Source organism: Shewanella zhangzhouensis (assembly GCF_019457615.1).
GTDB classification, from domain to species: domain Bacteria; phylum Pseudomonadota; class Gammaproteobacteria; order Enterobacterales; family Shewanellaceae; genus Shewanella; species Shewanella zhangzhouensis.
The window spans coordinates 3,525,376-3,986,748 of the sequence record NZ_CP080414.1 but is presented as its reverse complement, the minus strand read 5'-3'; the positions used below and the strand labels follow the sequence as shown (position 1 = coordinate 3,986,748).

Sequence of the window (461,373 nt, the reverse complement as noted above, 5' to 3'; positions counted from 1 at the left end):
ACATCTTCTGCAGCTCATCGCTGGTGGTGAGTTTTTCTTCGCGACGGGTACCTGAGCGGTTGAAGTCAATCGCAGGGAACACGCGCTTCTCGGCGGCCTTGCGAGACAGGTGCAGCTCCTGGTTACCTGTGCCCTTGAACTCTTCGTAAATCACTTCGTCCATCTTGGAGCCGGTGTCGATAAGGGCAGTGGCGATGATGGTCAGGGAGCCGCCGTTTTCGATGTTGCGGGCAGCACCGAAGAAACGCTTCGGACGGTGCAGGGCGTTGGCGTCCACACCACCGGTCAGTACCTTGCCTGAAGAAGGTACTACAGTGTTGTAGGCGCGTGCCAGACGGGTGATGGAGTCGAGCAGAATCACCACGTCTTTCTTGTGTTCAACCAGGCGCTTGGCCTTTTCGATAACCATTTCAGCAACCTGTACGTGGCGGCTGGCTGGCTCGTCGAAGGTTGAGGCGATCACTTCGCCGTGAACCAGACGCTGCATCTCGGTCACTTCTTCAGGACGCTCGTCAATCAGCAGTACCATCAACACCACTTCGGGGTTGTTGTAGCTGATGGACTGGGCAATGTTTTGCAGCAGCATGGTTTTACCGGCTTTTGGCGGGGCCACAATCAGACCACGCTGACCTTTACCGATAGGGGAGCACAGATCCAGGATACGGGCGGTAATGTCTTCGGTAGAACCGTTACCACGCTCCATGCGCAGACGCTCTTCGGCGTGCAGGGGCGTTAAGTTTTCAAACAGGATCTTGTTGCGGGAGATTTCTGGCTTATCGAAGTTAACTTCGTTGACTTTCAGCAGGGCGAAGTAGCGCTCACCTTCTTTGGGAGGACGGATTTTACCGGCAATGGTATCACCCGTTCGCAGGTTAAAGCGTCTGACCTGGCTGGGAGACACATAGATGTCGTCCGGACCTGCAAGGTAAGACCCATCGGCGCTGCGCAGGAAGCCAAAGCCGTCCTGGAGAATTTCGAGTACGCCGCCACCGAAGATGTCTTCACCGCTTTTGGCATGGGCTTTGAGGATGGAGAAAATGATGTCCTGCTTGCGGGCACGGGCCATATTTTCGAGATTCATGCTCTCCGCCAAGGCCACCAGGTCGGCGATGGACATGTTTTTCAGTTCATTTAGGTTCATGTTGATGGGTCTTTTTGTACGCGAGAAAAGTTTGTCGCATTCAATCTGCAATGCTTACGAGGGTATTGAAAAGATTGAACTGCGAAGAAGTGGGTTAATCGATAAGAATCTGGCTATTAAAGTAGCACCTAAGCTGGGAGGCGTCCAGATTTTTAGGGCAGCCCGGCACATTTTAGCCCAAAAGCTGTGCCGGGCGTCACGCCAACAGGCGAAGATTAGAGCTGAGCGTCGATAAACTCTTTCAATTGAGTTTTGGACAGGGCGCCAACCTTGGTAGCAACCAGTTCGCCGCCTTTGAACATCAGCAGCGTTGGGATACCACGCACGCCGTACTTGGCGGGAGAGGCGTTGTTGTGGTCAACGTTCAGCTTGGCAACTGTAACCTTACCTTCGTATTCGGCAGCTACGTCGTCCAGAATTGGGGCGATCATTTTGCAAGGGCCGCACCATTCTGCCCAGAAGTCTACCAGAACTGGCAGTTCAGACTTCAGTACGTCGTTTTCAAAGCTGTCGTCGCTCAGGGTTACAATTTTGTCGCTCATGATGTTCTCCAAATGATGCCATCGCTGGTCTGTGAATGGCTTAGCATGTATATTGAGGCGGATTTACAGGAATTCAAGTGCCCACCTACTTGTTGTCGCTATTTCAAACGATCGAGTATCTTATTGCAACCCTAACTGGTATGCTGCCGCTATGAGCGAAACACACTTAACCCAACAAAAATTTGCCGACCTGCCCTTGTGTGACGAGGTCAAACAGGCACTTAACGAAAACGGCTTCGAGCATTGCACGCCCATCCAGGCGCTTTCCCTCCCGGTATTGCTTGAGAAAAAAGACATCGCAGGCCAGGCCCAAACTGGCACCGGCAAGACACTCGCCTTTTTGGTTGCCACCTTTAACCACCTGCTGACCACGCCGGTCCCCGAACATCGCCAACTGAATCAGCCCCGTGCCATTGTGATGGCGCCAACCCGCGAACTGGCGATTCAGATCGCCAAAGACGCCACTCTGCTGTCCAAGCACAGCGGCCTCAAGGTGGGTATCGTCTACGGCGGCGAAGGCTATGAAGCCCAGCGCAAGGTGCTGGACAAGGGCGTGGATGTTCTCATTGGCACCACGGGTCGCATCATCGACTATGTGCGTCAGGGCGTGATTAACCTGGGTGCTATCCAGGCCGTGGTATTGGATGAAGCCGATCGCATGTTCGACCTCGGTTTTATCAAAGACATCCGTTTTCTTTTCAACCGTATGCCAGGCGCCAAAGAGCGTTTGAACATGCTGTTCTCTGCCACTCTGTCCATGAAGGTGCAGGAGCTGGCGTACGATCATATGAACGACCCCGTGAAGGTAGAAATTGCCCCGGAAGAAAAGACTTCCCGCAATATCAAAGAAGAAATCTTCTACCCTTCCATGGAAGACAAACTCAAACTGCTGCACTCACTGATTGAAGAAGACTGGCCCGAAAAAGCCATTGTGTTTGCCAACACCAAGTATCAGTGTGAGAACCTGTGGGCGAGCCTGGAGGCCGATGGCCACCGTGTGGGCCTGCTGACCGGTGATGTGCCGCAGAAGAAGCGCCTGAAAATCCTCGAGCAGTTCACCCAGAGTGAGCTGGATATTCTGGTGGCCACCGACGTTGCGGCCCGTGGTCTGCACATTTCTGATGTGTCCCACGTGTACAACTACGACCTGCCCGATGACTGCGAAGACTATGTACACCGTATCGGTCGTACCGGTCGTGCCGGTCAGAAAGGGGTATCGGTGAGCTTTGCCTGTGAGGAATATGCCCTCAACCTGCCTGCCATCGAAGACTATATCAAGCACAGCATCCCTGTGACTTCTTATGATCGTGATGCCCTGATTGATATTCCACCTCCGGTGAAAATCCATCGTAAGCCCCATGCCGGTGGCCGTAACCTGCGCGATCGCAATGGCTCGCCACGTCCGTCTGGCTCCCATCGCAGCGGCAGTGGTCGTCCTCCCCGCCATGACAGGACCCGCAGACACTCATAAGACAGTCGTAGATGCAGACAGCCGCATACGCCGCAATCACCCTGGGTTCCAACAGTTTTAATATGTTGGTGGCCACCACAGCGGCCGGAAAGCCCAGGGTTGAAGCCAAATACAAACGCAAGGTGCGTCTTGCCGAAGGGATCGGCTGTGATGGCATGCTCAGTGAGAGCGTGATGCAGCGGGGTCTGGATTGTCTTGCCATGTTTGCCGAGATGCTGGCCAAACACCGTATTCCCGCCGAGCAGGTGTCCGTGGTGGCAACCGCCACCCTGCGTGCCATTGCCAACGCCGACGAGTTCAAGTCCCGCGCTCTGCCCATTTTGGGTGTACCCATTGAAGTTATCTGCGGTATGCGAGAGGCCGAGCTTATCTATCGCGGCATGGTCGCCACCACAGTGGGCGATGGCCGCCGTCTGGTTATCGACATCGGCGGTGCCAGTACCGAGTTTATCGTGGGCGACGGCGATAAGCTCTTGTTCAAGACCAGCCTGCCCATGGGCTGCGTGACCTTTAAAAAGCAGTTTTTCACTGATTTACCGCTGCAGGAACGTGACTTTGACGACGCCGAGGCCGAGGTGCACCGCATTCTGGGCCCCGCCGAAGCCGAGCTTAAACGCCTTGGTTGGCACACAGTAGTAGGTGCCTCCGGCACTGTGCAGTCAGTGGTGGAGTTACTGGGGCACAGGGGCGAGTCGCAGCTCATTACCCTGGCCGTGCTGGAAGGGCTCAAGCGGGAAATACTGCTCCATGAAGATGCCAGCCTCCGGGACATCCATGGCCTCTGCCCTGAGAGAGCGCCAACCTTTGCCGCGGGCATTGCCATCTTGCTGGCCTTGTTCCGATTGCTGGGGCTCGAAAATCTGGCCTTGTCCGGCGGCGCCCTGCGAGAGGGCGTGCTATTGGAACTCTCTCAAAAACTCCTCGATTAAAACGCCGCATTGCGGCGTTTTTTCTTTCTGCTCCTGCTGATTCCACATGCCAATTTGTCGATAGGTATCGTTTTTGATCATTAGTATAGAATAAAATAGATTGTATACATTATGTAAATGATGTTAAGGTTTTTCCCGTTTTCGGTCAGAAAATGCCCGTAAGAAGGACTGGGGCCGAAAGCTTTTTCAGGCAAGGGAAGAAGGAAATCTTAACCATGAATCAAACACATAACCTGGCCCTCAAGGGGGCCTTTTCTGCCCGTAAGACCCTGGCCGCCGCAGCAGTAGGCGCGGCCTTGATGCTGTCAGCACCTGCCGTGGCGGTGGATGGCTCCAGTATCGTTAAGGGCCAGGTCGTTAGCGCCGAAGGGGCTGGACTTGGCGGCGCGACCATCACCTTAAGACACAAAACCAAAGGGCTGGTATACACAGTATCGACCAACGAAAAGGGCGAGTACCTGCTGCGTAACGTGCCGGTGGGCGAGTACGACATCGAAATCCACAAAGACGGCTACAGCGACTCCAAAGAGTCCGATGTGCGGGTGGAAGTGGGTCAGGCGCTTATCCTCGACGGTCAGCTGTATGGCGCAGGCGATGCTTCCATGGAGCGTATGGCCGTTACTGGCAGCATGATCCGTAGGGTCGATATGGCGTCTTCCACCTCGGGTGTCACCTTCACCCAGGAAGACTTGAACCAGATGCCGGTGAACTCGGGCTTTGAGAGCATTGCCCTGCTGGCACCGGGTACAGCGGCGCCAGGTGGCTCGTCGTTCCGTGGTGCTTCAAGCTTTGGCGGTGCTTCATCTGCGGAAAATGGCTACTACTTCAATGGGATGAACGTTACCAGCATCCGCACCGGCCTGGGTTCCATCAATCTGCCCTGGGAAGCCATCAGTCAGACCCAGGTAATGACGGGTGGTGTCAGCCCCGAGTTTGGCGGCGCCATGGGCGGTATTGTCAACGCCGTGTCCAAGTCCGGTGACAACGAATTTAACTTCGGTACCCAGGTACGTTGGGAGCCCGACAGCCTGCGCGCCAATCACGACCCGATTTTCGACAGCGCCGGTAATATTTCCTCCAACACCATGCAAAACAGCTACGACTTCCGCGAGCTGCAACTGTGGGCGAGCGGCGCCATAGTGCAGGACAAGCTGTTTTACTACGGTTTGTTCAATCCCCGCCGTGATGACAGCGACTGGGCAGGGCAGACAACGGCAGGCCACATGGAGCGTGAAGAAGACCGTTGGTTTGCCAAACTCGACTGGTATATCTCAGAAGACCACTCCATTGGCTTATCGGCCATGAGCAACGAGCGCACCTGGGATACCGGCACCTTTGCCTACGACTGGCACACCAACGAGGTGGGCGAACAGATTGGTGAAACCGCGCCCGGCCGTGACGGCGGCAAGGTATACAGCCTGAACTACAACGGTTACTTCACCGACAGCTTCTCGGTGTCGGCTGTAGTGGGCCGTACCTCTGAGAATATCGACAACGTGGTGGCCTCCACCAACCCGTCGGTATACGACTATCGCACCAGCACTACCCTCAGCCAGCACACCAACTCATCGGTGTCTGAGCAGGAGTTTATCCGCGATCAGGCGCGGGTGGACTTTAACTGGGATCTGGACGATCACTCGCTGCAGTTTGGCGTGGATTATACCCGGGTGCTGGTGGACTACACCTCGGCCCAGAATGGTATTGATGATGCCCAGGGCTGGTGGGGTGTGAAGACCGCCGGTAACAACAGTGTATCCGGCGCCGCGCCGGGGGAAGACTATATCGAGCGTCGTGTCCGTACCCGTTACACAGACTCTGAAATCACCTCTCTGGCGTTTTATGCCAATGATTCCTGGCAGGTGACTGATCAGCTGGTGCTGAATCTCGGTCTGCGTTTCAGCGGCTTTGAAAATACGGTATCCGATGGCCGTGCTTACGTGTCCATCGACAACCAGATTGCGCCACGTCTTCAGGCCATTTACGACCTGCACGGAGACGGCAGCGCCAAGGTGTACGCCACCTATGGCCGTTACTTCCAGCCAGTGTCGGCCAATATGAACATTACCCAGGGCTCGTCCTCCATCGAGTGGTTTGAGTACTTCGCCCTGGATCAGGTGGATGGCAGCGGCGCTCCTGTGCTCTTGCCTGACGGCTCGCCAAGCCGTGGCGATATGCTGCGTGACCGCTACTGGCGTCAGCGCGGTATCACAGAGCCCGGCCTGATTGCCTCAAGCAGCTTAAAGCCGATGTACAGCGATGAGTTTACCCTCGGCTATCAGCAGGAGCTGTTCGATACCATGAGCGGCGGCGTGCGCTTTATCTACCGCGACCTTGGCCGCAGCGTCGAGGATACAGACGTGGGCCCGGTGCTGGCGAAGAAACTGGCCGAGCTCGGCATTGCCGACAACGTGGGTCAGGGCTCTTACTATGTGCTCAATAACCCGGGTGAAGACATCACCATGTCCTACGACTTCGATGGCGATGGTCAGGTGGACAATGTCACCCTCACCAAGGATGAGCTGCAATTACCTGAAGCCAAGCGCCGCTATCTGGCGGTGGAGCTGACACTGGATGGCCGCGTGAATGACGACCTGACCATCAACAGCTCATACACCTGGTCACACAGTTATGGCAATACCGAAGGCCTGGTGAAGACCGACAACGATCAGGCCGATCCGGGGTGGACCACCTCCTACGACTATGCCGATCTGATGGACCATGGTTATGGCAATCTGCCAAACGATCACCGCCATGCGTTTAAGATTAGTGGTGCCTACAACATCACCGATAATCTGGTGTTGGGTCTGGTGGCGCGCACCACCTCGGGCCGGCCGCAGAGCTACTTCTCCCAGCACCCAGAGGGCGTAGACAGCTGCGCCGCAGGCAGCCCATGGGAAGACTGCATCAGCCGCTACTACGACCATGTGTCGCACTACGATGAAAACGGTAATCCATCACCCCGCGGCAGCGCCGGTAACCTGCCCTGGGTGACCAATGTGGATCTGTCGCTGACCTACAACACCGAGCTGTTTGGCGGTGACCTGATGCTCAAGGGCACTGTGTACAACCTGCTCAATGCCGACAGCGCCACCTCGGTGTGGGAAGAGCGTACCCGCTACGCCGATACCACCTCGGGTCTGGAGCTGAATCCAGACTATGGCATGGTGACCGGTCGTCAGGAAGCGCGCTACATGTCGCTGATTGCCCGTTACGAGTTCTGATAGCCCTTCAAGGCTTTTGAACCCAGGACATGAAAAAGGCCGGCGATTGCCGGCCTTTTTGTGTTTGAGGCTTACTTCAGAATGTTCGCCAGGTCTTTTTCCAGCGACTCGGTGGGGCGCTCGACGATACGGCCGATTTCCTCACCTTTTTGCAGCACGATAAAGGTAGGAATACGCTTGAAATCATACCTGGCGGCCAAACCCTCAGGGTCGGCCTTGGCGCGGTCAACGCCAATGTAGGTGACCTTGATATTGGGGTTGTTCACTTCTTCCATAATGCGGATAAAGCGCGGCGTTTCACGGTGGCAATCGGGGCACCAGGTGCCGATGATCACCACGATTTCGGTGGCTTCGGTTTCGGCTTTGATGGGGTCAAGGGCGGCGGTATCCACCTCGTAGGTTTTATAACCTTCGGTAAACTCGGGTAATTCAGTCACGAGGCGCTCTGCCTCAACGATGCCGGTCAGGATCACTTCCTGCTTCTCCTCGCTACAGGTGGCAAATACGCCACCTGACTTGTTCTCAAAACCACAACCTGAATCCGCCAGCAGGGGCGCAGTAAAAAACAGGGCTGTGGTGGCCAATAAAGCTTTGACGTTATTGTGCATCATGTTTCCTCACAAGCGAAGGGGGCAGCACCTTGGCCGCGCATTATAGGGCTATCCAATCATGGCTGTGAGTGGAATGAAAGTTTACCGATGTCAGGTTTTGGGCTGGATCACCTTTTGCGCCGAAAACAAAAAAGCCACCCGCTGGGTGGCTTTGGCCTGAGATGAGTGCTTACTTCTGCTCGTTAAGCCACTGGGCGGCACGCTTGGCAAAGTAAGTCAGAATGCCATCGGCACCGGCGCGCTTAAAGCAAAGCAGTGACTCCATCACTATGGCTTTTTCGGCCAGCCAGCCGTTTTGAATGGCCGCCATGTGCATGGCGTACTCACCGCTGACCTGATAGGCGAAAGTGGGCACGGCCAGTTCGGTTTTCACCCTGTGCACTATATCCAGATAGGGCATGCCGGGCTTCACCATCACCATGTCGGCACCTTCCTGGATGTCCAGAGCCACTTCATGGAGGGCTTCATCGCTGTTGGCCGGGTCCATCTGGTAGCTGTGTTTGTTGCCACCCTTGAGGTTACCCGCAGAGCCGACGGCGTCACGGAAGGGGCCATAGTAGTTTGACGAATACTTGGCCGAGTAGGCCATGATTTGGGTATTCACATGGCCAGCAGCTTCCAGCGCATTGCGGATAGCACCAATGCGGCCGTCCATCATGTCTGATGGCGCCACAATGTCGGCACCGGCTTCGGCATGGGACAGGGCCTGCTTCACCAGAATGTCGGTGGTGATATCGTTGACGATATAGCCTGTGTCATCGATGATGCCGTCCTGACCGTGGGTGGTGAAAGGGTCCAGGGCCACGTCGGTCATCACACCCAGCTGGGGAAACTCACGCTTGAGGGCACGCACGGCGCGTTGCGCCAAACCATCGGGGTTGTAGGCTTCTTCCGCCAGCAGGGTTTTCTTTTCCGCCGGGGTCACGGGGAAGAGGGCAATCAGCGGAATACCCAGTTTAACCAGTTCTTCAGCTTCTTTGAGCAGCAGATCGATACTGTAGCGCTCGATGCCGGGCATGGAGGCCACCTGCTCTGTGCGGTGGTTACCTTCGAGCACAAACATGGGATAAATCAGGTCGTTGACCGTCAGGGTATTTTCGGCCATCAGGCGACGGCTGAACTCGTGTTTGCGCATACGGCGCATTCTGCGTTGTGGGAAGGCACTGGTGATGATGTTCACTATCGTCTCCTGGGCTATGAATGGGGAACGGGCATGTCCTGAAAAAGGCCCACCCTGTTGCGGCCGTCGTTTTTGGCCTGATAGAGCGCCTTGTCCGCCTGCTCAAGCAGCTGCAGCGGATGCTCGTCACTCTCAATAATATTGCTGCTGACACCTATGCTCACGGTCAGCGGGATCTTCAATTGCTCCCACTCGATGATAAGCGCTTCTACCGCGTCGCGGATATGCTCGGCGACGGCCGTTGCGCCTTCGGCATCGGTGGATGGCAGTATGATAGCAAACTCCTCGCCCCCAAAACGTGACACGAGATCCGTTGGGCGCCTTAGCTGCGCACTCAGAGTATCGGCGATGGTTTTCAGGGTGTGGTCACCGGCGAGGTGGCCATATTTGTCATTGATATTCTTGAAATGATCTATGTCCAGCATCAGCAGCGCCATGGGAGTTTGCTGACGACGGCTAATGCGTCCTTCGGCTTGTAAGCGCTTATTGAATGCCGCGCGGTTTTTCACACCTGTGAGGCTGTCGATGGTGGTTTGTTCGGTGAGTTTTTGGTTCACCTCGTTAAGCTCACGCAGGGCGATTTCCAGCTCCAGGGTGCGCTCCTGCACCATCTCTTCCAGGCGCTCGTTGGACTCGGCTTCAGCCTTGAGGGCTTCTTCCCGCGCCTCGCGGATACGCTTGGCCTGTTCGAGGGCTTCCTGCTGAATACGCTGTTTGGCTTTGCGCTCGTCACTGTAGCGAATGGCCAGCACCAGCGACATAAACACAATTTCAAAGGTGACGCCCGCCATGGCCGGGCTGAGTGGTTCCAGTGAGGTTTCGATGGCACCGAGGTAAATCAGGCTGGTGACAATCACGCTGGCCAGAAACACTATCCAACCGAGGAAATAGAGGCGGGCCAGTTTTTGTCCCCGCATGGCCTGCACCAGGGCGAAGGCGAGCAGTACCACGGCAATACCCAGCAGGGCAACCAGGTCGCAATACATCGCGAGGCTATAGCTGACAAAGGGTGACAGCAGTGCCAAAAACAGACTGAAGGCGGCGCTGAAACGGCAAATGCGCAGCATACGGATATTCAGGTATTTAAGTTGCAGCACTTTTTCGGCAAACATGAGCGCAAAACACATGACCAGGGGCAGCAGGAAGGGGATAACCCAGGCTTGCATGGCAGGCAATTGTGGCCAAAGGTAGCGGAATGCGACGCCTTGCAAGGAGGCAACCAGAAGGGTCATGGACAGCACGTAGGCAGCGTAATAGCTGTAGCTGAAGGAGCCAGAGGCCAGTGCCACGAATAAACTGAACAGACCGATGGCCGTCAGGATGCCAAGCTGAAATCCCTGGAGCAGATTGCGGCTTTCGAGCATCTGGCTCAGATGGCCGGGCGTCATGAGTGTCAGGGGCACATGGCTGCTGCCTTCGGTATCGACTCTAAGCAGCAGGGTGTGATGTTCCCATGGCCTCAGCTGCACTGGATAAAGGAATTGGGTGCTCTGCAGCAGGCGTTCATTAAAAGGCAGACTGTCACCAAAATGGTGTTCGGCCATCAGGTTGCCATTGACCAGGTGATAGAGTCGCAAGTTATCCAGAAGCGGGTTATTGATACTGAGCACCCGGCTGCCCGGATGGGTTCTGACATCAATGTCTATCCTGAACCAGCGATTCTGCGCCCCCAATCCATGGGTGCCCTGCTTGGGAAGTTGGTGCCAGCGTGGGTCATTCTGGGGCGGAAGTTCTCGGTAATCAATAAGTTCGCTGGCCTGAAACTCGCTCACCCATGGGGTGAGGTCTATCACTTCACCCGACTCTTCGGTGTATACCAAAGCAGGGGCGCCGGCCTGTGCCAGCAGACTATATCCCAGGGCGAGTAACAGCAGCAGGAGTCTACCCATGGGCGCTGTCCAAACCAAAGAATGTCAGGCTGTTGTGGTATACCTGCCGGGCAAAGTCGTCCGGCTCCTCCCCTCGAAGACGGGCTATCTCGTTGGCGATATAGGGTAAGTATTGCGGCAGGTTTTTACCTGACTTGGGCTTGGGCCGCATGGACCTTGGCAGCAGATAGGGGCTGTCGGTCTCGATCAGCAGGCGTTCTATGGGAATATCTTTCACCAGCGCGGCCAATTCCTGACCGCGGCGCTCATCACAAACCCAGCCTGTGATACCCAGGTGCAGTCCAAGGTCTATGTAGGCTTCCATCTGCTCGGCCGTGCCGGTAAAGCAGTGCAGCAGGGCGCCGCCGAGCTGGCTGCGATGTTCCCTCACAATGGCAATAAAGTCGTCATGGGCATCTCGCTCGTGCATTAAGACCGGCTTTCCCAATTCACAGGCCAGTGCCAGCTGAGCCGCAAAGGCTTCCCGCTGTTTGGGGCGGGGAGAAAAATCGCGGTTATAGTCGAGGCCACACTCACCCACGGCGACTATGGTGCTGTCACCGCACAGACGGAGTTGCAATGCCGGGCTGTGCTGATGCCAGCTGGAAGCATGATGGGGATGTACCCCGGCGGTGCCATACAGCTTGCCGGGGAAACGCTGACAGGCGGCCAAAACCGCCTCGCTTTCTTCGAGGCTACTGCCAATGACGATAAGTGGCGACACACCGGCGGCATCGGCGCCGGCGATTACCGCCTCAATATCGGATTCGAGGGCACTGCCAATCAGGTTAACGGCAATGTCCAGGTAACGGGGCTTAGTCACTAAAATGGTTACTTAAGGCGCTTTACCCTGATGGTCGTATTGCGGCTATCGAGACCCAGATAGAATGCACCCAGGGCACCTTTTTCGATATAAACACTCTCGCCGCTTTTCAGCTTGAACTTGCGGCCGTCGGTTTGTTTCCACACCTGGCCGTTGGTAAAGCTTATCTTGAGGTTGTTGTAGGCGTCTGTGTCTACCGAGGAAATCACCAGCTCAATGCGCTCTGGCTCTGCTTCGGTCTTTTTCACTTTACCGAAACTTTCTTCCACGGCTGGCGCGGCTTGAGATACAGGGGCAACAGGTGCAGCGCTCACAGGAGCGGGGGCGACAGGTACAGGGGCGGCCACGGCTGCAACAGGTGCCGCGGCCTGGGGCTGGGCAACTGTGGCGGCTACGGGCTGATTGGCAACGCTTGCGGCCAGTTTGTCGTAACAGATAAGACGGTCGAGTTTATCCTGAACCGCAGCACACTGGGCCAGACCTTGTTCAACAGAAGCGGATGCAGAGAGAGAAGTCAGGCCGAGGGCCAATAGCCATAAGCTGCGCATAAGTTTTCCTTGTATTTCTACCTTGGCATTAATAACAAAATCGGCCTAACCCAGACGGGACAGGCCGATAAAACACGGTCACAAACCACTGGTTTCAGTCGGCGTGTGTTTGTTCTTCTTGTTCGTCTTCGCTCTTTTTACTGTAAAAGCGGGCAGCAAGCAATCCGCCTTCAAACAGCAGCAGCATGGGAACGGCCAGCATGGTCTGAGAAATCACGTCAGGCGGCGTCAGCAACATCCCGATAATAAAGGCTGAAACCACAATATAGGGGCGTTTTGCCTTGAGGTCTTCCACACTGGTCACCCCTGCCCAGCACAGCAGTACTACGGCGATGGGAATTTCAAACGACAGACCAAAGGCAAAAAAGAGTTTCAGAATAAAATTCAGGTAACTGCTGATGTCGGTTGCCACCGTCACCCCTTCGGGCGCCACGCTGGTAAAGAAGCCGAACACCACGGGGAATACCACGAAGTACGCAAAGGCAATCCCCAGATAAAACAGCAAGGTACTGCTTACGAGCAGGGGGACAACCAGACGTTTTTCATGCTTGTACAGCCCCGGAGCCACAAATGACCAGATTTGATAAAGCACATAGGGCACGGCAATGAAAAATGACAGCACCATGGTCAGCTTGAAGGGCGCAAAGAAGGGCGCGGCCACGTCTGTGGCAATCATGCTGGAGCTTTCTGGCAGTGCCTGCATCAGGGGGATGGCCATGTAGTGGTAAATATCGTTGGCCCAGTAGACCAAACCGACAAACACCAGCATGACACCGGCAATACACTTGAGCAGTATGGTGCGCAGCTCAAGCAGGTGGCTGATCAGAGGTTGTTGATGTGACGACATGAATTACCCGTTGGCTTTAGGGGGCTCGACGCCTGGATCTTTGGTCGTTTCGGTCGCTGCCGGTGTTTCCGGAGTTGGCTCGCTGACCTGATAGGGGCGGTTAACCTCCTGTGCGGCCTGCTTGAGCTGATCAATGGATTCCTGCAGCTCTGGCGACAGATTGGAAAGCCCCTTGCTTTCGGCCTTTTTCAGATCGGCATGTAACTGCTCAATCTTCAATTCCTGTTCCAGTTCGTCTTTAACTGAGTTGGCCATGCGTTTCATGGCCCGGATCCAGCCGGACACGGTACGCACTGCAACAGGTAATCTCTCCGGCCCAAGCACCACCAAACCTATGATAGCGATGAGCAGAAGCTCCATAAAGCCGATACCGTCAAACATAAGGAATTACGCCTGTTCTTTTTTGTCGGCCTCAGGCTTCTTTTCAGTTGCCTGTTGTGTGGTTTGAGCAGAGGCTTCTTTATCTTCCAATGCCTTTTTTTCTTCATCAGACATGGCGTTTTTGAATCCCTTGATAGCGCCACCGAGGTCGCCACCCAGAGAACGCAACTTCTTGGTGCCAAACAGCAGAACCACGATAAGTGCGATGATGAGCAATTGCCAAATACTGATACCACCCATGAAGGATTCCTCTCTACAAAATTAAGTGATTCTATTATGAACCTGTGATTATTTAGTGCTAGCTAAAATTTGCGATTCTTTGGTCTGGATCGCCATCCGGCTCCCCAAACCAATGCGCCGGAACCAAGACAAGCAGATGCGAGCCACAGTGTATCTGTTTGGGCAAACAAAATAGTGCCACAGATCAACAAAACAGCAGAGGTGATAAGCAGGAAGTTACTCTTGTGCGCCTTTTGCTGATACTTGAGATACCTGTCGAGCATCTGTTGCTGACTGCCCAGAAGCTTGCGGCCAAGCTTGAGATTGTCATAAATAAGCTCCGGAAACTCCGGGAGTTTATCAGACCAGAAGGGCAAATTTGTTTGCACTTTTTTGAATATCGCTTTGGGTCCGACCTGTTCTGCCATCCAGCGCTCCAAAAAGGGCTTGGCAGTTTGCCACAAATCCAACTGGGGATAGAGCTGACGCCCCAGACCTTCGATATACAGCAGGGTTTTTTCCAGCAGCACCAGTTGCGGCTGCACCACGATATCGAAGCGCCTTGCGGTGCGAAACAGCTCCAGCAGCACATGGCCAAAGGAGATTTCATTCAGCGGCTTGTTGAACATGGGCTCGCACACCAGCTTCACTGCCTGCTCGAATGCCAGAATGTCGGTATCCGCCGATACCCAACCCGACTCCACATACAACTGGGCGATGCGGTGGTAATCCCGGTTGAAAAAGGCGAGGAAGTTTTCCGCCAGATAGCGTTTATCTTCTTCATTCAGGCTGCCCATGATGCCGCAGTCCAGGCCTATGTAGAATGGGTTTTCCGGGTGCTCGCGGCTGATAAAAATATTGCCGGGGTGCATGTCGGCATGGAAAAAGTTATCGCGGAACACCTGGGTGAAAAACAACTCGACGCCACGTTCTGCCAGCAATTTCAGGTTGGTGCCCTGGGCATTGAGAGCTTCGATGTCGGACACCGGGATACCGTCGATGCGTTCCATCACCATCAATCTGGGATGGCACAGCTCTTCATACACATAGGGAATGTAGAGGGCGTCCGAGTCGAGAAAATTGTTTCTCAGCTTAATGGCGTTGAGGGCTTCGAGCTTGAGGTTCAGCTCGCCCAGAATGGTGTTCTGGTAGTCCTGCACCACTTCCACCGGCCGCAGGCGATTGCCTTCGCCCAGCAAGCGATTGACCCAGGTAGCCACCTGCAGCATCAGCTCCAAATCGGCCTTGATATTGGCTTCCACATTGGGGCGCAGTACCTTGAGCACGACCTGCTGGCCATTGGACTTGAGGGTGGCGGTATGCACCTGAGAAATAGACGCCGACGCCAGTGGGGTATCATCGAAATCATCGAACAGGCTGTCGATAGGAGCCTTAAGTTCGGCCTCAATGGCCTCGCGCGCCAGCGCAGAATCAAAGGCAGGTACCCTGTCCTGCAACATGGACAGCTCTTCGGCCCATTCGTCGCTCAGCAGATCGCGGCGGGTGGAGAGCATCTGGCCAAACTTGATGTATACGGGGCCGAGTTCCTGCATGGCGAGCTTGAGTCGCTCACCACCGCACTTGTCTTTGTGGCGATTACGTACCCAGAACAGGCACAGGCGCAGCAGTTTGAAATACCCGGGAAGCAGAGTGGGAGGCAGTACGTCATCCAGGCCATAGTGGAGCAGTGTGCGAATCACCTGATATCCACGGCGAAGACTGGCGAAGGTCATGGTGTGAGGCGGTCCCTTAACTGATTGACTCTGTGTTCCATGGCGTCAACCGCCTGAACCAGGGTGTCAATGTTGTCCTTGAGGTGAATAAAATCAATGCGATGAGGCGCAAGCTTATACTCTTCGGTAGACAGCTGGGCCAGATGGCTGAGGGTCTTGTGGCCTACCCGTTGCAGCTCCTGGCCCAGTTTGCGGCCACCGGATTGCAGCATATGGGCTGGGCCATCGCCGATATAGCGCGACAGGGGTTCGCCCATATCAAACTGCTGCTCTTTGAGCAGACGACTGAAACCCTGAAGCACATTCAAATCGCCGTCAATATCGAGACGATCGCTCTTGATAAGCAGGCTCAGACTTTCACCCTGGCTCAGGGCATAGAGCGCCGATACGGAGGCTTTAACCGACACATCGGCCTCGGCCTCATCCCGGCTGAGCACGGTAACGCTGTCATCGAAAATCAGGTGCAGGGGGAAGGGCAGTTCAGCCAGGGTTATCGCGATACGTTTGCCATAGAGGCCGTATTGCCTGGGGCTGACACCGGTTTGCGCCAATAGTTTTTCAAAGCCGAGTTCCACGGCGCCGCAAAGGATTAGTGCCAGCTCCCGCTTTAACATCAGAACTTATAACCCCGGTGCAGTGCAACAACGCCGTCGGTCATGTTGATGTAGTCCACCTGCTCGAGGCCGGCGTCCTGCATCATGCCCTTGAGGGTGTCCTGATCCGGGTGCATACGGATGGATTCGGCCAGATACTCGTAGCTGCCAGCGTCCTGGGCAATAAACTCACCCATTTTGGGCAGAATTTTGAAGCTGTAGAGGTCGTACAGTTTACGCATCACTTCGTGCTGCGGCTTGGAAAATTCCAGTACCAACAGTTTACCGCCGGGCTTGAGTACCCGCTGCATGGAGCGCAGGGCGGCGTCCTTGTCGGTCACGTTACGCAGACCAAAGGCAATGGTGATGATGTCGAAATGGTTGTCTGGAAACGGCAGCGCCTCGGCGTTGGCCTGCACATAGCTGACATTGCCCACCACACCCAGATCCCTGAGCTTGGCGCGGCCTACTTTCAGCATGGAGTCGTTGATGTCGGCCAGAACCACTTCGCCGCGGTCACCCACCAATCGGGAAAACTTGGCAGTCAGATCGCCAGTGCCGCCAGCCAGATCCAGTACCTTCATGCCGGGACGGGCGCCCGCCGTCTCGATGGTGAATCGCTTCCACAGGCGATGGATCCCGAAAGACATCACATCGTTCATGATGTCGTACTTGGCTGCAACCGAGTGAAATACACCGGCAACCAGATCCGCCTTTTTATCGGCTTCGACTGTCTTGAAACCAAAGTGAGTACTATTTGATGTGCCGTCGGACATCTGCTCTTTCCTATTGTTTCCCAAACTGTTAAACGCGAGTGTACGCCAAAGCAGCAGTTCAGCTGAATCCTTGAGCTACCAGCTTTGTGATCCAGTGCCTATCCAGTGGCCCACTGGATGTCAAGCTTGTGAGCCCGGTAGGGTTTTGACATACGCGCAATGACTGCGCATTAGACCACAATATGCGAATTTAATGAATAGCGCTGAAATCGTCTTGCCGATGGGGCCCGTTTAAGCCCCCAGCGCCAGGTGACGGCCGCGGATATAGGCGTAAACCAGCTCCGTAAGACTCTGGCCCGTCTCACGCAGACCCGCATCTTCACCGCTATCGTGGCAGGAAGGAGCGGCCTCGGCGAGGTGCAGATAGGCGCAATCGCAGTGACGGGCGATATGGCTGATGTACCTGGCGGCGTCCAGCAGGGGGACCCCGGCGGCGGTCATGGCGCTCGATGGCATATTGGCGATGGCATCCACATCCAGCTCCAGCGCCACCGGCAGACCGGTTGCTCGCAGATTTTTGCCGATTTGTTTCAGGGCGTCATCGAGGCTCAGTTCGCCGCGCACCCAAATTTGTTGCAGGGTATGCCAGCTGCCACCGAAGGCGGCCAGTTGTTCGAGATTGGCTTCGCTGTTTTTCAGCTCATGCAGACCCAGTACATGGTAAAAGTCCAGCGCACCGCTGGCGGCGGCATAACTGAAGCCGTTGCCGCTGTGGCGACCTTCTCTCAGCCTGAAGTCGGAGTGAGGATCGAGGTTCACCGCAGCCGCCGGGCGGCCGAAGGCGTTTTTCACCGACATCAGCAAGCCGAAGGCGTTGTTGTGACCTCCGCCTATGACGATGGGTTCGAGCCCGGCTTCCATAATGGCACTGGCCACTTCGATAACCCGCTCATCCATGGCGGCAACGGCGGCTCTGAGGGCGTCTACATCGGCGTCTTCCCCGGGCAGCAGATCGCCAAAGTCCAACTGGCCCAACAGCAGGCAGTCATCACCCCGGTAAAAGCGGTTCGATTGCAGGTTAACCAGATACTTGAGCATGGCCTCAAAGGCATTGGTCGCGCCACCACGGCCAAGGTTGGCGCGGGGGCCCGCATCTTCTCCCACACCCAGCAGTACAAACCGGGCGCCCTGGGTTTTGGCGGACTCAAGGATGGCGGCAAGGGTTGGGCCTTCGGGCAGCAAAAAGTGGTTACCCAGACGGGTTTCGCCGGGGCGCTTACCGAGGATGGGAGTCATGTCTTTGGCAGAAAAAACGATAAGGTGCTGCATAGGGGGTACATTCTTTGGCTTGTTTGCAGGTTATTGTGGCAAAGGGCGCGAAAAAGGCAACGGTCAAAGCGGCTGCCGGGTTGAGCTCCCTTGGATAACCTGGGGTTAAGGCATGAAAAAACCGGCCACTGGCCGGCTTTTTGCTGGATCAGAAGAGATATGGATTACTCGATATCCAGCGGCTCCGGAGAGAGAATAATGCCCGTGCTGTCGGCATAAATGTGGTCGCCGGGCAGGAAGGATACGCCGCCGAAATTGCAAGGTACATCGAGCTCGCCAATGCCGTTGTTGTCGGCTCCCACAGGGATGGATGCCAGCGCCTGAATACCTATATCCAGCTCTTCCAGGGCATCCACATCGCGCACGCTGCCGTAGACGATAATGCCTTCCCAGCCGTTGTTGACGCCAATTTCCGCCACTGCGGCATCAATCAGGGCGCGGCGCAGGGAGCCACCGCCATCGACCAGCAAGACTCGTCCTTCCCCATCTTCGGCCAACACATCGGCAATCAGCCCATTGTCTTCGAAACACTTGACTGTGCTGATGGCGCCACCGAATGAGCTAACACCACCGTAATTACTGAACATGGGCTCTACCACATCCACGACGTCCAGAAACATGTCACATAATTCTGAGGTGTTGTATTCCATAGTCATCTCCTGTTTCGGCCCAAATCAGGCGGTTAGGCTGCTCTACACTGAACTTAGGCCAGTATATAAGGGAATCTTGAAAAGAAAAGTGTTATCAATCACGGTATTGGGGAGCCTGGCCCTATAGCTGGTAATGTAGTTTAATTTCGTCATATCTAAACCCAATAGCGCAAAATTTTGACTTCTGTCATCATATAACGGTTTTTTATTACAGCTCTGTGGTGGCTTTTGTTACTATAGTCACCAGTCCCATTCCAGTTTCAATTAACAAATCGCTTTAGGGGCACGGACCCCCCAGTAAGCTCAGGGAAGGCAGAGGGCCTTATATCGAGGTGCCTTTATGGAAGCTTTGAACATGACTGAAATCGTTGGCTACATGGCCTCGGTGATGGTCGCTATCTCGCTGATGATGAAAGATATTATCTGGCTCAGATGGCTGAACTTCGTCGGCTGCAGCCTGTTTGTTGCCTACGGTGTTGCCATCACGGCCTGGCCTGTGGCGGGCATGAACGCTTTCGTTGCCTGTATCAACATTTACCATCTCTTCAAGATCTACCGCGCCAAGACGCAAAAGCCTGTTGTAGCCTGAGTTTCGCCCCGGCGAATGTCATAAAAGTGTCGGGTGGGTGTCACCTGCCCGTCACGCATCCCAGCTAGCATTCAAGACATCCTGGATAAGTCCTGTGGAGGCCGGATGCTGGCACACCTTGCCGAGTTTGACAGACGCAGTTATCTCCTCATCGTCGAGCGTGCCCGAGAGCACGGGTTGAACAAACCGGCCATGCTGGTCTCAGCTTCCGGCGATGGTCCCCTCTATCTCTACCTTTGCGTGGCCCTGATGCTGTTCGACAGCCGGGGAGAAGAGCTGTTCCGCCTGGCGCTGATTGCGTTTTTGCTGGAACTGCCCCTGTACCTGCTGCTGAAAAACAGTATCCGCCGTACCCGCCCATGCCACAGTGCCATAGGTCTGGGTTGCAGTTTTGAACCCTCGGATAAATTCAGTCTGCCGTCCGGTCACACGGCCGCCGCCTTCGTGATGGCTGGCGCCGTCGGCACTGTCTATCCCGTCGTCATATTGCCCCTGTATCTCTGGGCGTGCCTGATTGGCCTGTCCCGGGTGGCGCTGGGGGTCCATTACCCCATGGATATTCTGGCCGGGGCCGCCCTTGGCAGCCTGTCTGTGGTCTGGGTAAACGAATTCATTTGATAAGGATGTCATTGAAATCATGAAAATACTGTACGGAGTGCAGGGGACGGGTAATGGCCACTTGAGCCGGGCACGGGTGATGGCCAAAGCCCTTGCCGCGCGCGGCGCCGAGGTTGATTACCTGTTCAGCGGCAGACCCAAATCGCAGTTTTTTGATATGGACATCTTCGGTGACTACCGGGTTGCCACCGGGCTGACCTTTGTCAGCAAGGCGGGACGCATCAGCTCGGTGGACACGGTGCGCCATAATCTCAGCTGCCGCTGGTGGCAGGATATTCGCGGCCTGGACCTCTCATCTTACGATCTGGTGCTCAACGATTTTGAGCCCGTGAGCGCCTGGGCCGCCCGACGGCAAAAGGTGCCCTGTATTGGCATCAGCCATCAGGCGGCGCTGCGCTTTGATGTACCCAAGGTGGGCAACACCTGGTTTAACGAACGTTTGCTGGAATATTTTGCCCCCGTGGATGTGGCGCTTGGCTGCCACTGGCATCATTTCGGTTTCCCGCTGCTGCCGCCCTTTGTGGATGTGGGGGAGGTCAGTGAAGAGCATGGTCACGATATCCTGGTGTACCTGCCCTTTGAGGCTCCGGGCGATATCATCGACTTCCTGCGCCCCTTCGATAACTATCGGTTTTTGGTGTATCACGCCCAGTCTCCCAACGGCCCTGTGCCCGAGCACATTCAGTGGCACGGCTTCTGCCGCGAGGGGTTTCGCCGTCATCTGGCCGAAGCCGGTGGTGTGGTGGCCAACGCGGGATTTGAGCTTGCCAGTGAGGCACTGACATTGGGGAAGAAACTGCTGGTAAAGCCGCTTATCGGGCAATTTGAGCAGCTTTCCAATGTGGCGGCATTGCAGCTTTTGGGGGCAGCCCACAGCATGATGCACTTGAGCCGCGATGCCATGCGCTCCTGGCTTAAGTCAGCCAGCCCTGAGCCGGTGCGTTACCCTGCCGTGGGCGACGCCCTGGTGCAATGGATTGAGCAGGGAGAATGGCACAGGGGCGATGTGCTCAGTGAGCAACTGTGGTCACAGGTGCGCCTGCCCGATACCTGGCGCTGAGAGTGCATCAACAAAATGAATGTCACGCTGCCATGGCTGGAATGCGTCACATGCAATGAGTTGCAGGTGCAGGGACTTATTGATGGCGATCCCCTGAATTTCAAGCTCTGTCAGTGCCTGACGCAGGCGCGCCATGGCCTCTTCGCGGGAGGCGCCGTGGCAGATGAGTTTGCCAATCAGCGAGTCGTAAAAGGCTGGCACCCTTGCCCCGGGGAAGAGATAGGAGTCCCACCGAACCCCTGGGCCGCCTGGTACCCTGAGCTGGGTTATCACCCCAGGTGAAGGCAACTGGCTGTGGGGGTCTTCGGCATTGATGCGACACTCTATGGCATGGCCCTGTACCTGTGGCGTTGGCGGCAGCGGCTGGCCGAGGGCTACTTTCAGCTGCCAGGCAATGAGATCCAGCCCGGTGACCATCTCGGTAACTGTATGCTCCACCTGAATGCGGGTGTTCATTTCGATAAAGAAAAATGCCCCGTCCTGATACAAAAACTCAAAGGTACCGACGCCACGGTAGTTGAGGCTGCGACAGGCCTGTTCGCAGCGGCGCATCATGGATTCGATAAGGTCTCGGTCGATACCGGGGGCAGGCGCTTCTTCAATCAGCTTTTGATGACGGCGCTGGGCCGAGCAGTCCCGCTCGCCAAGACACAGCGCAGCTTCGCCATCGGCCAGCATCTGAAATTCAATATGGCGAGGATGGGTGAGAAATTTTTCCAGATACAGGGTGTCGTCGCCAAAGGCCGCCTGAGCTTCGCTGCGGGTAAGGGCGATGGATGCAGCCAGCTCTACTGCCGAGTCGACCCGGCGCATTCCCCTGCCACCGCCACCGGCACTGGCTTTGATAAGCAACGGATAACCTATGTCGGCGGCGAGGGCCTCAATAGCGGCCATGTCTTGATTCAGCGCCCCATCTGAGCCCGGCAGAGTAGGAATGCCCACAGCCTTCATGGCCTTGATGGCACTGACCTTGTCGCCCATGGTGGCGATGGTGTCGGCGTCAGGCCCCAGAAACACCAGGCCCGCCTCTGTGACTGCTCGGGCAAACTCGGCCCGCTCGGCCAAAAAGCCGTACCCCGGGTGTATGGCGTCGGCGGCCGTGAGTTTGGCGGCTTCCAATAGGGCGTTGATATTGAGATAGCTGTGTATGGCCGCCGCCGGGCCTATGCAGAGGCTGTGGGTTGCCAGCAGGGTGTGCAGCGCGCCCTTGTCGGCGCTGGAATAGATGGCAACGGTTTCCAGTCCCAGCTGATGGCAGGCACGGATAATCCGCACCGCGATTTCACCGCGATTGGCCACCAGTACCCGTTTAAAGCGGGCCTCAGTCGGCATCACCAATCACAAACAGGGGCTGGTCGAATTCCACGGCCGTGCCGTTTTCTACCAGTATCGCTTTCACAATCCCGGCGCGGTCGGCGGCAATTTGGTTCATCATTTTCATGGCTTCAATCACCGCGAGAGTATCGCCCACGGCCACCTCTGTGCCCAGCTCCACAAAGGGGCGAGCCTCGGGGCTGGGGGCGCGGTAAAAGGTGCCCACCATGGGAGAGAACACTCGGTGGCCTGATTCTCGGGCCTGAACTGTGCTGGTTGCTTTGTGGCTTGTCTCAGTTGTCACCGTCTGCGGTGGCAGATTGCCATGGCGGATGATGCGCACCGACTCTTCGCCTTCTTTTACTTCCAGCTCATTGATGCCGGACTCCTGCACCAGCTCAATCAGCTTTTTGATTTTTCGCAAATCCATGGCCATCAGTTGCTCCCTTTAAGCCGCTCCGCTGCCGCTTCGAGTGCCAGTGAGTAGCCTTTTGGGCCCAGTCCCACAATCACGCCAACGGCCTTATCTGAAAAATACGAATGATGACGGAAGGGCTCCCGGGCATGGACGTTGGACAGGTGCACCTCAATAAAGGGCAGGGCAACTCCCAGCAAGGCATCCCGCAGTGCCACACTGGTGTGGGTAAAGGCGGCGGGATTGATAATCACAAAATCCGCATCCGTGTTATGGATGGCGTCAATCAGCACATGCTCGGCATTGGACTGAATATGCTCGAGTGTCACCCCCAGGGCGGTTGCCTGTGATTCCAGTCCGGCGACAATTTGCGTCAGGGTTTGGCTGCCATACACACCCGGCTCGCGCCTTCCCAATAAATTGAGGTTGGGGCCGTTAATCAGCAATACCTTGGGAGCAGTTTGGTTGGCAGTCATGGGTATCCTTTTTGTCAGTTATCGACATGTTGAACTCAATAAGGCCCAATATCGCCAAACTTGCCTGCATTTTCAATGCAATTAATCTTAAGCAGGCAGGAAAGCGTTTTTCAGTAACTGACCTTGCCGCGCATGGCCTTGGTGGACGCTCGCTGCTTTTTGGTATCGACCCGGCGCTTCTGGCTGGCGCGGGTGGCCTTGGTGGGAATACGCTTTTTTTGTACCTGATTGACCGACTGCACCAGGGCGATAAATTGCGCCAGCGCGGTTTCGCGGTTGGCCTCCTGGCTGCGGCTCTCCTGACACTTAATGATGATTTTGCCGCTTTGGGTGATGCGATGGTCGCTCCTGGCCAGCAGCTTTTCTTTGTAAAACTCCGGCAATGACGAGGCGTGGATATCGAAGATAAGCTGGGCGCAGGTGGAGACCTTATTCACGTTCTGGCCACCGGCACCACTGGAGCGGATGAACTGCCATTCGATTTCCTGGTCCTGAAGTTGAACGCGCTGTGAGATTGTGATCATGGCCTAAGTTTTGGCTTAATGTGAGCGGAAAGAATTTGTTATTATCGGCAACCTCGGCATATGGCCGAGCCTGCCCCAGGGAGAACCTCTATGTTATGCCAGATCCCCGAGATTGCTAAGGGCGTAATCAGTCTTTTTGCCAGCGGCCGCATCACGGCCCAGGATTATCGCACCCACTTGCAGCCGGCCATCAAGCGCTATCGGGAGGATTGGGGCCAGGTCTGTTTGTATATTGAGGCCGACGTACTGCTGGAAGGCTGGGAGCAAGCTTCCCTGTCCGGCGCCGGTGAGGTACAGTTACCCCCGTTCGATGCCTTGGTGTTTGTGGGCGGTCCCGATTGGGTCGGTAATGCCATTCGACTGCTGGGCCCCTTTGTGGCCGGTGAAATTGCCTGGTTTCCCCTGCAGGATAAGGCGAAAGCCATTAGCTGGATCCGAAAGCGATCGCTGATCAAGGTATGAAAAATCAATATATTACAAGGAAGCGCTACAATGAATAAGCTGACACTGGCCAAGATCGCCGCCGCTCTGACTCTGGTTGCCGGCCTTGCCGCCTGTGCCCCCGAAGTGGGCAGTGAAGCCTGGTGTAAAAAGATGGAAGACAAGCCAAAGGGCGACTGGACTGCCAACGAGGCATCCGATTACGCCAAACACTGCGTCTTCAGGTAAGCATGTCAGTAGCCGGGGAACTGTCTCAGGTTTCCCCGGTCTTATTTTTGTCTCTCTTCTTTTATGATGCCTACCCAAGCCGAGGATTGATTTGGTTCGTTTCTCCCTCAACACACTGCACAGACTGAGCCTGATGTTGCTGGCCGTGGTGGCACTGCAATTTGCAGGAGCCAACCTGGGCGCGCACCAGTTGCACGCCGGCAGTGCCGATGAGGAAGCGCTTAATCACAGCTACCTGACCTTTCTGGCCGAGGTGACCTCCATCGGTGAGTGTATTGAATGCACCTGCCCAGCGGAAATCCTTGCCAGCGACACGCATCAACACCACAAGGTTGAAAAGACCGAGCTGAAACAGCTGGATCTTTGTCTCGATTGCCATTGCCATGGCGGTCATCCAAGCCTGGTGGCAGGCCTGGCCAATCTCGATTATCACTCCCATACCACCCAGGTAAAGGGTCATGAGTCTGACTACCTCTCAGTAGTGGGCCGCCCCGACTACCGCCCCCCCATTGTCTGAGCCTGATCATCTCAGGAAAGAAGACCGTCCTCAGCCTTGCTGAGTGATAAAGCCTCGCTTTGCGTCGCCTGCGTGTGACTTTTCGCACCTGCTGATTTGTGCAATTGGTCGTTGTGGCTATCGCTTTCGCGGGTTGCCGCAATTGCCATCAGGTTCGAAAGGGCTGTGGCAAAGGCAATCAGCAAGCACCGCCTGAAACCGGCCTGTGGCACATGAGTCGCCACGGCTCAGTGCAGGCGTTGATTGCCAAAGGTCATCTTCTTGCCCCATGACTTAACCGCCCTGACGGCGCGTTAACCGACTTTGTCACTTTTTATTCAGGACTCTGTATGCAACAGACCTTACTTGCGGCCGCCCTCTTGGCATCGCCCGGCAGCGCTTTGCTCATTGAAAAACTCAAGCTGACCTTTACCGGCAACACCAATCACGACGCAGACACTGACTCCGGTACCGGGACATTGGAGGCGAGGGTATGAAATCCATTTTCGTCAGTAAATCAGTTATCAGCGGAGCAAACGCCATGTGTGCCATGAATACCAAAACCTTCTTGCCTGTACAGGCATTCGCGATTGCACTCGCATTCGCTTTAACTGTGTCACTGCCCGCCTGGGCAGGTGATGGCCATGGTCACGGTGCGGCACAAGGCGCCGCACAAACCGCAGACGCCCATGACGAAGACAAGGCGCTAAAGCTCAGTCAGACCCAGCGCGACCTTGCCGGTATTCGGGTCGAAACCCTGTCGGCCACAGGCTTTGATTTAAGCGCCGTGGCCACCGCCAGTCTGGTGGTGGACCGTGACCGCACCATTACCCTGGCGCCACAGCTTGAGATGCGGGTGCTGGAGCGCCACGTGGTACCGGGACAGGAGGTCAAACAGGGTGAGCCTTTACTCACCCTCGGCGGCGCCGCCATTGCTCAGGCCCAGGCCGACTATATCAATGCTGCCACCGAATGGAGCCGAATCAGCCGCATGGGTGAAAGTGCCGTGAGTCAATCCCGCAGGTTGCAGGCACGGGTGGACTACGAGCTTAAGCGCGCCATTCTCGAGTCCATCAAGATGACAGCCCAGCAAATCAAAGCGCTGGAAACGGCGCCGGACAGCATCGGCAGCTTCAAGTTACTGGCGCCCATCAAGGGCCGGGTGCAGCAGGATGTGGCCAGTCGTGGTCAGGTGCTGCCGGCCGGCTCGCCTCTGATGCAGCTGACCGATGAATCCTTCCTGTGGGTAGAGGCCGAGCTGACGCCAATGCAGTCCCGCGGTCTTGCCATGGGCAGCGATGCCCGGGTGAGCGTATCGGGTAAGTGGCTTGAGGCCAGGGTGATTGGCCGCTCCCACGAGCTTAACCCCATCACCCGTACCGAGCAGGTGCTGCTGTCGATGGCAAACCCCGGCCATGAAGTGCACGCCGGTGAGTTTGCCGAGCTGTTTTTGCCCCAGCAAGTCAATCAGCAGGGCGGCCAACAGGGAATAGTGCTGCCGGACTCGGCCCTGAGTCGCAGTAGCGATGGCGACTGGCAGGTGTTTGTGGAAGACGCCGACGGTTTTGAGGCGGTGGAAGTGCAAATCGAATCCCGCGCCCGGGGCCTGAATCTGGTGAAGGGGATTGAGCCCGGCAGCGCCGTGGTGATGTCCGGTGCCTTCTTCCTGGCCTCCGAGCTCGCCAAGTCTGGTTTTGATATCCACAACCACTGATAAGAGGGCGAGCGATGATGCTGAAATATATGAATAAAGTGGTTTGTTTAAACCCAGGTGGACCGGATATGTCTCCAGCGTTTGGGCCAAGTCTGGATTCGCTTTTTGCGAACGGCCACAACCACTGATAAGAGGGCAAGCCATGCTACAGAAACTCATAGAGCAGGCGGTGCGAAGCCGTCTGATAGTGCTCATCTTTTTGATAGCCGCCATGGCAGCCGCTGCCGTGATGCTGCCGAGGTTGAATCTGGATGCCTTTCCCGATGTGACCAACGTGCAGGTGCAGGTGAATACCGCGGCCGAGGGGCTTGCCGCCGAAGAGGTGGAAAAGCTCATCAGCTATCCGGTGGAATCGGCCATGTATGCCCTGCCTTCGGTAACCGAGGTACGCTCTTTGTCGCGCACCGGGCTGTCCATTGTGACCGTGGTGTTTGAAGAAGGCACCGACATCTACTTTGCCCGTCAGCAGGTGTTTGAGCAGCTGCAGGCAGCAAGGGAGACTATTCCCGACGGTGTGGGGGTGCCGGAGATTGGCCCCAACACCTCGGGCCTTGGGCAGGTATACCAGTACATTCTGCGGGCTGCGCCCGAGTCCGGCATAGCGCCTGACGAGCTTCGCAGCCTCAACGACTATCTGGTGAAGCTCATCATGATGCCCGTTGGCGGCGTGACCGATGTGCTCTCGTTCGGTGGTGAGGTACGCCAGTATCAGGTGCAGGTCGACCCGGCCAAGCTGCTCTCTTATGGCCTCAAACTGGACGATGTGACCAGGGCGCTGGAAGGCAATAACCGTAACGCCGGAGGCTGGTTTATGGCCAAGGGCCAGGAGCAGCTGGTGGTGCGTGGCTACGGCCTCTTGCCTGCCGGTGAGGCCGGGCTTGATGCCATTGCGCAAATTCCGCTCGCCGAATGGCAGGGCACGCCTGTGCGGATTATGGATGTGGCCAAGGTTGCCTTTGGCAGTGAAATCCGCGTCGGTGCCGTGACTATGACCCGCCGTGATGAAGCCGGTAGCCCGCAGGTGCTGGGTGAAGTGGTGGCAGGGGTAATTTTGAAGCGCATGGGCGCCAACACCAAGGCGACCATCGATGACATCAACAGCCGCACAGCTCTTATTCAGCAGGCGTTGCCGGATGGGGTGACTTTCGAGGTGTTCTACGACCAGTCGGATCTGGTCACCAAGGCGGTGACCACGGTGCGTGACGCCCTGCTGCTGGCCTTCGTGTTTATTGTGGCTGTGCTGGCGCTGTTTTTGGTGAATGTGCGCGCCACAGCGCTGGTGCTCTTGTCGATTCCGGTTTCCATTGCCCTTGCGCTGATGGTGATGTCTTACTTTGGCATGTCGGCCAACCTCATGTCCCTCGGCGGCCTTGCCGTAGCCATTGGTATGTTGGTGGATGGCTCTGTGGTGATGGTGGAGAACATTTTCCGCCACCTCACCCAGCCTGAAGGCCGGATTGATGACGGTCAGCCGACCGACCCAGGCCTCAGTGAAGAGGATGCCCACCGTGAAGGCGGCTATGGCGGTATTGCCATGCGGATTTTGCAGGCGGCGCGGGAAGTATGCAGCCCGATTTTCTTTGCAACCCTCATCATTATCGTGGTGTTTGCGCCGCTGTTTGCCCTCGAAGGGGTGGAAGGCAAGCTGTTCCAGCCGATGGCGGTCAGCATCATTCTGGCCATGCTGTCGGCATTGATGGTGGCGCTGGTGGTGGTGCCTGCGCTGGCGGTGTACCTGTTTCGCCGCGGCGTGCATCTGCGCCAAAGCCCGCTGCTTACGCCAATCGATAAAGGCTATCGCCGGGTGCTGAGCGCGGTCATGGCGCGCCCCAAAACCGTGGGGGGCACAGCGCTGGTGCTGTTTGGTCTCAGCATGGCGCTGTTGCCACGGCTTGGCACCGAGTTTGTGCCCGAGCTCGAGGAAGGCACCATCAACCTGAGGGTAACCCTGGCGCCCACTGCAAGCCTGGAGACCTCGCTGATGGTAGCGCCCAAGCTTGAAGCCATGCTGCTGGAATTTCCCGAGGTGGATTATGCGCTGTCGCGTATCGGTGCCCCTGAGCTTGGCGGCGACCCTGAGCCTGTGAGCAATATCGAAATCTATATCGGCCTTAAGCCCATCGATGAGTGGCAGTCTGCCGCCAGTCGCGCCGAGCTGCAGCGACTGATGGAAGAAAAGCTGTCGGTGTTCCCGGGCTTGCTGTTTACCTTCTCTCAGCCAATTGCCACCCGGGTGGATGAGCTGTTATCCGGCGTAAAAGCCCAGCTTGCCATCAAGCTGTTTGGCCCGGACTTGGATGTGCTGGCCGAAAAGGGTCAGCAGCTTTCGGATTTGGTTTCCAAGGTGCCCGGCGCCGTGGATGTGTCGCTTGAGCAGGTAAGCGGTGAAGCTCAGCTGGTGGTGCGCCCCGACCGCGCCCGTCTGGCGCGCTACGGTATCAGCGTGGATGAGGTGATGAACCTTGTCAGTACCGGCATTGGCGGCAGCGCCGCCGGACAGGTGATTGACGGCAATGCCCGCTACGACATCAATGTGCGCCTTAAGGCCGACACCCGCGCCAGCGCCGATGCCATAGCGGATCTCTTGCTGGTTGGTGCCAACGGCGCCCGGGTGCGCCTGGGTGAGGTGGCCGATGTGGTGGTGGAAATGGCGCCGCCCAACATTCGCCGCGACGATGTGCAGCGCCGGGTGGTGGTGCAGGCCAACGTGTCCGGCCGTGATATGGGCTCGGTGGTGAAAGACATTTACGCTCTGGTGCCGGAGGCCCAGCTGCCGCCGGGCTATACCGTCAGCGTGGGTGGCCAGTACGAAAACCAGCAGCGAGCCCAGGCCAGGCTGATGCTGGTGGTGCCTGTGTCCATAGGTCTGATTGCGCTCTTGCTGTACTTCTCCTTCGGCGCGCTCAAGCAAGTGGGACTCATCATGGCCAACGTGCCGCTGGCGCTGATTGGCGGTGTGGTGGCGCTCTACGTCAGCGGCACCTATCTGTCGGTGCCCAGCTCCATCGGTTTTATCACTCTGTTTGGCGTGGCCGTGCTCAATGGCGTGGTGCTGGTGGACTCCATCAATCAGCGCCGCGCAGGCGGTGAAGGCCTGTATCAGGCGGTGTACGAAGGCACGGCGGCGCGTCTGCGTCCTGTGCTGATGACGGCGCTGACCTCGGCGCTGGGGCTGATTCCGATTTTGCTCTCAACTGGTGTGGGCAGCGAAATTCAAAAACCGCTGGCGGTGGTGATTATCGGCGGGCTGTTCAGCTCGACGGCCCTCACGCTGCTGGTGCTGCCGACTCTTTATATGGCTCTGTATCAGCGCGATGAGCGCGAACTCGAAGACCCGGGCTGACCGCTGGTCGCAGGGCCGGGATCGCCAACGTTAAAGTCACTGCGTCAGATTTGTTCTGGCGCAGTGTCAGCGCCGCCCAAACTGGTTACACTGTTGGCGATTTTTGTATTTGCAAGGATGTCTTATGGTGCGGGGCTCACCTGTGTATTCACCGCTGGCCGCCAATCAGCTCATCACCCTCAGGGCGTTGGGGTTGGTATTGCAATTGGTGCTGACCTTTTTTGGTGCCGACGCCTTTGGGCTCTCGCTGCAGCAGGGCGCCCTCGTGTATATCTTTGGCCTCGAACTGCTGTTTCTGGGGCTGACACTCAAGCTAAGGCATGCCCTGGTGCTCAGTGCCCCCGGGCTTTTTCTGAGTCTCCTTATCGACACCCTGCTGTGGATTTCCTGGCTGTATTTCAGTGGTGGGGCCACCAATGCCTTTATATCCCTGTTGTTGCTGCCCATTGCCATTGCTGCCGTGACCCTGCCTTCCTGGGCGCCATGGACCCTGGCAGCCATTACGACCCTTGCCTATAGCCTGATGTTGTATGCCGTGCCTGCCATGGAGGCGGGTCACCATGAGCATGGGGGCCACATGGAGGCTGGCAGTATGGCCTCTCATTACGTGGGTATGTGGTTTAACTTTTTACTCAGTGCTCTGGTGCTCACCACCAGTGTGGCCCTGATAGCGAGAAGGCTCAGGCAAACCGACGCTGAGCTGGCGGCGCTGCGTGAGTCTCAGCTTCGGCAGGAACAGCTGATTGCCCTGGGCACTGCATCGGCGCAGATGAGCCATCAGCTCGCCACGCCCCTGGCAAGCCTGAGATTATTGTTGGATGAGGTGGCCGAGGGAGAGACTGAGCCCCAGCTGGTATCGGAAATGGATCTCGCCCTGACGCGCTGTGAAACAAGCCTCAATAGCCTCAGAGAGGCGACCGAAGCCATTCGTGAGCGCAAGCTGACGGTGGTCAGTGCCGGGCAGCTTGTGCACTTACTCAAGCAGCAGGTATTGCTGCTGATGCCGGACGTGGTGCTGGATATCAGCCTCAGCGACGAAGTGGCCGCCGCACGACTGCCAACGGATGTGAGCTTGCTGCCTTCTTTGTTGGCGCTGGTGGACAATGGCGCCAGGGCCTCCAAAAAACAGGGTGGCGAGGCGCGGGTATGGCTCAGCGCCCGTTTGGTGAATGAGGCCTGTATTCGCCTGGATATACGTGATGCCGGCCCCGGAATCGATGCTCAAAAACTCACGGCCCTTGGCGCCAGGCCCGTTTTGAGTGAGCAGGGGCTGGGGATGGCGCTGATGCTGAGCCATGCCAGCCTCGAGCGTCTCGGCGGCGAGTTGCATTTGGGGAACCTGCCCGAAGGTGGCTGCCTTGCCAGTGTGCGCTTGCCTTTGGAGCAAAGCGCATGATTTCAACGCCTAAACTGCTGATTATTGAAGATGATATGGCCTATGGTGCCGTGCTCAGTCGCCGTATGAGCCGCCAGGGTTTTGAGTGTCGTCACGTCAGTGAGCCCACGGACGCACTCCTGTGTGCCCGCCAGTGGCATCCAAGCCATGTGTTGCTGGACATGAAGCTTGAAGACAGCAACGGCCTCAAGCTGCTGCCGCCACTGCGGGGCAGCTTGCCCCAGGCCACCATAGTGCTGCTGACCGGCTTTGCCAGCATTGCCACTGCGGTGGAGGCGGTCAAGGCCGGTGCCGATAATTATCTCGCCAAGCCCGCCGACACCCGCACTCTGATGGCAGCCTTAATGCCAGGCGAAGCTGTGCCCGGCGATGACGCCGAGCCGGAAGAAGTACCTATGAATCCAAGACGGCTCGAATGGGAGCATTTACAGCAGGTGTTGTCTGCCAACGAAGGCAATGTGTCAGCCACGGCACGTCAGCTCGGTATGCACAGGCGTACCCTGCAGCGAAAGCTTGCCAAAAAGCCGGCATAAGGCAAGGTGGTTTGGTTTCTGAGTTGCTGCGCAGAAACGAAACCCATGGGATTTAAAGGAACATAAAAAAATCCCCGGGCGGCATTCCCCGGGGTGGTTCATCAGAGTGGAAGTCTGGCTGTATCTCCGTTGACGGCAAGTTTGCCTGCCGAAGATGTCAGGGCCATGATGAGAAAGCACCTGACGCTTGAACCCAAGCCGGGCAGAAGCCCGTGCGCGATATTCAGAACCGTCACAGGGTGTGTTTTCTGTGTCGGTACCCTTTGCATTCTTGATGGTGGTGACCCCCGAGTGCAAAGGGAAACCTCAAAGGTGCGACAGTCTGTCGCAGTATTTGCCTGGCGCACCTGCAAAACTCTGGCAGATTGCCGATAATGGAATAGCGGTTTGTTATTTATTGTTTATTTTTGGGGGCATTATGTTTTTTGGGCGGCAGTTGAAGGAAGAAAACGCCTCGTTGAGGCAAAAGCTTAAAGAGCAGGACAGCCGCCATCAGGCTGAAATAGCAGAGCTCAAGCAGGTTATTGCCGATTTTGAGTCGGCGCAGCAGCTCTCGAGAGAACACCTGGACAACTTTTCTCAGGTCATTGCCTGTCAGAATCAGGGTGGCGACATGCTGCAAACTGTGCGCGATGCCCTGGCCGGCAACGCTGATGAATTGTTGCATGAGCGGGATGCGCTGCGTCAGGTGGATGCCCTGTTTTCGCAAACCCGCAGCGCCGTCGAGAGTCTGGGCAGTCGCGCCGAAGTCATCAATGAAGAGGCCGGTCGCAGCCGCGCTGCGGTGGAGCTCCTCGACACTACGACCTCGGCCATCAATCAGTTTGTTACCGCCATTCAGGGGATTTCAGAGCAAACTAACTTGTTGGCGTTGAATGCCGCCATTGAAGCCGCCCGTGCCGGTGAAGCCGGACGTGGTTTTGCTGTGGTGGCCGATGAGGTTCGTCAGCTGGCCAGCAAGGCCCACAGCGCCAGCAGCCAAATCGAGATGTTGGTCAGGCAAATCGTGTCTCAGGCGGCGGACATCAAGCAGATTATCGATGCCAATCAAAGCAGTGCCGCTGATGTAGCGACCTCCTCTGCCCAGATTTCCACCGTGGTGGCAGACGTTTTGACTCAAAGTCAGCAAATGCAGAAGGTGATTGAGCACTCGGCGATGATGGCGTTTTTGAACACCACCAAGCTGGATCATGCCGTGTGGAAATCTGAGATTTACCGCAAGCTGGAAAGGCAGGCGTTTCACGAGCATGTGAGCGACCATAAAGAGTGCCGTCTGGGTAAGTGGTACAGCCAGGGGCAGGGGGCCGAGCTGTATTCCCATGTGAGTGGTTACCGGGAGCTGGACGCCCCGCACCGCAGGGTGCACGAACAGGGCGCTGCAGCACTGGATGCCCGGCGCAAGGGCGACCTCAAGGCCATGGTGAATCATTTGGATGCCATGGAAGCCGCCAGTCTGCAGGTGGTGCATTGCATCGACAGGTTAATGAGCCAGCGCCATTAACCGAGTTTCGTAAACCTTGAGGAAAGGGCGGGTTCGCCCGCGCCTTTCCGCTGGCCTCCCCGGTTTCAGTTTTCCCGGCTTAAGCTTCCCTGGCTTCAGCTTTCGCGCCCAGCTCTTCCTTTCTTCATAGCGTCACTCTTTTCGGTTCGCTTCCGTTTTCCGCCAGTGCGGCGTTGGCCTTTGATGAATGATGGCCTGCATTCAACAGGGGCAATCAAGGAGCCAACGATGAACTTTTTCGATTTATCTGCAGCCAGGCAGCCATTGCTGCTTGGTAATGTGTGGGATGCGGCCTGCGCGCAACTGGCCCAGAAGCTGGGTTATCGCGCCATTGGCACCTCCAGCGCGGCGATGGCGGCAAGCCTTGGCTATGAGGACGGCGAAGGGATGAGTTTTGATGAACTGCTGTTTTTGGTCAAAAGGATCCGTGCCAGTAGCAGCTTGCCACTGACGGTGGACCTGGAAGCGGGCTATGGCAACAGTCCGGCAGAGATAGCAAATAACATTGTGCAGTTGTTGGAGCTGGGTGTCAGTGGCATCAATATCGAAGACAGCCGGGTGATGGCTGGGGAGCGGCAACTGCTGAGCGCGGCGCAGTTTGCCACCGAGCTGCGTGCGCTGTGTGCTGCCCTTGGTGACCATAGAAAATCGCTGTTTATCAATGTGCGCACCGACACTTATCTGCTGCAGTGTACGGATGCCAAAACCGACACTCTGAGCCGGGCGGCGCTGTATCAATCGGCCGGAGCGGATGGCCTGTTCGTGCCTTGCCTGACCGAGCCTGCGGATATTGCGGCAATAGTGGCCGGAACCGCGCTACCGCTGAATCTGATGTGTATGCCGGAACTGCCGGATTTTGCCCGGCTGACACAGTTTGGGGTTAAGCGTATCAGCATGGGTAATGCGGCCTATCAATACCAGCAGCAGACCCTTGGCGATGTACTGGCTGGGGTAAAGGCGCAGGACTCGTTCGCTGCCTTGTACAGCCGCCGTGGTTAGGTGCTTACGTGCTTTTGCCTGGCGCTAATGTTGAAAGCTTTTGATTGAGAGCAGATCTTTTGTGCTGCCATCATTAAAGCATTGATACTAAATAAATTTGTTTTCAAGCACTCAACGGGTGAGCGGTAGCGCATCACGGCTCGTCGCTGCCGAGTTCACCCTCCCAGTAGTCCACCGCATCCTGCTTACGGCCTACGTGGCGCAGGGTTCGCGCTTCCTGTGGCCCGGTGAACACCAGCAGCTTGTCTGAGTCCGGCTGTTCACATACCTCCACAGGATCCACAGTCGACAGGCACAGGTACCTGAGCTCTGTGCTGCCACTGTTGATTATCTGATGGGCGACCTCAGGGCCGCCCGGTGGACAGGCGATGATGTCCATTGGGCCTATGGGGTAACTTTGCTCGCCAAATCTCAGGGTGCCGGTGCCATCGAGCACTAAAAACATTTCCTCATTTACCCTGTGGTTGTGAAAAGGGCAGACCCGTTTGCCCGGCGGCACCACGGAGACACTGTAACCAAGGCGTTTGGCCCCGATAAGCTCGCTCACCACAAAATAGGTTTCGCCATAAATTCCCTGGCTGCTACTTTGGCCATTCTCAAGGTGATTAAGGTTGATAAAGGGTTTCATCGGCGCTGCCCCGGGTGGCTGAGTAGAGGCTTATTGTTACATGGCTGCTAAATTTGGCAATGATTGAAGAGAAATGAAAAACCAGGGGTGATCAATTAATAAACAAATCAAAAACCAATATTTAACATGTTGATTATATTGAACAAAGTGTGCGTTGAACCCTTGTTTTTACCGGTGGAAACTGCTGTAATTTGCAGCGCCCAACCGGGCATTGCGTTAAACCCCACAGGTGTATCATGCCAAAATCAACACAGCAAAAAAGCCATACCAGGCAAGCACGGCCTCAGTCTGCCGGTGCCGCTCGGGTAACGGGTCTATTGCTCCTGTTGTCTCTGTTCTCCACACAGGGCTAACGGGTCGTTCTGCCAGCCTACGTTGGCTGGCAGACACTGATCCTTTCATTTCATCAATCCTGACTCAGCGGCAGGCGAAACGCCCAAGCTCTGCCAGATTGTGTACCCCAAGCTTTTTCATCATGCTGGCTCTGTGTACTTCAATGGTTCTGAGCGACAGGTAAAGGGTTTCTGATATTTGCTTGTTGGTGAGCCCATCGGTTAACAGCCGCAACACCTGGGCTTCCCGTTCACTGAGCCGGGCAAGTTTCAACCTCAGCCCTGCTACCTCGTAGCGACGCTGGCTTTCGGCCTCAGCCTTATCGATGGCATCGCACAGGGGGGCGGCCTGAACCGGTTTTTGAAAGAAATCGCAGGCGCCTTCGCGAAACGCTGCCAATGCCATTGGCAGGTCGCCGTGGCCGGTAAGAAAGATAATCCCAAGGGGACTTTGCTGATCCACCAGCTCATGTTGCAGCGCCTCACCGCTGAGGCCGGGCATACGGCTGTCCAGGATCAGGCAGCCAGGCTGGGTAATGTCTGCCTGCGCCAAAAAAGCTTCGGCACTGGCAAAGCTGGTTAGCTGCCGACCGCACTGATCCAGCATATAGGTCAGCGAATCCCGAATGGCTTCATCATCGTCCACCAGATACAGGCGCATAGGCCACTCCCGCGTTTTTCTTCCAGCCTAAAAAAGTGTTGAGAAGGGCTCAAGTTTGCTTGCTCGCTTTTGGGGATGGATCACGCAGGGAGCGTATTTTTTGCGGGGGGATTCACGTTGGCGCCCGCCTGCCACAGGCACAATATGCGGTGGAGGTATGGGATGAAGTCGTTGCTGCTGTGCTTGTTATTGTGGCCCCTGTCGGTGCTGGCTACCGATGCCGAAATGGGGGATGACCCCATCGAAGCCGTGTTCCGGGTCGGTGTGCTTGCCAATCATGGGGTCGGCGAGGCGAAACAGCGCTGGCAACCCATGATGAACTATTTGTCGGACAGGGTGCCCGGCATTCGTTTTGAAGTCGAGCCGCTGGATTTTGATGCCATGCGCGAGTCGCTTTTGGACTTGCGCATCCAATTTATTGTGACCAATCCGGGCCAATATCTGAGCCTGTCCAATGAAATGCCACTCTCCTGGCTCGCCACCATGCGCAGCCGCAAACATAACGGTGCCACCTACGCCATCGGCTCCACCATCATAGTGCGCAGTGACAGTCCGGTGCAGGATATCGAACAGCTCGAAGGGGCGCGTATCGTGGCCTCCGATCCCCAGGCGCTCGGCGGCTATCAGGCTACCATTGGCCTGTTGAATCGCCGTGGTTTGGATGCAGGTAACTTCTTTGCCGATGTGCGTTTTCTGGGGTTTCCACTGGAGCCGCTGGTGTATCAGGTGCGCGATGGCATGGTGGATGGCGCTATTACGCCATACTGCACTCTGGAAGAAATGGTGGACTCGGGCCTGGTGCGCCGGGAGGATTTTCGGGTGCTCAACAGCATGCGTCCGGAAGGTTACGACTGTGAAATCAGCACCAGTTTATACCCCAACTGGTCCTTTGCCGCCTCCGATAAGGTACCCGCCCGCATCACCCAGATGGTCACCAAGGCGCTGTTTGAACTGCCCTCAGACTCAGAGGCCGCCATTCGGGCCCGTACTCTTGGCTGGACCGCCCCCATCAGTCAACTCACCGTTATTCGTCTCTATGAAGAGCTTCTGCTTCATGGCAACAGCACCCGACCCCTGGAGCTGGTGCGAGCCTGGCTTAAGGCCAATCTTGAATATGGCATCAGCCTGGTGCTGATTCTGTTTGCCGGTATGGTTTACCACCTGTGGCTCGAATATAAATTTCGCCAAAAGAGCGACAGCCTGATTGCGGCCGAGCGCACCTTAAGGGACAGGGAACTCATGTTGGAGCGGATGCAAAGTGCCGCCATTTTGGGTGAAATAGGCGCCGGTCTTGCCCATGAACTCAACCAGCCCATTGCCGCCATCACCCAATACAGCGAGGGTGGTTTGATGGCGCTGAAGCAGGAAGGGCATGGCTGCGCAGAACAGCGTTTGCTCGCGGTGGAAGAGGTGCTTGGCAAAATCAATCGTCAGTCGATGCGTGCCGGTGCCGTGGTGCATCGCATCCGCAGCTTGCTGCGCCGCCGTCGAGCCAGCCCGGAAGCTGTACTGATGAGTTCCTTGATGAGTGAAGCCCTGGCCTTGTTTCAACGCCCCCTGGAGCAGCAGCGGGTGCAATTGACACTGAAGCAAGAGGGGGAGGAACGGCCGCTGTTGGGGGATGCGGTAGGGCTGAGTCAGCTGCTGGTGAATCTGCTCAAAAATGCCCTGGATGCCATGGAGGCCAGGACTGAGGCAAGGCAAATTGATATCACCCTGGACTTTGAGGCCAGCAAGCCAGGCAGTACCGCAAGGGTGCGCTGGCTGCGGCTGGAGCTTTTGGACAATGGCAGCGGTCTTAAGGCTGAGGCGGCGGAATTAATGCTCTCTTTTGCTACCACCAAGGAAGAAGGTTTGGGCCTGGGGCTGGCCATCTGCCGTGATGTGGTCAATCAGCACGGTGGTGATATTCAGCTGCAAAATCGCCAGGACGGCCGCGGTTGCCGGGTGACTGTGTGGTTGCCACTGCTGACAGAGGAAGAGTCCGCATAAGCTTTTTTATCAGCTGCTTAGGGAAGGTGCGAATAAGTCCCGTGCTTGCTCTGCGTGGGTTTACAACGGATAGATGCAGGGCACAGAACGCAGCGAATGGCCTTAGTCCTTCGCAAGAGCTGTCTGCCTTAGTCAAGCTGCCCCTGATTGAGCCACTGGCGGCGACCCAGTTCCAGCAGCATGCCCACCGCTAACCCGGCGGCGGCATTGACCCCCAGACTGACGATGGCAGTGGCGCCTATCACGAACAGGCAATAGGGTTTGCCATCGAGAAAACGCTTTGACCAGGCCAGTTGCAGCCCGGCGGTGGAAAGCAGGCTTCCAAGAATGGCCATGGGGATAAGCCCCAATAGCCAAGCCACCTGCTCATTCCACCCGATAGCAATAGCCAGGCAAGTGACGCCGAAAATGAGTCCCGCCCACAGCGCCCTGGCACCAAAGTGATATTGTACCGCGAGACCTCCTGCGCCGTGGCACATGGCGGCTCCACCAAAGGGGCTTAACAGCAGATTGGCCAGCCCTGAGCTGGTGGCCAGCGCCTTGGGGCTGAAGCGCTTGGCATCCTCGGGAAACTTGTCTTTGGCCATCACAGAGGTGGCAATCACAGCATTGGTCAGGGTCAGCGCCAGCTGAGGCAACACGAGCAGGGTCGCGGCCGCACTCCAGTCGGAAGCATCGGGCCAGCCCAGATGCCAGGGGGTGTTGTTAAAGCTTGGGCTCATTGCTGCGCCGCTTTGATACTGCCACAGCATGCCGAGCAGGATGATCAGCGGCATGGCGAGGTATTTAAGGGGAAAGAAACGGGACACAAAAACCAGCGCAAAGGCACCAAAGCCCAGCACAGGGGCGTCGGCCATCATCGTAAGGCCCATCCACAGCAACTGCAGCCCGATAGCGAGCTGAATGCCGACGCTGATAGCCTGGGAGATTTGCCGTGCCAGCCAGCTGATGGCACCGGAGGCCGCCAGCACCAGGAGTATGACGCCCATCAGCATGGCGCTGGCTTGCATCATGCCCGGCGTGAGCTGCTGGGCGATGACGAGAGCCGCTATTACCTTCATGGGCTGCACCGGAATTGGGCGGCGATAAAACAGTGCCGTGGCACAGGCGAACAGGCCAAAGCCGAGGAAAATTCCCTGAGGCGAAAATTGGTTGAGCGCGATAAGGCCAAGAACCAGTGGCAGAAAAGTACCCAAATCGGCAAAAGCACCGGTAAATTCGGTGAGCCTGATTGGGGGGATTGGGCGCATGCAGGTTGCCTGAAGAGTGACTATTGCCCCTTATACAGCAAGGGTAATGCCAGCTTTATAAACCTTTATAGGTAGCCAGAGTCTCAAAAACTCCATGGATTCACCATGGCGGTGGACAACTTGACCCTAATTATCTTCAAGTCCCGGATTGTTGTGACTTTTTGAGGCTGTCCACTGGGGTGGCTTTGTCCCATAAAAAAACCGGTACTCAGAGAGAACCGGTTCAGGCAGGAGCGAATGCCTGGAATCTGTTGCAAAGATGCCGCCGATTATCCCCGGCGCAAGGGTGAAGCATGTGAGGGGCCGGATTACCCAGCCCCTTGAGGCGCCAGTGAGCGATTGCGTCACTTGCTCTTGGTGTGTCTTGGACCCTGTTTGTTTTTCATCGGGTCATCTTCGTACCCCAGGGCCTTCCAGTCGAGGCGGTCGCCGCCGTTGTGGCAGGCATTACACTTGAGAGCTTCCTCTTTCTTCGACACCATATGGTTGATTCGCCACCACATTTCAGTTGGCGCAAAACCATATTCACCGCTGTACGTTATCCCCTTGGCCTTCAGCGTCGGGTTGGCTTCCATCCCCAGTTTGGCCGCTTTATCCCAGTCGAACTCGGTCCAGTAGCCGCCGGCGCCGTAGGTTTTGGCAGTGGCAAGAATATTGTGTTTCTTGTCATAGATTTGCTTACCTGTGTGCACCTTGAAGGGGTAGATTTTGGCGCCTGCATCCTGAATATCGCCCAGGGGATAGGAAAGGCGGGTCACTTCATCGGCCTTGATGGGGTCGCCTGCCATATAGGCACCGGCTTTGCCGTTGTACCAGGCATAGGCGGGCTTAACCATCTTGCCCCAGGTGAAGCTGCCTTTCTTCTTCTGGAAGGTCTTGCGGCCGTACTCGTCCAGGGTTTCTTCCCTGTCCTGGCCCGCCGTCGACCAGTCCCAGCTCATCTTGGTGGCTTCGTTACGGGCGAAGAAGGGGATGTGGCAGGTCTGGCAGGCCACGGTGGCTGTGTGTTCGTTGATTTTCTTGTTTTTGTGCGGCGCGCTTTCGTGGCAGTTTTCACAGCCAATATGGTCGATACCGCCGGGAGACACACCCATGGCATTGCCGCTGATGGCGTGGGACTCAGTGGTGTGGCATGCCTGACACTGGAAGTCGTTGCCATCTGCATCCATGTGCACATCGGTGGCCTTGTCGGGGTAGGCCATGGAAGAGTCCAGATCCCCGTGTTTCACCGCATCACCGCCGCCACCGTAGAAGTGACAGCTGCCGCAGTTGTCGCGTACCGGCTTGCCGACGTTTTTGGCCACTTTTTCCAAATCCACCTTGGCCAGTGGCTCACCTGCGCCTGCGGGATCTTTAATGTAGGTGCCCGTGGTGTCGTGACACACCAAACAGTCCACCTTGGCGGCATCGGAGAAATCAAAGCTGCTGTCCTTCCAGCCGTAACCCGCGTGGCAGCTGGTGCAACGTGGCTCGTTACCGGCGATGGAGGTACAGAAGTTATTGATGGCGTTCTTCTTGCCCCGCTCCACTGTGCGGCCGGGCAGCTCCTGGGTCAGGCTCCAGCTCCAGTGGGAGGTTTTCATAAAATCGTGGGCCTCATCTTCATGGCACGCCAGACACTGCTGGGTGACCTCGGTGCCTGAGGCGAAGGGACCTTCGATGGCTTCCTTGTGGGGATTGTCGGCCATTGCCATGCCGCTGCCCAGCAGCATCATGCCGGACAGGGGGGCGAGGGCCCATTGGGAGAAAACTGTTCTCATGGTCAAACTCCTGCCCCGGCAGTGCCGGGGCCTGATGAGGTTAGAACTTCACTGTGAGTGAGGCGTTGAGGTCTACGGCGGTATCCACCACCGGCAGCAGGGACACGGCGCTGCCGGCCATTACGTCATCCACCTTCACAGGTGCGCCAACCGGGGTGCCAGAGCCTGTGTACTCGTAGTCGTAGTAAAGGCCCGCGAGCTTGATAAACATCCGGGGATTGACCTCGAACAGGTAGTAGGCTTCGACCACATGGCCACGGGTGGCGAGCTTGCTGCCGATGGGGTCGTCCTGGGCCTGTGTGAAGGGACTCCAGTATTTGGAACCGTAGTTATACTCAAGGCCAAACTTGCCGAAGGGGGCGGGCATTTGCATGCCGATATAAACGCCGTAGCCGTCGTGGGCGGCATCACTCTCGGCGGCCAGAGGCACCATCATCAGCTCGCTGCCATCGGCGCTGACCTTGCCGGTAAAGGTCGCGTCTGTGAGCAGACCACCAAACATGCCGGCATTGCCGTTTGACTCGGCGCGGGTCCAGCCGAGAGAGGCGAAGGCTTTAAAATCCTCATCGGATTCATACACGTAACCGAGGCCGCCCAGGAACATGTCACCAATCACGCCGCTGGGTTGTACCCGGGTAACAAAGTTGAAGCTGTCGAACTTTTGCATGTCCTGGTACATGGTGGGGGCGAAAATCGCCGCCAGTTCGTTGGGGAAGGCCATGGAGCCCTTGAAGCCATCGTTGATGTCCTTGGCGCCGAACAGGGTCAGCTGCACGAAGTGGTTACCATCGTTGATGACGTCAATGTTGAAGCCGCCGAGGTGGGTGTCTTCAGTGACCAGGTTGCCAAAGAGTTCACCGTTACCCCATTGGGATTCAAAGCCCTGACCGTAGCAGAAGCGTACGACCTGGCCTTCGATGCCGGTGATTTCACCCAGGTTATAACCCAGGGTGGCACCATCGAAGTTAAAGTGCACCAGATGGCCGGAAGGAGTGCCGCCGCGCTGTTCGTTTTCGCGGATATGTGAAGGAGGGCCATAGGTGGACGGGCGGCGACCGATAGACAGATAGAACTCGCTGCCACCGATGTTTTTCCAGTCGAAATACGCACGCTCTACCCGCAGCCAGTCGCCGCTGGTATTGCCGGAGTTGGTGCCGTCCATGGAGAAAGAACGCCAGGAATCAAATACCTGTACACCGGTAGAGTCGCCCCAGTTTTTGTACATGGACAGGCGGCCTGCAAAGTTCACGTTCTCCCACACATTGGCCTTGATATCGAGGCGCAGACGGGTGGTGTAAAAAAGGTCGTTGTCGATATCGTAGGTGTTTGTGCTGCCAAGGGCCCAGGGCATTACACCGGAGAGCTGTCCACCCATAAAGGCGGCGGCCATATCCGGATTGGCGGCCATCATTTTGCCAAGGGGCGAGGTCGGATCCATGGGGTCGCCGTATTCACCGGTCATGGCGCGGCGGCCGAAGTCATCAAAGTTCATCTTGATGCCGGGGTTCCAGGTGACATCCCGGTAGTGCAGCGAGTGCACCTTGGTGCGAAAATCGCCGCTGAAAGTAATTCGGTCCAGCGCTGTGTGGCGCTCGGTTTTATTGACTCGGGTATCGAGGTCAGCCAGTTCTTCCGACAGCTCATCGATTTTTTGTTGCAGCCGCTCGATTTTGGCCTGATCGCTTGTTGCCGTGTTGTCTGCAGCCAGCGACTGAGGGGTAAACAGCAGGGGAGTGAATCCCAGTGCACTTGCCACTGCCAGAGAGATAAGGGTACGCATACTCACGCTCCTGACCGGTCACGCCGGTCGAATTTGGGTTGTAACAGGCCCTGGGGCTTGCCCCATGTGTCCCGCAACCCGGGAATATTTTTCTGGTGTTTGCCCGTTATAGGCGGGCGAGACTTAACCTATCCGGGTTAGCCGCAGGTCTGCGGTTGGTCCGAATCGGCTGCGTGGTCATAGAGAAACTGCTGTACGTCTTTCAGTTCCTGCTCAGACAGCTTTTGGAATACTTCGGGTTTGCCCTTGTGCATATCCTTTTCGAAGAATCTGTCCCATTGGGCCATGGTCTTGCTCATGGGGGTGAGTTCTCCGGCTGCGTCACCTTTGCTGTGGCAGGCTTTGCATTCTTTTTTGTACAGGTGTTTGCCTTTCTTGGGATTACCGCCATCGGCTGCCATAGCGCTGCTGCCGAGGATCAGGCCAAGGAGCAGTCCGAGGCCAATGGAGTGGGTGGTTTTCATCATCATCTTCCTTTCGCGGGTTGGCTGGTTTTCTTCCCTGAACGGGGAGCCGGGCTCCCTCATTTCCTGTTGGCTAAAATTTAACAAAGGACGATAAGGAGAAATTTGAAGTGGATCAGATCCATGAAATTTATCTAATTGATAAAAATTTCATTGAAAAAAATCTAATGAATGTTTTGTAATGCTTTGAAAGGTAATATTTTTAAATTTTATCCCTTACTAATCTTTGGCCAGAAACACTGGTTAAATGTGTGTGATCTATGTGACGTTTTTGAATATCGCTTTCCGCTTAACTACCTCTTTAGGGGGGGGGCTTGGCGTCGAATTCACTGCTTTGATGATCCTCTTGGGTACTTCAGGTTGGGCTGTCAGGTTCAATGAGTCCACCTCAAACGAGAGTCAATCTATCCCGTCTTCTTTCAAACCCGATTTCACCAGGGTGTCTGTTGACAGCAGCCCGGACTTTTAGTGTTGCCTGCATCACAAAGGGGCGCGCTATGTGGTTTTCCACAATACCCCCGCCCACACGCCCTGCAGACAATGGCATTAGCCGGTGAATGCCCGTCATTCGCCACAGAAGAACGATAACGCTAATCCCATTCTGCCTTTGGGCATTTGGAGGAAACCATGATAGAGCTCTGCAGGCGCGACTTTCTCAAAGGTGCCGGTGCGGCCGGGGCGGGGTGTGCCCTGGCTACGGCGCTGCCGGGGACGCTGGCGGCCATGGGGGCACACCCCCTCAGTGGCAGCGAAAAAGCCATTCCGAGTATTTGTGAAATGTGCTCCACCCGTTGCCCGATTTCGGCGCGGGTGCTGGATGGCAAGGCCGTGTATATCGAAGGCAACGCGGCAGCCAAATCCTTTGGCGGCAAGGTGTGTGCCCGTGGTGGTGCTGGCCACAGTTTGCTGTACGACCCACAGCGGTTGGTAAAACCCCTGAAACGTGTCGGCGAGCGCGGTGAAGGTAAGTGGCAGGAGATTGAATGGAGCGAAGCCTACGGCATCCTCGCAAAGCGGCTTGAGCAAATTCGCCGCGAACACGGCGCCGAAGCCGTGGCCTTCTCGTCCAAATCAGGCTCGCTGTCGGGCCATCTGTTTCACTTCGCCAAGGCCTTTGGCAGCCCCAATACCTTTACCCACGCATCTACCTGTCCCGGCGCCTATGTGGTGGCCGCCAAGGCCATGTTCGGTGGCAAGGTGAAGCGGGATCTGGGCAATTCCAAATACATCATCAACTTCGGCCATAACCTTTACGAAGGCATCAATATGTCCGAAACCCGTGCCATGATGAAGGCGCAAACCGACAAGCGCGCCAAGCTGGTGGTGTTTGAGCCGCGCTTCTCCATCGTGGCCGACAAGGCCGATGAATGGTACGCCATTCGCCCTGGCTCTGATGTGGCGGTGGCGCTGGCGCTGTGCCATGTGCTGATTAGCGAAAACCTCTACGACAAGGCCTTTATCGAGCGCTATGTGGAAGGCTTCGAGGCCTTTGCCGCCGAAGTCAGCGCCTATACCCCCGAGTGGGCAGAAACCATTTCCGATGTGCCCGCCAAAGACATTCGCCGTATTGCCCGCGAATTTGCCAAGGCAGCGCCCCATGCGGTGGTGGACTTTGGCCACCGCGCCACCTTCACCCCGGAAGAGTTTGATATGCGCCGGGCCCTGTACGCGGCCAACGTGCTGATTGGCAACTTTGAGCGCAAGGGCGGTATCTACTTTGGCCAGAAGGCGGGCGGTTACAACAAGCTTGCCGGTGAAGCCGTAGCGCCAGTGCTGGGTAAACCCGGCGTGGCCGACATGCCCAAGCCAACGGCAAAGCGTATCGATCAGGTCGATGAGCAGTACGCAATGATGTGGAGTGAAGGCGGTATTTATCAATCGGTTATCGATGCAACCCTGGAGGCCAAACCCTATCAGCTGCGTGGCTGGGTGATGTGCCGCACCAACCCGATGCAAACCATGACTGACCGCGCCAAGGTGGTTGAGTCGCTGAAAAAGCTCGATTTTGTGGCCGTGGTGGATGTGTATATCAGCGAAACCGCCGCCTGGGCCGATTTGATTTTGCCCGAGTCTACCTACCTTGAGCGTGACGAAGAGATCAGTGACAAGTCCGGCAAGAGCCCCGGTTACTACGTGCGTCAGCGGGTGGTGGACGTGATTGGCGACACCAAGCCGTCCTGGCAAATCTTCCGCGAGCTGGGTCTTGAGATGGGCATGGACAAGTACTACCCCTGGGAGACCATGGAAACCCTGCAACTGCTGCAGGCCAACAAGGATGTGGCGCTTTTGAATCACATCAAGGAAAAGGGCTTTGTCAGCTATGGCAAACCGCTGATGTTGCGTGAAAAATCCATGGTGCAGGACTTTGTGGCGGCCTATCCCGGTGCCCATTCCGCGGATGAAGACGGCAGCTACGCCAGCCTGCTCAAGTTCAAAACCCCCAGCGGCAAGATTGAGCTGGTGAGTCCTAAGGTGGAAGCCATGGCCCCGGGCCGTGGCGGCATCAAATACCGGCCCGTGACCTTAAAACAGCCCAATGAGCTCTACTTCATTCAGGGCAAGGTGGCGGTGCACACCAATGGCGCCACCCACAACATTCCCATGTTGGCCAACCTGATGTCGGACAACGCCGTGTGGGTGCACCCCAGTACCGCCGAGGCGCTGGGTATCAAGGATGGTGATGCTATCCGGCTTAAATCCAGCGTGGGCGTGGAAGAGGGCAAGGCGCTGGTCACCAAGGGCATCCGCCCGGATACCGTGTTTGCTTACATGGGCTTTGGTTCGAAAAACCGCGAGCTGGTGCGCGCCAGCGGCAAGGGGATCCACTGTGGAAACCTGCTGCCCAATGTGACTTCACCTATCTGCGGCATGAACGTGCACACCACGGGTGTGATCCTGGAAAAGGCATAAGGGGGCCCGGACTATGAGCAAAAGATACGTAATGGTGCACGACGAGAACAAGTGCATCGGCTGTCAGGCTTGCAGCGTGGCTTGCCGCAGCATCAATCAGGTACCCGATGGAGTTAGCCGCTTGCAGGTGCGCATCGAAGGCCCCTTTGGCGAGGCGCCCCATTTGCACTTCAAGTACAACCGGGTGTCGTGCCAGCAGTGTGAGGATGCGCCCTGCGTCAAGGTGTGCCCAACCGGCGCCGCCTATGTTGGCGACGATGGCATTGTGTCTATCAAGGCCGACAAGTGCGTGGGCTGCATGTACTGCGTGGCCGCCTGTCCCTACAAGGTGCGCTTTATGAACCCTGAAACCAGGGTCGCGGACAAGTGTAACTTCTGTAAGGAAACCCGTCTTGCCCGGGGTGAACAACCCGCCTGTGTCACAGTGTGCCCCACAGATGCACTCTGTTTCGGTGATGCCGCAGACCCTGCCAGCGAGGTGTCCAAACTGCTGGCCACCAAGGTGAGCTATCAGGACAAGACACATCTTGGCACCAAACCCAGGCTGTACCGTATTCCAGCCAAGCGTGGAGGTATCTGATTATGAACAATATCTGGGGTGATATGAGTCAGTACGACGGCATTACCTGGCATTGGGTGATTGCGGTGTACCTCTTTATGGCCGGTTTGTCGGCGGGCAGTTTGCTGATGGGGATTGGTCTGCGCTGGTATCGAGGCCAAACCCAGGGCAGCGGCCTGAGCCTGGGTGAAAGCGCCGTGCTCAAGGCTGCTGCCTTGATTGCGCCAATCGCCATTTGCCTTGGGATGCTGTGTCTGGTGTTTGACCTGACCAAGCCGTTCCACTTCTGGCTGATCCTGATTAACTACAACTTGAGCTCTGTGATGTCGATTGGGGTGATAGCGCTTTTGGTTTACATTCCGCTGACCTTTGCCTATGCGCTGGTGGTGCTCAAAGATGAGCTGCCAAAGTGTGGTCTGGGCTTCCTCGGTGGCCTTGCCGATAGCCTTGGCAAGCTTCGCGGCATGCTGGAAGGTGCGCTCTTTGTGCTGTCGCTGGTGGTGGGGGCCTATACCGGTTTCCTGATTTCTGCGATGAATGCCTATCCTATGCTCAATACCGCGGTGCTGCCTGCGCTGTTTTTGGTGTCTGGCTTATCGGCGGGAGCTGCGGCCAACAGCTTACTGGCAGTACTGATGTTTGGTGGCGATAAGCATGGCAGCCAGGCTTCGGGTGACCACTCTGGCGACCTTGAGCGGCAGCACGCCTTTGAACTGCCGGTGATGGGCATGGAAATGCTGTTCCTGTTTATGCTGTTTACTGCGCTGTATTTCAAAGGTGGCGCAGCGGCGGCGGCCCTGGCATCCCTCTCTGGCGGACTCTGGGCATCGGTGTTCTGGATTGGGGTAGTGGCTATCGGCTTTGGGGTGCCGCTGCTGATGCGCCTCAGCGGTAAACATGGTCGCAGCGCCATGGTAACTGCGGCCTGCGCCAGCCTGATTGGGGTGCTTGCACTGCGGCATTTCATCCTTTACGCCGGTCAATCTTATCTGTCTTGATTGCTCGAATCGATTAACCAAAAAAGCCCGCCAATGCGGGCTTTTTTTATGATGATATTTCAGCGCGTTGTTCCACGCTGAACTAAGCTTTTAAAAGATCGTTGCCGGGTCAAAAACAGAAAAATCAGGGAGAACAGGATGAAGATGAAACTCATCGCCGCCTCGTTGGGGCTGATACTCTGTCCGTACAGCTTTGCTGCCCAGGATGTATTTGAAGCCCGAAGTGACGCCCTGGGCGGCACGGGTGTGGCGTCAGCCAGTTTGGAGGCGGCCCCCTGGATGAACCCGGCGCTCCTGTCTTTGCCCGGTTACACCGAAGGGGACTTTGGGCTGCTTATTCCCGTGCTTGGGGCCGAGGTCTCTGACCAGGATAATATGACAGACAAGTTCGATACCCTCGAAGATAATTATGACGGCCTGGATGCGGCAATCGACAGAGGGGATGTGGATGCCATCGACAGCTTTCGCCAAGCCCTGCTGGGTGATTTACGGGGGCTGGATGGCAATACCGCTTATGCCTCTGCCGGCATAGGATTCAGTTTTGCCATGCCCACCAAAGGGATTAGCTGGGGTGTGTATTACCGCAGTTACCTCGATGGCATTGCCGTGGCGGATATCAGCGATGCCGACATCCAGCTTTTGGAAGCCCTGGACCCACAAGCACCCCCTGCGCTGGAGGATTTAACTTCCCAGGGACGGGTGATTGCTGGTGCCTCGTCTGAGCTGGCGCTTTCGGTCAGCTTGCCGTTATCCATAGTCAATATGCCCGTGACCGTGGGCCTGACCCCCAAACTGCAGCGGCTCGACAGTTTTAATTATGCCGTCAGCGCCAACAATTTCGATGCCGGTGATTTCGACAGCGACGACTATCGCAACGATGACACGGGCTTTAACCTGGATGCCGGTATTGCCTTGATGCCGATGGAAGGACTGACCCTGGGGCTGGTGGGCCGCAACCTGATTGAGCGTGAGCTGGATACCATAGAGTCAGAAGGGGTCAGTGCAACCTACAGGGCAGGGCCCATGGTCACCTTTGGCGCCGCGTTTCAAACCGGCAATTGGCAGCTGAGTTCAGATCTGGACTTGATGGACAACGAGAAATTTGTGGGTCTTGAGGGCACCAAATATTGGCGTTTGGGCGCTGAATGGCATGCACTGGACTGGTTGTCGCTGCGGGTGGGTTACCGTCAGGATCTCAATAATATGACGGCCGATCTCTATTCGTTTGGTACCGGCTTTCAGATAGGTTCAGGATTCAAGCTGGATCTGGCCGGTATGTGGGGAGATAACGACACCCTGGGCGCAGTGCTGCAAAGCTCCTATCACTTTTAAAGCAGCACCTTCGCCGCATTAGCTGGCCAGCAATACCACAAGCGACTTGGTCGCCAGCACCAGTGCACTGATTGAGCAAAGAACCAGGGTAGCGACTCTGGTTTTTTGTTTATCGACCCGCCCAAGGAGCCGACCCGCCACCCAGTAGCCGCAAAATACCGCGGGTAACAGTATGACTGACCATTGGAGCTGCGCCACAGTAACCAATCCGGCAAAGGCCAGGATACTCAAGGCTATCAATGAGCTGAAGATAAAAAATGCCGACAGGGCCGCGCGGAATTTATTGGGGTCTTTACCGGCCAGCAGAATCGCCATCGGTGGGCCGCCAATGGCGGCTATGGTGCCAAAGACACCGGACACAGTGCCGGCGATAAACAGGGTCAGGCGATTGATGGGAGCGCTGATTTTCATCAGGCTCAGCATCACGGCCAGCGCTACAATCACGGCAATGGCGAGTCCCAGTATGGATTGTGGGGCCATCAGCAGCAGGCTGGCACCCAGAATACCCCCAGGAATGCGTCCAAGCAGGGCATATTGCAGACCGGCAAACTCCAGAGCGCTGCGTTCCCTGAGCAAAGTGAGTAGGGCAATGGAGAAGCCCATCAGAATAACGGGCACGGGCACCAGTTCGGGTTCAACCAGATACAGCAGTGGGCTGGCAACCACGGCAAGACCAAAGCCAATCAGGCTTTGGATAAGGGCACCACTGAAGATAATCAGCAGGGCAAGGACCAGGGTGATGAGGTCGGGAAACATCAAAAGCGACTCCAGAAACGACACAAGGACCCATTCGGGTCCTTGTGATATACAGCTGGGAGAGTTATTCCATGTCTTCCCATTCGATGCCCATCTCATCCATCAGTTTTTTCGCCTCTGATGGGATGGAGTCGGGTTTGTCCTTGGACAGATCATCGTCGTTTGGCAGTGGCTGGCCGGTGTAAGCATGCAAAAAAGCTTCACACAGCAGTTCACTGTTGGTGGCGTGACGAAGGTTGTTCACCTGGCGACGGGTACGTTCGTCAGTGAGGATCTTCAACACTTTTAAAGGAATAGACACGGTGATCTTTTTCACTTGCTCATTCTTTTTGCCGTGCTCAGCATAGGGGCTGATGTAATCGCCATTCCACTCAGTCATTGACTCACCTGTTTATTCCAAAATTCGCAGGAGATTTTAAACCCTTACAAACTACAGTCAAATTATTGCTGCGAAATCACCCTAAACATCAACAGATTTTCTTACGTTTAGACGTCTAAACGTCTTGATGCCTATTGACCTGTTGCCGGTGCTTAGGTAAATTTAGCCATCCAGACATCTTTATTTCCGTGCAGTAACATCGGAGGAGTACAAAATGACACAGCGCAAAGCAGCCACCATAGCGGTGCGTCAGGGCATAGAGAGCGACACCCAGCACGGTGCCGTGGTTCCTCCCATCTATTTATCGACCAATTATTCCTTCGATGGCCACAAGAATCCGCGCAAATTCGACTACAGCCGCTCCGGTAACCCAACCCGCTGTATTCTGGGCGAGGCGTTGGCCGAGCTGGAACAGGGTGCGACTGGCGTTATAACGTGCACCGGCATGGCCGCCATTACCCTGGTGACCAGCCTTCTGGGGCCGGACGATCTTCTGGTCGTGCCCCATGATTGTTACGGTGGCAGCTATCGCCTCTTTACCAACCTTGCCAAAAAAGGGGCCTTTAAGCTGGCCGTGGTCGACCAGACCGACGATGCTGCGCTGGCGGCCGTGATTGCCCAAAAGCCGCGCATGGTATGGCTCGAAACCCCATCCAATCCGCTGCTGCGGGTGGTGGATATTCAGGCCATCAGTGCTGCCAGCCACAAAGTTGGTGCACTGGTGGTGGTGGACAACACCTTCCTGTCGCCCATTTTGCAGCAGCCACTGCTTTTGGGCGCCGATATAGTGATTCACTCCACTACCAAGTACATCAATGGCCACAGCGATGTGGTGGGCGGCGCCGTGATTGCCAAAGATGCCGAACTGGGCGAGACCCTGCACTGGTGGTCCAACACCCTGGGCCTTACCGGCAGTGCCTTTGACAGTTATCTCACCCTGCGTGGTATCCGTACCCTGGGCGTACGGGTGCGCGAGCATCAATCCAATGCCCAGCGCATAGTGGAAGTGCTGAAAAACAGCCCCCAGGTGAGCAAGGTGTATTACCCGGGCCTTGCGGACCACCCTGGCCATGAGATAGCCGCACGGCAACAAAAAGGCTTTGGCGCTATGCTGAGTTTTGAGCTGGTGGGCGGCGAAAAAGAAGTGGTGGCTTTCCTCGAAGCCTTACAGCACTTCAGTGTGGCCGAAAGCCTGGGCGGCGTTGAGTCGCTGGTTGCCGTGCCCGCTACTATGACCCACAGAGCCATGGTGCCGGAAGCCCGCGCCGAGGCCGGAATAAAAGACACCCTGCTGCGCCTGTCGGTGGGGATTGAAGATGCAGAAGATTTAGTGGCCGATATCCAAGCCGGCCTGGCTGCCGTAGCAGCCTGTTGAATAGGAGTCAGTGATGGCGCGTTGTCATTTGCATAAGTTTGGTGGCTCCAGTCTGGCCGATGCCGATTGTTACCGCCGCGTGGCCCATATCCTGTTGACCCAGGGCCACAGCGACGATCTGGTGGTGGTGTCCGCCGCCGGTAAAACCACCAACTTTTTGTATAAGCTGCTTTCGCTGCGTGATGCCAAAGCGCTGTGGCAGGAAGAATTGCAGGTGCTGATAAGCTATCAGCAAAACCTGATTGAACAATTGCTGAGTGCCGAGCAGGCCCGTTATCTGCGAGAGCGTCTGTCCACCGATAAGGCGCAGCTGGTCAGCCTCTTGTCACTGGAAACCCTCAACGACTATCAAACCAGCCATGTGGTGAGCTTTGGCGAGCGTTGGTCCGCCAGGTTGATGGCGGCGCTGTTGCGTGAATCCGGCGTGGCGGCAAGCCATGTGGATGCCTGCAGCATACTGGTGGCAGATGAAGGTGCCGTGCCCAATATTCGCGAGCAGGAGTCCCGCGAAAAAGTGGCCGCCATGCTGGCGGAACATGAAAACGAACGCATCGTAATCACTGGCTTTATCTGCGCTAATCCCGCCGGTGAAACCCTGCTGCTGGGCCGTAATGGGTCTGACTTTTCCGCGACCCTGATTGCCAGTCTGGCGGATATCGAACGGGTCACCATCTGGACCGATGTGGAAGGGGTGTTCAACGCCGACCCGAATAAGATAAACGATGCCAAGTTGCTCAAGAGCATGTCTCTGGCTGAGGCTGACCGCTTGGCGCGATTGGGTTCCCCCGTGCTGCACAGCCGCACACTGCAGCCCCTTTTTAACACCCAGGTGAGCATGGCGGTGCGCTCAAGCTATGCCCCCCATACCGACTTCACCCTGGTTGCTCCAACCAGCTCTCAGGCCAGTGCTCCCGTGGTGACTAACCTCTCTGAAGTGGCGCTCTTTTGCCTCACGACTCAGGTCGACGCCGATGCCCTGTTGGCAACTTTGGCTGCCTCTGGGTTAACACCGCTGGCAAGCTGGCAGGGTTCCCGTGGTGGCTTGGAGCTGGCATATACCCCGGAAAATCAAAAGCAGGTCAACGCCTTTTTAAAGGCCAACTCTGAAGCATATGGTCTGGGCGATGTGTCCATCAGCGACGATTTTGGTTTGGTGGCACTGGTGAGCGCCGATGCGGTGCTTTACCGCAAGAGTTTTGCCCGCCTGCTCAGCCGCGAGGCCAAGCCTTTGTATCATGACAGCCTGAGTCTGGTGACCCTGGTGCCCAAGGCCCAGGTAAACCTGCTCACGCAAAAGGTGCACCGCCGCTGCGCCGGGCCGCGCAAGCGCATCGGGGTAATCCTCCTTGGGGTGGGCAATATCGGCGAAGCCTGGGTCAGCCTGTTTCGCCGGGCGCAGAGCAGCCTGTGCCGTGAGCTGGAGGCGCGCATTGAGCTTTTGGGGCTGGTCAGTTCATCCCGCGCCTACATCAATAATGCCGGTGTGCACCTGGACAACTGGAAAACCGAGTTCGAGGAATACGCCACCGACTGGCAATACGGGCAGTTGTTCGATGCCTTATCGACCCTTAATTGCGATGAGTTGGTTGCGCTGGACATCAGCGCCAGTGCCAGCCTGACCTTGCAGTACCCGGAGTTCTTTGCCCGTGGTATTCATGTGGTCAGTGCCAACAAGCTGGCAGGCTCTGGTCCCTTACCCTTCTATCGCGATCTCAAGCAGCAGCTGGGTAACCGTCGTCTCTATTGGCGCTACAACGCCAGCTGCGGAGCCGGTTTGCCGGTGCAGCATGCGCTTAACGATTTACACAACAGTGGTGACAGCGTTGAGGCTGTGGGCGGGATTTTTTCCGGTACGCTCTGTTGGCTTTTCGAGCACTATGACGGTCAGCGTCCGTTTTCTGAATTGGTGATTGAGGCCCGTGGCCTTGGTATCACTGAACCGGATCCGCGGGACGATCTTTCCGGTCGCGATATGCAGCGCAAACTGCTAATCCTTGCGCGGGAAATCGGCCTGGATCTGGAGCTGGACGATATTCAGGTGGAGTCCCCTGTGCCGCAGCATCTGGCGGAGCTGCCGCTGGATGAGTTTCTTGCCCGCATTGATGAACTCGATACCCCAATGGCTGATGCCTTGGCAGCTGCCGCGGCCGAGGGCAAGGTGCTGCGCTATATCGCCGCACTGGACAGAGCCGGTGGTCAGTTAACGGCACGGGTAGGTTTGCAGTGGGTTGATAAGGCACACCCTTATGCCAATCTCACCCCGGGTGACAACGTGTTTGTGATCCGCAGTACTTTCTATCAGGGTAATCCCTTGATTATCAGGGGTCCAGGCGCCGGTCGTGAGGTAACAGCCGCGGCGGTTCAATCTGATCTGGTGCAGATCTGTCGGGATCTCTTGCAGGACTGATTTTATAACATGTTGAATAACAGGGACTCTTTTGAGTCCCTGTGTTTTTTCCGCCTTCTGCTCGCAAAAAGGGCAAGATCGGGCCATTTTTTAACTTGACTTAGAGACGGGAATCTCTAGTATATGGCCATATAGACGTCCAAACGTCCATTTAAAGAATTGAGGGAGTTATCAATGGCATTTCATCACGCACAACACGCAAACTCACTGAACCAGAATCTGGCTGAGGTTGGTGATATCAATGTGTCATTCGAATTTTTCCCACCCTCAACCCCTGAGATGGAGCAGATCCTGTGGAACTCCATCCGCCGTCTCGAGCCGCTGAATCCCAAATTTGTGTCTGTGACCTACGGCGCCAACTCAGGCGTGCGTGACCGTACCCACGGCGTGATTGAGCGTATCCAGCAAGAAACCCAACTGGTTGCGGCCCCGCATCTGACCCTGGTGGACGCCAGCGATGAAGAGCTGTTGGCACTGGCCAAAAATTACTGGAATCAGGGCATTCGTAATATTGTTGCGCTGCGTGGAGACTTGCCTGCCGGCAGCCCTAAACCAACCCGTTTTGCCGCCGATCTGGTTCGTTTGTTGAAGAGTGTTGCCGACTTTGATATTTCGGTGGCCGCCTATCCCGAAGTGCACCCGGAGGCCGCCAATGCGCAGGCGGATTTGGTGAATCTCAAGCGAAAAATCGATGCGGGCGCCAACCGTGCCATTACGCAGTTTTTCTTCGACGTGGAGTCTTATCTGCGTTTCCGCGACCGTTGTGTGGCCGCAGGCATAGATGTGGAAATCGTGCCGGGCATCCTGCCTGTGACCAACTTTACCCAGCTAAAGCGCTTCGCCGCCATGACCAATGTGAGCATTCCGGGTTGGTTGCACCGTCAGTTTGAAGGCTTGGAAAACGACGCCGCGACCCGTCAGCTGGTGGGCGCTAACGTGGCCATTGATATGGTGAAAGTGTTGGCCCGTGAAGGGGTGAAGGATTTCCACTTCTACACCCTGAACCGCGCCGAACTCAGCTACGCCATTTGTCACACCCTGGGGGTTCGTCCCAAGCAGGACTGATTTTTACCCGAAACAGGCCAGACAGGGCTCCTTTTTGAAGGAGCCCTTTTGGTTTTTGGCTGTTCCTACACTAAGGTGAGGGAGTGATGGACAAGGATGCCAAACACCATGAACGACAAAATCCGTTTGCTCGAACAGCAGCTTCCCATGGATGTGGTTAAACTGATAATCTCATTATCCATTATTACTGCTTTGTATTTATTGCAGTTGCGACCAGATAGTCCGTCAGGTGTCCTGCTGTGGAGTACGGTGCTGATTTACGCGCTGCTTTCCCTTGGCAGCCTCTTGTATCGGTTGTTAACCTTAAAACATTGCTACCGCCAGCGACCTTGAATGACCAACCCCAACCAGTGCCCTCTTTGCAAAAATACCAATGAATGTGCCGTACAAAGCGGTAAGTCCATTGACGCTTGCTGGTGTTTGAACGCGGCTTTTCCCAGACAATTACCCCAAGACATGTCCTCATGTCTGTGCCAGCGCTGTGCCGAGAGGCTTGCCAAAGCAGATACATTGGATCTAAAACAGGTGAAGTAGCGGATTTGGCCGTACCGCAATCACTGGAGCTGGAGCCCGCTATGTTGAAAAAATTCCTTATCGTGATTTTGCTGTTGATAGCCGCCCCCTTTCTCGCGGCACTGTTTATCAAGTCGGATTATGAGGTCAGTGTCAGTCGCACCATCGACCGTCCAGTTGACGAAGTCTTCGACTATCTCAGGTTGTTGAAGCATCAGGATGAATTCAGCGTCTGGGCCAGGATGGATCCCAACATGCAGCAGCATTTTACCGGCACCGATGGTGAGCCCGGTTTTGTCAGTGCCTGGGAGAGCAGCAATCCCGATGTGGGTAAAGGCGAGCAGGAAATCATGGCCATTGTGCCCGGCAAGCGAATAGATTTTGCACTGCGCTTTATCGAGCCTTTCACGTCCAACGACAGCGCCTATCTCACCACAGAACCCATCGAGGACGGCAGCACCCTGGTGACCTGGGGCTTCGTTGGACATATGCCTTACCCCACCAATCTGCTCATTCCCCTGATGGATGTGGAGTCTTTAATCCTGAAGGACCTGGATAGCGGTCTTGCCAATCTGAAACAGATATTGGAGCGGCCATCGGCGCCCCAGCCTGAATGATTCTGGCTTTCCAATTGTTAACTATTCGTTGTAATCTGGTCGCTGCGCTTACCCCGGCTCGGGGTGTGAGAAGAACAAGATAAATAAGAAGAAAAGCATCGACGAGGTTTGAATGGAAGCTGTAACTGAATTAGTAAAGTCGCTCAATAGTCTGGTGTGGGGTATTCCCATGCTGGTCATGATCCTCGGCGTCGGCCTGTACCTGTCTCTGGGCCTCAAGCTGTTGCCTATTCTCAAGCTTGGCAAGGGCTTCAGGTTGCTGTGGTCGGGTCGCACTCCCGGTCAGGGCAAAGAGGTGAAAGGCGATGTCAGTCCTTTCAACGCCCTTATGACTTCCCTCTCCGCAACCATAGGTACGGGTAACATTGCCGGTGTGGCCACCGCTATTTTTGTGGGGGGGCCTGGGGCGCTGTTCTGGATGTGGTGTACTGCCCTGGTGGGGATGGCCACCAAATATTCTGAGGCCGTGCTGGCGGTGCGTTATCGTGAAGTAGACGAAAAGGGCAACTATATCGGTGGCCCCATGTATTACATCAAGAATGGTCTGGGCAGCAAATGGACCTGGCTTGGGACTGCCTTTGCACTGTTCGGTTCTTTCGCCGGTTTCGGAATTGGTAACACAGTGCAGGCCAACTCTGTGGCTTCGGCGCTTACCAGTAACTTCGGTGTGCCTGCCTGGGTGTCGGGTGTGGTGATGATGGTGCTGGTGGGACTGGTGCTGATGGGCGGTATCAAGCGCATTGCCATAGTAGCGGGTAAGCTGGTTCCCCTGATGACCATATTTTACATTACCGCCGGCCTTGCGGTGCTGGTGGTGTATGCCAGTGAAATTCCTGCTGCTTTGAGCCTTATTATCTCCAGCGCCTTCAGCCCTGTAGCTGCTCAGGGTGGTTTTGCCGGCGCAGCTGTTATGGTGGCTATCCAGATGGGTGTTGCCCGCGGGGTGTTTTCCAACGAGGCGGGTCTTGGCAGTGCGCCTATTGCCCACGCAGCGGCGCAAACCAAGAGTCCGGTTACTCAGGGCCTGGTGGGTATGCTGGGTACCTTTATCGATACCATCATAGTGTGCAGCATCACAGGTCTTGCCATCGTGGTCTCCGGCGCCTGGACCTCCGGTGAAAACGGTGCTGCGCTTACCTCTTACGCCTTCTCCCACGCCCTGCCGATCGGTGACTATATCGTTGCCGTTGCGCTGGCGATTTTCGCCTTTACCACCATCCTTGGCTGGAGTGTGTACAGCGAAAAGTGCGTCCAGTATCTGCTCGGGGTGAAGGCTGTGATGCCGTTTCGTTTGATTTGGACCCTGGTGGTGCCCTTGGGTGCCATGGGGTCGTTGGACTTTGTGTGGCTCCTGGCCGATACCCTCAATGCTATGATGGCCATCCCCAACCTGATTGCACTGGCGCTGCTGAGCCCTGTGGTGTTCAAGTTGACCCGGGAGTTCTTCTCCAGCCGCGATGAGGCCAGTACCAAGTCGGTGGAAGCGGAGTAACCGAAGTGCGCTTAAGGACGAGCCTGTTGCTGTTATGCCTGGCGGGCTGTTCGTCCGCCTCGTTCAATACCAATCTGCCGGTGCAGATGAACAGGAGTCTGAGTGCGACCCCGGTAGTGCTTTACAGCCAGGAAGAAGTGTTACGCCGCAGCTATGAAGGGCTCGGGGAAGTGGTTGCCACGGCCTGCCAGACCCGGCTCGATGGTGCCTTGCCCAGTAACAGCAACCTGACCCGGGAGCTGAAACTGCAAACCCGGCAGCGAGGGGGAAACGCATTGGTGCTTTATCAGTGTGCTGACAGGCAGTTCGCAGGTTGTTATGGGTATCGCGAGTGCATTGGTTACGCCTACAAGCTCAGTAGTTAAGAGATAAAAAAGGATGCCTTGGCATCCTTTTTTATTGCATCCGTTTTACTCGGCCGGGGCATCAAACTCGGTGTCTTCAACGGTGTGGAACATGGGCTCCACATTTGGCAGGCAGCGGAACTGCCGCTGAAAGTGCCGCTGCACCCCTTTGAGGTTGATGTTACCCAGACCGGACGCAAAACCGAACCAGGCATAGAGACCACTGTAGTCATCAAACATGGGCGGCAGATATCTGGGGCCCGTGAGTATGCCTTCCCGATAAGCGAGATACAGGGTGGGAATATCCTCGATAGCAAGCTTACCCAGAAACAACATGGGGATGAGTTCAGGAATGCCGGCGGCAATGGCACTGCGGATAAAATTCACGTTTTCCACATAGCCGCGGACATAGGAGATATCCTTGGTAAAACAGCTGCCACCGGCGACCATGCCACCACGGAATACCCGCTGGGTTACCCGATAACTGTCTTTTTTACTCAGATTCTGGTCGCGGAAATAGCGATAAACTTCAATAAAGTCGGCGCCGTTTTCGGCCATGTCTACCGCCGCCACCCGGTCGCTGATGCGCCTTGCGCGCCCCGGAGTGGAGCTCAGGGTCAACATCTCCAGCAGTACTGCCAGTCCTTCCTGCGCCGCAGCAACCCGCGGGGAGCCCACGCTCAGCCAGGTGGCGTGGGGCTGCGCCCGGCCATTCAGAGTTGTGCCCACGTGTACCCAACCTTCGTGGACTTCATACACATTGAGATCCGCCTTGCTGAACATGGCTTTGGAGTTGATTTTAACTGTGTCGCCCCCGACCGCAGCATCGGACACAATACCGTCGCTCAGGCGCACCCGCATTTCATCACTGTGGAAGTAACGGCCCAGGCGGCTACCCAGATGCTCAACGGCACTGGCTGCATCAATCTCTTTGGGATGCTGCTTGTTCATGTGCGCCGCGGCGGGCAGTGAGAAGATATAACTCAGGCGGTCACCCAACTGCCTGAGGGTATGTCTGTCGCCATGGAGTTTATTGCTGGCGCTGCCGTAGAGTACTTTGCTCAGCTTGCCAAATTGAGGAGTTCCCCTGTGGCCCAGCATATCGATCACCAGACGATATTGGTCGACGTTGGCCACCAGAAGCTTTCCTAATTCGTCGTCCTTGCCCAGCGTTTTTTGGATGTCCTGCTTAAGGGACTTAAGTGCCCTTTGGGTGGTGTGGGTATCAAATGGCAGGGGAAGATTGTCGTAAAAGGCTTTGTTTACCGGCGGCAATTGCCTGGCACCGGCATCGAAAAATTGCTGCTCCAGCTCTCTGGGCCACTTGATGGCATCCAGGATTTTGATGGGTGCTTGCAGCTGGATCAGTTGGTCGGAAAAGCGTCGCAGGTGCTCACAGTACCTGAGTTTTGCATCGTTCATTCATTAACGCTCTGGGGACGGCTTGGGAATATCATAGCCACAAGCGCTATGGAGAACCACCTAAGCGGCTGAATTTATAAGATTGGCAAGGTATTCGGGGCAGGGAATTACCTGCCCCCTGTGTTAAAAGTCATCTTCATCGTCCAGGCCCAGTGCCTTTTTTAACTCGGCGCGTTCGAGGTAATCATCCAGTCGACGCTTGACCTCCTGTCGGCGCTTGAGGGCTTTGGCTGCCTGCGCATTTTTGGGTGAGGTCAGTTCTTCCATTTCGCTATCTTGGGGCAGGATTTCAACTATTCGAGCCATAACGAATTCCTCGTGGGTTATTTAAGGACTTTCTAACCACTTTGACGGATTGAGAAAAGCAAAAATTATTTGTTGAATGGGTAAAAAATGTTCTCCCAGATCCACTCTGTGAGTATGGTCATAAATTTCCAAAAGTGGGGCATAACGCTGGAAGAAAAGTCCTACTAAAAAAGTCGGACTTTAACTTGCACATTGGCACTTATCGACCAGACTAGAAACATGAGTTAAGTGACCGACAATGACTTTAGCCATTTAAAATCAAGGATGATTTCAGGTGAATTCTCAGGCACCAACCAAAGACCCCAATCGATTCCGACTCCCCCCCTTCGTGTGGGGGGTGATGTTGGCATCCATGGCGTTTGCCTTTACCGGTTGGTACCAGTTTCATCAATACATAAACGACCTCAAGGAAGAACGTTTTGAAGACATGGCGCAGGAGCTGAAATTGGCTATCGAAACCCGGATGCTGGCATACGAGCAGGTGCTTCGCAGTGGGGTAGGCTTGTTTAAGGCATCCGATGGTGTGTCCCGTGAAGAGTGGCGTACCTACGTCGCCAACGCCAAGCTGGACAAGTACTATCCCGGCATTCAGGGGGTCGGGTTCAGTCAGGTGGTACGTAAGCCACAACTGCAACAATTTGAAGCCGCGGTCAGGGCGGAGGGATTCCCTGCGTTCAGGGTTTATCCCGATGGCGATCGCCCCGTATACCACTCGATTCTTTATCTCGAACCCTTTGATTGGCGAAATCAGCGGGCCTTTGGCTACGACATGTATTCAGAACCCAGGCGTCGGCGGGCGATTGATTGGGCCTCCGATACAGGCAACGCTGCCATTTCCGGCAAAATTACCCTGGTGCAGGAAACCGGCGAAGACATGCAAGCTGGTTTTTTAATGTATTTACCTCTCTATGCCAAAGATGACAAACCCGGTCCAGAGTCATTGTTGGGTACTGTGTATGCGCCTTTTCGTATGGATAATCTCATTCGCGGCATTCTGGGGAATCGCTTTAATAAGCTACAACTGGAAATCTTCGATGGTGAGGAGGCAAACGAAGAAAATCTGATGTTTCGTTCGCCTGAAAAAGGAGATAGCTGGCGTATTCAAACCGAACTGCCCATCGAAATTGGGGGGCAGAAATGGTTGCTGCATGCTGGGAGCAATGAAGATTTTTTAAGTCAGTCTGAGGCATTTCAGAGTCAATTGATGCTGTTGATGGCTGTTATTTTTCAGCTGCTGATGTTTTATTTCCTGCTCAGCATTGCCAAAGCCAGGCACCATGAAAGTCTGCTCTCGCGGGAGATAATGAACAATGAAAGTCGCTTCAGACTGGTGGTTGAGGCATCGCCAAGTGCCCTTATCATCACCAACAGGCGTGGCGTGATAACCCTCGTCAACAAGCACACAGAGCAACTATTCGGTTATACCAGGGAAGAACTGCTGGGTAAGAGTGTGAATGTACTTTTGCCTGAAGCGCTGGCAAAGGTGCATCAGGGGCATATGGAGTCATACCTGGCCAATCCCATTGCAAAGAAAATGTCGCTCCGTGATGAACTCTATGGCAGAACCAAGTCCGGCGGCCTGGTACCGGTGGAAGTCGGGCTGACCCCTATTCACTTTGCTTCCGGGATTTCGGTGCTGGCCACCATTAACGATATTTCGGTGCGCCGCAATATTGAGGCACAAAGGATGGCCCATACGCTGGAGCTGGAGCGTATCAACAAAGAACTCGACAGCTTTGCTTACATCGCCTCTCACGATCTCAAGTCGCCGCTGCGGGGGATTGAGCAACTTGCACAATGGATAGAGGAAGATTTAAAGGGTAAGTTGGACCCGTCCACCGGCAAGTATTTACAGCTCATTCAAAGCCGAACCCAGCGTATGTCGCAGTTGCTTGATGGTCTGTTACTTTACTCGCGCATTGGCCGGGCCGATGAGTCCTTCTCGCCGGTGGAAGTAAAGCCCCTCATCAAAGATACCTTTGCCCTGGTGGCGCCGCCTATTGGTTTCAGTCTCAAACTCAGCGGCGATTTCCCCACTATCAACACCGCCAAAGTACCGCTGGAGCTGGTGATCAGAAACCTCTTTTCCAATGCCATCAAACATCATGACAAGGGCGCGGGCGAAATCAGCGTCAGTGTCGACAGCGGTGGCGACATGTTGAAGTTCTGTGTGGCCGATGATGGGCCAGGGATCCCCGCCGAGTATCAGGAAAAAGTCTTCAATATTTTTCAAACCCTCAAAGCCCGGGATGAAGTAGAAGGCTGTGGATTAGGCTTATCGCTGGTGCGTAAAACCGTAGAACGCTATGGCGGCAAGGTCTGGTTGATTTCGCAGGGGAGAGGATGTCAGTTCTGGTTCTCATGGCCAAAACAATTAGGGGCACAAACAGTATGACAGAAGCGCAATATCGTGAAGTGGTGCTCTTTCTCGTGGATGACGACGACGTGGATTACATGGCGGTGGAACGTGCGATGCGTCAAATGCGCCTGCTCAATCCGCTGGTGCGGGCCAGAGACGGCAAGGCCGCACTGGAAATGCTTAATGAGGGTGTGGTGCAGGGAGCCTTTGTGATCCTGCTGGATTTGAACATGCCACGCATGAACGGTCTTGAATTCCTGCAGGCCCTGCGTGCCGATCCGCAATTTGCCTCTGCGGTGGTGTTTGTGCTGACCACCTCCCGTGCCGACGAAGATAAGTTGGCGGCCTACAGCTTCAATGTGGCCGGCTATGTGGTCAAAAGTAATATAAAAGAAGAGTTTGAAAGCATTATCAATATGTTGGACGGATACTGGCGCATAGTGGAACTGCCCAAATTGTGAAGGTTTAACCATGAATCTATTACTGGTTGATGATGATGAAGTCGATCGCGAGATGATAGTTCGGGCGCTGTCCCAGTCGGAGCGTGGCTTTACCGTGTCCGAATCCAGTTACGCCAAAGATGCGATGATTAAAATTAAGCAGCAGCATTTTGATGGCATCCTGTTGGATTACATGCTGCCCGATGCCAATGGCCTCGAAGTCCTGACCTGGCTCAATGACATCAGCAACGAGAGTATTGCGGTGGTGATGATAAGCCGCTACGAGGATGAGAAGCTGGCCGAGCGCTGCATAGAATTGGGCGCGCAGGATTTTTTGCTTAAAGATGAAGTCTCCTCGAGCCGTTTGTGCCGTGCCATTATCAATGCCAAGCAGCGCTTTTCCATGGCCAAGGCGCTGCGCCGAAGTCATGAGAAGTTACGCGAGCTTGCTGAACACGACTCACTCACCCGGCTGGTGAATCGCTATGGCTTTGAGCTGTGCCTTAATCGTGCCCTCAGTCAGGTGCGACGTACCGGAGGTATGCTCAGTGTTATCTTGCTTGATCTCGATGATTTTAAAGGCGTAAACGATACCCTTGGTCACCAGATGGGTGATGTGCTGCTGGTGGAAGTGGCCACACGTCTGTCATCGGCGCTGCGTGAAAATGACCTGATAGCACGAATAGGCGGCGATGAATTTGTGGCCCTGATATGCGATCAGGACACCCGCTTTTTGCCTTTTGACCTCGCCAAGCGATTATTGAACACCTTTGAAGAGCCTTTCCAGCTCGGCGACAGCGCCGTGATGATGGGGGCCAGCTTAGGTATCGCCATTTACGGCGAGTGCGCCAACACAGCTTATGACCTGCTGAAATGTGCCGACATTGCCATGTATCGCGCCAAGGAAGAGGGACGGAATCAAATCCAGTTTTATTCCCTTGATCTGGAGAATGAAGTTAAACATCGCACCCGTATTGAGCAAGGGCTGCGACTTGCATTGAATAACGACGAACTGGTGCTCTATTACCAGGGTAAATTTGATGCCCTGTCCGGCCATCTCAGTGGTGTGGAGGTGCTGCTGCGCTGGCAACATCCTACCGATGGTTTGTTGGCACCCGATACCTTTCTGGGCATTGCCGAAGATGTCGGTCTGACCGAGCAAATTGGCAAATGGGTGCTCAACACTGCCTGTCAGCAGGTGAGTCTGTGGCTGAAACAGATTGGCAAATATTTGCCTGGTTTTTCAGTGGCAGTTAACTTCTCGGCGTCGCAAATTTCGGCAGTAAATCTGGTTTCTGTTATCGAACATGCCCTGGCCGAAAGTGGCTTGCCGGCGCACAATCTGGAGTTGGAAATCACCGAAAACGCCTTGATTAAAAACCCCGAGGAAATCGCCTCTGTGCTCGATAGAATTGAGAGCATGGGGGTGACCATGGCACTGGATGACTTTGGCACAGGCTATTCGTCCCTTGAGCACCTGATGCATTTCCCTATCCAGGTTATCAAGATAGATAAAAGCCTGGTGGCTACAGTGCCCCAGGATGAAAAAGGTTGCCGCCTGTTAACGGCGCTGCTGAATTTCGCCCAGGGCTTTGGCATGGTGTCGGTTGCCGAGGGGATTGAAACACAGGAGCAGGCAGATTTTTGTATGGATCATGGCTGTAATCTGCTGCAGGGATATTTGCTGGGCAAGCCTGTGGATGCCAGGACATTTGAAACACAATTCCTGCTGCCAACCCTCACCAAATTCCAACAGAGATAACTTGCCAAGCCTTGGTGATTACTACAAAATTTTCTCACCTAATTTTATTTGGCGACTGAGTCGTCACGGTATACTGCGATGAAAATCGGTGTGCTGTCCCAATTCCCCGAGCTCTACTCGACACGTCGATTGGTGGAGGCTTGTGAATCCAGGGGGCATGAAGCCTGGGTGATAAACCCTATCAACTGCTACATGAATATCAACTCGGTCAAACCCAGCATCCATCTCGAAGGGGAAGAGGTGCCCATGTTTGATGCCATCATTCCCAGAATTCACGCCAGCGTCACCTTCTATGGCTGTGCCGTGGTGCGTCAGTTTGAAATGATGGGCGTATTTGCTGCCAATGATTCCATTTCCATTGCACGCTCACGGGATAAGCTACGGGCCTTGCAGCTGTTGTCCCGTAAAGGCGTTGGCATGCCTGTGACGGGATTTGCCAATAAACCCAATAATATTCCGGATCTCATCAACATGGTGGGCGGTGCTCCACTGGTGATTAAGCTCCTGGAGGGCACCCAGGGGATAGGTGTGGTGCTGGCTGAAACCCGCAAGGCTGCCGAGAGTGTTATTGAAGCGTTTTTGGGCCTCAAGGCCAACATTATGGTGCAGGAATATATCAAAGAGGCCAATGGCAGCGACATCCGTTGTTTCGTGGTGGGCGATAAGGTGGTGGCCGCCATGCGCAGGCAGGGCCCGGAAGGCGACTTTCGTTCCAATCTGCATCTGGGTGGTTCGGCCGAGCCGGTGAAAATTACGCCTCAGGAGCGCAAATCGGCAGTAGCGGCCGCCAAGGCCATGGGGTTGGTGGTTGCCGGGGTGGATATTTTGCGTTCAGCCCGTGGCCCCCTGGTGCTTGAGGTGAATTCGGCACCGGGAATCGAAGGGATTGAACAGGCAACGGGGATAAAGGTTGCCGAGCCCATCGTTGAGTATATCGAAAAGGTGGTGGCGGCCCGCCGGGCCAACCACCAGGTGATTGCCTGACTTCAGTCAGATCTCATTATTCAGAGTGCGAAGCCGTATGACCAGCGCAGCACCACTTTGGGGTCGTCTTCGGCAAGGTCGGTATCAGACACAGTAAAGCTGACATCGCCAAGCTCGGTGCTCTTGGTCAGTGAAACGGCATAGTCGCTGTAGCTGGACTCACCATACCAGCCTAGAGCGATATCACCGCTGGAATAACCATAGTGCAGGTCGAGGCTCAGGGTTTCGCCCAGCGGGATGGCGACATCGGCGCTGAGATAGTCCATGTCATCATCGGACAAGTCATCTGGGGCTATGTCGTCGCCGCCATTGACCACAAGGGCATAACCCACGGTTAACCACTGCCAGGTCAAGCTGGCATAGAGTTCACCGAAGTCTATGTCGGCGTCTGCATCCGGATAGGCGTAGTAGAGGTAGCCCACATCGAAGCTCAGGCCGTCGGTGATATCGCCACTATAACCGCCATAAAAATCCATCTCGAAGGTAGTGTCATCACCAAAGTCAACGTTGGCGGCCCAGGTGCCAACGTAAAAGCCACTCTCGTGGCTGTAATCCAGTCCGCCATCCACGGCAGTACTGTCCTGAGTTTGGCTGATACCACGCCACAGGTAGTTGGAGCTTATCCCAATATTGCCTTCAAGTTCGGCTTTGGCTGGCAAAGCGGCAAAGGCGCAGGAAAGCAGCAGAGCGAGTGTGGATACCTTGGTCATCATATTCCCCTTCAATGATTATTGTGTGTACTTGTATTGGTCGGGAATACCTAAAGCCAAGGTTATGCCATTTTTTAACTTGTTGTTTACAAAGAGGTTGTGTTTGGAAGTGATGTGAGTTGGCTGAAAAATGCACACTTTGCGTGCGCCAATGCACACACTTGGTGCGCACAAAACAAAAAGCCTCCCGAAGGAGGCTTTGACTGCATGAGTGCCGTGATTAGTTCACGCTGTCACGCAGGGCCTTGCCGGCCTTGAATTTTGGAATGGTCGCCGCAGGGATTTTGATTTCCTTGCCGGTTTGTGGGTTGCGACCAGTGCGCTCTGCGCGGGTGCTGGTTTCAAAAGAGCCGAAACCTACGATAGAAATTTTGTCGCCGTCTTTCATGGCGGCAGTCACAGCTTCTTCGAAGGATTTCAGCGCACGGCCGGCTTCGGCCTTGGTCAGGTCAGCACTCTCAGCGATCTTGGCGATAAGTTCAGTTCTGTTCATATGCTAAATACTCGTCTTTCCGTGATTATTGTTTTAAAACTCGCCTAACATGCCACAGGCATTAGCGTTTGGGAAGCGGTTTTGGGGCGCAAATCCCGCTCGGGATCAATTTTCCAGTGGGTTTTGTCACATTAATTGGCATCCAGCAGCTGATAGAGGATTTGTTTCACCAATTGGGGCTCAAATGGCTTATCACACAGTGCGTTAACGCCGGCCTGACACACGTTGGATAAGTGGGCATCGTTGGCCTCTGACGACACCATAAGAATGGGGATGTGGGATTGCTGACTCTCGTTGCGAATAAATTGGGTCAGGGCCAGGCCATCCACACTGGGCATGTTGTAGTCGGTTACCACCAGATCGAACATCTGCTCGCGCATCAGTTCGATGGCTTCGGCGCCATCACAGGCTTCAACAATCTGTCGCATTCCCAGGTTGCTCAGGGTGCGGCGGATGATGTTACGCGCCATACGGCTGTCGTCCACCACCAACACCCGCAGGTCCTGAACATCGAAGTGATCCAGATCCAACTCGTCGTTGGAGAGGAGGTCAATGGTGGCGTTGAGTGCTTTTCCAAGATGCTCTTTTGAAAAGGGCTTAGGCAAGATAGCCACCACACCTGACTGACGGAACACCTCCAACTGCTCGCGGCGGCATTCACTGGAAACCAACATAAACTGGATGTCCTGACATCGGCTGTCACTCTTGATGTAGGTCAGCAGCTTGAGAGCATCACCATCGCTGTAGTGCATAGCGCTGGCTATCAAATCAGGTTTGTGCTCTGTGAGTATTTGCCTGGCCTCATCAAAACCACCGGCGGTTTCGATTTTGAGAATGCCTTCATTTTTCAGGCTGGCAATGATGATTTTACGCTGGGTGTCTGAAGGCTCCACCAGTAGGATGGACAGCTCGCCCGGTGACAATTGATGCATGGCTGTTGATACTGTTGTTGCGGGTTTGTAACGCTAACCCAGTTGTTCAGCCTTTGGCAAGTATGCTTATCAAGCCCGCCTATCAAACAGGCTTGAATTCAAGCCCACGTTCAACTGTTTTGTGGGGTGTTGGCTGTTGACGCTACGTGCAGATACCTGCGGGTTGAGGGGAGAAACGCCACCCACCATTGAAACGACAGCAGCACAAACAGAGTGGCGGCAACCAGCCACAGGGGGATTTCAGCCCCGGCGAAGAACAGCCGGGTATCTTCGGGGCTTATGTGGCTGGCCAGAATGGCCGTAACGCCGAGTGCAGCGCAGCCAAGGGTTTGGATGGCTGTATAAATGCGCACGGCCCACAGCGCCCAGGTCGTTTTAAGCACCAGGCCCACCAGTACCGGTAATACCCCAAGCGTAAACATATCCAGACTACCGGTAATGATGGCGCGGGTAATGGATAAGAGCGCCAGTACAAGGTAGAGGCAAAACAACAGGCACAGGGGCAGCGGTGGCAGTTTCATGGTGGGTTCCGGCAAAAAAGTCGCCCAAGTGTAGAAAAAGCCAGAGAGACAGTCCAGTTCAGTGTAAAATGGCGCTCCCAAAACAGAGGCAATGATATGACTGAGCAAGAATTCTGGCAGCTGGTAAGCCGCCAAAGCCCGGATGAATCACAGGAAAGCCTGGCGGAGCGTTTACGCAACGCGTTAAGCGAAAAGGATAACGATGCCCTCAAGGCATTTGATAAATTGTTTGGCCAGCAGATGCGCCGCGCCTATACCTGGCCACTGTGGGGCGCCGCCTATGTCATTACAGGTTGTGACACCGATTATGGCTTTGCCGAATTTCGCTGTTTTCTCATCTCCCTCGGTCAAGAGTGGTTTGAACGTGTGATAGCCACACCCGATGCCCTGGCAGGGCTGCCAGGCTGGCCAACGGTGGACGGTTACGCCTATCCCTTTGTGGAGGACTACGACCTGATTGCCGGGCAGCTTTATGAAGACAGGACCCAGGAAGAATTGCCCTTTGTACCGTCCGGCAGCGTGAATCCCGCAGGCAAAAAGTTCAGCTCCCGCCCCAAAGACCTCAAAGCCAACTATCCTGAGCTTTGCCGCTTGTTCCCCTTCTGATCTTGCCACGCCCGGCGACTCAGGCCGGGCGTTGTCTTTACGGCGCCACTCAGTCTTGGGTGGGGTTTTGGTGATACAAATTGATACCGGAACCAATTGAGACTAATCTGTCTAAAATAAATAATAAACAGAAGCTTATATTCAGAATGCCATCTGATTACGGCAGTTTGTGTTAAGTATTGGTTCAGCTTGAATTCGCTAAAGTGATTGCGAATTAATCGATTACAGGCCTTAAGGAGGCTCCTATGAAATTCCCGATGATTCTGATTGCCGGCCTCTTTGTTGCCGGTTCAGCGATGGCGGATGATGCAGCCACTGTGGATCCACAAACCCAGGACGGCGCTGTAAAAATTAGCTGGCAGGAACCCAAGAAGTTCCGCGACATTAAGTCCAGCGGTGAACTCCAGTCCAGGTTCGAAAATCGCCTGTTTGAGACCCTGACCAAGGAACTGAGTAAGGAAGCCGCCAAATCGCTCAAGCCCAACCAGAGTCTGGAGCTGGTGGTGACTGATGTGGATATGGCCGGTGATATGCGTCCTACCTTTGGCGCAACCACCAATGACTTACGTGTGGTGAAAGAAATCTATCCCCCACGTATCAGCTTCAGTTATCAGGTACTCGATGGCGAGCAGGTGGTGATTGCCGGCGATGAAAAGCTGACCAACCTGAACTTTATGAACGACATTCGCCCGATAAATGACAGACCTTTTTCCCATGAGGTCCGTCTGTTAACCCAGTGGTTTGAAAAGCAGGTTGCACCCAAGCTTTAACCAGTCTGAACTAAGCCTGCCTCAGCTGAGGCGGGGTACTGCCAAGCAGGCAAAGTCCACTGTCGGTGAGCTTTGCCTGTTTTTTTGCCCGGGCGCTGAGGGCCGACAGTTCATGTTCTGTGGCGTTGAAGGTGTGCCTTGGCGACAGTATGCCGGCACACAGGGAGGTCAGAGGTTGCAGGCTGATTGCACCCTGGCGGTCCTCGGCGGAAATACATTGTGCCTGCCAATGGGCTTCCTGGAAAAAACTGCGTTTTTCAGCCTCAAAATCCTTCAGGATCCCGGCCACCTTGTATTCGGGATCGTCCGTGGTAATCATCACAAAGTCATCGCCACCTATGTGACCCACAAAGCAGTCGGCATCCTGATGCCCCGACAGCAGCGACGCCACATGACAAATCACTTCGTCGCCCCGGCAAAAGCCGTAGATATCGTTGTAGGGCTTGAAGTGGCTCAGGTCGAAATAGACCAGATAAAAGGGGCGGCTTTGCTGTTTCAGCCGTTGTAATTCTTCCTGAATAGGCACATTACCCGGCAGCCCGGTAAGTGGGTTGGCGTGGCGGGCAACCTTGATGCGGTGCTCTGTAATCCGGGCCAGCAAATCTTTGGTGTGTCCTACGCCTATCAGCTTGCCCTGACGCAGAATCAAAAACTGCTGAGCCATGAGCTGATCCGATTCTGAAGTGAGGAGTTGGCTGACACTGCTCAGGGCCTCTGATGCATCAAATTGGGGCACCCGGGTATCCATCACTTCGATGACACAGTGATTTTCATGCAGCGCCCGGCCATAGGGGGTGGAAAATAATTCAAGCAGGGCGGTGCGGCTGATAAGCCCCAGCGGCGTGTCGCCATCGACCACCACCACAGCCTGCAGTGCCGGTTGGCTGCTGAAACGATCGCTGATGCTTTTGAGTTTGGTATCGGTGGGCACAGTAACCGCCCCGCATGCCAGACTCTCGGCGGTTTCTATATACCTGTGGGTGGCCTGTCCCATATTGGGCTGTGGGCTAAGCCCCTGGGGCAGGTGTTTGTCCGGATTCGTCTCTGGCCGCCCCAGTAAAAATCCCTGGCAATAAATGATCCCGAGCTGCCTGAGTACCTGCAACTCGGCCTCGGTTTCTATTCCTTCGGCGATGACCTTACAGGTCAGGCTTTGGCAAAGCTCCACAATGGAGCGCACAAACTCCTGCTTGACCGGATGCTTATCGATTTGATGAATAAAGTGGCGGTCGATTTTCACATAGTCCGGTGCCAGTTCTGACCAGAGCCGCAGACCAGAGTAGCCAGCACCCAAATCATCAATGGCGGTTAAAAACCCCTGATTGCGGTAATGCAGCAGGCAGGTTTTCAGCAGGTCGATATCGTCAGCAGGATGCTGCTCCGAGAGTTCTATGACCACCTGTGAAGGTGATATGCCCAGCTGCTGCAGCATGGTCAGGGTTTTACCCTTGGGGTGATCCGGGTCCAGCAAGGCCTTGGGGGAGATGTTGATAAAGAGCTTTCCCGGCAGTTTTCGCTCGGCAAAACGCCCCGCTGCAATCTGGCGACACAGGGTTTCCAGCTCGCTGAGGCGTCCTTCATGCTCAGCGGTTTTAAACAGGGGGACGGGGGAGTATAAAGGGCTGTGGACTGGCCCCCGGGAGAGGGCTTCAAAGCCGTGAATTTTCCCGGCACTGATATTGAAAATGGGTTGAAAAAGCGATTCTATGCTTTGCTTTTCAATGATTTTGGTCAGTTCTGCCTGTAAATCTATGGCGGCCATGATGTGTACCGGGAGCCCAAGGTTCCGGCAGTCTATGGCAGCCCTGTGACAGAAAGATGACCGCTTATTTACTCTGGGATTTGAACGCTTGCAGGGTTTGCAGCAACACACCGAGCTTACGCACCACCCGTTCCAGAAGCTCGGGCGTCAACTGTGCTGCTTTCAGCTCGGCAAAGTCCTGACCCAGCTCCTGAACATAAGGGCCAAATCTGTTGCTGCGGGTTGAAAACCCCTCTTCCGCGCTGAAGATATGGCTGAACTTTCCCATGCCGGCTTTTTGCAGTTCATCCAGACGGGTGTCGGCATCGATTGCCTGACGATAGGCCAGTTGCAGATTTTCGGTCAGTTGCTCAAGGACCTTGGTATATGGCATAACAGCTTCCAATCAGATTTTTCGGGATTATAAGAGGCAAGGATGAAGGCAACAAGTTTAAGGACAGGGTTCATTGGCGCGGTGGCACTCTGGATGCTGTCGGCGACGGCGCCACTATTGGCGAAAGAATCAGATAAACCCCCTTTTTATGAATTCTCCCATCAGGGCAAAACCGTCTATCTGCTCGGCTCCATTCATGTGGGCAGCCCGGATTTTTATCCCATGCCCAAGCTGGTGGAAAACGCATTTGACAGTGCAAAGGCACTGGTGGTGGAAGCGGATATAGGTGCGGCAGGAGCCGATATTCAGCGTCTCTTGATGACCTATGGTGTGGATGCATCGCCTCCGGATGCCCAGTCCGCCACCGTGGTGGAGGAATACTGCCGCAGCCGTAAACCAATCTGCGAGGCCATGGCGCCTCTTTCACCCTGGATACAGGCGTCGCAAATTACCGTGCTCCGGTATGCCGAGTTAGGTTATCAGGCGGAATTGGGTGTTGATCAGCACTTGCTGGATAGGGCTCGGGGCAGCAAAGCGATATTCGAGCTGGAAGGCATGGAATATCAGTTCAAGCTGATGGCGTCGCTGGACAAGTCGCAGCAGTGGACCATGGTGCGTGAGGCCATTTCTGCCCCTGGCGATGAAGCCGGCGCCCTGGTCAATAGCTGGCGGGGCGGCAACAGTGATGAGTTGGCGGCGCTGATGCATGACTCCATGGCAGAAGGTGATGATACCCAATTGCTAAAGGCACTGCTGTGGGACAGAAACCATAGAATGGCCGATACGCTGCAGAGTCTCCTGACCCGGGCGGATACCCCGGCGACTCTGATGGTGGTGGTGGGAGCGGGCCATCTGGTGGGTGAACAGAGTTTGGTGTCGATTCTGGCCCAGCGTGGTATCAGGGTGAAGGGGCATTTGGGCCACTGCGCCGCCACTCAGGGCATCTGCCAGTAAGCCGCAGAGCGTGCCTTACAGCGGTATCTGCTGCGTTACCGGCTTTGGAAGTCAAAGAGGTGCGAAGGACCAGGGCCATTCGCTGCGAACTGTGCCTTGCACCTATCCACTTTAAGCACACGCAGAGCAAGCACGGGACTTATTCGCACCTTCCTTCGTTCTTTAAGCCATGGCCGGGTCGTCCGAGTGACTGAATTGCCGGGGTATTCGCCAGCGTTGGCTATACTCAGGAAGACAGCCGCGGAGGACCCATGGCCTTGCCTACCCAACTGGTATACCCAGGATTTGAAAAGATCCCACGCTTCTGGGACAACGAACAACAGTCGCAAGTCGCCCGGGTTGACCCCGGTGAGTACTACTATTCCTGTCAGGATGAGTTTATCTATACCCGTTTGGGATCTTGCGTCGCAGCCTGCATCTGGGATCCTTTGATGGGCATTGGCGGCTTAAACCACTTTCTGTTACCTGAAAAAGTACTCCATGAAGATTGGCACCAACTCACCAGTTACTCCTGTCGTTACGGCAATTGGGCCATGGAGCAATTAATCAACGGCATCCTCAGTGCCGGTGGGCTAAAGTCCCGTCTCAAGGCAAAAATCTTTGGTGGCGCCACACTGGGGCGCATCTCTGTGCTCAATGTGGGTCAGTCCAATATCGCTTTTGTTAGAGAGTATCTGGCATTGGAAGGGATACCCGTGATGTCGGAAGATCTCGGTGGTCCCTGGCCCCGTAAGGTGCTGTTTCATCCCCAAAGCGGCAGGGTCAGGCTGAAGCGGCTCGAAATGACCGGCATGGCGCAAATCGAGCGCGAAGAGCAGGCTTATCTCAACGATGTGGCCGAGCATGCCAAGGTGCCAGAGCCAGGCTCTATAGAACTCTTTTGATAGCTCGGGTTTCTGACTGCAGGGGCCGCTACCTTCAGGGGCTCGACTACAAGGGCTTTTGGGCTACAAAGTGCACGTAACGCCCCAGTCGCAAAAAGGCCGGTTCGCGGGAGTATTTCAGTTCCATCTCAATCAGACCTGCGTCACTGTACTCGGTGGACAGGCTGCCCTTTTTCAAATAGTCGTGAATAACCCGTACACCGGAGCGGCAATGAATGTCCATCTGCCAGTCGTGACACCAGGCTTCCACCTCGGGCACTGTCACCGGGAAGTTGGGGCTGAGCTTAACCCTTTTGGCCTTGAATCCTGATTGCACATAGCCGAAGTTACCGGCAATGAGCGAGTGGAAACACATGGCATCGCGGTTATAAAACATCAGCGAAAACAAGCCGCCCGGCTTGAGCAATGTCAGCAGGCTGGTCATGGTGCCCTTGGCATCGGCAAGCCATTCCACCACGGCATGGCAAAGAACAAGGTCGAACTCCCCCAGGGCATCCCGTGACAAATCCTGAATGGGAGCATGAATGCACTGGATATCCAGGGGCGTGGGGCTGAGGGCAATATGCCGCTTGGCTTCGGCGAGCATTTCGGCAGAAATATCACACAGCACCACACTGTGACCCAATGCCGCGAGCTTTTGGCTGAAAAAGCCAAATCCGCCGCCTGCATCCAGTACCCTTAGCTTACGTTCGCCCAACCGTGGCAGCATTTCTTCCAGGTCGCGCCACAGCACGGCCGCACGAATATCCCCCTTGAGGGTTCCGTAGATGTTCTTGGCAAACTTACCCGCGAGGGTATCGAAATTTTTGTCTTGCAATCTGAGTATCCGGCGCTGCTGGGTCGGGCGCTAGTTTCTCACAGCCGGGCCCGTTTTGGCAGTCTCTCATTGTTTGTGCCAAATCCCGGATTTAGTCGGTGCGCCATGTGTTAAGTGTATGAAATTTATATGTATATGTTGGTGATTTTATTGAGGGTACACATTGCAGTGAATGAGAGTATAATTCCCGCTCTTTGTTAGGGGGGAAGCTTCACCATGGAACATCAAGTGGCACTGGATGGGATGCCATCGCTGTTGTCTTTGTATCGCAAGATTTTTTTCGGCCGTAAGCCCGGTTGGGATCAGCAGCCGCTGCCCGTTATCCGCGTGTCTGTGCCCCAGGTGTCGCTGTCGCCAGCGGTGGTGGCCGACTATGCCAAAGTGTGTGAGTTCAACTTTGATGGCAAGACGCTGCCCCCTACCTTTTTGTACATTTTGGCGTTTCGCCTGCATGCGGTGATCTTCACCCATGAGGCCATTACTTTTCCGCTGCTGGGCATGATCCACCTGAAAAACCGCATCAGCCAGTACCGTCCGGTGTCCGTGTCTGAGCAGGTTCGCCTGGAGTGCGTGCTGGCATCCAGTGAGCAAACCGATGCCGGCCTGGAATTTGAGTTGGTCTCCAAGGTTTGGGTGGGCGATGAACTGGTGTGGGAAGCCCACTCGATTTATCTGTACCGCATTGAAAGCGCAGGTCGCCGCGCCCGTCCCCCCAAGGGCAGTGACATGGCCTGGGATAACCCCAAAACCTGGTCCCTGGACGATAAACTGGGCTGGCGCTATGCCCGCGCGTCCGGTGACTTCAACCTTATCCATTTGCATCCTTTCCTCTCCAAACGCTTTGGGTTTGAGCGGGTACTGGCCCATGGTATGTGGTCCAAGGCGCGCTGTGTTGCCGAGCTGATGGGCGAGATAGGCAACAGACCCTGCACCCTGGACGTGGCCTTTAAATTGCCGCTGTTTATGCCCGGTGAGGTGACCTTTGCCAGTGAAGCCAAAGAGGCTGGACTCAGGTTTGAACTCAGAGATCAAAAAGGGCGCAGACCCCATCTCAGCGGTGAGGTGACTTTTCACGACTGAGGTGAATGACGCGTGCGCTGCCAGAGACTGGTCAGTCTACCGTATCTTCCCCAATAAAAACGGCCGCATGTAGCGGCCGTTTTTATTGGCTTTCAGGGCACGCTGTGCCCGATTTGGTGTTTTAGGGCACGCTGTACCCCATGGAGGCCTGCCAGATGCTGAACCACTGCTGCCTGCTGAGCACTATATGGTTTGATGCCAGTGCCGACTTAATACGCTCAACATTGCCACTGCCGATAATAGGCAGTGGACGGCTCGGGTGCATCCGCACCCAGGCATATACCAGCTGACTGAGGTCGTCGGCGCCGGTTTGTTCCTGTATCTCGGTAAGTAGGGCTCGCACCCGCACCGCCCGCTCGTCTGTACCCGACATCAAGGCACCTCCCGCCAGGCATGACCAGGCCATGGGGCGAATGCCCAGGCGCTGGCATTGGTCGAGGGTACCGTCGTGCATCACCTGCATCGCCAATGGCGACAGTTCTACCTGATTGGTCGCTAACGCAAAATCGAGCCGGGACTGCACCAGCTCAAACTGGCTCGGGGTAAAGTTGGATACGCCAAAGTGGCGCACCTTCCCGGCCTTGCGCAAGGCATAAAAGGCCTCGGCCATTTCATCGGCATTCATCAGCGGATCGGGCCTGTGGATCAGCAGCAGATCCAGATAATCCGTGCCCAGATTGCGCAACGACTGTTCGGCGCTGCTGATTATGTGATCCCGGCCGGTGTCATAGTGATTCACATAGCGGTCTGGATTCCCGACAATGGCGGGCTTGATGCCGCACTTGCTGATGATTTCCATTTGCTGGCGCAGGGCAGGGGCCTCGCGCAGCACGTCGCCGAAGAGCCGTTCACATTGGTACTGGCCATAGATGTCGGCGTGGTCCATGGAGCTGACCCCGAGGGACAGATAGGTTTCAATGATTTCACGCCGCTCAGGCAAGGTGGTTTGCCAATCGGCCAGTCGCCAGAAACCGGCAATAAATTCGGACAGCTTGAGCGAAGTCGACACCATGGTTCTCCCCAAAAAAGTGCACTGAAATTGATTTGGATTCAGGAAAGATGAATTAGTCATTCCTTGAGCTTCTTTAGCCCGGACCTTTGGCATAGGCTGTGTTGAGCCAGGACCCGCCACAGGGTCTCACAATAACAATCACAAGCATACCCTACAGCGAGAACTCCACTATGTTGACTGATATGGAAATTTCCCGGCAGGCCAATGTACGCCCCATAGGCTGGATTGCCGACGACTTTGGTCTTGGTAAGCACTTATGGCGGGAGGCTGGTCATGCCATGGCCAAAATCAGCCTCGAGGCCGCCCGTGCGCCTTTGCGGGGCAAACTGGTAATAGTCACCGCCGTTACACCCACCCCCCATGGCGAAGGAAAAACCGTGACCACCATAGGGCTGACCCAGGGGCTGCATCTGCTCGGGCACAAGGCCTGTGCCTGTATTCGTCAGCCCAGCCTGGGGCCGGTCTTTGGGGTGAAAGGTGGCGCCGCCGGTGGGGGATATGCCCAGGTGGTGCCCATGGAGGTGATGAATCTGCATATGACGGGGGATATCCATGCCGTTACCAGTGCCCACAACCTGGCTGCGGCCGCCATCGATGCCCGCCTGTTCCATGAAACCCGTATGGGCCCTGAAGCCTTCAGCGCCAAAACGGGAATGCCAGCGCTGAATATCGACCCCGAGCGCATTCTGTGGCGCCGGGTAGTGGACCACAACGATCGCAGCCTGCGCCAGATTGAGCTGGGTCTTGGGGATAACAATGGCCCGGTTCATGGCGGCGGCTTTGATATCACGGCGGCCTCTGAACTCATGGCCATTCTGGCCCTGTGTGAAAACATTGCCGACATGCGCGCCCGTATCGGGCGGGTGATCCTGGCCATGGGCCGGGACGGCAAACCCATTAGCGCCGATGACCTGGGTGTAGCAGGTGCCATGACCGCCATCATGCGTGATGCCATCGAGCCGACACTGATGCAAACCCTGAGCGGGGCGCCCTGTCTGGTTCATGCGGGCCCCTTTGCCAATATTGCCCATGGCAATTCTTCCATTATCGCTGACCGGGTGGCCCTGGCACACCACGATTATGTGGTAACGGAAGGCGGCTTTGGCTCCGATATGGGTTTTGAAAAGTTCTGCAATATCAAGAGCCGCGCCTCGGGCATTGCCCCTTCCGCCGCCGTGTTGGTGGTGACCTTAAGGGCGCTCAAGGCCAACTCAGGCGTGGAAGGCGACGACAGGGCGCGTCTGGAAGCCGGCTTTGCCAACCTGCACTGGCACATGCAAAACGTAATGGGCTATGGTCTGCCACTGGTGGTGGCCATCAATCGATTCCCCGACGATGCCATGGCCGAACTGGAGTGGCTCAAAGAGCGTTGCCTTGAAGAAGGGGCCTTTGGCTGCGAAATCAGCGATGCCTTCAGTCACGGCGCCGAGGGCGCTCGTGCGTTGGCTACCGCAGTCGCCCGTGCCTGCGATGCCCCATCAAACTTTGAGCACCTCTATGACGACCAAATGGACTTTGGTGCCCGCCTGATGACGCTTGCTGAGCGCTATGGTGCCGCCGGCGTCAGCCTGTCTGAGGAGGCGCGCCGGGATCTGGCGATGATAACTGAGCTGGGGATGGACAGATTACCGCTGTGTATGGCCAAAACCCCTTTGTCCATCAGTCACGATCCTGCACTCAAGGGCGCCCCCATTGGCTTTGAACTGCCTGTGGTCGGTTTACGCTTAAGTGCAGGGGCGGGCTTTATTACCGTACTCACAGGTAAGGTGATGACCATGCCGGGGCTGGGGCTCATGCCCGGCTATTTGAATATCGACATCAACGACAAGGGTGACATAGTCGGACTTGGATGATGGTCGCGGATGAGGAACAAGAAAGGCACCCTTGGGTGCCTTTCGGTTTATTGCATTCTTAGCTCTGTTAAAAGAGTCGCTTTTGGTCAGCTGCGGTAGAAGTGCACATCCCGCTGCGGGAACGGAATGGTAATGCCTTCGGCGTCGAAGCGCTGCTTCACCGCCTTGGTCACGTCCCAATACACTTCCCAGTAGTCATCTGGTCGAACCCAGGGACGCACCACAAAGTCCACCGACGACTCGCCCAAGAGATGCAGGCGCACTGTGACGTCGGGGTCTTTCAGCACCTTGGGATGGCTTTTGACTATATCCAGCAGGATTTTTTCCGCATGCTCGACATTATCGGCATAGCTGATGCCAAAGGTCATATCGACCCGGCGATGGCGCTCGGCGGTGATGTTGTTGATGGTATCGCCCCAAATCTTATTATTTGGAATGATAAGGCGCTGATTATCGAGAGTTTTGATGGTGGTTGATACCAGGCTCATATGGCTGACCCGCCCTGTGACGCCTGCGGCGCTGATAAGATCTCCCACATCATAGGGACGGTAAATCAGGATCATCATGCCGGAGGCAAAGTTCGACAGCGTGTCCTGCAGCGCAAAACCTATGATGACACCGGCGATACCGAAACCGGCCAGCAGGGGCCCAAGCTCAAAGCCCAGTTGCGACAGGGCAATCAGTAACCCCAGGGTATATACGCCCTTGGCCGAAAGTGAGACAAAGAAATCCTGCAACAACTTGCTGAATCTGAGTTTGGAGTTACTGACTGCCTTTTTCACCACACTCTTGACCAGCTTGGCAACCAGACTGGCGACAAAGAGGATTAGCAGAAAGATAAACACCTTAAACAGCATCCGTGGGCCATTTTCTATGGCCTGCGATTCGGCGACGCTGAGCCACTTGCCAAGCAGGCTGCCCACCAGGTCGATATCCAACACATCCTGGGTAATGTCACCGGACACAGTAAAGAGCACCTGTTTCAGCGTCGTGGTATCGGCTCCCAGCTCTTCCAGCAAGCCGACCACGGTACTCAGGCTAACGCTGTTTTGCTCCAACCGGGCCTTGAGCTCACTGACCCGGGCGGTTTGCTCGGCGCTGACATCTTTACCGGCAGCACGGGCGTCATCCACCGCCTGTTTCAGTTGCTCCTGGGTGTAACTCACCAGGCTTGCCAGGCGGTCGGCCCGTTCGGCCAGGGCCTGTTTCAGCTCAGCGCGGCGCGGCTCTGTGTCCATGCCCAGCTTGCTGCCCCAATCCAGAGTTTGCAGTTCTTTTTTGAAGTTGGTGTCGCGCTCCCGCTCTCGGTTGGACAGCGCCAGCAACAGCTCGGCATCATTGGTGCCACCGAGTGCACTTTTGAGCCTCTGGATGTCTTTGCCAAGGTAGGCCTGGGTCTGCTGGATAAAGCTCAGCTGATTTTCCACCAGGGTTTGCAGGTAGGCGGTGTCTGTGTTCGGGGCTTCAATTTCGGTGTTGATAAGCTGCCTCAACTCGGCAGTTTTTTGGTTTATCCGATACTCACTGATGGCAACCAGCTCGCCTTTGGCTTGAGACAAACCCTTGAGATCCTGGGCAATCGTGTGCTCCAGCTGCTCAACATTGCTGCGAAATTCATCACTGACGGCCATTGCTGCCGTGGGACCAAGCAGGCTTATGCCCAAGAGGAGGGGGATTAACAGACGCATATTCAACATCCTGTTGCTGTAAGATGTAAGCATCATAGCCCCTGATGGCGCGGGCGTACAATCAGGGTGGTCAGTAGCGGAACTCTTATCCCAAAACTGCCAGGCTCTGGTAGAATTTGCAGCCCCGAGGTGTAGAGGACCTATCATGATCTGTAGTCATTGCCACAAAAACTTTAAAGCGACAGCCGTAAAGGCCCAGCGTGGCAAGGGATTGAACGCCCAGATCCAGTGCCCGCACTGTGATGCCTGGCTGGCACGCAGTGGTTTGCTGATCAAATTGAAATTAGTGGGATTTTATCTTGGTGTGGCGGCGCTGCTGCTGGCCTGGTTGCATGCGCCATGGCGGGGTGTCGCCGTGCTGGTGGCGTCCATGTGCCTGGCGCTGCTGCTGATATCTCACCTGATGGATCAGCTTATTGTGGTAGAGGCTCCTGAAGTGGAAGACAAGAGCCATGAGCGGCAAAAGTACCGTTAGAGCACGGTTTCCTGCGCGGCGAGTGAGGTTTCAACCCACCAGATCCCTCCGAGAATGCCGCCGATCACCAGGGCTGCAACCAAGATGAGTTTGATGTTTTCTTTGAAAAATTGACCCATAACGCATTCTCCTGATTGAGTAAGCAAGCTGGTAACTGAATAGTGGCGCCATGGTATGTCAGGCGGCTTAACACAAGATTAAGGCGAAAACCTGCACACTGCCCAAAGGATAACATTCTGTAACTTTTCTACTGCGATCACGGTTGCCAGCCCATTTGGGCTACCGTAAACTTGAGCCGCTTCACAAATCACCGGAGTAGGGTGCGTGCAATTCCCAAGGCGCAAAATTCATCGACTTATCGCTGTATGGCTTTCTGCCGTACTGGTGCTTTTGTCGTTTATTGCTGCCGCTCACGCCACCACCCACCTCGATGAAGGGGGCTACAACCACTGTACCCTCTGTTTCCATCAACACCAGCTGAACAAGCTCCTGCCCGGGGTGAGCCTGCCCAAGGTGCCCCAGCTTCAGGTGTTCGAGCAACCCCAGACCCCGCTGTTCACCTCAGTGGAGTCGGTTCGTCCACAGCCCCAGGCCCGCGGTCCACCACTCGCTCCTTAAATACATATCGCATTGAAAAATTAACTATTTCCCGATAGCGGTTTGCTGTCGGGGTCTTGCTGTATTTTTGGAGAATTTATGAACATCTTTCGTTTGTCTGTGTTGGCATCTGCCTTGATTTCTGCTGCGGCCGCCGCCGAAACCCCTACCCTGGGTAACCCTGCCATCAGTGCCGTATTGGATGGCTACTATCAGAGTGGCGATCGCGCCCTGGGTGGCCGTGAAGAAGGCTTTGGCCTGGGCGAGAGCGAACTTGCCATCAGTGCCAATATCGACGACCTCTTCTACGGCAAACTAACCACAGTGATTGAAGCACACGACGGTGAAACCGAGCTGGAGCTTGAAGAAGCATTTATCCAGACTCTGGCGTTGCCGGGGGGCTTGTCTGTGCGCGCTGGCCGTTTCCTGTCTGACGTGGGTTACCTGAACAACCAACACCTCCACAGCGATGCCTTTGCCGGTCGACCTGCGGTGTACCGCGCCTTCCTTGGCAGCCATTACTTTGATGATGGTCTGCGACTGAGCTGGGTCGCCCCCACCGACCTTTACTGGACCTTCGGCGTTGAAGGCTTCAAGGGCGACAAGATGCGCGCCGAAGATGAGCATAGCGAGCGCGAATTCGATACCGTTGGGGTATACAACGCTTTCACCAAGTTGGGCGGTGACATAGGCGACAACAGCTCCTGGCAGCTGGGACTGGCCTACATGAAAAACCAGAACGGCCGCCTGACACCCCATGAAGAAGGGGAAGAGGTTCATGCAGAAGATGAACACGCCCATGACCACAGCCATAGCGCCGCCTACACGGGCGAAAACACCTATGTGGCTGACTTTGTGTATAAATGGGCGCCAAACGGCAACTACAAGTATCAGCACCTCACCCTGAGCGGTGAGTTTTTCCGCGTGAATGATTTCAAGGCGCCTGAGCTCCATGAAGAGGAACACGAGGAAGAAGAAGGTCATGAGCATGCCCATGGCAAGGACTACCATCAGGGCTGGTACCTGAGCGGTGTGTATCAGTTCAGCCCCAGCTGGTCTGCTGGTCTGCGTTATGGCGAGCTGGATACCCAACTGGCCCACGATGACCACTTTGATGCCCAGAAGCTGAAAGAGACCGAAGTCAGCCTCAACTGGCATCACAGCCATTTCTCTACGGTACGTTTGCAGTACACCCGTCAACAGGGAACCAACTTTGACGGCATCAGCGACGATAATCTGTTCACTCTGCAATATGTTATGACTCTGGGGGCCCACGGTGCGCATCAATTCTAAGTTGCTCGGGGGCCTGCTGGCCCTCACGCTGGGCCACAGCGCCAGTGCCGTGGCCGGTTTGAATATCTTTGCCTGTGAGCCCGAATACGCGGCGCTGGCCAAAGAGCTGGCGCCGGACGCCAGTATTTACTCGGCGACCACGGCCATGCAGGATCCTCATCAGGTGCAGGCAAGACCGAGTCTGATAGCCAAGATGCGTCAGGCCGATCTGGCCCTGTGCGCCGGTGCAGACCTTGAAATTGGCTGGCTGCCAATGCTGCAGATGAAATCCGCCAATGCCAACGTGAGAGACGGCAGCGACGGCATGCTGTATGCCGCCGAGCTGATTGAGACCCTGGATAAGCTGGACAAGGTCGACCGCTCCATGGGCGATGTTCACGCCAAGGGCAACCCGCATCTGCACTTTTCGCCACGGCGCTTTTTGCAGGTGGCCGAAGCCGTTACCGCCAGGCTGAAACGCCTGGATGGGGACGACAGCGCCGCTTACGATGCTGCCTTTGCCCGCTTCAGCGAACGCTGGCAGGCCGCCATTCCGGGCTGGGAAGCTTCAGCCCAGGAGCTCGCCGGACGCAAGGTGATTGCCTATCACACCAGCTTTCGTTACCTCTTCGATTGGCTTGGCATAGAGCAGGTGGCTGATTTGGAGCCCAAACCGGGTCTGCCGCCTTCCAGTGGACACCTCGCCAGCCTGCTGGAGCGTGCCCGCAAGGGTGATGTTTCGGCGATTGTGGTGGCCTCCTATCAGGACACCCGCGGTGCCAACTGGCTTGCCGAAAAAGCCGGGCTACCTGTGCTGGTGCTGCCCATGTCTGTGGGAGGCAATGAGGAGAGTCAGGATCTGTTCAGTCTCTACGACAGCGTGATTAACCTTTTGAAAGGGGCGAACTGATCTATGTTTGACTGGGATCTGCTGGACATATTGCTGCCGGCATTGGCCGCCGGGGTGTTAGTGCTCTCTACCCATGTGCTGCTGGGGCGCCAGGTGCTTAAGCGTGGCATCATTTTTATCGATTTGGCCATTGCTCAGGTGGCGGCTCTGGGAGCCATTGTGGCTCACATGCACCCTGTGCTGGAGGACGCGCCATTTTCGGGAATCTGGATGCCGGCGCTCTTTGCCCTGGCCGGTGCGGGGGTGATTGCCTGGCTCTCGCGGCGCATGGCCGATGAACTTGAGGCCATGATTGGTTGTCTGTATGTGCTGGCGGCGGTGGGTGCCATGTTGCTGCTCGCCAATGACCCCCATGGTGCGGAGCTCCTCAAGCAGCTGATGTCCGGTCAGATCCTTTGGGTAAGCTGGGAGCAACTCTATCTGCCGGCGCTGGTCTCTGCCGGGGTGTTGGCGCTCATCATGGCGCGGCCAACCGTACTGGATGGGGCGGGTTTCTACCTGGTGTTTGCTCTGGTGATTACCCTCTCCGTTGAGCTGGTCGGTGTGTATCTGGTGTTCAGTACCCTGATTTTGCCTGCGCTGGCAGTGAATAAACTCAACTGCGCCAAAGCTTTGGGCTGGGCGTATCTGGTTGGCCTTTGCGGTTATCTTGCCGGGCTTTTGCTGTCGGCCATGTTCGACTTGCCGAGCGGCGCCATGATAGTGGCAACTCTGGCGCTATCGGCCATGGTGTTCAGGCTGGTATCAGCCAGGCGCTAACCCCTGAAAAGCCCGCCGAATGGCGGGCTTTAACTTTATGAATTTAATGATTAATTAATAAATCAGCGCACACGTGTAAACAAAATATTGTTCCAGTCATACTCTGTCGTTATACTGCGCAGGAGTTTTTACCGGGAGTATGTCGTGCTGTTAATCGTCAGATCCTTGCTGTTGGCTATATTGCTGCTGATGGCATTCATCGTGGGTTCCATTGCCTGTTTGTTGCGCCCAAGACACCGTGACAATGTACATATGTTCGCCAAGTGGTTCTCTGCCGTTGCGCCGGTATTGGGAATTAAGGTGATAGTACGTCGTCCCCAGGCCGCCAGCAGTGAGCCTTGCGTCTACCTTGCCAACCATCAAAACAATTTCGATATGTTCACCCATACCGCTGCCGTACCCAAAGGTACCGTAAGCCTTGGGAAAAAGAGCATTGCCTGGATGCCATTCTTCGGTCAGATCTACTGGCTGTCGGGCAATATCCTTATCGATCGCAAAAACCGTAACCGCGCCTTTGAGACCATGGCGAACACCGCCAGAAAAATCAAAGACAAGTGCCTGTCGGTGTGGATTTTCCCCGAAGGTACCCGCAGTCGTGGCCGTGGTCTGCTGCCGTTCAAGGCAGGGGCTTTCCATACGGCGATCGCCGCCGGTGTGCCCATGGTGCCGGTGCTGGCCTCCAATCAGTGCCATATCAAACTCAATCGCTGGAACAACGGTGTAGTGATTATCGAGCAGATGGAACCCTTTGAGACAAAGGGGCTGGACAAGAGTCAGGTTAAGGAGTTGTCTGAGCGTATCCATGCCGCCATGTCGGCCAAGCTTGAGCAGCTTAACCGCGAGGCTGCCGCCCTGATGGACCGTGCCCGTCTGGCCAACTGACGCCTTTTTTAATCTCTGTTATACTGCGCCCTGATTGCGCCTCCCGTGGTGGGCAGGCGCTTGCTTTGTTTATTGGAGTCAGCCCATGTCTATTGAGCGCCTGCTTAAGGCCCAACAGGAAGAGACCCGTGATATCGTTCAGTCGCTGCTGGATGATGGTTCCGACCCGGATGCCGAGTACATGATTGAACATCATTTTTCGAGCACCAATTTTGATCGCCTTGAAAAAGCCGCGGTAGACGCCTTCAAACTGGGCTTCGAAGTGACTGACGCCGAAGAGTTGGAACTGGATGATGGCAGTGTGATCCTCTGCTTTGACGCCATCGCCAACCATGCTCTGGACGTGGACCTGATTGACAAGGCCTGTGAACAGCTGATCAACCTCGCTGCCAAGCAGAAGGTGGATTACGACGGCTGGGGCACCTATTTTATGGGCGACGATGAAGACTTCGACGACGAAGATGACGACGAAGACTACGACAAGGATGGCTTCCCCATCGAGCGTCACTGATAACAAAAAAGCCCGTCTCACGGCGGGCTTTTTTGTGCCTGAAAATCGGCTTACTCGCTGTAGATCACTGTGCGATTACGCCCCTGCTGCTTGGCCTGATACAGCGCCTGATCGGCGTACGCAAGCCACTGGGATTCGTTGTCGACAAAATCGTCCATGCCGCAAATACCCAGGCTGATGGTGACCTGTATGCTCTTGCCGCCAAACTGGATGGCTGAGGAGGCCACTTTCTCCCGCAGGCGCTCGGTAAAGTGATACGCCTCTTCGGCGGTGGTGCCGGTGAGCACTACCGCAAACTCTTCGCCGCCGTAGCGACCGGCGCAGTCTGTTTCCCGCAGTGACTGGCTCAGCAGGTGGGCTATATGCTGGATAACCTTGTCACCGGCCACGTGGCCGTGCTCATCGTTAACCTGCTTGAAGCGGTCAATATCAAACATCACCAGACTGACAGGGTCGCTGTAGCGGTTAAAACGCTCGTATTCCCGATTCATACATTCCTGCCAGTGGCGACGGTTGTGCAACTGCGTCAGGCCGTCGGTTTGGCTCAGGTGCTCCAGGCGTTCATTGGCATTTTTCAGCTGCAGTTTATTCACCGCCACGTCTGTGACGTCGTACACAATGATGCTGATGTGGGTAATTTTCCCGGTGAGCGAAGCCAGTGGCAGCAGGGTGACGTTCTGGTACATAAACTCTGCCCGGCCGGTAATGGGGCGGTAGTTTTTAAACTGGAACACAAAAGGGCGCTGCTCCCAGCTGATAAAGGCCCGGTTCTTCAGAAGATATACAGACTCCATCTTCTTTTTCAGCCAGGCGGCCGGGAGCTCGGGAAACTCTTCGAACAGGTTTTTGCCCTTGATGGAATTGGGAGAAACGCCACTGTGGTTTTCCATAAAGCCATTCCACAGGGCAATATTGAAGTTTCTGTCCAGCACCACCAGGCCTACTTCTATGGTTTGCACCATATCGATAAGCCAGTGGAGTTCGTTCATCAGGTCTGCGTCATTGGACATCAGGGGTTTGGCCTCAATCGGTATCCAACATATAGCCGAGCTTGTAATTCAGGGTCGGCAGCGAGTCTTCGGTAAAAAGGAGCAGAAGATCGCACTCAATGTTGTGATCTTCGATGCGATAGTTGATTTCCATCGCCAGGGTGCGGTGCCATTTCTCGGCATTGTCGTGGATAAGGTCGTTGACCGTGCAATGTCGGCCCAATACCACCGGATGTGCCTGACTGAAATGCATGTCCAGCTGCTCGGCGATGCCATTCAAAAAGGCGCCAATCAGCACGTTGCCTGTGTCTATCAGGACTTCCACCTCGGTGGCCTCATCGCTGGGACCATCGAGCTTCATCAGCTTGGCCATGTCCTGAAAGCTGGAGTCATGGAACAGCAACAGGGCCTCTCCGGCCACACCTGCGCCGATAAAACCCTGGCACAGTGCGGTAACTTTGGCAGATGTTTCTGTGGCCTTGAGCGCCATGGTCAGCTCGCTCACCTCCAGCACATTGACATTGGGAATAGGCAGCACCACAAACACGTCCAGCAGTTTGGCCAGCAGGTCTGCCGCCCGGCCCATGGCGACGTTGGCGATTTCCTGGCAGGCATCGCGCATGTCGACTTTTAACAGGGGATTGTCTTCGGCTTCGTCGCCTTCGCCTTCGCCGGGCACCAGAATACCGTATTCCTGGAGTATGCCGGCTATGGCCTCGGCACTGACGGGTTTTTGGATAAAGTCGAGTGCGCCCAGTGCTTTAACACGTTCGTGAGCCTTGATTTGAATATCACCCGATACCACTATGACCAGTGCGGGCAAGTCCTGCTGCTGAATGGTTTGCAGTACCTCATAGCCGTCCATCACCGGCATGTTGAGGTCAAGAAACACCACCTCTCCCTTGCCGGCCCGGATGGCCTCTATACCTTCGGCACCATTGGTGGCAAAGGTAATGTCGACATCCCAATCTTTCGGCAGGGTGCGCGCCATCTGCTTTCTAGCCATGGCGGAGTCGTCACATATCAATACTGGAAGTGCCATGCTGGAATAAGGTCCTCGATTGTTCTTCTTATTCAAGATAACACCAATTTCTGCTGTCATCCTGCTTTGGGTCGTGGCGCCTTTCCTGGCTGGATCCCATGGTGATTCCTGAAGTTGGCATTTCCCATGGCCGAATCATACCCCGCTGTGTTTGGGGTGCAACCGGTAATAAAATCCTGATGTCAAAATACTGACGGATGTCAAAAAGTCTGACTATGTTACGTTGAATAGCCATTTATGCCAAATATGTTAACATCGCTTCTGGACAGACCAGTTAGGATGCGGCATGACTCAACCCCCAGTCAACCTGGTCATAAAGGATGGCATAGCCTTTGTGACATTAAATCGACCAGAAAAATTCAATGCGTTGAATTATGAGATGTTTTCAGAAATCTGCCGGGTGCAGAAGCAGCTCGCACGGGACAGACAGGTGCGGGTGGTGATATTGCAGGGTGCTCAGGGGCACTTCTCCTCCGGGCTCGATATCAAGAGTGTCACCAGCAAGCCGTTGCAGCCGCTGGGGCTGCTGGCCAAGTGGCTGCCCGGCAATGCCAATCTGGCGCAGCGGGTTTCCATCGGCTGGAGTCGGTTGCCGGTGCCCGTTATCGCTGCTATCGAAGGTTATTGCTATGGCGGCGGCATGCAGATTGCGCTGGGGGCCGATTTTCGCTTTGCGGCTGAAAACGCCGAGCTGTCCATTATGGAAGCCAAGTGGGGCCTGGTACCCGACATGGCAGGGCTGGTGAGCCTCAGGGGGATACTGCCCAAAGACAAGGCGCTGGAACTGTCGATGACGGCCAGAGTCATCAACGCCGGTGAGGCCGGATCTCTTGGTTTGGTGACTCGGGTCACTGCGGCGCCTGTGGACGAGGCCATCGCTTTTGCCGGGGAATTAATGACCCGCTCGCCTGATGCGCTGGCAGCCATCAAGGGCTCAATTCATCGCAGTTGGAGTGGCAGTATTCGCCGTTTGCTGGCGCGGGAGTCCTGGTATCAGGTGCGTCTGCTGCTGGGGAAAAACTTTGCCATAGCCGCCCGGCGCCAGCAGGGTAAAACCGACAGAGACTACAAACCGCGGCAAAAATTCTGGTAATCCACTCACAATCCCCGGGATTGGACTTGCGTGTACCTAACCAAAGCGCCCACAATCGGCGCTTTATTTTTTTAGATGTATTTTCAAGGAGCTGAAAGATGAAAAATCAACTGGAACGTTTGCTGTGGAGCAGCCGACTGTCGGTGATTTTTGGGGTAGTGGCCTGTATTGTGGCGGCCTTGGTGGTCTTTGTCATGGGTGCCAAGGACATGCTGCACATGTTCCATCTGCTGTGGGACTACCTGGCCAGCGGCAGCCTTGAGGTGCGTAACGACCTGGTAATGGTGGTCATTGAAATACTCGATACCTTCCTGCTGGGCGCCGTGCTTCTGATTTTTGCCTTTGGTCTTTACGAGCTCTTTATCCGTGACATCAAGCCGGCATCCGAATCGCAGGTGGGCGGTAAAATATTGATTATCAGCAGCATAGACTCGCTCAAGAGCAAGCTTGGCAAGGTCATCCTCATGATGCTGGTCATCAAGCTGTTTTCATTTTTCAGCGAGCTCAAGCCCCAGAGTGCGCTGGAGCTGCTGTATATGGCCGGTGTGGTGGTATTGGTTGCCCTGGCACTCATGCTCACCAAGGACAAGCAGGCCTGAATCAGTTAAGGGGAGCGGCCTTGACACTGGCGGCGAAGCCGCGGATGGCGCTGAGCACATCGGCCCAGGCATCGGGCTCGCTGATGTTGAGTGCCAGGGGCAACTGCCGGTAAGCCATGGCATCTTTCATGGCTGAGTTGGCCCGCCGCAGTGAAGCGGTCGCCAGGCTTGCCCTGTTACCATCCGGGGATTGAATATCCAGTACAGGCACTTCCTGAACAGCCACCAGACCCGGCAGGCGCTCGTCAAAATCAGGGGATTCGCTGTAGGGGTTGATGATCACCAGCAGATCCGGCGGTGCTACCTTGCCATCGGCCAGCAGTTGCAGCAACAGGGCGGCGCTGCGATCCATGCTCACCAGGATACGTTTGCCGGGATACGCCGCGCCTATCTGATCAAGTTGCCCCAGACTGGCCTCCACAAAGCCCAGCTGAGTGTCCACATGCTGTTGCCATTCCTGGGGGCTGAATTTGTCCATGGCCTTGTCTGCAGGGGATGAGAGCTGCTTGTCGCCAGCCTTGGCCACTTCTTCGGGGGCGGTGGCAAAACTCGGGTGGGGCGGGTTACTGGGTGGTGTCATGCTGATACTGGCCCAGCCCAGTGGGCTTAACCCATCCCTCAAAAAGGCCACCAGTCCCGGAGCATCGGCGCCAAAGCCGGTATCGGCAAAAATCAGCGCTGCCCCATGCTGGTTTTTACCTTCCCAGGGGCGAACCAACACCGGCAACTCAGTGCCTTCCACCCTGATAGCCCGCATTTGGCGGCTCTTGAGGTAGTCGTATGCCGGGTCATCGGCGGCCTGGGCAGTCGGCAATAACAGGCTTAATAACAGACTCAGGCTCAGCAAAACACTGTGGCGGAAGGTAAAGAAGGCACCCATGGCATTTTCGTCTTTCAGGCAAAGTACCTGCTGATGATAACTCACCCAGCGCCTCCCAAAGAACCCATAACAGCGTTCAGAAACCGACATTTGAGGTTTAGCCCGGCAGTAAGCATACCGGGCGCCTGTATTATTGCCCCAGAACATACACCTGTTTACCCGCTACGTGGGTCTCCAGCACCCGGGTTTGCCAGAGTTGCTCAGGCGCTATGGCAAAGATGTCCCGGTCGAGCAGAATAAAATCGGCGAAGCTGCCCGGTGTCAGGCTGCCCATTTTTTGCTCCTGAAAGGCGCCATAGGCCGCATCCCGGGTAAAGGCGCGCAGGGCCTCGGCCAGGGTCAGCTTTTCCGCCGGACGCCAGCCGCCCTCGGGCAGATTGCGTTGATCCTGGCGGGTCACGGCGGCATGGAGGCCGTGGAAGGGATTGGCCAGCTCCACCGGGAAGTCGGAGCCGCCAACGATGGGGCTGCCCATATCCACCAGGGTACGCCAGGCATAGGCGCCACGCAGACGCTGCTCACCGAGGCGATCTCCTGCCATGTTCATGTCGGAGGTGGCATGGGTGGGTTGCATGGAGGGCAACACCTTAAGCGTGGCGAAACGGGGCAAGTCCTCGGGGGCGATAATTTGGGCGTGTTCGATGCGATGACGCCCGGCCTCGCGGGTCTTGTCATCCAATTGGGCAAATTTATCCAGCACCATGCGATTGGCCCTGTCGCCAATGGCATGCACATTGGCCTGAAAGCCTGCTGCGACCGTGGCCTTTATCAGGCTACCCAGCTCGGGCTCCGGGGTCACCAGCAATCCGGTTTCACCGGGTCTGTCGCTGTAGGGGGCCAGTAGCGCCGCCCCTCGGCTGCCAAGGGCGCCATCGCTGTAAATTTTCACCGAGCGGGCTACCAGACGCTCGTCTTCATCCAGTATGGGGCCCTGCTTCAGCCAGGTATCCAGCGCAGGATCGGCAGCGGACAGCATGGCGTATATCCGCACCGGCAACCGCTGTTGTTGCTGTAATTCCTGATAATCGGCCAGCTCGGCGGCGCTGATACCTGCGTCATGGGTGGCTGTGATACCGAGGGAGAGCAGGTGGTCAAAGGCGGTGGCGAAGGCGGCCAGTCGCTCGGCTTTCGCGGGCTCAGGGATCTGGTTTTCCAGCAGCGCCATGGCGTTATCCACCAACACGCCTGTGGGCTCACCGTTTGCGTCCTTGATGATTTGACCGCCGTCCGGGTCCAGGGTGTCCCGGCCAATGCCCGCCAGGGCCAGCGCCTTGCTGTTGGCCCAACCGGCATGACCGTCCACCCGGCGCAGCCAAACGGGTCTGTCGTTTATCAGGGCATCCAGCGAGGCCCTGGTCGGATAGGCGCGGCTGTCCCAGAGTTCCTGATTCCAGCCACGACCCAATATCCAGCGCTGCTCCGGGTGCGCCCGGGCAAAGTCGCTCACCAGGCTGGCGGCAGCGGCCTCGGTGCGCGTCTCCCTCAGCTCAACCCGGCTCAGGCCCTGGCCCAGCCCCAGCACGTGGCCGTGACCGTCTATGAGCCCCGGTAACAGCGCCTTGCCGGCGCCATTGTGCACCTGGTCTGTGGTCAGCGACTGCGCCTCCTTGCCCCTTGCCAGCACCTTGCCGGTGACATCGTCATAAACGAGGGTGTCGAAGGTCACCAACTGACGTTCATCATCAAAACCGTAGCCGCGAATATTTTCCAGTTTGACCGTGGCCGCGGTAGCAGCGCCCTGACAGCAAACCAGCAGCAAGGAAGCGAGCAGGGTGCTGCGTGGCAGGTTTTTCGGGGAAGCAGAGTGCAAGGAGAGGCGAGCGACCATGTGGAATCCTTGTGCAGTGAGATGTTTAAAGTTTGTTATTTTTTAAGGTTATAGCATTGCTCCTTCGTCCGAGTCACCTCATTCATTGCATAAAAAAGGCCCGCAACTGCGGGCCTTTGAATGGGCTGGGTGTCCGGGCCGGTTTGCCTTAGTTGTGGCTCACCAGTACAAGGCGGATGGCGTCCAGCTTCAGCTGAGTGTTGCCAAGGTAGCCCGAGAGTTCCTGCATCATCTGCCGCAGGTGCTCCAGCTCCTCTTCACGGATGCTGGGGTTCACGGCCTTGAGGGCCTCGAGCCTTGAAAGCTCCGCGCCCAGCTGGCTTTCCATACGCGCCCTGGCGTCCTGAGTCAGGGTGTTCAGTGCCTCACCGGCAAACTCTTCACCCTTGGCAAACAGTGGATGCAGCATGGTCTGAGAGGCGTTAACCAGCTTGCTGGCGATATGGCGATTCACCCCGGACAGCTGCTTGTCGAAGCTGTCGTAGTCCACCTTGTCAGACAGGTTGTTGCCGTTCTTGTCCAGCAGCACACGTACCGGCGTGGGCGGCAGATAGCGGTACAGCTGGCTGGCCTTGGGCGCCGTGGTTTCGGCGAGGTAAATCAGCTCGAGGAAAATCGTGCCCGCCGGCAGCGCCTTGTTTTTCAGCAGTGCCACACAGGTGGTGCCCGTATCTGAGCCCGTGATGAGATCCAGGCCGGTTTGCACCAGTGGATGCTCCAGGGTGATAAGGGCGATATCGTCCCGCGACAGCGCCGTGTTGCGATCGAAGGTCACAGTCACCCCATCCTCGTTGAGGCCGGGATAGGTGGGGTACATCATGTGATCCGTGGTGCGCAGCACTATGGAGTTTTCGCCCTTGTCGTCCTGATCTATGCCTATCACGTCCCACAGGCGGATCACCGAGGCGATAAGGTCGGTATCCTCATCGGCGTCGCTGAGGCTCGCGGTGATGGCTTCGGCCTTGGCACCGCCGTGGCTGTTGAGTTCCAGCAGCTTGTCGCGACCCTGCTCCATGGCGGCTTTAAGCGCCTTGTAGCGGGCCTTGGTGTCGGCCATCAGCTCGTCCAGCTCATCGCTCTCTCCGGTCAGCACACTGAGCAGGCGCTCTTTAAACTCGCCAAAGAGCACATGGCCACCGGGGCAGGTGAGTTCGAACGCGCACAGGCCTTCGTGGTACCAGTGCATCAGTTGTTCCTGAGCGGTGTGCTTGAGGAACGGCAGGTGAATCTGCACATCGTGGCGTTGACCAATACGGTCCAGACGGCCGATACGCTGCTCCAGCAGATCCGGGTTCAGGGGCAGGTCGAACAGCACCAGGTGGCTGGCAAACTGGAAGTTACGGCCTTCCGAGCCGATTTCAGAGCAAATCAGCGCCTGGGCGCCACCTTCTTCCTGGGCAAAGTAAGCACCGGCCTTATCGCGCTCAATGATGGACATGCCTTCATGGAACACGGTGGCCTGTATGCCTTCGCGGGTGCGCAGGGCTTCTTCCAGTGCCAGTGCCGTTTCGGCGCGGCTGGCAATCACCAGCACCTTCTTGGAGCGATGGGATTTCAAAAAGTCGATAAGCCAGTCGACCCTTGGGTCGAACTTCCACCAGCTGGCGTTGTTGTCATCGAATTCCTGATAGATACGCTCGGGGCTCAGGGCCTGGGCCACCCGGGCTTCCTGGGTGCGGGCGCCGCCCATCATGGCATTTACCCGCATGGCAGTTACGTATTGCTCAGGCAGTTCGAAGCCGTGGCTGTGGAACTCGCGCTTGGGGAAGCCTTTTACCGAGGCGCGGCTGTTACGGAACAGTACCCGGCCGGTGCCGTGGCGATCCAGAAGCTCCTGCAGCAGCTCGTCGCGGGCGGCCTGGCGCAGCTCTTCGTCGAGGTTTTCGGCCTGAATTTGACGAATGGCCGGGGCTATGTCTTTCTCCGACAAAAGCTCGGTCAGGCCGTTGATGGCCTCATCGGACAGCTTAACGCCGCTTGCCAGGGCATCGGCGGCTTCGGCCACGGCCTGGTAGCCTTTTTCTTCGTCGAGGAAGGCCTGATAGTCGTAAAAACGGTCGGGGTCGAGCAGGCGCAAACGGGCAAAGTGGCTCTGATGACCCAGCTGATCCGGGGTTGCGGTGAGCAGCAGTACCCCGGGTACGACTTCAGCGAGGGCCTCAACCACCTGGTAGGCACGGCTGGGCTCGTCTTCGCTCCACTCCAGGTGGTGGGCTTCGTCCACCACCATCAGATCCCAATCGGCATCCAGCGCCTGCTCCAATCGGCGCTTCTTGCGCAGCAGCTCCAGCGAGCAAATCACCAGCTGCTCTGTGTAGAAGGGGTTGTCGTGATCGGCAAAGGCCTCCACGCAGCGGTCTTCATCAAATACCGAGAAGCGCAGGTTGAAGCGGCGCAGCATTTCCACCAGCCACTGGTGGCGCAGGGTATCGGGCACTATCACCAGTACCCGCTCGGCGCGGCCTGTCATCAGCTGTTGGTGGATAATCAGACCCGCTTCGATGGTTTTACCCAAACCCACTTCGTCGGCAAGCAATACCCGCGGGGCGTGGCGACGGCCTACTTCATGGGCAATCCACAACTGGTGTGGAATCAGACCAACCCGTGGACCCTGCAGGCCCAGCAGTGGCGAGGTGGCCTGCTTGTGGCGCAAAAGCTGCGCCTTGTAACGCACGCCAAAGCGCTCGATACGGTCAATCTGGCCAGCGTACAGGCGATCCTGGGGCTTGTTGAAGCGAATATTGTGCTCGAGCAGGGTCTCGCGCAGCATGGTGTCTTCACCCGTGTCGGTACGCTTGCCCAAATAAAATACCAGGCCGTTCAATTCTTCGACCTTGTCCACCGTCATACCCCAGCCTTCGGCGCTGTCGATGGTGTCTCCGGGGTTGTATATCACCCGGGTAAGGGGCGCTTCGGCCATGGCAAACATGCGGTTTTCACCGGTGGCAGGAAACAGCAGAGTAACCATGCGGCCCTCTATCTGCACCACTGTGCCCAAACCCAATTCCGATTCTGTATCACTGATCCAGCGCTGCCCAACCGCAAACGACATCTTACTCTCTCAACTCAAGGGGGAACTCAAAGGGCGCGTATGTTATACCAACGGCCCCGATATTTGAATCAGCCTAGATCCCCATCGTGCACCTGACAACTTTCCTGCTGTCACGGGCTTGTCATACATTTGTCTTTGAATGGAGCTGAGTGTTAATGGAGTGTTGAGCTTTCCCGGGAAGGGTGTCAGTATGAACTCAATGACAGGATGTGACTTTGTCCTATCCGTTCCAGCCATCCAAGGAGGACCCCGCCCCAGCCACGCACCCCAGCGCAATCACAATATCATCGCCCTATGTCACTAAAACCGGAGGCGCCATGGAACAAGACGACAGAAAGTTGTTTGTACTGGATACCAATGTTTTATTGCACGAACCCTTAGCGATTTATTCCTTCAAAGAACACGACGTCATAGTCCCTATGACAGTCCTCGAAGAGCTGGACCAGATTAAAGACCGTAAACGGGATGTCAGCCGTGACGCCCGGGTCGCCATCAGGGCACTGGAAGATACCCTCGGCGGCGAAACCACTCCGGAACAAATTATCGCAGGCGTGCCCCTGCCGGCCCGAGAAGGCCACGAAGCCACAGGCACACTCGCCATTTTCCCCGATCATCAGCTTGAAATGGCCATAGGCGGCCTCCCCGGCGACCATAACGACAATCGCATTATCAATACTGCGCTTCACCTGCAAAAACAGCACTCACCACGCCCCGTGGTACTGGTGACCAAAGACATCAATATGCGCCTCAAGGCCAAGGGCGCCGGTATCAAATTGGTAGAAGACTACCGCACCGACCAGCTTATCGATGACATCCGTTTCTTAACCAAGGGTTTTCATCAGTTTGAAGGTAACTTCTGGGAGCATCTGGAGAAGGTATCCACTACCCGCCATGGCCGCCAGACCATCCATGAAGTGCCCCTGAAAGACCTCGAAGACGATCATCTCTATATCAACCAATATCTTATCGACGAAGAGTCCGACTTTTGTGGCCGGGTGATTTCAAAAGATGATACCCATCTGCACATTGTGGACCTGGGACGCAGCCGCTTGCTGAGCCTTGAGGCCTGGGGCATACGGCCGAAAAACGTGTATCAGGGCATGGCCCTGCAGGCGCTGCTGGACCCGGATATCGACATGGTTATCCTCACTGGCCCCGCGGGCTGTGGTAAAACCCTGCTGGCCATGGCTGCGGCACTGGAGCTGGTGGTGGAGCGCAACCAGTACGACAAGGTGATAGTGACCCGCAATACCCCGGAAATTGCCGAGTCCATTGGCTTTTTGCCCGGCACTGAAGAAGAGAAAATGGCCCCCTGGCTTGCGGCCATCACAGACACCCTGGAAGTGCTGCACAAAAACGATGTTAATCCCCACGGCTCCATGAACTACATCATGGAAAAAGCCAACATCCAGTTTAAATCCATCAACTTTATGCGTGGCCGCTCCATTCAGAATGCCATAGTGCTTTTGGATGAATGTCAAAACCTTACCGCATCGCAAATCAAAACCATGATCACCCGCATGGGTGAAGGCACCAAGCTTATCTGCTCGGGTAACCTGGCCCAGATAGACTCCAATTATCTGACCGCCGTGACCTCGGGCCTGACCTACATTGTGGAAAGGTTCAAGAACTTCGAAGGCAGTGCCAATGTCTACCTCAATGGTGTGGTCAGATCCCGGCTTGCTGAATTCGCCGAGGAGCACCTGTAAGTCAGCCTTGATGGTATGGCAGACAAACGGACCCGCCGGGTCCGTTTTTTATCCTTAATGCGATGCAAAAACAGCGACTTTGAAACAAATTCGATGACAATTATTTGATGTGACTGCCCATGGGTTCCTGTTACTATAATCCGTTAAGTTTTGCGGGTGCAGGGACTCGCGACAGGGGATGCCAAAGGGTTTTTGATGAAATCGACTGAGCCGGATTTGCAGCTCAAATCGCCTATTCAGCGCAATTACAACCGCGCCGTGTTTTACACCTACATAGGTGTAATTGTGATGGCGTGCCTGACCGCCTGGTTTTTCTTCGACCGGGAAAAGACCCAGCAGCTGGCCCAGCGCGAAGAGCAAATTGACCGCCATGTACTGCAAATCGACCTCTTGCTGGAGTCGAGCATACGGGCGGTAAAGAGTTTGCGTGACGTGGCCGTAGACCATTTGCGCCTCGGCGAGCTGGTGCGTAAAGACCGCTTGCCCCAGTACGAAAAATTCAACGAAGACGGCCAGTACTTCACCCTCGAGCCCCACTATGCCCAGGGCAATAAGCCTTTTAACAACATGGGGCGTATCACGGGTATCGGCTCCCTCCAGGACAGAAGCGACAAGTTCTATCAGGAACTGGAAATGCTGTTTGAGCTGTCGCTGTCGTTTCCTGTGGCCAAAGAGGCCGCCCCCAAGGCATCGGCCATCTACTACATATCCAAACGGCGGATGATGTCCTACTTCCCCTGGCCGTTGGACGAGCAGCGCTTTCGCGACGAGCTGCTGAACAAGAAACAGTTCCAGCTGGCGACCCCGGCCATGAACCCCCAGCGCAGCGTGTTCTGGAGTGAGGCCTATCTCGACTCCACCGACAAGGGCCTGCTGACCACCCTGGGTGTGCCCATCTACCTTGAAGATGAGTTTATCGGCTCCATCAATCTGGACATGACCCTGGCCTCGCTGGCGCGGCAAATCCGGCTCTACTTCAAGATGCCAGGCACGGTAATCCTGCTCGACCAGAGCAACAACATACTGTCCCACTCCGACATGGCGGGGAACGATCTCAAGCGGGTGCTGCACATCAGCCAGAAGATCCCCTCTGAGCTGCACTCACTGCCGGAGTCGGAACTCTTCGATGCCCAGGGCGGCATCATCCGTAACGGCTACTACATTCACTCGGTGGCGCTGCACAATGCGCCCTGGCGTCTGCTGTACATTCAGGACGTGGATGACCTCTTCCAGGAGAGCTGGGACAAGCTGCAGCTGACCTTTATTCTGGTGGTACTGGCGCTCTCCGTGCTGGTGACCATAGTGCACTGGCAGACCCGCCGCTCCTTCGTAAGCCCCGCATCCAGGCTGCTCTCACACCTCGAAGGTTGCTCGGCCCAGCCTATGCCGGTGCCGGAAAAAATCACTCCCGGCTGGGAGCCATGGTTCCAGCTGGTAAGCCGTATTTTTGAAGAAAACCAGCAATATACCAAACACCTCGCCGAGCAGAACAAGCGCCTCGACAAGCTGGTGGCGCGCCGCACCGAAAGGCTGAAAGAAACCACAGAGCGCCGCGAGCGCGAATATGCGCTCTTGCGCTCTTTGCTCGACTCCATCCCCGAGGCTATTGTCTTCAAAGACAAGGAAGGCCATTACCTTGGCTGTAACAAGGCCGCCGAGCGTATGCTGGGCTTCAGCGAGGCCGAGATGATTGGCCTGTCCAGCGAAGAGCTGACATCACCGGAGCAGGGCAGTCGCATCCGCGCCGAAGACGAGCAGGTACTGACCGAACGCAAGCCGCTGCGCTATCAGGAAAAAATCGAACTGGCGGGCAAGCCTGTGTTGCTCGATACCCTCAAGTTACCCTTCTACAATCGCCGCGGCGAGCTGATGGGTCTGATTGCGGTGTGGCGTGATGTGACCCGCGAATACGAGTCGGCGGAGCAGCTGCGGCTGTCGGAAGAGCGTTACCACCTCGCCATGGACGCGGTGGAAGATGGCCTGTGGGACTGGTATCTCGACTCGGAGCAAATCATCTGCAACCCGGCCTATTACTCCATGCTGGGCTACAAGACCAACGAGTTTCCGGCACTGCTGTCCACCATCGACAGCCTTATTCATCCGGACGATCGCATCCGGGTGCAGGAGTACCGCGAGCAGTACCTCAAAGACCCGGTAGGCGCCTACGAGATTGAGTTCCGGATGCGCGCCAAGACCGGCCAATACCACTGGATGCTGAGCCGTGGCCGGGTGGTGGAATTTACCCAGGATGCCCAGCCCAAGCGGATGGTGGGTACCCACAAGGACATTACCCGTCACAAGAGCAACGAAGTGGCGCTGCTCGAGGCCAAGCAGGATGCGGAGCTTGCCAACCTCTACAAGAGTGAGTTCCTGGCCAATATGAGCCACGAGATCCGCACCCCCATGAACGCCATCATAGGTATGCTGCAACTGGCGGGGCGCACCAGTCTCACCGAGCAACAAAAGGATTACCTGGATAAAGCGAGCTTCTCGGCCCAGTCGCTGCTGCGCATCATTAACGACATCCTCGACTTCTCCAAGATTGAGGCCGGTAAGCTGGAGCTGGAAAAAGTCGCCTTCCCGCTGGACAAGGTGCTGGACCACTCGCTGGATCTCAACGCTCTGCGGGCACAGGAGAAGGGCATTGAACTCCTGCTGTACGCCCCTGTGTCGGCGGGCATTATGCTCAAGGGCGACCCGCTTCGTTTGGGGCAGGTGCTGATTAACCTCTTGTCCAACGCGGTGAAATTCACCCAAAACGGTGAGATTGAACTCGGCTGTGAAGACGTGGGTGAGCGTGACCACCGCATTACCCTCAAGTTCTGGGTGCGCGATACCGGCATCGGCATCAGCCGCGAGCAGCAGGACAAGCTGTTCGACGCCTTTGCCCAGGCCGATGGCTCCACCACCCGCAAGTACGGCGGTACGGGCCTTGGGCTTTCCATCAGTAAACATCTGGTGTCTATGATGGGCGGCACCATGCAGGTGGAGAGTGAGCCCGGCGTGGGTTCAACCTTCAGCTTTACCGTGAGTTTTGAAATCGCCGAAGAGGCCAAGGTCGTCCCCATGGTGGTGCCAGACCGTCTGGCGAGCCTGCGTACCCTGGTGGTGGACGATAACCCTACGGCGCTGCAGATTTATTCCAGCGTGATGCGCGACTTCCACTTTGAGGTGGAAACCGCCTCCACCGGCGCCGAGGCCCTGTACAAGCTCGGCAAGCAGCCTGTGGATCTGGTACTGCTCGACTGGATGATGCCCGAGATGGACGGCATCCAGGTGATAGATGCCATCGATGAGATGGTGGCCGAGGGCAAGCTCGCCGCCCGGCCGGTTATCATCATTATGACCGCCTATGCCGCCGAGCCGCTGAAGGTGGATTTGGACAGCGACCGCGTATTTGCCATGCTGCAAAAGCCGTTCAAGGCCTCGAGCCTGTTTGATGAAATCATCCGCGCCTTTGCGCCGCCTGCGCCCAAGGCCCTGCCCGCACCGCCGGTGCAGGAGGAGGGTGAGCATCAGGGCGTAGTGCTATTGGTGGAAGATAACTTTATCAACCAACAGGTGGCCACCGAGCTTCTCAAGAGCGCCGGTTACGAGGTGGATGTGGCCGACAATGGCCAGATATCGCTGGAGATGGTGGGCAAGCGCAGTTACGATGCGATACTCATGGACATTCAAATGCCTGTGATGGATGGCCTCACGGCGGCAACCGAGCTGCGCAAGCGTTACAGTTTCGACGAACTGCCGATTATCGCCATGACGGCCCACGCCATGTCCGGCGACCGGGAGAAGAGTCTTGCCGCCGGTATGAATGCCCACATTACCAAGCCCATAGTGCTCAACGAACTCTTTGAAACCCTGAGCCACTGGATAGGACATAAAGATAAACACAGGGGCAAGCACTAGCCCCATAACAAGGAGATAAGATGAAACCCTCGACTCTCGCCCTGGCGCTATTGCTTGCGAGCACACCGGCCATGTCAGTCTGGGCCGCCGAAAATCCGGCAGCCATTATCAAACAGAGCCAATCGGCCAGAGGGTTTCTGAATTTCCACTACGACAACAGGGGCGAGGTCTTTGTTGAGGCCAATCGGCTCAATCAGCCGTTTTTGCTGGTCACCAGCCTGCCCCAGGGCGTGGGTTCCAACGATATCGGCCTCGACCGCGGACAGCTGGGCCGCACCCGCATGGTGCAGTTTGAACGCATAGGCCCGGATCTTATCCTGCGTGAGCTCAATACCCGCTATCGTGCAGGCAGCGACTATGCCCCTGAGCAGCGCGCGGTAAAAGAGGCCTTTGCCGACTCTATTTTGTGGCGCGCCCCCGTACTCGATGGCAAAACGCCGCTCGCTCCCCTGAGCGCCCTGGTACTCAATGATCTGCACGGGGTGACTGACTCCCTCAAGGCATCGGGGCAGGGCAGTTTCAGTCTGGATAAATCACGCTCGCTCATCATCCCCGAATACGTGAAATCCTTCCCCAATAACAGCGACGTGGACGTGCAGCTGACCTTTGCGGGCGCCGAGCCCGGTGCCTATGTGGCTCAGGTAACGCCTGACCCCAAGGCCATCTCCATCCGCATGCGTTTTTCTTTTATTGCCCTGCCTGAGTCAGGCTATGTGGCCCGCGACTACCATCCGCAAAGCGGTTATTTATCTGATGAGTATCTGGATTATGCCAGCGCCATCGACTCCCCCGTGGTGAAGCGCCACTTGCTGCGTCATCGCCTGCAAAAGCAAACCCCCGGCACGGCACCCTCTGAGGTGGTCGAGCCCATCGTTTATTACCTCGACCCAGGCGTGCCCGAGCCCATCCGCAGTGCGCTCCTCGACGGTGGTCGCTGGTGGGAGGAGGCCTTTAACGCGGCAGGTTTTATCAATGGCTTTAAGATGGAGCTGCTCCCCGACGATGCCGACCCCCAGGATGTACGCTACAACGTAGTGCAGTGGGTGCACCGTGCCAGCCGCGGCTGGTCCTACGGTTCGGCCATTGCCGACCCGCGCACCGGCGAAATCATCAAGGGCCATGTGACCCTGGGTAGTCTGCGGGCGCGACAGGACCACCTGATTGCCCGTGGCCTCACCGCCGGCTGGGAAGACAGAGACGCTGCCGCCAAGGCCGCCGGGCATCTGGCATTGGAGCGCATTCGTCAGCTGTCGGCCCACGAGATTGGCCACACCCTGGGGCTGGACCATAACTTTGCCGCGTCCAGCAACAACAACGCCTCTGTGATGGATTACCCCCATCCCATGGTGACCCTCAGCAACGGCAAAATCGACATCAGCCAACCCTATGTGCCCGGCGTGGGAGCCTGGGATAAGTTTGCCATCGCCTATGGCTACGGCGACTTTGGCGACAGCGAGGCCGCAGGCCTGTCTACCCTGCTGGCCGAGGTACAGGCCAAGGGACTGAGATACATCGGCGAGAGTGATTCCCGAAGCCCGGATGCGAGCCACGCCTATGCCAGCCTGTGGGACAATGGTGCCGATCCGGTAGCCGAACTCGCCCGCTTGCAGCAGGTGCGGCAAAAGGCGCTGGCAGACTTCAATCCCGATGCCTTGCTGCCCGGCGAGCCGCTGGGCGAGCTGGCCGACAGCCTGGTGCCTATTTACCTCCTGAGCCGTTATCAAATCGAGGCGGCGGCCAAGCTGATTGGCGGCACCGACTATGGCTACGATGGGGTTTACAGCTGGCATTATGTGGCCCCCGAGCTGCAAAAACAGGCGCTGGGCACCCTCTTGGCGACTCTGGACACCGCCGAGCTGACCTTGTCCCGTGAGTTGGTGGAGTCGCTGCTGCCCAAACAGGGTAACTACAGCGCTGGCCGTGAAAGTTTTGCCTCGGGTCTTGGCATAGTGGCCGACCCCCTTGGTATGGCCGAGGTGCTGTCGCGCCATACTCTCAGGGCGCTGATGGCGCCCAGGCGCCTTAACCGTGTCGAGCAGGGATTCCAGAGCGACAGCGAGCAGCTGTCGGTGAACGAGCTTCTGGACAAGCTGATGGCGGTGACCCTGTATCAGGAAGGCAAGACAGGCCTTGAACGTGGCGTCTGGATGCGCCTCAATGCGGTGGTGATAGACACCTTGCTGGAGAGCTTCCACCACGAGGATACCAGTGCAGAGGTCAAGGCAGTGCTGGGGGCCAAACTGGCTTACACCATCAAGCAGCTGGAGCGTAAGGCCAGCCGCTCCAGTGAGGCCGATGCGGCCCACTTCAAGTACCTGGCGCTGGGCGTGGCCAGAGGGCTGGACGATGCCAAGGTGCGGATTATCACCAAGCCGCTGCCCATGCCACCCGGCTCGCCCATTTAAGCCGTCAGCACTGCAAACACAAAAGCCCGCCATGCGCGGGCTTTTTTCTTGTCAGGATACATCGATGGCCCGGCTTTCAAGCCGGGATGTGGCCGATAAGTCAGCCTTTTGCCTCACGCCAGTCATAGCCTTGGCTGTTACTATGGTCGGCCACACCTCCCCCTGTCAGCTTCAAAGGATTGAACCATGACACGACTGGTTATTTTGCTGTTATCCATGGTGGGCGCTTTTTTCGCTTACCGGGAATTTTTTGCCCCCCTGCCGCTTGAAAGCCATTTTCTGGCCAGTGTGCCCGTAAAGGTGCGCATGCTGCCCCAGCCCAATACCGCCTCCAAAGTCACGGGTGACATCAGCGTTGAGCAGGTTGTCAGCGCCAGGTCGTCCCATGCCGATATGACACTGCTGGTGCTGGCCATGGGCACCGCCTACGAGGTGTTCGACGAGCAGGACATCAATGCCTTGTCCCGTGAAGATTTGAGCAGTTTAAGCCGCCGTTTCGGCACAGACACAGGCGTGAACGCAGCGCTGGTGCGGCGTGGCTTTATCGAACATCAGGGCAAGAAGGGCTACGAGCTGGTGGTAAATCTGGGTGAGGATAAGGGCGAGATGGTGCAGCGCATCTACACCCACGACAACCATCTGCTGATGCTGATGGCAAGTTACGCCTCCGATGCCAGGGAGCGGAAAACGGCCATGGCCTTTCTCGACTCGCTGGAGTTTCTCTGACCGGCTCTTTGCCGGTGATCCACTAAAACTGCCTGCCCACTCCCATAAATGAAATGACCGAACAGCTTGCTGTTCGGTCGCGCCGGGAAGCGTTTTTCTGTGGCGACGCCCCTTGGCCGCCGCCTGTTTAGCTTATGGGACTATGGCCGTGGGTCACCTCCCATCTCGATTTTAAAGAACAGGCTGTAAATCAGCGGCAGCACTATCAGGGTCAGCAGCGACGCAAACCCCAGACCGAAGATGATGGTGACCGCCATGGATCCGAAAAAGGCGTCTGTAATCAGGGGGATCATCCCCAGCATGGTGGTAATGGCCGCCATCATTACCGGACGTACCCGGCTGACACAGGAGTCCACCAGGGCGGCCAGGGCCGACTTGCCTGAGCTGAGCTCCAGATTTATCTGATCCATCAGCACTATGCCGTTTTTGATAACCATACCCGACAGGCTCAAAAGCCCCAGCAGTGCCATAAAGCTGAAGGGGGCATCGAACAGCAGCAATCCTGCGGTCACGCCTATCAGGGCCAGGGGCACTGTGAGCCAGATGACCAGGGGTTGACGCACCGAGTTGAACAGAAATACCGTGATTAAAAACATCACCAGATAACCCATAGGGATGGAGCTGAATACCGCTTCCTGTGCTTCGCCGGAGGACTCAAATTCGCCGCCCCATTCCAGGCTGTAGCCCGCAGGCAGGGGGATGGCTTCTACCTTGGCCTTAACCTTTCTCAGAACAGAGTCGGCGGTTTCATCTGAACCCAGTTTGGGATCGGCCATCACCGTCAGTACCCGCTTGCGATCCCGGCGCATCAGCAGCGGGTTTTCCCATTCGGTGGCAAAGTCGCTCACCAACTGGGACACGGGCACAAAGCTGGCGTGCTCCTGACTCCAAATCTGTAACTCCCACAGGTTGTCAGCCTGCAGTCGCTCGTCTGCCGGCGCTCTGGCTAATATGGGCAGCGAGTGGCTGGTCTCACGATAGAGGCCTATCTGCTTGCCGCTGAAGTTGAGCAGCAGCGCCTGATCGAGATCCTGCTTGCTGATACCACTCTCCCGCGCCCTGGCGGTTTGCAGTTGTGGCCGGATAAGCGCCACCTGATTGCGCCAGTCGTGGCGTATGGCATCCATGGTGGGCTCGGCGCTGAAAATGGCCTCTGCCTGGGCAGCCAGACTCCTTAAGGTCTCGGGGTTGTCACCGTAGAAACGGGCCTCAATCTTGGCCGCCGGTGAGGGACCGTTCTCCATCTTGGTTAACCTGAATTGAGCCTGGGGATATTCCTGGCGCAGGAAGTCTTCCAGCAGTGGCATATAGGCCCCGAGTGACGCCAGATCCCGCATCTCCACTATCAACTGTGCATAGGCTGGGTAGGCCTTCTCCGGCTGATAGGGCAGCACAAAGCGCTGGGCGCCCTGGCCTATGACTGTGGTTATTTGCTGCAGGCCCGAGTCTGCCTGCTGGCTACGGCTCAGCAGTGTCGTTTCTATTGCGGCGGTGAAACGCTCGGTTGCCCTGATATCCGTGCCCTCAGGCATCCAGACATCGACGAAGAAGATAGGGGTGTTCGATGCCGGAAAGAACACATTCTTGATGTGGCCAAAACCCATCACTGCCGATACCAGCATGGCCAGCACCAACGCCAGGCTCGCGAGCCGAAAGCGCAGGGCGAACATCAGCACGGCGCGGTACAGGGTAAAGAACCAGCCCTTATAGGGATCGGCCTCATCCTCCGCAGGCGGCGTATCTTTGAACAGCAGATGGCAAAAGAAGGGCGTGAGGGTGATTGCCGTTATCCAGCTGATAAACAGAGAAATCATCAGCACCTGGAACAGGGAGCGGCAAAATTCACCGGCGGCATTCTGCGACAGGCCTATGGGGGCGAAGGCGATAATGGCGATGACGGTTGCTCCCAGCAGCGGCCACTGGGTCTGGGCCACTATCTGGCTGGCGGCTTCGAGGCGGCTCTTGCCCCGGCGCAGACCTATGAGGATGCCCTCGGTAACCACAATGGCGTTATCCACCAGCATCCCCAGTGCGATAATCAGCGCCCCCAGTGAAATGAGCTGCAGCTCTATGTTCAGCAGCTTCATCACTATGAAGGTGCCCAGAATTGTCAGCAGCAGAATCAGCCCCATCAGCAGGCCGGATCTCAGCCCCATGAACAGCAATAGCACGGCTATCACGATGGCGATGGATTCGAGCACATTGATAAGAAAGCTGCTGACCGTCTCGTCCACCGCCAGACCCTGGTTGTAAACGGTATCCAGCATCATGCCCAGGGGGCGCTCGGACTCCAGTTCCACCAACCGTTTTTGTATGTCGGCCGCTACCTCAACCACGTTCACGCCGCCGGAAAAGGCGATACCCAACGACAGGGCATTCTGGCCCTGGCTGCGATACAGCTGCTCCGGGGTCTCGTCATACACCTTGTCAATATGGGCAATATCACCCAGATGGATAAGCTCCGGGCTGCCCTGGGGGCTGACAATCAACCGCGCCAGATCCTGCACGCTGGTGAACTCGCCGGTGGGGTGAATACGGATGCGATTGTCCCCCACCAGCAGGCTACCGGCGTTGGACACCACGTTTTGATTCTGAATAAGGCCATGGATATAGCTTTGATCCAAACCAAGGGCCGAGAGCTTTTGCTGGGATATTTCGACCACGACCTGTTCGGTCACCTTACCGGCCACCGACACCTTTTTCACTCCGGGCACCAGCACCAGCTCACGGCGCAGTAAATCGGCATAGTTGCTCAGCTCGCGGTTGCTGTAATCGGGCCCGGACAGATTAAGCAGTATGCCGAACACGTCACCGAAGTCGTCCATCACCCTGGGGGTGCCCGTGCCCGGCGGCAATAGTCCGGCACTGTCATTGACCTTGCGACGCACCTCATCCCACACCTGTGGCAGGCTGTGCTTGTCATACTTGTCTTTGATTTCTATGCGGATCTGCGACAGCCCTGCGCTGTTGATTGAGTTGATGTGCTTGATGCCGTCCAGCTGCTGCAGGGCGTCTTCAAGGGGTAGGGTCACTTCTTCTTCCACCTGCTCAGGTGAGGCGCCCGGATAGGGGGTAATGACCAGGGCTTCCTTGATGGTGAACTCGGGAAACTCCAGCTGGCCCAGGCCGCTGAAGGCAATGGCGCCGCCCAGGAGCAACAGCAGGGCGAACATCCAGCTGATGACCTTATGGCGAATCGAATATTCAGCAAGATTCATCTCAAACCCCACGTTGCCAGTGCAATGGCTTTACCTGCATGCCCGCACTGAGCTGGCTTATACCGGCGCTGACGATTTGATCCCCGCGTTGCACACCGCTGAGCACTTCTATGCCCTCGGCGCGCACCCGTCCCAGGGTAACGGGTACGGCATCGACCTGACCTGAAGTGGGCTGGTAACGCCATACCCGCACCAAACCGTCGGCATCGCTCTTATCCAGTGCCGACACAGGCACTACGGCGATGGGCTGGCCATCGCCATCAAGACGGAAGCTCAGCTCGGCACTCATGCCGGGCAGCAGTTGGACAGCGTTCGGCTGGGGCAGGGAGAACACCAGTTCATAGGCCTGGGTGCCTGGGGTTATTTCAGTGGAGTATTCCTTGAAATTGGCCTTGAAGCTGTGGCCGGGAAAGGCGCTGAAACTCACATTGGCGTCCAGTTTCGCAAGCCCGCTGGTTTGTTTCAGGTCGGCCAACAGGCTCTCGGGCACCTGCACACTGACATCCAGCAGACGGTTATTTTGCAGCGTCAGCACTGTTTGATTGGGCTGAACCTGCTGGTGATTGTCCACCAGACGCTTGGCAACCGTGCCGGAAAAGGGCGCGGTCAGCTGGGTGTAGCTTAGCTGGTCCCGAGCGGCAGCCAGCGCCGCTTTGGCGGATTTCAGTTGGGCCTGGGTGGTGTCAAATTCGGCCTGGGAAATCAGCTTGCGTTTGAGCAGCTCGGCCTTGCGCTCATAATCGGCGGCCAGCAGCTCATGCTCCGCCTCCCGGGCCATCAGATTATTGCGTGCATCCCTGTCATCGAGGCGGGCGAGCAGACTGCCGGCGCTGACACCCTGACCCTCCACCAGCGTCAGCTCGGTCAACTGGCCCGCAATCCGGAACGCCAGGTCGGCGCGACTGTTGGCCGTTACCCGCGCCGGGAAACTGCGCTGGCCCCCCGCGAGGGGATCTTCGATGGCGAAGAGTTTCACCGGACGGATTGTCGGCGCGGGTATGGCGCTCTCGGCCTCAATACAGCCGCTGACGAGCAGGGGCATGGCGAGTGCGAGTGGAATTATCAAGCGGGTTCTCATCGGCGCTGTTCCTTGTGGGGCATGTTCAACAGGCGCGAAGATAGCAGTTTAATCTGTTGCTAAAAACGGGATTGTTTGGAATTATTGGTTCCGAAAAATGCAACTGTTGTTGGGCGTGGAGAGCGCTGAAACATGAAAACCGAAGATATTGCCCTGTTCCACCGCATCGTTGAGACCGGCAGTTTGGTGGCGGCGGCGGACCTGCTCAACCTGCCCAAGTCCACCCTGAGCAGGCGTCTGCAAAGCCTGGAGGAAGAGCTTAAGGTCAAGCTGTTCCATCGCCAGGCCCGGGTCATCAGCCTGACTGCCGCCGGAACTCACTTCTACCAAAAGTCTCTGGGAATACTCTCACAACTGGATGAGACCCTGATCGAGCTGACCGGGGATGATGCCGAACTCACTGGTCACCTGAGGATCCAGATGTTCCCCCTGCCTGAAACCGCTATCCTGAACCGGCTGATTTTCCGCTTTATGGCGCTGCATCCCAGGTTGACGGTAGAAGTGATAGACAGCACCGAAGTAGTCGACATGGTCAAAGCCCACCTGGATGTGGCCTTTCTGATTGAAAACTCCATCGAAGAGCAGGACCTGGTGGCAAAACCTGTGCTGACCACAGAGCTGGGGTTCTTTGCCAGCCCGGAATACCTGGCCCGCTGCGGCGAGCCCCATACCCTAAGCGATATGGCCGACCACAATGTCGCCCTGTATCGGCTGGTCAACGGCCGGATATTCAATGAATTTGAGGTGGGCATGGGGCCGGAGGTGGTCAAGGTCAAGGTGCAGGGCAACTTCTGCACCAACAATCTGGTATTGACGAGGGAGTATGCCCTGCTGGGCAAGGGCATAGTCTATTTACCGGCGGAAATGTGTGACGCCTATCTGGCCACGGGACAACTGCGGCAGTTGTTGCCGGATTTCCAACCCTATGTGGGCGAGTGCTTTCTGGTGTATCCGTCAAGGCGCTTCGTCAGTCAGGCGTGTCGCCGTTTTATCGACTTTGTTCTGCAGGAGCTGACACCGGACGGCAAACCCATGTCGATGCGCAGCGCCGTCGAGCCAGGTTAATTGGCGCCCGATAAGCATTCAAAGGCCGGAATCCAGGGCGCTGAGGGGGATGGTGAAGGGTGGGTTGTGAATCGGGAATGGTGAATCGGGAATAGGGAATAGGGAATAGGGAATAGGGAATAGGGAATAGGGAATAGGGAATAGGGAATAGGGAATAGGGAATAGGGAATAGGGAATAGGGAATAGGGAATAGGGAATAGGGAATAGGCAGTCGGTAGCCGGTCGACGAGGGCCTAGCTCCTCGCCTTCGCGCCCGCGCCCGGCACATTGTCAGGCTCTGTCACCCGGCTGGCGAGGTAGTAACAGGCCATGCCCATCAGGGCGTTGGTTACCGGCAGTGCCACCATCAGGCCTTTTACGCCATAGAGGAAGGACCCCAGGGCGCACAGGGGCAGCATCAGCAAAAACAGGCGGCACACATTGATAATCAGCGACGCCAGCGGCCGGTGGAAGGCATTGAGGGCGGTGGCGGTGATTATTACCACCCCCAGCGGACCATAGGCGGCGGGCAGGGCGATAATGTAAAACGTCAGCCATTCCACCACCTTGGGCTCATCACTGAACAGGCCTGCGATGGGCGCTGCCAGCAGCAGCAAGGGCAGATACAGCAAAAACTGAAACAAGAGCACAAAGCGCAGCGACATCATCAGGGCGTCCCGCGCCCGCTGGTGCTGCCCGGCGCCGAGGTTTTGCGCCACGAAGGGCATCAGGCTGGATGACAGCGCCATCACCACAATCAAGAGCACAGACTCCAGCCGGGTGCCCGCCCCGAAGGCGGCCACAGCGCCGTGGTCGATGCGGGCCAGCATGGCCATGATCACCGCATTGGCAATGGGGTTCATCAGGTTCATCAGCGCCGCAGGCTGGGCGATATGGGCCAGTTTGCGCCAGTTGTCTTTCAGCCTCGGCCAGGCGATTTCGGTGAGCGCCAGCATGTGCCGCTTCACAATCAGCAGGTAGCTTGAAAGCGACATCGCCAGCACCCAGGAGATAACAGAGGCGATGGCCGCGCCCTGAATTTCCAGCCGTGGGAAAGGCCCCAAACCAAAAATCAGCAGCGGGTCAAGAATCAGGTTGATGATGGCGGCCAGGGCCATGATCTTGGCCGGTGACTTGGTATCGCCGGTGGAGCGCAGCCCCTGATTACCCACCATCAAGAGCACCAACAGCGGGCTGCCCAGATACCACACCAGCATGTATTCATGGATAAGTGGCAGGCTTTGTTCGTTGGCACCCAGCAGACTGAAGAGGGGGTCGATAAACATCAGCCCCAATGAGGCGAGCGCACCTACGATGGCAAAGGTCAGCAGCAGGGCGTCGTGCAAAAACACCTTGGCATCGGGGGCATGGCCCGAGCCAATCAAACGGCCCAGATTGGTGGACACCCCGGCGCCTATGCCCACGGCAATGCTGGACAGCACCAGGGTAACGGGGAAGGTAAAGCTGATGGCGGCCAGGGCCTCGGTGCCCAGCTGGCTCACAAAAAAGGTATCGACCAGGCTGAACCCCAGTATGGTTAAAATCCCCAGCATGTTGGGCAGGGTCATTTTTAAAAGCACACCTGCTATGGGTGCTGTTAAAAGGCCGTGTCTGTCTTTCATTGGGGCCGGGTCATCTCTTCTTGCGGTTCGAGGCGCGATTCTAGCAGGAATGACGCCCGGGGATGGAAATCCAGGCCAAAAAAATCCAAAAAATTTTGTAAATCCCCCTTGAGACCGCGCGTCCCTGTCCCCATATGGTACTCATCAAGCCGCTCGCCTTGCCGGTGGGTGGCCTTCTACACATAACCGCCTCATTGCTGGGCAAAAAATCTTTAGGAGAATCCATAGATGAATATTCGTCCATTACATGACCGCGTAATCGTTAAGCGTCTGGAAGTGGAATCCACTTCAGCTGGTGGCATTGTGCTGACCGGCAGCGCGGCTGAAAAGTCTACCCGTGGTGAAGTGCTGGCGGTAGGCAATGGCCGGATCCTGGAAAACGGCACCGTACGTCCTCTGGATGTAAAAGTGGGTGACGTGGTGATCTTCAACGAAGGTTACGGCGTGAAGAAAGAAAAAATCGACGGTCAGGAAGTACTGATCCTGTCCGAAATGGATCTGATGGCTGTAGTGGGCTAATCCACTCAAATTGTGAAATTTCAGTCTAACGCAAAGTATTTAAAGGAAATCGAACATGGCAGCTAAAGAAGTTGTATTTGGTAACGACGCCCGCGTAAAAATGCTGGCCGGTGTAAACGTACTGGCCAACGCCGTTAAAGTGACCCTGGGCCCCAAAGGCCGTAACGTGGTTCTGGAAAAGAGCTTCGGCGCGCCGCTTATCACCAAAGACGGTGTGTCTGTGGCCAAGGAAATCGAACTGGAAGACAAGTTCGAGAACATGGGCGCCCAGATGGTGAAGGAAGTGGCTTCCAAGGCCAACGACGCTGCCGGTGACGGCACCACCACCGCTACCGTACTGGCTCAGGCCATTGTTAACGAAGGTCTGAAGGCCGTTGCCGCGGGCATGAACCCAATGGATCTGAAGCGCGGTATCGACAAAGCCGTTGCCGCCGCCGTTATCGAACTCAAAGCCCTGTCTCAGGAATGTGCCGACTCCAAGGCCATTGCCCAGGTAGGTACCATCTCTGCCAACTCTGACGAGTCCATCGGTCAAATCATTGCCACCGCCATGGAAAAAGTGGGCAAAGAAGGCGTTATCACCGTTGAAGAAGGTCAGGCGCTGGAAAACGAACTGGACGTAGTAGAAGGTATGCAGTTCGACCGCGGTTACCTGTCTCCTTACTTCATCAACAAGCCTGAAACCGGCTCTGTTGAACTGGACAACCCATTCGTGCTGCTGGTTGACAAGAAGATCTCCAACATCCGCGAACTGCTGCCTATCCTCGAAGGTCTGGCCAAGACCGGCAAGCCACTGCTGATCGTTGCCGAAGACGTGGAAGGCGAAGCCCTGGCCACTCTGGTAGTGAACAACATGCGCGGTATCGTGAAGGTTGCTGCCGTTAAAGCCCCAGGCTTTGGTGACCGTCGCAAGGCCATGCTGCAGGATATCGCCATCCTCACCGGTGGTACTGTTATCGCCGAAGAAATCGGTCTGGAGCTGGAAAAAGCCACCCTGGAAGACTTGGGTACTGCCAAGCGCGTTGTGATCACCAAGGACAACACCACCATCATCGATGGCAACGGTGCCGAGGAGCAGATCAAGGCTCGCGTGGGTCAGATCAAACAGCAAATCGAAGAAACCACGTCCGATTACGACCGTGAAAAACTGCAAGAGCGTATGGCCAAGCTGGCCGGCGGTGTTGCCGTTATCAAGGTTGGCGCTGCCACCGAAGTGGAAATGAAAGAGAAGAAAGCCCGCGTTGAAGACGCCCTGCACGCCACCCGCGCCGCCGTTGAAGAAGGTGTGGTTCCAGGCGGCGGTGTAGCCCTGGTACGCGTTGCTTCCAAGATCAGCGACGTTGAAGTAGCCAACGAAGATCAGAAGCACGGTGTGGTTATCGCCCTGCGCGCCATGGAAGCCCCACTGCGCCAAATCGCCACCAACGCCGGTGAAGAAGCCTCTGTAGTGGCCAACACTGTGAAGAACGGCTCCGGTAACTTCGGTTACAACGCCGGTAACGACAGCTACGGCGACATGCTGGAAATGGGTATCCTGGACCCAACCAAGGTAACCCGCTCAGCGCTGCAGTTCGCAGCCTCTGTAGCCGGTCTGATGATCACCACCGAAGCCATGGTAGCCGAGCTGCCGAAGGCCGATGCCCCTGATATGGGTGGTATGGGTGGTATGGGCGGTATGGGCGGCATGATGTAATCTGCCTCGCCGCAGATTGATCAAGGCGGTTGCCTTGGTCTCTCTGAGACCACAACAAAACCCCGGACTTGTTCCGGGGTTTTGTTTATTCCAAGAAAGGAAAAGGCCCGCGTATCGAATGCGGGCCTTTTCCATTTCAGAGGTTTCTGCAGAGGGCGGGGGAGTGGTTTGGGGGGGGAATGACTTCCGGCGTTGGGTTTGATTAGTCACCTGCGGTGGGCTTACTGGCAATGAGAGCCGCTTTCAGCGGCGAAAAGTCGCGGCCTTCCAGCCCGCCTCCGGGCAGAAGGCTTTGCTCGCCCAAAGCCCTCTGCACTCCAAAGGGCGCCCGCGGCGAAGCGGACGTCCCCTTGGGCTTATGCTGAAAATTGGCTAACGCGCCAGACGCTCATCCCTGATTCGACTGGCGCTGCTTCGGCGTCCATGCCTCGCTACGCCATTTTCAGCAACACCCTACGGCCGCTTCGAGCGGTTTTGGCGTATTCCGTGGCAAAAGTGTTTTGGATGTCCTGTCTTTCGGCTACGCCATAAGCTTAAACGCCCCGCGGCCGCTTAGAGCGGGATTGGTGTAGCCTCCAGCAATGTCCTAAACTTTTCGATATCAAGAGTCCAAAGACTCTTTGAAGTCTCCAAACCACTCACCAAAGTTTTCGTTGAACATGTCCATATCTTCTCGGAAAGCATTGATTGCGTCAGTGATATCTTGGCGACGTGATAGTCGATTCTTTGTGGCCGGCATTAGACGTGATGTTCTTTTAATTACTTGGTTAATTACCAACTTCCACATTGCTATCGCATCAGTTCTACTAACATTTTCTCTAAAGGCCAATGTATATGGATTGGCGATAGGTCCACCTAGGATCATTTCCATTATCGACGCTACAGCATGAATAATGATAAAGGACACGCCGGGCATACGAAGGAACTCGTGTTTGGATTCATCAGTAGATATGAGGTTGCCATGTCTGAACTTAGAGCCATAGTCAGCCTTTACCTCATTAATAGCCTCATGAAGAGTGTACAAAAATAACAGGTGACCAGCAGTTACCGTGTTATCAAAGGCCTTCTTATATAAAGAGTCGTTTTCCCAAATGTCTTTTTTCTCATGATAACTGCTATTTGGATGGTCATGATACGCAATTAATATTTGGGCTACAGTTTCAGGCGAAAGGGATATTCTTTTAACGGCAGGAGCCAAGTGTGACCTTAAGCCACCGCTATAATGTGCGTCAGGAATTGTTAAAAATTCTTGTCTCAATCTTTCTTGAGTTGCGTCGCCAGCTCTAAAATCAGAAGCCAATACTTTGTTTTGAGAGTTGTTTGCCTTAGTTATTTTTTCGATTTTGTCTGTATCATCAACTTTAATAAATCTCGCTGCCACCTTTACATTTTCATCAATATCGGAACCTAAGTTAGATAGGCATCCAGTGGTTTGAGCACCATTGACAATAGATATTCCAGTAATGTTAAGTAACTTCCCAAGCTTTTGGTCATCACCTACATATGCGACATTGAAGTCATGTACTAATGCTGTTATTCCGTTATTGCAGACAAAGAAATCTCTTGGCTCAGATTCGGCACTATGCTGAATTTGGCCGTTAATGAACTGATCTTTCTTATTACTTCCCATGTAGCCACGAATATTTGCGCTGAACAATTTTTCTTCGCCAAACTTATTGTACATTCTTTTAAGAAAATTCCCGCTCACACTTGTGCTAAAAGACAACCAGCCATTATCGGTGTGTTCTAAAAATCCGGGGTTTTCCTGTAACTCAATAGTCTCATTAATCAGAATGGAGTTCTGTTGAGCTTGGTATAACAAGTCTAAGCTCTCCAATCCGACCTCTTTTGCGTCAACGGTAACATGGACTTCCGGGTATCTTGTTCTCAATGTTGCAGCAGCGCTTGAACCAACGCCTTTCATAATCCTCTGATTTTCAGAGTTTTCTGGGCAGTTATTTAAAAACCAGACATGAAGAGTATTAATGTTCCCTTCTTCAATTGCTTTTCTGGCTTCTTCTACCTGCCCTCTGATTCTTTCAGGAATGTGAGAGAGTTCTAAATCAATTAGTGCTGTGACAGCATAGCTACTATCTCTAGCTTTATTTGGTCTAGCACCATTAACTCTTAGTTGTGGAGATTGAAAAGACTGAATTAAGTAAATTCGGCTATTATCTTCATCCGTAAACAGGATGTCGATGTTCTCATCATCCCCTCCTTCAGTAATTATTTCTGTAGCTACAGTACAAATGTCGTCGTACTGACCATGAAGTTCAATGGCATATAATGCAGCATTCAAATTTCCATGACTTTGTAAATCATCTCGTTGCTGTAAAGCGACCCAAAAGGTACTGTCATCCAAGTGTGTGTATGGCATATAAATCTCTTCTTAATTCGTGATGGCAGTGATTGCTCAATCACGCGATATAATGTAAATTTTAATTTAAAGTTTGTTTGTTAACGGAAAGAGTGAGGACACCCACAACACTAAACGACGTAAGTCTAAGTCTCGCGAGGGACTGGTGTAGTCTTCAGTAAAAGTGTTGTGTGTTCCGTCTTTTTTGTTTTTCATCTCCAAGTGTCAATATCAGTACCTGCCTAAAGAATGTTGACACTTACAATGATTCGTATTTAAACTAATATTTCGACAATCCGATTTTCACCCGTTGCAAGAGTTTCTGATTTAATATATCCCTTCTTTTCCATATCTTTTATTAACTTCATAAAAGATTTGTACTCAGTGCTAGTTATTCTAAAACTAGGATCAATCGCTTTCATTTTGTCATTTGCAATTGAAACATTGCTTGGTAATTGACTCTGGTTCATATTTCTAACTGCTTGCACAAATAGTCGCTCAATTTTGCTAGCAATTTTTGGTGTTGTTTCAGCACAGAAATCTTCTAGGAAAAGCAAGTTATCAAATGATTTCGTAAGAATGGCACGGTCTTTATCTGATTTCTTACAAACTAACCAAACTTCTTTTCCAAACTTTCTAAGTTTATCGGCAACGACGGTAAAATCTGCATCACTTGTCATAAAGCAATATCGATCAATTCTTGGATTGTCTAAATATAAGCTTTCAAAAGCATCTAGACTTAGCAGCAGATCCGCACGATTTTTCTCGTTTCCAATTTTTGGTGTATCAACAATGACAAAATTATGTTCTACTATTTGTTTTTTAAGATTCTTTTTAGCTACAATTTGATTCCCATAAGCTGCTTTTATTGCAAAAATACAATTATAGTCTTCATCCGTGCTTAAGAATGAATTCATTACATCCTCTAATATGAACTCCGATGAAGCAACATTTTCCATGTCGATATAAACTGCAATATTAAGATTTTGTTTTCGCATACGTTTAAATTCTATTTTAAGTTGCCACATCAAAATATTACGCTGTCTAATATCAGCGCAATTAGATGGAGTAAAACATCAGCAAGAATTATGTGAGCATACTTTGAATAATATTTATCCAAAGATTACTTCTGCCGAAGAGTTGTGAGACTCCCACAAATCTTCCATGACACTTCCGTTAGGGAGTATGAGTCTTCCTAGCGGCATCTAGTGGCTTTCAGCCTTCGGGGTTGTATTTGAACTGCCAGAGTCGACCAACCAAAGGTCGGCCAGAGATCTCTCCGGTACGCTTAAATCTAGTGCTGCTGTGGTCGCTCAAGTCGATCTCGATCGCTTTGACTGCAACATCATCTATTTGCGAGTCGGCAAGCCATTCTTTAATTTCATCTTCTCTCGCAATTGCGAGATCGTCAGAAGCGTGGGTCACCGCCACGAGAAAGTTCTTTTCAATCCGATGCTGGCTCGGCGCATGCTGGCAAAGCTTCGCCAGACGAATTGCATCCTTCTTGAGTTCTGCCTTCTTGATACTTCGCTTGAATTCGACCACATGACGCACACGGCGGGTTTTGACGCTGCGTAGTACCAGGTCGGCACGGCCATTGCCACGGCACTCTTCCGGTAACTCCTCGATACCTACCTCATCGCATATAGATTGGAATGAATCTTCCATTGTAAACGCGTATGTCTGCATGGTTTCGTAAACATGGTCAGCAACCTTTACAGCCATGAAATACTCCGGCAGGTCATTCACGCTACACCCAGTTTTGTCGACAGCTTCTCTTGCTGCTTTCTTGACTCCTTCAACCAACTGCTGGCGAATAGATGCCATGGTATTTCTCCTTGGTTAGTAAATCGTTTGGACATCCAAAAGTTTCATGTAACTGCAATTTGGACGCTAATCCTTATCTCCAGCCATAGCTACCGCACGGCGCATTCCGTCTGTGAAACGCACCTTCATCAAAAAAACATTTTTAAAACAACATCAAAGCTAACAGCTTGGCGGTGGCTAAACCTTGGTTGAGGTCAAAAAATGCACCGATGCCTGTAGCGACAAATTGGAGGGGAATCGAAGAGGGGTTACCTAAGTGAAAGCCTTCCTTGCTGTGCCGTCTTAACGGTGTTGCGTCTCTTCCCTGATCCACATTGTTGTGCTGAGTATGTTTTGCGCTGTTTTGCAGTGCCCTGTTTAGTACAGAGCAGCGCGTGAGCGCCCTATGCCAGTGTGGCTCGCGCCATGATTCAGCAACTGCTAAAGCTTACTTTGATAATCATACGCTTATCGGCTGAAAGTACGCCAATCAAACAGCCGAACCAGACTACCGTATGGTGTTTTAGCAGGCAAGTGTTGGCTGCGGTAAATCACGAAGCAGATAAGGAGCTGGTGAGTGCTTGCTTCTTTCTTTGTTTCTTTCTTCCTTCCTTGAGATAGGGCAGCTCTGCAAACGGCTGCTATCGACTTTCGGGCCGTAAAAAGAAAACCCCGGACTGTGCCGGGGTTTTGCTTGGTGTCACAGTGTGGCAAAGAGCATGCTACTGCGCGCTTTTATTGCTGGATGCCCACAATCAGCCAAGGTGCGTTGGCCTGAGTCAGGTTACGCTCCAAATGCCAGACTTCCTTGATGTCTTCTTCTACCCCTTCAACGGCATCGCGGTAGCGGCCGCTGAATTTTACGCTCACTTCGGCAAGCTCGTTGTTGTAGGTGGCGCGCACCAGTTCGGCGTCGAGGAACATCACTTCGGTGTGCTGCTGGCCATCGAGTTCACGGCGTTGCTGGCTGAGTTCGTTAAAGAGCTCAATCGACACGTATTCCTGAATTTTGTTCAGATCGCCCTCATTCCAGGCCTGTTGCAGGGTTTTGTAGTGGCCGCGGGCGCCTTCCAAAAAGGCGGCTAAATCGAAACCCGGCGGCAAATGAAATGGCACTGTGCTCTGGGGCTGGGCAAAACCGCTGTTACCGCTATGGCCACCAAAGGCGGCAGGCTCAGACTGCTGGCGATAAAGGTTCTGGCCAGGCGCGGCGCTGGCTTGCCCTACACCTGAATAGGCTGGTCTTGGCTGCGCCTGTGCTTTGGAGGCCATCAGCATGCGGATGACTTTAAACAGCACGAAGGCAAGCAAGGCGATGATCACTATGTCCATAATCTGGATGTTCTCAAAACCTTCGCCCATAAAGAGTGCCGCCAGTAAGCCACCCGCCAGCAGGCCGCCGAGCATACCGCCCATCATGCCTTTTTTAGCCGCAGGTGCTGCCGTGGCAGGCGCAGCAGTGGTATTGGTGGCAGTGGTATTGGTGGCCGCAGGCTGCGACTGTGCCGTTTCCTGAGTCTTACCGGCAGATTTATTGCTGCCGAATTTCTTTGCTTCCACCACGGGGCTGGTTGCCAGGCTGACGGCAAAAAACATCGCCAGCATAATGAATAACTTTTTCATTTATTCCATCTCTATTTTAATCACCGAATGGCAGGCATCATAGCGTCATGTTAGTTCATGTCAATGGTGATAAAAGTTGCATTAATAAGAAGGCGCTGAATATTAAAAATCCTGCAGTTTAATTTAAGATTTATTTAAGCTTTAGGGTGTTTAAACCAGTAAGGTAAAGTGCCTGAGTCGTGCTGCGTCTTTTTTAAGCTATCAAGGTTGCAGGTATTTAGTATTTAGAGTAAACGCAATAGAAAATGCATTAATATCAGCGTGATACCGACTTTATTTTGTGGTTTTTATCAAGTTGTTATTAATTGATGGTATCGGGTTATTGTATTTTTAATTATTAAGATGCAGTGGCTCGCCAAGCTCTTTATGGCGTATTGAACTTTTATCGTGCTATTAAGGTGTTGTGTATTCAGTTGGTTTAATTTTAGTCAGAATTGTGATTATAAAACCTCTTACCTGGATTATTAAATTAAACCTGGATGAATGCCTGGAATATTAGCCAGAAAATATAAAAACGCGCATCAATAATACTGTGGCACCAGCGAAATCGAGTGTTTTTTTGGCGAGCCACAGGCGTAGGGCTGACTGCTGTCGTTTGTGTTGAGGCCTGTGGATTAAAGCAGGTGCAGCTTGTCCGGTGCGCGCCATCAGTTTCTAGCTGTGCTAGAGTGCGCAGAGTCTCGCCGCTGACAGCCGAATGCTGAAAGCCTGCTCGTCTTTACTATGAATTGGCCTGTTATAAGAATCGCCCGTGAAAAAAATCGCTCTGTTTGTCGATGTACAAAACATCTATTACACCTGCCGTGAGGCGTATCAGCGCCAGTTTAACTATCGCAAGCTCTGGCAGCAGCTGAGTGGCGAGGGGGAGATTGTCAGCGCCTTTGCCTACGCCATTCATCGCGGCGACGATGGCCAGTTAAAGTTTCAGGACGCCATAAGGCATATAGGCTTTGAGCTTAAGCTTAAACCCTTTATTCAGCGCAGCGATGGCTCGGCCAAGGGCGATTGGGATGTAGGGATCACCATAGATGTGCTGGAGACAGCGCCCGAGGTGGATTGCGTGATACTGCTGTCCGGCGATGGGGATTTTGCGCTCTTGCTTGACAAGATAAGGCAAAAATACGGCGTGGAAGCCGAGGTGTATGGCGTGCCTGCGCTCACCGCAAAATCCCTGATGGAGGCGGCGAGCCGCTTTCATCCCATAGATGAGTCCTTGCTTCTCTAAATAATGGCTACGCTGGAAAGGGCTACGCTGGAAATGGCTACCCTGGATACTGGCCATGCTGGAACTGGCTTCGCTTTGCTGATCTCTTCTCTTATTTGATCTCCATTTGGCGTTGGCCCTTGGCCGTAAGTGGCCATGTTTACCCGAAGCGTCAGAGGGGGCACGCCTCAAGCGTAAGCCGTGGGGCAGACGAAAGTTTTACGCTCTAACCCTAAAGTGGCAATCCCCCCGATATTGTCTACCCTTATCCGTTCTCCTTGGCCAAGGTAGAGCGGGGTTGTTGTAGCAGGATGCGTTCGCCAAACTCTGACCTGCATTCGTCTGGTTAACGGGATCTTATTTAAAGACGAAAAAGGGAAATTTAGTATGCAAGTCAAATCACTCTCAGCTGTCAGTGGGCTCAGTGCGCTGGCACTCTGTACGGGCCTGGCATTCAGCGGCGCTGCGCTCGCCGAGCAAATCAAAATCCAGAATGTGCACTTTGATGCCGACAGCAACCAGCTGTCGGTAAAAGCCAAAATCGATGGTCATCACCACGGGCAAGACAGTGCCGGTGATGCCTATATCGAAATTGTGGATGCGGCCAATCCGGGCTTTGTATTGAGTGCCTTTCAAACCCCCAAACAAATCCACAGTAAAATCGATGCCGCAAGCCTGGCGTTTCTGCCCTGTCAGGTGGGCATTGTGGTCAATGGCGACACCGCCAATATGGCCGTTGCCGATGTGAAAAATGTGCCCACCAGTTGCGGCGGCTTTGCTGCCACCATTACGGGGCTTATCACCGATGAGCCTATTCCTTACGCCACTGTGTCTGTCACCCTGAACGGTAACACCTTTACCACGGTGGCGGATGAAAACGGCGCCTACAGCCTGGATGTGCTCACCACCAACATAGAGCAGCTGCTGCTGATTGAATCGTCGGCCACCAATGCCGAGACCGGCGACAGCATCGACTTTGTCAATCTGGTGGGCAGTTTTTCCAAGGTGCTCAGTGAAGATGACCCCATCAATGTGACCAACGTGACCACCGCCAAGTACAGCCTGGTGCTGGAAGCAAATGGCGGCGAGCAGCCAAGTACCCTGGCGGAGCTGGAGCAGGCCGAAACCGCGGTGGATGCCACTGAGCTGTTTCAGCTGGCGGCCATCATCAAGTTGATTGTGGATGACCCCGGCTATCAGTTGCCGGAAGGCTATGACAGTATTCTCGACTTTATTGCCGATGAGGGCGCGGTGGATACCTTTGTGGCCAGCACGCCGCCTGAGGCGCTGGAGCAGGCGCTTGCGGATATTCTCGCCGACAGCGAACTGGTGGCAGGCTTCAGCGCTGCCGATGTGCCAAGCCTCTATTACGCTATCAGCACCACCAGCCCCGGGTATCTGGCCCGAAGCGGCTCGGCGCTGGAGTTTGACAATGTGGGCATGACAGGTAAGGCGCTCAGCTTCCAGCAGTGGAACGGCCAGCCCATCAGTCAGGACTTCAGCTGGGCCGTGGTAAGTGGTCGTATCGAGGTGAGCTACAGCGCGCCACTGGTGACCGAGGAACTGTCGGACAGCATCGAGTATGTGACCGATAATCAAGCGGAAATCGATGCCTATTATGCCGGGGGCGGCGCGGTTGAAAACTTTATTACCCATCGCACCCTGACCCAGCGAGCCTACACCCGGGTGGTGGATGGCAGTTTGGTGGATGTGGTGTCGGTGGAGTCGCGCAGTGAGCTCTCCACGCCGCCCATTCCCCTCAGTGATGGCTCATTCCTCACCATTGCCCAGCCGAAGCTGGTGCTGGAATCCGGCAACGAAAATTTCCGCGCCAACTACGACATCAACAATATTCCCTTTGTCAGTGGCTGCAGCGAGGGGGATACCTGCGTCTCCGGCCTGTGGGCGGGGCAGTACCATTACACCGACGGCGAAAGGGTGTATGACGACTATGTGTTCCCCCACACCGCCTACGCCGATGCCATGCAGTTTGTGGCCGATGGCAGCGTGAGTGGCAAAATCTCCAATGTGAATGCCAGTTGGGTGGTGGACGGCGCGGGCAGGTTAGTGATTACTTACCCCGATGGCATGATCCAAACCAGCCAGATCCTCGATAAGCTCGGCATCGAACTGGGGGTCTTCTCTGTGTTTGAAAACGCCGGTGAGCGCTTTGCGGTGTACGACATCTGGATAAAAGGCGATGCCAATTTGCAGCTCGGTGTCGCCGGGTTGCAGCCAAGCACTCCCAGCCACTTCTGGGTGGGGGAAATCAACAGCTGGCTGCCGGGCTCGGTGGATGCCATGGGGCTGCTCCATTACCAGCGTCTTTGGGGCTGGCAGTTTGGGGCAAGTGAGGTGCAAAACACCTATGCGATTGGCGACTGGAGTGCGCCCGACGGCGATGGTCTCAGCAGTGTGCCATTTACTCAGGATGCACCTGTGCCCTACGCGGTGACCGCCGACTATGTGCGTATCTCGCGCTTTCCCTTCGCCGAGCGCTACTGGTATCCCATCAACAGTCAGATGATTGATGGCGACCGGGTATTTTATGTGGTGGAGCGAGAGGTGCGGGATGGTGATGTCTATGGTCGTGCCCCCGGCTACCGCACCTTTATTCCCGCCCGTATCAACATAGAGCGTGAGCGGGATATGGCGGATTACACCAACGTGGCCCGTTGAGACATAAGCCAATAAAAAACCTCGCAGCGGCGAGGTTTTTTATTGGCTGGGTGTCAGGCGGTATTTAGCCCAGGCAGCGAACAGTTTGCTGCTTAAGGTTTGCAGCTTAAGGTTTGCAGCTTATGGTTTGCTGCTTTCGTTAGCCGCCTTGTCGATGATGTCGTTGCTCGGCTCGTTTGCTCCCGATGTTTCCTTTGCTGCGGCCGAGCCTTGCATGGTTTCCCGGATGGCATCTTCTGACTCGGCCGAAGGCTCGGGCTCGGCGATAAAGTCCTGCTCGCGGATAAAGGCTGTGGGCGCGCCCTCGCTATCCATGTCGCCGGCGGCTACTGAGTCATCATCTTCGGAGCCATCATCTTCTGAGTCATCGGCATCCGGGGCGTTCTGGTTATCATCCGTGAGCGTGTCGAACTCGTTATCTGCCGCATCTTCAATATCCTTATCGGCTTTGGCGTCCGCGTCATCCTGTGCATCAGCACCCGTGTCGAGGGTAGGAGTCATCTGCTCCTGCACAGATTCGATATCCACCCGGGGGTCGAGGGCGGCGGCCAGAGGTGACGACACCAGGTCGCCGGTGGCCATGATGTAGTCATTACTGGAAGGCTCTTCCGCTTTCTGACGGGCATTGATGTAGTTAAGCCCGGCAAAGAGCACCAGGGTACAGGCCGACATAAAGCCGTAGAGCATGCTGTTGCCCAGCCACTGCATCAGGGTGGAGGCAATCAGGGGGCCAATACAGGCGCCAAGGCCGAAGGTCAGCAAAATGGTGGCAGACAGGCCCACCCGCTCGCTTTGCTCCACCCGTGAGTTGGCCAGCGCCGTGGCCAGCGGATACAGGGTAAAACCGAGGATGCCAAACAGGAAGGTCATCACCAGTGCCACCGTGGGCTGATAGGGGGTAATGGCGATGCCTAGGGTGAGCACCCCAAGCAGCAGGCAGTTGGAACGAATCAATCGGCTGCGGGACATCTTGTCCGACAGCTTGCCCATGGGCCACTGGGCCAGCAGGCCTGCGGCTATGGTGGCCGTCATAAAGCTCGCCACCTGCTGCGGGTCCAGCCCCAGATTACTGGCATAGGCCGGGGCCAAACCGTAAAAAGAGCCTACTATCATGCTGCCAATGGCAACCGTGGTGAGTGCCTGGGGCGCCTTTTTGAAGAAGTGGGTCACGTTCAGGGGCGCGGGTACCAGGGGCGCCGGGTGAATGCGGCGGGTGAGGGCGATGGGCACTATGCACAGGGCAAAACAAATGGCGATAAGCAGGAGTGGCTCCAGCCCCAAATCCGGGTAGAGGCTGATGGCGCCCTGACCCAAAATCAGCGCCAGATAAGAGACAATCATGTAGCTTGCGAACACGGCGCCGCGCTGGCTGTTGTCGGCCTGCTCGTTAAGCCAGCTCTCCAGCACCATGTACTGGCACATCATGCCAAGGCCGACCAGGAGGCGCAGCACAATCCAAATCGACAGGTCGTCCACCAGGGCATGACCCAGGGCGGAGGCGGTGACTATCCCGGCACTGGCCACAAAGGCGCGGATATGGCCCACCCGGGCGATAAGCCGGTGGCCAATCTTGGAACCTGCCACCAGCCCGGCGTAGTAGGCCGACATCATGGCGCCAATCCAAATCTGGGGCACCTCCATGGCCGACAGCTTCAGGCCCAGATAGGTGGTCAACAGGCCCCCGGCCAGCACAGTCAACAGGGTGGTGCTGTACAGGGACGCAAAGGTCCGCAGTGGGTTGGTCATCTACTACTCCTTGTCACAATGCCAACGAGAGTATAACAACAATGCCCCATCAGGTTGTTGGAATCCATACAGAAAAGGGAGCTGGGTCTCCATCTTGAGTGGGATTTTTGTGCCGCCCGCGCCACCACCTTTATGGCACCGAGGGGTTCAGAGGATGGGGGCGGCGCCCAGGCCGGTGATAAGTGTGCCCGGGCTATTCGTCCACAAAGGTTTGTTTGATGTCGAGGATCGTGTCGAGGTGTTGCTCCAGCAGCTCCACCAGCAGGGGCTCGAAGTGGCGGCCTTTTTGCTCCCGCATCAGGCGCAGTGTGTCTTCAATGCTCCAGGCCTTTTTGTAGGGACGATCACTGGTGAGGGCATCAAACACGTCGGCGATGGCAACGATGCGTCCCTCCACCGGAATAGCCTCGCCGGAAAGGCCATTGGGGTACCCGCTGCCGTCCCATTTTTCGTGATGGGTGAGGGCCACGGTGCGGGCCATTTGCATCAGCAATGAGTCGTCTTCGCCGATGATGTCGGCGCCGATTTGCGGGTGGGTTTTCATCACCTCGAACTCTTCTTCGGTGAGTTTGCCCGGCTTGAGCAGTATATGGTCTGCGATGCCGATTTTACCGATATCGTGCATGGGCGCAGCGTGCAGCAGCATATCGGCATGGCTTTCGCCAAGGCCGTAGGCCCGGGCGAGCACCTTGGCATAGTGGCTCATGCGCATGACGTGCATGCCGGTTTCATTGTCTTTGAATTCGGCGGCGCGGCCGAGGCGCTGGATGATTTTAAGCCGGGTAACCTTAAGCTCTTCGGCCTGAACCAGCGACAGGTGAGTACGCACCCGCGCCCTGACAATGGCACTGGATACCGGCTTGGTGATGTAATCCACGGCACCGGCGGCAAAACCTGTTGCCTCATCGGCTTCGTCGCTCAGGGCGGTAACGAAGATCACCGGGATAGCGGCACTCTGGGCATTGGCCTTCAACATTTTGCACAAATCCAGCCCTGTCATGTCGGGCATCATGATGTCGAGCAGGATAAGGTCGGGCCGCTTTTGTCCCACCAGTCGCAGTGCTTCCTGGCCGCTCTTGGCAAAGCTCAGCTGATACTCATCCTGCAGTATCTGTTTGAGGACCCTCAAGTTGGCCGCTTCGTCGTCTACCACCAGGATGAGGGGCTTAAGATCCTGCATCATTGCTCCTTTGTGCCTTTTCTCGGTTGTGCTGCGTCTTGCGCCTGGGGCTCTGCCGACTGTGCTGCTGTCGGATTTGAGGCCAGGGAGGCCGAAATCTCATGTTGCAGTGCGTCGATAAGCTGTTCGGCCTCGCTGAATTCAAAGTCGTTCAACGCCTGATAGATGGCGCGTATCTGACTGCCGAAAGTACCTTCTTCAAAGCTTAACAGTTTTTCCAGCAGCGGCTCATCGAGGGTGTTGTCACCGGCTTGCTGTTTGAGGCTTGCCAGCAGTGGCATAAGCTCGGCGCCGCACCGTTCGTTATCCGAGCTGGTACGCGCCTGTGCCTGAGCGGCAGGCGATGCCTCTCCATAGCCATTGGTTTGCACTTCGGCTTTTACGGCGGCGAACACCTGCTGAATGGGGGCCACAAAGAGGGCACATTGCTCGGGGTGGCTTGCCAGCAGCGACTCGAGTTTTTCAAGATTACGGCTTAACCGGGTGAGGGACAGGTTGGCGCTCACGCCCTTGAGACCGTGGGCCGTTTGCTTGAGCGCAGGCCAGTCACAGGCATGGCACTGCCGGGACAGCTGCTCAAACTGCGCAGCCTGCTCCTCGACAAACAGCGCCAACTGACGGTAGTAGCTGTCGCGGGAGCCCCAGAGATCCATGCCTTTTTTCTCATCGATAAGCTTACCCGGCTGGCTTTGGGGTGTGGTTGTTTCTATGGGGGCATGTTTAAGGCCCAGTACCCGGGCGATTTCGGCGCACAGCAGCGGGTAGTCGATGGGCTTGTTGGCAAAGCCATCCATGCCCGCCTGACGGGCGGCGGTGCGATCGTCTTCCAGTACGCTGGCGGTGAGGGCGATGATGGGCACATGCGCCAGCCCTTCGCACCGCTCGGTGTCGCGCCGCGCCCTGGAGGCGCTCAACCCATCCATCACCGGCATTTGCACGTCCATCAGCACCAAATCGATGCCGGGTTCGCTGGCCATGCGTGCCAGTGCCTGCTGGCCGTCGCGCTCGGTAATGACCCTGTGGCCATCACGCCCAAGCAGGGTAGAGAGCAGCTCCAGATTCTGGGCGATATCGTCCACCACCAATACTGTCATTGGCGGCAGGCTGATATGGTCTTCCAGCGGCACCAGATCGTCGCACACACCGGGATTCAGCGGCAGGCTGAAGCTGAAACGGCTGCCCTTGCCAAGCTCACTCACTGCGCTGATGTGGCCGCCCATCAGCTCGACCAGTTGTTTGCTGATGGTGGTACCAAGGCCGGTGCCGCCAAAGCGGCGACTCATGGAGGCGTCGGCCTGGGTGAAGGGGTCGAATATCTTATCAAGCTGTGCCGGGCTCATGCCTATGCCCGTGTCTTCTACCACAAAGTCCACCAGATTGCCTTTGCCCGGATTGACGGTGAGCCTGACCTGGCCCTTTTCGGTAAATTTGACCGCGTTGCTGACCAGGTTGGTCAGTACCTGACGGATCCGCTCTGGGGAGCCCGCGTAGCAGGGTAGCAGCTTGGGTGAAACCTCCATGGTGAGCTGCAATCCCTTGCGCCGTGCCTGCAACCAGAGGGTGGAAATCACCTCATCCAGCTCCTGCACCAGCGAAAAGTCGCGGATTTCCAGCTCCAGCTTGCCCTTGTCGAGTTTGGCGCTGTCGAGCACGTCGTTGAGCAGGTGCAGCAACGACTTGGCGGCGTGGTTGATGGTTTTCAGATGGCGGTGTTTTTCGGGCTCAAACTGGCTTTCCAGCAGTATGTCGCTGAAACCTATGATGGCGTTCATGGGAGTGCGGATTTCATGGCTCATATTGGCCAGAAACGCAGCACGGGCGGTGGCGGCGGCTTCTGCGGTTTCCTTGGCCTCCAGCAGTTCCTGCTCCATCTGACGCCGTTCTGTGATGTCCATGATGAAACCGTCGAGATACATCTCACCGCTTTGCTGATCGCGGATATGGTTGCCGTACTCCATCATCCAGCGGATGTCGCCATTGCGGTGGATGATGCGGTATTCCAGGTTAAAGGCGCCCACCGGCGGCACGGCATTGTTGATGTGCTCCAAATCGTCGGGGTGGAACAGGTCGCTGAAGCTGCGCCTGGGGCTTGGCAACATAAAGTCGCCGGCCGGGTAACCTGTGATTTTTTCCACCGCATTGCTGATGAAGATCATCGACCAATGTTCATCGTTTTTACAGCGATAGGCGATGCCGGGAATGTTGCCGATGAGGGAGCGGAACTTTTGCTCGTTTTCCCGCAGTGCCATTTCCATGCTGAGGCGCTGGCGAATATCGGAGATAAAGGCCACAAAGAAGTCGTCTTCGGCCATTTTGACATGACCAATCCCGAGGCGGATGGCAATCTTGTGGCCGTCTTTGTGTATGGCTTCGACTTCGCGGCCCTTGCCGATGATGCGGGCTTCGCCTGTGGCCAGATAGCGGGCGAGGTAACCGTCGTGCTCTGAATGAAATGGGTCTGGCATCAGTACCTTGACGTTTTGGCCAATCAGCTCGTCGGCGCGCCAGCCCAGCAGCTTTTCGGTGGCCTGGTTAACGTCTGTGATAATGCCGTGGCTGTCGATGGTGACTATGCCGTCGATGGCCGTTTCCATGATGGCCTGTACCCGGCGCTTGCTTTCTGAGGCGCGCAGGGAAATATCCTTGTACTTGTAAATCAGGCTCAGGCCCAGCACCAGACTGGTCATCACCAGGGTCGCCGTGGTCACCCCAAGCGCCAGATAAAAGGACATTTCCGGCGGCTGGGGGCTCAGCTCGAGGCCCGGTGGTTTAACAAAGCGGGCCGCCGCCATGCCGGTGTAGTGCATGCCGGTAATGGCGCTGCCCATGACTATGCTGGCGGTGAGGTTGGCGCGCCACAGCTGATTGCTGCCACGGCTGATAAGGCCGCTGCGTACCCACAGCGACAACATGGCCAGACTCACTGCCACCACAATAGAGAGGCCAAACATGGGCAGGCTATAGCGCAGCGACGGCGCCATTTCCATGGCTGCCATACCGCTGTAGTGCATGGTCCCTATGCCAGCACCCACCAGCACACCGGCGATAATCAAAGGCTTAAGGCCCTTGGGGTGGCGCTGAATGTGGTGTAACGCCACCCAGGACGCGGCGATGCCGGGTAGCATTGACAGCAGGGTCAGGGTTTTGCCGTATTGCACCGGGGTGCATAAATCAAATGCCAGCATGCCAATAAAATGCATCGACCAGATGCCCACCCCCAGCGCCAGACTGCCAATAAACAGCAATATGTGTTTGCGTCTGGTGGAGCGGGTGAGCCCGGCCTGATAGGCCACGTGCAGGGCCATAAAGGAGGCAAAGATGGCAATCAGCACCGAGGTGAACACCATGGGCATGCTGTAGTTGCCGTAGATGAGGGTGCTTTGCTCCGGGATATTAAACTGGGTGACTATCCAATTCAGCATAGGGAATTCATGTGTCTGTGGGTTACTTCAATCAGAGACCGGCAGCGACAGGAGTGCAAGTTTGGCTGCAGGTTCTCAGAGGTGGCCGGCATAGTCCTGCCGTCCTGGCGGGGTGTTGATAAATAAGTGCATCAATTGCTTACATTAGCCATTAATGGCAAAACAGGCAACGGCAAGGCAGTATATTCAGCGGTCGCCGGTTTAAAAACGCTGCGGCCCGGATTGCGTGTCGGCGGCCCGCTGCCTTATGTTGAGTGGGCAGGCATGGGTAACAAAGTGGCTTGCATCAGTAAGGTCGTGGCATCAGGGAGGAGAGGGAATGACGGAGTCGGACAGGGTTGTTCAGGTGCTGAAAAAGCAGCTCAGGGCCAGGGGCATTCATTATCAGCAGGTGGCCAGTACGCTTGGCCTCAGTGAAGCGTCGGTAAAACGCTTGTTCGCCAATGGCGGCAGCCTGAGCCTGGAGCGTCTGGCTATGGTTTGCCGTTTACTGGAGATGGACTTGCCCGCCCTCTTCAGGCTGGTGGCCGATGAACGGGAACAGCTCAGAGCCCTGACCTGGGCCCAGGAAGAACAGTTGGTCGCCGATAAGGCCCTGCTGCTGGTGGCCGTGTGTGTGACCAACGGCTACCGCTTCGAACACATTCTCAGCCAGTACAACCTGAGCGAATTTCAGGTCATTCAAAAGCTGGCTCAGCTGGACAGGCTTAAAGTGATTGAGCTTTTGCCCGAAAACCGGATAAAGCTGAAGCTGTCTGCGTCTTTTGCCTGGATCCCGGGAGGCCCCATTCAGCAGTTTTTTCAGCAGCAGGTGATACGTACCTTTTTCCGCTCCGACTTTGCCGCTGACGATGAAAAACTCATGATGAGCACGGGCCTGATGTCGGTGCCGAGCAACCACAAGTTTCAACAACGTATGCAGAAATTGGTGAACGAGTTTTATCAGGCCTGCGATAACGATGACAGTCTGGCGATGCAGGAGCGCCACGGCACCTCGATGATCATCGCCATCCGCCGCTGGCACTTTCCACTGTTTGAAGAGTTCAGCACCAGGGAATAGGCTAAGCATTCACACCCTGCCTTCTTCCTGCTGCCTCTGATTTCAATGTCCTGGTTCAATTTCATGGTTCAGGGGCAGGTTTCAGTGTCTGACAGCCACAAAAGTGGCATTCCGCGATACCCGAAGGTGCGCATAGTGCCACTCTCGCCATGTTACTTTTTTGCTTTTGCCTCTGGGTGCAAGCTCTCCTTCGGGAGTGATGGTCACTCTCTTCCTCAGGACGAAGGAGGCAAAAATGGGTCACCCATTAACGCAAATGTTTCGCACCATGTGTCTGGGCTCTGCCCTTGTGGGGCTGGTTTGGATTAGCCCTGATGCGGGGGCGGCTGGGCTGTTGAAACCTGTCGGCAGCCAATACCAGGACATGCAAATTCAATCTCACCATGTGGATGTGGTTATCCAGGATGGCTATGCCACCACCGCCATCGAGCAAACCTTTTACAATCCCAATTCCGATGCACTGGAAGCCCTCTATTCCTTCCCGGTGCCACAGCAGGCCGTGGTTGGTGAGTTTATCTATTGGATCAATGATGTGCCCGTGATTGCCGAGGCGGTGCCAAAACAGAAGGCCCGGGAGATTTACCAGGACCAGAAGGCTCAGGGCAATGCCACCGCCCTGACTGAGAAGGACGACTACAAGCACTTTGATATGCGGGTGTTTCCGGTGCAACCCCTGCAGTCGGTAAAGGTTCGGCTGGTGTATATGCAGGATGCTCTGCTGGACCACGGCGTTGGCCGGTATCTCTATCCTTTGGAAGAGGGCGGTGTGGATGAGGCACGCGACAGCTTTTGGCAGCGCAACCCAGTGGTAGAGCAGGACTTCTCTTTTAATGTCACTCTGCGTTCGGCTTACCCTGTGGATGGTATGAGACTGCCATCCCATCCGGATGTAGAGATACATCAGGAGATGCAGGCAGGCGCTGCCCTGTGGCTCGCTAGCCTGACAAATCAGGCGGGCAGCCCTGACACAGGTGCCATTGAAAGCGCTGCTGCCAACGAAAGCGTCGGAAGCGCCGCTGTGGCCGTGGAGAGCGGAGCTGAGCATCAGCACAAAGCCATGAGGCTCGATAAAGACATTCTTCTTTACTGGCGTCTGCAGGAAGGTTTGCCAGGCCGGGTGGATATGGTGACCTACCGCGATCCCAAGGCCTCGACCAGGGGCACGGTAAAGCTCACCTTTACCCCCGGTGATGATTTGGGGCCGGTGACCGAGGGGCGGGACTGGGTGTTTGTGCTGGACAAGTCCGGCTCCATGAATGGCAAGTATGCCACCTTGGTCGAAGGCGTGCGTCAGGGGCTGGGTAAACTGCCGGCGCAGGACAGGTTCCGGATTATTCTGTTTGATGAGGGCACTCAGGAATTCAGCAAGGGCTTTGTGCCTGTGGACAGCAATAACATCAACCAGGCTCTGGCCTGGGTTGAGGGCATCAGTCCCGGCAATGGCACAGACCTCTATCAGGGCCTGAAGCGCGCACTGACGCCGCTGGATGCCGACCGACCCACTGGCGTGGTGCTGGTAACCGACGGGGTAGCCAATGTGGGCGTGACCGAAAAACGCCGTTTCTTTGAGTTGATGCAACAACAGGATGTTCGCCTGTTCACCTTTATCATGGGCAACAGTGCCAACACGCCCCTGCTGGTGCCCATGACCCGTTTATCCAATGGTGTCGCGACCTCGGTGTCCAACGCCGATGACATGGTTGGCCATCTGATGAATATCACCAGCAAGCTGACTCACCAGGCCTATCGCAATATTCGCCTTGATATCGATGGGGTGAAGATTAAAGACCTGACACCACAGGAGATAGGCAGCCTCTACCGGGGTGAGCAACTGGTGCTGTTCGGCCATTATTTTGCCCCAGGTGAGGCCAAACTCACCCTGACCATGGACATCGGTGGAGAGTCCCGCAAATACAGCACCACAGTGATGCTGCCTGAGACTGCGCTGGATTATCCCGAACTCGAGCGTATGTGGGCCTTCTCGGCCATTAATGGTCTGCAGGAGCAGATGGACTACCTGGAGCAAAAAGACAGAGACAAGGAAAAGGCCATTGAGGACATCGCCATCGAGTATGGGCTGCTGACCGATTACACTTCCTTGCTGGTGGTGGAAGAGGATATCTTCCGCCAGCTCGGTATCGAGCGGGACAATCAGCGCCGTGTGAGTAAAGAGCAGGCCGCGCGCAAGACAAGGGAAACTCAGCCCCCGGCGCCCACCCGCGCCGACAAGCAGAACCCCATGTTCTCAGAGCCCCAACCCACCCACTCAGGCGGTGGAGGAGGCGGAGGCAGTATGGGCCTGTGGACACTGCTGGCACTCTTGCTGTTGGGCGCAGTGCGGCTTGTGGCCGTTAAGCCAAGCCGTTAAGCTTCAAGGCTGCACTCATTCATGGGGGCAGCCTTTTTTGGTACCTTGGGGTTGGCATTGCGAGAGCTGACTTGGCGATGCGTTGGGAGTTTTAGATTTTGAAAAATAAAAACAAAATGGCAGTCGCCGTTGCCGGGCTCGGTCTGCTTTTGAGCGTGTTTGCCAGCCCTGGCTGGGCCGCCGATATCTGGTTGTTTCGTCACGGTGAAAAGGCGCCGGGGAAGAACCCTGCGCTGACCGAAGCGGGGCAGGCGCGGGCACAGCGCATTGCCGGGCTTATCCTCAAGGCGCCATCGACCGGCGACAATATCCGGCTCTATTCCACCGATTATCGCCGCACTCAGGAAACCATAGCGCCGCTGGCCGAGGCAACAGGTGTGAAGGTGCAGAGTTACGACCCCGGCGATTTGGCACAATTTGCGGCGCAGATTAGTGCGCTCGACGGCACTGTGGTTGTGGCCGGTCACAGCAATACCACGCCTGAGCTACTCAAACTCCTGAGCGGCATTGAGCGCGACATTCCCGAAGACAGGTTCGATGTGCTCTATCATCTTGTGCCTGCCGAGGAAGGCGTCAGCCTGCAGGAGCTGTCATCGGATACCCATAAACCTTAATCCCGATTGGGCTCAGACAGTTGCCTGAGCTGATTTTTAAGCTTTTGTTTGTGTCTTGCCAGTTTAATCATCTTTAGCCCTTCCCAGAGGGCAATCATGCCGCCAAGACTGAGCAGAGCATAGCAGTGGATGGGGTCACTCAGAAAAGGGTGAAACGAGGCCTCACCGGTAAAGATACCGTAGAGGCCAAGCCCCAACATGATATTGCCGATAGCCCCAACTAACTGGAGTCTGACCATGGATTTTTGAGTGGCTTTCAACTCGGCTTCCAATTCGGTTTTCATCTGCATGCTTATCTGCTCCGGCTGTTCTGCCTTTCCTGATGTACTCACTTATGCCAAAGCCGCCAGAGCCACTGCCCGATACAGTGGCTCTGACACTGAGCTTACTCCTGTGCCAGCACCAAAGGCAGGGTGTCGCCCTGCAGCTGGTACAGGGGATACTTGTACATACAAGCTGAAAAAGCCTTTGATGCCAAGTGACTATCCAGCCAGCGTGCCACATTGGGGTACCGGGCGGCGAGCCAGCCGGGCTCTACACCGGCAAACTGGCGCACAAAGGGGAAAATCGCCAAATCCGCCAGACTCACCGCTTCACCCAGCAACATGGTGCTGTGACTCAGCCTGTTTTCCAGGTCAGCGATAAATTCGCAGGCGTTGTCGCGGTAGTAGTTCTGGTCGAATTGCGGATGGCGGTCGAAGTATTTGTATTTGTCGAGCCAGGGTTTAAAACCTTCGTCGTTGGCTGTTATCAGGGCCAGTGAGGCAGGCACTTGCTGTTTGAGTGCGGCGGCTGCGGGGAGGCTGGACTGCTCAGTGGCCCACAACATAATATCGAGACTTTCTGTCAGCAGGGTGTCGCCGCTCACCAATACAGGCACAGTGCCTTTGGGATTAAGCGCCAGCAACTCGGCGGGCTTATCTTTGAGGGCAACTTCCCTTACCCTGATGGATAATTGGCAGCATATCAGCGCCATACGGGCGCGCATGGCGTAGGGGCAGCGACGAAAACTGTAAAGCAGGGCGGAGTCTGTCATGGTTAAAGGTTAGCGATGAATGTGGCTCCACTTTAACACGCGTCTGCCTTGCGGCGATGTTTTGCCATTTTTTATCGCTTTTTTGCTGAGTATTTTGGAGTTGTCCCATGGCTTGCGATGAGTGTGATTCTTCCTTTTTTCGCCAGAAGATTGGCCGATGTAAGCGCTGCATGCTGATGCTGACGGGGCTTTGCATGTTGGGCTGGCCGCTTTGGTATCTGCTCTTTTGGGAACAAATCACCAGTGTGGAGTCCCTGGCGCTGCTGGCATTTTGTATCGCCTGGAGTGGCCTGCTGGCACTGCACCTGGTTGTATGGGCATGGCGTTCGCTGTCTGGGCGCGAGTAAACCCATGCTCAATCACCACACCGCTGTTTAATGGCCACACCATTGGGATTCACAGGGGATACCGTCGTTGTCACCGTCCATTTTCGTGCCCGGACAATTATTTTGATAGAAGGTGGCTTCGGCACAGGAGCGCATCTGACTGCAATGGGTTTTGCCTTCGCAGCGAAACACTGGCTCTGGGTACGGGTCTGGCACTATGGCCTTGCTCTCTATGGGCGGCAGTGAATAGTGGGTATCCGGGGAGGTAAAGTCTTCCACCAGCGGGGCTAATTTGGGCACGGCGAAGGCTATCAAAGCTATCAGTACCAAGCCCTTCAGCAGCTTACCTAGTGGAAAGGTCGTTGAGGCTTTACGGGTTTTGATTGGTGAGGCGGGTTTTATAGCCACCCCTTCGATACGGGCAAGACCGGCTTGCTGTTTTCCGTCTGTTGAGGTTTCCAATTGAAACACTATGATGTCGCCGACACGTGGCGCCCGGCTCATCTGTTTCAGTGACGAGATGTGAATAAACACATCGCCAGCGCCGTCCAGCTCTGGTTTGATAAAACCAAAACCCCGTTCGTCGTTCCATCTGACCAGTTTGCCGCGTTGCATATTGCTTCCCTGTTAATGCGTGTGAGCGATTCGGGTCTGTCACCCGCCGTCCCTGAATGCCCTCGGTCGATACTATCGTGTGTCTTGAGGGCTGTGCTGTGCCGCTTACTTTATCGTTCTGACTGGGGGGAGACAAGCGTTGTAGGCAATGCTCAGGCACTGTTATGGCACCCTGAGTGAGGCGCTTCGACTAAAGAAGCACCTTCCCTCGCCCTGGGTGGACTTGAGTGGTCTGACGAGTTTGGCCATAATCATCTTTCCATGGTTCAGGGAACGATTATGTACAAGCTTCACCGGCTTAAGGGCCATATCCAGACCATTTATCTTGCCGAACACCCCCAGGGACTGGTGCTGCTGGATGGCTGTTGCCGGGCCGATGTTGCCCTGGTGTGCCATTTTATCCGCCACAAGCTCAAACGTGCCCTGGCCGAACTCAAGCTGGTGGTGGTGACCCATATGCATCCGGACCATGCCGGTGGCGCCCATGCCCTGAGGGCCAAGACCGGCGCCCGCATTGTTGCCGCCGATGTGCAGGGCCACTGGTATCGGGGGCTGGATGGCATGGCCATGCACCTCACCGATATGGCACTGGCGGCCTGGGTCGCCAAACGCCTTGGTAAACCGATGCGCTGGCTCTGGTATTCCCGTAAACTCAGGGCCGATATCTTGCTGGGAGACGACAGCCGTCTGCCGGACTTTCCCGAGTGGCGGGTGTTTCATTGCCCCGGTCATACCGACCGGGACCTGGTATTGCTCCATGAAGAAGAGAGCTGCGCCTATGTGGCCGACCTCCTGGTGAAGGTAAAGGGCAGGTACATTCCGCCTTTTCCGCTGTTTTATCCCAATCGCTACAAGAGCTCCCTGATGAAACTCAAGTGCCTGGCACCAGCGCGGGTGATGCTGGCCCATGGCGGCGAAGTCAGTCTGGCCGAGATAGATTTGGACCGGGTACTGGCCGAGTCGCCCACAATGCCCATGACCCACTGGCGCTCGGTGAAAGCCAAACTCAGGCAAATTCTCAATCGCCCCTGAGTCGCACTGCGTTGATTCAGGGTGTCGCCACTTCACACTGACGCCTCGATTGCTTCCCTTGCGATGGCGGGTATTCCTCGGCAAGATGGTTTCATCTCAGCTCTAATGCCAGCCCCCAAGCCCGTGCCATGACCAACAAAAACGCTTCTCCCTTTTCTGCCAACGAGTGGCGCGCCATCAATATTGCCGCACAGGGGCTTGTTGATGCGCCAAAGGATGTGACTGATTGCATTGCCCGCCTGGGGTATGTGCAGATTGACTCTATCCAGGTTGCCGCCCGGGCCCACGACCATGTGCTCCACAGCCGTCTGGCCGATTTTCGACCCGAGGCGCTGGCCGGGGCCATTGCCGACAAGTCGATATTTGAATACTGGTCCCACGCGGCTGCATATCTGCCCATGGGTGACTACCGATTCAGTCTGCCAAGGAAGTTGGCACTTCGAAACGGTGAGCGCCACTGGTTCGAGCGTGACAGCAAGGAGATGCGAGAGGTACTGAGTCGTATCCGGGCAGAAGGACCGCTCAAGGCATCGGACTTTGAAGCGCCGCCGGGTAGGGCTGGTGCCTGGTGGGACTGGAAACCTGCCAAGAAGGCACTTGAACAACTTTTTATGGAAGGCGACCTGATGGTGGCTCGCCGTGAAGGGTTTCAAAAGGTATACGACTTAACTGAGCGGGTATTGCCAGCCGACGTGGATAACCGGGTGCCCAGCGACGAGGAATACGGCCGTTATCTGGTGCAGGGCTTTTTGGATGCCCATGGTCATGGCAGCCTGGCGGAAATCTGTTATTTGCGCCGCAATGTGCAGCCGCTGGTGAAGAAAGTCATCGCCGATATGCTTGAAAGTGGTGAGCTTGAAAGCTTTGTCAGTGACGGCAAGCCCAGATATTACCGACACCATATCGCACCTGTGCAGCTGCCTTCCCGGGTGTGGCTGCTCAACCCCTTCGATAACCTGCTTATCCAGAGAAATCGCCTCAAGCAGTGGTTCGACTTTGATTATCAGATAGAGGTCTATGTGCCCGAACCCAAGCGGCGGTTTGGCTATTACAGTCTGGGGATACTCTGGCGGGATACCTTTGTAGGGCGAGTAGATGTGAAGGCCGATCGGGAGAAGGGATTGCTGCGCCTGAGGCGTTTAACGCTGGAAGATGCCGCCTATGATAAGGCAGGCTCGCTGCAGCCTTTTTTAGCGCCCATGGAGCAGGCTTTGGCTGAGTTTTGTCGATTCAACGGTCTGGCTCGCTGGAAACTGGAAGCCGCCAGCGATAAGCAGCTTAAACGCCATTACGCCCGTCAGGTGTGGATCTGACTCAAGGGCTGTTAACTGGGCTTTGCACAAGCTCTTTTAACTGTGCTTTGCATAAGGCCTTTGCAGCCGGGGGCCGTCGCTGGCATCATGTTGCGCGTCCAAGGGCATATTGGCCGTTACTGCCAATGCCCTGAATACCTGCATGGAGAGCCCCTTTGAACTGGATGCAATTTACCCTGTCACTGCTGGATATTCTTGTCTGGCCTCTGATAGTGCTTATCCTCTGCGCCTTACTCAGGGCGCCGCTGGTTGCCTTGCTGCCCCAGGCACGCAAACTCAAGTACAAAGACTTCGAAATGGAGTTCGGTGAAGAACTCAAAGTCGCCAGCCGTGATGCGCGCCAGGCATTTCCCGAGCTGGTGTCTGATCGCAAGGCGCAGTTGATTGCCGCCGTGGAAAACCTGCCCAACTCCGCCATTCTGGGAGCATGGGCCGAAGTGGAAGATGCCGCCGAAACCCTGCTGCGCCGCGATAATCCTGACCTGTCACTCAGCCCGGATACCCCTTATAAACACATGGGCGAACTCTTGGTGATGGGGCAGAGGCTCGACACTGCCAAGGGCAAGCTTTTTACCGAGCTGCGCCGGCTGCGAAACAAGGTTGCCCATGCCCGTGATTTCCAGGTGGGCAAGGCCGAGGCCATCTTGTATGTTGAGCTGTGTTTCCAGCTGCAAAGCCACCTGCGTGGCCTCTGATTTCAGCCATCGCGCCATGGAAATTGATGTCGTGATTGCCTAAAATCCCCAGGTTTTTATCGTCAATAACCCAGTATTCCTTTCCATGAATATCAAGTTAGCACTCACAGGAGACGGCTCTCACACCCTGGTCAACAGCGTACTGGATGAAAGCTATCATGTTTTCAAAGGGGCGCTGACCGAGTCTGTGTATGTGTATATAGATGCGGGTCTGGTGCCGATGGCGGCAGTAAAGCCTTCGCTCAGAATCCTTGAGGTGGGTTTTGGCACCGGGCTGAATGTGCTCCTGACCCGGCAAAAGGCCTGCGAGATGGGACTGGATATCCATTTTACTACCCTGGAGCCCTTTCCGCTGGACGCGGAAATAATCGCGGTACTGAATTATGTGGACCGTCTGGCTGAGCTGGGCGGCTACGGTGACCGCGATACCCTAGCAAAACGCTTCAGCGAGCTGCATCGGGCCCCGTGGGGCCAGGAAGTGGCATTAGAGGAAAGCAGACTTCATAAAATACAGGGCAGGCTGGAGGAGCAAGTATTTTCTCCCGAACGCTTTGACCTGATTTATTTCGATGCCTTTGCCCCCGCCAAGCAACCCGAGCTGTGGGCGGCAGAAAACTTCGTAAAGCTGTTTAATGCGCTGGCGCCAGAAGGGCTATTGGTCAGCTACTGTGCCAATGGTCAGTTCAAGCGGGATTTGAAAGCCGCAGGATTCAGGGTCGAGAGCTACCCCGGCCCTATGGGGCGCAGGCACATGACCCGGGCCTGGAAGGGATTGTAACGGGAGCCGACCACGGCATTAATGGGTGAATTTTTCCGCAAACTTCTCTGCGGGCATGGCCTTGCCATACAGGTAGCCCTGGGCAAAATCACATTCCTCGGCCTGGATAAAGGCCTCCTGAAATGCATTCTCCACCCCTTCAGCAATCACGCTCAGGTTCAGCTTGTGCGCCATGGCAATGATGGCCCGGGTCAGCTCGCGATTTTGTTCGTTGAACTCGAGGTTACTGATAAAGCTGCGATCTATTTTCAGGGTGTCGAAGGCATACTTTTGCAAATAGCTCAGCGATGAATAGCCCGTGCCAAAGTCATCCAGAGATATTTGCACCCCCAGATGACGCAGCCGCGCCAGACTTGCTCTGGCATGGTGTTCATCCTGCAGCAAAATGCCTTCGGTGATTTCAAGCTCCAGGGTGCCGGGGGGCAATTCATACAAATCGAGCAGATCTTCGATGTGCTCTACAAATTGCCGTTCACGAAACTGCAGCGGTGAAATATTAATGGCGACTTTGAAGGGATGATTGCTGAGCTTGTGCCAATGGGCGGCATGTTTCATCGCCTCATGCAGTACAAAGTTACCTATTTCAATGATTTGCCCGTTGCTTTCGGCCAGTGGGATAAAGCGTTCCGGACCAACATTACCCAGTTCAGGACTGTGCCAGCGCAGCAGTGCTTCGGCGCCAACCAGGCGCTGCTTATCCCGTACGGACACCAGAGGCTGAAAGTACACCGCCAGTTCGCCCTGATGCAGCGCATCCAGCAGATGTGACTCCAGCAGCAGGCGCTCGTGGGCCGCTTTTTGGGTTTCCTGGCCGAAAAAAGACACAACAGCACCTTCTTTTTTGGCAATGCTCATGGCAGCACTGGCGCGTTGCAGCAGGCTGACGGAGTCGGTGGCGTCTACCGGTGCAATGGCCACACCCAGGTTGGTTTGTACCGTAATGCTGTTGGTGTTGACGGTGAAAGGTACTGAGCAGTCGCTCAGAACCCGTGCAATGACCTGCTCTGTCATCTCTGTGCTGGCGTCGTGCACTGCTGCCAGTACAAACTCCGACCCGGCGATACGTGCGAGCAGCCAGTTATCGGGCAACTTAAGGCTCAATCGTTGGCTCAGGCTCACCAGAATAGAGTCGCCGGTGAGATAGCCGTAGCTGTCGTTTACCGATTTGAAATTGCGCAGACCAAAGTAGATAAGCGTCAGGTGTTCATCTTTTTTCAGTTTGGGCAGTAAAGACTGCAGCCTTTCGGTGAGGGTTGCACGGTTGGGCAAATGGGTTAAGGGGTCGAAGGTGCGGTGAAACTCCAAATGTCCTTCGGCAGCGGTGCGCTGCTCAATCTCTTTGAGCAATCGGGCACTGAGCTCGGCAAGCCGCTGGGTGCGCTCCTGCACCTTGTGTTCCAGCTCCTCATTAAGCACTTTCAACTCAGATTTGTGGTAAAGCACCTGCAAGTGTCCTTCCAGGGCAGATTGGAAGCGCCCCAGCAGCGCGTGAATCCTGTCGTTGAAGTGTCTTTCTTTATTGTCGAGTATGCAGATGGTACCGAAGGGGGTGTTATCGGGCCAGAAGATGGGCAGGCCACAGTAGCAAATCATCCCCAGTTTGATATCCGGGTTATTGGCCCATTTGGGGTCTTTGAGAGCGTTGGGCACCTCCAGCTGTTGCCGCTCACGGATCACGGTTTCGCAATAAAGACCGTGACCCAAGGCATCCCGGGCGTGGGGAGCATAGGGGTTACCGGCCGAGCGGCTGCTGGAGAACACCTCAATGTCGTCTTCATGGATACGCATGATAAGCGCTGATGGGCATTCGGTGATGTCGGCCACCAAATCGACAATCTCCTGCCAGCCACCCAGCATGGCTTCGGGGACACTGATGGTTTTGGTATTTATCTGTGGCATTTGCAGAACGCTTATCCCTGATGGTATTGAAGTTCCGTATCGCGGGGGCATGCCCGCGCCAGTCCCATTCAGTGTAGTTCACCCACAGCGGTTGCAGCGTAACGCTTTACCTACGAAGGCGTTGCAGGGAAAGGCCTGGAAGGTTTATTGTCCGGTACAAGACTGGCGGGTTTAACCGAGGTCGGCGCAATATCCGGTCGTAGCATGACAAAGCTGTTCAAGTAAAGCTGTGCAAGCACCGAGCGGGGTGAGAGAGAATCACCCCGACTCGACGGAATCGGGGCAATGATTTGTCTGACTGCCACTGCGCGGTAGTGCCATCTTGCCTCAGCGTTCCCCGTTAACCGGGCGCCGGGTTTAGACAATAGCGCCTGAAGATAGCTCAGGCGTTGAAAGTTTGTAGTTTGGAGATTTCCTGTCGCAGTCCGGACAGTTTCATCTCGAGGGCTTCTATTTCCTGCTCGAGCTTGCTGCGACGGCTACTGCGGGATTGATGTGATTCCCGGATCCATTTGAGCAGGGTCTTGCTGGCGATGCCGTGATCCCTGGCGACTTCAGATGGCAATCGGCCGCCCTCGAGCACGGCGGTAACGGCTTCCTGACGCCGGCTCTCGTATGCTGAGGACATGATCATAATCCTGTCCTCCTGAATTTGACCTCTCGTCCCAGTTCCCACTGACTGACGCCAGCAGACCCAATGTAGTGCCACTCTGATTTCAAGTGGTTAAATACAGATGTCAGGTACTTCATGTTCGACTCCTTTATTCAACACCCACAAAGAGGTATGCAACTTTGATGTCAATTTGCTAATGGCATTAATATCAAATGTTTATGATTTATTTATGTCAGCGTCAGTGGCGGATTTGCCTGATTTGAGGGCAAGGTGCCCCAAGTTGGTGCCCGGGGGAGATAGATGGATAAGCATTGGGCAATCGCTCGGCGTTCAGTTGCCTGTCATCTTGCAGTCGTTATACTGGCCGCAAAAATGACAAGAGGTATTTCCATGAACAAGAAAGCAATTTTTACCCTGACTGGCGTATTTGCCCTAGCGACCATGGTCACTGGTTGCAGCACAGTGAACCCCTACACCAATGAACAGCAAACTGCCAATGCCACCACAGGCGCCATCATAGGTGCCGTTGCGGGTGCGGCCGTGGGCGTAGCCTCTTCCAGTAAGAGCGACCGCGGTAAAGGCGCGCTGATAGGTGCAGCATCGGGTGCGGCCGTGGGTGGTGGTATCGGTTATTACATGGACGTGCAGGAAACCAAACTGCGTCAGCAGCTGCAGGCCAGCGGCGTCAGTGTTACCCGCAATGGTGACAACATCATTCTGAACATGCCAAATGACGTGACCTTTGCCGTAGACAAGACTGATCTGAGCCCCCGCGCCATGCAGGTATTGGACTCAGTTGCCCTGGTGGCGAAGGAGTACAGCAAGACCCGTTTGAATGTACTGGGTTATACCGATTCCAGCGGCGCCGACAGCTATAACCTGCGTCTGTCTCAGGTGCGAGCTTCAGAAGTGGGTAACTACCTGCTGAGCAAGGGCGTTGCTGCCGCGCGTGTTTCCACTCAGGGCATGGGCGAAGCCAGTCCCATCGCGTCCAACGCCACCGCTGAGGGCCGTGCTCAAAACCGCCGCGTAGAAATCATCCTCACGCCTATCGGCTAAAACTGATATTGCGGGAGTTAAAGGGAGGCTTTGCCTCCTTTTTTATTTGCCTCAGCGCGTTATCAGCGGGTCAACCCAAAGTTTGATAGGTCGCAGGTTGTGATCCGCCTCCTTGCCTCAGAGGCGCTACTGGGGTTTGCTTGAACTTCTTGTTACCAGCTCCGTGAAGGCCACCCCGGCCTTCATCCTCATCTATATCACGGAAGAAAATGAAAAAATCCATACTGCTCATATCCATACTGGCTTCCATCGGCAGCGCCATGGCCGCCGAACCTCTGGAACTTCGCGCCGCTGGCAGCCTCAAAGCCGCCATGGGCGACATAGTGCAGGCCTTTGAGAAAGACACGGGTCAGGCTGTTGTGGCCCAGTTTGGTCCCTCCGGATTGCTGCGGGAGCGTATCGAGTCCGGTGAAAGCGTTGATCTGTTCGCTTCAGCCAATATGAAACACCCACAAACCCTGCAGGCCAAAGGCATGGGAGACAAGGTACAGGCTTTTGCCCGTAACCAACTCTGTGCGCTGGCGCAGCCCGAGATTGCGTTGACCCCGGCAACCCTGCTGGAGCGCATGTTGTCAGCCGATGTGCGTGTGGGTACCTCTACGCCCAAGGCCGACCCCTCCGGTGACTACGCGTTTCGGGCCTTTGAGTTGGCCGAAACCGTTACACCCGGTGCCGAGACAAGGCTCAAAACCAAGGCACTGCAGCTCACGGGTGGACCAAACAGCGCCAAACCGCCCAAGGGCGTCAATCCCTATGCCCACGTGATGAAGACCCGTCAGGCGGATATCTTCCTGACCTACTGCACCAATGGTCGCCTGGCCCGCAAAGAATACGCCGAGCTGCAGCTGCTGCATTTACCGGAAAACCTGGCTGTGGGAGCCGACTATGGGCTTTTGGTAATAGATGAGCGCGCAAGGCCGTTGGCGGACTACATTTTGTCTCCTGCCGGACAGGCCATTCTTGGCGATTATGGGTTTGCCGCGCCACGCTGATTGTGTTGCCGGACTTGCAAGATAAAAAATAAATCATTTAAATGAAAAGTAACTTTTTATCCAGGAGTCCGGCGCTATGGGTCATCCTCGCGGAGTAGCAATGGCAGTGGAGCGTCTTGGCGACAATGTGCGCTTGCTGTCGTTGCAATACCAGGATCACGCCTTGAAGCTTTCGCTCAATATCGAAGGCCAATGCTGTGAGCTGTCATTTGAAAAATTATTGGGGTTCAGAGTGTTGGATGAGGGCGACCTGCTGGAGTACTGGGCAGAGCTGAGCCTGTCCAACGGTTGGTTGTATGAGGTGTCTGAGGGGGGCTGGCTGGAGCAGGAAAGCCTGCGCAGCGGCTTTATGGCCAGCAGCCACCATGCACCTAGAGAGTTTTTGGTAGTGACCCAGAAGGAGTGTATCTCAGTGCTCACCCTGACGCAGCAGCCTCAGGTGCGCTGGTGTGATTGCCAGCAAGTCATGGAGTACACGCCATAGCCCGGTGACGCATCAGCGCATTAAAAATGCCGTCGCCAAGCCCAGAAAGGCAAACAGCCCTATCACATCTGTGACTGTGGTCAGCACCATACCACCGGCCAATGCCGGGTCTATTTTCAGTCGTTTAAGCAGCAAGGGAATGCTGGCACCGGCGAGTCCTGCCACCGTCATATTGATCAACATAGCCCCGCCTATCAGTGCTCCCAGAGCCAGATCGCCTTTCCACAACCAAATAGCGACAAACACCAGGACTGACCAAAGCAGGCCGTTGAGAAAACCAATGGCAAGCTCCTTGCCGATAAGCCAACGGGAGTTACTCTGGCCTATATGGCCCAGTGCCATCCCCCGAATCACCAACGCCAGGGTTTGATTGCCGGCCACGCCGCCCATGCTGGGCACTATCGTCATCAGGATGGCAATGGTGGCGAACTGCTCCAGGGTCGACTCGAACAGGTTACTGACCGACGCGGCCAGCAGGGCGGCGAACAGATTAACGGTAAGCCACAATGAGCGCCGGAAACTGCTTTTGAGCACGGGGCCAAAGGTATCTTCATCGTCATCCATACCGGCCATCCCCATCATTGAGTGCTCGGCATCTTCCCGAATAACGTCCACCACATCGTCGATGGTGATACGTCCCAGCAGTTTACCTTCTGCGTCTATTACAGGCGCTGACACCCAGTCGTGGCGCTCGAACAGGGCCGCAGCCTCGGTATCCGACATGGTGGCGGGAATGCCTTCGATATCAGCATCGATAAGCTCACGTATGGGCATGGAGGGGTTGCAGGTGAGCAAGGCGGTAAGCCTTACCGCCCCGAGCAGAACATCGTGCCTGTCTACCACATAGAGCATGTCGGTAGCCTCGGGCAGGGAGCCGAGCTGGCGCAGATAGCGCAGTATCACATCCACATTCACGTCGGGGCGTATGGTCACAGTGTCGGTATTCATGATGCCGCCGGCGGTCTCTTCCGGGTAGGAGAGAGCCTGCTCGGCGCGGCTGCGGTCTTGAATCGACATGGATTGCAGCACCTGCTTGTAGAGGCTGTCGGGCAGGGAACGCAGTATGTAGGCCAGATCGTCGGTGTCCAGACCAGCGGCTGCACGGGCTAAACGCGCCGGACTCATCTGGCGGATAAACTTGTCTTTTATCTCTTCGCCGAGCTCTTCGAGTACCTCACCGGCAAGCTCAGGGTCGATAAGTTGCCACAATACCTGGCGGGTACGGGGAGGGGAGGATTCGAGCACCAGCGCGATATCGGATGCGGCCATGTTCAGCAACATCTGGCGCACATGCACAAACATACCGCTGCCCAGGGCTTCATTGAGCTGATTCAGCAGCAGCTCAGTTTGCTCGTTATCCAGAAGTTCCACAGCCATCGCTTTCCCCCAAGAGATGAATTGGGGGATATATTAGCAAATTTAATGGGATGGACGAAGCGAAGCCGGGTCAGCAGTCTTCGTCAAAGCGGGCGTTGATCAGGTTACACACGGCATCCATGGCCTGCTCGGCGTCTTCCCCTTCGGCGATAATATGGATGGTCTTGCCCATGCCGGATTCGAGCATCAGGAGACCCAGCACGCTGGCAGCCGAGGCCTGTTTAGCGCCCTGAACCAGAGTCACGCTGGCCTTGAATTCCGACGCCAATACCGCCAGTTTGGTGGCGGCGCGGGCGTGCAGGCCCAGCTTATTGACTATCGTGACGTCACGTTCAAGTTTTGGCATTCAGTTCCCGGTGGCGGGCCTCAACCTTGTGGTGAGAGTTGGCGAAGCGTTTGGCAAGCTGCTCGGCAATATACACAGAGCGGTGTTGGCCACCTGTGCAGCCAATGGCAATGGTGAGGTAGCTGCGATTATTGCGCTCTAAGTGAGGCAACCAGGTTTCCAGCAGGTTTTCGATTTGCCAGATGTACTTGTTGACCAATACCTGACGCTCCAAAAACAGCTTAACCGGCTCATTCAGACCCGTGAGGGGCCTCAGCTCCGGTTCCCAATGGGGATTGGGCAAGAAGCGGGCATCAAACATAAAGTCTGCTTCTGTGGGCATACCATGCTTGAAGCCGAAAGATTCAAAGATAATCACCAGCTCTTTGTCGGTGCGTCCAAGCAGTATCTGCCTGACAGCATCAGCCAGTTCATAAACATTCAGATTGGAGGTGTCCATGAAATGGTCGACCATGTTGGAGATAGGGGCCAACATTTTGCCTTCGAGCTTGATGGCTTCCTGCAAAGAGACCTTGCTGCGGGACAGGGGGTGCAAACGGCGGGTTTCGCTGTAGCGTTTCAGCAGTACCTTGTCGCTGGAGTTGAGGAAAAAGCTGGTGAGCTCTACGCCTTCCGGGAGCCTTGCCAGCTCTTTTTCGAGGGCCTTTTCCTGCTCCGGCATATTGCGGATATCGATGCTGATGGCGACCTTGTCGTTATTGCCCTTGAGCTGGGCAAGCAAGGGCCCAATCAGCTGCAATGGCAAATTATCGACGCAGTAGTAGCCCAAGTCTTCCAGGACCCTGAGGGCTACCGACTTTCCGGAGCCAGAGCGCCCGGAGACTATAACGAGTTTCATCCGATGATTACCTGGTAAAGTTCCTTTTCATCGTGGCTCTTGCGCAGCTGTTTGAGGATCTGCTTGTCATTCAGCTTTTCGGCCATGGCGGCCAGGGTGCTGAGATGTTGCTGACACTGGTCCGATGGCACCAGCAAGGCAAACAGAATGTCCACCGGCTGCTTATCAATGGCGTCATAACCTATGGCTTCTTCACACTTGATAAGCACAGCTAAAGGCTTATCGATAGTGCCAATGCGGCCATGGGGAATGGCAATACCATTGCCAATACCGGTGCTGCCCATTTTTTCACGGGCCAGCAGGCTTTCGAATATCTCTTGAGACGAGAGGGAGGGATTCTGGGCAGCAGCGAGATCGCTAATCAGCTCCAGCACCTTTTTCTTGCTGCCCGGAGTGGCACAGCTAGTGCACTCCGGCGCCAGGATGGTACTTAGTTCCATCGTTAATGTTTGGTCAGTTTCTCTTTGTGTTTAATAACCTGACGGTCCAATTTATCAATTAGGGCGTCAATGGCGGCGTACATGTCTTCATGTTCTGAAGTGGCGAATACCTCGCCACCGTTGAGGTGAAGCTTGGCTTCTGCGATTTGCTGCAATTTCTGAACATTGAGAACAACGTGGACATTATTGATCTGTTCGAAATGGCGTTCAAGCTTGGAGAACTTGCTCTCTACGTAGTTACGCAGTGAATCAGTGATTTCGATATGATGCCCAGTCAGATTGATTTGCATAGACACTTTCCTCCAAAGACCTTGGGTGGGTTATAAACTCTTACGTTGGTTCGACGGTGGGATCAGCATCGCTTCTCGGTATTTGGCGATGGTGCGTCTAGCAACGTTGATTCCTTGTTCTGCCAGAAGTTCCGCCATTTTGCTGTCGCTCAATGGTTTCTTCTGATTTTCTGCCGCCACCAGTTTCTTGATAAAGGCGCGGATGGCAGTAGATGAGCATTCTCCGCCATCTTCGGTCCCGACGTGGCTGGAGAAAAAATACTTGAGTTCAAAGATACCCCTTGGGGTATGCATGTACTTTTGAGTGGTGACCCGTGAGATGGTGGATTCGTGCATCTCTACCGCTTCGGCGATATCGTTGAGCACCATGGGTTTCATGGCCTCTTCACCATACTCAAAAAAGCCCTGCTGGAACTGCACTATGCAATTGGCGACTTTCAGCAAGGTGTCGTTGCGGCTTTCCAGGCTCTTGATAAACCACTTGGCCTCTTGCAAATGCCCGCGGATAAACTGGCTGTCAGCCTGGTTGCGACTGGTGCGTGCCATGGCGGCATATTGCTGGTTCACACTCAGTTTAGGCATACAATCGGGATTAAGCTCTACAACCCAACGGCCATTTTTTTTACTGACCGAGACATCCGGAATGACATACTCATCCTTGGTGCTGGTCACAGACTCACCGGGACGGGGGTTCAGCCCCTGAATGAGGATGATTGCATCCCTGAGTTCTTCTTCCTTGAGGCGGGTTTTACGCATCAGGGTACGGAAGTCGCGGTTGGCAATCAGATCCAAATGGTCACGGATAAGCAGCTTGGCGTTGTCCAGATGGGGGGTATCCGCCGGGAACTGACCAAGTTGAATGAGCAGGCACTCTGCCAAATCACGGGCAGCTACCCCGATGGGGTCGAAGTGTTGAATGCGTTTGAGCACGGCCTCAACTTCGTCAAGCTCGACTTCTTCATCGCCCACGGCCTCGAGAATTTCTTCAAGACTTTGGGTTAAGTAACCCTTTTCGTCAATGGCATCTATGATGGCAGTGGCAATGGCCAGATCGGTATCGGAAAAAGGGGTGAGATTTTTTTGCCACTCGAGATGTTCGTACAGGCCTTCACTGGTTTCGCCCTGAAACGGCATATCATCTTCGCCACGGATCCCGGGACCGGAAACGGGGGCGGCCGTAAAGACTTCATCCCAGGTGGTATCCATTGGCAGCTCGTCCGGCATGGACTGCTGACTGATAGCGTCTGAAGTTTCCAGCGAAGCACTGTCACTGGTGTCGTTTGAGACGGACTCCTGGCTGAACTGGTCGTCAAATTCTTTATCGCCGCCGTCGGCATCAAACTGATCGCTGCCCAGTTCGTCGTCCAGCTCCAACAGGGGGTTGGCGTCGAGGGCTTGCTGAATTTCCTGTTGCAGTTCAAGCGAAGAGAGTTGAAGCAGACGAATGGCCTGCTGCAACTGTGGCGTCATTGTGAGTTGTTGTCCCAGTTTTAGCTGGAGCGACGCTTTCATTGTACTGCGAATCCTTCACTAAATTATTCAGGTAGAAAGCTTTTCTATCAGGTTATCCGGTGATTTACCACCCTGATTATCCGGATATGAGAAGGGGGCTTTGTTAATTAACTATAGCCTGAATTGCTCACCCAAGTACACTGCACGCACCTGCTGATTGTCGAGGATTTCGGCAGGGGTGCCTTCGGCAATCAAATCGCCATGGCTGACGATATAGGCTTTTTCGCACACATCGAGGGTTTCCCTCACATTGTGGTCGGTGATAAGCACTCCGAGGCCACGATTCTTGAGTTGCTCGATAATCTTTTTGATATCGATAACGGAAATCGGGTCGACCCCGGCGAAGGGCTCATCCAGCAGGATAAATCTGGGGTTGGCGGCAAGTGCCCGGGCAATCTCGACCCGGCGACGTTCACCCCCTGACAGTGACATGCCCAGATTGTCACGGATGTGGGTGATGTGGAACTCTTCCAGCAGCTGCTCCAGCGACTCTTCACGCTCATCGGCGTTCAGCTCTTTGCGCATCTGCAGCACAGCCATGATGTTATCGCGCACCGACAGCTTGCGGAAGATGCTGGCTTCCTGTGGCAGGTAGCCAATGCCTTTGCGTGCGCGCAGGTGCATGGGATCCAGCGTCAGGTCATCATCGTTGATGTGTATGCTGCCCTTGTCGCTCTGTACCAGGCCTACCACCATGTAAAAAGTGGTGGTTTTACCGGCCCCATTGGGGCCCAGCAAGCCGACAACCTGGCCGGTATTTACGGTGAGGCTGACGTTTTTGACAACCTGGCGGTTTTTGTAACTCTTGGCGAGATTACTGGCCTTCAGGGTCAGTTGGGTCATTGCTGCTTCTCTTGCTGAGGTTGCTCAGTAGTGCCCTTATCCTGCAGCTCCTGCTGGTAATTTTCGGGCTTGATGATGGTGATAACCCGGTCGTCTTTTTTACCGCTGCTTTGGGAAGTGAGCTGCTGCTTTTCGATATCGTAAACGATGGAGTCGGCGCTGACCTGGCTGCCATCCTGCTCGACCTTGGCATTGCCTTTGAGGCTCATAACGCGACTGTCGATGTTGTAGCTGATTTCGGTGGCACTGGCATGCACGGTACGGCCATCTTCCACCTGCTGGCTGTAGGTGGCTGGGTTACCCTTGGCAAGCAGAATACGTCTGCCGCTTTTCTCGTCGGTGAACGAGCTCAGTTCATCAGCCTTGAGCATCAGGCTGCCCTGGGTCAGGGTAACCGGGCCTTCATAAACGATGCGCTTGTTTTTCAGATCGGCATAACTGTTGGCCGCGGCAATTTTTACTTCCTGGCTCAAATCAAACTTGGTGTTGGCCAAAGCCACAGCGCTGCAGGTGCAAAGCAGCACCAGAATGAGCGACTTATTTAGGTTCATAGGTTCCCTTAATCTTGCTTAAGAGCTTAACTTCTTTGGCATTGAGATCAGCATAGAGGCCATGGCCGCTCAAGTGGAAGTTATTGCCGCTGATAATAATTTCTTTGTCGGAGGTGAGGATCATCGTCTTGAGATCCAACTCCAGGTAACTGGTATTGAGCTGCTGCAGCGGCTCGTCTATGGTCAGGGCCTCAATCAGTACTTCTTCTTCGAGCATGACCTTATCGCTGGCCTTGTCCAGTCTGCCGGTTTTGGCGGTGAGACGCCATTCACCCTGGCCATCTTCGGGAAACAGGGTGTAAACAGGCTGAGTAAACAGAGTTTGCGCATCACCATCGAAGTGTTCCATGTAGGAGGCGCTGACGCGGCTTTCCAACTTGCCCTCGGCGTTGTAACTGATACTGCGAAGGTCGGTTGCCACGTAATCAGGCTTTTGCACACTGTCTGTGAGCTGAGGTTGACTGGCCTTTTTGCTTTGCACCTGCCAGTAGAGCGTCAGCGCGGTGCCGAACAGCAAAATGATGGCGAGTGTGACCCGATTCATACGCTCATCCCGTGGGCCGAATCGAACTTATCCTGGCTAATCAGCAAGAGATCGGCGAGTTCTCTGAGGGCTCCATGCCCACCGGGTAGCGTAGTGACCATGTCGGCGTGTTGGCGAACAAAGGGATGACCATCGGCGACACAAACCCCGAGTCCCACTGCTTTCATCACAGGTAAATCCACCATGTCATCACCAATGTATGCCACTTCGGCCCCATTGACGCCATAGAGGCCAAGTAACTCTTCATAAGGCACGAACTTGTTATCAACGCCCTGATAGATATGGGCGACCCCGAGGGCCGTCATGCGGTGTTCCACAATCTGGGATTTGCGCCCGGTGATCACAGCCACCGCGATACCCGCACCCTGGAGGGCTTTAACGCCATAGCCGTCACGGGTATGAAATGCCTTCAGCTCTTCCCCCTGATTGCCAAGGTAAATGCGGCCATCGGAGAAGACCCCATCTACGTCACAAATGAGCAGCTTGATACCTTTGGCCTTGTTCCAGATGGCATCATCAATGGGGCCGTAGAGTCCTTGGTGCATCAGATAACCCCTGCTTTAACCATGTCCAGCATGTTGAGCGCGCCGATTGGGCGTCGCTGGGTGTCAATCACAATCAGGCCGTTGATATTTTTTTCATCCATGAGTTTAAGAGCTTCGGCAGCCAGCATGTGCTCACCAATGGTGATGCAATTGCGGGTCATCACATCGGCAATACTGGTTTGACGCAGGTTAATCTGCGCATCAATCACCCGGCGCAGGTCACCGTCGGTAAAGATGCCTTCCAGGGCACCTGAAGCATTCACTATCGCCGTCATCCCCAGGCCTTTCTTGGAGATTTCATACAGGGCATCGGTAATGCAAATATCGTCATGCACCAGTGGCAGCTCGTCCCCTTTATGCATGACATCACTGACATGCAGCAGCAACTTGCGGCCCAGAGCGCCACCGGGATGTGACATGGCAAAATCGTCCTTGGTGAAACCTTTGGCCTGCAGCAGTGCAACTGCCAGGGCATCCCCCATCACCAGGGTCGCCGTGGTGGATGATGTCGGTGCCAGCCCCAGGGGGCAGGCTTCTTCCGGCACCTTGATACACAGGTGCAAAAGCGAATGCTTGGCCATGGTGGACTCAGGCTTGCCTGTCATGGAGATGATAGGAATACCACGGCGTTTAATCACGGGCATCAGGGTGAGTATTTCACTGGACTCACCGGAGTTGGAGATGGCCAGCACTATGTCGTTGTCGCTGAGCACGCCCAAATCGCCGTGGCTTGCTTCCCCCGGATGCACAAAAAACGCCGGGGTGCCGGTACTGGCCAGGGTGGCGGAAATCTTGTTGCCAATGTGGCCGGATTTGCCCATGCCCATCACGATAACCTTGCCGGTGCAGCGCAGGATAAGCTCGCAGGCGTCGGCGAAGGCATCACTGTCGACAAACTGGTACAGGTTGTCCAGTGCTGCTTTTTCGATGTCGATAACCTTGCTGCCCCATTGGCGCAGTTGCTTTCTGTCTACCATATCTGTCTCTCTGTCTGTGCCGGTTTAAACCGACAGATCAGGGTCAGTGTGCCTGGAACAGCACGTACTGATAACCGATAAATATCACCAGGAATAAACCGCCGTGCCAGCGTTTGAGTTCGCGGTCTTTGCCGCTTAAAAGCACAAAGAGCGCCAACGCTATGCTTGTGGCTATTACCATGTAAAGGTCGCGGCTGACGGCCTGGGCATCGACTACGCCTGGGGCGATGATGCCGGGCAGCGCGAGAACAGCCAGGATGTTGAACATGTTTGAACCAACAATGTTGCCAATTGCCAGGTCATCTTCTTTTTTCAGTGCACTGGCCACACAGGCAGCAAGCTCAGGCAGACTGGTACCCACGGCGATAATCGTCAGGCCGATAATCAGGTCCGACAGGCCGTAGTATTTTGCGATGCCTACTGCGCCATCCACCATCCAATCTGCAGACAGCGGCAAAAGTATTATGCCCACAACCAGCCAAATCAGTGCCTTGGAAGTAGGGACATCTTTGGGGATCTCTTCATCGGCTTCAGCCGCCAGGGGGTCGGGGTCCTTGTTGGTCAGGGCGTGCCAGATGAGATACAGCATCAGCAGTAAAAAAGCGCCCATGAGTACCCAACCCTCGGTGCGGGTGAGCATACCATCATGGAGGAAATAACCTGCCAGCGCCGTGGCAGCCAGCATCATGGGAATTTCCCGCTTGAGGGTTTGTGAGCTGACGGCAATGGCGCCAATCATGGCAGTTAAGCCCAAAATCAGGGTGATGTTGGCGACGTTGGAGCCCAAAACGTTGCCCACAGCGGTATCGCGCATGCCATCCATAGAGGCGGTGGCGGCCACAAACATTTCAGGGGCGGAACTGCCCATGGCAACAATTGTCAGACCAATGAGCATAGGGGGCAGGCCCAGATTTCGGGCGAAGGCCGCGGCGCCGTAAACAAATTTGTCGGCGCTCCATACCAAAACCGCCAGACCCGCAACAAGCATTAAGATGTTGAGTAACATTTATTGACAAAATCCATGAATACCAAGGCGCATTTTCGCTGGAAATCGGGCAAATTAAAAGTATCAGGGGCGGGAAGTGTGTAAGCGGTTGTCCCAATCCCGGCAATTCCGTACAATTTGCCCTCTTCAAACTGGTGCCAGGATGGCCGAATGTCACTTCATCTCAAGCGCAGGGATCCACAATGAATCATGAGTCCGACGTATTGGTCGAAATCCGCAATTTGGGTTTCAGCCGCGGCGAACGTGTCATCTATGAAGATATCAGCCTGTCTATTCCCAAGGGGAAGGTGACTGCCATCATGGGCCCCAGCGGCATTGGCAAAACTACCCTGTTGAAGCTGATGGCCGGGCAATTGGTGCCGGATCACGGTGAGGTCTTGTTTGACGGCGTGAATATTCACGATATCAGCCGAAGTGAACTCTTTGAGCTGCGTAAACGTATGAGCATGTTGTTCCAAAGTGGCGCCCTCTTTACCGACATGAATGTGTTCGACAACATCGCCTTTGCGCTGCGGGAACACTCAGGGCTGGATGAAGCCATTATTCGCCGTATCGTGCTGATGAAACTCGAAGCCGTGGGCCTCAGGGGCGCGGCCATGTTAATGCCAAGCGAACTCTCGGGCGGTATGCAGCGCAGGGTTGCCTTGGCACGGGCCATTGCCCTCGAGCCGGAAATGGTGATGTACGATGAACCCTTTGCCGGCCAGGATCCCATTTCCATGGGGGTGCTGGTTAAGCTCATCCGTGAGCTGTCCGATGCCCTGAATCTGACCTCTGTAGTGGTGTCCCACGACGTGGGGGAGGTGCTGGGCATTGCTGACTATGTCTATGTGATTGCGGAAAAGCGCATTATCGCTCAAGGCACTCCGGCAGAACTCAAGGCATCCCATGACCCCAGATTGCGGCAGTTTATCGGTGGCGAGCCCGATGGCCCTGTGCCTTTTCATTATCCTGCCAACGATTATATGAAGGAGTTAGCCGGTGGCGTTAATTGACGCAGTTGCACGCCTGGGGCGTGGCGCCATAAATCAGGTGGCCGGCATGGGCCGGGCGGGCGTGATGTTGTGGGGCGCCATCTTTTCCGTCCCAAAACCCCGAAAAGGTTTTCCGCTGCTGATTAAGCAGCTTTATGTGGTTGGTGTGCAGTCGCTGATCATTATTTTGGTATCAGGCCTCTTTATTGGCATGGTGCTGGCGCTGCAGGGGTACACCATTCTGGTGGATTTTGGCACCGAAGAAAGCCTGGGCCCCATGGTCGCGCTCAGTTTGCTGCGGGAGCTGGGGCCTGTGGTCACGGCACTGCTGTTTGCCGGACGGGCGGGGTCGGCGCTGACCGCTGAGATTGGCCTGATGAAGAGCACTGAGCAGCTCTCAAGCCTCGAAATGATGGCTGTTGATCCACTGCGGCAAATTATCGCGCCCCGATTCTGGGCCGGTGTGATCAGCATGCCGCTTTTGGCGCTGATGTTTACCGCTGTGGGTATTTGGGGCGGTCATATCGTGGGTGTGGAGTGGAAAGGCATCGACAATGGTGCCTTCTGGTCGATTTTGCAGGCATCGGTTGAGTGGCGTCAGGACATAGTAAACTGTTTGATTAAAAGCCTGGTGTTTGCCGTGGTGGTGACCTGGATTGCCCTTTACCGCGGTTATGAAGTGGTGCCGAACCCGGAAGGGATCAGTAAGGCCACTACGTCTACTGTGGTGCAATCGAGTCTTGCCGTATTGGCATTGGATTTTTTGCTGACCGCCCTCATGTTTGGCTAATGCCAGGCGTTCAGCTTGCTGCAAGGAGTGAAACTTTAGCATGTTGTCACGGAAAGTTGAGATTTGGGTTGGTCTGTTCCTGCTTGCGGGCATCGCCGCCTTTTTGGTGTTGGTCTTTAAGGTGGCCAATGTTGAGGTGCAGGCAGGGAATAGCAGCTACACCCTCTATGCCAGATTTGCCAATGTGGGCGGTCTGAAGGTGCGCTCACCGGTGAAAGTTGGTGGTGTGGTAGTGGGACGGGTCAGTAAGATTGAACTCGACCCCGAGCGGCTGGTTGCCGTGGTCAGCCTGTCAATGGACGGCCGCTATCGCAATTTTCCGGAAACCAGCAGCTTATCTATCCTCACCTCCGGCTTGCTGGGTGAACAATTCCTGGGATTAACCCCCGGGTTTGTGGATGACGATATTGCCATGTTGAAAGACGGTGACCGTATTGCCGACACCAAATCGGCACTGGTTCTGGAAGATCTGATAGGCCAGTTCCTTTACAGCATGGGTTCCAAGGATTAATCGGGAGAATCACGATGTTTAGAGCAGTACTCACGTTAATTGTCAGCCTCTTCTGTATTCAGGTGCAGGCAGAAGTCGTGGACAACAAAAACCCCTACGACATGATCCAGGTGGTGGCTGACAAAACCTTCAAACGTTTCCATGCCGACAAGGCCAAAATCGATGCCGATGCCAATCATCTCAAGGTGATAGTGCGCGAAGAACTGATGCCTTATGTGGATACCAAATATGCATCTTACAAGGTACTGGGGCAGTATATTAAAGAGACCACCGAAGATGAGCGCAGCCGCTTCGTTGAGGCCTTCGAAGGTTATCTGGTGACGACTTACGCCCAGGCGTTTACCGAATACACCAATCAAACGGTGGAATATGCTCCGGCAGTGGACTTCAAAGACGAGAAGATTGTGGACGTGAATGTGCGCATCATTGAGTCGGGCCGTCCGCCCATCAAGCTGCTGTTCAAGGCCCGTCGCCTCAAAGACGACAGCTGGAAAGCCTTCGACCTGGTGGCCGAAGGGGTGAGCCTGCTGCAGTCCAAACAGTCAGAAATCACCGGGCTTATTCGCCAAAAAGGCATAGAGCAGGTGATAGTGATGCTTAACGAAAAGGCTGCCACATCTGTGTCCAAGGGCACCAAGGCGGCAGCCAATTGATTACCCTGACCCAGCAAGGGAACACGCTGGCGGTGGCCGGTCGTTTGGATGCGGCCGTCGTCAAACAGCTGTGGCCGGAGGTCGCCACTTTAGTGCCAGCGGACACATCCTGTTTGGATTTGCGGCAATTGTCCTACAGTGACAGTGCCGGTGTCGCATTTTTGCTGGAATTATGGCAACGTGCCCATAGCCGTGGCCAGAGTATTACCATGATGTCTCCATCGTCTCAGCTTGGTAAACTCATCGCCCTTTATGATTTAGAAGCCTTCTTCGTGGAAGAAGCCTAGCGCAACTAAGGTTCAGTTCATTCATGGATTGCAAACAGATTGAAGAGATTTTGACCCAGGCTTTGGGTCTTGAGGAAGTGCATGTGACTTCCGATGGCAGCCACTATCAGGTCGTGGCGGTAGGTGAGTGTTTTGACGGCATGAGCCGAATCAAACAGCAGCAGGCTATTTACGCTCCCCTGATGGATCAAATCACCAGCGGTGCCCTGCATGCACTCAGCATCAAAACCTTCACGCCAACCCAATGGAAGCGTGAAAAAATCTTCAACATGCCGCTCTAAGCAAGAGAGATATCGTGGATAAGCTTTCTATTCAGTCTGGCGGTCCTCTTGCCGGGACTGTGGTTATTTCCGGTGCCAAAAATGCCGCGCTGCCTATTTTGATGGCAGGGGTACTGGCCGAGTCCCCATTTGTTTTGACCAATGTGCCAAGCCTGCGCGACGTGGATACCAGCTGTAAGCTGCTGCGTTGCCTGGGGGCTGAAGTCACTCAGGATGGCGATCACATCACCATTGACTCGTCGCGTATCGATCATTTCGTTGCGCCCTACGAGTTGGTGAAAACCATGCGCGCTTCAATTTTGATTTTGGGCCCACTGCTTGCCCGCTTCGGTACTGCCGATGTGTCTCTACCAGGTGGCTGCGCCATTGGTGCTCGTCCGGTGAACTTGCATCTGCATGGTCTGGAACAGATGGGTGCCAAAATCGAGGTCAAAGAGGGTTATATCAAGGCTCGGGTAGACGGTCGTCTCAAGGGCGCCCATATCTTTATGGATATGGTGAGCGTGGGCGCTACCGAAAACCTGCTGATGGCTGCAGCCCTGGCTGATGGCGTGACCGTGATTGAAAACGCGGCTCGTGAGCCTGAGGTTATCGACCTTGCCAACTGTCTGGTGGCCATGGGCGCTCAAATCAGTGGTATCGGCACCGCCACGCTCAAAATCACCGGCGTTGAGCGTTTGAATGGATGTGATTACCGTGTGATGCCCGATCGTATCGAAACCGGTACCTTCCTGGTGGCCGCCGCAGTGACCCGTGGTCGAATCCGCTGCGAAAATGCTGACCCATCTTCCCTTGAGTCAGTGCTCGCCAAGCTCGAAGATGCAGGCGCCGACATCAACACCGGCGATGATTGGATTGAGCTGGACATGCATGGTAAACGCCCCAAAGCGGTCAACATTAAAACCGCACCTTATCCGGCGTTTCCTACCGACATGCAGGCGCAGTTTTGTGTACTCAACTGCCTGGCCGAAGGTACTGGCACTATCACAGAGACCATCTTCGAAAACCGCTTTATGCACGTGCCTGAGCTGATGCGTATGGGCGCCAATATGGAGCTGGAAGGTCACACCTGCATAGTACACGGTGTTGAGCGCTTGAGTGGTGCCCAAGTCATGGCTACCGATTTGCGTGCCTCTGCAAGCCTGGTGATTGCCGGTTTAATGGCTGATGGTACTACACTGGTAGACCGTATCTATCACCTGGATCGTGGCTACGAGCACATTGAGACCAAGTTCGAAGGCTTGGGTGGCAAGGTCGTTCGGGTGAAGTAAGCTTCATCTTTAAGCAATGAAAACCGCCTTGACCGGCGGTTTTTTTGTTATAGGATGGTTGCATATTTGTTTTTGTCGGAGTCAGGGAAATGATGAAAATCGCAAGGTGGGCGGTACCGGCACTCTTATTGGTTGCGGCGCTGCTGAGCTATCTCGCCGGTGCCACGCTGCCATCCATGGTATTGGTAGCACTGGGAGTGTGCCTGGAAATGGCTTTCTGGGTCAGGCTGGTGGATGTTGCCAGCCCGTCAAAGGAGCCTTGAGCTCCGGCAGAGCATCCTAGTTGGCGTGCTAATGTACGTGTATTGTGCTCACGTATTGATAAGATAAAAAATCCCGGTCACTGGCCGGGATTTCTGTCTGAGGTTTACTATCCTGCGGTTAGTTATACTCGGTCGCCTTCTCGCCGATGATCACGGGTAAGGTGTAAGCCTTGCCCTGGCGAATGATGGTCATCTCCACCTCAGTACCGGGTTTGGTTTCGGCAATGCGGTCCATCAGCATTTCAGCACTGACTACACTTTCACCACCATACTCGATAATCACATCCCTCGGCTGCATTTGGGCATTCGCTGCCGGGCCATTGCGATCGACACCCGTTACCAGTACGCCGCGCACTTCCTGCATTTTCAGCACCTGTGCCATAAAGGGCGTCAGCGCCTCACCGGAAATCCCCAGGGCGCCACGGATCACGCGGCCGTGTTCGATGAGTTTGCCCATGATGGAGTAGGCGAGGCGGATGGGAATTGCAAAGCTGATGCCGTGCCCACCGCCTTCACCACCTATTTGGTAGGCGGCGGTATTGATGCCTATCACATCGCCATTGGTATCAATCAGGGCGCCACCAGAGTTGCCTGCGTTAATGGCCGCATCGGTCTGCAAAAAGTCCTGATAACCGGAACTCAAACCGTTACGGCCTGTGGCACTGATGATGCCCTGGGTAATGGTTTGACCCAGGTTATAGGGATTGCCGATGGCCAGCACCACGTCACCCACCTGGGGTGGGGTGGTGAGGTTAAGTGGCACCACAGGCAATTTGTCCCCTTCAATCTTGAGTACACTCAAGTCGGTTTCCGGATCCGACCCAACAACTTCGGCGCTGAAACGACGACCATCCTGCAGGGCGATGACAATTTCATCTGCCTTCTTGATAACGTGGTAGTTGGTGAGGATGTAGCCTTCCTTGCTGATGATCACCCCTGAGCCCAGCCCCTGGAGCGCGCCACTGTTGAGCGGTTGGCGTTGATCTATGCTGATGTTGTATATGTTGGCGACAGCGGGTGCTGCGCGTCTGACGGCCTTGGCAAAGGAAAGTTCGCTGCCACCGTTGCCACGATCCCGGAACAGGTTGCCATGGTCGTTACCCAGGTAGTTTTGCGCGAGAAGAAACACGACGGCCATCACTAAGCCAAAGAGCACGGCTTTGCCTAAATAGAGTAAAGCGCTTTTCATTGGGGTGATTCGAATTGTAAAAAAGTTGAACTAGATTATCACGTTTCAAAACAATAAGCCCAGCGGGAGGCTGGGCTTATGACCGGGGACGTGGCTTATCTCAACACGAGGTAACGGATGCTCTTTCCGCGCAGCACTTTCAGGGCAGCAGCGCCATCCTGCTCTTTCAGCTGTTCTCTGAGCTCTTTTAAGTCTTTCACAGCGGTGCGATTGACGCCCACAATGATGTCACCCTTGCGAAGGCCGCTCAGGGCGGCGGGGGAGCCTTCCTGTACTTCCATGATTTCCACCCCTTTAGAGGTGCTTTCGAGATTCGCACCGGCCAGCTGAGGGTGTAACTCATCAGCGGACGCCGTTTGATTGGACGCTTCACCCAGAGTGACCTTCACGGTCTTGTTTTTGCCGTCGCGAATAATGCCAAGCTCTACCTTGGCACCGGCGCCCAGCGTGCCTATTTTGGCGCGCAGTTCCTGGAAGCTCTTAATCTTGCGACCATCAACGCTGATGATAATGTCACCGGCCTTGATGCCTGCATCGTCGGCGGCGCTGTCCGGCATGACTTCATTCACAAAGGCGCCGTGCTGGGAGTCCAGACCAAAGCCTTCGGCGAGTTTACTGTCGAGCTCACGGCCGGAGATGCCGAGCACACCGCGGCGCACTTCACCATGTTCAATGATCTGATCCACCAGTGAATGCATCATGTTGGCGGGAATTGCAAAACCGATGCCCACGTTACCGCCGCCGGGGGCAACAATGGCGGTGTTGATACCAATCAGCTCTCCTCGCAGGTTCACCAGTGCGCCGCCTGAGTTACCGCTGTTGATGGCGGCGTCGGTTTGGATAAAGTTCTCCAGCATTTCGATACCCAGACCACTGCGGCCCAAGGCCGATACTATGCCGGAGGTCACGGTTTGGCCCAGACCAAAGGGGTTACCGATGGCCACGGCGAAGTCACCCACATGGATGGCATCTGAGTCGGCCGACTTAATCTCCGTCAGCTTGTCGGCCTTGATTTGAAGCAACGCGATATCGGATTCACTGTCGCTGCCAATCAGCTTGGCTTCAAATTCGCGGCCATCGAGCAAACCAATCTGTATGGTGTCGGCGCCATCAATTACGTGGTTATTGGTGACGATATAACCCTTGTCTGCGTCGATAATCACGCCCGAGCCCAAGCCACGAAACGGACGCTCACGTACCTGCTCCTGGGGGGCATTGGGGCCGAAGAAATAGCGGAATACATCGGGGACGCGCTGCTTGGATACATGGGTACCCGATACGGCAACCGAGACCACGGCCGGCGTGGCTTTTTCCAACATGGGCGCAAGGCTTGGCAGCTGCTGCCCGTCAACGGCTACCGGCAAAGAAGCATAAGCGGGTAGGGTGCCGAGGGTCAGGGTCGCACCTAAAATAGCGGCGGATACGAGGGAGAGTTTTGCTTTCATCTTAGTCATTGCTCCAATTCGGGGATCGGTTTCAAAGTGACAGGCTTGGCACTTGTATAACCCTTCCGACCCGGGTGTAACAACAAAGTTCGTTACGATTAACAAAGGTTAATACGCCTTTCATCTGCTCTTTCGAAGGAGCATTCAGGCGACTTTTGTCGGGTGCTTCGGCTATTACCTTGGTCGCCCCGGCATGTTAACATTCACCCAATTTCATATATGTCCCCCAGAGAATAATTCAAGTGTCACAACTGACCCCCTGGCAGCATTATCAACAGGACTTGTTAAAAGATGGCTTTTCCCACGACCCGGCCCAGGAGCAGGCGGTAAAGGCGTTGCAAAAGGTGTACGAAGAGCTCATTGCCAGTGCGCCGGCAGTCGGGCTCTTAGGTCGCCTTGGCAGTAAATTGGGATTCGGTAAAAAGCCCTATGTCAGAGGGCTCTATCTGTGGGGCGGTGTTGGCCGTGGTAAAACCTACCTGATGGACACCTTTTACGAAGCCTTGCCCTTTGACGCCAAGCTCAGGGCACACTTCCACCGTTTTATGCATCAGGTACATCTGGATCTCGATCGTCTCAAGGGCACCCGCGATCCTTTAGTGGTGATTGCCAAAGAGATGGCTGCCAAGGTTCGGGTGATTTGTTTTGATGAGTTTTTCGTCTCGGATATCACAGACGCCATGTTGCTTGGCACCCTGTTTGAAGCCCTGTTTGATGAAGGCGTAGTACTGGTTGCCACCTCTAATATCATCCCCGATGACCTGTATCGCAACGGGCTGCAGCGTGCGCGCTTTTTGCCGGCGATAGCACTGATTAACCGCCACTGCGCCGTACTGAATGTAGACTCAGGCATCGACTATCGCCTGCGCACGCTGGAGCAGGCCGAGATTTACCACTTTCCCCTGGATGCCCAGGCTGAGACCAACCTGCTTAAGTATTTCGACCAACTGACGCCGGAGTCTGAAGTACAGACTGCTCCCATTGAAGTTGAAGGGCGTCAGCTGAGCATTCGCAAGCAAGCTCAGGGCGTGCTGCTGGCCGATTTCCGTGCCCTGTGTGATGGGCCACGCAGTCAGCGTGACTATATGGAGCTGGCAAGGCTTTATCACACTGTGTTGCTGTCGGGCGTCGAGCAGATGGGTGCCAGGGAAACCGGTGATGATATTGCCCGCCGGTTCCTGGCGTTGGTGGATGAGTTTTACGAGCGCCACGTGAAGCTCATCATTTCTGCTGAGGTTGCCCTGGAAGATATCTACAGCGAAGGTCTTCTCAGTTTTGAGTTTCGCCGCTGCCGTTCCCGCTTAATTGAAATGCAGTCACATGACTACCTGGCGCTGGAGCACCTGCCCTAGAAAAGAAAAGCGAGCGATGGGGGCGCAGACGGCTTGCCCGATCCTACCTTCGTAAAGCGCCAAGCGCCGGATCCTCGCGATCTTTTTAATTTTGATTTGAAAAAGCAGGTGATTTTTAACCCAGCCTTGGATATAATTCGCGACCTGCCCACGTTACCTCCGCCGAAGAGGCGGAAATCAAAGCCGATTTCCCTACTCGAAGGGGTACTGGAAAAGGCAAATGTGTTATCCGGGGTTCGGATAATATGTGTGACAGAATTTAACTTTGGGTTTTTGTAATAATGAAGACTTTTACTGCCAAGCCAGAAACTGTATCTCGTGACTGGTACGTTGTTGACGCCGAAGGTAAGACTCTGGGTCGCATCGCTACTGAAATTGCTAGCCGTCTGCGCGGTAAGCACAAGCCTGAGTACACTCCTCACGTTGACACCGGTGACTACATCATCGTTATCAATGCTGAGAAAGTGACCGTGACTGGCAACAAAGCTGCAGGCAAGATGTACTACTCTCACTCTGGTTTCCCAGGCGGCATCAAAGAAATCAACTTTGAAAAGCTGCAGGCTCACAAGCCAGAAATGATCATCGAGAAAGCAGTCAAGGGTATGTTGCCAAAAGGCCCGCTGGGTCGTGCTATGTTCCGCAAGCTGAAAGTATACGCTGGCGCCGAGCACAACCACGCTGCACAACAACCTCAAGTTCTTGATATCTAAACGGGATTAAGTAAATGGCTGCTACTCAGTACTACGGCACTGGCCGTCGCAAAACTTCTACCGCTCGCGTATTCGCTAAAGTAGGCAGCGGTAACATCATCGTTAACAAGCGTCCTCTGGATGTTTACTTCGGTCGTGAGACTGCTCGTATGGTTGTTCGTCAGCCACTCGAGCTGGTTGAAATGACTGAAAAGCTGGACATCTATGTGACTGTTAAGGGCGGTGGTATCACTGGCCAAGCCGGTGCCATCCGTCACGGTATCACCCGCGCTCTGATGGAGCTGGACGAGTCTCTGCGTCCTACTCTGCGTGCCGCTGGTTTCGTTACCCGTGATGCCCGTCAGGTTGAGCGTAAGAAAGTGGGTCTGCGCAAAGCACGTCGTAGACCACAGTTCTCCAAGCGTTAATTTTCGCTTCGAGTCTGCAAAAAACCCGGCTTTGGCCGGGTTTTTTATTATCTGTCGGTTATTTACGTCAGTTAAATCCAGTAGAAATGGCTGTTTTTGACCAAATTAAAGTAACGGGAATGTAAAAACGCGGTCGTGCCAGCCAGAATTTAGGAAGACTCAGACATTGCAGAGTGTGAACGTGTTGAATAGAGAATAATGTTTGCTTATCAATGTGTTGAATGGCTAAGGTCATTATCAAAACACCAAGGCCTCAAGGAACAATTGATTATTTTTTCATAAATCCCTTGCCCATCCCCCCCTGAAATCTGCTAAAATTCTGCTTTAACCGCAACCTTGCAGCAAACAATGGGCAAAAACGTAGTTGTTCTCGGCACCCAATGGGGTGACGAGGGAAAAGGTAAGATTGTCGACCTTCTCACTGAACAGGCAAAATACGTAGTTCGTTATCAGGGCGGCCACAACGCTGGTCACACTCTGGTAATCGATGGTGTTAAAACCGTTCTCCATCTGATCCCTTCAGGCATCCTGCGCGATAATGTGAAATGCATTATCGGTAACGGTGTTGTGCTGGCTCCAGACGCGCTGATGAAAGAAATCAGCATGCTCAAAGAGCGTGGCGTACCCGTTGAAGATCGCCTGCTGATCTCCGAAGCTTGTCCGCTTATCCTGCCGTTCCACTGTGCAGTGGATATCGCCCGTGAAAAGGCGCGTGGCAATAAGGCTATCGGTACCACTGGTCGTGGTATTGGCCCCGCCTATGAGGACAAGGTTTCACGTCGCGGTCTGCGCGTGGGTGATCTGTTCAATGCTGAGCTCTTCGCTGAGAAACTCAAAGAAGTGATGAAGTATCACAACTTCATGCTGACTGAGTACTATGGCGCCGAAGCCGTTGACTACCAGACAACCCTCGACGATGCACTGGCACTGGCGGATTACCTCAAGTCCATGTGTGTTGACGTGACCGAATTGCTGGATCAGGCCCGCAAAGCCGGTGAAAACATTCTGTTCGAAGGCGCTCAGGGTACACTGCTGGACATCGACCACGGTACTTATCCGTTTGTGACTTCGTCAAACACCACTGCCGGCGGCGTTGCAACCGGAAGCGGTTTTGGTCCATGTCATCTGGACTATGTGCTGGGTATCATGAAGGCCTACACCACTCGCGTGGGTGCCGGTCCTTTCCCTACTGAACTCGAGTGTGAAATTGGTGACCATCTGGGTACCAAGGGCCACGAGTTTGGTGCCACCACTGGCCGTAAGCGTCGTCCAGGTTGGCTCGATGCCGTTGCCATGAAGCGTGCTATCCAGATCAACAGTCTGACCGGTATCTGTCTGACCAAGTTGGACGTACTGGACGGCCTGAAAGAAGTGAAGATCTGTGTGGGTTATCAGCAGCCAGATGGCACTGTAACCACAGTAACTCCTCTTGCCGCTGAAGGTTATGAGTTGGTGACCCCAGTTTATGAAACCCTGCCAGGTTGGAGCGAGAACACCTTCGGTGTGACTTCCATGGATCAGCTGCCACAGGCGGCCGTTAATTACATCAAACGTATCGAAGAGATTTTAGAGACACCAATCGACATCATCTCTACCGGTCCGGACAGAAACGAGACCTTTATCCGGGTCAGTCCGTTTAACTGATGTAGTAAGAGGCCGCGATTAGCGGCCTTTTTTATGTCTGTCTCTTAAGGGGACAGGCTCAAGATTTGAGTTATACTGCCGATAAATTGGTTATTCGCCAGTCCTCGGGATTTCCTTATGTTGCGCCTTTCCTCAGTCTTGTTAATGATAGTTTCACCGGCTCTGATGGCCACCGAGGCCGTAGATGTCTACACTCAGGAGCAACTGTTGTCACTCATTCGCAGTGAACAGCATTTGGTGCGGGTAAAACAGGACGACTGCCAACTGGTGCAGGACATCGAAGCCCATGCCGAGGTACTCAAGCAGCCCCTCTACCAGTTTTTATGGGGGGAGATGTTTATCCATGGAGTATGCATCAAAAAGGATGTACCCCGTGGGCTGCAGTTGCTGAAAGACGCTGCCGGACAGGGCAGCACAGAGGCCATGTTGCAAGTGGCCCGCTATTATGAAGATGGCAAGTATGTGCTTAAAAACAAGCACAGATCGGTACAATATCTGTACCCCGCCGCCGCCAACGGCGACCAAAAGGCGCGCATGATGCTGGTGCGTCTTTACAACGAGGGTTTTGGCAGTCCCAGAGACTACGAGATGGCCTACCATTGGCTGTATAACGAGGCGTTTAATGATCAAAAAACCAAAGATCAAGCCTGGGGACTGCTGCAAAAACTCGAATCTATGATGCCCGCCAGCGCCGTGGCCAGAGCCCGGGGTGAGCATCTTTGGAATTACTGACACCCGGGCAGGGGCCTGGGTGAACTCAATGGAAACTGAATGATTAACGATCCGCATTTTGAGCGTGAACAGGAAAAATACGACAACCCCATCCCCAGCCGGGAATTTATCCTCGAATATTTGAGGTCTCAAACTTCTCCTCAGCCTCGCGACCGTATTGCCGAGGCCCTGAAAATCCATGATGAAGAGCGCCTGGAAGCCCTGCGCCGCCGACTGCGCGCCATGGAGCGTGATGGTGAGCTGGTGTTTACCCGTGGTCAATGTTACGGACTGCCCGAACGCATGGACTTGATGAGTGGTACTGTCCTTGGCCACAAAGATGGCTTTGGCTTTTTCCGCCCCGATAACGGCGGCGACGACCTCTTTATCAACGAGCGCGATATGCAGCTCTACTTCCATGGTGATAAGGTGCTGGCGCAAAAAGCCGGCGTCGACCGCCGTGGTCGCCGCGATGCCCGCATCGTCAGGCTCTTGTCAGAGCGCAGTGCTGCCCTGGTGGGTCGCTTCTATGTTGATGCCGGTATGGCCTTTGTGGTGGCCGATGATAAGCGTATCCCCCATGAGATCCTGATTGCCAACGAAGATAAAAATGGCGCCCGTCATGGCGATGTGGTGGTGATTGAACTCACCCGCCGTCCGGGGCGCTACGTGCGTGCCGGTGGCAAGGTGACCGAAGTTCTGGGTAAGCAGATGGCACCTGGGATGGAAATTGAAATTGCCCTTCGCAATTATGACCTGCCACACCAATGGTCAGCGGTGATTGACAAGAAACTGCGCCGCATTCCGGACTATGTGACCGATGAAGACAAGGAAGGCAGGGTCGATCTGCGTGAACTGCCGCTGGTCACCATCGACGGTGAAGATGCCCGCGATTTTGACGATGCCGTGTATGCCGAGCGTAAGCGTGGTGGCGGCTGGCGCCTGTGGGTTGCCATCGCCGATGTGAGCCATTATGTGCGCACCGATTCGGCACTGGATAAAGAAGCACGCGCCCGGGGTAACTCGGTGTACTTCCCGTCTCAGGTGATCCCCATGCTGCCGGAGAAGCTCTCCAACGGCTTGTGCTCATTGAATCCGGGTGTTGATCGCCTCTGTATGGTGGCTGAGATGACCATCTCCGCCAAGGGGGGGCTGTCGGGTTACAAGTTCTATCCGGCGGTGATGCACTCCCATGCCCGCTTCACCTATACCCAGGTGGCGGCCATGCTGGAAGGCGGCGAGGTGAAGGACGAGCACAAAGCCTTGTTTCCGCATCTTCAGGTGTTGCAGGAGCTGTATCTGTGTCTGGATGAGCAGCGAGCAAGCCGCGGCGCCATTGCCTTTGAGACTCTGGAAACCCAGTTTATTTTCAATGAGCAGCGCAAGATTGACCGCATAGTGCCCCGCGCCCGTAATCAGGCCCACAAGATCATTGAAGAGTGTATGATTTTGGCCAACGTGGCGGCCGCCAAGTTTGTGATTAAACACAAAGGACATGTGCTTTACCGGGTGCACGAGAAGCCGTCTGAGCAAAAACTGACGCAATTTAAAGACTTCCTCGCCGAGCGCGGTTTGTCCATGACCGGTGGTCTCGAGCCCGAGCCAGCCGATTATCAGGCGCTGATGGCACAGGTCGAAGGCAGGCCTGACGCCGAACTGATCCAGGTAATGCTGCTGCGCTCCATGCGTCAGGCCGTTTATACCCCGGATAACGAAGGTCACTTTGGTCTGGCGCTGGAAGCCTACAGCCACTTTACCTCGCCCATCCGCCGCTATCCCGACTTGGTGCTGCACAGGGTTATCCGTTATCTGCTCGCCAAAGAGCAGGGTGAAGCCAGTGAGAAGTGGACCGCCGATGGTGGCTATCACTATCAGATTGAGGAGCTGGATCTCCTCGGTGAAGAGTGCTCCAATACCGAGCGCCGCGCCGATGAAGCGACCCGTGATGTATCCGACTGGCTTAAGTGCGAGTTTATGCAGGACCACGTGGGTGACAGCTTCAGTGGCGTGATTGCCTCTGTGACCAGTTTCGGTCTGTTTGTGCGTCTGGATGAGCTCTTTATCGATGGTCTGGTGCATATCTCCAGCCTGGGAAGCGATTACTTCCAGTACGACCCGCAGCGTCAGCGTCTGATTGGTGAAAACTCCGGTCAGATATATCAGATAGGCGATCCTGTTGCGGTGAAAGTTGCCTCGGTCAATCTGGACGATAGACAGATTGATTTGCAGATGGAAGGTGAGCGACCAGGCCGCAAAAAGGCCGGCAAGAAGCCGATGACCGCCCGGGACAGAGCCAATCTTGAAGGTGCCCGTACAGGTAACGGCAAGGCGGGTAAAGGCGGCAGCGTACGCAGCCAGTTGGCCGGTGGCAAATTGGGTGGCTCAGAGACCAAAAAAAGAGATGCCAAGGCCAAAGACGGTAAGAAATCCAAAAAGGCGGCAGAAGCCAAGCCCAAGGCCGCCAAACGAGTTAAGAGAAAGAAATAAATGAAAAAACAGGAATTGGTGTTTGGCATTCATGCGGTCGAGTCTGTGCTGAAGCACGCCCCCGAGCGTGTGCTGGAGCTGTGGTTGATGACAGGTCGCCAGGACGAACGGGTGCTGCCACTCTTGGAAATCGCCCAAAACTGGGGCATCAAAGCCCAGCAGGCAGCACGTAAAACCCTGGATGAAAAAGCCGAAAGCACACAGCATCAAGGGATTATCATTCGGGTGCGTCCGGCCAAGGTGTTGACCGAAAACGATCTTGAAGCCTTGCTCGATGCCACCGAAACCCCGTTTTTGTTGATCCTTGATGGGGTGACAGACCCTCACAACCTGGGCGCTTGTCTGCGTAACGCCGATGCCGCCGGCGTGCACGGGGTGATAGTGCCCAAGGATAACTCCGCCGGGCTGACACCGACCGTGAGCAAAGTGGCCTGCGGCGCGGCGGAAACCGTTCCCCTGTTTCAGGTGACTAACCTGGCGCGCACCATGAAGCGTATTCAGGAGCGCGGCGTGTGGATTGCCGGTACTGCCGGTGAAGCAGACTCGACCCTGTATGAAGCTAATCTCAAGGGGCCGCTGGCCATTGCCATGGGCGCCGAAGGCAAGGGGCTGAGACGCCTCAGTCGTGAAGGCTGCGATACCCTGATTTCCATCCCGATGGCGGGCAGTGTTTCCAGTCTGAACGTCTCGGTGGCGACCGGTATTTGCTTGTTTGAAGTCGTGCGTCAGCGGCTCGGATAACCTTCACGCCGCAAGGTGCTTATCAAATAAAAAAGGATTGCCCAGGCAATCCTTTTTTATTGGTGAAAATGGGTGGTGATCTGTACTTACTGGAAGGTATAGAGCAGATTAAAGGTGGTGACCGTATCAACCTGCTCTGTGCCATCGGGCACTACTTCGGTGTATTTCACGTTCATGCCCACTTTAAAGGCCAAGTCCTGAAACAGGATATTCTTGTAACCCATATCGAGTGTCACTGCGCTATTGTTTTGCCCTGTCTCGGCGGTGAGGTCGGCAGTAAAGCTGCTGTACTCATGAATTCGCTGCTCAAACTTGGCGGCGGCCCGTACAATCACATCTGTATTGGCATCCGGCGCAGGTTCAGTGGTGGTGGCTTTCGCCAGGCTGTATTGATAACCGGGGCCGATTTCGAGTTTGAGTTTGGTGGCATAGCTGCTGATGGCATCAAAACCGTAACCCACGGAACCCGTGTACAGGCGGGTGTATGAGCCAAACTCATCCCAGGTACCCTCACCGCGGCCAAAGAAGTAACCGGAATCGACCTTGTAGTTTGACTGCAACTGGACGTCGTACTTCTCTGCGGTAGTTTTTTCTGAATCGGACGCAAAATAGGCCTTCAACAAGGCTTCCTGCTTGGCTTTTTTGGTGTCGTAAATCAGCCGGGTGCGACCGTTAAAACTGGTGGACTGGGTGTTACCCGTATTGAGCTGGAGACCGGCTTCCACTTCTGCGGTCAGCCCTGTGGCGGGTTCCTGATACTGGGGCGGTACAAGTGCCTGTGCCTTTAGGCTTAACAGCAGGCAGCCGATGGAGAGGATACGTTTGTTTATCATTATTCAGCCTGTATTCCCGGTTTGACTACAGGCCCGGACTCCCGGGCGAAGATGCGACGGGCAATCATACCTTTGATGGTGGCCAGAACAAAGTTATTGCTTGAGTTTTCGGCCGTCATTATGTAATATTTCGCGCCTTATCAGCCCGATTGAATTCGTTCCTTGCCTCTAACTTGGTCCGGCTGAGCCAATAACGAGGCTACAAACCCGTAAGGAGCAATAAATGCGTCATTACGAAATCGTATTTATGGTTCACCCTGATCAGAGTGAACAAGTAGCTGGTATGATCGAGCGTTACACCGGTGTTATCACCGACGCTAACGGCAAGATCCACCGCTTGGAAGACTGGGGTCGTCGTCAACTGGCTTACCCAATCCAGGATCTGCACAAGGCTCACTACGTTCTGATGAACGTTGAAGCCACTGCTGAGTCTGTTGAAGAGCTGGAGACAGCTTTCCGTTTCAACGACGCTGTTCTGCGTAGCATGGTTATGCGCACCAAGGGTGCCATCACCGAAGCCTCTCCAATGGCTAAAGCTAAAGATGAGCGTGATGCTCGTCGTGCTGCCATCAGTGAGCGCTCTTCTGAGGCTGATGAAGCCGAAGAAAACGCTGAAGAATCTGCCGAGTAATTTCTGTTTGTGACCGCAAACTCTTTGGTGCTGACTGGCTCTGTATTAAGGGTCAGACGCTTTAAAAGCCCGGCCGGGATCCCACACTGTGTGGTTCAGCTTGAGCACCGAAGTCAACGTTTCGAAGCCGATTTGCCCAGAAACGTATATTGCCAAATACAGGCAATCATGAGCGGTCAGCACTTTGAGTGCATCACAGATAAATTGCAGGCAGGCATGGAGATCCAGGTAACAGGTTTTCTATCGACTCAACAGAGTCGGAGTGGACAAAGTCGCTTGGTACTGCATGCCGAAAATGTCGAATTGAAATCTTAGGAGACTGTCACATGGCACGTTATTTCCGTCGTCGCAAGTTCTGCCGTTTCACCGCTGAAGGTGTTGCAGAGATCGATTACAAAGATATTGCTACTCTGAAGAACTACATCACTGAGAGCGGCAAAATCGTTCCTAGCCGTATCACCGGTACCAGCGCTAAGTACCAGCGCCAACTGGCTCGCGCCATCAAGCGCGCTCGTTATCTTTCTCTGCTGCCATACACTGATCTGCATCAGTAATTCCAGCATTGAAGCCTAATCGTATAGAGAGGATTTGATAATGAACGTTATTCTGCTTGATAAAATCGCAAACCTGGGCAACCTGGGTGACCAGGTGTCTGTAAAGGCTGGTTACGCTCGTAACTTCCTGCTGCCTCAGGGCAAGGCCGTTGTTGCCAACGCTGAAAACGTAAAAGTTTTCGAAGCCCGCCGCGCTGAGCTGGAAGCTAAACTGGCTGCCGACCTGGCTGCTGCTGCTGACCGCGCCGAGAAGATCGCTGCTCTGGAAGCTGTTGTTATCGCTTCTAAAGCCGGTGACGAAGGCAAGCTGTTCGGTTCAGTTGGTACTCGCGACATCGCCGATGCCGTGACTGCTGCTGGCGTTGAACTGTCTAAAGCCGAAGTTCGTCTGCCACTGGGCGCTCTGCGCACCACTGGTGACTTCGAAGTTGAAGTACAGCTGCACACTGAAGTTAAGTCTGTTGTTAAAGTAACTGTTGTTGCTGAATAATCAGATTTGATTTTAAAGAAAACACCGCCTCCGGGCGGTGTTTTTTTATGTCCAATATACCATCACTGAGCTTTTAAAAAACGCCGCATGTTTTCACAAGAGGCGTTTTTACTTAGTGCATAGATAACCTCATTAGAAGTTATAGCGGGCGGTAAAGCTCACATAACGTGGCGATTGGAAATTCCTGGCGTTCAGGAATTCTGGGTTTTGCTGTGGTTCAGCACGGTTGATATCGCCTGTTTCTACGTACTCTGTTACTCGGTCTTGATTCAATACGTTGTAAACCTGCATCTGCAGAGTCAGCTTGTTATCAGCCCAGTGAGGGACATAGGTCAGACCCAGATCCAGTTTATGAGTCCAAGGTGTGCGGCCATACTGGCCACGGTAAGTTGGTTGATGCTCACCGTTCTCGTCTACACAGAAGAATGACGAGGCAGAGTAACCTTGCAACCCCCCCTGATCTACGCCCAAATCATCAGTCAGAGGTACATAACCATTACAATTGACTGGGCGACCTGAACTCAGGTTGAAATTCGCAGAGACAGACAGTTCATCTGTGAGGTAATAGGCGCCGAAGATTTTAAACTGGTGTCTGCGATCGTTTGGCAGATAGCCGTAGGCATTCTCTTGGAATAAGGGGTGGTCGAAGTCTTGGGTAAGACCTGCGTCATCCTGTTCCAGAGTTGAGTTTACGTAGCCTTCAATATTACCTTCACTCTTAGACCAAGTGTACGAAGCATCCATGTACCAATCATCACTGCTGGCCTTAGCGAGATTTAACTCAATTGCTTTATAGGTACGGTCATATGATTGCAGACCAATGTATGAGTTGGGAACTGTTACGTTGGTCAGATTTCCATCATTGTTCAGATCCATCGCCAGGTTGAAATCTTTCCCGGGGTTCATGATCAAACAGCCTGCCATGGTATCTTCGTCGAAGTTATCGTACCCGTTGTCTTCTGCCCAATCGATGAATGGCTGGTGAGAGCAGTAGTCATCCATGCCATCTTTGACTTCACGATGCACAAATTTGATGCTGGTCGTCCAGTCTTCGTTCAGGGCCAACTGATAACCAAGGATCAGTTCATCCTGATGCATAGGATCAAGGTCCGTCACCGCAATTGTTGCAGGGTTTGCTGCATTACGGTTGTCAAAAGCACCCTGGCCAATCTCATCACCGATGGTAACAGGGGCTCCGGTGGTTGGATCTATCCCTTCGAAATAGAAGTACTGAATATCGCGCCATTCAATACCAGCTGCACGAATGTTGGTGTTCGCGGCAACGGGTATATAGTAGCGTCCCCAGGTACCAAAAAGTTTTTGGGTAGAATCGCCTGCAACGTCATAGGAGAAGCCCAGACGCGGGGCGATGCTGTTATCTGCTTCCACGAAAGCGACACCATCAGCATTTCGGTTGACGAAGCTTTCGCTGCGTAAACCGGCATAGACAAGCAGTTCATCTGTTACTTGCCAGGTATCTTCGATAAAGAAGGCGGTGTTTTCGACTTCATAGTTTGCTGAAACTGAACCGCCGTCCCATGTGCGCACGTACTCAGTGCCTGCAGGGACATCAACACCGTTTACACGGCCTCTCGAAGTAAAGTAACGGAAGTACTTGTTATCAAAGCCTACACCTGTATAGGTAATACCGGCAGCACCGGATTCCCACTGCTCAATATCGGCACCAGCTCTGATGTTGTGGTCACCCAATACCCAATCCAATGACAGACGATATGAGAGTCTTTCGTCGGTGTCAGGGCCAAATTCCTGATCTCGTATAGTCGCTTGGTTTCTATTCCAGCAGCCAAGATAGACGAGTGCGTTGGGGTTTGGACCACGGCTGTCCCATACGCGTGGACATTCATAGCCTGGCAGCGCGTCTGGGTCGGTATAGATTTCATTTTTCATCGAACCGATCAGTGCTGAAACGGTGAAGTTATCAGTCAAAGCAGCGGTATACTTACCAATTAGGATATCTCCGCCAGTATGGAATGTGCGAATGGAGTCAGGATCGACGGTACCATGCTGTCCAGTATGGGTGACTTCGTCGTATTCGTATCCGACAAAATCAATTTCCTCTTTATTTCTTAAGGCAGTTAATTCAAATGTTTGATCGTCTGTAATGTTCCAGTCGAGCTTCAGCAGCATTTTCGGAGAATTGTTTTCAGTTGAAGAAGAAGTTTCACCTGAAGTGCTGAAAGTATCTGTGGTGTTATGTTTACCTTCAAACATCGCATAGAAGAACAACTTGTCTTCAATCAATGGACCACTGCCGTGTACGACATAGGAAAACTTATCATTTTGGTTCTGTGATCTGTACGCGAGATAAGGCGTTGTAGTCGGGGAGTTCAGCAATGCATCTTTCCCAGAGGCACGCAGTGAATCTGGTGTGTAGTACACAGTGCCGCCAAATTGCCAATCGTTGGTACCACGCTTGGTCACTACCGCAACTACCCCACCCAGCGAGCGGCCGTACTCAGCACCATAGCCACCGGTTTTAACTTGCTGCTGTGCTACTGCGTCGTATGGAAGATCAGCAAAGTCCAACAAAGTTCTGGTATTGGTTACGTCAAAACCGTTGAGGAAGTACGCGTTTTCAGCGACAGAAGAACCACCGAATGAAGCCAAATTACCGAAGCCGGAATCACCCTGTACGGTTCCGGGCGCCAGCAATGCTACCGAAGTCAAGTCGCGGCCTACGGGAAGCAGTTCTATTTGGTCGGCAAGAAATACAGATGTGGACTCTACTGATGAGGTGTCAATCGAAGATATTCTATTGCCTATCACAGATATAACCTCGGTGCTACCGCCACCAAAGTACACAGATGAACCAGTGCCGATAGTCACGATCACAACGTGTGATTCGCCGTCGCTAGCTGCGGTGTAAGTACCGGGTTGAATATTCGATATGCTGTATTTGCCATCCGATCCAACAACAACCTCTCTCTTGATGCCGGTCTTAGGATTAACCAACGTTACAGTTGATCCGGCTTTTGCCGTTCCGTATACGGAACCTGTGGTGTTATCGGCGAATACAGGGTTGTTTATTGTCAGTAATGTCGTTATTGAGGCCGCGAGAAGCGAGCGGCGGAAGTTGGTTCTAGACATGAGAAGCATTCCTTTGAACGTTTGTTATTTTAGATTCAGATGCTTACCTGCTTATGGGTGCAGGCTGGCCGGAAAAGCTTCTCACAATATGTTTTAAAAGTGTACAAAAATGTTAATTGAAAGTTAATTTTGATTCAGGATGTGTCAGCGGAAACAAAAAAGGCCGCTATCAGTAAGCGGCCTTTTTTTAATTAATGATTATCAATTAGTTACCAGGGTTAGTTCCTGTAACAAATTCTGTGCGTTATCCACCTTATCCATCATCCACAGGATATAGCGAATATCCACGTGGACTGCCCGGGTGATTTCCGGGTTGAAGAACCAGTCTTTGGTGATGGCTTCATAGGTGGAGTCAAAGTTGAGTCCCACCAATTCACCACGACCATTGAATACCGGAGAGCCAGAGTTACCACCGGTGGTATCTACGCTGGAGAGGAAGTTCACCGGCACCGAATTGAAGGCTTCGGGTTTGTCCTGACAGGAGAACAGTTTACACATAAAGCTGCGGGCGTCCGGGTAGAGGTCATCCACCTTGTGTGTGCCCATGTCACCACGCTTGATGGCATCCAGCACCTTTTGCGGCGCGTTGAATGGCTCTACGCCAGTGTGTTTGGCCACTATGCCTTCCAGACGGGTGAAAGGCTGCTTATAGAGTGCATCACGTGATTGATAGCCATCCACCATACCGTAGGTGATACGCAGGGTACCGTTGGCGTCGGGGTATACCGGCCAGCCTTTATCCTTGTTATAGGCAATCACGGCCTGCATCATCGCCGGTCGGGCAATGCTGAGCTTGCCGTCCAGGGTCTTTTCCGCTTTTTCCTGGGCCATACGGGTGTCGTAGAGTGCCACTGCCAGTTTGATAAAGGGATCGTTACTTGCCTCAAAGTCAGCCGGGGTTTTGTCCATCCAACCAAGACGTGTGGCCTGATCGGTGAGGCCGGTGGTTGCATAGAGTCCGTCCAGCATGGATGAAAGGTCCTGGCCGTCTTTAGCTGTCAGCATCTTGTCCAGCACATCCACGCGTTGGTCTTGACCGAGATACTCTTCAATATCCGCCTGCCACAGCACCCTGTCGACTTTCACATCAAAACTGGAGTCGATACGCTTCAGGCGATCGGCGAACATCTTCATGTCCCGTTCCTGATAGCCCAGCTCCCTGTCGGCATCGGCTTTTTGTTTCTCTTTGGCCAGGCGATAAAGGCTGTTTGCTGCGGTTAGCAGGTCGCTCGATTGGGCATTGTTGAAGTAGTAGGTGGTCTGATACTGAGTTTGGCCTTCTTTTATCAGTGCCTTGAGTTCATCCATCTGTTTGGCATCGCCATGGCTGGCATACCAGGTCATGAAGGCGTCTTCACGTTGCTGCTTGATGGCGGCAATGTCGGTAGCTTTAAAGCCGTCGAGCAGGCCGTTCAGCTTCTTCATGCGGTTGGCCATACCAGCCACGGTACCGGCGTACTTAATGGCCAGTTCAGCATCGGCAGCGCCCATGGCTTCGATGGTATCTATACGGGCCTGGAAGCGTTTGGCTTGGGTGGGGTAGAGCCAGTCACTGGCAAACTCAAGTTCGGTGGTCAAACGGTAGCGGCTGGTTGAGCCTGGATAGCCAGCGGCAAATACACCATCACCGGCTTTCACGCCGCTGGCGTTGATCTTGAGGAAGCTTTTTGGCTGATATGGCACGTTGTCTTCTGCGTAAGGTGCCGGTTTGCCATCTTTACCCACATAGGCGCGCAGGAAGGTGAAATCGCCGCTGTGGCGTGGGTATTCGTAGTTGTCGATATCGCCGCCGTAGCCGCCGACACTTTCAGGAGGCGCGTAGACGAGGCGTACATCGCGGATCATCAGCTGCTTGATGAGGTAGTATTCCAGGCCGTTGTGGAAGCTTCTGACCGAGCAGCGGTAGTTATCGTCACTCTCACACTCTTTGATGAGTGCCTTTTGACGATTCTCAATCGTTTCAACACGGGCCAGTGGTTCTTCCGGCAGGGCGTCACGGATCTGTGCACTGACATCTGTGACGGCTTCGGTCACGTACAGGCGCTCGTTGGGGCCGGCAGAAGGCTCTTTGTCCATGCTGGTCGCCAGGAAGCCATCGGCAAGATAGTTTTTCTCTTTACTGCTGTTATATTGAATGGCTCGGAACGCGCAGTGATGATTTGTCACTGCCAGCCCTTGGGGGGATACAAAACTGGCGGTACAATAGCCCAGCCCCACCACGGCGTTCATGGGATAGCGGCTTAAGTCGGCCAACTGCTCAGCTGGTATGTCGATACCGCGGGCTTTGAGTTTGTCTGCGATGGAAGGCATTTGATAAGGTTGCCACTGGCCTTCGTCGGCGAGTGCCACTCCGGAAGAAAGCACCAGAGCCGCTGCCACTAGGTTGCGCATGTTGATTCCTTAATTATTGTTCGTGAGTCCATCGTGGATGGGATGCGTTTGGCTTTGGTGATGCCAAAGTCGGTGAGTTTTATACCATATTTTGCAAATCCGTTGGATATTGGGAGACTGAATGTCACAGGAAACCGCCTTTAAACCAAAGGGCAAGTTAAAAGATGCCCAGGTTGAAGCCATCAAAATGCCGCCGCATTCGATAGAGGCCGAGCAATCGGTGCTTGGCGGCCTGATGTTGGATGCTGAGGCTTGGGACAAAGTGGCTGAAGCCGTGGTTCGTGAAGACTTTTACTCCCGTTCCCACCGATTGATTTTCTCTGCCATGCAAAAGCTGGTGGAGCAGGGCCAGCCCCTGGATTTGATTACAGTGTCAGAGCAGCTCGAACTGAATAACGAGCTGGACGATGCCGGTGGTTTTGCCTATTTGGGTGAAATTGCCAAAAACACCCCCAGCGCCGGTAACATATTGTCTTACGCTGAAATTGTGCGTGAGCGCGCCGTGGTGCGGGAAATGATTCGGGTTGCCCACGAGATTGCCGATGCGGGATATAACCCTGAAGGCCGTGATTCCAGTGCCTTGCTGGACCTGGCGGAAACCAAGGTATTCAAGATTGCCGAACAGCGGGCCAATGCCAACGAAGGCCCCGAAGACATCAAGGCTATCCTGGAAAAAACCGTCGATAAAATCGAGCAGCTCTACAACAACCCCCACAACGGTGTGACCGGGGTATCCAGCGGCTTTTCGGATCTCGACCGTATGACGGCGGGTTTTCAAAGCGGTGACCTGGTGATTGTGGCCGCACGTCCGTCCATGGGGAAAACCACCTTCGCCATGAACCTCTGCGAATACGCCGCCATGAACGAGGATAAACCGGTACTGATTTTCAGTCTCGAGATGCCCTCGGAACAGATCATGATGCGTATGCTCGCGTCCCTTGGCCGTGTTGACCAAACCAAGGTGCGTACCGGCCAGCTGGATGACGAGGATTGGGCGCGGGTGTCTTCCACCATGGGGTTGATGCTCGAGCAGGGCAAGATGTACATCGACGACAGCTCTGGCCTGACCCCAACCGAAGTGCGCAGCCGTGCCCGCAGGGTAGCCCGTGAGTGGGGTGGCCTGTCGATGATCATGGTGGACTACCTGCAGTTGATGCAGGTTCCGGCGCTGGCGGATAACCGTACCCTGGAAATCGCCGAAATTTCCCGCTCGCTCAAGGCGCTCGCCAAGGAGCTGGAAATCCCGGTGATTGCCCTGTCACAGCTTAACCGCTCGCTGGAACAAAGGGCCGATAAACGCCCGGTAAACTCGGATCTTCGTGAATCCGGCTCTATCGAGCAGGATGCGGACCTTATCATGTTTATCTACCGGGACGAGGTATACAATAACGACTCCCAAGATAAAGGCACTGCCGAAATCATCATTGGTAAGCAACGTAACGGCCCCATTGGCCGGGTGCGCCTGACCTTCCAGGGGCAATTCTCCCGCTTTGACAACTATGCCGGCCCTCAGTTTGAAGAAGACTGATCCTTGCTCGAATCTCACAAGGCAGATGTATTGAAACCTTTTCCCCGCGCAGAAATCAGCAGTCGCGCGCTGAAGGCCAACCTTAAACGGCTGCGTCAAATTGCCCCGGGCAGCAAGGTCATGGCCGTGGTGAAAGCCAACGGTTATGGCCATGGACTGCTCAATGTGGCCCAGGTACTAACCGATGCCCATTCAGATGCCGATGCAGATGGTTTCGGGCTGGCAAGGCTTGAGGAAGCTCTGGAGGTCAGAGCCGGTGGTGTGTCCGCCAGACTCTTATTACTGGAAGGCTTTTTCCGCAGTGAAGATTTGCCCCTGCTGGTGGAGCATGACATAGACACGGTTGTTCACCATGTCTCCCAGCTGGACATGCTGGAATCCGTCAGTCTGTCCAAGCCTGTCACCGTGTGGCTCAAAATCGATTCAGGTATGCACCGGCTGGGGTTTCATGCCAGCGAGTTTGAGGGCGTGTACCAGAGACTGCAGCAAAACCACAACGTGGCCAAACCCGTGCATCTGATGACACATTTCAGTTGCGCCGATGAGCCGCAAAAAGACTTTACCGCTACACAGATGGCCCATTTTAACGCCCTGACCCAGGGATTGCCCGGCGACAGAACCCTGGCTAACTCAGCAGGGGTGCTTTACTGGCCGCAAAGCCAGGCCGATTGGATTCGTCCGGGCATTGCGCTTTATGGCGTGTCTCCCGTAGCGGGTGACCTTGGAAGCAACCACGGCCTCGAACCTGCAATGGAGCTGGTATCGCAATTGATAGCGGTGCGGGAGCACAGCGCCGGCGAGAGTGTGGGCTATGGCGCATACTGGACGGCCAGACGCGATACGCGCCTTGGTGTGGTGGCCATAGGTTATGGTGACGGTTACCCCCGCAATGCCCCCGAGGGCACGCCGGTACTGGTTAATGGCCGACGGGTGCCCATTGTTGGCCGGGTTTCCATGGACATGCTGACAGTGGACCTGGGGCCTGCCGCCACAGATAGAGTGGGTGACAGGGCACTTCTCTGGGGCAAGGATCTGCCCGTGGAAGAGGTGGCGGAGCGAATTGGCACCATTGCCTATGAGTTGGTGACCAAGCTAACCCCAAGGGTGGCGGTTTGCCTCGATTAACTTAAAAAAGGCGCTCATTTTTGGAGCGCCTTTTTTTGTACCGTATTAATTCTCGAAGCAAATCTCAATGTAAGCAGTGCCGTAGGGGCTGGTGAATGGCATGATAATTTTGGTGCCATCGGCCTTGTGGGAAATTCTGTGACCCGTTCCTGCCACTACCACTGGGGTCGCCATCTCAAAATCGTATCCCTTGTCACTCAAGAGGTTTTTGGCGCCGCCTGTGACCATATTGGTGATTTCACCCACCATATCAGTGACCTCATCATTGATGGTCCCCGGGTTTTCGCCCAGCATGTTTTGCATGATTTGCAGTGCCAGACTTTGCTCGAACGTGATGGACATAGAGCCCTTGGTCTGAGGGCCTACCATGCCAATCAGCCCTGAGACATCCCCCTTGGCAAGATTATCGGTTTTCAGCCGGGGCTTACCCGGAGTGAGCTGCATCGATGCCATGGTCGAGACAACATTGAGCAGAGATTGTAGAAACGGATTGATAAATTCGACATTCATGCTTGGCGATTCCTCGCTGATAGCTTGGGTGCGACCCCCTGATGGTGACCACATACCCATAAGCGTAGATGAATTTATGCGGCGGAGTGAACTTTTGCCCACACCGGCAGCGGCTATTATGGGTGTCGTTTTTTATTGTGCGAGTGTAAAATAGCCGCCCTTTTACGCAGTCTACAGGATGGGGAAAGCTCATGCCATCGCCACTCAACCGCACCTTCTCTGTCGCGCCAATGCTCGATTGGACCGACAGACACTACCGCTATTTTGCACGTCTGATGTCCAAAGAGGCGCTGCTTTATACCGAAATGGTGACGACGGGCGCAATTCTCCACGGAAAAGGCGATTATCTGGCCTACAACCAGGAAGAGCACCCCCTGGCGTTGCAGTTGGGCGGTTCAGACCCCAAGGATTTGGCGGCCTGCGCCAAGCTTGCTGGGGCCCGTGGTTATGATGAAGTGAATATCAACGTGGGTTGTCCGTCTGATCGGGTACAGAATGGTCGCTTTGGTGCCTGTTTGATGGCCGAGCCTAAGTTGGTGGCTGAGTGTGTAGACGCCATGCGTCAGCAGGTGTCTGTTCCTGTCACAGTGAAGACCCGTATTGGCATTGATGAGCAGGACTCTTACGGTTTTCTCACAGACTTTATCGAGACCGTCTCAGCGGCTGGCTGCGATACCTTTATTATTCATGCCCGTAAGGCCTGGCTGCAGGGATTGAGTCCGAAAGAGAACCGTGAAATTCCGCCCCTGGATTATGAGCGGGTGTATCAGCTGAAACGGGACTACCCCCAGCTCTCCATCAGTATCAATGGTGGCGTGACCAGTATTGAGCAGGCTAAAACCCATCTGGCGCAGCTCGATGGCGTCATGGTAGGCCGTGAAGCGTATCAGAACCCCTATATTTTAGCCTCGGTGGACTCTGAACTTTGCGGTAAGCCAGCGGTTGTCAGCAGTCGGGAGGAGGTTATCGGGAAGCTGCTTCCCTATATCGGGAAACACCTCGCCGATGGTGGACGCCTGAACCATATCAGTCGGCATATCATTGGTTTGTATCAGGGCTTGCCGGGCTCCCGCGCCTGGAGGAGATACCTGAGTGAGAATGCCCATAAGCCGGGAGCAGGCATCGAAGTGATTGAAAATGCAATAAAAGCCATGGAGCTCACCACTAACTAAGGCCCTATTAAGCGTCATTTGGTGAAATTAACCACAACGGTGGTTAATTTCACCTGTCTCCAATCTTAACGCCCGCCTCAGACCCCACTCTCTTTTTTAAATTTTAATAAAATCCTTTAAAAACAGATTGATAAGTTTTTTGTTAAACTTGGCACGACACTTGTAATACCTGATGTGACATAGGTTAACAACAGGAGTGAACACCATGTTTAATCGCACACTGACCGCCCTGGCCCTGATGGTTACTCTGGGAATGGCAAACAACGTTCAAGCTACTGAATTTTCAACTACTGATTTACTGCGCTCTGTCGAAATGAGCGTGATGAACCAAACCAAGGAAATGCTGCAAAATGCCGCTTTGGACCTGGAATTGGAGCTTAAAGCTGAGCTGACCAAGACCTGGGGAACGCTGACTGAAACCGCATCTGCCAAAGATGAGGAACAGAAAAAAGCGCTGGTCGCCGCCAAGGAGTAAGGCATGTGGTTGACACTGGGACTCTCGATGAAAACCGCATTGGTCTTGATGTTACCCGTAGCAAGCTTTCTGGCCTGTACCCTGGTGACCTACCTGATGCGCTGGCACAGGATTTAACTTCAGTGAAAGGAAAAGCATGAATATGGGCATTGAAATGCGTCTTAAAAATCCCCGTCGTCTGGTGTGCGGTGTAGCCGCCCAAATGGCAACCAAGTTTGGCTGGTCTTGCATGTGGACGCGGGTTGCCTGGATGGTGTCGACACTCATCAATCCGGCCATCACCCTGTTGATTTACTTTGCCCTGGCGCTGGTAATGGACAAGTGGGAGGCTTGATGGGGCTAAATGCTGAGTGAATCTGCCCCTTGTTAACGGTATTGCTTCAGTGTCGTTAGCAAGGGGCAGAGGTTTCAGGATTTCGTAAGAAACGCCTGAAAGCGGGCCTTGGCCTCATCGCTTTTTAATCTTTCCCCAAAGGCTTCCAGCTCGAGATGCATCTGGTGCTGCACCCTGTGTTTGTGGGGACGCATTAATTGCCGGGTTTGCTGCAATGCCTGCGGCGGTTGGCTTGCCAGTTTACGTGCCTTATCCAGCGCCGTTTGTTGCAATTCCTCTTTGGAACACAAGGCATTGATAAGCTTTAATGACAATGCCGTCTCGGCGTCGAATGGCTCTGCGAGTAATAGCAGTTCAGCTGCTTTTTGATAGCCAACCAATTCGGGCAGCAAGATACTGGCACCTGCCTCGGGCACCAATGCCAAATTGACGAAGGGCAGTTGGAATTTAGCGCTGTTATCGGCATACACCAGATCGCAGTGAAGCAGTAGAGTGGTACCAATACCAACAGCGCTGCCGCTCACTGCTGCTACCAGAGGTTTTTTCAGCTCCAGCAAGCAATACAGGAAACGCACGGCGGGGTGATTTGGACCTAATTCACTGTTTTGCAAAAAGTCAGCAACATCATTCCCCGAGGTGAAACAATTGGCTTCACCGGTCAGCAGGAAGGCTCGAATGTCATTGTCGCTCTCACCTTGCATAAGGTATTCTGTGAGCTGCCTGTACATATCAAGGTCTAAAGCATTGCGTTTTTCCGGGCGATTGAAGCTGATTACCCTTACGCCATCCAGATCCTTGACGAGTATTTTACTCATGGGGTTGTCCTCAAAAAATAGCTTGGCTTGACATGGAGTGTATGACATTGAAATCGATATTCAAACACATGTTTAATTTCGGCCTGATTGGCCTGCTGTCCATGCCCGCCATGGCTGAGATTATAGTAAAAGATGGTTTTGTGCGCGCCATGCCGCCATCCTCCCCCAATACCGCCGCCTATTTCACCCTCGAAAATCACGGTCCGTCCACCGAACTGATTGCCGTTGAGACCAACATCGCCAAAGAAGCACAGTTGCACACCCTGCTGACCGAAAATGACATAGTTAAAATGCGCCAGGTTGAAGGGTTTGACTTGCCGTCACACGGTACCTTGAAACTGGGTGAACAGGGTGACCATGTCATGCTGCTTGGGCTTGCATCACCGCTGGCCGAAGGCAACATGGTGACACTGCTGCTTAAATTCAAAGATGGTCAGACCCTTGAGATCAAACTGCCGGTAGCCAAAGCTGGCAATGCTCAGGCAGATGAACATCATCACCATCATCATTAAAGGAGTAATTCAAGATGCAAGTGACATGGAAAAAGGTCGCTGGTGTGGCGGCTGTGATAGTCGTCATCATGTACGGCGTCAGTGTCTGGTGGAGTGTTGAACCTGATGTGCTTGAGCCGGAGGTCCTCAACGCGGAAAATGGCCAACAGATCGTGGGTTATGCTACGACTTCCTCACTCATCAATACCGTTGAAACCCTGCTCAACAAACAAGGCGGTTGGTTATCCAACGACACCACGCCACCGTCAGTGTTTATGGATAATATGCCGGCGTTTGAGTTTGGGGCCCTCGAACAGGTGCGGGACCTGGCGCTGGTAATGCGTAAAGAGTTCAGCCGCTCTCAGTCACAATCGACCGCCGATAACGACCTGCTGGAGGCACACTCCAAGCTCAATATCGATCACACGTCCTGGTTGGTGCCCAGCGCTGAAAGCGAGTACAGCGATGCGGTTAAACTGCTGAAACTCTACCGTGCACGTATTGCCGACACCAGTAATAGAGACGCACAGTTTTACGCCCGGGCTGATAATCTGAACGAATGGCTGAAAGAGGTACAAAAACGTCTTGGCAGCATGTCACAGAGGCTCTCGGCCAGTGTCGGTCAGGAAAGGCTTAACACAGATTTGGCCGGTGATAATTCGGCGCGTCAATCCACCCCCAATTTAGCCGCACAGCAAATCAAAACCAGCTGGTGGCAAATTGATGATGTCTTCTATGAGACCCGCGGTTCTTGCTGGGCCTTGCTTAACTTCATGAAAGCCGTCGAGGTCGATTTTGCCGATGTGCTCAAGAAGAAGAATGCCGAAGTCAGTTTAAAGCAGATCATTCGTGAGCTGGAATCTACCCAGCAGACCGTATGGAGTCCGCTGGTCCTTAACGGTTCAGGCTTTGGCTATGTGGCTAACCACTCTCTGGTTATGGCCAACTACGTCTCACGCGCCAATGCGGCGCTCATTGATTTAACCAATTTGCTTTCACAGGGTTAATTATGAAAAAAACCATTCTGGCTGCCTCACTGCTTTCTGCGTTGGCTGCGTTTTCGGCCAACGCGGCCACTGTTGTTGGTTTTAAAGTCGGTGCCGATTACTGGCATGCGGATGCCAAAGGTAATGTGCCTGACGATGCCGGTAACCTGCACGGGTTTGATTACGACACATCGGGCCAGACAAGTGTTTGGTTTGCCGTTGAGCATCCTGTGCCCTTGCTGCCGAACCTGCTGATCCGTGAAAATCGCCTCGAGGAAGACGGTTTTAACGCTGATGCTACTCTGGCCTTCGGTGGTATTCCTTTCAATGGTGAACTCTATAGCACCATGGATCTGAGCAATACCGACTTTGTGCTTTACTACGAGCTGCTGGACAACGATATCGTGTCCCTGGATGTGGGCGGCGCCTACAAAAAGATGAACGGTTCACTGCGCATCAGCAATGCCTCGGGTGTTGCTGCGCAAAAGGACTTTACCGATGGTATTATCATGGGTTACGCCAGTGCCGTGGTAGGAATGCCTGGTCTCGGTCTCTATGGCTTTGCCGACCTGATGGCGGGTTTGGATGAAAGCCAGGTATACGATTACAGTGTGGGTCTTGGCTGGGAGTTTGATGGTATAGCGCTGGATACCCGCATCCGTGCAGGTTATCGTGAATTCAGTTTCGATGTGAATGGCTTCGATGGCATCAGTACTGACAGCAGTTTCAAAGGCTATTTTGCCGGTGTGGAACTGCTGTTCTAAGTCAGTATCAAGGTTATAAAAAAACCGCCATCAGGCGGTTTTTTTGTACTTGTTACGATTATTCTGCGGCCTTCAAACCATTGTTGATGGCAATCACATCATCCTCGTTCAGGGTGCCGGCAGCTTGTTTCAGGGCCAGCACCGAGCTGATGTAGCTGTAACGCGCATCAGACAGCTTACGCTTGGAGTCGTAGAGGTCCCGGGTACGGTTGAGTACGTCAACGATGGTACGGGTACCCACTTCGAAACCGGACTGAGTGGCTCCGAGTGCGCTTTCGGACGACAGCACGGATTGCTCATAGGCACGGATAGAGCTGATTGAGGCACCCACGTTATTGAAGTTGTTTCTTACATCCTTCACTACGCGGCGATACGTTTGCTCCAGCTTTTCACTGGCTTCCACATACTTGTACTGAGCCTGTTCCACCTGGGAGGTGACCTTGAATCCTTCAAAGATAGGGATAGACAGTGTCACGCCGATAGAGCTGTTGTCGTAATCAGGGCCGGGTGTTTGTTCAAAACCCTTGGTGTAACCAGCGCTCAGACTCAGAGATGGGTAATGACCCGCTTTATAGAGGGAAATCGTCTCTTCTGCGATGTCTTTACCAATGCGTTGAGTCAGCAGATCAGTACTGTTGCTTTCTGCCATCTTAATCCATTCGTTGGGAACGGCAGGCGCGGGGGCGGCGGCACTGAAACGGTTTGTGTCCAGTACGTTGATGGACTTATGGTCAATCCCTGTAATTTCACGCAGTGCTTCATAGCTGTTTGACAGGGTGTTTTCGGCCAGAATTTCGGTGGCAGAGGCCAGGTCATATTGGGCCTGGGCTTCGTGCACGTCGGTCATGGCTGTCAAACCCACGGCAAAACGCTGTTTGGTTTGCTCGAGCTGACGCTCAATGGCGCGCTTCTCGGCGCCCTGGAACTCGTAGTTATCCTTGGCCTTGAGTACGTCAAAGTAGGCTTTGGTCACACGGGTGATGAGGTTTTGCAGCGCGGACGCATAGGCTGCATCGGCTTGCGCGGCGGCTTTCTCAGCCAGTGACAGGCCAACCCAGGCGCTGTGATCATAAATCACCTGAGTTAATTTGACGCCACCGGTAAAGCCATCGGAGTCTTCGGATGGGTCTTTCCAGGCCTTGTCGTAACCGACATTGGCACTGATGGTGGGCAACAGGGGAGCGCGGTTTTCTTCAATCTGGGCGTAAAGCGCGTTGCGCTGAGCCTGAGCCTGCAGAACCAAAGGGTCGTTGGTCAGTGCCTGCTGATAGATTTGAAGCAGATCATCGGCATGGGCATTTGTTGCACCGGCTGCCAAAAGCACTGCGGCGCACAGAGAGCTGAGCTTGAATTTCATTGGCTGTCCTTATTGAGACAAAGTCCCCCAGGGGGGTAATAACTGGGTTAAACTGATGTGCCCTTATACCCGGGCGGTTCGCGCTTCCCGACGCTTCCCGAAACAGCTAAAAGTTAATGGTTGAAATACTAAAAAATCAACCATTTTTGAGTCAAACCCGAAGTGTAACAGATTTTATTTTAAATCTTTGTGCGAATCCCATGATAATAAGTGAATCACCTCGTCAAGGAGCAGCGAATGTTTAACAGACTCTTCAGTCGTGAAGACATTGAAGTACTGGACTCGAGCACCCTGTATCAGGGTTTTTTCAAGATGGTCAGGTATCAGTTTCGCCATCGTTTGTTTGCCGGTGGCTGGAGTGAGGTCGTCTCGCGGGAAGTGTTTGAACGTGGTCATGCTGTTGTGGTGTTGCCCTATGACCCGGTAACAGACCAGGTGGTGTTGATTGAACAGGTCAGGTTTCCGGCACTCGAAACCTCTGAATTCCCATGGCTGCTGGAGTTGGTGGCGGGCATGATGGAAGCAGGAGAGTCGGCCGAAGACGTGGCCCGCAGAGAGTTGATGGAAGAAGCGGGGCTTACTGCATCGCGGGTGTTGCCCTTCGGCAGCTATCTCTCCAGTCCCGGTGGCTGCAGCGAGCGCTTTTATTGTTTTATGGCTGAAGTCGATGCCAGTCAGGCGGAAGGTCTGCATGGCCTTGCCCATGAGCATGAGGATATTAGGGTGCACGTGATGAGCCGCGAAGCCGCCTATGCCATGGTGGAAAGTGGTGAAATTGATAATGGCTCAACCGTGCTTGGCCTGCAGTGGCTTGAGTTGAACCGGCACAAGCTCGTGCGGAGTCACTTTTGAAGGGCAAGGGAGTGAAAGCTCGCTATCAGCCGGATCTCAACGGCTTTTTGGCCTTGTGTGGCCGAAACTACGCCTTATTGCTGCGCTGGCTACCCTCTGCGCTGGCCATGGATGCTCCCGCCAGCGTCCGTGGCAGCCATGGCATCCTTAAAATCACGCTGGTGGAAAATACCCGCTACACCCAATTGGTCGAAATTTCCCGCCCACTTGGAAAAACACCGCTAATTGAAGACCCTAAGGTATTGGTTCGGATTTATCATGATGCTAAATTAGCAGAAGTGTTAACTGGTCGGCAGTTTTCACTTCTCAGTGCGGTGTATGATTACCCCAATTTGCGAATGTACCAAAGTGATGAAAAGTACCAGGTCAATGCATTCCTGGAAGAGTTATTGAAGATTGGCTGCCGATACCAGTCGGCTGTGCAGTCTTAATTGTGGGTAAACATAGTGCTGAAAGAGGCTGTTGAATATTCGTTGGCAGAAGGGGAAGCTGCGCGCCTGGTGCAGATCACCGATCCACATTTATTTGCCAGCAACGACGGACAACTGCTGGGCGTTAACACCAGTCAGAGCCTGGCGGCTGTGCTCAATACCCTGAATGCCACCCATTATCCCGCGCACCTGATGCTCGCCACCGGCGATATCAGTCAGGATTACACACCGGATTCCTACCGTAACTTCGTTCAGGCAATCGAATTTCTTGGCCTGCCTTGCCATTATTTGCCCGGAAACCATGACGACCCAAGGGTCATGAGCCTGCATATGCAGGGCCCCAGAGTCTTCGGTCAGCAGCGTATTCTGATTGGGAACTGGCATATTCTAATGTTGGACAGCACAGTGCGGGGAAAGCCCGGAGGTCATATGGGGGAGTTGCAATTCTCTCTCATAGACCAAGCCATCGCAGCATACCCGAACCACCATACACTGCTGGTGATGCACCATAACCCTATTCTGATGGATTGCGCCTGGCTCGATCAGCACTGTATGGATAATGGCAGTGACTTTCTCGCCAGGGTATCTGCATACCCTCAGGTGAAGGGTATTCTCTGGGGCCATGTGCATCAGGCCGTGGATGAAGTCTATGCCGCAGTCAATGGTCAGCTGCCGCTGATGGCCACCCCATCTACCTGTATTCAATTCAAACCCAAGTCGCCGTACTTTGCCCTCGATCATCTGCAGCCCGGCTACCGTTTGCTGGAGCTTTTGAGCGATGGTAGCATTCATACACATGTTTACCGTGTGCCGGGCAATCGCTTTGCCCCGGACCACAGCTCCAGCGGTTACTGAGGTTCAGCAGACCGCAGCCTGAGGATGTATGCTGCTTTATATTCATGGATTCAATAGCTCCCCGCAGTCTGACAAAGGCGTATTGAGTGCCAACTTTATGGCTGCGCACCATGCCGGTGTTCGCTTGGTGCAGCCCCAATTGCCCACTGATATTGAGCAGGCAGTCGCGCTTTTGTGTGAGATCACTGAAGAAGCCAAGGCGAGGGGCGAACCACTGAGATTTATTGGCTCGTCCCTTGGGGGCTTTTTTGCCACTTATCTTGCCGAAACCTACGGTGGCAAGGCAGCACTGATCAATCCCGCTGTATCGCCGTACGATCTCTTTGAAGCCTTTTTGGGACCACAGCACAACCCCTATACCGGGGAAGACTACCTGGTGTTGCCATCCCACCGCGAAGCGCTCAAGCGCTATGATGTTGCTGCCATAGCCAATCCAGACCGTTTTTTTGTATTATTGCAAACCGGTGACGAGGTGCTGGACTATCGCCTGGCACTCGGAAAATACCATTGTTGCCGGCTGTTGATAGAACCCGGTGGAGACCACAGTTTTGTGGGTTTTGAGCGGCAATTACCGGATATCGCCGCTTTTTTAGAGTTACCTTGACAAACCGACTCGCAGGGCCGCACCATGGCCTGAATAACGAAGAATAACGTGCGCCATGACCAATCTATACAATTCTGATGCCATTGAGGTGCTTAACGGCCTTGAGCCGGTAAAGCGCCGTCCCGGTATGTATACCGATACCACACGTCCCAATCACCTGGGGCAGGAAGTCATCGACAACAGTGTGGACGAGGCGCTGGCGGGACACGCAAGTCGTATTGATGTTATTTTGCACACGGATAATTCCCTCGAGGTAATCGACGACGGCCGGGGTATGCCGGTGGATATCCACCCGGAAGAAGGCATCCCCGGGGTCGAGCTCATTCTCACCAAACTCCACGCCGGTGGTAAATTTTCCAATAAAAACTATCAGTTTTCCGGTGGCTTGCACGGTGTGGGCATTTCGGTAGTGAACGCCCTGTCACGCCGGGTTGAAATTACAGTGCGCCGCGATGCCCAGGTCTACGATATGGCCTTTGAGCACGGCGACAAGGTGGAAAGCCTGACCGTGACCGGCACCTGCGGCCGGCGTAATACCGGTACCCGGGTACATTTCTGGCCGGAGCCCAGCTATTTCGATTCGCCCAATTTCTCCATTACCAAGCTGACCCATCTGCTCAAAGCCAAGGCGGTACTCTGCCCCGGGCTCAGAATCAAATTCACCAACAAGCAAACCGGAGAAGTCCATGAATGGTACTTCGAGGCCGGGCTGACGGATTATTTGAAGAGTGCCGTGGGCGATGCCCCCATGCTGCCCCAAGAGCCCTTTGTGGGCAGTTTTGCCGGTAATCATGAGGCCGCAGATTGGGCCATTACCTGGTTACCCGAGGGCGGCGAATACCTGGCCGAAAGTTATGTAAACCTTATTCCCACTCCGCTTGGCGGCACCCACGTGAATGGCTTCCGTCAGGGGCTGTTGGAATCCATGCGTGAGTTTTGTGAGTTTCGAAACCTCATTCCCCGCGGCATTAAACTGAGTCCCGAGGACATCTGGGATAAAACGGCATTCATTTTGTCCATCAAGATGCAGGACCCCCAGTTTGCCGGCCAGACCAAGGAAAAACTGTCCAGCCGTCAGAGTGCGGCCTTTGTATCCGGCATAGTCCGCGATGCGTTTTCCCTGTATCTGAACTCCCACACGGATTTGGCCGAAATGCTGGCGGAGATGTGTATCTCCAACGCCCAGAAGCGGATGAAAGCGGCCAAGAAAGTCGCCCGTAAAAAGGTCACCGCAGGCCCAGCCTTGCCCGGTAAGCTGACCGACTGCAGCGGCCAGGACCCCATGACCTCAGAACTCTTTTTGGTGGAAGGGGATTCGGCAGGCGGCAGTGCCAAGCAGGCACGGGATCGCGAGTTTCAGGCCATCATGCCGCTGCGGGGCAAGATTTTGAATACCTGGGAGGTTGAGGCTTCACAGGTATTGGCATCTCAGGAAGTGCACGATATCTCCGTTGCCATCGGCTGCGACCCGGACAGCGATGATATTTCTGAGCTGCGTTACGGTAAGGTGTGTATTCTGGCTGACGCCGACTCGGATGGTTTGCACATCGCGACCTTGTTGTGCGCGCTCTTCCTCAAGCACTACCGGGTACTGGTGGAGCGGGGCCACGTGTACATCGCCATGCCGCCGCTGTTCCGTATCGATATAGGTAAAGAGGTATACTATGCCCTCGATGAGTCGGAAAAGCAGGGGATCCTCGACCGGATCGCGGCCGAAGGCAAAAAAGGTAAACCTCAGGTAACGCGCTTTAAAGGACTGGGTGAAATGAACCCTATGCAGCTGCGCGAAACCACCATGGACCCGAACACCCGGCGCCTGGTGCAGCTGACCATAGACGACAGTGACGATACTGTCGCGCTGATGGACATGCTGCTGGCGAAAAAACGCTCCGGCGACAGAAAAACTTGGCTTGAAACCAAAGGCGATCTGGCAATCATCTGATGTTGCCTGCCCATGATAACGATAACAGGCTAAAGAGAATGTTGAGTAATACACACCTCGGCCGCATGCTGATTGCCTGCCTCGCCTGTATAGCGACGCAGACTCAGGCCGAGCAAACGATGACAATTACCGTCACCAAGGGCTTTGGTATCACCCAATATGCCTCGGAGCTTGAGGATGCCAAGCAGCTCGCCGTCGGCGACAATGGCACTCTGTTTGTGGGCTCTGGCAAAGGTGGCACCATCACGGCCCTGGTCGACAGCAACAACGATGGGCGGGTAGACCGCCGCTATGTCGTGGGTAAAGGCCTGGATAATCCCGAGGCCATCGCCTTTCACAAGGGCCATCTTTACGTAGCCTTGGATGACAAAATCCTGCGTTATGAAGAGATTGAGCAGCGCCTGCGCCGTCCCGGCCGCCCCAAAGAAATTTATTCCAAACTTCCCGGAGATACCAAAAAGAGTTCCCGCTATATGGCGTTTGGCCCCGATGGCAGACTTTATATCGCCATAGGCTCGCCCTGTAACGTGTGTGAGTCAGAATCACCATTTGGCTCTGTTATCGCCATCAATGTGGATACCGGCGCCAGTGAACAGATTGCGACCGGGGTACGAACCGTGAGGGGCATGGACTGGGCTCCGCAGGATGGCAAGCTGTGGTTTGCCGATATCGGCCGCGACTGGATGGGCGACAACCTGCCTCCGGATGAAATAAACCGAATCGATATCAAGGGTATGCATTACGGATTCCCCTATGTGCACGCCACTGATGTGATTGAACCCGCCTACGAGAAGCCTGAAAACCTTAAGATCGTGAGCCCGGTTTATGAACTGCCAGCCCACGTGTCTCCCATGGGCATGCTGTTTTATCGTGGTGAGCAATTCCCGGCGGAATACCATAACCAGTTGCTGGTGGCAGAAAACGGCTCCTGGAACCGCTCGAGCAAAATTGGCTACCAGATAGTGGTCCTGACCCTGGATAAGGGCGAAGTAAAGCGCCGCGAGACACTGATAAGCTTTCTGGACGGTGAGTTTCCGGTGGCCCGCCCCTATGGCATGGCATTGGGCGCCGACGGCTCACTGTTTATCTCGGACGATTTGAAAGGCAACGTTTACCGGTTCTTCTACAGGCATGAAGCCGAAGAAGAGGCGCCAACGCAGGAAGAGCAACCATGAGTGACGCCATTGACTTAAGCCTGGACGGTGTAGAGCAAATGCCCCTGAGGCGCTTCACCGAAGAGGCCTATCTCAACTATTCCATGTACGTGATCATGGATCGGGCCCTTCCCCATATCGGTGATGGCCTCAAGCCGGTGCAAAGACGTATCGTCTACGCCATGAGCGAGCTGGGTCTCAATGCCCAGTCAAAGCACAAGAAATCCGCCCGTACCGTGGGTGACGTGCTGGGTAAATATCATCCCCACGGTGACAGTGCCTGTTACGAAGCCATGGTGCTGATGGCCCAGCCATTTTCCTACCGCTATCCGCTGGTGGATGGTCAGGGTAACTGGGGGGCGCCTGACGATCCCAAGTCCTTCGCCGCCATGCGATATACCGAAGCCAGGTTGTCACGCTTCTCCGAAGTGCTGCTCTCTGAGCTCGGTCAGGGCACTGTGGATTGGGGCGTCAACTTTGACGGCACCATGAAAGAGCCCAAGGTGTTACCGGCCCGCTTGCCGCACATTCTGCTTAACGGTGTAACCGGTATTGCCGTGGGTATGGCGACGGATATTCCGCCCCACAACGCCCGGGAACTGACCCGCGCCTGTATCGAGTTAATTGATAATCCTGCCACTGAGCTCAATCGCTTAATGGAACTGGTACCTGGGCCTGATTATCCCACAGAGGCGGAAATCATTACCCCCGCCGATGAAATTGCCAAGATTTACGAGTCCGGCCGTGGCTCCATCCGGATGCGCGCTGTCTACGAGATGGAAAACGGTGAGGTGGTGATCTCTGCGCTGCCGCATCAGGCCAGCTCCAGTAAGATCCTCGAGCAAATCGCCGCCCAGATGCAGGCGAAAAAGCTGCCGATGGTGACGGACCTGCGTGACGAATCCGACCACGAAAACCCGGTGCGACTGGTGTTGGTACCACGCTCTAACCGGGTGGATGTGGAACAGCTGATGGCCCACCTGTTTGCGACCACCGAGCTTGAAAAGAGTTATCGGGTTAACCTGAATGTGATTGGCCTGGATGGCCGTCCCAAGGTAAAAGGTCTGAAGGACATGCTGGCCGAATGGCTGGTGTTCCGTACCGAAACCGTACGACGCCGTCTGCAATTCCGTCTGGATAAGGTGTTGGCAAGACTGCATATCCTCGAAGCTTTGATGATTGCCTTCCTTAACATCGATGAAGTGATTGAAATCATTCGCTTCCACGATGAGCCCAAGGCCGAGCTGATGGCGCGTTTCGGTCTGTCTGACCGTCAGGCCGAGGCCATTCTGGAACTCAAGCTGCGCCATCTGGCCAAGCTCGAAGAGATGAAAATCAAAACCGAGCAGAGCGAACTTGAAGAAGAGCGCAATAAGCTGGAGCAGATCCTGGGTTCGGAGCGCCGTCTCAAGACCTTAATCAAGAAAGAATTGGAAAAGGATGCCGAAACTTACGGTGACGATCGCCGCTCGCCTCTGGTCGTGCGCGGAGAGTCCCGTGCCCTGACCGAACAGGAACTCTTACCCACCGAACCTGTGACAGTTGTGCTGTCTGAAAAGGGGTGGGTACGCTGTGCCAAGGGCCACGATATAGACGCAGGCGCCCTGTCTTATAAAGCGGGCGATGGTTTCCTTTGTGCGGCGCAGGGGCGCAGTAACCAGCAGAGTGTGTTTATCGACAGCTCTGGCCGAGCCTTCTCCACCGATACCCACACACTGCCGTCGGCGAGAAGCCAGGGCGAGCCTATTACCACCCGCTTTAATCTGGCTCCGGGCGAAACCATGGAGCATGTGCTTTTGGGTGAAGAGCAGCACCACTACTTGCTCGCCAGTGATGCAGGTTATGGTTTTGTCTGCTCTTTTGCCGATATGATCTCCCGTAACAAGGCCGGTAAGGCGCTGCTCAGTTTACCATCCGGCGCCAAGGCGCTGGCGCCTCGCCGGGTTGACAAAGACGCCAATCCGTCCATTTTGGCCATCACCAATGAAGGCCGCATGCTGGTCTTTGGGCTGGATGCGCTGCCGCAACTGGCGAAGGGGAAGGGCAATAAAATTATCGGTATTCCCAGCGAGCGGGCTAAAAACCGTGAAGAGCTGCTGATACACCTGCACCTGGTGCCGGCCGACTCGGCCGTGACCCTGTGGGCAGGCAAACGTAAGTTGACGCTGAAGAGTTCCGATCTCGAGCATTACCGGGGTGAGCGAGGCCGGCGTGGCGCCAAGCTGCCACGGGGTCTGCAACGGGTCGACAGTGTTGAGCTGGGTGAAGGGGATACCCCGGCCCTGTAAACTTTGCAAATGGGTGTGTTTGACGCACAGTAATAAAAAAGCACTGCCAGGCAGTGCTTTTTTATTTGGAACTGAGTCCCAGGATGCGCAGCTAAACTGCACCTTGCGCCGTTATGGGTCAGCAGCTTGAGCGAGATAGAAGTCTGCTTTATCAGGCGACTTCGTAGTAATTGGGTTCAACGTCCAGCTGGCGCTGAATCACTTCAAGGGTCGTTTGAATGCATTTGCCACACTGGCTGCCAACACCCAGACGTTTTTTCACCGCGGCCAGAGTGGTATCGCCCTGATGAACGGCTTCCTGGATTTGGGTATCTGTCACGGCATAACAAACACAGACATACATGGCGAAAAATGCTCCGGCGGTTGAATGATGTGGATTATAAATAAAAACCGTTCTCATCATCAATAACGCTTTTTTATATAGGTGAGCTATTTCTCACTTAGCGGTTATCTGAAAATGGACTAACCCAATCCCCAAATCCGGCAAAAACTGTGCTTGGCTGGCAGTGGTCAGGCTTTACATTCTTCGCTCTTAAAGCTGACCACCAACAAAAAAAGGCGCACTCGGCGCCTTTTCTACAATATTTCAATGTCTTGCATTAGTTTTGCGGATTGGCTTAATAGCCCCGTTCGAAATTGACCCGGTGAGACAGGGTCTCTCCGAGCAAAAACTTGTGGTAATTGCTGCTGAAGATCTCCGCAACCTGCTCAGGAAAGCTCGGCGCCGCGATATGAGGGGTGACTATGACGTTGCCAAGTCCCCAAATAGGGTGCTCTTCCGGCAACGGCTCCTGATTGAACACATCCAGCACCGCTTGCTGCTGCGGATGCTGCCTGAGCTGACGCTCCAGTGCATCCAAATCCAGCACGTCCCCCCGGCCGAGATTGAAGAGCACGGCATCGGGTTTCATCCGGGCCAGTATCTCTTCATTTAATATCCCCTTGGTGGCCTCGGTACTCGGTAGAATACTGGCAATGGCATCGGCCCTTGCCATGAGTGTCGGCAAGGACTCCAGGGTAGCCACTTCATCAAAGCCCACGGTGGCCTTGGCGCTGCGATTGATACCAGTCACTCTCATGCCGAAGTGTTTTGCGGTTTGCGCCAGATGCTTGGCGATGGAGCCTGTGCCGAGCAACAACAGCTCTGATCCTTGCAGGGTCTTGTAACTGCCCGGCAACCAAAGTTTTTGCTGTTGTTGGCTCTTATAAAGCGCATGTTCCCGTTGGCGGGCGAGCAGGTAACCGAAGAGGTACTCACTCATCAGTGGGCCGAAAATGCCCCGTACATTGGTGAGCAGATAGTCACGGCGCTGGCGGGGTTTGACCAACAAATCGACCCCGGCGAAGGTGGACTGCATCCAGCGCAGCCCTGAGGCATGGTTTACGAGGGGAGCTGCCAGCCCGGGCTCTGCCAGCCAGATGTCAGCCAGTCGGATATTGGCCGGGTTATCATCCAGCAGTTCAAGCTCCGGAAGATGGCAGGAGGCGAGCAGGCTGCGGTAACGTTCGTTTTCACGGGTCAGAAGCAGTAGCTTGTGTCTCAAGGTATGTTCCCCTTATTCTTGTAGTTATTGCGCTATCATAACTACTTTAGTCGTATGGAAACAATTCAAGTACTCTGTAATAAGTTGGCGGCATCCCTTCACCCCTGGATGTCGGAAATTGCCACTGCACTGGTGGCCTGTGTGCTCATCGTATTGGCACCGGATATCAATCGTGCACTGCAAAGACTGGTGGGGGCTCGTCACTTTGTTGTGCGCACCAGCCTGTTTATCCTCATCAATGCCTTTGGGTTTGGCATACTCATCGTCTGGCTTGCACCGCAGCTGGCTGCCGGGCTCAGAGGGCTGACAGGCACCTGGTTGGTGCCTGTGCTGGTGTTAAGTTTTATCTTTATCGGTGTATGGGCCCAGCGACAGCGTCAGCTGTGAACTCTGATTGTGCACTTTGGTTATGCACTCTGGTTGTGCACAGTCAGCCAAACCAATGCCGATAATCGCAGTTTGACGGTTCGCCAAGGGCCTTTCGTGCCAGGTCGGGGTAATTGGCAAATACCCCGTCTACCCCCATGGCAGCAAGGGCGCGGATATCATCGCCATCATCCACAGTGTAAACGTATACCTTCACGCCCATGGTGTGAGCCTGGTCCACGATAGCCTGACTGATAAAACTGACATCGAGATGCAATGACCAGGCCTGCATTTGCCCGGCGATAGCGGCACCATCCAAAGGCAGCGACCCCAGCAGCGGTGCCACCCGCGCCTCGGGCACATCCACCTTGAAATTGGCCAGCTCCGGATGATTGAACGAAGAAATCAGCAGCTGCTCGGGTGAATAACTCAGCTCAGCCATGGCCCTGTGGTACAGGGCCTTCATAGGCTCGCCGGTATGAATGCCCTTTAATTCGATATTCACTATGCAGCGGGCATTAAGGAGTTCGAGCACCTGCCACAAGGTCGGGATGGGCTCGCCGCGAACCGACAGCTTTTGAAGCTCTGCCTGTGTGTGGCGGTGGATGAGCCCCTTGCCATTGCTTTTGCCTTCCAGGCGCCGGTCGTGGAACACCACCAGTTCACCCTCGACGTTATGCACGTCAAGTTCCACCGCTTCTGCCCCCAGCTCCAGTGCCAATGCCATGGCCTTGAGGGTGTTTTCCGGGGCGTAACCGCTGGCACCCCGGTGAGCGAAAATTAACATGGATTCTCCTTGGATCAGCGCAGCTGGATTTGGGTGTCACGGCTCGGCACACCCCCTTGATTGATGGTGATTTCCATCTGGGGATAGGCCAGCTCCAGATTGTTTTCTTTCAGCTTGCTGCTGATACGTTTGTGCAGATCGTGCCTCAGTGGCCAGCGGCTGCCCATATCCTTGGCATAGGCCCTCACTTCATAATCCTGGGTGTGTTGACCAAAGCCGGCGAACCAGACTTCGGGCTCAGGCGTATGCAATGCATGCTGGCATTCCTTGATGGCCTGATAAAGGCTGGCTTCGACCTTGGCGGGATCGGAATCTCTGGCAACGGCCACCTTGATGATCACCCGTGTTATTGGGTCGGACAGCGACCAGTTGATCAGCTGCTCGGTGATAAAGGCTTTGTTGGGGACGATAATTTCTTTTCGGTCCCAATCTATGATGGTGGTGGCCCGAATTTGAATTTTGCTGACGGTACCGGTGAGATCGCGAATGGTGACCGTATCGCCGATCCGCACCGGCTTTTCAAACAGTATGATAAGACCCGAGATAAAGTTGGCAAAAATCTCCTGCAAACCAAAACCCAAGCCCACCGACAGGGCGGCAATCAGCCACTGCAACTTGGACCACTCCATCCCCAGAGTAGAGAAGCCCACCAGGGTGCCTACCATCACCACCAGATAGCGGCTGACCGTGGTGATGGCAAAGCCCGTCCCCGGGGTTAAGTCCAGTCGCTGCAACAGCACCAGCTCCAGCAAACCGGGCAAGTTGGTGGCTATCATCAGCGAGAACACCATGATAAGCACCCCAAAAAGCACTGACTTGAGGGTGATGGGCACCAGCTGTTCTCCACCGTCGATAATGGCGGTGCTGGTCCACAGATTGATACCGTCGAGGAAGGAAAACAGTGCCGAGTGGGTTTGAGTCCACAGGCCAATCAAGCTGGCCAGAAACGCCAGAATCAACAAGGAACGCACCAGCCCAAGTGACTGACTGGAAATGGTTTCGAGGTCTACTTTGGGCTCTTCGTACACATCCTGGGTGTCGGCGGACACGGTTTCTCCCCGCTCCCGCTGTGCCAGTTTTTCAGCCCGTTTCGCCTTGGCACGGTCAAAGGCGATGCGGCGCCGCTCAATCAGCATCCAACGCTTTATGAGTTGATACAACAGCAAAAAGCCCAGCGCCAGCAACAGGGATATCTGCAGCTGCAGCATGAGTTGGAACGAGGTGAAGTAAAAGCCGCGTAGTGCCAGCAGGGTACAGATGGCGGGGGTCAGCAGCAGCATCAACCACAAAAAGCGCTGGAGCAGACGGCGGTTTTTCCCTTCGGGTTCGTGGCTCTGTCGATAGCCTCTGGCGTATTTGAGGATATCGCGATAGAACCACAGCAGTTGCAGACACAGCAAAATAAAGGCGCCCCGGCCGAGACTGTTTCTCACCAGAGAGACATCCAGAATTTCGGTGAAACTGACCACGGCGACCAGGGGCAGGGCCAGTAGCATGGCCGCCTTAAGACGCTGTTTCCCGTGCTCTATTACCTCTTTGGGTCTGCGGAAATGGCCTATCAGCAGGCCTTTCTCAATAGAGAGCAGAAACATAAAGCGGTAAACCAGATAGACACAGCCCGACACCAGGATCCCGGCACCCACGGCCTGCACCAGATTGTACTGACTGAGCATGAAAAAGCCGCCGGCCAGCACGATTGGGGCGGGGCGAAGCAGGGCATAGCCCAGGGTCAACAGCAGGGTTTCGAAGGTGTACTTGAAATCATCCTGGGTTACATTGCCAACGGGCTGTAAAAAGTGACCCATGGCTTTATCAAATCGGGGGCGGGCCACATCCTGAACTACCCAGAAGAGCACCAATAAAATCAGCCACCACGACCAGTAATCACTCTGCTCATCCAGCGCCAGCGACAGCTGCTGCCAGGGAGCCTGTTGAACCAGCCAGATCAGGCTGCGATGCAAATCTGTCAGCCAGAGCTTGCCGATGGGGGCGGCATTGGGTACCCAAAACAGATGCTCACTGAGGGTATTTTTCAGGGTGACATATTGGGCATTGAGCTCAGTGTGGCTCACCTTGAGTTTGGCCAACTCGCTCAGCAGCAAATCAAAACCCTGCAGCATCTGCTTCAGTAATTTTTGCTCAGCCAGGAGCAGGCTGTACTGGGCCTCGCTGTAGAGGGCTTTTTGATCCAGTTGTTCCTGATTACGCGCCAGCTCCTGCTCCATCTGGTAGCGGGCCAGGCGCGCGTCGGCGATTTGATTTTGTAAATGTTCTGGATTGGGGGGCTTTGGCAGGCTTTGCAACATCTGCAAAAAGCGTTCGCCAAAGGCGGAATTGGTTTTCACCCAGGAGATTTGTTCCTGAACACTGGACACCTGCAGTGACTGTTCCTGATAACGCTTTTCGGCCACTTCCTGCATGTCGACCACGTTGTCAATCTGCAGGGTCAGGGTCTGCAGTTTTTGCCCCAGCAGGGCATTGTTGGCTTGCAGTTGTTGCGAGAGGGCATCCTGGGCTTCTGTGCCTGCAGATAGGTTATTGGCCAGCGTCGCGTCGGTAACAGCCTGACGCTGGCTGCTGATGGCACGGTTCAGCTTTTCGATGAAGAGTTCCTGCTGCCTAAGTTGTGCCCGTACCAACTGCAATTGCAGCTGCGTCAGTTCGATGCGTTTCTGGCTGGATGCCTGTTCAGCCTCCAGTGTTGCCAGGTTCTGCTCGTAATAGTGTCGCTGCGCCTGCTGCAATGCGCCGTTGGGGCTGTCCAGAGGGGCTTGGGGTGCCTTCTGATGCTGGATAAGGGCTTGTCTGGCATTCGCCACCGCCGTGGGCAATTGATTATGGCGTTGTAGCAGCGTGCTTTGCTGCTGTATCAGCTGAGTCTCTTCTTCCTTTAGGGTCGATAGCTGCAAATAGGCTGCCGATGCCTGCTGATTCAGATCCTGCCGTCTGGCCAATGGCAACTCTTTTTGGGTTGCCGCCAGTGCTTTTTGTAAGCGGGCCTTTTCATCGGCAAAGCCCAGTAGCTGCTGCTGATATTCAGCGGCCTGCTGGGCGAGGAGTTCGGCGGTTTCTGTCAGCTCCAGCGTCTGCTGCGAAACGCTTGGTTGGGGTGTGTTGCTTCCCTGGGAGAAGCCCAGCCGTTTTTCCAACTGCAATGAGGGGTTGGCGAGGGAGAAAAGCGGGAAAAAAAAGAGCGCAATCAGCAAAAAACGTAACATGGCACCAAACTTGGGCTGAAGTGAAATCAACTCGCCCATGTTATCAAAGCCAGCAGGAATTGGTATGTCAGTCTAAGGCCTTTTTTTGCCTTTGCTGGCGGTGACTCTGTGCGGTTTCATACACTGCGGTGGATACCACCAACAGACCACCTATCAGGGTGCTGAGGTTGACTGTTTCACCAAGTAGCAGAAGGGCCAGGACGGTGCCGTAGAAGGGCTGAAGACAGGACACCAAGCCTACCGTTTTGGCGCTTAAATGCCTCAGCGCCGAGGTGAACAGCGCATGGGGCATGGCGGTAAATATAACGCCGAGCAGAATCAGCAACTGCCAAACATCACTGGTCACTTCTTTTGGTGTCGATTCAACAAAACTGCCCAGAAAGAGCACGGCAACGAGGGTTTGATAGAACATGGCCTGGGGGCCTGTGTACTGGGCAAAATAGCGTTTGTGCAGCAAGTTGCGGGCGGTAAAGAGCGCTGCTGACAGCACACCAACCAAAATCCCCAGAGTAATATCGTTACCCAGACTTGTCTCGGGGATCAGTAGCGCCACGCCCGTGAGTACGGCCACGCCACTGACCAAGTCACGCAGGTGGGGACGGATGCCATTGATAAGGGGTTCGACCAACACGGTCATCACCGGGTAGGTGAAAAAGGCAATCATGCCTATGGCGACCGAGGACATTTGCATCGAGGCAAAATAGGTGACCCAGTGCAGGCTAACGATGACGCCAAGGGCCAGTGCAATGCCATAGTCTCTGGTATTGCCAAGTCTGAGTGGATGGCGGGTGGCTTTGACTATCAAGGCCAACACCAGGGCGGCGATGGCGCAGCGATAAACGGTGATATCGAGAGCCCCGAGCGGGATAAGCTTGGAGAAAAGTGCGGTACCGCCAAACAGCAATACCGCAGAGTGTAACTCAAGCAGTCCCGACGAGGCCTTGGACATCAGTCCTCCAGCTTGGCGAAAGGCTGGCCCATGCGGGTCACGGCTTCGGGTTTTACGTCGTCGGCGAAGTCATCGATGGCATCTTTGGCAAACAGCATCACCACAGTGCTGCCAAGCTTGAAGCGGCCCATTTCGGCGCCTTTTTCCAGCGTGAGGGCCTCAGGGCCTTCGGTGGGGTAATCCCAGGTAAAGACCTTTTTACCGGTGGGCGGTGTGACAGTGCCAGCCCAGACAGTTTCAATGCTGGCGACTATGGTGGCGCCCACGAGTACCATGGCCAGCGGGCCTTTTTCAGTCTCGAAAATCGCCACAACACGCTCGTTGCGGGCAAACAGACCCGGCACGTTGCGGGCAGTCAGCGGGTTAACCGAAAACAGCTCTCCGGGCACATAGGTCATTTTCGACAGTGTGCCTTTGATGGGCATATGAATCCGGTGGTAATCCTTTGGCGCCAGGTAAATTGTGGCAAAATCACCTTCTTCAAAACGGGCTGCATCGTCGGCCTGACCACCCAAAAGCGCCAGCGCCGAATAGTGGTGACCTTTGGCCTGGAAAATACGGCCATCCTCGATGGGACCCAACTGGCTTACGGCTCCGTCAACAGGATGTACCATGATGTTCTCAGCCTGATCTATGGGGCGCAGGCCAGGTTTCAGCTCACGGGTAAAGAAGTCGTTGAAGGTTTTGTAGGCTTCGGGGTTGGAATGCAGGGCTTCACTCATGTTGATGCCGTACTGCTTAATAAACCATTTAATGAAGGCGGTGGTTACAAAACCAGCCTCGGCGGCGGCAAATTTGCCGACGATGCGTGATACCAAATGCTTTGGCATCAGGTATTGGAGGGCGATTTTCACTTTATCCACTTGTCTTTGTCCTTTTGCTTTCAATTTGTTGCCGGATCATTCTTCGTTGTGTCTGAAATGACGGGCGTGACGCTGTTCATCCAGACTGGCGATGATCCTGTGATAATTATTGAATCTGTCCTGATGGATTTTGCCGGCTTCCAGTGCTTCGCGAAGACTGCAGCCCGGGTCATCCAAATGCTTGCAATCACGGAATTTACAGGTGCCGAGGTAGTCGCGAAATTCGGTAAAGCACCAGCTGACCCTGTCGGGCGGCAGATGCCAGAGGGCGAATTCCCGTACGCCGGGGGAATCTATCAGATCGCCACCGCTTGGCAAGTGTAACAATCTGGCTGTGGTGGTGGTGTGTTGGCCAAGGCCAGAGCCTTCGGACACTTCGCCGGTCAGCAGTTCTGCATCGGGAAGCAAGGCGTTGATCATGGAGGACTTACCCACACCAGATTGGCCTACGAATACACTGATTTTGTCGTTGAGCAGGGCTTTAACCGTGTCGATACCGGCTTTTGATTTACTGCTGACTTCGTACACTGGGTATCCGAGCGAGCGGTATCTGCCGAGCGCAGCTTCGATATCGGCTCTGTCCTCATCATTCATCAGGTCGATTTTATTGAGGATGATAACGGGGGAGATGCCCGTGTCTTCCGAGGCAACCAAATATCGGTCAATTATCTGGGTAGTAAAGGCCGGTACAACGGAGGAGACAATCAGGATCTGATCAATATTGGCGGCAATGATTTTTACGCCGTCATACAGATCCGGCCGGGTCAGTGACGAGGTGCGGGGATGCACGGCTTCCACCACGCCACCAATGGCGCTGCCATCCTCCAGAGCCTGACGGACAATCACCTTATCTCCGGTGACCAAGCTTTGTATGGTTCTGCGAATGTTGCAGCGAATGATTTCACCACTGCTGATCTCCACATCGGCATGCTGACCGAAGCGGGAAATGACCACGGCGGGTTCTTCCTGACCGAGTGAACTATCCTGTAATTCAGGCGCCTGGTTTTCGAGTTTGCCGCGGCTGAGCCGCTTTTCATGATTGGCGCGCATACGGCGCAATTGGCCATGACTGAGAGGTTTCTTTTTACTCACAAAGCTGTCTTCGTCAATAATCTGATGTGGTTGGGGATAAAAAGCATTATGATACACGGTCTTTGACAAAAAAGCCTGAAAATACGGCGCGGGAACCAAAAGGCAGGTATATGGCTGCAGACGCAAAAAATCTTATTTGGATTGATCTTGAGATGACAGGATTGGAGCCTGAAGTGGACCGGATCCTGGAGATTGCCACCCTGGTAACCGATCAGGACCTGAACATCCTGGCCCAGGGGCCTGTGATAGCTATTCATCAGTCTGACGAGGTTTTGGCAGCCATGGATGATTGGAACCAGCAGCACCACGGTGCCTCAGGTCTGATAGAACGTGTACGAAGCAGCCAATACACAGAAGCTGACGCCATTGCCCAGACAATTGATTTCCTGTTGTTGCATGTCCCCAAGGGCGTTTCACCTATGTGCGGCAACAGCGTAGGGCAGGACAGACGTTTCCTGAACAAGTACATGCGCGAACTGGAAGATTTTTTCCACTACAGAAATATCGATGTCAGCACTATCAAAGAGTTGGTAAAACGCTGGGATCCTGAAGTGATGAAAGGCTTCAAGAAACAAGGCACCCACCAGGCGCTGCTTGATATCCAAGAGTCCATTGCCGAACTGCAGTTCTATCGCGACAAAGTATTTAAAATTTGAGCAAACGATAGATAAATCTGTGGCGGGGGGTTGCAGGCCATGGAAATTTTCATATAATGCGGCCTCACCTTTACAGTGGTACGTTGTGAGGGGTGAATTCGCGACTCTAGCTCAGTTGCAGTAATAAAGGACAATACCTCGATTACAGCTATCTGACAGAGAACGCAAAATGCGACATTAGCTCAGTTGGTAGAGCGATACCTTGCCAAGGTATAGGTCATCGGTTCGAACCCGATATGTCGCTCCAAATTCTCAGGCGTTTCGGCCTTAAAACGAAAATGCGACATTAGCTCAGTTGCAGTAAGAAAGGGCGATACCTCGATTACAGCTATCTGACAGAGAACGCAAAATGCGACATTAGCTCAGTTGGTAGAGCGATACCTTGCCAAGGTATAGGTCATCGGTTCGAACCCGATATGTCGCTCCAAATTCTGACTTCGCCAGTCATAAAACAGCGAATGCGACATTAGCTCAGTTGCAGTAAGAAAGGGCGATGCCTCAATTACAGCTATCTGACAAAGAACGCAAAATGCGACATTAGCTCAGTTGGTAGAGCGATACCTTGCCAAGGTATAGGTCATCGGTTCGAACCCGATATGTCGCTCCAAATTTTGACTTCGCCAGTCATAAAACAGCGAATGCGACATTAGCTCAGTTGGTAGAGCGATACCTTGCCAAGGTATAGGTCATCGGTTCGAACCCGATATGTCGCTCCAAATTTTGACTTCGCCAGTCATAAAACAGCGAATGCGACATTAGCTCAGTTGGTAGAGCGATACCTTGCCAAGGTATAGGTCATCGGTTCGAACCCGATATGTCGCTCCAATTTCCTTCCTTATACTCCCTCAATAAATATGTAATTCAAATGCAGGATTATTCCCGGCGTTTTGGATGGGCATTTTGTCTCCTTGCTGTGAGCGCAGGCACAGAGTGCCTTAGTAGAGTGATCTTCTGCAAAGAACCATCAAAAGCCCGCAGATGCGGAATTTCGCATTTACTGAATTATGATGCAATTCAAATAATCCATAGATAAATGCTTCCATAATGACCCCAGACAGAATTGAAATTGGCCTTAACAGGGTCATTGAAGATGGAGGCAGTCCTATGCGTATTCAACAATTGCGTGAGCTTCTGGAGTACCTGGCAACATGCCGGCTGGAAATGGCTCAACTTTACAAAAGGCTGCATGCCCAAGCTGACTCTTCCAGGGTGAAATTGATGCTTGAGTACTTCCAGCAGCAACAAAAGCACATTGCAAAAAAACTGGAAGACTATGTGGACGATGCGCCATCCAGACTTCTGGATACTTGGTATAAAGACCTTATTTTTGAAGATTTTATCAAGCGCTGCCAGAGCACTATGTTACCAGCCAATATGCAGGAAGACGATGTGCTGAGTCTGCACCTGGATTTGGAAAACCGCCTGATTGCATTGCTGGAAAAAACCGCTGAAACATCGCAAACCGAAGAAATTCGCAGTGCCTTGGCCGATTTGGTCAGAGTAGAAAAGATTCAGCAGCAGAGACTCGTCCACAGTACCATCCGGATGGACGATATCTAGCCACAAACAATGAAAAAAACCGGCCTCAGTGGCCGGTTTTTTTATGGGTAAAGCCAGAAGGGTCAATCACTTTGCATGATTTACGTCAAAGTTTTCTTCACCGCCATGCTGTTATCGTGTGAAGCGGTCTGTCTCTAGGTTTTATCGTTGTCTTTATCCTGCACAGGCAGAGTAATGGCCTTGTATAGCCCAAGCGCCACCAGGAGCACGCACAACAGCAGCAGTGCCTGGATCAGGATGTTGGAAGACAAAGGTAAGCTGATCAAGAGTACTGAAAGCACCAGGATCAACAAGGTGAGCAGCATCGTCCTTGTGCCAGTCATACTTGTACTCCAAAAAGTGGCTAAACCCCGCAAGGGTGTTCACTGTATAAGTGTATAAAGTCATCCGCCGGGCCGCCAGTAGACACCGTTATTTGATTGCATCCGATGTGAAATGGAGTTGAAGGTATGAGTGATTCTTGCCTGTCCTTGCCTCAAACACTGTATACGGCCGCCCAGGTGAAGGCTGCTGAAATCAATGCTGTCAATTCGGGGGCTTGCAGCCTGTACGAACTGGTCGAGCAGGCCGGCAGCGCCGCCATGGCGATTTTGGAGTCGTCAGAGCACTGCAATTTGGCCACCGTGGTTTTGGTGGGCAAGGGTAACAATGGTGCCGATGCGCTGGTGGTCGCCAGATTGCTGCTGACCAGGGGCAATCGCGCCCGGGTGCTGCTGCTTGGACAAGGCAAAACCCAGGAATATGCCGCCGCCATGGCCGCTTTTGTCGAGGTTGGTGGCATCACAGAAGCTTTTACTGAATCAGCCCTTGAAGGTGCTGAAGTCATCATTGATGGGGTATTGGGTACCGGAAGCAGCGGCGAACTCAGTGAAGACTTGCAGCAGTGTTTCAACGCGGTGAACTCGACACCAGCCTGGGTGCTGAGCCTGGACATGCCTTCCGGTGTGAATGCCGATACCGGCAATGTGAGCCCGGTGGCGATTCAAGCCGATGTCACCCTGTGTTTTGGCGGGCTAAAGCAGGGGCTTTTTACTTCCAGAGCACGGCATTTTGCCGGGCTTATTCGCTATGCATCGCTGGGGCTTACTGATTTTCTCGCCAAGTTCCCGGCAGAGGCTCAGCGGGTTGATGCAGGGTACCTGAAGGACCTGCTCGGACGTCGTCCCCGTGACAGCCACAAGGGGAAATCCGGCAAGGTTACCATCATGGGTGGCAACTATGGCATGGCAGGTGCGGTCAGGCTGGCCGGGGAGGCCTGTCTTCGTGCCGGTGCGGGACTGGTGACGGTTATCAGCCGACCGGAACATCAACTGACAGTGAATGCCAACCGGCCAGAGCTGATGTTCTGGGGCTGTGAACTGGTGGACATGGAGGTGTATCTGCGTTTGGGCTGGGCGGATGTACTGGTACTTGGACCCGGCCTTGGCAAGGATGACTGGGGTTATAACCTGTATAAGGCGGTTGGCTTATCGGATAAACCCTGCGTGCTCGATGCCGATGCACTGAACCTGTTATCGAAAGAGCCGTGCAGGCAGATCAATCGTGTTTTGACGCCCCATCCCGGCGAGGCTGCAAGGCTGCTGGGGGTGTCCACTGCCGAGATAGAAGTCGACAGATTTGCCGCCGTCAGGCAATTGCAGGAGAGGTTCGGAGGCGTCGTCTTGCTTAAAGGGGCTGGTACACTTATCTATGACGGCGATACCCTGGTGGTGGCTCCCGTTGGCAATCCGGGCCTTGCCAGTGGTGGGTGCGGAGATGTTTTATCTGGTATAATCGCCGCACTTATGGCTCAGGGGCTCGATACCATGACGGCAACCATTGCCGGTGTGGTGATCCACGGTGAAGCGGCGGACCTCGCAGCACTTGCCGGAGAGCGGGGCATGCTCGCCAGTGACCTGATGCCTTTTATTCGCCAATTGGTCAATAGTGATTTAATCTAGGCAACATTGATATAGCCAGTGCCAGCAAAGGGTGTTGGCGCTGTTGCTGACTATTCAAGAGCCGAGATGACAGACGTTAAGATTTTTCTCGAGACTGACGAGCAAACCATTGCCATCGGTCAAAAACTCGCAAAACATATCCATCCCCCGTTAACGCTTTACCTCACCGGTGAATTGGGTGCGGGTAAAACGACGCTCAGCCGCGGCATTATTCAGGCTCTGGGGCACCAGGGCGCAGTGAAAAGCCCAACTTATACCCTGGTGGAACCTTACGAGCTTGCGAATGTCGAAATTTATCATTTTGACCTTTATCGTCTCGCTGACCCCGAAGAGCTGGAGTTTATGGGGATCAGAGATTATTTTTCCGACAAAAGCCTTTGTATAGTAGAGTGGCCTGACAGGGGATTCGGTTTATTGCCTGAAGCCGATTTACACCTGCATTTGGTATATGCGGGCACTGGACGAGAGCTCAGTATCCAGGCTGGTTCTGCAGCCGGAAGAGCAGTGATAGAAAATCTCAGCGAATGAATAGAATAATAAGCAGACTTTTTTTCGTTTTAACCCTGCTGTTTTCCGTTGGCGCCTTAGCTGCGAATCAGCTGGACGGTGTCAGGATATGGGCTGCACCGGAATCGACCCGGGTAGTGTTTGATCTCACTGCCAAACCCAGTTACACCCATTCTACTCTGGTGGGCCCGGACCGACTGGTGTTGGACCTGAGTGATACCCAGTCCAGGGTGGCGTTCGACAAAATCGCCAATAATTCCAAGTTGGTGAAACGGGTACGCCTGAGCAAACCTCCGGCTAAAGGTATTCTGCGACTGGTTATCGACCTCAACCGGCCGGTGAATGCCAATCTATTTTCGTTACCGCCAACCGCCCCCTACGGCAACCGTCTTGTGGTAGACCTTGAAGAAAAAGCAAACGAAAGCAAGGCGATAGTGGCGCCGCCTTCGTCTCTGCGTGACATTATCGTTGCCATCGATGCCGGACACGGCGGGGATGACCCGGGGTCTATTGGCCCATCAGGTCTGTATGAGAAAAAAATCGCCTTTGAAATTGCCAAACGGGTGCAGGCCAAGATAGATGCCACCCCGGGGATGAAAGCGGTATTGACCCGTACCGGTGACTACTACATTCATCCGAACAAGCGCTCGGAGCTGGCACGAAAACACCGCGCCGATCTGCTGGTGTCTATTCACGCCGACGCTTTCACCTCGCCCAACCCTCGCGGTGCGTCAGTGTGGGTGCTGTCTATGCGCCGTGCCAACAGTGAAATTGGTCGCTGGCTTGAGCAAAAAGAAAAACACTCAGAGCTTTTGGGTGGTGCCGGTGAAATTATTCAGAATGCCGATAACGAGCAGTATCTGGCCATGACCTTGCTTGATATGTCCATGGACAGATCCATGGCAATCAGCCACAGCATCGCCGGTGATGTGCTCAAAGAGCTGGGCAAGGTGACAGACTTGCATAAGAACCTGCCTGAATCAGCCAGTTTGGCAGCACTGAAGTCTCCAGACATTCCTTCTATCCTGGTGGAAACCGGCTTTATCTCCAATCCCAAGGAGGAGAGCTTGCTCAAGAGCAGTTCACACCAGGAGCGCCTGGCCAAGGCGATCCACACGGGGGTGCTGAGGTATTTTGAGACCAATCCTCCCAGTGACTCGCTTATTGCCAGCCGTGCGAACAGCCAACACAAGGTCAGTCGCGGCGAGTCTTTATCCGTGATTGCGGCCCAATATGGCATTTCTGTCATCAGTCTCAAACAGGCGAATAACCTTAAGTCCGACACCCTGCGTGTGGGCCAGAAGCTGGTGATCCCCAAAGGATAAACAAGGAATACCCCATGGCAATTCAGGTATTGCCACCTCAGTTGGCAAACCAGATTGCGGCTGGCGAGGTGGTAGAGCGCCCAGCCTCGGTGATTAAAGAGCTGGTGGAAAACAGTTTGGATGCGGGTGCTACCCGGGTCGATATTGATATCGATAAGGGCGGCAGCAAGCTTATCCGTATTCGCGACAATGGTGGCGGTATTCCGAAGGCAGAGTTGGCGTTGGCACTGGCGCGCCATGCGACGTCCAAGGTGCAAACCCTCGAAGATCTCGAAGCGATTCTGAGTTTTGGCTTTCGCGGTGAGGCGTTGGCGAGTATCAGCTCAGTGTCACGACTGACCCTGACGTCGCGCACCGCCGAGCAATCTGAGGCCTGGCAGGCCTATGCAGAGGGCTCAGAGGTGGCTATCCGGGTGATGCCTGCGGCGCACCCTGTCGGCACCACCATTGAGGTGGCCGATCTCTTCTTTAACACCCCGGCCAGGCGGCGATTTCTCAAGAGTGATAAAACCGAATTCACCCATATTGATGAATGGCTTAAGCGCATCGCTCTGATACGTTCTGATGTGCATTTCTCCCTGAGCCACAATGGTAAGCCTGTGCGTCAGTACCGGGGCGCGGCGACCGATGCTCAGTACCTGCAGCGACTTGCTCAGGTGGCGGGCAGGGCTTTTGCCGACAGCGCCATTAAGGTCGACTGTCAGCACGATGGTATGCTGCTGAGCGGCTATTTGCAGTCACCTGCGCTGTCTGAACTGGTGGATTGTCATTACTTTTATGTGAATGGCCGCCTCATCCGCGACCGATTGGTCAATCATGCGGTGCGCCAGGCCTTTGGTGAACTGGGTACCTTTGAACAGCCTGCGTTCGTGCTGAGTTTGACGCTGGATCCCCATCAGGTCGATGTGAACGTGCACCCGGCAAAACATGAGGTGCGTTTTCACCAAGCCCGATATGTTCATGATTTTATTTTGCAGGTGCTGCAGTCGGCATTAAGCCAGATGCAGGACTTGCCCCTTGCTGAGGAGCTGCCAGGGGCTCAGGCGTCCCCCGCGTCCCCGGCGTCGGTTAGAGAACAAACGGCAGGATACGCACCACATACCTTTGACAGTGGCTCTGGGCATGAAGCTGCCAATGTCCACAGTCGTTTGCCGGATACTCAACTCGGCCACCGCCAATCCGACATGGCTACATCTCGGCAGCGCAGTGGTATTGATGCTGGCCTTAATCAAGGCTCATCAGCCCATGGCGTGCCACAAACCGGATTTGGACGGTCGGGAAACACTGCCGGGTTTGAAACTGCAGATCGCCATGGGAGTGGCTATTCGGGCGCAGGGCAGGGACAGCGTTATGTCCGCGACCAATTATCCGGGCAACAGCGTCAGGCAGCCCAGTATTATGCCGAGCTGCTGCACACTCCTGAGGTGGCAAGCCCCAGCGGCAGTGCTCAGGCTGTTCTCCCCATGCCGCCCTTGCTTGCGGGCCGCTACTGGGTGTTGGCACAGGATGAGCGTCTTCGTTTGTTATCCATCGTAGATGCGGCCAAAGCGCTTGTCGTGCAGGAACTATTATCCAAGCTGCCAACGGGGTTGGTGGGGCAGCCGCTGCTGATGCCGGTGGCCGTTTCCGCCGATGGGGATTGGACCATGATATTGGCCGAACGGGAGTCGCTGCTTCGGCGTCTTGGTCTTGAACTGACAATTCGCTATCAGCAGTTGATAATCAAAAAAGTGCCCCCATATCTGAGGGACAGTCAGCTGGCCAAGCTTATCCCTGAGTTTCTGGAATGGATAAAGTTAGAGGTGCCGGCCGACGAAGCCCTGTGTCACTGGTTGGCTCAGCAGGTGACAGGTTTTGATGCGGCCCCCAAGGTGTGGCAGCGTATTCAGTCCCTTGAAGCGACTGTTCGTAATAAGATTTTAGAGAGTGCCAGTGATTTGCCCTGGCAGACATGGCTGGATGAACACAAACACTGACACGACTTCCCTGCCCAAGGTGCTGTTTTTAATGGGGCCTACAGCCTCAGGCAAGACAGCGCTGGCGCTGGATATGGCTGAACATCACAACTGTGAGATTATTTCGGTCGACTCGGCGCTGATTTATCGTGGCATGGATATAGGGACTGCCAAACCCACAGCCCAGGAGCTGGCGAGGGCACCCCACAAGCTGATAGATATCCTTGACCCGCTCGAAAGTTACTCGGCGGCAGACTTCAGGGCCGATGCTGTCAGAGAAATAGAAGAGACGCTATCCCGTGGTAAAACCCCGCTACTTGTTGGCGGGACCATGATGTATTTCAAGACCTTGCTCGATGGTTTATCACCGTTGCCCAGTGCAGATGACGCCGTTAGGGCTCAAATTGCTGTCGAGGTTGAGGCGCGGGGATGGCAGGCGCTCCATGATGAATTGCGGCAGATAGATCCCGTGTCCGCTGAGCGTATTCATCCCAATGATCCCCAGCGTCTATCGCGGGCCATTGAGGTATACCGAATAAGTGGCAAGACACTGACAGAGCTGACTAAAATTAAAGCTGAGTCTTTGCCTTATCAAATGGTGCAGTTTGCCATTGCACCGCAAGACAGAGCCGTGCTGCACGGTCTTATCGCAAAGCGATTTCAGCAGATGCTCGCCGAAGGCTTTATCGGTGAAGTGGAAACCCTGAGAGCTCGAGGGGATCTGCACCTTGAACTGCCCTCGATGCGCTGCGTAGGTTACCGGCAGGCATGGCAGTATCTGGATGGTGAATTTGACCATGCTACCATGGTCGAAAAAGCTGTGGCCGCCACTAGGCAATTGGCAAAGCGTCAATTAACATGGTTGCGGGGATGGCCTGAGTTACACTGGTTGGCCAGCGGCGACGAAGGGAATTTAGACAAACTTGTGCAGCAATCCCGGTAGTGAATCTGCTTTTGCTGTATACTACTCAATTCAAACAGAAAACGTTTGCATTGGACTTTTATAATTTAAAAAGGAAATAACAAATGGCTAAGGGGCAATCTTTACAAGACCCATTTTTGAACGCACTGCGCCGTGAGCGTGTTCCCGTTTCTATTTATTTGGTTAACGGCATCAAGCTTCAGGGACAGGTTGAGTCTTTCGACCAGTTCGTGATCCTGCTGAAAAACACTGTAAGCCAGATGGTTTACAAGCACGCCATTTCTACCGTTGTTCCATCCCGTCCATTCAACGTGGGCAGTCATCAGGGTGGCAGCAACTACAATGCCCAACAAGACGACAGTGCCGGCGAGCAGTAATTCCGGACGTCTATTTTTGAGAGGTTTGCTTCTTGTTTGATCGTTATGAGGCGGGAGAAACAGCGGTTCTTGTCCATATCGATTTTACCGACGAAGGCAGTCGGGAAGATCTCGCCGAATTGCAGTTATTGGTGGAATCGGCGGGTGCACGTTCCGTTGGTGTAATTACAGGAAGCCGTCGCGCGCCTGACCGTAAGTTTTTTGTCGGTACAGGCAAGGCTGAAGAGCTGGCTGCCATGGTGGCCGCGACCGATGCAAATGTAGTGATTTTTAACCATGCCCTGAGTCCGGCTCAGGAGCGAAATCTGGAGCATCTTTGTCGTTGTCGGGTGCTCGACAGGACAACCCTGATCCTGGATATTTTCGCGCAACGTGCCCGGACCCACGAAGGTAAGTTGCAGGTGGAGCTAGCGCAATTGCGCCACATGTCAACGCGCCTCGTGCGGGGCTGGACTCACCTTGAGCGCCAGAAGGGCGGTATTGGTCTGCGTGGCCCGGGTGAAACTCAGTTGGAAACCGACCGCCGCTTGCTGCGGGGACGGATCAAAAACATTAACCGCCGTCTGGAGAAGGTAGACAAACAGCGGGAGCAAAGCCGCAGGGCAAGGCAACGCAGCGACATGGCAGCGGTTTCTCTGGTTGGTTATACCAACGCAGGAAAGTCCACCCTGTTCAATACGTTGACCAGCGCTGAGGTGTATGCCGCCGATCAGCTGTTTGCGACTCTGGATCCCACGCTGCGAAAACTCGAGTTGCCTGACGGTGCCGCGATTCTCGCAGACACAGTAGGATTCATCCGCCACCTTCCACATGACCTGGTTGCCGCCTTCAAGGCCACACTGCAAGAGACCCGCGAGGCGGATCTTTTGTTACATGTTATTGATTGTGCTGATGAAAAGATGCGCGACAATATAGAGCAAGTGCAGGCGGTACTGAAGGAAATCGAAGCCGATGAGATACCTCAACTCATCGTGTGCAACAAGATTGACCTGGTTGAAGGCGTTAAACCTGCCATCGATCGGGATGATACCGGAAAGCCTTTCCGGGTCTGGTTGTCTGCCCAGCAAAACCAAGGCTTGGATTTGCTCAGGCAGGCGGTTCAGGAGTTGGTTGGCAATGTCATTGCCGAGTTAACCCTGAAAATCCCGGCAACCGCCGGGCATTATCTTGGCCAGTTTTATCGACTGGATGCGATACAGCAGAAAGAGTATGACGATCTGGGGAACTGTATCTTGTCTGTTCGTTTGCCTGATGCCGATTGGCGCAGGCTTGCTAAACAGAGTCAAGGTGAGTTGGAAACCTTTATTGTCGATACAGCGACTGATAGGGTAGTTTGTTAACTATTAATATCATCCACTTATGGAGTATTAAATGGCTTGGAACGAGCCCGGTAACAAGGGGCAGGACCCTTGGGGAAACAAAGGCGGCAACGATAAAGGGCCGCCGGATCTGGACGAAGTCTTTCGCAATATTTCCAAACGTTTTGGCGGCAAGGGCAATGGCCTCGGCTTTGGTGGCCTTGGGTTAATTCTCGCGCTTGGTGCTGCTGTATGGTTTCTCTCCGGTTTTTACACCATTAAAACCGCAGAGCGCGGTGTACATCTGCGCTTTGGTGAGTACATAGGTGAAGTTGGCCCCGGTCTGCGCTGGAAAGCCACTTTTATCGATGAAGTGTATCCGGTCGATGTGGAAGCCCGTCGCACTATTCCTGCTTCAGGCAGCATTCTCACTTCCGATGAGAACGTGGTGCTGGTCGAGCTGGCTGTGCAGTACAAGGTGACTGACGCATACCAGTACATGTTCAGTGCCGTGGATGCCAATTCCTCTTTGCGTGAAGCCACCGACAGCGCACTGCGCTATGTGGTTGGCCACTCTAAGATGGATGACATTCTCACCACTGGCCGTGACAAAATCCGTACCGATACCTGGGCCGAGCTTGAGCGCATTATTGAGTCTTACAAGCTGGGTCTGACCATCATGGACGTGAACTTCCTGCCGGCCCGTCCGCCGGAAGAAGTGAAAGACGCCTTCGATGATGCCATTGCCGCACAGGAAGATGAGCAGCGCTTTATCCGTGAAGCAGAAGCTTATCAGCGTGAAGTTGAGCCCCGTGCCCGTGGTCAGGAACAGCGTATTGCCGAAGATGCCCGCGCCTACAAAGAGCAGGTGGTTCAGCAGGCACAGGGTGCGGTTGCGCGCTTTGAAAAGCTGCTGCCCGAATACAAGGCGGCGCCTGAAGTGACTCGCCAGCGTATGTACATCGAGGCGATGGAAGAAGTGCTGTCAGGCAACAACAAGGTGCTTATCGATGCCAAGAACAACGGTAACCTCCTGTATCTGCCTTTGGATAAGATGATCACGCCTTCTGCAGTCGTACCCACGTCAGAGGACAGTGGCATCACGTCAACCACGCATCTGGATACCGGCGCCTTACAGCGCAGTACCGGACTGCCGGTAAGCGGCCGTCCTTCCCGTGAAGATCGTGTTCGCCAGGGGAGGGAGTAAGTTATGAGTCGTTTAATATTGATTATCCTGGTGGTGGTGATTGCTGTGATGAGCTCGTCTCTCATGGTGGTCAACGAGGGTGAACGTGCCATCGTGTCGCGCTTCAACGCCATCGTAAAAGAGAACGTTGACGGCACCGAGCGTACCAAGGTGTTCGAACCTGGTCTGCACTTCAAGATGCCCTTTATCGATACAGTGCGTAACCTCGATGCCCGGGTGCAAACCCTGGATGGGGCAGCAGACCGTTTCGTGACTTCCGAGAAGAAAGACCTGATGGTGGATTCTTACGTGAAGTGGCGCATCCAGGACTTCGAAAAGTATTACCTGTCTACCAACGGTGGTATCAAGTCCAACGCCGAGGCGCTGCTGCAACGCAAAGTAAACAGCGACCTGCGTACCGAGTTCGGTCAGCGCACCATTAAGGAAATTGTGTCAGGCGTACGTGCCGGCGAAGCCATCGACAAGGAAAACTCTGGTCGTGACGAGCTGCAACGCAACGCGCTGGAAAATGTCCGCAAGAGCGCCGAAGACCTGGGGATTGAAGTGGTCGACGTACGGGTGAAGCAGATTAACCTGCCAACCAACGTGAGTTCTTCCATCTTCCAACGTATGCGTGCCGAGCGTCAGGCTGTGGCGAAAGAACATCGCGCCAAGGGTCGTGAAGAAGCCGAAAAGATTCGTGCAACTGCTGACGCCAACGTGGTGGTTCGCCTCTCCAACGCCCAGCGTAATGCCCAGGTGATCCGCGGTGATGGTGATGCGGTAGCGGCCAAGATTTATGCCGACGCATACAAGAAGGACCCTGAGTTCTATGCCTTCCTGAGAAGTCTCGATGCCTATAAGGCAAGCTTCTCCGGCAGTGGCAACATGATGGTGCTGGAACCGGACAGTGAATTCTTCCGCTATATGAAAGAATCCAAACCAAAATAATCATCATCAGTGCCAAAAAAGCCCAACTCTGATAGTTGGGCTTTTTTTATAAATTTTGCTTTGTGAAAGCCAAGGTTAATTGGCCAATAGCTGCAATTTTGTTCGGATAAACTTCCTGTTCAGCGGGGCATTATGTTTCAGTAAGCCCGGTTCAAATCAAAAAAACATTATCTCCCCAACTTAGTTGTGTCTTTTGACTATGATCCGCCTCCACTTTTTGGCTATAATGAGCCCCGCCTCAAACTTTGATTTTGCTTCGGGATGGCCTATCTCAAAGCAACTTCTTGAAAAACAAAAAATTCCAACCCCCGCTGGGAGATATGTGGATGAGCAATGCGCCAGTCGATTCCGGACGTCGCAGATTCCTGACAGCCGCAACCGCTGTAGTTGGCGGTGCTGGTGCCGTCGCTGTAGCGGTTCCTTTTATCAAGTCATGGAATCCGAGCGCCAAGGCGAAAGCTGCAGGTGCGCCGGTAGAAGTTAATATCAGCAAGCTGGAACCAGGCCAGTTGATCCGTGTAGAGTGGCGCGGCAAGCCCGTTTGGGTTGTACGCCGCACCGAGGAAGTGCTTAAGCAGCTTCCCGAGCTCGATGGTCAACTGCGTGATCCTGCGTCTGATGAACTACAGCAACCCGTGTATGCCCAAAACGGCGTACGTTCTATCAAGCCAGAGTACTTTATCGCTGTTGGTATCTGTACTCACCTGGGCTGTTCTCCTACCTATCTGCCAGATTCATTTGGCGAGCAGGTTGAAGGCGTGAGCTCTGGCTTCTTCTGTCCTTGCCACGGCTCCAAGTTTGACATGGCCGGCCGCGTATTCCAGGGTGTTCCAGCACCACTGAACCTGGTGATCCCTCCACATCAGTATCTTGACGATGCGAATGTGATCATCGGTGTCGACGGGGAGACTGCATAATGGTTAAGAACATTATCGATTGGATCGATGCCCGTATCCCAATGACGGCGACCTATAATCGCCATGTTGGTCAGTACGCGACCCCAAAAAACTTTAACTTCTGGTACTTCTTCGGTTCGCTGGCACTGCTCGTGCTGGTAAACCAGATCCTCACCGGTATCTGGCTGACCATGAACTATGTACCTACCGCAGAAGGCGCCTTCGCCTCCATTGAATACATCATGCGTGATGTGGAATATGGTTGGCTGTTGCGTTATATGCACTCCACTGGGGCTTCCGCCTTCTTCGTGGTGGTTTATCTGCACATGTTCCGTGGTCTTATCTACGGTTCATACCAGAAGCCACGTGAACTGCTGTGGCTGTTCGGTATGCTGATTTTCCTCGTGCTGATGGCCGAAGCCTTCATGGGCTATCTGCTGCCATGGGGCCAGATGTCATACTGGGGTGCGCAGGTAATTATCTCTCTGTTCGGTGCCATCCCTGTTATTGGTGATGACCTGACTCTGTGGATCCGTGGTGACTATGTGGTATCAGGTGCGACCCTGAACCGCTTCTTCGCCCTGCACGTGATTGCACTGCCGCTGGTGCTGGTTGTTCTGGTGTTCCTGCACCTGATTGCCCTGCACGAAGTGGGTTCAAACAACCCTGACGGTATCGAAATCAAGAAGAACAAGGACGAAAACGGCTGGCCCGTTGACGGTATTCCTTTCCACCCTTACTACACCGTGAAAGACATCATGGGTGTGGCGGGCTTCCTGATTGTGTTCTGCTACGTGTTGTTCTTCATGCCAGAAGGTGGTGGTTACTTCCTCGAGAAGCCTAACTTCGAAGCCGCTAACCCAATGAAGACCCCTGAGCACATTGCTCCTGTATGGTACTTCACACCCTTCTACGCAATCCTGCGTGCGGTTCCGCACAAGCTGGGTGGTGTGATCATGATGGGTCTGTCCATTGCCGTACTGTTCATCCTGCCTTGGCTGGATCGCTGTAACGTGAAATCTATCCGTTACAGAAGCTTTATCCACAAGTTGAACATTGCTCAGTTCTCTGTGTCCTTCATCGTGCTGGGTTACCTCGGTGCTGTGCCTGCGACCCCTGCGCTGACCATTGCTGCTCAAGTGTTCACCATCACCTATTTTGGCTTCTTCGTAGCCCTGTGGGTGTACAGCAAGAATGAGAAGACCAAGCCAGTTCCAGCGAGGTTGACTAAATAATGAAAAAGTTACTCATTGCTTTGGTTGCTCTGGTGCCTACTCTTGGCTTCGCCGCTGGCGGCCAGAACGTGCACCTGGAAAAGGCCAATATCGATCTGAACGATAAAGAGTCTCTGGTACGTGGTCTGGACCTGTTCCAACACTACTGCTCAGGCTGTCACAGCACTCAGTATCAGCGCTATGAGCGTGTTGCCAACGATCTGGGCGTATCTATCGATGAGATGCGCACCAAATTCGTGTTCACCGGTGCCAAAGTCGGTGAACTGATGGAAAACGCTATCCCTGAGAAAGAGGCCGCCAAGTGGTTCGGTGCTGCGCCACCGGATCTGACGCTGGCCGCCCGTGTACGTGGGGAAGACTGGGTTTATTCTTACCTCAAGGGTTTCTACAAAGACCCAAGCCGTCCTTTCGGCGTGAACAACACTGTATTCCCATCCGTGGGTATGCCTCATGTTCTCGAAGGACTGCAGGGCATCGCAACTCCAGTTATTGAAACCGAAGTTGTTGATGGCAAAGAAGTTACTAAGGTTAAAGGCGTGAATCCAGCTGTAGGTGGCTCGATGAATGCTGAAGAGTATGATCAAGCTGCCCGTGACATCACCGGCTTCCTGGTTTACTCCGCAGAACCCATCAAGCTGGAGCGTCAGGCTCTGGGTGTTTGGGTGCTCGCCTTCCTGTTTATCTTCTTTGTTGTGGCCTACTTCCTGAAGAAAGAATACTGGAAGGATGTACACTGATAGCCAATAACGGGTAAAATACTCTATCCGCGTATTGAAACGGGGGGCGTCAGCCCCTCGTTTATTTTATTTGTTTCGATTCTGGAGGGTATCAATGGCTCTTGCTGCCAACAAACGCTCTATCATGACTCTGTTTTCTGGCGCCGACGATCTCTACAGCCATCAGGTGCGTATTGTACTGGCTGAAAAAGGCGTCACCGTTGATGTTTTACAGGTCGATCCCAACGACATGCCAGAGGATTTGCTCGAGCTGAATCCTTATAACTCTGTGCCGACGCTGGTGGATCGCGAGCTGGTGTTGTACGAGTCACGCATCATCATGGAATACCTGGATGAGCGTTTCCCACACCCACCGCTGATGCCGGTTTATCCGGTCTCCCGTGGCCAAAGCCGTTTGATGATGCACCGTATCGATACCGACTGGTACGTGCTGGTTGATCGCATCAAGAAAGGTGACCGTGCCGATGCCGCCCGTAAAGAGCTGCGTGAAGGCCTGATTGCCATTTCACCTCTGTTTGGTGAGATGCCTTACTTTATGAGTGAAGAATTCGGCCTGGCCGATTGCTACCTCGGCCCCTTGCTGTGGCGTTTGCCTGCGCTGGGTATTCATCTGGACACAGGCGTGGCCAAGGATATCAAGGCTTACATGACCCGCATCTTCGATCGTGAATCGTTCAAGGCGTCACTGACCGAAGCCGAGCGCGAAATGCGCATGGGTATGTAATGAAACCTTTGACTCCAAGCCGTCCCTATTTGCTGCGGGCGTACTATGACTGGTTAATGGATAACCAGCTTACGCCCCATGTGGTAGTAGACGCCTATGTCAAAGGCACTCAGGTGCCCCAGCAGTATGTGCGCGACGGCCAGATTGTGCTGAACATTGCCGAGTCGGCAGTGGGGCACTTGCAATTGGGCAATGATGCCGTCGAGTTTAATGCGCGTTTTGGCGGTGTGCCCCACCAGGTGGTACTACCCATGGCCTCAATTGTGGCTATTTATGCCCGTGAAAACGGAGCAGGTACCGTATTTGATGCCGAAGATGCTTATCTGCTCGATGAAGGTGAAGATGAGCTGCTGTCTGTGGTTGAGTCAGAGCCTGAAGAGGCCTTGACTACCGAAGAGCCCGATGGGCCGGATGACCCAAGTCCCAAGCGCCGTGGCCATTTAACCGTGGTCAAATAATTCAAAAACCAGCCGATGGCTGGTTTTTTCGTTTTGGCATACCAATCATTTAACTGCCTTCCATGGCGGCACGGTTCCAGATTGGGCGGTTGCCACCTGCACGCAGTTACGGCCGTTGCGTTTGGCCTCATAGAGCGCATTATCTGCCATAGTCATCAGCGTAATAAGAGACACCGGCGGTGTTGCCATACACACGCCGATGGAAACCGTTAAATGAACGGCTCCGAAGCCCAGATCTGGATGTGCTGTGGCAATGGTTTTTCGCAGGCTTTCGGCACGGGCAAGATGCTCAAGTGGCGAGGCGCAAAACTGCACCAGAGCAAACTCTTCACCGCCAATCCGTCCGGCAAAGTCTTCCCCCTGAATGTACGCAGTTAGCAGGCTCGCCAAAAATTGCAGTGCGGTGTCGCCAGTCTGGTGCCCGGTGGTGTCATTAATCTGCTTGAAATGGTCAACATCGATAATCAGCAGGCAAAAGGGGCGACTGTCTTTAATGGTGCGCTCCAGTCTTAGCATAAACGCTCGCCTGTTCGGCAGCCCAGTCAAGGAGTCAGTATCTGCAAGATATTGCAGTTCCTGTTCATTTTGTGCGGCATAGTATTCACTTATCAGGATAACTACCAATACCGTGGTTGCGCATGAACCCACCATCATTATTCTGAGCAGTGTGATAATAAATGTCGGCACTTCGGCAATGCTGGGGTGAGCCTGCCAGCCATACACTTCAAAATAACCAAACAACAGAATGTTACTTAAAAACAGCAGTAAGGTGGTCGGCCACTGTTTGGCGTCCAGATAGGATGCAGGTAACACAGCAAACATCAAAAAATAGTAATGCAGCCCAAGTGTCACCCCTTGGGCGAGCATCAGTGCGCTGAACGCATCCAGCATCACCAACACAAACAGGGTCAGTGTAGCCTCGTGTCTTTGCCCCCTGTGGTTGAACCAAAGCACCAGCGGCAACAAGAGTAAATATGGCAGTTGCGCCAGGCCTGAATAAATCAATCCCGGATTGCCAAGCAGTAAAAAGGCAAGGTTAAACACCAGTATGGTGATGACGGCGATCAACACACTGATATTTGTTTGGATGAGCCGGCGTTCCTGTGTTTTTCCGTGGCAATGCTCTATACCCGTCTTGGCGTAGCCGAGTAGTTGTTTCCCCAAAAAAGCCATAGAACTTACTGACGAAGGTTTGATAGCCATCCGCTAAGCATAGACATAGTTCCGGGCATTGGATGATCCGCAGGCCGCTCTGTGCTAGGATTCGCGGCCTATTCTGTTTGGACTCCAACACGCGGACGAATAAAAGCATGTTGCTCATGATAGACAACTACGACTCTTTTACCTTTAACCTGGTGCAGTATTTTCAGCAGCTCGGGGAAGAGGTGGCTGTCCGTCGCCATGACGATATCACGCTTGCAGAAATTGCCGCGCTGGCACCTGACTATCTGGTGATTTCGCCCGGTCCCTGTACTCCGGATGATGCGGGTATTTCCCTCGATGCCATCACCCATTTTGCCGGTAAGTTGCCTATTTTGGGGGTGTGCCTGGGGCATCAGGCGATGGCCCAGGTATTTGGTGCCAAAGTGATCCGAGCCGGACGGGTGATGCATGGCAAAACCAGCGACATCAGCCATAACAATCAGCGTCTGTTTCGTGGTCTCAATAACCCGCTGAGGGTCACCCGTTATCATTCGCTATTGGTGGAGTCAGTGCCGGAAGGCTTTGTGATGGATGCCTGGTATGACGATCCTGTCCATGGCCGTGAAATCATGGCCATCAGCCATAACTCGTTGCGGCTTTATGGGGTGCAGTTCCATCCCGAATCCATCCTTACCGAGCAAGGGCTCGAATTGCTTGGCAATTTCCTGCAAATCCCAGCCTGACGGCGTCTCTTGATTTTCTGTTACAAGTTTTCTGTTTTACCTTTTGTGACGGCGTCGGTGTGCCCGGCGTAAATATGGTATAACTGGCGCCATTCCAAAAAGGCCCCCGGCCGTAAAACTAAAAGGAAGGACAATGAACCCGGTTTACCGTCACTTTGCCGTCAGTGCGTTGGCACTGGCTATCCTGTCCGGCTGCGCTGCAACCGAAAATGCCGTATCCACCCCTGTAGCTGCCAATCAGACGCCAGCTTCGCAAGCAGAACTGGTAACCCCACCTGTTGCTGCCCAGCCATTGACCATGAAGCAGATAATGGCCAACCCTGACTGGATGGGGATATTTGTCCGCAACCCTTACTGGAGCGATGACGCCAGCAGCGTGCTGTTTGAGCGCCAGCCAAGTGCATCCGCGCTCAAGTCCTACTATGTTCAGGCGCTGGATGGTGAAGCCCGCGAGTTGTCTTTGGGCGAGTTACATCAGGTCTCCCCGCGCAGTGGCGTGCTGGATAAGGCCAAAAAGCGCAAGGCATACATCTATCAGGGCAACCTCTTCGTTAAAGACCTGTCCACCGGTGAAGTCGCACAGTTGACCCGTACCAACACTGCAGTTGACGGCGTGCGTTTCCTGGATAATGGCGACCTGGCCTTTTGGCAGGGGAATGCCGTATTCCGTTTGCATGCCAACGGCATGGTCGAGCAGCTGGCTGATATTCGTATGAGCCCGGCGCCCAAGGGCGTTAAGGCCCCCGAGGCCTATTTGGCTAAAGAGCAGGCAAAACTCATCCAGTATGTGGCCGCCCAACACGACAAAGCCAAAGCCCGTGAAGACTATAAAAAGGCGCTGGCGGATGCGGATACCACCATGACGGCCGAGCCCTGGTATTTGGGAGAGAGTGAAGTGGTCGTCGAGCTGTCTCTGTCAGCAGATGGTCGCTATGTGCTGGTCAGCCTTCAGGACAAGAGCTATCAGGGGCGCAGCGAGCACGACATCATGCCCAACTATCTGGGTAAGGATGGCTATGTGGACGCAGTACCAGCCCGCGCACGGGTAGCGGAAGACAATCCACCGGGTCAGCGTTTGGTATTGATTGACCTGAAAGACAAGCAGAAACACGACATCAGCATCGAAGGTCTGCAGGGCTTTGATGAGGATGTGCTTGCCGCGGTGAAGGCTGAGAATGCCAAAGCCCGGGGCGAAACTTATCAAAGCGAGAAAGCGCCCCGCAAAGTACAACTGATGCAGGATTGGGGCTGGAGCCAGAGTGCCATCCAGTGGAGTGATGATGGCAAGCTGCTGGTCATGCTTGAGGCGGTGGACAATAAAGACCGCTGGATCGCATCGGTCAACCTGGACTCCGGCAAGCTCACTACTGAGCATCGTCTCCATGATGACGCCTGGGTGAACTACGACTACAACCAGTTTGGTTGGCTCGAAGATGGGCGCTTCTTCTTCGTGTCTGAAGAGACCGGCTATTCCCAGCTGTACATCAAGGCACCGGGTAAAGCTGCAAGTGCACTCACATCGGGCAAATTCGTGGTCAGTGATGTCACTTTAAGCCCCGATGGTAAGCATCTCTATTACAAGGCCAATAAAGATCATCCCGGCGTTTACAATGTGTACCGCGTCGCTCTGGCCGATGGCAAAGACGAGCAATTGACCCATTGGGAAGGCACTCTGGATTACAGTCTGAGCCCGGATGGCAAACGCTTGCTGCTGACCGCCTCCAGCCGTATTCAGCCTGAAGAGCTCTATGTGCAGGAGATTGGTGGCGAACTCAAGCGCTTGACCCATTACACCTCAGAAGCCTTTGCCAAGTACGCCTGGCAAGCGCCCAATGTGGTGGCCGTGCCATCCAATCATGGTGCCGGGGTAGTCTATGCCAGGGTGTATCTGCCAGAAGGTTACGATGCTGCCAAGGCCGAAAAGTATCCGGCGGTGATTTTTAACCATGGTGCCGGATATCTGCAAAACGCGCATTTCGGTTTCTCCGGCTATTTCCGTGAGTTTATGTTCCACAACCTGTTGGCCCAGCAAGGCTATGTGGTGATGGACATGGACTACCGGGGCTCCAAAGGTTATGGCCGTGACTGGCGTACTGCCATCTACCGTCAGATGGGACACCCTGAGGTGGAAGACCTCAAAGACGGCGTGGCCTGGATGGTGAAAAATGCCCATGTGGACAGCAAACGTGTGGGTACTTACGGCGGCTCCTATGGTGGCTTCCTCACCTTTATGGCGCTGTTCCGCGAGCCGGAACTCTTCCAGGCCGGGGCGGCGCTGCGTCCGGTAACCGATTGGGCACACTATAATGCGCCTTATACCTCCAACATCCTGAATACGCCGGATGTGGACCCCATTGCCTTTGAACGCAGCTCACCCATCTATCATGCCGAGGGGCTGAACAAGCCGCTGCTTATCATGAGCGGTGTGCTGGATGACAACGTGTTCTTCCAGGACAGTGTACGCCTGGTGCAGCGTTTGATTGAGCTTGAAAAGCCCATGTTTGAAACCGCCATCTATCCGGTGGAGCCCCATGGTTTCCGTGAGCCGTCCAGTTGGCTCGATGAATACCGCCGCATTTATAAGCTGTTTGAAGCCGAGCTTAAGTAACCGGCCAAACGGTCGTTAAACTCAGGGCCTGCGGGCCCTGTTTTTTTATTGAAAATTGGTCGCCTGTCAGTAAGTTGGCAAAATATCAGTCTCTTCTTGGCCGATTTATGCTAAAAATGACAGGTGAAATCGGCTTTACACACCAGCGGGAGTTTACAGAGGTGGCAATTGGCGCAACGGGCGGAGTTAAGCCCGGCAGTATTCTGGCATTGGAGCGGCGTTTATACCGGCAGTTGATTGTCGGTAAGCAAAAAATGCCCAGAATACAGGATGAATTGGATCGGGAACTCGAATCCGTGGCCTTCAAGCTGGATATCGAGCGTGCCGCTGTCTTTGAGCGCATTGAGCGGCAGCAAAAGGCCCGTGAAGTGTTCGAAGCCGTATCCAAACAGCTGACCGATACCATCATGGATGAAATAAAGCTGACACTCGGCGATATGGACAGGTTGCTGCAGCGTTCTACCCTGACCGAGACCCAGCTGGCGCTGTTTGAACAACTCTGCAAAGACAACCCGGAGCTTGGCCGCATTCGGCTGCTGATGAGTGGTATCGGCTGGTTATCCCGTGATTTGACCAATGTGGTCAACAGCACCGCCTTTCGTCAGCGTCATCCCCAGCGCGCCGATATCAGGGTGACCGATATCAAGCTGGTACTCAACTTTATCGGGGTGGAAAACCTGCGCCAGTTGGTGCCTTATTACAGCATGCGCAACTGGTTGCCCTCGGGCCATTCCTGTCTGCTGTGGCCCAACCGTAAGCTTTGGCAATATGCGCTGGCCTGTGCCACTGCCGCCAAAGCCCTGGCCAAACTGCACGAATCCAATGAAACCCTGGCATTTATCAGCGCCTTCCTCGAACAGTTTGGTATTACCATGGTGCTGGGGACTGCGTCGGCCATCTATGAAAAAAATTGGGGCAATTGGCTCAGGGAGGCCAGTGCCAGCCGTGATAAGGAACTCTATGATGCGGTCATGGCCACCGAGTTTCCCGCAGAAAAGGTGCTGGAAGAAGTGCTGGCTCATTCCAGCAAACTTGCCTGGGAAATTCCCGCCCGGTTGAACTTTGCCGACCATGCCCTGACGTTGAACCTCAAGGCGTTGGATGAATCCCTCACGGTCACCGATATGCCCATGGATGCCCAAATTCTGGCCAAGGCCACGTGTTTCGTCAGGGTGATGACGCTGGAAGAGAGCAACCTGCTCGAACCCCAGGAGGCCCGGGAAATGTACCGATACTATGGCCTCAGTGAGCAGGAAATACTTCGTTTGAAGGCGCAAAATTATCGCAGAATGGAACTCTTCTGAAGCGCGTTACCCGGGGCGTTAACCGAACATCCGGCAAAGCAGTACAAGCAGGAGCTCAGTATGGCCAGTTGGCAGGCAAAGGTGCTTAACAGTGTGCTTTCTTACATCGCCAAACCCGGAATGCATGCCAGGGGCACACGTTTGTCACTGGCCGATATCCGCGGTCGTCTGCTGGCGCTGGACAGCCGCTATCTGAGCTGGCCCAAAGGGCTTATCAGTGACCATCTGCCGCTCTCCCACAGCACCTTAATCCATAATCACCTGGAATCCGTTGCGGCACAAAGCCCCCGGCTCGCCATGTTTTATGTGCGTGGAGGGGGATTTTGCTTTAAAACCCCCAATGCCCATGGCCGCTTCATCGCAGACCTGTGTCGAGAGCTGGATGCCGATGCCTATGTCCCTGACTATCGGCTGGCACCAGAGCATCCGTTTCCAGCGCCCCTGGATGATGTGCTGGAAGGGTATCAGCAGTTTCTGTCGCTTTGGTCAGGCCCCTTTGTGGTGATGGGTGACAGTGCCGGTGGCAATCTCGCCATGGCCCTGTTGCTGCAAGCCAAAGACATGGGGCTCAGATTACCCGAATGTGCGGTGCTGCTGAGCCCCGCGCTGGATCTTGGGATCACTGGTGACAGTGAGCGGCTGCTCAGTGCAGACGATCCCTTCTTCAGCATCGACTCCCTGCTCAGGCTCAGGGGAGCCTATCTTCAGGGGGCTAACCCCATGGATGTCCGGGCAAGTCCATTGCACGGTGATGTGCGTGGCCTGCCGCCCATACTGCTGCTTGCGGGCACGCGGGAGCTCCTTTTGGAGGATTCACAGCGCCTTGCACAAAAGCTGCAGGAAGCGGGAACCCAAGTGGAACATCATTTTCTGGCGCACATGCCCCATGTGTTTCCGCTGTTTGAAATGCTGCCCGAAGCCAGGGAAGCGAGGGAACTCATCCTCGAATTTATCCGGCGGCGTCTGATGTGAATAATATGTCTATTTATTCAATATTCTATGCATTGTCTGAAATTTTGCCGGTAAATAAGATTTTTTCTGACTAAATATGCCATTATCCCCCGCATATAGCGCTTTTCTAATTTCAATGTGCAAATCTTTATGCAGCTTAGGGCGCCGTTTTGCGGTAACTGATTGTGAAAAACTGGTATTTCGATCACAATTTCGCTAATAATGACATCCAGCCGACACAAGCACATGCTGCAATAAGCCTCAGCAAAAACGAAAACGCAGCGGCAAACCGGTGGCTTAGCAAGTCACTCAACGAACAAAGGATGAACAGGAATGACCGACAAGATGAATCTGACACGTGCCCAATTTGATGAAGTCATGGTGCCTAACTATGCGCCAGCTGCGGTGATCCCTGTCCGCGGTCAAGGTAGCCGTGTCTGGGATCAGCAAGGTACCGAGTATGTGGACTTTGCCGGTGGCATCGCGGTGAACTGTCTTGGTCATTGTCATCCTGCCCTCGTTGGCGCACTGAAGGAGCAGGGCGAGAAGCTGTGGCACCTGTCCAACACCATGACCAACGAGCCTGCGCTGGCGCTGGCCACCAAACTGGTTGAGGCGACCTTTGCCGATCGCGTGTATTTTGCCAACTCAGGCGCCGAGGCCAACGAAGCGGCCCTCAAGCTCGCCCGCCGCTATGCCATCGAAAAGTTCGGTGAACATAAGGTTGAAGTGATTGCCTTTGACAAGGCTTTCCACGGCCGTACTTTCTTTACCGTATCTGTGGGTGGCCAGGCCGCTTACTCAGACGGTTTCGGTCCCAAACCCGCTGCAATCACCCACCTGCCTTTCAATGACGTGGCTGCACTGGAAGCGGCTGTGTCCGACAATACCTGCGCCATCATGCTCGAGCCACTGCAGGGCGAGGGCGGTATCATCAACGGCGACCCTGAATTCCTGCGTGCCGTTCGTCGTTTGGCCGACAAGCACAATGCGCTGGTTATTTTCGATGAAGTGCAAACCGGCGTCGGTCGTACCGGCGACCTCTATGCCTATATGGGCACCGAAATCGTGCCGGATATCCTGACCACTGCCAAGGCGCTGGGTGGTGGTTTCCCCATTGCAGCCATGCTGACCACTGCCGAAATCGCCTCACACCTCAAAGTGGGCACCCATGGTTCCACCTACGGTGGTAACCCGCTGGCCTGTGCCATCGGTAACGCCGTAATGGACGTAGTAAACACCCCTGAAGTGCTTGACGGCGTGAAGCATCGTGAGCAGTTGTTCCGCGATGGTCTTGCCCAAATCAATGAAAAGTATCATGTATTCTCTGAAATCCGTGGCAAGGGGCTGCTGCTTGGCGCCGTACTCAATGAGCAGTTTGCCGGTCGCAGCCGCGATTTCCTTAATGCCTCTGTTGCCGAGGGTCTGTTGACTCTGATGGCCGGTGCCAACGTAGTCCGCTTTACTCCATCTCTGGTAATTCCTGAGGCAGATATTGTCGAAGGTCTGGCCCGTTTCGAACGTGCCGTTGCCAAGGTAGCCGGCTGATAAACCGGGGGCGGCAGTGGCTGCCGCCCCTGAAGATCCAGCGACGTCCTGCTCCCAACCTCCGACACCCGATTTCACCGATTCAGCCGGTGAGGCTTGGTGCACGCCGGAAAGGTCAAAACGCTTAAAAAAACAGCGGGCAGGGCAGAGAGGAGATACTCAAATGTTGATCATTCGTCCAATCCGGGCCAGCGATTTTGATGCCCTGTACCGCATTGCGGTGGAGTCGGGTCACGGCTTTACTTCACTGCCGGTTAACGAAGACCTGTTGCGCCGTAAAATTGCGCGCTCTGAAGCCTCTTTTCAAAAAGTGGTGGAAACCCCTTACGATGAAGGCTACCTGATGGTGCTCGAAGACACCGAGACCGGGGAAGTGGTGGGCACCTGTGCACTCGAGGCTGCCGTGGGGATGGAAGATGCCTTCTACCATTATCGCCTCGGCACCGAGGTGTATCACTCGCAGCAAATCAATGTCCGCAACGAAGTCGAGACCCTGACGCTGTGTCACGATTACACAGGCGCCGCCGAGCTTTGCACCCTGTTTTTGCGGGCCGCATATCGCAAAGACAATAATGGCCGCATGCTCTCCCGCAGTCGTTTCCTGTTTTTAGCCCAGCACGCCAGCCGTTTCGGTGAAACCGTGATTGCCGAAATGCGGGGTGTCAGCGATGAAAACGGTAATTCACCTTTTTATGGCTGGCTGCAAAAGCACTTCCTCGGTATCGATTTTGTCGAAGCCGACTATCTGTCCGGTCTGGGGCGAAAAGCCTTTATGGCTGAGATGATGCCCAGAAACCCGGTATATGTGTGCCTGCTCCCCGAAGAAGCCCAGAAGGTAATTGGTGAAGTGCATACCAACACCCGTCCGGCCTTGAGTTTGCTGCGGGCTGAGGGTTTCCGCTGCCGCGGTTATGTGGACATTTTCGACGGTGGCCCAACGGTGGAGTGCAATCTGCAGGATATCCGCGGCGTACGTGAAAGCCGCCTGCTGAGGGTACGCATCGGCGAGATGCCCGCCTCAGACGACAGCTTTATTCTTTCCAACACTCAGCTTGAAGATTACCGTGCAACCTCGGCCGAGCTGGTGGTTTCCTCCGATTCAGATGAAGTGATACTCAGCCCCGAGCTTGCGGCTGGCCTCTTGGTCAGCGACGGCGAGCAGGTGCGGGTACTGGCAATATAGGAATTCGATATGACGCAATTTATCAATGGCCAGTGGCTCGCTGGCGAAGGCAAAGAGATGCAGTCAAAGAACCCCGCCAACGGCGAGGTGATTTGGCAGGGTAAGGCCGCTGTGCCTGCCCAGGTACAAGCTGCCGTGATGGCGGCCCGTGACGCCCAGTTTGACTGGTTTATGCTGGGCTTCGAAGGCCGTCAGGCGATAGTCGAAGCCTACCGCAATGAGCTTGAGGCCAATAAGGCAGACCTTGCCGAAGTGATAGCCCAGGAAACCGGTAAGCCACGCTGGGAAACCGCCACCGAAGCCGCAGCCATGATTGGCAAGATTGGCCTGTCCATCAGCGCCTATCACAAGCGTACCGGCACCGAAGTGAACGATGGCGCTGCAGGCCGCGCCGTGCTGCGCCACAAGCCCCATGGCGTGGTGGCTGTGTTTGGTCCTTATAACTTCCCCGGTCACCTGCCCAATGGTCACATAGTGCCCGCACTGCTGGCGGGTAACACAGTGGTGTTCAAACCCTCTGAGCTGACCCCAAAAGTGGCCGAACTGGTGTTGAAGCTGTGGGAAAAGGCCGGCTTGCCAGCCGGTGTGATCAACCTGGTGCAGGGCGAGGTGGAAACCGGCAAGGCGCTGGCATCACATCCGCAGCTGGATGGCCTGTTCTTTACCGGCAGCTCACGCACAGGACACCTGCTGCACCAGCAGTATGCCGGACACCCGGGTAAAATTCTGGCGCTGGAAATGGGCGGTAACAATCCACTCATCATCAAGGGCGTAAGCGATACCCGCGCGGCCATCCATGACATCATTCAATCGGCCTTTATCTCTTCCGGTCAGCGTTGTACCTGCGCCCGTCGTTTATACGTTGCAAAAGGCGCCGAGGGTGACAAGCTGCTGGCCGGTTTGGTTGAAGCCGTCAAGGCCATCAAGGTAGGCCCCTGGAATGCCGACCCTCAGCCGTTTATGGGCTCAATGATTTCGGAAACCGCTGCCAAGGGGATGTTGGACGCTCAGCGTAATCTGCTCAATCTCGGTGCCAAGTCCCTGGTGGAGATGACGCATCTGGAAGCCGGTACCGGCCTGGTGTCTCCCGGTTTGATTGATGTGACCGAAGTGATTGAACTGCCTGACGAAGAGTATTTTGGCCCCTTATTGCAGGTGGTGCGCTACACCAGTTTCGACGAGGCTATTCGCCTCGCCAACGACACCCGCTATGGCCTGTCTGCAGGCATTTTGGCCGACGATAAAGCCGACTATGAGTACTTCCTGGCCCGTATCCGCGCCGGTATTGTGAACTGGAACAAGCAGATCACAGGTGCCTCAGGCGCTGCACCTTTCGGCGGCGTGGGCGCCTCGGGTAACCACAGAGCCAGTGCCTTCTATGCGGCCGACTACTGTGCCTATCCGGTAGCCTCCATGGAGGCAGACAGTGTCACTCTGCCCGCCAGCCTGAGTCCGGGCCTGACTCTCTAAAACATCAGCGGCGTGTTACTTCGGCAACACGCCGTTTTATTAAAGCGGTATTTGTTGAAACCACTGACGTACTGAACATCCGGGAGACCGGGCACATGGGACTTCATATCAGAACAGGCCCACTGTGATGAGGTTTAGGAGTGATAGATGCACACTGACGTAAATGCTTTATTTGCCGCCCTCTGGCAGGACTATATCGAAATGACCCCGTCTGCGGCCAAGGTGCACACGCTGCTTGGCAAGGGCGAGGCCATCATCAACGACCATATTGCCCTGCGCACCTTTAACCTGCCCAAGGTGAATCTGGATGTATTGGCCGCGCACTTTGAGGCGCTTGGCTATGTCGCCTGTGCCGACTACAACTTTGAAAAGAAAAAGCTGCGCGCCAAGCACTTCGAACATCCCGACAGCACGCAGCCAAAGGTCTTCATTTCTGAACTGCTGGTGGAAGAGTTCAGCCCCCGGTTGCAGGCCATAGTCAAAGACATGGTTGAGCAGGTGGATGTGGCGGCGACCAGCGCTGAGACCTTCCTCTATTCAGGTCGCCACTGGAAAGTGGACTTTGCCACCTACGAGACGCTGCTGGCCGAGAGCGAGTATGCGGCCTGGGTGGCGGCCTTTGGTTATCGCGCCAACCACTTTACCGTGTCGATTAACCACTTGCCCGGTTACACCAGCATCCTTGAAGTGAATGACACCCTGAAACAGGGCGACTTCGTACTGAACGGCGTCGGAGGTGAAGTGAAAGGCTCGCCTGCTGAGCTGCTTGAGCAGTCATCTACCATGGCCGACCGTATTCCGGTGGCGTTCGATGACCAAACCGTTGAACTACCCAGCTGTTTCTACGAGTTTGCCCTGCGTTATCCCAACGCCGATGGTGAGCTTTACACCGGCTTTGTGGCGGCCTCCGCCGACAAGATTTTCGAGAGCACCAACGTCAACTGACAGGCTTCAACGGCCTATGTCAGTCAACAAAAATCCCGGTCTTGGCCGGGATTTTTGTTTGGAGCGCAGGTATAGCATTCGTTCGCAGGCGGACCATCAGGAGGTCAGCGCAAATCCTATGCTGACTTTGAGGCCGCCAAGGCGCGCCCCACGGCTGAAATCCAGTTTCAGCTCATACTGCTCGCAGATTTCTTTCACTATGGACAGGCCAATGCCATGTCCCATCACGGCCTCATCGAGGCGTTTGCCACGTTCTGTGAGCTGCGTCAGTGCATCGTCGGCAACGCCGGGGCCATCGTCTTCGATATCGAGCCACAGGCGATTATCCAACGGATAGAGACGCAGTGAGACTTCCCCTCTGGCCCATTTACAGGCGTTATCCAGCAGGTTGCCAATCAGTTCCATGCCATCTTCCCGGTGAATGGGCAGTCGGTGCAGGCCGCGGGCGATGTCGATACTAAATTGGATATCTTTGTGGCGATGCACCTTGTGAAGTGTATTGGTCAGGCTGTCCAGATCCCTTGGGATCTGCATCTGGGCCGCAGGCAGCATGTCACCTGTGACCCGGGCCGCTGCGAGCTTGCGCTCAATCATCTTGCGAATGAGATCCAGCTGTTGCTGCATGGCTTCGGCCATTTCAGGCTCGCTGAGCCCCAGGGTTTCCACTTGCTGTTGCATCACCGCCAATGGGGTTTTCAGACCATGGCTTAAGTTACCCAGATTGTTGCGGCTGCGGGCGATTTGCTTACCCGTGTATTCCAACAGTTCGTTGTAGGTGGCCGCCAGAGGATGCAGCTCGGCCGGAATGCTGTCCAGTGCCAGCCGGTCGATGTCACCGTCTCTTAAGCGCGACAGGGCTTCTTTAATCTTACGCAGCGGTTTGAAGGACTGACGCAATACCAAGAAGATACCCGTTATCATGGCCAGCAGCATGCCGAGATTGACCATCAGCTTGGTGCCATAAATCTCGCTGAACACCCTGCGGCCAATACTCAAATCCTGGGCCACGGTGAGGGTTGCCTGAATCTCGCCATTCTGGGATTTAAGCCCCACACTGAGGAGCTGCATGTCGTGATTTTTGGGGCCGCGGGCCTGCCACACCCGGGTTTCACTGGGCGCCAGCGGCGTGATGGCCAGTTGCTGATCCCACAGGGAGCGCGAGCGAATAACCTCATCGGGTAGGTTCAGCTGGTAGTAGCGGCCCGAGTAAGCCGGGCGATAAAAACCGGACAGCATGGAGGAGTCTATGCCGATGTTACCATCCTGCATGTGGGTGGCGAGTATAACGTGTTCCAGGTCTTCTTCCAGGCGGTTGATGATGGAGTCGTGAAAGGCTTGTCTGAGCATGGACTCAAACAAAAACAGTCCGATGATAGTACTGACTATCACCAGACCGGTTAACCACAGGCTCAGCTTGGCCCGGATTGAGATCATACGTCCAGGCCGTGGAAGATATATCCCTGACCGCGGCGGGTTTCTATGGCGGTCTTGCCGAGTTTTTTACGCAGGTGGGTCACGTAAACCTCCACCACATTGCTCTCTTTCTCATCGTCAAACTGATAGAGCTTGTCGGTAAGCTGGGCCTTGGACAGCAGCTTTTTCGGCGAGAGCAGGAAAATTTTCAGCAGTCTGAATTCCATGGCGGTCAGTTCATGGACTTGCTCGCCTACCTGCACAGTTTGCTGCGATTCATCCAGTACCACACCTGAGTAGCTGAGCTGCTTACCCGGGCTTGCAGGGCGGCCATGGGCGCGGTTTATCAGCGCATGGATACGGGCGAGCAGCTCCTGTGCATGGAAAGGCTTGCCAAGGTAGTCATCGGCACCGGCGTTAAAACCTTCCACCTTCTCATGCCACTGGCTGCGGGCGGTGAGCATAATCACGGGGGTGTGAATACCCTCGGTACGCCATTTTTCAAGCAATGTCAGGCCGTTGCCGTCGGGGAGGCCAATGTCCAGAATCACACAGTCGTATTGGGTTTCTTTGATGAGATAATCGGCGTCAACGACCTTATCGGTTACATCGGTGACAAAGCCGGCCTGTTTGAGCTGTTTTTGCAGCTCCTTGACCAGCATGGCATTGTCTTCAACGAGTAGCAGTTTCATGGTTTTTGCATTCGTCCGGCAAAGTGGAATCAGGATTGAGCTCACCGCTGGCGGCATCCACGCTCAGATGGATTATCTGACCACGTTGGAGGCCAAACTGCAAATCGTAGCGCCACTTGTCACCCTCTTGAAACAGATGGGCATCAAGGAGTTTACCCTGGCAATGTGCGGCGACCCGCTGCAGGGTAGCGTCGAGGGAAAGGATCTGGCCTGAGCTGACCAATTGCGTGGCCTGATAATGCTCAAGCTCGACAACCGAAGCAGCCACCTCTCCCTGGTGAAGCATGGATGTAAGGATGATGCCTAATGGCAGCCAACGCGACATACATGCTCCTCTAAGAAAAAGTGGCTCCGGATAGATCGGGAGCCACTTTACCGGAGCTGACTTAAGACAAGCTGAAGGCAGAGTTAGCGGGTGCCGTACACCACGATAGTTTTGCCGTGTGCTTGGATAAGATTTTGTTCTTCAAGCATTTTCAGGATGCGGCCCACGGTTTCGCGGGAGCAGCCAACAATCTGACCAATTTCCTGACGGGTGATTTTGATTTGCATGCCGTCTGGGTGGGTCATGGCGTCTGGCTGACGGGCCAGATGCAGCAGTGTCTGGGCAATGCGTCCGGCTACATCCAGGAAGGCCAAATCGCCCACTTTCTGGCTGGTGCTTTGCAAACGGACGGACATCTGGGCCGCAAGCTTCATCAGGATCTCAGGGTTAACCTGGATAAGTTGCTTGAATTTCTTGTAAGAAATTTCAGCAATTTCACAAGCCTGCTTGGCGCGGACCCATGCGGTACGTTCGGCTTGCTCTTCAAACAGGCCCAGTTCGCCGATAAAGTCGCCCTGGTTGAGGTAGGAGAGGATCATTTCCTTGCCTTCCTCGTCCTTGATAAGCACTGCGACGGAGCCTTTTACTATGTAGTAGAGGGTGTCTGAGTCTTCACCGGCGTGGATCAGAGTGCTCTTGGCCGGATACTTGTGAATATGACAGTGGGATAAAAACCATTCCAGAGTTGGATCGGGTTTCGGTTTGCCAATGAGTGCCATGCCCGTGTTCCTCGCATGAAAAAACTTAAGTAAGGTCGTTCTAAATAAGCATTCTACGTCAACGTGCCTGGTCAAACCATGATGCAGATCGAAATTCAGAACAATCGAATGTACGCAATTACACATCAAAATTAATGGTTTATTTTGGTGCTTTGCCCGGTCATGTCAACAAATACCGCATGGGACCTTTGGATAATCGGCCAGTCTGCCGACCTGGTCACATCTGCTGTTGCCGATTTGTGAGCTGCCTTTTGTTTTTAACATACGTCATCATGAATAGAGGTCAATAGCCCGATATCATGGCGGACTGGTCAGGTTGGCGGTACCTTTTGATACTCGACATAACGGGGGTTTTCTGGCTAACTCATGGGAAATTGCATAAGGAGCCAAGTTGTGAAGTACTGGCAAGTTGTGACTGCGGCCACCGTGCTGTTGTTGAATATGGGGTCGGCCCAGGCGTTTTCATTGCCCAGACCCGATAGCGACCAGGCTGCAGGTAAGTTGTTGCACATTGAGATGCGTGCGGTGCAGGATGATGCCGATGCGCAGTTTTTGCTGGGGCTGATGTATGTCTCAGGCCGTTACGTGGATAAGTCGCCTGAACTCGGGCTGGAATGGATTGGCCGTGCAGCCAGTCAGGGACACGCCAAGGCGCAGCAGACACTGGCCGACTTACGCTTTGAAGGCCAGCTGGTAGATCGCAATCTCGCCGAAGCCGAACATTGGTATTTGCAAATGAGCCTGCGGGGCGAGCGCTGGGCCAATTTTCGCCTCGGTTTTATTTATGCCGCCGGTGGTGATGGGGTAGAGCGCAATTGCGGCCGGGCGGTGGAGCAGTTCCAGCTGGTGGGAGATGAAGTATCTCTTGGCAACGTGGCCTGGATATTGGCGACCTGTCCCGAGGCCCGTTACCGTGATGGTAATAAAGCAGTCAGTCTGGCGCTGAAACTGCTGGAAAACGATGCCAATGACCCAACCAATCTGGATAATCTGGCGGCCGCCTATGCGGAGCAGGGCGACTTCAACCGCGCCGTCGCCGTGCAGGAGAAAGCCATCTCGGCACTGGAGCTGAAAAAGCAGGCCGATATCAAGGCGGAAGAGTTTCATCAGCGGCTGCAACATTATCAGCAGGGGAAACCCTACCGCGAAGTGATCCCACTTCAGCCCTGATGCAATCAGTAGATAAAAGAAAGCCCGGCAAAGTCCGGGTTTTTTATTGGGTCAGAACAAATGGCCTGACACGTAAAAAAGAAGGGTGAGCAACGGAAAAAAGTAGGTTGGGGTCGCTGACATACTCAAGGGAGCGAACAGATCAAGATGGGGGAATCCACTCCCAAGAGTATGTCAACTATCGTTATTTCGCCTGAAATTCCGACGAGACACAGGATAGTTGGTGTCACTTAATAGAAGCTGAAATCACAGTTAAAAGTAAAATTTTTACGTTCATGCTGACGGTTAACAGTTATCACCGTTATGCAGGGCTTCGCGCTTTTCTTTCAGCGCCTTGATAAGCGGTGTCAGGATAAGCTCCATGGCCAGCGACATCTTGCCGCCGGGAACCACCATGGTGTTCATTCGCGACATAAAGCTGCCCTGCAGCATCGACAGATAGTAGGGAAAGTCCACATTGTTGATGCCGCGAAAACGGATCACCACAAAGCTTTCGTCGAGGCTTGGAATGGCTTTAGCCGAAAAGGGGTTGGAGGTGTCCACCGTGGGCACCCGCTGAAAGTTGATGTGGGTGCGGGAAAACTGCGGCGTCATATGGTTGATGTAATCATCCATGGAACGCACGATGGAGTTCATCACTTTCTCGCGACTGTGGCCTCGCTCTGAGGTGTCGCGGATGATTTTTTGGATCCACTCCAGGTTGACGATGGGCACCATGCCAATCAGCAGGTCAACGTGTTCTGCCACATTGTGCTCATTGGTCACCACACCGCCGTGCAGGCCTTCATAAAACAGCATGTCGGTGTCGGCGGGCAGCGGGCGCCACTGGGTGAAGGTGCCGGGCATTTGGTTGTATGGCACGGCTTCATCGAAGGTGTGCAGGTAACTGCGGGTCTCACCCTGGCCGGTGGCGCTGTAATCGGCAAAACACTTTTCCAGGCGGCCAAAATCATTGGCCTCGGGGCCAAAATAACTGATGTCCCGATTCTCGGCCTTGGCCTTGCGGATCATCACTTCCATTTCTGCCCGGGTATAGCGGTGAAAGCTGTCGCCTTCCACATAGGCCGCATTGATATCAAGTTGGCGGAAGATATGGTTAAACGCCGTGGTTGTCGTCGTGGTCCCGGCGCCGGATGACCCGGTAACTGCAATGATGGGATACTTGGCAGACATGGCACTTCCTGAAATGTTAAAAAATTTTGATAAAAATGCGGGCCCGTTAGTTATACGGGCTCGGACTGCTTCGGGTCAATAGTCGGCTGTCAGTCTTGGGATTGCTGTGACGGCAGGCTGCTTTTATGACGAATCCCAACGCTGTCGTTGTCTTCGGAATACTCCACTACCAGCTCACCGCGCTTGAGCAGCACTTTGCAGCGGGCAATGGCCTCGTCGAGATGACCTTCTCCCAAACCGTCAAATCCGCCATCTTCCACCTGGGTCAGCAGGTATTCACGGATAAGGTTATTCAGGGTATCGGCCGGCAATTGGCTTAAGGCGTCGTAGGGAATAAGCATAGGCTGTCCTTATTTTGATGAAGGCACAGCCTGCAAAAAGTCCAGGATACGCCGCTCAAGGTAAAACTGCGGCCGCCATGGGCTGCCACCATCGATAAAGCCCACGTGGCCGCCGTAGCGGTTGAGCTCATATTCCACGGCGCTGGAAAGTTCATCGGCGCGGGGGATGACTGCGTCGGTCATAAAGGGGTCATCTGCGGCATGGAGCACCAGGGTGGGGGTGGTAATGCTGCTCAAAAACGGCAGACCACTGGCTCTGTCATAGTAGTCGTGCACATCGGTGAAACCGTGCAGTGGCGCCGTGACCTTGTCATCGAAGTCATAAAAGGTAGAGAGTTGTGTCACTTCATGGGCGTGAACCGGCATGGCCGGCCCAAGGCGGGCGTCTGTGACTTTAAAGGCAAGCTTGGCCTGCAATTGACGAATGAGATATGACTGATATACCCGGGAGAAGCCTTTTTCCAGGCGCTTGGCACAGGCAGCAAGGCGCAGTGGCGCCGACACTACCACGGCACGGCTGATGGGGCTGTCGCCTTGTTGCTCGCCCAAAAATTTGCCAAGGACATTACCGCCCAGACTGTAACCCACAGCCAGTATGGGGCTGTTTGGATAGCGGGCACGAATGTGTTTAATGCTGTGGGCGATATCCTGGGTATCGCCACTGTGGTAGGAGCGCGGCAAACGATTGGACTCACCGGAGCAGCTGCGATGGTGATGCACAACGGCAGCAAGCCCACGGGCCTCACAGGCATGCAAGAGTCTGCTGGCGTAGTGGGAGCGGGCACTGCCTTCCAGACCATGTATGGCCATCACTATTGGCTTGCCCTCATCGGGCTGGCCCAGCCAATCCAAATCGAGAAAGTCACCGTCCTCCAACTCCAGGCGTTCACGGCCAAGCGCTGGTGTGGGGCGCTTGGTCAGCACCGGCAATATGGTTTGTATGTGGGGGCTCTTGGCCCACCAGGGAGGCGTGAATTGGGAAGTCATCGGCTGGAAAGGGTTGCCCTGAAATAAAACGTATGTTTAATTTGAGCCATTATAACCACGAGCAGGTCCAGGCAGAAACCTCTTGCTGTTGTCTCTTCCTCTTGCCATAACTGACAGCTCAGTCGATGTCTGCCTCTGTGCTGAACACCCGACCTCATTTTTGGGCAAAACCAATGAATAGACGCAAATTTTTGCTGACGGCTCTGGGGGGCACTGCGGCACTTGCCCTCGGCGTCAGCCTGTACCAGCCACAGCTGGATGTGGAAGATGATGGCGATAAGCCACATCGAATCCTGTTCAGCCTGCTGATGCCTGTGCTGCTGGAAGGCGCTTTGCCGGAGATGGCTGTGCCCCGTGAAGCCGCGGTCAATCGCACCCTGGATGCCATTGAGGCCACTATCTCTGTGCTGCCAACATCCCAGCGAGACGAGCTGGAGCAGTTGCTTGATTTGCTTGAAAACCGTTTAGGGTTATTGCTGCTGACCGGCAATATGACGCCGCTGCTGCTCAGAAGTCCTGCCGAGCTTGCCAGTCAGCTGGAGAGCTGGCGACAGAGCGGGCTTGCTCTGTTGAATCAGGCTTATCTCGGTCTCAGGGAGCTGGTATTGGCCAGTTTCTATAGCTGCCCCGAGCACTGGACCTTGCTCAATTACGCCAAGCCTGAACTGCCGGGCATCAAGTCTTAAGGAGCCCCGATGGCAATTGTTGATCCTATTTATGAAGGTCTGGCGTCGGGCTGGAAACATCTGGACGGTGCTCTGTATCAGGGCAGTGACAAACCGCAATCCCTTGAAGCCGACGTAGTCATCATTGGTACGGGTGCCGGAGGCGGTGTGGCGGCCGAAATCCTGACCCAGGCCGGGCTGTCGGTGATCATGGTGGAAAAGGGCCCGCTGCGCTCGTCCCGCGATTTCGATATGGAAGAGCGTACCGCCTACCCCAATCTGTACCAGCAGGCGGCTGCCATGAAGACCGCCGACAAGGCGATTGGCATCTTTCAGGGGCGCGCCGTGGGGGGCTCAACCACGGTAAACTGGACTACGTCCATACGCACCCCGGCCGATACCCTGGCGTATTGGCAATCTGAGTTTGCGGTCAAGGGTTTGTCAGCCGATGAGCTTGAGCCCTGGTTTGAACAGATGGAGTCCAGGCTCAACATCAGTCAATGGGCGTTCGAGCCCAATAGAAACAATGGCATGTTGCGTCGTGGCTGCGAGCAGCTGGGGTGGGATTACACGGTCATCAAGCGCAATGTGCTGGGCTGCTGGAATACTGGCTATTGCGGCATGGGCTGCCCAGTCAATGCCAAGCAATCCATGTTGGTCACTACAATTCCTGCGGCGCTCTCAGCCGGTGCCACCCTGCTGAGCCGTTTTGAGGCCACCCAGATAGAGCATCATGCGGACAAAGTCTTTGGCATTTGGGTACAGGCGCGGGATCAAAATCTGGCCCCAAGGCCCGAAAAACTCATGCTCAAGGCGCGGCATTATATTCTTGCCGGTGGCGCCATCCACACCCCGGTGCTGATGATGCGCTCAGGGCTTACCGATCCCATGCAGCTTTTGGGTAAGCGCACCTTTTTACACCCAACCGTACTCTCGGGTGCGGTCTTTGATGAGGCTATCAATGGCCACAGCGGTGCGCCCCAGTCGATTTATTCGGATCAGTTTGTCTGGCGTGATGGCGCAGCCGGTGAACTGGGGTACAAGCTTGAAGTACCCCCCATACATCCAGTGCTGATTGCGTCAAAAACCCTGGGCTTTGGCAAGAGCCATGCGGAATTGATGGCTAACTTCAATCAGCTTCAGGTGGTAATAGCCCTGGTGCGTGACGGTTTTCACCCCGAGAGCCAGGGCGGCAGCGTCAGCCTGGATGGTAAGGGCTTTAAACTCGACTATCCGCTGACAGCGCCTTTCTGGCGTGCGGCCAGAGCCGCCTTTGCCAGCATGGCCGAGCTGCAATTTGCCGCCGGGGCCCGCAGGGTGTTGCCCATCAGTGAAGGTGTGGGCTATTTGAATTCCTGGCAGGAGGCCAAGGCCGCCATAGCCGATATGTCGCTGGCGCCCCTTAAAACCGTGGTGGCCTCGGCTCACGTAATGGGCGGTTGTCCCATGGGTGAAGATACGACTAAGGCCATGGTCGATAGCTTCGGTCAAAGCCATTATCTGGAAAACCTGTCGGTGATGGATGGCTCGGTGTTTCCCACCAGCTTGGGGGCCAATCCACAGCTGTCGATTTATGGCATGGTGGCCAAAAATGCCACAGCCCTGGCCGGGCGTTTGGCGCCACAAAGCAAGCCGCCCGAAACCGCACCTGAAACCGACCCTGTCGCAGATGGCGTGCCGGAAACGGCAGCTTGAACAGTGTCTTCCGTTTCCCCGTGCTAAGCGCAGCAACGCTGTAAGCGAAGGGGACGGTAAATCCCCGGGGATTGAAGAAAGTCTCGGTGCCCATGCGGGGCTCTTCAATAAAAAAGCGCCCGAGGGCGCTTTTTTGTTTTGTCTTGTAGTCTATTTGTTTTTCGATGTGTTGCTTGCTTAACCCTGATGGATAAGTGCGGCGGCAACCTCAATATCCAGCCCAAATTCTGCCAATAACAACATCAGATTATTGGCTTCTCCCCTGCTGGTGGGCAGCTGGTTTAAACGATGCAGGAGCAGATTTTGCACTTTGCGCTCCATCATCAGCTCCACATCCAACATCTGGCGGTATTCTTCTTCGCTCAGGCTGTTTTTGGCCAGTTGCCGCAGGCGGCGATAGGGGCCTATCAGGCGCTCATCCCAGGCGGTAACCTCGGCAATCAGCAGTTGCCATTGACCCTGATTGAGCCCGGTGCAGCGCCGGTCGAGCTCACTGGCCAGCAGCAACAGATTGACATTGATTTGGCAGTCATCCTGCAGCGACAGACAGAGCGCTTCGTGCTGGCTGTAATGGGCCTCGCAGGCTTGCCAGAGTTCGCGGGTGAATACTTCCTCAGATATCAATTGGAGACTCCTTATTCCATTGTTGCTCACTTATTGGGGCTGACTTATTCGGGCCAACTCATTCAGACTCAGTCAGAGCTGAGCCGCCTGTTCGATGGCGTCGATTTGCTCCTGTAGCTCCAGCCAGGCCATCTCGCTTTCTTCCTGCTGCTGACCCAGAGTCGTGCGCTCGGCGAGAATTTTCGTCAGCTCGGCCTTGTTTTGCGCCTCGTACAGGCTGGTATCGGCCAGGCGTTCTTCAATCACGGCCAAACGGCTGGCCAATTTATGCTGCTCGTCTTCGAGTTTGGTTTGCTGCTTTCTCAGGGGCGAGAGCTTTTGGCGCAGTTCGGCTTCCAGTCGCTTTTGCTGCTTCTTGTCCTGCGCAGGGCGCTCGGGGTCGTTTTCGCTGGCCTTGGCAGCTGCAGCCTTTGCAGCGTCCAGCAGCCACTGGTGGTAGTCCTCAAGGTCGCCATCAAAGCTGCTGACCTGACCGGCATCCACCAGATAGTAGTCATTACAGGTGAGCCTGAGCAGGTGCCTGTCGTGGGACACTATCACCATGGCGCCTTCAAAGGTTTGCAGTGCCAGCGTCAGGGCATGGCGCATTTCCAGATCCAGGTGGTTGGTGGGTTCGTCGAGCAGCAGCAGGTTGGGGCGTTGCCACACCAACAGCGCCAACACCAGCCGGGCCTTTTCACCGCCGGAGAAGGGCGCCACCGGCGAGAGCGCCATGTCGCCATTAAAGCCAAAACCACCGAGAAAATCCCGCAGCTCCTGTTCGCGGTGGCTCGGCGCCAGCCGTTGCAGGTGCATCAGCGGGCTGTCGTCCATGTGCAAATACTCCAGCTGATGCTGGGCAAAGTAGCCAATTGTGAGACCGGGGTTGGGCTCGTACTTGCCGGTGAGCGGCTTAAGCTCGCTCGCCAGCAGTTTAATCAGGGTTGATTTACCGGCGCCGTTGCGGCCCAAAAGACCAATACGGGCGCCGGGCACCAGGTTTAAATGTACCTTGCCAAGGATGGGCGTTTCACCATAACCCACAGACACGTTTTCCATGGCCACCAAGGGGTTTGGCAGGCTCGCGGGTTCACGAAACTCCATATAAAACTGGCTGTCGGCCTTGGCGGGCAAGAGCTCTGTCATCTTCTCCAGTGCCTTTAAGCGGCTCTGGGCCTGCTTGGCCTTGCTCGCCTTATAGCGGAAACGGTCGACGAAGGACTGCATGTGGGCGCGTTCGCGCTGCTGGCGCTCAAAGGCCACCTGCTGCTGGGCCATACGCTCGGCGCGGGTGCGCTCAAAGGTGCTGTAGTTGCCCTTGTAGAAGTTGAGCTTCTGGTTTTCCACGTGGACGATTTCATCGACAATGGCGTCGATAAAGTCGCGGTCGTGGCTGATGAGCACCAGAGTGCCGGGGTAGCTCTTGATCCAGTCCTCGAGCCAGAACATGGTGTCCAAATCCAGGTGGTTGGTGGGTTCGTCAAGCAGCAACAATTCAGAGCGGCAAAGCAGAGCCTGGGCCAGGTTGAGGCGCATACGCCAGCCACCGGAAAAGCTCTTTACGCTGACGGACTGTTTTTCTTCGCTGAAGCCCAAACCCGCCAGCAGGGCGCCGGCGCGGGCACGTATGCTGTAGCCGCCGATGGCATCGAGCTTACCGTGCAGATCTGCAATGGCATGGCCATCGTTATCGGCCTCGGCTTTTCGAAGGCCGGCTTCGAGCTCGCGAAACTCCACGTCGCCATCGAGCACATATTCCAGTGCCGAGACTTCCAGTGCCGGGGTTTCCTGGGCCACAGAGGCAATGCGCCACTCCCGGGGAACCTGAATATCGCCCTTGTCCAGGCTGAGTTTGCCCATGATCAGTGCCAGCAAAGAAGATTTGCCGGTGCCATTGGCGCCAACAAGGCCGACCTTGTGACCGGGGTAAATGGTGAGATTGGCCTCATCCAGCAGTACTTTACTGCCGCGGATAAGCTGGGCCTGGGACAGGGTGATCATCGATGGTCCACATACAGATACAAAGGGCAGAATAATAACCAAGTTCAGGCCCGGCATCCAGCGTGAAGCCGGGATTAGGGTTGCCTGTGCAAGCTGTGGCACAATAGCGGCATTCTTTTGTTGGATGTTCCTGTATGAGTATTTCCAGAAAACGATTTGTGGCCGGTGCCAAATGCCCCAAGTGTGGCGCGAGCGACAGCATAGTGCTGTTTAAAGACCATGGGGTGGAAACCGTGGAATGTGTCGAGTGCGATTATCGCGAACAACAGGCCGAGGAAAAAGTGGCCCAGAAGGCATCAGGCGCAGTGATAGGGGTGTTTAAACCCGACTGAGTTTTGTCTTTATCGAGACGATTTTCAACTTGCAGGTGAACGTGGGCGGCAGGCCTGTTTCGGGCGCTCAGGAATGAGCGGGTCGCCCTCACTTTTCAACCTGGCTTGCCGAGCCTCTCACCTAACAGGCTGCGCTTTTCAATCAGAAAATCCATCAGCACCCGGGTCTTTTTGGGCATTTGCTCTCTTGAGGGGATATAGAGATAAAAGCCGGGAAAAGGTTTGCACCACTCGGTGAATACCCGCATCAGACTCCCTTCCTCTAGGTGTTGTTGTACCCACAAATCAATGTGTTTAATTAAGCCAACCCCTTGCAGCGCCGCTCGCAGCATACTGTAGTCATCGTTGAATACTGCATTGCCTCTGGGCTCGAATACCAGGGTGTGTTTTTCTGGCCCGGGTGAAGTTAACGACCAGTGATCCAATGTTCCACTGGTGGTAAAGCGGTAGGCGAGGCAATTATGCTTTGCCAAATCTTTGGGGCTTTCAGGTATGCCAAACCGCTGGAAATATGAGGGCGCCCCGACAATGGCCGTTGTCAGTGGAGGTGTGATAGGCACGGCCACCATATGTTCATCCAGGCTCACCCCCAGTCGAATCCCTGCATCCAACCCTTCAGCCACGATATTGGACAGGCCATCATCCATCACCAGCTCCAGACGTATCTTCGGATAACGCGACAGAAATTCACCCAAATGAGGTTCGATAAGCAGCCTGGCTGCCGTTCTCGATGAACTGATACGGATAAGGCCCGATGGCTCGACATGGGATTCACTCAACTCACTTATGACCTGCTCTATGCTGGTGAGCGAGGGGTGCAGTATATCCAACAGGCGTTGCCCTTCTTCCGTGAGCGACATATTGCGGGTGGTGCGATTGAGCAACCGCACTTGCAACTGCTGCTCCAGCGCCTTGAGGTGCTGCGACAAGGCAGCACGGGTCACCCCCATTTCAGTGGCGGCTTTGGTGAAACTGCGATGGCGAGCTATATGAGCAAACCAGGTCAGTGAGGTGAGTAGTGAGGGTTCTATGGCCATTTGTTTAGCTTAGCTTAACACTCATGTCTTGAAAAGGCCGTTTATCTGATGCAGTCCGCGTCCTAAACTTGATTTCAGCTTGAGGTCATCCCTAAGCAAGCCACTAATTTCTACAGGAGCAACTGATCATGTCCAACGTCACTTTCAACAATCTGAATGGTCAAGGTATCACCATGGCCGCCGTCATCAATTTCCCCGCCGATTTTGATGAAAGCAAGCAATACCCCGCGGTTGTCGTCTCCCATCCTGGCGGTGGTGTAAAAGAACAAGCCGCAGGTCTCTATGCAAGAAAACTGGCCGAACAGGGCTTGATCACCATTGCATTCGACCGTTCATACCAGGGAGAAAGCACCGGCGAGCCACGCCAGCTGGAAAACCCCCATATCAGTACCGAAGATGTCAGTGCCGTGATTGATTACCTGACCACACTTCCCTACGTGGATAACAACCGGATTGGCGCCATGGGCGTGTGTGCCGGTGCGGGTTACAGTGCCAATGCCGCTATTAACGACCGCCGTATCAAGGCACTGGCGATGGTAAGCGCGGTTAACATTGGTCAAATGTTCCGTAATGGCTGGGACGGTTCTGTGGCGGATGCTGCGGCGCTGCCCTACATAGACGCCGGTTCCGCTGCGCGCACCTCAGATGCCAATAGCGGCGAGTATAGCCAAATTCCGTTGGCACCCATGCGTGAAGAAGATGCCCCCAATGCAGAGCTGCGCGGTGCCTGGGAGTATTACCACACGCCACGTTGCCAGCACCCCAATGCACCTGGCTATGCCCTGACACGCAACCTGAATCAGATCATCACCTACGATGCATACCACAAGGCCGAAGCCTTCCTGACCCAGCCCATTCTGGCGGTGGTTGGCACTAATGCAGGCAGTAAGTGGATGAGTGACGATTTGCTCGAGCGCGCCGCCAGCGGCGACAAGCGCCTGTATCTGGTGGAAGGGGCCGACCACATGGATTTGTACGATGTGGCCAACTATGTGGATGAGGCCGTGTCGCAATTGGCCCCCTTCTTCAATCGCCATCTGTAAATTCAGGCCCGACTCAAGTGGAGCCGCCTTCACTTGAGTCGCTTGAAAGAGCTTAGTTGCACAATCTCACTTGCCTAAGCTTAGGAGCAAATCATGAGCAGCATTCAAACCGTCAGCTACAGAAATCTGGGATGGGACGTCGCGGCAGATCTCTATCTGCCCCCAGGTTTTGATGAAAGCAAGCAGTACCCGGCCATCGTCAGCACTCATCCCATCGGCAGCTGCAAAGAGCAGACCGCTGGTAATATTTATGCCAAAGCCCTGGCCCAGGAAGGCTTTGTGGTACTGGTGCATGATGCCAGTTTCCAGGGCGCCAGCGGCGGCACGCCACGCTTTATCGAAGATCCGGCTATCCGTGTTTCCGATATTCGTTTTGCCGTCGATTACCTGCAATCCCTGCCTTATGTCGATGCCCAGCGCATCGGCGCCATCGGGGTGTGCGGCGGCGGAGCCTACACCATACATGCAGGCATAACCGATCATCGCCTGAAGGCCCTGGTGTCCATTACCGGCGTGAACTATGGACGCCTCATCCGCGAGGGCTTTGCCCAGTTTAAACCCCGTGAACTTGCACAGGGCATAGCGCAAATGCGCACTGCCCAGGCTCAGGGGGCCGAACCTGAGGCGGCCAATTTGTTACCGGACTCAGTGGCCGCGGCGAAGGCCGCCGGTATCACCGACATTGATGTGCTGGAAGCCACTGAGTATTACAAAACCGCCCGTGGTGCAAAGGCCAACGGCGCTACCAGCCAGCTGATGTCCTTCACAGGGGCTGCCATGGGATGGGATGCTTTTTTAAATGCCGAAACCCTGCTGACTCAACCCCTGATGGTGGTGATTGGCGATAAAGCGGGTGGCTTTGGTGCTTACCGCGATGGCTGGGAAATATACAGTCGCGCCGCATCCGAGGATAAGCACATAGTGGTGGCCGAGGGTTGGTCTCACTACGACCTGTACGACAAACCCGAGCCCGTCGCCATTGCCATGGCGCAGGTCGCGCCTTTCTTTAAACAACACCTGTAATTGAAGACTGCCGGACTGTGAGTGCCTGAAACTGGCAGTCTTTGGCCTTAACCCATGCCCCGGAGCTATACCTATGCAAAACGTCCTTATTCTCGGTGCCAACGGCCAGATTGCCCAGTGGGTGGTCAAAGCCCTGGCCGACCAACAAGATATTCGGCAGACCCTGTTACTGCGCAATCCCCAAAAACTCACCGGCACCGAGCCTGCCAACGCCAGGGTGGTGATTGGTAATGTGCTCGACAAGGTGTTACTTAAAGACGCCATGGTGGGTCAGGATTTGGTTTACGCCAACCTGATTGGCGAAGACCTGGATAAGCAGGCTCAGGCGGTCATTGAAGCCATGGGCTCAGCAGGCGTAAAGCGGCTGGTATTTGTGCTTTCGCTGGGGATTTACGACGAGGTGCCCGGCAAGTTTGGCGAGTGGAATCAAGCCCTGATTGGTGAGGACCTCAAGCCTTACCGCCGCACGGCCGACCTTATCGAGGCATCGGGATTGGATTACACCCTGTTGCGCCCGGCCTGGCTGACGGATGAAGACGAAGTGGACTATGAAATCACCGCCAAAGGCGAGGATTTTAAGGGCACAGTGGTTTCACGCCGGAGTGTGGCCGGGCTTATCAGCCAGATAATACTCAGTCCCGAGACCCATATGGGGGGGAACTTAGGCATTAATAAGCCCAATACCGATGGCGATAAGCCTTACTTCATGCCCTGAGCCACATCCCTGAGCTATATGCCCTAAAGTCAGAATCGTCGCCTGCCGGCTTTAATCCCGGCGTTGTCCGCAGATAAGTCAGCCACGTATTCCCAATGTTTAACGCACTGAGTTTAACGCACTGGGTTTCACGCACTGAACTGGAGAAGAAAACATGAAGCCCTTGTTTTGGTTGGTGGTCGCCCTGGTGCTGCTGGCTGTGCTTGCCCTCGGCGTACTCTTCGCCGTGACCTGGATTGAGCATCGTCAGGCACGCAAGTCGGAGCTGATGCAGGCTGCCATGATTGGCAGCGCCGCCAAAGCCCCGGCGGACACGGCCGTGGTGTACTTTTCCCGCTCGGGCAATACCGCCCTGGCGGCACGGCATGTGGCGATGCGCCTTGACGCCGAGGTGATTGCCCTGGAGGCGCCGGACTATCGGCTCGGCCTGACGGGGCTGACACAGGCTCTTAAAGACGCCAATGCCCTGAAGGACTCTGAGGATGCTCTGCCGGATATAGTGCCAAGTCGGGTGGAAATGAGTTCATTCAAAACCGTCTGGCTGGGCTCACCCGTGTGGCTATACAGCCCGGCACCACCCATTTGGGCCTTTGTGGAAAATAACCGTTTTGATGGCCTGAAGGTGGTGCTGTTCAACACCTTTAACAGCCATTTTGGCGATGACCATATCGCCGAGTTCAAGGCCAGAGTGATGGCTCGGGGGGCGATTTCCTTTGAGCACAAGTACATTCTGCGTGGCCGCATGACCCAACAACTGACCCCCGAAGAAATGTTGCAAGCCATTGACCATGAGTGGTTTGGAGATTGACCAGAAATGGTCTGGAGAACGCAATGACAGATAATTTGTTTCAGCCTTTTACCTTTGCCAATGGCATCAGCTTGCGGAACCGCCTGGTGATGGCCCCCATGACCACCTGGGCTGCCAATGCCGATGGCAGCATTTCTGATGCAGAGCTCGATTATTACCGCGCCCGAGCAGGGGGTGTTGGCCTGGTATTGACAGGTTGTACCCATGTGCAGCCCAGTGGTATTGGATTTATCGATGAATTTGCCGCTTACGATGACAGCTTTATTCCAAGCCTGAAGCGGCTGGCGCAGGCGGCCAGGAGTGGTGGTTCTGTGGCTGTGCTGCAGCTGTTTCACGCCGGCAATAAAGCTGTGCCTGAGTTGGTCCCCGATGGCGAGCTGGTAAGTGCCAGTGCTGTGGTGGCTCCCAAGGGCCCATTTAACGAGGGGAAATTGGCCAGCCGGGCGTTAAATCAGCAGGAAATAGAGACGCTTATCCATGATTTTGGCGCCGCCACACGCCGCGCCATCGAGGCGGGGTTCGATGGTGTTGAGCTGCATGGTGCACATGGCTTTTTGATCCAGAATTTTCTCTCACCATTGTCAAATCAGCGTACCGATAAATGGGGCGGCACCCTGGAAAATCGGATGCGCTTTCCCTTGGCCGTGATCCGTGAAGTCCGCCGTGTCATTGGTCGGTATGCCCGCCGCCCTTTCTTACTCGGGTATCGCCTCTCACCCGAAGAGGCCGGGGACGGTGGTCTGCGCATTGAGGATACTCTGGCGCTGGCGCAGCGGCTCGTCGAGGAAGGCCATATTGATTATCTGCATACCTCATTGTACGACATTCTGGCAGGCAAATCGCTGGATGATGAGTCTGGGAAAACCACGGCGCAGCGTTTTATTGAGCTGCTGGCTGGGCGTGTACCCCTGATGGCCGCGGGTAATATTCGCACGCCGGACGAGGCCCGCCAAGCCCGGGCGCTTGGGCTGCCTCTGGTGGTGATAGGCAAAGGCCTGGTGATGAATCCGACCTGGGTTGAACTGGCGCAAAGTGGCCGCGAGCATGAAATCCATCCTGTGCTGGATTTATCTGTTGGTGCGGCCAGATACCAAATGCCCGAAAAATTATGGCGGGTGATTGAAGATACCCCGGGTTGGTTTCCCACATTGAAAGGTATCTCACCCACACAGGCCTGAGGCTGTTTCAGGACAAAGTCGATAATCGATTCGGCTTTATCGAAAGGTAAGGCCGGATAATTGCGATATTCTCTCTAATGTCTGAGGTATATGCTGTATCCATTAATCTGGAGGACAGCCATGAAGATCAAAACACGTCTATTTTCCCGTCCCGCCATGGATGGAGATGGGGTCAACATCCGTCGGGTGGCCGATTTTGAGCGCTTGCAGCTCGATCCCTTCCTGATGGTGGATGAAATCCGCTCGGATGATAAAAGCGATTTTATCGGCGGTTTCCCGCCCCATCCTCACCGGGGAATAGAGACCTTTACCTATATCCGCAAGGGCGGCTTTGAGCACCGCGACCACATGGGCAACGTGCGTGCCATTCGCGCCGGTGATGTGCAGTGGATGAGCACCGGCTCGGGGGTTATTCACTCCGAAATGCCATTGGCCGATGCAAGCGATGGTCTGCATGGCTTTCAGATTTGGCTCAATATGCCCGCCAAAGACAAGATGCGTCCGGCCCGCTACCTCGACAGCACAGAGCTGGTGCAGCAAAGATACCCATCGGACAGGGGTGCAGACTTTTATCCCCTGGCAGGGCGCTGGCTTTTTGAAGGTCAGGCGATAGATGGTCTGGTCCAGGGCCTGGCGGCGAATGGCGCCGTGGCCGATTTGTCGTTAGCACCGGGCGGGCGTGCCAGTCTTGATTTGAGCGAACGCGGCTTTGTCGGCCTGTATCTGTATCAGGGGGCACTGAGTACTGATGATGGCAGGTCTTTCTTCAGTGGCGAGTATCTGGTGCTGCAGCCCGGCGAGCTTGAGCTGCTGGCCACAGAGGAAGGTGCCGGCATGCTGCTCTTTGCCGGTGAGCCCATCGGCGAGCAAATAGTGCATATGGGCCCCTTTGTGATGAACACCGAGGCCGAAATACGTCAGGCTATCCATGATTATCAGACGGGTCGATTCGGCACACTCGAACTGCCCAAATAGCAATCCATTCGAAAGTCGACGGTTTTGAATACAGAAAAGGGGCCACAGGGCCCCTTTTTTACAGGTGATTTTTACAGATGATTGTCACAGCTGTTTTTCAGAGCGGCCTGGCTGCGCGCTCAAGGCGGTTTTGCACTGCTTGCCAGTCTGCGTTGTGTGGCGGCTCGGCAATATAAATGGCACTGAGTGTTTCGTGGTCGAGTTGGTACAGGGCATCGTACAGCCCCTGGGCATAGCTGTCGGGGTCAGCGCCAAGCTCTATGGCTTTCCCGGCCACAGGCACGGCATTGCCGCAGAAAATCCAGCCAATATCACTGGCTTGGTGCAAATGGCTGACATCGGATTCAGCGCCATAACGATAGCAGGGCAAACCGGGGGAGTAATGTTTGTGATGCTGGCCGGGGGCGACCACGCCACCACTTTGCTGGACCACCGGGCGTCCAAGCACAGCCTCGATGCTGGCGACCGACACCATTCCCGGGCGAAGCAATCTGGGTGCATCGCCGGGAAGCAACGCCACTATGGTGGATTCGAGTCCCACCTTGCAGTTGCCACCTTCCAGAATCAGCAGTTCATCATCGGCAAACTGGCGCGCCACATGGTCGCTGCTGGTGGGACTGATGGACATGTACTTGTTGGCCGAAGGCGCTACCAGGGCGCGGCCAAAATCCGTCAGCAAGGCCAGGGCCTGGGGATGAGCCGGCATTCTTAACGCGACCGTATCCTGCCCGGCGGTGACGGCGCGGGACACCTCGGCTTTTGCGGGCAGAACCAGGGTCAGCGGACCCGGCCAAAAGGCAGTCATGAGCGCCTCGGCACAGGTACTCACCTCGGCTGCCCAGTCCCGAACCCAGTGGCTATCTGCCACATGAACAATCAGCGGATTGGTCGCAGGACGACCTTTCAAGGCAAAGACCTTGGCGACAGCATCCTCGTTGCCGGCATCTGCGGCAAGGCCATACACAGTCTCTGTGGGCATAGCCACCAGCTCACCCCGGTTAAGGGCGGCAACGGCAAGGGAAATTTGGTCAGTGATTTGCGCCATACGCACCTCTGAAAAACTGGCCGCGTATGGTAAAAATTTGACCAGAGCCAGTCAAGCCGAAACTGGCATCAGATGATGAATGGCTTTGCCTTTAGCCGGGATTTTTGGCATGGTGCCGCAATATTTACCGGTTTGGAGCCAAAGGTGAAATCAGCCCCGTTTAAATCCTTCAATTGTGTGCTTCTGGCTGCCGTTATCAGTGCCTGTGCAAGTCAGCCAGACAGGGAGCTTGGCAAGCGTTATCTGGATGGCGAACTCCAGCAGCCGCTCAATTGGGTTGCGGCTGTGCAATCCGATGCCAACCGTAACTACACCCGCTTTGCCGACCAAAGCAGCCTGGTGCTTGAGCGCTCACCACGACTGGCATCCCAATATGCCCCCCTCTATCAGCAGCTGTCCCAGTGGCTCGAGAGTGGTGGCGATCCGCTTTCTCTTGGCAATTTTGGCATAGAAGCGGCCCAGTTTGGCGGCGCCGATCGTCAGGGGCACGTGCTCTTTACCGGTTACTTTTCTCCTGTGCTGGAGGTGCGTCACAGCCCCGACAGCCGCTTTCAATACCCGCTTTATGGCGTGCCCGACTGTGTGCGGCACAACACGCCCTGCCCAAGTCGTGAGGCTATTTTGCAGGGCGCCCTGGCGGGGCAGGGCTTAGAGCTGGCCTACAGCGACTCCCTGATAGACAGCTTTTTGATGGAGGTGCAGGGCTCAGGCTTTGTCCACTACGGCGATAACGACGAGCTTCAATACCTGGGCTATGGCGGTAAAAATGGTCATGCATACCGGAGTATAGGTAAGGTGTTGATTGAGCAGGGTGAAGTGGCTAAAGAGCAGATGTCGCTGCGGGCCATCAAAGCCTGGGCAGACAGCCACTCAGAGGAAGAAGTGAAGCAACTGCTGGTCCACAACGCGTCCTTTGTATTTTTCCAGCCGCGGCCCAACCATGATGTGCTGGGCAGCGCAGGCATTCCCCTGTTACCCATGGCGGCCGTGGCTGCCGATAAACAGCTGCTGCCCATGGGCACACCTCTGCTGGCCGAGGTGCCTTTGCTCGATGATGCCGGTAACTGGACCGGCAGGCATGAACTCAGGCTGCTCATCGCGCTGGACACAGGGGGCGCCGTGGATGGCGGCCACCTGGACCTTTACCACGGCATGGGGCCCGAGGCCGGGATGGCGGCAGGCCACTACAAACACTTTGGCCGTGTATGGCGTCTGGGGCTTGGCGCCGGCGCCAGTGTGACTCTGGGCACGCCCTGACCTCATAGCCTGTTGCAAGCCAAGCCAGTGGCAAATAAGCCTGTAACAAGCAGGTGACGCTAGCTTTGTTTGGGTGTTTTTAAAAACAGCACCAGCATGAGCACCATCGCCAGCAGTAACATAAACGACGAGATGGCCAGCACCGGGTCTATGGTGGCCACCTCTATGTGCTGACCATAGAGCAGAAACAATCCCGCCGACATCAGCAGTACCCCCAGCTGATGCAACCAGAATTGCCCCTGTGCCAGCGCTCCTGCGGCTCCCGGCAGCCAGAGTTTATGGCACAGACCATAGATGAAGGACACCACAAACCCCGCCAGCATAATATGGGCGTGGGTCACCCTGTGGCCGTGATCGCCTGATTTGGCCATATAGATGCCAAGGCACATGCCGAGGATGGCATAGCAAAGGGCGCTGATAATAAACTTTCTGTCCATTTTGGATTCTCCGAAGCTCAGGTCTTGCCGTGGGCCATGCCTGCAACGGCTTGGCCCCTGTCAGTGCAGGTGTTTCAAACAGCGTGAGTGAATGTCAGGGCGTTGGCGCTGTGCATGCGCCAATTCTTGGGTTTCAGTGAGTATAGTCCCACTGTGATGCCCCGCTTCCCGCAGGCAAGGCCGGGGTTGCGGACTAAGTGTTGCGGACTAAGGGTTGTGGACTGAGGGCTGCGGACCAAGAAAGCCGGAAAATTCGGCAGTAACTGAGGCTGCGGCAACTGAGGCTGCCGGGCCGGGGAATCAACATAAAAAAACGCCTCCGTTAAGGAGGCGTTTTGTGTTATCGGGTTTTTAACTGCCTGACCAGAACGACTGAGGTATTACCCTGGCATCGCTCTGGCGTCGCGCCCGGTATCAGCGAGTAAACTTGTGATACTTTTCGATGCCTGCGCTATTGCCTGGGTTGTGGCAAACGGCACAGGATTCCTGGGTAGACAGGGTGTACCAACCGGTCGCAGGTACGTCATCAGAGATGGTACCGCCCATGGACTTCATGTGGCTCAGGGCCGAATCCTTGGTGTGACAGGCATAGCAGTTGGCCGTAACCGGGCTGGCCATCTTACCACTGACACCATAGGCGCGGGCCTTGATGAACTGGTTGGGGATCTCGTTCAGGTCCATGGCGCCATCGGCGTGACAGGCCACACAGCTGGTTTGTGGTGCAATGGCGCTGGCGGCGTTGGACACTTCCTCGCCGTCCGCATCCAGGCTCTTGCTGCCCACACCCCAGTGCATGCTGTGCACCATGGGGCCGAAGCCTGGGCCTGAGCCACCGGCACTGCGGTCCTGACCGTTGTTGTGACAGGCCACACAGCCCAGGCCACCTTCGGCGAAGTTACCATTCTTGTGGAAGTTGGCTTCGCTGTTGTGACAGGTGGTGCAAGACTCGCTGTCGACGTTGTGACGACGCTCGTAAGCAGTCACAGCACCATCGGCTTGTGAGGCCACATCGGTGTAGCCATGGATGGTCACTACATCAGATTCGGCGCCTGTGTAGTCTTTGGCGGTGAAGCTGACACGCAGTGATGCCATCAAGCCAGCACCGGCCCACGCTGACAGGTCAGGTGTTGAGCCGACGACATGTGGTTTTCCGTGGCCAGCATCTTGGGCATAACACATGGTCTTGCGACCCTCGGCGTCGTAGCCGTAATCGTAGGCTGATGTAATACGGCCAACGACGCTGTCGTTGTACACGCCGTGCAGGTATGAACCTACATAGTTAATTGGCTTGTCAGGATTATGAGTTGTCTGGGTATCATCAAACAGCTCATGGAGGTCAACCAGGGTTTCGGCGCCGGTGTCAGCATCTATCTTAAACAGCGACAGAGTTGTACACCATTGACCCGCAGTACCTGAATCAGGGAACCAGGCTGGTGCAGTACCAGTGACCTTGTAGCCGTCGTTAATCGCTTTGTTAGAGGTGATGGCAGTCTTGCCTTCGTGCAGCTTACGCAGATCTGCGCCATTGCCTGGGATGATATCGCCTGGGATGCCGCCTGTGTCGTGACAGTCGATACAGCCAGGACCGGTGAGGCCGACGTTGATAGTAGGCTCACTGTGGCAAGAGGTACAGTTCATCACGCTAAAGCCGGTTTCAAACTCCTGGTGATTGATGTGACCAATCTTGGACAGAGTATTGGATGCATAGCCCCCAACAGAGAAGCCTTGTTCATTCTTGACCTGACGACTCACCTGGCCGTGACATACCTGACAGCCTTCAACAAAGTCGACTTCGCCGTCCATTCCCTGTGCTACATAGCTTGAGTGGCGGCGTGGGCTGGTGGAGTAATCCACGTGGCAGGAGAAACAGGCTTCGGTCGTGGTGGAGTGAGTGCCTTCGGGCTTGTTCACCACCAGAGGTGCTGAGGTGGCAATACCATCGTTACCGCCCACACGCAGCCAGACGATGCCTTCGGTACCTGCATTAACCCCTTTCATGGGGGCGCTGAACTTGTAATGACCATCGTCAATCACAGTCAGTACCGCGCCTTCGGTGGCCTGGGTCGCCGCGCCGCCAATAGCGACATTGTCGGCGATGCCGTTGATATCGGCTTCATCACGGTTATTGATATAACCTTTGGAGGTCAGGGCAGCCACTTTAGCCTGTGCGTTCACCAGGCCATTGATTGGGTTGTTGTTTTCATCGGTGATCTCAAATTCGTAGCTGATAGCCCCTTCTTCGAAGCTATAGTTGATCACTTTCAGATTGGTCACGGTGGAACTGGTAACAGGGGGGGGGGACCAAGGCTCACCGGGGGTACCGGGCGTACCGGGGGTACCGGGCGTTCCAGGCGCGCCATCTACACCATCTTTACCATCATCACCGCAACCTGCCAAAGCCCCGGTCAGAACCACGGCTACCAGATATGCCAGCTTTCTGGAGGTGAATTTTCTCATCATAATCTCCTTTTGCCCCAGAGGTTGCGATGTTTGGCGCCCGCTCCAGGCTGAGAGCTAAGACTCTGAACCTGACGCCGTGGATCACATCGTACAAACGCTGGGTACTTTTAATTTTTATTGAGTGCACAATGCCTCGAAAGGGATAGTACGATGACTGGGCAGAACAGTTTTTGACCTGGGCAGCATTTGTTAATACCACTTTGGATATAGGTCTCATTTTTAACAAATAGTTGCTGGTTTAATGCAGGCAGCAACGAAAGTGCTTGATAAGCAGAAAGGTTTTTCACCACGTCGGAAAATGCGGTAAGGGGATGCCGGGAGCCTCTTTCCGGGGTTATTGCGGGTGTTCGCCGCCGACGTCATCGGGCGGCAAGGCGTCTATTACCGGTTAACGTCGGCGCGCAGGCGTTGCCACCAAATTGTTAATACATCAGTAACAAAGTCATGAGCAGGCTATGCCGCTGAGTCGTTCAAGCGGCTGATGACCTTATTGCGCCCCTGTCTCTTGGATTCATAGAGGGCCGCATCGGCGCCCTGCAGTGCTTCTTGCATACTATCAGTCCCCGGCAGCACAGCATGCACCCCGATACTCACGGTGAAATGCAGCTTTTGCCCTTCGGGAATGGTGACCGCCAGGCTTTCTGCGTGTGCGCGGATGCGCTCGGCAATACGGGTGGCATTTTCAAGATTGCAGTTGAGCAGCAACACAAACTCATCACCACCGAAGCGACAGGCAATATCCTGCGGTCGCTGGTTTTGTTTGAGCACGGCGGCAAATTCGATTATCACCAGATCGCCCACATGGTGGCCATAGGTGTCGTTAATGGTCTTGAAATTATCAATGTCGATTATCAACAGGGTCCAGTGGGCGCCCGTCGCTTTGGCCTCCGTCAGCAGCAGCGGGCTGGTCACATCAAAGTAGCGGCGGTTAAAGAGGTGCGTCATGGGATCTGTGTTGGCCTGGCGCTTGAGCTCTCCCTGTTTGGCCTTGAGCTGCTCAAGGGTTTTAATCCGGTACGACAGAATGAAGGCCATCATTAATGCTTCCAGCAGGATGCCGATGCCGACGCCATGGCTGTTGATTTGATTGGCCTGGCTTAAGCCCTTGTAATAAAAAACCGCCAGCATATTGAAGACGATAAACATCGAATGCCCCAGCAGGAAATACTTGGCCAGGGGCTCACCTTTACGCCACAAAGACAATGACACGCCAAAGGTGACCACCATCATCATGGCCGCCAGGGTGCTGGCGGGCTTGAGGGCGCCCACCACATCAAACAGGCTGTAGATAAAGTCTGCAACCAGCAGCGTCAGGATCAGGCTCAGCGCCAGATGCTCCCTGGGATAGCGGCGGCGGGTCTCGAAAATCAGCATCATAAACAACACCAAAAAGCTTGGCATGCTGAGCAGGTTTGAGTTGAGCTGCAGTATGGCAGCGCTGTAAATGCCCAAAAAGTTGGCTGCCACCCCATAGGACAAGCCCACCCAAATGGTGCCCGAGATGAGGTAGAGGGCGTACACCACGTTTTCTACTTTGCGGGCCGACAGATACAAAAAGAAGTTGTAAATCATCAGCGCCAGCATCATGCCAACCAGCAGTGCTATGTAGTTGCCACTGCCCACCAGCGCGCGTTTGGAATGCGCTTCGTCGAATAGTTGCAGGCTGTACCATTGATGGGAGAAGGTCACATTCTTGATGTAGATGGTTTTGTACTCATCGGGGGCGATAACGAAAGCAAATACGGCGCTGCCACCAAACATCATGGGATGGGACTCATCCCTGTCCAGGTGAATATCGGCCTGATTTAACAGCTCACCCTGGCGTGTTTCGTAAAAGCCGATGCTTTCTAAATGGTAGGCATGGGGATGATGGACGAATAAGCGGCGACTGTGGCTTGCAGTATTGTGGATGTCCAGCCGTGACCAGGTGGTCTTGGCATTGGTGCCCAGGGTGATGCTGCTGCCGCTTGGGATAAACTCCTGCTGCTGCACCTCGGCCAATGACATCTGCTGGCTCGGGTCGACAAAATAACCCATGACAAACTCTTTCAATGCGATGTCACCATCACCGACGTTAATGAGGTTGGTGGTGGATTGCGATGCGGCCAGCAGCGGTCCGGCAAATGCGCAGATAAGCAATAACATCATCCTTGTCATCAATGACACAGCGCGCGTAAGCATCAAAAAGTCCAATTTAAAGATATGGCTAAAGACAGCCAATCATAAATGACATCGCGGGCTTTATCGAGTCGTTAACAGGGAAGCCGCTCACAGTCGCTGAGATTCATACGACTTTCTGACAGAGGTCCGGGGGCGACATTACACAGCCGCAGCGACTCCCACTGAAAGGAGGCGATGCAGCAGCTAATTACGGGATTCAGGCCGGCAGCGCGCTGGCACTGGCGTACATGTTCACAAAGATTACGGTGTTCAGGTGAGCATCGCGCCGATGTATGGCCACAGCAGCGCGATGGCAATGGCGTACATGGTCACAAAGATAAAGCGGTCCAGATAGCGCCAGGCGGCAGGCTTGGCAAACATCGGTGCCATCAGTCTGGCGCCAAAACTCAAGGTAAAGAACCACACAAACGAGGCCAGTACCGCGCCTGCACCAAACCACTGGCGGTCGGGGCCGGAAAACTGGGTGCTGATGGAGCCCAGCAACACCACGGTATCCAGATACAGGTGCGGGTTCAAAAAGCTGATGGCGAGGGTGGTCATCAGCGCAGCCTTGAGGCTGCCCGCGCCTGTGGCCTTGGACAAATCCATTTCCTTATCGCTGAAGGAGGCCTTGAGGGCATTGGTGCCGTACCAAATCAAGAAGGCGGCTCCGCCCAGGCTGGCAGCGTGTTTCAGCATCGGAAACGCCAGCACCAGCGACCCCAGTCCGGCCACGCCGGCAGCAATCATCAGCGCATCTATGATGGAGCAGGTCAGGGCAATGGGCAGACTGTGGGCGCGCATGATCCCCTGCTTGAGTACAAAGGCGTTTTGGGCGCCAACGGCGATGATCAGGCTGGCGCCTATGGCCAGCCCCTGAACGAATGCGGTTTCCACGGGTTTTTCCTCGGTTGTGTAGCAATTGAGCGCAGCTTATCCAAGAAAAAATAATTAAGATAACTAATGTTTTTTATGGGATATTAGTAACTCTTATGATGTTTTGAGTCTGTTAACAGGCGCTGGCGATTCAGGGGCAAGCATGCTGGATTACACCAATTTAAAGGCGCTGGCGGCAGTGGTGGAAGCCGGTGGTTTTGAGCGTGCCGCCAAGGTGCTGTGTATCACCCAATCGGCGGTATCACAGCGGATTCGCCAGCTTGAAGAGCGCATAGGTCAGTCGCTGCTTATTCGCTCTGTGCCTGTTACGCCAACCCCCGCCGGCAAGCGCCTCTTGCGCCACTACCGCCAGGTTGCACTGCTTGAGAGTGAACTCGGCAGCGAGCTTAATGCCGAAGACCCGGGCAAGCCGACCCAGATTGCCATAGCAGTCAATGCCGATAGCCTCGCCACCTGGTTCTTACCGGCGTTAAGCCCGCTGTTTGCCCGCTATGGCTGGCTGATGAAGCTGATTGTGGATGACGAGTCTTACACCCATAACCTCTTGAAAAATGGCGATGCGGTGGGCTGCGTGACCACCACCGCTGAGCCCATGGCGGGCTGCTCCAGTGAATTTTTAGGGGTGATGCATTATCGCTGTGTGGCCACGCCAGACTTTGTGGCGCGCTTTTTCGCCGACGGCCTCACCACCGAAGCCCTGAGTCAGGCTCCGGCGGTAATTTTCTCTACCAAGGACAGGCTGCACGAGCGCTTTCTGTCGAGCTATTTCTCCATGCCTGCCAATGGTTTTTATCAGCATACAGTGCCCTCGTCGGAAGGTTTTCTGGATGCCATAGTGCAACACCTGGGCTACGGGCTGGTGGGGCATCTGCAGGCCGACAAGTTGATTAGTGCAGGTACTTTGGTTGACCTTTGCCCCGGGCTTGGCATGGATGTGGCCCTTTACTGGCAGCATTGGAATATCAAGGCCAAGCACACCACCATTATCTACCGGGCGTTGGCTGCGGCCGCGCGCCAAAGCCTCAGGCGGCAGGACATCTGAGTACCTTCTTTCTGCATCATTCAATTGGCAGAAAAAAGCCCCGCGATTGCGGGGCTTTGCATTCACGGCAACAGCCTTATTTGGTGCTGAAGGTGTTTTCCACCAGTTCAGTCTTGTTATCAGCCTGGGCCACGTGGCACTGGGTACAGAAGTAGTTCTGACCATTCAGGGTGCCCTTGGCATCCACTGTGTGGGACTTGGCTACCGGAGTGGCCTTCATCCGCGGTGCTTTTTCCCAGCTGTGACAGTTCATACAGCCATTTTTATTTAAGCTGATGGCGTAGTCATCCTTGTGGGGAATAAGCGGTGGCTGCTCTATGTAGTTACGCTCGATGGCGGTGCCACGCTTGGGGTAGGTGGGCAGCGCATCGGCCGGGCGCACATCGGTAAGCTCAGCATTTCCCGCCAGCGACTGGATGTTCACCGGCTCATTATTTACGGGGGCATTCTGGCCGCTGCAACCGGCGATGGCGACAAACAGCGCAGCTAAGGTGAGTACTTTTTTCATTGTTCGTTCTCCGCCTTCTTGGCAATTCGGTGGCTTTTCTCTAAAGGTTTATCCTGGGATGTAAATCGGTTCTTGTACTGGAATACGCGTTTGGCACACACATCGATACAGCGGCCGCACTGGGTGCAATCGCTGTCTGTGATGATTGGGCTTGGGCCCTTGAGGGAGGGTTTGAGCACCTGACGCTCGGGGCAGACCACGAAGCAATCCATGCAGTTATTGCAGTCTTTGGCGTTCATCGCGGTCATCTTCACCGGACTCAGCTTACCCAGCAGGGCAAACAGGGCGCCGCTGGGGCACAGGTGCGAGCACCACATCCGCTCGACCAGCAACAAGTCGGCAAGGAAGATGGCGACAAGCAGCCCAAGCCCGGCTCCTGCGCCAAACAGCACGGCGCGGTAAAGCACTGGCACTGGGTTGAGCCACTCCCAGGCGGCCACACCTGTGACCACAGGCAACAGCAGCACCAGCGCCAACATAAAGTAGCGCAGCTGGCGGGGCAGCTCCGGGGTCCTTGGCAGGGTAAAGCGTCTGCGAAGATATGCCGCCAGATCCGTCACCATATTCACCGGGCACACCCAGCTGCAGAACACCCGTCCCCCCATCAGCGCATAAAACAGGCCGATAACGGCCGCGCCAATCAGCAGGCTGGCCTCGGGCACATGGCCAGAGGTAAGCAGCTGCAGTGTGACCAGCGGGTCGGCCATGGGGATGGTATCGAGCAGCAAGCTGGATGAGAGATTGCCCTTGAGCAGCCACAGTCCCCACAGGGGGCCGATGGCAAACAGCGCCAGCACCGTCAGCTGAGAGGCGCGGCGCAAAAGCAAAAAGCGATGCGCCTTCCACCAACCGAGCTCGCGGATGGCATCCTCGGCAAAGCGTGCCTTGTTTACCTTGGCTGTGCTCATAGTTCAAACCCCTTATTCAGCATCTCCAGGGTTGTGTTTTCGGTGTCGATATAGGTGTCGTGATCGGCGGTTTTGCCCATGGCGATATGGGGTGGTAATACCTTGATGGCCGCCTCGTCCAGCACGCAGGCATGTTCACACTTGCCGCAGCCGGTACAGGCGTCCGGATGCACAACAGGGATAAACATGGCGTGATGGCCACTGCGCTCGTTGCGGGAGCGCTCAAGGGTGATGGCATTGTCAATCAGCGGGCAAACCCGGTAACAGACATCGCATCTTAGTCCCTTGAAATTCAGGCAGTTTTTCTCATCAATCAGTACCGCTATGCCCATTTTTGCCTGGTCGATGTCGGTGAGTGCCTGCTCGAGGGCGCCGCTGGGGCAGGCCTTGATGCAGGGAATATCATCACACATCTCACAGGGCACCTTGCGGGCCTCGAACCAGGGGGTGCCGGTGGGCGCCTGTTCAAACCAGCGGGCGATTTTCAGGGTATCGTAGGGGCAGGCCTCGACACACAAACCACAGCGCACGCAGGCCGACAGAAAATCCTGTTCGGCCAGCGCCCCCGGCGGCCGAATGGCCTGGGGACCCAGTGGCTGAGATTTGGCGACTGTGGCAATGCCGCCCCCGGCCAGAGCAACAGCGCAGGACAGCCGGGCGGTCGTCGCCAGAAACTGGCGCCGGTTAATGCCCTGGGTCTTACTCTGTTGTCTGGTCATGATGATGCTCTCCCGTTCACGGCCTTGGCGTATTCCGGCCTTATCAGGCCTTCATCACCTTCACCGGACACTTCTTGAAGTCTGTCTCTTTTGACAGCGGATCAGTCGCGTCCAGCAGCAGCTTGTTTACCAGCTGACGGGCGTCGAAGAAGGGCATAAACACCACGCCACGGGGTGGCTTGTTGCGGCCCTTGGTTTCGACACGGGTCTTCACTTCACCCCTTGGCGAGGCCACAATCACCTCGTCGCCACGGTTCAGGCCACGGGCCTTGGCATCCTCTGGGTGCATAAAGATCTGCGCGTCAGGGTAGGCGCGGTACAGCTCAGGTACCCGGGCGGTCATGGAGGCGGTGTGCCAGTGTTCCAGTACCCGGCCTGTGCTCATCCACAGATCGTATTCTTCGTTCGGCTCTTCGGCGGCAGGCTCGTAAGGCAGGGCGAAAATCACCGCTTTGCCGTCTGGCTTACCGTAGAACTTGAAGCCTTCACCGGCCTTCACATAGGGGTCGGAACCCTCAACAAAGCGGCGCAGTGTTTCTTTGCCATCCACCACAGGCCAGCGCAGACCGCGGGTTGGGTGGTAGTCGTCGAAGGCGGCCAGATCGTGTGCCTTACCGCGACCGAAGGCGGCATATTCTTCGAAAATGCCCTTCTGCACATAGAAGCCGAAGTGCTCGGATTCATCGTTCAGCTCGCCCTTGCAGTCGGAGGTTGGGAACTTGTCGATAACGCCGTTGGCAAACAGCACCTGATACAGGCTCTTACCGGCATACTCAGGCTTTTTGGCAATCAGCTCGGCTGGCCAGACTTCGTCAATGGTGAAGCGCTTGGCGAATTCCATCAGCTGCCACAGGTCAGACTTGGCACCTTCCGGAGCCTTCACCTGCTGGTGCCACATGTGGGTACGGCGCTCGGCGTTACCGTAGGCACCTTCTTTTTCCACCCACATGGCGGTGGGCAGAATAAGGTCGGCGGCCATGGCAGTGACCGTTGGGTATGGGTCTGATACCACGATGAAGTTTTCGGGGTTACGGAAGCCCGGATAGATTTCATCGTTGATGTTGGGGCCGGCCTGCATATTGTTGGTACACATGGTCCAGTAGCAGTTCAGCTTGCCGTCTTTGAGCATCCGGCTTTGCAGCACGGCGTGGAAGCCGGGCTTGGGCGGAATAGTGCCTTCAGGCAGCTGCCAGAGTTTCTCGGTAATGGCGCGGTGCTTGTCGTTGGCCACCACCATGTCGGCGGGCAAACGGTGGGCAAAGGTACCCACTTCACGGGCGGTACCACAGGCCGATGGCTGGCCGGTGAGGGAGAAGGGGCTGTTGCCCGGGGTGGCGATTTTGCCGGTCAGCAGGTGGATGTTGTAGATCATGTTGTTGGTCCACACACCACGGACGTGCTGGTTCACACCCATGGTCCACAGGCTCATCACCTTCACGCTTGGGTCGGCATAGGCCTTGGCCAGCTCCACCAGACGCTCGGCGGGTACACCACTCATTTCGCTGGCGTATTCCAGGGTATAAGTGCTGACAAACTTGGCGTATTCGTCGAAGGAGATTGGCGTGGACTTGCCGTTGCCGGGGTTCTTGGCTTTTTTCTCCAGCGGATGGTCAGGGCGCAGGCCATAACCAATGTCGGTTACACCCAGGGCGAAGTTGGTGTGCTTGCTGACGAAGTCTTTGTTTACGGCCTTGTTCTGGATGATGTAGTTGGCGATAAAGTTCAGGATCACCATGTCCGTTTGCGGACGGAACACCATGGGGTTATCGGCCAAATCGAAGGAGCGGTTCTCGAAGGTCGAGAGCACGTGGACCTTGCCGTTGGGGTTGCTCAGGCGGCGGTCAGACAGGCGCGCCCAGAGGATGGGATGCATCTCGGCCATGTTGGCGCCCCAGAGCACGAAGTGATCGGCGGCTTCGAGGTCGTCATAACAGCCCATGGGCTCGTCGATACCGAAGGTACGCATAAAGGCGCCCACGGCAGAGGCCATGCAGTGACGGGCATTGGGGTCGATGTTGTTGGTGAGGAAACCGGCCTTGTGCAGCTTGGCGGCGGCATAGCCTTCCCAGATGGTCCACTGGCCAGAGCCAAACATGCCCACAGAGGTGGGGCCCTTGGCCTTGAGGCTGGCTTTCCACTTGTCGGCCATGGTGTCCAGCGCCACATCCCAGCTCACCGGGGTGAATTCGCCGTTCTTGTCGTACTTGCCGTCTTTCATGCGCAGCAGCGGCGTGTCCAGACGGTCCTTGCCGTACATGATTTTCGACAGGAAGTAGCCCTTGATACAGTTCAGGCCCTTGTTGACCGGGCTTTGGGGATCCCCCTTGGTGGCAACCACTTTGCCGTCCCGGGTGCCAACCAGCACCGAACAGCCCACGCCGCAGAAACGGCAGGGGGCTTTGTCCCATTTGATGTTGTCTTTCTGCTCAGCGGCTTCAACCACTTTCACTGGCAGAGTGACACCCACTGCCGTGGCCGCGGCCACGGCGGCATTGGCTTTTAGAAACTCGCGACGGCTTATGCTCATGGTGTTTCCTCACTCACTTGTTGTTCTTGCTCTGATTGGTGATAGATCAGACTGCTGGATAGCACCCCGTTAAGGGCATTGATGGCCTCGACATTGTCGAGAATGGCTCGCTGGGTGGACCCTTCCAGGGTCACGACCAACTTGCCTTCGGGACTGGTGGCATGAACCTCGGCGCCGGGCAGGGCTTCAATGGCATCACTGATGGCATTGGCCTGGCTGGGGGCGGCATGCACCACCAGACTGGTGACGTGATATTCCTGTGTCATGACATTTGCTCGCTACAACCGGGAACAGCAACGCTGACCCGGGGGCCTTGAATTAGCTTCGAGTCTAGACCTTGCTATTTTTGTGGGTATACCCACTAGGAGGTATCAGAGAGGTTTGTAGACAGAGATCATGTTTTTGAGCGTGATCTGCTTCTCAGTTTGAAATTTAACCAGTGACTTTTAAAAATCCTAAGCAGCCAGGCGAGCTTTTCACTCTGGGTAGCGCCTGAAAAATGAAGGGGTTAAATGAAATTGATTCTTGTTTTTCAATGGGGTTCATTTTAAAAGAACGACCATATCCAGGGGCAGTGGACAGCCCCTGTTGGACGTCGGGAAGGCGTCTGAGCCGATGCCCATCACCCCCATTGTATAGAGCGAGTTCATTCTCTTATTTACTGGTACTGAGCGTCGAGAAGCGACTCGCCCGATTCCTCATCGGCCGGCGCTTTGCCAAGTGAAGCAGGCGGTAAAATTCACCTTGTATCCGGTTAACAGCTTATTGCTTTATGGGTAGGTCGGTTTGTGTGGCGTTTAATCGGCGAAATCAGGCCGGTGTTAGCGCCTGTCTTAACCCCTACAATGCAACTCACCGGCGGGTGCCGCCGAACAGTCCCTGTCATTTTGGGATCACAAAGACTAAGCCGCGGGATATGAGTCTGGCCTGCCGGTTTTATTATTCCCTTTAATTCTATACAACTCACGAATGATAAATTTTGGATTGCATCATTTTGGGGCATTTTCGGGGCGGTGGTCATGGAATTGCCTGGGGGTGCCTAAGCGGTCACACAGGCTTTCTGTTGGAATTGGGATGTGGATCACCCGCCTTTTTGCCACTCAACGGGCAAGAGGGTTGGCGTTGCTTTTCATCAAATTGGCCTCTGTGCAGTCGCAAAATTGCGTGATCTGGCTCATGGGTTTTTATCTATCCAACTGTTAATTCGAAATATTTTATATTATTAATTTTAGCTGAATTTGTGTAACTTTATGACAAAATGGCATTGTGAGAGGGCGTTTAACGGCAGGATTTACCGGAATTTGGGCTATTTTGTAGTTAAATTTCATATTTGAGCCATTTGTGATGTGGCTGACGGAATTTTGAGTCTCGAATAGGTACGATCGCTCGCAGTGTATTTTCCAAGAGAGCGACCGCAATCATGGCAGATTATTCCGAAGCGATAATCACAGTGAAAAAGGGCCTGGATGTGCCCATTGCCGGTGCGCCAAGGCAGGTGATCGATACCGCCGCCAAACCTTCCCAGTTGGCCTTGCTTGGCAAGGAGTATGTGGGGCTTAAGCCTTCCATGCTGGTGGAAGAGGGCGAGCGGGTCATCAAGGGTCAGGCGCTGTTTGAAGACAAGAGCAACCCGGGTGTGCGCTTTACCGCGCCCTGTGCCGGGGTGGTCTCGGCCATTCATCGGGGCGACAAACGCCTGCTGCTGTCGGTGGTCATCGATTGTGATGGCTCTGATGAGAGCATCGACTTTGGCGGCGAGACAAACCTTGCCGGCTTGTCCCGTGAGCAGGTGCAGGACAAACTGCTGCAAAGTGGTTTGTGGACCGCACTTCGCACCCGTCCATTCTCCCGCGCGCCCAAACCGGGCTCAGCGCCTGCCGGTCTGTTTGTTACGGCCGTTGACACCAATCCCCTGGCTGCCGATCCGCGGGTAATCATCAATACCGACGTGGATGCCTTTGCCGCCGGTATGCAGGTACTTACTCACCTTACCGACGGGCCGGTGTTTTTGTGTCAGGACGGTAATCACGATCTGCTGCCGGGCGCCGAGCTGCCGCGGGTGCAAACCCACAGGTTCCAGGGTGTGCACCCTGCCGGGTTGGTGGGCACTCACATTCATATGCTGATGCCCGTCAGCATGGAGCGTCAGGTATGGCACATAGGCTATCAGGATGTGATGGCCGTTGGCCGCCTCTTTACCACAGGACAGCTGGATAACCGCCGCATCGTGTCCCTTGCCGGCCCCAATGTGCTTAAGCCTAGGCTGATTGCCACAGTGCTGGGTGCCAAGGTCAGCGATCTGGTGAAGGGCGAGCTCAAAGACGAAGTACATTCCCGGGTGGTATCCGGCTCAGTGCTCTCTGGCCATACCGCCCGTGGCGCCTTCGATTTTCTCGGTCGCTTCCACCCGCAAATTTCAGTGGTTACCGAAGATGACAGCGAGCAATTCCTGCCCTGGGTACGTCTGGGCCGGGACAAGTTCTCCATTACCCGTACCGTGCTGTCGCGCTTTTTGCCCAAGAAGCTCTACGACATGACCACCCACACCGGCGGTGCCAAGCGCGCCATGATGGCCTTTGGTCAGCTGGACCGGGTGATGCCGCTGGACATTCTGCCCACCCTGCTGGTGCGGGATCTGGTGGTGCGAGACACCGACGAGGCGCAGCTGCTCGGCGCCCTGGAGCTGGATGAAGAAGATTTGGCGCTGTGCACCTTCGTGTGTCCCAGTAAGTACGATTTTGGCCAGGAGCTTCGCGCCTGCCTGACGATTATCGAGAGGGAAGGCTAATGAGCAAGCCCACAAAGAAACCCAGTGCCCAGGACGCTTACTACGCTCCCGGACACACGATGAAAGACTTTTTCCGCTCGCTGTTTATTGGCCATGGCGCCAGCACCCAGGACAGGGTGCACGTGCGTGATGCCATTGAAGTGAAGCGCACCATGACCCTGGTGGCCCTGTGTCTGCTGCCTGCCATCCTGTTTGGCATCTACAACACCGGCCTGCAGGCGCAAATCGCCATGCTGGCCGGCAGCGCGCCGCTGGATAACTGGCATCAGGGTGTTTACAACGCCATCTTCGGTGGCCTGACCGAAAGCACAGGTATCTTTGGCCTGATGGCTTACGGCCTGATTTACTACCTGCCCATTTACCTCACGGCGCTCGTTACCACCATGTTCTGGGAAATGGTGTTTGCCAGGGCAAGACGTCAGGAAATGCAGGAAGGCTTCTTTGTGACCGCCCTGCTGTTCAGCCTGTGTTTGCCTGCCAATATCAGCCTGTGGCTGGTGGTGATGGGCATCAGCTTTGGTGTGGTGGTTGCCAAAGAGCTGTTCGGTGGCATGGGTTACAACTTCTTGAATCCGGCGCTGGCGGGTCTCGCCTTTATCTATTTTGCCTACCCAAGCGAAGTGACCACCTCGGCCCAGCTGGTGGCGGTGGACGGTTACAGTTCGGCCACTACCCTGGCGCAGGTTGCCGCCAACAAGATGAAGTTTGCCGAGTACCCCTGGTACCACGCCTTTAACGACGCCGCCTGGTGGGATGCCTTCCTCGGCTTTGAGGTGGGCGCCATTGGTGAAACCTCGGCGCTGGCGATTTTTGCCGGTGGTCTGCTGCTTATCCTCACCCGTCTCGCCGACTGGCGCATCGTGGTGGGCGTGCTTATCGGCGCCATTGCCACATCCTTGCTGTTCAATGTGTTCGGCGACGGCAAAAACGCCATGGCGGCCATGCCCTGGACCTGGCATCTGGTGACCGGCGGCTTTGCGCTGGGGATGATGTTTATGGCAACCGACCCTGTGACCACCGCCTACACCCGTCCCGGTAAGCTGATGTTCGGCATCCTGGTGGGCGCCATGACCATTCTTATCCGCGTGGCCAACGTCAAGCAGCCCGAAGGCATCATGCTGGCGATTCTGTTCGCCAACCTGTGGGCGCCGGTGTTGGATTCGCTGGTGGCAAGATTCAATATCAAACGGAGGCTGAAGCGCAATGGCCTTTAACAAAGACAGTGTTCTCGGCACCATGACCTTCACGGTCGTCCTGTGCCTGGTGTGCTCCTTTATGATCACCGGCACCGCCGATGTGCTCAAGGAGCGCAAGTTGGTGAAAAAACGCAACGAGCTGATGCAAAACGTGCTGCTGGCGGCCGACATCAAGGATGTTGCCGATGTCAAAGCCACCTTCGAGGCTCGGGTTCGTCCGGTAATGGTAAACCTCGCCACCGGCGAGCTGCATGACCGCGACAACATCCTCGACTATGACGAGCGCATGGCGGCCATCAACCCGCAAACTTCCAGCAAGATTGCCAAAGACACGGCCCGCATCAAGACCCGCGCCAACGAAATCCGCATCTTTAAAGTGCTGGATGACAAGGGCGAGTTGCAGGCTCTGGTGCTGCCGGTATACGGCAAGGGCCTGTGGTCGATTATCTACGGATTTGTGGGTGTGAAGGCCGACTTCAATACCATCACTGGGGCTGTGTTCTACGAGCACGGTGAAACCCCGGGTATCGGCGACTTCATCAACCACGACGACTGGCTCGCCAAGTGGCAGGGCAAGCAAATCTTCAATGCCAAGGGCGATGTGGCCTTCAAGATTGTGAAGGGCGAAGCCAAGGCCGGTGATTTGAGCGCCGTGGATGGTGTGAGCGGTGCCACCCGCACAGGCGCGGGCGTGGCCAAGGCGGTGCAATTCTGGTTTGGCCCCGAAGGCTTTGAAGCCGTGCTGGGCAAACTGAAAGCGGCGGGGGTGTGAGATGAGCGCAGTATTATCCAATCGTGAACTCCTGATGCGCCCGGTGTTTGCCAATAACCCGGTGGCCATGCAGGTGCTGGGGGTCTGTTCGGCCCTGGCGGTGAGTAACTCCATGCAAACCGCGCTGGTGATGACACTGGCGGTGACCTTTGTGTTGGTGTGCTCCAACTTCTTTATCTCGCTTATTCGCGCCTTTATCCCCAACAGCGTGCGCATCATCGCCCAGATGACCATTATCGCTTCGCTGGTGATAGTGGTGGATATGGTGCTTCAGGACGTGGCGCCGGACTTATCCAAGCAGCTGTCGGTGTTTGTGAGCCTGATTATTACCAACTGTATCGTGATGGGCCGCGCTGAAGCCTTTGCCATGAAAGAGCCGCCGCACCTGTCGGTGATGGATGCCATCGGCAATGCCGCCGGTTACGGCTTTATCCTGCTCAGTGTCGCCTTTGTGCGCGAGCTCTTGGGTTCTGGCACCCTGTTTGGTCACAGCATTCTGAAGACCATAGAGCAGGGAGGCTGGTATCTGCCCAACGAGATGTTCAAGCTGCCCCCCAGCGCCTTCTTCCTGATTGGCGTCATCATCTGGGTGGTTAACATAGCTCAGCGCAAGCGCGCCAAGGCCTGAGGATAACGTCATGGAACACTACATTAATCTGTTTATCCAGGCGTCATTTATCGACAACATGGCGCTGTCTTTCTTCCTGGGGATGTGTACCTTCCTTGCGGTGTCGAAGAAGGTGTCTACGTCGCTTGGTCTCGGTATTGCCGTGATTGTGGTGATGGTGCTGGCGGTGCCGCTCAATCAGCTGATTTATGTTGCCGTGCTCAAGCCGGGCGCGCTGGCGTGGGCAGGCTTCCCTGAGCTGGATTTGTCCTACCTGCAGCTCATCACCTTTATCGGGGTGATTGCGGCGCTGGTGCAAATTCTTGAAATGGTGCTCGACCGCTTTATGCCGGTGCTGTACCAGACTCTGGGGATCTTCCTGCCGCTGCTCACCGTAAACTGCGCCATTTTCGCCGGGGTGATTTTTATGGCGAACCGCGACTACACCCTGACCGAGTCGGCGGTGTTTGCCGCCGGTGCCGGTACCGGCTGGGCGGTGGCCATTGTGCTGCTCGCCGGTATTCGTGAACGGCTCAAGTTCAATGCCATCCCCGAAGGGCTGCAGGGCATTGGTATCACCTTTATCACCACAGGGCTGATGGCGCTGGGCTTTATGTCCTTTGCCGGTATCAGCCTGTAACGGAGGAACATCCATGGAAATGACGATTGGAATGGGTATGTTCACCGTGGTGGTGTGCATCCTGGTGGCGGTCATCCTGATTGCCCGCAGCAAGTTGGTGGCAAGCGGCGATGTAAAGCTGCGCATCAACGACGATAGCGATAAAACCGTGGCCGTGCCTGCCGGTGGCAAGCTTTTGGGCGCCCTGGCCGGTAGAAATATCTTCGTGCCGTCTGCCTGTGGCGGCGGCGGTACCTGCGGTCAGTGCCGGGTGAAGGTGAAATCCGGTGGCGGCGATATCCTGCCCACCGAGCTTGACCATATCACCAAGAAAGAGGCCAAGGAGGGTTGCCGTCTGGCCTGTCAGGTGGCGGTGAAATCCGATATGGATCTTGAGCTCGATGAAGAAATCTTCGGGGTGAAGAAGTGGGAGTGTGAGGTCATTTCCAACCGCTCAACCGCCACCTACATCAAAGAGCTGCTGCTCAAGGTGCCAGAAGGCGAAGAGGTGGACTTCAAGGCAGGCGGTTATATTCAGATTGAAGCCCCAGCCCACCAAGTGCATTACAAAGACTTTGATATTCCGGAAATCTTCCGCGACGACTGGGAAAAGTACGGCCTGTTTAATCTGGTCTCCAGGGTAGATAGTGAGGTCATGCGCGCCTACTCCATGGCCAACTATCCGGAAGAAAAGGGCCGCATCATGTTGAACGTGCGTATTGCCACGCCGCCAAGCCCTGAGCTGCCACCGGGACAGATGTCGTCCTTCATCTTTAACTTGAAGCCCGGCGACAAGGTGACCATTTCCGGCCCCTTCGGCGAGTTCTTTGTCAAAGAGACTGACGCCGAAATGGTGTTTATCGGCGGTGGTGCTGGTATGGCGCCGATGCGCAGCCACATATTCGATCAGCTCAAGCGGGTGAAAACGGCGCGCAAGATGAGCTTTTGGTACGGTGCCCGCTCCCTGCGTGAGGTGTTCTATCAGGAGGACTTCGATGGTCTCGCGGCCGAAAACCCCAACTTCCAGTGGCACATCGCCCTGTCTGAGCCCTTGCCGGAAGACAACTGGACCGGCTACACCGGCTTTATCCATAACGTGCTGTATGAAAACTACTTAAAGCAGCACAAGGCGCCGGAAGACTGTGAGTTTTACATGTGTGGCCCGCCCATCATGAACAGTTCAGTGATTGCCATGCTCGAAAGCCTGGGCGTTGAGCGTGACAACATATTGCTGGATGACTTTGGTGGCTGACATCAAGGCATAAAACATCTACCAATCCCCACCCGCAGGTGGGGATTTTTTTTACGTTTTTTCAAGCGATTGACCATGATATGTTAGTGAAAAATCGGCCAGGGCAGGAGTGGCAATGGAGCTTTGTAAGGCGACGGCAGAGGATGCACAGGCGATATGGGATTTACGCAATAGCGCCATTCTTGCGGGTTGCGAGGGCTTTTACGACGATAAGAGTCTTGCCCGCTGGACCGAAGGCGAGCTGACCCAGAGCTTTACCGCCGTGGTGGCCCAGGGTTTTTATGTGGTGAAAGACGGGCCCCGGGTGGTGGGCTGCATCATGCTGGACCTGACCCATCCCGAGCTCAAAGGCGGTGAAGGCCAGCTCGAGGCGGTGTTTGTCGCCCCGGACATGATGGGGCGCGGCGTGGGAAAGCTGCTGATGGCTTTTGTGGAAGAGTTGGCCCTGACGCAGGGCATCAACAGGCTCCGGCTGGAGTCCACCCTCAACGCTGTACCCTTTTATCGGGCCTGCGGCTTTGGGGAAGAGGCGCGCTCGCTCTACCACAGCCCCCGGGGTTTTACCCTGGATTGCTGCCTGATGTACAAGAACCTGGCTGCCAAGCCCTGATGGTTCAGGCTCTGCCGAGCGGCCAGGATTGTAGCACCTCATAGCGAACACCGGCTGGGGTGCTGTTTGAAAGGTAGAGGTTAAGGGTGTCGGGGCGCAGTATCACAGGCTCCGGCTGCCACTCGGGGACCTGGTATTGTTTTACTTTGCGAAACAGGGTGATGTGGGGGTTAAAGCTGTGCTCACTCTGATGCAGCCCCAGGGTATGGCAGAGTGACTGACACCCTTGGTAAAGGTCTGTCAGGCCGGAGTCTGTGGCCTTACCCCACAAACACAGGACACCGGCACCGCGCCAGTGCACCAGGGTGCTGAGTCGCTGCTCAAACCCCGGCATGGCGACGCCTTCGAGTGCGGCCTCGAGTGTTTGCCGCTGACAATGACTGGTTTGCCCCAAAAAGGCCAGGGTCATATGCAGGTTGGTTTTTGCCACGGGTTTTCCGGGGGCGCCGAGGCGTTTTTGCAGCTTAAACATAGATTCGCGCTCCTGGTCCGAAAGTGCGAATCCTAAAAATAGTCTTTGTGCATCAGACATAAAGGCTTACCTTTGTCCAAGTCAGTAGGCCAAACCTTGCCTATACTCTTGGTTGAATGCAAGTAACAGCTATTCCGGGAAGGAAAGCGTAAATATGTCATTGCCTGAGTTAAACCCGCTGCATGCTGCGCTGGCAGGGATATTCACCGATGTCCCGCTGGTAACGCTGGAACAGAATGTCGACCGTGCGCTGCAAACCATGACGGCGAAGCTCGACTGTGATGGCGTGTTTGTGCTCTCTGCCGCGACCAGGCAACCCGGTGTCACTCCCCGCAATATCTATCTTAAGCCCGGTAATGTGCCCAATAATCAGGTGCGCCATTGGCCGCTGGCGCGTATGCCGTATTTCAGACGATTAATGCGCCAACCCAGGCTCCTCAATGTACCCGACATCGCCCGCTTGCCTTCTGAGGCTGCACAGGAGAAGCGCTTTTTACGGGAGTGGCGGGTAAAGAGCCTGTTGGTGCTCACGCCTGTGCATTTTGGAGAAACCCAGATTGCCCTGGGAGCCGTTAATTGCGAACGAGCAAGAGACTGGTCGCAGGCCTTTATGGATGAGCTTGGCATAGCGGCCACCCTTATCTGTGCCGTGATGGAGCTGACCCGCATAGCCCAGGCTCTTACCGTGAGCGAGCGCCGTTATCAGGAGCTGTTCAACCAGTTGCCACTGGCCTGTGGACTGGTGGACAGACGTAACAGGGTGAAATTGTTAAACAGCATAGCCCGCCAGAATTTGCCGGTGAGTGATGGTCAGGATCTGCTGGCCCTGGTAAGGCCCGAGGAAGAGGCCATGCTGCAGGATACGCTGCAGGTGGTGCGTGATGGGGTACTGAGTCAGGCCTGGTGTGAGATTTCCATGAAGGGGCCGCTGCTGAATCAGCAATGGATCAAGCTGAGCTTCAGCACCATGTCCGATGACCCGGGTACCCTGCTGATGCTGGCGGAAGACGTGAGTGAGCGCCACCGGCTGGCCGACGAGCTCTCATTTCATGCCAATTACGATGCCCTCACCGGGCTGCCAAACCGTTCCCATTTCGAAGCCGTGCTCGACAAACTGCTGCAGCAGCTACCGGAAGAGCCCATTTGCGTGGCATTTCTCGATTTGGACCAGTTTCAGGTGATCAACAATGTCAGTGGTCATCAGGCCGGTGACAAGTTGTTGTGTCAGGTGGCGCTCAGGCTCAAACAGCTGGTGCGCAAAGGGGATACAGTGGCCCGCCTCGGCGGCGATGAATTTGCCATCCTGATGCACTATTGCAACGAGGACACCGCCAGAGTCATTGCCCAGCGCATCTGTACCCAATTGTTTGAACATGAGTTTTACTGGGAACACAGGCGCCACAATGTGTCAGTTTCCATGGGGGTGGCGCCGCTGGATGCCGGAGTTACTGATATCTATGTGCTGATGAGCCGTGCCGATGCGGCCTGTCGGCTCGCCAAGGAGCAGGGGCGCAATGGCTGGCATATCTACTGCGCCACCGACCCGAAAATGAACCGGCTTTACAGTGAAATGACCGCCTCGGTGGACATCATAGATGCCCTGTCACAAAACCAGTTTCAGCTTCACTATCAACTTATAGAACCGCTGTTGAACAAGCAGGCCGGCATTCATATGGAAATACTGCTGCGTCTCGAACGGCCCGATGGCAAGATGCTCTCGCCGGGGCTTTTTCTACCAGCGGCAGAGCGATACAGCCTGGCATCCAGGGTAGACCGCTGGGTAATAGATAATTTGCTGCGCTGGGGAGGCAGCCATCTGGCGCTGTGGCAGGATCTGGATATGGTGTCGGTCAACCTGTCGGCCAACTCCCTCGGCGATCACGAATTTATGGAGTGGCTCGAGATACGACTGATGGCCGAGCCTGAGCTGGTGAGCAAATTGTGTTTTGAAATCACCGAAACTGCGGCTGTCAGCCAGCTGGAACAGGCCCAGGCCCTGATTGAACTCTTGCAGCCCCTTGGCTGTAAACTGGCGCTGGATGACTTTGGCTCGGGCTTTTCAAGCTTTGCTTACCTTAAGCTGCTGGATGTGGACTTTGTCAAAATCGACGGGCAATTCGTGGTGAACCTGTGTGACAACAAGTCCGATCAAGCCATCGTCAATGCCATCTGCCAGCTGGGGCGGGACATGGACTTCGACGTCATCGCGGAATTTGTGGAGTCAGTCGATATCGGCAAACGTCTGCGGGAACTTGGGGTGGATTATGCCCAGGGTTATGCCATCGGCAAGCCAGAACCGCTCGATAACCTCAGCAGTGGCAAGCGTGTCCCCTGGCTTCGCGACTTAGCGACAGATTGACTGAGCGACTGAGCCTGCCGCTTTGCCCCGACTGCACTTGTGGCCCCCTTTCCTGTACAATGGCCGCCACTGTTTTCACCCGCCGGAATGACCTTGAACGCTCTGCCTGTCTGCGACCTTTTTGACGAGCTGAAACGCTCGCTCGCCCAGCATCAGCAACTCATCCTCGAAGCCCCCACAGGTGCCGGTAAGTCCACGGCGCTGCCACTGGCATTGCTGGATTGGCCAGAGATATCCGGTCGCATCATTATGCTCGAGCCCCGCCGGGTGGCGGCGCGCAGCGTGGCGCGCTTTATTGCCAAACAGCGAGGCTGTCAGCTTGGCGCCGAGGTGGGCTACCGGGTGCGCGGCGACAGCAAGGTCTCCAAAGAGACCCGCCTCGAGGTGGTTACCGAAGGCATTTTGACCCGAATGATCCAGGACGATCCTGAGCTCGATGGGGTTGGGCTTATCATTTTCGATGAAATCCACGAGCGCCATTTGAGCACCGACCTTGGGTTGGCGCTGGCGCTGGAAGTGCAGGCAGGGCTCAGGGATGACCTTAAAATCCTGGCCATGTCGGCGACCCTAAGCGGTATGCCGCTGCAAACTCTGATGCCCGAAGCTGTGCTGCTACGGAGTGAAGGCCGCAGTTATCCGGTTGCCGTGGAATACGCCTCAGTGCCCACAGGCGCCGATTGGCAGGCCCATATGGGCAAAATCCTGATGGAACTTGCCACGGGTAAACGCCCACTGCCTGAGGGGGTTACGCCGGGCACTGTGCTCGCGTTTTTACCGGGTAAGGCCGAGATTGAGCGTTTGAAAGAGTCTCTTGCCGAGCGCCTCAGCGAGTCGGAATTTGCCATCTGCCCCCTTTACGGTGAGCTCGATGCCAACGCCCAGGACAGGGCCCTCAGTGCCGATCCCGATGGGCGCCGCAAACTGGTGCTGGCCACCAACGTGGCCGAATCGAGCCTGACCATAGATGGGGTGACTCTGGTGGTGGACTGCGGCTTTGTGCGCCAGGCCAGTTTCAATCCCCGCACCGGTGTTACCCGCCTTGGACTTAAGCGCATCAGCCAGGCCTCTGCCATTCAGCGTGCCGGCCGGGCCGGACGACTGGCACCGGGGCTCTGTATCCGGCTTTGGAGTCAGGACGAGTTTGACCGCCAGATGAAGGCAGAAGAGCCGGAGATCTTACGCAGTGAGCTGGTATCACTGGCCCAGGAAGCCGCCGTATGGGGCGCACGGGATTTTGCCGCATTAAAACTGCTGTCCCAGCCGCCAAAAGTGAACGAGTCTCTTGCCTGGGCGCTCCTTAACGATTTGGAGCTGGTGGACGACAACCACAAGCTCACGGCCCTTGGCCGGGATGCCCATCGTCTGAGCTGCCATCCCCGCCTGGGGCATATGCTGCTTAAAGCCAGGGCGCTCGGAGAGGCTGAAAACGATGCCACCCTGGCGCCGCTGGCATGCCTGCTGGCGGCCATTCTGGAAGGCCGTGGATTACCGCGCAGGGGCTGTGACATCAGCCACTACCTGATGTGGGCAACGTCGGGCCAGGCCGGTCAGCAAGCTAAACAGTGGGCGGCCAAGCTCGGCATCAGGGTCGATTTCGCCGCTGTGGCCAAAGCCGCCCATCCACGGGACTGCGGCCTCTTACTGGCGCTGGCGTACCCGGACCGTATCGCCATGGCCCGCGGCAAGGATGGTTTTGTGCTGGCCAATGGCACCGGCATTACAGTGGATGAGAGCGACGCCATGGCGCTGGAGCCCATGCTGGTGGCGGCGGATTTTGGAGAACTCGAAGGCCGCAGCGCGGGGCGCTTGTGGCTGGGGGCGCCGCTGGATGCGCGCCTCTTCGACGGTCCGCTGGCCTTTTTGCAAAGTGAGCGCGAGGTCAGTGGCTTTGATGAAGGCCGCGGCCGCTTTGTGGCCGAAAAGCAGCGGGTGGTGGGCAGTCTGGTGCTTGGCCGCGAAACCGTGAGTCAGGTGCCCGCGGCCCTCAAAACCAGCGCCTGGATAGCCCGTATTCGCCAGAAAGGATTGGCGTGTCTGGGCTTTGATGAGGATGCCATGCAGCTCAGGCGCAGGGTCTCGCTGGCGGCCAGTTTGCTTGGGGGCGATTGGCCCGCCATGGACGATGAGGCGCTGCTTGATGGCCTCGAAGACTGGCTCGGGCCTTATTTGGGCAATATCAACAGCCTGAATGAGTTCAATAAACTGGACGCCGGGCGCCTGCTGCGCGACAGCCTCGACTGGCAGCTGCGCAGAACCCTCGACGAAGCCCTGCCGACCCATTACCCTATGGCAACCGGCACCCAGGCCCCCATTCGCTACGAAGACGATGGACGCGCCATGCTCAGGGTGCGATTGCAGGAGGCCTATGGCATGGCGGCAACGCCCTTGTTGGCTGGCGGACGGCTTAAGCTCACCATGGAGCTTCTGTCTCCGGCACAGCGGCCATTGGCCCTGACGGCGGATCTGGCCAGCTTTTGGCAAGGCCCCTATCAGGAAGTAAAAAAGGAAATGCGGGGCCGTTATCCCAAGCATTTGTGGCCGGACGATCCGGCAAACACCTTACCGACCAAATTTACCAAGAAAAAGACCTTGGGCCAGGCCTGAGGCAGAGAAAGTATGACTTCAGATAAACGGAATTCAGGCAAAAGGGCGCCCGCCAAGGGCGCATCGGCAAAGTCCAGAACGTCAGCCAAAGCGCGTAATAAGCCCGGGATCCTGTGGCGTATATGGTCATTCCTGTGGAAGCTGACCCTGGTCGTACTGGTGCTCTGTGCCGCCTATGGCATTTATCTCGACCAGCAAATCGCCCGCAAATTTGAAGGCCAGAAGTGGCACCTGCCAGCGCAGATTTACAGTCGCTCCATGGCGCTCTATCCCGGTGCGGCCGTGAGTCATCATCAGCTCCTGGCGGAACTCCAGCTGCTGGGGTATCGAAAGGTGGCCAATCCCCGTCAGGTGGGTGAGTTTTCGGCCTCCGCTACCCGTATCGATTTGTGGCGCCGTCCATTCCTGCATCCGCTGGGTAGTCAGGATGCGTCACGTGTGATGATTACCTTTGATTCCCAAGGGGTTTCAACGGTGTCACGCCATGGCGACAAGCGCGAACTGGCGGTGTTTCACCTGGAGCCCATGCTGCTGGACCGCCTGATAGCGGACGACGGTGAAGACAGGTTGTTTGTACCGCGCAAAGAAGTGCCAGATACCATGGTAGAAGCCCTGCTGCTGGTGGAAGACCGCAGCTTTTACGAGCACCACGGGGTGAACCCCTTCGCGATTTTGCGCGCCGCCTTTGTCAATATCAGTGCCGGGCGCACAGTGCAGGGGGGCTCGACCCTGACCCAGCAGCTGGCGAAAAACTTCTTCCTCTCCAGCGAGCGCTCCCTTATCCGTAAGGTCCGCGAAGCCCTGATGGCTATCATCATCGACTTCCGTTACAGCAAGGATGAGATCCTCGAGGCCTACCTCAACGAAGTCTACATGGGCCAGGACAAGTCCCGTGGGGTGCACGGTATGGGGCTGGCATCGCAGTTTTACTTTGGCCGTCCGCTTACCGAGCTCACCACGGCCCAGCAGGCCTTTTTGATTGCGGTCATTAAGGGGCCTTCTTACTACAACCCATGGCGTTATCCGGCCCGGGCGCAGGAACGACGTGATCTGGTGCTGAGACTCTTGATGGAGTCGGGCAAAATCAGTGTCAACGACTTCCAGATTGCCGCCGAATCCCCCCTGGGTTTAAGGCCAGAAGGCAGACCCGTGCATCAGCGTATGCCCGCCTTTTACACCCAGGTGAAGAAGGAACTGGCACTGCGTTGGGGGGACAGCCTGCTCAATGAGTCAGGCATCAAGGTGTACACCACCCTCGACCCCATAGCCCAGGAAGCTGCCGAGAAGGCCGTGAAAGACGTGATGGCCCGTATCGGCAAAGACACCAAGGAATTGCAGGCGGCCATGGTGGTTACCGACAAGTTTGGTGGCGGCATTGCGGCCATGGTGGGGGACAGAAACCCCAGCTTTGAGGGCTACAACCGGGTCAGCGAAATGCGTCGTCCCATTGGCTCGCTGGTGAAGCCCTTCGTGTACCTGACTGCCCTTGAAGACAGCAACTACAACCTGATGACGTCCCTGAAGGACGAGCCCTTAACCGTGACCAACAAGCACGGCCAGAGCTGGTCACCCATGAACTACGACAAGACGTTCAGTGGTCAGGTGCCTTTGATGCGTGCCATGTACAAGTCACTCAACGTTCCCACTGTGAACCTGGGGCTGGCCGTGGGCGTGGATGCCGTGATTAACACCCTCGACGATGCCGGTTGGCGCGGTGAGGCCATTAATCCCTATCCGTCGATGCTGCTGGGCGCCGTGGATGGCTCGCCGCTGATGGTGGCACAGATTTACCAGACCCTCGCAGACAATGGCCGTTATCGCCAGCTCTCCACTGTCACCGATGTGCTGGATATGAATAACGAAGCCATACTGGCCAGTCGTTTGCCCTCTGAGCAATCCCTTGAGCCAGCGGCTGCCTATCTGTCACAGTACATCATGACCCGTGTGGTGTCAGAAGGTACCGGGGCACGTCTTGGCCGCACCTTCCCCAACGTCACCCTGGCGGGCAAGACGGGCACCAGTAACGACAGCCGTGACTCCTGGTTTGCCGGCTTTGATGAGCGGAACGTGGCCGCAATTTGGGTGGGCCGCGACGATAACGGCAAGACCAAGCTGGTGGGCGCCAGTGGCGCCATGGCGATTTATCAGGCCTTCCTGGAGGCTCGCCCGCCGGTAGCGCTGAGGATGACCCCACCTGACGATGTGGTGCAGGGTTATTTTGATTTGAGTGGTAATGCACTGGAAAAAGGCTGCCCGGGTGCGGTGGCACTGCCTGCCAAAGCGGGCAGTTGGAAGCCGGCACAAAATTGCGGCAAGCCTTTGTCCTGGTGGCAAAAAATCATCGGTGGTTAAATCTGGATAAGTTATCTGAGATTGACTGAAAAGCCCGGCATTGCCGGGCTTTTTGTTTGTTGGTCAGGGTGTATGGTGTCAGGCAAATTTAATACGGTTGCCGCCGGCCTCTTTGGCCTGATACATGGCCTCGTCGGCACGCCGCAAAATATCTTCATGGCGGCTGTGCCCCTCATCCAGGCACACGCCCACACTGGCTGTAACCTTAAGCTTGTTGGCGGGCGCCGGAAAGCAGAGGCTTTCGATATTGTGGCGGATACGTTCGGCGATGGTGCCCACTTCCTCTTCGCTGGCAGAGGCCAGCAGTACCACAAATTCCTCGCCGCCCCAGCGGCCACACTGGTCACGATTGCGTATCGAGTAGCGTATCACCCGGGCGATATCCGTCAGCACCTTGTCGCCCACCTCATGGCCCAGGGTATCGTTAATGGATTTGAACCTGTCGATGTCTATCATGATCAGCGCCCGACAGCGGCGCTGGCTGTCGAGGTGCCACAGTCGCTGTAATTGCTCGCTGAAGGCGCGGCGGTTGGCTATGCCGGTAAGGGGATCGGTGGCCGCCAACTGTTGGGCCAGCACGCGCTCTTGCTCTGATTGGCGAAACTGAGCCGCGAGCGCCAGCGCCAGCAACATGGCGTCGATAAACATACCTATTTCGGCCGCACGGTAGGTCCACTGGTTGAAACTGATATAGCCCTCAACCGCGAGCCCCGTGGTGCAGCTGCCGACCATGGTCGACAAAGACGCCAGCAAAAACAGCTTGGCGGTGGGCAGCCCGTGCTGCCAGGCGAGTATGCCCAACAGGGGCATCAGCAGGGTAAAGATATAGACAAAATCGAAGGCGAAGATGAGTCCAAGCTCCCGATCGTCGGTGGCCATGGCCACCCCCTGAGCGGCCATCATCAGCACCGCCAATCCCAGCACCACATAGCTCAGATGGGGGCGGAGCTTGTCGATACCCAAAAAACGCAGCGCGAACATCAGCCCCGACACACAGTAAAGTGTCATCAGCATGGGGTGAGACCACTGGCGCCAGTGGGACAGGCCGGGCCAGAACCAGAACTGACCGTGGCCGGTATAGCTCAGGTTGAGCAGAATAAAACTGAATAAAAACAGTGAATAATAAAAATAGCTGCGCCTGCCTATCCCCAGGAAGAGGATAAAGTTATACCCCAGCAGCGCAAAAAGACCGCCATAGAGAAAGCCGTAGCTGAGCAACTCGATGCGATTACGCTGGTTCGCTTGCTGTGGACTTGTCAGGTAGACGGGGACCAACCTGGGATCGGGCCCCGACACCCTGAGCAGGAGCAGCTGATTGCCCGGGGGCAGCCACAAAGACTGGCGCATAAACCGGCCATCTTCCGCTGTGGCATTCAGGTCGCCGCCGTACCAGGCCTGCATGCGGTCACTCTGGTCAAACAGATAGAGTGCCACCTCATCCTGCCAGGCATTGGCGAGCTCGAAAATGAGCTGAATATCAGCATCGGACGGGTTTTGTAACGACAGCGCGAGCCACAGCGGGGGGGCGCCTATCCCCAGACTGGGGATCTTTTTGCCATGGGGTGCAAAGCGTCCCCGCTCGAAGGCGGTTTTGGCATTAGCAGGGCTGAGGGGCGTGTCGGACTCAATCAAATACATCCATTCCCGGGACAGTGGGTCCCCGGGCAGTTCGTCCGGTGTGAGTGGCTGGGCGTGGGCAAACAGAGAAAACAGCACCAGCGCCAACAACCCCAGCGCTTGTCGCAAACTCATCTATTCGCCTTGGGTGGTGACATCTGGTTAAATATAGTAATGATTTATGGGTAGTTTGTATAATTTTACATACACCTGTTCGGTAAATGTTTTGCTGTGACCGCCCACGCTTCCTGCTAAGGTGGACTCCTGAATAATATGGCAATTGGAGTCTGACCCATGACGGAACTGCATCATCCCCTGAATGACTTTATTGAATATCCTCCCGAAGAGATGGGACGACGCGCACAGGCCAATCTTATCGAGCTTCGCCGACGTCACTCCATTCGCATGTTTTCAGACAGACCTGTGGCCAAAGAGATCATTGAGCAATGCATACTGGCGGCGGCCTCGGCGCCAAGCGGTGCCAATCATCAGCCCTGGCATTTTGTGGCCATTTCCAGTCCCGAGGTGAAGGCCGCCATTCGCCGCGAGGCCGAGGCGCTGGAGCAAAGTTTTTATCAGGGGCGGGCGGGGGAAGAGTGGCTGGATGCGTTAAAGCCCTTGGGGACCAATGCCAATAAGGCCTATCTGGAGCGGGCTCCCTGGCTCATCGCCGTGTTCAGCCAAAAGCGCGGTGGAGTGGATGAAGGCGATAACAAGACCAACTACTACGTGCATGAATCTGTTGGTATTGCTACCGGATTTTTGATTCAGGCGCTGCACCATGCAGGCCTTGGCACCCTGACCCATACCCCAAAACCCATGAGCTTTTTGAGCAAAATTTGTGGCCGTGACAATGATGTGGACCGGCCCTACATGCTGATTGTGGCCGGGTATCCCGACAAAGACGCCACAGTCCCCGATCATGCCCTGAAAAAGAAATCTCTGGAACAGGTGGCTTCGTTTCTATAGTTGGCTGTTTATCAACAGATATTTAGCAGCGCAATAGAGAGGGGCAGGATTCAGTTTCAAGTCACTGGCGCTACAGCTTGTTGCACTGTTCGTGTCGGCTGTGGCGGCCTTACCCCATGCCGGCATGGGGTAAGGTGAGTGGCTCAGTTCAGCGCCTGGTTGGCGGGACTGGCCATAAAGGCGCGCAGTTTTGTGTTGTCTACGCTGTCATCACTGTTGCGGATCACTTCCTTGTCCGGGTCTATCTGAAACTGCAATCGCATCGCCTGTTTGACAACGGCTGCATCGTCAAAGGCATCCATTTCCACCAGAAGTAAAAAGTATATCAGTACCCCCCGAAACTCTTGGGGATGGGCGCGGCAATACTCAATAAAGGCTTTGTTGGCCTCAGGAATAAAGCCGCTACTCGCCAGATTGATGGCATAGATAAGTCGCTGGTTGGTGAGGGTTTCGCCGTAATGGGCTTTCCCCAGCTCATATGCGCGCAGGCTGTTGTCCAAGTCCCCGGCCATCGCAGCCAGATTGGCCAATGGCTGAGCATTGTCCAGAGTCAGCGCCGGGCGGTTTGCGTGGATCTCATTAAGAATATCCTGGGGTAAGTCCATTTCGAGTATGCCGGTAAAGGAAAGGTAGTCTCCCATGATGATGGGGTCCTGTTTCACTGCATCACTGAACCTGTGATACACCTCAACCATATCGTCCACACTGAGTGCACGCCCCTGTTTTACCTGTAAGGCCAGCTCCAAAAATCCCGAATTTGTCAGGTCGGGGGCATGCTGCATGTAAGCCCCTAATACGGTGGTGCCACGGGAGAACGCATCCTGAAGTTGCCAGTCCAGCAGCTCCGGCTCAGAGGTCAGCGGGTTGGTGCGAAAATAAATCACAGCAACGCCGGGTAACCCTCTGACGTTGTTACTCAGTAAAATTTGCCCATCCCGCACCGCATCAACGTGCCAGTCTGAACTATGGCTGACGAAGGTATTGAAGCGCTGTTCAAACAGCTGTGCAAACATCTGGGCATTGATCGGTTCTTCACCCGTGGCGCGCATATGCTCAAGCACCAAATCCCGGCGCCATATACCGTCGATATCCTTGTTGTTCAGCCTCTGTGCCAGTCGCTCTGCATAGGAGTAGAGGCGCTCCAGCTGACCGTTTCCGGGTGTGTTAACGGCTGAGGCACTGTGGTTGGCAGGTGCCCTTTGGGTGGATTTTTGTGTGGCATTGCAGCCCAATAAGAGTACTGGCAACAGCAGGCAAAAAAGCAGTCTGGACATCATGATTCCTTAGCGAGTACCTGTATTCAGGTGTTGTTCCAGATAGTCGATACCGGGGTTGCTGGGTTGGGTAAAGTCTCCTTCAGCGGTGCCGGTGTAGTAGATATCCCGATCGATTTTTTTCAGCGCGTCAACGTACTCGGCGCTTTCTGCGGCGGGGATCCTGTCCTGCTTGAGGACCAGTGAATGTTGCCGGATAAGGGTGCCCGGGCGACCCAGTTCGCTGGAGCGATAGGCGAGGCTGGGAGTGTCAATTATCAGGTCTTCCCCGTTAACGTGCACCTGAACCGGCTGGGGTAAGCTCACCCGAATGGTGTGGTTGACACTCACAGGCCCGGATATGGCCATTGGCTGGGTACGCTGTATCACCGATGGCAGTTGAATGAGATCGGTAAGCTTGAAGGCCAGCATACTGAAATTGGCAATTTTACCTTCGATGTTCCAGAAGTTATCTATCTGGTATTGCTCCCGGAGCAGGATCTCGTTTCGACCTTCTTTGCTGTCGTGTATCAACACAGGCGCTTGCAGGCGGATACCGGGGTAGAGCTTGGCATAGTAGTTGAGGTAGTGCTGCTCCACATCATAGGTCGAGACCCCCTGAAGTTGATAGCGCATCCGATCGGCCTCTTTACCGCGGTAGCGACTGACCACATACATATCTACTGGGCCATCATATCCAGAAGCGATAAGTGACTGTTCAACATCGATTCTGTCTGCAGCGGGCGAACTCTGTGGCATGGCCGTCAGTGCCGATTCTCCCTGACGCAGCACCAGTGCATAGCCGAAGTCCGGTTGTGTCAGTTGTTCCAGTCCCTGCGCCTGCACGTGATTGGTGCCATCAATCCAATAGTGTTTACCGTTAAACTCCACCAGGTTAATAACATGGTCAAACAACACGCCGGATGGCTGCTGCTCCGGTAACGAGCGACCACTGCGGGTGTTGACCAGCGCAGGGTAACTGTCGATGCCGACGTTAGAAAGCAGGAAATTCATCAGGTTGGCCTTGTCTTTACAGTCGCCGTACCGACGTTCGAACACCTGATTCGGGGTATGGGGCACATGGCTGCTTTGCCCCATTTCGATGCCAAAATAGCGAATGTCCTGCTGCACAAAGCGCACGATTTCTTCAATCTGTTTGGCCTGATTGCCCATTGCCCTCAAGCTGTTTACATACTTGGTCAGCGCTGGGGACGGGGTGTTGTCAAACTGGTAAAGACCGCTGGCCCAATTGGCTATGGCGGCCCAATTGTCGCTGCTGCTGAAGGTGACATAGGGCGACCATTTGACATCTGCCGGCGCACCTTCTTCATAGCTGTATCTGGGCACCTTGGTTTGGCGCCAATGATACTCGATGCCATATTTGCCTTTGGATTCGGTGGCTGGGGGCAATTCGTGCAGTTTGAGCTGCAAGGGGACACCACTGGCGTTGATGATGCCCAGATTGACCAGGTCGACGCTTGCTTCCCAGCCCATCTGAAAGTAGCCACCAAACTGTTTTCCGTAGACTGGATTTCTGCCTTCGAGTGAGTAGCTGTATCTCAGCGTGTCACCCACGCGCAGATCGGGAACCACCACCACGGCAGTCGCCAGTCCATGGAACAAATCATTCACCAGCTCCGGTTCCTGGTTGATAATATTGATGCGCGCCGTTTCCAGTCTGTCGCTGACAACGCCGTTGCGTTCCACCTGCAGGCTGTGCAGCTTCATGGATTCGAACGCAGGGTTGAAGGTCAGCTCGAGCTTGGAGAGTTCCTTCACTCCCTGATGATTGGCCGCCAAGGCAGCAAATTCGAGGAAATAATGATCCGATAACGGCGATATCAGCACTTGTCGTGATACCAACCGGAAGTGGCTGGGGCCATTATTGAGCTGTGCAGGCAGCGCTTGAAGCGTCTCGTGGGTGGCCCAATCGGGGGCGGGAGAGACTTCGAGGGAATATTCACCTGAGGTTATGGTTTTGGCTTGGCTTGGCGAGAGGGCCAATAGTGCAGACAATCCTGCCACGAGCAGGAAGTGGATCCATCGGTTCACTGAGCAGTCCTTGAGTGGAAGTGGCACCTTATGTGCCGACCGAGAGAAAAATTTATCACATTTGGCTAACATGTCGCAAAGTGTGGGTGACAATTTCCTTGTTTATTATGCAATTCCCATCGATTGGCTCACATCGAGGGAAAGCCGGAGAAGGCTCAGTGGCAGGAAGATCCAGAATCAACATGGCTGGCTTAACAAACAAAGACAAAGGGTCAATATCTGTGGCTAAAGCAGACAAGGACGGGGTGGCCGGTTTGGGTAAATTGGCCAGGGTGGATATTGCCACCCTCAACCTGTTTAACTTTTTGGCGCCCCCCGCTGCCGCCTATGAGTTTGATCGCATCTACACCAGGGCCCAGTGGCAGAAAAAATGCGACTGGCTGCGCCACTGCGTGGCCAATCTCGAGGCCGATATCATAGGGTTTCAGGAGGTGTTCAGCGTCGATGAACTTAAGGCCTTGATGCAGGAGCTGGGCTACCCGCACTTTGCCGTGGTCGATACCCCAAACTGTGAAGATTATGTCTGCCGCTCTCCTGTGGTAGCCATTGCCAGCCGTTTGCCGCTGGCAGAGGTGGCGGCGGTGGAGCCCGAACCTGCCGCCCTTGCCGCCATGGACCTTAAGGCGGATTTTCGCTTTGGCCGCAGGGTGCTCAGAGCCACAGTCAGCCTTGCTGATTGGGGCATGCTGGATATCTATGTGCTGCACTTTAAATCCCAGCGACCACTGTTTGAGCCAGAGGCTTTGGGTGGTATGAAGGCCGCGCCAAGGCTCCTGGCCCACCGGGCACTCGGCAGTTTTGCCAGCAGCGCCCGCCGCGGCTTTGAGGCCATGCTCCTGTATCAGGCGCTCATCAATCGGCGGGATGAGACTGCCAATCCCATGGTGGTCATGGGCGACTTTAACAGCGGATTGGATGCCGCCGAGTTTCGCGGTTTCTGGCTGGGGGCCGATGCCATTCATGGCAACGACAGACAAGTGGCGGGCCTGGGGGGCTTGAGCGAACAGGCCTTTGCCAACGCCATCGGCCACTTTACTCTTAAAGATGCCTCGGTGCTGTTTCTGGAGGGCCAGCTGTTTGACCGGCAAAGTGGCGGCCACCACGGAGCTGACTCAACGGAAGATTTAAGCTGGGCAAGGCGACCGACCCATTATCTGGGCTCCCGCGGCAGCCTGCTGGACCATATCCTTCTGAGTCAGGATTTTGATGGGGCATTGGCCCCAGCCCGTGGCCGGGTATGCCATTTCTCGGTCTTCGATGAGCACCTTAGAAGCCCCGTGTATGAACGTGACAGTGAAAGCTCAGATCATGCGGCTCTGGTAGTCGGGCTGGAACTTCTATAGCGCGACGAAGTTCTACCGAGGGAGCCAAGATTTGGATCATGCGGCCTTCATAGGATGGTTGGGCTGGAGCTTCTGTAGCGCGAAGCCAACCGGCTGCGGGTTAACGAAGACTCCAGATCATGCGTCCTTAATGGAGTGGTTGGGCTGGAGCTTCTGTAGCGCGAAGCGAACAGGCCGCGGGTTAACGAAGACTCCAGAACATGGGCTCTTAATGGAGTGGTTGGACTGGAGCCTCTATAGCGCGAAGCCGTTCTGCCAAGGGTTATAAAGGCCCGGGATCCTGCGCCGCTAATCATTGGGCTGGAGCTTTTTTAAGGGAATGCCTGCCAAGCCTGTGCAAACAAGGTAAAATAGGCCGCATTTCACGGCAGTGGCGCACCGGCTGCGGTCATCAGCAACCCGGTATGCGCCGCCTCCAATCTGTAACACGCCGCCTTTGGCGTTATCGAGACATCTTCATGAGCATTCGCATCAAACTCAAGCCGGGACGGGAAAAGTCCCTCGACCGTCGTCACCCCTGGGTGTTTTCCAGCGGCGTCCACAACATCAAGGGCAAGCCCCTGCGCGGTGAAACCGTGGATGTGGTGGCACACGACGGCCGCTGGCTTGGCCGTGGTGCCTGGTCTGATGCCTCGCAAATTCAGGTGCGTGTCTGGACCTTCGATAAAGAAGAAGCTATAGATCGCGACTTTTTCGCCCGGCGCATCGCCCGCGCACAGGCTGGCCGTGATGCGCTTATCCGCGAAAAGGGCCTCACCGGCTATCGTCTGGTCGGCGCTGAGTCCGATGGCCTGCCCGGCATCACCATCGACCGCTACGCCAATGTGCTTGTGTGTCAGCTGCTGTCGGCCGGCGCCGATTACTGGCGCGACACCCTGGTGTCTGTGCTGGCCGAGCAGTTCCCCGAGTGCGCCATTTATGAGCGCTCCGATGTGGACTCCCGCAAGAAAGAAGGCCTGCCGCTGGTCACAGGTTTACTCCATGGTGAGCTGCCCGCCATGCCACTGATTATTGAAGAAAACGGCATCAAGATTGCCGTGGATGTGGAAAAGGGCCACAAGACCGGTTTTTACCTCGACCAGCGCGACAACCGCGCCATGGCTGCCCGTTTCGTGGCAGGCAAGTCGGTGCTCAACTGCTTCTGCTACACGGGCACCTTTGGCCTCTATGCCGCCAAGGGCGGTGCCGCCAGCATCGAGAACGTGGACGTCTCCACCCTGGCGCTGGACACCGCCCGTCACAACATGGCCATCAACGGCCTGAACGACGACCATGTGACCTACAGTGAAGCCGATGTCTTCAAGCTGCTGCGTCAGTACCGCGACGAAGGCAAAACCTTCGATGTGATAGTGCTCGACCCACCCAAGTTTGCCGACAACAAGGCCCAGCTCAATGGCGCCTGCCGTGGTTACAAGGACATCAACATGATTGCCATGCAGCTGCTTAAGCCCGGCGGCACGCTGCTGACCTTCTCCTGCTCCGGCCTGATGCCCGCAGACCTGTTCCAGAAAATCGTTGCCGACGCCGCCCTCGATGCCGGCCGCGACGCCCAGTTTATCGAGCGCCTGAGTCAGGCCTCAGACCATCCAATCGGCGCCGCATTCCCGGAAGGTTTCTACCTCAAGGGGCTCGTTGCCAGGGTCTGGTAACCCAGAGTGCCAAATGAAAAGCCTGCTCTCGATGAGCGGGCTTTTTTGCTTTCTGACTTCTAAAAAGGTGCGCTGAGTGGCTCAGCTGACACAGGTTTTACGCCGTCTTTCAAGGTGATTTTGTATGTATATTTCTGATATTGAAAGTTATTACTATTTCGTCTGAGACGCATTTTAACCGGCTTCTATACTTTTGCAGGCAGTAGAAACGCTGCCATGACTCAGTCGCGAGCCATGGCAGTGACCACGGTAAACAAGGAAGAACCGCTATGAATAAGACAAAGCTTTTTGTGTTGGTAAGTTCTCTGTTAAGCGCTAGCGTCTGGGCAAGCCCACCAGGCGAAAATACCCAAGGCAGTACCACAATTTCCGTATCCGACAGTGTGATTGGGGCAAACACCTGTATGGTTCCGGCTTCCGCCATGGCAAGCGATGCTGACAGCGATATTTCGGCCAGTGCGCTGGCGAGTGCCATGTCGGCAGCTTCATCCTACATCGACATCAGTTATTCCGGCGGTGTGAACCTTGACCTGACAAGGCACGGGAAAAACGGAGCCGTGCATCAGGTCGCGCTGACCGCGAATATGGGCAGTGGTACCCTGTTCGCACAGATGGCGAGTGCCGGGGCAGAGGGCAGCGCTGGTGCTTCGGCCACCGCCAGTGCCGAAGCAGAGGCTGCTGCCCAGATGATTGCGCAGGCCTATTCCAGTGTGTTTCAAGGTATTGATTTTTCGATTGATCTTGAAGTAATTGAAATCAGGGTCAGGGTGGGGACCAACGCGACGGCGGAGGCCGTTGCCGAAGTCGAAGGTGCTACTGAGAGCTCGGCTGAAGCAGAGTCCGGAGCGGGGGCTGACGGCGACAGCAGTGCATCTGCCAGCGCAGTGGGCGGCGGAATCTCCAGCAGTGGCAGCACCTTCTACGTCCAGGGTGCGAACATAGAAACCTTCACCGCGCAGATGAGCGCCGCAAGTGGCACTGTATTTAATGTTCAAACCTCTGCGCTGGCTCAGGTCTATGCCGACGCCATTGCCACCGCACTGGTGTATGCCATGGCAGAAGCCTCCTCTGAAGCGCAGGCATTAGGACGGCTGACCTTTGAATGGGATTTGCCGATTATAGGATCAGGCTCTCTCCCGGTGGTGCAAGACTTTGATTCTGCGGCCAACGCGGCGCAGGAGATTGCCAATGCAGGCCAGTTGATTGCCTCCTATGCGCAAGCCGCCGCAACCTCATCAGCCAGTGCCTTGGGTGGTTCGTCGGTAAATATGGGCATGATGGTGCACTATGAAAATCTGCCAGGCACAGAAGATCTGCTGGAAATTGTGGGCAGTGGCAGCCTTGCGCTGGATTGCTCACAGGCATCGGCAAGTGCCAGTGCATCTGCTCATGCTGGGACTAACTAGGCAAGCACCGCTTGATGATGCCTGAGGGGTTTTCACCCTGACACGGCAACATCCGAAAGGCCTGTTCTTGATGAGCAGGCCTTTTTGTTTGAGCCGAAGGGTTGGCTGCAACCATTCGTCAGCTTACCCCTGCCGAGATAGACATTGCCAACACCTAAACTGGGGAGTTTGAGCAAAATCCCAATGACTGTTTTGAAAATCCAAATTTTGGCTGCAGCCATCTGATTTAACGGGTTTTAATACCATTTTTGACGTTTGATTTTCCGAGATAAATTCGCAGAATGAGAAAATAAAATACGAAATAACTATCTATTCTGCTGACAAAGTGTATAGTGACCGCAGCTCATCGAGCACAGTTACTATTGATATATTTAGTTCAAGATTTTCTCAGTTTCAAACGAATCAGTTTGTCATATTTATCCTGCGATTCCTTTTTCTTCATTTCCAATTTAGTAGCTTCAATTTTTATTTATGCGAGATATTTATGTCTATTAAAACTACTGGTTCAGTAAAATGGTTCAACGAAACAAAAGGCTTTGGCTTTATCACCCCAGATAATGGTGGCGCCGATGTATTTGTTCACTTCAGAGCCATTGCTGTTGATGGCTTCAAGACCCTGGCCGAAGGCCAACAGGTTCAGTTTAACGTAGAGCAGGGCAACAAAGGCCCACAAGCTGCAAACGTTACCCTGCTGTAACTGCTTGTTTTTAAGGTGTCTGCTGCGTAGCAGGCACCTACACTGCCTGGATATCTGCAACGCGGCACTCTTAGGCCAGCCGTTCAGGTATCACCCTCTTTTATCAAATCGATAGTATCAACGCAGATAGTATCAAACCGATAGTATCAACGCCGATAATTTCAAACAGATACTATCCAGATAATATTAACAGCGCACGCTATTCATCACAGCTCACACCTCAATAATCCATCAAGATTAACGAGTCTGCTGGTACAGGCACAATGGGTAACTCTCACGATGTCATCCTGAGAGTGTTTGAATTTCAATCAGAAAAGGAAGTAAACCATGAGCAATAAAAAGCCTGGGAATAGTCCTCTGAGTGATAATTCAAAAAAGCCTGTTAACAGCCATCAAATCAGAAATGAAATCGACGATATTCTGATAGCCAGAGAACAACATAAAACGCTGGAACGTTAACCGGAGACCCCTATGCGAAAGCCATCTAACCGCAAAGTCGGCAAAAAAGTACGTCAGGATAATTTCGATACCAAGTTCGAGCATATGGTGGGTGAGTACCAAAGCGCCAAAGCAGCTCTGGATACCCTGGAAGAAGACAGTGTTGAATATGCAGCGCAGAAAAAACAATGCGATCAGCTGTTCGCCAGCGCCGAGCGGTTTTTCAATAGCCGTCAACGGTAAGCCGCTAAGCGTTGCGGCTATCACAACTTTCTGATTGTGTGCACTCTTCAACCCCGTCTTTGCCTGAGCCATTCTGGCGGTTTGCAGAAACCTCAAGCTGAGTAGTTGCCAAGCTGCGCTTGGCGAAGGTCGTGGGTTAGAGCCCAACCCCTCTTAAATTCGAAAGGCCTGTTCATCAAGAACAGGCCTTTTTGTTAGGTCAGCGAGTTGACTGCGGCACTCTGGCCGCTTGCAGCAACCTTAAGCAGGATAGATGCCAAGCGCTGCTTGGCGAAAGTCGCGGCCTTCCAGCCCGCCTCCGGGCAAGGGGTGTTGCTTGTCCAACACCCCTTGCATCCCCAAGGACACTCCCGACGAAGCGGAAAGCCCCTTCGGGTTTAAGCTGAAAATTGGCTAACGCGCCAGACGCTCATCCCTGATTCGACTGGCGCTGCTTCGGCATCCATGCCTCGCTACGCAATTTTCAGCAACACCCTCGGCCGCTTCGATGGGGATAAGCGTGTCGTCCGACAGTGAGATGAACAGTTTCATCTCACAGGTCTCTTGCCGCCACGCGGAAAATTGTGCATTCCTCAGAATAAGAGTTTTGGCTGTCCCCTCTCTTTGCTCTTTGATTTGACAGCCCTGTTAACGCGTTATGTGGCCGTTTTGAGTGCTTTTGTTAAGTCTCTCATCGCTAAGATGTTGATTAAATTTGGAAGTTGGTCTGAAAAACGTTTCACGAATTGTAAGTGATTTTTATAGATATCATCTTTTTCTGAATTATATCCGCCACCAATAATTGAACACCCGTTTTTCAGCACAAGTGATGAAAATACCATGTGTGATGCGTGTGAATAGCCATTATAAAAATCTTTGGCCTGTTTTAGCCAGTTCGAACCTTGCTCTAGACCGATAGCCTCAACATTATTTACCACAATATCGATTGCCTGATATGGATATGTGGATTTATCCCCAGAAAAATATGCTTCATCAAAGTCAATAAGTTTAACCTTCTTGCCTCTGCCAACCTGAACCTTTGCGTTGGTAGTTAACAACATACACATTGCTAGCGCTTCATAAGAGATTCTAAAGGTATTTCCTGAGGCGTTTATAAACCCTTCAGTGAGCAAACGAACACCTGAAATTTGGGACTCTAAACACAGAAATAGATACTCTCTAGCCCAAGTCGTCGAGTCGGCTACATCTTTGTATGCACTTTCGAAAATTCTCTCAGACGCCTCGAAGTTTTGAATAATTTGAGTAAGGTCATCATCAAATTTACTGACAAACTCTTTGATACTTCGATCAGCTCTAATAATTTGATGCGTTTCGATGGAGCCCTCCTAATAGTCTTAACGCCGCCAGCAACGGTCTAGCGAGCTTCGCTGGTTTTGTTAGCAGCTAATTCTAGTACAATCATCTATGCCTGAATACCGCAACTGAAGTTCAAAACCGTTTTCGAATCTGAGGGTTGCACCACAACCTTCATTATCACCATGGTACTCAATTGACGAAAGTTTTTGCCCTACAACGCTATTATGCTCTTCCAGTTCGACAAGCACTAAGATATTTACTAAGTCGGAATTCACGGGGTGTTGTGGCATTTCGCACAAACGCCAGAATATCGAAGAACCCTCAAAGCACAGGTGATGCCACTGACCTTCAAACTTCAAATAAACAATGTTTGCGGGATCAACTACCCGCAAAGATTCCTGCAATTGAAGGAGTCGGAACCCTTCACAGGGTTTCCCAACGATGTGAGGCTCTCTGCCGTTTATGTAATAGCTAGACTTTGCTGAACTCATGTTGATTGTTAGCATTTTAGGAGTGCGACGTTACAAGGTTGCCCAAGCTTCCCATGCCTTGCAAGGTATCTGTCGTAATTAGCCTGAAGGTAAGACCAATCCTGCTTGGAGCGGCCGAGGGCGAAAATGGCGTCGAGAGACAGAAAGAAGGGGAGGAATACCCACAACTCTTACACTAAACACTGTGCCCAAAGGTTTCACTTCTCTATCCCCTTTGAAGTCGCTTTGGATGTTTGGCTGAGTGAAACGGGCAAGCTGAGATAGGGAGATCGAGGCAGCGACCGTTGAGCATGGAGCGAATCGGTCGCGGTGTCCGTTTTCAGCCCAAAAGTCCAAAGTGCTCGACTTCGTCGGGGGCGGCGCGGGAGATCCAAGAGGGGATCGCTGTAGATCCCCTTTTGGCCGGGTGTGGGTTGGAGACCCACGACTTCCGGTCGCTTGCAAAGCGACAAAGAGTTAACAGCCAGAGCAGGCTGTGGCATCAGCCTCCCTACTTCTGTGTTGCCCTGTAGTGGTCGAAGTTCTCGATATAGTCATCAAGGTTGGCTTCGAGCATCTCTTTATAACGCTCCATGTAATAGTCCATCATTTCCTGCTTCTTGGGCTGCATCTGCGCCTGGGTTTCGAAGCTGGTGGAGGCAAACCAGGCGTTGTAGCGGGCGACGGCCCACATGAAGGAGGCGCTGATCTCGCCGGTTTTGATAGCTGGGTCCTGATTTTGCTGGTTGGCGAGCTTGATCAGCTCGGAGGCGCGCTCGTAAAAGGCATTTTGACTATTGGTAGCGGTCTCAGAGGTGGTATCAGTGCTGGTTTCAGATGTGGTCTCGGTGGCAAGCGTTTCTTCAGACATGGGATATTCCTGTGTGAAGGGTCGGTTCCTGAAGGAAAAACGCCAGGAACTCGCCCCGTTTGTAGTTGCCCTTACCCTAAAGTATTTGCCTTTGAAGTGACAGCCGACTGAATCACAGAATGGCGCGATAGCCTGACAAATAGCTGCGCCGCATCCCAAAACATCCCAAAGCGTTGTCCCGGCGAAGGCTTTCGCTAATACCCCGTCAGCTCCATATAGCCCTCACCTCTGTGGCTGCCGCTGTCACTGTCACTGATGCGCACCGGGCCTTCCCAATAGGGCATGCTGAGCTGCATGCGGGCGTCGCCGTTGAGGGCCTCAACCTTGAGATTAAGCTGGCCGCCTGCGCTTTTGTCTTTCAACCTCAGCTGCCAGACAACCGGATAGCCCTGACGGTAGTCGGTCGGCATCATCGAGAGCACCTCCAGCTGCTCACTGCGACCATCGGGCCACATGCGATTGGCATGGGTGAAGGACTTGGCGTTTTGTTCACGCAGCTGAAACAGCATCAGCGCCGAGCCATCGTCGAGGCGCAGGGCAAACCAGTCCCAGCCCTGTTGTGCCAGCCCCAAAAAGGCGCTGCTCCATTCGCGGTCGAGCCAGCCCTGGCCGCTGACCTTTTGCCACTCGCCATCCAGCAGTACCTCTCCCTCGATATCGATAAAAGGTGCCGAGTAGTAATAGGATGCCAGCCCCGCATCGAAGCTCTTGGCGCTGTAACCCTCATCGCCCTGAAGTTGCAGCGGCGAGCGACTGGAAAGCCTGAGACGATAGGCGGGGGCTTCGGCGCCGTTTGCGCCTGCAACAGTGAGGCTTGCGGGAAAGAGAACCGGGGTGTTGGATTGCCAGCGCCAGTCGGCGAGATGCACCGAAAAGGGGTTGCCGCCAGCGGCTGCAAGTTGGCTGTGGCCACGGGACCATTGCTCGGCAGCCACATGGCTGTGCTCGCGGGTGACGGCGGCGTGGGCAAACCACAGCTGGCGGCTGTGCCAGCCGTCGTCGGCGCTGTGCTGATTGCCACCCGGCAATGCCGAGTCGGGTTCTGGTTTCAGCGCCACCCGAAACTGGGTCCACTGCAGCCCCAAAGGCTCGCCGCTGGCGGTTGTGAGGTTGGCGGTAAGATACCACCACTCCTGGCGGAAATTATTGTGGGGGCCGTGGTCGGCAGGAAAACTCAGGGGTGTGCCGGGGCTCACGGTATCGAAGCCTGCAATATCCCCCGCCATCAGCTCCCCCATGCCGGGGGCCGCTGTGTCTGGGGCCTGATGCCGATTGTCGCCGCTTTTGCCACAGCCAGAGGTCAGCAATAAAGCCAGCGCAAGCAGGGGCAAGAGCTTGATTTTCATGGCTAAGCTCATATCAATTCGCCTCCTGCTGCAAACTGCGGATTAGCGGGCGACGGCTTTGACGCCACAGGGGCCAGGCGAGGGCCAGCGAGGCCGACAGCAGCGCCGCACCTATGGCGGTAAGTACCGGCAGCCATTGCCAATCCATGGTGAGGCTCCAGCCGAACGAGAGCAAAATGACCTTGTGGATCAATAGCCAGGCGAGTATCCAGGCCACGGGCACCGCAAGCAATGCGGTGGCCAGCACCATCAGCAGCATTTGCACTGCGCTCATTAACAGCAGCTCCCGGCGGCTCACCCCCAGGGCGTGCAGCCGCGCCAGCGGATTTTCGCGGCTGGCGGAGAGCATGGACAGCGCCGAGAACAGGCCAATGGAGGCCACGAGCAGGGTGAGAGTGCCGAGGCTTGCGGTGATTTCAAAGGTGCGGCCAAACATGGTGATGGCAATTTTTTTGATGTTCTGCTGGCTGAAAATCAGCGAGCGTGACAGCTCAAGCTCCCCGGCAAGGTCGTTGGCAAGCTGCTCGGCGTCGCACGCGTTGCAACTCAGCGCCAGACTCATGGGAATGGGGGAGAGCCCCAGCTCAAGCCATAACGCTTCCTCGATAAGGGTTTCAAACTGCTGATTACCGTGATCGTAAAAAATGCCGGCAACCACCAGGTTCAGGCGTTGGCCGCCAACGGCCACATCCAGGGTATCTCCAAGCTGAATATTGAGCCGCAGCGCCATGGGCTCATTCACCAGAATTTGCCTGCCGCCTTGCTCCATGGCTTGCCACAGCGTGTCATCGAATAGCTTCAAGGTGCTGGTTTCCCGTACCGACAGGCTATCCCGCGCCAGCAGGCGGAAGCGGGTATCGCTGTTACCCTGGCCTGTGAGCACGGCGGGGCTGGAATATTGGCGGTAGCTGGCGCTGATGCGGCTGTCGCCATCGAGTTTTGCCATGACCTCCTGCATGCGGCTGTCGCCGGGCCTTAAGTAAATATCGGCATGGAGCCTCTGGTTGAGCCAGGCCTTTAAGGTGCCTTCAAAACTGCCCACCAGGGTCGTCATGGCGATATTGGCCGACAGCGCCAGCAGCATGGCCATCATGGCCAGCGACATGGGCGGTGCCAGTACCTTAAGCTCGGCCACCAGGTAGTGTGACAGCCCAGGTCTGTAGAGGCCTGGCCTGGAAAATAGCGCAGGCAGCCGCGCCAGCAGGCTGGGTAACAGCAGCGGCGTTGCCAGCGTCACCAGCGCAATCAGCCCCAGGCTATAAATCGGCAACAGCCGTGGCAGTTGCTGCTCCCGCAGATACTGGCTTACTTGAGGCTCCACCAGGGTTATCAGCAGCGCCAGCAGGAGCAGCGCGGCGGCAACAGTAAGCTGCAGCCGCTGCATTCGGGTATCGAATCCCTGACTTGCCGCCTGATGACGACTGCTGGCGAGCGGCGTGGCCACCAACCTTGCCATCAGGGGGATGCAGGCAAAGAGGCTCGCGGCGGCGGTCAGGCCAAAGGCTTCAATAAACCAGGCTGGTTGCCAGTGGCCGGGCAAGAGGCGAGCGCCGTAGATTTGCTCCAGTGTCATGGCGACCAGTGGCATAAGCACCTGACCCAGCCACAGCCCCAGCACAAACCCGGCTAAGGCGCCGAGGCTAACCATCAGCATCAGCTCCAGCGTCAGGGCGCCCAGAAGTTCCCGCTGCCCCACACCCAGCTGGCGCAGCTGCAATAAAAGCCGGGTGCGCTTCATCAGGCTGTAACGCACGCCGTTGTAGGCGATAAAGAGCCCCACCACAAAAGACAGCAGCCCCATGGCCTTGAGGCTTAAATGAAAACTGCCGGTGAGTTCACTGAGTGCCGCCCCATTATCTTCGGCAACGATTTCAAGGCTTGAAATAGCGATACCGGCCTGTTGCAGATGCTGTTTTAAGGCATCGAGGCCGATGTTATCCAGCACCTCAATGCTGCTCAGTGTATCGGACGTCTTCAGCGCGGCTTTGGCAAAGGACAGGTCGGCCACCATGGCGCTGCCAAGGCCATAACTGTCATCCAAACCAATCAGGGTTATTTCCTTGCCACTCAGGGTGACGTCGCCTGCGGCCTGAATCTTTTCGAGGTGGCTTTGGCTTAGCAGCAATACAGGCTCGCCGCTGAGCAGGCTTGCCAGGTCAAGGTTGGCAGAGAGGGGGCTGCCGGATTTGGCCGATGCGCTCTGGGGCGCAGGACTTTGGGGATCAGAACTGGAGGTCGCCGCGGAACCGGCCGCAGAAGTGGCGGCGATGATGTCGATACCGTCGATGTAAAAGCGTCTGCCGCTATCGTCGGTGATGACGCCGTTTAATCTCGGCAGCAACTTAAGGCCCTGGCGACTGAGGCGAAAATAAATGTCATCGCTGAGAAACGCGGCGCCCCCTGCCGGCAGCAGGGTAAAGGCGGCGCGGCCAGAAAGGGGCGCCGTGGCCTCGCGGTAGCTGGCACGGGCATTTTCATTGATGCTTTTGACGGCCGTGAGCAGTACCACGGAGAGGATAATGCCCAGCAAAATGGCCCCGGCCTGCAGCGGCGCACGGCGGTAATGGCCCACAAAGACCTTGAGGCTCAGCCACAGGCCATGTTGGGTGGGTGCTGTTTGAGTCGTGCCCATGCTTATGCCCGGCCCGGCCTGTCCGAGTCCGGCACGAGTTGTTGAGTCGCCGGACTGCCACCTGCGGACCGCTGGCCCTCTGCAATCTGGCCATTGCTGAGGTGCCAGCGTCTTTGCATAAAGGCGGCGCAGCGCTCGCTGTGGGTCACCATCAGGATGGCGGTATTGCTTTCCCGGGCGAGGCTGGTGAGCAGGGTCATCACCTCGTCGCCGGCGTGCTCATCCAGGTTGCCTGTGGGTTCATCGGCAAGCAGCAGCGGCGGGCGCTGGGCCAGAGCACGGGCGATGGCGACCCTTTGCTGCTGACCGCCGGAGAGGCTGTCCACCGGGCGGGACAGAAGCTCGGTCAGCCCCAAACGGCTTGCCAGGGTATTGCACCAGTCATCCCAGGGCAGACCGTTTAAAGCGAGGGGAAAATGAATATTGGCCTGCACATTTAACGGTTCCAGCAGGTTGAACTGCTGAAACACCATGCCAAGCTCGCGGCGGCGAAACGCGTCCCAGTCTTTGGCGCTGAACTCATGGGTGGGTCTGCCAAGGAGGCGGATGTGGCCATCGTCGGGACCATCGAACCCGGCAATCAGATTGAGCAGGGTGCTCTTGCCGCTGCCGCTGGGACCTGTGAGGGCGACAGTTTCACCGGGGTGGATTTCCAGGGTGAGATTATCCAGTACCCGGTGTCGCTCTGCACCGTCCTGAAAACTCTTGTGTATCTCCTGCATGGCGACTATCGGCGTCATTACCTCTCCTTAGTTCGGCCGTCACTGCCAGGTGTTGCCGGCAATAACTGGACAAAGGATAACCTGCTGCTTTGGGAAAAACTACGTTAAAACAAGCGGGAAAGATCAGCTGGATACCGGAGGGAATGACGGATTTGGTCCAAAACTTGAGAATGGCGGCGCTTACCTGGAATGGTTAACCTCAAGACTTTGCCGCTGGCAGATGCCCTGAGCAAAAAGTCAGGGCGTGAAGCAGCGGCGGATGTCTGGCTTATGCCAACTCTGTGCTCAGCGGTTGGCGGCGTAGGCGCTAAGCTCCTCGATACTTACGCGGGTCACAAAGTGATTGTCGACAAAGAAGTCCACCCCTTCGCCGCTGCGCTTACCTGTCATGGTTTGGTCGCGGCCATCGCTGAAGCGCACCAACATGGTCAGGGTGTTGTCATCGATGGCAACAAACTGAGCATTTTCAATCTGCTGGCGGTTGTTGGCGCCCAGGGCGCCCTTGAGCGGCGCATCGGTCAGCTCCTTATCCAGCTTATCGTTGACCTTGATAATGGTCTTGGCGGGCATGTCCACCAAAGCCGGAGACTTGCCGGTGATAGGGTTTTTGCCGGTCCAGAATTCGATACTGTTGAAAATAAAGAGGTCGGCTGTGGCGGTGAGACCATAAACCGGCGCCAACAGCATGTACAGACCAGCGCGGCCATAGCGGTTATCCACCGCCGACAGGTTGCCCTGGGTCAGCATGCTGCTCAGGCCCATTTGGCCCATACAGGCAGTGAGTTGGGTGCTGGCAAGCAGCGCCAGCGTCAGGGTGACTTTGTTCAATTTCATGTGGCTCAATCCGTGTGAAATCAATCGGGTATTCGGGGCGCAGATTCTAGTGGCTGGGCCTTTTATCACCGGGCAGTGGCTCACACTTTGGGGTAAGGATTCTGTTGTGGTCGTAACCGGCTTGAGACCTTTTGTAAGTGATTGATGCTAAAGGTTTGGATTGCTGGCTTTGCGGCGGATTGTATTGCAGAACACTAACAAAGGTTACAGGCAAAGGACGTTGGCAAGCATGATGGGCGTCACGCTTCCCTTGCGACCTGTTGCCTGTATCCCCGGCTTCTGGCAATCTTGCTGCCCCCGCGGCCAAACCGCGGGTTCCGTTCGGATGAAGGTAGCAGGAGAGTTGGGGCATGCCCCACACCGACGAGGCCAACTTCGATGCAAGTCGAAGGACTCTTTCAGGTGCCAGGAATTGACCTGGTGTGGACTGCTACTGGACGAGCCTCTGGAGAGATCCGGTCAGTTACTTTTGGCATCGAGCATGTCAGCTGTAATCGGCACCGGGCGCCGAAGGCGAAAGCCCCTTTGGGGTGAAACGCTCAGGCAAAAGGACAGAGGAGAGGATGATTGCACCACCCTCCCCGGGTGGCCTTTTGCCACAGGTCTCTTCCACCTTGGTTCGCAGCCATTTCTTTTCCTCCTCCGTTTATTAATGTCGTTTGTTTAATAACCGAGGATGCTATGGATTTTCACGCACTGCTGACGCAGTTGAACGCTATTGTTTGGGGTCCTGTGACCCTGTGTTTGTTGGTGGGCACCGGCGTGTACTTCACCGTTCGCTTGAAGCTACTGCAGCTGGTCAAATTACCCCTCGCCCTGCCACTGCTCTTTAAACCCGCCTCCGGAAAGGGGGAGCTGTCGTCCTTTGGGGCGCTTTGCACCGCACTTTCGGCCACCATAGGCACGGGCAACATAGTTGGGGTCGCCACCGCCATCAAGCTCGGTGGGCCGGGTGCGCTGTTTTGGATGTGGGTGGCGGCCTTTTTTGGCATGGCCACCAAATACGCCGAGTGTTTGCTGGCGCTCAAATACCGCACCACCGACGCCAGAGGCAATATCGCCGGTGGCCCCATGTATTACATTGAACGCGGACTTGGCCTTGGCTGGCTCGCCAAGCTCTTTGCCATGTTCGGGGTGGGGGTGGCCTTTTTCGGTATAGGTACCTTCGCTCAGGTCAATGCCATCAGCGATGCCATGACGGTGGCCTTTGCCGTGCCCACCTGGGTGACAGCCAGCGTGCTGACTGTGCTGGTGGCGGCCGTGACCCTGGGGGGCGTTAAGCGCATCGCATCGGTTGCCCAAACCCTGGTGCCTGCCATGGCCATCGGCTATGTGCTGGCCTGCCTTTGGGTACTGCTAAGCCTCCACGACGCCATAGTGCCGGCCCTGTCTTTGGTGGTGAATGCCGCCTTTACCCCGGTTGCCGCCGGGGGCGGCTTTTTGGGGGCGACTGTGGCACTGGCGATTCAAACCGGTATCGCCCGAGGGGTGTTCTCCAACGAGTCCGGCCTTGGCAGCGCGCCCATTGCGGCGGCGACTGCACGTACCAAAGAGCCGGTGGAGCAGGGGCTGGTGAGCATGACAGGCACCTTTTTCGATACCCTGATTATCTGCACCATGACAGGCCTGGTGCTTATCATCACAGGTGTCTGGAGTGGAGACAGCGCCGGGGCGGCCATGACCAGCGCGGCCTTTTCCGCGGCAACAGACCCCTTGCTGGGGCAGTATCTGGTGACCGTGGCGCTGGTGTGTTTTGCCTTTACCACTATTCTGGGGTGGAACTACTATGGCGAGCGCTGCTGGAGTTACCTCACCAATGGCCGTTACGCGGGACTCTATCGGCTGTTCTTTTTGCTGCTGATTGCCGGTGGTGCCTTTATCAAGCTCGACCTTATCTGGCTGCTTGCAGATGTCGTCAATGGCCTGATGGCCATTCCCAATCTGATAGCACTTATTGGACTGCGCAGCGTCATCATCGCCGAGAGCCAATGCTACTTTGGTGCCGCTGGTACCCGCAGCGCCATGACGGTTGGGAAGGCGCCGCTGGAGGGCCCATCAAAAGAGGCTGAAGATGGCCTGTTGAGTTAAGCTGTAATGGCGCTTTGATGTCTGTCAGCGGTAGGTAAATTCCACCTCGCACTGGAGAAAAGGTGATCGGGCTCCCTTGTCTATTCGTATCTTGAATGGTTAAATGGACGAGTTAATTTTTCGCCGAAGTTCAATCAGTTGTGTGACTGAAAGAGCCAAGCCGCTGAAGTCCTTCCCGGGAAGGGGAGAGTGCGTGTCTGACCAAAACTGCCGGGTTAGCCGGTATACAGGGATATTGTCAGAGAGGCAGCCGCATGCCGGAAAATACCGCAAAACTTTCGACTTTTCGCAGTCGGATCCTGTTTCAGATAGCCGTGCCCCTTATCATCATCATGACCGGGGTCTCAGGCGTTACCGGTTGGTTTAACTACAAGGCCGAAGAAAAGGCCTTTTTTGCCGACCTGGCCGAAAAAGCGGATTTCGCCGCCAAGCGGCTCGAATTCGAACTGACACTGGCCCAGCAGGACACCCAAACCCTTGCCTTTACCCTTGGGCATCTCGATGCAAGGGAGCAGCTGCAACAAGCCCCCTTTCTGTATCAATTGCTCGCCGATCGCCTCGCCCGCAACAGCAATTTTTATGGCTCGGCCGTCGCCTTTGTACCGGGTTTCATGCCCGGTCAGGAACGTTTTGCCCCCTATGTGTTTCGTCAGGACCTGACGATTGCCACCCTGGATATAGGCAAAGAGGCCTATGACTACACCAATGGTCAGTGGGATTGGTGGACCGAAGCCCTCAAGCGTCCAACCGGGTACTGGACGCCACCCTACTATGATGACGGTGCCGGCAATATTCAGATGATCACCTTCTCCCAACCCTTTGGCGATGATGCGCCCCTGGGGGTGGTGACCACGGATCTGGCGCTCTCGAGTCTGCCCATTCGGCTGGGCATAGATCCCAAGAAGCTGTTGGTGCTCGATGCCAATGGCACCCTTATCTATCATCCGGACAATAACCTCGCCCGCAATGCGACCCTGAGTGATTGGCTGACAAATGATGCCGCCAGCGTGCAGGCGGCCAGAAAAGTGCTGGAGGGTGACACCCAGGAAGTCGCCCTGAAAGATCTGAACGGGGTTCAGTATCTTGCCAGCATCGCCAAGGTGTCGCCACTGGCATGGCGGGTATTGGTCATCACGCCACAGACTGAGTTGGTTGAAACTTTCTTGAAGGGGTTCAGTTCCTTAACTCTTAGCCTCCTGCTGCTGGCGCTGATCCTGCTGCTGACCAGCTATTACAGTGCCAAACGCCTGACCGAGCCCCTGGAAGCGCTGGAAACCGGCATTGTGGATTTCAGTAAAGGGCTCATCAAACGGCTGCAAAAACCCGAAGGAGTAGTGCGGGAAATCGCCACCCTCAGCCATAAATTCAACGAGATGGCCGAGGTATTGGAAGAGCGGGAGCAGGCGCTGCTCGACTCCCGCGGCAACCGCTTCGCCACCCTTATCGACGGCATGAGCGATAAGTCCTTTTATTGCTCCATGACCCCCGACGGCAATATAGACCAGGTCAGCGCCGGGGTAGAAAAGGTGCTTGGGATCTCACCCGATGTGCTTAAACGCAAATATCAGCGGCTCTTTTCCAGCAACGCCATCAACGAGCAAAACTGGCAATTTATGGAGATGGCGCTGCGGGGCGAGTCTGTGCCACCCCATCAGGTTGAAATGGCCGGTGCCGATGGCAGAATGCGGCGGCTTGACCTCTTTATGCAGCCGCTGCTGGACGATGAAGGCCAACTGATTTCGGTGGAGATGCTGTTTAACGATGTGACAGAGCAGTTTTCCGCCGCAGCCTGGTCCAATGCGGTGCTCGAGGCAGCGCCCGAGGCCATGTTGATAGTGGATGAGTCGGGACAACTGGTATTCAGCAACAGCCGTTGCCAGGAGCTGTTTGGTTACAGCGGCGAAGAAATGCTGAACCTCAATATCGATGCGCTGATCCCCGAGGATGAGCGCCATGGCCATCAGGGTAAGCGTCAGCTCTTTATCGATGGCGGCAGAGACCGCATTATGGCCAGCGGCAAGCCGCTGCATGCGGTTAAATGTGGCGGTGAGCACTTTCCGGTGCAGATTGGTCTGAGCCTGTTACCCGCCGACAGCCGTGGACAGCGTCAGGTGGCGGCATCCATTCGCGACCTGACGGAGCAATTGGCGGTCGAGCGTCAAATTCGCGAGAGTGAGAGTCGCTTTCGTGGTTTGGTGTCCAATATCCCCGGCGCGGTTTACCGTACCCGCATTAATGGCACCTGGACCATGGAGTATGTCAGCGACAACATCACTGAGCTCACCGGTTATCCCGCCTGGCACTTTATTGAAAACAAAAAGCGCACCTTTGGCTCCCTTATCCTCGAAGAGGACACAGAGCACTGTGACGCCATTATTTCCGGCGCACTTGCCGAGCAGCACGCCTTTGAGGTGGAGTACCGCATTCGCCACCGGGATGGCAGCCTTCGTTGGATACATGAAAAGGGCAAGGCCAGTTACGATGAAGACGGTAACCCGGTGTGGTTTGACGGCAGTCTGAACGACATCACCGAAAGTAAGCTTGCTCAGGAGCGAATTGAACAGTCGCGGGAGCAACTGGAAACCATTACCGAGTCTGTGCCCAGCACTGTGTACCAGCTGGTGTGGCGTTCTGAGCGGGACCGACGCTTTACCTTCCTCTCCAGTGCGGCCATGGCCACCCTGGGGTTCCATCGCAATGAGGTGCTGGATAACTTTGAGCTGGTGGCTGAGCGCATTGTGGAAGAAGACAGGGGCGAGATCATTCAGATGCTTGCCGGTCTTCACGGCATGCAGTGGACCAAGGCCTTCAGATACCATTTCCCTTCCGGCGAGTTGCGTTGGCTGGAGGCGGGCGCCCGGGGCAGCAAGCAGCAGGACGCGCTGGTGTGGAACGGCTATCTGATGGACATCAGCGGCCGTAAACGCATGGAGACTGAGCTTGCCCAGAGCGAGGCTCACTTCAGGGCGCTCTTTGATAACGCCGGTATTGGCATTGTTAACCTCGATGACAGGGGCATTATCAAGGATTGCAACGGCCAGTTTGTCAGTGATTTGGGCATAAGCAGCGACAGCTTGAAGCGCAAGCAACTGGCGGATTTGATGCACCCCGACGACCGAGCGCTTGCTACTGGCTTGTATCAGGCCCTGGCCGACAGTGAGCAGGGCAGTATCAGCGGCGAGTGGCGCATGCTCGATGGCGATGGCGAGCTGATGTGGATGGCGGTCATTGCTTCTGAGCTGGAAGAAGGCGACGGCGGTGAGCGCTCAGTGGTGATGAGTATCGCCAATATCACCCGCCTTAAGCTGCTTTCCGACGAGCTGATGGCCGCCAAGGAAGAGGCCGACGCGGCCAACCAGGCCAAGAGTGATTTCCTTGCCAACATGTCCCACGAAATCCGCACCCCCATGAACGCCATTATCGGCATGTCGCAGCTTTGCCTGCAGACAGAGCTCGACAGAAAGCAGCGCAACTATGTGGAAAAAATCGAGCGGGCGTCCAAGTCGCTGCTCGGTATCATCAACGACATCCTCGATTTCTCGAAAATTGAAGCCGGAAAACTGGATATCGAGGTGGTGCCCTTCCAGCTGGATACTATTCTGGAAGACCTCGGCGACATGTTCTCGGTGAAAGCCGCCGATAATCAGCTGGAGCTGCTGTTTTCTGTTGCCCCTGGCGTGCCAACGCACCTTGAAGGTGACCCGCTTCGCCTCAGCCAGGTGCTGATTAACCTGATGAACAACGCCATTAAATTCACCGAGCGGGGTGAGGTGATGTTGTCCATCAGCGAGCTGGCCCGGGATGAGGATAAGGTGCAGCTCAAGTTTGCCGTGCGCGACAGCGGCATAGGGCTTACCGCCGAGCAGCAGGCCAAGCTGTTTAAGTCCTTCAGTCAGGCCGATACCTCCACCACCCGCAAATACGGCGGCACCGGCCTTGGGCTGGCCATTTGCAAACAGCTGGTGGAATTGATGGGCGGCGAGATTGGGGTCGACAGCCAGTTTGGTAATGGCAGTACCTTCTATTTCACCGTGTCGGTAAAGGTGGCGCAAAACGCCCAGCTGAATGTTGAGCAGGAGCTGGAAGGCATGGCGGTGCTGGTGGTAGACGACAACAGCACCGCCAGAGATATTCTTCGCACCACGCTGCAAAGCATGGGCTTTTCCGTCGACAGTGCCCGCAGTGGCATGGAGGCGTTGGAGAAGTGCGCCCAGCGGGATTATCGCATCGCCCTTGTCGACTGGAAAATGCCCGAGATGGATGGCACTGAAACCGCAGCAAGGATGCGAAAACTCAAGCAGCCACCGCTTATCCTGATGGTTTCTGCCCACGCCAACAGCGAGTTTATCGACAAGGTGGAGGAGTTGGGCATCAATGGCTACATCACCAAGCCCATCAGCGCCTCCCGTTTGTTGGATGGCATCATGTCGGCGCTGGGACGTCAGGGACACAAACCTGTGCGACGTAAGGCGCAGCCCATGGATGCCCAGCAACTGTCCGGACTCAAGGGCAAACGCATCCTGCTGGTGGAAGACAATGAGATGAACCAGGAAGTGGCCAGTGAGTTTTTGGAACAGGTGGGGGTGGTGCTTTCCATCGCCGACAACGGTCAGATAGCGCTGGAAAAACTCGGTCAGCAGAGCTTCGATTTGGTGCTGATGGATTGTCAGATGCCGGTGATGGACGGTTATCAGGCCACCCGGGAGTTGAGGAAGTTGCCCGGATTTGCCGAGCTGCCTGTGATTGCCATGACGGCCAACGCCATGGCGGGCGACAAGGAGATGTGTTTGCTCGCTGGGATGAACGACCATATCGCCAAGCCCATTGAGGTGGGGATCCTCTATCAGACCCTGCTGCAGTATCTCTGCCCTGAAACCAAAGGGCGGGTATCAGCAAACGCGGATACAGACCCAGAGCAAGAGGCGGCATCCCTTACCAGCTGGCCCGAGCATGAGGATTTGGATATCGACCGGGGATTGCAGTTGGTACAAAACTCAGAGCGCCTTTATCGCCGTATTCTTGAGCGCTTCGTCACCAGCCAGGCCCAGGCAGGTAAGAAAATCCGCAAGGCCCTGGCAGCGGGGCAGCAGGAGGATGCCGTTCGTTTGGCCCACACACTCAAAGGCGTGGCGGGTAACCTCAGCGCCGACACCCTGGTTGAGGAAGCACGGCAACTCGAGGCTAGGCTTGCACAGGGAGAGGCCTGTGAAACCGAGCTGGAGGCGGTGGAAACCCGGCTGGTGCCCATAGTGGCTGCCATTGAACGTTGGATGACAGATGGGGTTGAAGAGCCGGCCGCAGAGGCGGGAGAGCAGTTGTCCGCCGATGCCCTCAAAGAGGTGCTCAATACTCTGGTGACACAGCTTGAAGACGCCGATGCGGGGGCGGTGGCAGCCCTTGAGTCGCTATCCGCGCAAGTGGCACCGGGGGTGTGGGCCAGGCTAAAGCCGGTGAGCCAGATGGTGGCGGGCTACCAGTTTGATGATGGCGCCGATTTGGTGCGAGAGCTGATACAGGAACTTGAGACCGACGGCGAATCCGCCTGACTATACTCAATAACAAATCGTTGTGGGCGCTGATTGCCCGGGTAACAGGCTGCCCACAGCAGGAGCGGCAACAAGGGAGGTTGCAATGGAAAAGGCCACAGTGCTGGTGGTGGATGATACCCCGGAGAACATCGATATTCTGGTGGGGATATTGGGGCAGGATTATAAGGTCAAGGTGGCCATTGATGGCCCAAGGGCGTTGGCGCTGGCGCTGAAGTCGCCTCCGGATTTGATTTTGCTGGACGTGATGATGCCCGGGATGAGTGGCTATGAGGTATGCCGCCGTCTTAAGCAGGAACCCATGACGGCCCATATCCCGGTGATTTTCGTTACCGCCCTTGCCGAGGTCGCTGACGAAACCCAGGGCTTTGAGCTGGGGGCCGTGGACTATATCACCAAGCCGGTGAGTGCGCCCATTGTGAAGGTGAGGGTGAAAACCCACCTGGCACTTTACGACCAGAAGAGACTGCTCGAAGAGCAGGTGCGAGAACGGACCAGGGAGCTTGAACAGACCCGCTTTGAGATTATCCGCCGTCTCGGCCGCGCCGCCGAATACAAGGACAACGAAACCGGGTTGCACGTGGTACGCATGAGCCATTATGCGAGATTGCTGGCACGACAGGCCGGGCTGCCTGAACCCTTCTGCGAGCTCCTGTACAATGCAGCGCCCATGCATGATATAGGCAAAATAGGCACCCCCGATGCGGTACTGAAAAAGCCGGCCAAGCTGGATGCCGAAGAGTGGGAAATCATGCAGCAGCACGCCAGCATAGGTGCCGAAATCATTGGCGAACATCCGGATCCGCTGCTGCAGATGTCCCGCCGTATTGCCCTGACTCACCATGAGAAATGGGATGGCTCTGGCTATCCCAATGGCCTCAGTGGCACTGAGATCCCCATCGAAGGGCGTATCGTCGCCATTGCCGATGTGTTCGATGCCCTGACGTCCATCAGACCTTATAAGAAGGCATGGAGTATTGAAGACACCATGGCCTTGCTGGAGTCGGAAGCCGGCAAGCAGTTTGACCCTGAGCTGGTGGAGCACTTCAAGCAGATATTGCCCGAGGTGGTGGCGGTGCGCGATAAACACATGGAAACGGAAGACTAGCCCGGCAGTTGGCAACTGTGATTGCTTACGCTCGGATATCGGGCTTTCAAATAAAAAGAGGCGCACCAGGCGCCTCTTTTTTGTCTGCTTTGCTTGTCCGCTTTGTTCGTCTGGGATGCATATCGGTTACATGCCCGGCGCTGACAAGGACCTGCTTGTGATGAGTTACTCTTCCAACGAGTAGGGCAGGGGCAGCAGGGTGAAGCTGGCCTCGTGGTCGTCGGCGAGACGCAGCACCGCATCGGGCGCTGTGTCATTGGCGAGGACTGCGGTCATCAGTACCTTGCTGCCGCGGCTCACCACCTCAATGATGTTGCCTGCCTTGCGATAGCCACCTTCCACGGCGATTTCCAGGGTGCTTTCGAGGCGAACTGGCGTCTGGCTTTCACCAAAGAGGATGTAGAGCGCGCGCTTGTTGCCGCCACGGTATTTGGTGCGGGCCACGGTTTCCTGCCCCATGTAGCAGCCCTTGTTAAAGCTGATACCGTCGAGGGCCTGCAGATTACACATCTGGGGGATGTACTCGCTGGCATGGCCCGCTGCGATATTGGGGTAGCCGGCACGAATTTCCAATGCTTGCCATACGCCTGCTCCGTAAAGCGGCTGGCCGCTTTTCTCTATCAGGGCACAGGCATTGGCCTTGTCCAGGATCAGAATAAACCGCTCACCGTCTTTAAGCACAGTGCCTTGCTCTGTGCTGTAAACGTCTGCCTCTGACGTGCCAAAATGCTGGGCAACAAAACCGGCTGCCTCTGGACCAGATACACCCAAGAGGGTGAGCTCGCCGTTTACATCCACAAGCTCCACTTTGCTGAATACGGCGTATTTTTTCAGCTGTGCCAGTGAGACTTCCAATGCGCTGCGCGGCTCCAGCATCATCAGGGCGTCGCCCAGTTTAAAGGTGCGGAAGGTTGCCAGCATACGGCCCTTGGGATCGCAGTGGGCGCCCCAGCGCCATTGGCCGGGTTCCAACGCACTGATATCGGCGGTGACCTGGCCATGGATAAAGCTGTTGCCCTGCTCGCCGGTGACAGACACCAGCCCGAGATGATTGAGTAAACTCAGGGTCAATGCCGGGCCTTCGCTGTCCAGCGCCCAGGCGGCCTGTGAGACGGTAAATGTCATTGCCTGTTCCTTGAAATGAACTTGGATAGTCTGGGATTGTAGCGGATCCCAATGGCCGGGTGAATGACCATATCCCTGCCGGACTCGCAAAAATAAAAAGGCGCCCCCCGGGCGCCTTTTTATGGGGCACTGTCAGTGCAGCAAACGGGTTCTGATGGTGCCTTCAATGCCGCGCAGTTGCTCGAGTGCTTCCTCGGCCTGGTGGGTGTCCACTTCCATCACCACGTAACCGATATCGGCGGTGGTTTGCAGATACTGGGCGGAGATGTTGATGCCTTTTTCAGAAAACGCCTGGTTAATCTTGATAAGAATACCGGGGCGGTTTTTGTGAATGTGCAGCAAACGTGAAGTGCCCTTGTGCAGTGGCAGGGATACTTCGGGGAAGTTCACCGCAGACACGGTAGAGCCGTTGTCTGAGTACTTGGCGAGCTTGCCGGCCACTTCGATGCCGATGTTTTCCTGGGCTTCTTCGGTAGAACCACCCACGTGCGGGGTCAGGATAACGTTGTCCAGGCCACGCAGCGGACTTTGGAAGATATCATCGTTGGACTTTGGCTCAACCGGGAACACATCGATGGCGGCGCCGGCAATGTGCTCTTCTTTGAGCGCCGCTGACAAGGCGTCGATGTCAACCACTGTGCCGCGGGAAGCGTTAATCAGGAAGCTGCCCTTTTTCATGGTGGCCAGTTCGGTGTGACCAATCATGTTTTTGGTCTGTGGGGTTTCAGGCACATGCAGGCTCACCACATCGGCGCTGGCCAGCAATTCTTCAAAGGAATGCACCTGCTGAGCGTTGCCCAGCGGCAGCTTGTCTTCGATATCGAAAAACTTCACCCGCATACCCAGGGTTTCGGCCAGAATGCCAAGCTGGGTGCCGATATGACCATAGCCAATTACGCCCAGGGTCTTACCGCGCACTTCCACGCTGCCGTTGGCACTCTTGAGCCAGCCGCCGCGGTGGCAAAGGGCGTTTCGCTGGGGAATACCGCGCATCAGCATGATGATTTCGCCCAGCACCAGCTCAGCCACGGAGCGGGTATTGGAGAAGGGGGCGTTAAATACCGGGATACCGGCGAGCTCGGCAGACTTGAGGTCAACCTGGTTGGTGCCAATACAGAAGCAACCAATGCCGACCAGTTTTTCGGCCTTGCTCAGCACCTCGGCACTCAGTTGGGTGCGGGAGCGAATGCCGACGAAGTGGGCATCTTTGATGGACGCAATCAGCGCCTCATCGGCGAGGGACGCCTTGTGATATTCGATATTGGTGTAGCCCGCCCGCTCAAGTACATCTACCGCAGATTGGTGGACGCCTTCGAGCAGCAGGATCTTGATCTTATCCTTGTCCAGCGAATGTTTCGCCATGGTGTAGATACCCTCTTTCTAATGCCTATAGGTTTTATGTGTCTGCTGACTGTCAATGCCCGCCCAAATTAGCATTTTTTTTACACAGTGTGGAGGGCTGGATGGCTAAAGTGTTTATTCAAAAACCAGAACAATATCACATAAGGTAAATGATACGGCACTAAGCCCGGTCTGTGAGTGGGTGGTTTGGGTTGCGCTGACCTGTGAACAGCAGTGGCGTGTTGGCCGGGTTTGGGATGTCTTGAAGTACTTATTATGGAGTATTTACATTTGTTAATGGTTTTTTGGCGACAAGGCCCACAGGGCTGAAAGCCCCATGGCAGCGGGGAGCGCGTCAGGTCTCGCTTTTACCGTACATTGTTTAATGAGAATCATTCTTTGATTCATACCTACGTCTTATGGTTTTATAAGGCTGAGTCAGCAAAATTGGGGATCCCTGTTCAATAGTCTGGCGTTTTTTTAGCCGCACATGGAAGTTTGAACGACGGCGGTCAACAAGGAGAAAGAGGGTTGAATACGGTAAATGAGTTGATTTTTGTGCACCAATTGGTTGCACCCTGTCATCTGGCCATCCTGGCAGAATCCATAGGGTTAAAAACCCGCATCGTAAAACACGTCGGTGAGCTGGACCTGGATAAGCACCCGCAGGCGTTTTATCTCATCGCCCAGAAAGGCGCGGCGCTGGATAATAAAGGCATTCCGCTGCTGGCCAGCCGACTGACTCCCCACGTGCCCGTCGCCCTTTATCAGGTGGAACGTAATTCTCTGGATCAGGAAGCCGCATTATTGCTTGGGATCCGGGGATTGTTGTTTGCCGATCAGCGCATGGACTTGATGCTGACAGGCCTTCGCAAGATGGTGGCCGACGAACTCTGGTTTGACCGGCCGCTTATCAGCAAGATGTTCCGTCGACTGGTGAATAAACTGGACACCAATTCCGATGTATCACCCGACGCTATGGCGATGCTGCAATCTTTGACCGGCAGGGAGTGCACCATTATCCAGTTGGTTGGCAGTGGTGCCAGAAATAAAGAAATTGCCGATCGCCTGTGCATCAGTGAGCACACCGTGAAGGCGCACATTTCGTCTATTTTTCGCAAGACCCAATCCCGTAACCGGGTAGAGCTGCTGCGCTGGGCCCAGTCTCACCAGAGTCACTTCGCTTTGGTCAGTTAAACAGAATGTCGATGGCGCTGGTCAATGGAGTACCAGCGTTATCAATAGACAAATAAAAAAGGAGCCATCTGGCTCCTTTTTTATTGGGGTGCTGTTATCAGCGTGGCGCGCCGTTCTGGATAACAGTGGCGACGTTTTCGTTACCCACTTGAGTCACGTTGATCACGTTGCTGCTGCCCATTTGAGAGCCGGTTACCAGGTTGTCGTTGCCGCTTTGAGCCACGATGAAGCTGTTGCCTTCGCCGACTACGGCAAATGCACCCTCATCGCCACCTACCCAGTTGCCGTTACCGGTTTGGGTGATTTGTGCCAGGTTTTCATCGCCCTGGATCAGCAGATCCAGTACGTTGAGGTCGCCGGACTGGGTGCCGATGATGTCGGTGTTGCTGTTGCCTTCGATGGTAACAATGGCTTCGTTGTCATTGCCCATTTGAGCGATATCCACCTCGTTGTCATTACCAAATACAAGGCTGTAAGCGAAGTTGGCATCACCTTCCTGAGCGATTTCCAGGCTGTTGTCTTCGCCAAAGGCGCCGGCCAGCAGCTGGTTGCTGTTACCTTCTGAGCTCAGGTTCAGGGTGTTGTCATTGCCCACGGCAACAAACTCGGCATAGTTCAGATCGCCTTCCTGCTCCAGATCCACATCGTTATCGTCGCCTTGAACGATAAACTGAGCACTGTTGGAGAAGCCTTCCTGCTCGATGTCTATCATGTTGTCGCTGCCTTCAATAACAGCTGTCAGTGTGTCACCGATGGCGTTTTCGGTGCCAGACTGGTTGATTTCAACGTCGTTGTTGTCACCGGTGGTGAATTCCAGAACCGCCACGTTGCGATCGCCATCCTGGGTCATGGTCAGATCGTTGTCGCTGCCTTGCAGGGCGTAAACAAAGCCCACGTTGTTGTTCCCAACCTGCTCAATCTCAACTTCGTTGTTGTCACCGGCAACGCCGCGCACACCACCGACGTTGTTGTCACCTTCCTGATAGATGGAGACATCGTTGTTGTTGCCAACGTTGGCAGTGAAGTCCAGTGCAATCAGACCACCCTGGTTGTTGTTGCCCAGCTGAGTGATTTCACCGTCGTTATCGTTGCCCTGTACGCGGAAAACGGCATAGTTGCTGCCGCCATCCTGATCAACCCAGGCACTGTTGTTGTCGCCGGTCAGTTCTACATTGCTTTCGTTCAGCTCGCCAGCCTGCATCACGTCAACGGCGTTACCGTTACCGGCAGTTACCGCGGCACTCTGGTTGAAGAAACCAGTCTGGACCACGTTATCCGTGTTGTTGTCACCGGTTTGGCTTACGCCGGCAATGTGCCAGTCTTCGGCTTGCTCTACAGACACGGTATTCTGATTGCCCTCAGAACCAATGTAGGCTTCGTTCCATACGCCGTCCTGGGTGACTGTGGTGGTGTTTTCATCACCGAGCTGATCAACCCGCGCCAGGTTCAGTACACCTGTTTGTTCCACGGTGGTGTCGTTGGCATAACCGGCTTGGTTCACCTGGATTTCGCTGACATCGCTGGCAAAGGCCTGCGCTGACATGCCGATACCCGCGGTGATGGCTAAAGCCAAGAGTGACTTCTTCGCTTGTGATTTCATGTGACGCTCCCTGTTAGTATTGAGTCACGGCGATAGATGCTCCATCGCCAATTTGTTGAATAGAAAAATTCGCACTGCCCAACTGCTTGAGCTGCACCAGATTGTTGTCGCCTATCTGGGTTATCTCAGCGCTGTTGTGGTTTCCTGCCTGAAACAAATCCACCTCATTGTCAGCGCCCAGCTGACGCACCAGAGCCTGATTTTCAACACCGATTTGGGCGACAATAAGGCTGTTGAAGTCGCCCGACTGGGCAACTATGGCCTCGTTCTGCACCCCCATCTGAAACAGGTCTATGAGGTTGTCCCGTCCGCTGGACTCCAGCAGAGTTTGGAGGGGGACAGAAAGCGACATCTCGTCGCCTACCCCGGGTGTTGGCGTTTCGGCCAGCACGGCAGGGCAGCAAAGCAGGAGGGAAGCGCTTAAAACCAGCGATTTGCAGTAAGACACTCGACACTCCTTTGCGATGCGTAAACTTCCAAAGCCGACGGGTCGGCAAAATTACAGCACCAAGTTAAGGTTCTGAGACCTGAGTCACAATCGGAAGAAAGCCTATTTATACGGGAGGGGACGAATCGCGTCTTTTACTGTGTGGTCTTTTCTAAGCGTTTGATTTATAAGTGTGTAAGTTTATTTCTGGATACATTTCACGGTCGGTATTAGCTACTTCAGCCTAGTAGATAAGTATAAAAACCAATGCCTGGACTGGGCAAATACGCCTGGTTGGGCGAAAGTGATATTGAAATATCTCATCCGGAAACTTGCCGCCGGTAATGACCTTGATGGGATATTTCGGTTCAGTATTTAACTGAGCAGACGCAACAGTAGTTTTACGCGGCCATGATGGCCGCGTTTTTTTATTTGCCTTGGCCAAAGTACATTGCGGATTATTGGGAATGGAGTACTGAATAATATTGGATAAAATATCGGCAATTAATCATTCTTGATTAATTCATTATTCAGTGTTCTGTTGCGTCTCTATTCGCTTTTCAGCGCTTATGATGGCAGAAATAATTCTATTTTATCGGTCTGTTATTATTTGTTTTTTTAATCAGCACGCCGTATTTATTCGTTTTATGGAACTGATGTTTTTAACTAAAGTGTTTAGATATCCATACTTTAGCTTCCATGTTCTGTGACATAACCCCTTCTTTTGGAGTATTAACTCTGGGACAATCTGCCCGCGTTAACGAAAGATAACGTCATTATTATAATTAACGGGGTTGATAATATGGAAAATGTTAAAAAGCTGACAGCCATTGCCGTGGCTGTATCGGCGGCAATGCCATTGCTGGCAAATGCCGATGTGATGATTACCGAATATGTAGAAGGCAGTTCCAACAATAAAGCCATTGAGCTTTACAACAGCGGTGATGCGGCCGTTGATCTGACCGGCTATTCTCTGGTGCGCTATAAAGATGGCGCTACCACGCCCACCAACATGGTCGCCCTCGATGGTCAGAGTCTGGCCGCCAAAGGCATCAAGGTCATCACTCATCCCAGTGCTGTCATTACCCTGCCAGCGGGCACAGACACCATGACCGGCGATCTCTACTTTAACGGCACCGATGCGGTAGCCCTGATGAAAGACGGCGCCATTGTGGATGTAGTGGGTGCCATTCCCACCCCAAAAGACTGGGGTCTTAACGTCACTATCGCCCGTAAGACCAACGCGCTGGCCGCGGCGACTGTGTATAACGAAGCCGACTGGGAAACCTCAGCCATCGACAACTTCTCAGGCCTTGGCAGCCTCGAGGGTGCAACAGCACCCGAAGTGCCAGCCTTCAGCTGCGCCGGCGCTACGCTGATCCCGATTTATGACATTCAGGGCAGCGGCGATAAGAGCCCACTGGTGCCGGAAGGCAAATTTGAATCCGATACAGAAGTGACCCTGCGTGGCGTGGTGTCTGCCCGCGGTGAGAGTCTGTTCAAGGGTTTCTACCTGCAGGATGTGCAGGGTGATAATTCCCCTCTGACCTCCGATGGTATTTTTGTGTTCCTCGGCGAAGCAGCCCCTGAAGCGATTCAGCCAGGGGTGGAAGTCTGTGTGCAGGGTAAGGTGAAGGAATACTTCGGCCTGACCCAAATCGACATCAAAGCCGACAAGAAGTTTGAAGTGGGCGCCAAGGGCGATGTGCCAGGCGCCGTACCCTTTGCCGTGACCGAAGGCGAGACCCTGGAGCAGGCGCTGGAACGCTTCGAAGGCATGAAAGTGGTGCTGGATGTCGGCAGCGAGATGAAAGTCAGCCGTACTTTCAGCTACGACTATGCCGGTCGTCGCAACAACCTGATGCTGTCCCACAAGGCGCCGCTGATGAAGCCCACCCAGGTGCATCCAGCGCTGAGTGAAGAAGCCATTGCCCTGGAGATGCAAAACCGTGGCAATGAGCTGTTTGTGGAGTCTGACTTCAAGGCTGCCGACGGCGTAGTGCCATTCCTGCCTGACTTTAACGCCGAAACCGGTTATATCCGCGTGGGCGATGAGCTCAAGGGCCTCGAAGGCATGGTGAGCTACAGCTACAACGAATACCGTTTGGTGACCACCAACACCCTGACCCCGGCCGATATTGTTCGCGGTAATGATCGCACCGACGCCCCGGTTGTAGCCGAGCAAGGCGATATCCGTGTGGCCAGCTTTAACGTGCTCAACTTCTTCAACGATGTGGTGGGCGGCGATGCCAACCCAACCGGTTCTAACCGTGGCGCCCTGACCGAAGAAGAAATGCTGCTGCAGCGCACCAAGATTGTGAGTGCCATCACGGCCATGAACGCCGACATCGTGGGCCTGATGGAAATTGCCAACAACGGCTTTGGTGAGAAGAGTGCCATTCAGAACCTGCTGGACGCCCTGAACGCCGAGCAAACGGCCGACAACGCCTACAGCTTTGTGGAAATTGCCGATGCCGACAAGACTGATGGCAAGTATTTCGGCAATGATGCCATCACCGTGGGCATGCTGTACCGCACCGCCAAGGTGAGCCCTGAAGGTGCGGCTTTTGTGATTGAAACCCCTGAGCAGCATGCGCCGGAAGGCGTGGCCAGCCGTGACAACAAGGGCGTGGTCGAAACCAGCCCTGCGCAGGACAAGTATCAGCGTCACAGCCTGGGTCAAACCTTCAAGGTAAAAGATGAAAACCTGACTGTGGTGGTAAACCACCTCAAGTCCAAGGGTTCAGGCTGCCTGGAAGATTGGATCAATTTCGATGAAAGCCGCGATCCCGCCGATCTGCAGGGCAAGTGTAATGCGTTCCGCGTATCGGCTGCCAAGGTGATTGGTGAAGCCGTGAAAGACATCGAAGGCGATGTGCTGGTGATTGGCGACCTGAACGCTTACGGCATGGAAGATCCTGTGCGTGTACTGACCGATTACGATGCCTCCACCTCCAACCGTGAAGTGAAAACCGCTTCTTACACCACGCTCGCCGGCCAGAGCTACGAGCAAGAGGGCAGCGTGATTGAGAAGGGCTATGGCCTGATTAACCTGAATACTCAGGTACATGGCGCCGATACCTACTCTTACAGCTACAACGGTGAACTGGGTAACCTCGACCATGCCCTGGGTAACGACAGCCTGGCCAAGCGGGTAGTGGATATCGAGGACTGGCACATCAACTCGGTGGAATCCAACCTGTTCGAATACGGTAAGAAGTTTACCGGCAGCCTGGAAAAATCCGAAAATGCCTTCTCGGCATCAGACCACGACCCTGTGATTGTGGCCCTGAGCTATCCCGATAAAGTGGAAGAGAAAAAGGATGACGGTGGTGCCATGGGCGGACTGCTGCTGGCATTGGCAACCCTGATTGGTCTTGGCCGTCGCCGTACTTATTAATTTAAGTAACTCGCCAGAGGGGATGCATGCATCCCCTTTTTTTATTGTGCTTTCAAGTGGTTTTGTTTCGGCTCAGGCCGCTGGGCATTGGTTTACCTGCATGGCCGTGGCAAGTACACTGGCGCAATCACAGACAATGGGAGAAGTGAATGAGTATCTGGTTTCGCCCCGTCACCCTGGACGATTGCGCCAAAATGGATGAGGGCATGCATGGCCGTGGCACCCTGATGAAGACCCTCGGGATCCAAATCAGCGAAATCGGCGACGATTATATGAAGGCGACTATGCCTGCCACACCGGCGGTACATAATCCCCTTGGCATAGTGCATGGTGGCGCCAATGTGGTTTTGGCCGAAACCGTGGCGAGCTACGCCGCCAACTTTGTAGTGGATTTTGAGAAATACTATTGCGTGGGCCAGGAGATTAACGCCAATCACCTGCGTGCAGCCCGCAATGGCACACTCACGGCCACTGCCAGGCCAGTGCATCTGGGTAAGCGCAGTTCAGTATGGGAAATTCTGATACACAACGGTGCAGGGGAATTGACCTGCATTTCGCGGATGACCGCGGCAGTTGTAGAACGCTGAACTAAAATATAGGCATCATAAACAGTTGCAGAGGAGTTGCGATGGAGACGGCAACGATTTGGGAATGGGTGGGCTATCTCGCCTCGGTGGTGGTGGCCATTTCATTGATGATGGCCAACATCAAAAAACTGCGTTGGTGGAATCTGGTGGGGGCGGCGCTGTTCGTGGCCTATGGTTTGGCCATCGATGCTTACCCGGTGGCGCTGGTTAACTTTTTCATCGTACTGATAGATGCTTACTATCTGGTGAAGCTCTATCGGGAGCCTGAACCCAACAGCTGATCCTGATGTCATGATAGAAACGCGGCCCTGGCCGCGTTTTTTATTGGGGTGGGAATCATTCATCGAAATGTCAGATTGTAATCATCTGATTTAATCGTTTTATCTGTTTTGTCGATTACCGTAGTCTTTGCTCATCGACTGGGTCGTTAAGTTTAAGGAGCCATTATGGCCACCATTTTTGACCTGATAGAGGCCTGGTGTGCCGGGCCCGCAACCAAATCAACGGATAAATAAGAGGAAACACAGATGAGTCATTACATCACCAGCCAAAACGGCGCCCCCATCGCCGATGACCAGAATTCCCTGACCGCCGGCAGCCGTGGCCCAGTGCTGTTGCAAGACTGGCAACTGATTGAAAAGCTGGCTCACTTTAACCGCGAGCGTATCCCTGAGCGTGTGGTACACGCCAAGGGCACCGGCGCTTACGGCACCTTCACCCTGACCCGCGACTTATCTGAGTACACCATTGCCGACCACTTTATCGGCGAGGGCAAGGTCACCGAAACCTTCGTACGTTTCTCCACCGTGGGCGGTGAAATGGGCTCTGCCGATGCCGAGCGCGACCCCCGTGGCTTTGCGGTACGCTTTTACACCAAGCGCGGCAACCACGATGTGGTGGGCAACAACACCCCAACCTTCTTCCTGCGTGATGGTATCAAGTTCCCGGACTTCATCCATACCCAGAAGCGTAACCCCCAGACCAACCTGAAAGACCCTCAGGCCATGTGGGATTTCTGGTCACTGAACCCTGAAGCGCTGCATCAGGTGACAGTGCTGATGTCTGACCGCGGTATCCCGGCAAACTATCGTCAGATGCACGGGTATGGCTCTCACACCTTCAGCCTGTGGAATGCCAAAGGTGAGCGCTTCTGGGTGAAGTTCCACTTCAAGTCCCAGCAGGGTGTGGTGAACCTGACCAACGAGCAGGCCGATAAGCTCAAAGGCATAGATCCGGACTCTTCCCAGCGGGATCTGATGGTGGCCATCATGGATGGTCATTTCCCCCGCTGGACTGTGAACGTGCAAATCATGCCGGAAGCCGATGCCAACACCTACCACATCGACCCGTTCGACTTGACCAAGGTATGGCCGCACAAGGACTACCCGCTGATTGAGATTGGGGTACTGGAGCTTAACCGCATGCCGCAAAACTACTTTGCCGAAGTAGAGCAGGCGGCGCTGGCCCCCAGTAACCTGGTGCCCGGTGTTGGCGCCTCACCTGACAAGATGCTGCAGGCCCGTTTGTTTGCCTATGCCGACGCCCAGCGCTATCGCATTGGTGCCAACTACAACCAGTTGCCGGTGAACTGCCCACACGCCACTGTGGCCAACCATCACCAGCGTGGCGGCGCCATGGCCGGGACTCAGTGCCCCTATCATGGTGACAATGGCCATCAAAGCCAGACCGGTGGCGATGCCAGCGCCAACTATGGCCCAAGCACAGTGACAGGTGCGCTGAATGATGCCAGCCACTTTGCTGAGCCGCCACTGCGCCTCGAAGGTGAAGCCGCCCGTTACAGCCGCTACGGTAAGGACGACTACACCCAGGCCGGTAACCTGTACCGTCTGTTCAGTGAAGGTGAGAAGAATCGCCTCGCCGAGACCATCGCGTCGACCCTGCGCCAGGTAACAGAAGAGGTGCAGCAGCGTATGCTGGCCCACTTCGATAAGGCGGATGCCGACTACGGTCAGCGTATTCGCGCCGCGCTCTGAGCCGATTTGAGTTAATCGCCTGAGTTGAAAAAAGGGAAGCAATGGCTTCCCTTTTTCTTTTATGCAGATGCTTGTTAGCTTTTTTAGTGTCAGAGCAGGGGGCAACCGCCCATTAGTGCCACAGCAGGGTGGCAATACCCATGATGGCAAACAGTACCGCAGTGCCTCTGTGTATCCAGGTCATCGGCAGTTTGTCGGCACTGAAATGCCCCGCAATCACCACAGGCACATTGGCGAGCAGCATACCCACTGTGGTGCCCATGACGACCATCCACAGATCATCGTAGCGGGCCGACAGCACCACGGTTGCCACCTGGGTTTTATCACCGATTTCGGCAATGAAAAAGAGCACCAGGGTCGCGATGAAGGGGCCAAAACGGTAGAGGCTGCTTTCTTCGGCTTCTACTTTGTCCGGCACCAATACCCACAGGGCAATGGCGAAGAAGCTCAGTGCCACCAGATATCGCGCGGTATCCGGGCTGACAAAGTCTGTTGCCCATTGGCCAAGCCAGGCGGCGGCAAAATGGTTGGCTATGGTGGCAATAAAAATACCGAGGATGATGGCGGTTTTGTTTTTGAATCTGGCGGCGAGCAGCAGTGCCAGCAGTTGGGTCTTGTCGCCGATTTCGGCGATGGCCACGGTTAAGGTGGAGGCGGTGAAGGCTTCTAACATGGTTGCGTTCCTGGGGTGGCTGACCGACAAGCACGATAAACCCGCCACCCCATAGTCATAGTTGTGGCTTATCGCGCTCAGGTCTTGCCGGGCAAACTGGCGTTTGCTGTAAGCACCATGGCATGTGGCCAAGTGTGTTGATGCTTACCCCTGAGCCAGGCTCAGGTTGGCTACTCCCCCGAAAGTGAGGCAGGCATTATAACAGCACAATGCATCCGGGCAAGGGGCTGCAAGACACAATTGTTACTGCGCGGTAGCAGTTTCGCGCGCTTTTGCTGCCATGCTGCACACTGAGAGGCGGTGCCCTTGCCGAGCCTGTGTGGCTCTGTTAATGTCGGCTGCAGTCGTTTTTTTATGAAAGCCTGTTAATCCCCTTAGCGGGTGCGTCCTCTCAAGGCGATGGCCTTTCGGCAGTTCTAAAAATTGGCTCATACCTATAACTACAAATGATTTATCAGACTTGAACAGGACAGTTCCGTGAATTTGAAAACACTTGGCTCTATTGCCATTGTGGCGGGTACCGCCATTGGGGCCGGCATGTTGGCGTTGCCGCTGGCGACAGCCGCCCTTGGGGTAATCCCCGCGCTGTTATTGCTGCTGATCGTGTGGGCCATATCGGCATATACCTCCCTCCTGATGCTCGAAATTAACCTGCGCAGTGGTGTGGGAGACAATGTGCACGCCATTACCGGCAAGACACTGGGCAAAAAAGGCCAGCTTATCCAGGGCGCCTCTTTCCTGAGTTTGTTGTACGCCCTGACTGCCGCCTATCTCACCGGCGGCTCCTCCTTGCTGGTACACCGCATGGAGTCGGTGTTTTCCATCAATCTCGACGGTCAGCTGGCGGTACTGATTTTTACCCTGGTGCTGGGCAGCGTGGCCGCACTGGGCGTGAGCTGGGTGGATAAGCTCTCCCGCTTACTGTTCAGCTTGATGGTGGTGCTGCTGGTGCTGGTGGTGGGCTTCCTGTTACCTGAAATCCGCCCTTCGGTCATTGCCGCCGATGCCTTTGAAAAGGTCTCGGCCAATGCCTGGATGGCGGCCATCCCCGTGGTTTTTACCTCCTTTGGTTTCCACGTATGTATCGCGACCCTGGTACGCTACCTCGATGGCGATGCGGTTAACCTGCGCAAGGTGCTGCTGATTGGCTCGACCATCCCACTGGTGTGTTACATCCTGTGGCTGCTGGTGACCCTGGGCACCGTCGGCGGCGATGAAATAGCCACCTTTAACGGCGCCCTGCCAAAGCTTATCAGCGCCCTTCAGGAGCTGGCGGCGCATCCTGTGGTGGGCCAGAGCATAGCTGTATTTGCTGACTTGGCACTGGTGACCTCCTTCCTTGGGGTAACCATGAGTCTGTTTGATTTTCTGGCCGAAATGACCCGCTCCAAGGGCGGTATCGGTGGTCGTTTGCAGACCTGGGTTATCACCTTTTTACCACCCCTGCTGTGTGCGCTCTTTGTGCCCGAAGGCTTTGTGGCCGTGCTGGGCTTTGCCGCCATTCCGCTGGTGTTTATGATAATTTTCCTGCCCATTGCCATGGCGCTGAATCAGCGTGCCCAGTACCGGGATGGCTATCAGGTAAGTGGCGGCAAGCTGGCCTTGTCGCTGATTGGTGTTGCCGGGGTAGCCATCATTGCTGCCCAGCTGTGGGTGGCACTGTAAAAAGCCTTTTGTAACGGAAGTTTGCCAAGGCTGTGACAGCTTGTAACCCTGTGATAAAGTCGGGTCTTCGCGCCCGGCTTTTTTGTATCCGCCTTTTGGGGTGATTGATGTTTTAAACCAAACATCAATGACTCGATTAAATGGCTAATTGGGCACGGCAATGCGCTCGACATCATCACAATAAACAATGGAATAACACAATGAAAAAATGGTTACTGACTGCCGCCATCGCGGCCGCCTTCGGTGCCCAGGCAGATGAAGGTATGTGGCAGCCACATCAGCTTCCTGCACTGGCCAAGACGTTGAAAGCCAAGGGATTGGAAATTGACCCTGAGTCCATCTCCAAACTGACCGAATTCCCGATGAATGCCGTTATCAGCCTGGGCGGCTGTACCGCATCATTCGTTTCTCCCAAAGGCTTGGTGGTCACCAACCATCACTGTGCCTATGGCTCTATCCAGTACAATTCCACCGCCGAAAAGAATCTGCTGGCGGATGGTTTCCTGGCCAAGAGCTTCGATGAAGAGCTGCCTGCCGCCCCGGGTTCACGTGTTTACGTGACCGAGTCTGTGACCAATGTGACCGCACAGATCAACGAAGGTCTTGATTCCCTCAAGGGTGATGCCTTCTACAAGGGCGTTGAAGCCAAAGAAAAAGCCCTGGTTGCCGAGTGTGAAAAAGAAGACGGCTACCGCTGTAACGTATACAGCTTCCACGGCGGTCTCGAGTATTACCTCATCAAGCAGATGGAAATCCGCGACGTGCGTCTGGTGCATAACCCAGCAGGCAGCGTGGGTAAGTACGGCGGTGATATCGACAACTGGATGTGGCCACGTCATACCGGTGACTACTCTTTCTACCGCGCCTACGTGGGTAAAGATGGCAAGCCGGCCGATTTCTCCAAGGACAACGTGCCTTACGAGCCCAAGAGCTTCCTGAAAGTCTCTGCCAAGGGTCTGAAGGATGGCGATTTTGTGATGGTGACCGGCTATCCGGGCCGCACCAACCGCTACCGCACCGCCTCTGAAGTCGAAAACCAGTTCACCTGGAACTACCCGGCCAGCCGCGAGCTGCGCGAACAGATCATCGACATCATCAAAACCAGCGCGCCTGAAGGCAGCGATGCCCGTATCAAGTACGAAAGCACCCTGGCAAGCCTGGCCAACTACGCCAAAAACTTCGCCTCCATGATCGAGTTTTACGGTAAGTCCACCATGCTGGAAGACCGCAAGGCTCGTGAAGCTGAGCTTGCCAACTGGATCAAGGCCGATGCCAAGCGTCAGGCCAAGTATGGTCAAACCCTGGCTGACCTCGAGCGTCTGGTTACCGAAGGTAACAAGACCCAGGAGCTGGATCTGATCCTCGGTTACATGAGTTACTCCACCCCTATGAGCACTGCGGCGCGCCTGTATCGTCTGGCCCATGAAAAGCAGCTGCCGGACATGGAGCGTGAGCCAGGCTTCCAGGACCGCGATATGACCCGCTTTACCGCCGGTCTTGAGCGTATTGACCGTCGTTACGATGCCAGTGTCGACAAGGTTGTGCTGTTTGAGATGCTCAAGCGCTACGCCGCCCTGCCTGCTGACAAGCGCCGCGGCGACATCGATGCCTTCTTCGGTATTGGCAAAAAGTTTGACGAGAAGAAGCTCAAGAAGCAGCTCGACAAGATGTACGACAAAACCGAAATCGGTAACAAAGACGTGCGTATGGCCTGGATGGACAAGTCAGTTGATGACTTCAAAGCCAGCAAAGACCCATTCATTCAGCTGGCTGTTGCCACCTTCGACACCTCCATGGCCCGTGAAAAGGCCCAGAAGGAGCTGGGTGGTGAGCTGATGAAGGTGCGTCCTGCCTATATGGAAGCCATCATCGCCTACAACAACGAGCTGGGTAAGCCGGTTTATGCCGATGCCAACTCAAGCCTGCGTGTGACCTACGGCAACGTGAAGGGTTACTCACCAAAAGATGGCCTCTATGCCGTGCCATTTACCCGTCTTGAAGGTATCACCCAGAAAGACACAGGCGTTGACCCGTTCGATGCCCCCAAGAAGCAGCTGGAGCTGATTGAAGCCAAGCAGTACGGTGATTTCTACGTGAAAGACATCGACTCTGTACCGGTTAACTTCCTGTCCACCGTGGACACCACAGGTGGCAACTCAGGTTCGCCAACCCTGAACGGCCGCGCCGAACTGGTGGGTCTGCTGTTTGATGGCGTGTACGAGAGCATCATCGGTGACTGGAACTACGACGACAACATCAACCGCTCCATCCACGTCGACAGCCGTTATATGCTGTGGGTGATGAAGTACCTCGACAATGCAGACAACCTGTTGGCCGAGATGGAAATCGTTGAATAACAGTCTGTGACTGAATACAAACGGGGCCAGATGGCCCCGTTTTTTTATGCTGCAACATCCTTATTCAGCTTTCGTCCAGCGCTGTCATTATTCGCGGTACAGCGTTGCCTTCATTTCGGGCCCAGCGCAGTCAGGAGTGCGAGGCGCTCTGTCTCATCGAGCGCTCTCATCTGTCCTTCACCAAGCTCGCCCAGTGTCAGGGTTTGAATAGACTCCCGCAGTAAATCCACCACAAGGTAGCCCCGTGCCTTCCACAGGCGCCGGATTTGGCGCTTCTTGCCTTCGGTGAGCCACATCCTCACGCTTAAAGCATCCTGGGGTTCAATCCGGCAGGGGCGGGTAGGGCCTTCACCGTAATCAAAACCCGCCGCAATGGCCGCAATGTCATCGGAGCCTGGCGCTTTATTCAGGGTAACCAGATAGCCTTTTTGATGGTGAAAGTCAGGGTGCATCAGGCGCTGTGTCAGCTCGCCGTCATTGGTCAGCAGCAGGAGGCCACGGGAGTCTTTATCCAGTCGCCCGGCAGGGAACAGTCGCAAACCGGCGGGTAGCAGATGAATCAGGCTGTGGGGATCTTCCGCGCGCAGGCGACAGTCGATGCCAACGGGTTTGTGGTAAAGGAAGTACGCCTTGGCCTGAGCGGGACACAGGGGCTCGCCATCGAGGGTCACCAGGCTTGCGCCAAGTACCCTGTCGCTGTGGGAGGCTTGTTGCCCATCAATACAGACCCTGCCGGCTTCAATCAGGCGCGATGCGCCGCGCCGTGAGGCCACGCCTGCCTCGGCGAGGTATTTACACAGGCGAGTGCCTTTGGTTAAGGCGCTGTCACTCAAGGTTTGAGGCGGCGCTCTTCCAGCGCCTGATGGATAAGGGAGCGTGCCATCAGCGCCAGGCCGACACCGGCCAGCATGGTGGCTGAAGTGTGTATCCACATGGTCATGGCCAACGGACAGAATTGTTCCAGCGGACCGCAGGGCAGGTAATCCAGGGTGTCAGGGTCAATCTGAGCCAGTAAACCAATGCTCGAGGCCAGTCCAACCAGAGCCACAAAGAACATGGGTAGGCTGCACAGTTCCTGATTATTGCGGCGGGTAAATATCAGCAGCACAAACATGGCCAGACTGGAATTCACAAATACCAGCGCCGCCAGTCGGTGGGAGTCGGGGTCGTTATAGGGATAAATGCCCAGCAGCATGATGCCAAGGCCGGTGCAGCCACCGATGATGGCAATATAGCGGCTGAAATTGTTATAGCGCATGCTGAAGAGGCCCAGCATGGCAATCATAAAACTGGCACCGGCAAACAGCAGACAGATGTTGTAGACGTAAGCCAGAGGGGAGCTCAGGTAGTCCCCCAGACGATCGATTCGCAGATTGATTACCTGCCACCCAAGGGTTCCCAGCACAGACATAATGGAGACGGCCGCACCGAAGGCGCAAATCATCACCCCGCCAATGGACATATGAAACACCAGTCGGTGGGGATCAAATTGTCCATAGTCGTTTCTGTCTTTGGTTGTCATAGGTTTTCCCGGGTGGCAGTCTCCGGTTCCTCAGTGACGTTTTCTGAACGTCACAATCAGAACGGCTACCAGCGCCAATATCATGCAGTACCAAGCATAGGATACTGCCTCCAGGGGGGTAATGGCAAAGGTTGCTCCAATCAAAAGTGCCTGGGCGCCGTACGGTATAAGTCCTTGAACAATACAGGAAAAAATATCGAGCACGCTGGCACTGCGCTTGGCGCTGACGCCATGCTTCTGGGCGAGATCCCGGGCGATATCACCGCTTATCACAATGGATACTGTGTTGTTGGCCACGCAGGCATTGGTCAGGGACACTATGCCTGCCATACCCAATTCGGCGGCGCGGCAGGAAGCTTCGCCCTTCGCCTTGGAGAAACGGGCAATCAGTCCTTCGATAAAGCGGCTGACAAAGGCAAGGCCACCCTGCTGCTGCATCAGCGCAGCCAGGCCACCCACCAACATCGACAGGATAAAGATTTCCTGCATGTTGCCAAAACCGGCGTAAATATCTTTGCTGAAGCTGACCCAGCTGTAGTCGGTGGTGAACATGCCCACCAAACCGGCCAGCAGAATGCCAATACCCAGCACCACAAACACGTTCAGCCCGGCAACCGCCAAAAACAGGATGCACAGATAAGGCAGCACCTTGACGATGTCCACCGACTGAGGCGCCACATTGGCTTCGCCCTGACCGGCCAGGGTAAAGGCCAGCAGGGTGATGAGTGACGCAGGCAGCGCAAAAATCAGGTTCTCACGGAACTTGTCTTTCATGTTGCAGCCCTGGGTGCGGGTAGCGGCAATGGTGGTGTCGGAAATGATAGACAGGTTGTCACCGAAGAGGGCGCCGGAAATGATGGCACCGGCCATCAGTGGCAGCGAAATATCGGCTTCCTGGGAAACACCCAGAGCAATGGGCGCGACCGCAGCTATGGTGCCCATGGAGGTGCCCATGGCGGTGGCAATAAAGGCTGCAATCACGAAAAAGCCCGGCAGCAGCAAATCAGAGGGAATGAGTGACAGGCCGAGGGATACTGTGGCATCCACGCCACCTGTGGCCTTGGCCACCGAGGCGAAGGCGCCAGCCAGCAAGTAAATCAAGCACATGGCAATGATGTTGCTGTGGCCAATACCGCCGATAAAGGTGTCTATGGCCTGATTCAGCTTCTGCTTTGACAGCAGCAACGCCAGCACTATGGCGGGCAGAATGGCCACAACACTGGGCAACTGATAGAAGGCAAAGTCCACGCCCTGACTGGTGAAGTACACACCGGCGCCAATGAAGAGCGCCAAAAACAGAAACAGTGGCAGCAGGGCAACGAATGAAGCAGCACTTGCATTGCCCTGAGTGTCTGGGGATTGATTCAAGGTTATCTCTCTTTATCGGGGGCGAAACGGCGGGTTCTTCCTGCATCACCGCGATTTCGCTGAATATTTGTGTCGTTACGGCTTCATCTCCCGACAACTTAGGCGAAAGAATATGAGATAGCCAGCCATCTGTCAATTTAGACGTCTAGATGGTTTTACTTCTATTTATAAATTGTAACGCGGCGGTTAAAGGGGGAGATGAATGGGGCACAGAATGCCAAAGTCTGGCTCAATCCTGGCCAATAGGCGCTGGGCAAGACGGGGTTATCCGGAACAGAGGCAATAAAAAGCCCCGCATGGGCGGGGCTCTGTTCAGTCCGGGCTTTGCTCAGGTTCAGGTTCAGGTTCAGGTTCAGGTTCAGGTTCAGCTTTGGCCGGGACCCGGGCTCAAGGCTTGGCTGGAGCGTCAGCGCCTGAGCTTAATTCGGCGCTGTGAACCAAGTTACACCAGGCGTCTGCGGCCGATGGCGGCCAGGGCCAACATGGCAAGAACCGCCCAACCCAGGCTGCCACCCTTGTCTTCGGCGGCATCTTTTTCGGTGGCCAGATAATTAATCAGGGCGCTGAGTTCTTCCAGGGTACGGATTTCCTGCAGGTTCACCCGATACTTATCGTTTACCACAAAGCTTGGGACCGACTGCACTTCAAAGGCTTGCTGCTGCTCACGCCACAGCGCCAGCTTGGCATCGGTTTCCTTGCTGTCGGCCAGTTTGTCGTAGGCCGCACCGTCGATGCCAAACTTGGCGAACACGGCTTTGATGTCGTCGCGGCTGCTGATTTCAGGCTCGTGGGAATGGCCGGGAGCGCTGTGGTCGTGGTGGCCCTGACCACCCTCGGCGCCCTGAATGGCGGCGAACATGGCATGGGTCAGCTCGCCTTGTTTGTCACTGCCGTGGATAACGGCCAGCGCGCGCATTACTTCGGTGCCAATGTCGCTGTTCATAAAGTCCACGTGCTTGGTGTCAAAGCTGATACCGTCCTTCAGCCCTTGCTTGATGGCCGGCAGGTACATGACTTCCATATTGAAGCAGTTATGGCAGTAGAAAGAGAAAAACTCGGTCACCTTTGGGGACTTGCTGGGGGCCTGGTCAGAGACCTGGACATAGTGTTTGCCTTCGACAAAATCGGCGGCAAAGCCGCAAAATGGCAGGGCGGCCAGGGTGGCTGCCAGCGTCAGACGTTTGTGCATAATGGCTCCGGGTATCAGGCGTTTTAAGTTTCAAACTGGAAAGTTCAGGTAAAACAGTTTGAAAGGAAAGGCTTAATTATCTCTGAATCCCGGGGCAAAAGCCCGTGTGTAACTGTGATCTGTCCTTAACTTCAACGAATTGGCATGGCTTGAGGGTGACTAGGCCGACTCCCGCACCCTGAGCGCCTGCCAGGCCTCACACACTTCCCTGAATCGCGCAGCATCGCCGCCCTGTCTGTCGGGGTGCCATTTCAGCGCCAGTTTGCGCCATTGACGGCGAATGTCTCTGTCACTGGCGCTGGCATCGAGTTCGAATACCCGCAGTGCCTGGGTCAGGTGCATCACCCGGCCATTGATGCCGATGTAGTCCTTGTAGCTGGTCCAGAAAGACTCAAGCATCTCGCGCACCACATTGGTGCTGGTGTCGTAATTGCCCCAGTCGAGGTAATAGCTCTTCAGTCCGGCTTCCTGATGCTGAATAAGGTCGATGTCGCTTGGGATGAGACGCAGAATACGAATATCCATGGCCTGGGTTTGCACCCACTGATTGGGCAGCAGCATGTCCTGCAGTTCAAACAGGGCATTCATCAGTAGAAAATTGCGTTTAAAGAGGTCTTTTTCCGGGGCGGGGTCCAGGTCGTGCATTAATCCCTGGGATTGGAGTTCGCTGGCGAGGTGGTGGACTTTCCATCCCTGAACTGACTTTTGCAGCAAACTCAGCAGGGGCCAGATGAGGGGGTTGTCGCCTTTGTGGGCTGATACTTCGGTTGTATTGTTATCGATTAACGGAACCAGCGGTGGCAGCAGCATAGGCGCGATTCATCCTGAATTGTGACTCAAACCACTATGCCACAGGGTGACGGGATGACAAATGCGAATTAATTATGAACAAAGAAGTTGCCCCGGCAGGACAGGAATATGCCGGGGCGACGGGCATCAGGGCTTGATGTCAGATCTCAGTAAAGATGTCAGCCTGGGGCAGGCGTGACTTGGGCAGCCCCGCGTTGAAATCATCGCCGGAGCGGTAGCCTAGGGCCACAATGACAGAGGCGCACAGGCCTTGCTCTCTGAGGCCAAGCTCCTTATTCAGGGCTGTGGCATCAAAACCCTCAATGGGGCAGGCATCGATTTCCAGTGCCGCCGCGCCCAACAGCAGGGTTCCCAACGCCAGATACACTTGCTTTTCCATCCAGTGCTGAGCGTCTTTGAGTTCGTATCTGTGCATATTGACGAAGAACGAGCGGCCATTGTGTTGATTTTGCATGGCTTCATCGCTGGCGAAACGGCCATCGGCCTTTTCCTGAGCCAAAACTTTGCGCAGGTGATCCTCATCCATCTGGGTCTTGGTACAGAGCACCACCACATGGGAAGCATTGAGGATTTTGGGGGTGTTGAAGGCAAACTGCTCGGTGGACTTGGCAATGGTCGCCTTGCCTTCGGCAGTGGAGGCCAGCACAAAGTGCCATGGCTGCGAGTTGGTGGACGAAGGGGCAAACTGCAACAGGGTTTTGAGTTCGGCAATCTGCTCCGGGCTGATAGTCCGGGATGGGTCAAACGCCTTGCTGGTGTGACGCTTTTGCACAAGCAAACTTAATTCCTGCATGGGATTCTCCGCGAAAAATGCTGGGGGATATGGCTGGCATTCTAATGGCGCACACCGTAAAAACAATCGGCTTTGGCTGACTATAGTTTCAAAAATATTTTGAATATAACCGGATTTTTATCCATGAATGATTTGGGTATATCAGACTTGGCTGATTGCAAATGCACGTATCTTGTCTTTTATTTGCAAGTGCGCTCATCTGTTGGCTAAAATATCTTCAGTGACCGTCAGGAGCGCCCACTATGTCTGCCATAGCCAAACCCACAGCATCCGGGGTCTTATTCAAGGCCTTTACCAATGCCTGTCAGGCGCTGGAACTGACCAATGCCGAAGCCAGCCATATCATAGGGGTCAACCCCAGTACCCTGAGCCGCAATGCTGCCAATGGCTTTAAACCCGAGTCAAAACAAGGGGAGTTGCAGTTGCAGCTGGTGCGTTTGTACCGCTCGCTGTATGCCCTGGCCGGTGGGCAGCAGGACTTTATGCGCCACTGGCTCAACAGTCCCAACCATGCACTTGGGGGCATACCCCGGGAGCTGGTCAAGTCTGTGGTGGGCCTGGTCAGTGTGAATCAATACCTCGATGCCATGCGTGGCAAGGTGTAAATGGACTTACTTTCAATCCCCGAAGTGCCCTATGAGGGCAGCTGCTACCGGTTGGTGGAGTCTCAGGAAGAGGCGGCTACCCTGAGCCTGGTGGATAATTTTGACGAGCAAATGCTGCTGGAAAGCCTGCTGGATGGTGCCAAACCCCCTTACCGGGAGGGCACAGCCCATTTGCACTATCTGCTGAAAACCCCTTTTCGTTATCCGCCCTTAAGGCACGGCTCGCGTTTTGGCACCCGCCTGATGCCAAGCTTTTTTTATGGCAGTGAGTCGGTGCAAACCTGTCTGACCGAAGTGGCCTATTACCGCTTTGTCTTCTTGCAGGACATGGCTGTGCCTTATCAGGGGGTGCTGCACTCGGAGCACATGATGTTCAGGGTATTGCTCAGTGCAAAGCGCTGCGCCGACCTCACCCGAATTGCTGATGATACCCTGCAACGACAGCTGACCCACGGTGAAGATTACCGCTTTACCCAGGCGCTGGGGCAGCAATTGCTTGAGCGTGACTGCCAGCTTATTCGCAGCTATTCGGCCCGTGAACCGGGAGGGGTTAACCTGGCGGTGGCTGATCCGGGTGTGATGGCGTCCGCACCTTTGGATCAGAGCTACTGGATTTGTCAGCTGGAGCCTGCCAGACTCGCTTTTACCGAACGCGGCCGGGGGAATATGCCGCGATACTATGAAGTGGAAGCATTTTTTCGCGAAGGACGCCTGCCGCGTCCCGCCTGAATCCTGGATGGGGGATAAGATGAAGACATCTATGCTGTTACTGCCACTCGTGCTTGGCAGTGCCGTGGCGCAGGCCGAATCAGAGCCATTGGATTGGCGACTCTCTTTCGGTATACATGATTTTCAGGTGGAGAGTTCAGACACCTTTGGTGCCCATGCGGCCATCAGTCTGGATACGGTCACCGATGGCGGCATCAAGCTGCACGCCAACCTCAACACCTACCTTGACCGGGACAAAGACAAGCTCGACCCGGACCATATCCCCATCTGGTTTCAATCCTCTTACTTTGCCAGAGGCAAGCTGTTTACCCTGGGCGAAGACTTAAGACTCGATTGGCAAGCCACCCTCAGCGGTAAAAGGAACACTGTCAGCTCCATCGAAAAACAAATCACCCTGTATCCGTCACTGGTGCTGGACTATCACAGGCCCGCATTTGGCGCCAATCTGGAAGCGGGTATCGGTTATTATTTTCTGGAAATTGACGATGATGTGCCCAAGGAGCGCGGCTACCAGCGGGGTGATTTCGGCAACGATGCCACCGCCTGGATGCTCAGTGGTGGCGGTTATCTGATGCTGGCGCCCGGTTGGACGCTGTCGGCCAGCGCGACCCATTGGTCCGATGGCAGCGAGCGCCTGGAAACCCGCTACGGCGCATCGCTCAGTGTTGATACCCATAGTTTGCTGGCGAACTCGGTCATGACCCTGTCTTTCGAGCAAAACCAGTACAACCTGGATCACTACGATCTGCTCCCCAAACAAGACGACCGGTATTTGCCGATTCTCCCCTGGGATACAGACAGCTTGTTCAGACTATATCTGACCCTGCCCTGGTGAGTTAGAGAGTCGCTCCCGTACCAGAGCTATCATGGCCTCTGCCGCAAACGACAGAGGCTGACCTCTGCGCCAAAAGATCGACAGCTCCCAGTGCAGATCGGCTTCTTTCAGTGGCACGGCAATCACGCCTGCCACCGCGTGGCGCTCGGCGATATAGCTTGGCAATATCATGGCACCCGTACCGGCGGCCACCAGAGCAATACCAAAATCAGGATGGCTTACCCGGGTGACATTGGCGGGGATAAAGCCCGCCCGCTCACAGGCCTCAAACACCAGCTGATGCAGGGCATATTCCCGCTCAAACAAAATCTGCGCCGTGTCTGCCAGCTCCTGCAATCTCAGCTCCTGGCGGTGCGCCAGCCTGTGCTGTTTGGGCAATACCACCACCATGGGGTCTTTGCGAATGCGCAGCCCTTCAAATTCGCTGTCCAGCGCCGTGATGCCGGTGGCCAGCTCAATTTCGCCTTTGCGCAGCGCATTGGTTTGCTCAATGCCGCCACGCACAAGCAGCTGCATATCAATCTTGGGATAGAGGCTGCGAAAGCGGGCGATGACAGGGGCGAACAGCTCGGCGCTGCCAAGGGGCGCCAGCCCAAACTTAAGCCGACCGCCCCTGAGGCTTCGCATGGCTTCAAGCTCGGCCAGCATGTCATCACGGGTGGCCAGCAGGGCTAAACCATGGCGATAGACCACTTCACCGGCGGGGGTGAGGCGTAAATGCACCCCGCGCTTGCCCCGCTCGATAAGCTGGAGATCCAGGCTCTCTTCCAGCAGGCGTACCGCCTTTGACAGCGCCGGTTGGGTGAGGTGCACCTTCTCGGAGGCCTTGGCAAAGCCACCGGCATCCACCACCTCCATAAAGTATCTGATGGCCCTGAGATCCAATTGAATATCCTTTGGTAATGATATCTATGCTTAATATTCATTTTTTTTATTCAAATGGCAAACCTACACTAAGCACATTCCATTTTTCACAGCGATAGCCACCATGACCCTCAGTGAAGGCAAAGTCAGACTCAAAACCGGTGCCAAAAGGGCCAGCCTGACCCTGCTGCAGGCGGCGGCTATCTGTTTGCTCGCCTGGCTCGCCCATGCGCTGGTGCTGTATCTTGCGCTGCCGGTGCCCGGCGGCGTGGTGGGGCTCGGTGTATTGCTGGCGCTCTTGTCGCTTAAGTGGGTGCCCGAAAAGGCCCTGCAGGCCGGTGCGGCCTGGCTGCTGGGGGACCTGTTGCTGTTTTTCATTCCGCCGGTGATCTCAGTCATTCAGTATGAAGCCATGATTGAGCAATATGGCGCCCGCATGCTGGGCTTTTTGGTGGCAGGCAGTGTGACCGTGCTGTTGGGCACCGGCTGGGTGGTGGATAAAGCCTTTAAGTTTGAGCGTGGCTTACATCTGGCCCGCGCCGGAGGACGCCTGTAATGAGTCATACCAGTCTGGCGCTGCTGAGTTTAGTGATTACCCTGATGGGCTATTACGGTGCCAAGCGTTTATATAGCCGCTTGGGCTACTGGTGGGCTGCACCTATTCTGCTGGCGCCCTTACTGATTATTGCCGCTGTCTTGCTGCTGGATATCCCGCTGCCCAGCTATTTCGAGTACACCCATTTTCTGGTGCTCCTGCTGGGGCCTGCCACCATCGCTTTTGCGCTGCCCATTTACCGTGAGCGGGCCCTTATCCGCCGCTACCCCATCACCCTCACATTGGGTGTGATGGCCGGCTTGTTGTTGGGGCTGGTGTCGTCCTGGGGGCTGGTGAAACTCTTTGCCCTGCCGCCTGAAATTGGCCACAGCGTATTGGTGCGTTCTGTCTCTACCCCCTTTGCCATGGAAGCCACCACGGCCTTTGGCGGTGTGCCCGAATTAACGGCCATGGTGGTGTTGATGACAGGTGTGGTGGGTATGTTGCTGTGCGGGCCGCTGTTTCGTTTTGGCAGGGTGCGTTCATCCCTTGCCAGAGGTGTTGCCCTTGGGGCATCGGCTCACGGTGCCGGCGCTGCCAAGGCGCGTGAGTACGGTGAGGAAGAGGCCGTGGTTGCCAGCCTCACCATGATTTTCACCGGAATCGCCATGGTACTGGGTGCGCCTGTGTTTGCTCTGTTTCTCGTATAACCCTTTCCCTTTGTTGCGTGTGTTTGCCGGCGTTTCGCCGGCTTTTTTTTATTTTGAAAGCAGGGTTTTGCACAGCTTCACAAAGTCGGAGGAGGTCACTATCCCCTGCACCTTTTGCTCGCCGTCCACCACCGGCAGGCAACCCAGCTTGTTCTCTATAAAGTAGTCAACCACCACGGCCAATGGCTCATCGTCGCTCAGGCGCTGGGCGTCTTTGTCCATCAGCTCACTCACCAGATATTGCCGCTCCTTGCGCTCGAGGGCGCCCTGACCATACTTGTTCAGCAGGCTGACGACAGTCGAAATCATTTTTTTGTGGGTAAGAATGCCCTTGTAGTGGCCATCCTGTTCTCCCACCACCGGCAGGTGGCGCACCCCACGGGATTGCATCAGCAGATGTGCATCCTTGAGGCTGGCACCCTCGCTGATGCAGACAGGGTTGGGGGTCATGATGTCTTTGACTTGCATAGCGTCCTCCATGGGCTCGTTGCCGGTTAATCCACTGCAGATCCGGTCAGCAGGAGTATAGCATCCTGTTTAACTGGTTGTTTTTCAATGTTCTAGTCCGCAAAACTCTACCAAGGGCGTCATGCTTGTGTAATAGTAATGTTGCAAACTAAGACTCATTGGACCTCATACCTCTCATATAACCAAAGGAATAATAATAATGAAACGGTCTTATTCACGTCGTGACTTCCTGGCCATGTCGGCCAAAGGCGTTGGTGCCGCAGTGGTCTCCTATGGCCTGATGGGCTGCTCCAGCAGCGATGATGATGCCCCATCTGTGCCCGTCAGCTTTATGCACGGTGTTGCCAGTGGCGACCCGGCCCATGACGCGGTGATTATCTGGACCCGGGTGACTCCCACAGGCGATGCCGACCTCAGTGTGTCCTGGCAGGTGGCCAAAGATGCCGACTTCAACGAGTTGGTGACAGATGGCAGCACCATGACCAATAAAGACAGGGACTACACAGTAAAGGTGGATGCCATGGGCCTTGCTGCCGGCAGCACCTATTACTTCCGCTTTATGTGCGGCGATAAAACCTCGGCCGTGGGCAAAACCCGCACCCTGCCGGAGGGCGCCGTATCCCAGGTGAAACTGGCGGTAATGAGCTGCGCCAACTTCCCGGCCGGTTACTTTAACGTGTACGAGCTGGCAGCGGCCCAGGGTTCGCTGGATGCCGTGGTGCATCTGGGCGACTACATCTATGAATATCCCCGTGGCGGTTATGCCAGCGAAAACGCGGCCGCTCTAGGCCGAGAAGTCTTGCCAACCCATGAACTTCTGAGCCTGAATGACTACCGAACCCGTTATGCCCAGTACCGCGGCGATGAGAGCCTGCAAAAGCTCCATGCCCTGGTGCCCTTTATCACAGTGTGGGATGACCACGAGGTCTGCAACGATGCCTGGCGCGATGGCGCTGAAAACCACAACGATGGCGAGGGCGACTTTGAGGCCCGTAAACAGGCGGCGCTGCAGGCCTACTTTGAGTGGCTGCCCATCCGCCCATGGCGCGAAGGTAACCACGAAGAAATCTTCAGAAGCTTTGCCTTTGGCGATTTGGTTGACCTGCACATGCTGGACACCCGTTTGCTGGGCCGTGACGAGCAGCTGCAGTTTGAAACCTACCTGGACCCGGCCACCGGCGCCTTCGACGGCACCAGTTTTATGGCCGATGTCACCAGCACCAGCCGAACCATGCTGGGCGCACTGCAGCTGCTGTGGCTGCAAAGCAAGCTACTGGCAAACGAAGCCAAATGGCAGGTACTGGGCCAACAGGTGTTGATGGGCAAGATGCTGCTGCCCGCGGCCATTGCCACCCAGCAGCTGTCTATACCTCAGTTTGCCGAGCTGGCTGGCCTGGCGCAGCTCGCCGCCCGTGCTCAGGCGGGCGACCCTACCCTGACTCAGGAAGAACTGATGTATCTTGCGGCCAACCAGCACAAGCTGACGCCGGAAGTGATAGCCCTGCTGCAACTGCCATCCATTCCCTACAACCTGGATGCCTGGGACGGTTACGCCTACGAGCGTGAAGTGATTCTGGGCACCGCCAAGTCGGTGAATGCCAACCTGGTGGTGCTGGCCGGTGATACCCACAATGCCTGGGCCAACGAACTCAAGGACGTGAATGGCGCCGCCGTTGGCGTGGAGTTTGCGACCAGCTCAGTGTCGTCTCCGGGTCTTGAGTACTACCTGCAATTGCCGGCCGAACAAATTCCGGCCACCGAAGCGGCCGTGGTGGGGCTGGTGGATGATCTCAAGTACGCCAACCTCAAGGACAGGGGCTTTATGGTGCTGACCTTCACCCAAGACGAGGTGCGCAGCGACTGGATTTATGTCTCGTCCATTCTGGAGAAAGACTTTACCGAGGCAAGCGCCCGTGGCTACAGCGCCCGCACACTGGCAGGCAGCCATGTGATTGAGGCTGTGGTGTAATCCGTTTCCCGCTAACAAGGCACAGCGCTAAAAATCCACCCAATTGGGTGGATTTTTTTATGCTCAGTGGAGGAAATTCTCCGGCTTGTTATGCTTGCAGCAGTCACGGGGCAAAAATTTGTGTAAAATGCGCGCCCAAATCATGGCGGATACCGGGTTTGGGCCTCATCCGCGAATTACCAAAAACAGCAATAGGATGATGGGGACGCTTCAATGTCAGACAAACATTACATTACGGCACAGCAGCTGTTGGAAGACTCATTTCGCCTGGCAGCCCAGGTGTATGAAAGCGGCTTTCGTCCGCAGTTTATTGTGGGGATCTGGCGTGGCGGTGCACCCATAGGGATTGCGGTGCAGGAATACTTTGATTTCAAAAAGGTCGATACCGACCATATCGCCGTGCGTACCTCTTCTTATTACGGCATTGGTACCGACAAGCAGAGCAAGGAAATCAAGGTCCACGGCCTGCATTACATCATCGAAAACTGCAACGCCGACGACGGCCTGCTGATTGTGGACGACGTATTCGACTCAGGCCGCAGCATCCATGCCCTGAAAGAAAAACTGTCTCAGTTGATGCGCCTCAACATGCCCCGCGACATCCGCATCGCCTGCCCATACTACAAGCCCAAAAACACCGCCGTGCCCTTAAAGCCGGATTACTACATCCACTCATCTGAAGACTGGCTGGTGTTCCCCCACGAAGTCTCGGGCCTGACACCGGATGAGATTGCTAACGGCAAGAGCGACCTGAAAAACATCGCCGAGCTGTTTATCTAAGCCTGATGCATAAGCTTGTTGCATAAGCCCGTGATGTGAGCCTGCTACTTAAGCCCGCGAACTAAGTTCTGTGCTTTTTCGCGATTTGTAAAAAGCCGTGCTACTGCTAATCAGCAGGCACGGCTTTTTTTTGTGGCTTAAGGCGAATTCAGTTAACGCGCTTGCCCCGGCTGATAAACCTATGCCAAGATGCTGATTTGATGGATCAAAAACACTTCTCAGGGACGCAGTATCTCACTCCAGCCCATGCGGTAGCCATGCTCAAAGGCATTGCCTGGAATCCACTTCACCGCTTGTATCCCCCAATTAGGGTTTATTCCATCAGTAGAAAGGCGCTTCGCTGCCCCTGTCAGTTAGCCGGGCTTTGCCCTTGTGAGTATGCCGCAGTCTGCCATCAGGTACGCTTTGCTGCTCAGTGATGAGTGTTTGCCATTTAAAAATAGGTGCTTGCGAAATCGACGGGGCAGATAACAGGCGAGAAACCGTGCAGGCACGCTTTGCACTGGTAAGTTATCTGGACGATATCAGCTAAGTGATTAAGTCCATTGAACATTCACCAGCACGTTTTTCACTGGTCTGAGGTGATAAACGAGCCAGCACACTATACAAATTTTAGGCATTCAAATACATGACATTACTTGTAGCTTGGACTGGTATCGATTCTAGAAGCCCCGCTTCGGTATATATAGCTACCGATAGTAGAGTTTCTTGGGGCGAGCAGGACTATTTTGATAATGCAAATAAAACCTTTGCGCTACGACAATTTCCAGCAATATTAGGTTATTGTGGAGATTCACTTTCCAGTCAAATGCTCATCTCACAAGCGATAGCAGTGATTGAGGCGATACCTGAATACAAGGGTACGAGTCTTGAAGACTTAGTAGATATATTCATCCGCCTTATTGTAAGAAATTACAAGCAATACCCAGCTAAGCTGTCAACCGGAGCTTTTACCGTTGTAATATGCGGAAAATCGACAGTGAGTTCAGCTGGCGACTTTGAATGCTTTCGTATTGATTCTAATTTTAATAAAACAACTAAAACGAAATTAAATTTTCCTGGTGTGTCAGGCCCCATAGTTGTTGCTGGTAGTGGGAGAAACGAATTTGAAATCCAATATAAAAAGCGCCAAATAATCGAAAATCCTAACAAATCAACCAGTCGTGACGTTTTTCATTCCTTTTATCAAACTATTAGTCAAAGTAAAAATTACACTGTTGGCCCAATTCCACAAATCGTCTCTGTTATTCGCAAGCCTAACACTGGAGGCTCTCATTGTGGGGTTGTTATTGAGGGGCAAAGGTATATCTCAGGGCAATTGATAGATAGAGATATTGCTCCTCTCGGCCTGCAGTGGTTTAATGGTAACTTCGAAATAACTAATCCGCATACGAAACAAAGAGAGCCTGATGCTCAAGTCCAGCCACCGTTTCGTTGCAAATAGAGCAACTCCCTACGCCCTCCCAATCTATGAGGGTGCGAGGTGCTGTCGGCCCAGTCCTCTGCGAGGACTGGGCCTAGTAGGGTCCTTCAATAGCCTAACAAACATGTCAACCGGACAGCTTTTGCTCCGCACTTTTGTGCATTCCGCTCTATTTTTCACAAAACTTCTCCTCAAAAACTATCGGTTACATGGGCGTTATAAATCACAAGGAGAGTTGTATTGAATTCAGAGGTTAAGGCAATTATTCAGAAAGCTGAAGATACCTTTCAGACAGCTAAGTTTGGTTTTGACGACCTCACTGCATGCGGTAGACGTCGTCGGTACTCGGGATTAAGGAATCTTATTGTATTTGGCCGCTCTGTGACTTTTGTTATTCAAAATTTAAAGACACCTGTTGGCTCTGATACCTTTGAACGATGGTATGGCCCCATACAGGAGCAAATGAAGTCTGACGTTGTAATGAAATACTTCGTCACATTGCGCAATGAGATTTTGAAGCAAGGAAAGCTACCCGTTTCAACATCGGCGACAATCAATATCAATCAGGGTGATATGGATAAGTTGGGACCGCCACCACCGGGAGCTTCTAGCTTCTTCATTGGTGACCAGCTTGGTGGTAGTGGCTGGATTGTAGAGTTACCTGATGGTTCAACAGAGAATTATTATGTCGATATTCCAACTAGCATGGCCGATGTACAGCAACACTTTACTGAACTGCCAGTTCCTGAGGATGATGAGCTAAAATCCAAACCCATCGAAGAATTATGTGAATATTACTTAGATAAGCTTGAGCAGATTCTTGATAGTGCCAGAAGTGAATTTCTTGGGGAGCAAGTTGAGAAAGTCGGAAAGATTCGATTGCCACCCTACATGAGGGTTGTAAAGTGATTTATAACAAGTCCAATTAGAAATGCGCACTGCGTGCGCGGGATCTCGCTATGCTCGGCCCCGGTTGGGTGCGTTAGGAAAAAAATAGATATGTGGCCACGATCAGTAAAAGACGAAGTCTTAGTTTTGTGCGGCAGAAGCTGTTGCATATGTCATGGCTTTTGCGGAACGAAAATAGAGCTTCACCATATTGTTGAAGAGTCGAAAGGCGGAAGTTCTGATTTGCATAATTGCATTCCGCTTTGTTTCAATTGTCATGCTGACGTAGGGCATTACAATCCTAAACACCCCAAGGGGACAAAGTATTCAGAATCAGAACTTAGGATGCATAGGGAGCGTTGGTATGACGCAGTGAAATCATTCGCTTTAGAGGCGCAGAGGCTTCAGAAGGAGATGGGAGATGAAGTTGATGAGGTTTACGAGGGACAGGAAATTGAGCTGACAGGTTTTGTTTGGCGAGAGGCATTTCCTGGTCCTCCCAACTATAAATCCTTCGAAAAAGATTCTCTAGAGACATACTGGATGTTGGTGCTTCCCAAACCAATATCATTACTAGCTTCTGGTTTCGTGCATGGTAATACATTTAGAATCGATAATGTCAAAAAGCTACAATTAGTAGTTAGTCCATGTTTTTATGATGATCACAGAAATATTGTGCTTAAAAATGCAAAAGTTAAGGGTAAGTTATTTCAAGCGCATACAGGACATCATCGTGGCGATGCATGTTTTGAGGTTGTAGAACTAAATGCCTAACAATAACCAGCAACTGAAAAACGGAGTGGTTGGTATTATCCCTGTGAAAGCCTCAGCTTGTGCATTAAAACAAGGACGTGACTGATGACTAGAGTTTTACTTGCCGTACTGTGCAGTGCAGCTGTGTTGATGTCTTGTGGCAAAAAAGACACAGATACCACGCAAATTGACGATATTCAGTCCAGACAGGAGAGGCTGCACCGGGCATTTGATGATATTCGCTCGCAATCTGACTTTATGGGCAGTGTTGTGCTGATGCAGTCAGGTAAGGTGATATTTTCAGATAGCTCGGGCTTCGATGACATAAGCAAGAATGAACAATCGACCACACAATCAGCTTACTTAATTGGTTCAGTGTCAAAAACCTACACAGCTGCCCTGGTGCTAAAGGCGGTTGATGAGCAAAAGCTGACTCTGGAACAAACGCTCGAGGCATTTTTTCCGACCCTTGAAAATGGACACCTAATCAGCATCAAAAATCTGCTTCAGCACAGCAGTGGCATTGGCAACTACACCAAAAAAGGAAAAGGATTTTTTGACTATCGGACAGAAAATCAAAGCAGTGAGAGTATGCTCAATCGAATTCTGGCGTTGGGCAGCGATTTTGAGCCAGGCACCAAAGCGGAGTACAGCAACTCCAACTATTACCTGCTGGCGCTCATCCTGGAAAAGGTATACCAAAAAAGCTTTGGTGAGATACTCAGTGAAAAGATAACAACGCCGTTAAACCTGACTCAAACGGTACATGTGCGCGACAGCCATCAAACTCAACATTCGTACACCTTTGAGAATGGCCAGTGGTTAATGTTTCCTGCATCCCATCTCTCTGTTGGTCTGGGGGCGGGTTCCATAAAGGCGACACCCACCGAGGTTGCGATTTTTTATCATGCCTTGTTTTCCGGTGAGATTATTCCTTTGCCATTGGTTGATACCATGAAGCAGACCCAAAATGGTTTTGGTTTGGGTATTAAACCCATTGAGTTTTTTGACAAGCAGGGATTTGGGCACGGTGGGACTTTTGACGCATATAACGCGATAGCGGCCTATTTCCCTCAGGAAAAGATGACGCTGGTTTTAGCATCCAATGGCTCAAATGATAACTTTCATGACACCTATCAACAGATGCTGAAAAGCTACTTTAATCAAACCCTGACTGATCTGCCTGTCGCGGCAGAAGAGCTGGCGCGCTATGTGGGTCTGTATCAGGCCATCCCTGACGATCCCTACGGGGTGACCCTGGTTAACCTCGATGGCAAGCTCGCCAATCAGTTTCCCGATGGTTATACCCAGGCGCTGCGATACGAAGGCGATGGCCGTTTTGTGTATGACCAGGTCGGCGCCGAACCTGTTTATTTTACTCTTTCAGACAATGGCGACAGGCTGTCGACCAGGTTAGGGGAAAAGGGCGAAGAAGAAGTGAAAATGAAGGTCGTTCATTAACTTTTTCCTTGTCAATGTTTTATGGCTTCATATTGATTTTATTGGCTTTTTATGTTTGAAGGCAAGAGTGGTATGGGGCCACTGGAAACGTGAATCCAAAAATCGGTTTGCTGAAGAAGAGTAGCGTTTAACCAAGGTGTACCAGTTACCTTTTTATGGTCTGGAAATCCATCTCGGCGGAAGGGGATGTTGGGTGAAATTGAGCAGGTTATTCAGCCGAATGCAAAACACGGTGAGATGAACAGTTCAATGGCTGACAGGCAGTTAAAAGTGAAAATGGCCGTGTCTAAGACACGGCCTTTTTGTATCTGCAATCTCCGGAAGGGCGTTGGCATCGCCAATTACAGCCCCTTGCAGTTGGCGTAGTAGGTGACGGTAGCTGGCCAGTCGGAGAATACCCCTATCACGCCCACGTCCCTGGCGAGTACGTCCAACAGCTCGTAGGTGACCCCTTCGTTGGTGGTGGCATCGGTAATGCTTTGATAGTACCAGCCGCCGCCGTTGGTGAGGTGGCCAGAGCGCTCCAGTGTCCAGGTGATTATCTTAAGCCCGGCGGCTTTGGCGGCCTTGGCATATTCGGATGGCACTATCTTGCCGTCGTTATCCAGCGTCACCAGCATCCATAGAGGCGGCGCCACTACCTCCACACCATCGGCCTTGAGGCTGGCCATATCAGGCTGCCAGGTGGCAGGGTTCATCGGGTCGAAGCCGGGCAGGGTTTCGTCCCTGTCATCCAGATACACGGCCTGCTGGCCAAACTCCGGCGCCGTGGCAATCCAGTGTTTTACATCGTCCAGATTAAAGGACTGGGGATAAACCCGGTCGGCCATTACACCGGCGGCCTGATACTCGGCCACCAGTTTGTCGGCGTATTCCTGCTGACTCATGCCATCGAAGGGCATGGTGACGGCGGGGGACTTGAGCTCAGGGGTCATTTTAACGCCGGCGGCCTTGAACATCTCAATGGATTGGGCGTGGGTCATCAGGGTGCCGGTGGCAGCATAAAGATCCGTACGCCAGCCCGGGGTACCGGCCAGATAGGCTTCCACCGTGGTGGCCCTGGAGTTGGCACCGTCCATCTTGCCCTTGAGGCTCATAAACTCTTCGAGGCTGATGTCGCTGGTACAGCACTTGGCCGAGGCAGGGGTGCCGGTGGCGGCATCAAAGGGGCTGAATGGCTCGCTGCATTTGGCGGCAAGTTCGGGGATGGCGAGAATATTGGTGGTGGTGTGCAGATCGCACTGGGAGTGGCGGCAAACCAGCGCCTTGTCGGCGGTGAAGGTCACGTCACACTCCAGTACCCCGGCGCCCGAATCGATGGCGGCCTGATATGACTCGCGGGTGTGTTCTGGGAACTGCATGGCGGCGCCCCGGTGGCCGATGGAAAAGTCGCTGCGGTAAAACGGCATGTCTTTGCACTGAGCCAGCGCCGATTTGAGCTCACCTTCGGCCATTTGTGAAATCAGGTACGCCGGGCGTACGCCCACCTGAGCGGGTACCCTGGTGGCGGCAGGTGGGGTGACTTCAGTTTCGGTTTGTGGGCTGTCGTTATCATTGCAGGCACTCAGTGCCAGCAGAGGCAACAGGCAGAGCAAAGGGTAGGCTTTACGGAGCATCGTATTGATTCCAAAGTAGAAAAATTGGTGTAAACCTAACCTCGCTCTGTGACATGCCCAAGACAGCCCCGTTAACGAACCATGACATGCAAATGACAGGGCAGCAAAAGAAAAAGCCTTCGCAATGGGAAGGCTTTTTGTATCCGAATGGTGGCGACTGCTGTCGTCAGCCTCTTTAACTTATTCGCTTCAGTAAGGCGCTTCAGTTGAACGCTTGAGTTGAACGCCTTAGTTGGGCAGCGCCGAGAGCACCTTCACGCAGCGCTGCTGCAACTGCCGTGCTTCCAACAGCGCCCTGTGCATACCGCTGGAGAGGGCAGGCTTGCTGTCGATGTAACGGCTCAGGGCATCCACCCCCTGCTGGCTGCAATCGCCGGGGATGAGGGCGGCGGCCGAGCGGGCAAACACGGGTCCCTTGGCGTCCAGGTCCGGCAGCATGGCGAGGCGCTCGTCGCTGCTGGCATTGGCAAGCAGGCGCTGCTCAGGCTGGTACAGGTTCCCCATGGCTACCCTCAGCTTGGGGAAGGGCTCGCTGCCGGCGGCGATTTTACTCAGCCACTGGCGCTTGATGCTGCCATCGGGGCGTTGTACCCGGGCGCGAATAGCGGATTTCTGGCCGCTGTCGCTGTTATCCCGGATCTGCTCCTCACGCACCCGGCGCTCGGCGCCGAGGGCATCGAGGCGATTCAAGCGGGCTATGATGTCCCAGCGTCTGTCCTGATCTATTTCCAGCCCCTGCACCTTGCTGGCACCATCGAGCAAATCATTCAAATGATCAATGGCTTCGCCGCCGTAGGCCAGGCTGATATAGGCATCAAACCAACGGCCCTGCAGCTCTTTGTCGCCCCGGCTTTCCATGGCGCGGCGCAGGCTCATTTGCGACAGGGCGCGCAGGCCCTTGTCGGCAAAGCTGCCCCTGCCTTTGTTGGCGCTTTGCAGGTAGAAGGCGCTGGCTTGTAGCTTGTCGATGATCTGGGCGCTCAGCTGCAGATCCTTTTCCATGGGGGCGTTGACCAGTGCCGTTGCCAAAAAGTCCTGCAGCGGCAGTTTGCCATCGGTCACGCTGTCCCACAGGCTTTGCCACAGCATGGCCCTGAGCAGGGGGTCTTCGGTGCGGGACAGCTGGCTGCGGGCGGTCTCAAAGGAGCGGGGATCCAGGTTTACCTTCACGTAGCCCCAGTCCTGATAGTTGGGGTACACCAGTTTGGGGCACTGGCGACCGATAAGGGCGGGCACCTCGGTGCGCTCTCCCTTGAAGATAACTTCTACCACCCGGTCGCGGTGCAGCCCGTGGCGGTCGGCATCAAACAGTGCCACCTGCACCTTTTGCTCCCTCAGTACCGGGTATTCGGCCGGTGCTCTCTGGCGCAGGGCGAAGTGGCTGATTTGCTCGCCGTCACAGCTGAACTCGGCTTCGATGCTGTTTACCCCGGGTTGGTAGAACCAATCCCGGGTCCACTGGGTTAAATCCCGGCCAGCGGCCTGTGCCAGGCTGCCGATAAAGTCATCCAGGGTGGCGTTGCGGTAGCTGTACTGCTTGAGGTAAGCGGATACGCCGCGCCTGAAAGGCTCTTCGCTCAGCAGTATGCTCAGCTGACGCAGGCTGGCGGCCCCTTTTTGGTAGGTGATGGCATCGATATTGTCGAAGGCATTGCCCGATGTGGGCACGGGCACCTCGATGGGGTGGGTGGTTACCAGGCTGTCGAGGGTGTAGGCCCGCTGTTTGCCTCCGGCATAAAAGCTTTGCCAGGCATGGGAAAACTCAGGGATTTTCGCCAGCGCCATGGTGCCCATCAGGGAGGCAAAACTCTCGTTCAGCCACAGGCCGTTCCACCACTTCATGGTGACCAGATCGCCAAACCACTGATGAGCCATCTCGTGCATGATGACTCCCGCCAGCGACTGTTTCTGGGCTAGGCTCATCTCACCACTGGAGACAAAAGCCGACTCGGAGAAGGTAATGGCGGCGGCGTTTTCCATGGCGCCGTAGAGGAAGTCGGGCACCAGCAGCTGATCGTACTTTTTAAAGGGATAGGGAATGCCAAAATATTGCTCAAAGTACTCGAGGCCCAGGGCTGTGTAGCGGAACCAATCTTGCGGTGTGACCTTGTCGGCAATGGACTGGCGGGCGAAGAGGCGCATGGGGTAGCGCGCTTCGCCGCTCTCCCATACCTGATAGGGGCCGGCATGGAGCGAGAAGTTATAGGGGCTCAGCAGCGGGGTTTCGGGGAAGTCCCACACCCGCATATTGCCTTCAACATTGATCCTGCTCTCCCGCGTGGTGGTCACTACCTGCCAGTCGGCGGGGGCAGTTACCTTCACCTTGTAGCTGGCCTTGAGATCCGGCTGGTCGAACACCGCAAACATTTGCTGGGCGGCGGCGGGTTCAAAATGGGAGTAAAGATAGACACGGCCATCGACCGGGTCTTCAAAGCGGTGCAGGCCTTCGCCATTGGTGCTGTGGGGGCGGACAAAGCTTACCTGCAGCTGGTTTTCGCCGCTCACCAGCAGCCTGGGGTTTAAGGTCAGGTAGCTGCCATTGTAGTTGGGGTATACCTTGGCGCCGTTAATCAACAGCTCGGTAATGCGGGCCTTGTTCAAATCCAGTGTCAGCGGTGACAGGGTATCGCTGAGCTGAAAACGCACTTTACTGGTGGCACTGAATTCGGCACTGCCATTGAGTTTGAAGTCCAGCTCATAATGCACGTTACTGACACGTTGGCTGCGATTTGCTGCCTGTTCGGCGCTGATATACGGCGTTGTATCCCGCTCCAGTGGATGGGTTTTGTCGGTGGAGGCGCAGGACACCAGGGTGACAGCGGCAACGGCCACCCAGGCTTGGCTTAAGAACTTCACGTGAGACTTCCTTCAAGTTACCGCAATGCGGCTTATTTTTAGGCGCTTAACTTACCTTAAGGGGACTGCCATTGCCAGCCTGAGCGCGGGCGTTGGCGGCATTTGCCAGTTGCACCTGGGCGATGCCTGACAGCAGGATAAGGGCACAGCCTCCCCATTTGAGGGCTGACATGGGCTCGTTAAACAGCAGATAACCGGTTAATACCACCATCAGGGGCTCGAGGTAGGCCAGGGTACCGAACATCTTGGCGGGCAGTGCGGTAATGGCTTTTACCGCAAAGAGAATGGCTAAAAAGCCGGGAAAGACCGCGGCAATCATCAACCAGAACCATTCACTGGCGTTGGGCAAAGGGTCGCCCCACACCATGGGCAGGGTCACCAGGGCGCCCACCGCCAGTTGCACCCAGGTTTTGGCGTAGGGGTCGCTGGCGGGCGGAATTTTTTTATTGATAAGGATAAAGGCGGTGTAGGCCAGCAAACAGCCCAGGGCGTAGCTCATGCCGATGGCCTCGGCGCCAGCCATATCCAACTTGAATTCCTGCAGCATGGCAAAGCCAAAAAAGGCCAGCAGAATCAGGCTAAAAGCCGCAGCGCCCAAGCGCTCCGAAAACAGGAAATGCGCGCCAATGGCCGCCACCGCAGGGGCAAGGTATACCAGCATGATGGCGAGGGACATGGGAATGGTTTCTATGGCTTTGAGAAAGCACAGAATAAAGGTTGCCAGCAGCACCCCACCTGCGACTGTGCCCCAATGGGGCTTTACCCAGAGCCTGGCGGTTTCACGACGAAACAGTAAAAACAGCATCAGAATGAGGGCGCCAAGCCCGAGCCGGTAAAAGGTGAGCATGGCCGCATCCAGCTCGCCAAACCGGGCAATGATGCCAATGGTACCCATGAGAATGGCCGACAGGGCTGCCAACAAGTAAAAACCGCTTTGCATCTTACGGGCTCCGACAACGGATGCAGGACAGGGGCAGACAAGATAGCCATTCCCCCGGGGCGCCACAAGATGTGTGCCCCGGGAAATGTGCTGGATTTTAGTCTAAGAGACGGCTGACGCCCTGATGTCAGGGGTGTTCCGGCTGTGCTTGCTGCAGCTCTTCTATCGAGGGTTCCATCGTCATCAAGGCGCTGTACTTTTGCAAAATGGCAGCGAGGGTGCCGTCTTCCCGCATTGAGCTTAGCCCCTCATTGAAGTCGTCCCGAATGCGCGCTGAACGAAACGCAAAGCGGTAGCCTGTCGGCTCAAAAATGCAGGCCTCCCGCACATCGAGCCTGGCTTCCAAAAAGCCGGCCTCCAGCTCTTTTTTGCGATAGTAGGCAAAGATGTTCTTTTCCATGACTATCACGTCGGTTCGACCCTTGAACAGCAGATGGATTTGATGGCGCTGGGCCGCGATTTCGCTGTAGGAAGGCGATTTGGCCACCGTCAGGCCAAATTCAGTTCCCAAAATCCGCGCAGCCTGCTGAAAGGCAACGACGCTCAAGTCTTTGAGATCGTTAATGGAGTTAATCTCCAGATTGCGGGACTCGAGGCTGATAACGCAGTTATGGAAGCGAATGACTTCATCGCTGTAGAACACGCCGTCGAGCATATGTTCTTTGGTGTTGATGATGCCGTCGAGCTTGCCGTCTTTGAGCTCGCGAAAGGTGCGGGACAGCGGCATATAGTGTATCACCGCATAATGCCCCCGACGGGCCAGTGCCTGACGCAGGATATCCAGCTCCAGACCGCCGTTTTCCTGTTGTATCACGTAGGGCGGTATCGCAAAGCTCACGCCCACGTTCACGGTTTCGGCAGAAACCTGTGTCGTCGCTCCCAGGCTTGCCAGGAACAAGGTTTTGAAAAGGCTGCTTTTGTTTTTCATTGTTAACTAAGTTCTCAGGGGGACGGCATTATTTTTAGTCGCTCTGTCGGCGGGCCGTCTTGGGTTGTCGAGTCAGTATTGAGTCTAGTTCACTCCCTGCGCAATAGCGGTTGGAATAATTTTTAGAATGAAGAACCGGGCTCTTGTAAAAAAGCCAGTTCTTCTGCGCTGGATTCCCGCCTCAAAATAGCGTTTCTGTGGGGATAGCGGCCAAAGCGGTCAATGATGGCCTTGTGGCGAATTTCAAACTCCAGGTTGCCCCGGGCGGCCTCGCGGGAGAAGAGTTTCACGGCCTCTTCGTGGATAAGGGCCGACTCGCTGTGCATATAAGGCATGTACAAAAAGGGCACCATCTTATCCGGCAGCTCGCTATCCACACCCAGAGCAACGGCCTCCTGTGCCAGCACCAATGCCATGGGGTCGGCGTCGAATGCGGCCGGGGTATCGCGATAGAGGTTTCGGGAAAACTGATCGAGAACGATAATCTCCGCCAGGCGCCCCATCGGGTGTTGCCGCCAGCCAAACAGCTCTCCCCGTTTGGCAGCAACAAGTACTTCTGCAAATCGTTGCCCTATGAGGCGGTCAAAGTCAGCATCCTTTTGCCACCATTGTTTGGGGCTGATTTCGCTGAACCAAAAATCGGTGATCTGCTGCCAATGCATCATTCGCGCTCCCGTTAAATCCAGTTACCTCTGTGCTTGTCCAGCTGTGTCAGTGCGGCCAGTGCTATGGTTCTGGCTTCACTGTAGGGGATCCACGGCAGGTAAATCTTACCGCTGGCAAGCCCCAGCTCCAGGGTCGCCAGGCCTTTTTTACGTTGCCCGGGCGATTGCAGCAGGCTCACGTGCTGCACCTTGTACAGGGGCACTCTTTTGAGACTTTGGCCAAGCAGCCCGGTTCGCTGCCACACCAGGGTATCGTCGTGCCTGTAGCCCCAGTGTTTGAACCTGAGCCAAAGTCCGATCGAGCCCAGTATGGCCACGGTAAGAGCGAACTCCATGACAACCAGCTCCCGGGAAATCAGCATCGTCAGCAGCGCCGGTAGCCAGAAAAATGCGAGTCTGCGTTTCAGCCAGCCACTGTGGATGGGCCGCAGTTCATGCACCGATGGCGGCAGGCTGTCTTTGCCGGGCAGCGCCTTGAGCTGGGCAAACAGGGGCGGGAACTCATCGGGAGTCACAGAGGGAATAAGCAGCGGCAGTTTGAGGTGTTGTTCGACTTCGTGGCCCTGCACCTGGCGGAAAAACACGGTCCAGCGCTTCAGCAGCCGTGCAATAGGGGGCTGATTGAATTCCACCAGTTGGATGCGTTTCATCGCCAGCGCATCCTGCTGGTGGGCCAATATGCCGCCGGTGCGCTCCAGAGTGGATTCGGCGCCAAGCTTGAGCCGATAGGGATAGTATTTCAAAAAGGCAAACATCACCGAGATGAGCGCAAAACAGAGGTATCCCAGCAAAATCAGGGCTATCACACTTAAGGTGCCCCACAGCGGCCCCTGGGATTCGATACGCAAAAAGGTGTTGAGGCCCAGAGACTCGAACCAGCTCTCCACCGGCAGCTGCCCCATGATGGAGCCGGCAAACACCATAAACCAGACAAAATTATTGTGGTAAAGCCCGAATAAAAACAGCGGTTTGCCGCCTCTCTCCAGCAGCAGTGAATCCGTTTGTTCCTCCTGATGGGTAACAGCTTCGGCAGGCTTTTGCAGCAAATGCGACTTGAGTGCCATGGCATCGCTCATGGGCATGGCGGCAATTTGCACCTCATCCTTTCGGGAGCCTGCGGTCTCGACCACCAGGGTGCAGAGCAACAGGGGTTTAAAGTAAAAGGGTTGGTCGAGCCGCACGTTCTGAATTTTATCCAGCGGTAACTCATCTTTGCGTTTGAAAAACAGCCCCCGGCGCACTTCCAGCTTGTGACTGCCGGGGCGAAACCTGTAGGTGGCATATTGCACCAGGGCGAAGGTGAGAATGCCCAGCAGCACCAGTAAGGCCACGGAAATGACCAGAGGTGAGTCGAATCCCTGTTTCCAGCCGGTAAAGACGATGGGGATGAGGGCATAGCCCTGGGTCAGTACCTGACGGGCCGTGCCCAGGGTAAAACTGACCACAGACCAGGGTGACAGGCTTTGCCAGTTCTCGGCAGTGGCACTCACAGTTCAGTTACTCCTGCACGGGCGAGCAGATGACCCCGCAGCGCCTCCGCATCGTCTATGGGCAGGCCACGAATTTCAATTTCAGCGCTGCCGCTGCCGGCGCTGAAACACTTGATGCAGGCGAGGCCGTAGCGCCGCTCCATGGGCCCCTGCGACAGGGTGACATGCTGGATACGGCTGTAGGGCATGGCGGTGCGCTTTTGCCACCACACTCCGGTTTGGCTTAGCAGGTCCAGCTCACCAACGCCGTAGCCCAGGGCATTGGCCCAGCGATTGCCCAGCCACAGGCCGAGGGCCGCCAGCAAGACGCCAGCGCTGCTGATTGCCAGTACTATCATGTCGGGTACGCCAGCGAAGATAAGCAGCAGGGAAATCGGCAGGAATATCACCAAAAACGTCAGGGCCGTGGTGACCATCACCAGGGTGGCATAGCGGGGATCCGCCGGGATGAGCACGGGAGCTTCGAAGGGAGTCCAGCGGTCCTTGGGTAACAAGAGTCCTTGTAATTCAGCGTCTTGCGCCTGCATTTGTGTCATCCTTGTGACATTTTTGTATTCACGGCCAATATAGCAGTGAAATCTTGCGTGGATCCAGCCAGTGGAAATATTTGCTTGCAAAGCCGTATCAGAACACGCTTGGCTCTTGGTTAGCGACTGAATTTCAAGTAATTTGGATTCAATCTCCCTACAGGAATCATGGTGATGACCCAGGACTATGCTCCAGGCAATCAGGTCAGCAAACAGCACAAGGCCTTTTTGCGTAAATTGTATCTGGCCCATCTGATGGACGATGCGCGCCATAATCTGTTGTCGCTGGGCAAGCTTACCGGCATGCCGAGGCGCACCTTGCAGGATGCCATCGCTAGTTTTGCCGACATAGGTATTGAGGTGGAGTTTGTTCAGGACGGCGAGCGCCATAACGCCGGTTATTACCGTATTCGCACCTGGGGGCCCATCAGCAGCGCCTGGATGGACACCCATGTGGAGCAGGTGAAGAGCCTGCTTGGCGTGGAGGATACCGACGGGCAGGCCACTGCCGGGAACGGAACATGATTTCCTCCGTGGGCGGGCTCGATGAGAGCCTGTGGTATCAGACCCTTGGGGAGCCCATGGAGCCCCGAGCTTCGCTGGAAAATGATATAGAGGCGGATGTTTGCATTTTGGGCGCCGGATACTCGGGCCTGTGGACGGCACTGTTCCTAAAACAGAAACAGCCTGCTCTCAAGGTGGTTGTGCTCGAGGCAGCCATGGCCGGGGAAGGGGCGTCCGGGCGCAATGGCGGTTGGCTGATGGGCAGCTTTGGTGGCGATTTGGGCTATCTGGCGCAGCTGGATGGCGAGCCTCGACGAAGGGCCAAACAGGTCATTACAGGCACGGTTGTCCGGGCGGCCGATACCTTCAGTGAGCTGGGTATTCAATGCGACTTCCACCATGGCGGTAACCTGTATCAGGCGTCGCGCTACCCTGAGCAGCTCAAGCGTTTACAAGCCGAGCTGGCGCACTTTCGTGAAGCCGGTTTTGATGAAGCGGACTATCGCCTGTTGTCGGCCACAGAGGCGGGCCAAGCCCTTAATCTGCCGGGGACACAAGCTGCGCTCTACACCCCTCACTGTGCCCGGGTGCATCCATTAAAACTGGCCCGTGGCCTTGCCCGCGCCGCAGAGCGGGCGGGGGTGATCATCTATGAGAAAAGCCCTGTGCATCTCACTGAAAATAGCAGGATTACCCTATCAGAACGCGGCCAGAAAGCGCCTGGCAATAAGGTGCACACCCCGAAGGGCTCGGTCAGAGCCGCTGTGGTGGTGGCCGCGCTCGAAGGTTACCAGCGGCTTCTGGGACTTGATAACAGAACCAGCTTGCCGGTATTCAGTGTGCTCTGTGCCACCGAGCCATTGAGCGAGCAGCAATGGGCCAATATCGGCCTTGAAAACCGCGAGACCTTTGCCGATGCCTCACGGCTTATCACTTATGGCCAGCGCAGCGCGGATAATCGTTTGGTGTTTGGTGCCCGTGGTGGCTATGGCTTTGGCGGCGCGGTGAAAACCCGATTTGGTTTTGCGCCCCGTACACTGGGCGAAGCGCCAAGAGGCGATATCTTTGACCTGAGAAGTCAACTGTTGCAGGCGTTTTTCCCCGCCCTTGAGGGGACTCAAATCACCCATGGCTGGGGCGGCTGTTTGTCACTCTCGCGGGCGTTTCGCCCCCATGCACTCTTCGATGAAGCTGCGGGGCTTGCCTTTGTGGGCGGTTATGGCGGCGAAGGCGTGGGCGCCAGTATGCTCTTTGGGGAAACCCTGGCCGAGCTGATTGCCCGGCCCGATGGTGAGCTGGCTGGTATGCCATGGGCATACCGGGGCGCCGTGAGTGAGCATCTGCGCCGCTGGGAGTCTGAGCCCTTTCCCTGGCTTGGATACAGCGCCAGCGGATTGCTTTACCGGCTCGAAGAGCGCCTGCTCTGCCGCCTGCCTCAACCAGTTTACACGCCTGCCATCAGTCGGCTTGCAGACGCCCTCGAAACCTTGATGAGTTAGTTGACTATTCAGCTCCGGCGGATGCGGGTTTGGCTAATCCCAGCTGGCCCAGCTGCAGCGCCGCCATGGTGGCCTCTATTGCTGCCCTGTGCCTTGCTTCGACAAAGCCCTGATAATCAGGTTCACATGGCCTGCCATCCATACTGATGCCGTCACCACTGAGGGTTTTGGTCCTGCCAAAGGGCTTGATGCCCTGCTTGTAGCCGGCAAAGTATCTGTGGCCCAGGTCTTCACTCCAAAAGAGTCGCCAAGGGGCGGCGCACCCCGGAATAGGGTTATCCAGCGCGGCCAGGGTTTGTCTGGCCACTCCTGCTCTTAATGCGTCAAAGTTTGCTGAGTGGTCGTCGAAAGCCTCGGCGGGAGTGGGGCAGGGAATGGCTTGAAGACGCTCGTCAGCGCCACTTGGGCTCGCCGGCCAGTCGTCCACCGGGTCATGGATAACAAAAATCCCGCGAAATCCGAAACCCAGGTAGTCCACCAATGGCGCAAATTCCCGCTGCCAGGCGATGATTTTGGGGCCGTGATACACGGGCACCGCATGGGCAGGTACAGTGACATCCTGGACCAGGTGAATAAGTGCACCAAGGTAATAAGCTCTGTGCTCGGCGGGTGCCTGCTCAAGCCCTGTAAGTGCGGCCTGCCACAGGCGCGCCATGGACATATCGGTTTTACCCGCCAGCCGCTGGGCGTCAGCGGTTTTATCGGGATGATAAAAATGCCAGTTATGAATTCGCTTGGTCATGGGGAACACGGCCTTGGCAAAGGAGGTGTTCATCAGCTCCGTTGGCAGCTTGCCGGCGCCTTCATCCATGGCAAGGTTGCCCTGCATCAGCTGTAGGCGGGTCGACTCAGTCAGATGAACGCCGCATTGAGCCATGGCGTCCAGGGCGCGAGTGGTGAGGGGCTCGTGGGCCTCTTTGGGGTGATAGCCCTTGGCGTCAAAAGCCAAAAGCATAAGTAAAGCAAACAGATATTTAATCACATCGACATCCTTGCCCGCAGTTTTGCCGAATCTAACACCTTGGGCAGACAAAACCAAATCCCGGTATCAATGCTTCCGCGGCTTCTTGGGTTCTGCGCGATGAATAAAGCCTGAGGTTGTTTTTTATCCGCCGCGCCCACATATTCACAGCCAAGCCTTTTCTTATCTTCCCGGGAGCCTCTCGTGCCGGACACCTTGGCAACCAACCATGCAACAACTGCCTCGCAGGGCAATGTCGTCGGCTGGTTGGGCAGTTTTTTACGCCCCTATAAACTCAGGGTAATCACAGCGCTCATCTGTTTGTTGATTGGCTCGCTCGCCTGGCTCGCGCTGGGTCAGGGGGTAAAGCTGATTGTGGATGAAGGCTTTGTGGCCGGAAACGCGGCCCGCCTCAATCAGTTGGTGTGGCTGCTGGTGGGTATAGCCGCCATCAGCTCCAGCGCCGTGTTTTGCCGTTTTTATTTAATGAGCTGGCTTGGGGAGCGGGTGAGCAACGATATTCGCGCCCGGGTGTACGACAACCTCCTGACCCTGCCACCGGCCTTTTATGCCAGGCTGCGGACCGGTGAAGTCATCTCCCGCTTTACCGCCGACTCCACCCTGCTGCAAACCGTGATTGGTTCGAGTTTTTCCATGGCGCTGCGCTCTTTTGTGTCTGTGCTTGGTGGCATCGCCATGATGGCCATCACCAGCGTCAAACTCACGGCACTGGTGCTGGTGGCCGTGCCGGCGGTGTTGGTGCCCATTCTGATTTTTGGCCGCAAGGTGCGTGCTCTTTCCCGCGATAGCCAGGACAAGGTGGCCGACCTTGGTGCTTACATAGATGAGAGCCTGCACGAAATCCATACGGTGCAATCTTACACCCACGAGCAGGTCGACCGACATAAGTTCGGTGGCCTGCTCACCAGGGTGCTGGGCAGCGCCGGGCGCCGTATTCAGTTTCGGGCGCTTCTCATTGCCGGGGTGATGTTTTTAACCATAGCCGCCATCGCCCTGATGATATGGGTGGGCGCGCGGGATGTGATGAACGGCGCCATCAGTGCCGGTGAACTCTCGGCCTTTTTGTTCTATGCCCTGCTGGTGGCCGGCGCTACGGCTACCATCAGCGAAGTGATAGGCGATGTGCAGCGCGCCAGCGGCGCCGCCGAACGCTTAAAAGAGCTGAGCGAAGCCGTGAGTGAGGTGCCCAAGGCCCAGGAACCGATGGCGCTGCCCAGCAAACTCAGCGGCGATATCCGCATCGAGGGTCTCAGCTTCAGTTACCCCGGCACTGACGTAAAAGCACTGGATAATATTTCTGTGCACATTCACCCCGGCGAGAAGGTGGCTCTGGTGGGGGAAAGTGGCGCCGGTAAGAGTACCCTGTTTCAGCTTCTGGGCCGTTTTTATGCGCCGGATAGCGGCGCTATCTATTTGGACGGCACGGATATCGCCAATACCGACCTGCAAGCGCTCAGGCGTGCCTTTGCCCTGGTGCCACAGGAGTCGGTGATTTTTGCCGATTCTGTGCTGGAAAACGTCCGCTATGGCAAGGTGGATGCCAGCTTCGATGAAGTGAAGGCGGCCTGTGTGGCTGCCCGCGCCCACGACTTTATCGAGGCCATGCCCGAGGGCTACCACAGCTACCTTGGCGAGCGCGGCGTTAAACTCTCCGGCGGCCAAAAACAGCGCATCGCCATTGCCCGGGCCATACTCGCCAGCCGCCCCGTGCTCTTGCTCGACGAAGCCACCAGTGCCCTGGATGCGGTGAGCGAGCGCTATGTGAAAGAAGCGCTGGATACTCTCATCTGTGGCCGCACCAGCCTTATCATTGCCCATCGTCTGGCAACGGTTATCAATGCCGACCGGATCCTGGTGATGGACAAGGGAAAAATCATCGCCGAAGGCAGCCATACAGAGCTGCTGGAGTCCAGCCAGCAATACCGGGAATTCGCCAGTTTGCAGCTGCTAACGGAAGCGTGATGCCAAATAAATAAAAAGGGAGCCTGAGCTCCCTTTTTGTTTGATGACGGCGGTTTAACTCAAGGGGACCCCACGCAATGGAAGCTCGTTCCAGGATGGAGGTCTGCGAGGGTCAGGTCCCCGTCATCTGGCCGGTATAGAGGATAAAGTTGCGCAGCAAGAACACCCCTAACAGGCTGAAACTGGCGGTCACCGCCACATAGGCGAATTTGCGATCCGCCGAGACCTTCATCCACAGGTTGAAGGCCAATGGCAGGGTGAGACCTATGCCGATAACGCCGGCCCAGAATATCCAACCCCAGAAGCCAAACCCCAGTGCGTTGAGCGCGGCAACCTGGCTTTGACCGCCGGAGAGGATCAATCCGGCGAAGAAGGTAAACAGCAAACCAATCTCCACCAGGATGAGGGGAATTTCGATGCCGTGGATAAAACGCACTTCCACACCATTGGGATTACCCCTGAGCAGCACACCACCCAGCAAGGTCGCGGCGGCGCCGGAGGACAACCCGGAGATCAGGAACAGCAATGGCAGCACAGGGTTATTGAGCAGCGGGAAGCCTATCAGCGCCGACAGCAGGAAGCCGGTATAGGCCCCAAGGGAAATGGCGAGGATCACCAGAATGCCGGTGATAGCGGCTTCCTGCAGAACCAGCCAATTGAGCAGCCGACGGACGATGGCCAGGCGATTGCCCAGCAACTGACCGATGCGCACATGGAAGACACAGGCTATCCAGGCAAAGAGCACCACCTGGTAGGCCATGAGAACCAGCACCCCCATGGACATCACTGAGCTGGTGTTGTAGAACACCAGGATCTTCCAGAAATCCAGTGGCCGGGTGAGGTCGAATACCAGGATCCCCAGGCCACCAAACACCGCGATAGGGGCGATTATGGCCGCCGCCTGCACGAAGGGCGAATGCCAGGCTTCATGGAATAACTTAAAGTGTTTCAGCATGATGGCGAAAAATACCGCCCCGGCAGACAGACCCGCCAGGAAAAGGTATATGGCGATAGGCCAATGCCATACCAGGCCTTCGAAATGAAAAGCACTCATAGCATTATCTCCCCATCTATGGTTTGAATATGGAACAGCTTAGGCCGGGTACCCAGGTCCACCTTGGCGCGGTAACTGGGCTTGGCTTTAAGCAACTTAACCAGCTCCGACTCGGGATCCTTGAGATTGCCAAAGGTCAGTGCCTTGGTGGGGCAGGCCTCGACACAGGCAGGTTGCAGCCCCTGGGCCAGGCGAGTCTTCTGACAGAAATCGCACTTATCGGCGGTGCGGGTCTCGGGGTGGATATACCTGACCTGATAGGGGCAGGCGGCAATGCAATACTGGCAACCCACGCAGCGGTCGCCGTTGACCGCGACTATGCCGGTCTCTTTGTCGATATAGGCGGCGCCTGTGGGGCAGACCCGCACACAGGGCGCGGCTTCGCAATGCTGACAGGAGACACGGCTGAAGCGGTAGCTCTGGTTCGGATACTCACCGAAGGGGCCCTTGCGCTCTATCTTCACCCGGGTGACACCCTCGGGGATCTGATTGGCCTCACGGCAAGCCTGGACACAGGCATTACAGCCGATGCAGGCATTTTCATCATGCACCATGGCGTATTTGGTCTCGCTTTCCGGCTCGGGTTGCAGCAGGGAATCGGCCTGGAGCGTGCGGGTGGCACCATACACAGAGACACCGGTCAACAGCGCCCCAACCCCCTTGAGAAACTGGCGTTTGGAAACTTGCATGACAGGCCTCCTATTGTTTGACTTTGTGGCAGCTGACGCACAACTGGCTATGTTGTTGCGTATCGAGCGACAACATGGGGTCAGCTTCGGGATGGAGTCGGTGGCACTGGTCGCAGCCAAGGCGGTTGGCGTGCACATTGTGGGTCCATTCGACCTCACCCAGGGCCTGATGGTCGTGACAGGTCAGGCAGACGGCGCTGCGTTCCTGGGCCGGGAAGGGGCTATCGGGCCCAAAAGCCATGATGTTCGAGCCCTTCCTGGGATGGCTCTCCTGGGGGCCGTGACAGTCCTGACAGAGAATGGCCAGGCCGGGGCTGGCATGTATGCCTTCGAGTTGGCCATTGCGTTTATGGCATTTGATACAGCTGCGGCTGTCCTGCTCGTCGGCGGCTAAGGCACTGGGCGCCAGGCCCACCAAGCCCAGAGTCAGGACGCTGGCCAGCAGCGCAGTACAAGGGGTAATTTGACACATAATGCATCCTTACACCTCAGTGAGCATGACGTTGTGGGAATGAGGAGCGCCAAGTGGTCAGTTTGACGCTCATTGGGCGTTGCGATGAGAGATACCCTTCAGGCGGCGAGTGCGGTGCGCAGCAAGGCTTCGTCGCAATGCTTGTCTTTATCCAGCTTAATCAGCTGTACGCCAATGTAATCCAGACATTTTTCGACAAACTTCATCTGCTCAGGAGAGCTGGCCGCAGGGTCGCTCACCACGAGTTTGACCGCAGAAGATTCGTTGTCGACGACCACGTAATCCAGGTGACAGTGTTCCATAAAGTCCTGCACCTCTTCGTGGTTCCTGACGGACTCATCCAGGTCGACGACATTCACCAGTGACGCTCCGTAAAGGATATCGTAGCGATTGGCGGCGATGGCCTTTAAGCTTTTCAGAAAGTGCATTGAATCTTTGTCGAGCAAGTGAGGCTTGATGCTGACGGCAGCTTCCACCAACTGATTCTCACTTGATCTAAAGAATTTGATGCACGTCATGACGAAGGTCACGATGACCAGAGGACACATGACGAAAAAGACAAACCATATAAACGCATAGCTTAAAATAACGATAGTGGTGGTGTTCATGGTAAACCTCCAAGGTTATTTTCCTTTTTAACTCTCGAATTAATTATTACCCTATGAACTCTATTTACAATAAATATTGAAATCGGACTATTAAAAATTAGGCTTAGGTCAGATACCGGTATTTAGCTATTTCATTTTGTAGATAATCAATAATTAGATATGTGATTTTTAATTGCTGAATATCTGGATTTTGGTAGGGTTTATAAGATATTTCGCATTAAAAATAAGCTCTTGCAGTATTTTTGTAAATGATTGAAATTTAGAAATATGATCTAAGTCTCTTTTGTTTGTTTTATTAAATTAGAATAAATCTATTGTCAGCATAAATATATTTACTATACTCCCAATGGGTATATTCATTGTCGGGAGAGGTATTTTGAAATGAAAAATATGACTCTGGATAGTTTAGATATGCTGAGTGCCAATATATTAGTTAATTTGTATGAAAAGCATTCGGCTTCGTCAGTGGCGATGGAGATGAATATACCCGCCCCCAAAGTGAGCCGCTGCTTACAACATGCGCGGATGATCTTTAACGATCCCCTGTTTATCCGTAAGAAGCATGGCCTCGAACCCAATGAATTTACCCGCCAACTCTACCCCCTGGTCAAAGCTCTGGTGCAGTGCGGTGAGCAGCTGCATCAGCTGGAGAGCTGCCACGAACTGGCCACAAGCCAGGTGATGGTGCTTTATGTGAGTGACCTCCTGATAGCCGAGCTGCCCCAGCGCCTGAGCAGCGCCATCAGTGAGGCGCAGCTGCCCATTAGCTATGAGCTGCGCACCGGCTCTGTGGATCTGGTGGAAGATCTGGCTCAGGGGCTGGTTGACCTGGCCATTGTCAGCGAATCTTCGGACAAGGCACTGCAAGACGACAGACTCATTGTTTCTCCGCTGACAGAGTTAACCCATTTGTATCTGCTTTGCTCACACAAGCATCCGTTGCTGCAGCAGGAGATCAGCCTCGCCAACATCGCCAACTATCCCTACCTGAGCGCTTTCGGTCAGTTGGACAAACAGGCGCCGGATCCTTTCCAGCGCTACTGTGCCCAGCAGCGGCTCAGCTGCCATCTGGCACCGGTGGAATTGGGCCGTGAGGGGCTGGCGTTTCATCAGTTGTATCGTTATCTGGCTGACGATAAGACGGTGAGTCTGCTGCCTTACAGCAGGGTGTATGAGCACAGTGAGCAGCTTCCCGGTTTGCACGTGTGCTGCCTGTCGGGCATGGATACCGCACGTCTCTATCGGGATCAGCCCTACCCGAGGCTCTATATGCTGAGCCGCAGTGGTCGTGGTGGTGTGCATCTCGATTGGATGAAGCAGGAGATAGGCCAGCTTATCAAGCAGAACGTGCATTAGCACAGGCATCCATTCGCCAGCGGGTTCAGTGGCTTGTCGGTTTTGCGCCTGGCTTGTGCTTTGGCCGTTGGCTAAGGGCGCTGGCTAAAGGGTCGGCAAGTCCTGGGTGTTTTCCTGGGCCACCTGGTCGCAGTGGGCCTGCATCTCGTGTAATTTTTCCGTCAGCACTCTGCGCAGGCAATGGGTCAGCTCCGGCTTTATCCCCTTGTGGCAATGCAGATAATAGCTTTGTGTCTCGAGTTCTGTGGTTTGCAGCCAGACTTTCGAGATATCCAGATAGCCCACATCGTCGCGATTTTCGAAATACGTCATCGACATTGCCGAGGAGAGCAGGGCTATATCTTCGCTGTGACTGACATGATCCACCACCATCCTCAGGCTCGGGCTCTTGAGGGCCACGCGGATCTCCATATGCCTGGCTCTGGCGTAAATTTCTATGGGGTGAGGCTCCTGCTCCTGCAAGTGGGTGTTCACCAGGGCGATATGGTAGTTAAACATCTGCGTTAAGGGATCGTCGCTGGTTAAAATAGGATGGCCACGACGGGCGACGATGAAAAAGTGGGTGATATCCCCCAGTTTAAAGTTGTTCACCATGGGGTGATTAATGGGTTCGGTGGAGATACTGCAGTCGACCTTGCCCTGACACAGGCGCTGGTGGATTTTGTCGGTCCAGGGTTGAATATTAATGCTGACCCCACCCTCAATACAGTGACAGGTGTTATGCACACAGTTCATTGCCATCAGCGACCACTGTTCATAGGTGGCGACACTGAGCTGATAGGGCTCGGCCCCCTTGTCTATGGTGGCTGCTACTATCTTGTCGTACTGCTCCAATATGGTTTTGACCATGGGATAGATGGTGACGGCTACCTGATTGGGTTCGAAGCCATACTGCTGACGAATAAAGAGTTCATCTTCCAGCACCTCCCGCAGGCAGGTCAGGCTGCGGCTTACCTTGGACTGAGTGGTGCGTAATCGCTCGGCCACCGCACTGCCGCTTTTAAGCTCAACCAGTCCGATAAATACCTGCAGGGTAAAGTAATCGAGTCGGCTCACTTTCTTCAGCATGACGATCTCCCTCTAACGGCAGCATTAACAGGCAAAGGTAATGGATCTTTTGTTTAATAATTAATCAATTGCCAGAGGTTTTTTTGGCACAGCTTGGTCAAAAATTCTGCGGCTCAGATCACAGTTAATTCAGTGTTTATTTTTGGTTAAATTTAAGTTGATGCTCGAGGGTGCTAGGGCCTCAGGGAGACTGGCTAAGTTAATTCCATAAAAATATATACTTGGGAGAGTGTGGCTGAACCATCAGCCACGCATTTCAGTCAATCAGTTGCCCAATACCTGTACTCTGGATTTCGGCCTGTTAGCCGGCCAAAACATGATCTGTGTCGGGATGAGCGTTGAAATTTGCTGCTATAACAGCAATGTCTGATTCATCAAGGAAGCCCGATGGTACCCAAGTACTGTGCCACCGCTCTGGAGGCGGTGTCGTTAATCGATAATGACGAATTCATCTGGACCCACTCCATGGGGGCAACGCCAAGACTCTTGCTGGAGGCCCTGGCCGAACATGCGCTAAGCTGCACTAATCTCACCCTATTACAACTACATACCGAGCATGCAGAGTGCCTGAGTGGCCCCGAGCTTGAGGGGCATTTGCGCCATCGCTGCTATTTTGGTGGCAAGCCGACCCGGGAATTGCTCGCCAGTGCCCGTGCCGACTACGTGCCGGTGTTTTTATCTGAGGTGCCTAAGCTTTTTCGCCGCCGGGAGCAGCGTATCGACACTGCCATAGTGCAGGTGTCACCGCCGGATAAGCATGGCATGTGCTCTCTGGGTATTTCAGTGGAGGCGACCCGCGCCGCCTGTGAGGTGGCTGGCAAGATTATCGCCCATATCAATCCCCGCATGCCCCGTACTCATGGCGACAGTTTTCTTCCGCTGACCCGTTTTGATGCCGTGTTTGAAGCGCCTATGGAGCTGCCGGAACATGCGTTGGCGACGACAGATGCGGTGAGCCAGGCCATAGGCCGCAATGTGGCGGCGCTGGTGCGGGACGGTGACTGTTTGCAGATGGGGATTGGTGGCATTCCCGATGCCGTGCTGGGTTGCCTTGGCAATCACCAGCACCTGGGTGTACATACGGAGCTGTTTTCCGACGGCATCTTAAGTCTGGTGGAGCGCGGCGTGGTGGATAACAGCCGTAAACGTTTCGCCACCGGCAAACTGGTAACAGGGTTTGCCCTGGGTAGCCGCAGGCTTTACGACTTTGTGGATGACAATCCCCAGGTGGCCTTTTTGGACATAGAGCAGGTCAACGATACGTCCATCATCCGCCGCAATCCGCAGGTGATGGCCATTAACTCGGCACTGCAGGTGGATGTGACCGGTCAGGTGTGCGCCGACTCCATAGGTACCCGCATTTATTCCGGCGTGGGTGGCCAAATGGACTTTATCCGCGGCGCCGGACTCTCGGAAGGTGGCCGCTCTGTGATTGCCATGCCGAGCACGGCATCCGCAGGCAAGGTGTCCCGCATCAGCACCGTGCTGTCGCCGGGGGCAGGGGTGGTGACCACCCGCGCCCATGTGCACTATATAGTGACTGAATTCGGTGTGGCCTATATGCGCGGTAAATCCATTCGTGAGCGGGCCCGTTCCTTAATTGATATTGCCCACCCGGATTTTCGTGAAGCCCTGGCCCGTGAAACCCACGAAATGTGGGGGCTGTTGCTTTGAGAAAGCGCCGGAAATCCATTTAAGGCGTGAATTGATGGGGCAAACCCCTCATAGATTAATTTAAAAACACCTCGCTTATGACGAGGTGTTTTTGTTGGCATGGCTTGTGTTTGTAATGGCGCTCAGCTTCTCAGTGCACGGCGCAATATCTTGCCGACCGTGCTTTTGGGCAGCGATGCCACAAACTCAAGGTGTTTCGGCTGTTTGTAACCGGCAAGATTCGCCTGGCAGTGAGCTGTAATGGCCGCTCTGGCATCATCCGCGTCTACCGATGGCTTAAGCACGATAACAGCTTTTACTGCCTCGCCGCTACGCTCATCGGCAACGCCAATCACAGCGCATTCCAGCACAGCGGGGTGACTCGCCAGCACGTTCTCCACCTCATTGGGGTACACATTAAAGCCCGAGACAATAATCATGTCTTTTTTGCGATCCACGATGCGATAACAGCCATCGGGCTCGGCAATGGCAATGTCGCCGGTCTTGAAGAAACCATCTTTGCTGAACACCCGCGCAGTTTCTCCCGCTTGCTGCCAGTAGCCGGACATCACCTGGGGCCCGCGCACCGCCAGCTCACCCGCTTGCCCCATGGGCACGGGGGCTTCATCTTCATCCAGAATCAGCACTTCGGTGGCCAGCACCGGCCGACCTATGGTGCCCAGTCGTTCGGCACCAGGCTGGTTTAAGGTGATCACAGGAGAGGTTTCCGACAACCCATAGCCTTCGCTGATGGTGCAACCGGTGGTTTGCTGCCACAGGCTGGCTGCCGCCTCGGTCAGGGCTGTACCGCCAGAAATAGTGAGTTTCAGATGACTGAAATCGAGTGCACGGAACTCTTCCTGATGACACAGGGCAACAAACAGGGTGTTGAGCCCGGCAAATCCGGTGAAGGGGTATTTCGCCAGGGTCTTGATAAGCGACGGAATATCTCTGGGGTTAGGGATAAGCACAGAGCAGGCGCCCTGTTCGACAAAGAGCACCAGATTCACCAGAAACGCATAGATATGGTAGATGGGCAGGGGGGCAACAAAGATGTCCTCCCCCGGGGTAATAACATTGGCCAGGCGCCCGCGGCATTGGAGGGCGTTGGCTATCAGGTTGCCGTGGCTCAGCATGGCGCCCTTGGAGAGCCCTGTGGTGCCGCCTGTGTACTGCAATGCTGCCAGTGTACTGTGATTGGCGGCAATCGGTTGGCAAGTTTCCTTACTGCCAAGATCTAGGGCTTTGAGAAACTCGATGTTCTTCAGTCCGGTTTTGGGCTGTATCTGCGGGCTGACCAAATCCAGCGCGTGGGTGGATATCACCAGCTCTATCGGGGTTTCTGCCACGACCTTGGCCAAGGTCGGCAGCAGATCGGAAAGCACCACCAACACCCTCGCCCCTGAGTCTTTAAACTGATGAATAAGCTCACGCTCTGTGTAAAGCGGATTGGTGTTAACCAGCACCATGCCGGCCTTGAGCACACCATAGGCGGCAATCACAAACTGAGTGAGGTTGGGGAGCTGAATGGCGACCTTATCCCCGGGTTGCAACTGGGTATGATGTTGCAAAAAGGCGGCAAAATCGGTCGACAGTTTATCTATCTCGTTGAAGCTATGGCTTTTGCCTAAACAGGCAAAAGCTGGTTTGTCCCCAAAGCCCTTGCAGGCCTTGGTGAACAAATCAATCAATGAGGCGTATTCGTTTAAATCCAGCTGATTATTATCGTTATTTAACATGCCAGTATTCCCGCTGATGAAGGCAGTGCAGCTTCAAGGATAAACATCCAGCTTAGGCGGCCAACGCCGCCTCGGTCAATCCCCATAACCACCAGAAAGTCCTTTTGTCATCGCCGTTTGCACCGCGGTTACTCCACATTCAAAGGATGGTTTTAGCCGCTGCGGTTGATTTTTAACCAGTACTCTGTTCAGTAAAAATATTCCACACGTAAACAATTGATTTGAATTGCGTTATCAAAATGTTAAATTAATTGTTAGAAAATGTAATGGAATGCAATTCTAAAGTGTTATAGAAATGTCTGGGGGACAATTTTGCTGCCCTTGGGAAGTGCCTTCGGGATGTTTGTCGACAGCGCCCGAAGAGATAAAAAACATAATAAACAATTGAGAGCAAAGATGATGACCATACAAGACACTAAAAAGTTTGGCTTGAGCTCGTTGAGCTTGGCAGTCTCGCTGGCTTTGACTGGGGTTATGGGGGCAAGCGCAGCCTGGGCTGAAGAGGCGCAGGAAGAAGCTCAGGCGAGCGATAATATTGAAAAGATCGCCGTTGTGGGTTCTCGCGCTGCACCTCGCTCAGTGGGTGAATCCCCAGTGCCGGTAGACATCATAGGAAATGAAGAATTCACCAAGAACGGAACTACCGACATGAACGACCTGCTCGGCAAGGTCGTTCCTTCTTATAACGTTAACGCCCAACCTATTTCCGATGCCGCAACCCTGGTGCGCCCTGCCAACATGCGTGGTCTGGCGCCTGACCATACATTGATTTTGTTAAACGGTAAGCGTCGTCATCGTGCGGCAGTCATTTCTTTCCTGGGCGGCGGCGTGTCAAACGGTGCCCAGGGCCCGGACATTTCGGTGATCCCCGCCGTTGCTCTCAAGCAGGTTGAAGTACTGCGTGATGGTGCGGCGGCCCAGTACGGCTCGGATGCCATTGCCGGCGTGATTAACTTCCAGCTCAAAGACAATGCCGAAGGTGGCACCATCGAAGCCCGTTATGGCGAATTCTATGAAGGTGACGGTGGCAGTCCCATGATTGCGGCTAACGTGGGTATGCCGCTGACTGATAACGGATTCTTCAACGTCAGTGCCGAGCACAAAACCGCCGATGCCACCAGTCGCAGTGTGCAGCGTGATGATGCTGCCGACTTGATTGCCGCAGGTAACACGGCCGTGGCTAATCCCGCCCAGATTTGGGGTGCCCCGGAAACCAAAGAAGACTTTAAGTTTTTCTTCAACGCCGGTCTGGATCTCAATGCCAATCAAACAGCATACATGTTTGGTAACTGGGCCCGCCGTGACGTAGAAGGTGGCTTCTACTTCCGTAACCCCAACAACCGCGGTGGCGTTTACAGCGGTGATGATGGTGAAACTCTGCTGGTGGGTGATTTGACCGGTGATATGTCCGGTAACTGCCCCGTTATCACCATTACCAACAACGTGCCTGATCCTGTGGCGCTGGCGCAGGTGAAGAACGACCCTAACTGCTTTGTGTTCAATGAAATGTTCCCCGGTGGCTTTACGCCACGTTTTGGTGGTGTGATTGAAGACACCTCCCTGAGCGCCGGTGTGAAGGGCACCACCGCGAGCAACCTGAACTATGATTTTGGTGTCAGCTACGGTAAGAGTGACGCCGATTTCTACATCAAGAACACAGTCAACGCCTCACTGGGCCCGGATTCGCCCACCAACTTCAATCCCGGTCGTTACGTGCAGATGGAGCGCGGTGCATCGCTGGATTTCAGCTACTTTGAAGTGGATGAGTGGAGCTTCGCCGCCGGTTTGGAATACCGCCGCGAAACTTTTGAAATTTACAATGGCGACCCAGCCTCCTTTGAGCTTGGCCCACTGTACACCCAGGGCTTTGGTATCGGTTCCAACGGTTTCCCCGGCTTTAAACCCCAGGACTCAGGTTCATGGAGCCGCAACAACTACGCCGCTTACTTCGATGCTGAGCATGACCTGACTGACAACTGGCTGGTAACCGGAGCCCTGCGTTACGAGTACTATGATGATTTCGGCTCTACTACCAACTGGAAGCTGAGCTCCATCTACAATGTGACCGACGACTTCTCGCTGCGTGCCGCGGCCAGTACTGGCTTCCGTGCACCTACCGTGGGTCAGAGCAACGTGCGTAACGTAACAACGGCGTTCTCCGGTGGTCAGTTGGAAGATCAGGCAACCCTGCCTCCTACCAACCCTATCTCCATCCAGAAAGGCGCGACACCGCTGGAGCCGGAAACCTCGGTTAACCTGTCATTCGGTGCGGTGCTCACTGTGGGGGAATTCTTCCTGACTGCGGATTACTTCCACATTACCCTGGAAGACCGCATCACCCAGAGTTCCAACCAGGAGCTGACCCAGGCGGATAAGGATGCGCTGATTGCCCAGGGCGTGCTGGATGCCAACAGCTACAGTTCAGTGCTCTATTTCACCAATGACTTCGATACCACTACCCAGGGTGTCGATTTGGTTGCCAGTTACGCACCTGACTGGCTGGATGGTGCCAACTTTGCGCTGGCCTATAACTGGACTGAAACCACAGTCGACAGATTCAATCCGGACAACATCAGCGAAGCCCGTGTGAAAGTGCTTGAAGAAGCGCTGCCACATCACAAGGGCACCCTGACCTGGACCCAGGAGCTGGGTGCCAATCTGCGCTCCATGGTTCGCATGAACTACTACGGTGAGTTCTATGAAGACCACCTGGATTCAGAAGGTGATCTGCCTATCCACAACGGCTCTACCGTGACCTTTGACGCTGAAGTCGGTTATGACTTCAACGACAACTGGAGCCTGGCAGTGGGTGCACAAAACCTGTTTGATACCTACCCAGACGAAAACCCATGGGCCGGTATTGCGGGTGCGGCGTATCCTGTGACTTCACCCTATGGATTCAACGGCGGTTACTACTACGCCCGTCTGAATTACAACTTCTGATAATCAGAAGCTCTGTGACGCGAAAAGGCTGCATCTGCAGCCTTTTTTATTGGAAAAGGGCTGATATTGGGTTAACTGTCCCGACATACATACCCTGAAAATGCTGTGCCATTCTGATGGGTGTGGATAAGGTTTTCAACAGGGTTATTTTTTATAATCAATTGATATAAATTGATTAAAGCGCCTTTATTAAGCGTTTCATAAAACTTTTGTACATTTTTTTCCACAAGCTTGTTCACAATTTTAAGACTTGGGCTATAGTTGTAAGTTCCCGTAGATGGTTTTGAGTAGTCACCCTTGGGTCAGTCCCACGGAGCCTTGGTCATCCCTCTTGATGGCCCTCTGTAAGGGGTGTTGAAGCTCGAAAACCTGGCCTCTGTGGCCGATGCTCGTTGATTGACTTGCTGGCGCTTGGCAATCATTCCCTTTCCCCGGATAGCCCCCTCTCTCCTCCTGGGCTATCCGGGGCATTACCACTTTCTCTCCTTACTGTGTTACTTTTGTCCGGTTATTCCCTTATTCATTAAACCTTTATCTGGCTAAGGGATGTCGGGCTTGAGGAATTGAGTCCGGGTTTGCCTGCATTTTACTTTCGACACAGAACGGAGTCTTCCATGAAAAAACTTGCGCTAGCCGTGGCCATTATCGCCGCCGGAGCGGGAGCCTATTGGTACAGCCAGCAGCAAGGCCAGGGCGCCTTGACCAATCCAGCCCTCGATTACATCCCCGCTGACACCCCCATTTTTTCGGGCCAGCTGAAGCCATTTCCCATCAAGGACTACCTGATTGCCACCGCAGGCAACTCGGCCCATCTGGCGCAAAGTCCACTGTTGCAGGAAGAGATGGATGAAATTACCGAGCCCAGCGTCCACTTCGGCATGTACCTGTATAAGGCCTATGTGGAAGGACTGAAGGATCCCGCCGCCATGCTCAAGCGCTTCGGCCTTGGCGAACAAAGCCGTGGCTTCTTCTATACCCTGGGCGCCCTGCCTGTTGCCCGTATGGAAGTGGCCGATACCGCCGCCTTCTGGAAGTTAATGGACGAGGCCGAGCAGGCCAGCGGTTGGCAGCACACCCAGGGCACAGTTGCCGGGCAAAGCTACCGCAGCTATTTGCTGTCCGATGCCAATGACGAAGAAAAAGTGGAACTGGTTATTGCCGATCGCGAGGGCATGGTGAGTGTCACTCTCAATACCAGTTTCCAGGACCCCACGCTGCTGGAGCATGCGCTGGGCGTCACCAAGGTTACCAACCCTTTATCGGGCACCACACTGCTGGCCGATATCATCAAAACCCACGGGTTTATGGATGACAGTGTCAGCTATATCAATCATCAGGAGTTGGTCAGAGCAGTCGTATCCGGTGACAACCAGCTGGGCAAACAGCTGATGAACCTTTTTGCCAAGACTGGTGAAGATCCCTTCCTGGAACTGCGCACGCCAGAGTGTCAGACCGAACTCAATGCCATCGCGGCCAACTGGCCACGGACTGTTGCCGGTATGACCTCCATGAAGGTGGACAGCAAACAAGCCAGCATGGACATGAAGATGGTGCTGGAAACCCGCAACGAAGTGGTTATCAAGGCGCTGGACAAGATGCGCGGCTATATAGCCGGATATGTGCAAAAGCCCGGTGACAGTGTGATGGCAATGGGGCTGGGTCTGGACGTGGGCCAGCTGGCACCTTCTCTGAACAAGGTGTGGAGTGACTTTATGTCACCCCGTTTGCAGTGCCAGCCACTGGCAGAGTTGCAAACCGAAATGGAAGCCGCCAACCCGGCCATGCTGGGCATGGCAACCGCCATGGCCGATGGTGTGAAGGGCATAGGCGCAGCCGTGCTGGACTACGATTTGCAGATAACGGATGACGCACCCAGCGTGAAGAAGCTGGATGCCTTGGTGAGTCTCTCTGCCGAAGACCCTGCCTTCCTGTTCGACATGGTAAAACCCTTTGCACCTATGCTGGGGCAAATCGATCTCAAGTCGGGTGATGATGTCGACCTGTCTGACTTTATCCCTGCTGAGTTTGGCGTGACGGCCAAGCTGGGGCTGCGCGGTCAGCATCTGGTGGTTTACAGCGGTGAGGGCGGAAAACGTATGGCGGACAGCCTCAAGGGTGAGACCCTGGTCGCCAATGGCCTCTTTGGTATGTCTGCCGATTATGGTCGTTTGCTGGCACCTTTGATGACCCTGATGGAAGCCTCGGGTGAAGAAATCCCGGAAGAGCTTGAAGCCCTCAAGGACTACAAGATGCAGGTACAAATGGGGATGGACATCAACGAGCAGGGCCCGGTATTCAACACCGGCTTTGTAACCAAGCCCTGATGTGAGTTAGGCCGACGGATGTCAGCCAGACCCTAATAAAAAAACGCCGCGAAAGCGGCGTTTTTTTATGGTCGATACATTCCCCTAGTCCCTTAATCCCCTAATCCCCTAATCCCCGTGTCATTACGTCGGTGCTCGGAATGTGTGCTGGCAGCGCAGTAACTGGTGTGTCCATGACCGGCGCTTGGGGCCTTGGGGAATCCGCGGCCTGAGAGTCGGCTGTTGGTGTCTTGGCAGGCATAGACTCTTCCTGGCTTGCGGGGGTATTTGTCACCTGCACCTGAGCGTTGTGAGGCTACCGCGCTTTAGTGTTTTCGGGCGGCGGCGCACTGGTCTTTTCAGGGGTTTTTTCAGGGGTTTCTTCAGGCGGCTCGTTTGCTGTTGCTTCCTCAGACTGCTCAGCCACTTTGACCTCTGTAGGCGTTTGGGTCTCGACAGGGGCAAGCTCACCAATCAGTGCCAGTATCCCTTCGGCATCGAACGACTCCTGCCCGGGCACCCAGATATCCGGGCTGGTGCCGGCACCGGAAATCAGGCTGCCATCGAGGGCGTAGGCCAGTGAGCTGGAAAAATAAAACCGCTGCTTGAGATTGGGTAGCTGAAATGCGTGCAGCTTGCCCAGGTCTCCCATGGTGTCTTCACCTATGATAATGGCCCGCTGCCAGCCCTTGGCGCTGTGCACTATCCATTCACACTCCTGACGACAACCCGGCCCGGCTATGAGTGCCAGGCGGCCACTCACTTTGTCGGCCTTTGGCTGGCTTCTTGCGTACCACTGACCAAAGCGGCTGTGGGCGTCGTCCTCCACCAATTGCGGGCCTTCGCTGACGGCCTGATATGCGCGGTTGCCAAGATAGTCGTTGCGCTTGTCCACCGAGGTTCGGTAACGGGCAAAGCCAAGCATGGTCGAGTCTTCGTCGGCATAGGCAGCCAACACGGTCAGCAGCGCCGGGCTTTGTCCCTGGGTGCGGCGAAGATCCAATACCAGAAGTTCGGCCGCCATGGCCCGTTTTAGTTCCTGCATCTGGGCACGGTTTTGCTCGAGTTCGTTCAAATCGCCAATGGTCACCCAAAATCCCCTGACGCCAATGGGCTGGATGCTGAAAGGCAAGGCTATCACCGAGGGATCGGGGGAGGGCGGTAACAGTGGCAAACGGGTGCGCCTTTGCTGGCCCTCAGGGTTGGTGAGGGTCAGGGTAACTTCAGGCTTTTGCACCAACCCCAGTTCACCTCGCAGCAGGCTGGTGCGCGTTAGCCAGGTTGCCTGCTCTGTGAGGCTGTACTTGCTGCTGGCGGGTAAAAATGCCTGGACGGCCTCCTGCCATCGCGCCATGGGGATATCATCCAGATGACTGATAAACGGATAGTTTTCATCAAATGGCGTTAGGCTTTCGTTCAAGGCCAGCCAGCTGTCTTCCATGGGTCTGAGCTGCACCGGCAACAGTTGGCCAAACTCGGCATCGGCCTCGGTGGCAACCCCTGGGTCATCCAGCAGGTTGAGGATTTTCAGCACTTCGGCGGCAAACAGGGGCGATGGGATCTGATCCGGGTAGCGGTTACTCATGGCGCGGATATAGCTGTCTATCCGCTGCTGCTTAATGACGGGTTCCAGGCTTAAAAATGCCGAGTGGGCGGCGATTTCCCGTTGCAGAATATAGAGATCCTGGCGCATTTCCCGGGCCGTGAGGGTATCGGCCCTGGGCTCTTGTGGCCAGAGAAACAGGCTCAGACGCATGGCGCTGACGGTGATGATAATAACCAGCGCCGCCAACACCGCATCAAAGGTTGGCAGCGCGGCGGCTGGCTGTCCGGCCGAAGTGGCCTTCATGGGGGTTCGTTCTCTTAAAGTAAGTCGTTGATTGATATGCCGATACCAATCCTTTGGGTGTGGGCGTTATAGTCTATCAGGCTCTCACCATAACCATTGAAGTATTGGGTATAGAATCGCAGATTGCCTATGATGGGATAGCTCCAGGTGAACTCAACGGCGCCCCGGTTGGGGCTGTCGAGATTGTTGCGCAGCAGCATGGTGAAGCGATGTTCTTCCAGACCATACACTGCCTGGAGTTCAAAATTGCCCATGTAATCTTCGATGTCCGGGTTGTCATCACCACGGGGATCGCCTTCGTATTCTTTTTCATCTTCAGGAAGTCGCCACCACACCTTGGCGCCAATGGCCAGTGGGCCCCGGTCGAACACCATGGTGCCATAGAGGCGGTTCCAGCTGCGGGAGAAATCACCCGCCTTGCCATTTGACTGGTGCACGGCACCAAAGCCCCAGAAGGAGTTGGTCAGGCCAAACACTTCCCAGTCGTTGTTGAACAACATAAAGAGCTCTGGTTCGTGGTTAGTTTCACGAAACGGTGAGGAGATGTCCTTGTTGTAAACCTGCCAGTATGACTGGTTGGTGTAGGCAAAGAACAGGTGGCCGTTATCACCAAAGACGTTATACCAGAGGGGAAACTTAAAACTTATCTGAAACTTGGCTTCCATCTCATCCAGGGTGAACGGATGCTCCGCCGCTTCTTCTTCGAAGGGCTTCATATTGGGGGAACTGTTGTAGGTCACCGGCAATATGTAATTTACCTTGTGGGGGGTGATCACGAAGGGTTGCTCTGAGGTAGCGAGCTCATCCTTTACCCGTTCATCCACCAGAGAGGGTTCTTCTGCCAGGGCAGCATGGGAAATAAACAACAGAGGTAATAAATTTCTCATTAAGTTTTTCATTGTCTTTCCATGAACATATAGCGCCTATCTTGTTGTAGGGCAGATTAACGCCCCCGCCGCGCATTTACCAGAATTCCCCATGGCTCAACGTGAAGCCGCTGGTCTTTTGTGCCACAGCATAGAACTTTTCGCGATAAGTTAGTTTGCCTGTATGGGCTGTTATTTGCACAGTCGTTTCTTTAGCACTCTGTTTTGTTGGGTATTTTTTGATTCGGGCGTTTGTCCGGGCGCTCAGTGTTAACAGGGTGGTGTCTCGCCAGTCTGTATATTCGTTTTGGTTATAAAAACTAACTATTTACTATTTTTTAAGGAATATAAGGCCCGTTATATTGGCTTCCAATCTGGTAAGTGGGGGTGTGTATGGACGTTGTGACGTTGCCGGGCCAAGGGCCCAACGGCAAGGTGTGGTTAGTGGGTGCCGGTCCGGGAGATGTGGAACTCCTGACCCTGAAGGCTGCCCGTATCCTGGCCAGCGCCGATGCCGTACTCTATGACGCACTGGTCAGTGATGACATTCTCGCCCTCATTCCAGAACACGCCGAAAAGATTGCCGTTGGCAAGCGCGCCGGTGCCCACAGTGCCCGTCAGGAAGAAATCAACCAACTGCTGGTGACCAAGGCCTTTACCCGTAAAAACGTGGTGCGCCTTAAAGGTGGCGATCCCTTTATTTTCGGCCGTGGCGGCGAAGAGTTGCAAACCCTGGTTGAAGCCGGGGTGGCCTTTGAGGTGGTACCTGGCATTACAGCCGCCAGCGGCACCTCAGCCTATGCCGGTATTCCGCTTACCCACAGAGACTTTGCCCAGGGCGTCACCTTTATCACCGGTCATTGCCAGCTCGAGAGCCGCCCCATGGACTGGCAGGGCTATGCCAATCCGGCCAACACCCTGGTGGTATACATGGGCATTCTCAACGCCGGACTCATCCAGCGGGAGCTGACCAAACATGGCCGCAGTCCAGCCACCCCGGTGGCCATAGTTTCCCGTGCCACCACCGCCCATCAGCAAAGGGTGATTGGCACCCTGGGCGACCTTGAAACCCTCGCCAAAGATGAGCGGGTGGTGATGCCTGCACTGATGATAGTGGGGGAAGTGGTGGGTCTCGCCGACACCCTCAACTGGTTTGAACCCGCCCAAGTGGCAGAGGTTCTGCCCAAACAGAATACGAATTGATGCTGCCGCGGCAGCCTTCTCACAAATAAGACTCGGAGAAACAAGATGTCAGGGCCTGTGTTAAGCCACCTTGAGCAACTGGAAGCGGAAAGCATCCAGATCTTCCGTGAAGTCGCAGCGGAGTTTGATAACCCTGTGATGCTGTATTCCATCGGTAAGGATTCCTCTGTGCTGCTGCATTTGGCGCGCAAGGCCTTCTATCCGGGCAAAATTCCGTTCCCCTTGCTGCACGTGGACACCGACTGGAAATTCCGCGACATGATCACTTTCCGTGATGAAGCGGCGAAAAAATACGGCTTCGACTTGCTGGTGCACAAAAACCCCGAAGGCATTGCCATGGGTATGAACCCCTTCACCTTTGGTTCATCCAAGCATACCGACGTGATGAAGACCGAGGGCTTAAAGCAAGCGCTCAACAAATACGGTTTCGATGCCGCCTTCGGTGGTGCCCGCCGTGACGAAGAGAAGTCCCGCGCCAAGGAGCGTGTGTACTCTTTTCGCGACAGCAAACACCGCTGGGACCCGAAAAACCAGCGCCCCGAGCTGTGGCACACCTACAACGGCCAGGTGAACAAGGGCGAAAGCATCCGGGTGTTCCCGCTGTCCAACTGGACCGAACTGGATATCTGGCAATACATCTATCAGGAAAACATCGACATAGTGCCGCTGTACTTTGCCGGGTACCGCCCCGTGGTAGAGCGTAATGGCACCCTCATCATGGTGGATGACGATCGTATGCCACTGAACGAAGGCGAAGTGCCCGAGCAAAAACTGGTGCGTTTCCGCACCCTGGGTTGTTATCCGCTCACCGGCGCGATTGAGTCCAGCGCCACCACCCTCACCGGCATCATCGAAGAGATGCTGCTGTCCCGCTCCAGCGAGCGCCAGGGTAGGGTGATTGACCACGATTCATCGGGTTCCATGGAAAAGAAAAAGCGCGAGGGGTATTTCTGATGTCTATTGCACAGCAGGTAAAAGATCTGGGTATCGAAGAGTACCTGGAAAGACAACAGCACAAGTCGCTGCTCAAGTTTCTCACCTGTGGCTCTGTGGATGATGGCAAGTCGACCCTGATTGGTCGTCTGCTGCACGACAGTGCCCAGATTTATGAAGATCAGCTCGCTGCCCTGTCGAAAGACTCCAAGGTGCACGGCACCACCGGCGAAGCCATCGATTTGGCTCTCTTGGTAGACGGCCTGCAGGCCGAGCGTGAGCAGGGCATCACCATCGATGTGGCTTACCGTTATTTCTCCACCGAGAAGCGCAAGTTCATCATCGCCGACACCCCCGGCCACGAGCAGTACACCCGCAACATGGCCACGGGCGCGTCCAACTGTGACCTTGCCATCATCCTGGTGGATGCCCGCTACGGCGTGCAAACCCAGACCCGCCGCCACAGCTTTATCTGCTCGCTGCTCGGCATCAAGCAGTTCGTGGTGGCCGTGAACAAGATGGATTTGCTGGGCTTCGATGAAGCGCGCTTTGACGAAATCAAGCGCGAGTACCTGGCCTTTGCCGAGCAGCTCAAGGTACCGGATATCAAGTTTGTGCCCCTGTCGGCCCTCAAGGGCGACAACGTGGTGAGCCGCTCTGAGCAAAGCCCCTGGTACAGCGGCGAGACCCTGCTGTCGATTCTTGAAAATGCCCCGGTTACCGGTGCCAATCGTGAATTCGAAGCCCGCTTGCCAGTGCAGTATGTGAGCCGCCCGAACCTGGATTTCCGCGGGTTTGCCGGCACCATCGCCAGTGGCAGATTTAAGGTGGGCGATGCGGTCAAGGCCCTGCCTTCCGGTAAAGCCTCTACCGTAAAAAGCATTGTCACCTTCGATGGCGAGCTTGACGAAGCCTTTGCCGGTCAGGCCATCACCCTCACCTTGAACGATGAAATCGATATCAGCCGCGGCGATGTGATAGTGCCTGCCAGCAGCGATGTGACAGTGTCCAACCGACTGCTCGCCAAGGTGGTGTGGATGCACGAGCAGCCACTGACCCTGGGCAAGCAATACAACATCAAGCTGGGTACCCGCAAGGTGCCGGGCACGGTGCGCCACATCATCCACAGCATAGATGTGAACACCCTGGCCGAAGACAAGGCCAATGAGCTGCCGCTGAACGGCATTGCACTGGTGGAGCTGGAGCTGGATGAAGCCGTGGTGTTCGACCCTTACCAGGATAATCGCGACACAGGTGGTTTTATCTTTATCGACCGCATCAGCAACATCACGGTGGGCGCGGGCCTGGTGGAAAGCGCGCTGGAAGCCGAGCACAAGACCACGGATTTCAGTGAGTTTGAGCTTGAGCTGAATGCCCTCATTCGCAAGCACTTCCCCCACTGGCAGGCGCTGGATATCAGCAAACAGTAATTGCTGCACATCGCGGTACTGCGTTGAACAGTGCTGAAGCAAGCAGACACACAGCGGGCCTTCGGGCCCGTTTTTCCCCGGATACAAGGATAAGGCTATGACGCTGGAGCAATATTGGGTAATAGGCATGGTACTGACACTGGTCGGTACCCTTGTCTGCACCCGTTTGCCGGCGTCCTGGGTGTTTGCGGCGGTAGCGCTCTTATCCTATGTATCCAACTCCCTGAGTTTGAATGAGTTGTCGGCTTCCTTTACCGACTCCTCCCTGCTGACGCTGGTGCTCTTGCTGCTGGCCTCGGTGGCGCTGGAAAAGACCCGTCTTATCAGCTGGGTCGGGGTGCAGCTGAGCCGCGGCGGCCTGAGAACCGTGCTTACCAAGCTGTGGTTTTCCACCTCGGTGCTGTCATCTTTCACCGCCAACACGGCGGTGGTGGCGAGTCTTATTGGTGCCATCAAGCGCAACCAGCGCTATGCGCCGTCAAAGCTGATGCTGCCCATGGCCTTTGCGGCCACCTTTGGCGGCACCCTGACCCTGATTGGCACCTCCACCAACCTGGTGATCAACAGCTTCCTCGACCGCGCCGGACTGCCGCTGCTGCAGTTTTTCACCACTACAGGGGTGGCAATCGGTGTGGTGCTGGCGGGCATGCTGGTGCTGTGGCTGATTGCCGACCGCCTGCCCATTACCGAAAAAGCCGAAGACGAGCAGAACCTGCCGTACTTTCTCGAGGCCCGTATTGCCCCGGGGTCGATTCTGATTGGCAAAACCGTGAGTGACGCGGGCCTGCGTCATTTGCGTAAGCTGTATCTTGCCGAAATTCAGCGCCTTATCGATGGTGAAAAGACCACCATCATTCCGGTCACCCCGGAAGAAGTGCTCCAGCAAGGGGACGTGCTGCTGTTTGCCGGTGATATGGAGTCGGTGGCGGTATTGCAGGAAATCGCCGGGCTGACCCTCTATGGCCACCACACCATGAATGGCCAGAGCCTGGCCGAGGCCATCATCAGCCACTCCTCCAGCCTCAATGGCGTGAGCCTCAAAGATGCCCAGTTCCGTGAGCGTTTCGATGCTGTGGTGGTGGCGGTGCGCCGTGGCCACGAGCGCCTGCGGGGTGGTTTGGGTACTATCGAACTCCAGGCCGGTGATGCCCTGCTGCTGGTACCGGGCAAAGGTTTTGGCGATGCCTCCCTGCGCCTGGATAAAGAGTTCCTGCTGGTGAATGGCGTAGACTCCGCCACCCGATTGTCCCCCGGTCGCAGTGCCTGGGTGCTGGCAAGCTTTGCCGCCGTGATTGGCCTGGCCATGTTCAATGTGCTGCCACTGATGAAGGGCCTGACCCTGTTTGTGGCGGGTTTGCTGCTGACGCAGGTAGTGAGCCTGTCTGAGCTTAAGCGCCGCTTCCCCATCGACATAGTGCTGATTGTGGGCGGTGCGCTGGCGCTGTCACAGGCCATGGGCAACAGTGGCATATCCAAATTGCTGGCCGACGAACTGACCGCCGGTTTCAGCGGTGTACACTATTTCTTTGTGATGGCGGGCATTTACCTGCTGACACTCTTTTTAACCGAACTGATGTCCAACAATGCCGCCGCCGCGCTGGTGTGCCCCATTTCCATCAGCCTGGCCCAGGGCCTTGGCATAGACCCCATGCCCTTTATCATGGCGGTGCTCTTTGGCGCCAGTGCCAGTTTTATCAGCCCCTGGGGATACCAGACCAACCTCTTGGTATTTACCGTGGGCAATTATCGGTTAAAACAATATGTCGGCGTCGGCATCCCCATGGCCATTGCCTACACCTTTGCGGTACTGGCGCTGATCCCCCTGATGTTCCCGTTCCACAGCCTGTAACGGGCAGAGGCAAGGAGAGAAAATGAATCATATTGTGTGGCACCAACACGCCATTACCCACAGCGAACGCGCCCGGCAAAAGGGTCATCGCGGCGCCATTCTCTGGTTTACCGGCCTCTCCGGTGCCGGCAAGAGCACCCTTGCCGGTGCTTTGGAAGCCGAACTCTTTCGCCGCGGCCTGCACTCGTATCTCCTGGATGGCGACAATGTGCGCCATGGTCTGTGTAAAGATTTGGGCTTCAGCCTGGAAGACAGACGGGAGAACATCCGCCGTGTGGGCGAAGTCGCCAAGCTGATGCTGGACGCAGGGCTATTGGTACTCTCGGCCTTTGTCTCACCCCAGCGGGCGGAGCGGGATCTGGTGCGCGCCCTGGTGGGCGAGGGGGAGTTTATCGAGGTGCACGTGGCTACGCCGCTCGATGTGTGTGAATCCCGCGACCCCAAGGGCCTTTACCAGAAGGCCCGGGCTGGTGAGATTAAAGATTTTACCGGTATTTCTTCGCCCTATGAGGCACCTGTGAGTGCGGAGTTGGTGATTGATACCAGTGAGGGGGACCTGGATTCTCAGGTGGCGCAGTTGGTGGATTATTTGATTAGTGGTGGATATATTCCTGCCTGATTGGGCATCAGGGGGCTTTCTCGTTAGCCGAGTGCTCTGGTGCTGAATGCCAGTTTCGGCGGCTAAAGTCTGATTGATGGCTAGCGCCGCAAAGTCTTAATCTCTGTTGCTTTTCAAGCAACCAAAGTCGTGGGGCTTCACCCCACACCCGACCAAGAGGGGATCTACAGCAATCCCCTCTTGGATCTCCCCTGCCACCCCAGACGAAGCCGAGCACTTTGGCTTTATGGGCTGAAAACGAGCACCGTGACCGACTCGCTCCAAGCTCGACGGTCACTGCCTCGATATCCCTATCTCGTCTTACTCGTTTTCTTCAGCCCAACAGCCAAAGCGGCTTCGATGGGGAATAAGCGTGTCGTCCGACAGTGAGATGAACAATTTCATCTCACTAGCGTTTCCCGCAAATAACTGTCAGGAACAGTTATTAACAGCGATAGCTGGCCCAAAGGGTGCCTTGCAGGAAGCAAGGCATCAGGCCTCTGGCCGCCACGCGGAGATAAAACCGGTACTCACTGCGAGTAAAGTGTTGTGCCTGTCCTATCTTTTATAAGAATATCTACACTTTGGCAGTTACTGTTGCATACGGAGCGAAAGACTTAATGTATAAGTCTAATAATGTTAATTTTCAGAACGCCCCAGGCATAACTCAGTTAAAGCGGGATGTAGTGTATTACTTTAACCACCGATACGACACATTTTATGAAAGGCTGAATATGCAACAATTCCCCTATAATGTGAACCCATGGAATTTGTTCCCTCGGAGCTAAGGTTAACAGTGTGAGTTTAGTAGGTTTTATTAAACGCTACTTGTCTAGTAGCTATAATCGAAAGACTAAGGGCTGGAACAAAAAGTATGCAATGTTTTTTGTGAAATTTGATTTTGCTCTTACTCTCACGCAAATATTTTCACCACTGGCTTTGATAATGGCTGTGTATATATTAGGGGACTTGTGGTGGTTAGTTTTTACGGCTCCATTTTTCGGGGGGGGGGGGCTGAGTTTTTCTTATCTCTTAAGTGGCAGATTTATAAAGACATTGATCTCTATAGTACTGAAAATGGATTTGATGTTTACTGGTTTGTAAGTTTTCTGGCGTTTATGGGGGTGATGACCACAGGGGGAATTGTTATATTCCTTAAAGGTATTCACCATATATAAAGATACAGGACAGCCAAACCTTTTTGATGTTTTGCATACCCTAAAAAAAGTGTCAGGACACCCAAAACACTTTGTCTGAGAAGGGCTATTATAGCCCTCGCTCTTGTACTTTGCTCAGCGCTCGAGATAAAGGGGTCGGAGTGGAGATAAAGGGGTCGGAGTGAATTAACTGCTAGTGGCCTTTTTATCTTGTTGGTTAATTTTGTGTAGTGCGTATTATTATGATTTATGCTCTTTTATTAGAAGGTTGTAGTAGGCCACTCGAAGCGCTTTGGCTAAACATTACACTAATGTGGGTGTAGTCAATCATTGCCTAATTTATCTAATTCACCTTTTAGAAATAATATCTGCCCGTCAATCGATTTGATCTTGGTATCCGCAGCAATACTGACAGCCGACATTTCTTCAGCCAAACTTTGTTGCCAAGTCGCACCTGCGAGATTATTTCGAGCATAATGCCTATCGTTTTGCAAAAGTTTAATCCTCTTATCACGCTCCCGGCCTACATGTTCACGTTTTAACTCGAGCTCTCGTATTTCACGCTCTATCTTACGCCGTTTAACGTAATCCTTCAGGCCTTCCCTTTCGCCTAAATCCACGGTGTCAGCGGTGGTTTGTTTGCCCACTACACTGCCCACATGGTCAACGTTGATTGGCTTGGCATCAGCAGCGCAGGGTTCTTGGGAAAACACAGTCTTGCCATCAATCTCACACCGATAAATGTCTGAGGCTTGGGCATCTGAAACGAGCAGCGCATAGATTGCTGGAGTCAAGTAGAGGGCTTTTGTGCTGAAGTGCACAAACAAATCAGGTAAGAATTTCACTGAGATCCAAGTCCATTTAGTCACAAATTCCTTGTAACAGACTAAGCAATTAAATGATGCATTTCAATCAGCCAGATTAAATGAGCGCGTGCACTGACAGCTCTTTATAAAGATCGGACAGGCATAACACGTAGCTTGAAATGAATCCCGCTCGAAGAGGCTGCGGGGCATAGGAGGTCGTGGCTCAGACATCGCGAATGTTGCAAAGCGACAAACCCGCAGGATTGGGCCAAGCGCAGCTTGGCGAGTAACATTTATCACCACCGGATGAAGGTGGTACTCATGTGCTCAGTTTGCAGGCTGAACGTCTGCCGAAAAAGCATTTGCTTCAGATGAAGCCTCATCGATAGCCACTTCAGCTCCCTCTGCTGCCAGCAGCTCCAATCGCTCCCGTTCTGCTTTGGAAACGTACTTGGGTTTATTGCTGCCGTGGAGCTTGGCTTTCTTCTTTTTGTCTTTGGCAATCAGGGTTTGATTGATTTTCTTCTTTCTGTTCATGGGCGGCTAGTGTGTGACGGCAAATGGGTGACGACTCTAAGGCGGCTTAAGCTGGGCTGTGTAAAAAGACGGCGCACTATAGCAGCAATTGCAGGCGGGTTAAATGTCTTGGCATGTCGGCAGACGGCTACCCGCGGCGCTTGGGATGGGACAGCCGCAGCAGGGGGAAGGGTGATTAAGCTTGCAAGTCAGCTTACGTCAAAGTCCTTGGCGAGCATGCCTCTGAGGGCGGGGCCGAAGTTGGACTCAGTGTGGGGGCGTACCAGATGGGCCAGTTCATCTCCTACGGTGGAAAAACGGTAGTAAGACAGCAGCAGATGGCCGTGGCGTGGGGTGAGCTTAAGCTCGGTCTTGGGCAGCATCAGTGAGAAGGTGCGTTTGGGGTCCAGCTCGCCGGTCTCAAATTCGGTACTGTGGAGTATGCCAAGGTCCATCAGGCTGACCAGCGCCGAGTAGGGCAGGCCGAATTGGGACAGGGGCAGGGTAACAGAGGAGGATTTTCGAAACAGCTGGCCGATACCGCCGGTGACCCGGTAGCCGGAGAGGATTTTCAGCCTGTCGTCGCTGCCAACGCGCACCGCAACGGTGAGCGCTTTCTCCAGAGTTTGGGCCTCGCGCCAGGTGAGGCGCCTTAAGGTTTCCAGGGTTCTCAAGCTGAAGTTGCCGGGTTCGGTCAGCTCTTTGGCCAATATGCGGGCCCACAGCTCCTGCATGCGGCGGTTATGGATTTGCTCCGCCATCTGAAAAAACTGATACAGCCAGTCAGGGTCGGGATCGGCGCCCACCATGTCCGATGGCGTATACTTGAGCGCCAGGGTATAGATAGACTCCACGTTGGCCTGATGCTGTGCCGCCATCTTGCGCGCCCGGTGCGCTGCGCGCTCTGCCACCGACGCATTGGAGGGGCGATAGCCCTCTTCACTGGCAAGCCCCAGTATGCGACCCAGCAGCAACGCCTTGCGCCTGGCGGAGTTATCGCTCTGGCTGCTGCTCGGGTTGCTGGTTGCGGTCAGGCTGAATTCTGGCTCGTTGTCGGTGTTACTCATGGGCTCGTCTCTGCATTCTGAGCTTGGCTGCTCTTTATTGTTATAGGTTGCTCTTTATTGTAGTGGGCTGCGCTTGATTGTCATGGGCCGGGTTCGATTGCGCACTCAGGCCCGGCCTCTGTCAGTTGCGGCTTTCGCGCCAGTGCGCTTTTACTCGGCGCTTTTGTTAATCGGCGCTTTTAATGGCTTTGGGTACTCGACTCTTGCTATTCCCGACTCCCAATTCCCGATTCCCAATTCCCAATTCCGGTTACTCGGTGCGGGGCGCCAGGGCCTTGGCCGGAAACAGGACTTCGTTGCCGGGGGCCGGGTGCCTTGGCACGTTCAGCGACAGCAGCAGGGAGCATACGGCCATGGCGGCACCGATATAAAATACTGCCGCATTGGACTCAAGCCACAGATAGCCCAGCAGTACCGGGATCACCACGGCAGCAATGTGGTTGATGGTAAAGCTCACCGACATGCTGGCGGCGATGTCGGGCCGGTCGGCAATCTTCTGGAAATAGGTTTTCATGGCAATGGCCATGGCAAACAGCAGGTGGTCAATCACATACAGGGCCGCGGCAAAGTGAGCGTTTTCCACCAGGGCGTAGCTGACAAATACCCCAATCAGGCCCACGTATTCCAGGCACAGGGCATTGCGCTCGCCGATGCGGCCAATCAGGCGACCGATGGCGGGGGCAAAGAGGAGATTGATGACATAGTTAATCAAAAACAGCGCGGTGATTTCGCTGACGCTGTAATGGAATTTCTCCACCATCATAAACCCGGCGAAGACCACGAAGATTTGCCGTCTGGCGCCGGAGAAAAAAGTCAGTAAATAGTAGAGCCAGTAGCGGCGGCGCAATATCACCTTTTTGTGCTGCACTTCCCCTGTGTCGAAACGGGGAAAGTGGCGCCACAGCCCCAACGTCATCAGGCACCCCATGCCGCCGACAAAGGCATACATCCACACATAATCGAGCTTGAACACCGTCATCAGCAGCCAGATGCTGCCATAGCCACCGAGGGCGGCAGCGGCCTTCCACGACAGGGCCTTGCCCATAAAACCGGCGGTCTGTTCCTTATCGACCCATTGCAGGGTGAGGGACTGATTGAGGGTTTCGTAGTAGTGAAAGCCCACCGACATCAGCACTGTGGTGAAGTAAAGCCCCATGACCGAAGGTAAAAAGCCGGTGATGGCGACCCCAATACTCATCACCAACAACGACAGGAGGGCGAAGGATTGTTCGCGGATAATCAGCAGAACAAAGATAGCGGTAAAGGCGAGAAATCCGGGGACTTCCCTGAGGCTTTGCAGCATGCCGATTTCGGCGCCGCTGAAGTGGGCCCGCTCGATAACAAAGTTGTTCAGCAGCGCCTGCCAAACGGCAAACACCATGGACATGATAAATGTCATCCAAAGCAGCAGCCGTTGGGCCTGTTGACCCTCATTCCCTGAAAGCATGTTAACACCGGTGAACACAGAAGATTTTGGCATGTTAAACCCTGACATCCCATTTGGCTACCGACCAAATTAAGCAACTTTGGATGTAGTTGCCGGGGGCACAAATGTGAGGCAGTTGGAATTTAAGCATCCGGGCCGGCACGCTACCCATGGCTCGTGATCCATTTCAATAAAAAATCATACACTTTGGCCTATCATCGCCTAAAGCCCGAGCAATTATGGCAGGTAAACCGTGAGCAAAACTCTTATTCTTTTTTCCACCGTCCATGGTCAGACCCGCAAGATTTGCGATCGCATTGCCGAGGTGATGCGCGGCCTTGACCACGAGGTGACCCTGATGCCCCTGGAACAGGCGCCCAGTCTGGAGGGGTTCGATAAGGTGGTGCTGGGAGCCAGCATTCGCCATGGCAAACATAACAGCGCCGTGTACCAGTTTATTGAGCAAAATCTGGATGCGCTGCGAAGCCGTGCCGGTGCCTTTTTCTCTGTCAGTCTGGTGGCCCGCAAGCAAGCCAAAAATACGGCGGCCACCAACCCCTATATGCAGGACTTTTTGGCTAAATCCCCCTGGCGCCCGGAATTGCTGGAGGTGTTTGGCGGCAACCTGCACTATCAGGGCTATAGCGCCATGGACCGAAATATCATCCGATTTATCATGTGGTTGACCAAGGGGCCTACCGACCCCAATACCAAGGTGGAGTACACCGACTGGCAAAAAGTTGATAGGTTTTCCCGAGAAATAGCATCTATGGAAATTTTATCCCGATGAATGGCAACCCCAGTGGCAATGGTCTTAAACGCATGTGGCTTAAACTGCAACCCAAGCTGCATTTGATGGCGCTGCTGCCTGTATTGCCGGTGCTGGTGTCGGCGCCATTTTTATTGCTGGGCCGCAGGCTCAGGGACAATGCCTCTGTCTGGGATTTGCTGCACGTGTATCTGGGGCTCGTGCTGGTGCCCATATCCATCCTGCTGCTGATTTCCTGCGTGGTGCAGGGGCGCTGGCGGCAGTTTTTTCCGCTGTGGGGCAGTGATGCCCTGCGTCAGGACATAAAAGCTCTGGCCTCTGCCAGGCTGCCCAAGGGCGGTGGCAGTGGGCTTTTCAGCCTGCTCGAAGGCCTGTGTGCGCTGCTGCTGGTGGCCGTTGCTCTGACCGGATTGGGGTGGTATGTCACCGAAGGCAGTGCCGAGGCCTTAAGCTGGCGGGCCTGGCATAAGGACCTTGCCATTGGGTTTGTGGTGTTGTTGGCGCTGCATGTGTTGGCGGCCCTGTCACACCTGTTGGACTTTTTCCGTCAATAAGCTTTATCTGTCTGTAAACTCGGCATGTGATTCAGGCACCAGTTTTTAAATAATACGTCATCAATTTAGAGTTGTATGGCTATACTCAACACGTATAAATCCCGGCGCCGAGAGCGAATCGAAGGAGAGGTGTATGTCCATATCCATGTCTAATTACAGTCTGAGAAACAAACTTTTGCTGCTGGCCATGGTGCCTTTGGTACTGATCCTCACTGCCGTGATGAGCTATTCCTGGCAGGTTGAGAGCCAGGCGTTGGACGACTCGGTTGCCCTGTTTAAGGAGGAGCTGGTCAATGAGCGGCAACAGCAGCTCAAGGAGGCCACCCAGATTGCCCTTGCCGTGGTCGACCACCAGATAAGCCTGGGGCAAAATGGCAACATCAATGATGCCCTGCGGCCACTGAGATTTGGCAGCGCCGGTTACTTTTTTATCTATGACTATCAGGGCGCCAACGTGTTCCACGCCACCAATCCTGCATTGGAAGGGACGCCGCAAATCGGCATGACTGATCCTCAGGGCACCAAGATTGTGGTGGGGCTGATTGATGCGGCCAAACGCGGCGGCGGCTTTTTTAATTACGTGTATCCCAAACCCGGGGTCGAGGGGCTGGTGGTTAAAATCGGTTATGCCGCACCCATTCCCGGCAAAGACTGGCTCTTGGGCACAGGCGCTTATCTGGATGATATAGACGCTGCGGTAGATGCTTATTCACAAAGTGCCCATCAGGCCATGCTGGAAAAGGCCTTAGCTATTTCAATGATGTCGCTGGTGCTTGCCTTTATCACCCTGATAGCCATTTGGAGTGCCGCCCACAGGATGGTGAAACCCATTCGCGCCATGGTCGACAGCCTGAATGACATCGCCAAGGGGGAAGGGGATCTCACCGCGCGCCTCAGCGTTCGTGGCGAGGATGAAATTGCAGAGCTTGGCACCGCCTTTAACCAATTTGTGGACAAGCTGCAGGGCATTATCCGCGATGTGGCCGATACCACGGGCCGGGTAAAACAAGCCGCCGTCGATATCGACCGCCAAACCTCGGAGATGGCGAACCAGCTTAACAGCCACAACAACGAGACCGATCAGGTGGTCACCGCCATCACTGAGATGTCGTCCACCGCCGCCGAGGTGGCACAAAATACCACCCAGGTGGCCGAAGCCACCCATGCCGCCACTGGCGATGTGGCCAAAGCCCAGGCCTGTGTTGACAGTTCACTGGCAGAGATTTCCAACCTGATGTCACAGGTCAACGACGCGGCGGCCAATATTCAGTCTCTCAGTGAACAGTCGAAAAAGATTAATTCGGTGTTGTCTGTGATTGGTGGCATTGCCGAGCAAACCAACTTGCTGGCGCTCAATGCGGCCATTGAGGCCGCCCGGGCCGGTGAGCAGGGCAGGGGCTTTGCGGTGGTGGCCGATGAGGTGCGTAATCTTGCCAGTCGAACCCAGGCTAGTACGCTCGAAATCAATGAAATGCTTACCGACTTGCACCGTTTGGTGTCATCGGCCGTAAAAACCATGGATGAGAGCCAGCACAGTTGTCAGCGGTCGGTGGAAGCCTCGACAGCGATTTCTGAGAGTCTGGGCTCTGTCACCAGCGCCGTTACCGCTATCAATGATATGAGCACCCAGATTGCCGCGGCGGCCACCGAGCAAAGCTCTGTGACCGAAGAAATTAACCGTAACGTGTATGCCATTCAGGAAATAGTCAACGCCCTGCTGGCCTCCAGTCAGGAAGCCAGAACCGTGAGTCGCACCGTTTCCACCGAAGGAGCCCAGCTCTCCAAGCTGGTGGGCCAGTTCAAGGTGTGATTGTGTGTTAGCGTGAAAAAGGCACCTTCGGGTGCCTTTTTGCTGAATGGCGAATGGCGAATGGCGAATGGTGAATGGTGAATGGTGAATGGTGAATGGTGAATGGTGAATGGTGAATGGTGAATGGTGAATGGTGAATGGGGAATGGGGAATGGGGAATGGGGAATGGGGAATGGGGAATGGCGCTTTCCTGCGTTGCTCAGCGGGTCATTTTCTTTACGAATACCACCACGAACAGGGCGATGGTAAAACTGCCCGTAAAGGCCTCGATGGCGGCTATCAGACGCGAGAAGCCTATGGGGGTAAAATCGCCGTAGCCAAGGGTGGTGAAAGTCACGACCGAGTAGTATATACAGTTAAAAAATAAGTAGAAATTCATCATAAAGGTGTTTTCTGACCTGAACACATGTATGTTGCCACCGTAGCTCAGGCCGGTGAAAAAATAACAGATGGCACAAATAAGAATGAGCACCATGGAAAAGCCGATAACCCGCCCCGGCGATTCACCATAGCCGCAGAAGAGATCAACAATTTTGGACGTCAGCCTGGCACGGGAATACTTGGGCAACTGATGGCGGCGCATGGTCAGTTCGCGCTGAATGAAATACCCGCCCATGGCAAACAGGCCTTCGCGCTCGGCGGCCTTGCGCAGGTCGCGGTAAATTTCTTCTGCCTGCTCGAAATAATCCAGTGCGATTTCCATCTCACCCACCCGCTCGGCCTCCATGGCCATGCGTTCTTGCTTGAGCAGTTTGCCGGTATTGATGTTTTCAATTTTGGCGCCCATCCACTTGATACCAAGCAAATTGGTATTAACCAGATTGGCGCAGTGAACATTGGCCTCCCGCAGATCGGCCTTCATCAAACTGGCGTTTTCCAGGTTGAGATTAAACAGGTGGGCTCCGTTAAGATTGGCCCGGTACAGCTCGGCATGGCTCATGTCATAACCGGTTTTGCTGTGGTGTTTAACCAAATCGATACCGGCCAGCTCGGCACGCTTGAGGTGAATGCCTCTGAGCATGCCACCCTTGCGGGCGTATGCTTCGAGTTTGGCTTTGTCATCTGGGCCATCTTTGGTGATGCGGGGGTCATGCCAGTAACACAGGCCGCTGGGGCCTGCGGGCTCTGAGCATGAAAATCCCTCATCTTCGTGATAGCAGCACACGGGGATTTTTTCGTCCATCTCAACAGTATAGACAGGCTCCGCGGCCCTGCCAGAAGGGGCGGCGCGCCCGTCCTTCGCGATTAACGCGGCCATCCTTCGCGCTTAACGCGACCAAATAGGGCGAGGTAGTAAGCCATGGTGTGGCAGGGTTTTGGCCTGGTTAAGGCCCGGGGAATCCAAGGCGCAACCAAGCTCAGGTGGACTCGGGTGGACAGGGAGCAAAATGGTACAAAAAGCCCCGGACAAAGCCGGATGCTTAACTGGTATCCAGCCGGTCACTTTGGTAGAATACGCCGTTAATTTTTCTGTTATCCAATCGATTTAAGTTGAATCACCATGTTTGAAGTCAATCCGGTTAAATTCAAAATTAAGGAGCTGGCCCAGCGCACTATGCTCCTTAGGGGGTATCTTTGACTACGACGCCAAAAAAGAGCGTCTGGAAGAAGTTACCCGCGAGCTTGAAAGCTCAGATGTCTGGAACAACCCCGAGCGTGCTCAGGCACTGGGCAAAGAACGCGCCAGCCTGGAGAATGTGGTCAAGACCATAGACACTCTGGATTCGGGTCTGGAAGATGTGGAAGGCCTGCTGGAACTGGCTGTTGAGGAAGAAGACGAAGGCACCTTTGACGATGCCAAGGCCGAGCTCGATGAGCTTGAGAAGAGCCTTGAGGATCTGGAGTTCCGCCGTATGTTCTCCGGCCCGCAGGATCCCTCTGACTGTTACCTGGACATTCAGTCCGGCTCCGGTGGTACCGAAGCCCAGGACTGGGCCGAAATGGTGCTGCGCATGTACCTGCGTTGGGGTGAAGCCCACGACTTCAAACCTGAATTGATTGAAGTGTCAGACGGTGACGTGGCCGGTATCAAGAGTGCCACCATCAAGTTTACCGGCGAGTATGCCTATGGCTGGCTGCGCACCGAAACCGGTGTACATCGTTTGGTGCGTAAGTCGCCATTCGACTCCAGCGGCCGTCGTCACACCTCGTTCTGCTCTGTGTTTGTGTATCCGGAAATCGATGATGACATCGAGATTGATATCAATCCGGCCGATCTGCGTATCGACGTATACCGCGCCTCGGGTGCCGGTGGTCAGCACGTAAACCGGACTGAATCTGCGGTACGTATCACCCACTTGCCCACCAATACCGTGGTGCAGTGTCAGAACGACCGCTCACAGCACAAGAACAAAGACACCGCCATGAAGCAGCTGAAAGCCAAGCTCTATGAGCTGGAGCTGCAAAAGCAAAACGCTGAAAAGCAGGCCGCCGAAGATGCCAAGTCTGACATCGGCTGGGGTAGCCAAATCCGCTCTTATGTACTGGATGATTCCCGTATCAAGGATTTGCGTACCGGCGTAGAGACCCGCAACACCCAATCGGTGCTGGACGGCGATCTGGACAAGTTTATTGAAGCCAGCCTTAAATCCGGGCTGTAATTTACTGCGAGAAGAGACGATGACTGAACACATCCAAGACGAGAATAAGCTGATTGCTGAACGTCGTGCCAAGCTGGAACACGTCCGCAAGAACTGCCCAGCCAATGGTCACCCGAACACCTTCCGCCGTAAACACAAGGCCGCCGAGCTTCAAGCGCAGTTCGGTGACAAGACCAAGGAAGAGTTGGAAGCCCTGGGTTTCCAAACTGCCATCGCCGGCCGTGTAATGGCCAAGCGTGGTCCCTTCCTGGTACTGCAGGACGTGTCTGGCCGTATCCAGGCCTATGCCGATAAAGGCGTGCAGGCCGACTTGAAAGACCGTTATGCCGGTCTGGATATCGGTGACATCATCGGTGTGGAAGGTACCCTGCACCTGTCCGGTAAGGGCGACCTCTATGTGAACATGGAGCGCTACGAGCTGCTGACCAAGGCACTGCGCCCACTGCCTGAGAAATTCCACGGTCTGACCGATCAGGAAACTCGCTACCGCCAGCGTTATGTTGACCTCATCGTCAACGAAGACTCACGTGAAGCCTTCAAAATGCGCTCAAAAGTGGTTGCTGCCATCCGTAACTTCATGATCAAAAAAGAGTTCATGGAAGTTGAGACCCCTATGATGCACGTGATCCCAGGCGGCGCCTCTGCCCGTCCTTTCGTCACCCATCACAATGCGCTGGACATCGAAATGTACCTGCGTATTGCCCCGGAGCTTTACCTGAAGCGTCTGGTTGTGGGTGGTTTTGAGCGTGTGTTCGAAATCAACCGTAACTTCCGTAACGAAGGTCTGTCGCCACGCCATAACCCGGAATTCACCATGATGGAATTCTATATGGCCTACGCCGACTATAAGGATCTTATCGATCTGACCGAAGAGATGTTGTCCAGCATCGCCAAGGAACTGCTGGGTGACACCAAGCTGCCTTACGGCGAGCACGTGATTGATTTCGGCGGCCCATACACCCGTATGAGCATGCTCGAAGCCATCAAGCACTACAACCCGGACAACGCCACCATCCAGGCCATGACCTACGAAGAAGTGAAGAACATCGACTTCATGCGTAAGCTTGCCAAGGACGTGGGCATCGAAACCGAAACCTTCTGGAGCTGTGGTCAGCTGTTGGAAGAAATTTTTGGTGAAACTGCCGAGCCCAAGCTGATGCAGCCTACCTTCATCACTGGCTACCCAGCGGATATTTCGCCACTGGCCCGCCGCAGCGATGGTAACGACTTCATCACCGACCGCTTCGAGTTCTTCATCGGCGGCCGCGAAGTGGCCAACGGCTTCAGCGAGCTTAACGACGCTGAAGATCAGGACAACCGCTTCAAGGCGCAGGTAGAAGCCAAGGACGCAGGTGACGACGAAGCCATGTTCTACGATGCTGACTTCATCACTGCGCTGGAACACGGTCTGCCACCCACTGCCGGTCAGGGCATTGGTATCGACCGTCTGGTGATGCTCTTTACCAACACTCACACCATCCGTGACGTGATCCTGTTCCCGGCCATGCGTCCTCAGGCGTAAGTTGTGTGAACAAATAAAAAAACCGGCCAACTGGCCGGTTTTTTTATGGGGTTAACCTCAGTAATCCACGGGTTACAGGTACAAACCAATCAGCATGTTGCCCCAGTCTTTCTCTTTGCTGTCTTTGAAGCTCGACTGCACATCACGGATAAAGCGGTTGCCGTCTTCCAGATTAAGGTCGGCAATGGCTTTGACGGCCATGGCTTTATCAGACCAATTGTCGGCAGTGGAAAATACGCCTTTAAGGGTTTCAAGTTCTTCTTCGGCATCGAGAATACCCAAAGAAGAGATGGCCGCCAGACGCACATACTCTTCGTCCGACTTGAGCAGTTCTTTCAGGAAAGGCACGGCAGTTTTGTTGTTGCCAAAGCCAAGCTGATACACATCCAGATAATCATTGGACGCTTTGGTCTTGGCTATCAGTGCATTCACATCGGCGTCTGAAATCTGCTGCTGATACACCAGGGCATTCACCTTGGCGGCAAATTCTTTTACCAACAGCGACAGAGGTTCGTTCAGGGTTGGCTCGATGATTTCATCGAAGCTCCAAACAGGTACCTTGCCGCGTTTAACGAACACCCCGACCCGCTTGATACCATCTGGTGTATGCACATCGGCACTCAGCATGGTGAAGGTGATAAAGGGGGTATAGGCATTGGTGCGGTGATTGCGCATCGCCAGCTTGAGCACATCGACTTTGAGTGGCGCCGCGACGGCACTTGGATTGATGCCCCGGGCTGCCAGCTCTTTATCCGTGTGTTCCTGCAAAAAGGACACAGGCGCAAGTGGCGCCTTATTCAGCTTCAGCTCGGCCGGGAGTATGCCATAGCTGAAGGTTTTCTTGTCGCTGCGCATATCCACAAGCTGCAAAGGCGAAAAGTCGTTGGTCGCGGTTTTTTCGTAGCCAGCGTTGGAGGGCGCTGGCGTTTTTACCTGATACGACGAGGGGGCACAGCCACCCAGGAGCGCTGAAGTCAACGCAATAGTAAGCAGGCGCTTAATGGGGAAAGTCATCTTATTCATTCCTTTGTTGTAATTTCCTGCAACTTTATTCCCGCTGCAGGGGATGGGGAGTCACACTTTATCATTAGGTTTCCGCCGGGCAAGAGGGATTGCATACATTTGTTGGTTTTATGTTGATTCGCTTGGCTCCCGACTCGCTATCGGGATTAAACCTTGCTCCTTTGTGCACGAAGAGATTGAAGAAGAGGCCTGGCAAGGAAGGCCGAATTCTTTCGGGGGGAGCTCTATATCAGCGCCTATAAGGGTTTGGACATTGACTATCAGGTGATGTGCTTTACCAATGCCCTATTCGGGAATTCCCACACTCTTGGCCAGCTCCTGCACCCGCCTGTCCCAACACTGACATGCTAAAGCGTAAGCCCTTTTGATATGGCGCACGTCGTTAGGGATGCAGCACAGTTTCCGGGTTCCAGCAGGCGATTATTGGTCAGTGTTTCGGCTGCTTTGACTCTGCCCTGCCGCGAAAAAGTGAAGCGGATCGCAATCTTGCCACATCAGCGGTATTCGCTTTTTCCTGTCGTATTTTCTCAATTTTTGCCTGCCTGATTCAGGCCGCTTGGTGAAGTCTGTTGCGCTGGTCATGCTGAACGCCGGGCTGCAGCCTGTTCACCACCGAGTCGGTCAGTTTTCCTTGCTCTGAGTGACTGGACAGACGTGTTCAGCCTCTTTATACTTCGCATCGATTATGAAAATGATAAAGATTATCATTTGATATATTGAGGCAGGGAGCGCCATCACCCCACCAGTCCATAACAAGAGTCACCGTCGCATTGGTGACCAAGAGACAGGAATCATGATGAAATTCGCCCCTTCTTTACTGGCTTTATCGGTTTTGGCTGTAATAGGCGCACCGGTTGCCATGGCCCAGCAGGCCGATGCCAACAGCAACACAGATACCAAGGCTCAGGCCGCCCAACAGCGCATGGAAAGGTTGGTAATCACTTCCAGCCGTATGGAAAAGCCCCTCAGTGCCATTCCCAACACAGTGACTGTGATTGACCAGGAAACCCTGAAACAGCAGCTTGCCGGCACCCGTGACCTGTCATCCATCATAGGTAATCTGGCCCCCAGCTTTTCGCCCAGCAGACAGAAGATGAGCAACACAGGCGAGACCCTTCGTGGCCGTGCGCCTCTTATCATGATTGATGGTGTGCCACAGTCAAACCCGCTGCGCAGTGGTGGCCGCTCAGGGCAGACTATTGACCCTGACATGATTGAGCGCATTGAAATTATTCACGGTGCCAACGCCATGCACGGCATGGGCGCCCAGGGCGGTATCATTAATTACATCACCAAAAAACCGGATGGCAGCGGCAATAAAATCAGTGTCGATGTGTCTGCGCCCACCAGTTTTGAGAGCGACAGCCTGAGCTTTGGTGCCAACTATGCCTTCTCCGGCCGCGCCGACAACCTCGATATTCTGGGATCTGTGGGCTACCACAGCAGCGGCGTCTACTATGATGCCAACGATCAGGTTATCGGTGTTGACACCACCCAGGGTGAGTCGATGGACAGCCAAAGTAAGGATGTGTTCATCAAGCTCGGCTATGACATGGATAAGTCGCGCCTGGAGCTGATGGTAAACCACTTCCGATTGGACAATAACGGTGACTGGATGTCGCAAAAGGGCAGTGTGGCCAACGATATTCCTACCTCTGCGGTAAAAGAATCGCAGCCATGGGAAGGCGCCAACAACAGGGTTACCACTACCAGTCTTAGCTACAAGCACTTCGATATTGCCGGTCAACAGCTGGAAGTGCAGCTGTTCAATCAGGATTTTCAGGGCGTTTATGGCGGTGGCTGTTTTGCCAGTTTCTACGATCCCGAATTTGACAGTGCACCGGGCCTGACCCAGTGTGGCAGCGGCACCAATGGCGAAAACCTCTATTATGAGCAGAGCCGTAATCAGTCCAACAAGTGGGGTTTGAAAACCTCGTTGATTGCCAACAATATTGCCGATTCCGGAGTGGACTTGGCCTATGGCCTGGATCTCTTCAGCGACACCACCGAGCAGGACCTGGTACAAACCGGTGTGTCCTGGGTGCCGGAAACCCGCTATCAGAACATTGCCCCCTATGCCCAGCTGAGCCTGAGCCCGCTGGAGGCGCTGAATCTGTCGGCCGGTATTCGCTACGAGTACGCCAAACTCAAGGTAGATGACTACAAGACGCTGTGGAGCTCGGGCGACAAGCAGATTACCGGTGGCGAACCGGACTTCAATCAGGCACTGTTTAATGTGGGACTCAGCTATAACTTCACCCCATCACTGAGACTGTACACCAGCTTCAGTCAGGGATTTGGGATGGCCGACATCGGCCGTATCCTGCGTGATGGCAACAGCTTCCCCGCTGACAATCCCAGCGTGGAAACCTCCCTCAGCCTCGAGCCTGTGGTGACCGACAACTATGAGCTGGGTATCGACTATCAGGGCGATATATTTGCGGCCAAGGTAGCGGCTTACCATTCCGGCAGCGATTTGGGGGCCCGTCTCGAGCGTAATCAGGATGGTTTCTATAGCGTTAAACGTGAGAAAACCCTCATTCGCGGCATTGAGGCCAGCCTGTCTGCCTATCTGGGTGACGATGACACCCTGGGCCTGAACATGGCATTCACCGAAGGTGAGTACGACTCCAACAAAGATGGCCGGACAGACACGGATTTGGACGGTGCCAACATCGCCCCCAACCGCATCAACCTGCATTGGGAGCACAGCTTTGCTTTTGATGCCACCAGTCGCATTCAGCTGAACTACTTTATGGATCGCGAGTTCCATAAAGCCGATGGCAGCCTCTATGCCGAGTTTGACAGCTACTACACTGTGGATGCCTCGCTGAGCCTGCCACTCTATGGCGGCAGTTTGACCCTGGGGCTGCAAAACCTGTTGAATGAAGACTACTACACCTACTATTCCCAGACGGTTCCCAACGATACCCGGTACTTTAAGGGGATGGGACGCACCCTGAGCCTGGGATACAGTCGCGCGTTTTAAGCGATAAGTCATCTCAAACCGCCCCGGGGGCAGAAAACCGGTATCCATTCATGGGTGCCGGTTTTTTTATGCCATCAGCAAAAGAAGCGCTGACATCACTGAGTGCCAGTGTTTATGGCGCTCATCCATCCTTATTTCCAGGTAAATCAAGACAGGAGATTCTTTACAATTCTCATGATATCAATGGTTTGTAAATTTTATTATTTGCAATTGAGAATTATTATCAAAATGGTAATCTCCCGACAATTTTAATTGAGTCACTCATTCGGGGGATGTATGAAAGCGACGAAACACAAGGGCTATTCTTTGCTGTGGCTGGCCATGCTGGCCTGTGCCTGTCAGAGCCAGGCTGCCGACAATACCAAGGCAGATGCTCAGGCTGAAGAGACGATATCGCAGGCGGTGGCGGCGGCAACTTCGCCGGCTGCGGGGACATCAGCGGGCGCTTTACCCGCAGACGGCGCCAAAAGCGATATTGAGCGGATACAGGTGCTGAGCAGCCGCGGTCTGATTTCCTTTGTCAGTGCCTCTGCGAGCAAGAGCAATGTGCCCGTGGTCGAAACCCCTGTGTCTGTGTCTGTGCTCACCGAAAAGCGCATCACAGATTTGGGCGCCGAGACACTGCAGGATGCCTTGGGCTACGTGGCCGGTGTTTACAATGGCCCCTACGGCATGGACTCCCGTGGCGATTGGTCGCAAATTCGTTCGGTGGCGCCCGTGAGCTACCTCGATGGTTTGCAGCTGCTGTTCGGCAACTACAATAATGCCCGCCCCAATCCTTACCTGTTGCAACAGGTTGAAATTCTTAAGGGCCCTTCGTCAGTCCTCTTTGGGCAAGGCAGCACCGGTGGCATAGTCAATATGGTCACCAAGCAGCCCACGGCGGCCCGCAGCAACGAAATCTGGGCCCAGCTTGGCAACTATCAGCGCAAACAGTTGGCCGGCGACTTCACCGGGGCATTCGATGAGGATGCCAATGTGCTCTACCGGCTGACGGCGCTGGTGCGTGATGCCAACAGCCAAACCGAGCACGTGGCCGACGATGCCTTCTTTGTGGCGCCTTCTGTCAGCTTTTATGTGACCGACAATACCAGGCTGACTCTGCTGACCTATTTTCAGGATAACCACACCGGGTCCAGTACCCAGTTTTTCCCCCATGAAGGCACCCTGCTGCCGGCCAAATACGGCCAGATCCCCAGCGAGCGCTTTGTCAGCGAGCCGGGATGGGACAGATACGATACCCGGCAGCACTCGGTCACCCTCAAGCTGGAGCATGAATTTGAATCCGGACTTCAGCTCAACTGGGCAGCTCGGCAAATGGACTCCAGCGCCGAATACCGCACCCTGTATGCCTGGCCGCCCAAGTTTCAGGACAACAAGCGCGAGCTGCTGCGCTCTGTCTACCTGAGTGACGCCAGCGCCAGTGCCTTCACCACCGATTTGCAGCTCCACGGTGAGTTTGACACCGGGGCCCTAATCCACAGGGTCACGGTTGGCGCCGACTATCAGGATGTAGTGACAGATAACGACAGCGCTTATCTTTCCGGTCAGGGTGGTTTGATTGATGTCTACGAGCCTGTGTACGGGCAGATAAGCCTGCCCGGTGATGAGGTTATCAGGGATAACCCCAGTGCCAGCCAACGTCAGCTGGGGCTATATCTGCAGGACTCCATGCGCTGGAATGACTGGGTACTCAGCCTGGGACTCAGGCACGACAGTCTGGACGTGAAAAATACCGCCGGTATTAAGACATCACCTTCGGCCACCACCGCCAGGGCCGGGCTTATGTATGCCTTCAGTGGCGGCATTTCGCCCTATGTCAGCTATTCCGAGTCGTTCAATCCCATTGCCGGGGTGTCCAAGTCCGGTGAGGTGTATAAGCCAAGGGAAGGTCAGCAGTGGGAGGGGGGCATAAAGTATCAGCCCGAGGGAACTGAGCATTTGATCACTCTGGCGGGCTATCGCATTGTGGAGTCAAATCGGGTGACTCAGGATACACCGGACGCCATGAGCCAGCTGGGTGAAGTGGAAATTCGTGGTATTGAACTCGAGGCGCAGCTTGAGTGGAAACACTGGGACCTGTACGGCAGTTATGCGTACAGTGATTCTGAAATCAAGGTTACCGACAAGCTGTACGAGCAGGGCGCGCGTTTGGCCGCCATGCCGGACAATATGCTGTCTGTATGGGCTACCTATCGGCCTGACAATTGGCTGCCCGGGCTCAAGATGGGGCTGGGCTATCGGTATGTAGGCCAGACATCCGATGGCAGCGTGGATGTGCTGTTGCCGGATGGCAGCTATGCCCACAGGGCTTTGCAAACAGACAGCTATCAGATGTGGGATATGATGCTGGGATACGAATGGGAGAGTTGGGATCTGACCCTCAACGTCGATAACCTTAGCGACAGAACGGTGATCACCAGTTGCCTGGCGCGGGGTGACTGTTTTTACGGCCAGCAGCGTCAAATCACGGCGAATGTAAAATACCGATTTTAGCTAGCACTCACCAGCATAAAAAGCACGGCTTAAGCCGTGCTTTTTTATTTAAAACAAATCATTGCAATCGTTGTGGCAGGGGTGAACCTCTTTTTTGCACTCTTGTTTCGCGCACATCTGACACAAGATTTACAAAATACCTGTTGATCTTTTTTTAACCGGTTCTTAATTTGATATCAAACTGATATCAATTGGAGTGAGTCATGGTACAAGAAAAACGTGGATTTTCCCTCAGTGGCTATCTGGTGTTTGTGGTGCTTATTGCTCTGCATCTGGTGTTTTTTGCCATGATGGCCACCACCTCTCAATATGGTGGCGTGATAGGTAATGTGTTGACCGCCCTTTGCTGGCCTGGCTTTTTTATGGTGCAGCCCAATCAGGCCAAGGTGCTGACACTGTTCGGCAGCTACGTGGGCTCGGTGAGAAACACAGGGCTGCGCTGGACCATACCGCTGTTTGCCAAACGCACCATATCCCTGCGTATCCGTAACTTTGAGAGCGCAAAAATCAAGGTGAACGACAACCTGGGTAATCCCATCGAAATTGCCACCATAGTCGTCTGGTCTGTTACCGACAGTGCCGAGGCCGTGTTTGAAGTGGATGATTACGAAAGCTATGTCTCTATTCAAAGTGAAGCGGCGCTTCGCAACATGGCCAGCAGCTACGCATACGATCCCCAGGATGAGAGCGAAGTGGCACTGAGAAGTCATCCCCAGGCCATCGCCGATAAACTCAAGCAGGAAATTCAGGAACGTCTTGGCCGCGCCGGGGTTACTGTACTGGAAGCCCGAATCAGCCACCTGGCCTATGCCCAGGAAATTGCCAGTGCCATGTTGCAGCGTCAGCAGGCCACCGCCATCATCGCCGCACGAGCCAAAATCGTCGAAGGTGCCGTGGGCATGGTGGAAATGGCGCTGGAACGGTTAAAAGCCCAGAACGTGGTAGAACTGGATGAAGAGCGCAAGGCGGTGATGGTGAGTAATCTGTTGGTGGTGCTGTGTGGTGATAAGAGTACTCAGCCTGTTGTGAACACGGGTTCCCTGTACTGAGGCGCTTATGACCAAAAAGGCTTACCCATTAAGGATCAATGCCGATGTCCTCGCGGCCATGCAGCGCTGGGCCGATGATGAGCTGAGAAGCCTGAATGCGCAGATGGAGTATGTGCTGCGGGAAGCCCTGGTGCAAAGCGGCCGGGTGAAACTGGTGCAAAAGGTGGTGGTGGAAGTGCAGGCAAACGATGAGCCCGACGAGAGCGAATCGACGGAGCAAACCCCTCCCTGACAACGGCTGGTTCAACGCCCATTAAAAAAGGAAGCATCTGGCTTCCTTTTTTTATCCATCCCCTTCAGAGACGCTGACTGTTGCTTTGCAGCTCCACTCGGATGCTCTTGGACAGGTTGTGAACCCACTTGTTGTAGTTTCTGTGGATACTGCCTTCATCAAAGTCCAGATTGGCGCTGTCTTTGTAATGGATGGAATAGCTGTGCTGGTTGAAGGGAATGAGCACATTGGCGCCGTGGCTTCGCACGGATATCTGGGCTTCAATCAGGCCGGGCTTCACCACCCGTGAGACCCAGCCCCGTTTGCGGGTGGCGGTCAGAATGCTTTGCTCCACCTTTTCCAGTGGCATGGTGGCACCGGAGCGACTCACGGGTACCAGCAAATCATCGAGGTCCAGTACGGGCTTACTGGTACAACCGCTTACCAGAACCAAGGCCAAAACCGTACTTAACAGCAATCTCATTTTTTACCCCATCTTTGTCGGCGGAATCTCAGCTCTGCGCCGCGGTAAACCATCACCCGCGCAGGGTAGCAGAATGAGCTGAACCACAGCTGACCTGCAGTGCGGTTTTGGCTGGGTTTCCCGTGGGTCTAAGGGAATTGGTGTGAGATTGCTATCGAGCGCTGATTTTTGAGGCAGGCGAAAGCACTGAAAAGGTAAAAAACGGTTGTTGCAGGAGTGTTATTTTGCCGTAGGTGTTATAGTGAGGTTGGCGCGGCACAGAAAAATTAAACGTCAACGGACAGCGTAGATGGAACTGACTGAGGCATACAAAACCGCCGCCCCGAGATCCTATGATACGTTTCTTATTTATTTTGCTGGCATGTTTGCCAGCGTTCAGCGGTGCTCTTTATGCCGCATCCTCACAGGTTGAGTCACATACACCCAGCGCACAACCTCCCGGGGTTGCCGAAGCGGGTCCGGCGCTTTTACCCCTAACCCCTTATTTAAGCCTGCTGGAAGACCCCAAGGGGCAGCTTAGCTTTGATGAAGTCAGGCAAGCTACAACGCAGCATCAGTTTACGCCCCTGAAAGGTTCAGCCAATTTCGGTTTCAGTCCGTCAACCTGGTGGGTCAGGGTCAGCGTGCATAATCCGGCTGCCGAGGCACGGCATTTTTATCTGCGCCAGGATTATCCATTGATTGATTTTCTCGACCTGTGGCAACCCACTGCCGAGGGGTGGCGTCATACTGCCACTGGTGACAGACACGAGTTCCACAGTCGCGCACTGGATTTACGCACCTTTGTATTTCCGCTGACCCTGGCGCCCGGCGAAACCCAAACCCTGTATCTGCGTTTTGAAACCCAGGGTTCACTCAATATTGGTCTTGCGCTCTATGCGCCGAGCGAGCTTATCAGCCAGGTGACCTGGGAATACCTGTCCCTTGGTATTTACTACGGCGGCTTTATCGTGCTGCTGGTGTACAACCTGATTATTTTCCTTACCGTGCGTGAGCGGGCATTTATTTTCTACGTGCTCTATGTGCTCAGCTATGGCCTCTACATGTCGGTGCACAATGGCCTGAGTTTCCAGTATTTGTGGCCTGAAAGCAGTTGGATGGCCAATAAGAGCTTGTTGCTGCTGCTCGCCCTGTCGCTGTTTGGCGCACTGAGATTTACCCGGGAAATCCTCAGTCTGGCCCAGCTCCTGCCCGGCGCAGACAAGCTGGCGGCGAGGGTGGAGTGGGGCTGCATGCTCGGCCTCATATTGGCGCCGATACTGAGTTACCATCATGTAGTGTTGATGCTGTCGGTACTGACCACCTTTATCTGCATTCAACTGCTGGTGGTAGGTGTGATGGCGCTGATGAAAGGATCGCGTCCGGCGCGCTTTTACCTGGTTGCCTTCAGTGCATTGCTGCTTGGAGCCTTTGTCTACATGCTGAAAAGCTTTGGCGTACTGCCCCATAACGCTTTTACACAAAATGCGTTCCAGCTGGGTTCTCTGGTGGAGATGGTGCTCCTGAGTCTGGCCCTCGGCAGTCGCATGCAGGATATCAAGCGGCGCAATCATATCGATGTACTGACCGGCCTCTACAACAGGCGATTCTTTGATGAGCAATTGCAGCAGGAGTATTTAAAAGCCTGTCGCCGCCATCAGCCACTGTCGCTTCTGGTGCTGGATATTGATTACTTCAAGCAATTCAATGACAGTCGCGGCCATGCCGAGGGAGACAAGGCGTTACAGTTGGTGGCAGATATACTGGCTGGCACAGTGCAAAAGCCCGGTATGGCCTGTCGCTACGGCGGTGAAGAATTTGCCCTTATCCTGCCTGAAACGAGTGCGGGGGAGGCCATGCAGTTGGCCGAGCGGATCCGTGAAAAGGTGGTGAGGGACACTAAAGAGGGGGTTGGGCTTACCGTGAGTATCGGATGCAGTGAATTTGACGCAAAGCAGCATCTGAGCGGCTTTGCCCTGTTTGAAGCGGCGGACGAAGCCCTGTACCGTGCCAAAGCCGACGGACGCAATTGTGTAAAAGCTTACTGACATTCCCGTTGTTAAGCCCAAGCTCCAATCCAGACAATAAAAAAGCCGCGTTATCGCGGCTTTTTTCTGCTCAGGCGGCCATGGGCTCAGTCTTCGACTTTCCAGCCAATGATTTCACCGGCGCGGATAGGCACCACAGTGGTGCTGCCGAGGGGATAAGACTCGGGCACCTGCCAGGGGCTTTTCACCAGGGTGACAGTGTCGGCATTGCGGGGCAGGCCATAGAAGTCCGGGCCATTGAAGCTGGCAAAGGCTTCCAGCTTGTCCAGTGCGCCTTCAGCCTCAAAGGCTTCAGCATACAGTTCCAGTGCCGCGTGGGCAGTGTAGGAACCGGCGCAGCCACAGGCGGCTTCTTTTTTGTCTTTGGCGTGTGGCGCCGAATCGGTGCCAAGGAAAAACTTCTTGCTGCCGCTGGTGGCCGCTGCCAACAGTGCCTGCTGGTGGGTATTGCGCTTAAGGATGGGCAGACAGTAGAAGTGCGGGCGAATACCGCCGGCCAGCATGTGGTTGCGGTTATACAGCAGGTGATGGGCTGTGATGGTGGCGGCGACGTTATCACCGGCGGACATCACGAAATCCACTGCATCCTTGGTGGTGATGTGCTCCAGCACTATCTTGAGGCCGGGGAAGTCTGCCACCACTTTGGAGAGGATGTTTTCAATAAAGATGCGCTCACGGTCGAAGATATCGATTGCAGAATCAGTGACTTCACCGTGTACCAGCAGCAGTAAACCTTCTTCTTCCATGGCCTTGAGCACGCCATAGATGTTCTTGACGTCGGTCACGCCGGAATCAGAGTTGGTGGTAGCTCCCGCAGGATACAGCTTGGCGGCAACCACCTTGCCGGAGGCCTTGGCGGCGCGGATTTCATCCGGGCTGGTCTTGTCGGTGAGATACAGCACCATTAAGGGTTCAAAGGCGGTGCTGCTGTGGGCCTTGATGCGTTCGTAGTAGGCAATCGCGGCTTCTGTATTGGTCACAGGCGGCACCAGATTGGGCATCACGATGGCGCGGCCCATGTAACGACCGGCGTCGCGCACTGTGTCGGCAAGGGAGTCGCCGTCGCGCAGGTGAATATGCCAGTCATCGGGGCGGGTGAGAGTCAAATGAGTCATAGGGTGTTCTTCTGCTGTGAGGGTGGGCAGATTTTAAGTATCGCGGTCTCAAAGGGCAAGGCGGGAAGGGAATTATCCCTGCTTCTGTGGTATCCACCTTTGGCGGACTATGCCACCTGTGTGCTTTGGGCTATAGTGCTGGGCCAAGCCCAAGGATGATAAAAATTGGAGAAGCCGTTGAAAATCCTGTCGTATTTTATAGTGTTGCTGGCACTGACTCCTCAGCTTGCCCTGGCTGAAGCGAGGCGCGCCGAGCGCATTATTGCGCTTTCTCCCCATTCGGTGGAAATGCTCTACGCCATTGGCGCCGGTGATGCCATTCTTGCCACGACGGATCATGCCGATTACCCCGAAGCGGCCAAAGCCATTCCCCGCATCGGCGGCTACTACGGTATTCAGATGGAGCAGGTGTTGGCACTGAAACCGGATTTGATTGTGACCTGGGAAGGGGGCAATCGCGCCGAAGACCTGGAGATGCTGAAGAAGTTTGGCTTTACCCTGTTCCACAGCAATCCCAAGACCCTGGAACAAGTGGGGCAAGAGCTGATTGCTCTGGGCAAATTAACCGGCAGAGAGGCGCAGGCGCAGCAGGTAGCCGATGACTATCTTGCACGGCTCGCTGCGTTACGTCAGGAGTATGCTGCCAAGCCCAAAGTCCGGCTGTTTTATCAGCTCTGGTCACAACCTTTGATGACGGTCGGAAAGGGCAGCTGGATTGAGCAGATTATTCAAACCTGCCATGGTGAAAACGTGTTTCTGGACACTCAGGGCGACTACCCTCAGGTCAGCATAGAAACGGTACTGCTGAAAAAGCCCGAGGTGATTTTACGCAGCCAGGATGAGGGCAATATCAACGGCATTGACTGGCAGCAGTGGCCAGAGGTACCTGCGGTCGCCAAGGGGCACATCTATGCCCTCGATGCTGATCTGCTGCACCGCGCCGGCCCAAGGGCAATTGATGGTGTGGAGGTGCTCTGTCAGGCGTTGGATAAGGCGCGTCAGTAGGGACTGAGGGGTCTTATCCATGTTCCGGTTCATATGAACGGCCGGGTGTACGATTACAACCTCGGGCGCTTCATGTCGGTGGACCCGCTGATCCAGAGTCCGACCAGCACCCAGAGCATTAACCCCTATTCGTACATCATGAACAACCCGCTGGCGGGCACGGATCCGACGGGGTATTGCACTGCAGAGACGGGTTCAGACATTTGTAAGTCGGACGTTAAAGTGGAGACTTCAGTAGATAATGGCACAATGAAGGTGCATCTTACTGGAGGGACTGCCAAGCAACAGCAGGCAGTGGCTAGTACTATAGTCAATGGTGCTAAAACAGCGCAGGCAACCGGTACATCGTTGGCAAGTAGTATTCTCTCTGAAGTTGGTAGTATGAAGGCGAATGCGAAGCAGGATGGGGGAAAAGGTTCTACTAATAAGGAGGGCTTTTTTTACTGCAAAAAATTATGCAGTGGCTACTTTGAAGAAGACTTTAATAAATCGGGATGCAAAAAATGCATGGGAAGCAAATTATTTTGCTAGAGATTTTATTGGAGAAAATGCAGAGCAAGAAGCTGTTAAAGCTTTTTCTGATGCAAACAATCCAATTTCCAATAAATATAAGGGTGAACTTGCCGTCAATATATTTGTGGATAGTAAAACAGGACGAGTTAGAATAATTGGTGTAATAACGGATTGTCTAGGTGAACGTGTTGGCTATGAGTCATACGAAAAAACATGAAAGAAACTGTTTTGGCAAGTGAAACGAGGATAGCAGAGACTCATACGCATGGTACGTACGGAACACGTGATCTCGGATGGCGATAAGATATTTAGTCGTAACAATCACATTTCAATTTATATATCTTCCTATGATATACAAAGGTATAATTTTCCTGACAAGACAACCAACGGTTGTCTACGAGCATGTGAGGCAATGATATGAGTAGAGTTATTTTTGCTGTTTTTTTATTTTTTGTTTCATTGTCTACGTATGCTGCTGATTGCTTCAAGTTTAAGCATGAGGCTTGCATAGTTTCAATGGTTGAGTTAATTGCGTCGCCAGATAGATTTGACAAGAGAAATGTCATTGTGCATGGAGTGCTAGGTTATTCAAATAATTCATATAAACTGTATTTGAGTCGAGATTTTTTTGACATAGATTCAACTGTAAATAGTATTAATATTGTGGTCGGTGACTCACGCATAGAAAATTTTGATGAGCATTTGAGTAAATATGTTCAATTAAAAGGGGTGTTTTCTAAAACCAAATACCCTTATTCAGCTATTCCAAGTGAAATTTTGTTAAATGACCCTATCTATTATTTTGAGAAAGTAAAATGAAAATATAACAGTATTAAACTTCTCGGATGGGTATAACACTAGCCCAATCAGCCCCATTCCGCTGGGGCTTTTTCTTGCCTGAAACCGGGCAATTCTACCAGCAGCCTGGGCAGTGCTTGCCGGTAGAAGTGATCAGCGTTTGCCAGCAGGGCGGGCAGTTTGGGGCAGTGCCGCCAGGTGGCGGCACTGACGCAATTGATCGCTTCTGCTGTTCACAATTGATCACATCTACTGTGTTGGACCGCGCACAGTGCTGGCGAGGCGAACAGTGGTTGTGACTGAATGATTTTATCTGACGAAGTAATTAGGCAAGGTGTCGAGCGTTGAGTGAATTGCCACCGATAAATTAGACACTTATCAGCCGTTCTAACCGGTAACAAGTGTGAATGGTTGTTGTTATTTTGTGCTTAACCTGTTAACTTTTAGCCAGTTTTTAATTTTCTCCAAAACAAGGAAGTTGGCATATGCACAAAAACTATTTGCTTGGCGTTGGACTCTTGGTACTGGCTGGCTGTCAAACATTGGATACCAATCCCTATAAGCCGGGATATAAAGACCTCTCCGTGGAAAGAGATGAGCGCGGTTCTTATTGGAATGCCACCAAGATAGTGTCTCCAAGCTATCCACGGGAAGCCGTGCGTTTAAGCCAAAATGGCTGTGTTCAGATGGTGGTATCCATCAATGCCGAAGGCAAAGTTGATGGTTATCAGATAAAAAACTCCTATCCCGAAGACCTGTTCGTTGACAGCATGGTGAATGCCATCGGTAAATGGGATTGGGCTCCTGCAGCGCACAACTCTGAAAAGATGCCGGCCGTTCAGCATCTCTATTTCGATTTTAAATTGGATATGCAAGGTAAAGAGGCGAAGAATGTCGCCGAGGCAAAAGCTGCCTGCGACATGATAGCCCGTTCATAGTCGCATGCCCTGAACCACCAGAGTGCCACCGGAGCAAACAGGTTAGCTTAGGTGGCATTCTTGTTTGTGCCGCCCATCGTTATTACCCAGGTACAGCTGTGCTGAATGCTGATGGTGATGAACGCTAAGTTATCAAGCCTTTGCTTTGCAGCCGCGCTGCGATGAGCCTTCCCACGGCAGGGCTTGATGGCAGCAGAGTGTGGGGCAATGGCAGTGAAACCCGCTCACACAGAGGATTATTGCACTGCCAGGGCGCGGTGACTTCGGAAAGGGCAACCACACCGTCGTTTTCTTCACCGTAGAAGGGTGGCAGTTTGCTGCCCTTGGTGCCGGTGGGCATTCCCCCAGTGCCTTTGATAACAGTGCAGCGGATGCCCGCTGAGGTGGGCTCGCCAATGGCCGCCATGCGCGGCGCGCTGCCAAGCAGTTGCCCGGCGTCGCCACTGAATAATTTGAACAGCGGATTGGTTTTAAGCTTTATGGCAAGCCTTGCCGGTTGCACCGGTGAGCCGAGCAAAAAGACATGAGCAGGCAACCGGGCTGGTGGCGTTGAAGCGCTCAGCAGCGTGCGGATGATAACCCCGCCCAGTGAATGACCTATGAGTATGTAGGGCTCATCGGCAGGCAGCCGGGCTATGTGTTTACCAAGGCGCCTGACGATTGCATCCACAGGCTCCATGGCGGCCAGATAGCCGAGGGTCCGGCAGCGAATACCTGCCCGCCGTAAGGTGGCGAGCATCGGAAACCCGGACACTGGGGTACGACCCAATCCATGGACGAAGATGGCATGCATGGTCCGACTCCTGAATATTCCCTTGAAGCCTTTGTTTTTAGCTGGCTAAATCATCGATGACAAATGAAACCTTCTTCATATTTTAAGCGGGAGCTTACATGACAACCTTGCTCGTGTGTTTATTGATTTCCATGTTACTGCCTTATCTGGCCAAGGGGCCTGTTGCCGTGGCTATGGCCAAAATGGGTGGCTACGACAATCACCATCCCCGCAGCCAGCAGGCCAGGCTCGAGGGTTTTGGCGCCAGAGCGCTGGCTGGCCATCAAAACGCCTTCGAATCTTTGTTGATTTTTGGCCTGGCGGCCCTGGTAGTGATGGCCACAGATAAGGTCAATGGCACCGCCGAGGTGGCCGCAGTGGTGCATGTGATTGCCCGGGTGGGCTACCACCTCGCGTATCTGTACGACCAGGACAAGCTGCGATCCGGCCTGTGGTTTGTGAGTATGATCAGCTGCTTTACGCTGTTTGCCCAGGCGTTCTAATTCAGGCATTGTCGCCAACAATGTTGTCGCTGTGCAGCGATTGAGCCCGGACACGCCCTGTCCGGGCTCTGTGTTTTCTGGCCGGACAGGGCGTCAGCGGCGCGGACACTGACTCTTTAAAAACGGACACTTTGCATTGTCCGCGGACATACGCCCTAAAACCTTATTTGGTTATTTTGTTGAAATAAAAGAAAAATAAATTCTGGCACGCTATTTGTTTTACTCCCTGCATCTTACGTTTCATTACCCAAGACCGGACACACCGGCGAAGGACAAGGCATGATCAGGGATACCAGCGGACAAGACAGAGTAGTGGCCCCAAACAAGTATCGTCGTATCGGGTGGATTGCAGGCGGTGTGGCGCTGTTTGCCATCGCAGCCGCCTGGGCCATGGGCAACAGCGGCATTTCTGCCGGGCATTCCGTTAAGCGCAGCGATTTGGTCACCGCCACCATCACCCGCGGCACCCTGGTGCGCGACATCATCTCCAACGGCAAAATCGTGGCGGCCAATGCGCCTATTCTGTATGCCAGCGCCGAAGGCATGGTCACATTGTTGGCAAAACCCGGTGATACTGTGTCCCAGGGTCAGGCCCTGGCTACCGTCGACAGCCCCTTGCTCACCAATGCGCTGGCCCAGGAACAAGCCCGCCTTTCGGGGCTCGAAGGCGAAGTGGAGCGCGCCACCTTAAGCGCCCGCCGCGAGCAGCTCAGTGCCCGTCAGGTGCTGGATACCGCCAGAGTAGAGCTCGAAGCCGCCGAGCGTGAAAGCCGCCGTGGCGACCTGCTTATTGCCAAAGAACTTATCAGCCGTATCGACTTTGAAAAGGTAAAAGACGACTACAAAAAAGCCCAGCTGCGCTTTGACCATGCCGAGCAGGAAGTGGCGCTGATGGCCGACACCCAGGCCTTCGAGCTTAAAAACAAGGCGCTGGAACTCAAACGGCAACAGCTGGTGGTGGATGACCTGCGCCGTCAGGTGGCTGCTCTGGAAGTGACCGCACCCGTGGATGGCATTATCGGTAACTGGCTTACCGAACAAAAAGCCCGCTTAAGCCGCGGCCAGGCAATTCTGACTGTGGTTGACCTGAGTGCCTTTGAAGCCGAATTGGCCGTGTCTGAATCCTACGCCGACGAGTTGGGGCTCGGTATGGCGGTAGAGCTGGACCTGGGCGGCGTTAAAACCACAGGTACTCTCGCTTCTATCTCACCGGAAGTGAGCCGCGGCGAAGTCCTCACCCGGGTACGCTTTGATAACGCCGAGGGGCTGAAGCTCAGGCAAAATCAGCGGCTCAGTGCCCGTATCCTTCTGGAAAATTTAGAAAATGTACTCATGGTACGCCGTGGCAGCTTTGTCAGCGATGGCGGTAACCATGTCTACCGTATCGAAGGCGATATCGCCAGTCGCACCCCCATCAAGCTTGGCGCCCGCAGTGTCAGCCAGGTGCAGGTGCTGGACGGTGGCCAGGTCGGTGATGAGTGGATTATCTCCGGCAGCGACAAGATGAAGCAGGCCGAGCATGTCAGCCTCTATTGAGCCATCTGAAATGAAACAAAGACGCCTGGGTTGGATGATTGCACTGTTGATGTTGGCCCTTGCCATGGCCTCGCAGTGGCTCGCCACCAATCCGGCGCTGGGACTGATGTTGCTGCGCTGATGCGGCAACCCGAATAAATAGATTAACGAGTAAGGAAGCGAACCATGTTAACCATGAAGAATATCAATAAATTGTTCCGCACAGAACTGGTGGAGACCCATGCGCTGCGGGACTTTAACCTGGAGGTGGCCGAAGGGGAATTTGTGGCCGTGACCGGACCTTCAGGCTCAGGGAAAACCACCTTTTTGAACATTGCCGGCTTGCTGGAAAATGCCTCCGGCGGCGAATACTGGCTCGATGGTGAGAACGTGGCCAACCTCAGTGACAGTGCGGCAGCCAGAGTGCGAAATCAGAAAATCGGCTTCATTTTTCAAGGCTTTAACCTGATTCCGGATTTAAACCTGGCCGAAAACGTCGAGCTGCCCCTGCGTTACCGTGGTTTTGGCAGCACCGAGCGCAAGCGCCGGGTGGAAGAGGCGCTGTCCCAGGTGGGGCTGGCGGCACGACAAAAGCATCTGCCATCGCAGCTGTCCGGTGGTCAGCAGCAGCGGGTGGCCATTGCGCGCGCTTTGGCCGGTGAGCCCCGTTTTTTGCTGGCGGATGAACCCACGGGGAATCTTGACTCCCTGATGGCCCGGCAGGTGATGGAACTGTTGGAAGACATTAACCGCAAGGGCACCACCATCATCATGGTGACCCACGATGGCGAGCTGGCCCGCCGCGCTGAGCGTAACATTCAGATTGTGGATGGTCAGGTGTGTGATTTCCTCACCAGCCGCGCCGTGGTTAACGGTTAAGGGGGCGTCATGTTCAGTCACTATTTGGATCTCGCCTGGCGCTCAATTCGCAAGACACCCATGATGTCGCTCTTGATGGTGTTTGCCATCTCTATTGGTATCGGCATCACCATCATGACGCTCAACGTGCACCAGCTGATGGCGAATAACCCCGCCGGCGATCGCAGCGATAAGCTGTATTCGGTCAACCTGTGGAGCCAGGGGCCGGACAGCTGGGATGAGTTTGCGGTGAACCTCAGCTTTCAGGACGTGATGAACCTGCGAAAGTCTGACGCAGCGCCCAGAAAGGCGGCCATGATTGCCACCGGTATGGCGTTGACCTCCACCAACCCGGAGGTCGAGCCCAAGCTGGAACACGTGCGGGCGACCGACCGCGACTTTTTTGCCATGTTCTCTGTGCCCTTTTTATTTGGTGGTCCCTGGGAGGCGGGGGCTGACAGCGAACCTGCCCGGGTGGTGGTGATTGGAAAAACCATTAACGATGCCCTGTTTCAGGGGAAAAACAGCGTTGGCGAAGTGGTGTATCTGGATAACAAGCCGTTTCGCGTCGTTGGCGTCATTGACGACTGGCGGGTACTGCCCAAGTTTTATGATCTCCACAATGGCCCTACCAACGACACCGAAAAACTGTTTATTCCCTTCTCATTGGTTGAACAAGAAAAGTATGACCCCTGGGGGAATGTCAGCGGCTGGAAATACGAGGACGGCGATCTCTTCAACACTGAGAAGGTGTGGATCCAGTTTTGGGCTGAGCTCAACACACCGGCCGAATTGGAGAACTATCGCAATTTCCTGGACGGTTATGTCGACAGCCAGCAGCAACTGGGTCGCTTTACCGACATGAGCCGCAGCAGCTGGGTAAGGCTTAATGACGTGGCCAATCACCTCAAAGACAACAAGGTCGTGCCCGAAGATAACCAGATCCTGATTGGCCTAAGTCTGCTGTTTTTGCTGGTGTGTCTGGTCAACATCCTTGGACTGATGCTCAGCAAATTCCTTAAACGGGCCCCCGAAGTGGGTGTGCGCCGTGCCATCGGTGCCAGCAAGCGGCAGATTTTCGCCCAGCACCTGGTGGAGGTAGGACTGGTTGGCATGCTCGGTGGTTGTTTTGGGCTGTTGTGGGCCTGGGGGGCGTTGCACTACCTGGCTAGCCGTTTCGCCCTCGATGACGCCCTGACCAGGCTTGACCCAAGCATCTGGTTTATTGCGCCGGGTATCGCCATCGGTTCCGCCATCCTGGCGGGTATGTATCCGGCCTGGGTTATTTGCAAAACCAAGCCCAGTGTTTACCTCAAGAGCCAATAAGGAAGTTTGCCATGTCTGCGATTAAACCGATTTTGAGCGCCATGCTGCGAAGCCGCAGTGCACCGGTACTCCTGCTGCTGCAAATCATATTGTCGGTGGCCATAGTGGCCAACGCTGCCTTTATTATTCATCAACGTCTTGGGCTGATGGAGCGTGACTCCGGGGTTGCCGAAGCCGAGGTGTTAAGTTTCAAACTGTATAACTTTGGCGACGGGGTGGATTTGAAAGAACGCAGCCGCCGGGATTTGGAGCTGCTGCGCGCCTTGCCGGGTGTTAAAACCGTGGCGCCCGCCAACATGCTGCCCTTGGGCAGCAGCGGCTGGCGCTCAGGTTTTGTGGATGGTCCTGACCCCGACACTGCCAAAAGCCTGCCCGGCATGGCGGTTTACATGGGCGATGAAAACCTGCTCGAAACCTTTGGCCTGAAGCTGATTGAGGGGCGCAACTTTATCCCCGGGCGTATCGCCGAGGGGCTGAACGACACCGAAGTACCCCGTGAGGTAATTGTCACCAAGGCCTATGCCAAGGCGGCTTTTGGCGATGAGAGCCCCATTGGAAAACGGGTGTATGAGGGGGGTATTACGGCCTTTACCATAGTGGGGGTGGTGGACAAGCTCCAAAGCGCCTGGGTCAATGACGATGAAGTGGAAAACAGTGTTCTGGTCAATGTGAATATGAATGGAACCGGCCAGTTCAACACTATGGTGGTGCGGGCCGAGGCGGTAGATCATGCGCGCCTGACCGATGCCATTAAAGAGGTGCTTCACCGCGACGATCCCCGCAGGGTGCTCTTCTCCTTCAAGAGCATCGCCCAATACCGGGAGTCCGCTTATGCCCAGCACGCCATGATGGCCTTTGTGCTGGGAGCCATGATAGTGCTGTTGCTGGCTATCACGGCGTTGGGGCTATCGGGTATGGTGATGTTCAATATCGAGCGCCGTACCAAACAAATAGGCACCCGCAGGGCGCTGGGGGCAACCCGCGGCAACATTTTGGGATGGTTTCTCACCGAAAACTATCTACTCCTCGGCATCGGGGCGCTGGTTGGCTCGCTGCTTGCCTTCGAGCTCAGCCGTCAGCTGATGGACTTCTTCAGCCTGGATGCCCTTGCCTGGCAATATCCCGCGGTAACTGTGGTGCTGCTGTTTGTGGTAACCACCATAGCAGTGATTATTCCCGCCAGAAGGGCGGCGGCGATTTCACCCTCTATCGCCACCCGCAGCGTCTAATGGCTGACCCAATCGAGGGCTCGCAAATGGCGGGCCCTTACGTTATCGTGTAGTGGCTGAATTACCCAAGATGAATCAAATGGATAAGATATTAATCGTCGACGACAATCTGGACGTTTGCCAAGCGCTTTCGCTGATGCTTGAACTGAGCGGTTACAAAAGCCATTGCGTGCAGAGCCCCGAAATGGCGCTCGATGCCATTGAGCAACACGAGTTTTCGCTGGTGATACAGGACATGAATTTCACCCGCGATACCACCAGTGGTGAAGAAGGGCGCGAGCTGTTCCATGCCCTGCGTGAGCGTCGTCCGGGGATCCCCATTATCCTGCTGACGGCCTGGACCGAGCTGGAAATGGCGGTGGAGCTGATGAAAGCCGGCGCTGCCGATTATCTGGGTAAGCCATGGGACGATGCCAAACTGCTCACCAGTATTGGCAACCTGATTTCGCTGCACAAACTGTCCCGGGAAAACGGCGAGCTCAAGCGCCAGAAGGCCGAGCGCACAGCAGTTATTCACGAGGCCAACCTCTGTGGTCTGGTGTTTGGCAGCGTGGCCATGGAGCGCTGTGTGGATTTGGCGCTGCAGCTGGCCAAGTCGGATGTATCCGTACTTATCACAGGTCCCAACGGCGCAGGTAAAGACCGCCTGGCCGATATTCTCCATGCCAATTCGCCGTTAAAAGACAAACCTTTTATCAAGGTGAATGTGGGCGCCTTACCCATGGAGCTGATGGAAGCCGAGCTTTTTGGCGCGGAGGCCGGTGCCTTTACCGGTGCCACCAAGGCCCGCATCGGCCGCTTTGAGGCCGCCGATGGCGGCACCCTGTTTTTGGATGAGATTGGTAATCTGCCTTTAAGCGGACAGGTGAAGCTGCTGCGGGTACTGCAAACCGGTGAGTTTGAGCGCCTTGGCAGTCATCAAACCCGCAAGTGTAAGGTCAGGGTGCTCAGCGCCACCAACGCCGACCTGCGACAGGACATCATCGATGGCCGTTTCCGTGAAGATCTCTTTTACCGCCTGAACGTGGTGGAGCTGGCGTTGCCGCCTTTGAGTGAGCGCCGGGATGATGTGCTGCCCCTGGTGCTGCACTTTACCCGTGGACGGGCGCTGGATGCCTCTGCCAAGGCTGCGCTTTTGGCCCACTCCTGGCCAGGCAATGTGCGCGAGCTGGAAAACGCCTGTAAGCGGGCGGATATCCTCGCCAGAGGTGAGATGTTGACTGCTGCCGATTTTGGTTTGATGCCGACGCAAGCGCCGCAGCCCGTGGTAAATCAATCCCAGATGGCGTCCCCTCAGGGGCACCACTACGGCTCTGTTCAGCACAATTCAGATCCCCATATCACAGAGCTTCACGTCACCGAGCCTCACATCACTGAGAACCATCACACCGAGCCAAACAGGCATGAAATAGAAGCCGCCATTGCCGCCCACAAGGGCGTGATTGCCAGGGTGGCCAAGTCCTTTGGGCTCAGCCGTCAGGCACTCTATCGGCGCATGGAGAAGTTTGGTATTGAGGTAAAGTCCTCCAAGGCCGAAGGATAAACCCATGGGGACAGGCTTTATGCTGAGCCTCAGAAGCAGGTTAATGTTAATAGTGCTCTTGAGTTGGCTGATTGGTGGCTCCATGGCCTATTGGCTGGGGGGCGATTGGCCATCGGCTTTACCTCTGCTGGCACTGGTCATGGGTGCTTTGGTGTCGTTGCTGCTCACCGCCTGGCTTACCCGTCCTGTGAACGATGCTATCAAGGCCATGGAACTTGGGCTGCTTAACCTTATCGACAATGATTTCAGCGTGTCTTTGCCCCAGAGTAAGGACCCGGAGCTGGGGCAATTGGCGGTACTCTTCAATCGCGCCTCCGGAGAGCTGCGCCGGGAGCGTCAGCATATCTACCAGCGGGAGCTGCTGCTGGACAAGGTTATTCAGAATTCCCCCAATCTGATGCTGCTGCTCGATGGCAGTGGACATATTATTTATGCCAATGACTCGGCGCGTCATGCGCTGGTGGGAGGCAAGCCCCTGACCGGCATGACGATGTCTTCGCTGACTGACCAGTTGGATGAGGCCATGGGCCGTATGCTGCGTGAAGGTGCCGATGGCTTGTTTGCCCTGGACCGTGACGGCGAGACCGAAACCTGGCACCTGAGCCGCGGCCGTTTCCAACTCAATGGCCTTGAGCACCAGCTTATGTTGCTTAAGCAGATGACCCGGGAGCTCAACCGTCAGGAAGTGGCGGTGTGGAAGAAGGTTATTCGGGTGATAAGCCATGAGCTGAATAACTCCCTCGCGCCCATGCGCTCCATGGTCAACTCAGGTCGGGTGCTGGCAGAGCGTCTGGAAGAGCCACGGCTTAATCTGATATTCGATACCATCGACAAACGCACCCAGCATCTTGGACAGTTTATTGAGGGCTATGCCCGTTTCGCCCGGCTGCCAATGCCAATCAAGACTGGGGTGGACCTGGGCCGTTTGTGCCATGAACTCAAGTTGCAGCTGGCGTTCAACATCGAGGGAGAACTGCCCACTGAGCCGGTGTGGGCCGATGAGGTGCAGCTGCAACAGGTGCTGATTAATCTCATCAAAAATGCCCATGAGAGTGGCTCTGCCCCGGAAGAGGTGAGCCTGTCGGTGCGTCGTCAGCACTTAAGAGAGCCCGGCGTGCTCATTGAGGTTAACGACAAAGGGCCGGGTATGTCGCCGGACGTACTGTCCCAGGCCCTCTTGCCATTTTACTCAACCAAACAGCAGGGCACCGGGCTTGGACTGGCGCTGTGCCGGGAAATCATAGAAGCCCATGATGGCCGCATCAGCCTGCAAAACCGCAGTGGCGGCGGCCTGCAGGTGCAGCTTTTCTTACCGCAACCCCCTCTAGTATAAAGGTGTTATTCGGGAAATCCTCGCCTATACCTTCGAGCTAATTTGCTGTAAATATTAATCTTTTTTGATGACCGCCTCGCGGCTCTCCTGCTACATTGCTGGCTGTTTGTGTGAAGTGGATCAAGGATTTTTCTGGCCAGGGGAGAGGCATCTTGAAGCAGGCATTATGGGCAGCCTTGTTGCTTTCGTTGTCTATGGTTTGTGCCTTTGAGGCGCGGGCGATGGACGATGAGGTGGAGATCAGCGGTCTGGTGATTGACCGAACCCTGACCCGCTTTGGCAAGGAGTTCAGCTTTTACTATTCCTCCTATTGGCGTGAATTGCCCTTTACCCAGGGCTTTAACGTTACCCTGACCGAAACCGTATTTCCCCAGGCCGGCACCCTGCTGGTGATGGAGATCAACGGCCAAAAGATTTACAGCACACACTTTGGCCGCAGGGCCAGCTCAATCAAGGACAAAGCCGAGCAGGCGGTACTCATTACAGTGGATTATCTGGCCCAGGTGAGGGCCAATGCCCTGCTGGGTGAGGGCGCCGATCTCGCCATCAGCACACAGGATTGAACATGAAAAGGACGTTATTCGCGGCGGCGCTGGCCCTGATAGGCTCGGCCGAGGCTACAGAGCTGGTTTATACCCCCATCAACCCGAGTTTCGGTGGTTCGCCACTCAATGGCTCTTTCTTGCTGAACAAGGCACAGAGCCAGAACGACAACCAGTCTCCCTCCAGTGAAAAGGACTTCGTGACCCGTTTCAAGGAGTCGCTGGAGCGCAATATCATCAACTCCATTACCCGCAAGGTTGCCGACGGTGAAATCACCGATGGGGTGTATGACACGGGCGATTACCGCATCGAGGTGGCCTCCAACGGCAGCGGCGTGGTGCTCACCATTACCAACCAGCTGACGGGTGAAGTTACAGTAATTGAGATGCCTGTTTATGGAGGTAATTCATGAGACTGCTGCTCGCGGTGGCGCTGCTGTCATTGGGTGGCTGCAGCCTTATCCCCAAACCAGACCTCAATATTACCGAGGCGCAGGTCAATCCCCTGAGCCAAACCATGGAAAGCCTGAAGGCTAAGCCCGGTCCCAAATACCCCATCCCGGTGGCGGTATATTCCTTTCGTGATCAGACAGGCCAATATAAACCCCAAGCGAACGTGAGCAGCTTCTCCACTGCCGTGACTCAGGGGGCGACCTCCATGTTGGTGCAAACCCTGCTGGATTCGGGCTGGTTTACGCCTGTGGAGCGTGAAGGGCTGCAAAACCTGTTAACCGAACGCAAGTTCATCAATAAACAGAAGAAATCTGCCGAACTGCCGGTTATGGCCAATGCCAGACTGCTGCTTGAGGGCGGCATTATCAGCTACGAAACCAACACCAATACCGGCGGCACGGGTGTGGAATACTATGGGATAGGCGCATCTGAACTGTACCGTGAAGATCAGGTGACCATTTATCTGCGTGCGGTGGATGTGCACACGGGTAAGGTACTGATGTCGGTGAATACCACCAAGCGGGTGATGTCTCAGGAGATGCGCGCCGGTTTGTTCCGCTTTACCAGTCTGAATCGTCTCGCCGAGGCCGAAGTGGGCTTTACCACCAACGAGCCGGTGCAGTTTTGTGTGCAGCAAGCCATCGAAGTGGCCGTTGCCGAAATGATTGAGAAGGGCGTTGCACAGGGCTACTGGTCAGCGTCTCAGTCAGCACCGGGCAGCCAGCAGTTGGGTGAAGACTGACAGACCCCATCTCTGGCAATGAAAAGAAAAAGCCGCTCACTGAGCGGCTTTTTCATTTAACTCATACGCGCACTTCTTCGGGAATGGAGCCCTGTCGCCGTGCTGATTACTGCCTTCAGGCGTTGGCTGCGCACTTCAGGCGTTGGCTGCGCACTTCAGGCGTTGGCTGCACACTGCTGCGCCATGGCATGCCAGAAGAGGCGAAAACTCGCTTCTCTGTGCCCGGCGTCATTGCCAAGGTCGGGATGATCCAAAAAAAAACGGGTCGCGGCCAGATACTGGCCATGGCAATTTTCCAGCATCAGTGGCAGCGGTAGCCGCACCAGTACCCCTGAGGTTTGCCCCTCGGCTATCATCACGCCGATAAAGCCGAGGATCCCCTGCATGGCTTGTTCACGAAGGGATAAGGGGATTTCCACCGACATGGAAAATTGCTGAAAAAACTGCTGCTTATCCGGGTTTTCAAGCGCCCAGTCGATGGCACCAAACCAAAGCTGCCTGGCCCTGTCTTCGAGCGTTCCTTCCAAAATCGCCATGGCCGCAAGGCTATCGGCAAACTCCTGCTTTACCGTTAAAAACAGGGTTTCCAGCAGGGCCTCTTTACTGGGAAAGTGATGAAACAGGGTACCTGTGGCCACCCCCGCCGCCTTGGCAATGCTGGCGGTGGAGGTGCCGTGAAATCCCTGGCCATTGAAAAGGCGCAGCGCCGCCGTCAATATCTGGTAGCGTTTGTCTGTGCCTCGGTCCTGAGTCGCCATCTGCATGAGTCCTCAGCGCAAAAAGACTTTCATCAATAGTTTTTGAATGGCGTTGCCATAGGGCGGGTGCACCAGCTTACCGGTGTTGAGGCGGCCGCGCTTAAGGACGGTTTTGGCATGGCTGAAGGTGCGGAATCCCTCTTCGCCGTGGTAGTGCCCCATTCCCGATGGGCCTATACCGCCAAATGGCGCATCGTCGGCGGCCACATGGAACACGGTTTCGTTGATGCAAACACCCCCTGAGTGAGTGCTGCTGAGCACCTTGTCCTGGGTGGCAGTATCGAAGCTCATCAGGTACAGCGCCAGCGGCCTTGGGCGTGCATTGATGTAACTTAAGGCATCATCGAGGCTGTCGTAGGGCACCACAGGCAGCAGTGGACCGAAGATTTCTTCCTGCATCACCAGCATCTCATCCGTCACCTGGGTCAACAGTTGGGTGGGCAGTTTACGCAGCGAACTGAGAGGCTGCTCGCCGCTGGCGCTGTGAACCCTGGCGCCTTGTTGTTTGGCATCATCCAGCACCTGCATCAGTCGTTGCCATTGGCGTTCGTTGATGATGGCGCCGTAGTCGTCGTTGGATTCAACCTTGCCGTACAGGGCGGCAAACTTGTCCTGATAGGCCTTGATAAAGGCATCTTCCTTACCCCGTGGCACCAACACATAGTCGGGTGCGACACAGATTTGCCCTGCGTTAAGGCATTTGCCGTAAATGAGACGCTCAACGGCGGTCTCCAGCGCCATATCCGGCGCTACTATCACCGGGGACTTGCCACCCAGCTCCAGAGTGACCGGGGTGAGATTGGCGCTGGCGGCGCGCATAACGTGTTTACCCACGGCGGTGGAGCCGGTAAACAGCAGATGGTCGAAGGGCAGGCTTGAGAAGGCGGCGGCCACATCGGCTTCCCCTTCAATAACGGCCACCTTGCTTTCGGCAAAGGTTGTTGCCAATAAGGATTTGAGCACCTTATTGGTCTCGGGAGTGAACTCAGACAGCTTGAGCATGGCGCTGTTACCGGCGGCAATGGCGGTCACCAGTGGCCCCAGGCTTAGCATCACCGGGAAGTTCCAGGGCACTATGATGCCCACAACCCCCTTGGGTTGATAAGTCACTTTGACGCTGGCCGGTGCCAAGAGGATCCCGGCGTGGCGCCTGCTGGGTTTGCACCAGCGGCTCAGCTTGGACAGACTATAATTGATGTGGTTAACCACCGGCATGATGTCGGATATCCGGCTGTCATCCGCACTGCGATGACCATAGTCGCGACTAAGGGCGCTGATCAACGCATCCTGCTGTTCCAACAAGGTCAGTTTCAACAGGGTCAGTGCATTTTTCCGTTCACTCAGGCTGGGATAGCTGTGCTGGGCAAACTTTTGTCGCTGGCGTTCGAAGGTTTGCTGCATGGCGGCTACTTCGCCGGATGGGGATGGCTGCATCTGGGGGGCTGCATTCATGGTGATACCCTTGCTGGAAATAAAACCGACTGATTAGTCGGTCTAGGTTAAGGCTTGCGGCTTAAATAGGCAAGCGCCGGGGAAAAACTTGATCTGGATCACGATTGTCTCTGCTGGCCAGTGCCTACAATAATGGTAGGTGTAGCGGCAAGGAGCATAGAGATGACAACACTCAGACATGGTTTAACCATAGGGGTCGAGCGTCACGGAAAGGATGATTTCTTTGTGGTGCTCAAGGTCACCGGCACACTCACCCATGAGGACTACGAGCGCATGGTGCCAGTGCTGGAGGGCGCCATTGCCGGTGTCAGTGATCCCGATATCTATATGCTGGTGGACGCCACCGAGCTGGACGGTTGGGAGGCGAGGGCCATGTGGGATGACCTGAAACTGGGCATCAAGCATGGCCGCCACTTCGAAAAAATCGCCGTGTTCGGCAGACCCGGCTGGCAAGAGTGGATGACCAAGTTTGCGGATTGGTTTACCCCGGCCGACGCCAGGTTCTTTGTCGACAGGCAAGATGCCCTGGAGTGGTTGGGCGACTGAGAACCAAAGGGACAAGCCTGATAACTTAAGGTGTTTCGGGAGGTAGATATGGTAAACAAAACAATACTGTGGCCCACAGACTTTACTGAAACGGCCTCCCATGCTCTCAGGTATGCGGTGGAAATGGCCAACCTGTATAAGGTGGGACTGAAGATTCTGCATGTGGTTCCAAGACCCATGGGCGATGAAAATTTCATGATATTGGCAATTACCCCGGAAGAACTCGCCAAGAGTATGGAGGACGCGGCAGCCGAAAAGATGAAATCCTTACTTGCCAAACTTCATACGGATTTGCCGATTGAAACCCAAATCCGTATGGGCGATGCAACGGATGAAATCATTGCCGAAGCCAACAACGGCGAGATTGGCATGGTGGTTATTGCCAGCCATGGGTACTCGGGTATTCAGCATTTTCTGCACACTAATGTGGCAGAGGCCGTCGCCAATGGCGCCCAATGCCCGGTACTGGTGGTGAAATAGTTGGTCAAGGGACTGTAAAACGCCCTGTTAAAAGCGTGATATAAAGCCCCGACTGCCGATGTCGGGGCTTTTCTTTTTGCTTGTTATTCGGTAGTTTGCCTGCACCAACAAGGAAATCTCATTAGGAAGACTGAAATGCATAAACTGCCTTTTTCTGCCGCCGTCACCGCCCCTGTGTTGGCGCTGATGCTGACAGCCTGCGGCGCCACCGATAAACCCGCCGCTGACAAGGCGCCAACCAATGCCGCCCAAACGGCCGAAGCCCCGGCAGTTGAAACCGCAGCCGCGCCTGTGGCTCCACCGGCGCCAGCAGCGCCCGACGTAAAAGCGGCGCCTGCACCCAAGGCCGCGCCGGCTGCGAAAGCCGTGAAGGCCGCCGAAGAAGGTGTGGTGTATATCCTTACCGACATTCCCTATAACCCCGAGAGCAACATAGTCGATAAGGTTGAGCTGGAATGCACCGAGTTGGGTCGTCAGTTTGCCGATTCCATCGTTAAATACGGTAATAAGCAAAAGCTGAAAATCAAGCGGGTAGAAGCTTTGCCGGATGACGGCTATGCGGTGAAAATCACCATCGACAATGTGTACAGCGAAGGCAACGCCAACCCCTTTAACCCCCATCGCAAGCATGTGGCGGCGACGGCCGTGCTGGTGATTGATGGTGAAGAAACCAAGATCAGCGATTTCTCACGTTTTTCCACCGGCGGTATGTGGGGCGGCTTCAAGGGCTCCTGCAGCGTGTTGCAGCACACGGTGAATACCCTGGGCAACGATGTTGCCAAGTGGCTGAAAAAATACGCCGGCTGAAATACAGCCCAATAAAAAAAGCTGCCGATGGCAGCTTTTTTATTCTGGAACAGTAAAGCCCGGGCGTTGATTTATGCCGGGTTTTGTTGCTGCATCTTAAACAGCCACTTGCCGTAGATAAAGATGCCTACCGCCGAGAGGGTGCCGATGGCGGCGATAATGTACCAGGCCATACCTATGTTGTGGGCGTTGTAGAGTACTTCGGTCAGCTCGCGGCTGCCGCGACCGGTAAACTCCACCAGTCGGGTAAAGGCTTCACCCTGTGGGATGGCGGCCACATCGGCGCTACTCATGCCTTCTTCACCCAGCATCTGACGGGCGAATTTCTCTTTCGAGGCGTACATCTCATACAGCTTGGGACCAAAATAGCCTTCCAGACCCCAGCCGATACCCTGTGGCAGCATCACAAAGCCCAGATACATGGCTTTTTTGCCCTCGGGGGCGATATTGCCCATAAACTCGTTCTTCTTGGGGCTAATCATCATCTCGCCCAGAGAGAACATGGCAATCGCCAGCACTATGTACCAGGCGGCGTGGGTGGCGCCAATCATCACAAAGGCACCGATGGACAACAGGCAACCCCACAGCATGGCGGTGGTAATGCGGTACTTGGCCGTCAGGGCCGCCACCAAAAAGCAGCTGGTCATAATCAGACCCGCGTTCAGGTTCAGCATGCCTTCCGGCATTACCTTGGTGCCTTCGTTATTCAGCCCCAGCCAGAACTGCAAAATGCCGCTGCGGGTGCCTTCTTCGCCAAACAGGGTGGAAACAATCACGCTGGTGTCTACCCATTCGGCAATGTGAATGGGCAGCACGTCGAAGAGGGAGTTGAACAGGAACCAGAAACCGGCAAACACCAGCATGTAGTAAATCACCACCGGCTTTTTCAGCTCGTTCCAGGCATCTTTCCACAGGAAGTCCTGTTTGATTTCACCGGCTTTAATCTTGCGCTGGCGCTCCAGTCGGGCTTCTTTGCCGGGTTCTTTATAGGTAAGCAAAAACAAAAAGTTAAGCGATATAATCGCGGCGCAGGCATAGAACACATTGTCCCATGACAACTGGCGCATGTGCACCGCAACCAGGGGGCCGAGGAAGCCGCCGATATTCACCACCTGATAGAAAATACCCCAGGCCATGGAGCTGTTATCGCGACGGGTGGCCAGTACCAGGGTGCCCTGAATACCGGGCTTGAAGATACCCGTACCGGCGGCCAGCAGCATGGCCCCTGCCAGAAAGCCCCAGAAGCTGGGGAAAAAGGCCATACACAGGTAGCCAGAGATTTTAATGATGGTGGAGGCGAAGATGGTTTCTTTGTAGCCCACCCGGTCGGAGATACCGCCGGTAAACACCGGGATAAAGGTTTGCAGTATCGCCCAGGTCGAAATAATGATGCCGTAGTCAGAAAGGGAAATACCCAGGCCGCCTTCGGAAACGGGCGCCTTGGCATAGAGGCCGGCACTGGCCTTCACACCGTAGTAGGCAATTCGCTCCACCAGCTCCATGCCGCCCACCAGCCAGAAAATGTAGCCAAGGCTCATGATGGAGGCCCACATGCCGAGCTGTTTGACCTCGCTGAGGTCGTTGCCCGAAAGATTCGTTGGTTGACTCATAGTCCGTCTTTCATCCTGTCATTGTTGTTATCGTCGGCTATTGTACGTTTGAATAGCGCCGCTGCCGGGGGAGTCTGCCACCGGCAGGCTCACTTTACAGGCTTTGGCGCCAAAGGCCAAAAAATCCGGGACAGAATGCCGGATGAATACCAAAAAAAGGGGAGTGCAAGGCACTCCCTTCCACAGGGAAAACACCGAAATCGCCAGAGGTCAGAAGGGATACCAGATGGCGTCTTTGCGGCGCAGGGTGATGATATAGAGGCACAGCGCCAAAAAGATCAGCGCCGGAATGGGCGAGGGCACATCGAAGGCCAGATGAAATCCGGCCGCACCAAGCATGATGGGGATTAAGCCCGTGGCGGCCAGAGCGCTCCAGCGCGGCAGCAAGAGGCCAATACCGGCCGCCAATTCGGCGGCGCCAATAAAGTAGCCAAACCAGGCAGGCAGCGCCATGGCCTGAAAGGCGCGGTGCAGCTCGGGGACGCCGAGCAATTTGGCAATGCCAAAGCCTGCCATGGGCAGCGCCAGCAGGAAAATAGGCAGTAAGCGCACAAAGGATGGGGCAGAGGGCATGATTGACGACAATCCGTGGGTCATTGAGGGATTGCCTCAGTATTCATCAGTCAAAAAATTAAATATATTGATTATCTTTTATTAAGATGATTCACAGGATTTATCTTCATGCCCTCTGTTTTTCAGCTTCAGGCCCTGTGCGCCGCCGTGGAAAAACCGTCGCTGCGTCAGGCCGCCGAGGCGCTGTGCAAAACCCAGCCCGCCTTGACCCACGCACTCAAACAGCTCGAATCTCAGTTGGGGCTGACCCTGTTTAACCGTGATGGCTACCGCCTTGTGCTCACGGGCAATGGCGAGCGCATTTATCAGCTGGCGCTGAAAACTTTAGAGAGCCACGCAGAGATTGAGCAGCTTGCGCAGCATCTGGGCCGGGGGGATGAAGACAGGGTGGTGCTGACGGTGGAAGCTTCATTCGAGCTGACGCCCATCCTCCAGGCGCTGGAGTCGGTGCAGGCCGAGTTTTCACAAACTGACATCGTGATTCAGCAGGAATACCTCACAGGTGCCGTGGAGCGGGTGCAGCAGGGGCAGGCAAATCTTGCCATTACACCGCTGGCACCGGCGCTGAGCCCGGGCACCCGGCTCGATACAAAGCCCCTGAGTCAGGGACAGATGCTCAATGTGGCCGCCCCCCGCCTGCTGGCACGCTATCCGGCGCTCTCCAGCGTAGAGCAGCTGCGAAAGGAATATCAGATATTGGTGCAGGACTCGGGCAGCGGCACCCTTGGGCTTAAGCTTGGCGTGCAAACTGCCCAGCGGCATTGGTATGTGAATAGCTTTGCCACCAAGCTCTCCTTGATTGAGCAGGGTATGGGCTGGGGGCGCTTGCCAGAGTGGATGCTGACAGAGGCATTGGCGACAGGGCGCCTGAGAGTGCTGGAGCTTGCCGATTTTCCCACTCGGCAGCGGTTTGAATATCATCTGGTGCGCCGAAGCGCTGCTGTGCCGGGCCCGGTGGCAACAAGGCTTTGGCAACGTCTTGGCGGCAGCTTACTTTAATCCTGTTTTAATCCTTCGCCTGCTACCATGGCCGACTTTCGGATTGGCTCGAAGCCGGTTCTGTACTTGCAAAGGATTCAAGCATGTTTAAAAAAATACTGGCTGCCGTTGGCATTGGCAGTGCCAAAGTGGATACCCGTTTACATCAAAGCCAGCTGCTGCCGGGACAAACCTTCAGCGCCACCATAGTGGTTCAGGGCGGTGACGTGGCGCAAAAAATCGATGGTATCGATTTGGCGCTGATGACCAAGGCCAAGGTCAGCACTGACAATGGCGACTACTTTAAAAATCATTGCCTCGCCCGTTGGCGGGTGGCCGAGCGCTTTGAAATTCAGCCCGGCGAAGTGCGTGAAATCCCCTTCAGCGGCCAGTTGCATCCCGAAACCCCCTTTACCGCGCTGCCGGTACGCAACAACCAATGCCATGTGTGGCTGCAAACCGGCGCCGACATTGACTCGGCAATCGACCCAACCGATGCCGATGTTATCGACATACTGCCAACGCCACTGCTTGGCCATGTGCTGAACGCCATGCAGGAGCTGGGCTTTGCCCTCACCAAGGCCGACGTGGAGCAGGGCTATTTGAGCGCCCCGGGATTTCGTTCCCGCTCCGGCTGTTATCAGGAGCTGGAATTCCACCCCCGCAGCTTTGGCTTCTCCAGCCTGCGCGAAGTGGAAATCTCTTTGGTGTGCGATGCCACCGAGACGCATCTCTTAATCGAACTCGACCGCGCTTTTCGCGGTGACGGCTACCGCGCGTTTTCCATCGCCAACAACGCCAGCGCTGGCGAGGTGTTCACCCAGCTTAAGCACTACATCCGCTGATAGCGGGTATAGTGCAACCAGTCAACACTTAAAGCCAAATGGCGCCTCCGTTTAACAGGGGCGCCTTTTTAATGCCAACCGACAAGGCTCGACCCCTTTCTGGCGCCGACAGATCCTTGCGTCGACACACACGACCCACTTCCAGCTATCTATCCTGTTCATGTCAGCGGTTGTAAAAAAGTGAAACCCTGCGTAGGTTAAAGGGCTTAACTTGAACAAGTTAAGTCAATAAGCGATCCCGCCTTTATGACCCAGCCCAGAGATGGATGATGCAAAGCGATATTTCCCTTGCCAGAGTGAAACAGTTTCCGCGCCTGATGTGGATTTTGCTGTTCGGCTCCTTTATCACCCGCGGCAGCTACTACATGGTGTGGCCTTTCCTGGCGGTGATCCTCTATGAACGCTTTGGCTTGTCGGCCACCCACGTTGGCATGATTTTATCCTCTGCGGCCCTGCTCTCTGTGCTGGTCAGCTTCATCGGCAGCGCCCTGTCAGACAAGATTGGCAGGCAAAAGATGATGTACGGCGCAGGCGTGCTCTACATCATTTCCTTTTCGCTGCTGGCCGAGGCCGATACGGTGGCGGGATTTGCGCTGGTCATCACCCTCTGCTCCATCGCCACCTCGCTGTGGCGGCCACTGGTATCGGCCCTGATTGGTGACATCATCCATGAGTCCGAGACCCGCGAGCTTGCGATGCAGAGCCTGTATTTTATCGTCAATGTGGGCTGCGCCGTCGGCCCCATTGCCGGTGTCTGGCTCGGGTTAACCGGCGAGCAGTCGAGTTTTTACATCACCACCGTGGCCTTTGCCATCTTGCTGCTGTTGCTCTGGTGGGGATTTGCCAATCACGAATTTACCGCGGCGAGTCATCAAGTGCAGAACGGCGGGGAAGGGAATGTGGTCGACTCTGGCAGCGATGACAAGACTGCATCCGGCATGCGCTATACCCTGCGGGTACTGGCCAAAGACCGGCTGCTGCAAAGCCTGATTCTGGCCAATGTCATCTGCATGTTCATCTTCGGCCAGATGGATGGCTCCCTGGTGCAGTACTTAAGCCGCGCCGAGGTGCCCAAGGTGCTTGAACTTATCTCCTCAATGATCTTCGCCAATGCGATGATCATCATCACCTGTCAGTTTTTGCTGCTCAAACTGATGGCCCACTGGTCTTTGGTTAAGCGTATTCAGGTGGCGCTGGTGCTGCTGGTGGTGTCGCAGCTGTGGATGGGGCTGAACCCGGTGACCTTTTTCTGGGGCTGGATTGGCGCCGTGATTGTGATGAGTCTCGCGGAGGCGGTGCTCTTCCCCACCATGAACGTGCATATCGACCGCATCGCTCCGCGCCATCTGCGCGGCGCCTATTTTGGCGCATCGTCCTTCTATGAATTTGGCTTCGCTTTGGCGCCACTGGGCGGCGGGATAGTGCTGGATCTCTTAAACGGCTCCTGGCTGTTCCTCGGCTGTGCCGTGCTCACCCTGCTGGTGATGTTTTTGTACAGCAAGTTGGAAAACCTGTCCCGCCCCGACTTTGCGACCGAGCGGGCAGGGGATTAACGCCGTGGTAAGGGGCCGCCGAAGCGAAGCGTAGGCTGTCCCGCGCAGGTCGCGCCTTTTGCGGCCAGAGTGAACTTAACCACTTTGTTATCTGCTGCAGCTTGCATGTTAATGGGATTGAACAAAACTAACTGAATTGAAGCAGCCAAAACAGACGAATACATATACCATGCCGCAGTCTCCAAGCGAGTATTCATCACCCACTGAGTCAAGCTGACCATAGAAGGTCATTTTATCGCCACAACACTTAGGCCATGCGTTTTCTCCTTGTACGAAATCAGGTTCGCCACCTATCTTGTGTCTGGAGCCAGCTTCATCATTGTATTTAAATCCGATGGCCTCTTTTGCTTCGATACTTTCAGGCGTCGGAATCAACTTTATTTCTGGTATCTTCATGGCTTGTCCGATATCTCAAAGCACATAACGCCCCGCGCATGCGCGCGAACCTGTGAGCGTCGCAGGGGCCGCAGGCCCCGAATGACGCGGTTTGTTAGCTTTGTTTAGTTTGTGGTAATTAATGTTGACGTTGGCCATAAGTAGACACCGTTATTTATGTAATATGACTTTAAAACCGTCATTTTACGCATTTTGAAAATAGCGGGTACACCGCCAAATCGTTTTTCGAAAACTGCAACGGCTTTGAGCCTGCGTACACGCCAAATATAAAACTCATGGCTGCCTTGCTGTAACTTTACAGCCTCTTTGGTAGCAAACCTGTGAATCAAAGTTCTAAGTTGCCTCTGTGGCAAATTTTGCCACACAAACACCCGAAGCAGCGGGCTGCCTTTTTCTAATTTCCATATACGATGCAGGTCGAATTACTCCGTAAAGCTAACGCCCGCATAATGGGCGGATTAAGCTTGGCTAAAATTAGCGAGGAACGAGCGCCAGCCAAGCTTTAGACGTCCATTCATTAATGCGTTTGTTATGAGTCTGCCCACTTTACTCTACTAGTCGAATCCATAATAAACTTTGAATCATTAAATACATATTTTTCATAAACTGAGTGATATTTCTCTCTATCTAACTCCCAATTACGACTATATGCGTTAATAAAAAATGTACCATCAGGATTTCTTCCCCATGTAATGAGAGGGAAATCACTACCAATATTAGATCCATCTACGAAGTAGTAGTTAAGCTCCCGGTCAAATTTATAAACCTTTATCCCTTCGCTATGAGCACCACACTTATAGCCCACTATCAATTCGGGATAACCGTCATTGTCGATATCTACGACTGTTATTTCAGCGCATATACCTTCGAATTGATGGAAACAAACAGGAGGTTTATCTGGGATGTAAACATATAAATAATGCTGGCCATCTCCATATGTGTTGTGCAAGGTAGACAATACCACTCGAACCTTGACTTTCGTTCTGCACTCGGACTTTGAAAAATATGGTTTAGGAACCTCAAACTCAACTGATTTATCTTGATGTTCTAGTGAGGATTTTCCCCATCCAAATTTATGTTGATTAGAGTCTTCATTGAGTAGCACTACATTATTAAAGATAAATCCCGCTTTAGAGTCTACATCGTCGGTGTAGAACTTTTCAGGGAGGTCCTTTTTCATAGAACGATGACGAATGAGCATCCAATCTTTTGGCCGAAGGCTAACACATGTAACGATCCCAAGTAGAGAGGTCACTACAGGTTCAAAATCTGGAGCTAGTAAAAACCAAATAATAGAAACAAAAGTTGCTACTGTTGCAAGCAAAAATAGGTAGTTACTTCTTATGAAAACAACCATAGAACCTCAATGGACTCATAACATTTGTATAGTGCGCATGCGCATAATCTCCCCGCGTGGCGCGCAGAACGCTTCGGCTCTCGCTAACAATGCAAAACTGTTTGCATTTTTGCCACTTACGCGGTCGCTAATACCTTCCGATTACTTGGTAAAATCTATCGCAACACACTGTTTTTAAATTTGAATTTTAACTTAGCAAAATTCATCCAAGGTGGAAAGCGCGCATGCGCATGATTTGCGCCCGTTTTGTTTCGAGCACCATTTTTTCGTGAGGAAGAGTCACGAAACCCAAAACACCTTTACTGAGGTATACACCTATCCCGCCCGAAGCGGCCGCAGGGCGTTTGAGCACATGGCGTAGCTGAGACATGGGCGAATATCGCATAGCGATGAGCTTATGAGCGCGAGGCAGGAAAGCCGAGCTGGGAGAGAAGCATATGGATATGCTTCGTCGAGGCTCGAGGGTCGAGCAGGATGCGAGTCACTCGTGTAGCCAATGTGCTCAAAAACGCCCAAGGAGTTGTCCGCTTCGTCGCGGGTCGCTGGGGGATTGGATAAGGGCTCATGCTCGCTAGAGTGCCTATGAGCGTGAGCCAAGGACGGCGAGCTGGCCTTTATGCAAGGATGCAATTGCAAGTCGATACTGCCCCCTTTCCCCGGGTGTGGGTTGGCGAGTGTCGCACAGCGACAGGTTTACGAGCGAGAACCAGGGATGGTGAACTGGCCATTATGCATGGATGCATTCGACCCACGACCTTAAGCCGCTTACAAAGCGACACAACACAACAAGACAAGTCACCCCAATGGCAATTGAAACCACTGCCGAGCAGGGATAAAAAAGGGCGCCTTATGGCGCCCTTTTTAAATTTAGCTTTGCACTATTAGCTATGTAACAACAGCCGGAGATGTTTGAAGGCTTACAGCGCCTTCAAAATCGCTTCAACACTGTCCTTGGCATCGCCAAACAACATCTGGGTGTTATCGCGGAAGAACAGCGGGTTCTGTACCCCGGCGTAGCCCGTGTTCATGGAGCGCTTGAAACCGATAACGGTTTGGGCTTTCCACACTTCCAGCACCGGCATACCGGCGATGGGGCTGGCCGGGTCTTCCGAGGCCGCTGGGTTCACGGTGTCGTTGGCACCAATCACCAGCACTACATCGGTCTCAGGGAAGTCTTCGTTGATTTCATCCATTTCCAGCACTATGTCGTAAGGCACCTTGGCCTCGGCCAAAAGGACGTTCATGTGGCCTGGCAGACGACCGGCCACCGGGTGGATACCGAAGCGTACTTCGATGCCACGGTCACGCAGCTTCTGGGTGATTTCGGCCACAGGATACTGAGCCTGGGCCACCGCCATACCGTAGCCGGGGGTGATGATAACTGAGCTTGCGTTTTTCAGCATGTCGGCCACATCTTCGGCGTTGGTTTCGCGGTATTCACCCATTTCTTCATCACCGCTGGACACGGCGCCATCGGTACCAAAACCGCCGGCAATCACCGAAATAAACGAGCGGTTCATCGCCTTACACATGATGTAAGACAGGATGGCACCCGAGGAGCCCACCAGGGCACCGGTGACGATAAGCAGGTCGTTGGAGAGCATAAAGCCCGCCGCTGCCGCCGCCCAGCCTGAGTAGGAGTTCAGCATCGACACTACCACCGGCATGTCGGCGCCGCCGATGCTGGCCACCAGATGCCAGCCAAAGGCAAAGGCGATAAGTGTCATGATGATAAGGGGCACCATGGCGCCGTCGGCTTTCACAAACAGCACCATCAGGCCAAAGGACACCAGTACCGCCAGCAGGTTGAGCTTGTGGCGATGTGGCAGCATCAGTGGCTTGGAGGAAATCAGCCCGCGCAGCTTACAGAAGGCCACCACAGAGCCGGTGAAGGTCACGGCACCGATAAAGACGCCGAGGAACACTTCCACCAGATGGATGCTGAGCATGGCACCGGTCAGCTGATGACCTTCGGCGGCCTTGCTCGCTTCCTGCAATGCGGCCTTGGCGGCTTCGAGGCTCTGGTCGATGTTGCCACCCACGCTAATCACCACTTCGGTGACCGCTTGGGGATGCACGTCGATAAAGCTGTTAAAGCCAACCAGCACGGCTGCCATACCCACAAAGCTGTGGAGAATGGCCACCAGTTCGGGCATCTCGGTCATTTCCACCTTGAGGGCCAGACGCACGCCAATGGCGCCGCCGATAACCATGGCGAGAATGATCCAGTGCACACCACTGGTTTCCGGGTTGAGGATAGTGGCAATAAGCGCAATGGCCATGCCCGTGATACCAAAGAGGTTACCCTGCTTGGCGGTCTCCTGACGGGACAGGCCCGCGAGACTCAAAATAAAACACAGCGCTGCTACTATGTAGGCTGCTGTTACCAGTCCTTGAGACACAGTGATTCCCCCTTAATCCTTACGGAACATCTTCAGCATGCGCTGAGTGACGGTAAAGCCGCCGAAGATGTTGATACTGGCAATGAGTACGGCGATAAAGGCCAGCACAGTCACCAGCGTCGAGCCGCTGCCAATCTGCAGCAGTGCGCCCACCACGATAATGCCCGAGATGGCGTTGGTCACCGACATCAGCGGCGTGTGCAGCGCGTGAGTTACGTTCCACACCACGTAGTAGCCCACCACGCAGGAGAGCAAAAATACCGTGAAGTGGGACAAGAACTCAGGCGGCGCCACGCTTGCCACGGCACCAAAGCCAATCAAACCCAGAGCGCCGAGAATATACTTGAGCTTGGAAGGCTCCTTGGGCGCGGCTTTTTTCAGCTCTACCTTGGGGGCGGCCTTGGCCGGAGCGGCAGACACAGAGATTGGCGGTGGCGGGAAGGTGACTTCACCGGCTTTGACCACAGTCATGTTGCGCATTACCACATCGTCAAAGTCGATAACGGCATTGCCGTCTTTCTCTTTGCACATCAGCTTCATCAGGTTCACCAGGTTGGTGCCGTAAAGCTGGGAGGACTGGGCTGGCAGACGGCCGGGCAGGTCGGTGTAACCAATCACCTTGACGCCGTTTTCGGTGACAAACAGCTCGCCCGGGACTGTGTATTCACAGTTACCGCCGGTGGCGGCCGCCATGTCCACAATCACAGAGCCGCTCTTCATCGAATCCACCATTTCCCTGGTGATAAGACGCGGTGCCGGTTTGCCCGGAATAAGGGCGGTGGTAACGATAATGTCGACTTCTTTGGCCTGTTCGGCAAAGAGGGCCATCTCGGCCTTGATAAACTCTTCGCTCATTACCTTGGCGTAGCCATCGGAGGAGGAGCCGTCTTCGCCGCCGAAGTCGAGCTTGAGGAACTGACCACCCATGGACTCGATTTGCTCCGCCACTTCGAGGCGGGTATCGAAGGCGCGAACCACGGCGCCGAGGGAGCCTGCGGTACCAATGGCGGCAAGACCAGCCACACCGGCACCAATCACCAGCACCTTGGCAGGGGGCACCTTACCGGCAGCGGTGATCTGGCCGGTAAAGAAGCGGCCAAACTCGTGGGCGGCTTCCACCACGGCGCGGTAGCCGCCGATGTTGGCCATGGATGACAGGGCATCCAGCGACTGGGCGCGGGAAATACGCGGCACCATGTCCATCGCCATCACGTTGATATTGCGCTGTGATAATTTCTCAACCAGCTCAGGGTTTTGAGCAGGCCAGATAAAACTCACCAAGGTAGCGCCGTCTTTGATTTCTTTTATTTCATCTTCGGTAGGGGCATTGACCTTAAAAATAAGATCGGCCTGCCATACGGAGGGCACTACACTGGCGCCCACCGCCTCAAAGGCGGCATCACTGAAGCTGGCAAGGGTGCCGGCACCAGATTCGATAGCCACTTCAAAGCCGAGTTTTTTAAGTTGCTCAACCGTTGCCGGGGTCGCGGCGACCCGGGTTTCACCGGCGAGACTCTCTCTCGGAATTCCAATTTGCATGACGATTCCCTGATGGTTATTGAAACGTGAACACACCGCTTCCTGTGTCGGGCGAAACAGGAGGGACAGGCTGGGCGGTTTTGCAACCGGCTGTCTGTAGGGGACAGAGCTCTGTACGGTGTGACCTCATTGTGGCAAGTCTGCCTGCCGACACAAGCGCATATTCTTCATGAGGCGACTTAAGCCACTGGTCGGAGCAAAAAATTTGCGCCGGGCCACACTTTTGTAGCTTAAAAATTCGACTCTGCATATTCCCAAAGAGAATAAAAAATTAAATTTTATTCTTTTTTGCTTGTCCGAAAGGGCACTAAGCTAGCATGCAATAAAATGTCACTGGGTCGTCCTCATGCTGTTAAAAGAATTATCCTCTCTCGCGTCTCCGCTCAGTGCCGAGCAGGTCGACAAGCTCAAGCAACTGACTTTTGAGCTCAATGCCGTGCAACTGGCCTGGGTCAGTGGTTATCTGGCGGCAAGCGCGCAATCTGCCGCTGGGGGGGCTTTTGCTGCGCCGCCAGCTGCCCAGGAAGCCGCTACTTTAACGGTGCTTTACGCATCGCAGACCGGCAATGCCAAAGGCGTGGCCAGTAAAATCAAAGCGGCGGCAGAAAGCCGTGGCTTAGCTGTGCAGTTACAGGATATTGCCTCGTATAAAACGAATGCGTTGGCCAAAGAAAAATTCCTGATCATTGTTGCCTCGACCTACGGCGAGGGCGAGCCACCCGAGAGCGCTGTCAGTTTCTATAAGTTCCTGTTTGGTAAAAAGGCACCGAAGTTACCCGAGCTGCAATTTGCCGTGTTGGGCCTTGGCGATACCAGCTATGAGTTTTTCTGCAAAACCGCCACTGACTTTGACAGCCAACTGGCTGCATTAGGTGCAAAACGCTTGCATGAGCCAGCCCTGCTTGACGTTGATTATGCCGAGGGGGCGAAAAACTGGCAGGAAGCAGCCTTGGATGTGTTTGCACCGCTGCTTAAAGCATCAGGCGCCGGTAGCGAACGAGTGATTGCATGGCCAGGTGCGACTGGCACCGCGGCTAGCCACAGCCAGTATGATAAGCAAAACCCAGCGACAGCTGAGTTAAGTGTTAATCAAAAGATCACGGCGCGTAATTCCACCAAAGACGTGCGTCATATTGAGATCTCGCTGGAAGGCTCCGGCCTGAGCTATCAGCCGGGAGATGCGTTAGGGGTGTATTTCCGCAATGCGCCGGAGCTTGTCGCCAGCGTGCTGGCCGCCACAGGCTTAACTGGCAGCGAGCAAGTTGAACTGTCTGGCCAGACGTTAACCCTGCAAGCGGCGTTAACCGACGAGCTGGAGCTCACCCAGGCTTACCCGTCGCTGGTGACCAAGTACGCCGAGGCGAGCAACAATGCCGAATTGCAGGCGCTTGGCGCAGACAAAGACGCGCTGCGCGCTTATCTGGCCGATAAACAAAGTGCCGATGTGATTGTGCAAAACCCAGCCAACATCAGCGCACAGCAGTTGGTGGACAGCCTGCGCAAAGTGCAGCCACGCTTGTATTCCATCGCCTCAAGCCAAGCCGAAGTGGGCGAAGAAGTGCATTTAACCGTTGGTGTGGTGCGTTACGATGCGTTTGGCAGCACCCATTTAGGCGGTGCCTCTGGCTTCTTGGCTGAGCGCTTAGCCGAAGGTGAGCCGGTGAAAGTCTTTGTTGAACACAATGACAACTTCCGCCTGCCCAGCCCCGATACGCCAGTGTTGATGATTGGCCCCGGCACAGGTATTGCGCCGTTTAGGGCGTTCTTGCAAGAGCGTGATAACGCAGGTGCGACCGGTCAAAACTGGCTGTTCTTTGGCAACCCGCATTTCACCCGTGATTTCTTATATCAGGTGGAGCTTCAGGACTACTTGAAGCGTGGCGTGTTAACCCACCTGGATGTGGCATTTAGCCGCGACCAAGCACAAAAAGTGTATGTGCAGGATAAACTGGCAGCCAAAGGCGCCGAAGTCTGGTCTTGGCTGCAACAAGGCGCGCACTTATATATTTGTGGTGACGGCAACCGGATGGCGAAAGATGTACATCAGGCGTTATTACAAATTGCCCAAACCCACGGTGGCTTGTCTGACGAAGCAGCCGACGAGTATTTCGAAGAGTTACGCGAGAACAAGCGTTATCAGAAGGATGTTTATTAATGAGCCAATATCCAATTAAACCTGAACTGCAGGTGCAGGGCCAGCTGTCTGATAACGAGCGTCTGAAGGCTGAAAGCAACCATCTGCGTGGCACTATCACCACAGATTTAAAAGACGAAATTACCGGTGGTTTTACCGGTGATAACTTCATGTTGGTGCGTTTTCACGGCATGTATCAGCAGGATGACCGCGACTTACGTGCTGAGCGCGCGGAGCAAAAGCTGGAGCCGCTGCATAATGTGATGCTGCGGGCGCGCATGCCCGGCGGGATTATCAAGCCTGAGCAATGGCTGGCGATTGATGAATTTGCCCGCGAGCACACCATGTACGGCTCAATTCGGTTAACCACCCGCCAGACCTTCCAGTTCCACGGCGTGTTTAAACCGGATATCAAGCCGATGCACCAGATGCTGAATAAAATTGGCATCGACTCGATTGCCACCGCCGGTGATGTAAACCGCAACGTGCTGTGTACCTCAAACCCTGTGGAATCGGAGTTGCACCAGCAAGCTTATGAGTGGGCTGCGAAAATCTCTGAGCATTTGCTGCCAAAAACCCGCGCCTATGCCGAGATTTGGCTGGGCGAAGAAAAAGTAGAAACCACGGAAACTGAGCCGGTGCTGGGTGATAGCTACCTGCCGCGTAAGTTTAAAACCACTGTGGTGATCCCGCCGCATAACGATGTCGATGTTCACGCCAACGACTTGAACTTTGTCGCTATCGCCGAAAATGGCCAGCTGGTTGGTTTTAACGTGTTGGTTGGTGGCGGCCTTGCGATGACCCACGGCGATAAAACCACTTATCCGCGCCGGGCAGAAGATTTGGGCTTTATCGGTCTTGAGCATGTGCTGAAAGTCGCAGAGCACGTGGTGACAGTGCAGCGTGACTACGGCGATCGGGTTAACCGGAAAAATGCCAAAACCAAATACACGATAGATCGTATCGGCGTCGATGCTTTCAAATCTGAAGTGGAACAACGGGTTGGCGTGGCCTTTGGCCCAAGCCGTCCTTACGAATTTACCCACCGTGGCGATCGCTTTGGTTGGGTGGAAGGCATAGATGGTAAGCACCATTTAACACTCTTTATCGAAAACGGCCGTCTGCTCGATTACCCGGGTAAGCCGCTGAAAACGGGTGTGGCTGAAATTGCCAAAGTGCATAAAGGCGATCTTCGCATGACGGCAAACCAGAACCTGGTCATCGCAGGGGTTGCAGCCGAAGATAAAGCACAGATTGAGCAGCTGGCGCGCAGTCATGGTTTGTTGGAAAACGTGTCTACTCAGCGTAAAAACTCAATGGCTTGCGTGTCATTGCCAACGTGTCCGCTGGCGATGGCAGAAGCCGAACGTTACCTGCCAACCCTGGTCACCCACGTTGAAGGGATCTTGAGCAAGCACGGCATTGCCGACGACCATATCATCCTGCGCGTCGTGGGTTGCCCGAATGGCTGCGGCCGCGCCATGTTGGCAGAGGCCGGATTAGTGGGCCGTGGTCCTGGCAAATACAACCTGTATCTGGGCGGTAACACTGCCGGTACCCGTATTCCGAAATTGTATTTGGATAACGTAGCCGAAGCGGAAATTCTGGCTGCACTGGATACCTTGATTGGCCGCTGGTCAGTTGAGCGTAACCCAGGTGAATGTTTTGGTGATTTTGTGATTCGGGTGGGTGTTGTTGCCGAAGTGAAAGTCAGTAAAACCGACTTCCACGCCTGAGACCAGTCAGGAGGAAGCAAGGCTTCCCCCGTTTGTTTTGGCGGCCCTATGGCCGGTGCCAAGACCTGTAGCGACGCCAGAACCCTTGGAGATAAGCATGAATTATCACGATTTACTTAGTCTGGACGCAGCCGAGCAATCGGCCGCGCTTGCGGACATCAATCTACAGCTGGCCAAGGCCACGCCTGCCCAGCGGGTTGAATTTGCGCTGCGTGAATTACCCGGCGAGCATATTGTAAGCTCCAGTTTTGGTATCCAGGCGGCGGTGATGCTGCATTTGGTGACGCAGGTAAAAAGCGATGTTCCTGTGGTGCTGACCGATACCGGGTATTTGTTCCCGGAAACCTACCGCTTTATCGATGAACTGACCGAACGCCTTAAGCTTAACCTCAAGGTGTACCGCGCCCCGATGACGGCTGCCTGGCAGGAGGCCCGCTTCGGTAAGCTGTGGGAGCAGGGGCTGGATGGCCTTGAGCGCTACAACCGCATCAACAAGGTTGAGCCGATGCAGCGGGCACTGGAAGAGCTGGAAGTGGGTACCTGGTTTGCCGGCCTGCGCCGCACCCAGGCGTCGACCCGCGAAGCGCTGCCTATCCTTGCCATTCACGGTAAGCGCTTTAAATTGCTGCCGATTATTGAGTGGAGCAACAAGGACGTGCACCAGTATCTGACCAAGTTTGATCTGCCCTATCACCCGCTGTGGGAGCAGGGCTATGTGTCGGTGGGCGACACCCACTCCACCAAGCCACTGGAGCTTGGCATGAGCGAAGAAGACACCCGCTTTAATGGGTTAAAGCGTGAGTGTGGTCTGCACTACGAGATTTAATCTCACCGGGCACACAGCATAATAAAACGCCGGCTATTACCGGCGTTTTTTTTGAATATCAGCTGCCTTTGGCGCTTCGAATGGCAGTGATTACATCATTCGGGCTCAGTTCCGATGGTAATATCTGTCCCCTTGGCATTCCCGGGCCGTAGACCTTGTTAAAAGGCGAGCCGGGTGCTGCTACCCTGCCGTAATGGGGCGCAATGCGCTCGGCTTCCTGGCTCCAGTTGGCCTGCATTAACACCACCTTGCCTGAAAGCAGGGTGCTGACCACCTCGGGGCGATGCAGCACACCAACGCGGTTGGTCTGACAGGCCATACACCAGTCGGAATGCAAATCCACAAACACCGTATAGCCACCCTGCACCAGCATGGGAATTTTATCCGCAGCCAGTGGCTGCCATAACAGCTCGCGATAGTCCTGCTGCTCGCTGGCTCGGTGCACGAAGTAGGTGGCCGAACCCACCATCAGCGCCATCATTCCGATAACGGGGACAACCGCCAGAGGGATGGCTTTCCCCTTGCTGCGGGCGACGAGCAGCGCCACCACGGCGGCAACGAGGAGCAGGGTCATCAGGGTGCTGAGAGTGAGGATCATGGGTCATTCCTTTCGTAAATACCCACTCAGCATAATGATGCGCCCTTAATCCAAGGTGAAAGGGGCCAACTCCTGCAGCGGAGTTTGAGCTGGCCCACAAACCTGCCTCACGCCACCGAGGCAGTTGCCGCTTGAACTTCCAGCGGGGAAAATCATCAGGGGGCGAAAAACACCGAATCCTGACTGACAGCCTCTGCTTCCTCATCAGCCCCTGACGCAGTCCCTGATGCAGACACGAATTCAGAGACAGTGAAGGTGAGCTTACTGCGGCTGGTTTGAATGTCTGCTGGTGCCGCCGTAAGCGTCAGTGGCAGTTCGACTTGCTCGCCGGGGGCGATGCTTACCTCTGTTTTCGACAGCGACAGTGGCAGGGTGCCTGAAACGGCCAGCCGATACTCCCTTGGTTGCTGGGTTTTATTGCGGATTTTAAGCAGATAGGTGTTTTCAATCTGGCCGCCCGTGGTTTCGCGGTAAAGGCTTTGGCGGTCGCGCAGTACGTTGAGCTCGATACTGCTGCGACTCGCCATGTCCAGTCCCATGGTGCCGAGAATGGCCAGCAGTGCCAGACCATAGCCGATAAAGCGTTTGCGCTGCCACAATGGCGGCGTTTTACCATTGAGTCCCGCTTCACTGGTGAAGGCGATAAGGTCGGGCTTATAGCCGAAGTTGGCCATGGTCTGGTTACAGGCATCGACACAGGCGCCGCAGTTGATGCACTCGTACTGCAAGCCGTTGCGGATATCTATGCCGGTGGGGCACACCTCCACGCACAGATTACAGTCCACGCAGTCGCCAAGGTCGGTGGCGGCCTTACGCTTGCGTGGCCCACGGCTTTCGCCACGGGCTGCATCGTAAGTCACGGTTTTGGTGAACTCGTCGAACATGGCAGATTGGAAGCGGGCATAGGGGCAACAGTGCAGGCACATTTGCTCGCGCATCCACCCGGCGTTGAGGTAGGTACAGATGGCAAAAAACCATACCCAGGCCGTGTCCCAGAATCCTGCGCTGAAGCTGAAGATGGCAGGATACAACTCCCGCGCCGGTACGAAGTAGGCGATAAAGCCACAGCCGGTCAGCAGTGACATCAGCAACCAGCTGCTGTGTTTCCCAAGCCGTTTGGTGAGTTTCTCCCAGCTCCAGGGCGCCTTGTCGAGATTGATGCGTTGATTGCGGCTGCCTTCAAACTTTTCTTCGACCCAGGCAAACATAAAGGTCCACTGGGTTTGTGGGCATAAAAAACCGCACCAGACCCGGCCCCAAAACAGGGTCACGAAAAAGAGACCAAAGGCCGCGGCAATAAACACCCAGGCCAGCAGAGTAAAATCCTGGGGCCACAGGCTGGTGCCGAAGAAGTAAAACTGCTGATTGCCCAAATCAAACCAAATGGCCTGGCGCCCCTGCCAGCTGATAAAAGGCAGCAGAAAAAACAGCGCTATCAGGCCAGCTCCGGTGGCACTGCGCCAACGCTGAAACAGACCGGACTGGCTTCGAAACTGGATTTTGCCGCCGCTTTTGGCTGCCGATTTTGATGACGGCTTTTTGGAGGCCGATGGATCTTTATGCGCTGAGGGCTCTCCGCTCGCTGATGGCGCCTTTTTCGCTGAAGGCGCCTTTTTCGCTGAAGGCTCCTTGTGCGCTGAAGGCTCTTCGCTGGAGGGGATGAAAGTAACGGGAATGCTTTGCTGGGATTGATTGCTCTGTTGCACCTTGGTTGTTCCTGAATGACTCACACAGGGGCCTAATGGCAAGAGCCGTGCCAGCTGAAATTTTAATTTATCTATATGATTTTATTGATATCCTCCTTTGTGTTGGATAAGGTGTGGTCACGAAATATCGTGACTTGGCGATATTTCGTGACTTTACATAGGTGGCAAGAGCTGTAGATACAGGCGAAGCTGGAGCCACAGCCACAGCTGGGGCTGTAGTCACATGAAGCGCTGTAGTCACTTGAAGTGCTGTAGGCGCATCAAGAAGTGCGTCTGAGAAGAAGCCCGTCAGAGTGCCGATGGCTACTTAGGTCGGCGGATCCCGAGTTTTTGCATCCGGGATCTCAGGGTGCTGGGTGGTAGCCCCAGTACTGCCGCCACACCGCCGGGGCCCGAGATACGCCAGTCGCAATCTTCCAGAGTCGAGAGAATATGACTAGCCTCCACCTCGGCCAGAGTTTTTCCTGCAACCGGTGCAGCCTGGCTGCCGGGGATGGAGCTCATTTTCAGAATTGGCTGGTGGGTGAGAATCGCTTCACGCTCCAGCAGGTTTTGCAGTTCGCGCACATTGCCGGGCCAGCTGTATTGCTGCAAGCGTTTGAGGCTGGCGGCATCGACCCCTGCCAGTGGCTTGCCGAGCTTCTGAGACAGACTCTTCAGCAGTTGCTGCACCAGTTCGGGAATGTCCCCGGCACGCTGTCGAAGTGGCGGTACTTTCAGTGGAAACACATTCAGGCGGTAGAAGAGATCCATCCTGAACAGCCCCTGCTCGACCCGTTTTTGCAGGTCGTGGTGAGTGGCGGCTATCAGGCGGATATCTACCTTGATGCGCTCGCTGCCACCCACACGCTCAAACTCCTGCTCCTGAATCACCCTAAGCAGCTTGGACTGTGCCTCCAGACTGAGCTCGGCCACTTCATCCAAAAACAGGGTTCCCTTGTGGGCCAGTTCAAAGCGGCCTTTACGGCGACTGCTGGCACCGGTGAAGGCGCCCTTTTCGTGGCCAAAGAGCTCGCTTTCTAGCAGTGACGCCGAGAAAGCGGCGCAGTTAACCGAGATCATCGGCTTATCACGGCGGCTGCTGAGCTGGTGAAGCTCCCGGGCGACCAGCTCCTTGCCGGTGCCATTTTCGCCCTGTATCAATACCGTGCTGTCGGTGTTGGCCACCAGGCGAATTTGCTTCTGCAGGTCTTGAATACAGTCGCTGCTGCCGGTGATTTGCGACGGACCGCGCTTGTCTTCAAGTTCGGCCTGCAGCAGGGAGTTTTCAGAGGCGAGCTGCTCCGAGAGCGCCTGCACCTGCTCCAGCGCCTGGCGCAGTGACTGTTCGGTTTGCTTTTGTAAACTGATGTCACGAAATATCGCGACTACGCCCTTGAGCTTGCCGTCCTGCCATACCGGAGTTGAGCTGTAATGTACCGGGAAGCTGCTGCCATCCTTGCGCCAGAATACCTCGTTGCTGATCTCCCGCGCCTTGCCATCTTTCAGAGTTTGATAGATGGGGCAATCTTCATGGGGATAGTGGCTGCCATCGGCATGGCTGTGATGGTGGAAGTTATGGATGGTTTTACCGAGCAGTTCGTCTGCCTTCCAGCCGGTCATGCGCTCGGCCGCTGGGTTGATGAACACCGCATGGCCATCCAAATCAAAACCATAGATACCTTCGCTGACGGCATCCAGCAGCAGGCGGTTCTCCGGTAAAAAGCTTTCCTGTGTCGGCATGGGTGTTGGTCGGGGCTGTGGCTGATTCATGGCGGCAGTATAGCCTGCCCCTGTCGGGGCGTCATGGACTCAGGAGGGAACTTTGCTGACTAAGTCACGAAATATCGTGATAACTATGGGCGTGTACTGCGCTTCGACCAAAACAGACTGTGATGAGGGGGCTGAGCCAGGCCATGAGTTGGACCTCGGGTGGAAGGCTGTAATTCTTACTTCAACCTTTTGATGGGGCTGCAGTATAGTGGCAACCTCAGATTTTGTGTGCTGCGCTCAGGCACTCAGGTGTCTGCTTATTCGTGCCGCTGAGAATCGTGGTAAGCCTTGCCCGGCAGTAAAAAGACAAACAGGATTTCGCAGTAAATTGGGGGAAGTATGAGTTTGAGTGTTTGGCTGGCGCTGCTGGCCGTGTGTTGTTTGGGGGCCATGTCGCCGGGACCGAGTCTGGCCATGGTGGTGCGTCACACGCTGGGGGGCGGCAGAGGCGCAGGTATCGCCTGTGCCTGGGCCCATGCCCTCGGCATTGGGGTGTATGCGCTTATCACCCTGCTGGGGCTGGCGCTCGCCATGAAAGAAGCGCCGCTGGTATTTAACGGCATTGCCCTGATTGGCGCCCTGTATTTGATGTGGATGGGGTGGGGGGCGCTTAACTCGAAAGGCGGGATGCAGGAGAAACTCGCGGCGGGCAAGGTTTCCACTCTTTCAGAAGCGGCCCGGGACGGTATTGCCATATCGCTGTTCAACCCCAAGATTTTGCTGTTTTTTCTGGCGCTTTTCAGTCAGTTTGTTATGGCGTCATCCACCCTCGAAGGCAAGGCGATTATCGTGCTGACGCCGCTGGTGGTGGATGGTCTTTGGTACACAATAGTGGCACTGATGCTGTCGCACCCAAGACTGCTGCCTAAACTACGTGAGAAGGCGGCCATTATCGATAAGCTGTCCGGCGCTATCCTCATTCTGCTTGGTCTCCGGGTGATTTGGACCCTGTGGCAAGGTTTGTAATGAACCCTTGCAGGAGCCAAAAAGGCCGCATGATGCGGCCTTTTTATTGCGCTTTTGAGTGGCTCAGAGCTTGAACGTTTGCACTGCCGTATCAACGGCAGGCTCGGCTGCTGCAGCTACTGGCGGGTTGGCGATATGATCGTCCAGGTTATCGTTCAGCATGTCCTGATAATCATCGCTGAACCACTTAAGGGCGTTGGCCTTTTCGTTTTGCAGATCGGCCGACTTGATGGCGGCTTCAAAGGCATTGAAGCGGGCAGCGGCAAAACGCAGCGCCGTACCCACTTTACCCACATCGCCTTCGGCGGTGGTGAGCTCGTTGGCCAGCGCAATAAACTTATCGGCGAGTTCGAACAGACTGTTGGCGTTTTCTGACATGGTTGCGTCCTGTATTTTCATCTTTGCTGATTTTACCCAAATCCACGCGGCTGACTACAGGCTTTCGTCCCGATTGGGATCTGGGTCGTGACGCGGTTGAGGCAATCGGGCATGGAGGCTGATTTGCTATGGCCGATAAGATACACTGCTTTGCTGTGAATCATTCAGCCCGGGAGCCCCATGGCCGTTGCATGTTGGCAGGACTTTATTGCCGCCGAATCCGAGAAACCCTACTTTAAATCCCTCACCGAATTTGTTGCTGCCGAGCGCCAAAGTGGCAAAACCATTTATCCTCCCGAAGAAGAGGTGTTCGCGGCGTTTGAGCACACGCCATTGGATCAGGTGCGGGTAGTGCTGATTGGCCAGGACCCATACCACGGTGCCGGTCAGGCCCATGGGCTGTGTTTCTCGGTGAAGCCGGGTATTAAGCCGCCGCCCTCGCTGGTGAACATGTATAAGGAGCTCAGCACGGATATTCCCGGCTTTGACACCCCGTCACATGGCTATCTGCTGCCCTGGGCCAAACAAGGGGTGTTGATGCTCAATACCGTGCTCACGGTAGAGGAGGGCAAGGCCCACTCCCACGCCAAGGCGGGCTGGGAAACCTTTACAGCCGCTGCGCTTAAGCTGCTCAATGACCGTGAAGCCCCCATCGTCTTTGTGCTCTGGGGCAGCCATGCCATCAAGAAGGGCAAGGGTATTACCGCTACTCAGCATCAGGTGCTGTCGGGTGTGCATCCATCGCCCTTGTCGGCTTACCGTGGCTTTTTTGGTTGCGGCCACTTTTCAAAAATCAATCAGTTATTACAGGCGCAGGGCGGCGAGCCCATCGACTGGCGCCTGTAACTCGCGCAGCGCTTATGAGTGCAGGCCAATAAAAAAACCTCGCATTGGCGAGGTTTTTTATTGGGCCATGATGGCTGTCAGCGGGCTATCAGTTACTGCGGGCTATCAGTTACTGCGGGAGACTGCGATTCTGGCCAGTGACTCAAGCGCCACTTTAAAGTCGCCTTCCGGCAGCACGCTGAGAGCTGAGATGGCCTTATCTGCTTCTTCCTCAGCGCGCCTGCGGGTGTAATCCAGCGCGCCACAGCGATGCAGGGCAGTGAGGATTTCCTCAATGGCACCTGTGCCATCGGCTTTTTCAATGGCGGTACGAATCAGGTCCTGCTCCCGCTCATTACCATGGCCGATGGCGTAAATCAGTGGCAGGGTAGGCTTGCCTTCGGCGAGGTCGTCACCGATGTTTTTGCCCAGCTCTTCGGCGTCACTGGTGTAATCCAGCAAGTCGTCAATCAGCTGGAAGGCGGTGCCCAGATACTTACCGTAGTCGGCAAGGGCTTCTTCTACCTTTTCATCGCTGCCTGCCAGCACGGCGGCCAGGCGGGTAGCTGCTTCAAACAGCTTGGCGGTTTTGCAGTAGATAACCCGCATGTAGCTTTCTTCGGTGGTATTGGGGTCGTTGCAGTTCATCAGCTGCAGCACTTCCCCTTCGGCCAGCACGTTGGTGGCGTCGGCCAGCACCTGCAGCACCTTCATGCTGCCAAGCTCGGTCATCATCTGGAAAGAGCGGGTATAAAGGAAGTCACCCACCAGTACGCTGGCGCTGTTGCCAAAGAGGGCATTGGCGGTTTCGCGGCCCCGGCGCAACGTAGACTCATCCACTACGTCGTCGTGGAGCAGCGAGGCCGTATGAATAAACTCGATAATGGCGGCGAGCTTCAGATGACCTTCACCATTATAGTTAACGGCGCGGGCGGCCAATACCGATAACAGAGGGCGCAGACGTTTGCCGCCTCCGTTAATAATGTAAAAGCCCAGCTGGTTGATGAGGGCAACATCGGATTCCAGTTGTTTGTAGATCAGCTGATTGACTGCCTGCATATCGGCGTCGGCCAGCTGTCGAATGGCATTCAAATCCATAGATAGACTCTGATTGTCAGGACTGGGCATAACTAAGCCCTGATTTAGGCATAAGTGTTATAATAGTCGCGATCTTACCTAAAAATAATGACGATGGCAGCAGTTGCCCGGTTAATGTGGGAGTTATGCGGGTCTTTTTTTAATCTTTGCTAATTAGGGCTTGTCAGCTGGGCATTCTTAGCGTAAACTCCGCGCCCATTGTCATTAAAGTTTTTTATGGCGCATCGCACACGCCCCGAGGGGATTCAGAGCGAAGCGTCAGAATTTTTCGGAGTAAAATAGCTATGTACGCTGTTTTTCAAAGTGGTGGCAAGCAACACCGTGTTGCTGAAGGCCATACTGTACGTTTGGAAAAAATCGAAGTTGCTACTGGTGAAACCATCGAGTTCGATCAGGTTCTGTTGGTTGCTGATGGCGAAAACGTGAAAGTGGGTGCTCCACTGGTTGCTGGCGGCAAAGTAGTTGCTACTGTTGTTGCTCACGGCCGCGGCGAAAAGGTAACTATCCAGAAGTTCCGTCGTCGTAAGCACCACGAGAAGAAGATGGGCCACCGTCAGTGGTTCACTGAAGTTAAAATCACTGCTATCAACGCTTAATAGGAGTCTGACTCATGGCACACAAAAAAGCTGGCGGTTCTACTCGTAACGGCCGCGATTCAGAAAGCAAACGTCTTGGTGTAAAGCGCTTCGGCGGCGAATCAGTTCTGGCTGGTAACATCATTGTTCGTCAGCGTGGCACCAAGTTCCACGCCGGTGTGAACGTAGGTATTGGTCGTGACCACACCCTGTTCGCTCTGACCGACGGCAAAGTTAAGTTCGAAGTTAAAGGTCCTAACAACCGTAAGTTTGTTAGCATCGAAGACTAAGCTTCGAAACAGCTAAGCTGATAAAGCCCCGCCTCTGGTGGGGCTTTTGTTTTGTCTGGGGCTTTGCCCTATGTTTGATAGAGATTTTGGTCTGCCGCGCTGCAGGCGGTATAATTGCCCCATTCTGTGGTGAGGAGTTGATATGAAGTTCGTCGACGAGGCGGTCATTAAGGTTCAGGCCGGTGACGGTGGCAGCGGTTGCGTAAGCTTTCGCCGTGAAAAATACATTCCAGACGGTGGTCCCGATGGAGGCGACGGTGGCGATGGCGGCAGTGTGTATCTGGTGGCCGACGCCAGCCTCAACACCCTGATTGATTACCGCTTTGAGCGTTTTTACCTTGCAGAGCGCGGTGAAAACGGCCGTGGTCGTGACTGTACCGGTAAAGGTGGCAGCGATCTGACCTTGCGTGTTCCCGTGGGTACTCGTGCCGTAGACATAGATACCGATGAAGTGCTGGGTGATTTGACCGAAGTAGGGCAAAAGCTGCTGGTGGCCAAGGGTGGATTCCACGGTTTGGGTAACACCCGTTTTAAAAGCAGTGTAAACCGTGCCCCACGCCAAAAGACCCTGGGTACCAAGGGTGAGGTTCGTGAGCTGCGCCTCGAGCTGCTGCTGCTGGCTGATGTGGGCCTGCTGGGGATGCCAAACGCCGGTAAATCGACCTTTATCCGTGCGGTGTCCCGCGCAACGCCAAAGGTGGCTGATTATCCCTTTACCACTCTGGTGCCAAACCTCGGTGTGGTGAACCCTCGTCCTGGTCAAAGCTTTGTGATTGCCGACATTCCGGGTCTGATTGAAGGCGCCGCCGAAGGTGCTGGTCTGGGTATTCGCTTCCTGAAGCACCTTGAACGTTGCCGTGTATTGCTGCACATCCTGGATATCGAGCCCATTGATGGTTCAAGCCCTGCCGAAAGCGCCCGCGCCATTGTGGCCGAGCTTGAAAAGTATTCACCTGAGCTGGCAGCCAAGCCGCGCTGGTTGGTATTCAACAAAACCGACCTGCTGCTGGAAGAAGAGCTGCAGGAGCGTGTTGACGCCATTGTGGCCGAGCTTGGCTGGGAAGGCGATGTGTACACCATGTCTGCCGCGACCCGTGAAGGGACCAAAGAGCTGGCTGAAAAGCTGTTCGACTTCATCAAGAGCTTGCCAGATGAAGCTGCTGCCGCCGATCCTGACAAGGAAGTGGAGTTCAAGTGGGACAATTACCACAAGGCTCAGCTTGACGATCTGAACCCGGATTTCGATGATTCGGATGATGACGATGATTTCGACGATGACGACTACGACGTGGAAGTCATTTACCAGAGATAAGCCTTCAATCGGGGATAGCGGTGTACGCAGATACCCAGAATGACATAACCCGGCAGGTGGTGCGCGTTGCGCAGCTCCTGCTGGCCTATGGCGCAGAGTCTGATTTGGTCGAAGAAATCAGTCAGCGCCTGGGCAGGGCCCTTGGACTGGCCAGTGTCGAATTGTCCATCTCTTCAAATTCCCTCGTACTGACCAGCTTGGTACATGGCCGCTGTATCACCACCACCCGTCGTATTCGCGAGCACGGCATCAATATGCGGATTGTGTGCGAGTTGCAACGTATTTGCCTGCTAGCTGAGAAAGGCCTCTATGGCCCCAACGAAGTGAGAAAGCGGGTGGCCCGCATCACCCCCAAGAGTTACCCCGCCGCGCTGGTGATACCCATGATTGGTCTTTCCTGTGCCAGTTTTTGCCATCTGTTTGGCGGCGATTGGATGTCATCTATCATCACCTTTATCGCGGCGGCCATAGGCATGAGTGTGCGGCTGTCGCTGGCGCGCAGGCACTTTAACCCGCTGGTGATTTTTTCCCTGACCGCCTTTGTTACCACGGCGGTGGCACAACTCAGTTACGAGTGCCCACTGACCAAAACCCCTGAGCTTGCCATGGCGGCCAGTGTGCTGATGCTGGTGCCGGGGTTTCCGATGATTAACGCCATCTCCGACATGGTGAAGGGGCATATGAACGTGGGAATTTCACGCTGGGGACATGCCACCTTGTTAACGGTTGCCTCGGTGATAGGTATCACCATAGCGATGCAGTTGGGGGGCAAATTTCTGTGAATTTAGCGCTTACTCTGCTCAACGACGCTTTCTTTTCGGCCATTCCCGCCGTGGGCTTTGCCATGGTATTCAACGTGCCAAAGCGTTTTCTACCCTACTGTGCCCTCGCCGGCGCACTGGGGCACAGTTTCCGTACCCTAATTCTGCATTTCGGGTTACCCATTGAGTGGGCAACCTTTGCTGCGGCGGCCCTGGTGGGGACTGTGACCATAGGCTTTGCCAAACGTCATTTGGCGCCCCCCTTGCTTTATGCTGTGGCCGCCACTATCCCCATGATCCCGGGGACCTATGCCTTTAATACCGTGATTGCCCTGGTACAGCTGACAGCGCAATCTCAGGTCAGCCCAGAGCTGACCGGCGCCGTGATAAGTAATGGCCTGAAAACCGTCTTTATCCTCGGCGCCTTGTCAGTGGGCCTGGCGCTGCCGAGCCTGCTGTATTTTCGTACCCGCCCCATCATATAAACACAACTCAAAGAGGGAGTTTTTATGCGTATCGCCATGATTGCCGCGATGGCCAATAACCGGGTGATAGGAAAAGATAACCAAATGCCCTGGCATTTGCCGGAAGATCTCAAGCATTTCAAAGCCATGACGCTGGGCAAACCCGTGGTGATGGGTCGTAAAACCTTTGAGTCCATAGGCCGTCCATTGCCTGGGCGTCACAATATTGTGATTTCACGCCAGAGCAACTATCCCCACGAAGGTATTAGTCTGGTGTCTTCATTTGAAGAGGCCGTGGCGCTGGCCGGTGATTGTGAGGAGTTGGTGGTTATCGGCGGTGGGCAACTCTATCAAAAGCTGATATCCCAGGCAGATAAGCTATATTTAACCGAGATAGCTTTGGAGGTTGAGGGGGATACCCACTTTCCAGCCTGGGATGATGGCAGCTGGGAAACGGTTGAATCCACAGAACATGTGTCAGACAAAGGCCTTCAATATCGCTTTATCACCTTGGTAAAAAAGTGTTAAATTAACCGCCGTAGTACGTGCCCTAAAAGTAAATTCGAAAATACGATTTTACTGATAAATATAAAAAACAATCCGAGGAGTATGAGATGCGTGTTTTGCCCCTGGCCCTTGCAGCTGCCATTGCTGCTTCTTTCCTCCCTTCACCCGCCATGGCAAATACAGATCCGTTGGTGGCGAGTATTTGTGACTATGTGAAAGCGAACGACAAGAATCGTCTTCGTAAAAAACTCAAGGAAAGCCGAGTAAAACTGCGCAACATCTATTCGGGTGTTAACTGTGATGGCATGAGCTTGCTGCGTACCGCCATGGGTGCCGGTGCCAATGATGTGGGTGAGTTTGTTGCCAAACGTCTGTCGGCTACAGAGCTGAGTGCTACCGAAGCTGATGGCATGACCATTGTGGCATGGGCCGAAGCAAACGGTCACGGCGGTAGCCCTATCACGGCTGCGGTGAAAGAGCGTCTGTCTGGCGGTGGTGAAGAGTCCGACGATTAAGTTACCGCTTCAGTCATAAAAGCCGGGCCTTTGCCCGGCTTTTTACTGCCGTTAAGTATCCCGACGCCACCTGCCCGTAACTGCCGCTATCTGTTATTTTCCGTCACCGGCCACGCCTGAGCTTAGACTTAACCGGTGCTGAGCACTGTGGAACCGGCTTATCTCACTTCCCCCTAGTCCTAGCCTTGAGTTGTCGCACTTCACTCCCCCAGTGCGGCAGAAGGCTTTTGCTCTATTTTAAAGTGGCAATAAAAAAGCCCCATGCAGGGGCTTTCAAAAGGGCCTGTGTTCGAGTGACTTACACTCTAAACTCTTTCACCGAGCTTTGCAGCTCTTCGGCAAGGCGGGCCACCTCGTGGCTGGACTTGGCTGTTTGCTCTGCACCCAAGGCTGTCTCTTCAGAGATGGCGGCAATGTGCTCCAGTTTCTCAGACACTTGCTGGCTGACCAGGTTCTGCTCCTGTGCCGCCTGAGCAATGTGAGTGCCTGCATCATAGGCCTTATGCACAGAGTGGCTGATGGTTTGCAGCGCCTGGTTGGCTTGCTCGGTTTTCTCCACACAGCTTTGTGCCTGGTTTTGACCCAGCTGCATCACGGCCACGGCCTGTTGAGTGCCTTGCTGCAGTACTTCAATCATTTGCTGAATTTCACGGGTGGAGTCCTGGGTGCGCGATGCCAGGCTGCGAACTTCATCGGCCACCACGGCAAACCCACGTCCCTGCTCACCCGCACGGGCGGCTTCAATGGCGGCGTTGAGTGCCAGCAAATTGGTTTGCTCGGCAATGCCCCGGATAACATCCAGAATTGAGCCGATGGAGGCACTGTCAGAATGCACCTTGTTGATCACCGTGCTGGCCTTGGCCACTTCATCTGCCAGCGACAAAATGGTGCGCTTGTTTTCATCTGCGATGGTGCGCATGTGCTGAGTTTCTTCGTCAGCCTGCTTAATCTGGCTCAGGGCATCATCGGCACTCATGTTCACCTGATGGGCACTGGAGCTTAACTCAGTGGTAGCCGTTGCTACCTGGTCAACCTGGCTCTTCTGCTCCTGAATACCTATGGTGGTTTGCGAGGTAATGGCAGAGGTTTCTTCGGCGGCTGCAGCCAATTGATTCGAGCGGTCGAGGATGCCGGCAATCAGGCTGCGCAGGCTGTCGACCAGACGGTTGCAGTTGCGGGACAGCTCGGCAAATTCATCGTGGCCAGTGTCGTCCAGCTTGTGGGTTAGGTCGCCAGAGGCCAACACATTGAGGGCACCGTTCACCTCATCCAATGAGCGTTTCAGGGGGCTCACCACGGCAAAGCTGATGACCACGGCCACAACGATAGCAATCACCACCAGGATAAGTGTTCTGAGCGAGGCATTATTGATGTCGTTCAGGGCCTGATTACTGATGTCGTTTGTAACTGTTTCGATGTCTTTAGCGAGACGCTTCATCTGCTCTGTCACAGTCGCCGCATTCTTTTCCACCAGGGTCAATTTTTCAGAGGCCAGCTGAGTGCTGTCAATCTGACGGGATTTGAGGGTGACCAGGGTGTCCTTACCTTCCAGCATTTTCAGCACTTTAGTGCTGTCCTCATTGAGGGTGCCGACCAGGTCGGCATCAATAATGCCTTCACCGTGGCGGGAGATGTACTCCATCTTGGTTTTCACTTCGCCAAGCATATAGTCGAGCTCTTTGGCGATGAGCTCATACTTGCTGCGCTCTTCGGCGGCGACCAGATCGTAAACCGTCGTGATGATACCCGTCATGGTGGTATCTATGGCGCCGGCGGCTGCGGCAATCTCACGCTCAGTTTGGTTTTGGCTGCTTTCCAAATCGATAAGATCGAACAGATTGGAGGAGGAATCGTCGGCGCTGTTTTCCAGCTTCTCGCGCAACTTAAGCAATTCTTCCTGCTGCGAGAGCGAGTCAAAGCGGGCCTTAAGCATGGCCTTGCTGTTGCTTTCCAGCATCTGATAACTGCTCTTCAGGCCACTAAGCTGTCCCTGAAAGTTATCCCGGTTATTGAGCAGGCCGGAAAGCATGGAAAATTGGTTGTTGAAGCCACTGCTGAGTTGATCGAATGACTTTTCAAGACCAGGCACGGCCGAAGCATTTTTGCTGTGGAAAGCTTTGAGGATAAGCCGTTGCTGTTCGCTGAGGGTTTCGGAAAGGTGCCCTGTGGCCTCCAGTGCAGGCATACTCAGGTCCTGCATAATGGCGGTGCTGTCTTTGAGATTGTTGTTGGTGACCAGCGAGGCGCCACCGAGTATGACCAACAGAAGGGTAACAAAACTGAACCCGCCAATGACTCTGGTGGCGACTTTGATTTTCATAGGACACTCCGGCGATGTTTTAGTTTTTTTCCCGAATCAGAAAGCAGTATGGAGCTTTGACGCGCGGCTCTTTTGTATCGGCTTCTTTGCGCTTTAGTTTAACCCTATTTTAACTTCTTTTGGGTAATTTTTTCCCCTGTTTCAAGGTGCCAGAGCGTAAGGTCTTCTCCCCAGCAGCAGCCTGTATCCAGGGCTATGCGCCTGGGATTATCTGTTTTACCCATAAGCGCGGCCCAATGGCCGAATACCAATGTATAGTCGTCCAACTCAGACGGGAATTCAAACCAGGGCTTCAAGGCGAGGCCATCGCAGTCGGTGGGAGGCTTTTTACAGGCAAAATCCAGGCGGCCATCGAGGTACAGAAAGCGCATCCGCGTCAGGGCGTCGATACAGTACCTGTGCCTGAAAAATCCGGACGCATCCGGATCCCAGCTCTCCGGTTCTTCGGTGTACATGCTGCCTATAAGGTCAAGATAAGTGTCGCTCATCAGTACCTTGCTCACTTCGCTCGCTTCTTCGCGCAGTGTGGCCAGATCCCATTGGGGAGGCACTCCGGCATGGGTCATGATGAGCTTGTGTTCGGGCAGCTCCCGCATCAGGGGTTGGTGGCGTACCCAGTGGATAAACCCAGGCAGGTGTTTGGATTCCAGCAGCTTTTTAAGTTTGTCGCTGGGTTTGGGACGTTTGAGCCCGGCCTGTATGGCAAGCAGATGCAAATCATGGTTGCCAAGCACGGCTTTGGCGGCATCACCCAATGAGCTGAAGAAGCCCAGCACCTTGTGGGACTCGGGGCCCCTTGCCACCAGATCGCCCACGGCCCAGAGTTCATCCCGCGACGGATGAAAATCTACCCGCAGGAGCAGCCGCATCAGCTCTTCATAACAACCCTGGATGTCGCCGACAAAGTATCGCGCCATGGCGGAGAATTAATGCAGTACGCCGGGCACGGCCAGGCGGAAGGTGGGAATGGCGGCCTGAAATGGCTTTCCGTCTTCCCAGACCATTCCGTAGCGTCCTTCCATAAAGCCGACCGGGGTTTCCATCACAGTGCCGCTGGTGTACTGATAGGCGGTGTTGGGAGGTATGGTGGGGGTTTCACCCACCACGCCGGCACCCTGCACCTCGGTTATGTGGCCGTTGGCATCAGTGATTATCCAGTGACGGCTCTCCAGCTTGGCGGCTCTGTCGCCCAGATTAATGATGGTGATGGTGTAGCTGAACACGTACTTGTGCTCTGCGGGCGTGGATTGCTCTTCCAGGTATTCGGTATTCACCTCAACCTTGATTGCGGGATCTACGTCGGTCATCGTCATTCCGGATTGTTTGCCTGTTACTGGAGTTTACCGCTTTTCACACAAATAGTTGGCCATGGCCACGTATTGGGCCACGCTGATGTCTTCGGGGCGTAAACCTGCATCTATGCCAAGAACGTCAAAGTCGGCGTCCTGAAGAAGCGGCTTTAAGTTATTGCGCAGGGTTTTACGGCGCATGTTAAAGGCGGTGTTGCACACCTTGCGCAGCATTTCCACATCATGACATGGCCAGGGCTTTTCAGCATACGGCACCAGGCGTACCACGGCTGAATCCACTTTTGGCGGCGGGGTAAAGCAGCCGGGTGGCACTTCCAGCACCGGCACTACCTGACAGTAGTACTGGGCCATGACGGTCAGTTTGCCATAGGCTTTTGTACCCGGAGAAGCAGAGAGGCGCAGTACCACTTCTTTTTGCAGCATAAAGTGCATGTTCTCAATGTGCTCGGCAAATTCGAACAGATGGAACATCAGCGGGGTTGAGATATTGTATGGCAGGTTACCAAAGACCTTGAGCTTGCGCTCAGGCTCTACCAACTGGCTGAAGTCAAACTTCATGGCATCGCCCTGATGGATAGTGAGTTTATCCTTCAGGTTGGGGTGAACTTTCAAGCGCTCGGCCAAGTCACGGTCAAGCTCGATAACCGTGAGGTTTTTGATGCCCATGGCAACGGGCTCGGTCAAGGCGGCGAGACCCGGGCCAATTTCCACCATCACGTGGTCATCGTCTGGCGAAATGGCGCCAACGATACGGTTGATGATGTTTCCATCGGTCAGGAAGTTCTGACCGAAACGTTTTCTGGCCGTATGGCCCAAGTGGACTTTATTACTCATGACTCTCTATCAGTTGGTCTTGGCAGCCAGCTCGATGGCCTTGTTGAGGGCACAAACAAAACTGCCGATGTCGGCGCGACCCGTTCCTGCCAGCTCCAGGGCGGTACCATGGTCCACCGAGGTGCGAATATAAGGCAGGCCCAGGGTAATGTTGACGGATTTGCCAAAGCCCTGTGCCTTCAGTACCGGCAATCCCTGATCGTGATACATGGCAAGTACCACATCGGCATCATCCAGATACTTAGGCTGGAACAGGGTATCGGCAGGCAACGGGCCGACGATATTAAAGTTCAGCTCTTCCCTGAGTTCATTGAGGGCAGGGATGATGACATCCAGTTCCTCGCGGCCCAGGTGTCCATCTTCCCCGGCATGGGGGTTGAGGCCGCAGACATAAATTTTGGGTGAAGCAATGCCAAACTTGCTGACCAGATCCTGATGCAGGATCTTGATAATTTTATGTAATCTTTCCCGCGTAATGGCTTTGGCCACATACGCCAGTGGAATATGGGTGGTCACCAGCGCGACCTGTAAACCGGGGCAGGCCAGCAGCATCACCACATCCTGGCAACCCGCCTGATTGGCAAAAAACTCAGTATGACCACTGAACGAGATGCCCGCCTGGTTGATGATACCCTTGTGTACGGGCCCAGTGACCACGGCATCGAACTCACCGGTCATATTTTTTTCACCGGCGAAGCTCAGGGTATCTACCACATAGCGGCCGTTTTGCTCATTGAGCTTGCCGCACTCGGCCGGTGCGTTCAGTTTGAAGGGCACCAGGGTGAGGGTACCCGCCGCCTGAGGTTTGGCAGGCTGGCTGGCGTCATAGGGCTCCAGGGTCAGTGGCAGCCCCAACTTACGGGCCCGGCTGTGAAGCAGCTCAGGATCGGCGCATACCACCAACTCTACCGGCCAGGCTTGCTGGGCAAGCTGGATAACCAGATCTGGGCCTATACCGGCAGGCTCTCCGGGGGTGATGGCTATGCGTTTCACTGTCACTGTGATTAACCTCGGTTAGCTTCGGCTTCCCACACATCTATATGGGCTTCACTGCGAATTTCATCGAGCCAGCCTTGCAGCTCCTCGTTGAATTTACGGCGGAAAATCAGCTGATGTGCACGGTTGGTGTTGAACTTTTCGGTTGCGTCTGTTTTGCGCTTTTCTTCCAGCTGCACTATGTGCCAGCCATGGGCAGTGCGAAACGGTGCGCTGATTTCGTCCAGGCTTAACTGACCCAGCATCTGTGCAAATTCAGGCACATAGATGTTGGGCTCGGCCCAACCCAGTTCACCGCCCTTGGTGGCAGAACCGGGATCTTCAGAGTACTGGCGGGCGACATCGGCAAACTTGGCTTCACCACTCTTAATCTGGGCCACAAACTGATCCAGCATGGCCTTGGCGCGCTCCTCGGACAGGATGGGCGAAGGCTTGAGTAGAATATGGCGGGCACGTACTTCTTCGATTTCACGGGTTTGCAGGCCGCGGATATCCATGATTTTCAGGATATGGAAACCAGAACCACTCTTGATAGGACCTATGATGGCATCTTTCTTGGCATCACCAATCACTTCAGCAAACAGTGTGGGCATTTCGTTGATGTTCATATAATCCCAAACACCACCTTCCAGTGCCTTGGGGCCGGACGAGGCGGCGATGGCGATGGAACGGAAATCGTTACCGCTGTTCAGGCGGTCCATAACGGCCTGGGCACGCTTGCTGGCAGACTCAAGCTCGGCACTGGTGGGGTTGCTGGGTACTTCAATCAGGATATGGCCAATCTGGTATTCCACGTCCTTGTTGCCCTGTTCTTCAATCATCTTCACCAGGTTATTGATTTCTTGAGGAGAAACCTGGATACGACGTTGTACCTGGATGCGTTGGATTTCACCGAGGGTGATTTCCTCGCGCAGCTGCTCGCGGTACTGGGCAAAGCTCATGCCTTCGGCCTGAATGGCCTGTTGCATCTGGGCTACCGTCATTTTCTGTTCACGGGCGATGTTTTCGATGGCCTGATCCAGTTGCAAATCACCGATATGCAGACCGACGCGTTCGGCCATCTGCAGTTGCAGGCGAGTCAGGATAAGGCGCTCAATGACCTGGGTGCGCAGGGCATCGTCAGAAGGCAGAGTCTGGCCTGCCGCTGAAGCGTTTTTCTTTACGGTATCCATCATATTCTGGATTTCGCTTTCCAGTACGATACCGTCGTTCACCTGCACGGCAACGCGATCCAAAGGTTGGGGTGCAGCTAAGCTCTGGAAGCCCATGGTCATGGCCAGAGCGGCAAAAATCAGTTTCTTACAGGGTTTCATCCAAATAAATCCTTGGCGTTTTTCGGTTTTCTTCCAACTCACCGGCACAGAAAACCCGGCAGTGTTAACCTGTTTGGACAACGCGTCCTGAATGTGGTTTCGCAATCTACCACATTTCTGTGTTAATTCCTCAGATAAAGCGGCTTTCTGTAGTTGAACAGCCCTTCATCCAGCATGTCGCTGACACCCATGGGGCCTGAGCCGCCAAGGCCTTTTATCACGAAATTCAGGTACACACCGCTTTCAAAGAGTTCGCGGTTATCCTGCACCGGATTGAAATCGTCATCGTAGTTGGTCTTTATCCGGTAGTGATAACTCAAACGCACGGCCCAGCAGCAGCTCTCATACTGGAAACCGGTATAGGCTTCTACCGAACGACTTTCGTTGAGGTCGTAGTACCAGTTGCCCACAAAGTAGAGGCTATCGGTCAAAGGCCAGGTGGTGCGCATACCGGCCTGGCTGATGCCGACTTCTTCATTGGTGTTGGTGTTCACCAAATCCGGCACATAGCGGTAGCTGAATTGCACCAGTTTTTCGCCACCGGGGCGGTAATCCAGGGTGAATTCAGACTTTTTATTATCCCGGGTGCGGGCATCGTATTGCAGTGCACCGCTGAAATACCAGTCCTGATATAGATGGGCATCCAATTCGGCGGCAATGGCCGAGGAACTGGGGCGCTCTTCGGCAATCCCTTCGGTCAGGGACACCTTGCTCTCTGAGAAATAAAGAATTTGGCCAAGGCTGAACTTGAACTGTTCCTGGTTGTGATCATCGAAGAAGCGGGTGGTCAAACCCAGTGTCAGCTGATTGGCATCGGCGATACGGTCGAGGCCTGAAAAACGGCGTGCCCGGAACAGACCATAGTAATCGTCCTGCAATCTGGCGCTGTCGTAGATACCGATATCATCCTGATCTTCGTAGCCCACGTATAGATATTGGACCTGAGGCTCCAGGGTTTGACGGTAGGATTCACCCAGCCACTGCGTATTGCGCTCCAGATTGATTTGACCGTGCACCTTGGCCCTTGGCAGGGTACGGCTGACGGAACTGTTCAGCTGCGAGTCTGGCATCAAATCTGTGTTACGTTGCCAGTAGTTGGTTTGCAGCAGGGTTAACTCGCTGGTTAACGAACCGGCGGGCCCGTGAATGGGCAGAGTCAGGGTTGGCTGCAGATGCAAACGGGTGGCTGTGACCTGGTCTTGTTCTTTGTGCTCAAAGTTGGTGGCTTCGCCGAAGAAACTGAACTCGAGTGTGTTGAGTAAATCCTGGCTGCGGTAGTTAAAGCTAAACTGTGGCATCACCTGATAAGGCACTTCGTCCTCACCCAGTACCTTGATGTCCTGAACCCGGGCGCTGATATTCCAGTCGTTGTCGAAATAGCTCATTTCGCCGATGCGGGACAGCTGGTTGTCTGTGGCTCTCGCGACTTCAGAATCCAGATCGTTAAAGTAGTTGTTGTCGGAAACATCGGTGAAGGCTGCATTGACGCGCCAATGTTTATCGATGGCACCCCTGTGTTCCCAATGATACAGGTAACGGTCATCGCTGTTTTCCAGCAGACGATCGCTGCCGAGGTATTCCAGGTTTACCCGGCCGGCCTGAGCATCACCCGCGAGATAACGAAACTCACTCTGCACATAAAGCCCACGGGCCGACATGTAATGCGGCGTCAGAGTCAGGTCGTATTCGGGGGCAATGTTCCAGTACCAGGGCGTGGCGATTTCCACGCCGTTGGTAGTGCTGGTGCTGAATTGGGGGAACAGAAAACCGGTTTTGCGCTTGTCTGAGACAGGCACTGTCATGTAGGGGACATAGAACACGGGGATATCGGCAATGCGCATCTTGGCATTCCAGATCTCGCCCCATTCTTCGCTGGAGTCAATCTTGATCCTTTCGGCTTCCAGCAACCAGGAGCTGTCACCCGGCGGGCAGGTGGTAAAGTCGGTGCCATTGAGAATGAGATTATTGTCTTTGGTTATCTCAAGCTTGCGGGCATTACCGTGAACCTGCTGGCCGTGCAGCCAATACTGTGCGCCGCTCAGCGTGGCGCTGTTGTCTTTGATTTTGGCACTGAGATTGTCGGCGGTAACGGTAAACTGGCTGTCCTGAAATACCAGGTTGCCTTCGGCGTCCAACTGCTGCTTTTCGTAATCCATATTCGCACGGTCGGCGGAGATGGAACGATTGCCCTGACGGAATTGTACGTCGCCTTCGAACGTGGCGTTTTGATTCATCACGGCGTCAGAGGACACAGAGCGGATTTCTACCTGCTCTTCTGCCGTGGCTGACTTCGGTGCACTCGGCAACGGAATGGGAGGCGCCACCAGACATTGATCCGGGGCGGGCTCAGGCACGGCATCGTTGGCCATGGCCTGACAAGGAAGCAGGCCGAGGGCCAATATGTAACGGATCTGCATCTTAAGAGTATTCAGTTTGATATTCGTTATCTGGATTTCACTATCCGGGCTTTAGCTGGAAACTGAGAGGAGGGAAAAGTTGCACTCGTCTCCAGTACAATCAAGCCAATAGGACTGTATCAACGAATTGGCTGTTTCCATTAAATATGCTGGCTATAATAAAGCAATTTTTTGCCAAGAGCCATGGAACGACCGTGTCAGACTCGAGATTTCTTGCCCTTAATCATTGGCTTTCCAACACCTTTGGAGCGCCACTTTCCCCTGTGCTGATTTCCGGCGATGCCAGCTTCAGACGCTACTTTCGCGCAGTGCATCAGGGTCGTGCCATGGTGATCATGGACACCCCGGTTGCCCTTATCCCCACTGAGCCCTTTGTGGCGGTGCGTGATGCCTACGCAGCAGCCGGTCTGCCGGTGCCGGCCATCATCGCCAAAGACGACGAGCAGGGCTTTATGGCGCTGGAGGACTTTGGCGATGTGCAGCTTTTGTCGCTGCTCAATAGCCAAAGCGTGCGCCAATGGTATCCCACAGCGCTGGCACTCTTGCCGGGCATTGCGGCGGTAACCCAAACGGCGCTGGGACCATTGCCCGACTATGATGATGCCTTTGTGCGCCGTGAGCTTGGCATCTTTACCGAGTGGCTGCTTGGCACCCATCTCAAGCTGGAATTAACCAGCGACGAAAAAGCCATCATTGCCGACGCTTTCGATATGCTGACCGAAAACGCCCTGGAGCAACCCAGGGTGGGCATGCACAGAGACTTTCACAGTCGCAATCTGATGGTGGTAGATGGCGAGCTTAAGTTGCTGGATTTTCAGGACGCTGTGCTTGGACCTGTGACCTATGATGCGGTGTCGCTGCTGCGGGACTGTTACATTCGCTGGAGCGAAGATCTGGTGGATGACATGTTGGTGGAGTTCTTTGTGCTGGCCCACGAGCACGCACTGGTGCCGCCAGACACAGATATGGTGCAGTTCAGACGTTGGTTTGAGCTGATGGGGTTACAGCGTCATATCAAAGCTGCCGGTATTTTTGCCCGCCTCAATCACAGAGATGGTAAGGCCGGTTACCTCAAGGATATCCCGCTGACCATGCACTATATTCGCGATGTGGCGGTTCGCTATAAGGAACTCGGCGACTTTGCCCAGTTCATCATGGGGCGGGTCATGCCGGCGCTGGAGGCGAGCGCATGAAAGCCATGATCCTGGCCGCCGGGCGGGGCGAGCGCTTAAGACCGCTCACCGACACAATACCCAAACCTCTGGTGCAAGCCGCTGGCAAACCCCTGATTGAATATCACCTCGAAAAGCTCGCGGCTATTGGGGTGCGTGAGGTGGTCATCAATACCGCCTGGCTCGGGCACAAGTTGGTGGAAACCCTTGAAGATGGCCGCCGGTTTGGTGTGACTATCCACTACAGCCATGAAGACGAGGCGCTGGAAACCGCGGGCGGTATTCTTAAAGCCTTGCCTTTGCTGGGGGATGCCCCTTTTCTGGTGGTCAATGGTGATATCTATATCGATACCTTGCCCCGGCTTGCACCCAGTCCTGAACTGTTGTCGGGGGATACCCTGGCGCATCTCTACATGGTGGACAATCCGCCACAGCATCCCCAGGGGGATTTTGCGCTCGAACAGGGCATACTCAGCGCTGAGGGAAGTCCGAAGTTTACCTTCTCCGGTATCGGCATTTATCATCCGGCGCTCTTTCGCGCGCTGGCACCCGGGCGTCATGCGCTGGGGCCGCTGCTGTGCCAACAAATGAAAAATGGGCGCATTCGCGGCGAACATTTTGACCAATATTGGTGCGATGTGGGCACACCCGAGAGGCTCGATGCCCTCAATCAACGACTTATGGCGCTTGGAGTGTAACGTCCGTTTATGAAGTACAAAGGCAAGTTTTTTGGTTTTCTGATTGGCTTTATGTTCGGCAAGATTTTTGGCGCCTTGCTTGGCCTGGTGGTTGGGCACTGGTTCGATAAACGATTTGCCGGCGCCGCGGGTTCAGGCAGCAAGCGCCAACAGGTGTTTTTCAGCACGACCTTTGCGGTGATGGGGCATGTGGCCAAGGCATCCGGCCGGGTTACCGAGGCCGATATCCGTTTGGCATCGGATCTGATGGATCAGCTGAGGCTCGACAGCGAAGCCCGCCGTCAGGCGCAGCAGGCGTTTCGGGATGGCAAGGCAGGTGATTTCGATCTCAAGGGTAATCTCAGGGCGTTCAGGCTGTTATCCATGGGCCGTAACGAATTGTTGCAGATGTTCCTGGAGATCCAAATCCAGGTGGCCTTGGCCGACGGCGAGCTGCACCCCAACGAGCACAGAATCCTCAAGGTGGTCGCATCGGAGCTGGGCTTCCGGGATGATGCATTGGAAATGCTGCTTGGCCGCTGGCAGGCAGAAGTGAATTTTGGCCGTCGTGGCGGGGCTGGCAAGACCTCGCTCAAGGATGCCTACGGCTTGTTAGGCATAGAAGAATCTGCTACTGATCAGGACGTTAAGCGAGCCTACCGCAAACTGATGAATGAACATCATCCCGACAAACTGGTGGCCAAGGGCTTACCGGAGGAAATGATGGAACTCGCCAAGCGCAAGGCTCAGGATATCCAGGCCGCCTATGAGGCGGTCAAGGCCGCGCGAAAGATGCGCTGATTTCAGGGAGAGAGCCATGAAATACCCGCTCAGTTTGCTGTTTGCCGCGTCACTGTCGGTGTCACCGCTGGTGGCCGCCGAGGTGTATGTTACCCCCTTTGCCGGTTACAGTTTTGCCGCCAGCAGTCTGGATGCCAACCGTGACGGGCTCGATACCAATGGCAGCGTCAGTGCCGAAGAGTCCTCCCATTACGGCATCATACTGGGAACCACCACCAATCATCCCGGCAATATGTACGTGCTTTATTCGTCCCAAAGTACCGACCTGATAGCGGGTGGCAACTTTTCAAACGAGCGCATCACCTCCCTTAAACTCGACTACGCCCACGTGGGTGGCAGCCTGTATTTCCCCAGCGGGGATTTTCTGCCCTATGTCACCGCCTCCATGGGCTTGACCCAGATGCGCCCGGGGGACGACTACAGCGACGAAACCCGCTTTTCGCTGGGGCTTGGCGTTGGCGCCGAATATCGCCTCGGTGAACGTCTTGCTCTGGTGGCCGACATTCGTGCCTTCGCCACTTTCATCGACAGCGAAAACAGCCTCTTTTGCGATGCCAATAACTGTTTGTGGCAGGTGAATGCCGACCTGATGTGGCAGGGGCAGGCCAACGTCGGCGTCAGTTTCAGGTTCTAATCATGTCAGTAATTTGTGTATTGGATGGCTTCACCCTTAATCCCGGCGATCTGGATTGGTCGCCCCTGGCTGATATAGGCCCCTTTGGGGTCCATGACAGGACACCGAAAGCGCTTATTCTGAGCCGCGCCGCCGGT

415 protein-coding genes, 5 tRNA genes, 2 pseudogenes and 2 riboswitches (2 of these 424 cut by a window edge) are annotated in these 461,373 nt (G+C 54.9%); of the genes and pseudogenes, 244 read left to right on the top strand and 178 right to left on the bottom strand.

All coding sequences use genetic code 11. The features are described from left to right. A protein-coding gene (rho, locus tag K0H63_RS17585) for a transcription termination factor Rho (RefSeq protein ID WP_011761324.1) crosses the window boundary here: on the bottom strand, positions 1–1,141 show its 5' portion. 122 nt of this gene lie to the left of the window's left edge; the window shows 1,141 of its 1,263 coding nt (coding positions 1–1,141); it begins with the start codon at positions 1,139–1,141; its stop codon lies beyond the left edge, outside the window. A gap of 215 nt (positions 1,142–1,356) precedes the next feature. Beyond that, positions 1,357–1,683 carry a thioredoxin TrxA gene (trxA, locus tag K0H63_RS17580; RefSeq protein WP_011761323.1) on the bottom strand — a complete coding sequence of 109 codons (327 nt, stop codon included), beginning with the start codon at positions 1,681–1,683 and terminating at the stop codon, positions 1,357–1,359. A gap of 151 nt (positions 1,684–1,834) precedes the next feature. Here trxA and rhlB point away from each other — a divergent pair, with 151 nt between their 5' ends. From rhlB to K0H63_RS17565, 3 genes are all read left to right on the top strand, one after another. Further along, complete coding sequence (gene rhlB, locus K0H63_RS17575; RefSeq protein WP_011761322.1) at positions 1,835–3,154, top strand: ATP-dependent RNA helicase RhlB; 1,320 nt, start codon at positions 1,835–1,837, stop codon at positions 3,152–3,154. Positions 3,155–3,165: 11 nt separating this feature from the next. Next, a complete protein-coding gene (locus tag K0H63_RS17570; RefSeq protein WP_220065791.1) occupies positions 3,166–4,083 on the top strand; it encodes a Ppx/GppA phosphatase family protein in 918 nt (305 codons plus the stop codon). Positions 4,084–4,298: 215 nt separating this feature from the next. After that, positions 4,299–7,304: a TonB-dependent receptor gene (locus K0H63_RS17565; RefSeq protein WP_220065790.1), complete on the top strand. Its 3,006-nt coding sequence runs from the start codon at positions 4,299–4,301 to the stop codon at positions 7,302–7,304. Between the two features lie 71 nt (positions 7,305–7,375). Here the strand turns inward: K0H63_RS17565 and K0H63_RS17560 are convergent, their stop codons facing one another. The 13 genes from K0H63_RS17560 to rraA form a co-directional block, all read right to left on the bottom strand. After that, positions 7,376–7,912 carry a thioredoxin family protein gene (locus K0H63_RS17560; protein ID WP_220065789.1) on the bottom strand — a complete coding sequence of 179 codons (537 nt, stop codon included), beginning with the start codon at positions 7,910–7,912 and terminating at the stop codon, positions 7,376–7,378. A 172-nt stretch (positions 7,913–8,084) separates the two neighbouring features. Next, positions 8,085–9,095 carry a porphobilinogen synthase gene (gene hemB / locus K0H63_RS17555; protein WP_011761318.1) on the bottom strand — a complete coding sequence of 337 codons (1,011 nt, stop codon included), beginning with the start codon at positions 9,093–9,095 and terminating at the stop codon, positions 8,085–8,087. A gap of 14 nt (positions 9,096–9,109) precedes the next feature. After that, positions 9,110–10,984 (bottom strand): diguanylate cyclase, encoded by a 1,875-nt coding sequence (locus K0H63_RS17550; protein WP_220065788.1) that lies wholly within the window; start codon positions 10,982–10,984, stop codon positions 9,110–9,112. Further along, positions 10,977–11,786, bottom strand: a complete 810-nt coding sequence (locus tag K0H63_RS17545; RefSeq protein ID WP_220065787.1) for a TatD family hydrolase — start codon at positions 11,784–11,786, stop codon at positions 10,977–10,979. The genes K0H63_RS17550 and K0H63_RS17545 overlap by 8 nt, the downstream gene beginning before the upstream one ends. A gap of 8 nt (positions 11,787–11,794) precedes the next feature. Then, positions 11,795–12,334 carry a hypothetical protein gene (locus K0H63_RS17540; protein WP_220065786.1) on the bottom strand — a complete coding sequence of 180 codons (540 nt, stop codon included), beginning with the start codon at positions 12,332–12,334 and terminating at the stop codon, positions 11,795–11,797. Between the two features lie 94 nt (positions 12,335–12,428). Beyond that, positions 12,429–13,181, bottom strand: a complete 753-nt coding sequence (gene tatC, locus K0H63_RS17535; protein ID WP_220065785.1) for a twin-arginine translocase subunit TatC — start codon at positions 13,179–13,181, stop codon at positions 12,429–12,431. Positions 13,182–13,184: 3 nt separating this feature from the next. Continuing rightward, entirely contained in the window at positions 13,185–13,562 is a 378-nt protein-coding gene (gene tatB, locus K0H63_RS17530; protein WP_220065784.1) for a Sec-independent protein translocase protein TatB, read from the bottom strand. Between the two features lie 6 nt (positions 13,563–13,568). Continuing rightward, positions 13,569–13,802, bottom strand: a complete 234-nt coding sequence (gene tatA / locus K0H63_RS17525) for a Sec-independent protein translocase subunit TatA (protein WP_203325089.1) — start codon at positions 13,800–13,802, stop codon at positions 13,569–13,571. Between the two features lie 62 nt (positions 13,803–13,864). After that, positions 13,865–15,514, bottom strand: coding sequence for a ubiquinone biosynthesis regulatory protein kinase UbiB (gene ubiB, locus K0H63_RS17520; protein WP_220065783.1), 1,650 nt, complete (start codon positions 15,512–15,514; stop codon positions 13,865–13,867). Continuing rightward, complete coding sequence (locus tag K0H63_RS17515; protein ID WP_220065782.1) at positions 15,511–16,128, bottom strand: ubiquinone biosynthesis accessory factor UbiJ; 618 nt, start codon at positions 16,126–16,128, stop codon at positions 15,511–15,513. The genes ubiB and K0H63_RS17515 overlap by 4 nt, the downstream gene beginning before the upstream one ends. Then, positions 16,128–16,883 (bottom strand): bifunctional demethylmenaquinone methyltransferase/2-methoxy-6-polyprenyl-1,4-benzoquinol methylase UbiE, encoded by a 756-nt coding sequence (ubiE, locus tag K0H63_RS17510; RefSeq protein ID WP_011761309.1) that lies wholly within the window; start codon positions 16,881–16,883, stop codon positions 16,128–16,130. Before ubiE ends, K0H63_RS17515 begins: the two co-directional genes overlap by 1 nt. Positions 16,884–17,114: 231 nt before the next feature. Continuing rightward, positions 17,115–18,152, bottom strand: coding sequence for a formimidoylglutamase (locus K0H63_RS17505; protein ID WP_220065781.1), 1,038 nt, complete (start codon positions 18,150–18,152; stop codon positions 17,115–17,117). Positions 18,153–18,316: 164 nt separating this feature from the next. Continuing rightward, positions 18,317–18,802: a ribonuclease E activity regulator RraA gene (gene rraA, locus K0H63_RS17500; protein WP_011761307.1), complete on the bottom strand. Its 486-nt coding sequence runs from the start codon at positions 18,800–18,802 to the stop codon at positions 18,317–18,319. Positions 18,803–19,142: 340 nt separating this feature from the next. Between rraA and K0H63_RS17495 the strand changes: the two genes are divergently transcribed. The 3 genes from K0H63_RS17495 to K0H63_RS17485 all read left to right on the top strand — a co-directional run bounded on the left by K0H63_RS17495 (position 19,143) and on the right by K0H63_RS17485 (position 21,069). Further along, complete coding sequence (locus K0H63_RS17495) at positions 19,143–19,391, top strand: YgjV family protein (protein WP_203325083.1); 249 nt, start codon at positions 19,143–19,145, stop codon at positions 19,389–19,391. Positions 19,392–19,496: 105 nt separating this feature from the next. After that, the gene (locus tag K0H63_RS17490; RefSeq protein WP_220065780.1) at positions 19,497–20,009 is read left to right on the top strand and encodes a phosphatase PAP2 family protein; all 513 of its coding nucleotides are present in this window, start codon (positions 19,497–19,499) and stop codon (positions 20,007–20,009) included. A gap of 19 nt (positions 20,010–20,028) precedes the next feature. Continuing rightward, positions 20,029–21,069 carry an MJ1255/VC2487 family glycosyltransferase gene (locus tag K0H63_RS17485; RefSeq protein ID WP_220065779.1) on the top strand — a complete coding sequence of 347 codons (1,041 nt, stop codon included), beginning with the start codon at positions 20,029–20,031 and terminating at the stop codon, positions 21,067–21,069. Here K0H63_RS17485 and K0H63_RS17480 read toward each other — a convergent pair. From K0H63_RS17480 to arfB, 4 genes are all read right to left on the bottom strand, one after another. Next, on the bottom strand, positions 21,037–22,401 hold the full coding sequence (locus K0H63_RS17480; RefSeq protein WP_220065778.1) for an acetyl-CoA carboxylase biotin carboxylase subunit: 1,365 nt from the start codon (positions 22,399–22,401) through the stop codon (positions 21,037–21,039). The genes K0H63_RS17485 and K0H63_RS17480 overlap by 33 nt on opposite strands. Further along, positions 22,391–22,813 carry an acetyl-CoA carboxylase biotin carboxyl carrier protein gene (gene accB, locus K0H63_RS17475; protein ID WP_220067946.1) on the bottom strand — a complete coding sequence of 141 codons (423 nt, stop codon included), beginning with the start codon at positions 22,811–22,813 and terminating at the stop codon, positions 22,391–22,393. Before accB ends, K0H63_RS17480 begins: the two co-directional genes overlap by 11 nt. Positions 22,814–22,818: 5 nt before the next feature. Beyond that, positions 22,819–23,274, bottom strand: a complete 456-nt coding sequence (aroQ, locus tag K0H63_RS17470) for a type II 3-dehydroquinate dehydratase (RefSeq protein WP_220065777.1) — start codon at positions 23,272–23,274, stop codon at positions 22,819–22,821. A gap of 110 nt (positions 23,275–23,384) precedes the next feature. Next, positions 23,385–23,798 (bottom strand): alternative ribosome rescue aminoacyl-tRNA hydrolase ArfB, encoded by a 414-nt coding sequence (gene arfB / locus K0H63_RS17465; protein ID WP_220065776.1) that lies wholly within the window; start codon positions 23,796–23,798, stop codon positions 23,385–23,387. Positions 23,799–23,888: 90 nt separating this feature from the next. Between arfB and K0H63_RS17460 the strand changes: the two genes are divergently transcribed. The 3 genes from K0H63_RS17460 to K0H63_RS17450 all read left to right on the top strand — a co-directional run bounded on the left by K0H63_RS17460 (position 23,889) and on the right by K0H63_RS17450 (position 24,984). Continuing rightward, a complete protein-coding gene (locus tag K0H63_RS17460) occupies positions 23,889–24,260 on the top strand; it encodes a SpoIIAA family protein (RefSeq protein WP_220065775.1) in 372 nt (123 codons plus the stop codon). Between the two features lie 30 nt (positions 24,261–24,290). After that, a complete protein-coding gene (locus K0H63_RS17455; RefSeq protein ID WP_011761298.1) occupies positions 24,291–24,467 on the top strand; it encodes a DUF3012 domain-containing protein in 177 nt (58 codons plus the stop codon). A 91-nt stretch (positions 24,468–24,558) separates the two neighbouring features. After that, on the top strand, positions 24,559–24,984 hold the full coding sequence (locus K0H63_RS17450; protein WP_220065774.1) for a hypothetical protein: 426 nt from the start codon (positions 24,559–24,561) through the stop codon (positions 24,982–24,984). An 11-nt stretch (positions 24,985–24,995) separates the two neighbouring features. On the opposite strand, the gene K0H63_RS17445 is transcribed toward K0H63_RS17450, so the two are convergent. Next, positions 24,996–25,169, bottom strand: coding sequence for a hypothetical protein (locus K0H63_RS17445; protein ID WP_220065773.1), 174 nt, complete (start codon positions 25,167–25,169; stop codon positions 24,996–24,998). Between the two features lie 144 nt (positions 25,170–25,313). Here K0H63_RS17445 and K0H63_RS17440 point away from each other — a divergent pair, with 144 nt between their 5' ends. The 8 genes and pseudogenes from K0H63_RS17440 to K0H63_RS17410 all read left to right on the top strand — a co-directional run bounded on the left by K0H63_RS17440 (position 25,314) and on the right by K0H63_RS17410 (position 34,449). After that, the gene (locus tag K0H63_RS17440; protein WP_220065772.1) at positions 25,314–25,460 is read left to right on the top strand and encodes a hypothetical protein; all 147 of its coding nucleotides are present in this window, start codon (positions 25,314–25,316) and stop codon (positions 25,458–25,460) included. Next, positions 25,457–26,677, top strand: coding sequence for an efflux RND transporter periplasmic adaptor subunit (locus K0H63_RS17435; protein ID WP_220065771.1), 1,221 nt, complete (start codon positions 25,457–25,459; stop codon positions 26,675–26,677). Before K0H63_RS17440 ends, K0H63_RS17435 begins: the two co-directional genes overlap by 4 nt. A gap of 142 nt (positions 26,678–26,819) precedes the next feature. Then, complete coding sequence (locus tag K0H63_RS17430; protein WP_220065770.1) at positions 26,820–30,020, top strand: efflux RND transporter permease subunit; 3,201 nt, start codon at positions 26,820–26,822, stop codon at positions 30,018–30,020. 124 nt (positions 30,021–30,144) lie between these two features. Beyond that, a complete protein-coding gene (locus K0H63_RS17425) occupies positions 30,145–31,416 on the top strand; it encodes a sensor histidine kinase (RefSeq protein ID WP_220065769.1) in 1,272 nt (423 codons plus the stop codon). After that, positions 31,413–31,949, top strand: coding sequence for a response regulator transcription factor (locus K0H63_RS17420; RefSeq protein WP_220065768.1), 537 nt, complete (start codon positions 31,413–31,415; stop codon positions 31,947–31,949). The genes K0H63_RS17425 and K0H63_RS17420 overlap by 4 nt, the downstream gene beginning before the upstream one ends. Before the next feature lie 274 nt (positions 31,950–32,223). Next, positions 32,224–33,030 (top strand): annotated as a pseudogene (locus K0H63_RS20275) (methyl-accepting chemotaxis protein); the annotation flags it as partial. Between the two features lie 48 nt (positions 33,031–33,078). Then, complete coding sequence (locus K0H63_RS20270; protein ID WP_408733399.1) at positions 33,079–33,450, top strand: CZB domain-containing protein; 372 nt, start codon at positions 33,079–33,081, stop codon at positions 33,448–33,450. Positions 33,451–33,678: 228 nt separating this feature from the next. Beyond that, positions 33,679–34,449 carry an isocitrate lyase/PEP mutase family protein gene (locus tag K0H63_RS17410; RefSeq protein WP_220065766.1) on the top strand — a complete coding sequence of 257 codons (771 nt, stop codon included), beginning with the start codon at positions 33,679–33,681 and terminating at the stop codon, positions 34,447–34,449. Positions 34,450–34,582: 133 nt separating this feature from the next. Here K0H63_RS17410 and K0H63_RS17405 read toward each other — a convergent pair whose 3' ends face one another. Together K0H63_RS17405 and K0H63_RS17400 are read right to left on the bottom strand one after the other, a co-directional pair. Further along, positions 34,583–35,077 (bottom strand): cupin domain-containing protein, encoded by a 495-nt coding sequence (locus K0H63_RS17405; RefSeq protein ID WP_220065765.1) that lies wholly within the window; start codon positions 35,075–35,077, stop codon positions 34,583–34,585. A gap of 417 nt (positions 35,078–35,494) precedes the next feature. Beyond that, the gene (locus tag K0H63_RS17400) at positions 35,495–36,070 is read right to left on the bottom strand and encodes a response regulator transcription factor (RefSeq protein WP_220065764.1); all 576 of its coding nucleotides are present in this window, start codon (positions 36,068–36,070) and stop codon (positions 35,495–35,497) included. Positions 36,071–36,232: 162 nt separating this feature from the next. On the opposite strand from K0H63_RS17400, the gene K0H63_RS17395 reads away from it, so the two are divergent. Continuing rightward, complete coding sequence (locus K0H63_RS17395) at positions 36,233–38,062, top strand: sensor histidine kinase (protein WP_220065763.1); 1,830 nt, start codon at positions 36,233–36,235, stop codon at positions 38,060–38,062. Positions 38,063–38,190: 128 nt separating this feature from the next. Here the strand turns inward: K0H63_RS17395 and K0H63_RS17390 are convergent, their stop codons facing one another. The 4 genes from K0H63_RS17390 to K0H63_RS17375 form a co-directional block, all read right to left on the bottom strand. Next, positions 38,191–39,312, bottom strand: coding sequence for a putative sulfate/molybdate transporter (locus tag K0H63_RS17390; protein WP_220065762.1), 1,122 nt, complete (start codon positions 39,310–39,312; stop codon positions 38,191–38,193). A 344-nt stretch (positions 39,313–39,656) separates the two neighbouring features. Next, a complete protein-coding gene (locus K0H63_RS17385; RefSeq protein WP_434086733.1) occupies positions 39,657–41,072 on the bottom strand; it encodes a tetrathionate reductase family octaheme c-type cytochrome in 1,416 nt (471 codons plus the stop codon). Between the two features lie 40 nt (positions 41,073–41,112). Beyond that, a complete protein-coding gene (locus tag K0H63_RS17380) occupies positions 41,113–42,852 on the bottom strand; it encodes a DUF3373 domain-containing protein (protein ID WP_220065761.1) in 1,740 nt (579 codons plus the stop codon). A gap of 137 nt (positions 42,853–42,989) precedes the next feature. Further along, the gene (locus K0H63_RS17375; RefSeq protein ID WP_220067944.1) at positions 42,990–43,319 is read right to left on the bottom strand and encodes a c-type cytochrome; all 330 of its coding nucleotides are present in this window, start codon (positions 43,317–43,319) and stop codon (positions 42,990–42,992) included. A gap of 624 nt (positions 43,320–43,943) precedes the next feature. Between K0H63_RS17375 and phsA the strand changes: the two genes are divergently transcribed. The 4 genes from phsA to K0H63_RS17355 all read left to right on the top strand — a co-directional run bounded on the left by phsA (position 43,944) and on the right by K0H63_RS17355 (position 49,115). Continuing rightward, complete coding sequence (gene phsA / locus K0H63_RS17370) at positions 43,944–46,226, top strand: thiosulfate reductase PhsA (protein WP_220065760.1); 2,283 nt, start codon at positions 43,944–43,946, stop codon at positions 46,224–46,226. A gap of 13 nt (positions 46,227–46,239) precedes the next feature. Further along, on the top strand, positions 46,240–46,806 hold the full coding sequence (locus K0H63_RS17365) for a 4Fe-4S dicluster domain-containing protein (RefSeq protein ID WP_126169350.1): 567 nt from the start codon (positions 46,240–46,242) through the stop codon (positions 46,804–46,806). A gap of 2 nt (positions 46,807–46,808) precedes the next feature. Continuing rightward, positions 46,809–47,783 carry an NrfD/PsrC family molybdoenzyme membrane anchor subunit gene (gene nrfD, locus K0H63_RS17360; protein ID WP_220065759.1) on the top strand — a complete coding sequence of 325 codons (975 nt, stop codon included), beginning with the start codon at positions 46,809–46,811 and terminating at the stop codon, positions 47,781–47,783. A gap of 138 nt (positions 47,784–47,921) precedes the next feature. After that, the gene (locus K0H63_RS17355) at positions 47,922–49,115 is read left to right on the top strand and encodes a conjugal transfer protein TraF (RefSeq protein WP_220065758.1); all 1,194 of its coding nucleotides are present in this window, start codon (positions 47,922–47,924) and stop codon (positions 49,113–49,115) included. Positions 49,116–49,133: 18 nt separating this feature from the next. Here K0H63_RS17355 and K0H63_RS17350 read toward each other — a convergent pair whose 3' ends face one another. Both K0H63_RS17350 and metJ read right to left on the bottom strand, forming a co-directional pair. Next, positions 49,134–49,871, bottom strand: a complete 738-nt coding sequence (locus K0H63_RS17350; protein WP_220067943.1) for a sulfite exporter TauE/SafE family protein — start codon at positions 49,869–49,871, stop codon at positions 49,134–49,136. A gap of 64 nt (positions 49,872–49,935) precedes the next feature. After that, positions 49,936–50,250 carry a met regulon transcriptional regulator MetJ gene (metJ, locus tag K0H63_RS17345; protein WP_011761279.1) on the bottom strand — a complete coding sequence of 105 codons (315 nt, stop codon included), beginning with the start codon at positions 50,248–50,250 and terminating at the stop codon, positions 49,936–49,938. Between the two features lie 214 nt (positions 50,251–50,464). Between metJ and metB the strand changes: the two genes are divergently transcribed. From metB to rcsF, 8 genes are all read left to right on the top strand, one after another. After that, positions 50,465–51,625 (top strand): cystathionine gamma-synthase, encoded by a 1,161-nt coding sequence (metB, locus tag K0H63_RS17340; protein WP_220065757.1) that lies wholly within the window; start codon positions 50,465–50,467, stop codon positions 51,623–51,625. A 13-nt stretch (positions 51,626–51,638) separates the two neighbouring features. Beyond that, positions 51,639–54,032: a bifunctional aspartate kinase/homoserine dehydrogenase II gene (locus K0H63_RS17335; RefSeq protein ID WP_220065756.1), complete on the top strand. Its 2,394-nt coding sequence runs from the start codon at positions 51,639–51,641 to the stop codon at positions 54,030–54,032. 174 nt (positions 54,033–54,206) lie between these two features. Then, on the top strand, positions 54,207–55,097 hold the full coding sequence (gene metF / locus K0H63_RS17330) for a methylenetetrahydrofolate reductase (protein WP_220065755.1): 891 nt from the start codon (positions 54,207–54,209) through the stop codon (positions 55,095–55,097). Between the two features lie 108 nt (positions 55,098–55,205). Beyond that, the gene (locus K0H63_RS17325) at positions 55,206–55,430 is read left to right on the top strand and encodes a hypothetical protein (protein WP_220065754.1); all 225 of its coding nucleotides are present in this window, start codon (positions 55,206–55,208) and stop codon (positions 55,428–55,430) included. Then, on the top strand, positions 55,431–55,631 hold the full coding sequence (locus K0H63_RS17320; RefSeq protein WP_220065753.1) for a cysteine-rich CWC family protein: 201 nt from the start codon (positions 55,431–55,433) through the stop codon (positions 55,629–55,631). 41 nt (positions 55,632–55,672) lie between these two features. After that, the gene (locus tag K0H63_RS17315; RefSeq protein WP_220065752.1) at positions 55,673–56,227 is read left to right on the top strand and encodes an SRPBCC family protein; all 555 of its coding nucleotides are present in this window, start codon (positions 55,673–55,675) and stop codon (positions 56,225–56,227) included. 112 nt (positions 56,228–56,339) lie between these two features. After that, positions 56,340–57,719: an alanine/glycine:cation symporter family protein gene (locus K0H63_RS17310; protein ID WP_220065751.1), complete on the top strand. Its 1,380-nt coding sequence runs from the start codon at positions 56,340–56,342 to the stop codon at positions 57,717–57,719. Between the two features lie 5 nt (positions 57,720–57,724). Continuing rightward, positions 57,725–58,084 (top strand): Rcs stress response system protein RcsF, encoded by a 360-nt coding sequence (gene rcsF / locus K0H63_RS17305; RefSeq protein ID WP_220065750.1) that lies wholly within the window; start codon positions 57,725–57,727, stop codon positions 58,082–58,084. Positions 58,085–58,129: 45 nt separating this feature from the next. On the opposite strand, the gene K0H63_RS17300 is transcribed toward rcsF, so the two are convergent. Next, positions 58,130–59,485 (bottom strand): flavohemoglobin expression-modulating QEGLA motif protein, encoded by a 1,356-nt coding sequence (locus K0H63_RS17300; protein WP_220065749.1) that lies wholly within the window; start codon positions 59,483–59,485, stop codon positions 58,130–58,132. A gap of 123 nt (positions 59,486–59,608) precedes the next feature. After that, on the bottom strand, positions 59,609–59,791 hold the full coding sequence (locus K0H63_RS17295; RefSeq protein WP_011761271.1) for a hypothetical protein: 183 nt from the start codon (positions 59,789–59,791) through the stop codon (positions 59,609–59,611). Positions 59,792–60,065: 274 nt separating this feature from the next. Between K0H63_RS17295 and K0H63_RS17290 the strand changes: the two genes are divergently transcribed. The 4 genes from K0H63_RS17290 to rimK all read left to right on the top strand — a co-directional run bounded on the left by K0H63_RS17290 (position 60,066) and on the right by rimK (position 65,336). Further along, complete coding sequence (locus K0H63_RS17290; protein ID WP_258405610.1) at positions 60,066–62,186, top strand: sensor histidine kinase; 2,121 nt, start codon at positions 60,066–60,068, stop codon at positions 62,184–62,186. After that, positions 62,183–62,611, top strand: coding sequence for a response regulator (locus K0H63_RS17285; RefSeq protein ID WP_220065748.1), 429 nt, complete (start codon positions 62,183–62,185; stop codon positions 62,609–62,611). The genes K0H63_RS17290 and K0H63_RS17285 overlap by 4 nt, the downstream gene beginning before the upstream one ends. A 10-nt stretch (positions 62,612–62,621) precedes the next feature. After that, on the top strand, positions 62,622–64,352 hold the full coding sequence (locus tag K0H63_RS17280) for an EAL domain-containing response regulator (RefSeq protein ID WP_220065747.1): 1,731 nt from the start codon (positions 62,622–62,624) through the stop codon (positions 64,350–64,352). 78 nt (positions 64,353–64,430) lie between these two features. Beyond that, entirely contained in the window at positions 64,431–65,336 is a 906-nt protein-coding gene (rimK, locus tag K0H63_RS17275; protein WP_220065746.1) for a 30S ribosomal protein S6--L-glutamate ligase, read from the top strand. Positions 65,337–65,356: 20 nt separating this feature from the next. Here the strand turns inward: rimK and K0H63_RS17270 are convergent, their stop codons facing one another. The 4 genes from K0H63_RS17270 to K0H63_RS17255 form a co-directional block, all read right to left on the bottom strand. Further along, the gene (locus K0H63_RS17270; protein WP_220065745.1) at positions 65,357–66,046 is read right to left on the bottom strand and encodes a TorF family putative porin; all 690 of its coding nucleotides are present in this window, start codon (positions 66,044–66,046) and stop codon (positions 65,357–65,359) included. 220 nt (positions 66,047–66,266) lie between these two features. Then, positions 66,267–66,539, bottom strand: a complete 273-nt coding sequence (locus K0H63_RS17265; RefSeq protein WP_011761265.1) for an HU family DNA-binding protein — start codon at positions 66,537–66,539, stop codon at positions 66,267–66,269. Positions 66,540–66,670: 131 nt separating this feature from the next. Next, positions 66,671–67,471, bottom strand: a complete 801-nt coding sequence (locus tag K0H63_RS17260) for a response regulator (RefSeq protein ID WP_220065744.1) — start codon at positions 67,469–67,471, stop codon at positions 66,671–66,673. 110 nt (positions 67,472–67,581) lie between these two features. Further along, positions 67,582–67,992 carry a hypothetical protein gene (locus K0H63_RS17255; protein ID WP_220065743.1) on the bottom strand — a complete coding sequence of 137 codons (411 nt, stop codon included), beginning with the start codon at positions 67,990–67,992 and terminating at the stop codon, positions 67,582–67,584. A 96-nt stretch (positions 67,993–68,088) separates the two neighbouring features. Between K0H63_RS17255 and K0H63_RS17250 the strand changes: the two genes are divergently transcribed. Both K0H63_RS17250 and K0H63_RS17245 read left to right on the top strand, forming a co-directional pair. Continuing rightward, the gene (locus K0H63_RS17250; protein WP_220065742.1) at positions 68,089–68,598 is read left to right on the top strand and encodes a DUF4240 domain-containing protein; all 510 of its coding nucleotides are present in this window, start codon (positions 68,089–68,091) and stop codon (positions 68,596–68,598) included. Positions 68,599–68,843: 245 nt separating this feature from the next. Beyond that, positions 68,844–69,368, top strand: coding sequence for a DUF3016 domain-containing protein (locus K0H63_RS17245; protein WP_220065741.1), 525 nt, complete (start codon positions 68,844–68,846; stop codon positions 69,366–69,368). A 10-nt stretch (positions 69,369–69,378) separates the two neighbouring features. Here K0H63_RS17245 and K0H63_RS17240 read toward each other — a convergent pair whose 3' ends face one another. Both K0H63_RS17240 and K0H63_RS17235 read right to left on the bottom strand, forming a co-directional pair. Continuing rightward, complete coding sequence (locus K0H63_RS17240; protein WP_220065740.1) at positions 69,379–71,130, bottom strand: bifunctional diguanylate cyclase/phosphodiesterase; 1,752 nt, start codon at positions 71,128–71,130, stop codon at positions 69,379–69,381. Between the two features lie 64 nt (positions 71,131–71,194). Continuing rightward, positions 71,195–71,503, bottom strand: coding sequence for a prephenate dehydrogenase (locus tag K0H63_RS17235; RefSeq protein ID WP_220065739.1), 309 nt, complete (start codon positions 71,501–71,503; stop codon positions 71,195–71,197). Between the two features lie 42 nt (positions 71,504–71,545). Here K0H63_RS17235 and K0H63_RS17230 point away from each other — a divergent pair, with 42 nt between their 5' ends. Together K0H63_RS17230 and K0H63_RS17225 are read left to right on the top strand one after the other, a co-directional pair. Continuing rightward, positions 71,546–72,457: a TraB/GumN family protein gene (locus tag K0H63_RS17230; protein ID WP_220065738.1), complete on the top strand. Its 912-nt coding sequence runs from the start codon at positions 71,546–71,548 to the stop codon at positions 72,455–72,457. 251 nt (positions 72,458–72,708) lie between these two features. Then, a complete protein-coding gene (locus K0H63_RS17225) occupies positions 72,709–73,341 on the top strand; it encodes a chemoreceptor glutamine deamidase CheD (protein WP_220065737.1) in 633 nt (210 codons plus the stop codon). Between the two features lie 46 nt (positions 73,342–73,387). On the opposite strand, the gene K0H63_RS17220 is transcribed toward K0H63_RS17225, so the two are convergent. Continuing rightward, a complete protein-coding gene (locus tag K0H63_RS17220) occupies positions 73,388–74,158 on the bottom strand; it encodes a methyltransferase domain-containing protein (RefSeq protein ID WP_220065736.1) in 771 nt (256 codons plus the stop codon). 243 nt (positions 74,159–74,401) lie between these two features. On the opposite strand from K0H63_RS17220, the gene K0H63_RS17215 reads away from it, so the two are divergent. Further along, positions 74,402–75,238, top strand: a complete 837-nt coding sequence (locus K0H63_RS17215) for a MaoC family dehydratase (protein ID WP_220067941.1) — start codon at positions 74,402–74,404, stop codon at positions 75,236–75,238. Between the two features lie 121 nt (positions 75,239–75,359). On the opposite strand, the gene K0H63_RS17210 is transcribed toward K0H63_RS17215, so the two are convergent. Then, entirely contained in the window at positions 75,360–76,250 is an 891-nt protein-coding gene (locus tag K0H63_RS17210; RefSeq protein WP_220065735.1) for an aldo/keto reductase, read from the bottom strand. 170 nt (positions 76,251–76,420) lie between these two features. Here K0H63_RS17210 and K0H63_RS17205 point away from each other — a divergent pair, with 170 nt between their 5' ends. Then, complete coding sequence (locus tag K0H63_RS17205; RefSeq protein ID WP_220065734.1) at positions 76,421–78,103, top strand: formate--tetrahydrofolate ligase; 1,683 nt, start codon at positions 76,421–76,423, stop codon at positions 78,101–78,103. An 86-nt stretch (positions 78,104–78,189) separates the two neighbouring features. Here the strand turns inward: K0H63_RS17205 and K0H63_RS17200 are convergent, their stop codons facing one another. Beyond that, positions 78,190–79,791 carry a mechanosensitive ion channel domain-containing protein gene (locus K0H63_RS17200; RefSeq protein WP_258405609.1) on the bottom strand — a complete coding sequence of 534 codons (1,602 nt, stop codon included), beginning with the start codon at positions 79,789–79,791 and terminating at the stop codon, positions 78,190–78,192. A gap of 145 nt (positions 79,792–79,936) precedes the next feature. Here K0H63_RS17200 and K0H63_RS17195 point away from each other — a divergent pair, with 145 nt between their 5' ends. Next, positions 79,937–80,266 carry a hypothetical protein gene (locus K0H63_RS17195; RefSeq protein WP_220065732.1) on the top strand — a complete coding sequence of 110 codons (330 nt, stop codon included), beginning with the start codon at positions 79,937–79,939 and terminating at the stop codon, positions 80,264–80,266. Here K0H63_RS17195 and K0H63_RS20150 read toward each other — a convergent pair. Continuing rightward, positions 80,263–80,385 carry a hypothetical protein gene (locus K0H63_RS20150; protein ID WP_258405419.1) on the bottom strand — a complete coding sequence of 41 codons (123 nt, stop codon included), beginning with the start codon at positions 80,383–80,385 and terminating at the stop codon, positions 80,263–80,265. The two genes, K0H63_RS17195 and K0H63_RS20150, sit on opposite strands and share 4 nt — an antisense overlap. Positions 80,386–80,590: 205 nt before the next feature. Here K0H63_RS20150 and K0H63_RS20145 point away from each other — a divergent pair, with 205 nt between their 5' ends. The 6 genes from K0H63_RS20145 to rraB all read left to right on the top strand — a co-directional run bounded on the left by K0H63_RS20145 (position 80,591) and on the right by rraB (position 85,197). After that, entirely contained in the window at positions 80,591–80,884 is a 294-nt protein-coding gene (locus K0H63_RS20145; protein ID WP_258405418.1) for an ABC-type zinc uptake system zinc chaperone, read from the top strand. Between the two features lie 78 nt (positions 80,885–80,962). Next, positions 80,963–82,156 carry a hypothetical protein gene (locus tag K0H63_RS17185; protein ID WP_220065731.1) on the top strand — a complete coding sequence of 398 codons (1,194 nt, stop codon included), beginning with the start codon at positions 80,963–80,965 and terminating at the stop codon, positions 82,154–82,156. After that, positions 82,140–83,045 (top strand): metal ABC transporter solute-binding protein, Zn/Mn family, encoded by a 906-nt coding sequence (locus tag K0H63_RS17180; protein WP_220065730.1) that lies wholly within the window; start codon positions 82,140–82,142, stop codon positions 83,043–83,045. The genes K0H63_RS17185 and K0H63_RS17180 overlap by 17 nt, the downstream gene beginning before the upstream one ends. A gap of 3 nt (positions 83,046–83,048) precedes the next feature. Further along, positions 83,049–83,804 carry a metal ABC transporter permease gene (locus tag K0H63_RS17175; RefSeq protein ID WP_220065729.1) on the top strand — a complete coding sequence of 252 codons (756 nt, stop codon included), beginning with the start codon at positions 83,049–83,051 and terminating at the stop codon, positions 83,802–83,804. A gap of 144 nt (positions 83,805–83,948) precedes the next feature. Beyond that, entirely contained in the window at positions 83,949–84,686 is a 738-nt protein-coding gene (locus K0H63_RS17170; protein WP_220065728.1) for a 1-acylglycerol-3-phosphate O-acyltransferase, read from the top strand. Positions 84,687–84,771: 85 nt separating this feature from the next. Next, positions 84,772–85,197, top strand: coding sequence for a ribonuclease E inhibitor RraB (gene rraB, locus K0H63_RS17165; protein WP_011761245.1), 426 nt, complete (start codon positions 84,772–84,774; stop codon positions 85,195–85,197). Between the two features lie 50 nt (positions 85,198–85,247). On the opposite strand, the gene K0H63_RS17160 is transcribed toward rraB, so the two are convergent. Both K0H63_RS17160 and K0H63_RS17155 read right to left on the bottom strand, forming a co-directional pair. After that, positions 85,248–86,207: a sensor domain-containing diguanylate cyclase gene (locus K0H63_RS17160; protein WP_220065727.1), complete on the bottom strand. Its 960-nt coding sequence runs from the start codon at positions 86,205–86,207 to the stop codon at positions 85,248–85,250. Positions 86,208–86,220: 13 nt separating this feature from the next. After that, complete coding sequence (locus K0H63_RS17155; RefSeq protein WP_220065726.1) at positions 86,221–87,228, bottom strand: response regulator; 1,008 nt, start codon at positions 87,226–87,228, stop codon at positions 86,221–86,223. Positions 87,229–87,514: 286 nt separating this feature from the next. On the opposite strand from K0H63_RS17155, the gene K0H63_RS17150 reads away from it, so the two are divergent. Together K0H63_RS17150 and K0H63_RS17145 are read left to right on the top strand one after the other, a co-directional pair. Continuing rightward, positions 87,515–88,321: a crotonase/enoyl-CoA hydratase family protein gene (locus tag K0H63_RS17150; protein WP_220065725.1), complete on the top strand. Its 807-nt coding sequence runs from the start codon at positions 87,515–87,517 to the stop codon at positions 88,319–88,321. Positions 88,322–88,419: 98 nt separating this feature from the next. After that, a complete protein-coding gene (locus tag K0H63_RS17145) occupies positions 88,420–88,920 on the top strand; it encodes a YqhA family protein (protein WP_220065724.1) in 501 nt (166 codons plus the stop codon). 1 nt (position 88,921) lies between these two features. Here the strand turns inward: K0H63_RS17145 and K0H63_RS17140 are convergent, their stop codons facing one another. The 3 genes from K0H63_RS17140 to rapA form a co-directional block, all read right to left on the bottom strand. Then, positions 88,922–89,845: a DUF3530 family protein gene (locus tag K0H63_RS17140; RefSeq protein WP_220065723.1), complete on the bottom strand. Its 924-nt coding sequence runs from the start codon at positions 89,843–89,845 to the stop codon at positions 88,922–88,924. A gap of 85 nt (positions 89,846–89,930) precedes the next feature. Then, positions 89,931–91,628 carry an amidohydrolase gene (locus K0H63_RS17135; RefSeq protein ID WP_220065722.1) on the bottom strand — a complete coding sequence of 566 codons (1,698 nt, stop codon included), beginning with the start codon at positions 91,626–91,628 and terminating at the stop codon, positions 89,931–89,933. 148 nt (positions 91,629–91,776) lie between these two features. After that, positions 91,777–94,680, bottom strand: a complete 2,904-nt coding sequence (rapA, locus tag K0H63_RS17130; RefSeq protein WP_220065721.1) for an RNA polymerase-associated protein RapA — start codon at positions 94,678–94,680, stop codon at positions 91,777–91,779. Between the two features lie 317 nt (positions 94,681–94,997). Here rapA and K0H63_RS17125 point away from each other — a divergent pair, with 317 nt between their 5' ends. From K0H63_RS17125 to K0H63_RS17110, 4 genes are all read left to right on the top strand, one after another. Next, positions 94,998–96,389 (top strand): PhoH family protein, encoded by a 1,392-nt coding sequence (locus K0H63_RS17125; protein WP_220065720.1) that lies wholly within the window; start codon positions 94,998–95,000, stop codon positions 96,387–96,389. Positions 96,390–96,584: 195 nt separating this feature from the next. Further along, positions 96,585–100,295 (top strand): response regulator, encoded by a 3,711-nt coding sequence (locus tag K0H63_RS17120; protein ID WP_220065719.1) that lies wholly within the window; start codon positions 96,585–96,587, stop codon positions 100,293–100,295. A 20-nt stretch (positions 100,296–100,315) separates the two neighbouring features. Next, on the top strand, positions 100,316–102,700 hold the full coding sequence (locus K0H63_RS17115; protein WP_220065718.1) for a zinc-dependent metalloprotease: 2,385 nt from the start codon (positions 100,316–100,318) through the stop codon (positions 102,698–102,700). 186 nt (positions 102,701–102,886) lie between these two features. Then, positions 102,887–103,426, top strand: a complete 540-nt coding sequence (locus K0H63_RS17110; protein WP_220065717.1) for a hypothetical protein — start codon at positions 102,887–102,889, stop codon at positions 103,424–103,426. 140 nt (positions 103,427–103,566) lie between these two features. Here K0H63_RS17110 and K0H63_RS17105 read toward each other — a convergent pair whose 3' ends face one another. After that, entirely contained in the window at positions 103,567–106,644 is a 3,078-nt protein-coding gene (locus K0H63_RS17105; protein WP_220065716.1) for an efflux RND transporter permease subunit, read from the bottom strand. Position 106,645: 1 nt separating this feature from the next. After that, complete coding sequence (locus K0H63_RS17100; protein ID WP_220065715.1) at positions 106,646–107,722, bottom strand: efflux RND transporter periplasmic adaptor subunit; 1,077 nt, start codon at positions 107,720–107,722, stop codon at positions 106,646–106,648. 132 nt (positions 107,723–107,854) lie between these two features. Between K0H63_RS17100 and K0H63_RS17095 the strand changes: the two genes are divergently transcribed. Next, entirely contained in the window at positions 107,855–108,787 is a 933-nt protein-coding gene (locus tag K0H63_RS17095) for a LysR family transcriptional regulator (RefSeq protein ID WP_220065714.1), read from the top strand. Between the two features lie 233 nt (positions 108,788–109,020). On the opposite strand, the gene K0H63_RS17090 is transcribed toward K0H63_RS17095, so the two are convergent. Beyond that, entirely contained in the window at positions 109,021–110,388 is a 1,368-nt protein-coding gene (locus tag K0H63_RS17090; protein WP_220065713.1) for an MATE family efflux transporter, read from the bottom strand. Positions 110,389–110,616: 228 nt separating this feature from the next. Between K0H63_RS17090 and K0H63_RS17085 the strand changes: the two genes are divergently transcribed. Beyond that, on the top strand, positions 110,617–110,907 hold the full coding sequence (locus tag K0H63_RS17085) for a co-chaperone GroES (protein ID WP_203325018.1): 291 nt from the start codon (positions 110,617–110,619) through the stop codon (positions 110,905–110,907). Positions 110,908–110,962: 55 nt separating this feature from the next. Further along, a complete protein-coding gene (gene groL, locus K0H63_RS17080) occupies positions 110,963–112,600 on the top strand; it encodes a chaperonin GroEL (protein WP_220065712.1) in 1,638 nt (545 codons plus the stop codon). A gap of 601 nt (positions 112,601–113,201) precedes the next feature. Here groL and K0H63_RS17075 read toward each other — a convergent pair. The 4 genes from K0H63_RS17075 to K0H63_RS17060 form a co-directional block, all read right to left on the bottom strand. After that, positions 113,202–114,977 carry an AIPR family protein gene (locus tag K0H63_RS17075; protein WP_220065711.1) on the bottom strand — a complete coding sequence of 592 codons (1,776 nt, stop codon included), beginning with the start codon at positions 114,975–114,977 and terminating at the stop codon, positions 113,202–113,204. 254 nt (positions 114,978–115,231) lie between these two features. Further along, positions 115,232–115,954: an NYN domain-containing protein gene (locus K0H63_RS17070; RefSeq protein WP_220065710.1), complete on the bottom strand. Its 723-nt coding sequence runs from the start codon at positions 115,952–115,954 to the stop codon at positions 115,232–115,234. Between the two features lie 217 nt (positions 115,955–116,171). Continuing rightward, positions 116,172–116,783 carry a hypothetical protein gene (locus tag K0H63_RS17065; protein WP_220065709.1) on the bottom strand — a complete coding sequence of 204 codons (612 nt, stop codon included), beginning with the start codon at positions 116,781–116,783 and terminating at the stop codon, positions 116,172–116,174. A 714-nt stretch (positions 116,784–117,497) separates the two neighbouring features. Further along, complete coding sequence (locus K0H63_RS17060) at positions 117,498–118,385, bottom strand: Tim44 domain-containing protein (RefSeq protein WP_220065708.1); 888 nt, start codon at positions 118,383–118,385, stop codon at positions 117,498–117,500. A gap of 751 nt (positions 118,386–119,136) precedes the next feature. On the opposite strand from K0H63_RS17060, the gene K0H63_RS17055 reads away from it, so the two are divergent. Together K0H63_RS17055 and K0H63_RS17050 are read left to right on the top strand one after the other, a co-directional pair. Next, positions 119,137–119,610, top strand: a complete 474-nt coding sequence (locus tag K0H63_RS17055) for a LabA-like NYN domain-containing protein (RefSeq protein WP_220065707.1) — start codon at positions 119,137–119,139, stop codon at positions 119,608–119,610. A gap of 366 nt (positions 119,611–119,976) precedes the next feature. Next, positions 119,977–122,268 (top strand): carboxypeptidase-like regulatory domain-containing protein, encoded by a 2,292-nt coding sequence (locus K0H63_RS17050; RefSeq protein ID WP_220065706.1) that lies wholly within the window; start codon positions 119,977–119,979, stop codon positions 122,266–122,268. A 120-nt stretch (positions 122,269–122,388) separates the two neighbouring features. Here K0H63_RS17050 and K0H63_RS17045 read toward each other — a convergent pair whose 3' ends face one another. From K0H63_RS17045 to K0H63_RS17035, 3 genes are all read right to left on the bottom strand, one after another. Further along, positions 122,389–124,014, bottom strand: a complete 1,626-nt coding sequence (locus tag K0H63_RS17045; RefSeq protein ID WP_258405608.1) for an MFS transporter — start codon at positions 124,012–124,014, stop codon at positions 122,389–122,391. 193 nt (positions 124,015–124,207) lie between these two features. Next, positions 124,208–125,194, bottom strand: a complete 987-nt coding sequence (locus K0H63_RS17040) for a response regulator (protein WP_220065705.1) — start codon at positions 125,192–125,194, stop codon at positions 124,208–124,210. Beyond that, a complete protein-coding gene (locus K0H63_RS17035) occupies positions 125,194–128,616 on the bottom strand; it encodes an MHYT domain-containing protein (protein ID WP_220065704.1) in 3,423 nt (1,140 codons plus the stop codon). The genes K0H63_RS17040 and K0H63_RS17035 overlap by 1 nt, the downstream gene beginning before the upstream one ends. A gap of 319 nt (positions 128,617–128,935) precedes the next feature. On the opposite strand from K0H63_RS17035, the gene K0H63_RS17030 reads away from it, so the two are divergent. The 3 genes from K0H63_RS17030 to K0H63_RS17020 all read left to right on the top strand — a co-directional run bounded on the left by K0H63_RS17030 (position 128,936) and on the right by K0H63_RS17020 (position 132,658). Continuing rightward, entirely contained in the window at positions 128,936–129,676 is a 741-nt protein-coding gene (locus K0H63_RS17030; RefSeq protein WP_220065703.1) for a helix-turn-helix domain-containing protein, read from the top strand. Between the two features lie 235 nt (positions 129,677–129,911). Then, positions 129,912–132,044, top strand: coding sequence for a VIT and vWA domain-containing protein (locus K0H63_RS17025; RefSeq protein ID WP_220065702.1), 2,133 nt, complete (start codon positions 129,912–129,914; stop codon positions 132,042–132,044). Positions 132,045–132,142: 98 nt separating this feature from the next. Next, positions 132,143–132,658 carry a SixA phosphatase family protein gene (locus K0H63_RS17020; protein WP_258405607.1) on the top strand — a complete coding sequence of 172 codons (516 nt, stop codon included), beginning with the start codon at positions 132,143–132,145 and terminating at the stop codon, positions 132,656–132,658. On the opposite strand, the gene K0H63_RS17015 is transcribed toward K0H63_RS17020, so the two are convergent. Continuing rightward, positions 132,655–132,948, bottom strand: coding sequence for a hypothetical protein (locus K0H63_RS17015; protein ID WP_258405606.1), 294 nt, complete (start codon positions 132,946–132,948; stop codon positions 132,655–132,657). The genes K0H63_RS17020 and K0H63_RS17015 overlap by 4 nt on opposite strands. Positions 132,949–133,043: 95 nt before the next feature. Continuing rightward, a complete protein-coding gene (locus K0H63_RS17010) occupies positions 133,044–133,694 on the bottom strand; it encodes a glutathione S-transferase (RefSeq protein ID WP_220065701.1) in 651 nt (216 codons plus the stop codon). 107 nt (positions 133,695–133,801) lie between these two features. Between K0H63_RS17010 and K0H63_RS17005 the strand changes: the two genes are divergently transcribed. Next, positions 133,802–134,041 carry a DUF3624 domain-containing protein gene (locus K0H63_RS17005; protein WP_220065700.1) on the top strand — a complete coding sequence of 80 codons (240 nt, stop codon included), beginning with the start codon at positions 133,802–133,804 and terminating at the stop codon, positions 134,039–134,041. Between the two features lie 27 nt (positions 134,042–134,068). On the opposite strand, the gene K0H63_RS17000 is transcribed toward K0H63_RS17005, so the two are convergent. Beyond that, the gene (locus tag K0H63_RS17000) at positions 134,069–134,635 is read right to left on the bottom strand and encodes an excalibur calcium-binding domain-containing protein (RefSeq protein WP_220065699.1); all 567 of its coding nucleotides are present in this window, start codon (positions 134,633–134,635) and stop codon (positions 134,069–134,071) included. Between the two features lie 279 nt (positions 134,636–134,914). Between K0H63_RS17000 and K0H63_RS16995 the strand changes: the two genes are divergently transcribed. The 4 genes from K0H63_RS16995 to mnmC2 all read left to right on the top strand — a co-directional run bounded on the left by K0H63_RS16995 (position 134,915) and on the right by mnmC2 (position 138,453). Continuing rightward, complete coding sequence (locus tag K0H63_RS16995; protein WP_220065698.1) at positions 134,915–135,667, top strand: MBL fold metallo-hydrolase; 753 nt, start codon at positions 134,915–134,917, stop codon at positions 135,665–135,667. Positions 135,668–135,795: 128 nt separating this feature from the next. Next, entirely contained in the window at positions 135,796–136,980 is a 1,185-nt protein-coding gene (locus tag K0H63_RS16990) for a winged helix-turn-helix domain-containing protein (protein WP_220065697.1), read from the top strand. Between the two features lie 164 nt (positions 136,981–137,144). Beyond that, a complete protein-coding gene (locus K0H63_RS16985) occupies positions 137,145–137,675 on the top strand; it encodes a hypothetical protein (RefSeq protein ID WP_258405723.1) in 531 nt (176 codons plus the stop codon). An 85-nt stretch (positions 137,676–137,760) separates the two neighbouring features. After that, a complete protein-coding gene (gene mnmC2 / locus K0H63_RS16980; protein ID WP_220065695.1) occupies positions 137,761–138,453 on the top strand; it encodes a tRNA (5-methylaminomethyl-2-thiouridine)(34)-methyltransferase MnmC2 in 693 nt (230 codons plus the stop codon). An 18-nt stretch (positions 138,454–138,471) separates the two neighbouring features. Here mnmC2 and K0H63_RS16975 read toward each other — a convergent pair whose 3' ends face one another. Continuing rightward, complete coding sequence (locus K0H63_RS16975) at positions 138,472–140,352, bottom strand: bifunctional diguanylate cyclase/phosphodiesterase (protein WP_258405605.1); 1,881 nt, start codon at positions 140,350–140,352, stop codon at positions 138,472–138,474. Between the two features lie 382 nt (positions 140,353–140,734). Next, positions 140,735–140,980 (bottom strand): transposase, encoded by a 246-nt coding sequence (locus K0H63_RS16970; RefSeq protein ID WP_220065693.1) that lies wholly within the window; start codon positions 140,978–140,980, stop codon positions 140,735–140,737. Between the two features lie 375 nt (positions 140,981–141,355). On the opposite strand from K0H63_RS16970, the gene K0H63_RS16965 reads away from it, so the two are divergent. From K0H63_RS16965 to K0H63_RS16955, 3 genes are all read left to right on the top strand, one after another. Further along, positions 141,356–142,024: a YiaD family glycine zipper/OmpA-like lipoprotein gene (locus K0H63_RS16965; RefSeq protein ID WP_220065692.1), complete on the top strand. Its 669-nt coding sequence runs from the start codon at positions 141,356–141,358 to the stop codon at positions 142,022–142,024. A gap of 209 nt (positions 142,025–142,233) precedes the next feature. After that, positions 142,234–143,016 carry a molybdate ABC transporter substrate-binding protein gene (locus K0H63_RS16960; RefSeq protein ID WP_220065691.1) on the top strand — a complete coding sequence of 261 codons (783 nt, stop codon included), beginning with the start codon at positions 142,234–142,236 and terminating at the stop codon, positions 143,014–143,016. Positions 143,017–143,092: 76 nt separating this feature from the next. Next, entirely contained in the window at positions 143,093–143,500 is a 408-nt protein-coding gene (locus K0H63_RS16955) for a hypothetical protein (RefSeq protein WP_220065690.1), read from the top strand. Positions 143,501–143,512: 12 nt separating this feature from the next. On the opposite strand, the gene mgtE is transcribed toward K0H63_RS16955, so the two are convergent. From mgtE to K0H63_RS16895, 12 genes are all read right to left on the bottom strand, one after another. Beyond that, a complete protein-coding gene (gene mgtE / locus K0H63_RS16950; protein ID WP_220065689.1) occupies positions 143,513–144,877 on the bottom strand; it encodes a magnesium transporter in 1,365 nt (454 codons plus the stop codon). A gap of 70 nt (positions 144,878–144,947) precedes the next feature. Continuing rightward, positions 144,948–145,223, bottom strand: a complete 276-nt coding sequence (locus K0H63_RS16945) for an HPr family phosphocarrier protein (protein WP_011761199.1) — start codon at positions 145,221–145,223, stop codon at positions 144,948–144,950. Beyond that, complete coding sequence (gene rapZ, locus K0H63_RS16940) at positions 145,210–146,061, bottom strand: RNase adapter RapZ (protein WP_220065688.1); 852 nt, start codon at positions 146,059–146,061, stop codon at positions 145,210–145,212. The genes K0H63_RS16945 and rapZ overlap by 14 nt, the downstream gene beginning before the upstream one ends. Then, positions 146,058–146,501 (bottom strand): PTS IIA-like nitrogen regulatory protein PtsN, encoded by a 444-nt coding sequence (ptsN, locus tag K0H63_RS16935; RefSeq protein ID WP_220065687.1) that lies wholly within the window; start codon positions 146,499–146,501, stop codon positions 146,058–146,060. Before ptsN ends, rapZ begins: the two co-directional genes overlap by 4 nt. 2 nt (positions 146,502–146,503) lie before the next feature. Then, positions 146,504–146,791 carry a ribosome hibernation promoting factor gene (gene hpf / locus K0H63_RS16930; protein ID WP_011761196.1) on the bottom strand — a complete coding sequence of 96 codons (288 nt, stop codon included), beginning with the start codon at positions 146,789–146,791 and terminating at the stop codon, positions 146,504–146,506. A 30-nt stretch (positions 146,792–146,821) separates the two neighbouring features. Beyond that, a complete protein-coding gene (locus K0H63_RS16925; protein WP_220065686.1) occupies positions 146,822–148,303 on the bottom strand; it encodes an RNA polymerase factor sigma-54 in 1,482 nt (493 codons plus the stop codon). Between the two features lie 111 nt (positions 148,304–148,414). After that, positions 148,415–149,146 (bottom strand): LPS export ABC transporter ATP-binding protein, encoded by a 732-nt coding sequence (gene lptB, locus K0H63_RS16920; protein WP_220065685.1) that lies wholly within the window; start codon positions 149,144–149,146, stop codon positions 148,415–148,417. Next, on the bottom strand, positions 149,143–149,697 hold the full coding sequence (lptA, locus tag K0H63_RS16915; RefSeq protein WP_220065684.1) for a lipopolysaccharide transport periplasmic protein LptA: 555 nt from the start codon (positions 149,695–149,697) through the stop codon (positions 149,143–149,145). Before lptA ends, lptB begins: the two co-directional genes overlap by 4 nt. Beyond that, positions 149,684–150,241, bottom strand: coding sequence for an LPS export ABC transporter periplasmic protein LptC (gene lptC, locus K0H63_RS16910; protein WP_220065683.1), 558 nt, complete (start codon positions 150,239–150,241; stop codon positions 149,684–149,686). Before lptC ends, lptA begins: the two co-directional genes overlap by 14 nt. Beyond that, the gene (gene kdsC / locus K0H63_RS16905) at positions 150,238–150,789 is read right to left on the bottom strand and encodes a 3-deoxy-manno-octulosonate-8-phosphatase KdsC (RefSeq protein ID WP_220067938.1); all 552 of its coding nucleotides are present in this window, start codon (positions 150,787–150,789) and stop codon (positions 150,238–150,240) included. The genes lptC and kdsC overlap by 4 nt, the downstream gene beginning before the upstream one ends. Beyond that, positions 150,786–151,763, bottom strand: coding sequence for a KpsF/GutQ family sugar-phosphate isomerase (locus tag K0H63_RS16900; protein ID WP_220065682.1), 978 nt, complete (start codon positions 151,761–151,763; stop codon positions 150,786–150,788). The genes kdsC and K0H63_RS16900 overlap by 4 nt, the downstream gene beginning before the upstream one ends. A 43-nt stretch (positions 151,764–151,806) precedes the next feature. Further along, a complete protein-coding gene (locus K0H63_RS16895; RefSeq protein ID WP_220065681.1) occupies positions 151,807–152,769 on the bottom strand; it encodes a calcium/sodium antiporter in 963 nt (320 codons plus the stop codon). 182 nt (positions 152,770–152,951) lie between these two features. Here K0H63_RS16895 and mlaF point away from each other — a divergent pair, with 182 nt between their 5' ends. The 8 genes from mlaF to K0H63_RS16855 all read left to right on the top strand — a co-directional run bounded on the left by mlaF (position 152,952) and on the right by K0H63_RS16855 (position 157,799). Beyond that, on the top strand, positions 152,952–153,764 hold the full coding sequence (mlaF, locus tag K0H63_RS16890; protein ID WP_220065680.1) for a phospholipid ABC transporter ATP-binding protein MlaF: 813 nt from the start codon (positions 152,952–152,954) through the stop codon (positions 153,762–153,764). A gap of 46 nt (positions 153,765–153,810) precedes the next feature. Continuing rightward, a complete protein-coding gene (gene mlaE, locus K0H63_RS16885) occupies positions 153,811–154,533 on the top strand; it encodes a lipid asymmetry maintenance ABC transporter permease subunit MlaE (protein ID WP_408733398.1) in 723 nt (240 codons plus the stop codon). 40 nt (positions 154,534–154,573) lie between these two features. Beyond that, positions 154,574–155,044, top strand: coding sequence for an outer membrane lipid asymmetry maintenance protein MlaD (mlaD, locus tag K0H63_RS16880; RefSeq protein WP_011761186.1), 471 nt, complete (start codon positions 154,574–154,576; stop codon positions 155,042–155,044). Positions 155,045–155,058: 14 nt separating this feature from the next. After that, complete coding sequence (locus K0H63_RS16875; RefSeq protein ID WP_220065678.1) at positions 155,059–155,697, top strand: MlaC/ttg2D family ABC transporter substrate-binding protein; 639 nt, start codon at positions 155,059–155,061, stop codon at positions 155,695–155,697. Continuing rightward, the gene (locus K0H63_RS16870; protein ID WP_220065677.1) at positions 155,694–155,984 is read left to right on the top strand and encodes an STAS domain-containing protein; all 291 of its coding nucleotides are present in this window, start codon (positions 155,694–155,696) and stop codon (positions 155,982–155,984) included. Before K0H63_RS16875 ends, K0H63_RS16870 begins: the two co-directional genes overlap by 4 nt. A gap of 23 nt (positions 155,985–156,007) precedes the next feature. Next, positions 156,008–156,265 carry a BolA family protein gene (locus K0H63_RS16865; RefSeq protein ID WP_203324984.1) on the top strand — a complete coding sequence of 86 codons (258 nt, stop codon included), beginning with the start codon at positions 156,008–156,010 and terminating at the stop codon, positions 156,263–156,265. A 14-nt stretch (positions 156,266–156,279) separates the two neighbouring features. Continuing rightward, a complete protein-coding gene (gene murA / locus K0H63_RS16860) occupies positions 156,280–157,536 on the top strand; it encodes a UDP-N-acetylglucosamine 1-carboxyvinyltransferase (protein WP_220065676.1) in 1,257 nt (418 codons plus the stop codon). Positions 157,537–157,625: 89 nt separating this feature from the next. Further along, positions 157,626–157,799, top strand: coding sequence for a hypothetical protein (locus K0H63_RS16855; RefSeq protein ID WP_220065675.1), 174 nt, complete (start codon positions 157,626–157,628; stop codon positions 157,797–157,799). Positions 157,800–157,917: 118 nt separating this feature from the next. Here K0H63_RS16855 and degS read toward each other — a convergent pair whose 3' ends face one another. Continuing rightward, a complete protein-coding gene (gene degS, locus K0H63_RS16850; protein ID WP_220065674.1) occupies positions 157,918–158,988 on the bottom strand; it encodes an outer membrane-stress sensor serine endopeptidase DegS in 1,071 nt (356 codons plus the stop codon). 95 nt (positions 158,989–159,083) lie between these two features. Continuing rightward, complete coding sequence (locus tag K0H63_RS16845; protein ID WP_220065673.1) at positions 159,084–160,433, bottom strand: DegQ family serine endoprotease; 1,350 nt, start codon at positions 160,431–160,433, stop codon at positions 159,084–159,086. 242 nt (positions 160,434–160,675) lie between these two features. Here K0H63_RS16845 and zapE point away from each other — a divergent pair, with 242 nt between their 5' ends. From zapE to rlmB, 7 genes are all read left to right on the top strand, one after another. Next, positions 160,676–161,785 (top strand): cell division protein ZapE, encoded by a 1,110-nt coding sequence (zapE, locus tag K0H63_RS16840; protein ID WP_220065672.1) that lies wholly within the window; start codon positions 160,676–160,678, stop codon positions 161,783–161,785. Positions 161,786–162,066: 281 nt separating this feature from the next. Then, positions 162,067–162,495: a 50S ribosomal protein L13 gene (rplM, locus tag K0H63_RS16835; protein WP_011761178.1), complete on the top strand. Its 429-nt coding sequence runs from the start codon at positions 162,067–162,069 to the stop codon at positions 162,493–162,495. Positions 162,496–162,509: 14 nt separating this feature from the next. After that, positions 162,510–162,902 carry a 30S ribosomal protein S9 gene (gene rpsI, locus K0H63_RS16830; RefSeq protein WP_011761177.1) on the top strand — a complete coding sequence of 131 codons (393 nt, stop codon included), beginning with the start codon at positions 162,510–162,512 and terminating at the stop codon, positions 162,900–162,902. A 348-nt stretch (positions 162,903–163,250) separates the two neighbouring features. Beyond that, on the top strand, positions 163,251–164,546 hold the full coding sequence (locus K0H63_RS16825) for an adenylosuccinate synthase (RefSeq protein ID WP_220065671.1): 1,296 nt from the start codon (positions 163,251–163,253) through the stop codon (positions 164,544–164,546). Positions 164,547–164,663: 117 nt separating this feature from the next. Next, complete coding sequence (locus K0H63_RS16820; RefSeq protein WP_220065670.1) at positions 164,664–165,278, top strand: tetratricopeptide repeat protein; 615 nt, start codon at positions 164,664–164,666, stop codon at positions 165,276–165,278. A gap of 39 nt (positions 165,279–165,317) precedes the next feature. After that, on the top strand, positions 165,318–167,744 hold the full coding sequence (rnr, locus tag K0H63_RS16815) for a ribonuclease R (RefSeq protein ID WP_220065669.1): 2,427 nt from the start codon (positions 165,318–165,320) through the stop codon (positions 167,742–167,744). Next, positions 167,745–168,485, top strand: a complete 741-nt coding sequence (gene rlmB, locus K0H63_RS16810) for a 23S rRNA (guanosine(2251)-2'-O)-methyltransferase RlmB (RefSeq protein WP_220065668.1) — start codon at positions 167,745–167,747, stop codon at positions 168,483–168,485. A gap of 86 nt (positions 168,486–168,571) precedes the next feature. On the opposite strand, the gene K0H63_RS16805 is transcribed toward rlmB, so the two are convergent. After that, the gene (locus K0H63_RS16805; RefSeq protein WP_220065667.1) at positions 168,572–169,318 is read right to left on the bottom strand and encodes a DUF481 domain-containing protein; all 747 of its coding nucleotides are present in this window, start codon (positions 169,316–169,318) and stop codon (positions 168,572–168,574) included. A 223-nt stretch (positions 169,319–169,541) separates the two neighbouring features. Between K0H63_RS16805 and rpsF the strand changes: the two genes are divergently transcribed. From rpsF to rplI, 4 genes are read left to right on the top strand one after another with little or no spacing between them, the layout of a single operon-like run. Continuing rightward, the gene (gene rpsF / locus K0H63_RS16800) at positions 169,542–169,949 is read left to right on the top strand and encodes a 30S ribosomal protein S6 (protein ID WP_220065666.1); all 408 of its coding nucleotides are present in this window, start codon (positions 169,542–169,544) and stop codon (positions 169,947–169,949) included. 9 nt (positions 169,950–169,958) lie between these two features. Next, positions 169,959–170,264 carry a primosomal replication protein N gene (priB, locus tag K0H63_RS16795; RefSeq protein ID WP_083766423.1) on the top strand — a complete coding sequence of 102 codons (306 nt, stop codon included), beginning with the start codon at positions 169,959–169,961 and terminating at the stop codon, positions 170,262–170,264. Between the two features lie 11 nt (positions 170,265–170,275). Continuing rightward, entirely contained in the window at positions 170,276–170,503 is a 228-nt protein-coding gene (rpsR, locus tag K0H63_RS16790) for a 30S ribosomal protein S18 (protein WP_011761169.1), read from the top strand. A gap of 40 nt (positions 170,504–170,543) precedes the next feature. Further along, entirely contained in the window at positions 170,544–170,993 is a 450-nt protein-coding gene (gene rplI / locus K0H63_RS16785) for a 50S ribosomal protein L9 (protein ID WP_220065665.1), read from the top strand. Between the two features lie 132 nt (positions 170,994–171,125). Here rplI and K0H63_RS16780 read toward each other — a convergent pair whose 3' ends face one another. Further along, complete coding sequence (locus K0H63_RS16780) at positions 171,126–174,101, bottom strand: TonB-dependent receptor (RefSeq protein ID WP_220065664.1); 2,976 nt, start codon at positions 174,099–174,101, stop codon at positions 171,126–171,128. A gap of 201 nt (positions 174,102–174,302) precedes the next feature. Further along, complete coding sequence (locus tag K0H63_RS16775; RefSeq protein ID WP_220065663.1) at positions 174,303–176,492, bottom strand: S46 family peptidase; 2,190 nt, start codon at positions 176,490–176,492, stop codon at positions 174,303–174,305. Positions 176,493–176,613: 121 nt separating this feature from the next. Here K0H63_RS16775 and dnaB point away from each other — a divergent pair, with 121 nt between their 5' ends. Next, on the top strand, positions 176,614–178,020 hold the full coding sequence (gene dnaB, locus K0H63_RS16770; protein WP_220065662.1) for a replicative DNA helicase: 1,407 nt from the start codon (positions 176,614–176,616) through the stop codon (positions 178,018–178,020). 30 nt (positions 178,021–178,050) lie between these two features. Further along, positions 178,051–179,145 carry an alanine racemase gene (alr, locus tag K0H63_RS16765; protein ID WP_220065661.1) on the top strand — a complete coding sequence of 365 codons (1,095 nt, stop codon included), beginning with the start codon at positions 178,051–178,053 and terminating at the stop codon, positions 179,143–179,145. A 45-nt stretch (positions 179,146–179,190) separates the two neighbouring features. On the opposite strand, the gene K0H63_RS16760 is transcribed toward alr, so the two are convergent. Then, entirely contained in the window at positions 179,191–179,655 is a 465-nt protein-coding gene (locus K0H63_RS16760) for a chemotaxis protein CheX (RefSeq protein ID WP_011761163.1), read from the bottom strand. A gap of 191 nt (positions 179,656–179,846) precedes the next feature. On the opposite strand from K0H63_RS16760, the gene dusA reads away from it, so the two are divergent. From dusA to K0H63_RS16745, 3 genes are all read left to right on the top strand, one after another. Then, positions 179,847–180,827, top strand: coding sequence for a tRNA dihydrouridine(20/20a) synthase DusA (gene dusA / locus K0H63_RS16755; RefSeq protein WP_220065660.1), 981 nt, complete (start codon positions 179,847–179,849; stop codon positions 180,825–180,827). 205 nt (positions 180,828–181,032) lie between these two features. Then, entirely contained in the window at positions 181,033–181,302 is a 270-nt protein-coding gene (locus K0H63_RS16750; RefSeq protein WP_220065659.1) for a hypothetical protein, read from the top strand. Between the two features lie 136 nt (positions 181,303–181,438). Then, positions 181,439–181,636, top strand: a complete 198-nt coding sequence (locus K0H63_RS16745) for a PspC domain-containing protein (RefSeq protein WP_220065658.1) — start codon at positions 181,439–181,441, stop codon at positions 181,634–181,636. A gap of 74 nt (positions 181,637–181,710) precedes the next feature. Here the strand turns inward: K0H63_RS16745 and K0H63_RS16740 are convergent, their stop codons facing one another. Then, positions 181,711–182,451 (bottom strand): enoyl-CoA hydratase, encoded by a 741-nt coding sequence (locus tag K0H63_RS16740; protein ID WP_220065657.1) that lies wholly within the window; start codon positions 182,449–182,451, stop codon positions 181,711–181,713. A gap of 32 nt (positions 182,452–182,483) precedes the next feature. Here K0H63_RS16740 and K0H63_RS16735 point away from each other — a divergent pair, with 32 nt between their 5' ends. The 3 genes from K0H63_RS16735 to K0H63_RS16725 are packed head-to-tail and all read left to right on the top strand — an operon-like array spanning position 182,484 to position 184,692. Beyond that, complete coding sequence (locus tag K0H63_RS16735) at positions 182,484–182,963, top strand: copper chaperone PCu(A)C (protein WP_220065656.1); 480 nt, start codon at positions 182,484–182,486, stop codon at positions 182,961–182,963. Between the two features lie 14 nt (positions 182,964–182,977). Further along, positions 182,978–183,949 (top strand): DUF2333 family protein, encoded by a 972-nt coding sequence (locus K0H63_RS16730; RefSeq protein WP_220065655.1) that lies wholly within the window; start codon positions 182,978–182,980, stop codon positions 183,947–183,949. A 2-nt stretch (positions 183,950–183,951) separates the two neighbouring features. Beyond that, a complete protein-coding gene (locus K0H63_RS16725) occupies positions 183,952–184,692 on the top strand; it encodes a TIGR04219 family outer membrane beta-barrel protein (RefSeq protein ID WP_011761156.1) in 741 nt (246 codons plus the stop codon). A 58-nt stretch (positions 184,693–184,750) separates the two neighbouring features. Here K0H63_RS16725 and tolC read toward each other — a convergent pair whose 3' ends face one another. Then, complete coding sequence (gene tolC / locus K0H63_RS16720) at positions 184,751–186,049, bottom strand: outer membrane channel protein TolC (protein ID WP_220065654.1); 1,299 nt, start codon at positions 186,047–186,049, stop codon at positions 184,751–184,753. A 237-nt stretch (positions 186,050–186,286) separates the two neighbouring features. Here tolC and nudF point away from each other — a divergent pair, with 237 nt between their 5' ends. The 7 genes from nudF to parC all read left to right on the top strand — a co-directional run bounded on the left by nudF (position 186,287) and on the right by parC (position 194,175). After that, positions 186,287–186,901 (top strand): ADP-ribose diphosphatase, encoded by a 615-nt coding sequence (nudF, locus tag K0H63_RS16715; RefSeq protein WP_220065653.1) that lies wholly within the window; start codon positions 186,287–186,289, stop codon positions 186,899–186,901. 11 nt (positions 186,902–186,912) lie between these two features. Further along, entirely contained in the window at positions 186,913–187,332 is a 420-nt protein-coding gene (locus tag K0H63_RS16710) for a DUF1249 domain-containing protein (protein WP_220065652.1), read from the top strand. A 15-nt stretch (positions 187,333–187,347) separates the two neighbouring features. After that, entirely contained in the window at positions 187,348–188,187 is an 840-nt protein-coding gene (cpdA, locus tag K0H63_RS16705) for a 3',5'-cyclic-AMP phosphodiesterase (protein ID WP_220067937.1), read from the top strand. A gap of 28 nt (positions 188,188–188,215) precedes the next feature. Further along, a complete protein-coding gene (locus K0H63_RS16700) occupies positions 188,216–188,791 on the top strand; it encodes a YqiA/YcfP family alpha/beta fold hydrolase (RefSeq protein WP_220065651.1) in 576 nt (191 codons plus the stop codon). 55 nt (positions 188,792–188,846) lie between these two features. Further along, entirely contained in the window at positions 188,847–190,733 is a 1,887-nt protein-coding gene (gene parE / locus K0H63_RS16695) for a DNA topoisomerase IV subunit B (RefSeq protein WP_220065650.1), read from the top strand. A gap of 65 nt (positions 190,734–190,798) precedes the next feature. Continuing rightward, entirely contained in the window at positions 190,799–191,908 is a 1,110-nt protein-coding gene (locus K0H63_RS16690; protein ID WP_258405722.1) for a PQQ-dependent sugar dehydrogenase, read from the top strand. Then, positions 191,905–194,175, top strand: a complete 2,271-nt coding sequence (gene parC, locus K0H63_RS16685) for a DNA topoisomerase IV subunit A (protein ID WP_220065648.1) — start codon at positions 191,905–191,907, stop codon at positions 194,173–194,175. Before K0H63_RS16690 ends, parC begins: the two co-directional genes overlap by 4 nt. 151 nt (positions 194,176–194,326) lie before the next feature. On the opposite strand, the gene K0H63_RS16680 is transcribed toward parC, so the two are convergent. Next, complete coding sequence (locus K0H63_RS16680) at positions 194,327–194,518, bottom strand: (2Fe-2S)-binding protein (RefSeq protein WP_203324952.1); 192 nt, start codon at positions 194,516–194,518, stop codon at positions 194,327–194,329. Positions 194,519–194,792: 274 nt separating this feature from the next. Next, the gene (locus K0H63_RS16675; protein WP_220065647.1) at positions 194,793–195,719 is read right to left on the bottom strand and encodes a D-2-hydroxyacid dehydrogenase; all 927 of its coding nucleotides are present in this window, start codon (positions 195,717–195,719) and stop codon (positions 194,793–194,795) included. A gap of 54 nt (positions 195,720–195,773) precedes the next feature. Here K0H63_RS16675 and K0H63_RS16670 point away from each other — a divergent pair, with 54 nt between their 5' ends. After that, positions 195,774–196,106: a DUF3392 domain-containing protein gene (locus K0H63_RS16670; protein ID WP_220065646.1), complete on the top strand. Its 333-nt coding sequence runs from the start codon at positions 195,774–195,776 to the stop codon at positions 196,104–196,106. A gap of 43 nt (positions 196,107–196,149) precedes the next feature. Here K0H63_RS16670 and K0H63_RS16665 read toward each other — a convergent pair whose 3' ends face one another. From K0H63_RS16665 to rsgA, 5 genes are all read right to left on the bottom strand, one after another. Next, complete coding sequence (locus K0H63_RS16665; RefSeq protein ID WP_220065645.1) at positions 196,150–196,872, bottom strand: glycerophosphodiester phosphodiesterase; 723 nt, start codon at positions 196,870–196,872, stop codon at positions 196,150–196,152. Between the two features lie 14 nt (positions 196,873–196,886). After that, entirely contained in the window at positions 196,887–200,090 is a 3,204-nt protein-coding gene (locus K0H63_RS16660; RefSeq protein ID WP_220067936.1) for a mechanosensitive ion channel domain-containing protein, read from the bottom strand. Positions 200,091–200,157: 67 nt separating this feature from the next. After that, positions 200,158–201,039 carry a DMT family transporter gene (locus K0H63_RS16655; RefSeq protein ID WP_220065644.1) on the bottom strand — a complete coding sequence of 294 codons (882 nt, stop codon included), beginning with the start codon at positions 201,037–201,039 and terminating at the stop codon, positions 200,158–200,160. Continuing rightward, positions 201,039–201,902 (bottom strand): archaetidylserine decarboxylase, encoded by an 864-nt coding sequence (gene asd, locus K0H63_RS16650; protein ID WP_220065643.1) that lies wholly within the window; start codon positions 201,900–201,902, stop codon positions 201,039–201,041. Before asd ends, K0H63_RS16655 begins: the two co-directional genes overlap by 1 nt. Before the next feature lie 36 nt (positions 201,903–201,938). Continuing rightward, positions 201,939–202,994: a small ribosomal subunit biogenesis GTPase RsgA gene (rsgA, locus tag K0H63_RS16645; protein ID WP_220065642.1), complete on the bottom strand. Its 1,056-nt coding sequence runs from the start codon at positions 202,992–202,994 to the stop codon at positions 201,939–201,941. A 110-nt stretch (positions 202,995–203,104) separates the two neighbouring features. Between rsgA and orn the strand changes: the two genes are divergently transcribed. The 7 genes from orn to K0H63_RS16610 all read left to right on the top strand — a co-directional run bounded on the left by orn (position 203,105) and on the right by K0H63_RS16610 (position 205,210). Further along, on the top strand, positions 203,105–203,650 hold the full coding sequence (gene orn / locus K0H63_RS16640) for an oligoribonuclease (protein WP_220065641.1): 546 nt from the start codon (positions 203,105–203,107) through the stop codon (positions 203,648–203,650). A 171-nt stretch (positions 203,651–203,821) separates the two neighbouring features. Continuing rightward, a tRNA-Gly gene (locus K0H63_RS16635) sits at positions 203,822–203,897 on the top strand. Positions 203,898–204,001: 104 nt separating this feature from the next. Beyond that, a tRNA-Gly gene (locus K0H63_RS16630) sits at positions 204,002–204,077 on the top strand. 104 nt (positions 204,078–204,181) lie between these two features. After that, positions 204,182–204,257: transfer RNA gene (locus tag K0H63_RS16625), tRNA-Gly, on the top strand. 33 nt (positions 204,258–204,290) lie between these two features. Continuing rightward, positions 204,291–204,366 (top strand) — tRNA-Gly (locus K0H63_RS16620). A 33-nt stretch (positions 204,367–204,399) separates the two neighbouring features. Next, a tRNA-Gly gene (locus tag K0H63_RS16615) sits at positions 204,400–204,475 on the top strand. 279 nt (positions 204,476–204,754) lie between these two features. Continuing rightward, positions 204,755–205,210: a ferritin family protein gene (locus K0H63_RS16610; RefSeq protein ID WP_011761138.1), complete on the top strand. Its 456-nt coding sequence runs from the start codon at positions 204,755–204,757 to the stop codon at positions 205,208–205,210. A gap of 134 nt (positions 205,211–205,344) precedes the next feature. On the opposite strand, the gene K0H63_RS16605 is transcribed toward K0H63_RS16610, so the two are convergent. Beyond that, on the bottom strand, positions 205,345–205,533 hold the full coding sequence (locus tag K0H63_RS16605; RefSeq protein ID WP_157608355.1) for a hypothetical protein: 189 nt from the start codon (positions 205,531–205,533) through the stop codon (positions 205,345–205,347). Positions 205,534–205,659: 126 nt separating this feature from the next. Here K0H63_RS16605 and K0H63_RS16600 point away from each other — a divergent pair, with 126 nt between their 5' ends. From K0H63_RS16600 to K0H63_RS16535, 14 genes are all read left to right on the top strand, one after another. Beyond that, on the top strand, positions 205,660–207,150 hold the full coding sequence (locus K0H63_RS16600; protein ID WP_220065640.1) for an NAD(P)H-hydrate dehydratase: 1,491 nt from the start codon (positions 205,660–205,662) through the stop codon (positions 207,148–207,150). A gap of 66 nt (positions 207,151–207,216) precedes the next feature. Further along, positions 207,217–207,678: a tRNA (adenosine(37)-N6)-threonylcarbamoyltransferase complex ATPase subunit type 1 TsaE gene (gene tsaE, locus K0H63_RS16595; RefSeq protein ID WP_220065639.1), complete on the top strand. Its 462-nt coding sequence runs from the start codon at positions 207,217–207,219 to the stop codon at positions 207,676–207,678. Then, positions 207,675–208,982: an N-acetylmuramoyl-L-alanine amidase gene (locus tag K0H63_RS16590; protein ID WP_220065638.1), complete on the top strand. Its 1,308-nt coding sequence runs from the start codon at positions 207,675–207,677 to the stop codon at positions 208,980–208,982. The genes tsaE and K0H63_RS16590 overlap by 4 nt, the downstream gene beginning before the upstream one ends. A gap of 14 nt (positions 208,983–208,996) precedes the next feature. Next, positions 208,997–210,958 (top strand): DNA mismatch repair endonuclease MutL, encoded by a 1,962-nt coding sequence (gene mutL / locus K0H63_RS16585; protein WP_220065637.1) that lies wholly within the window; start codon positions 208,997–208,999, stop codon positions 210,956–210,958. Beyond that, on the top strand, positions 210,942–211,880 hold the full coding sequence (gene miaA, locus K0H63_RS16580; RefSeq protein WP_220065636.1) for a tRNA (adenosine(37)-N6)-dimethylallyltransferase MiaA: 939 nt from the start codon (positions 210,942–210,944) through the stop codon (positions 211,878–211,880). Before mutL ends, miaA begins: the two co-directional genes overlap by 17 nt. Before the next feature lie 83 nt (positions 211,881–211,963). Then, on the top strand, positions 211,964–212,236 hold the full coding sequence (hfq, locus tag K0H63_RS16575) for an RNA chaperone Hfq (RefSeq protein WP_203324937.1): 273 nt from the start codon (positions 211,964–211,966) through the stop codon (positions 212,234–212,236). Positions 212,237–212,268: 32 nt separating this feature from the next. Continuing rightward, positions 212,269–213,576 carry a ribosome rescue GTPase HflX gene (gene hflX / locus K0H63_RS16570; protein WP_220065635.1) on the top strand — a complete coding sequence of 436 codons (1,308 nt, stop codon included), beginning with the start codon at positions 212,269–212,271 and terminating at the stop codon, positions 213,574–213,576. A 31-nt stretch (positions 213,577–213,607) separates the two neighbouring features. After that, positions 213,608–214,741 (top strand): FtsH protease activity modulator HflK, encoded by a 1,134-nt coding sequence (hflK, locus tag K0H63_RS16565; RefSeq protein WP_220065634.1) that lies wholly within the window; start codon positions 213,608–213,610, stop codon positions 214,739–214,741. Between the two features lie 3 nt (positions 214,742–214,744). Beyond that, the gene (gene hflC / locus K0H63_RS16560) at positions 214,745–215,671 is read left to right on the top strand and encodes a protease modulator HflC (RefSeq protein WP_220065633.1); all 927 of its coding nucleotides are present in this window, start codon (positions 214,745–214,747) and stop codon (positions 215,669–215,671) included. 326 nt (positions 215,672–215,997) lie between these two features. Further along, positions 215,998–216,588, top strand: a complete 591-nt coding sequence (gene petA, locus K0H63_RS16555) for a ubiquinol-cytochrome c reductase iron-sulfur subunit (protein ID WP_011761128.1) — start codon at positions 215,998–216,000, stop codon at positions 216,586–216,588. Continuing rightward, positions 216,588–217,802 carry a cytochrome b gene (locus tag K0H63_RS16550; protein WP_203324933.1) on the top strand — a complete coding sequence of 405 codons (1,215 nt, stop codon included), beginning with the start codon at positions 216,588–216,590 and terminating at the stop codon, positions 217,800–217,802. Before petA ends, K0H63_RS16550 begins: the two co-directional genes overlap by 1 nt. Further along, positions 217,802–218,539 carry a cytochrome c1 gene (locus tag K0H63_RS16545; RefSeq protein WP_220065632.1) on the top strand — a complete coding sequence of 246 codons (738 nt, stop codon included), beginning with the start codon at positions 217,802–217,804 and terminating at the stop codon, positions 218,537–218,539. The genes K0H63_RS16550 and K0H63_RS16545 overlap by 1 nt, the downstream gene beginning before the upstream one ends. Before the next feature lie 94 nt (positions 218,540–218,633). Then, positions 218,634–219,263: a stringent starvation protein SspA gene (sspA, locus tag K0H63_RS16540; protein WP_011761125.1), complete on the top strand. Its 630-nt coding sequence runs from the start codon at positions 218,634–218,636 to the stop codon at positions 219,261–219,263. Next, on the top strand, positions 219,263–219,721 hold the full coding sequence (locus K0H63_RS16535) for a ClpXP protease specificity-enhancing factor (RefSeq protein WP_011761124.1): 459 nt from the start codon (positions 219,263–219,265) through the stop codon (positions 219,719–219,721). Before sspA ends, K0H63_RS16535 begins: the two co-directional genes overlap by 1 nt. 45 nt (positions 219,722–219,766) lie before the next feature. Here K0H63_RS16535 and K0H63_RS20175 read toward each other — a convergent pair whose 3' ends face one another. Then, on the bottom strand, positions 219,767–220,792 hold the full coding sequence (locus K0H63_RS20175) for a GGDEF domain-containing protein (protein ID WP_220065631.1): 1,026 nt from the start codon (positions 220,790–220,792) through the stop codon (positions 219,767–219,769). Positions 220,793–221,031: 239 nt separating this feature from the next. On the opposite strand from K0H63_RS20175, the gene K0H63_RS16525 reads away from it, so the two are divergent. The 8 genes from K0H63_RS16525 (at position 221,032) to K0H63_RS16490 (ending at position 231,616) form a co-directional block, all read left to right on the top strand. After that, positions 221,032–221,607 (top strand): anthranilate synthase component II, encoded by a 576-nt coding sequence (locus tag K0H63_RS16525; RefSeq protein ID WP_220065630.1) that lies wholly within the window; start codon positions 221,032–221,034, stop codon positions 221,605–221,607. A gap of 133 nt (positions 221,608–221,740) precedes the next feature. After that, positions 221,741–224,215: a prolyl oligopeptidase family serine peptidase gene (locus tag K0H63_RS16520; RefSeq protein WP_220065629.1), complete on the top strand. Its 2,475-nt coding sequence runs from the start codon at positions 221,741–221,743 to the stop codon at positions 224,213–224,215. Positions 224,216–224,376: 161 nt separating this feature from the next. Next, complete coding sequence (locus tag K0H63_RS16515; RefSeq protein WP_220065628.1) at positions 224,377–225,519, top strand: HDOD domain-containing protein; 1,143 nt, start codon at positions 224,377–224,379, stop codon at positions 225,517–225,519. 60 nt (positions 225,520–225,579) lie between these two features. Beyond that, positions 225,580–226,491 carry an alpha/beta hydrolase gene (locus K0H63_RS16510; protein ID WP_220065627.1) on the top strand — a complete coding sequence of 304 codons (912 nt, stop codon included), beginning with the start codon at positions 225,580–225,582 and terminating at the stop codon, positions 226,489–226,491. Between the two features lie 312 nt (positions 226,492–226,803). Next, positions 226,804–228,018, top strand: a complete 1,215-nt coding sequence (locus tag K0H63_RS16505) for an aspartate aminotransferase family protein (protein WP_220065626.1) — start codon at positions 226,804–226,806, stop codon at positions 228,016–228,018. A gap of 163 nt (positions 228,019–228,181) precedes the next feature. Next, positions 228,182–229,201 (top strand): arginine N-succinyltransferase, encoded by a 1,020-nt coding sequence (astA, locus tag K0H63_RS16500; protein ID WP_220065625.1) that lies wholly within the window; start codon positions 228,182–228,184, stop codon positions 229,199–229,201. Positions 229,202–229,210: 9 nt separating this feature from the next. Then, positions 229,211–230,671 carry a succinylglutamate-semialdehyde dehydrogenase gene (astD, locus tag K0H63_RS16495; protein WP_220065624.1) on the top strand — a complete coding sequence of 487 codons (1,461 nt, stop codon included), beginning with the start codon at positions 229,211–229,213 and terminating at the stop codon, positions 230,669–230,671. 147 nt (positions 230,672–230,818) lie between these two features. Continuing rightward, positions 230,819–231,616, top strand: coding sequence for a DUF1338 domain-containing protein (locus K0H63_RS16490; RefSeq protein ID WP_220065623.1), 798 nt, complete (start codon positions 230,819–230,821; stop codon positions 231,614–231,616). A gap of 96 nt (positions 231,617–231,712) precedes the next feature. On the opposite strand, the gene K0H63_RS16485 is transcribed toward K0H63_RS16490, so the two are convergent. The 4 genes from K0H63_RS16485 to crp all read right to left on the bottom strand — a co-directional run bounded on the left by K0H63_RS16485 (position 231,713) and on the right by crp (position 234,765). Next, positions 231,713–233,050 (bottom strand): ATP-binding protein, encoded by a 1,338-nt coding sequence (locus K0H63_RS16485; RefSeq protein ID WP_220065622.1) that lies wholly within the window; start codon positions 233,048–233,050, stop codon positions 231,713–231,715. After that, positions 233,047–233,721: a response regulator transcription factor gene (locus K0H63_RS16480; RefSeq protein ID WP_220065621.1), complete on the bottom strand. Its 675-nt coding sequence runs from the start codon at positions 233,719–233,721 to the stop codon at positions 233,047–233,049. Before K0H63_RS16480 ends, K0H63_RS16485 begins: the two co-directional genes overlap by 4 nt. After that, positions 233,702–234,046, bottom strand: a complete 345-nt coding sequence (locus K0H63_RS16475) for a PepSY domain-containing protein (protein WP_220065620.1) — start codon at positions 234,044–234,046, stop codon at positions 233,702–233,704. The genes K0H63_RS16480 and K0H63_RS16475 overlap by 20 nt, the downstream gene beginning before the upstream one ends. 83 nt (positions 234,047–234,129) lie before the next feature. Next, positions 234,130–234,765 carry a cAMP-activated global transcriptional regulator CRP gene (crp, locus tag K0H63_RS16470; RefSeq protein WP_011761111.1) on the bottom strand — a complete coding sequence of 212 codons (636 nt, stop codon included), beginning with the start codon at positions 234,763–234,765 and terminating at the stop codon, positions 234,130–234,132. Between the two features lie 393 nt (positions 234,766–235,158). Here crp and K0H63_RS16465 point away from each other — a divergent pair, with 393 nt between their 5' ends. Next, positions 235,159–235,935 (top strand): tetratricopeptide repeat protein, encoded by a 777-nt coding sequence (locus tag K0H63_RS16465; RefSeq protein WP_220065619.1) that lies wholly within the window; start codon positions 235,159–235,161, stop codon positions 235,933–235,935. Positions 235,936–236,220: 285 nt separating this feature from the next. Here the strand turns inward: K0H63_RS16465 and K0H63_RS16460 are convergent, their stop codons facing one another. The 3 genes from K0H63_RS16460 to K0H63_RS16450 form a co-directional block, all read right to left on the bottom strand. Next, positions 236,221–237,108: a phosphoribulokinase gene (locus K0H63_RS16460; protein WP_203324917.1), complete on the bottom strand. Its 888-nt coding sequence runs from the start codon at positions 237,106–237,108 to the stop codon at positions 236,221–236,223. Positions 237,109–237,197: 89 nt separating this feature from the next. Then, a complete protein-coding gene (locus K0H63_RS16455) occupies positions 237,198–237,449 on the bottom strand; it encodes a YheU family protein (RefSeq protein ID WP_220065618.1) in 252 nt (83 codons plus the stop codon). Between the two features lie 9 nt (positions 237,450–237,458). Continuing rightward, on the bottom strand, positions 237,459–238,436 hold the full coding sequence (locus K0H63_RS16450) for a hydrolase (protein ID WP_220065617.1): 978 nt from the start codon (positions 238,434–238,436) through the stop codon (positions 237,459–237,461). Between the two features lie 173 nt (positions 238,437–238,609). On the opposite strand from K0H63_RS16450, the gene K0H63_RS16445 reads away from it, so the two are divergent. Beyond that, positions 238,610–239,122, top strand: a complete 513-nt coding sequence (locus K0H63_RS16445; RefSeq protein ID WP_220065616.1) for a TAT leader-containing periplasmic protein — start codon at positions 238,610–238,612, stop codon at positions 239,120–239,122. A gap of 9 nt (positions 239,123–239,131) precedes the next feature. After that, entirely contained in the window at positions 239,132–240,796 is a 1,665-nt protein-coding gene (locus K0H63_RS16440; RefSeq protein ID WP_220065615.1) for a GMC family oxidoreductase, read from the top strand. A 177-nt stretch (positions 240,797–240,973) separates the two neighbouring features. Here the strand turns inward: K0H63_RS16440 and K0H63_RS16435 are convergent, their stop codons facing one another. Further along, positions 240,974–241,420 carry a DUF2390 domain-containing protein gene (locus K0H63_RS16435; protein ID WP_258405604.1) on the bottom strand — a complete coding sequence of 149 codons (447 nt, stop codon included), beginning with the start codon at positions 241,418–241,420 and terminating at the stop codon, positions 240,974–240,976. A 72-nt stretch (positions 241,421–241,492) separates the two neighbouring features. After that, the gene (locus tag K0H63_RS16430) at positions 241,493–243,400 is read right to left on the bottom strand and encodes an ABC transporter ATP-binding protein (RefSeq protein WP_220065614.1); all 1,908 of its coding nucleotides are present in this window, start codon (positions 243,398–243,400) and stop codon (positions 241,493–241,495) included. A gap of 134 nt (positions 243,401–243,534) precedes the next feature. Here K0H63_RS16430 and K0H63_RS16425 point away from each other — a divergent pair, with 134 nt between their 5' ends. After that, positions 243,535–243,732, top strand: coding sequence for a YheV family putative zinc ribbon protein (locus K0H63_RS16425; RefSeq protein ID WP_011761102.1), 198 nt, complete (start codon positions 243,535–243,537; stop codon positions 243,730–243,732). Between the two features lie 95 nt (positions 243,733–243,827). On the opposite strand, the gene K0H63_RS16420 is transcribed toward K0H63_RS16425, so the two are convergent. Then, on the bottom strand, positions 243,828–244,769 hold the full coding sequence (locus tag K0H63_RS16420; RefSeq protein WP_220065613.1) for a LysR family transcriptional regulator: 942 nt from the start codon (positions 244,767–244,769) through the stop codon (positions 243,828–243,830). Between the two features lie 128 nt (positions 244,770–244,897). On the opposite strand from K0H63_RS16420, the gene K0H63_RS16415 reads away from it, so the two are divergent. From K0H63_RS16415 to K0H63_RS16390, 6 genes are all read left to right on the top strand, one after another. Continuing rightward, positions 244,898–245,812 carry an alpha/beta hydrolase gene (locus tag K0H63_RS16415; RefSeq protein WP_220065612.1) on the top strand — a complete coding sequence of 305 codons (915 nt, stop codon included), beginning with the start codon at positions 244,898–244,900 and terminating at the stop codon, positions 245,810–245,812. Positions 245,813–245,905: 93 nt separating this feature from the next. Beyond that, positions 245,906–246,835 (top strand): alpha/beta hydrolase, encoded by a 930-nt coding sequence (locus K0H63_RS16410; protein WP_220065611.1) that lies wholly within the window; start codon positions 245,906–245,908, stop codon positions 246,833–246,835. Positions 246,836–246,908: 73 nt separating this feature from the next. Then, a complete protein-coding gene (locus K0H63_RS16405; RefSeq protein WP_220065610.1) occupies positions 246,909–247,550 on the top strand; it encodes an SDR family oxidoreductase in 642 nt (213 codons plus the stop codon). A 154-nt stretch (positions 247,551–247,704) separates the two neighbouring features. Continuing rightward, on the top strand, positions 247,705–248,358 hold the full coding sequence (locus K0H63_RS16400) for a flavodoxin family protein (RefSeq protein ID WP_220065609.1): 654 nt from the start codon (positions 247,705–247,707) through the stop codon (positions 248,356–248,358). A gap of 23 nt (positions 248,359–248,381) precedes the next feature. Continuing rightward, positions 248,382–249,536 carry an NADH-dependent flavin oxidoreductase gene (locus K0H63_RS16395; protein WP_220065608.1) on the top strand — a complete coding sequence of 385 codons (1,155 nt, stop codon included), beginning with the start codon at positions 248,382–248,384 and terminating at the stop codon, positions 249,534–249,536. Positions 249,537–249,656: 120 nt separating this feature from the next. After that, positions 249,657–250,511 (top strand): pirin family protein, encoded by an 855-nt coding sequence (locus K0H63_RS16390; protein WP_220065607.1) that lies wholly within the window; start codon positions 249,657–249,659, stop codon positions 250,509–250,511. Positions 250,512–250,608: 97 nt separating this feature from the next. Here the strand turns inward: K0H63_RS16390 and K0H63_RS16385 are convergent, their stop codons facing one another. Beyond that, complete coding sequence (locus K0H63_RS16385; protein ID WP_220065606.1) at positions 250,609–251,556, bottom strand: L-threonylcarbamoyladenylate synthase; 948 nt, start codon at positions 251,554–251,556, stop codon at positions 250,609–250,611. Between the two features lie 144 nt (positions 251,557–251,700). Here K0H63_RS16385 and mltA point away from each other — a divergent pair, with 144 nt between their 5' ends. Beyond that, a complete protein-coding gene (mltA, locus tag K0H63_RS16380; RefSeq protein WP_220065605.1) occupies positions 251,701–252,813 on the top strand; it encodes a murein transglycosylase A in 1,113 nt (370 codons plus the stop codon). Positions 252,814–252,872: 59 nt separating this feature from the next. Here the strand turns inward: mltA and K0H63_RS16375 are convergent, their stop codons facing one another. The 4 genes from K0H63_RS16375 to K0H63_RS16360 all read right to left on the bottom strand — a co-directional run bounded on the left by K0H63_RS16375 (position 252,873) and on the right by K0H63_RS16360 (position 258,767). Continuing rightward, a complete protein-coding gene (locus K0H63_RS16375) occupies positions 252,873–253,250 on the bottom strand; it encodes a TonB-dependent receptor (protein ID WP_220065604.1) in 378 nt (125 codons plus the stop codon). A 414-nt stretch (positions 253,251–253,664) separates the two neighbouring features. Beyond that, positions 253,665–255,707, bottom strand: coding sequence for a multiheme c-type cytochrome (locus K0H63_RS16370; protein WP_220065603.1), 2,043 nt, complete (start codon positions 255,705–255,707; stop codon positions 253,665–253,667). 456 nt (positions 255,708–256,163) lie between these two features. Beyond that, on the bottom strand, positions 256,164–257,891 hold the full coding sequence (locus K0H63_RS16365) for a sensor domain-containing diguanylate cyclase (protein WP_220065602.1): 1,728 nt from the start codon (positions 257,889–257,891) through the stop codon (positions 256,164–256,166). A 249-nt stretch (positions 257,892–258,140) separates the two neighbouring features. Then, positions 258,141–258,767 carry a LysE/ArgO family amino acid transporter gene (locus K0H63_RS16360; protein WP_220065601.1) on the bottom strand — a complete coding sequence of 209 codons (627 nt, stop codon included), beginning with the start codon at positions 258,765–258,767 and terminating at the stop codon, positions 258,141–258,143. 142 nt (positions 258,768–258,909) lie between these two features. On the opposite strand from K0H63_RS16360, the gene K0H63_RS16355 reads away from it, so the two are divergent. Further along, positions 258,910–259,809, top strand: coding sequence for a LysR family transcriptional regulator ArgP (locus K0H63_RS16355; protein WP_220065600.1), 900 nt, complete (start codon positions 258,910–258,912; stop codon positions 259,807–259,809). 76 nt (positions 259,810–259,885) lie between these two features. Here K0H63_RS16355 and K0H63_RS16350 read toward each other — a convergent pair whose 3' ends face one another. From K0H63_RS16350 to K0H63_RS16330, 5 genes are read right to left on the bottom strand one after another with little or no spacing between them, the layout of a single operon-like run. Beyond that, positions 259,886–260,317, bottom strand: a complete 432-nt coding sequence (locus K0H63_RS16350; protein WP_126168175.1) for a nitrate reductase cytochrome c-type subunit — start codon at positions 260,315–260,317, stop codon at positions 259,886–259,888. Next, positions 260,314–261,225 carry a quinol dehydrogenase ferredoxin subunit NapH gene (gene napH / locus K0H63_RS16345; protein ID WP_220065599.1) on the bottom strand — a complete coding sequence of 304 codons (912 nt, stop codon included), beginning with the start codon at positions 261,223–261,225 and terminating at the stop codon, positions 260,314–260,316. Before napH ends, K0H63_RS16350 begins: the two co-directional genes overlap by 4 nt. Next, positions 261,222–261,944 carry a ferredoxin-type protein NapG gene (napG, locus tag K0H63_RS16340; RefSeq protein WP_220065598.1) on the bottom strand — a complete coding sequence of 241 codons (723 nt, stop codon included), beginning with the start codon at positions 261,942–261,944 and terminating at the stop codon, positions 261,222–261,224. The genes napH and napG overlap by 4 nt, the downstream gene beginning before the upstream one ends. Positions 261,945–261,987: 43 nt before the next feature. Beyond that, complete coding sequence (napA, locus tag K0H63_RS16335) at positions 261,988–264,471, bottom strand: nitrate reductase catalytic subunit NapA (protein ID WP_220065597.1); 2,484 nt, start codon at positions 264,469–264,471, stop codon at positions 261,988–261,990. After that, a complete protein-coding gene (locus K0H63_RS16330; protein WP_220065596.1) occupies positions 264,468–264,737 on the bottom strand; it encodes a chaperone NapD in 270 nt (89 codons plus the stop codon). The genes napA and K0H63_RS16330 overlap by 4 nt, the downstream gene beginning before the upstream one ends. 1,154 nt (positions 264,738–265,891) lie before the next feature. Between K0H63_RS16330 and K0H63_RS16325 the strand changes: the two genes are divergently transcribed. The 7 genes from K0H63_RS16325 to K0H63_RS16295 all read left to right on the top strand — a co-directional run bounded on the left by K0H63_RS16325 (position 265,892) and on the right by K0H63_RS16295 (position 272,315). After that, complete coding sequence (locus K0H63_RS16325; RefSeq protein ID WP_220065595.1) at positions 265,892–267,259, top strand: Na(+)-translocating NADH-quinone reductase subunit A; 1,368 nt, start codon at positions 265,892–265,894, stop codon at positions 267,257–267,259. Beyond that, on the top strand, positions 267,259–268,473 hold the full coding sequence (locus K0H63_RS16320) for an NADH:ubiquinone reductase (Na(+)-transporting) subunit B (RefSeq protein WP_220065594.1): 1,215 nt from the start codon (positions 267,259–267,261) through the stop codon (positions 268,471–268,473). Before K0H63_RS16325 ends, K0H63_RS16320 begins: the two co-directional genes overlap by 1 nt. Beyond that, entirely contained in the window at positions 268,463–269,227 is a 765-nt protein-coding gene (locus K0H63_RS16315) for a Na(+)-translocating NADH-quinone reductase subunit C (protein WP_220065593.1), read from the top strand. Before K0H63_RS16320 ends, K0H63_RS16315 begins: the two co-directional genes overlap by 11 nt. Position 269,228: 1 nt before the next feature. Next, positions 269,229–269,855 (top strand): NADH:ubiquinone reductase (Na(+)-transporting) subunit D, encoded by a 627-nt coding sequence (locus K0H63_RS16310; RefSeq protein WP_011761085.1) that lies wholly within the window; start codon positions 269,229–269,231, stop codon positions 269,853–269,855. A 10-nt stretch (positions 269,856–269,865) separates the two neighbouring features. Then, positions 269,866–270,474 (top strand): NADH:ubiquinone reductase (Na(+)-transporting) subunit E, encoded by a 609-nt coding sequence (nqrE, locus tag K0H63_RS16305; protein WP_011761084.1) that lies wholly within the window; start codon positions 269,866–269,868, stop codon positions 270,472–270,474. 13 nt (positions 270,475–270,487) lie between these two features. Next, the gene (gene nqrF / locus K0H63_RS16300) at positions 270,488–271,705 is read left to right on the top strand and encodes an NADH:ubiquinone reductase (Na(+)-transporting) subunit F (protein ID WP_220065592.1); all 1,218 of its coding nucleotides are present in this window, start codon (positions 270,488–270,490) and stop codon (positions 271,703–271,705) included. A gap of 115 nt (positions 271,706–271,820) precedes the next feature. Then, positions 271,821–272,315, top strand: a complete 495-nt coding sequence (locus tag K0H63_RS16295) for a GNAT family N-acetyltransferase (RefSeq protein WP_220065591.1) — start codon at positions 271,821–271,823, stop codon at positions 272,313–272,315. Between the two features lie 4 nt (positions 272,316–272,319). Here K0H63_RS16295 and thpR read toward each other — a convergent pair whose 3' ends face one another. Next, complete coding sequence (gene thpR, locus K0H63_RS16290) at positions 272,320–272,787, bottom strand: RNA 2',3'-cyclic phosphodiesterase (RefSeq protein WP_258405603.1); 468 nt, start codon at positions 272,785–272,787, stop codon at positions 272,320–272,322. Between the two features lie 154 nt (positions 272,788–272,941). On the opposite strand from thpR, the gene K0H63_RS16285 reads away from it, so the two are divergent. The 3 genes from K0H63_RS16285 (at position 272,942) to mrcB (ending at position 280,102) form a co-directional block, all read left to right on the top strand. Next, complete coding sequence (locus K0H63_RS16285) at positions 272,942–275,146, top strand: putative bifunctional diguanylate cyclase/phosphodiesterase (RefSeq protein ID WP_220065589.1); 2,205 nt, start codon at positions 272,942–272,944, stop codon at positions 275,144–275,146. A gap of 87 nt (positions 275,147–275,233) precedes the next feature. Continuing rightward, complete coding sequence (gene hrpB / locus K0H63_RS16280; RefSeq protein WP_220065588.1) at positions 275,234–277,750, top strand: ATP-dependent helicase HrpB; 2,517 nt, start codon at positions 275,234–275,236, stop codon at positions 277,748–277,750. 12 nt (positions 277,751–277,762) lie between these two features. Then, the gene (mrcB, locus tag K0H63_RS16275; protein WP_220065587.1) at positions 277,763–280,102 is read left to right on the top strand and encodes a penicillin-binding protein 1B; all 2,340 of its coding nucleotides are present in this window, start codon (positions 277,763–277,765) and stop codon (positions 280,100–280,102) included. Positions 280,103–280,180: 78 nt separating this feature from the next. Here mrcB and K0H63_RS16270 read toward each other — a convergent pair whose 3' ends face one another. Then, complete coding sequence (locus tag K0H63_RS16270; RefSeq protein WP_220065586.1) at positions 280,181–281,854, bottom strand: sensor domain-containing diguanylate cyclase; 1,674 nt, start codon at positions 281,852–281,854, stop codon at positions 280,181–280,183. 159 nt (positions 281,855–282,013) lie between these two features. Between K0H63_RS16270 and K0H63_RS16265 the strand changes: the two genes are divergently transcribed. After that, complete coding sequence (locus tag K0H63_RS16265) at positions 282,014–282,688, top strand: nitroreductase family protein (protein WP_220065585.1); 675 nt, start codon at positions 282,014–282,016, stop codon at positions 282,686–282,688. Positions 282,689–282,831: 143 nt separating this feature from the next. Here K0H63_RS16265 and K0H63_RS16260 read toward each other — a convergent pair whose 3' ends face one another. Next, positions 282,832–283,962 carry a hypothetical protein gene (locus K0H63_RS16260; protein ID WP_220065584.1) on the bottom strand — a complete coding sequence of 377 codons (1,131 nt, stop codon included), beginning with the start codon at positions 283,960–283,962 and terminating at the stop codon, positions 282,832–282,834. 9 nt (positions 283,963–283,971) lie between these two features. Continuing rightward, complete coding sequence (locus K0H63_RS16255) at positions 283,972–285,993, bottom strand: DUF3857 domain-containing transglutaminase family protein (RefSeq protein WP_220065583.1); 2,022 nt, start codon at positions 285,991–285,993, stop codon at positions 283,972–283,974. A gap of 221 nt (positions 285,994–286,214) precedes the next feature. Here K0H63_RS16255 and K0H63_RS16250 point away from each other — a divergent pair, with 221 nt between their 5' ends. From K0H63_RS16250 to K0H63_RS16230, 6 genes are all read left to right on the top strand, one after another. After that, the gene (locus K0H63_RS16250; protein WP_220065582.1) at positions 286,215–287,336 is read left to right on the top strand and encodes an endonuclease/exonuclease/phosphatase family protein; all 1,122 of its coding nucleotides are present in this window, start codon (positions 286,215–286,217) and stop codon (positions 287,334–287,336) included. A 458-nt stretch (positions 287,337–287,794) separates the two neighbouring features. Continuing rightward, positions 287,795–288,985, top strand: a complete 1,191-nt coding sequence (locus tag K0H63_RS16245) for a class I SAM-dependent methyltransferase (protein ID WP_220065581.1) — start codon at positions 287,795–287,797, stop codon at positions 288,983–288,985. A 269-nt stretch (positions 288,986–289,254) separates the two neighbouring features. Beyond that, positions 289,255–290,391, top strand: a complete 1,137-nt coding sequence (locus K0H63_RS16240; protein ID WP_220065580.1) for a hypothetical protein — start codon at positions 289,255–289,257, stop codon at positions 290,389–290,391. 484 nt (positions 290,392–290,875) lie between these two features. Continuing rightward, complete coding sequence (gene cspE / locus K0H63_RS16235) at positions 290,876–291,088, top strand: transcription antiterminator/RNA stability regulator CspE (RefSeq protein ID WP_011761070.1); 213 nt, start codon at positions 290,876–290,878, stop codon at positions 291,086–291,088. Between the two features lie 327 nt (positions 291,089–291,415). Further along, positions 291,416–291,547 (top strand): hypothetical protein, encoded by a 132-nt coding sequence (locus K0H63_RS20135; protein ID WP_258405602.1) that lies wholly within the window; start codon positions 291,416–291,418, stop codon positions 291,545–291,547. 12 nt (positions 291,548–291,559) lie between these two features. Further along, positions 291,560–291,769 (top strand): hypothetical protein, encoded by a 210-nt coding sequence (locus K0H63_RS16230; RefSeq protein WP_220065579.1) that lies wholly within the window; start codon positions 291,560–291,562, stop codon positions 291,767–291,769. Positions 291,770–292,162: 393 nt separating this feature from the next. On the opposite strand, the gene K0H63_RS16225 is transcribed toward K0H63_RS16230, so the two are convergent. From K0H63_RS16225 to K0H63_RS16195, 7 genes are all read right to left on the bottom strand, one after another. Further along, positions 292,163–292,300, bottom strand: a complete 138-nt coding sequence (locus tag K0H63_RS16225; protein WP_220065578.1) for a hypothetical protein — start codon at positions 292,298–292,300, stop codon at positions 292,163–292,165. Between the two features lie 104 nt (positions 292,301–292,404). Further along, positions 292,405–292,881 carry a hypothetical protein gene (locus K0H63_RS16220; RefSeq protein ID WP_220065577.1) on the bottom strand — a complete coding sequence of 159 codons (477 nt, stop codon included), beginning with the start codon at positions 292,879–292,881 and terminating at the stop codon, positions 292,405–292,407. A 1,165-nt stretch (positions 292,882–294,046) separates the two neighbouring features. Continuing rightward, positions 294,047–294,406 (bottom strand): DUF3144 domain-containing protein, encoded by a 360-nt coding sequence (locus tag K0H63_RS16215; protein ID WP_220065576.1) that lies wholly within the window; start codon positions 294,404–294,406, stop codon positions 294,047–294,049. A gap of 194 nt (positions 294,407–294,600) precedes the next feature. Continuing rightward, positions 294,601–295,764: a lipocalin-like domain-containing protein gene (locus K0H63_RS16210; protein ID WP_258405601.1), complete on the bottom strand. Its 1,164-nt coding sequence runs from the start codon at positions 295,762–295,764 to the stop codon at positions 294,601–294,603. A gap of 1 nt (position 295,765) precedes the next feature. Beyond that, entirely contained in the window at positions 295,766–298,384 is a 2,619-nt protein-coding gene (locus tag K0H63_RS16205; protein WP_220065575.1) for an ABC transporter permease, read from the bottom strand. Between the two features lie 2 nt (positions 298,385–298,386). Further along, positions 298,387–299,124: an ABC transporter ATP-binding protein gene (locus K0H63_RS16200; RefSeq protein ID WP_258405600.1), complete on the bottom strand. Its 738-nt coding sequence runs from the start codon at positions 299,122–299,124 to the stop codon at positions 298,387–298,389. A gap of 267 nt (positions 299,125–299,391) precedes the next feature. Next, the gene (locus K0H63_RS16195) at positions 299,392–299,940 is read right to left on the bottom strand and encodes a DUF3332 domain-containing protein (RefSeq protein WP_220065574.1); all 549 of its coding nucleotides are present in this window, start codon (positions 299,938–299,940) and stop codon (positions 299,392–299,394) included. A 435-nt stretch (positions 299,941–300,375) separates the two neighbouring features. After that, positions 300,376–300,505: riboswitch (glycine riboswitch) on the top strand. 116 nt (positions 300,506–300,621) lie between these two features. On the opposite strand from K0H63_RS16195, the gene K0H63_RS16190 reads away from it, so the two are divergent. The 3 genes from K0H63_RS16190 to K0H63_RS16180 all read left to right on the top strand — a co-directional run bounded on the left by K0H63_RS16190 (position 300,622) and on the right by K0H63_RS16180 (position 308,682). Then, a complete protein-coding gene (locus K0H63_RS16190; RefSeq protein ID WP_220065573.1) occupies positions 300,622–302,028 on the top strand; it encodes an alanine/glycine:cation symporter family protein in 1,407 nt (468 codons plus the stop codon). A gap of 254 nt (positions 302,029–302,282) precedes the next feature. Continuing rightward, positions 302,283–307,574 carry a PAS domain S-box protein gene (locus K0H63_RS16185; protein WP_220065572.1) on the top strand — a complete coding sequence of 1,764 codons (5,292 nt, stop codon included), beginning with the start codon at positions 302,283–302,285 and terminating at the stop codon, positions 307,572–307,574. An 85-nt stretch (positions 307,575–307,659) separates the two neighbouring features. Beyond that, on the top strand, positions 307,660–308,682 hold the full coding sequence (locus K0H63_RS16180; protein WP_220065571.1) for a response regulator: 1,023 nt from the start codon (positions 307,660–307,662) through the stop codon (positions 308,680–308,682). 165 nt (positions 308,683–308,847) lie between these two features. Here K0H63_RS16180 and ygfZ read toward each other — a convergent pair whose 3' ends face one another. Continuing rightward, a complete protein-coding gene (gene ygfZ / locus K0H63_RS16175; protein ID WP_220065570.1) occupies positions 308,848–309,807 on the bottom strand; it encodes a tRNA-modifying protein YgfZ in 960 nt (319 codons plus the stop codon). A 132-nt stretch (positions 309,808–309,939) separates the two neighbouring features. Next, positions 309,940–311,169: a phosphoglycerate dehydrogenase gene (gene serA / locus K0H63_RS16170; protein WP_220065569.1), complete on the bottom strand. Its 1,230-nt coding sequence runs from the start codon at positions 311,167–311,169 to the stop codon at positions 309,940–309,942. 510 nt (positions 311,170–311,679) lie between these two features. On the opposite strand from serA, the gene K0H63_RS16165 reads away from it, so the two are divergent. After that, positions 311,680–312,345 (top strand): helix-turn-helix transcriptional regulator, encoded by a 666-nt coding sequence (locus tag K0H63_RS16165; protein ID WP_220065568.1) that lies wholly within the window; start codon positions 311,680–311,682, stop codon positions 312,343–312,345. Between the two features lie 97 nt (positions 312,346–312,442). On the opposite strand, the gene K0H63_RS16160 is transcribed toward K0H63_RS16165, so the two are convergent. Together K0H63_RS16160 and K0H63_RS16155 are read right to left on the bottom strand one after the other, a co-directional pair. Continuing rightward, on the bottom strand, positions 312,443–313,945 hold the full coding sequence (locus K0H63_RS16160) for a curlin (RefSeq protein ID WP_220065567.1): 1,503 nt from the start codon (positions 313,943–313,945) through the stop codon (positions 312,443–312,445). A 13-nt stretch (positions 313,946–313,958) separates the two neighbouring features. After that, positions 313,959–314,393, bottom strand: a complete 435-nt coding sequence (locus K0H63_RS16155; protein WP_220065566.1) for a curlin — start codon at positions 314,391–314,393, stop codon at positions 313,959–313,961. 781 nt (positions 314,394–315,174) lie between these two features. Here K0H63_RS16155 and exeM point away from each other — a divergent pair. The 4 genes from exeM (at position 315,175) to katB (ending at position 320,353) form a co-directional block, all read left to right on the top strand. Next, positions 315,175–317,772 (top strand): extracellular exonuclease ExeM, encoded by a 2,598-nt coding sequence (gene exeM, locus K0H63_RS16150; RefSeq protein WP_220065565.1) that lies wholly within the window; start codon positions 315,175–315,177, stop codon positions 317,770–317,772. A 149-nt stretch (positions 317,773–317,921) separates the two neighbouring features. Then, positions 317,922–318,359 (top strand): PaaI family thioesterase, encoded by a 438-nt coding sequence (locus K0H63_RS16145; protein WP_220065564.1) that lies wholly within the window; start codon positions 317,922–317,924, stop codon positions 318,357–318,359. A 41-nt stretch (positions 318,360–318,400) separates the two neighbouring features. Then, a complete protein-coding gene (locus K0H63_RS16140) occupies positions 318,401–318,640 on the top strand; it encodes a YgjV family protein (RefSeq protein ID WP_220065563.1) in 240 nt (79 codons plus the stop codon). Between the two features lie 246 nt (positions 318,641–318,886). Further along, complete coding sequence (katB, locus tag K0H63_RS16135; protein ID WP_220065562.1) at positions 318,887–320,353, top strand: catalase KatB; 1,467 nt, start codon at positions 318,887–318,889, stop codon at positions 320,351–320,353. Between the two features lie 112 nt (positions 320,354–320,465). Here katB and K0H63_RS16130 read toward each other — a convergent pair whose 3' ends face one another. Next, positions 320,466–321,026 carry a TMEM165/GDT1 family protein gene (locus K0H63_RS16130; protein WP_220065561.1) on the bottom strand — a complete coding sequence of 187 codons (561 nt, stop codon included), beginning with the start codon at positions 321,024–321,026 and terminating at the stop codon, positions 320,466–320,468. 89 nt (positions 321,027–321,115) lie between these two features. Further along, positions 321,116–321,205, bottom strand: a riboswitch (yybP-ykoY riboswitch). 298 nt (positions 321,206–321,503) lie between these two features. Between K0H63_RS16130 and K0H63_RS16125 the strand changes: the two genes are divergently transcribed. Both K0H63_RS16125 and K0H63_RS16120 read left to right on the top strand, forming a co-directional pair. Continuing rightward, the gene (locus K0H63_RS16125) at positions 321,504–322,691 is read left to right on the top strand and encodes an amino acid permease (protein ID WP_220065560.1); all 1,188 of its coding nucleotides are present in this window, start codon (positions 321,504–321,506) and stop codon (positions 322,689–322,691) included. Positions 322,692–322,891: 200 nt separating this feature from the next. After that, on the top strand, positions 322,892–325,048 hold the full coding sequence (locus K0H63_RS16120; protein ID WP_220065559.1) for a S46 family peptidase: 2,157 nt from the start codon (positions 322,892–322,894) through the stop codon (positions 325,046–325,048). Between the two features lie 110 nt (positions 325,049–325,158). Here K0H63_RS16120 and K0H63_RS16115 read toward each other — a convergent pair whose 3' ends face one another. The 6 genes from K0H63_RS16115 to nfsB all read right to left on the bottom strand — a co-directional run bounded on the left by K0H63_RS16115 (position 325,159) and on the right by nfsB (position 330,730). Beyond that, positions 325,159–325,881: a pseudouridine synthase gene (locus K0H63_RS16115; protein ID WP_220065558.1), complete on the bottom strand. Its 723-nt coding sequence runs from the start codon at positions 325,879–325,881 to the stop codon at positions 325,159–325,161. Further along, on the bottom strand, positions 325,878–326,570 hold the full coding sequence (locus K0H63_RS16110; RefSeq protein WP_220065557.1) for a hypothetical protein: 693 nt from the start codon (positions 326,568–326,570) through the stop codon (positions 325,878–325,880). The genes K0H63_RS16115 and K0H63_RS16110 overlap by 4 nt, the downstream gene beginning before the upstream one ends. Before the next feature lie 30 nt (positions 326,571–326,600). Then, positions 326,601–327,938 carry a Na+/H+ antiporter NhaC family protein gene (locus K0H63_RS16105; RefSeq protein ID WP_220065556.1) on the bottom strand — a complete coding sequence of 446 codons (1,338 nt, stop codon included), beginning with the start codon at positions 327,936–327,938 and terminating at the stop codon, positions 326,601–326,603. A 442-nt stretch (positions 327,939–328,380) separates the two neighbouring features. Next, positions 328,381–329,127, bottom strand: a complete 747-nt coding sequence (locus tag K0H63_RS16100; protein ID WP_220065555.1) for a thiol:disulfide interchange protein DsbA/DsbL — start codon at positions 329,125–329,127, stop codon at positions 328,381–328,383. A gap of 159 nt (positions 329,128–329,286) precedes the next feature. Then, complete coding sequence (locus K0H63_RS16095) at positions 329,287–329,937, bottom strand: DNA-J related domain-containing protein (protein ID WP_220065554.1); 651 nt, start codon at positions 329,935–329,937, stop codon at positions 329,287–329,289. Positions 329,938–330,076: 139 nt separating this feature from the next. After that, positions 330,077–330,730, bottom strand: coding sequence for an oxygen-insensitive NAD(P)H nitroreductase (nfsB, locus tag K0H63_RS16090; protein ID WP_220065553.1), 654 nt, complete (start codon positions 330,728–330,730; stop codon positions 330,077–330,079). Between the two features lie 242 nt (positions 330,731–330,972). Here nfsB and K0H63_RS16085 point away from each other — a divergent pair, with 242 nt between their 5' ends. Genes K0H63_RS16085 through K0H63_RS16075 form a run of 3 tightly spaced genes read left to right on the top strand, consistent with a single transcriptional unit; the run spans position 330,973 to position 332,899 of the window. Continuing rightward, positions 330,973–331,335, top strand: coding sequence for an MbcA/ParS/Xre antitoxin family protein (locus K0H63_RS16085; RefSeq protein ID WP_220065552.1), 363 nt, complete (start codon positions 330,973–330,975; stop codon positions 331,333–331,335). Then, positions 331,336–332,064, top strand: coding sequence for an RES family NAD+ phosphorylase (locus tag K0H63_RS16080; RefSeq protein ID WP_220065551.1), 729 nt, complete (start codon positions 331,336–331,338; stop codon positions 332,062–332,064). 19 nt (positions 332,065–332,083) lie between these two features. Further along, positions 332,084–332,899, top strand: coding sequence for a hypothetical protein (locus tag K0H63_RS16075; protein ID WP_220065550.1), 816 nt, complete (start codon positions 332,084–332,086; stop codon positions 332,897–332,899). Here K0H63_RS16075 and K0H63_RS16070 read toward each other — a convergent pair. After that, the gene (locus tag K0H63_RS16070; protein WP_220065549.1) at positions 332,876–333,784 is read right to left on the bottom strand and encodes a LysR family transcriptional regulator; all 909 of its coding nucleotides are present in this window, start codon (positions 333,782–333,784) and stop codon (positions 332,876–332,878) included. The genes K0H63_RS16075 and K0H63_RS16070 overlap by 24 nt on opposite strands. 103 nt (positions 333,785–333,887) lie before the next feature. On the opposite strand from K0H63_RS16070, the gene K0H63_RS16065 reads away from it, so the two are divergent. Next, positions 333,888–334,319, top strand: a complete 432-nt coding sequence (locus K0H63_RS16065) for a CidA/LrgA family protein (protein ID WP_220065548.1) — start codon at positions 333,888–333,890, stop codon at positions 334,317–334,319. Beyond that, positions 334,319–335,008: an LrgB family protein gene (locus tag K0H63_RS16060; RefSeq protein ID WP_203324853.1), complete on the top strand. Its 690-nt coding sequence runs from the start codon at positions 334,319–334,321 to the stop codon at positions 335,006–335,008. Before K0H63_RS16065 ends, K0H63_RS16060 begins: the two co-directional genes overlap by 1 nt. A 48-nt stretch (positions 335,009–335,056) precedes the next feature. Here the strand turns inward: K0H63_RS16060 and K0H63_RS16055 are convergent, their stop codons facing one another. Continuing rightward, positions 335,057–335,476 carry a CBS domain-containing protein gene (locus K0H63_RS16055; RefSeq protein ID WP_220065547.1) on the bottom strand — a complete coding sequence of 140 codons (420 nt, stop codon included), beginning with the start codon at positions 335,474–335,476 and terminating at the stop codon, positions 335,057–335,059. 199 nt (positions 335,477–335,675) lie between these two features. Here K0H63_RS16055 and K0H63_RS16050 point away from each other — a divergent pair, with 199 nt between their 5' ends. From K0H63_RS16050 to K0H63_RS16025, 6 genes are all read left to right on the top strand, one after another. Then, entirely contained in the window at positions 335,676–337,445 is a 1,770-nt protein-coding gene (locus K0H63_RS16050; RefSeq protein ID WP_220065546.1) for an alkaline phosphatase D family protein, read from the top strand. Positions 337,446–337,658: 213 nt separating this feature from the next. After that, positions 337,659–338,225 (top strand): phosphoribosyltransferase, encoded by a 567-nt coding sequence (locus tag K0H63_RS16045; protein WP_011761031.1) that lies wholly within the window; start codon positions 337,659–337,661, stop codon positions 338,223–338,225. Positions 338,226–338,853: 628 nt separating this feature from the next. Further along, on the top strand, positions 338,854–339,669 hold the full coding sequence (locus K0H63_RS16040) for a hypothetical protein (RefSeq protein WP_220065545.1): 816 nt from the start codon (positions 338,854–338,856) through the stop codon (positions 339,667–339,669). Between the two features lie 219 nt (positions 339,670–339,888). Further along, positions 339,889–340,557, top strand: coding sequence for a hypothetical protein (locus tag K0H63_RS16035; RefSeq protein ID WP_220065544.1), 669 nt, complete (start codon positions 339,889–339,891; stop codon positions 340,555–340,557). Between the two features lie 90 nt (positions 340,558–340,647). After that, positions 340,648–341,310, top strand: a complete 663-nt coding sequence (locus tag K0H63_RS16030; RefSeq protein WP_220065543.1) for a DUF4431 domain-containing protein — start codon at positions 340,648–340,650, stop codon at positions 341,308–341,310. An 84-nt stretch (positions 341,311–341,394) separates the two neighbouring features. Continuing rightward, positions 341,395–342,750, top strand: a complete 1,356-nt coding sequence (locus K0H63_RS16025) for a serine hydrolase domain-containing protein (protein WP_220065542.1) — start codon at positions 341,395–341,397, stop codon at positions 342,748–342,750. Positions 342,751–343,091: 341 nt separating this feature from the next. Here K0H63_RS16025 and K0H63_RS16020 read toward each other — a convergent pair whose 3' ends face one another. From K0H63_RS16020 to K0H63_RS15990, 7 genes are all read right to left on the bottom strand, one after another. Then, positions 343,092–344,366: a glycerophosphodiester phosphodiesterase family protein gene (locus K0H63_RS16020; RefSeq protein WP_220065541.1), complete on the bottom strand. Its 1,275-nt coding sequence runs from the start codon at positions 344,364–344,366 to the stop codon at positions 343,092–343,094. A 228-nt stretch (positions 344,367–344,594) separates the two neighbouring features. Next, complete coding sequence (pepN, locus tag K0H63_RS16015; RefSeq protein WP_220065540.1) at positions 344,595–347,222, bottom strand: aminopeptidase N; 2,628 nt, start codon at positions 347,220–347,222, stop codon at positions 344,595–344,597. A 46-nt stretch (positions 347,223–347,268) separates the two neighbouring features. Continuing rightward, positions 347,269–348,162, bottom strand: coding sequence for a DMT family transporter (locus K0H63_RS16010; RefSeq protein ID WP_220065539.1), 894 nt, complete (start codon positions 348,160–348,162; stop codon positions 347,269–347,271). Between the two features lie 127 nt (positions 348,163–348,289). Continuing rightward, positions 348,290–349,090, bottom strand: a complete 801-nt coding sequence (locus tag K0H63_RS16005; protein WP_220065538.1) for a substrate-binding periplasmic protein — start codon at positions 349,088–349,090, stop codon at positions 348,290–348,292. A 122-nt stretch (positions 349,091–349,212) separates the two neighbouring features. Next, positions 349,213–349,755 carry a DUF924 family protein gene (locus K0H63_RS16000; RefSeq protein ID WP_220065537.1) on the bottom strand — a complete coding sequence of 181 codons (543 nt, stop codon included), beginning with the start codon at positions 349,753–349,755 and terminating at the stop codon, positions 349,213–349,215. An 11-nt stretch (positions 349,756–349,766) separates the two neighbouring features. Further along, positions 349,767–351,245, bottom strand: a complete 1,479-nt coding sequence (locus tag K0H63_RS15995) for a PH domain-containing protein (RefSeq protein WP_220065536.1) — start codon at positions 351,243–351,245, stop codon at positions 349,767–349,769. Further along, on the bottom strand, positions 351,242–351,772 hold the full coding sequence (locus K0H63_RS15990) for a PH domain-containing protein (protein ID WP_220065535.1): 531 nt from the start codon (positions 351,770–351,772) through the stop codon (positions 351,242–351,244). The genes K0H63_RS15995 and K0H63_RS15990 overlap by 4 nt, the downstream gene beginning before the upstream one ends. A gap of 174 nt (positions 351,773–351,946) precedes the next feature. Between K0H63_RS15990 and K0H63_RS15985 the strand changes: the two genes are divergently transcribed. Continuing rightward, complete coding sequence (locus tag K0H63_RS15985) at positions 351,947–352,297, top strand: winged helix-turn-helix domain-containing protein (protein WP_220065534.1); 351 nt, start codon at positions 351,947–351,949, stop codon at positions 352,295–352,297. Continuing rightward, positions 352,294–353,775, top strand: a complete 1,482-nt coding sequence (locus K0H63_RS15980) for an NAD(P)/FAD-dependent oxidoreductase (RefSeq protein WP_220065533.1) — start codon at positions 352,294–352,296, stop codon at positions 353,773–353,775. Before K0H63_RS15985 ends, K0H63_RS15980 begins: the two co-directional genes overlap by 4 nt. 4 nt (positions 353,776–353,779) lie before the next feature. Here the strand turns inward: K0H63_RS15980 and K0H63_RS15975 are convergent, their stop codons facing one another. Next, positions 353,780–354,757, bottom strand: a complete 978-nt coding sequence (locus K0H63_RS15975) for a phospholipase C/P1 nuclease family protein (RefSeq protein WP_220065532.1) — start codon at positions 354,755–354,757, stop codon at positions 353,780–353,782. A gap of 183 nt (positions 354,758–354,940) precedes the next feature. Between K0H63_RS15975 and K0H63_RS15970 the strand changes: the two genes are divergently transcribed. After that, positions 354,941–356,719 (top strand): ABC transporter transmembrane domain-containing protein, encoded by a 1,779-nt coding sequence (locus tag K0H63_RS15970; RefSeq protein WP_220065531.1) that lies wholly within the window; start codon positions 354,941–354,943, stop codon positions 356,717–356,719. A gap of 112 nt (positions 356,720–356,831) precedes the next feature. On the opposite strand, the gene nrfD (K0H63_RS15965) is transcribed toward K0H63_RS15970, so the two are convergent. The 4 genes from nrfD (K0H63_RS15965) to K0H63_RS15950 form a co-directional block, all read right to left on the bottom strand. Continuing rightward, positions 356,832–357,773 (bottom strand): cytochrome c nitrite reductase subunit NrfD, encoded by a 942-nt coding sequence (gene nrfD / locus K0H63_RS15965; RefSeq protein WP_220065530.1) that lies wholly within the window; start codon positions 357,771–357,773, stop codon positions 356,832–356,834. Next, on the bottom strand, positions 357,770–358,462 hold the full coding sequence (locus K0H63_RS15960) for a 4Fe-4S dicluster domain-containing protein (protein WP_220065529.1): 693 nt from the start codon (positions 358,460–358,462) through the stop codon (positions 357,770–357,772). Before K0H63_RS15960 ends, nrfD (K0H63_RS15965) begins: the two co-directional genes overlap by 4 nt. A gap of 10 nt (positions 358,463–358,472) precedes the next feature. Beyond that, positions 358,473–358,934 (bottom strand): nitrite reductase, encoded by a 462-nt coding sequence (locus tag K0H63_RS15955; RefSeq protein ID WP_220065528.1) that lies wholly within the window; start codon positions 358,932–358,934, stop codon positions 358,473–358,475. 98 nt (positions 358,935–359,032) lie between these two features. Beyond that, positions 359,033–359,542, bottom strand: coding sequence for a DUF2726 domain-containing protein (locus tag K0H63_RS15950; protein ID WP_220065527.1), 510 nt, complete (start codon positions 359,540–359,542; stop codon positions 359,033–359,035). A gap of 477 nt (positions 359,543–360,019) precedes the next feature. On the opposite strand from K0H63_RS15950, the gene K0H63_RS15945 reads away from it, so the two are divergent. Continuing rightward, positions 360,020–360,898 (top strand): LysR substrate-binding domain-containing protein, encoded by an 879-nt coding sequence (locus K0H63_RS15945; protein WP_258405599.1) that lies wholly within the window; start codon positions 360,020–360,022, stop codon positions 360,896–360,898. 84 nt (positions 360,899–360,982) lie between these two features. On the opposite strand, the gene K0H63_RS15940 is transcribed toward K0H63_RS15945, so the two are convergent. Further along, positions 360,983–361,966 carry a LysR family transcriptional regulator gene (locus tag K0H63_RS15940; RefSeq protein WP_220065525.1) on the bottom strand — a complete coding sequence of 328 codons (984 nt, stop codon included), beginning with the start codon at positions 361,964–361,966 and terminating at the stop codon, positions 360,983–360,985. Positions 361,967–362,353: 387 nt separating this feature from the next. On the opposite strand from K0H63_RS15940, the gene K0H63_RS15935 reads away from it, so the two are divergent. Further along, positions 362,354–363,640, top strand: a complete 1,287-nt coding sequence (locus tag K0H63_RS15935; protein WP_220065524.1) for an acetyl-CoA hydrolase/transferase family protein — start codon at positions 362,354–362,356, stop codon at positions 363,638–363,640. A gap of 122 nt (positions 363,641–363,762) precedes the next feature. Here the strand turns inward: K0H63_RS15935 and K0H63_RS15930 are convergent, their stop codons facing one another. Next, entirely contained in the window at positions 363,763–365,358 is a 1,596-nt protein-coding gene (locus K0H63_RS15930; RefSeq protein ID WP_220065523.1) for an AMP-binding protein, read from the bottom strand. Positions 365,359–365,757: 399 nt separating this feature from the next. Between K0H63_RS15930 and K0H63_RS15925 the strand changes: the two genes are divergently transcribed. After that, positions 365,758–368,301 carry a TonB-dependent receptor plug domain-containing protein gene (locus K0H63_RS15925; protein ID WP_220067933.1) on the top strand — a complete coding sequence of 848 codons (2,544 nt, stop codon included), beginning with the start codon at positions 365,758–365,760 and terminating at the stop codon, positions 368,299–368,301. A gap of 614 nt (positions 368,302–368,915) precedes the next feature. Beyond that, the gene (locus K0H63_RS15920) at positions 368,916–370,625 is read left to right on the top strand and encodes a hypothetical protein (protein ID WP_220065522.1); all 1,710 of its coding nucleotides are present in this window, start codon (positions 368,916–368,918) and stop codon (positions 370,623–370,625) included. A gap of 295 nt (positions 370,626–370,920) precedes the next feature. On the opposite strand, the gene K0H63_RS15915 is transcribed toward K0H63_RS15920, so the two are convergent. Both K0H63_RS15915 and K0H63_RS15910 read right to left on the bottom strand, forming a co-directional pair. Then, complete coding sequence (locus K0H63_RS15915) at positions 370,921–372,453, bottom strand: S41 family peptidase (RefSeq protein ID WP_220065521.1); 1,533 nt, start codon at positions 372,451–372,453, stop codon at positions 370,921–370,923. Positions 372,454–372,467: 14 nt separating this feature from the next. Continuing rightward, positions 372,468–373,352, bottom strand: coding sequence for a phospholipase A (locus K0H63_RS15910; RefSeq protein WP_220065520.1), 885 nt, complete (start codon positions 373,350–373,352; stop codon positions 372,468–372,470). Between the two features lie 360 nt (positions 373,353–373,712). Here K0H63_RS15910 and cobA point away from each other — a divergent pair, with 360 nt between their 5' ends. The 5 genes from cobA (at position 373,713) to cysC (ending at position 379,353) form a co-directional block, all read left to right on the top strand. Next, complete coding sequence (gene cobA, locus K0H63_RS15905) at positions 373,713–374,522, top strand: uroporphyrinogen-III C-methyltransferase (RefSeq protein ID WP_220065519.1); 810 nt, start codon at positions 373,713–373,715, stop codon at positions 374,520–374,522. Positions 374,523–374,567: 45 nt separating this feature from the next. Then, a complete protein-coding gene (gene cysD, locus K0H63_RS15900) occupies positions 374,568–375,476 on the top strand; it encodes a sulfate adenylyltransferase subunit CysD (RefSeq protein WP_220065518.1) in 909 nt (302 codons plus the stop codon). After that, positions 375,476–376,885 carry a sulfate adenylyltransferase subunit CysN gene (gene cysN, locus K0H63_RS15895; protein ID WP_220065517.1) on the top strand — a complete coding sequence of 470 codons (1,410 nt, stop codon included), beginning with the start codon at positions 375,476–375,478 and terminating at the stop codon, positions 376,883–376,885. The genes cysD and cysN overlap by 1 nt, the downstream gene beginning before the upstream one ends. Positions 376,886–376,982: 97 nt before the next feature. After that, positions 376,983–378,734: an SLC13 family permease gene (locus K0H63_RS15890; RefSeq protein ID WP_220065516.1), complete on the top strand. Its 1,752-nt coding sequence runs from the start codon at positions 376,983–376,985 to the stop codon at positions 378,732–378,734. A 22-nt stretch (positions 378,735–378,756) separates the two neighbouring features. Continuing rightward, positions 378,757–379,353 carry an adenylyl-sulfate kinase gene (cysC, locus tag K0H63_RS15885; RefSeq protein WP_220065515.1) on the top strand — a complete coding sequence of 199 codons (597 nt, stop codon included), beginning with the start codon at positions 378,757–378,759 and terminating at the stop codon, positions 379,351–379,353. Between the two features lie 1,459 nt (positions 379,354–380,812). Here cysC and K0H63_RS15880 read toward each other — a convergent pair. The 4 genes from K0H63_RS15880 to K0H63_RS15865 all read right to left on the bottom strand — a co-directional run bounded on the left by K0H63_RS15880 (position 380,813) and on the right by K0H63_RS15865 (position 384,325). Further along, positions 380,813–381,334: a DUF4124 domain-containing protein gene (locus K0H63_RS15880; protein ID WP_220065514.1), complete on the bottom strand. Its 522-nt coding sequence runs from the start codon at positions 381,332–381,334 to the stop codon at positions 380,813–380,815. Between the two features lie 288 nt (positions 381,335–381,622). Beyond that, complete coding sequence (locus K0H63_RS15875; RefSeq protein WP_220065513.1) at positions 381,623–381,832, bottom strand: DUF2986 domain-containing protein; 210 nt, start codon at positions 381,830–381,832, stop codon at positions 381,623–381,625. 188 nt (positions 381,833–382,020) lie between these two features. Beyond that, a complete protein-coding gene (locus K0H63_RS15870) occupies positions 382,021–382,878 on the bottom strand; it encodes a TIGR03899 family protein (protein ID WP_258405597.1) in 858 nt (285 codons plus the stop codon). Positions 382,879–383,128: 250 nt separating this feature from the next. Beyond that, the gene (locus tag K0H63_RS15865) at positions 383,129–384,325 is read right to left on the bottom strand and encodes an MFS transporter (RefSeq protein WP_220067931.1); all 1,197 of its coding nucleotides are present in this window, start codon (positions 384,323–384,325) and stop codon (positions 383,129–383,131) included. Positions 384,326–384,557: 232 nt separating this feature from the next. Between K0H63_RS15865 and hemG the strand changes: the two genes are divergently transcribed. From hemG to K0H63_RS15850, 3 genes are all read left to right on the top strand, one after another. Next, positions 384,558–385,094: a menaquinone-dependent protoporphyrinogen IX dehydrogenase gene (hemG, locus tag K0H63_RS15860; protein ID WP_220065512.1), complete on the top strand. Its 537-nt coding sequence runs from the start codon at positions 384,558–384,560 to the stop codon at positions 385,092–385,094. Then, on the top strand, positions 385,091–385,627 hold the full coding sequence (locus K0H63_RS15855; RefSeq protein WP_220065511.1) for a cytochrome b/b6 domain-containing protein: 537 nt from the start codon (positions 385,091–385,093) through the stop codon (positions 385,625–385,627). Before hemG ends, K0H63_RS15855 begins: the two co-directional genes overlap by 4 nt. 145 nt (positions 385,628–385,772) lie before the next feature. Then, entirely contained in the window at positions 385,773–387,437 is a 1,665-nt protein-coding gene (locus tag K0H63_RS15850; RefSeq protein WP_220067930.1) for a methyl-accepting chemotaxis protein, read from the top strand. Between the two features lie 199 nt (positions 387,438–387,636). On the opposite strand, the gene K0H63_RS15845 is transcribed toward K0H63_RS15850, so the two are convergent. Then, positions 387,637–388,620 (bottom strand): ion channel, encoded by a 984-nt coding sequence (locus K0H63_RS15845; RefSeq protein WP_220067929.1) that lies wholly within the window; start codon positions 388,618–388,620, stop codon positions 387,637–387,639. A gap of 318 nt (positions 388,621–388,938) precedes the next feature. Here K0H63_RS15845 and prfB point away from each other — a divergent pair. Further along, a protein-coding gene (gene prfB / locus K0H63_RS15840; RefSeq protein ID WP_220065510.1) for a peptide chain release factor 2 occupies positions 388,939–390,037 on the top strand; the annotation gives its coding sequence in 2 pieces (ribosomal slippage) (positions 388,939–389,013 and positions 389,015–390,037; 1,098 coding nt in all). A gap of 19 nt (positions 390,038–390,056) precedes the next feature. After that, positions 390,057–391,559 (top strand): lysine--tRNA ligase, encoded by a 1,503-nt coding sequence (gene lysS, locus K0H63_RS15835; RefSeq protein ID WP_011760985.1) that lies wholly within the window; start codon positions 390,057–390,059, stop codon positions 391,557–391,559. Positions 391,560–391,631: 72 nt separating this feature from the next. Here the strand turns inward: lysS and K0H63_RS15830 are convergent, their stop codons facing one another. Next, the gene (locus K0H63_RS15830) at positions 391,632–392,573 is read right to left on the bottom strand and encodes a HEAT repeat domain-containing protein (protein WP_220065509.1); all 942 of its coding nucleotides are present in this window, start codon (positions 392,571–392,573) and stop codon (positions 391,632–391,634) included. Between the two features lie 805 nt (positions 392,574–393,378). On the opposite strand from K0H63_RS15830, the gene K0H63_RS15825 reads away from it, so the two are divergent. From K0H63_RS15825 to K0H63_RS15810, 4 genes are all read left to right on the top strand, one after another. Further along, entirely contained in the window at positions 393,379–395,571 is a 2,193-nt protein-coding gene (locus tag K0H63_RS15825) for a TonB-dependent receptor (protein WP_220065508.1), read from the top strand. Between the two features lie 276 nt (positions 395,572–395,847). Next, complete coding sequence (locus tag K0H63_RS15820; RefSeq protein WP_220065507.1) at positions 395,848–398,067, top strand: TonB-dependent siderophore receptor; 2,220 nt, start codon at positions 395,848–395,850, stop codon at positions 398,065–398,067. 203 nt (positions 398,068–398,270) lie between these two features. Further along, positions 398,271–399,116, top strand: a complete 846-nt coding sequence (locus K0H63_RS15815) for an SPFH domain-containing protein (RefSeq protein ID WP_220065506.1) — start codon at positions 398,271–398,273, stop codon at positions 399,114–399,116. Positions 399,117–399,123: 7 nt separating this feature from the next. Further along, positions 399,124–399,348, top strand: coding sequence for a type II toxin-antitoxin system antitoxin (locus tag K0H63_RS15810; protein ID WP_220065505.1), 225 nt, complete (start codon positions 399,124–399,126; stop codon positions 399,346–399,348). A gap of 64 nt (positions 399,349–399,412) precedes the next feature. Here K0H63_RS15810 and K0H63_RS15805 read toward each other — a convergent pair whose 3' ends face one another. Then, a complete protein-coding gene (locus K0H63_RS15805) occupies positions 399,413–399,811 on the bottom strand; it encodes a hypothetical protein (protein WP_220065504.1) in 399 nt (132 codons plus the stop codon). 332 nt (positions 399,812–400,143) lie between these two features. On the opposite strand from K0H63_RS15805, the gene K0H63_RS15800 reads away from it, so the two are divergent. Continuing rightward, on the top strand, positions 400,144–401,838 hold the full coding sequence (locus K0H63_RS15800) for a diguanylate cyclase (RefSeq protein WP_220065503.1): 1,695 nt from the start codon (positions 400,144–400,146) through the stop codon (positions 401,836–401,838). 86 nt (positions 401,839–401,924) lie between these two features. On the opposite strand, the gene pyrC is transcribed toward K0H63_RS15800, so the two are convergent. Beyond that, positions 401,925–402,953 (bottom strand): dihydroorotase, encoded by a 1,029-nt coding sequence (gene pyrC, locus K0H63_RS15795; RefSeq protein ID WP_220065502.1) that lies wholly within the window; start codon positions 402,951–402,953, stop codon positions 401,925–401,927. 177 nt (positions 402,954–403,130) lie between these two features. Here pyrC and K0H63_RS15790 point away from each other — a divergent pair, with 177 nt between their 5' ends. The 5 genes and pseudogenes from K0H63_RS15790 to K0H63_RS15770 all read left to right on the top strand — a co-directional run bounded on the left by K0H63_RS15790 (position 403,131) and on the right by K0H63_RS15770 (position 406,207). Next, positions 403,131–403,958 carry a cobalamin-binding protein gene (locus tag K0H63_RS15790; protein ID WP_220065501.1) on the top strand — a complete coding sequence of 276 codons (828 nt, stop codon included), beginning with the start codon at positions 403,131–403,133 and terminating at the stop codon, positions 403,956–403,958. A 33-nt stretch (positions 403,959–403,991) separates the two neighbouring features. After that, positions 403,992–404,072 (top strand): annotated as a pseudogene (locus K0H63_RS20225) (RHS repeat-associated core domain-containing protein); the annotation flags it as partial. Positions 404,073–404,349: 277 nt separating this feature from the next. After that, the gene (locus K0H63_RS15780) at positions 404,350–404,688 is read left to right on the top strand and encodes a hypothetical protein (protein ID WP_220065500.1); all 339 of its coding nucleotides are present in this window, start codon (positions 404,350–404,352) and stop codon (positions 404,686–404,688) included. Positions 404,689–404,888: 200 nt separating this feature from the next. After that, positions 404,889–405,290, top strand: coding sequence for a hypothetical protein (locus K0H63_RS15775; RefSeq protein WP_220065499.1), 402 nt, complete (start codon positions 404,889–404,891; stop codon positions 405,288–405,290). Between the two features lie 464 nt (positions 405,291–405,754). Further along, positions 405,755–406,207, top strand: coding sequence for an energy transducer TonB (locus K0H63_RS15770; protein ID WP_220065498.1), 453 nt, complete (start codon positions 405,755–405,757; stop codon positions 406,205–406,207). A gap of 124 nt (positions 406,208–406,331) precedes the next feature. Here K0H63_RS15770 and K0H63_RS15765 read toward each other — a convergent pair whose 3' ends face one another. Next, positions 406,332–407,000, bottom strand: a complete 669-nt coding sequence (locus K0H63_RS15765; protein ID WP_220065497.1) for an esterase/lipase family protein — start codon at positions 406,998–407,000, stop codon at positions 406,332–406,334. A gap of 98 nt (positions 407,001–407,098) precedes the next feature. On the opposite strand from K0H63_RS15765, the gene K0H63_RS15760 reads away from it, so the two are divergent. The 11 genes from K0H63_RS15760 (at position 407,099) to K0H63_RS15710 (ending at position 417,023) form a co-directional block, all read left to right on the top strand. Next, positions 407,099–407,482: an MAPEG family protein gene (locus tag K0H63_RS15760; protein WP_220065496.1), complete on the top strand. Its 384-nt coding sequence runs from the start codon at positions 407,099–407,101 to the stop codon at positions 407,480–407,482. A 279-nt stretch (positions 407,483–407,761) separates the two neighbouring features. Then, a complete protein-coding gene (locus K0H63_RS15755; protein WP_220065495.1) occupies positions 407,762–409,018 on the top strand; it encodes an efflux RND transporter periplasmic adaptor subunit in 1,257 nt (418 codons plus the stop codon). Next, on the top strand, positions 409,002–409,139 hold the full coding sequence (locus K0H63_RS15750; RefSeq protein ID WP_157608342.1) for a hypothetical protein: 138 nt from the start codon (positions 409,002–409,004) through the stop codon (positions 409,137–409,139). The genes K0H63_RS15755 and K0H63_RS15750 overlap by 17 nt, the downstream gene beginning before the upstream one ends. A gap of 44 nt (positions 409,140–409,183) precedes the next feature. Beyond that, on the top strand, positions 409,184–409,876 hold the full coding sequence (locus K0H63_RS15745; RefSeq protein WP_220065494.1) for an ABC transporter ATP-binding protein: 693 nt from the start codon (positions 409,184–409,186) through the stop codon (positions 409,874–409,876). A 9-nt stretch (positions 409,877–409,885) separates the two neighbouring features. After that, on the top strand, positions 409,886–411,181 hold the full coding sequence (locus tag K0H63_RS15740) for an ABC transporter permease (RefSeq protein WP_220065493.1): 1,296 nt from the start codon (positions 409,886–409,888) through the stop codon (positions 411,179–411,181). A gap of 11 nt (positions 411,182–411,192) precedes the next feature. After that, the gene (locus K0H63_RS15735; protein ID WP_220065492.1) at positions 411,193–412,410 is read left to right on the top strand and encodes an FtsX-like permease family protein; all 1,218 of its coding nucleotides are present in this window, start codon (positions 411,193–411,195) and stop codon (positions 412,408–412,410) included. Between the two features lie 79 nt (positions 412,411–412,489). After that, positions 412,490–413,953 (top strand): sigma-54-dependent transcriptional regulator, encoded by a 1,464-nt coding sequence (locus K0H63_RS15730; RefSeq protein WP_220065491.1) that lies wholly within the window; start codon positions 412,490–412,492, stop codon positions 413,951–413,953. 43 nt (positions 413,954–413,996) lie between these two features. Next, positions 413,997–415,286 (top strand): sensor histidine kinase, encoded by a 1,290-nt coding sequence (locus tag K0H63_RS15725; protein ID WP_258405596.1) that lies wholly within the window; start codon positions 413,997–413,999, stop codon positions 415,284–415,286. A gap of 194 nt (positions 415,287–415,480) precedes the next feature. Continuing rightward, positions 415,481–415,849, top strand: coding sequence for a curli production assembly/transport protein CsgE (locus tag K0H63_RS15720; RefSeq protein WP_203327237.1), 369 nt, complete (start codon positions 415,481–415,483; stop codon positions 415,847–415,849). A 2-nt stretch (positions 415,850–415,851) separates the two neighbouring features. After that, positions 415,852–416,241 carry a curli assembly protein CsgF gene (locus K0H63_RS15715; RefSeq protein WP_220065489.1) on the top strand — a complete coding sequence of 130 codons (390 nt, stop codon included), beginning with the start codon at positions 415,852–415,854 and terminating at the stop codon, positions 416,239–416,241. After that, positions 416,238–417,023 carry a CsgG/HfaB family protein gene (locus tag K0H63_RS15710; protein ID WP_220065488.1) on the top strand — a complete coding sequence of 262 codons (786 nt, stop codon included), beginning with the start codon at positions 416,238–416,240 and terminating at the stop codon, positions 417,021–417,023. The genes K0H63_RS15715 and K0H63_RS15710 overlap by 4 nt, the downstream gene beginning before the upstream one ends. A 155-nt stretch (positions 417,024–417,178) precedes the next feature. On the opposite strand, the gene K0H63_RS15705 is transcribed toward K0H63_RS15710, so the two are convergent. Continuing rightward, positions 417,179–417,781 (bottom strand): TetR/AcrR family transcriptional regulator, encoded by a 603-nt coding sequence (locus K0H63_RS15705; protein WP_220065487.1) that lies wholly within the window; start codon positions 417,779–417,781, stop codon positions 417,179–417,181. Positions 417,782–417,793: 12 nt separating this feature from the next. Further along, positions 417,794–419,233, bottom strand: a complete 1,440-nt coding sequence (locus tag K0H63_RS15700; RefSeq protein ID WP_220065486.1) for a coniferyl aldehyde dehydrogenase — start codon at positions 419,231–419,233, stop codon at positions 417,794–417,796. Positions 419,234–419,395: 162 nt separating this feature from the next. Here K0H63_RS15700 and K0H63_RS15695 point away from each other — a divergent pair, with 162 nt between their 5' ends. The 3 genes from K0H63_RS15695 to K0H63_RS15685 all read left to right on the top strand — a co-directional run bounded on the left by K0H63_RS15695 (position 419,396) and on the right by K0H63_RS15685 (position 421,066). Then, positions 419,396–419,779: a SpoIIAA family protein gene (locus K0H63_RS15695; protein WP_220065485.1), complete on the top strand. Its 384-nt coding sequence runs from the start codon at positions 419,396–419,398 to the stop codon at positions 419,777–419,779. Positions 419,780–419,827: 48 nt separating this feature from the next. Next, the gene (locus K0H63_RS15690) at positions 419,828–420,259 is read left to right on the top strand and encodes a universal stress protein (RefSeq protein WP_220065484.1); all 432 of its coding nucleotides are present in this window, start codon (positions 419,828–419,830) and stop codon (positions 420,257–420,259) included. A 135-nt stretch (positions 420,260–420,394) separates the two neighbouring features. Then, entirely contained in the window at positions 420,395–421,066 is a 672-nt protein-coding gene (locus K0H63_RS15685) for a hypothetical protein (RefSeq protein WP_220065483.1), read from the top strand. 71 nt (positions 421,067–421,137) lie between these two features. Here the strand turns inward: K0H63_RS15685 and K0H63_RS15680 are convergent, their stop codons facing one another. Together K0H63_RS15680 and K0H63_RS15675 are read right to left on the bottom strand one after the other, a co-directional pair. After that, positions 421,138–422,676: an MFS transporter gene (locus K0H63_RS15680; protein ID WP_220065482.1), complete on the bottom strand. Its 1,539-nt coding sequence runs from the start codon at positions 422,674–422,676 to the stop codon at positions 421,138–421,140. A 210-nt stretch (positions 422,677–422,886) separates the two neighbouring features. Next, entirely contained in the window at positions 422,887–423,273 is a 387-nt protein-coding gene (locus K0H63_RS15675; protein ID WP_258405595.1) for a DoxX family protein, read from the bottom strand. Between the two features lie 84 nt (positions 423,274–423,357). Between K0H63_RS15675 and K0H63_RS15670 the strand changes: the two genes are divergently transcribed. The 3 genes from K0H63_RS15670 to K0H63_RS15660 all read left to right on the top strand — a co-directional run bounded on the left by K0H63_RS15670 (position 423,358) and on the right by K0H63_RS15660 (position 426,625). Further along, a complete protein-coding gene (locus K0H63_RS15670; RefSeq protein WP_220065481.1) occupies positions 423,358–424,248 on the top strand; it encodes a LysR family transcriptional regulator in 891 nt (296 codons plus the stop codon). 83 nt (positions 424,249–424,331) lie between these two features. Beyond that, positions 424,332–425,072, top strand: coding sequence for a sporulation protein (locus K0H63_RS15665; RefSeq protein ID WP_220065480.1), 741 nt, complete (start codon positions 424,332–424,334; stop codon positions 425,070–425,072). A 269-nt stretch (positions 425,073–425,341) separates the two neighbouring features. Next, entirely contained in the window at positions 425,342–426,625 is a 1,284-nt protein-coding gene (locus tag K0H63_RS15660; protein WP_220065479.1) for an MFS transporter, read from the top strand. 108 nt (positions 426,626–426,733) lie between these two features. Here the strand turns inward: K0H63_RS15660 and K0H63_RS15655 are convergent, their stop codons facing one another. The 4 genes from K0H63_RS15655 to K0H63_RS15640 all read right to left on the bottom strand — a co-directional run bounded on the left by K0H63_RS15655 (position 426,734) and on the right by K0H63_RS15640 (position 432,319). After that, complete coding sequence (locus K0H63_RS15655; RefSeq protein WP_220065478.1) at positions 426,734–427,021, bottom strand: hypothetical protein; 288 nt, start codon at positions 427,019–427,021, stop codon at positions 426,734–426,736. A 529-nt stretch (positions 427,022–427,550) separates the two neighbouring features. After that, positions 427,551–428,378: a hypothetical protein gene (locus K0H63_RS15650; RefSeq protein WP_220065477.1), complete on the bottom strand. Its 828-nt coding sequence runs from the start codon at positions 428,376–428,378 to the stop codon at positions 427,551–427,553. Positions 428,379–429,295: 917 nt separating this feature from the next. Beyond that, positions 429,296–430,780 carry a Re/Si-specific NAD(P)(+) transhydrogenase subunit beta gene (gene pntB / locus K0H63_RS15645; protein ID WP_203324787.1) on the bottom strand — a complete coding sequence of 495 codons (1,485 nt, stop codon included), beginning with the start codon at positions 430,778–430,780 and terminating at the stop codon, positions 429,296–429,298. 12 nt (positions 430,781–430,792) lie between these two features. Continuing rightward, on the bottom strand, positions 430,793–432,319 hold the full coding sequence (locus K0H63_RS15640; protein ID WP_220065476.1) for a Re/Si-specific NAD(P)(+) transhydrogenase subunit alpha: 1,527 nt from the start codon (positions 432,317–432,319) through the stop codon (positions 430,793–430,795). 346 nt (positions 432,320–432,665) lie between these two features. On the opposite strand from K0H63_RS15640, the gene K0H63_RS15635 reads away from it, so the two are divergent. The 3 genes from K0H63_RS15635 (at position 432,666) to K0H63_RS15625 (ending at position 437,015) form a co-directional block, all read left to right on the top strand. After that, positions 432,666–434,474 (top strand): assimilatory sulfite reductase (NADPH) flavoprotein subunit, encoded by a 1,809-nt coding sequence (locus K0H63_RS15635; protein WP_220065475.1) that lies wholly within the window; start codon positions 432,666–432,668, stop codon positions 434,472–434,474. Continuing rightward, entirely contained in the window at positions 434,474–436,189 is a 1,716-nt protein-coding gene (cysI, locus tag K0H63_RS15630; RefSeq protein ID WP_220065474.1) for an assimilatory sulfite reductase (NADPH) hemoprotein subunit, read from the top strand. The genes K0H63_RS15635 and cysI overlap by 1 nt, the downstream gene beginning before the upstream one ends. Positions 436,190–436,286: 97 nt before the next feature. After that, on the top strand, positions 436,287–437,015 hold the full coding sequence (locus K0H63_RS15625; protein ID WP_220065473.1) for a phosphoadenylyl-sulfate reductase: 729 nt from the start codon (positions 436,287–436,289) through the stop codon (positions 437,013–437,015). Between the two features lie 58 nt (positions 437,016–437,073). Here the strand turns inward: K0H63_RS15625 and K0H63_RS15620 are convergent, their stop codons facing one another. The 3 genes from K0H63_RS15620 to K0H63_RS15610 form a co-directional block, all read right to left on the bottom strand. After that, positions 437,074–437,613: a thioredoxin family protein gene (locus tag K0H63_RS15620; protein WP_220065472.1), complete on the bottom strand. Its 540-nt coding sequence runs from the start codon at positions 437,611–437,613 to the stop codon at positions 437,074–437,076. 155 nt (positions 437,614–437,768) lie between these two features. Further along, a complete protein-coding gene (gene ccoG, locus K0H63_RS15615; RefSeq protein ID WP_220067927.1) occupies positions 437,769–439,274 on the bottom strand; it encodes a cytochrome c oxidase accessory protein CcoG in 1,506 nt (501 codons plus the stop codon). A gap of 348 nt (positions 439,275–439,622) precedes the next feature. Continuing rightward, the gene (locus K0H63_RS15610; protein WP_258405594.1) at positions 439,623–441,071 is read right to left on the bottom strand and encodes a sigma-54 interaction domain-containing protein; all 1,449 of its coding nucleotides are present in this window, start codon (positions 441,069–441,071) and stop codon (positions 439,623–439,625) included. A gap of 339 nt (positions 441,072–441,410) precedes the next feature. Between K0H63_RS15610 and K0H63_RS15605 the strand changes: the two genes are divergently transcribed. Continuing rightward, positions 441,411–442,037, top strand: coding sequence for a LysE family translocator (locus tag K0H63_RS15605; RefSeq protein ID WP_220065471.1), 627 nt, complete (start codon positions 441,411–441,413; stop codon positions 442,035–442,037). 63 nt (positions 442,038–442,100) lie between these two features. Here K0H63_RS15605 and K0H63_RS15600 read toward each other — a convergent pair whose 3' ends face one another. Continuing rightward, positions 442,101–442,415 carry a DUF3144 domain-containing protein gene (locus tag K0H63_RS15600; RefSeq protein WP_220065470.1) on the bottom strand — a complete coding sequence of 105 codons (315 nt, stop codon included), beginning with the start codon at positions 442,413–442,415 and terminating at the stop codon, positions 442,101–442,103. A gap of 180 nt (positions 442,416–442,595) precedes the next feature. Here K0H63_RS15600 and ung point away from each other — a divergent pair, with 180 nt between their 5' ends. Further along, the gene (gene ung, locus K0H63_RS15595) at positions 442,596–443,261 is read left to right on the top strand and encodes a uracil-DNA glycosylase (protein ID WP_220065469.1); all 666 of its coding nucleotides are present in this window, start codon (positions 442,596–442,598) and stop codon (positions 443,259–443,261) included. Positions 443,262–443,366: 105 nt separating this feature from the next. Here the strand turns inward: ung and ispB are convergent, their stop codons facing one another. Continuing rightward, complete coding sequence (ispB, locus tag K0H63_RS15590) at positions 443,367–444,338, bottom strand: octaprenyl diphosphate synthase (protein ID WP_220067925.1); 972 nt, start codon at positions 444,336–444,338, stop codon at positions 443,367–443,369. A gap of 284 nt (positions 444,339–444,622) precedes the next feature. Here ispB and rplU point away from each other — a divergent pair, with 284 nt between their 5' ends. The 7 genes from rplU (at position 444,623) to K0H63_RS15555 (ending at position 448,762) form a co-directional block, all read left to right on the top strand. Beyond that, a complete protein-coding gene (rplU, locus tag K0H63_RS15585; RefSeq protein WP_011760937.1) occupies positions 444,623–444,934 on the top strand; it encodes a 50S ribosomal protein L21 in 312 nt (103 codons plus the stop codon). 14 nt (positions 444,935–444,948) lie between these two features. Further along, on the top strand, positions 444,949–445,203 hold the full coding sequence (rpmA, locus tag K0H63_RS15580; protein WP_011760936.1) for a 50S ribosomal protein L27: 255 nt from the start codon (positions 444,949–444,951) through the stop codon (positions 445,201–445,203). Positions 445,204–445,345: 142 nt separating this feature from the next. Beyond that, on the top strand, positions 445,346–446,515 hold the full coding sequence (gene cgtA / locus K0H63_RS15575; protein WP_011760935.1) for an Obg family GTPase CgtA: 1,170 nt from the start codon (positions 445,346–445,348) through the stop codon (positions 446,513–446,515). A gap of 20 nt (positions 446,516–446,535) precedes the next feature. Next, positions 446,536–447,297: a threonine/serine exporter family protein gene (locus K0H63_RS15570; RefSeq protein ID WP_220065468.1), complete on the top strand. Its 762-nt coding sequence runs from the start codon at positions 446,536–446,538 to the stop codon at positions 447,295–447,297. Further along, entirely contained in the window at positions 447,294–447,761 is a 468-nt protein-coding gene (locus tag K0H63_RS15565; protein WP_011760933.1) for a threonine/serine exporter family protein, read from the top strand. Before K0H63_RS15570 ends, K0H63_RS15565 begins: the two co-directional genes overlap by 4 nt. 24 nt (positions 447,762–447,785) lie before the next feature. Further along, positions 447,786–448,268, top strand: coding sequence for a type 3 dihydrofolate reductase (gene folA / locus K0H63_RS15560; protein WP_220065467.1), 483 nt, complete (start codon positions 447,786–447,788; stop codon positions 448,266–448,268). Positions 448,269–448,354: 86 nt separating this feature from the next. After that, positions 448,355–448,762, top strand: a complete 408-nt coding sequence (locus K0H63_RS15555) for a DUF3718 domain-containing protein (RefSeq protein WP_220065466.1) — start codon at positions 448,355–448,357, stop codon at positions 448,760–448,762. Between the two features lie 298 nt (positions 448,763–449,060). Here K0H63_RS15555 and K0H63_RS15550 read toward each other — a convergent pair whose 3' ends face one another. The 7 genes from K0H63_RS15550 to lptD all read right to left on the bottom strand — a co-directional run bounded on the left by K0H63_RS15550 (position 449,061) and on the right by lptD (position 457,952). Next, complete coding sequence (locus tag K0H63_RS15550) at positions 449,061–451,082, bottom strand: methyl-accepting chemotaxis protein (protein ID WP_220065465.1); 2,022 nt, start codon at positions 451,080–451,082, stop codon at positions 449,061–449,063. 104 nt (positions 451,083–451,186) lie between these two features. Further along, positions 451,187–451,999, bottom strand: coding sequence for a symmetrical bis(5'-nucleosyl)-tetraphosphatase (locus K0H63_RS15545; protein ID WP_220065464.1), 813 nt, complete (start codon positions 451,997–451,999; stop codon positions 451,187–451,189). A 9-nt stretch (positions 452,000–452,008) separates the two neighbouring features. Next, complete coding sequence (gene apaG, locus K0H63_RS15540; protein WP_041409891.1) at positions 452,009–452,389, bottom strand: Co2+/Mg2+ efflux protein ApaG; 381 nt, start codon at positions 452,387–452,389, stop codon at positions 452,009–452,011. Between the two features lie 33 nt (positions 452,390–452,422). Then, positions 452,423–453,226: a 16S rRNA (adenine(1518)-N(6)/adenine(1519)-N(6))-dimethyltransferase RsmA gene (gene rsmA / locus K0H63_RS15535; RefSeq protein ID WP_220065463.1), complete on the bottom strand. Its 804-nt coding sequence runs from the start codon at positions 453,224–453,226 to the stop codon at positions 452,423–452,425. A gap of 9 nt (positions 453,227–453,235) precedes the next feature. Next, on the bottom strand, positions 453,236–454,225 hold the full coding sequence (pdxA, locus tag K0H63_RS15530; protein WP_220065462.1) for a 4-hydroxythreonine-4-phosphate dehydrogenase PdxA: 990 nt from the start codon (positions 454,223–454,225) through the stop codon (positions 453,236–453,238). Between the two features lie 5 nt (positions 454,226–454,230). Further along, positions 454,231–455,535 (bottom strand): peptidylprolyl isomerase SurA, encoded by a 1,305-nt coding sequence (gene surA / locus K0H63_RS15525; protein ID WP_220065461.1) that lies wholly within the window; start codon positions 455,533–455,535, stop codon positions 454,231–454,233. 122 nt (positions 455,536–455,657) lie between these two features. Further along, positions 455,658–457,952, bottom strand: a complete 2,295-nt coding sequence (gene lptD / locus K0H63_RS15520; protein WP_220065460.1) for an LPS assembly protein LptD — start codon at positions 457,950–457,952, stop codon at positions 455,658–455,660. A 146-nt stretch (positions 457,953–458,098) separates the two neighbouring features. On the opposite strand from lptD, the gene K0H63_RS15515 reads away from it, so the two are divergent. The 5 genes in view from K0H63_RS15515 to K0H63_RS15495 are tightly spaced (at most 16 nt apart) and all read left to right on the top strand, a layout consistent with a single transcriptional unit that may run on beyond the window. Then, positions 458,099–459,145: an aminoglycoside phosphotransferase family protein gene (locus K0H63_RS15515; protein WP_220065459.1), complete on the top strand. Its 1,047-nt coding sequence runs from the start codon at positions 458,099–458,101 to the stop codon at positions 459,143–459,145. After that, complete coding sequence (gene murU, locus K0H63_RS15510) at positions 459,142–459,822, top strand: N-acetylmuramate alpha-1-phosphate uridylyltransferase MurU (protein WP_220065458.1); 681 nt, start codon at positions 459,142–459,144, stop codon at positions 459,820–459,822. The genes K0H63_RS15515 and murU overlap by 4 nt, the downstream gene beginning before the upstream one ends. 9 nt (positions 459,823–459,831) lie before the next feature. Beyond that, positions 459,832–460,602 (top strand): co-chaperone DjlA, encoded by a 771-nt coding sequence (gene djlA / locus K0H63_RS15505; protein ID WP_220065457.1) that lies wholly within the window; start codon positions 459,832–459,834, stop codon positions 460,600–460,602. Between the two features lie 16 nt (positions 460,603–460,618). Continuing rightward, entirely contained in the window at positions 460,619–461,236 is a 618-nt protein-coding gene (locus K0H63_RS15500) for a porin family protein (RefSeq protein WP_220065456.1), read from the top strand. A gap of 2 nt (positions 461,237–461,238) precedes the next feature. Beyond that, positions 461,239–461,373 carry the 5' end (the start) of a D-2-hydroxyacid dehydrogenase gene (locus K0H63_RS15495; protein ID WP_220065455.1) on the top strand. It continues 819 nt past the right edge of the window, so 135 of the gene's 954 nt are visible here — the first part of the coding sequence; the start codon lies at positions 461,239–461,241; its stop codon lies off the right edge, out of view.

Coding starts and splice junctions, on each gene's coding strand:
- K0H63_RS15925 (WP_220067933.1), top strand. CDS start 365,758: ATGACCATACAAGACACTAAAAAGTTTGGCTTGAGCTCGTTGAGCTTG.
- K0H63_RS16455 (WP_220065618.1), bottom strand. CDS start 237,449: ATGCTTATTCCCTACGACGCCTTAAGCCAATTGCCGGCCGATACCCTG.
- K0H63_RS16375 (WP_220065604.1), bottom strand. CDS start 253,250: ATGGACAGAAAGTTTATTATCAGCGCCCTTTGCTATGCCATCCTCGGC.
- K0H63_RS16415 (WP_220065612.1), top strand. CDS start 244,898: ATGTCCAACGTCACTTTCAACAATCTGAATGGTCAAGGTATCACCATG.
- djlA (WP_220065457.1), top strand. CDS start 459,832: ATGAAGTACAAAGGCAAGTTTTTTGGTTTTCTGATTGGCTTTATGTTC.
- phsA (WP_220065760.1), top strand. CDS start 43,944: ATGATAGAGCTCTGCAGGCGCGACTTTCTCAAAGGTGCCGGTGCGGCC.
- K0H63_RS15715 (WP_220065489.1), top strand. CDS start 415,852: ATGAAAAGGACGTTATTCGCGGCGGCGCTGGCCCTGATAGGCTCGGCC.
- K0H63_RS16430 (WP_220065614.1), bottom strand. CDS start 243,400: ATGATCACCCTGTCCCAGGCCCAGCTTATCCGCGGCAGTAAAGTACTG.
- K0H63_RS15555 (WP_220065466.1), top strand. CDS start 448,355: ATGCGTGTTTTGCCCCTGGCCCTTGCAGCTGCCATTGCTGCTTCTTTC.
- K0H63_RS17015 (WP_258405606.1), bottom strand. CDS start 132,948: ATGCAGATGAAAACCGAATTGGAAGCCGAGTTGAAAGCCACTCAAAAA.
- K0H63_RS15610 (WP_258405594.1), bottom strand. CDS start 441,071: ATGAATCAGCCACAGCCCCGACCAACACCCATGCCGACACAGGAAAGC.
- K0H63_RS15605 (WP_220065471.1), top strand. CDS start 441,411: ATGAGTTTGAGTGTTTGGCTGGCGCTGCTGGCCGTGTGTTGTTTGGGG.
- K0H63_RS15915 (WP_220065521.1), bottom strand. CDS start 372,453: ATGAAGGCCACTTCGGCCGGACAGCCAGCCGCCGCGCTGCCAACCTTT.
- ubiE (WP_011761309.1), bottom strand. CDS start 16,883: ATGTCCGACGGCACATCAAATAGTACTCACTTTGGTTTCAAGACAGTC.
- K0H63_RS17210 (WP_220065735.1), bottom strand. CDS start 76,250: ATGGTGTCGACTTCGCTCAAGCTGTCCGAATTTATTGCCGGTTTCTGG.
- rlmB (WP_220065668.1), top strand. CDS start 167,745: ATGAAAAAACAGGAATTGGTGTTTGGCATTCATGCGGTCGAGTCTGTG.
- K0H63_RS16805 (WP_220065667.1), bottom strand. CDS start 169,318: ATGATAAACAAACGTATCCTCTCCATCGGCTGCCTGCTGTTAAGCCTA.
- astA (WP_220065625.1), top strand. CDS start 228,182: ATGTTGATCATTCGTCCAATCCGGGCCAGCGATTTTGATGCCCTGTAC.
- K0H63_RS15780 (WP_220065500.1), top strand. CDS start 404,350: ATGCGAAGCAGGATGGGGGAAAAGGTTCTACTAATAAGGAGGGCTTTT.
- K0H63_RS17505 (WP_220065781.1), bottom strand. CDS start 18,152: ATGCAGCACCTTATCGTTTTTTCTGCCAAAGACATGACTCCCATCCTC.
- K0H63_RS17405 (WP_220065765.1), bottom strand. CDS start 35,077: ATGAAACCCTTTATCAACCTTAATCACCTTGAGAATGGCCAAAGTAGC.
- K0H63_RS16460 (WP_203324917.1), bottom strand. CDS start 237,108: ATGTCTGCCAAGTATCCCATCATTGCAGTTACCGGGTCATCCGGCGCC.
- K0H63_RS17515 (WP_220065782.1), bottom strand. CDS start 16,128: ATGTTAAAGCGGGAGCTGGCACTAATCCTTTGCGGCGCCGTGGAACTC.
- mrcB (WP_220065587.1), top strand. CDS start 277,763: ATGACTTCAGATAAACGGAATTCAGGCAAAAGGGCGCCCGCCAAGGGC.
- K0H63_RS15755 (WP_220065495.1), top strand. CDS start 407,762: ATGATCAGGGATACCAGCGGACAAGACAGAGTAGTGGCCCCAAACAAG.
- K0H63_RS17460 (WP_220065775.1), top strand. CDS start 23,889: ATGTTATGCCAGATCCCCGAGATTGCTAAGGGCGTAATCAGTCTTTTT.
- K0H63_RS16725 (WP_011761156.1), top strand. CDS start 183,952: ATGAAAAAAACCATTCTGGCTGCCTCACTGCTTTCTGCGTTGGCTGCG.
- rpmA (WP_011760936.1), top strand. CDS start 444,949: ATGGCACACAAAAAAGCTGGCGGTTCTACTCGTAACGGCCGCGATTCA.
- serA (WP_220065569.1), bottom strand. CDS start 311,169: ATGGCGAAACATTCGCTGGACAAGGATAAGATCAAGATCCTGCTGCTC.
- K0H63_RS16670 (WP_220065646.1), top strand. CDS start 195,774: ATGGAAACAATTCAAGTACTCTGTAATAAGTTGGCGGCATCCCTTCAC.
- K0H63_RS15545 (WP_220065464.1), bottom strand. CDS start 451,999: ATGGCGCGATACTTTGTCGGCGACATCCAGGGTTGTTATGAAGAGCTG.
- K0H63_RS15660 (WP_220065479.1), top strand. CDS start 425,342: ATGCAAAGCGATATTTCCCTTGCCAGAGTGAAACAGTTTCCGCGCCTG.
- K0H63_RS16745 (WP_220065658.1), top strand. CDS start 181,439: ATGAATATGGGCATTGAAATGCGTCTTAAAAATCCCCGTCGTCTGGTG.
- K0H63_RS17315 (WP_220065752.1), top strand. CDS start 55,673: ATGTTGAAAAAATTCCTTATCGTGATTTTGCTGTTGATAGCCGCCCCC.
- K0H63_RS17060 (WP_220065708.1), bottom strand. CDS start 118,385: ATGAAAAAGTTATTCATTATGCTGGCGATGTTTTTTGCCGTCAGCCTG.
- K0H63_RS16045 (WP_011761031.1), top strand. CDS start 337,659: ATGTCAGACAAACATTACATTACGGCACAGCAGCTGTTGGAAGACTCA.
- astD (WP_220065624.1), top strand. CDS start 229,211: ATGACGCAATTTATCAATGGCCAGTGGCTCGCTGGCGAAGGCAAAGAG.
- K0H63_RS16315 (WP_220065593.1), top strand. CDS start 268,463: ATGGCCTTTAACAAAGACAGTGTTCTCGGCACCATGACCTTCACGGTC.
- K0H63_RS17215 (WP_220067941.1), top strand. CDS start 74,402: ATGCCATCGCTGTTGTCTTTGTATCGCAAGATTTTTTTCGGCCGTAAG.
- hfq (WP_203324937.1), top strand. CDS start 211,964: ATGGCTAAGGGGCAATCTTTACAAGACCCATTTTTGAACGCACTGCGC.
- nqrF (WP_220065592.1), top strand. CDS start 270,488: ATGGAAATGACGATTGGAATGGGTATGTTCACCGTGGTGGTGTGCATC.
- K0H63_RS17195 (WP_220065732.1), top strand. CDS start 79,937: ATGATCTGTAGTCATTGCCACAAAAACTTTAAAGCGACAGCCGTAAAG.
- K0H63_RS15990 (WP_220065535.1), bottom strand. CDS start 351,772: ATGCAGGCGCAAGACGCTGAATTACAAGGACTCTTGTTACCCAAGGAC.
- K0H63_RS15655 (WP_220065478.1), bottom strand. CDS start 427,021: ATGAAGATACCAGAAATAAAGTTGATTCCGACGCCTGAAAGTATCGAA.
- K0H63_RS16350 (WP_126168175.1), bottom strand. CDS start 260,317: ATGAAAAAAGTACTCACCTTAGCTGCGCTGTTTGTCGCCATCGCCGGT.
- K0H63_RS16520 (WP_220065629.1), top strand. CDS start 221,741: ATGAACCCGGTTTACCGTCACTTTGCCGTCAGTGCGTTGGCACTGGCT.
- K0H63_RS15940 (WP_220065525.1), bottom strand. CDS start 361,966: ATGCTGAAGAAAGTGAGCCGACTCGATTACTTTACCCTGCAGGTATTT.
- K0H63_RS17075 (WP_220065711.1), bottom strand. CDS start 114,977: ATGCCATACACACACTTGGATGACAGTACCTTTTGGGTCGCTTTACAG.
- K0H63_RS17435 (WP_220065771.1), top strand. CDS start 25,457: ATGAAATCCATTTTCGTCAGTAAATCAGTTATCAGCGGAGCAAACGCC.
- K0H63_RS15855 (WP_220065511.1), top strand. CDS start 385,091: ATGAATGGCAACCCCAGTGGCAATGGTCTTAAACGCATGTGGCTTAAA.
- K0H63_RS16490 (WP_220065623.1), top strand. CDS start 230,819: ATGCACACTGACGTAAATGCTTTATTTGCCGCCCTCTGGCAGGACTAT.
- K0H63_RS15770 (WP_220065498.1), top strand. CDS start 405,755: ATGCACAAAAACTATTTGCTTGGCGTTGGACTCTTGGTACTGGCTGGC.
- K0H63_RS15960 (WP_220065529.1), bottom strand. CDS start 358,462: ATGCAAGTTTCCAAACGCCAGTTTCTCAAGGGGGTTGGGGCGCTGTTG.
- K0H63_RS17255 (WP_220065743.1), bottom strand. CDS start 67,992: ATGAAACTGCCACCGCTGCCCCTGTGCCTGTTGTTTTGCCTCTACCTT.
- K0H63_RS15800 (WP_220065503.1), top strand. CDS start 400,144: ATGATACGTTTCTTATTTATTTTGCTGGCATGTTTGCCAGCGTTCAGC.
- K0H63_RS15870 (WP_258405597.1), bottom strand. CDS start 382,878: ATGAGTAACACCGACAACGAGCCAGAATTCAGCCTGACCGCAACCAGC.
- K0H63_RS17395 (WP_220065763.1), top strand. CDS start 36,233: ATGAAGTCGTTGCTGCTGTGCTTGTTATTGTGGCCCCTGTCGGTGCTG.
- K0H63_RS15500 (WP_220065456.1), top strand. CDS start 460,619: ATGAAATACCCGCTCAGTTTGCTGTTTGCCGCGTCACTGTCGGTGTCA.
- K0H63_RS16990 (WP_220065697.1), top strand. CDS start 135,796: ATGACCAACAAAAACGCTTCTCCCTTTTCTGCCAACGAGTGGCGCGCC.
- pyrC (WP_220065502.1), bottom strand. CDS start 402,953: ATGACTCATTTGACTCTCACCCGCCCCGATGACTGGCATATTCACCTG.
- K0H63_RS17375 (WP_220067944.1), bottom strand. CDS start 43,319: ATGATGAAAACCACCCACTCCATTGGCCTCGGACTGCTCCTTGGCCTG.
- K0H63_RS16130 (WP_220065561.1), bottom strand. CDS start 321,026: ATGTTAGAAGCCTTCACCGCCTCCACCTTAACCGTGGCCATCGCCGAA.
- rhlB (WP_011761322.1), top strand. CDS start 1,835: ATGAGCGAAACACACTTAACCCAACAAAAATTTGCCGACCTGCCCTTG.
- hflC (WP_220065633.1), top strand. CDS start 214,745: ATGAGTCGTTTAATATTGATTATCCTGGTGGTGGTGATTGCTGTGATG.
- K0H63_RS15945 (WP_258405599.1), top strand. CDS start 360,020: ATGAATATACCCGCCCCCAAAGTGAGCCGCTGCTTACAACATGCGCGG.
- K0H63_RS17385 (WP_434086733.1), bottom strand. CDS start 41,072: ATGAGAACAGTTTTCTCCCAATGGGCCCTCGCCCCCCTGTCCGGCATG.
- cspE (WP_011761070.1), top strand. CDS start 290,876: ATGTCTATTAAAACTACTGGTTCAGTAAAATGGTTCAACGAAACAAAA.
- K0H63_RS16240 (WP_220065580.1), top strand. CDS start 289,255: ATGAATAAGACAAAGCTTTTTGTGTTGGTAAGTTCTCTGTTAAGCGCT.
- K0H63_RS17455 (WP_011761298.1), top strand. CDS start 24,291: ATGAATAAGCTGACACTGGCCAAGATCGCCGCCGCTCTGACTCTGGTT.
- K0H63_RS16665 (WP_220065645.1), bottom strand. CDS start 196,872: ATGTTAATTTTCGCTCACCGGGGTGCCAGCGGTTACGCCCCGGAAAAC.
- K0H63_RS15760 (WP_220065496.1), top strand. CDS start 407,099: ATGACAACCTTGCTCGTGTGTTTATTGATTTCCATGTTACTGCCTTAT.
- K0H63_RS15745 (WP_220065494.1), top strand. CDS start 409,184: ATGTTAACCATGAAGAATATCAATAAATTGTTCCGCACAGAACTGGTG.
- dusA (WP_220065660.1), top strand. CDS start 179,847: ATGCCATCGCCACTCAACCGCACCTTCTCTGTCGCGCCAATGCTCGAT.
- K0H63_RS17280 (WP_220065747.1), top strand. CDS start 62,622: ATGAATCTATTACTGGTTGATGATGATGAAGTCGATCGCGAGATGATA.
- K0H63_RS17550 (WP_220065788.1), bottom strand. CDS start 10,984: ATGGGTAGACTCCTGCTGCTGTTACTCGCCCTGGGATATAGTCTGCTG.
- K0H63_RS16690 (WP_258405722.1), top strand. CDS start 190,799: ATGCTGATTGCCTGCCTCGCCTGTATAGCGACGCAGACTCAGGCCGAG.
- K0H63_RS16025 (WP_220065542.1), top strand. CDS start 341,395: ATGACTAGAGTTTTACTTGCCGTACTGTGCAGTGCAGCTGTGTTGATG.
- K0H63_RS16215 (WP_220065576.1), bottom strand. CDS start 294,406: ATGTCTGAAGAAACGCTTGCCACCGAGACCACATCTGAAACCAGCACT.
- trxA (WP_011761323.1), bottom strand. CDS start 1,683: ATGAGCGACAAAATTGTAACCCTGAGCGACGACAGCTTTGAAAACGAC.
- K0H63_RS16680 (WP_203324952.1), bottom strand. CDS start 194,518: ATGTATGTCTGTGTTTGTTATGCCGTGACAGATACCCAAATCCAGGAA.
- K0H63_RS16445 (WP_220065616.1), top strand. CDS start 238,610: ATGAATAGACGCAAATTTTTGCTGACGGCTCTGGGGGGCACTGCGGCA.
- K0H63_RS15740 (WP_220065493.1), top strand. CDS start 409,886: ATGTTCAGTCACTATTTGGATCTCGCCTGGCGCTCAATTCGCAAGACA.
- K0H63_RS15640 (WP_220065476.1), bottom strand. CDS start 432,319: ATGCAAATTGGAATTCCGAGAGAGAGTCTCGCCGGTGAAACCCGGGTC.
- K0H63_RS15850 (WP_220067930.1), top strand. CDS start 385,773: ATGTCTAATTACAGTCTGAGAAACAAACTTTTGCTGCTGGCCATGGTG.
- tatC (WP_220065785.1), bottom strand. CDS start 13,181: ATGTCGTCACATCAACAACCTCTGATCAGCCACCTGCTTGAGCTGCGC.
- napH (WP_220065599.1), bottom strand. CDS start 261,225: ATGAGCACAGCCAAGGTAAACAAGGCACGCTTTGCCGAGGATGCCATC.
- exeM (WP_220065565.1), top strand. CDS start 315,175: ATGGAAAATGTTAAAAAGCTGACAGCCATTGCCGTGGCTGTATCGGCG.
- K0H63_RS17000 (WP_220065699.1), bottom strand. CDS start 134,635: ATGCAACGCGGCAAACTGGTCAGATGGAACGACGAACGGGGTTTTGGT.
- K0H63_RS15820 (WP_220065507.1), top strand. CDS start 395,848: ATGAAAGCGACGAAACACAAGGGCTATTCTTTGCTGTGGCTGGCCATG.
- K0H63_RS17560 (WP_220065789.1), bottom strand. CDS start 7,912: ATGCACAATAACGTCAAAGCTTTATTGGCCACCACAGCCCTGTTTTTT.
- K0H63_RS17115 (WP_220065718.1), top strand. CDS start 100,316: ATGAAACCCTCGACTCTCGCCCTGGCGCTATTGCTTGCGAGCACACCG.
- K0H63_RS15680 (WP_220065482.1), bottom strand. CDS start 422,676: ATGAGTCAACCAACGAATCTTTCGGGCAACGACCTCAGCGAGGTCAAA.
- K0H63_RS17490 (WP_220065780.1), top strand. CDS start 19,497: ATGCTGGCACACCTTGCCGAGTTTGACAGACGCAGTTATCTCCTCATC.
- K0H63_RS17355 (WP_220065758.1), top strand. CDS start 47,922: ATGAAGATGAAACTCATCGCCGCCTCGTTGGGGCTGATACTCTGTCCG.
- K0H63_RS17100 (WP_220065715.1), bottom strand. CDS start 107,722: ATGAGAACCCGCTTGATAATTCCACTCGCACTCGCCATGCCCCTGCTC.
- K0H63_RS17540 (WP_220065786.1), bottom strand. CDS start 12,334: ATGCGCAGCTTATGGCTATTGGCCCTCGGCCTGACTTCTCTCTCTGCA.
- nrfD (WP_220065530.1), bottom strand. CDS start 357,773: ATGAGTGCTTTTCATTTCGAAGGCCTGGTATGGCATTGGCCTATCGCC.
- K0H63_RS17335 (WP_220065756.1), top strand. CDS start 51,639: ATGGCGCGTTGTCATTTGCATAAGTTTGGTGGCTCCAGTCTGGCCGAT.
- K0H63_RS15825 (WP_220065508.1), top strand. CDS start 393,379: ATGAAATTCGCCCCTTCTTTACTGGCTTTATCGGTTTTGGCTGTAATA.
- K0H63_RS17235 (WP_220065739.1), bottom strand. CDS start 71,503: ATGCCATATACCAAGGTCCTTGAGCAACTGACCGAAAATCTGCAACTG.
- rimK (WP_220065746.1), top strand. CDS start 64,431: ATGAAAATCGGTGTGCTGTCCCAATTCCCCGAGCTCTACTCGACACGT.
- K0H63_RS16440 (WP_220065615.1), top strand. CDS start 239,132: ATGGCAATTGTTGATCCTATTTATGAAGGTCTGGCGTCGGGCTGGAAA.
- K0H63_RS16225 (WP_220065578.1), bottom strand. CDS start 292,300: ATGAAACTGTTCATCTCACTGTCGGACGACACGCTTATCCCCATCGAA.
- K0H63_RS17480 (WP_220065778.1), bottom strand. CDS start 22,401: ATGCCGACTGAGGCCCGCTTTAAACGGGTACTGGTGGCCAATCGCGGT.
- K0H63_RS15920 (WP_220065522.1), top strand. CDS start 368,916: ATGAAAAAACTTGCGCTAGCCGTGGCCATTATCGCCGCCGGAGCGGGA.
- K0H63_RS16190 (WP_220065573.1), top strand. CDS start 300,622: ATGGATTTTCACGCACTGCTGACGCAGTTGAACGCTATTGTTTGGGGT.
- K0H63_RS16960 (WP_220065691.1), top strand. CDS start 142,234: ATGAAAAAATCCATACTGCTCATATCCATACTGGCTTCCATCGGCAGC.
- K0H63_RS16310 (WP_011761085.1), top strand. CDS start 269,229: ATGAGCGCAGTATTATCCAATCGTGAACTCCTGATGCGCCCGGTGTTT.
- K0H63_RS16420 (WP_220065613.1), bottom strand. CDS start 244,769: ATGGCCATAGAACCCTCACTACTCACCTCACTGACCTGGTTTGCTCAT.
- K0H63_RS17040 (WP_220065705.1), bottom strand. CDS start 125,194: ATGCAGGATCTTAAGCCCCTCATCCTGGTGGTAGACGACGAAGCGGCC.
- cgtA (WP_011760935.1), top strand. CDS start 445,346: ATGAAGTTCGTCGACGAGGCGGTCATTAAGGTTCAGGCCGGTGACGGT.
- K0H63_RS16050 (WP_220065546.1), top strand. CDS start 335,676: ATGAAACGGTCTTATTCACGTCGTGACTTCCTGGCCATGTCGGCCAAA.
- K0H63_RS16825 (WP_220065671.1), top strand. CDS start 163,251: ATGGGCAAAAACGTAGTTGTTCTCGGCACCCAATGGGGTGACGAGGGA.
- K0H63_RS16750 (WP_220065659.1), top strand. CDS start 181,033: ATGTTTAATCGCACACTGACCGCCCTGGCCCTGATGGTTACTCTGGGA.
- K0H63_RS17245 (WP_220065741.1), top strand. CDS start 68,844: ATGAAATTCCCGATGATTCTGATTGCCGGCCTCTTTGTTGCCGGTTCA.
- K0H63_RS15950 (WP_220065527.1), bottom strand. CDS start 359,542: ATGAACACCACCACTATCGTTATTTTAAGCTATGCGTTTATATGGTTT.
- mgtE (WP_220065689.1), bottom strand. CDS start 144,877: ATGGCTGTGGAACTTCTGGATAACGAGCAAACTGAGCTGCTGCTGAAT.
- K0H63_RS16895 (WP_220065681.1), bottom strand. CDS start 152,769: ATGTTACTCAACATCTTAATGCTTGTTGCGGGTCTGGCGGTTTTGGTA.
- K0H63_RS16735 (WP_220065656.1), top strand. CDS start 182,484: ATGGAGTGTATGACATTGAAATCGATATTCAAACACATGTTTAATTTC.
- K0H63_RS15720 (WP_203327237.1), top strand. CDS start 415,481: ATGGTTTGTGCCTTTGAGGCGCGGGCGATGGACGATGAGGTGGAGATC.
- rapA (WP_220065721.1), bottom strand. CDS start 94,680: ATGTCGTTTGCGGTTGGGCAGCGCTGGATCAGTGATACAGAATCGGAA.
- K0H63_RS17065 (WP_220065709.1), bottom strand. CDS start 116,783: ATGGCATCTATTCGCCAGCAGTTGGTTGAAGGAGTCAAGAAAGCAGCA.
- K0H63_RS16000 (WP_220065537.1), bottom strand. CDS start 349,755: ATGATGCATTGGCAGCAGATCACCGATTTTTGGTTCAGCGAAATCAGC.
- K0H63_RS17205 (WP_220065734.1), top strand. CDS start 76,421: ATGTTGACTGATATGGAAATTTCCCGGCAGGCCAATGTACGCCCCATA.
- K0H63_RS16965 (WP_220065692.1), top strand. CDS start 141,356: ATGAACAAGAAAGCAATTTTTACCCTGACTGGCGTATTTGCCCTAGCG.
- K0H63_RS17425 (WP_220065769.1), top strand. CDS start 30,145: ATGGTGCGGGGCTCACCTGTGTATTCACCGCTGGCCGCCAATCAGCTC.
- K0H63_RS17225 (WP_220065737.1), top strand. CDS start 72,709: ATGGCCTTGCCTACCCAACTGGTATACCCAGGATTTGAAAAGATCCCA.
- K0H63_RS15935 (WP_220065524.1), top strand. CDS start 362,354: ATGGTACCCAAGTACTGTGCCACCGCTCTGGAGGCGGTGTCGTTAATC.
- K0H63_RS15980 (WP_220065533.1), top strand. CDS start 352,294: ATGATTTCCTCCGTGGGCGGGCTCGATGAGAGCCTGTGGTATCAGACC.
- K0H63_RS17420 (WP_220065768.1), top strand. CDS start 31,413: ATGATTTCAACGCCTAAACTGCTGATTATTGAAGATGATATGGCCTAT.
- K0H63_RS16320 (WP_220065594.1), top strand. CDS start 267,259: ATGAGCAAGCCCACAAAGAAACCCAGTGCCCAGGACGCTTACTACGCT.
- degS (WP_220065674.1), bottom strand. CDS start 158,988: ATGAAAAGCGCTTTACTCTATTTAGGCAAAGCCGTGCTCTTTGGCTTA.
- K0H63_RS16505 (WP_220065626.1), top strand. CDS start 226,804: ATGACCGACAAGATGAATCTGACACGTGCCCAATTTGATGAAGTCATG.
- rraA (WP_011761307.1), bottom strand. CDS start 18,802: ATGGAATACAACACCTCAGAATTATGTGACATGTTTCTGGACGTCGTG.
- metF (WP_220065755.1), top strand. CDS start 54,207: ATGGCATTTCATCACGCACAACACGCAAACTCACTGAACCAGAATCTG.
- tatB (WP_220065784.1), bottom strand. CDS start 13,562: ATGTTTGACGGTATCGGCTTTATGGAGCTTCTGCTCATCGCTATCATA.
- K0H63_RS15550 (WP_220065465.1), bottom strand. CDS start 451,082: ATGAAAATCAAAGTCGCCACCAGAGTCATTGGCGGGTTCAGTTTTGTT.
- K0H63_RS16005 (WP_220065538.1), bottom strand. CDS start 349,090: ATGAAAAACAAAAGCAGCCTTTTCAAAACCTTGTTCCTGGCAAGCCTG.
- K0H63_RS17285 (WP_220065748.1), top strand. CDS start 62,183: ATGACAGAAGCGCAATATCGTGAAGTGGTGCTCTTTCTCGTGGATGAC.
- K0H63_RS15865 (WP_220067931.1), bottom strand. CDS start 384,325: ATGCTTTCAGGGAATGAGGGTCAACAGGCCCAACGGCTGCTGCTTTGG.
- K0H63_RS15635 (WP_220065475.1), top strand. CDS start 432,666: ATGCTGTTAAAAGAATTATCCTCTCTCGCGTCTCCGCTCAGTGCCGAG.
- K0H63_RS16205 (WP_220065575.1), bottom strand. CDS start 298,384: ATGGGCACGACTCAAACAGCACCCACCCAACATGGCCTGTGGCTGAGC.
- K0H63_RS16405 (WP_220065610.1), top strand. CDS start 246,909: ATGCAAAACGTCCTTATTCTCGGTGCCAACGGCCAGATTGCCCAGTGG.
- K0H63_RS15805 (WP_220065504.1), bottom strand. CDS start 399,811: ATGAGATTGCTGTTAAGTACGGTTTTGGCCTTGGTTCTGGTAAGCGGT.
- napG (WP_220065598.1), bottom strand. CDS start 261,944: ATGACCAGACAACAGAGTAAGACCCAGGGCATTAACCGGCGCCAGTTT.
- K0H63_RS16145 (WP_220065564.1), top strand. CDS start 317,922: ATGAGTATCTGGTTTCGCCCCGTCACCCTGGACGATTGCGCCAAAATG.
- K0H63_RS16875 (WP_220065678.1), top strand. CDS start 155,059: ATGTTTAGAGCAGTACTCACGTTAATTGTCAGCCTCTTCTGTATTCAG.
- mlaE (WP_408733398.1), top strand. CDS start 153,811: ATGGGCCGGGCGGGCGTGATGTTGTGGGGCGCCATCTTTTCCGTCCCA.
- K0H63_RS16075 (WP_220065550.1), top strand. CDS start 332,084: ATGAAGACATCTATGCTGTTACTGCCACTCGTGCTTGGCAGTGCCGTG.
- K0H63_RS16180 (WP_220065571.1), top strand. CDS start 307,660: ATGGAAAAGGCCACAGTGCTGGTGGTGGATGATACCCCGGAGAACATC.
- K0H63_RS17565 (WP_220065790.1), top strand. CDS start 4,299: ATGAATCAAACACATAACCTGGCCCTCAAGGGGGCCTTTTCTGCCCGT.
- K0H63_RS16270 (WP_220065586.1), bottom strand. CDS start 281,854: ATGAGTTTGCGACAAGCGCTGGGGTTGTTGGCGCTGGTGCTGTTTTCT.
- K0H63_RS16845 (WP_220065673.1), bottom strand. CDS start 160,433: ATGAAAGCAAAACTCTCCCTCGTATCCGCCGCTATTTTAGGTGCGACC.
- K0H63_RS16040 (WP_220065545.1), top strand. CDS start 338,854: ATGACATTACTTGTAGCTTGGACTGGTATCGATTCTAGAAGCCCCGCT.
- K0H63_RS17380 (WP_220065761.1), bottom strand. CDS start 42,852: ATGCGTACCCTTATCTCTCTGGCAGTGGCAAGTGCACTGGGATTCACT.
- nqrE (WP_011761084.1), top strand. CDS start 269,866: ATGGAACACTACATTAATCTGTTTATCCAGGCGTCATTTATCGACAAC.
- K0H63_RS16060 (WP_203324853.1), top strand. CDS start 334,319: ATGAGTCATACCAGTCTGGCGCTGCTGAGTTTAGTGATTACCCTGATG.
- K0H63_RS17145 (WP_220065724.1), top strand. CDS start 88,420: ATGAAAAATCAACTGGAACGTTTGCTGTGGAGCAGCCGACTGTCGGTG.
- ung (WP_220065469.1), top strand. CDS start 442,596: ATGGCCGTTGCATGTTGGCAGGACTTTATTGCCGCCGAATCCGAGAAA.
- K0H63_RS16355 (WP_220065600.1), top strand. CDS start 258,910: ATGCTGGATTACACCAATTTAAAGGCGCTGGCGGCAGTGGTGGAAGCC.
- K0H63_RS17085 (WP_203325018.1), top strand. CDS start 110,617: ATGAATATTCGTCCATTACATGACCGCGTAATCGTTAAGCGTCTGGAA.
- K0H63_RS15685 (WP_220065483.1), top strand. CDS start 420,395: ATGCATAAACTGCCTTTTTCTGCCGCCGTCACCGCCCCTGTGTTGGCG.
- K0H63_RS15845 (WP_220067929.1), bottom strand. CDS start 388,620: ATGGACGAAAAAATCCCCGTGTGCTGCTATCACGAAGATGAGGGATTT.
- K0H63_RS17430 (WP_220065770.1), top strand. CDS start 26,820: ATGCTACAGAAACTCATAGAGCAGGCGGTGCGAAGCCGTCTGATAGTG.
- K0H63_RS15955 (WP_220065528.1), bottom strand. CDS start 358,934: ATGTGTCAAATTACCCCTTGTACTGCGCTGCTGGCCAGCGTCCTGACT.
- ispB (WP_220067925.1), bottom strand. CDS start 444,338: ATGGATTTGAATGCCATTCGACAGCTGGCCGACGCCGATATGCAGGCA.
- K0H63_RS15890 (WP_220065516.1), top strand. CDS start 376,983: ATGACGCTGGAGCAATATTGGGTAATAGGCATGGTACTGACACTGGTC.
- K0H63_RS17410 (WP_220065766.1), top strand. CDS start 33,679: ATGAACTTTTTCGATTTATCTGCAGCCAGGCAGCCATTGCTGCTTGGT.
- K0H63_RS16700 (WP_220065651.1), top strand. CDS start 188,216: ATGCTGCTTTATATTCATGGATTCAATAGCTCCCCGCAGTCTGACAAA.
- K0H63_RS17070 (WP_220065710.1), bottom strand. CDS start 115,954: ATGCGAAAACAAAATCTTAATATTGCAGTTTATATCGACATGGAAAAT.
- K0H63_RS15735 (WP_220065492.1), top strand. CDS start 411,193: ATGTCTGCGATTAAACCGATTTTGAGCGCCATGCTGCGAAGCCGCAGT.
- katB (WP_220065562.1), top strand. CDS start 318,887: ATGAGTCATTACATCACCAGCCAAAACGGCGCCCCCATCGCCGATGAC.
- K0H63_RS17365 (WP_126169350.1), top strand. CDS start 46,240: ATGAGCAAAAGATACGTAATGGTGCACGACGAGAACAAGTGCATCGGC.
- nudF (WP_220065653.1), top strand. CDS start 186,287: ATGTTTAACAGACTCTTCAGTCGTGAAGACATTGAAGTACTGGACTCG.
- K0H63_RS17440 (WP_220065772.1), top strand. CDS start 25,314: ATGCAACAGACCTTACTTGCGGCCGCCCTCTTGGCATCGCCCGGCAGC.
- K0H63_RS15620 (WP_220065472.1), bottom strand. CDS start 437,613: ATGATCCTCACTCTCAGCACCCTGATGACCCTGCTCCTCGTTGCCGCC.
- cysC (WP_220065515.1), top strand. CDS start 378,757: ATGAATCATATTGTGTGGCACCAACACGCCATTACCCACAGCGAACGC.
- thpR (WP_258405603.1), bottom strand. CDS start 272,787: ATGTTTAAGCTGCAAAAACGCCTCGGCGCCCCCGGAAAACCCGTGGCA.
- K0H63_RS15810 (WP_220065505.1), top strand. CDS start 399,124: ATGACCAAAAAGGCTTACCCATTAAGGATCAATGCCGATGTCCTCGCG.
- K0H63_RS16285 (WP_220065589.1), top strand. CDS start 272,942: ATGTCATTGCCTGAGTTAAACCCGCTGCATGCTGCGCTGGCAGGGATA.
- K0H63_RS16600 (WP_220065640.1), top strand. CDS start 205,660: ATGAGTGATTCTTGCCTGTCCTTGCCTCAAACACTGTATACGGCCGCC.
- K0H63_RS15695 (WP_220065485.1), top strand. CDS start 419,396: ATGACAACACTCAGACATGGTTTAACCATAGGGGTCGAGCGTCACGGA.
- K0H63_RS20270 (WP_408733399.1), top strand. CDS start 33,079: ATGCAGAAGGTGATTGAGCACTCGGCGATGATGGCGTTTTTGAACACC.
- arfB (WP_220065776.1), bottom strand. CDS start 23,798: ATGATCACAATCTCACAGCGCGTTCAACTTCAGGACCAGGAAATCGAA.
- cobA (WP_220065519.1), top strand. CDS start 373,713: ATGGACGTTGTGACGTTGCCGGGCCAAGGGCCCAACGGCAAGGTGTGG.
- K0H63_RS16390 (WP_220065607.1), top strand. CDS start 249,657: ATGAAGATCAAAACACGTCTATTTTCCCGTCCCGCCATGGATGGAGAT.
- K0H63_RS15665 (WP_220065480.1), top strand. CDS start 424,332: ATGTTTAAAAAAATACTGGCTGCCGTTGGCATTGGCAGTGCCAAAGTG.
- K0H63_RS16510 (WP_220065627.1), top strand. CDS start 225,580: ATGGCCAGTTGGCAGGCAAAGGTGCTTAACAGTGTGCTTTCTTACATC.
- K0H63_RS16260 (WP_220065584.1), bottom strand. CDS start 283,962: ATGTCCAGACTGCTTTTTTGCCTGCTGTTGCCAGTACTCTTATTGGGC.
- K0H63_RS17260 (WP_220065744.1), bottom strand. CDS start 67,471: ATGCATCAATTGTCACCGGGCGAGCTGTCCATCCTACTGGTGGAGCCT.
- K0H63_RS17155 (WP_220065726.1), bottom strand. CDS start 87,228: ATGGCACTTCCAGTATTGATATGTGACGACTCCGCCATGGCTAGAAAG.
- K0H63_RS16265 (WP_220065585.1), top strand. CDS start 282,014: ATGACGGAACTGCATCATCCCCTGAATGACTTTATTGAATATCCTCCC.
- K0H63_RS16245 (WP_220065581.1), top strand. CDS start 287,795: ATGAGCATTCGCATCAAACTCAAGCCGGGACGGGAAAAGTCCCTCGAC.
- hrpB (WP_220065588.1), top strand. CDS start 275,234: ATGACCTTGAACGCTCTGCCTGTCTGCGACCTTTTTGACGAGCTGAAA.
- K0H63_RS15775 (WP_220065499.1), top strand. CDS start 404,889: ATGAGTAGAGTTATTTTTGCTGTTTTTTTATTTTTTGTTTCATTGTCT.
- K0H63_RS17265 (WP_011761265.1), bottom strand. CDS start 66,539: ATGAACAGAACTGAACTTATCGCCAAGATCGCTGAGAGTGCTGACCTG.
- K0H63_RS17400 (WP_220065764.1), bottom strand. CDS start 36,070: ATGCGCCTGTATCTGGTGGACGATGATGAAGCCATTCGGGATTCGCTG.
- K0H63_RS16325 (WP_220065595.1), top strand. CDS start 265,892: ATGGCAGATTATTCCGAAGCGATAATCACAGTGAAAAAGGGCCTGGAT.
- K0H63_RS16425 (WP_011761102.1), top strand. CDS start 243,535: ATGAGTATTTCCAGAAAACGATTTGTGGCCGGTGCCAAATGCCCCAAG.
- K0H63_RS16010 (WP_220065539.1), bottom strand. CDS start 348,162: ATGCAAAGCGGTTTTTACTTGTTGGCAGCCCTGTCGGCCATTCTCATG.
- rpsI (WP_011761177.1), top strand. CDS start 162,510: ATGGCTGCTACTCAGTACTACGGCACTGGCCGTCGCAAAACTTCTACC.
- mlaD (WP_011761186.1), top strand. CDS start 154,574: ATGTTGTCACGGAAAGTTGAGATTTGGGTTGGTCTGTTCCTGCTTGCG.
- K0H63_RS16775 (WP_220065663.1), bottom strand. CDS start 176,492: ATGCGCAACCTAGTGGCAGCGGCTCTGGTGCTTTCTTCCGGAGTGGCA.
- K0H63_RS15815 (WP_220065506.1), top strand. CDS start 398,271: ATGGTACAAGAAAAACGTGGATTTTCCCTCAGTGGCTATCTGGTGTTT.
- K0H63_RS16485 (WP_220065622.1), bottom strand. CDS start 233,050: ATGATCTCAATCCGGGCCAAGCTGAGCCTGTGGTTAACCGGTCTGGTG.
- K0H63_RS17030 (WP_220065703.1), top strand. CDS start 128,936: ATGACGGAGTCGGACAGGGTTGTTCAGGTGCTGAAAAAGCAGCTCAGG.
- K0H63_RS16100 (WP_220065555.1), bottom strand. CDS start 329,127: ATGCACAAACGTCTGACGCTGGCAGCCACCCTGGCCGCCCTGCCATTT.
- K0H63_RS16450 (WP_220065617.1), bottom strand. CDS start 238,436: ATGACTTCCCAATTCACGCCTCCCTGGTGGGCCAAGAGCCCCCACATA.
- K0H63_RS16480 (WP_220065621.1), bottom strand. CDS start 233,721: ATGAAACTGCTACTCGTTGAAGACAATGCCATGCTGGTCAAGGAGCTG.
- K0H63_RS17095 (WP_220065714.1), top strand. CDS start 107,855: ATGAAAACCGAAGATATTGCCCTGTTCCACCGCATCGTTGAGACCGGC.
- tatA (WP_203325089.1), bottom strand. CDS start 13,802: ATGGGTGGTATCAGTATTTGGCAATTGCTCATCATCGCACTTATCGTG.
- K0H63_RS16230 (WP_220065579.1), top strand. CDS start 291,560: ATGCGAAAGCCATCTAACCGCAAAGTCGGCAAAAAAGTACGTCAGGAT.
- K0H63_RS15705 (WP_220065487.1), bottom strand. CDS start 417,781: ATGGCGACTCAGGACCGAGGCACAGACAAACGCTACCAGATATTGACG.
- K0H63_RS17025 (WP_220065702.1), top strand. CDS start 129,912: ATGGGTCACCCATTAACGCAAATGTTTCGCACCATGTGTCTGGGCTCT.
- sspA (WP_011761125.1), top strand. CDS start 218,634: ATGGCTCTTGCTGCCAACAAACGCTCTATCATGACTCTGTTTTCTGGC.
- K0H63_RS17005 (WP_220065700.1), top strand. CDS start 133,802: ATGGCTTGCGATGAGTGTGATTCTTCCTTTTTTCGCCAGAAGATTGGC.
- K0H63_RS16400 (WP_220065609.1), top strand. CDS start 247,705: ATGAAGCCCTTGTTTTGGTTGGTGGTCGCCCTGGTGCTGCTGGCTGTG.
- K0H63_RS16945 (WP_011761199.1), bottom strand. CDS start 145,223: ATGCCAAAACTTGAACGTGACGTCACGATAGTCAATAAGCTGGGCCTG.
- K0H63_RS16195 (WP_220065574.1), bottom strand. CDS start 299,940: ATGAAATTGAACAAAGTCACCCTGACGCTGGCGCTGCTTGCCAGCACC.
- K0H63_RS17110 (WP_220065717.1), top strand. CDS start 102,887: ATGACACGACTGGTTATTTTGCTGTTATCCATGGTGGGCGCTTTTTTC.
- murU (WP_220065458.1), top strand. CDS start 459,142: ATGAAAGCCATGATCCTGGCCGCCGGGCGGGGCGAGCGCTTAAGACCG.
- K0H63_RS16865 (WP_203324984.1), top strand. CDS start 156,008: ATGGATTGCAAACAGATTGAAGAGATTTTGACCCAGGCTTTGGGTCTT.
- ubiB (WP_220065783.1), bottom strand. CDS start 15,514: ATGACCTTCGCCAGTCTTCGCCGTGGATATCAGGTGATTCGCACACTG.
- K0H63_RS15670 (WP_220065481.1), top strand. CDS start 423,358: ATGCCCTCTGTTTTTCAGCTTCAGGCCCTGTGCGCCGCCGTGGAAAAA.
- lptD (WP_220065460.1), bottom strand. CDS start 457,952: ATGCAGATCCGTTACATATTGGCCCTCGGCCTGCTTCCTTGTCAGGCC.
- lysS (WP_011760985.1), top strand. CDS start 390,057: ATGACTGAACACATCCAAGACGAGAATAAGCTGATTGCTGAACGTCGT.
- cysD (WP_220065518.1), top strand. CDS start 374,568: ATGTCAGGGCCTGTGTTAAGCCACCTTGAGCAACTGGAAGCGGAAAGC.
- K0H63_RS17300 (WP_220065749.1), bottom strand. CDS start 59,485: ATGAACGATGCAAAACTCAGGTACTGTGAGCACCTGCGACGCTTTTCC.
- rnr (WP_220065669.1), top strand. CDS start 165,318: ATGATTAACGATCCGCATTTTGAGCGTGAACAGGAAAAATACGACAAC.
- K0H63_RS16330 (WP_220065596.1), bottom strand. CDS start 264,737: ATGACACAGGAATATCACGTCACCAGTCTGGTGGTGCATGCCGCCCCC.
- rplM (WP_011761178.1), top strand. CDS start 162,067: ATGAAGACTTTTACTGCCAAGCCAGAAACTGTATCTCGTGACTGGTAC.
- K0H63_RS16385 (WP_220065606.1), bottom strand. CDS start 251,556: ATGGCGCAAATCACTGACCAAATTTCCCTTGCCGTTGCCGCCCTTAAC.
- K0H63_RS16605 (WP_157608355.1), bottom strand. CDS start 205,533: ATGACTGGCACAAGGACGATGCTGCTCACCTTGTTGATCCTGGTGCTT.
- lptB (WP_220065685.1), bottom strand. CDS start 149,146: ATGACCCAACTGACCCTGAAGGCCAGTAATCTCGCCAAGAGTTACAAA.
- rplI (WP_220065665.1), top strand. CDS start 170,544: ATGAACGTTATTCTGCTTGATAAAATCGCAAACCTGGGCAACCTGGGT.
- K0H63_RS20135 (WP_258405602.1), top strand. CDS start 291,416: ATGAGCAATAAAAAGCCTGGGAATAGTCCTCTGAGTGATAATTCAAAA.
- K0H63_RS16055 (WP_220065547.1), bottom strand. CDS start 335,476: ATGCAAGTCAAAGACATCATGACCCCCAACCCTGTCTGCATCAGCGAG.
- K0H63_RS17350 (WP_220067943.1), bottom strand. CDS start 49,871: ATGTTTCCCGACCTCATCACCCTGGTCCTTGCCCTGCTGATTATCTTC.
- K0H63_RS16120 (WP_220065559.1), top strand. CDS start 322,892: ATGAAAAAATGGTTACTGACTGCCGCCATCGCGGCCGCCTTCGGTGCC.
- K0H63_RS15985 (WP_220065534.1), top strand. CDS start 351,947: ATGACCCAGGACTATGCTCCAGGCAATCAGGTCAGCAAACAGCACAAG.
- K0H63_RS16095 (WP_220065554.1), bottom strand. CDS start 329,937: ATGCTGCTGCCACCGCTGGTTCCGTTAATCGATAACAATACAACCGAA.
- parE (WP_220065650.1), top strand. CDS start 188,847: ATGACCAATCTATACAATTCTGATGCCATTGAGGTGCTTAACGGCCTT.
- K0H63_RS16975 (WP_258405605.1), bottom strand. CDS start 140,352: ATGCCACAGATAAATACCAAAACCATCAGTGTCCCCGAAGCCATGCTG.
- ptsN (WP_220065687.1), bottom strand. CDS start 146,501: ATGGAACTAAGTACCATCCTGGCGCCGGAGTGCACTAGCTGTGCCACT.
- K0H63_RS16410 (WP_220065611.1), top strand. CDS start 245,906: ATGAGCAGCATTCAAACCGTCAGCTACAGAAATCTGGGATGGGACGTC.
- K0H63_RS16395 (WP_220065608.1), top strand. CDS start 248,382: ATGACAGATAATTTGTTTCAGCCTTTTACCTTTGCCAATGGCATCAGC.
- K0H63_RS17135 (WP_220065722.1), bottom strand. CDS start 91,628: ATGGTCGCTCGCCTCTCCTTGCACTCTGCTTCCCCGAAAAACCTGCCA.
- K0H63_RS17125 (WP_220065720.1), top strand. CDS start 94,998: ATGGAACAAGACGACAGAAAGTTGTTTGTACTGGATACCAATGTTTTA.
- apaG (WP_041409891.1), bottom strand. CDS start 452,389: ATGACCGACGTAGATCCCGCAATCAAGGTTGAGGTGAATACCGAATAC.
- K0H63_RS16365 (WP_220065602.1), bottom strand. CDS start 257,891: ATGCTTACGCGCGCTGTGTCATTGATGACAAGGATGATGTTATTGCTT.
- tsaE (WP_220065639.1), top strand. CDS start 207,217: ATGACAGACGTTAAGATTTTTCTCGAGACTGACGAGCAAACCATTGCC.
- crp (WP_011761111.1), bottom strand. CDS start 234,765: ATGGCACTCATTGGCAAACCGAAACCCGATCCAACTCTGGAATGGTTT.
- K0H63_RS17175 (WP_220065729.1), top strand. CDS start 83,049: ATGTTTGACTGGGATCTGCTGGACATATTGCTGCCGGCATTGGCCGCC.
- K0H63_RS15910 (WP_220065520.1), bottom strand. CDS start 373,352: ATGAAAAACTTAATGAGAAATTTATTACCTCTGTTGTTTATTTCCCAT.
- K0H63_RS17230 (WP_220065738.1), top strand. CDS start 71,546: ATGAAGGCAACAAGTTTAAGGACAGGGTTCATTGGCGCGGTGGCACTC.
- K0H63_RS16475 (WP_220065620.1), bottom strand. CDS start 234,046: ATGTCGCGTTGGCTGCCATTAGGCATCATCCTTACATCCATGCTTCAC.
- K0H63_RS16970 (WP_220065693.1), bottom strand. CDS start 140,980: ATGTCCTCAGCATACGAGAGCCGGCGTCAGGAAGCCGTTACCGCCGTG.
- K0H63_RS16760 (WP_011761163.1), bottom strand. CDS start 179,655: ATGAATGTCGAATTTATCAATCCGTTTCTACAATCTCTGCTCAATGTT.
- K0H63_RS17250 (WP_220065742.1), top strand. CDS start 68,089: ATGACTGAGCAAGAATTCTGGCAGCTGGTAAGCCGCCAAAGCCCGGAT.
- K0H63_RS15730 (WP_220065491.1), top strand. CDS start 412,490: ATGGATAAGATATTAATCGTCGACGACAATCTGGACGTTTGCCAAGCG.
- parC (WP_220065648.1), top strand. CDS start 191,905: ATGAGTGACGCCATTGACTTAAGCCTGGACGGTGTAGAGCAAATGCCC.
- K0H63_RS15625 (WP_220065473.1), top strand. CDS start 436,287: ATGAATTATCACGATTTACTTAGTCTGGACGCAGCCGAGCAATCGGCC.
- petA (WP_011761128.1), top strand. CDS start 215,998: ATGAGCAATGCGCCAGTCGATTCCGGACGTCGCAGATTCCTGACAGCC.
- K0H63_RS17090 (WP_220065713.1), bottom strand. CDS start 110,388: ATGAAAGACAGACACGGCCTTTTAACAGCACCCATAGCAGGTGTGCTT.
- K0H63_RS15700 (WP_220065486.1), bottom strand. CDS start 419,233: ATGAATGCAGCCCCCCAGATGCAGCCATCCCCATCCGGCGAAGTAGCC.
- K0H63_RS16295 (WP_220065591.1), top strand. CDS start 271,821: ATGGAGCTTTGTAAGGCGACGGCAGAGGATGCACAGGCGATATGGGAT.
- K0H63_RS17240 (WP_220065740.1), bottom strand. CDS start 71,130: ATGGCCGCCATAGATTTACAGGCAGAACTGACCAAAATCATTGAAAAG.
- hpf (WP_011761196.1), bottom strand. CDS start 146,791: ATGCAAATCAATCTGACTGGGCATCATATCGAAATCACTGATTCACTG.
- K0H63_RS16085 (WP_220065552.1), top strand. CDS start 330,973: ATGTCTGCCATAGCCAAACCCACAGCATCCGGGGTCTTATTCAAGGCC.
- K0H63_RS16985 (WP_258405723.1), top strand. CDS start 137,145: ATGCAATTTACCCTGTCACTGCTGGATATTCTTGTCTGGCCTCTGATA.
- ygfZ (WP_220065570.1), bottom strand. CDS start 309,807: ATGACATTTACCGTCTCACAGGCCGCCTGGGCGCTGGACAGCGAAGGC.
- orn (WP_220065641.1), top strand. CDS start 203,105: ATGGCTGCAGACGCAAAAAATCTTATTTGGATTGATCTTGAGATGACA.
- K0H63_RS17495 (WP_203325083.1), top strand. CDS start 19,143: ATGGAAGCTTTGAACATGACTGAAATCGTTGGCTACATGGCCTCGGTG.
- folA (WP_220065467.1), top strand. CDS start 447,786: ATGCGTATCGCCATGATTGCCGCGATGGCCAATAACCGGGTGATAGGA.
- metB (WP_220065757.1), top strand. CDS start 50,465: ATGACACAGCGCAAAGCAGCCACCATAGCGGTGCGTCAGGGCATAGAG.
- K0H63_RS16080 (WP_220065551.1), top strand. CDS start 331,336: ATGGACTTACTTTCAATCCCCGAAGTGCCCTATGAGGGCAGCTGCTAC.
- K0H63_RS16550 (WP_203324933.1), top strand. CDS start 216,588: ATGGTTAAGAACATTATCGATTGGATCGATGCCCGTATCCCAATGACG.
- K0H63_RS16855 (WP_220065675.1), top strand. CDS start 157,626: ATGATGAAAATCGCAAGGTGGGCGGTACCGGCACTCTTATTGGTTGCG.
- K0H63_RS17050 (WP_220065706.1), top strand. CDS start 119,977: ATGCAAGTCAAATCACTCTCAGCTGTCAGTGGGCTCAGTGCGCTGGCA.
- rpsF (WP_220065666.1), top strand. CDS start 169,542: ATGCGTCATTACGAAATCGTATTTATGGTTCACCCTGATCAGAGTGAA.
- K0H63_RS16020 (WP_220065541.1), bottom strand. CDS start 344,366: ATGCTCCGTAAAGCCTACCCTTTGCTCTGCCTGTTGCCTCTGCTGGCA.
- nrfD (WP_220065759.1), top strand. CDS start 46,809: ATGAACAATATCTGGGGTGATATGAGTCAGTACGACGGCATTACCTGG.
- K0H63_RS16210 (WP_258405601.1), bottom strand. CDS start 295,764: ATGAGCTTAGCCATGAAAATCAAGCTCTTGCCCCTGCTTGCGCTGGCT.
- K0H63_RS16140 (WP_220065563.1), top strand. CDS start 318,401: ATGGAGACGGCAACGATTTGGGAATGGGTGGGCTATCTCGCCTCGGTG.
- K0H63_RS16525 (WP_220065630.1), top strand. CDS start 221,032: ATGTTGCTCATGATAGACAACTACGACTCTTTTACCTTTAACCTGGTG.
- miaA (WP_220065636.1), top strand. CDS start 210,942: ATGAACACAAACACTGACACGACTTCCCTGCCCAAGGTGCTGTTTTTA.
- K0H63_RS16820 (WP_220065670.1), top strand. CDS start 164,664: ATGTTGCGCCTTTCCTCAGTCTTGTTAATGATAGTTTCACCGGCTCTG.
- K0H63_RS15725 (WP_258405596.1), top strand. CDS start 413,997: ATGTTAATAGTGCTCTTGAGTTGGCTGATTGGTGGCTCCATGGCCTAT.
- K0H63_RS17570 (WP_220065791.1), top strand. CDS start 3,166: ATGCAGACAGCCGCATACGCCGCAATCACCCTGGGTTCCAACAGTTTT.
- K0H63_RS15600 (WP_220065470.1), bottom strand. CDS start 442,415: ATGTCAGAAAACGCCAACAGTCTGTTCGAACTCGCCGATAAGTTTATT.
- K0H63_RS16925 (WP_220065686.1), bottom strand. CDS start 148,303: ATGAAAGCGTCGCTCCAGCTAAAACTGGGACAACAACTCACAATGACG.
- accB (WP_220067946.1), bottom strand. CDS start 22,813: ATGGATTTGCGAAAAATCAAAAAGCTGATTGAGCTGGTGCAGGAGTCC.
- K0H63_RS16370 (WP_220065603.1), bottom strand. CDS start 255,707: ATGAGAAAATTCACCTCCAGAAAGCTGGCATATCTGGTAGCCGTGGTT.
- hflK (WP_220065634.1), top strand. CDS start 213,608: ATGGCTTGGAACGAGCCCGGTAACAAGGGGCAGGACCCTTGGGGAAAC.
- K0H63_RS17485 (WP_220065779.1), top strand. CDS start 20,029: ATGAAAATACTGTACGGAGTGCAGGGGACGGGTAATGGCCACTTGAGC.
- K0H63_RS17325 (WP_220065754.1), top strand. CDS start 55,206: ATGAACGACAAAATCCGTTTGCTCGAACAGCAGCTTCCCATGGATGTG.
- aroQ (WP_220065777.1), bottom strand. CDS start 23,274: ATGACTGCCAACCAAACTGCTCCCAAGGTATTGCTGATTAACGGCCCC.
- K0H63_RS17045 (WP_258405608.1), bottom strand. CDS start 124,014: ATGACCAACCCACTGCGGACCTTTGCGTCCCTGTACAGCACCACCCTG.
- cysN (WP_220065517.1), top strand. CDS start 375,476: ATGTCTATTGCACAGCAGGTAAAAGATCTGGGTATCGAAGAGTACCTG.
- mnmC2 (WP_220065695.1), top strand. CDS start 137,761: ATGAATATCAAGTTAGCACTCACAGGAGACGGCTCTCACACCCTGGTC.
- K0H63_RS16610 (WP_011761138.1), top strand. CDS start 204,755: ATGCGTATTCAACAATTGCGTGAGCTTCTGGAGTACCTGGCAACATGC.
- K0H63_RS17310 (WP_220065751.1), top strand. CDS start 56,340: ATGGAAGCTGTAACTGAATTAGTAAAGTCGCTCAATAGTCTGGTGTGG.
- K0H63_RS15675 (WP_258405595.1), bottom strand. CDS start 423,273: ATGACCCACGGATTGTCGTCAATCATGCCCTCTGCCCCATCCTTTGTG.
- cysI (WP_220065474.1), top strand. CDS start 434,474: ATGAGCCAATATCCAATTAAACCTGAACTGCAGGTGCAGGGCCAGCTG.
- K0H63_RS16110 (WP_220065557.1), bottom strand. CDS start 326,570: ATGACAACCAAAGACAGAAACGACTATGGACAATTTGATCCCCACCGA.
- K0H63_RS15515 (WP_220065459.1), top strand. CDS start 458,099: ATGCTGGCTATAATAAAGCAATTTTTTGCCAAGAGCCATGGAACGACC.
- surA (WP_220065461.1), bottom strand. CDS start 455,535: ATGAAACCCTGTAAGAAACTGATTTTTGCCGCTCTGGCCATGACCATG.
- K0H63_RS15765 (WP_220065497.1), bottom strand. CDS start 407,000: ATGCATGCCATCTTCGTCCATGGATTGGGTCGTACCCCAGTGTCCGGG.
- K0H63_RS16200 (WP_258405600.1), bottom strand. CDS start 299,124: ATGACGCCGATAGTCGCCATGCAGGAGATACACAAGAGTTTTCAGGAC.
- K0H63_RS17035 (WP_220065704.1), bottom strand. CDS start 128,616: ATGCTGAATTGGATAGTCACCCAGTTTAATATCCCGGAGCAAAGCACC.
- groL (WP_220065712.1), top strand. CDS start 110,963: ATGGCAGCTAAAGAAGTTGTATTTGGTAACGACGCCCGCGTAAAAATG.
- K0H63_RS17320 (WP_220065753.1), top strand. CDS start 55,431: ATGACCAACCCCAACCAGTGCCCTCTTTGCAAAAATACCAATGAATGT.
- K0H63_RS15650 (WP_220065477.1), bottom strand. CDS start 428,378: ATGGTTGTTTTCATAAGAAGTAACTACCTATTTTTGCTTGCAACAGTA.
- dnaB (WP_220065662.1), top strand. CDS start 176,614: ATGTCACAGGAAACCGCCTTTAAACCAAAGGGCAAGTTAAAAGATGCC.
- K0H63_RS17185 (WP_220065731.1), top strand. CDS start 80,963: ATGAACATCTTTCGTTTGTCTGTGTTGGCATCTGCCTTGATTTCTGCT.
- mlaF (WP_220065680.1), top strand. CDS start 152,952: ATGAATCATGAGTCCGACGTATTGGTCGAAATCCGCAATTTGGGTTTC.
- K0H63_RS16065 (WP_220065548.1), top strand. CDS start 333,888: ATGACCCTCAGTGAAGGCAAAGTCAGACTCAAAACCGGTGCCAAAAGG.
- K0H63_RS16655 (WP_220065644.1), bottom strand. CDS start 201,039: ATGTCCAAGGCCTCGTCGGGACTGCTTGAGTTACACTCTGCGGTATTG.
- K0H63_RS16730 (WP_220065655.1), top strand. CDS start 182,978: ATGCAAGTGACATGGAAAAAGGTCGCTGGTGTGGCGGCTGTGATAGTC.
- K0H63_RS15830 (WP_220065509.1), bottom strand. CDS start 392,573: ATGACTTTCCCCATTAAGCGCCTGCTTACTATTGCGTTGACTTCAGCG.
- K0H63_RS16740 (WP_220065657.1), bottom strand. CDS start 182,451: ATGAGTAAAATACTCGTCAAGGATCTGGATGGCGTAAGGGTAATCAGC.
- K0H63_RS15710 (WP_220065488.1), top strand. CDS start 416,238: ATGAGACTGCTGCTCGCGGTGGCGCTGCTGTCATTGGGTGGCTGCAGC.
- K0H63_RS17390 (WP_220065762.1), bottom strand. CDS start 39,312: ATGCGCCCAATCCCCCCAATCAGGCTCACCGAATTTACCGGTGCTTTT.
- K0H63_RS17295 (WP_011761271.1), bottom strand. CDS start 59,791: ATGGCTCGAATAGTTGAAATCCTGCCCCAAGATAGCGAAATGGAAGAA.
- K0H63_RS15930 (WP_220065523.1), bottom strand. CDS start 365,358: ATGTTAAATAACGATAATAATCAGCTGGATTTAAACGAATACGCCTCA.
- rplU (WP_011760937.1), top strand. CDS start 444,623: ATGTACGCTGTTTTTCAAAGTGGTGGCAAGCAACACCGTGTTGCTGAA.
- K0H63_RS16780 (WP_220065664.1), bottom strand. CDS start 174,101: ATGTCTAGAACCAACTTCCGCCGCTCGCTTCTCGCGGCCTCAATAACG.
- K0H63_RS17105 (WP_220065716.1), bottom strand. CDS start 106,644: ATGAATCTTGCTGAATATTCGATTCGCCATAAGGTCATCAGCTGGATG.
- K0H63_RS16160 (WP_220065567.1), bottom strand. CDS start 313,945: ATGAAATCACAAGCGAAGAAGTCACTCTTGGCTTTAGCCATCACCGCG.
- K0H63_RS17150 (WP_220065725.1), top strand. CDS start 87,515: ATGACTCAACCCCCAGTCAACCTGGTCATAAAGGATGGCATAGCCTTT.
- rsmA (WP_220065463.1), bottom strand. CDS start 453,226: ATGAGTAATAAAGTCCACTTGGGCCATACGGCCAGAAAACGTTTCGGT.
- K0H63_RS16590 (WP_220065638.1), top strand. CDS start 207,675: ATGAATAGAATAATAAGCAGACTTTTTTTCGTTTTAACCCTGCTGTTT.
- K0H63_RS17270 (WP_220065745.1), bottom strand. CDS start 66,046: ATGACCAAGGTATCCACACTCGCTCTGCTGCTTTCCTGCGCCTTTGCC.
- K0H63_RS16995 (WP_220065698.1), top strand. CDS start 134,915: ATGTACAAGCTTCACCGGCTTAAGGGCCATATCCAGACCATTTATCTT.
- K0H63_RS16545 (WP_220065632.1), top strand. CDS start 217,802: ATGAAAAAGTTACTCATTGCTTTGGTTGCTCTGGTGCCTACTCTTGGC.
- K0H63_RS16030 (WP_220065543.1), top strand. CDS start 340,648: ATGTGGCCACGATCAGTAAAAGACGAAGTCTTAGTTTTGTGCGGCAGA.
- rapZ (WP_220065688.1), bottom strand. CDS start 146,061: ATGAAACTCGTTATAGTCTCCGGGCGCTCTGGCTCCGGAAAGTCGGTA.
- mutL (WP_220065637.1), top strand. CDS start 208,997: ATGGCAATTCAGGTATTGCCACCTCAGTTGGCAAACCAGATTGCGGCT.
- K0H63_RS16660 (WP_220067936.1), bottom strand. CDS start 200,090: ATGTTACGTTTTTTGCTGATTGCGCTCTTTTTTTTCCCGCTTTTCTCC.
- K0H63_RS17010 (WP_220065701.1), bottom strand. CDS start 133,694: ATGACAGACTCCGCCCTGCTTTACAGTTTTCGTCGCTGCCCCTACGCC.
- lptC (WP_220065683.1), bottom strand. CDS start 150,241: ATGAATCGGGTCACACTCGCCATCATTTTGCTGTTCGGCACCGCGCTG.
- metJ (WP_011761279.1), bottom strand. CDS start 50,250: ATGACTGAGTGGAATGGCGATTACATCAGCCCCTATGCTGAGCACGGC.
- nfsB (WP_220065553.1), bottom strand. CDS start 330,730: ATGCAGGAATTAAGTTTGCTTGTGCAAAAGCGTCACACCAGCAAGGCG.
- K0H63_RS16185 (WP_220065572.1), top strand. CDS start 302,283: ATGCCGGAAAATACCGCAAAACTTTCGACTTTTCGCAGTCGGATCCTG.
- K0H63_RS16535 (WP_011761124.1), top strand. CDS start 219,263: ATGAAACCTTTGACTCCAAGCCGTCCCTATTTGCTGCGGGCGTACTAT.
- lptA (WP_220065684.1), bottom strand. CDS start 149,697: ATGAACCTAAATAAGTCGCTCATTCTGGTGCTGCTTTGCACCTGCAGC.
- K0H63_RS17120 (WP_220065719.1), top strand. CDS start 96,585: ATGAAATCGACTGAGCCGGATTTGCAGCTCAAATCGCCTATTCAGCGC.
- K0H63_RS17160 (WP_220065727.1), bottom strand. CDS start 86,207: ATGTCCAATGACGCAGACCTGATGAACGAACTCCACTGGCTTATCGAT.
- K0H63_RS15875 (WP_220065513.1), bottom strand. CDS start 381,832: ATGAACAGAAAGAAGAAAATCAATCAAACCCTGATTGCCAAAGACAAA.
- K0H63_RS15750 (WP_157608342.1), top strand. CDS start 409,002: ATGTCAGCCTCTATTGAGCCATCTGAAATGAAACAAAGACGCCTGGGT.
- rraB (WP_011761245.1), top strand. CDS start 84,772: ATGTCTATTGAGCGCCTGCTTAAGGCCCAACAGGAAGAGACCCGTGAT.
- K0H63_RS20150 (WP_258405419.1), bottom strand. CDS start 80,385: ATGGGTCAATTTTTCAAAGAAAACATCAAACTCATCTTGGTTGCAGCC.
- K0H63_RS16955 (WP_220065690.1), top strand. CDS start 143,093: ATGGGTCATCCTCGCGGAGTAGCAATGGCAGTGGAGCGTCTTGGCGAC.
- tolC (WP_220065654.1), bottom strand. CDS start 186,049: ATGAAATTCAAGCTCAGCTCTCTGTGCGCCGCAGTGCTTTTGGCAGCC.
- K0H63_RS16900 (WP_220065682.1), bottom strand. CDS start 151,763: ATGGTAGACAGAAAGCAACTGCGCCAATGGGGCAGCAAGGTTATCGAC.
- K0H63_RS15690 (WP_220065484.1), top strand. CDS start 419,828: ATGGTAAACAAAACAATACTGTGGCCCACAGACTTTACTGAAACGGCC.
- rpsR (WP_011761169.1), top strand. CDS start 170,276: ATGGCACGTTATTTCCGTCGTCGCAAGTTCTGCCGTTTCACCGCTGAA.
- napA (WP_220065597.1), bottom strand. CDS start 264,471: ATGAGCATAAGCCGTCGCGAGTTTCTAAAAGCCAATGCCGCCGTGGCC.
- K0H63_RS17200 (WP_258405609.1), bottom strand. CDS start 79,791: ATGCGTCTGTTAATCCCCCTCCTCTTGGGCATAAGCCTGCTTGGTCCC.